Source organism: Sediminibacillus dalangtanensis, from assembly GCF_017792025.1.
In the GTDB taxonomy this organism is placed as follows: Bacteria; Bacillota; Bacilli; order Bacillales; family Amphibacillaceae; genus Sediminibacillus; species Sediminibacillus dalangtanensis.
The window spans coordinates 3,343,102-3,804,474 of sequence record NZ_CP046956.1; the positions used below are offsets into that span (position 1 = coordinate 3,343,102).

The 461,373-nt window shown below is 44.4% G+C and carries 393 protein-coding genes, 6 pseudogenes, 2 riboswitches and 3 other annotated features (2 of these 404 cut by a window edge); of the genes and pseudogenes, 103 read left to right on the forward strand and 296 right to left on the reverse strand.

What is annotated here, in order from left to right; all coding sequences use genetic code 11:
- The 4 genes from ERJ70_RS16560 to ERJ70_RS16575 form a co-directional block, all read left to right on the forward strand.
- Window positions 1–347: the final stretch of an NAD-dependent epimerase/dehydratase family protein gene (locus ERJ70_RS16560; protein ID WP_209365874.1), read on the forward strand. It extends 529 nt beyond the left edge of the window; the window shows 347 of its 876 coding nt (coding positions 530–876); the start codon falls outside the window, past its left edge; it ends in the stop codon at window positions 345–347.
- Window positions 348–561: 214 nt separating this feature from the next.
- Window positions 562–1,818, forward strand: coding sequence for a hypothetical protein (locus tag ERJ70_RS16565; RefSeq protein WP_245208038.1), 1,257 nt, complete (start codon window positions 562–564; stop codon window positions 1,816–1,818).
- Window positions 1,819–2,007: 189 nt separating this feature from the next.
- Window positions 2,008–2,256: a binding site (T-box leader), on the forward strand.
- Window positions 2,257–2,337: 81 nt separating this feature from the next.
- Window positions 2,338–2,901, forward strand: coding sequence for a GNAT family N-acetyltransferase (locus tag ERJ70_RS16570; protein WP_209365875.1), 564 nt, complete (start codon window positions 2,338–2,340; stop codon window positions 2,899–2,901).
- A gap of 308 nt (window positions 2,902–3,209) precedes the next feature.
- On the forward strand, window positions 3,210–5,006 hold the full coding sequence (locus ERJ70_RS16575; protein ID WP_209365876.1) for a cation:proton antiporter: 1,797 nt from the start codon (window positions 3,210–3,212) through the stop codon (window positions 5,004–5,006).
- A 1,020-nt stretch (window positions 5,007–6,026) separates the two neighbouring features.
- Here the strand turns inward: ERJ70_RS16575 and ERJ70_RS16580 are convergent.
- The 8 genes from ERJ70_RS16580 to ERJ70_RS20235 all read right to left on the reverse strand — a co-directional run bounded on the left by ERJ70_RS16580 (window position 6,027) and on the right by ERJ70_RS20235 (window position 13,207).
- On the reverse strand, window positions 6,027–7,268 hold the full coding sequence (locus ERJ70_RS16580; protein ID WP_209365877.1) for a metal-dependent hydrolase family protein: 1,242 nt from the start codon (window positions 7,266–7,268) through the stop codon (window positions 6,027–6,029).
- A 30-nt stretch (window positions 7,269–7,298) separates the two neighbouring features.
- Entirely contained in the window at window positions 7,299–8,468 is a 1,170-nt protein-coding gene (locus ERJ70_RS16585; RefSeq protein ID WP_209365878.1) for a hypothetical protein, read from the reverse strand.
- A gap of 364 nt (window positions 8,469–8,832) precedes the next feature.
- Window positions 8,833–9,750: a VOC family protein gene (locus tag ERJ70_RS16590; protein WP_209365879.1), complete on the reverse strand. Its 918-nt coding sequence runs from the start codon at window positions 9,748–9,750 to the stop codon at window positions 8,833–8,835.
- Window positions 9,751–9,781: 31 nt separating this feature from the next.
- Window positions 9,782–10,264: an SRPBCC family protein gene (locus ERJ70_RS16595; RefSeq protein ID WP_209365880.1), complete on the reverse strand. Its 483-nt coding sequence runs from the start codon at window positions 10,262–10,264 to the stop codon at window positions 9,782–9,784.
- Between the two features lie 70 nt (window positions 10,265–10,334).
- Window positions 10,335–10,667, reverse strand: coding sequence for an ArsR/SmtB family transcription factor (locus ERJ70_RS16600; RefSeq protein ID WP_209365881.1), 333 nt, complete (start codon window positions 10,665–10,667; stop codon window positions 10,335–10,337).
- A gap of 541 nt (window positions 10,668–11,208) precedes the next feature.
- Window positions 11,209–12,438, reverse strand: coding sequence for a GNAT family N-acetyltransferase (locus ERJ70_RS16605; protein ID WP_209365882.1), 1,230 nt, complete (start codon window positions 12,436–12,438; stop codon window positions 11,209–11,211).
- Between the two features lie 238 nt (window positions 12,439–12,676).
- Window positions 12,677–13,021, reverse strand: a complete 345-nt coding sequence (locus tag ERJ70_RS16610) for a hypothetical protein (protein WP_209365883.1) — start codon at window positions 13,019–13,021, stop codon at window positions 12,677–12,679.
- A gap of 105 nt (window positions 13,022–13,126) precedes the next feature.
- Window positions 13,127–13,207, reverse strand: a complete 81-nt coding sequence (locus tag ERJ70_RS20235) for a hypothetical protein (protein ID WP_374099823.1) — start codon at window positions 13,205–13,207, stop codon at window positions 13,127–13,129.
- A gap of 44 nt (window positions 13,208–13,251) precedes the next feature.
- On the opposite strand from ERJ70_RS20235, the gene ERJ70_RS20190 reads away from it, so the two are divergent.
- Window positions 13,252–13,425, forward strand: coding sequence for a DUF2837 family protein (locus tag ERJ70_RS20190; protein WP_209369483.1), 174 nt, complete (start codon window positions 13,252–13,254; stop codon window positions 13,423–13,425).
- Here ERJ70_RS20190 and ERJ70_RS16625 read toward each other — a convergent pair.
- Complete coding sequence (locus ERJ70_RS16625) at window positions 13,346–13,648, reverse strand: lipid II flippase family protein (RefSeq protein WP_374099734.1); 303 nt, start codon at window positions 13,646–13,648, stop codon at window positions 13,346–13,348. The genes ERJ70_RS20190 and ERJ70_RS16625 overlap by 80 nt on opposite strands.
- A 75-nt stretch (window positions 13,649–13,723) precedes the next feature.
- Window positions 13,724–13,960 (reverse strand): annotated as a pseudogene (locus ERJ70_RS20240) (hypothetical protein); the annotation flags it as partial.
- Window positions 13,961–14,240: 280 nt separating this feature from the next.
- On the opposite strand from ERJ70_RS20240, the gene ERJ70_RS16630 reads away from it, so the two are divergent.
- Both ERJ70_RS16630 and ERJ70_RS16635 read left to right on the forward strand, forming a co-directional pair.
- Window positions 14,241–14,492, forward strand: coding sequence for an AbrB/MazE/SpoVT family DNA-binding domain-containing protein (locus tag ERJ70_RS16630; protein ID WP_209365884.1), 252 nt, complete (start codon window positions 14,241–14,243; stop codon window positions 14,490–14,492).
- Window positions 14,492–14,890, forward strand: coding sequence for a type II toxin-antitoxin system death-on-curing family toxin (locus ERJ70_RS16635; protein WP_209365885.1), 399 nt, complete (start codon window positions 14,492–14,494; stop codon window positions 14,888–14,890). The genes ERJ70_RS16630 and ERJ70_RS16635 overlap by 1 nt, the downstream gene beginning before the upstream one ends.
- A 230-nt stretch (window positions 14,891–15,120) precedes the next feature.
- Here ERJ70_RS16635 and ERJ70_RS16640 read toward each other — a convergent pair whose 3' ends face one another.
- From ERJ70_RS16640 to ERJ70_RS16675, 9 genes are all read right to left on the reverse strand, one after another.
- Entirely contained in the window at window positions 15,121–16,854 is a 1,734-nt protein-coding gene (locus ERJ70_RS16640; RefSeq protein WP_209365886.1) for a glycoside hydrolase family 35 protein, read from the reverse strand.
- The gene (locus ERJ70_RS16645; RefSeq protein WP_309507106.1) at window positions 16,841–18,913 is read right to left on the reverse strand and encodes a beta-galactosidase; all 2,073 of its coding nucleotides are present in this window, start codon (window positions 18,911–18,913) and stop codon (window positions 16,841–16,843) included. Before ERJ70_RS16645 ends, ERJ70_RS16640 begins: the two co-directional genes overlap by 14 nt.
- 68 nt (window positions 18,914–18,981) lie before the next feature.
- Complete coding sequence (locus ERJ70_RS20135; protein WP_256439055.1) at window positions 18,982–19,110, reverse strand: hypothetical protein; 129 nt, start codon at window positions 19,108–19,110, stop codon at window positions 18,982–18,984.
- Window positions 19,111–19,375: 265 nt separating this feature from the next.
- Window positions 19,376–22,477, reverse strand: coding sequence for a beta-galactosidase, LacZ type (gene lacZ, locus ERJ70_RS16650; RefSeq protein ID WP_209365887.1), 3,102 nt, complete (start codon window positions 22,475–22,477; stop codon window positions 19,376–19,378).
- 27 nt (window positions 22,478–22,504) lie between these two features.
- Window positions 22,505–23,320 (reverse strand): carbohydrate ABC transporter permease, encoded by an 816-nt coding sequence (locus tag ERJ70_RS16655; protein ID WP_209365888.1) that lies wholly within the window; start codon window positions 23,318–23,320, stop codon window positions 22,505–22,507.
- Entirely contained in the window at window positions 23,317–24,231 is a 915-nt protein-coding gene (locus ERJ70_RS16660; protein WP_209369487.1) for a carbohydrate ABC transporter permease, read from the reverse strand. Before ERJ70_RS16660 ends, ERJ70_RS16655 begins: the two co-directional genes overlap by 4 nt.
- 152 nt (window positions 24,232–24,383) lie before the next feature.
- The gene (locus ERJ70_RS16665) at window positions 24,384–25,679 is read right to left on the reverse strand and encodes an extracellular solute-binding protein (RefSeq protein ID WP_209365889.1); all 1,296 of its coding nucleotides are present in this window, start codon (window positions 25,677–25,679) and stop codon (window positions 24,384–24,386) included.
- Between the two features lie 109 nt (window positions 25,680–25,788).
- Complete coding sequence (locus tag ERJ70_RS16670; protein WP_309507108.1) at window positions 25,789–27,612, reverse strand: cache domain-containing sensor histidine kinase; 1,824 nt, start codon at window positions 27,610–27,612, stop codon at window positions 25,789–25,791.
- Entirely contained in the window at window positions 27,609–29,135 is a 1,527-nt protein-coding gene (locus ERJ70_RS16675; protein WP_209365890.1) for a response regulator transcription factor, read from the reverse strand. The genes ERJ70_RS16670 and ERJ70_RS16675 overlap by 4 nt, the downstream gene beginning before the upstream one ends.
- Window positions 29,136–29,497: 362 nt before the next feature.
- On the opposite strand from ERJ70_RS16675, the gene ERJ70_RS16680 reads away from it, so the two are divergent.
- Window positions 29,498–30,331 (forward strand): aldo/keto reductase, encoded by an 834-nt coding sequence (locus tag ERJ70_RS16680; protein ID WP_209365891.1) that lies wholly within the window; start codon window positions 29,498–29,500, stop codon window positions 30,329–30,331.
- A gap of 783 nt (window positions 30,332–31,114) precedes the next feature.
- Here the strand turns inward: ERJ70_RS16680 and ERJ70_RS16685 are convergent.
- On the reverse strand, window positions 31,115–31,429 hold the full coding sequence (locus tag ERJ70_RS16685) for a DUF5634 family protein (protein ID WP_209365892.1): 315 nt from the start codon (window positions 31,427–31,429) through the stop codon (window positions 31,115–31,117).
- Between the two features lie 132 nt (window positions 31,430–31,561).
- Between ERJ70_RS16685 and ERJ70_RS16690 the strand changes: the two genes are divergently transcribed.
- Window positions 31,562–31,729: a hypothetical protein gene (locus ERJ70_RS16690; RefSeq protein ID WP_175486813.1), complete on the forward strand. Its 168-nt coding sequence runs from the start codon at window positions 31,562–31,564 to the stop codon at window positions 31,727–31,729.
- A 124-nt stretch (window positions 31,730–31,853) separates the two neighbouring features.
- Here ERJ70_RS16690 and ERJ70_RS16695 read toward each other — a convergent pair whose 3' ends face one another.
- The 5 genes from ERJ70_RS16695 to ERJ70_RS16715 form a co-directional block, all read right to left on the reverse strand.
- Window positions 31,854–32,297 (reverse strand): hypothetical protein, encoded by a 444-nt coding sequence (locus ERJ70_RS16695; RefSeq protein WP_209365893.1) that lies wholly within the window; start codon window positions 32,295–32,297, stop codon window positions 31,854–31,856.
- Window positions 32,298–32,569: 272 nt separating this feature from the next.
- Complete coding sequence (locus ERJ70_RS16700; RefSeq protein ID WP_209365894.1) at window positions 32,570–32,782, reverse strand: hypothetical protein; 213 nt, start codon at window positions 32,780–32,782, stop codon at window positions 32,570–32,572.
- Window positions 32,783–32,867: 85 nt separating this feature from the next.
- Window positions 32,868–33,149, reverse strand: coding sequence for an AbrB/MazE/SpoVT family DNA-binding domain-containing protein (locus tag ERJ70_RS16705; RefSeq protein WP_209365895.1), 282 nt, complete (start codon window positions 33,147–33,149; stop codon window positions 32,868–32,870).
- A 158-nt stretch (window positions 33,150–33,307) separates the two neighbouring features.
- Window positions 33,308–34,189: a LysR family transcriptional regulator gene (locus tag ERJ70_RS16710; protein WP_209365896.1), complete on the reverse strand. Its 882-nt coding sequence runs from the start codon at window positions 34,187–34,189 to the stop codon at window positions 33,308–33,310.
- Between the two features lie 57 nt (window positions 34,190–34,246).
- On the reverse strand, window positions 34,247–35,227 hold the full coding sequence (locus tag ERJ70_RS16715) for a formylglycine-generating enzyme family protein (protein ID WP_209365897.1): 981 nt from the start codon (window positions 35,225–35,227) through the stop codon (window positions 34,247–34,249).
- Between the two features lie 217 nt (window positions 35,228–35,444).
- Here ERJ70_RS16715 and ERJ70_RS16720 point away from each other — a divergent pair, with 217 nt between their 5' ends.
- A complete protein-coding gene (locus tag ERJ70_RS16720) occupies window positions 35,445–36,290 on the forward strand; it encodes a sulfite exporter TauE/SafE family protein (RefSeq protein ID WP_209365898.1) in 846 nt (281 codons plus the stop codon).
- Window positions 36,291–36,477: 187 nt separating this feature from the next.
- On the opposite strand, the gene ERJ70_RS16725 is transcribed toward ERJ70_RS16720, so the two are convergent.
- The gene (locus tag ERJ70_RS16725; RefSeq protein WP_209365899.1) at window positions 36,478–37,449 is read right to left on the reverse strand and encodes a hypothetical protein; all 972 of its coding nucleotides are present in this window, start codon (window positions 37,447–37,449) and stop codon (window positions 36,478–36,480) included.
- Window positions 37,450–38,178: 729 nt separating this feature from the next.
- Here ERJ70_RS16725 and ERJ70_RS16730 point away from each other — a divergent pair.
- Window positions 38,179–39,765: a bifunctional metallophosphatase/5'-nucleotidase gene (locus tag ERJ70_RS16730; RefSeq protein ID WP_209365900.1), complete on the forward strand. Its 1,587-nt coding sequence runs from the start codon at window positions 38,179–38,181 to the stop codon at window positions 39,763–39,765.
- 266 nt (window positions 39,766–40,031) lie between these two features.
- On the opposite strand, the gene ERJ70_RS16735 is transcribed toward ERJ70_RS16730, so the two are convergent.
- From ERJ70_RS16735 to ERJ70_RS16840, 22 genes are all read right to left on the reverse strand, one after another.
- Complete coding sequence (locus ERJ70_RS16735) at window positions 40,032–40,748, reverse strand: copper homeostasis protein CutC (protein WP_245208039.1); 717 nt, start codon at window positions 40,746–40,748, stop codon at window positions 40,032–40,034.
- Between the two features lie 531 nt (window positions 40,749–41,279).
- The gene (locus ERJ70_RS16740) at window positions 41,280–42,734 is read right to left on the reverse strand and encodes an APC family permease (protein ID WP_209365901.1); all 1,455 of its coding nucleotides are present in this window, start codon (window positions 42,732–42,734) and stop codon (window positions 41,280–41,282) included.
- Window positions 42,735–43,037: 303 nt separating this feature from the next.
- Window positions 43,038–43,199: a hypothetical protein gene (locus tag ERJ70_RS16745; protein ID WP_209365902.1), complete on the reverse strand. Its 162-nt coding sequence runs from the start codon at window positions 43,197–43,199 to the stop codon at window positions 43,038–43,040.
- A 525-nt stretch (window positions 43,200–43,724) separates the two neighbouring features.
- Window positions 43,725–44,075 carry a PTS glucitol/sorbitol transporter subunit IIA gene (locus tag ERJ70_RS16750; RefSeq protein ID WP_209365903.1) on the reverse strand — a complete coding sequence of 117 codons (351 nt, stop codon included), beginning with the start codon at window positions 44,073–44,075 and terminating at the stop codon, window positions 43,725–43,727.
- 18 nt (window positions 44,076–44,093) lie between these two features.
- Window positions 44,094–45,104 (reverse strand): PTS glucitol/sorbitol transporter subunit IIB, encoded by a 1,011-nt coding sequence (gene srlE, locus ERJ70_RS16755; RefSeq protein WP_209365904.1) that lies wholly within the window; start codon window positions 45,102–45,104, stop codon window positions 44,094–44,096.
- 10 nt (window positions 45,105–45,114) lie between these two features.
- Complete coding sequence (gene srlA, locus ERJ70_RS16760) at window positions 45,115–45,666, reverse strand: PTS glucitol/sorbitol transporter subunit IIC (protein WP_209365905.1); 552 nt, start codon at window positions 45,664–45,666, stop codon at window positions 45,115–45,117.
- Window positions 45,650–46,120, reverse strand: coding sequence for a transcriptional regulator GutM (locus tag ERJ70_RS16765; protein ID WP_209365906.1), 471 nt, complete (start codon window positions 46,118–46,120; stop codon window positions 45,650–45,652). The genes srlA and ERJ70_RS16765 overlap by 17 nt, the downstream gene beginning before the upstream one ends.
- 3 nt (window positions 46,121–46,123) lie before the next feature.
- The gene (locus ERJ70_RS16770) at window positions 46,124–48,007 is read right to left on the reverse strand and encodes a BglG family transcription antiterminator (protein ID WP_209365907.1); all 1,884 of its coding nucleotides are present in this window, start codon (window positions 48,005–48,007) and stop codon (window positions 46,124–46,126) included.
- A 22-nt stretch (window positions 48,008–48,029) separates the two neighbouring features.
- Complete coding sequence (locus ERJ70_RS16775; RefSeq protein ID WP_209365908.1) at window positions 48,030–48,824, reverse strand: SDR family oxidoreductase; 795 nt, start codon at window positions 48,822–48,824, stop codon at window positions 48,030–48,032.
- Between the two features lie 1,304 nt (window positions 48,825–50,128).
- Window positions 50,129–51,118: a Two component regulator three Y domain-containing protein gene (locus tag ERJ70_RS16780; protein WP_209365909.1), complete on the reverse strand. Its 990-nt coding sequence runs from the start codon at window positions 51,116–51,118 to the stop codon at window positions 50,129–50,131.
- Window positions 51,119–51,405: 287 nt separating this feature from the next.
- Window positions 51,406–52,326 carry an LCP family glycopolymer transferase gene (locus ERJ70_RS16785; protein ID WP_209365910.1) on the reverse strand — a complete coding sequence of 307 codons (921 nt, stop codon included), beginning with the start codon at window positions 52,324–52,326 and terminating at the stop codon, window positions 51,406–51,408.
- Between the two features lie 133 nt (window positions 52,327–52,459).
- A complete protein-coding gene (gene wecB / locus ERJ70_RS16790) occupies window positions 52,460–53,578 on the reverse strand; it encodes a non-hydrolyzing UDP-N-acetylglucosamine 2-epimerase (protein ID WP_309507113.1) in 1,119 nt (372 codons plus the stop codon).
- Window positions 53,579–53,710: 132 nt separating this feature from the next.
- Entirely contained in the window at window positions 53,711–57,253 is a 3,543-nt protein-coding gene (locus tag ERJ70_RS16795; protein WP_245208040.1) for an SH3 domain-containing protein, read from the reverse strand.
- 145 nt (window positions 57,254–57,398) lie between these two features.
- Window positions 57,399–61,643, reverse strand: a complete 4,245-nt coding sequence (locus ERJ70_RS16800; protein WP_209365911.1) for a heparinase II/III domain-containing protein — start codon at window positions 61,641–61,643, stop codon at window positions 57,399–57,401.
- Window positions 61,644–61,678: 35 nt separating this feature from the next.
- Window positions 61,679–63,676 carry an asparagine synthetase B family protein gene (locus ERJ70_RS16805; RefSeq protein WP_209365912.1) on the reverse strand — a complete coding sequence of 666 codons (1,998 nt, stop codon included), beginning with the start codon at window positions 63,674–63,676 and terminating at the stop codon, window positions 61,679–61,681.
- A gap of 194 nt (window positions 63,677–63,870) precedes the next feature.
- Complete coding sequence (locus tag ERJ70_RS16810; protein ID WP_245208041.1) at window positions 63,871–65,493, reverse strand: ATP-binding cassette domain-containing protein; 1,623 nt, start codon at window positions 65,491–65,493, stop codon at window positions 63,871–63,873.
- A gap of 16 nt (window positions 65,494–65,509) precedes the next feature.
- On the reverse strand, window positions 65,510–66,313 hold the full coding sequence (locus tag ERJ70_RS16815) for an ABC transporter permease (RefSeq protein WP_209365913.1): 804 nt from the start codon (window positions 66,311–66,313) through the stop codon (window positions 65,510–65,512).
- Window positions 66,297–67,595 carry a nucleotide sugar dehydrogenase gene (locus tag ERJ70_RS16820; RefSeq protein ID WP_209365914.1) on the reverse strand — a complete coding sequence of 433 codons (1,299 nt, stop codon included), beginning with the start codon at window positions 67,593–67,595 and terminating at the stop codon, window positions 66,297–66,299. The genes ERJ70_RS16815 and ERJ70_RS16820 overlap by 17 nt, the downstream gene beginning before the upstream one ends.
- Before the next feature lie 17 nt (window positions 67,596–67,612).
- Window positions 67,613–70,312 (reverse strand): glycosyltransferase, encoded by a 2,700-nt coding sequence (locus tag ERJ70_RS16825; RefSeq protein ID WP_209365915.1) that lies wholly within the window; start codon window positions 70,310–70,312, stop codon window positions 67,613–67,615.
- A gap of 2 nt (window positions 70,313–70,314) precedes the next feature.
- The gene (locus ERJ70_RS16830; protein ID WP_209365916.1) at window positions 70,315–71,400 is read right to left on the reverse strand and encodes a class I SAM-dependent methyltransferase; all 1,086 of its coding nucleotides are present in this window, start codon (window positions 71,398–71,400) and stop codon (window positions 70,315–70,317) included.
- Between the two features lie 11 nt (window positions 71,401–71,411).
- Complete coding sequence (locus ERJ70_RS16835; RefSeq protein ID WP_209365917.1) at window positions 71,412–72,728, reverse strand: glycosyltransferase; 1,317 nt, start codon at window positions 72,726–72,728, stop codon at window positions 71,412–71,414.
- Entirely contained in the window at window positions 72,721–73,959 is a 1,239-nt protein-coding gene (locus ERJ70_RS16840) for a glycosyltransferase family 4 protein (protein WP_209365918.1), read from the reverse strand. The genes ERJ70_RS16835 and ERJ70_RS16840 overlap by 8 nt, the downstream gene beginning before the upstream one ends.
- Window positions 73,960–74,216: 257 nt before the next feature.
- On the opposite strand from ERJ70_RS16840, the gene ERJ70_RS16845 reads away from it, so the two are divergent.
- On the forward strand, window positions 74,217–75,299 hold the full coding sequence (locus ERJ70_RS16845; RefSeq protein ID WP_209365919.1) for a C40 family peptidase: 1,083 nt from the start codon (window positions 74,217–74,219) through the stop codon (window positions 75,297–75,299).
- Between the two features lie 71 nt (window positions 75,300–75,370).
- Here the strand turns inward: ERJ70_RS16845 and ERJ70_RS16850 are convergent, their stop codons facing one another.
- Window positions 75,371–76,183 carry an endonuclease/exonuclease/phosphatase family protein gene (locus tag ERJ70_RS16850; RefSeq protein WP_209365920.1) on the reverse strand — a complete coding sequence of 271 codons (813 nt, stop codon included), beginning with the start codon at window positions 76,181–76,183 and terminating at the stop codon, window positions 75,371–75,373.
- A gap of 344 nt (window positions 76,184–76,527) precedes the next feature.
- Between ERJ70_RS16850 and ERJ70_RS16855 the strand changes: the two genes are divergently transcribed.
- Both ERJ70_RS16855 and ERJ70_RS16860 read left to right on the forward strand, forming a co-directional pair.
- Complete coding sequence (locus ERJ70_RS16855) at window positions 76,528–77,337, forward strand: NlpC/P60 family protein (RefSeq protein WP_209365921.1); 810 nt, start codon at window positions 76,528–76,530, stop codon at window positions 77,335–77,337.
- Between the two features lie 342 nt (window positions 77,338–77,679).
- Window positions 77,680–77,835 carry a DUF1540 domain-containing protein gene (locus ERJ70_RS16860; RefSeq protein ID WP_074599965.1) on the forward strand — a complete coding sequence of 52 codons (156 nt, stop codon included), beginning with the start codon at window positions 77,680–77,682 and terminating at the stop codon, window positions 77,833–77,835.
- Between the two features lie 313 nt (window positions 77,836–78,148).
- Here ERJ70_RS16860 and ERJ70_RS16865 read toward each other — a convergent pair whose 3' ends face one another.
- From ERJ70_RS16865 to ERJ70_RS16890, 6 genes are all read right to left on the reverse strand, one after another.
- Entirely contained in the window at window positions 78,149–79,051 is a 903-nt protein-coding gene (locus ERJ70_RS16865; protein ID WP_209365922.1) for an ABC transporter permease, read from the reverse strand.
- An 18-nt stretch (window positions 79,052–79,069) separates the two neighbouring features.
- Window positions 79,070–79,828 (reverse strand): ABC transporter permease, encoded by a 759-nt coding sequence (locus ERJ70_RS16870; protein ID WP_209365923.1) that lies wholly within the window; start codon window positions 79,826–79,828, stop codon window positions 79,070–79,072.
- 110 nt (window positions 79,829–79,938) lie between these two features.
- Window positions 79,939–81,048: an ABC transporter ATP-binding protein gene (locus tag ERJ70_RS16875; RefSeq protein WP_245208042.1), complete on the reverse strand. Its 1,110-nt coding sequence runs from the start codon at window positions 81,046–81,048 to the stop codon at window positions 79,939–79,941.
- Window positions 81,049–81,114: 66 nt separating this feature from the next.
- Entirely contained in the window at window positions 81,115–82,281 is a 1,167-nt protein-coding gene (locus ERJ70_RS16880; protein ID WP_209365925.1) for an ABC transporter substrate-binding protein, read from the reverse strand.
- A 395-nt stretch (window positions 82,282–82,676) separates the two neighbouring features.
- Window positions 82,677–84,731: an alpha-glucuronidase family glycosyl hydrolase gene (locus tag ERJ70_RS16885; protein WP_209365926.1), complete on the reverse strand. Its 2,055-nt coding sequence runs from the start codon at window positions 84,729–84,731 to the stop codon at window positions 82,677–82,679.
- A gap of 30 nt (window positions 84,732–84,761) precedes the next feature.
- Complete coding sequence (locus ERJ70_RS16890) at window positions 84,762–85,430, reverse strand: GntR family transcriptional regulator (protein ID WP_209365927.1); 669 nt, start codon at window positions 85,428–85,430, stop codon at window positions 84,762–84,764.
- Between the two features lie 218 nt (window positions 85,431–85,648).
- Between ERJ70_RS16890 and ERJ70_RS16895 the strand changes: the two genes are divergently transcribed.
- The gene (locus ERJ70_RS16895; RefSeq protein WP_209365928.1) at window positions 85,649–87,658 is read left to right on the forward strand and encodes a glycoside hydrolase; all 2,010 of its coding nucleotides are present in this window, start codon (window positions 85,649–85,651) and stop codon (window positions 87,656–87,658) included.
- Between the two features lie 106 nt (window positions 87,659–87,764).
- A complete protein-coding gene (locus ERJ70_RS16900) occupies window positions 87,765–88,469 on the forward strand; it encodes a nuclease-related domain-containing protein (protein WP_209365929.1) in 705 nt (234 codons plus the stop codon).
- A gap of 601 nt (window positions 88,470–89,070) precedes the next feature.
- On the opposite strand, the gene pdxA is transcribed toward ERJ70_RS16900, so the two are convergent.
- The 4 genes from pdxA to ERJ70_RS16920 all read right to left on the reverse strand — a co-directional run bounded on the left by pdxA (window position 89,071) and on the right by ERJ70_RS16920 (window position 94,327).
- Window positions 89,071–90,069, reverse strand: coding sequence for a 4-hydroxythreonine-4-phosphate dehydrogenase PdxA (gene pdxA, locus ERJ70_RS16905; protein ID WP_374099824.1), 999 nt, complete (start codon window positions 90,067–90,069; stop codon window positions 89,071–89,073).
- Window positions 90,032–91,363 carry a four-carbon acid sugar kinase family protein gene (locus ERJ70_RS16910; protein ID WP_209365931.1) on the reverse strand — a complete coding sequence of 444 codons (1,332 nt, stop codon included), beginning with the start codon at window positions 91,361–91,363 and terminating at the stop codon, window positions 90,032–90,034. Before ERJ70_RS16910 ends, pdxA begins: the two co-directional genes overlap by 38 nt.
- Before the next feature lie 15 nt (window positions 91,364–91,378).
- Window positions 91,379–92,398 carry a 2-keto-3-deoxygluconate permease gene (locus tag ERJ70_RS16915; protein ID WP_209365932.1) on the reverse strand — a complete coding sequence of 340 codons (1,020 nt, stop codon included), beginning with the start codon at window positions 92,396–92,398 and terminating at the stop codon, window positions 91,379–91,381.
- A 186-nt stretch (window positions 92,399–92,584) separates the two neighbouring features.
- Complete coding sequence (locus tag ERJ70_RS16920) at window positions 92,585–94,327, reverse strand: sigma-54-dependent Fis family transcriptional regulator (RefSeq protein WP_209365933.1); 1,743 nt, start codon at window positions 94,325–94,327, stop codon at window positions 92,585–92,587.
- Window positions 94,328–94,494: 167 nt separating this feature from the next.
- On the opposite strand from ERJ70_RS16920, the gene corA reads away from it, so the two are divergent.
- Window positions 94,495–95,445 carry a magnesium/cobalt transporter CorA gene (gene corA / locus ERJ70_RS16925; RefSeq protein ID WP_209365934.1) on the forward strand — a complete coding sequence of 317 codons (951 nt, stop codon included), beginning with the start codon at window positions 94,495–94,497 and terminating at the stop codon, window positions 95,443–95,445.
- Window positions 95,446–95,716: 271 nt separating this feature from the next.
- Here the strand turns inward: corA and ERJ70_RS16930 are convergent, their stop codons facing one another.
- The 5 genes from ERJ70_RS16930 to ERJ70_RS16950 all read right to left on the reverse strand — a co-directional run bounded on the left by ERJ70_RS16930 (window position 95,717) and on the right by ERJ70_RS16950 (window position 98,286).
- The gene (locus ERJ70_RS16930; protein ID WP_209365935.1) at window positions 95,717–96,568 is read right to left on the reverse strand and encodes an STAS domain-containing protein; all 852 of its coding nucleotides are present in this window, start codon (window positions 96,566–96,568) and stop codon (window positions 95,717–95,719) included.
- A gap of 298 nt (window positions 96,569–96,866) precedes the next feature.
- Window positions 96,867–97,274, reverse strand: coding sequence for a hypothetical protein (locus tag ERJ70_RS16935; protein ID WP_209365936.1), 408 nt, complete (start codon window positions 97,272–97,274; stop codon window positions 96,867–96,869).
- 154 nt (window positions 97,275–97,428) lie between these two features.
- Window positions 97,429–97,563 carry a YvrJ family protein gene (locus tag ERJ70_RS16940; RefSeq protein WP_074599952.1) on the reverse strand — a complete coding sequence of 45 codons (135 nt, stop codon included), beginning with the start codon at window positions 97,561–97,563 and terminating at the stop codon, window positions 97,429–97,431.
- Between the two features lie 234 nt (window positions 97,564–97,797).
- Window positions 97,798–98,010, reverse strand: a complete 213-nt coding sequence (locus ERJ70_RS16945; protein WP_209365937.1) for a DUF2922 domain-containing protein — start codon at window positions 98,008–98,010, stop codon at window positions 97,798–97,800.
- A 54-nt stretch (window positions 98,011–98,064) separates the two neighbouring features.
- Window positions 98,065–98,286, reverse strand: coding sequence for a DUF1659 domain-containing protein (locus ERJ70_RS16950; RefSeq protein WP_209365938.1), 222 nt, complete (start codon window positions 98,284–98,286; stop codon window positions 98,065–98,067).
- 299 nt (window positions 98,287–98,585) lie between these two features.
- Between ERJ70_RS16950 and ERJ70_RS16955 the strand changes: the two genes are divergently transcribed.
- A complete protein-coding gene (locus ERJ70_RS16955; RefSeq protein WP_209365939.1) occupies window positions 98,586–99,737 on the forward strand; it encodes an LCP family protein in 1,152 nt (383 codons plus the stop codon).
- Between the two features lie 181 nt (window positions 99,738–99,918).
- On the forward strand, window positions 99,919–102,828 hold the full coding sequence (locus ERJ70_RS16960) for a CDP-glycerol glycerophosphotransferase family protein (protein ID WP_209365940.1): 2,910 nt from the start codon (window positions 99,919–99,921) through the stop codon (window positions 102,826–102,828).
- Window positions 102,829–102,862: 34 nt separating this feature from the next.
- Here ERJ70_RS16960 and ERJ70_RS16965 read toward each other — a convergent pair whose 3' ends face one another.
- The 5 genes and pseudogenes from ERJ70_RS16965 to ERJ70_RS16985 form a co-directional block, all read right to left on the reverse strand.
- Window positions 102,863–103,597 carry a WecB/TagA/CpsF family glycosyltransferase gene (locus ERJ70_RS16965; RefSeq protein ID WP_374099735.1) on the reverse strand — a complete coding sequence of 245 codons (735 nt, stop codon included), beginning with the start codon at window positions 103,595–103,597 and terminating at the stop codon, window positions 102,863–102,865.
- Between the two features lie 223 nt (window positions 103,598–103,820).
- Window positions 103,821–104,627 (reverse strand): teichoic acids export ABC transporter ATP-binding subunit TagH, encoded by an 807-nt coding sequence (gene tagH / locus ERJ70_RS16970; RefSeq protein WP_209365941.1) that lies wholly within the window; start codon window positions 104,625–104,627, stop codon window positions 103,821–103,823.
- A 13-nt stretch (window positions 104,628–104,640) separates the two neighbouring features.
- Window positions 104,641–105,462, reverse strand: a complete 822-nt coding sequence (locus ERJ70_RS16975; protein ID WP_209365942.1) for an ABC transporter permease — start codon at window positions 105,460–105,462, stop codon at window positions 104,641–104,643.
- Between the two features lie 147 nt (window positions 105,463–105,609).
- A pseudogene (locus tag ERJ70_RS16980) lies at window positions 105,610–106,824 on the reverse strand (CDP-glycerol glycerophosphotransferase family protein); the annotation flags it as partial.
- A 118-nt stretch (window positions 106,825–106,942) separates the two neighbouring features.
- Window positions 106,943–109,165 (reverse strand): bifunctional glycosyltransferase/CDP-glycerol:glycerophosphate glycerophosphotransferase, encoded by a 2,223-nt coding sequence (locus ERJ70_RS16985; RefSeq protein WP_209365944.1) that lies wholly within the window; start codon window positions 109,163–109,165, stop codon window positions 106,943–106,945.
- Window positions 109,166–109,648: 483 nt separating this feature from the next.
- On the opposite strand from ERJ70_RS16985, the gene ERJ70_RS16990 reads away from it, so the two are divergent.
- The 3 genes from ERJ70_RS16990 to ERJ70_RS17000 all read left to right on the forward strand — a co-directional run bounded on the left by ERJ70_RS16990 (window position 109,649) and on the right by ERJ70_RS17000 (window position 114,405).
- Window positions 109,649–112,612 carry an SH3 domain-containing protein gene (locus ERJ70_RS16990; protein WP_209365945.1) on the forward strand — a complete coding sequence of 988 codons (2,964 nt, stop codon included), beginning with the start codon at window positions 109,649–109,651 and terminating at the stop codon, window positions 112,610–112,612.
- Between the two features lie 217 nt (window positions 112,613–112,829).
- Entirely contained in the window at window positions 112,830–113,228 is a 399-nt protein-coding gene (gene tagD / locus ERJ70_RS16995; protein ID WP_026570729.1) for a glycerol-3-phosphate cytidylyltransferase, read from the forward strand.
- 37 nt (window positions 113,229–113,265) lie between these two features.
- Window positions 113,266–114,405: a CDP-glycerol glycerophosphotransferase family protein gene (locus tag ERJ70_RS17000; RefSeq protein WP_256439098.1), complete on the forward strand. Its 1,140-nt coding sequence runs from the start codon at window positions 113,266–113,268 to the stop codon at window positions 114,403–114,405.
- A gap of 278 nt (window positions 114,406–114,683) precedes the next feature.
- Here ERJ70_RS17000 and ERJ70_RS17005 read toward each other — a convergent pair whose 3' ends face one another.
- From ERJ70_RS17005 to murJ, 8 genes are all read right to left on the reverse strand, one after another.
- Complete coding sequence (locus tag ERJ70_RS17005; protein ID WP_209365947.1) at window positions 114,684–115,730, reverse strand: glycosyltransferase family 4 protein; 1,047 nt, start codon at window positions 115,728–115,730, stop codon at window positions 114,684–114,686.
- Window positions 115,731–115,907: 177 nt separating this feature from the next.
- Window positions 115,908–116,945 carry a GNAT family N-acetyltransferase gene (locus tag ERJ70_RS17010; protein ID WP_209365948.1) on the reverse strand — a complete coding sequence of 346 codons (1,038 nt, stop codon included), beginning with the start codon at window positions 116,943–116,945 and terminating at the stop codon, window positions 115,908–115,910.
- A gap of 22 nt (window positions 116,946–116,967) precedes the next feature.
- The gene (gene pssE / locus ERJ70_RS17015) at window positions 116,968–117,447 is read right to left on the reverse strand and encodes a PssE/Cps14G family polysaccharide biosynthesis glycosyltransferase (RefSeq protein ID WP_209365949.1); all 480 of its coding nucleotides are present in this window, start codon (window positions 117,445–117,447) and stop codon (window positions 116,968–116,970) included.
- The gene (gene pssD, locus ERJ70_RS17020) at window positions 117,444–117,914 is read right to left on the reverse strand and encodes a PssD/Cps14F family polysaccharide biosynthesis glycosyltransferase (protein ID WP_074599933.1); all 471 of its coding nucleotides are present in this window, start codon (window positions 117,912–117,914) and stop codon (window positions 117,444–117,446) included. The genes pssE and pssD overlap by 4 nt, the downstream gene beginning before the upstream one ends.
- A gap of 13 nt (window positions 117,915–117,927) precedes the next feature.
- The gene (locus ERJ70_RS17025) at window positions 117,928–119,019 is read right to left on the reverse strand and encodes a glycosyltransferase (RefSeq protein ID WP_245208045.1); all 1,092 of its coding nucleotides are present in this window, start codon (window positions 119,017–119,019) and stop codon (window positions 117,928–117,930) included.
- Between the two features lie 12 nt (window positions 119,020–119,031).
- Complete coding sequence (locus ERJ70_RS17030) at window positions 119,032–120,495, reverse strand: O-antigen ligase family protein (protein WP_209365950.1); 1,464 nt, start codon at window positions 120,493–120,495, stop codon at window positions 119,032–119,034.
- A 16-nt stretch (window positions 120,496–120,511) separates the two neighbouring features.
- Window positions 120,512–121,417: a PIG-L deacetylase family protein gene (locus ERJ70_RS17035; protein ID WP_209365951.1), complete on the reverse strand. Its 906-nt coding sequence runs from the start codon at window positions 121,415–121,417 to the stop codon at window positions 120,512–120,514.
- Between the two features lie 5 nt (window positions 121,418–121,422).
- Window positions 121,423–122,946 carry a murein biosynthesis integral membrane protein MurJ gene (murJ, locus tag ERJ70_RS17040; protein ID WP_209365952.1) on the reverse strand — a complete coding sequence of 508 codons (1,524 nt, stop codon included), beginning with the start codon at window positions 122,944–122,946 and terminating at the stop codon, window positions 121,423–121,425.
- Between the two features lie 427 nt (window positions 122,947–123,373).
- On the opposite strand from murJ, the gene ERJ70_RS17045 reads away from it, so the two are divergent.
- Genes ERJ70_RS17045 through ERJ70_RS17060 form a run of 4 tightly spaced genes read left to right on the forward strand, consistent with a single transcriptional unit; the run spans window position 123,374 to window position 126,724 of the window.
- Window positions 123,374–124,318, forward strand: coding sequence for a glycosyltransferase family 2 protein (locus ERJ70_RS17045; protein ID WP_209365953.1), 945 nt, complete (start codon window positions 123,374–123,376; stop codon window positions 124,316–124,318).
- Entirely contained in the window at window positions 124,308–126,071 is a 1,764-nt protein-coding gene (locus tag ERJ70_RS17050) for a DUF6020 family protein (RefSeq protein ID WP_209365954.1), read from the forward strand. The genes ERJ70_RS17045 and ERJ70_RS17050 overlap by 11 nt, the downstream gene beginning before the upstream one ends.
- The gene (locus ERJ70_RS17055; protein WP_209365955.1) at window positions 126,055–126,402 is read left to right on the forward strand and encodes a DMT family transporter; all 348 of its coding nucleotides are present in this window, start codon (window positions 126,055–126,057) and stop codon (window positions 126,400–126,402) included. Before ERJ70_RS17050 ends, ERJ70_RS17055 begins: the two co-directional genes overlap by 17 nt.
- Window positions 126,395–126,724 (forward strand): EamA family transporter, encoded by a 330-nt coding sequence (locus ERJ70_RS17060; RefSeq protein WP_209365956.1) that lies wholly within the window; start codon window positions 126,395–126,397, stop codon window positions 126,722–126,724. The genes ERJ70_RS17055 and ERJ70_RS17060 overlap by 8 nt, the downstream gene beginning before the upstream one ends.
- Before the next feature lie 183 nt (window positions 126,725–126,907).
- On the opposite strand, the gene ERJ70_RS17065 is transcribed toward ERJ70_RS17060, so the two are convergent.
- From ERJ70_RS17065 to fabZ, 9 genes are all read right to left on the reverse strand, one after another.
- Window positions 126,908–127,093, reverse strand: coding sequence for a hypothetical protein (locus tag ERJ70_RS17065; RefSeq protein ID WP_209365957.1), 186 nt, complete (start codon window positions 127,091–127,093; stop codon window positions 126,908–126,910).
- 69 nt (window positions 127,094–127,162) lie between these two features.
- Window positions 127,163–128,500: a UDP-glucose dehydrogenase family protein gene (locus tag ERJ70_RS17070; RefSeq protein ID WP_209365958.1), complete on the reverse strand. Its 1,338-nt coding sequence runs from the start codon at window positions 128,498–128,500 to the stop codon at window positions 127,163–127,165.
- Window positions 128,497–128,631, reverse strand: a complete 135-nt coding sequence (locus ERJ70_RS20140; protein ID WP_256439056.1) for a hypothetical protein — start codon at window positions 128,629–128,631, stop codon at window positions 128,497–128,499. The genes ERJ70_RS17070 and ERJ70_RS20140 overlap by 4 nt, the downstream gene beginning before the upstream one ends.
- Window positions 128,632–128,894: 263 nt before the next feature.
- Complete coding sequence (locus tag ERJ70_RS17075; protein WP_209365959.1) at window positions 128,895–129,968, reverse strand: glycosyltransferase family 4 protein; 1,074 nt, start codon at window positions 129,966–129,968, stop codon at window positions 128,895–128,897.
- Window positions 129,969–130,149: 181 nt separating this feature from the next.
- Window positions 130,150–133,239, reverse strand: a complete 3,090-nt coding sequence (locus tag ERJ70_RS17080; protein ID WP_209365960.1) for an efflux RND transporter permease subunit — start codon at window positions 133,237–133,239, stop codon at window positions 130,150–130,152.
- A 2-nt stretch (window positions 133,240–133,241) separates the two neighbouring features.
- Window positions 133,242–134,111 carry an efflux RND transporter periplasmic adaptor subunit gene (locus ERJ70_RS17085; RefSeq protein ID WP_245208046.1) on the reverse strand — a complete coding sequence of 290 codons (870 nt, stop codon included), beginning with the start codon at window positions 134,109–134,111 and terminating at the stop codon, window positions 133,242–133,244.
- Between the two features lie 359 nt (window positions 134,112–134,470).
- Window positions 134,471–134,821 (reverse strand): hypothetical protein, encoded by a 351-nt coding sequence (locus tag ERJ70_RS17090; RefSeq protein WP_209365962.1) that lies wholly within the window; start codon window positions 134,819–134,821, stop codon window positions 134,471–134,473.
- A 416-nt stretch (window positions 134,822–135,237) separates the two neighbouring features.
- Window positions 135,238–135,615 carry a hypothetical protein gene (locus ERJ70_RS17095; protein WP_209365963.1) on the reverse strand — a complete coding sequence of 126 codons (378 nt, stop codon included), beginning with the start codon at window positions 135,613–135,615 and terminating at the stop codon, window positions 135,238–135,240.
- Between the two features lie 199 nt (window positions 135,616–135,814).
- The gene (gene fabZ, locus ERJ70_RS17100) at window positions 135,815–136,237 is read right to left on the reverse strand and encodes a 3-hydroxyacyl-ACP dehydratase FabZ (protein ID WP_209369502.1); all 423 of its coding nucleotides are present in this window, start codon (window positions 136,235–136,237) and stop codon (window positions 135,815–135,817) included.
- A gap of 269 nt (window positions 136,238–136,506) precedes the next feature.
- On the opposite strand from fabZ, the gene ERJ70_RS17105 reads away from it, so the two are divergent.
- The gene (locus ERJ70_RS17105; protein WP_139186963.1) at window positions 136,507–136,653 is read left to right on the forward strand and encodes a lmo0937 family membrane protein; all 147 of its coding nucleotides are present in this window, start codon (window positions 136,507–136,509) and stop codon (window positions 136,651–136,653) included.
- A gap of 178 nt (window positions 136,654–136,831) precedes the next feature.
- Here the strand turns inward: ERJ70_RS17105 and ERJ70_RS17110 are convergent, their stop codons facing one another.
- The 64 genes and pseudogenes from ERJ70_RS17110 to ERJ70_RS17425 all read right to left on the reverse strand — a co-directional run bounded on the left by ERJ70_RS17110 (window position 136,832) and on the right by ERJ70_RS17425 (window position 205,993).
- Window positions 136,832–137,179 (reverse strand): DNA-directed RNA polymerase subunit beta, encoded by a 348-nt coding sequence (locus ERJ70_RS17110; RefSeq protein ID WP_209365964.1) that lies wholly within the window; start codon window positions 137,177–137,179, stop codon window positions 136,832–136,834.
- 67 nt (window positions 137,180–137,246) lie between these two features.
- On the reverse strand, window positions 137,247–138,074 hold the full coding sequence (locus ERJ70_RS17115; protein WP_209365965.1) for a flagellar hook-basal body protein: 828 nt from the start codon (window positions 138,072–138,074) through the stop codon (window positions 137,247–137,249).
- An 11-nt stretch (window positions 138,075–138,085) separates the two neighbouring features.
- Window positions 138,086–138,910 (reverse strand): flagellar hook-basal body protein, encoded by an 825-nt coding sequence (locus ERJ70_RS17120; protein ID WP_209365966.1) that lies wholly within the window; start codon window positions 138,908–138,910, stop codon window positions 138,086–138,088.
- A 141-nt stretch (window positions 138,911–139,051) separates the two neighbouring features.
- The gene (locus ERJ70_RS17125; RefSeq protein ID WP_209365967.1) at window positions 139,052–140,053 is read right to left on the reverse strand and encodes a rod shape-determining protein; all 1,002 of its coding nucleotides are present in this window, start codon (window positions 140,051–140,053) and stop codon (window positions 139,052–139,054) included.
- 385 nt (window positions 140,054–140,438) lie between these two features.
- Window positions 140,439–140,723 carry a sporulation transcriptional regulator SpoIIID gene (spoIIID, locus tag ERJ70_RS17130; protein WP_074599912.1) on the reverse strand — a complete coding sequence of 95 codons (285 nt, stop codon included), beginning with the start codon at window positions 140,721–140,723 and terminating at the stop codon, window positions 140,439–140,441.
- A gap of 474 nt (window positions 140,724–141,197) precedes the next feature.
- Window positions 141,198–141,353 (reverse strand): hypothetical protein, encoded by a 156-nt coding sequence (locus tag ERJ70_RS17135; RefSeq protein WP_209365968.1) that lies wholly within the window; start codon window positions 141,351–141,353, stop codon window positions 141,198–141,200.
- A 240-nt stretch (window positions 141,354–141,593) separates the two neighbouring features.
- Window positions 141,594–142,595: an AimR family lysis-lysogeny pheromone receptor gene (locus tag ERJ70_RS17140; RefSeq protein WP_209365969.1), complete on the reverse strand. Its 1,002-nt coding sequence runs from the start codon at window positions 142,593–142,595 to the stop codon at window positions 141,594–141,596.
- A gap of 506 nt (window positions 142,596–143,101) precedes the next feature.
- The gene (gene spoIIQ, locus ERJ70_RS17145) at window positions 143,102–144,019 is read right to left on the reverse strand and encodes a stage II sporulation protein SpoIIQ (RefSeq protein ID WP_209365970.1); all 918 of its coding nucleotides are present in this window, start codon (window positions 144,017–144,019) and stop codon (window positions 143,102–143,104) included.
- A 397-nt stretch (window positions 144,020–144,416) separates the two neighbouring features.
- A complete protein-coding gene (gene spoIID / locus ERJ70_RS17150; protein WP_209365971.1) occupies window positions 144,417–145,466 on the reverse strand; it encodes a stage II sporulation protein D in 1,050 nt (349 codons plus the stop codon).
- A gap of 571 nt (window positions 145,467–146,037) precedes the next feature.
- Window positions 146,038–147,045: an ABC transporter ATP-binding protein gene (locus tag ERJ70_RS17155; protein WP_209365972.1), complete on the reverse strand. Its 1,008-nt coding sequence runs from the start codon at window positions 147,043–147,045 to the stop codon at window positions 146,038–146,040.
- The gene (locus ERJ70_RS17160; RefSeq protein WP_209365973.1) at window positions 147,042–147,977 is read right to left on the reverse strand and encodes a C40 family peptidase; all 936 of its coding nucleotides are present in this window, start codon (window positions 147,975–147,977) and stop codon (window positions 147,042–147,044) included. Before ERJ70_RS17160 ends, ERJ70_RS17155 begins: the two co-directional genes overlap by 4 nt.
- Before the next feature lie 2 nt (window positions 147,978–147,979).
- Complete coding sequence (locus ERJ70_RS17165) at window positions 147,980–149,083, reverse strand: mandelate racemase/muconate lactonizing enzyme family protein (RefSeq protein WP_209365974.1); 1,104 nt, start codon at window positions 149,081–149,083, stop codon at window positions 147,980–147,982.
- A gap of 25 nt (window positions 149,084–149,108) precedes the next feature.
- Window positions 149,109–150,029: a S66 peptidase family protein gene (locus tag ERJ70_RS17170; protein ID WP_209365975.1), complete on the reverse strand. Its 921-nt coding sequence runs from the start codon at window positions 150,027–150,029 to the stop codon at window positions 149,109–149,111.
- Between the two features lie 192 nt (window positions 150,030–150,221).
- Window positions 150,222–151,883: a peptide ABC transporter substrate-binding protein gene (locus tag ERJ70_RS17175; RefSeq protein ID WP_209365976.1), complete on the reverse strand. Its 1,662-nt coding sequence runs from the start codon at window positions 151,881–151,883 to the stop codon at window positions 150,222–150,224.
- Window positions 151,884–151,904: 21 nt separating this feature from the next.
- Window positions 151,905–152,912, reverse strand: coding sequence for an ABC transporter ATP-binding protein (locus ERJ70_RS17180; RefSeq protein ID WP_209365977.1), 1,008 nt, complete (start codon window positions 152,910–152,912; stop codon window positions 151,905–151,907).
- A 5-nt stretch (window positions 152,913–152,917) separates the two neighbouring features.
- Window positions 152,918–153,871 carry an ABC transporter permease gene (locus ERJ70_RS17185; RefSeq protein WP_209365978.1) on the reverse strand — a complete coding sequence of 318 codons (954 nt, stop codon included), beginning with the start codon at window positions 153,869–153,871 and terminating at the stop codon, window positions 152,918–152,920.
- Window position 153,872: 1 nt separating this feature from the next.
- On the reverse strand, window positions 153,873–154,805 hold the full coding sequence (locus ERJ70_RS17190) for an ABC transporter permease (protein ID WP_209365979.1): 933 nt from the start codon (window positions 154,803–154,805) through the stop codon (window positions 153,873–153,875).
- 10 nt (window positions 154,806–154,815) lie between these two features.
- Window positions 154,816–155,640, reverse strand: a complete 825-nt coding sequence (gene dppA, locus ERJ70_RS17195; protein ID WP_209365980.1) for a D-aminopeptidase DppA — start codon at window positions 155,638–155,640, stop codon at window positions 154,816–154,818.
- A 588-nt stretch (window positions 155,641–156,228) separates the two neighbouring features.
- The gene (murA, locus tag ERJ70_RS17200) at window positions 156,229–157,542 is read right to left on the reverse strand and encodes a UDP-N-acetylglucosamine 1-carboxyvinyltransferase (RefSeq protein WP_209365981.1); all 1,314 of its coding nucleotides are present in this window, start codon (window positions 157,540–157,542) and stop codon (window positions 156,229–156,231) included.
- 33 nt (window positions 157,543–157,575) lie between these two features.
- Window positions 157,576–158,289, reverse strand: coding sequence for a YwmB family TATA-box binding protein (locus tag ERJ70_RS17205; RefSeq protein ID WP_209365982.1), 714 nt, complete (start codon window positions 158,287–158,289; stop codon window positions 157,576–157,578).
- 132 nt (window positions 158,290–158,421) lie between these two features.
- The gene (locus ERJ70_RS17210; RefSeq protein WP_209365983.1) at window positions 158,422–158,655 is read right to left on the reverse strand and encodes a DUF1146 family protein; all 234 of its coding nucleotides are present in this window, start codon (window positions 158,653–158,655) and stop codon (window positions 158,422–158,424) included.
- A gap of 608 nt (window positions 158,656–159,263) precedes the next feature.
- Window positions 159,264–159,665 carry a F0F1 ATP synthase subunit epsilon gene (locus ERJ70_RS17215; protein WP_209365984.1) on the reverse strand — a complete coding sequence of 134 codons (402 nt, stop codon included), beginning with the start codon at window positions 159,663–159,665 and terminating at the stop codon, window positions 159,264–159,266.
- A 113-nt stretch (window positions 159,666–159,778) separates the two neighbouring features.
- A complete protein-coding gene (atpD, locus tag ERJ70_RS17220; protein ID WP_209365985.1) occupies window positions 159,779–161,191 on the reverse strand; it encodes a F0F1 ATP synthase subunit beta in 1,413 nt (470 codons plus the stop codon).
- A 30-nt stretch (window positions 161,192–161,221) separates the two neighbouring features.
- Window positions 161,222–162,082, reverse strand: a complete 861-nt coding sequence (gene atpG / locus ERJ70_RS17225; protein WP_209365986.1) for an ATP synthase F1 subunit gamma — start codon at window positions 162,080–162,082, stop codon at window positions 161,222–161,224.
- A gap of 88 nt (window positions 162,083–162,170) precedes the next feature.
- A complete protein-coding gene (gene atpA, locus ERJ70_RS17230; protein WP_209365987.1) occupies window positions 162,171–163,679 on the reverse strand; it encodes a F0F1 ATP synthase subunit alpha in 1,509 nt (502 codons plus the stop codon).
- A gap of 22 nt (window positions 163,680–163,701) precedes the next feature.
- A complete protein-coding gene (locus ERJ70_RS17235; RefSeq protein ID WP_209365988.1) occupies window positions 163,702–164,244 on the reverse strand; it encodes a F0F1 ATP synthase subunit delta in 543 nt (180 codons plus the stop codon).
- A complete protein-coding gene (atpF, locus tag ERJ70_RS17240; protein WP_374099825.1) occupies window positions 164,241–164,705 on the reverse strand; it encodes a F0F1 ATP synthase subunit B in 465 nt (154 codons plus the stop codon). The genes ERJ70_RS17235 and atpF overlap by 4 nt, the downstream gene beginning before the upstream one ends.
- A gap of 195 nt (window positions 164,706–164,900) precedes the next feature.
- The gene (gene atpE / locus ERJ70_RS17245) at window positions 164,901–165,107 is read right to left on the reverse strand and encodes a F0F1 ATP synthase subunit C (RefSeq protein WP_026570770.1); all 207 of its coding nucleotides are present in this window, start codon (window positions 165,105–165,107) and stop codon (window positions 164,901–164,903) included.
- A 167-nt stretch (window positions 165,108–165,274) separates the two neighbouring features.
- Window positions 165,275–166,000: a F0F1 ATP synthase subunit A gene (gene atpB / locus ERJ70_RS17250; protein WP_209365990.1), complete on the reverse strand. Its 726-nt coding sequence runs from the start codon at window positions 165,998–166,000 to the stop codon at window positions 165,275–165,277.
- A 24-nt stretch (window positions 166,001–166,024) separates the two neighbouring features.
- Window positions 166,025–166,393: an ATP synthase subunit I gene (locus ERJ70_RS17255; protein ID WP_074599889.1), complete on the reverse strand. Its 369-nt coding sequence runs from the start codon at window positions 166,391–166,393 to the stop codon at window positions 166,025–166,027.
- An 851-nt stretch (window positions 166,394–167,244) separates the two neighbouring features.
- Window positions 167,245–169,437, reverse strand: coding sequence for a S8 family serine peptidase (locus ERJ70_RS17260; RefSeq protein WP_209365991.1), 2,193 nt, complete (start codon window positions 169,435–169,437; stop codon window positions 167,245–167,247).
- Window positions 169,438–169,569: 132 nt separating this feature from the next.
- Window positions 169,570–170,715, reverse strand: coding sequence for a non-hydrolyzing UDP-N-acetylglucosamine 2-epimerase (wecB, locus tag ERJ70_RS17265; RefSeq protein WP_209365992.1), 1,146 nt, complete (start codon window positions 170,713–170,715; stop codon window positions 169,570–169,572).
- Between the two features lie 25 nt (window positions 170,716–170,740).
- Entirely contained in the window at window positions 170,741–171,370 is a 630-nt protein-coding gene (upp, locus tag ERJ70_RS17270; protein WP_209365993.1) for a uracil phosphoribosyltransferase, read from the reverse strand.
- Between the two features lie 139 nt (window positions 171,371–171,509).
- Entirely contained in the window at window positions 171,510–171,752 is a 243-nt protein-coding gene (locus tag ERJ70_RS17275) for a hypothetical protein (RefSeq protein ID WP_209365994.1), read from the reverse strand.
- Window positions 171,753–171,915: 163 nt separating this feature from the next.
- The gene (locus ERJ70_RS17280; protein ID WP_209365995.1) at window positions 171,916–172,224 is read right to left on the reverse strand and encodes a hypothetical protein; all 309 of its coding nucleotides are present in this window, start codon (window positions 172,222–172,224) and stop codon (window positions 171,916–171,918) included.
- 31 nt (window positions 172,225–172,255) lie between these two features.
- Entirely contained in the window at window positions 172,256–173,491 is a 1,236-nt protein-coding gene (gene glyA / locus ERJ70_RS17285) for a serine hydroxymethyltransferase (protein WP_209365996.1), read from the reverse strand.
- Window positions 173,492–173,678: 187 nt separating this feature from the next.
- A complete protein-coding gene (locus ERJ70_RS17290) occupies window positions 173,679–174,245 on the reverse strand; it encodes a TIGR01440 family protein (RefSeq protein ID WP_209365997.1) in 567 nt (188 codons plus the stop codon).
- 63 nt (window positions 174,246–174,308) lie between these two features.
- The gene (rpiB, locus tag ERJ70_RS17295; protein WP_209365998.1) at window positions 174,309–174,758 is read right to left on the reverse strand and encodes a ribose 5-phosphate isomerase B; all 450 of its coding nucleotides are present in this window, start codon (window positions 174,756–174,758) and stop codon (window positions 174,309–174,311) included.
- Window positions 174,759–174,761: 3 nt separating this feature from the next.
- Window positions 174,762–176,123 (reverse strand): methyl-accepting chemotaxis protein, encoded by a 1,362-nt coding sequence (locus ERJ70_RS17300; RefSeq protein WP_374099736.1) that lies wholly within the window; start codon window positions 176,121–176,123, stop codon window positions 174,762–174,764.
- Window positions 176,124–176,222: 99 nt separating this feature from the next.
- The gene (locus ERJ70_RS17305; RefSeq protein WP_209365999.1) at window positions 176,223–176,831 is read right to left on the reverse strand and encodes a low molecular weight protein arginine phosphatase; all 609 of its coding nucleotides are present in this window, start codon (window positions 176,829–176,831) and stop codon (window positions 176,223–176,225) included.
- Between the two features lie 461 nt (window positions 176,832–177,292).
- On the reverse strand, window positions 177,293–177,847 hold the full coding sequence (locus ERJ70_RS17310; RefSeq protein ID WP_209366000.1) for a manganese efflux pump MntP: 555 nt from the start codon (window positions 177,845–177,847) through the stop codon (window positions 177,293–177,295).
- 443 nt (window positions 177,848–178,290) lie between these two features.
- A complete protein-coding gene (locus tag ERJ70_RS17315; RefSeq protein ID WP_209369506.1) occupies window positions 178,291–179,352 on the reverse strand; it encodes an L-threonylcarbamoyladenylate synthase in 1,062 nt (353 codons plus the stop codon).
- Window positions 179,353–179,768: 416 nt separating this feature from the next.
- Window positions 179,769–180,209: a hypothetical protein gene (locus ERJ70_RS17320; protein ID WP_209366001.1), complete on the reverse strand. Its 441-nt coding sequence runs from the start codon at window positions 180,207–180,209 to the stop codon at window positions 179,769–179,771.
- 95 nt (window positions 180,210–180,304) lie between these two features.
- Entirely contained in the window at window positions 180,305–180,916 is a 612-nt protein-coding gene (spoIIR, locus tag ERJ70_RS17325) for a stage II sporulation protein R (protein ID WP_209366002.1), read from the reverse strand.
- Between the two features lie 77 nt (window positions 180,917–180,993).
- Window positions 180,994–181,872 (reverse strand): peptide chain release factor N(5)-glutamine methyltransferase, encoded by an 879-nt coding sequence (gene prmC, locus ERJ70_RS17330; RefSeq protein ID WP_209366003.1) that lies wholly within the window; start codon window positions 181,870–181,872, stop codon window positions 180,994–180,996.
- A gap of 1 nt (window position 181,873) precedes the next feature.
- Window positions 181,874–182,944 (reverse strand): peptide chain release factor 1, encoded by a 1,071-nt coding sequence (gene prfA / locus ERJ70_RS17335; protein WP_209369508.1) that lies wholly within the window; start codon window positions 182,942–182,944, stop codon window positions 181,874–181,876.
- A gap of 116 nt (window positions 182,945–183,060) precedes the next feature.
- The gene (locus ERJ70_RS17340; protein WP_209366004.1) at window positions 183,061–183,279 is read right to left on the reverse strand and encodes a hypothetical protein; all 219 of its coding nucleotides are present in this window, start codon (window positions 183,277–183,279) and stop codon (window positions 183,061–183,063) included.
- Window positions 183,280–183,505: 226 nt separating this feature from the next.
- Window positions 183,506–183,907, reverse strand: a complete 402-nt coding sequence (locus ERJ70_RS17345) for a hypothetical protein (protein WP_209366005.1) — start codon at window positions 183,905–183,907, stop codon at window positions 183,506–183,508.
- Between the two features lie 392 nt (window positions 183,908–184,299).
- Window positions 184,300–184,923 (reverse strand): thymidine kinase, encoded by a 624-nt coding sequence (locus tag ERJ70_RS17350; protein WP_209366006.1) that lies wholly within the window; start codon window positions 184,921–184,923, stop codon window positions 184,300–184,302.
- A 243-nt stretch (window positions 184,924–185,166) separates the two neighbouring features.
- Window positions 185,167–185,412, reverse strand: coding sequence for a type B 50S ribosomal protein L31 (locus ERJ70_RS17355; protein WP_026570790.1), 246 nt, complete (start codon window positions 185,410–185,412; stop codon window positions 185,167–185,169).
- Window positions 185,413–185,695: 283 nt separating this feature from the next.
- The gene (rho, locus tag ERJ70_RS17360) at window positions 185,696–186,982 is read right to left on the reverse strand and encodes a transcription termination factor Rho (protein WP_209366007.1); all 1,287 of its coding nucleotides are present in this window, start codon (window positions 186,980–186,982) and stop codon (window positions 185,696–185,698) included.
- A 709-nt stretch (window positions 186,983–187,691) separates the two neighbouring features.
- A complete protein-coding gene (gene murA / locus ERJ70_RS17365) occupies window positions 187,692–188,978 on the reverse strand; it encodes a UDP-N-acetylglucosamine 1-carboxyvinyltransferase (RefSeq protein WP_209366008.1) in 1,287 nt (428 codons plus the stop codon).
- 655 nt (window positions 188,979–189,633) lie between these two features.
- Window positions 189,634–190,497, reverse strand: a complete 864-nt coding sequence (gene fba / locus ERJ70_RS17370; RefSeq protein WP_209366009.1) for a class II fructose-1,6-bisphosphate aldolase — start codon at window positions 190,495–190,497, stop codon at window positions 189,634–189,636.
- Window positions 190,498–190,659: 162 nt separating this feature from the next.
- Complete coding sequence (locus ERJ70_RS17375; RefSeq protein ID WP_209366010.1) at window positions 190,660–191,034, reverse strand: response regulator; 375 nt, start codon at window positions 191,032–191,034, stop codon at window positions 190,660–190,662.
- 399 nt (window positions 191,035–191,433) lie between these two features.
- Window positions 191,434–193,044, reverse strand: a complete 1,611-nt coding sequence (gene pyrG, locus ERJ70_RS17380; protein WP_209366011.1) for a CTP synthase — start codon at window positions 193,042–193,044, stop codon at window positions 191,434–191,436.
- A 564-nt stretch (window positions 193,045–193,608) separates the two neighbouring features.
- Complete coding sequence (gene rpoE, locus ERJ70_RS17385) at window positions 193,609–194,229, reverse strand: DNA-directed RNA polymerase subunit delta (RefSeq protein ID WP_209366012.1); 621 nt, start codon at window positions 194,227–194,229, stop codon at window positions 193,609–193,611.
- Between the two features lie 745 nt (window positions 194,230–194,974).
- A complete protein-coding gene (gene icmF / locus ERJ70_RS17390; protein ID WP_209366013.1) occupies window positions 194,975–198,217 on the reverse strand; it encodes a fused isobutyryl-CoA mutase/GTPase IcmF in 3,243 nt (1,080 codons plus the stop codon).
- 38 nt (window positions 198,218–198,255) lie between these two features.
- Window positions 198,256–198,894: a TetR/AcrR family transcriptional regulator gene (locus tag ERJ70_RS17395; RefSeq protein ID WP_209366014.1), complete on the reverse strand. Its 639-nt coding sequence runs from the start codon at window positions 198,892–198,894 to the stop codon at window positions 198,256–198,258.
- Between the two features lie 123 nt (window positions 198,895–199,017).
- Window positions 199,018–199,116, reverse strand: a pseudogene (locus tag ERJ70_RS17400) (methylmalonyl Co-A mutase-associated GTPase MeaB); the annotation flags it as partial.
- 148 nt (window positions 199,117–199,264) lie between these two features.
- Window positions 199,265–200,407: an acyl-CoA dehydrogenase gene (locus ERJ70_RS17405; RefSeq protein ID WP_209366015.1), complete on the reverse strand. Its 1,143-nt coding sequence runs from the start codon at window positions 200,405–200,407 to the stop codon at window positions 199,265–199,267.
- Window positions 200,408–200,430: 23 nt separating this feature from the next.
- The gene (locus tag ERJ70_RS17410) at window positions 200,431–201,573 is read right to left on the reverse strand and encodes an acyl-CoA dehydrogenase (protein ID WP_209366016.1); all 1,143 of its coding nucleotides are present in this window, start codon (window positions 201,571–201,573) and stop codon (window positions 200,431–200,433) included.
- A gap of 26 nt (window positions 201,574–201,599) precedes the next feature.
- Window positions 201,600–202,454, reverse strand: coding sequence for a 3-hydroxybutyryl-CoA dehydrogenase (locus ERJ70_RS17415; RefSeq protein WP_209366017.1), 855 nt, complete (start codon window positions 202,452–202,454; stop codon window positions 201,600–201,602).
- Between the two features lie 50 nt (window positions 202,455–202,504).
- Window positions 202,505–203,686: an acetyl-CoA C-acetyltransferase gene (gene mmgA / locus ERJ70_RS17420; RefSeq protein WP_209366018.1), complete on the reverse strand. Its 1,182-nt coding sequence runs from the start codon at window positions 203,684–203,686 to the stop codon at window positions 202,505–202,507.
- A 168-nt stretch (window positions 203,687–203,854) separates the two neighbouring features.
- Entirely contained in the window at window positions 203,855–205,993 is a 2,139-nt protein-coding gene (locus ERJ70_RS17425; protein WP_209366019.1) for a (Fe-S)-binding protein, read from the reverse strand.
- Between the two features lie 249 nt (window positions 205,994–206,242).
- Between ERJ70_RS17425 and ERJ70_RS17430 the strand changes: the two genes are divergently transcribed.
- Entirely contained in the window at window positions 206,243–206,422 is a 180-nt protein-coding gene (locus ERJ70_RS17430; RefSeq protein ID WP_209366020.1) for a XapX domain-containing protein, read from the forward strand.
- 258 nt (window positions 206,423–206,680) lie between these two features.
- On the opposite strand, the gene ERJ70_RS17435 is transcribed toward ERJ70_RS17430, so the two are convergent.
- Window positions 206,681–207,088, reverse strand: coding sequence for a KGG domain-containing protein (locus ERJ70_RS17435; protein ID WP_209366021.1), 408 nt, complete (start codon window positions 207,086–207,088; stop codon window positions 206,681–206,683).
- A 187-nt stretch (window positions 207,089–207,275) separates the two neighbouring features.
- On the opposite strand from ERJ70_RS17435, the gene ERJ70_RS17440 reads away from it, so the two are divergent.
- Complete coding sequence (locus ERJ70_RS17440) at window positions 207,276–207,557, forward strand: YrhK family protein (protein WP_209366022.1); 282 nt, start codon at window positions 207,276–207,278, stop codon at window positions 207,555–207,557.
- A gap of 578 nt (window positions 207,558–208,135) precedes the next feature.
- Here ERJ70_RS17440 and ERJ70_RS17445 read toward each other — a convergent pair.
- The 6 genes from ERJ70_RS17445 to speE all read right to left on the reverse strand — a co-directional run bounded on the left by ERJ70_RS17445 (window position 208,136) and on the right by speE (window position 215,393).
- The gene (locus ERJ70_RS17445; RefSeq protein WP_209366023.1) at window positions 208,136–208,822 is read right to left on the reverse strand and encodes a DUF421 domain-containing protein; all 687 of its coding nucleotides are present in this window, start codon (window positions 208,820–208,822) and stop codon (window positions 208,136–208,138) included.
- A 1,084-nt stretch (window positions 208,823–209,906) separates the two neighbouring features.
- On the reverse strand, window positions 209,907–211,577 hold the full coding sequence (argS, locus tag ERJ70_RS17450) for an arginine--tRNA ligase (RefSeq protein ID WP_209366024.1): 1,671 nt from the start codon (window positions 211,575–211,577) through the stop codon (window positions 209,907–209,909).
- A 184-nt stretch (window positions 211,578–211,761) separates the two neighbouring features.
- Window positions 211,762–212,196 (reverse strand): YwiB family protein, encoded by a 435-nt coding sequence (locus ERJ70_RS17455; protein ID WP_209366025.1) that lies wholly within the window; start codon window positions 212,194–212,196, stop codon window positions 211,762–211,764.
- A gap of 270 nt (window positions 212,197–212,466) precedes the next feature.
- A complete protein-coding gene (locus ERJ70_RS17460) occupies window positions 212,467–213,537 on the reverse strand; it encodes an AimR family lysis-lysogeny pheromone receptor (protein ID WP_209366026.1) in 1,071 nt (356 codons plus the stop codon).
- A gap of 139 nt (window positions 213,538–213,676) precedes the next feature.
- Window positions 213,677–214,552, reverse strand: a complete 876-nt coding sequence (gene speB, locus ERJ70_RS17465) for an agmatinase (protein ID WP_209366027.1) — start codon at window positions 214,550–214,552, stop codon at window positions 213,677–213,679.
- A gap of 13 nt (window positions 214,553–214,565) precedes the next feature.
- On the reverse strand, window positions 214,566–215,393 hold the full coding sequence (speE, locus tag ERJ70_RS17470; RefSeq protein ID WP_209366028.1) for a polyamine aminopropyltransferase: 828 nt from the start codon (window positions 215,391–215,393) through the stop codon (window positions 214,566–214,568).
- Window positions 215,394–215,834: 441 nt separating this feature from the next.
- On the opposite strand from speE, the gene ERJ70_RS17475 reads away from it, so the two are divergent.
- Entirely contained in the window at window positions 215,835–217,919 is a 2,085-nt protein-coding gene (locus tag ERJ70_RS17475) for a transglycosylase domain-containing protein (protein ID WP_209366029.1), read from the forward strand.
- 543 nt (window positions 217,920–218,462) lie between these two features.
- On the opposite strand, the gene ERJ70_RS17480 is transcribed toward ERJ70_RS17475, so the two are convergent.
- Entirely contained in the window at window positions 218,463–218,981 is a 519-nt protein-coding gene (locus tag ERJ70_RS17480; RefSeq protein WP_209366030.1) for a YwhD family protein, read from the reverse strand.
- Window positions 218,982–219,167: 186 nt separating this feature from the next.
- Between ERJ70_RS17480 and thmT the strand changes: the two genes are divergently transcribed.
- Window positions 219,168–219,353 carry a 2-hydroxymuconate tautomerase gene (gene thmT / locus ERJ70_RS17485; protein ID WP_209366031.1) on the forward strand — a complete coding sequence of 62 codons (186 nt, stop codon included), beginning with the start codon at window positions 219,168–219,170 and terminating at the stop codon, window positions 219,351–219,353.
- A 77-nt stretch (window positions 219,354–219,430) separates the two neighbouring features.
- Here the strand turns inward: thmT and ERJ70_RS17490 are convergent, their stop codons facing one another.
- The 6 genes from ERJ70_RS17490 to ERJ70_RS17515 form a co-directional block, all read right to left on the reverse strand.
- On the reverse strand, window positions 219,431–221,428 hold the full coding sequence (locus tag ERJ70_RS17490) for an ABC transporter permease subunit (protein WP_209366032.1): 1,998 nt from the start codon (window positions 221,426–221,428) through the stop codon (window positions 219,431–219,433).
- Window positions 221,429–222,099: 671 nt separating this feature from the next.
- Window positions 222,100–222,276 (reverse strand): hypothetical protein, encoded by a 177-nt coding sequence (locus tag ERJ70_RS17495; RefSeq protein ID WP_209366033.1) that lies wholly within the window; start codon window positions 222,274–222,276, stop codon window positions 222,100–222,102.
- A 66-nt stretch (window positions 222,277–222,342) separates the two neighbouring features.
- The gene (locus ERJ70_RS17500) at window positions 222,343–222,720 is read right to left on the reverse strand and encodes a hypothetical protein (protein ID WP_245208047.1); all 378 of its coding nucleotides are present in this window, start codon (window positions 222,718–222,720) and stop codon (window positions 222,343–222,345) included.
- 193 nt (window positions 222,721–222,913) lie between these two features.
- Window positions 222,914–223,132, reverse strand: a complete 219-nt coding sequence (locus ERJ70_RS17505) for a hypothetical protein (protein WP_209366035.1) — start codon at window positions 223,130–223,132, stop codon at window positions 222,914–222,916.
- Window positions 223,133–223,546: 414 nt separating this feature from the next.
- Window positions 223,547–224,053 (reverse strand): YwgA family protein, encoded by a 507-nt coding sequence (locus ERJ70_RS17510; protein WP_209366036.1) that lies wholly within the window; start codon window positions 224,051–224,053, stop codon window positions 223,547–223,549.
- A gap of 44 nt (window positions 224,054–224,097) precedes the next feature.
- Window positions 224,098–225,396, reverse strand: coding sequence for an HD domain-containing protein (locus ERJ70_RS17515; RefSeq protein ID WP_209366037.1), 1,299 nt, complete (start codon window positions 225,394–225,396; stop codon window positions 224,098–224,100).
- A 388-nt stretch (window positions 225,397–225,784) separates the two neighbouring features.
- On the opposite strand from ERJ70_RS17515, the gene ERJ70_RS17520 reads away from it, so the two are divergent.
- Window positions 225,785–226,618, forward strand: a complete 834-nt coding sequence (locus ERJ70_RS17520; RefSeq protein WP_209366038.1) for a lipoate--protein ligase family protein — start codon at window positions 225,785–225,787, stop codon at window positions 226,616–226,618.
- A gap of 17 nt (window positions 226,619–226,635) precedes the next feature.
- On the opposite strand, the gene menC is transcribed toward ERJ70_RS17520, so the two are convergent.
- Both menC and pta read right to left on the reverse strand, forming a co-directional pair.
- Window positions 226,636–227,712, reverse strand: a complete 1,077-nt coding sequence (gene menC, locus ERJ70_RS17525; protein ID WP_209369510.1) for an o-succinylbenzoate synthase — start codon at window positions 227,710–227,712, stop codon at window positions 226,636–226,638.
- 396 nt (window positions 227,713–228,108) lie between these two features.
- Window positions 228,109–229,080 (reverse strand): phosphate acetyltransferase, encoded by a 972-nt coding sequence (pta, locus tag ERJ70_RS17530; protein ID WP_209366039.1) that lies wholly within the window; start codon window positions 229,078–229,080, stop codon window positions 228,109–228,111.
- Between the two features lie 295 nt (window positions 229,081–229,375).
- Here pta and hemQ point away from each other — a divergent pair, with 295 nt between their 5' ends.
- The 3 genes from hemQ to ERJ70_RS17545 all read left to right on the forward strand — a co-directional run bounded on the left by hemQ (window position 229,376) and on the right by ERJ70_RS17545 (window position 232,036).
- Entirely contained in the window at window positions 229,376–230,125 is a 750-nt protein-coding gene (gene hemQ, locus ERJ70_RS17535; protein WP_209366040.1) for a hydrogen peroxide-dependent heme synthase, read from the forward strand.
- Window positions 230,126–231,071: 946 nt separating this feature from the next.
- Window positions 231,072–231,623 (forward strand): spore coat protein GerQ, encoded by a 552-nt coding sequence (gene gerQ, locus ERJ70_RS17540; protein WP_374099737.1) that lies wholly within the window; start codon window positions 231,072–231,074, stop codon window positions 231,621–231,623.
- Between the two features lie 77 nt (window positions 231,624–231,700).
- Window positions 231,701–232,036, forward strand: a complete 336-nt coding sequence (locus ERJ70_RS17545) for a hypothetical protein (RefSeq protein ID WP_209366041.1) — start codon at window positions 231,701–231,703, stop codon at window positions 232,034–232,036.
- On the opposite strand, the gene ERJ70_RS17550 is transcribed toward ERJ70_RS17545, so the two are convergent.
- The 3 genes from ERJ70_RS17550 to ERJ70_RS17560 all read right to left on the reverse strand — a co-directional run bounded on the left by ERJ70_RS17550 (window position 232,023) and on the right by ERJ70_RS17560 (window position 234,185).
- Window positions 232,023–232,391, reverse strand: coding sequence for a DUF423 domain-containing protein (locus ERJ70_RS17550; RefSeq protein ID WP_209366042.1), 369 nt, complete (start codon window positions 232,389–232,391; stop codon window positions 232,023–232,025). The two genes, ERJ70_RS17545 and ERJ70_RS17550, sit on opposite strands and share 14 nt — an antisense overlap.
- A 15-nt stretch (window positions 232,392–232,406) precedes the next feature.
- The gene (locus tag ERJ70_RS17555) at window positions 232,407–232,703 is read right to left on the reverse strand and encodes a YwdI family protein (RefSeq protein ID WP_209366043.1); all 297 of its coding nucleotides are present in this window, start codon (window positions 232,701–232,703) and stop codon (window positions 232,407–232,409) included.
- Between the two features lie 138 nt (window positions 232,704–232,841).
- The gene (locus ERJ70_RS17560) at window positions 232,842–234,185 is read right to left on the reverse strand and encodes a sodium-dependent transporter (RefSeq protein WP_209366044.1); all 1,344 of its coding nucleotides are present in this window, start codon (window positions 234,183–234,185) and stop codon (window positions 232,842–232,844) included.
- 241 nt (window positions 234,186–234,426) lie between these two features.
- Between ERJ70_RS17560 and ERJ70_RS17565 the strand changes: the two genes are divergently transcribed.
- On the forward strand, window positions 234,427–235,140 hold the full coding sequence (locus tag ERJ70_RS17565; RefSeq protein WP_209366045.1) for a YwaF family protein: 714 nt from the start codon (window positions 234,427–234,429) through the stop codon (window positions 235,138–235,140).
- Window positions 235,141–235,432: 292 nt separating this feature from the next.
- On the opposite strand, the gene ERJ70_RS17570 is transcribed toward ERJ70_RS17565, so the two are convergent.
- The 4 genes from ERJ70_RS17570 to coxB all read right to left on the reverse strand — a co-directional run bounded on the left by ERJ70_RS17570 (window position 235,433) and on the right by coxB (window position 238,986).
- Window positions 235,433–235,570, reverse strand: a complete 138-nt coding sequence (locus tag ERJ70_RS17570) for a hypothetical protein (RefSeq protein ID WP_175486806.1) — start codon at window positions 235,568–235,570, stop codon at window positions 235,433–235,435.
- Window positions 235,571–235,775: 205 nt separating this feature from the next.
- The gene (locus ERJ70_RS17575; protein WP_209366046.1) at window positions 235,776–236,348 is read right to left on the reverse strand and encodes a cytochrome c oxidase subunit 3; all 573 of its coding nucleotides are present in this window, start codon (window positions 236,346–236,348) and stop codon (window positions 235,776–235,778) included.
- Window positions 236,341–238,263, reverse strand: a complete 1,923-nt coding sequence (locus ERJ70_RS17580) for a cytochrome c oxidase subunit I (protein WP_209366047.1) — start codon at window positions 238,261–238,263, stop codon at window positions 236,341–236,343. The genes ERJ70_RS17575 and ERJ70_RS17580 overlap by 8 nt, the downstream gene beginning before the upstream one ends.
- A 27-nt stretch (window positions 238,264–238,290) precedes the next feature.
- Complete coding sequence (gene coxB / locus ERJ70_RS17585) at window positions 238,291–238,986, reverse strand: cytochrome c oxidase subunit II (protein WP_209366048.1); 696 nt, start codon at window positions 238,984–238,986, stop codon at window positions 238,291–238,293.
- Between the two features lie 175 nt (window positions 238,987–239,161).
- Here coxB and ERJ70_RS17590 point away from each other — a divergent pair, with 175 nt between their 5' ends.
- A complete protein-coding gene (locus ERJ70_RS17590) occupies window positions 239,162–240,001 on the forward strand; it encodes an STAS domain-containing protein (protein ID WP_209366049.1) in 840 nt (279 codons plus the stop codon).
- 74 nt (window positions 240,002–240,075) lie between these two features.
- Here ERJ70_RS17590 and ERJ70_RS17595 read toward each other — a convergent pair whose 3' ends face one another.
- Together ERJ70_RS17595 and ERJ70_RS17600 are read right to left on the reverse strand one after the other, a co-directional pair.
- Window positions 240,076–240,384, reverse strand: coding sequence for a phasin family protein (locus tag ERJ70_RS17595; protein WP_209366050.1), 309 nt, complete (start codon window positions 240,382–240,384; stop codon window positions 240,076–240,078).
- On the reverse strand, window positions 240,385–242,034 hold the full coding sequence (locus ERJ70_RS17600; RefSeq protein WP_245208048.1) for an ABC1 kinase family protein: 1,650 nt from the start codon (window positions 242,032–242,034) through the stop codon (window positions 240,385–240,387). It abuts the gene before it with no gap.
- A 277-nt stretch (window positions 242,035–242,311) separates the two neighbouring features.
- Between ERJ70_RS17600 and ERJ70_RS17605 the strand changes: the two genes are divergently transcribed.
- The gene (locus ERJ70_RS17605) at window positions 242,312–244,438 is read left to right on the forward strand and encodes a choice-of-anchor J domain-containing protein (protein ID WP_245208049.1); all 2,127 of its coding nucleotides are present in this window, start codon (window positions 242,312–242,314) and stop codon (window positions 244,436–244,438) included.
- Between the two features lie 649 nt (window positions 244,439–245,087).
- Here the strand turns inward: ERJ70_RS17605 and ERJ70_RS17610 are convergent.
- From ERJ70_RS17610 to ERJ70_RS17625, 4 genes are all read right to left on the reverse strand, one after another.
- A complete protein-coding gene (locus ERJ70_RS17610; RefSeq protein WP_209366053.1) occupies window positions 245,088–247,406 on the reverse strand; it encodes a glycoside hydrolase family 65 protein in 2,319 nt (772 codons plus the stop codon).
- A gap of 96 nt (window positions 247,407–247,502) precedes the next feature.
- Window positions 247,503–248,294, reverse strand: a complete 792-nt coding sequence (locus ERJ70_RS17615) for a carbohydrate ABC transporter permease (protein ID WP_374099826.1) — start codon at window positions 248,292–248,294, stop codon at window positions 247,503–247,505.
- A gap of 68 nt (window positions 248,295–248,362) precedes the next feature.
- Window positions 248,363–249,577, reverse strand: coding sequence for a carbohydrate ABC transporter permease (locus ERJ70_RS17620; protein ID WP_209366054.1), 1,215 nt, complete (start codon window positions 249,575–249,577; stop codon window positions 248,363–248,365).
- Window positions 249,578–249,693: 116 nt separating this feature from the next.
- On the reverse strand, window positions 249,694–250,980 hold the full coding sequence (locus ERJ70_RS17625) for an extracellular solute-binding protein (protein ID WP_209366055.1): 1,287 nt from the start codon (window positions 250,978–250,980) through the stop codon (window positions 249,694–249,696).
- A 126-nt stretch (window positions 250,981–251,106) separates the two neighbouring features.
- On the opposite strand from ERJ70_RS17625, the gene ERJ70_RS17630 reads away from it, so the two are divergent.
- From ERJ70_RS17630 to ERJ70_RS17640, 3 genes are all read left to right on the forward strand, one after another.
- Complete coding sequence (locus tag ERJ70_RS17630) at window positions 251,107–251,844, forward strand: helix-turn-helix domain-containing protein (protein ID WP_209366056.1); 738 nt, start codon at window positions 251,107–251,109, stop codon at window positions 251,842–251,844.
- A gap of 82 nt (window positions 251,845–251,926) precedes the next feature.
- Window positions 251,927–252,796: a fructosamine kinase family protein gene (locus tag ERJ70_RS17635; RefSeq protein WP_209366057.1), complete on the forward strand. Its 870-nt coding sequence runs from the start codon at window positions 251,927–251,929 to the stop codon at window positions 252,794–252,796.
- Between the two features lie 145 nt (window positions 252,797–252,941).
- The gene (locus ERJ70_RS17640; protein ID WP_209366058.1) at window positions 252,942–254,291 is read left to right on the forward strand and encodes a YjiH family protein; all 1,350 of its coding nucleotides are present in this window, start codon (window positions 252,942–252,944) and stop codon (window positions 254,289–254,291) included.
- A 246-nt stretch (window positions 254,292–254,537) separates the two neighbouring features.
- On the opposite strand, the gene ERJ70_RS17645 is transcribed toward ERJ70_RS17640, so the two are convergent.
- Complete coding sequence (locus ERJ70_RS17645) at window positions 254,538–255,539, reverse strand: acyltransferase family protein (RefSeq protein WP_209366059.1); 1,002 nt, start codon at window positions 255,537–255,539, stop codon at window positions 254,538–254,540.
- Window positions 255,540–255,746: 207 nt separating this feature from the next.
- Complete coding sequence (gene ku, locus ERJ70_RS17650) at window positions 255,747–256,601, reverse strand: non-homologous end joining protein Ku (protein ID WP_209366060.1); 855 nt, start codon at window positions 256,599–256,601, stop codon at window positions 255,747–255,749.
- Between the two features lie 126 nt (window positions 256,602–256,727).
- On the opposite strand from ku, the gene ERJ70_RS17655 reads away from it, so the two are divergent.
- Window positions 256,728–258,551 carry a DNA ligase D gene (locus ERJ70_RS17655; protein WP_209366061.1) on the forward strand — a complete coding sequence of 608 codons (1,824 nt, stop codon included), beginning with the start codon at window positions 256,728–256,730 and terminating at the stop codon, window positions 258,549–258,551.
- Between the two features lie 2 nt (window positions 258,552–258,553).
- Here ERJ70_RS17655 and ERJ70_RS17660 read toward each other — a convergent pair whose 3' ends face one another.
- From ERJ70_RS17660 to ERJ70_RS17680, 5 genes are all read right to left on the reverse strand, one after another.
- Entirely contained in the window at window positions 258,554–259,795 is a 1,242-nt protein-coding gene (locus tag ERJ70_RS17660; protein ID WP_209366062.1) for an aminopeptidase, read from the reverse strand.
- Between the two features lie 223 nt (window positions 259,796–260,018).
- On the reverse strand, window positions 260,019–261,056 hold the full coding sequence (locus tag ERJ70_RS17665; RefSeq protein ID WP_245208051.1) for a metal ABC transporter solute-binding protein, Zn/Mn family: 1,038 nt from the start codon (window positions 261,054–261,056) through the stop codon (window positions 260,019–260,021).
- Window positions 261,057–261,309: 253 nt separating this feature from the next.
- Entirely contained in the window at window positions 261,310–261,759 is a 450-nt protein-coding gene (locus tag ERJ70_RS17670) for an OsmC family protein (protein WP_209366064.1), read from the reverse strand.
- Window positions 261,760–262,351: 592 nt separating this feature from the next.
- Window positions 262,352–263,158, reverse strand: a complete 807-nt coding sequence (locus ERJ70_RS17675) for a TerC family protein (protein WP_374099738.1) — start codon at window positions 263,156–263,158, stop codon at window positions 262,352–262,354.
- A gap of 278 nt (window positions 263,159–263,436) precedes the next feature.
- Complete coding sequence (locus ERJ70_RS17680; RefSeq protein WP_209366066.1) at window positions 263,437–265,170, reverse strand: phospho-sugar mutase; 1,734 nt, start codon at window positions 265,168–265,170, stop codon at window positions 263,437–263,439.
- A gap of 365 nt (window positions 265,171–265,535) precedes the next feature.
- On the opposite strand from ERJ70_RS17680, the gene ERJ70_RS17685 reads away from it, so the two are divergent.
- Window positions 265,536–266,591 (forward strand): AI-2E family transporter, encoded by a 1,056-nt coding sequence (locus tag ERJ70_RS17685; protein WP_309507138.1) that lies wholly within the window; start codon window positions 265,536–265,538, stop codon window positions 266,589–266,591.
- A 176-nt stretch (window positions 266,592–266,767) separates the two neighbouring features.
- Here the strand turns inward: ERJ70_RS17685 and ehuA are convergent, their stop codons facing one another.
- From ehuA to ERJ70_RS17710, 5 genes are all read right to left on the reverse strand, one after another.
- Complete coding sequence (ehuA, locus tag ERJ70_RS17690; RefSeq protein ID WP_209366067.1) at window positions 266,768–267,538, reverse strand: ectoine/hydroxyectoine ABC transporter ATP-binding protein EhuA; 771 nt, start codon at window positions 267,536–267,538, stop codon at window positions 266,768–266,770.
- Window positions 267,538–268,248, reverse strand: coding sequence for an ectoine/hydroxyectoine ABC transporter permease subunit EhuD (gene ehuD, locus ERJ70_RS17695; RefSeq protein WP_209366068.1), 711 nt, complete (start codon window positions 268,246–268,248; stop codon window positions 267,538–267,540). The genes ehuA and ehuD overlap by 1 nt, the downstream gene beginning before the upstream one ends.
- Window positions 268,245–268,907 carry an ectoine/hydroxyectoine ABC transporter permease subunit EhuC gene (gene ehuC, locus ERJ70_RS17700; protein ID WP_256439101.1) on the reverse strand — a complete coding sequence of 221 codons (663 nt, stop codon included), beginning with the start codon at window positions 268,905–268,907 and terminating at the stop codon, window positions 268,245–268,247. The genes ehuD and ehuC overlap by 4 nt, the downstream gene beginning before the upstream one ends.
- A gap of 80 nt (window positions 268,908–268,987) precedes the next feature.
- Window positions 268,988–269,881, reverse strand: a complete 894-nt coding sequence (gene ehuB, locus ERJ70_RS17705) for an ectoine/hydroxyectoine ABC transporter substrate-binding protein EhuB (RefSeq protein WP_209366070.1) — start codon at window positions 269,879–269,881, stop codon at window positions 268,988–268,990.
- 810 nt (window positions 269,882–270,691) lie between these two features.
- Window positions 270,692–271,567, reverse strand: a complete 876-nt coding sequence (locus ERJ70_RS17710; RefSeq protein ID WP_209366071.1) for a GNAT family N-acetyltransferase — start codon at window positions 271,565–271,567, stop codon at window positions 270,692–270,694.
- 132 nt (window positions 271,568–271,699) lie between these two features.
- Here ERJ70_RS17710 and ERJ70_RS17715 point away from each other — a divergent pair, with 132 nt between their 5' ends.
- Window positions 271,700–271,882 (forward strand): SE1832 family protein, encoded by a 183-nt coding sequence (locus tag ERJ70_RS17715; protein ID WP_209366072.1) that lies wholly within the window; start codon window positions 271,700–271,702, stop codon window positions 271,880–271,882.
- 132 nt (window positions 271,883–272,014) lie between these two features.
- On the opposite strand, the gene ERJ70_RS17720 is transcribed toward ERJ70_RS17715, so the two are convergent.
- Window positions 272,015–273,868 (reverse strand): cation:proton antiporter, encoded by a 1,854-nt coding sequence (locus tag ERJ70_RS17720; protein WP_209366073.1) that lies wholly within the window; start codon window positions 273,866–273,868, stop codon window positions 272,015–272,017.
- 291 nt (window positions 273,869–274,159) lie between these two features.
- Here ERJ70_RS17720 and brnQ point away from each other — a divergent pair, with 291 nt between their 5' ends.
- Both brnQ and recQ read left to right on the forward strand, forming a co-directional pair.
- Window positions 274,160–275,443: a branched-chain amino acid transport system II carrier protein gene (gene brnQ, locus ERJ70_RS17725; RefSeq protein ID WP_209366074.1), complete on the forward strand. Its 1,284-nt coding sequence runs from the start codon at window positions 274,160–274,162 to the stop codon at window positions 275,441–275,443.
- Between the two features lie 453 nt (window positions 275,444–275,896).
- Window positions 275,897–278,056 (forward strand): DNA helicase RecQ, encoded by a 2,160-nt coding sequence (gene recQ / locus ERJ70_RS17730; RefSeq protein ID WP_309507140.1) that lies wholly within the window; start codon window positions 275,897–275,899, stop codon window positions 278,054–278,056.
- Between the two features lie 256 nt (window positions 278,057–278,312).
- On the opposite strand, the gene ERJ70_RS17735 is transcribed toward recQ, so the two are convergent.
- The 6 genes from ERJ70_RS17735 to ERJ70_RS17760 form a co-directional block, all read right to left on the reverse strand.
- Complete coding sequence (locus ERJ70_RS17735) at window positions 278,313–278,480, reverse strand: hypothetical protein (RefSeq protein WP_175486805.1); 168 nt, start codon at window positions 278,478–278,480, stop codon at window positions 278,313–278,315.
- 87 nt (window positions 278,481–278,567) lie between these two features.
- Entirely contained in the window at window positions 278,568–279,809 is a 1,242-nt protein-coding gene (locus ERJ70_RS17740; RefSeq protein WP_209366075.1) for an aminopeptidase, read from the reverse strand.
- Between the two features lie 883 nt (window positions 279,810–280,692).
- Window positions 280,693–282,576, reverse strand: coding sequence for an ABC-F family ATP-binding cassette domain-containing protein (locus ERJ70_RS17745; RefSeq protein WP_209366076.1), 1,884 nt, complete (start codon window positions 282,574–282,576; stop codon window positions 280,693–280,695).
- 184 nt (window positions 282,577–282,760) lie between these two features.
- Window positions 282,761–284,176: an alanine/glycine:cation symporter family protein gene (locus ERJ70_RS17750; protein WP_209366077.1), complete on the reverse strand. Its 1,416-nt coding sequence runs from the start codon at window positions 284,174–284,176 to the stop codon at window positions 282,761–282,763.
- Between the two features lie 186 nt (window positions 284,177–284,362).
- Window positions 284,363–285,019: a type 1 glutamine amidotransferase domain-containing protein gene (locus tag ERJ70_RS17755; RefSeq protein ID WP_209366078.1), complete on the reverse strand. Its 657-nt coding sequence runs from the start codon at window positions 285,017–285,019 to the stop codon at window positions 284,363–284,365.
- 431 nt (window positions 285,020–285,450) lie between these two features.
- Window positions 285,451–286,269 (reverse strand): VOC family protein, encoded by an 819-nt coding sequence (locus tag ERJ70_RS17760; protein WP_209366079.1) that lies wholly within the window; start codon window positions 286,267–286,269, stop codon window positions 285,451–285,453.
- A 610-nt stretch (window positions 286,270–286,879) separates the two neighbouring features.
- Here ERJ70_RS17760 and ERJ70_RS17765 point away from each other — a divergent pair.
- Window positions 286,880–287,206: a winged helix-turn-helix transcriptional regulator gene (locus tag ERJ70_RS17765; RefSeq protein ID WP_074599796.1), complete on the forward strand. Its 327-nt coding sequence runs from the start codon at window positions 286,880–286,882 to the stop codon at window positions 287,204–287,206.
- 131 nt (window positions 287,207–287,337) lie between these two features.
- A complete protein-coding gene (locus ERJ70_RS17770; protein WP_209366080.1) occupies window positions 287,338–288,936 on the forward strand; it encodes an HsdM family class I SAM-dependent methyltransferase in 1,599 nt (532 codons plus the stop codon).
- Between the two features lie 272 nt (window positions 288,937–289,208).
- Here ERJ70_RS17770 and ERJ70_RS17775 read toward each other — a convergent pair whose 3' ends face one another.
- Both ERJ70_RS17775 and cls read right to left on the reverse strand, forming a co-directional pair.
- Window positions 289,209–289,742, reverse strand: coding sequence for an acyl-CoA thioesterase (locus tag ERJ70_RS17775; protein ID WP_153463648.1), 534 nt, complete (start codon window positions 289,740–289,742; stop codon window positions 289,209–289,211).
- 26 nt (window positions 289,743–289,768) lie between these two features.
- Window positions 289,769–291,211 (reverse strand): cardiolipin synthase, encoded by a 1,443-nt coding sequence (gene cls / locus ERJ70_RS17780; RefSeq protein WP_209369521.1) that lies wholly within the window; start codon window positions 291,209–291,211, stop codon window positions 289,769–289,771.
- Between the two features lie 302 nt (window positions 291,212–291,513).
- Here cls and rarD point away from each other — a divergent pair, with 302 nt between their 5' ends.
- The 8 genes from rarD (at window position 291,514) to ERJ70_RS17820 (ending at window position 299,648) form a co-directional block, all read left to right on the forward strand.
- The gene (gene rarD / locus ERJ70_RS17785; protein ID WP_209366081.1) at window positions 291,514–292,431 is read left to right on the forward strand and encodes an EamA family transporter RarD; all 918 of its coding nucleotides are present in this window, start codon (window positions 291,514–291,516) and stop codon (window positions 292,429–292,431) included.
- A gap of 177 nt (window positions 292,432–292,608) precedes the next feature.
- Window positions 292,609–293,115, forward strand: coding sequence for a DUF3231 family protein (locus ERJ70_RS17790; protein WP_074599792.1), 507 nt, complete (start codon window positions 292,609–292,611; stop codon window positions 293,113–293,115).
- A 398-nt stretch (window positions 293,116–293,513) separates the two neighbouring features.
- Window positions 293,514–294,356, forward strand: coding sequence for a CAP domain-containing protein (locus ERJ70_RS17795; RefSeq protein WP_209366082.1), 843 nt, complete (start codon window positions 293,514–293,516; stop codon window positions 294,354–294,356).
- 166 nt (window positions 294,357–294,522) lie between these two features.
- Window positions 294,523–295,086: an RNA polymerase sigma factor gene (locus tag ERJ70_RS17800; protein ID WP_209366083.1), complete on the forward strand. Its 564-nt coding sequence runs from the start codon at window positions 294,523–294,525 to the stop codon at window positions 295,084–295,086.
- On the forward strand, window positions 295,087–295,527 hold the full coding sequence (locus ERJ70_RS17805; RefSeq protein ID WP_209366084.1) for an anti-sigma factor family protein: 441 nt from the start codon (window positions 295,087–295,089) through the stop codon (window positions 295,525–295,527).
- Window positions 295,524–296,630 carry a hypothetical protein gene (locus ERJ70_RS17810; RefSeq protein ID WP_209366085.1) on the forward strand — a complete coding sequence of 369 codons (1,107 nt, stop codon included), beginning with the start codon at window positions 295,524–295,526 and terminating at the stop codon, window positions 296,628–296,630. The genes ERJ70_RS17805 and ERJ70_RS17810 overlap by 4 nt, the downstream gene beginning before the upstream one ends.
- On the forward strand, window positions 296,627–297,466 hold the full coding sequence (locus ERJ70_RS17815) for a hypothetical protein (protein ID WP_209366086.1): 840 nt from the start codon (window positions 296,627–296,629) through the stop codon (window positions 297,464–297,466). Before ERJ70_RS17810 ends, ERJ70_RS17815 begins: the two co-directional genes overlap by 4 nt.
- Before the next feature lie 166 nt (window positions 297,467–297,632).
- Window positions 297,633–297,743: riboswitch (SAM riboswitch) on the forward strand.
- 138 nt (window positions 297,744–297,881) lie between these two features.
- A complete protein-coding gene (locus ERJ70_RS17820; RefSeq protein ID WP_209366087.1) occupies window positions 297,882–299,648 on the forward strand; it encodes a PLP-dependent aspartate aminotransferase family protein in 1,767 nt (588 codons plus the stop codon).
- A gap of 916 nt (window positions 299,649–300,564) precedes the next feature.
- Here ERJ70_RS17820 and ERJ70_RS17825 read toward each other — a convergent pair.
- Window positions 300,565–301,479: a TIGR01777 family oxidoreductase gene (locus ERJ70_RS17825; protein ID WP_209366088.1), complete on the reverse strand. Its 915-nt coding sequence runs from the start codon at window positions 301,477–301,479 to the stop codon at window positions 300,565–300,567.
- A gap of 109 nt (window positions 301,480–301,588) precedes the next feature.
- Entirely contained in the window at window positions 301,589–302,209 is a 621-nt protein-coding gene (locus ERJ70_RS17830; protein ID WP_209366089.1) for a TetR/AcrR family transcriptional regulator, read from the reverse strand.
- Between the two features lie 129 nt (window positions 302,210–302,338).
- Between ERJ70_RS17830 and ERJ70_RS17835 the strand changes: the two genes are divergently transcribed.
- On the forward strand, window positions 302,339–303,241 hold the full coding sequence (locus tag ERJ70_RS17835) for a hypothetical protein (RefSeq protein WP_209366090.1): 903 nt from the start codon (window positions 302,339–302,341) through the stop codon (window positions 303,239–303,241).
- 194 nt (window positions 303,242–303,435) lie between these two features.
- Window positions 303,436–303,639, forward strand: a pseudogene (locus ERJ70_RS17840) (sortase domain-containing protein); the annotation flags it as partial.
- Window positions 303,640–303,689: 50 nt separating this feature from the next.
- Here the strand turns inward: ERJ70_RS17840 and ERJ70_RS17845 are convergent.
- The 7 genes from ERJ70_RS17845 to ERJ70_RS17875 form a co-directional block, all read right to left on the reverse strand.
- Window positions 303,690–304,469: a class I SAM-dependent methyltransferase gene (locus ERJ70_RS17845; protein WP_209366092.1), complete on the reverse strand. Its 780-nt coding sequence runs from the start codon at window positions 304,467–304,469 to the stop codon at window positions 303,690–303,692.
- Between the two features lie 385 nt (window positions 304,470–304,854).
- Window positions 304,855–305,052, reverse strand: coding sequence for a DUF2188 domain-containing protein (locus ERJ70_RS17850; RefSeq protein ID WP_026570880.1), 198 nt, complete (start codon window positions 305,050–305,052; stop codon window positions 304,855–304,857).
- A 109-nt stretch (window positions 305,053–305,161) separates the two neighbouring features.
- Window positions 305,162–306,232 (reverse strand): Gfo/Idh/MocA family protein, encoded by a 1,071-nt coding sequence (locus ERJ70_RS17855; protein ID WP_209366093.1) that lies wholly within the window; start codon window positions 306,230–306,232, stop codon window positions 305,162–305,164.
- 10 nt (window positions 306,233–306,242) lie between these two features.
- A complete protein-coding gene (locus ERJ70_RS17860; protein WP_245208052.1) occupies window positions 306,243–307,217 on the reverse strand; it encodes an ABC transporter permease in 975 nt (324 codons plus the stop codon).
- A complete protein-coding gene (locus ERJ70_RS17865; RefSeq protein ID WP_209366094.1) occupies window positions 307,210–308,724 on the reverse strand; it encodes a sugar ABC transporter ATP-binding protein in 1,515 nt (504 codons plus the stop codon). Before ERJ70_RS17865 ends, ERJ70_RS17860 begins: the two co-directional genes overlap by 8 nt.
- An 89-nt stretch (window positions 308,725–308,813) precedes the next feature.
- A complete protein-coding gene (locus ERJ70_RS17870) occupies window positions 308,814–309,785 on the reverse strand; it encodes a substrate-binding domain-containing protein (protein WP_245208053.1) in 972 nt (323 codons plus the stop codon).
- Between the two features lie 115 nt (window positions 309,786–309,900).
- A complete protein-coding gene (locus ERJ70_RS17875) occupies window positions 309,901–310,890 on the reverse strand; it encodes a LacI family DNA-binding transcriptional regulator (RefSeq protein ID WP_209366095.1) in 990 nt (329 codons plus the stop codon).
- Between the two features lie 177 nt (window positions 310,891–311,067).
- On the opposite strand from ERJ70_RS17875, the gene ERJ70_RS17880 reads away from it, so the two are divergent.
- From ERJ70_RS17880 to ERJ70_RS17890, 3 genes are all read left to right on the forward strand, one after another.
- Window positions 311,068–312,036, forward strand: coding sequence for a sugar phosphate isomerase/epimerase family protein (locus ERJ70_RS17880; protein ID WP_209369527.1), 969 nt, complete (start codon window positions 311,068–311,070; stop codon window positions 312,034–312,036).
- Between the two features lie 440 nt (window positions 312,037–312,476).
- Window positions 312,477–313,406, forward strand: coding sequence for an SGNH/GDSL hydrolase family protein (locus tag ERJ70_RS17885; protein WP_245208054.1), 930 nt, complete (start codon window positions 312,477–312,479; stop codon window positions 313,404–313,406).
- A 25-nt stretch (window positions 313,407–313,431) separates the two neighbouring features.
- A complete protein-coding gene (locus ERJ70_RS17890; RefSeq protein ID WP_209366096.1) occupies window positions 313,432–314,046 on the forward strand; it encodes a YpmS family protein in 615 nt (204 codons plus the stop codon).
- 40 nt (window positions 314,047–314,086) lie between these two features.
- Here the strand turns inward: ERJ70_RS17890 and ERJ70_RS17895 are convergent, their stop codons facing one another.
- The 5 genes from ERJ70_RS17895 to ERJ70_RS17915 form a co-directional block, all read right to left on the reverse strand.
- Entirely contained in the window at window positions 314,087–314,722 is a 636-nt protein-coding gene (locus tag ERJ70_RS17895; protein WP_209366097.1) for a response regulator, read from the reverse strand.
- Entirely contained in the window at window positions 314,715–315,755 is a 1,041-nt protein-coding gene (locus ERJ70_RS17900; RefSeq protein WP_209366098.1) for a sensor histidine kinase, read from the reverse strand. The genes ERJ70_RS17895 and ERJ70_RS17900 overlap by 8 nt, the downstream gene beginning before the upstream one ends.
- Window positions 315,752–316,477: a cell wall-active antibiotics response protein LiaF gene (gene liaF / locus ERJ70_RS17905; protein ID WP_209366099.1), complete on the reverse strand. Its 726-nt coding sequence runs from the start codon at window positions 316,475–316,477 to the stop codon at window positions 315,752–315,754. The genes ERJ70_RS17900 and liaF overlap by 4 nt, the downstream gene beginning before the upstream one ends.
- 231 nt (window positions 316,478–316,708) lie before the next feature.
- On the reverse strand, window positions 316,709–317,332 hold the full coding sequence (locus tag ERJ70_RS17910; protein ID WP_209366100.1) for a PspA/IM30 family protein: 624 nt from the start codon (window positions 317,330–317,332) through the stop codon (window positions 316,709–316,711).
- Between the two features lie 24 nt (window positions 317,333–317,356).
- A complete protein-coding gene (locus ERJ70_RS17915; protein ID WP_209366101.1) occupies window positions 317,357–317,695 on the reverse strand; it encodes a lmo0954 family membrane protein in 339 nt (112 codons plus the stop codon).
- 218 nt (window positions 317,696–317,913) lie between these two features.
- Here ERJ70_RS17915 and ERJ70_RS17920 point away from each other — a divergent pair, with 218 nt between their 5' ends.
- Complete coding sequence (locus tag ERJ70_RS17920) at window positions 317,914–318,891, forward strand: cation diffusion facilitator family transporter (RefSeq protein ID WP_209366102.1); 978 nt, start codon at window positions 317,914–317,916, stop codon at window positions 318,889–318,891.
- A gap of 260 nt (window positions 318,892–319,151) precedes the next feature.
- Here ERJ70_RS17920 and ERJ70_RS17925 read toward each other — a convergent pair whose 3' ends face one another.
- The 8 genes and pseudogenes from ERJ70_RS17925 to ERJ70_RS17960 form a co-directional block, all read right to left on the reverse strand.
- On the reverse strand, window positions 319,152–320,795 hold the full coding sequence (locus ERJ70_RS17925) for a DUF2339 domain-containing protein (RefSeq protein ID WP_209366103.1): 1,644 nt from the start codon (window positions 320,793–320,795) through the stop codon (window positions 319,152–319,154).
- Between the two features lie 269 nt (window positions 320,796–321,064).
- Window positions 321,065–321,640: a hypothetical protein gene (locus tag ERJ70_RS17930; RefSeq protein WP_209366104.1), complete on the reverse strand. Its 576-nt coding sequence runs from the start codon at window positions 321,638–321,640 to the stop codon at window positions 321,065–321,067.
- A gap of 182 nt (window positions 321,641–321,822) precedes the next feature.
- A complete protein-coding gene (locus ERJ70_RS17935; protein ID WP_209366105.1) occupies window positions 321,823–324,000 on the reverse strand; it encodes a DNA topoisomerase III in 2,178 nt (725 codons plus the stop codon).
- 179 nt (window positions 324,001–324,179) lie between these two features.
- Window positions 324,180–324,599 carry an arsenate reductase (thioredoxin) gene (gene arsC / locus ERJ70_RS17940; protein ID WP_209366106.1) on the reverse strand — a complete coding sequence of 140 codons (420 nt, stop codon included), beginning with the start codon at window positions 324,597–324,599 and terminating at the stop codon, window positions 324,180–324,182.
- A gap of 18 nt (window positions 324,600–324,617) precedes the next feature.
- Window positions 324,618–325,916 carry an arsenic transporter gene (locus tag ERJ70_RS17945; RefSeq protein ID WP_309507146.1) on the reverse strand — a complete coding sequence of 433 codons (1,299 nt, stop codon included), beginning with the start codon at window positions 325,914–325,916 and terminating at the stop codon, window positions 324,618–324,620.
- Between the two features lie 16 nt (window positions 325,917–325,932).
- On the reverse strand, window positions 325,933–326,277 hold the full coding sequence (locus ERJ70_RS17950) for an ArsR/SmtB family transcription factor (protein WP_209366107.1): 345 nt from the start codon (window positions 326,275–326,277) through the stop codon (window positions 325,933–325,935).
- Between the two features lie 540 nt (window positions 326,278–326,817).
- Window positions 326,818–326,962: pseudogene (locus tag ERJ70_RS17955) on the reverse strand (SulP family inorganic anion transporter); the annotation flags it as partial.
- Between the two features lie 366 nt (window positions 326,963–327,328).
- Window positions 327,329–328,891, reverse strand: coding sequence for a bifunctional metallophosphatase/5'-nucleotidase (locus ERJ70_RS17960; protein ID WP_209366108.1), 1,563 nt, complete (start codon window positions 328,889–328,891; stop codon window positions 327,329–327,331).
- A gap of 184 nt (window positions 328,892–329,075) precedes the next feature.
- Here ERJ70_RS17960 and ERJ70_RS17965 point away from each other — a divergent pair, with 184 nt between their 5' ends.
- The 6 genes from ERJ70_RS17965 to ERJ70_RS17990 all read left to right on the forward strand — a co-directional run bounded on the left by ERJ70_RS17965 (window position 329,076) and on the right by ERJ70_RS17990 (window position 336,323).
- Window positions 329,076–330,017 (forward strand): phosphate/phosphite/phosphonate ABC transporter substrate-binding protein, encoded by a 942-nt coding sequence (locus ERJ70_RS17965; RefSeq protein ID WP_209366109.1) that lies wholly within the window; start codon window positions 329,076–329,078, stop codon window positions 330,015–330,017.
- Between the two features lie 149 nt (window positions 330,018–330,166).
- The gene (phnC, locus tag ERJ70_RS17970; protein ID WP_209366110.1) at window positions 330,167–330,964 is read left to right on the forward strand and encodes a phosphonate ABC transporter ATP-binding protein; all 798 of its coding nucleotides are present in this window, start codon (window positions 330,167–330,169) and stop codon (window positions 330,962–330,964) included.
- A complete protein-coding gene (phnE, locus tag ERJ70_RS17975; RefSeq protein WP_209366111.1) occupies window positions 330,948–331,739 on the forward strand; it encodes a phosphonate ABC transporter, permease protein PhnE in 792 nt (263 codons plus the stop codon). The genes phnC and phnE (ERJ70_RS17975) overlap by 17 nt, the downstream gene beginning before the upstream one ends.
- Complete coding sequence (gene phnE, locus ERJ70_RS17980; protein WP_209366112.1) at window positions 331,736–332,536, forward strand: phosphonate ABC transporter, permease protein PhnE; 801 nt, start codon at window positions 331,736–331,738, stop codon at window positions 332,534–332,536. The genes phnE (ERJ70_RS17975) and phnE (ERJ70_RS17980) overlap by 4 nt, the downstream gene beginning before the upstream one ends.
- A 428-nt stretch (window positions 332,537–332,964) precedes the next feature.
- A complete protein-coding gene (locus ERJ70_RS17985; protein WP_209366113.1) occupies window positions 332,965–334,587 on the forward strand; it encodes an ABC-F family ATP-binding cassette domain-containing protein in 1,623 nt (540 codons plus the stop codon).
- Between the two features lie 362 nt (window positions 334,588–334,949).
- Window positions 334,950–336,323, forward strand: coding sequence for an FAD-dependent oxidoreductase (locus tag ERJ70_RS17990; RefSeq protein ID WP_209366114.1), 1,374 nt, complete (start codon window positions 334,950–334,952; stop codon window positions 336,321–336,323).
- Window positions 336,324–336,414: 91 nt separating this feature from the next.
- Here the strand turns inward: ERJ70_RS17990 and trpA are convergent, their stop codons facing one another.
- From trpA to ERJ70_RS18030, 9 genes are all read right to left on the reverse strand, one after another.
- Window positions 336,415–337,212 carry a tryptophan synthase subunit alpha gene (trpA, locus tag ERJ70_RS17995; RefSeq protein WP_209366115.1) on the reverse strand — a complete coding sequence of 266 codons (798 nt, stop codon included), beginning with the start codon at window positions 337,210–337,212 and terminating at the stop codon, window positions 336,415–336,417.
- Window positions 337,205–338,410 carry a tryptophan synthase subunit beta gene (gene trpB, locus ERJ70_RS18000; protein ID WP_209366116.1) on the reverse strand — a complete coding sequence of 402 codons (1,206 nt, stop codon included), beginning with the start codon at window positions 338,408–338,410 and terminating at the stop codon, window positions 337,205–337,207. The genes trpA and trpB overlap by 8 nt, the downstream gene beginning before the upstream one ends.
- A 1-nt stretch (window position 338,411) precedes the next feature.
- Window positions 338,412–339,029 (reverse strand): phosphoribosylanthranilate isomerase, encoded by a 618-nt coding sequence (locus tag ERJ70_RS20075; RefSeq protein WP_245208055.1) that lies wholly within the window; start codon window positions 339,027–339,029, stop codon window positions 338,412–338,414.
- 12 nt (window positions 339,030–339,041) lie between these two features.
- Window positions 339,042–339,818 (reverse strand): indole-3-glycerol phosphate synthase TrpC, encoded by a 777-nt coding sequence (trpC, locus tag ERJ70_RS20080; protein ID WP_245208056.1) that lies wholly within the window; start codon window positions 339,816–339,818, stop codon window positions 339,042–339,044.
- Window positions 339,818–340,846 carry an anthranilate phosphoribosyltransferase gene (gene trpD, locus ERJ70_RS18010; RefSeq protein ID WP_209366117.1) on the reverse strand — a complete coding sequence of 343 codons (1,029 nt, stop codon included), beginning with the start codon at window positions 340,844–340,846 and terminating at the stop codon, window positions 339,818–339,820. Before trpD ends, trpC begins: the two co-directional genes overlap by 1 nt.
- Complete coding sequence (locus ERJ70_RS18015) at window positions 340,827–341,429, reverse strand: anthranilate synthase component II (protein WP_209366118.1); 603 nt, start codon at window positions 341,427–341,429, stop codon at window positions 340,827–340,829. The genes trpD and ERJ70_RS18015 overlap by 20 nt, the downstream gene beginning before the upstream one ends.
- Window positions 341,410–342,822, reverse strand: coding sequence for an anthranilate synthase component I (trpE, locus tag ERJ70_RS18020; protein ID WP_209366119.1), 1,413 nt, complete (start codon window positions 342,820–342,822; stop codon window positions 341,410–341,412). Before trpE ends, ERJ70_RS18015 begins: the two co-directional genes overlap by 20 nt.
- Before the next feature lie 76 nt (window positions 342,823–342,898).
- Window positions 342,899–343,146, reverse strand: a binding site (T-box leader).
- A 33-nt stretch (window positions 343,147–343,179) separates the two neighbouring features.
- Window positions 343,180–343,421 (reverse strand) — a binding site (T-box leader).
- 129 nt (window positions 343,422–343,550) lie between these two features.
- Complete coding sequence (locus tag ERJ70_RS18025; protein ID WP_209366120.1) at window positions 343,551–344,105, reverse strand: hypothetical protein; 555 nt, start codon at window positions 344,103–344,105, stop codon at window positions 343,551–343,553.
- A 22-nt stretch (window positions 344,106–344,127) separates the two neighbouring features.
- Window positions 344,128–345,237 carry a DEAD/DEAH box helicase gene (locus tag ERJ70_RS18030; RefSeq protein WP_245208057.1) on the reverse strand — a complete coding sequence of 370 codons (1,110 nt, stop codon included), beginning with the start codon at window positions 345,235–345,237 and terminating at the stop codon, window positions 344,128–344,130.
- Window positions 345,238–345,467: 230 nt separating this feature from the next.
- Here ERJ70_RS18030 and ERJ70_RS20145 point away from each other — a divergent pair, with 230 nt between their 5' ends.
- Window positions 345,468–345,599, forward strand: coding sequence for a hypothetical protein (locus ERJ70_RS20145; RefSeq protein WP_256439059.1), 132 nt, complete (start codon window positions 345,468–345,470; stop codon window positions 345,597–345,599).
- Between the two features lie 131 nt (window positions 345,600–345,730).
- Here ERJ70_RS20145 and ERJ70_RS18035 read toward each other — a convergent pair whose 3' ends face one another.
- Entirely contained in the window at window positions 345,731–346,528 is a 798-nt protein-coding gene (locus tag ERJ70_RS18035; protein ID WP_209366122.1) for a LysM peptidoglycan-binding and 3D domain-containing protein, read from the reverse strand.
- 941 nt (window positions 346,529–347,469) lie between these two features.
- Complete coding sequence (locus tag ERJ70_RS18040; RefSeq protein WP_209366123.1) at window positions 347,470–348,027, reverse strand: nitroreductase family protein; 558 nt, start codon at window positions 348,025–348,027, stop codon at window positions 347,470–347,472.
- Window positions 348,028–348,363: 336 nt separating this feature from the next.
- On the opposite strand from ERJ70_RS18040, the gene ERJ70_RS18045 reads away from it, so the two are divergent.
- From ERJ70_RS18045 to ERJ70_RS18070, 6 genes are all read left to right on the forward strand, one after another.
- The gene (locus ERJ70_RS18045; RefSeq protein WP_209366124.1) at window positions 348,364–349,560 is read left to right on the forward strand and encodes a galactokinase; all 1,197 of its coding nucleotides are present in this window, start codon (window positions 348,364–348,366) and stop codon (window positions 349,558–349,560) included.
- A complete protein-coding gene (galE, locus tag ERJ70_RS18050; protein WP_209366125.1) occupies window positions 349,557–350,558 on the forward strand; it encodes a UDP-glucose 4-epimerase GalE in 1,002 nt (333 codons plus the stop codon). Before ERJ70_RS18045 ends, galE begins: the two co-directional genes overlap by 4 nt.
- Window positions 350,558–352,051 (forward strand): UDP-glucose--hexose-1-phosphate uridylyltransferase, encoded by a 1,494-nt coding sequence (gene galT, locus ERJ70_RS18055; RefSeq protein WP_209366126.1) that lies wholly within the window; start codon window positions 350,558–350,560, stop codon window positions 352,049–352,051. Before galE ends, galT begins: the two co-directional genes overlap by 1 nt.
- Window positions 352,052–352,066: 15 nt before the next feature.
- Window positions 352,067–353,110: an aldose epimerase family protein gene (locus tag ERJ70_RS18060; RefSeq protein WP_209366127.1), complete on the forward strand. Its 1,044-nt coding sequence runs from the start codon at window positions 352,067–352,069 to the stop codon at window positions 353,108–353,110.
- A 166-nt stretch (window positions 353,111–353,276) separates the two neighbouring features.
- A complete protein-coding gene (locus ERJ70_RS18065; protein ID WP_209366128.1) occupies window positions 353,277–353,819 on the forward strand; it encodes a sigma-70 family RNA polymerase sigma factor in 543 nt (180 codons plus the stop codon).
- Window positions 353,797–355,215, forward strand: a complete 1,419-nt coding sequence (locus tag ERJ70_RS18070; RefSeq protein WP_209366129.1) for a DUF4179 domain-containing protein — start codon at window positions 353,797–353,799, stop codon at window positions 355,213–355,215. Before ERJ70_RS18065 ends, ERJ70_RS18070 begins: the two co-directional genes overlap by 23 nt.
- Window positions 355,216–355,360: 145 nt before the next feature.
- Here the strand turns inward: ERJ70_RS18070 and ERJ70_RS18075 are convergent, their stop codons facing one another.
- From ERJ70_RS18075 to ERJ70_RS18085, 3 genes are all read right to left on the reverse strand, one after another.
- On the reverse strand, window positions 355,361–356,575 hold the full coding sequence (locus ERJ70_RS18075; RefSeq protein WP_209366130.1) for an ROK family transcriptional regulator: 1,215 nt from the start codon (window positions 356,573–356,575) through the stop codon (window positions 355,361–355,363).
- Between the two features lie 163 nt (window positions 356,576–356,738).
- Window positions 356,739–357,722, reverse strand: a complete 984-nt coding sequence (locus ERJ70_RS18080; protein WP_209366131.1) for an aldo/keto reductase — start codon at window positions 357,720–357,722, stop codon at window positions 356,739–356,741.
- Between the two features lie 640 nt (window positions 357,723–358,362).
- Window positions 358,363–359,217 carry an HAD family hydrolase gene (locus ERJ70_RS18085; protein ID WP_209366132.1) on the reverse strand — a complete coding sequence of 285 codons (855 nt, stop codon included), beginning with the start codon at window positions 359,215–359,217 and terminating at the stop codon, window positions 358,363–358,365.
- A gap of 258 nt (window positions 359,218–359,475) precedes the next feature.
- Here ERJ70_RS18085 and ERJ70_RS18090 point away from each other — a divergent pair, with 258 nt between their 5' ends.
- From ERJ70_RS18090 to ERJ70_RS18105, 4 genes are all read left to right on the forward strand, one after another.
- Window positions 359,476–359,649, forward strand: a complete 174-nt coding sequence (locus ERJ70_RS18090) for a hypothetical protein (protein WP_209366133.1) — start codon at window positions 359,476–359,478, stop codon at window positions 359,647–359,649.
- Window positions 359,650–359,823: 174 nt separating this feature from the next.
- On the forward strand, window positions 359,824–360,570 hold the full coding sequence (locus ERJ70_RS18095; RefSeq protein ID WP_209366134.1) for an SDR family NAD(P)-dependent oxidoreductase: 747 nt from the start codon (window positions 359,824–359,826) through the stop codon (window positions 360,568–360,570).
- A 345-nt stretch (window positions 360,571–360,915) separates the two neighbouring features.
- The gene (locus tag ERJ70_RS18100; RefSeq protein ID WP_209366135.1) at window positions 360,916–361,839 is read left to right on the forward strand and encodes a glycine betaine ABC transporter substrate-binding protein; all 924 of its coding nucleotides are present in this window, start codon (window positions 360,916–360,918) and stop codon (window positions 361,837–361,839) included.
- A 198-nt stretch (window positions 361,840–362,037) separates the two neighbouring features.
- Window positions 362,038–362,355, forward strand: coding sequence for a hypothetical protein (locus ERJ70_RS18105; protein ID WP_209366136.1), 318 nt, complete (start codon window positions 362,038–362,040; stop codon window positions 362,353–362,355).
- Between the two features lie 49 nt (window positions 362,356–362,404).
- Here ERJ70_RS18105 and ERJ70_RS18110 read toward each other — a convergent pair whose 3' ends face one another.
- The 3 genes from ERJ70_RS18110 to ERJ70_RS18120 form a co-directional block, all read right to left on the reverse strand.
- Window positions 362,405–362,947, reverse strand: a complete 543-nt coding sequence (locus ERJ70_RS18110) for a membrane lipoprotein lipid attachment site-containing protein (protein ID WP_209366137.1) — start codon at window positions 362,945–362,947, stop codon at window positions 362,405–362,407.
- A gap of 155 nt (window positions 362,948–363,102) precedes the next feature.
- Window positions 363,103–364,074 carry a ring-cleaving dioxygenase gene (locus ERJ70_RS18115; RefSeq protein WP_209366138.1) on the reverse strand — a complete coding sequence of 324 codons (972 nt, stop codon included), beginning with the start codon at window positions 364,072–364,074 and terminating at the stop codon, window positions 363,103–363,105.
- Window positions 364,075–364,166: 92 nt separating this feature from the next.
- Window positions 364,167–364,958, reverse strand: coding sequence for an SDR family oxidoreductase (locus tag ERJ70_RS18120; protein WP_209366139.1), 792 nt, complete (start codon window positions 364,956–364,958; stop codon window positions 364,167–364,169).
- 167 nt (window positions 364,959–365,125) lie between these two features.
- On the opposite strand from ERJ70_RS18120, the gene ERJ70_RS18125 reads away from it, so the two are divergent.
- Window positions 365,126–366,916, forward strand: coding sequence for a solute:sodium symporter family transporter (locus ERJ70_RS18125; RefSeq protein ID WP_209366140.1), 1,791 nt, complete (start codon window positions 365,126–365,128; stop codon window positions 366,914–366,916).
- 284 nt (window positions 366,917–367,200) lie between these two features.
- Here the strand turns inward: ERJ70_RS18125 and ERJ70_RS18130 are convergent, their stop codons facing one another.
- The 3 genes from ERJ70_RS18130 to hmpA form a co-directional block, all read right to left on the reverse strand.
- Complete coding sequence (locus ERJ70_RS18130; RefSeq protein ID WP_209366141.1) at window positions 367,201–367,668, reverse strand: NUDIX hydrolase; 468 nt, start codon at window positions 367,666–367,668, stop codon at window positions 367,201–367,203.
- Between the two features lie 69 nt (window positions 367,669–367,737).
- Window positions 367,738–367,977: a ferredoxin family protein gene (locus tag ERJ70_RS18135; protein WP_026568729.1), complete on the reverse strand. Its 240-nt coding sequence runs from the start codon at window positions 367,975–367,977 to the stop codon at window positions 367,738–367,740.
- 414 nt (window positions 367,978–368,391) lie between these two features.
- Window positions 368,392–369,615 carry an NO-inducible flavohemoprotein gene (gene hmpA, locus ERJ70_RS18140; RefSeq protein WP_209366142.1) on the reverse strand — a complete coding sequence of 408 codons (1,224 nt, stop codon included), beginning with the start codon at window positions 369,613–369,615 and terminating at the stop codon, window positions 368,392–368,394.
- Window positions 369,616–369,829: 214 nt separating this feature from the next.
- On the opposite strand from hmpA, the gene ERJ70_RS18145 reads away from it, so the two are divergent.
- Window positions 369,830–370,273: an RrF2 family transcriptional regulator gene (locus tag ERJ70_RS18145; RefSeq protein ID WP_209366143.1), complete on the forward strand. Its 444-nt coding sequence runs from the start codon at window positions 369,830–369,832 to the stop codon at window positions 370,271–370,273.
- Between the two features lie 140 nt (window positions 370,274–370,413).
- Here ERJ70_RS18145 and ERJ70_RS18150 read toward each other — a convergent pair whose 3' ends face one another.
- From ERJ70_RS18150 to ERJ70_RS18180, 7 genes are all read right to left on the reverse strand, one after another.
- Window positions 370,414–372,009, reverse strand: a complete 1,596-nt coding sequence (locus ERJ70_RS18150) for a BCCT family transporter (protein ID WP_256439060.1) — start codon at window positions 372,007–372,009, stop codon at window positions 370,414–370,416.
- Window positions 372,010–372,853: 844 nt separating this feature from the next.
- Window positions 372,854–373,813: an ATP-grasp domain-containing protein gene (locus ERJ70_RS18155; protein WP_209366144.1), complete on the reverse strand. Its 960-nt coding sequence runs from the start codon at window positions 373,811–373,813 to the stop codon at window positions 372,854–372,856.
- A 61-nt stretch (window positions 373,814–373,874) separates the two neighbouring features.
- A complete protein-coding gene (locus tag ERJ70_RS18160; RefSeq protein WP_209366145.1) occupies window positions 373,875–374,924 on the reverse strand; it encodes an LLM class flavin-dependent oxidoreductase in 1,050 nt (349 codons plus the stop codon).
- A 120-nt stretch (window positions 374,925–375,044) separates the two neighbouring features.
- Window positions 375,045–375,152: riboswitch (SAM riboswitch) on the reverse strand.
- A gap of 748 nt (window positions 375,153–375,900) precedes the next feature.
- Window positions 375,901–378,222, reverse strand: a complete 2,322-nt coding sequence (gene helD / locus ERJ70_RS18165; protein ID WP_209366146.1) for an RNA polymerase recycling motor HelD — start codon at window positions 378,220–378,222, stop codon at window positions 375,901–375,903.
- Between the two features lie 63 nt (window positions 378,223–378,285).
- Window positions 378,286–379,284 carry an LLM class flavin-dependent oxidoreductase gene (locus ERJ70_RS18170; RefSeq protein ID WP_209366147.1) on the reverse strand — a complete coding sequence of 333 codons (999 nt, stop codon included), beginning with the start codon at window positions 379,282–379,284 and terminating at the stop codon, window positions 378,286–378,288.
- A 146-nt stretch (window positions 379,285–379,430) separates the two neighbouring features.
- On the reverse strand, window positions 379,431–381,260 hold the full coding sequence (locus ERJ70_RS18175; protein ID WP_374099740.1) for an ABC transporter ATP-binding protein: 1,830 nt from the start codon (window positions 381,258–381,260) through the stop codon (window positions 379,431–379,433).
- Window positions 381,241–382,980, reverse strand: a complete 1,740-nt coding sequence (locus ERJ70_RS18180) for an ABC transporter ATP-binding protein (protein ID WP_209366148.1) — start codon at window positions 382,978–382,980, stop codon at window positions 381,241–381,243. Before ERJ70_RS18180 ends, ERJ70_RS18175 begins: the two co-directional genes overlap by 20 nt.
- A 248-nt stretch (window positions 382,981–383,228) precedes the next feature.
- On the opposite strand from ERJ70_RS18180, the gene ERJ70_RS18185 reads away from it, so the two are divergent.
- Entirely contained in the window at window positions 383,229–384,416 is a 1,188-nt protein-coding gene (locus ERJ70_RS18185; RefSeq protein WP_209366149.1) for an MFS transporter, read from the forward strand.
- Window positions 384,417–384,691: 275 nt separating this feature from the next.
- Here ERJ70_RS18185 and ERJ70_RS18190 read toward each other — a convergent pair whose 3' ends face one another.
- From ERJ70_RS18190 to ERJ70_RS18205, 4 genes are all read right to left on the reverse strand, one after another.
- A complete protein-coding gene (locus ERJ70_RS18190; RefSeq protein WP_209366150.1) occupies window positions 384,692–386,005 on the reverse strand; it encodes a lysine N(6)-hydroxylase/L-ornithine N(5)-oxygenase family protein in 1,314 nt (437 codons plus the stop codon).
- 63 nt (window positions 386,006–386,068) lie between these two features.
- The gene (locus ERJ70_RS18195; protein ID WP_209366151.1) at window positions 386,069–387,382 is read right to left on the reverse strand and encodes a purine/pyrimidine permease; all 1,314 of its coding nucleotides are present in this window, start codon (window positions 387,380–387,382) and stop codon (window positions 386,069–386,071) included.
- Between the two features lie 102 nt (window positions 387,383–387,484).
- The gene (locus tag ERJ70_RS18200; RefSeq protein ID WP_209366152.1) at window positions 387,485–388,402 is read right to left on the reverse strand and encodes a DUF1002 domain-containing protein; all 918 of its coding nucleotides are present in this window, start codon (window positions 388,400–388,402) and stop codon (window positions 387,485–387,487) included.
- 276 nt (window positions 388,403–388,678) lie between these two features.
- Entirely contained in the window at window positions 388,679–389,059 is a 381-nt protein-coding gene (locus tag ERJ70_RS18205; protein ID WP_209366153.1) for a RidA family protein, read from the reverse strand.
- 131 nt (window positions 389,060–389,190) lie between these two features.
- On the opposite strand from ERJ70_RS18205, the gene ERJ70_RS18210 reads away from it, so the two are divergent.
- Together ERJ70_RS18210 and ERJ70_RS18215 are read left to right on the forward strand one after the other, a co-directional pair.
- A complete protein-coding gene (locus tag ERJ70_RS18210; RefSeq protein ID WP_209366154.1) occupies window positions 389,191–390,234 on the forward strand; it encodes an oxidoreductase in 1,044 nt (347 codons plus the stop codon).
- Window positions 390,235–390,623: 389 nt separating this feature from the next.
- A complete protein-coding gene (locus ERJ70_RS18215) occupies window positions 390,624–391,025 on the forward strand; it encodes a secondary thiamine-phosphate synthase enzyme YjbQ (RefSeq protein ID WP_209366155.1) in 402 nt (133 codons plus the stop codon).
- Window positions 391,026–391,634: 609 nt separating this feature from the next.
- Here ERJ70_RS18215 and ERJ70_RS18220 read toward each other — a convergent pair.
- The 14 genes from ERJ70_RS18220 to argC form a co-directional block, all read right to left on the reverse strand.
- On the reverse strand, window positions 391,635–392,372 hold the full coding sequence (locus tag ERJ70_RS18220) for an NAD-dependent protein deacylase (protein ID WP_209366156.1): 738 nt from the start codon (window positions 392,370–392,372) through the stop codon (window positions 391,635–391,637).
- A gap of 151 nt (window positions 392,373–392,523) precedes the next feature.
- Complete coding sequence (locus ERJ70_RS18225) at window positions 392,524–393,645, reverse strand: GntR family transcriptional regulator (RefSeq protein ID WP_209366157.1); 1,122 nt, start codon at window positions 393,643–393,645, stop codon at window positions 392,524–392,526.
- Window positions 393,646–393,891: 246 nt separating this feature from the next.
- On the reverse strand, window positions 393,892–395,364 hold the full coding sequence (gene araA / locus ERJ70_RS18230; protein WP_209366158.1) for an L-arabinose isomerase: 1,473 nt from the start codon (window positions 395,362–395,364) through the stop codon (window positions 393,892–393,894).
- A gap of 38 nt (window positions 395,365–395,402) precedes the next feature.
- Window positions 395,403–397,091: a ribulokinase gene (locus ERJ70_RS18235; RefSeq protein WP_209366159.1), complete on the reverse strand. Its 1,689-nt coding sequence runs from the start codon at window positions 397,089–397,091 to the stop codon at window positions 395,403–395,405.
- 16 nt (window positions 397,092–397,107) lie between these two features.
- Window positions 397,108–397,797 (reverse strand): L-ribulose-5-phosphate 4-epimerase, encoded by a 690-nt coding sequence (gene araD, locus ERJ70_RS18240; RefSeq protein ID WP_209366160.1) that lies wholly within the window; start codon window positions 397,795–397,797, stop codon window positions 397,108–397,110.
- A gap of 432 nt (window positions 397,798–398,229) precedes the next feature.
- Window positions 398,230–398,568: a YckD family protein gene (locus ERJ70_RS18245; protein WP_209366161.1), complete on the reverse strand. Its 339-nt coding sequence runs from the start codon at window positions 398,566–398,568 to the stop codon at window positions 398,230–398,232.
- Between the two features lie 102 nt (window positions 398,569–398,670).
- Window positions 398,671–399,669 carry an NADPH:quinone oxidoreductase family protein gene (locus ERJ70_RS18250; RefSeq protein WP_209366162.1) on the reverse strand — a complete coding sequence of 333 codons (999 nt, stop codon included), beginning with the start codon at window positions 399,667–399,669 and terminating at the stop codon, window positions 398,671–398,673.
- A 430-nt stretch (window positions 399,670–400,099) separates the two neighbouring features.
- The gene (locus ERJ70_RS18255; RefSeq protein WP_209366163.1) at window positions 400,100–400,861 is read right to left on the reverse strand and encodes a C40 family peptidase; all 762 of its coding nucleotides are present in this window, start codon (window positions 400,859–400,861) and stop codon (window positions 400,100–400,102) included.
- A gap of 49 nt (window positions 400,862–400,910) precedes the next feature.
- Window positions 400,911–401,564 (reverse strand): hypothetical protein, encoded by a 654-nt coding sequence (locus tag ERJ70_RS18260; protein WP_209366164.1) that lies wholly within the window; start codon window positions 401,562–401,564, stop codon window positions 400,911–400,913.
- A 590-nt stretch (window positions 401,565–402,154) separates the two neighbouring features.
- Window positions 402,155–403,054 (reverse strand): formyltetrahydrofolate deformylase, encoded by a 900-nt coding sequence (purU, locus tag ERJ70_RS18265; protein WP_209366165.1) that lies wholly within the window; start codon window positions 403,052–403,054, stop codon window positions 402,155–402,157.
- A 289-nt stretch (window positions 403,055–403,343) separates the two neighbouring features.
- Window positions 403,344–404,531 carry an acetylornithine transaminase gene (gene argD, locus ERJ70_RS18270; protein WP_209366166.1) on the reverse strand — a complete coding sequence of 396 codons (1,188 nt, stop codon included), beginning with the start codon at window positions 404,529–404,531 and terminating at the stop codon, window positions 403,344–403,346.
- On the reverse strand, window positions 404,524–405,324 hold the full coding sequence (argB, locus tag ERJ70_RS18275; RefSeq protein WP_209366167.1) for an acetylglutamate kinase: 801 nt from the start codon (window positions 405,322–405,324) through the stop codon (window positions 404,524–404,526). Before argB ends, argD begins: the two co-directional genes overlap by 8 nt.
- A gap of 13 nt (window positions 405,325–405,337) precedes the next feature.
- A complete protein-coding gene (gene argJ / locus ERJ70_RS18280) occupies window positions 405,338–406,576 on the reverse strand; it encodes a bifunctional ornithine acetyltransferase/N-acetylglutamate synthase (protein ID WP_209366168.1) in 1,239 nt (412 codons plus the stop codon).
- Between the two features lie 15 nt (window positions 406,577–406,591).
- Complete coding sequence (gene argC / locus ERJ70_RS18285; RefSeq protein ID WP_209366169.1) at window positions 406,592–407,629, reverse strand: N-acetyl-gamma-glutamyl-phosphate reductase; 1,038 nt, start codon at window positions 407,627–407,629, stop codon at window positions 406,592–406,594.
- 214 nt (window positions 407,630–407,843) lie between these two features.
- On the opposite strand from argC, the gene ERJ70_RS18290 reads away from it, so the two are divergent.
- Together ERJ70_RS18290 and ERJ70_RS18295 are read left to right on the forward strand one after the other, a co-directional pair.
- Window positions 407,844–408,851, forward strand: coding sequence for an NADP-dependent oxidoreductase (locus tag ERJ70_RS18290; RefSeq protein ID WP_209366170.1), 1,008 nt, complete (start codon window positions 407,844–407,846; stop codon window positions 408,849–408,851).
- A gap of 609 nt (window positions 408,852–409,460) precedes the next feature.
- Window positions 409,461–410,165, forward strand: coding sequence for a C39 family peptidase (locus tag ERJ70_RS18295; protein WP_374099828.1), 705 nt, complete (start codon window positions 409,461–409,463; stop codon window positions 410,163–410,165).
- Between the two features lie 178 nt (window positions 410,166–410,343).
- Here the strand turns inward: ERJ70_RS18295 and ERJ70_RS18300 are convergent, their stop codons facing one another.
- The 7 genes from ERJ70_RS18300 to ERJ70_RS18330 form a co-directional block, all read right to left on the reverse strand.
- On the reverse strand, window positions 410,344–411,270 hold the full coding sequence (locus ERJ70_RS18300) for a fumarylacetoacetate hydrolase family protein (protein ID WP_209366171.1): 927 nt from the start codon (window positions 411,268–411,270) through the stop codon (window positions 410,344–410,346).
- Between the two features lie 99 nt (window positions 411,271–411,369).
- Window positions 411,370–413,292 carry a BglG family transcription antiterminator gene (locus ERJ70_RS18305; protein ID WP_209366172.1) on the reverse strand — a complete coding sequence of 641 codons (1,923 nt, stop codon included), beginning with the start codon at window positions 413,290–413,292 and terminating at the stop codon, window positions 411,370–411,372.
- Between the two features lie 132 nt (window positions 413,293–413,424).
- Window positions 413,425–414,744: a 6-phospho-beta-glucosidase gene (locus ERJ70_RS18310; RefSeq protein ID WP_209366173.1), complete on the reverse strand. Its 1,320-nt coding sequence runs from the start codon at window positions 414,742–414,744 to the stop codon at window positions 413,425–413,427.
- A 134-nt stretch (window positions 414,745–414,878) separates the two neighbouring features.
- Window positions 414,879–416,267, reverse strand: coding sequence for a 6-phospho-beta-glucosidase GmuD (gene gmuD / locus ERJ70_RS18315; RefSeq protein ID WP_309507157.1), 1,389 nt, complete (start codon window positions 416,265–416,267; stop codon window positions 414,879–414,881).
- Window positions 416,268–416,282: 15 nt separating this feature from the next.
- Window positions 416,283–416,588, reverse strand: coding sequence for a PTS sugar transporter subunit IIA (locus ERJ70_RS18320; protein ID WP_209366174.1), 306 nt, complete (start codon window positions 416,586–416,588; stop codon window positions 416,283–416,285).
- A gap of 30 nt (window positions 416,589–416,618) precedes the next feature.
- Window positions 416,619–417,953: a PTS cellobiose transporter subunit IIC gene (gene celB, locus ERJ70_RS18325; RefSeq protein ID WP_209366175.1), complete on the reverse strand. Its 1,335-nt coding sequence runs from the start codon at window positions 417,951–417,953 to the stop codon at window positions 416,619–416,621.
- Window positions 417,954–418,047: 94 nt separating this feature from the next.
- Window positions 418,048–418,356: a PTS sugar transporter subunit IIB gene (locus ERJ70_RS18330; protein WP_209366176.1), complete on the reverse strand. Its 309-nt coding sequence runs from the start codon at window positions 418,354–418,356 to the stop codon at window positions 418,048–418,050.
- 249 nt (window positions 418,357–418,605) lie between these two features.
- On the opposite strand from ERJ70_RS18330, the gene ERJ70_RS18335 reads away from it, so the two are divergent.
- The 6 genes and pseudogenes from ERJ70_RS18335 to ERJ70_RS18355 all read left to right on the forward strand — a co-directional run bounded on the left by ERJ70_RS18335 (window position 418,606) and on the right by ERJ70_RS18355 (window position 421,496).
- Window positions 418,606–418,782: a glycine zipper domain-containing protein gene (locus tag ERJ70_RS18335; RefSeq protein ID WP_209366177.1), complete on the forward strand. Its 177-nt coding sequence runs from the start codon at window positions 418,606–418,608 to the stop codon at window positions 418,780–418,782.
- A gap of 95 nt (window positions 418,783–418,877) precedes the next feature.
- Window positions 418,878–419,153 carry a bacillithiol system redox-active protein YtxJ gene (ytxJ, locus tag ERJ70_RS18340; protein ID WP_374099830.1) on the forward strand — a complete coding sequence of 92 codons (276 nt, stop codon included), beginning with the start codon at window positions 418,878–418,880 and terminating at the stop codon, window positions 419,151–419,153.
- Window positions 419,150–419,365 (forward strand): annotated as a pseudogene (locus tag ERJ70_RS18345) (transposase); the annotation flags it as partial. The gene ytxJ and the pseudogene ERJ70_RS18345, both read left to right, overlap by 4 nt.
- A gap of 85 nt (window positions 419,366–419,450) precedes the next feature.
- On the forward strand, window positions 419,451–419,570 hold the full coding sequence (locus ERJ70_RS20085) for a hypothetical protein (protein ID WP_245208221.1): 120 nt from the start codon (window positions 419,451–419,453) through the stop codon (window positions 419,568–419,570).
- Window positions 419,571–419,828: 258 nt separating this feature from the next.
- Window positions 419,829–420,791: a helix-turn-helix transcriptional regulator gene (locus tag ERJ70_RS18350; protein ID WP_209366178.1), complete on the forward strand. Its 963-nt coding sequence runs from the start codon at window positions 419,829–419,831 to the stop codon at window positions 420,789–420,791.
- A gap of 75 nt (window positions 420,792–420,866) precedes the next feature.
- A complete protein-coding gene (locus tag ERJ70_RS18355; protein WP_209366179.1) occupies window positions 420,867–421,496 on the forward strand; it encodes a type 1 glutamine amidotransferase family protein in 630 nt (209 codons plus the stop codon).
- A gap of 448 nt (window positions 421,497–421,944) precedes the next feature.
- Here ERJ70_RS18355 and ERJ70_RS18360 read toward each other — a convergent pair whose 3' ends face one another.
- From ERJ70_RS18360 to ERJ70_RS18380, 5 genes are all read right to left on the reverse strand, one after another.
- Window positions 421,945–422,841 carry an NAD(P)/FAD-dependent oxidoreductase gene (locus ERJ70_RS18360; RefSeq protein WP_209366180.1) on the reverse strand — a complete coding sequence of 299 codons (897 nt, stop codon included), beginning with the start codon at window positions 422,839–422,841 and terminating at the stop codon, window positions 421,945–421,947.
- A gap of 102 nt (window positions 422,842–422,943) precedes the next feature.
- Window positions 422,944–423,846 (reverse strand): AEC family transporter, encoded by a 903-nt coding sequence (locus ERJ70_RS18365; protein ID WP_209366181.1) that lies wholly within the window; start codon window positions 423,844–423,846, stop codon window positions 422,944–422,946.
- A gap of 57 nt (window positions 423,847–423,903) precedes the next feature.
- Window positions 423,904–425,352: a glycoside hydrolase family 1 protein gene (locus tag ERJ70_RS18370; protein WP_209366182.1), complete on the reverse strand. Its 1,449-nt coding sequence runs from the start codon at window positions 425,350–425,352 to the stop codon at window positions 423,904–423,906.
- A 33-nt stretch (window positions 425,353–425,385) separates the two neighbouring features.
- Entirely contained in the window at window positions 425,386–425,826 is a 441-nt protein-coding gene (locus ERJ70_RS18375; protein WP_209366183.1) for a threonine/serine exporter family protein, read from the reverse strand.
- An 18-nt stretch (window positions 425,827–425,844) separates the two neighbouring features.
- Window positions 425,845–426,597 carry a threonine/serine exporter family protein gene (locus tag ERJ70_RS18380; protein ID WP_245208059.1) on the reverse strand — a complete coding sequence of 251 codons (753 nt, stop codon included), beginning with the start codon at window positions 426,595–426,597 and terminating at the stop codon, window positions 425,845–425,847.
- Between the two features lie 397 nt (window positions 426,598–426,994).
- On the opposite strand from ERJ70_RS18380, the gene ERJ70_RS18385 reads away from it, so the two are divergent.
- Window positions 426,995–427,738 (forward strand): MerR family transcriptional regulator, encoded by a 744-nt coding sequence (locus ERJ70_RS18385; RefSeq protein ID WP_209366185.1) that lies wholly within the window; start codon window positions 426,995–426,997, stop codon window positions 427,736–427,738.
- 173 nt (window positions 427,739–427,911) lie between these two features.
- On the opposite strand, the gene ERJ70_RS18390 is transcribed toward ERJ70_RS18385, so the two are convergent.
- Window positions 427,912–428,529 (reverse strand): flavin reductase family protein, encoded by a 618-nt coding sequence (locus tag ERJ70_RS18390; protein WP_209366186.1) that lies wholly within the window; start codon window positions 428,527–428,529, stop codon window positions 427,912–427,914.
- Window positions 428,526–429,893, reverse strand: a complete 1,368-nt coding sequence (locus ERJ70_RS18395) for an MATE family efflux transporter (protein ID WP_209366187.1) — start codon at window positions 429,891–429,893, stop codon at window positions 428,526–428,528. Before ERJ70_RS18395 ends, ERJ70_RS18390 begins: the two co-directional genes overlap by 4 nt.
- A 215-nt stretch (window positions 429,894–430,108) precedes the next feature.
- Here ERJ70_RS18395 and ERJ70_RS18400 point away from each other — a divergent pair, with 215 nt between their 5' ends.
- Window positions 430,109–430,324: a Fur-regulated basic protein FbpA gene (locus tag ERJ70_RS18400; protein ID WP_209366188.1), complete on the forward strand. Its 216-nt coding sequence runs from the start codon at window positions 430,109–430,111 to the stop codon at window positions 430,322–430,324.
- Complete coding sequence (gene ykzB / locus ERJ70_RS18405) at window positions 430,317–430,454, forward strand: protein YkzB (RefSeq protein WP_175486799.1); 138 nt, start codon at window positions 430,317–430,319, stop codon at window positions 430,452–430,454. The genes ERJ70_RS18400 and ykzB overlap by 8 nt, the downstream gene beginning before the upstream one ends.
- A 269-nt stretch (window positions 430,455–430,723) precedes the next feature.
- On the opposite strand, the gene ERJ70_RS18410 is transcribed toward ykzB, so the two are convergent.
- The 7 genes from ERJ70_RS18410 to ERJ70_RS18440 all read right to left on the reverse strand — a co-directional run bounded on the left by ERJ70_RS18410 (window position 430,724) and on the right by ERJ70_RS18440 (window position 439,908).
- Window positions 430,724–431,929 carry a M20 metallopeptidase family protein gene (locus ERJ70_RS18410; protein WP_209366189.1) on the reverse strand — a complete coding sequence of 402 codons (1,206 nt, stop codon included), beginning with the start codon at window positions 431,927–431,929 and terminating at the stop codon, window positions 430,724–430,726.
- Window positions 431,930–431,946: 17 nt separating this feature from the next.
- The gene (locus ERJ70_RS18415) at window positions 431,947–433,146 is read right to left on the reverse strand and encodes a cystathionine gamma-synthase family protein (RefSeq protein WP_209366190.1); all 1,200 of its coding nucleotides are present in this window, start codon (window positions 433,144–433,146) and stop codon (window positions 431,947–431,949) included.
- 29 nt (window positions 433,147–433,175) lie between these two features.
- The gene (locus ERJ70_RS18420) at window positions 433,176–434,384 is read right to left on the reverse strand and encodes a M24 family metallopeptidase (RefSeq protein WP_209366191.1); all 1,209 of its coding nucleotides are present in this window, start codon (window positions 434,382–434,384) and stop codon (window positions 433,176–433,178) included.
- 445 nt (window positions 434,385–434,829) lie between these two features.
- Entirely contained in the window at window positions 434,830–436,497 is a 1,668-nt protein-coding gene (locus ERJ70_RS18425; protein ID WP_209366192.1) for a PucR family transcriptional regulator, read from the reverse strand.
- 99 nt (window positions 436,498–436,596) lie between these two features.
- Entirely contained in the window at window positions 436,597–436,926 is a 330-nt protein-coding gene (locus ERJ70_RS18430; RefSeq protein WP_209366193.1) for a MerR family transcriptional regulator, read from the reverse strand.
- Window positions 436,927–437,445: 519 nt separating this feature from the next.
- On the reverse strand, window positions 437,446–439,152 hold the full coding sequence (locus ERJ70_RS18435; protein ID WP_209366194.1) for an ABC transporter ATP-binding protein: 1,707 nt from the start codon (window positions 439,150–439,152) through the stop codon (window positions 437,446–437,448).
- Between the two features lie 141 nt (window positions 439,153–439,293).
- Window positions 439,294–439,908 (reverse strand): hypothetical protein, encoded by a 615-nt coding sequence (locus ERJ70_RS18440; protein WP_209366195.1) that lies wholly within the window; start codon window positions 439,906–439,908, stop codon window positions 439,294–439,296.
- 319 nt (window positions 439,909–440,227) lie between these two features.
- On the opposite strand from ERJ70_RS18440, the gene ERJ70_RS18445 reads away from it, so the two are divergent.
- Window positions 440,228–442,585, forward strand: coding sequence for an immune inhibitor A domain-containing protein (locus tag ERJ70_RS18445; RefSeq protein ID WP_445190368.1), 2,358 nt, complete (start codon window positions 440,228–440,230; stop codon window positions 442,583–442,585).
- A gap of 120 nt (window positions 442,586–442,705) precedes the next feature.
- The gene (locus ERJ70_RS18450; protein WP_209366196.1) at window positions 442,706–443,017 is read left to right on the forward strand and encodes a HesB/YadR/YfhF family protein; all 312 of its coding nucleotides are present in this window, start codon (window positions 442,706–442,708) and stop codon (window positions 443,015–443,017) included.
- Between the two features lie 480 nt (window positions 443,018–443,497).
- On the opposite strand, the gene yxzF is transcribed toward ERJ70_RS18450, so the two are convergent.
- Both yxzF and ERJ70_RS18455 read right to left on the reverse strand, forming a co-directional pair.
- Complete coding sequence (gene yxzF, locus ERJ70_RS20270; protein WP_508493371.1) at window positions 443,498–443,596, reverse strand: small protein YxzF; 99 nt, start codon at window positions 443,594–443,596, stop codon at window positions 443,498–443,500.
- A 62-nt stretch (window positions 443,597–443,658) separates the two neighbouring features.
- Entirely contained in the window at window positions 443,659–445,149 is a 1,491-nt protein-coding gene (locus tag ERJ70_RS18455; protein WP_209366197.1) for an amidase, read from the reverse strand.
- A 165-nt stretch (window positions 445,150–445,314) separates the two neighbouring features.
- Here ERJ70_RS18455 and ERJ70_RS18460 point away from each other — a divergent pair, with 165 nt between their 5' ends.
- Complete coding sequence (locus ERJ70_RS18460; protein WP_209366198.1) at window positions 445,315–446,040, forward strand: DUF421 domain-containing protein; 726 nt, start codon at window positions 445,315–445,317, stop codon at window positions 446,038–446,040.
- Between the two features lie 3 nt (window positions 446,041–446,043).
- Here the strand turns inward: ERJ70_RS18460 and ERJ70_RS18465 are convergent, their stop codons facing one another.
- Window positions 446,044–446,949: a DMT family transporter gene (locus tag ERJ70_RS18465; RefSeq protein WP_245208060.1), complete on the reverse strand. Its 906-nt coding sequence runs from the start codon at window positions 446,947–446,949 to the stop codon at window positions 446,044–446,046.
- A 168-nt stretch (window positions 446,950–447,117) separates the two neighbouring features.
- Here ERJ70_RS18465 and ERJ70_RS18470 point away from each other — a divergent pair, with 168 nt between their 5' ends.
- A complete protein-coding gene (locus ERJ70_RS18470) occupies window positions 447,118–449,139 on the forward strand; it encodes a methyl-accepting chemotaxis protein (protein WP_209366199.1) in 2,022 nt (673 codons plus the stop codon).
- Window positions 449,140–449,362: 223 nt separating this feature from the next.
- Window positions 449,363–449,755 (forward strand): VOC family protein, encoded by a 393-nt coding sequence (locus ERJ70_RS18475; RefSeq protein ID WP_209366200.1) that lies wholly within the window; start codon window positions 449,363–449,365, stop codon window positions 449,753–449,755.
- A gap of 120 nt (window positions 449,756–449,875) precedes the next feature.
- Here the strand turns inward: ERJ70_RS18475 and ERJ70_RS18480 are convergent, their stop codons facing one another.
- The 3 genes from ERJ70_RS18480 to ERJ70_RS18490 all read right to left on the reverse strand — a co-directional run bounded on the left by ERJ70_RS18480 (window position 449,876) and on the right by ERJ70_RS18490 (window position 454,810).
- Window positions 449,876–451,861: a PTS fructose transporter subunit IIABC gene (locus tag ERJ70_RS18480; RefSeq protein WP_209366201.1), complete on the reverse strand. Its 1,986-nt coding sequence runs from the start codon at window positions 451,859–451,861 to the stop codon at window positions 449,876–449,878.
- 396 nt (window positions 451,862–452,257) lie between these two features.
- Window positions 452,258–454,213: a BglG family transcription antiterminator gene (locus ERJ70_RS18485; protein WP_209366202.1), complete on the reverse strand. Its 1,956-nt coding sequence runs from the start codon at window positions 454,211–454,213 to the stop codon at window positions 452,258–452,260.
- Between the two features lie 45 nt (window positions 454,214–454,258).
- Window positions 454,259–454,810 carry a 3-dehydroquinate synthase II domain-containing protein gene (locus ERJ70_RS18490; RefSeq protein WP_209366203.1) on the reverse strand — a complete coding sequence of 184 codons (552 nt, stop codon included), beginning with the start codon at window positions 454,808–454,810 and terminating at the stop codon, window positions 454,259–454,261.
- A gap of 210 nt (window positions 454,811–455,020) precedes the next feature.
- On the opposite strand from ERJ70_RS18490, the gene ERJ70_RS18495 reads away from it, so the two are divergent.
- Entirely contained in the window at window positions 455,021–455,974 is a 954-nt protein-coding gene (locus tag ERJ70_RS18495) for a DMT family transporter (RefSeq protein ID WP_209366204.1), read from the forward strand.
- Window positions 455,975–456,018: 44 nt separating this feature from the next.
- Here the strand turns inward: ERJ70_RS18495 and ERJ70_RS18500 are convergent, their stop codons facing one another.
- A complete protein-coding gene (locus tag ERJ70_RS18500; RefSeq protein WP_209366205.1) occupies window positions 456,019–458,052 on the reverse strand; it encodes a catalase in 2,034 nt (677 codons plus the stop codon).
- A 401-nt stretch (window positions 458,053–458,453) separates the two neighbouring features.
- Here ERJ70_RS18500 and ERJ70_RS18505 point away from each other — a divergent pair, with 401 nt between their 5' ends.
- Window positions 458,454–458,621 (forward strand): hypothetical protein, encoded by a 168-nt coding sequence (locus ERJ70_RS18505; RefSeq protein WP_209366206.1) that lies wholly within the window; start codon window positions 458,454–458,456, stop codon window positions 458,619–458,621.
- Window positions 458,622–458,951: 330 nt separating this feature from the next.
- Here the strand turns inward: ERJ70_RS18505 and rlmN are convergent, their stop codons facing one another.
- Window positions 458,952–460,028, reverse strand: coding sequence for a dual-specificity RNA methyltransferase RlmN (gene rlmN, locus ERJ70_RS18510; RefSeq protein ID WP_209366207.1), 1,077 nt, complete (start codon window positions 460,026–460,028; stop codon window positions 458,952–458,954).
- A 635-nt stretch (window positions 460,029–460,663) separates the two neighbouring features.
- On the opposite strand from rlmN, the gene ERJ70_RS18515 reads away from it, so the two are divergent.
- Window positions 460,664–461,373 carry the 5' portion of a dicarboxylate/amino acid:cation symporter gene (locus ERJ70_RS18515; RefSeq protein WP_209366208.1) on the forward strand. Its footprint extends 526 nt past the window's final position, so only the first 710 of its 1,236 coding nucleotides appear in the window; it begins with the start codon at window positions 460,664–460,666; its stop codon lies off the right edge, out of view.

Sequence of the window (461,373 nt, forward strand, 5' to 3'; positions counted from 1 at the left end):
AAATCAAATACCGTCAAGGAGTTTATATAGACAATCCTCAGGCGGAGATGAATTTCATCTCTGAACAGGAAGCTGGACAATTTTTAGCTTGGCTTGCCGACATGCATATAGCAGAACCGCTCAACGCATGTACCAATGGCTCTGTTTCCTTGGAACAGTTACTGAACCAGATTGCCGAAACGACCGGGCAGTCTGTCATCTACTCGGATAAACAATCGGATTCTCCGTACAATATTCCGGCTACATGGACGATGAGCAATGAAAAAGCCACAGGCAACGGGTTCGCTTTTTCCAAGCTGCAGGATTGGTTGCCAAAGCTGATCGAGAACTTGGCAGTGCAGTTGTAACCGTACAAAAACATAACCTCAAGCCCGAAACTTCCCTTGGATAGTCGGGCTTTTTTATACGTGTGAGGTGTTTTTTCAAGCTCTTTTTAGTCAAATACCAGGTGTTCCCTTTATTTGGATGACCGAGCTGGCGTTTACCTTCCCGATAAAACGGTAATACCAGTAAATAACGCCCTTATTGATAGGAATCCTATACAGAGAAGGAGCAACCGCCATGGATAGCATTCATCCATCCAGACCGAGTGCCGACCAACAGCAAACACACTTGGAGACGGAGCTGAAGGAACAAGAAACCGACAACCCACAAGCTGATATCACATTGGGCCTGGTCCCTTCTCCCGATTTACCGGAAGCTATCGCAAACAAGCTGGCGGCAAACTTGCCAGATTATCTAAGCCGCTATGTGGATGACCAGGTGACCTGGGAAGTGAAAACAGTTACCGATCCACTGACAGGAGCCACAGCAGAATCGGACGAACTTTTAGAGGAAACATCTCGTTGCAAGGAACGCTTTGAGTGGGATTATGCCATTAGCATCACGGACTTGCCCATCTTTCTTAATAAACGACTGGTGGTAGCGGAAGCAAGCCAAAATCGATGCAGTGCCTGGTTATCCCAGCCTGCGCTGGGTGCAGCGCCAATTCTTTACCGTGTGGAAGAGAGCATTTTGCAATTAACCAATGAGATGTACTATGGCAGTTCTGAGGAAGCCAGGGAGAAACAACAGGAAAAATTCCGGCGAAAGTATAAAGACAACAAAAAGCTTAAAAAGAAAAGTGCAAAGGAGCTTGTTGGGAAAAGACTGTTTGAACGTTTTTCTCCGATCAGCAGGACTACTCCGGATGCCGACTACGATCTCGATGTACGCTTTACAGTCGACTCGAAAATTTACGGGAGTTGGCGCATGTTAACCGGAATGGTGCGTGCCAACCGGCCTTATACCATTTTCCCGGCCTTCAAGCAGGTAATTGCCGCCGCATTTACATCGGGTGCCTATGGTTTAATTTTCCCTACCCTTTGGCAGCTAAGTAACGCATTAGAAGTTTTCCGGTTAATACTGCTGATGTTGACCTCTGTCACCTTGCTCTCCGTATGGATCGTTGTTGTCCATGGATTATGGGAAAATACGATGAATGCCAGATTGCCATATATCGCCAGACTTTATAATGTAGCGACCGTATTTACTTTAATGGTTGCTGTCATTATGTACTACGTAGCACTATTCTTGTTATTCTTTCTTGCAGTAGTCATCTTTGTTCCGGCAGATATCCTGGAATCACAAATAAACGATGAAGTCGACTTCACTAATTACATTACGCTGGCCTGGCTGGCTTGTTCTGTCGGTACATTTGTCGGAGCATTGGGAGCCGCATTGGAAAGCGAAGATACGGTTTTGAATACGACTTACGGTTATCGACAACGACGCCGGTATGAAGAAAGCCGGGACGATGATAATAATGAGGATAAGTAACAACCTCGCTCTTATCGTGATGTTTTTGTGTGAAATACGAAAAGGCAGAAATAGCTACCTGATTCGTGAGTGAATTGGGTGGCTATTTTATTGAGCTAAACTGATTGTAATCTTATTCACACGAGAAATTTAGCGACGGAATTTTTGACAAGAACCATGATAAACGGTATAATTTTGAAAATTTCATATAATTCGGCGTTGATGAGAAGAGTAATTAAGAAGCGGATACTAACAGAGAGCTCCTGTCTGCTGAAAGGGAGTAGTATTCGTCTTAATGAACAAAGCCTCGGAGCTTCTTGCCAATCTGATGAAAATCAGGGATAGCAAGACGGGTTCCTCCGATAAAAGGATAGGGTATGAACGTACCCGAAGAGGTTGGTATGGCGACGTATCAACAAACTGAGGTGGTACCACGAAGCGACAACTCTCGTCCTCAAGAATGATTTCTTGGAGGTGAGGGTTTTTTTATTGCGCTATTATTCATCGTGAAACGAAAATGTTTAGAAAGGGGAAAATAAAATGGAACCTTTGTTGTTGGATGTTCCTTTACAATTAGAAACAGAGAGACTAGTTCTTCGGGCGCCACTCCAAACCGGGGATGGTGATATGGTAAACCAAGCAATCAGAGATTCCTTTCCTGAATTAAAAGCTTGGCTGCCATTTGCCCAGGAACTTCCCAGTGTGGCAGAAACAGAGACAAATTTTAGAAACGCTCATATAAGCTTTCTAAAAAGAGAAAGTTTCCGCTTTCTTATTTTTGTTAAAGAAACCAATGGCTTTATAGGCACAACAAGCCTTCAGAGTATTGACTGGGATATTCCCAAATGTGAAATTGGTTATTGGATTAATACAAGACACAGCGGTAACGGATATATGACAGAAGCGGTAAAAGAATTAACGATCTTCGGATTAAATCATTTCAAATTTAGAAGAATTGAAATAAGATGCGAATCAACTAACCATAAAAGCCGTGCTATCCCAGAGAAACTTGGATTTGTATTAGAAGGAACCTTTAGAAATGATGATTTATCCGCAGATGGCAGCAAATTGACGGACACATGTTTTTATTCCATTATAAAATGACATCGGAATCTAACCAGACACGGGCATTGAAGAAATTCGATGCCCTTTCTTTTGTATAGCGATGTTTTAGGAAAAAGACCGTTCTGAGACGAACAATCCAGAAAATATTTTTCAACGAATTTTGGATAAATTTCTCCTCTCCTGTCGCGTTATCCATTATAATAGCCATATTCCCACAGACTAACAGAATAAATGTAGATGCGGGATATCAGATAAAACGACGAAACGTCCTTCGGTTCTCTTACCTAACTTGTTGGGAGCACGTTGATTCGTTAAATGCATAGGAAGCAAAGAGGTGTTCTACATAGATGGAAAATATCGTACTCGTAAGCATAGTCATTATCCTTGGTATCGGAATCTTCTCCCAATGGCTCGCCTGGCGCATTCAGTGGCCATCGATCGTCATCATGTCGATTGCAGGTTTGCTGCTCGGTCCAATTTTCGGCCTGTTTAACCCACAGGAAGCCTTAGGCAACCTGTACAGTCCTTTAATTTCTTTGGCTGTCGCCATCGTGTTGTTTGAAGGAAGTTCCAGTCTCGATATTCGTGAAATAAGGGGGATTTCCAAGTCCGTCTTCCGCATCGTGACCTTCGGCGCTTTCATCGCCTGGATTGCCGGCTCACTCGCTGCCCACTTCATAGCCGGGCTTAGCTATGAAGTATCGTTTATTATCGGCGGCTTGTTTGTCGTGACAGGTCCCACCGTGATCATCCCTTTGCTGCGGAATGCCAAATTGGCTCCACGTATCGCGGCCGCACTCAAATGGGAAGGAATTATTGTCGATCCGTTCGGTCCGTTGCTGGCATTATTTGCTTATGAAGTCATCAAAGTACTGACTATCGATTCGTTGCAATTCGACTATCTGCTGAATTTCTTCTTCAGTGCATTGATCGCAGTGGTCTTCGGTTATGCGATCGGCATGGCCGTCAGTATCATGATCAGCAAAGGGGTATTTCCGGAATACTTAAAATCGCCAATCATGCTGGCGTTTGTACTAATCTGCTTCACAGCAGCAGAAGTGATCATGCATGAAACCGGGATGCTTGCGGTTACCGTGATGGGCTTGACGCTCGCCAAGACGAAACGGTATGTCTCTTCGATCGGCAACATCAGCCATTTTGTCGAAAACATTTCGGTCATGTTGACGTCGACCATTTTCATTTTGCTGACCGCTTCCCTCTCCAGGGAAACGATAGCAGAAATCTTCACCCTGCCAATTATCGGATTTGTGATCGTCATGCTGTTCCTTGTCCGTCCGCTATCGATTTGGATATCGACAATCGGCACCGAATTAACGCTCGCAGAAAAAGGACTGATCGGCTGGGTGGCACCACGGGGAGTAGTCGCCCTGACGGTTTCGGGGTATTTTTCCGCATTATTAATGGAAGAAGGTCATCAGGGAGCTTCCCTGCTGACCACGTTAACGTTCGCCCTGGTCTTTATCACCGTGTGTGCCCACGGATTCACGTTAAGGCCGTTAGCCAAAGCATTAGGGCTGGCCAACGACGCTGCTCCGGGCATCCTTATCGTCGGTGCCAGCAGCTTTTCCATTGCTTTAGCCGATTATCTGCGAAAATTTGATATACCCGTGTTGATCAGTGATTCCTCTGCAGGACGGCTTCAGGGTGCAGTTTCGAAAGATATCCCTGTTCATCACGGACAAATTCTTGCCGAGCATACACAATACGATGTGGACCTGACACCGTATGAAACCATCCTGGCGATGACCGGCGACAGTTCTTATAACGCCCTGGTCATTCAGTCGTATGCACCGGAATTCGGTTACAACAACACCTTTTCTTTACCAAGCAGGAACAATGCCGACGATGAAGAACTGGTGGACACGTCCCAACGTACACATCTGTTATTTTCCGAGGATGCTATTTTTACCGAGCTAAACCGAAAAATCAATACTACCTATTCACTGCAAACAATCTCCATAAAAGAAAAAAACAAAGTAACGAGAGAAAACCTGCCTGCAGATGTGGTACCGTTGTTCATAAAAAAGGAAAAGAACGGCGTCGAGCTTATAAGCTTACGGAAAAAGTTTATGCTGGAAGAAGGAGATCAGCTGGTAGTGTTGCGGAAGACAGAGGGGAAATAAATAGACGGATTTTACTACAAGTAGAGCGAATTCAATGCGAAGTAGAGCGATTCGGCTTGAAAGTAGAGCGACTTTCTGTAAAAGAGGAGCAATTCGGACAAAGGAGAGCGACTTCGCTTCAAAGTGGAGCGATTCGGCTTGAAAGTAGAGCGACTTTCTTGCAAAGAGGAGCAATTCGGACAAAGGAGAGCGATTTCGCTTCAAAGTGGAGCGATTCGGCGCGAAAGTAGAGCGACTTTCTGTAAAAAAGGAGCAATTCGGACAAAGGAGAGCGATTTCGTCTCAAAGTGGAGCGATTCGGCTTGAAAGTAGAGCGACTTCCTGTAAAAAAAGAGCAATTCGGACAAAGGAGAGCGATTTCGCTTCAAAGTGGAGCGATTCGGCTTGAAAGTAGAGCGACTTTCTGTAAAAGAAGATCAACTCGGGAAAAGTAGAGCGATTTCGTCTCAAAGTGGAGCGATTCGGCTTGAAAGTGGAACGACTTTCTGTAAAAGAGGAGCAATTCGGACAAAGTAGAGCGACTTCGCTTCAAAGTGGAGCGATTCGGCTTGAAAATAGAGCGACTTTCTGTAAAAGAAGATCAACTCGGGAAAAGTAGAGCGATTTCGTCTCAAAGTGGAGCGATTCGGCTTGAAAGTAGAGCAACTTTCTGTAAAAGAGGAGCAATTCGGACAAAGTAGAGCGACTTCGCTTCAAAGTGGAGCGACTCCGCTTGAAAGTAGAGCGACTTCCTGTAAAAGAAGATCAACTCGGGAAAAGTAGAGCGATTTCGTCTCAAAGTGGAGCGATTCGGCGCGAAAGTAGAGCGACTTTCTGTAAAAGAGGAGCAATTCGGACAAAGTAGAGCAATTTCGCTTCAAAGTGGATCGACTCGGCGCGAAAGTAGAGCGACTTTCTGTAAAAGAAGATCAACTCAGGAAAGTAGAGCAACTCCCTGTAAAAGAGGCGGACTCGCCGAAAGAAGTTAAACAAAAAGGAGAGAGGCCACCAAGGACTCTCTCCTTTTTCAATTTTCTCCTATTACAGCAAATTCTTCTCTACCTTGCCGTCCTTCACGACGACCTGGATGTTGTTGTTATCAGCCAGCGAATAAATATCCTCCAGTGGGTTTCCCTTCACAATGACAATGTCGGCAAGCTTGCCTTGTTCGATGGTGCCAAGCTTATCTTCCCAGCCCATACATTCAGCTGCTGTCTTAGTGGAAGCGACGATGGTTTCCATTGGGGACATACCGGCATCGGCCATCAGACCTAACTCGCGAAGGTTGGTGCCATGCTTCATGACTCCGGCGTCTGTACCCATGGCAATTTTAACGCCAGCTTTGTATGCTTTCGTAAAGCTTTGTCTATGAGCTTCAATAACTTCTTTTGATTTCTCGACTGCGCTGTCCGGCATGCCCACTTCCTTGGCAGTTTCCAAAACTGCTACAGGGGCAAGAAGGGTCGGTACCAGATAAGTGCCATTTTCGAGCATCAATTCGATCGCTTCATCATCGATGAAAATGCCGTGCTCAATGGAATGAATACCAGCACGTACTGCATTTTTGATCCCTTCCGCCCCTTGGGCGTGCGCCATTACTTTGACACCTTTGCGATACTTTCCTTCCTGGACGATTACTTCCAGCTCTTCTTGTGAGAACTGGGTGAATTCCGGATGGTCGGTAGCGCTCAGCACACCGCCAGTCGCATGGACTTTGATGACTTCAGCTCCTGCCCTCAGCATCTCCCGGGTCTTTTTCCGGACTTCCTCCACGCCATCACAAAGACCACTCGGCATGCCAGGATACCCATTTGGCAGCAGGTCCAAGATGTTCCCCGAAACCGTATAGCCGTCCCCGTGTCCGCCAGTGATTGTCAGAGCATTGATGCTCAATTGAAGTCGCGGTCCGGAAATCAGGCCATCCTCGACTGCCTTTTTAACCCCAAGGTCTGTTCCAAGCGCATCCCTGACCGAAGTGATGCCTGCTTCCAATGTGTTCTTCAAGTACTCTGCCGCTTGATAGTACATAAAGGAAAACGGTGTTTCCAGTCGTTTGGCAACCGGCATGTATTCCATCATCATATGGACGTGGGTATCAATCAGACCCGGAAGAATGGTGCCGCCTTGTGCATCAATTACTTCCTCCTGCCCGGTTGGCTGATAACCGCTTTCCGCTCCTGTATAAACAATTTTCGCCCCATCCACGACGACAATTTGATCTTTTACCGGCTCTCCGCCGTTTCCATCTACCAAGAATCCATTTTTAATCAGTTTTACTGCCATCCTAATTCCTCCTCATAAAATTCTTCTCTGTTATAAAGTCCCTACCAGAATTCCTGCCACGACCACCGAACTTACCGTAACCGTGGTGAACCCGCCAATCAGCATCGGGGCCAATAACTCATTGAAAATGATTTGTTCCTCCTCTTTGTTGCGCGCGATACTTCTGCTGGCTTCTTCACACAAAATGTAATCCCCAGGGAAACCGAACAAGGCGGTCAGCGCGACTGGCATTCCCTTGAACGGATGCCATTTCACCAGCTTGGACACGATGTAACCGCCAAGCGCGATGCCAAAAGTCCCCAACAACAAAAACAGAAGAATGCTTGGCAGGTTATCAACCACCTGCTGTGGCGTGACTCCCCCCATGGTGCCAAGTACCACAAAAATGATTGCAATCATGACAAGCGTGAATGAGTTCGATTTTTCCAATGTCCGAGATTCAAAGACTCCCAGCTTCAAGCCGATAATACCAATCGCCAGACACCAGAGGCTGTAATTGATCGGTGTCACTTCCCCAAGCGCTACGCCGATCGCCGCCCCGACGAATACATAAAACAGTTTCAGCGTCATGCTCGAGCGAAGCGGTGTTTGCGGTTTATCATCTTTTTCTGTTTTACCGTTATCCATCCCGTCCGCCATCGGGACAAAAACACCATTGTCCATGTCTTTTTGGATGGTAGCCGCGTACTTTTTCATGAAAAATAACGATAGTGGCATGCCTACCACACCTTGAAAAGCAACAATCAATGCCGGAATCACGACAAGACTGCTCAAACCGATTTCCGTCAGCTTTTCGGAGGTGACGACCAACGCGATGATCCCTCCACTGATCGGGCCAACTCCTGCTACGGCAGTCGGATAATCAAAAATCAAGGAAATGATAATCAACAGCAGAACACCTGCCACGATCACCCCGCCCAAGGAAATGGCGACTGCTTTGATTTGCTTTTTCAGCAGCGAAAACGGAATCAAGGTACCCATATGCAAAATGGCCGGTCCCACCAGAATCGCTCCGAGTGATCCAAAGGTCGATTTATCTAAGATATTCTCCGGAAAAATACCAGTCCAAATACAAATCAAGTATCCAACCATTGCGGTCAGAAGCATCGGGACTCTGGCCCGGGATATGATAGAAATCCACTCTCCCAGGGCGATTAATGTAAAAAGTATGACTGTAGCTATTAGTGGATTTTCTAACAATCCAAAAACCTCCATTCCTTATTTTATTTTCTAAAAATTTAAATAGTTCAAATAGTATAGCACTCTCTAAATTTTCTGTCTATATGATTTTGTCGAAATTTGCGTTCGGTTTAAACACCCTTTAGTCATGTAAGCGATTAACCTATTGAAAATAAAGGCAACATTCTTTTATAAAAAATAGCTATGACCTCCATAAGTAAATGGAATGTCATAGCTATTTAAGTAGTTCTGATATGTGAAGATAAAAGAAAATGATAGGCAACATTCAGCATGCTGGTTTCGGTATGGCTTGTTTAACGAAAGCCCCGAAAACTTATTATTTTATTAACCTAGAAATCCCTGCAACCAATAGGTCTGAATTTCATTAACTCCTGTATGCTTTCTGTAACCCATTAAGATCAATTTTCTTCATTTTAAGGGTTGCCTGGGTAACACGCGAAATTTGTTCCTGTGTACTATTGTTGCTCATCATCTCGTCCTTTTCTCTCGGTACGATCTGCCAGGACAATCCATACTTATCTTTCAACCAGCCGCATTGTTCGGATTCAGGAACCGCTGATAACTTATCCCAGTAGTAATCAATCTCATCTTGTGTTTCGCATTTTACCATAAATGAGATAGCCTCAATGAAATTGAATTCATGATCTCTTGCGCTATCCATTGCGGCAAACCACTGATTCTCAAGCATGAAATCAGAAAACATAATTGTTCCTTCTTTGTCAGGTTCCATGTCTTGAGGGTAGCGCGCAATCAGACCCTGTTTTGAGTTATTAAATATTGACATATAAAAATGAATCGCTTCTTCCGCTCTGCCACATTTATCACCCACAAACATTAGCGACGGTAATATCGTTGGCCGATCTTCACCTTCCGGATTGGAAAGGACCAGCTGCCAAGATAAACCATACTTATCTTGAATCCAGCCATACTTATCACTAAATGGATACTTATCAAGTGGCATCAATACTGAGCCACCTTTGGATAATTTGTTCCAAACTTTATTTATCTTTTCACTCGCATCTTTTTCTTGCGATGGGTCAAAATTAACCATAAAAGACACCGACGGATTGAATTTGAAAAAAGGACCTGCATTGATTGCCATGAACTCCTGTCCCCACAATTCAAAAGAAACTAAATCGGAGTCGCCTGATGGCGTTGCCTGGAGTGTTGTAACATTTGTAATTCTTGATTCAGGGAAAATGGATGCATAGAACTTTGCTGCATCATTGGCCTCCTTGTCAAACCATAAATGTGGAACAATATTCTGATTAGTATTTATCATCGTGATTCCCCCTTGGAAATATGATCTAATTTCATACGTTCTGGATACTATCCAGCAATTCTTCAAGCCGATCCAAAAGTTCAATGGCTCCTTCAGACATACCTGCTTTAATCATACCATCCCGACCTTCTACTGATTGATACACCGTTTTCTCGATGAACTTCGTCTTGCCATCAGACAATTCTTCGAAGTTTATTGTGACAAGCCCAATAAAATCAGGGTAACCTTCAACCTCAAATGTATTGATTATCCTTTCAGGTGAGACGACTTCATGATAAACACCATTAAATGCATATTCATTCCCTTCACCGTCCCGATGAATAAATCGCCAAATCCCACCTTTTTTCACATCCATTTTATCCACTGTCGTCTTATATCTTTTAGGACCCCACCACTCAGGAACAGTTGTTGGGTCTGTATAAGTATTGAATACGAGTTCCCGAGGTGCATTAAAAATACGAGAAATAACAACATCTTGCGTTCCTTTTTCAGCTACAATATTAGTTCTTGACATTGTATTCGCTCCTTTTTTGAATTTAGAATTAATTTATGAAAATTACTCATGAGTTGATTTTTAATCACTTTTATTCATTCCTCTTTTCAGTTGCCTGTTTCTTAATCAAAAGTTCTTCAAATCGATTAAACTGTTCTTCTTTTTCTCTGATGAAAGATTCAAACCATTGGTCCATTTCTTCAAACGATTCTTGACGAATCGAATAAATTCGTCGGTTGGCATCAGCCTTCACATTGACAAGACCTGCATTAGCTAGAACATGCAGATGCTTAGAAGATTGTGGCATCCTGAGTCCGAGTCTTTGTGCAATTTCCCCAACTGTTAGCTCACCGAAATCCCTTAGCAATTCAAGGATGTTCACTCGATTGGGTTCAGCCAGAGCGCTAAAAGTTGCCGCATTCATTTTTCGAGACCTCCTTTTTAAATTACTTTCTGAAAACAATATACCACTTCCCGTATTTTCCTTCAAGTGAAATTTCTTAATAAGGAAAATTAAGTTGAGAGAAATTATGAATTACTTTTATTATTGGATATTTTTAGAATAGAAAATGCCCTTTGGACGGACTAGTACGAGATGAACGAGCAGCAAATCAAAAGTTGTAACTTATTACCGAGCGTTCGTTTATGGTTCATTGCAAAAAAGAACCTCTGAAGGTCGAACTTGTCCTTGTGTCAAGCAATTAATTATATTACAGTAACACTTTGTCATCACCGACACTACGGATTGGAATTACTTGCCTTTACTTTAATTAAGGACTGATGATAAACAATTATTGAAGGAAGGGAAACACTTAACATGTGTATGTCCACTGGCATCTTTTTAGATCAAGGAGGAAAATTGCGGAATTGTTAGCTGCTCTAAAGTTTAATTAAAACAAACAGGAACAATCATAAGGCCAAGTTCCTATTAAAGTAACGCACCTGTTAGTTGAAAAAAATCAATATTAAAAGGCCTTACTAACCATAGGTTTACTGTCCGTATAAAAAAGTGAATTTATTAATTTAATATAACTTTCATCTGAAATTTCCATCAATCCCCATTTTAGATAGGAATGAGCATTTTCGACTCCCATCACCATCGATGAAAACTCCGCTATATTCATCCTGATTTCAACATCAAATGGCCCACTTTCTTTTATGCCCAAGATTTTTCCATTTCGAATGTATAAAATAAAGGGCAACGTATTGATAGGATAGAAATCATCGTTAATGGAAAGTTTAACTGAAAGTGTAATACTAGGATTGAAAAGGTGGTTCTTTTCTTTAAGTTCCTTAAAAAAGTCGAGGCAATTAATTATCCTGTACATCACCCCAATGCCTACATTTGCGATGTGTTTATGGTCAGTGGTGGAAGGAAAATCAACCATTGTTATTTCACCACTTTCTGGAGAGTCTACAAAATGGATAATTTCATCAAAATTCGAGTTAATGATCACTCGCTTAAATTGGTCGGATTGGCTATTCAGAAAGGTTGAAAATTCTCTTATCACAGCTGGAGACTCAAAGAAAAGCTCATGAATATATAAATCTTCCTCTTTACTACTATAAACAAAATAACCTTTGACTTTTCCCTCATCTACAAAACCAATGACCTTTCCAAACCAAAAAGGTCTATTCATTTCTCTTTCAAAAGGAAACCTTTTCGTCATACCGTGGGTTCGGGAATATATCCTGTTGTAACAATCAAGAATTTGTCCTCTTTCTTCAACGGTTAACTCTTCTAAGTGGCTCTTTTCATTGTAGTAGGGAAATTCATTTGGATTTAAGTAGAATTGATAATTCTTTGTACCGATGCCAAATCCCATTTTTTTATAGAAACTCACTTTGAACGGATGTAACATAACGAGATTGACTTTTGCCTCTTTATTTAAAGTGAAAAAATACTGCAATAATTGATAGGCATTCTTTTCTTTTTTATGCAGCATATCAACAGCCAACATGCCAATTCCGCCCACACGAATGGAGGTAGAGGAATAATTCATTTCAAAATCAAAAGTCCTCATTCCTGCTACTAATTCCTCTTCTTTAAACACACCATATAAATTCTCTTTTGTCGTTTCTTCTATGTGGCTTTCAAGCCATTTATCAGCATTTAATCCTTCGAATGCCGAATTTGCCAGCTCACTAAACTTTTTGTAATCGTTACCCATTATCTTTCTTATTTGTTTTCCCATCAGATCCTCCTAATAGAACGATTCCTTCAACACTGCTATCATTTTTAAAAAACCGGTCAAATAAAACAATTAACCTCTCAAAAAACTTGTAGCTTTTGCTGGCAATTGATCTAGTGAATTAAATAAATCTAAACCCACAGCCAATCTACGAAAAAAGGATCATGTAGACTTTGCCAATGCTTATGTACGTCAGTTCGTTGAGCCATTGGTGACTAGCAAATATATTAAGCTTAATATCCTAATTTATCTCTTCTACTTCAAATGTCAATCTATCTAAATCCCATACATCTTCTTCATAATTTTTGATCACTTTCGCCTTGATTTTTTCCCCTTCTTCATAATTCTCCGGATTGGAAACTCGAATAGTTTGAGACTTTGGCGCATTAAGAAATTCAAATGACTCTGTAGAAGATCCTGGCTCGCCAACTGTTGTCCATGCATCTACCTCTACTTCCATATCTCCACTTTCTTCGTTAATTTCTGTTATGTCCCCTTGCATAAAAGTTCCCTCTTCTTCTTGGGAACAACCCATCAGTGTACAAAGAAAAATTGCAACAACGAAGAATATCTTACTTTTCCGCATCTTGTAGTCCCCCTTGTACTTATTCTATATCCCTGCCCTTTTCATAAGAAAGACCTTCTTGAAGATATACAACCTCCCTTTACACAATAAATTTCGTAAACCATGCTATATATTTGCTCCCCATACGAACAACAATTGGGCAAGCAATGTACCTAATAACCTTGAAGTCACCATCATTAACGACATGCTTTTTAGCTTATTGTAACTTCCTCTTTGATTAACAACATTTAATCGATACTGCTCCAAATGTTGATACGCTAGAATTTGTAGAAACTCAATTTCGGATTCTTATTGGCGCATCCACGGTCGGCACCATATTCGGAATCATACTACTTTATACTCTAATGAAAATATCCTTTTCATTAAAGAAGGAACAGAACCTCTTTCCCTGGATAAATGAATAATCGCTCTTGAAAATAAAGCGATAAAAGTAGTGCCAGTGAAAGGTTGCTGCATCATATTAGCTAGTCTTGAAACAATAACCATGATATTAAAGAGAGATAAAGCTGAAGCTATCATTTTAACTCTCGCACCTGATAACCTCACAGCATAAGCAAGTGTCTCGATCGAGTGGATGATAAAAATAAACAAAGCTATAAATAATAATTTTTCTGTAAAGAGCTCCATTGAGTTACCTTCTTTTTGTTTTTAATACCCTGATTTTACCATACTGAGAATTTTGCTTGTTGGATTTTTGTAATCTTATTTCGCTATCCAGTACATGCTCCCCCTCCACCTGAACCTGCTAGCACTCGTACCCTCCAATTCTAGAATTACTAATTCATTATGCTTTTCCTGCAACAGCGGATCGGGAAAATAAAGCCGTTGCTGCAGCCCTGCGGTATTCCAGTATCTGCCGAAAGTGAAGCCATTGATGAAAAGGTTCCCTTTTGGAAAACCAGCCGCGTCAATAAATGTAATATGCCGGCCAGCGTCGTCGAAGGTGCCCGGAAAAAACTCGGATGGCGAGAATTTCGCTCAACGGTAATCAGACGACAGGCGCTCCAATGGAATAGACTTTCCGATGAAAAACACTGCTCCCAACACAGATGTTGTGGTGGAGTCTTTTTTATCCGTCAAACGGACCCCGCAGTTGACCCAGTACTAATAAACGAAACTGAGATTATCAAACTAGCCACCCTTAACAAAATGAAGAGTTCGAGGGATTAAATTAATCATGTTATAATTGTTCATACTATTAGAACGAAGAGGTGATTTTATGGAGCAGTTCGAAAGGAAAGTCACAAAGATCGGGAACAGTTTTGGGATTACCATTCCAACTGAATTACTTAAACAAGTTGGTTTGGCACTAGGGGATGAGGTGCAAGTCGAAGTGAAAGATAGGAAAATTGTTTTGAGAAAAAAAGAACAAGTTGCCCTGCCTGAAGGTGTTGATGCTGAATTTATGGAAATTTTAAATGATGTCATTAAAGAACATGACAAAGCCTTTAAAGGGTTAGTGGACAGATAATGGGTAAGGTTATCTACCTAACAACAAACCAGGTTATTGCTATCAATGCAGTACAAATCCGTTTATATTCTCCAAATGAGCCGATGGGGGTAAAAGAGTCAAGCTTACTGGATTCAGCTATTAATCGGCCCAGACAATCGGTATTGGGTAGAGATGCATACCTCACTATTGAAGAAAAAGCAGCTGCGATTTTTGAATCAATTGTCAAGAATCATGCTTTTCATAATGCTAATAAACGAACTGCTTTGGCATCTATGATTGTTTTCTTGAAGATAAATCAATATCGTTGGACTATGGGAATCGAAGAAGAACAGGACTTTACGGTAGATGTAGTTAATCATAAATATACTTTCGAAGAAATTGTTTCGACTATAAAAAGGTTTACGGAAAAAGGTTAAAATCCATTCTCCCATTGGTTAGAGAATGGATTTTGTTCGTATTTCAAGGTCTTGTTAGAGAAATGTTCCCCGGGGGAAAGGCTCAATCAAGAACAAATAACACAACTGCTTATCATAAATTTCCCCTTCATCAATGATTGGAGGCGAGACTATTACCAGGGATTTGTCTGCCAGTACTATGATTTCATCTATTTCCTCCTGCAATATAAATTAGTACGTTCATTTAGCATTTACATTTTGTCACTCAGCACATGCTCCCCCTCCAACTGAACGTGCTGGACGCTCGTACCTTCAAGTTCAAGTATCACCAATTCATTATGCTTTTCCTTCAACAGTGGACCGGGCAAATAAAGCCGTTGCTGCGGACCTGCTGTGTTCCAGTATCTGCCGAGGTTGAAGCCGTTGATAAAGATGTTCCCTTTGGTAAAGCCGGCAGCATCGACAAACGTATCATGGTGTCCGGGGGCATCGAAGATTCCCCGGAAAAATTTCGGATAACGCGAATCCCCGCTTACTCCATAATCAGTCGGCAAACATTCCAGTTCGATGGCATACATTTCCCAATGAAAAAAATACTGTTCACCAAGCCAAATGTTGTGAATGATTCCTTTCCGATCTGCCAAATGCTCTCCGTAGTTGGCCCTCCCCATGTTTTCCACCAAAATTTCCAGCGTATTGTTTTCCTCTGGAAAAGGCAGCGTAATCATGTGTTCTTCATCATTTTTATAGACGGTCGTGACATAGCTGCCGTTGATGTACACAAAACCGCGGTCCTGGATGGCGTCGATCTTCAGGCTTAATTCCCCTTGTCTTTCGACTTTGGTACGGTAAAGTGTATAGCCATAAGACTGGTCGATTTCCTCCATCGACAGGGGGGTGACGTGTTCGACACGCCTGCTGATATGCTCCAGTGTATCAAACAAACTAACCGATTCTTTCAATTCTACTGTTCCGTATGCTTTGGCGGTAAGCTTGCTTTGATAGTCTTCCGGAACGTCCATGTACGCCCGCAACGTCCGCTTGATGGCACGATACTTATCGGTCACCTGCCCGCTTTCCGTCAACAAACTATCATAATCATAGCTGGTGATCGTGGGGTAATAAATATCGTAGTGATTGGCTCCGTTCATGAAGCCGAAATTGGTGCCGCCGTGGAACATATAAAAATTGACCGAGCTGTTGTTTTCCAGCAGCTCCTTGAAAACCCGGGCAGCATCCTCCGCATTCCGGGTATGGTGTTTCCCCGTCCAGTAGTCAAACCAGCCGACCCAGAATTCCGCCACCATCTTCGGGGAACCGGGCTTCAACTCCTCGAGTTGTTGGAAAGCCCGCTCCACCTTCGAGCCAAAGTTCAACGTTGTCGTGACGTCCGGCAATGATCCTTGTTTGATAAATTCCGGCCCATCGGATGTGAATAAAAACGTCTCCAAGCCGTGCTTGGCATACTGGTCTTTGAAAAAAGCTAAATACTGTTGATCATTTCCGTAAGCACCATACTCATTTTCGATTTGCATTGCGATGACGGGGCCGCCATGTTGATACAAGAAAGGGCGCAGCTTCGGCAGCAGGACATCATAGTATTCCGCCACATGCTGCAAATAGACAGGGTCACTGCTCCTCAGCACGATATCCGGATTTTTCAAGAGCCAGGAAGGCAGCCCGCCCATTTCCCATTCAGCGCAAATATATGGTGACGGACGGATGATGACATATAAATCCAATTCATACGCCAGCTGGATGAATTGTTCGATATCGGCCAGTCCGGAAAATTCGAACTGCCCTTTCTTGGGTTCATGCTGGTTCCAGGGCACATAGGTTTCTACCGTATTCAATCCCAACGCTTTCAGCTTTTGCAGCCGGTCCTCCCAATGCTCGGGTACCGTGCGGAAGTAATGCATCGCCCCAGATAAGATCTGAAAGGGTTCGTCATCTAAGTAAAACATTCCGTCTCTAGCCTGCAGCATGGGTACCCTCCTTTCGCTTTAACAGTTTCAAGCCTAAAGGTGCTATTTCAATTGACCGGGAAACGGCGCTTCCATCAAGGAGATTGGTAAAATTCTCGTCCGGCAAGACAATAGCCTGCTTTTCCCCGCCAAAGTTCATCAGGAAAAGGTAATCATACTTGCCATCTGTCCGGCTTTGCGCCGACACACCTTTCGGCAGTTTGGTTTCCAGCGCCCTTTTCACACCACTTTCTTCCACAATCTTTTCATAAAAGGCGTCGTGGAAGGACTGTTCATTGCGGGAGGCGATATAGTATGCTTTCCCCTGGCCGAAACGATTGACCGTCAGTGCGGGACGGCCGGCATAAAAATCTTTTTGATAAGCCGCCAAAGCTTCCGCCCCTTCCAGATGAATCAAATCACAAAGCTCCATAGCTGTGTACTCTCCACACAAACCAAGCTCATTTTCCGTGAGCGTGATCTGATTCGCCTGGCCATCATGCAAGGCGTCAATTTCCTCGGACCAGATGCCGAGTGTACGTCGCAGCGGTCCGGGAAAACCGCCTAGGAACGTTAAGTCGGTTTCATTGGCGATACCCGACCAATACGTGGCGACGAAGGTACCGCCGTTCTCGACGAATGCTTCGATTTTTTCACCGACACCGTCCCGCGCCATGTACAGCATCGGGGCCACTACCAGCTTGTATTTCGACAGGTCTTTCTCCATGTCGATGACATCGACAGCTACACCTTGCTTCCAGAAGGCCTGATAATGCGCCGCGACAGTTTTTTCGTATTGGATTCCCTGGTTGCGTGGTCCCTGGGCATCCTTTATTGCCCACCGGTTTTCCGTATCAAAAATAATCGCGACTTCCGCTTCTACCGCTGTCCCGACAACCTCATCCAACTCGGCAAGGGTATCACCGACTTGGCTCACTTCTTGAAAGACGCGGGTATGTTCGTGGCCGGCATGATCGACTACGGCGCCATGAAATTTTTCACTTGATCCCCTGCTTTTCCGCCATTGAAAATATTGCACGGAGTCTGATCCGTGTGCGACTGCCTGCATCGACGCCAACAGATGCATGCCTGGCCGCTTCAATTTGCTGACTGGCTGCCAGTTGGTCATGCTAGGCGTGCTTTCCATCAACAAAAACGGCTGCCCGTCTTTTATCGAGCGAAACATGTCATGGTTCATCGCCACCCAGGCTGCCTGTTCAACATCCCCGTCAGGATCATGCCAGGTAGGATACGAATCCCATGAAACAAAATCGAGCGCATCGGCAAATTTGGCGTAGTTGAGCCCCTCGAACGCCTCCATGAAATTGGCGGTCACCGGCAAATCCGGCTTCACTGCTCGCAACGGCTTGGTCTCATGCTTGAAAAAGTCGAGCGTCTGGTCTGTCACGAACCGTTTCCAATCCAAATTCAGCCCGTGTACCATCGATTCTCCATGCGGAGCCGGCGACTCCACTTGGGACCAAGAGGTGTATGTATGGCTCCAAAACGTCGTCCACCAGCTATGATTCAAATGATCTAGTGTACCGTACTTTTCTTTCAGCCATTCCCGGAATGCTTCCTGGCATAAATCACAGTGGCACTCTCCACCGTATTCATTGGAAACATGCCATCCGATCACTGCAGGATGCCCCGCATACCGTTCCGCCAGCTTTTGGTTGATCGTCGTCACCTTTTCACGGTAAACCGGGGAAGTATAACAGTGATTATGTCGCAGCCCGTGCAGGTTGCGAACCCGGTTTGGACCGACTCGGAGTACTTCCTTATATTTCTCCGACATCCAGGCCGGACGCGCGCCGCTCGGGGTGGCCAAAAAAGCATAGATGCCATTGTCGGCGAGCTTATCAAGAATTTGGTCAAGCCATTCAAATCGGAATACTCCTTCTTCCGGTTCGAGTTTAGCCCAGGAAAAAATACCGACAGACATCACATTGCAGTTTGCCAGCTTCATCATCCGGATATCTTCTTCCATGATGCCGGGATAATCCTCCCATTGCTCCGGGTTATAGTCAGCACCGTGAAGCATTTTCGGGATTTTCGAACTGACTGGATTGTATTTCATCTCATCAAATCCTTTCCTGACTCGTTCTTCCTTCTTTATATAGGAACCATTCGCCTATTTCATTATTTTTATCGATGCAATAGGTGTACATTGGCGCATCGACCGGATGAAGGGCGTTTTATTCTTCCGTACGCCTGCTCTTCATCTTCATCGACCCGATGAAGGGCGTTTTCTTCTTCCAAACGCCTGCTTTTCATCTTCATCGACCCGATGAAGGGCGTTTTCTCCTTCCGAGCGCCTCCGTTTCATCTTCATCGCACCGATGAAGGGCGTTTTCTCCTTCCTGGCACCTGCTTTTCATCTTCATCGCACTGATGAAGGGGGTTTTCTCTTTCCGAACGCCTGCTTTTCATCTTCATCGACCCGATGAAGGGCGTTTTTCACGTCCTCACACCTCTTTTTCATCTTCATCGCTCCAATGCGCCTTCCTCTAACCAAAATCGACTCCGCCTACCGCCAAAATCAATAAAATCCCGGCTCAATCTTCACGCCAAACCGGAAAGGGCCGCTCTTAAGTCTGTATTTTTCCAGTACATCCGGTCCGCAGCTTGCCGATCCCAGTCCATGCTGTCGGTGGTCGAGCAAAACCGTAAGAAAGTCCTGCTTGACTAAATCATACGTATGCTGTGCTTCTTCCAGGTTTTCCTGCGTGTACCACTGGGCCTTGAAATCAAATGCAGGCTGTCCCCGAAAAATCATTCCGACACCTGCTCCATCCGTCAACCGTGCCCAGCGGACCTGATGGCGGTTACCGTTTTCCTGCGGATACACATACGGCGTATGAAGTTCCTCCACGGATTTTGTCCATACTCCGACACGAGCTGCTTGTCGGCTGTCGACATATGCTTCTCCCGGACCGAGGCCATACCATTTTACGAATTCAAATGCTGCCGGTACTTCCATCTTCAGCCCGACGCGCGGGAAAGTCCCCGGAAGCTTGCCATATGGTTCGCCTTGTACATCGATCGCTAGTCCGCCGGCAGCATCAATCGTGAACGTATAAGTAGTCGTGATTCCCCAATCCAAGACAGGAGGAGCGACCCTGGCTTTCACGGTGACTTGCATCTGAGCGTCACTTATCGACTGCCAGTTCACTTTCTCGATCCGCTGCTGCAGCCAGTGCAGGCCGAAGTCTTTCCATTCTTTGATCGAGGGGATATCCTTCCAGTGGACTTGGGCCCACAAATCGTTGTCGATTGGTGCCCGCCATAGATTCAGAACGGGACCAGCTTTGATTAAGTCGACTCCCTGGTATTTGTATTCCGAAAGGATGCCTGAAGTCTTGTCGAACCGGACAAAAAAATCCCCGCCTTCGATAAGCAAACTGCCGTCACCATCCTTCACCTGCAATGACCGTTTGAATGGAGCCATAGCTTTCCCGACAGTTGCCTCCAGCTCAAACTGGGCCCAGGCAATGGAATGTCCTGCTTTCGCCCATGCTGTATCGTATGCCAGCAAAAAGTCGATGTCCAGCCAACACTCCCCTTCGGAATATTGCGCGTCTCCGAGTTGATAGGCTATAACAACTTCCTTCCCCGTATGGGCGTCGATATCTGCGACAGCGAAAGTCCCGCTGGCAATAACTTTTTCCCCACCCTTGATCGACCAGACTGCCTGCAGATGATCCAGGGAAATAAAATCATAGCGGTTGGTCACCTTGAATTTGCCTTTTTCCAAATCGACAGCTTCAACCACAACTGGCTCAATCACTTTTTTGTATTCTTTCAGTGCCGGAGACGGGGTATGATCAGCCATCACTAGACCGTCGATTACAAAATTCGAATCGTGCGGTTTTTCGCTGAAGTCGCCTCCATAGGCAAAATATTCTTCTCCATCTTCTGTCACTTGGCGAATCCCGTGATCAAGCCACTCCCAGACAAACCCACCCTGCAGCCGGTCATGCTTGTAGAAGGTTTCCCAATACTCCTTCAACCCGCCGGGGCCATTGCCCATGGCATGGGCATACTCACAAAGGATATGCGGCTTTTTCAAATCATTCCGCTGTCCCAGTGCGTCCATCACTTCAACCGCCGTGTACATCGTCGTAAACACATCGGATGCTTCCGGATCCCGCTTTGGATCATAGTTGCTTTCCGACCGGGTGATTGCCCTGCACTCCCCTTCATAATGAATCAACCGGGTACTATCATAGCCTCTTGCCCAGTCCGCCATCGCGATATGGTTTCTTCCGTAGCCGGACTCATTTCCGAGTGACCACATAATGATAGACGGGTGGTTTTTATCGCGGGCAACCATCCGTTTCATCCGATCCAGATAGGCATCCTCCCACTCTGGATCATCACTGAGCCTGCTCCAATCACCGATTATATCAAAACCGTGTGTTTCCAAGTCGGCCTCGTCGATCACATACAATCCATATTGATCACACAAATCGTAAAAACGTGGATCATTCGGGTAGTGAGAGGTTCTGACCGCATTGATATTGTGCTGCTTCATCAACCGAATGTCTTCCTCCATCCATGCCAGCGGAACAGCCCGCCCCAAGTCGGGATGGTGATCGTGACGGTTGACCCCTTTCAGCTTGATCGCCTTTCCGTTCACATAAAACAAACCGTCACGCAGCTCGACCTTCCGGAACCCGACGCGGACCGGAACAACTTCGGTTGATTCATCCGATTCTGTCTGGAGCGAAATCAACAGCTGATACAAGTACGGATCTTCTGCCGACCATGGACGAGGGTTTTCCACGGAAAAAGTAGCAGTAACAGTTTCCTGGCTGCTCCCGGCAAAAGAAACAGTTTCACTATCCACTTCGCGTAGCACAGTCCCTTTAGTATCGAGCAGTTGATAATGCAGCCGATAATCCTGCACAGCGGTATCCCCGCTGTTTTCTATTACTGTTTCGACGGAAAGCTTGCCATCGCCTTTTTCAGCCCATTCCGCTTTGACGAAAAAATCCTCGACATGCACGAACGGAACCGCCGTCAAATAGACATCGCGGAAAATGCCGCTGAGCCACCACATGTCCTGGTCTTCCAAGTACGTCCCATCGGACCACTGGTAAACCTGGACAGCCAGTTTGTTGTTTCCTTCCCGGAGATACGCGGTCAAATCGAATTCAGCAGGAACCCGGCTTCCCTGGCTGTAACCGACTTGTTTACCGTTCACCCATAAATAAAAAGCACTGTCCACCCCTTCAAACGTTATGGTCACCTGTTTTTTCAGCCAGTCCCCGGCGATACAAAACTCTCTGACATAGGAACCAGTCGGGTTTTCAGTGGGTACGAAAGGCGGGTCCACCGGAAACGGGTAGACCACATTCGTATAAGCCGGTTTTCCGTAACCGTGCATTTGCCAGGATGAAGGAACATCTAAATCATTCCAGTCACTCGTTTCATAGCCTTCCGTGTAAAATTCTTCCGGTGCAGCTTGAGGATTTTCCGCGTAATGGAACTTCCAGCGGCCATTCAAAGAAAGAACAGTCTGTGAAAGCTTTCGATCGAATGTCAGCGCTGTTTGCCTGTCGGAAAACGGAATGAAATGCGCGCGCGCTTTTTTACGATTACGCTGTAATATCTGGTGGTTTTCCCAATCATGTGCCATCTAATCTTTCCTCCTACGTAAATAAAATTATCCTTTGACAGATCCCATCATTCCTGCCACGAAATGTTTCTGCATCACAAAGAAGACGATGGCAGTCGGCAGCGTCGCAATCACGATGGCTGACATAATCAGCCCGTAGTCCGGCGAGTAACCGGCCCCGAGATTGGAAATCAATAATGGGATCGTCTGCTTGTCTGGCGATTGCAGGATGACCAACGGCCATAAGTAATTGTTCCAGCTGTTCATGAACGCGATAATCGCTGCTGCCGCGTAAGACGTTTTCATCGTCGGTAAATAAATCCGGAAAAAGATTCCCAACTCGCTCAATCCGTCGATTCTTCCTGCTTCCACTAGTTCCTTGGCAAACATCTTCGTGTTTTGCCGGAAGAAAAAGATAAAGAACGCCGTGATGATCGTCGGCAGTATCGCCGCAGCCAAGGTATCGATACCGAAGAAAGGCAGGCCGCCGAATAGCCGGTACAACGGAATCATGATCGCCGCAAAAGGAATCATCATCGACAACAGCAGGAGATTGAATACCCGGTCTTTTCCGGGCGTCCGGTAAATTTCGAAACCATATCCGGCAAGGGATCCAATCAACAGCGTCAAAAAGGTGGTAATCACGGCAATAATGGTGGAATTGAGCAATGCCGTCCCCATGTCGACCGTGTCAAACAATGCCTTCAGGTTTTCAAATAAAAATGTACCCGGCAGCAAGCGTCCCTGCGTCACATCCACCGACTTGTTGGTCATGCTGACGAACATCCAGAGAAACGGAAAAATCGAGACAATCGATGCGACACTTAAAAAAGTGTATGTTGCAATCCGTTTTATCTTTCTCATTTGTCATCACCTGCCACTTTGAATTGTAAGAGCGATAAGAGGACGACCAGAATCACGATCACATAGGAAACCGTGGCCGCATAACCGAAGTCCGGACTGTATTCGAAGGAAAGATTGTAAATGTACATCGAAATTGACAAGGTGGCATTCCCCGGTCCGCCGTTCGTAATATTCATGACTTCATCGAATAACTGCAGCGTACCGATCGTGGAAATGATGGACGTAAACAAAATGATCGGTTTCAGCATCGGTACCGTGATGTAAAAAAACTGTTGAAAGCTTGATGCCCCGTCGATTTTCGCCGCCTCATACATCGAACGGTCGACATTTTGCAATGCAGACAGATAAAAGATCATGTTATATCCGGTCCAGCGCCATGTGATTGCTGCGATAATCGTGATTTTTGCGAGAAATGGGTCAGAAAGCCAGTTTAACGGTTCCGAGATAATCGACAAATCCATCAAAAACTTGTTGATCAATCCGTCCACGCCAAACAAATATTTAAAAATAACAGCATAAGCTACCAATGAGGTAACACACGGTAAAAAGATCGCCGTACGGAAAAATCCTTTGAACTTTAACGTCGCATCATTCAACAGTACGGAAAAAAATAGAGCCAGGACAATCATGATCGGTACTTGGACAAGCAAATAAATAAACGTGTTCGTCAAGGCGGTGATAAACGTCGGATCACTGAACAGCCGGATATAGTTTTCCAGGCCGACATATTGCAAATTTGCTCCCATCCCTGACTGGAAGGAGAGTAGTAATGCACGGATCATCGGATAAAAATAAAACAAACTGATTCCTGCTGCCGCTATCAGGATGAACAGCCAGCCGATGTAATTGTTTTTCAAACGTCTGCCGAGCGATTTTTTGCTGGCAGTATAGGGCAATCCCGTTCGTTTCATCACTTTACTCAACTGTTTTCAACTCCTCTTTATGTGTAAATCGTTACAGGATTGTGCAAGAAAGGGACCCTTTGAAAGTACAAGCTTTCGCAGAATCCCTTTTGGTTGGACTTTCCTATTCAAGGATCAGTTATTTCTTTCGTCACTTTGCACTATTTCAACTGTGACTCAGCCTGCGCCTGGGCATCCGCCAAGACAGCTTCCAAGTCTTTTCCTTTTAAATAATTTTGCATTTCAGCAGCTAAAATATCTTCGATTGCATAGGTGTGCAAGCCATAGTTGACACTCGGGATTTCCTCGGTCCATTCGGAGAAATCGGCGATGACAGACTGCCCGCTGAAGTAGTCGTTTTCCGCCTGGTATGCTTCCCCATCAGCTGCAGGGGCGTACGTCCCGAGTGCGCCTACATCAAGCACGAGGTCCTGGTAAAACGCTTCGTTTGAGCCGAACGTGGCCCCGAGGAACTCAGCAGCTTTTTCCTTGCCAGGGATATTCAAGACATAGAAGGAGCTTCCTCCCTGGTTGGATGCATTGACAGCCCCGTCCAAGTCCAAGCGCGGGATCGGAGCCACTTCCCATTTGCCTGCCTGTGACGCTTCTGCTTCGATACTCGGCGCAATCCAATTACCACTTGGAACGGTCGCAACATCGCCGCTGTTGAAGGCTGCGATAAACTGGCTCCAGTCGGAATTGGCTTTGACAAAGTCTGCTTCAATCATCGCTTTATAGTTTTCAAATGCTTTTTTCAGGGGTTCGTTATCGACCAGATTCACGGTTTTCCCGTCATCTTCCACGTACCAGGATCCGGCACTTTGAATCATGACACGGAGAATCCCCAAGTCGTTCGGATCAAGCGAAATCATATCCTTGCCAGTTTTCGCTTTGACGTCCTTGCCGATTTCGATGTACTCTTCCCAAGTGATATCGGTCAAGTCCTCCTTGGTGTAACCAGCTTCCTCCAAATAATCGGTACGGAAGAACAACCCGGTCACCCCTGTATCAAACGGCAGTCCGTACTGTTTTCCGTCGAGACTGGTAGGCGCCAGCTTATAAGGAGCGAAATCATCGGTGTTGAAATAGTCGCCAATCGGATAAAAAGCATCCGGATAAGATTGCAAAAAGCTTTGAGCACGCTGATCTTCAATCAATACAATGTTTGGCATGCCTTTCATACTGCCGGAGCTGAGACCGGTGTTTAACTTTTGCACGATATCGTCCTGTGCGTTTTCGATAATTTCCAGGTCCAAATCTTCTTCGTACGCATCTTTGGCAAGTTCCAGTGCCGCAATGTTAAAGTTCGGATCCCAAGCCCAAGCTGTGATTTTGTCCGGTTCCTCCCCGGTATCCGAGCTTCCGCTGGCATCATCCGAAGAACAAGCTGCCAGGGCGAGGAGCGCGACAACGGTCAGTAGGAACAAACCTGTCTTTTTCCAGTGCAAAAACTTCATCTTCCTTACCCCCTCTATAATGTAAGCGTTAACATTATCGCTTGTTTCCATGATAGCACCGAGAAAAAAAGACCGTTAGAACGATCTTTAGGTCATTGTATGACTATTTTTATACATTTTCTTCGCCACTGACACGGGGTTTGGCAGTATTTTTAGAAATGGTATTTTCTTTAGTATCCTCCTCCAGCAACGGCAGCACAATTTTCACTTTGGTCCCTTTGTTTAATTGACTGGTCACTTCTACACCGTATTCTTTACCGAACAATAGCTGGATCCGTTCATGAACGTTGCGGACGCCGATTCCGCTGAACAGCTGCCGTTTCCCTTTGCGGCTTGGTATCTGGTCAATCCGCATGCCGTCCCCCGTATCGACGACTTCACAAACCAGCTGTTCCTCCCGCCTTGCGATCAGAATCTGGATATAGCCCTGCTTCTTTTCCGTGAACGCATGAAAAAAAGCATTTTCGATAAACGGCTGGATCACGAGCTTCGGCAAGTGATAGTGCAAACAGTCCGGAGCAATGAAGGTATTCACCCTGATTCGCTCCCCGTAACGTGTCTGATTGATCAACACGTAGTTTTTAATGTTGGTTACTTCCTGTTCGACCGTGATGGTTTCATCGACATTGCCAAGCGCATTCTGCAGCAGCGGAATCAGCGCATCGATCGTCTCCAGCGCTTCCGCTTTTTTGTTTTCTTTGACGAGAAATTTCACTGACGTCAACGTATTGTAAAGAAAATGCGGATTGATCTGGTGCTGTAAGGCTTCCAGCTCTGATTTCCGCTGTTTACGCTGTGCCTTCAGTAAGTTGTCGACATGCTCCTGCAGTTCGTTCAGCATATAATTGAACGCGTGTGCCAGCTTTTTGGCTTCATACCCGCCGCTCTCATCAATCGGTTTGTTAAAATCATATTTGGCCATATCGGAAATTTGCTTGACGAGCCTCCGCAGCGAATTGGTCATTCTCCTGGAAATGATATAGACAATAGCGACCGCCAACAAAACAATCGCAATACTGATCAGGACAATTTCCTTTCTGTCCACCAGGTTATTGATGACCAGCTCTTTATCGACAAGATTGACCAAATACATATCAAGAGCTGGCAATGCCGAGGTCAATAGCATATAATCCTTGCCAAACACATGGACATCCTGATATTCCAAGCCGTTTTCATCTGTCTCTTCAGCAACCGCCAGCAATTCCTGGTCCATTTGTCCGATTAGTTCCTCCTGGTTGCTGGAAATGATTCGCCCGTCGCCGTTCATGACCAGCACACTGTTCCCTTCGCTCGTGTATCCTTCATAAAACTCGCGTAGGTCCTTTTCGCGAATCGGTATATACAAATAACCGTACACGTTATCGGTCGAGCTTTCAGTGAGTGCTTTGGTGGCGACAATCATCCTCCTGCCATTGGTGAATTCCCCTTCTGATACAAACTGATAAAGAATTTCGTCTGGATGATCGTTAGTCTTTTTCGTGATCGGGTGGTCAAACAACGCATCGGCGGAAACCGACCAGTTGATATATTTCATATTGAATAACTGCTTGTTCTTCCCGAGCACGATCATGTTAGCATCATTTGGATTGTTGGAAAAAATCCGGTCCATCTGCTCTTTGATGGTGTAAAAAGAATTGGATGCTTCCAGCGAGCTGACATTCTCCTTTGTCAGCAGCCGCTTGATCATCCCGTTGTCCTGGACGTTGATGGTGGTAAATGCAACCGAATAGCTGAATGACTCAAATTGCTGTTTGATTTGATTCAATACCTTTGTATTGGTGATACTGAACGTTTCCATGAACAAATTATTCGACATCCGGATGGTACTGAAGGTAATCAGCACCGTTACTGTAATGATGCTGATCACCATGACCAGGAACATTTTCACAAATAAACTGTTTGTCCGGATCGTGCTCATCAATTTTTTCATCATTCATCCTCACATCTTTGCTGAACTTTTTTGCGATAGCGTCCTGGAGACATGCCTTCCATCCGTTTGAACACTTTACAAAAATAACTCGGTTCGCCGTAGCCGACCATTTCGCTCACTTGATTGACCGACACTGTGCTCGTATCCAACATTTCTTTTGCCTTGGCGATTCTGACATGGTTTAAATAGTCACTGAAACCGATATGAAAATGAGTGCTGAAATAGCTGGATAAATAGGAAGGATTGTAGTGAAAATGCTCGGCCAAAGCTCCCAGAGACAGAGAATCTGCATAGTGCTCATCGATGTAGTCGAGCAGCGCCTGAATACCTGGAGAACGGTCCGCCTTCGTATGGTTTGCCAGCAAGGACTGAACAGCACCAAGGAAATCATCAAACTGGGCAATCGCCGATTTGGCATCTTTTGCTTCATTGATATCGGCAAAATACTGGTATTTTTCCTGTTCCAGTTCCTCAACATCGTACTTCATGTTGCCCAAAAGGACGAGAACGTTAAAGATGATGTTTTCCAACCAGGACTTGAATTCAAAGATATCCTGCTTGTAATCCCTCGTTAACTGTTCCACGTGCTTTTCCAGTGAAGCGATCGCGGTGTCGAACTTTTTTTGTTTAAACAGCTCGATGAACTGACTCAGCCGAAACGGACTTGCCTTTTCCGGTTCAGGCAGTTCCCCATCGATCAGAACGGTTTCTCCTGATAAATAAAACAAGTAGTTATGCAATTTCACGAGACTGTTTTCATACACACTTTTCAGTTCATCTATAGACGAAAACGGCATACTAATTAACGAAGCAGCATTTAATCCGGATTCGTGATACTCGTTTGTCAAATGGATCAAGTTCTGCTTGACGGATAGCTGTTGTTCAGCCGGAAAGTTGATCAGCAACACCTGGAAATCGCTTTCATTTTGTGGAAGCAGTAACGACTTCTTTTCCGGACCGAGATCCATGAATCTCTCCAACACCTCTCCTTCTTTGTCGTCATCCACCCAACAAATCCCTGCCAGAAAAAATTGATCATAAGGAAAATCCTTTATCATTTGTTCTTCATGGCTGGGCAAGGTGTATCCCTGAATCCGTTTTTCCAGCACCTCCTCCAGCGAGACGGTCTTTTTAGCCGTTCCTTTGGTAGCAGGCGCTATCCTGCGCAGCGTTTTGATCAGTTCTTCCCCGTTGAGCTTCGGCTTGAGAATATAATCGGCCACCCCATTTTGAAAAGTCGAGCGGACATAGTCAAAGTTTTCAAAACTGCTCAACACGATGATTTCCATTTCCGGATATTTCGCTTTCGACAGTTTGACCAGCTCGGTACCGTCCAAATCAGGCATGACAATATCCGTAATCAGAATATGAGGCTCGACTTTTTCGATCATCCGCAAAGCTTCCTTGCCGTTCGAAGCTTCCCCGACTATTTGGAATCCTTCCCGTTCCCAGTCGATATAATTGATGATCCCTTGTCTGATCAACATTTCATCGTCAACGATCAATACCTTGTACAAAGCCCTCATACTATCTCCCTCCCCCTTTAAAAGTAGCTTTCCTTAGAAGAAATACGAAGCGGCACGTGTACGGACAAAGCTTTTCATATTGCTGACAGTATGGCCGGATGACAATCGGTTTCGTTATTATTAGTTTAATATAAAGGATAAAGGATAAGTACTGCTTTTTTGTTCCGGTGCCACCATGCCGGGATGATTCCAAATGATGGCACTCGATCAACCGATGGGAAACCAATCCTGTTAATGAACCATTCTACCTTAAGAAGGTTATTTTGACTATATGGGGAAGATATTGTCGAAACGGGGTGTATCATTTGTGTTTTCGGATAGATGTGGGAAAATAAAAAGAAATATTGCTTGGAGGTATCAACATGGTAAAAACGCTGCAGGACACAACGACGTTGCATAATGGGGTGGAAATGCCTTGGCTCGGACTGGGCGTCTTCAAGGTCGAAGACGGCGACGAGGTTATACAATCGGTCAAAGCCGCCATCAAGCACGGCTACATCAGTATCGATACAGCTGCTGTTTACAAAAATGAAGAAGGGGTGGGACAAGGAATAAAAGAATCCGGGATCTCCCGCGACAAATTGTTCGTTACCTCGAAGCTTTGGAACGGCGACCAAGGATACGAATCGACCCTGGCCGCTTTTGAAACCAGCCTGAAAAAATTGGGACTCGATTACCTTGATTTATATTTGATTCACTGGCCGGTTCCGTCGCAAGGAAAATTCAAAGAAACGTGGAAAGCGATGGAAAAGCTCTATAAAGAAGGAAAAGTGCGGGCAATCGGTGTCAGCAACTTCAAGGAGCATCATTTGGACGAGCTGTTGGACGATGCAGAAATCACTCCCATGGTGAACCAGGTAGAATTCCATCCGCATTTCCAGCAAAAAGAATTGAGAGCCTATTGTAAGCGGCATGGCATTCAACTCGAAGCATGGTCCCCATTGAAGCAGGGACAGTTGTTGGATGACCCGACACTGAAAGAAATCGGAGATAAATATGGCAAGTCGCCGGCACAGGTGATCATCCGCTGGGATTTACAAAGCGGCTTCATCACGATTCCGAAATCGACAAAGGAACACCGCATCGTAGCCAATGCCGAGGTATATGATTTTGAATTGTCGGCAGAGGATATGGAAAAAATCGAACAGATGGATACCGGTGTTCGTGCTTTCCGTGACCCGGACGAAAAGAAATAAGGAACAAAGTGCCTGGGACAAAAGCATGGCCACTAAAATACAAACCGAACGAATTATAAATGCCAATCAAATTCGTTCGGTTTGTATTTGTATATTCTCTTTTTATCCTGTTGTTTGATGTGCTTCAAATCGCTACGGCAGGATACTACGCGTTCCATGGGCACGGCTTCAACTTCCTCAGAAAGCACCAACCGCTTTCTTGCGGAATTTTCAGCTCGTGCTGTTCCCGTAGGAGTCTCCGTATCTTGCCTTCGCTACGTTTTCGGGCTCTGATTTCCACATGATCAAGACCATATGGACCGTATTCTTCTATTAGCTGATAGGTATCTAAACAGTAAAGAAGACGAAAAATCAGCATGGGGGTTCCTTTATTCTTTGGAAATTGGACTATAGCATAAAAAGGATAAAGAAGCACTCCTGGTTTCCATGCGGCTTCGCTTTCTATCCGTAACGGCAATAGGCAAAACGGAAATCACATCCGAAGAGAAGGTATCTCGATCTAACGGAGGCAAGGTATGAAGACTCCAGCGGGATGAGCGCGAGCTGAAGATCCACTTGGCAAAGCGGTATTCTTTGACAAGTTAGCTGAAGCCGTGCCCGCGGAAAGCGAAGTACCTTGCCTGAGTGGGAAGTTGCGTTTTTCTTGGGGTAGAACGATTTGCTTTTTATTTTGGTCACGTTGCTTTTGTCCCAGGCTCTTTTTTACCATACAGGGGGAGTGCGTGCGGGAAACGAATTCCTTTTCCCCCTGTCCATTCGTACCCGTTACGGGTTAAATTCTATTTACGCTTTTTTGAACAATTGCTCGAATACAGCGTCGATAGTCGGAAAGCCGCTGATATCCTCGTCGGTAGGGTCATCTGTCTCCACCGTCCATTCCTGCCTGGCCAGTTCCAACTGCCCCTCATCTGTTTTCGCGAACGGCATGTGCACCATGTACACTCTGCCGTTTTTTCTTACCGTATAGCCAATGTAATAATCGTCTTCCGGCCCTTCTTCTTCAAAGGTACCGATATCATCAATATTGTACTTTTTCATAAGCGGTTCAAAGGAATCTTGCAGGTCGCCCCTTATTTGGTCAATGGTTACATGTTCCACGTTCCATCCCTCCTTGCCCTTTAATATGGATTCCTTTCGAATAAGCCATGCATGCAAAAATTTCCTCGTCTTACCGTGGAGGTTTGAAGCAGACTATAAATGGAAGACACTATAAGAGAAGGGTGAATCCAAATGACTAATAAAGATCCAAACCATATGAAACGTGAAAAGAAAACCAACCCAATTGGTGAACAGCCATTAAGCTATCCAGGCCAGGAAGCCAATGACTTCCGTGACATCACCTATTCTCCAGGTGAAAACCGCTATTTGAACGAGCAACGCGGGAAAAAGCGAGACTGAAACAGGGAAAGCAGTTGGTCCCGCTTATCTGGAACCAACTGCTTTATTGTTCATTGGTGCTTCCACGTCCGTTGTTAAGGTTGAGAAAGTGAAATGGATTGCCAATCAGCTTCCCAAACATACGTTAAAACATCACATTATGATAAGCATCGTTCACTAATTCTGCATACCGCAGCCATTGAAAGACAAAGAAACCTGCAACAGCTAAATTGATTGCTGCAGAAAAAGATAGATATTTTCTTTTTTTCGGGTGGCCTTTCATAAGCCGTTCACTTAACAAGACGGCATACGTAGCTATAAAGAATGGAGCGATGATCAACAAAACCAAAACCCAATGATTGAATTCTTCCATGTAAGTACCCAAAACAGACAAACTTTCTGCTTCATTACTCACATCTGAGTTGATGACAGGCTCAGGTCCGCTTAAGCCCTCATACATAACAAACTGATTCTGATCATTAACTTCATACTTTAAATACGCAAAATCAAACGCAACGTAATAAATTCCCACCAATAGCAGCAAACTGACAAAAAAAGTAAGAAACCACCGAGACCTCTTCGTTTTCACACCCATCCCCCTTTTCGATTGCTGACTCCCCATTAATGCACCGACTTCATCACTGCCAATTATTTCAAAATTCTAATCATTACTCAAGGTTTTTTCGCATTTTAATTGTTAGGGAACAAAAGAGCAGGGCTGCGGGGGAGTTGAACCATCATCCGAAAGTCAGGATGTCCATCGCAGGAAGCTTAGGTGAGTTCTCCATTTGCACTTGAGCATGCCCTAGCAATACAAAAAAGCAGTTGGCCCGTTTCAACGGAACCAACCACTTCCTCTTTTTACCCTTCCTCGGTATGCATCCACGTTTTCCCGTCCGTATTGTTTTGCGTGATTTCCTGCTCGGCGGTGAGTGGATGGTTTTTGGTCAGCTCTTCGTTCTGTCCCGGATGCTGTTCGAACTCGCTAGCAATGACATCATTCAGGACTGCCGAGCTGTCTGTTTCGGTTTTGACATTGTTCATTTCCTTGCGCAGTTGTTTGTCGTTTTTCATATAGGACCTCCAGTAAATAACGCTTTGTTATTTATTCTTCCAGATTTCCTACCTAGTATGAATGTTACTTAAAAAAAGCGCGGTTTTAACTTTTAGCAGGAAAGTTCTCTTCAATTTGTTCTTGAAGGATTTCCATTCCCTTAGGACTCAACACAATGCCACTTGGCAGTACGATATTGTCCTCGCTGATTTCCCCAGTTATCATACATTGCTTGCGCGGCTTGTATTTTTGCAGGACGATTTTATCCTCATCGACAAAAATTTCAACAGGATCCTTTTCTTCAATTTCTAAATTCCTGCGAACTTCCATCGGGATCACAATACGGCCCAATTGATCCAATTTCCTTACTACACCGGTACTTTTCACTTTGTTCTCCCCTTTATGAAAATAATAATAAAATTATTCAATATGCTAGCCTAAAACTATATAATCATTGTAACAAGTCAGAGCAGAGTTCAACGAATACTTTGTTTTTGTGCAGAATTTTTTAATCTAACTTTTGGTTAAATAGGATTACCATTAACCTAATAAAGCAAAAACTCCTCAAAATCGGTTTCGGCAGATTTTTTAAACCGACGCTGCTTTTGGACAATCCATAAATCACGCATGATACTGAAATCTTTCACAGTTACTTCACGCAAAGCTTTATATTTCAATTCTTTTGTCACCGTCAAACGTGGAAGGATGCTGACACCCAAGTCTGCCTCCACTGCACTCTTAATCGATTGCATGCTGCCGAGTTCCATTGCATGCTGGATCCCCTCCAGCACCCCTCGGTCATCCAAAGCATTTTCGACAATTAAACGTGTACCTGAGTCTTTTTCACGCCATATCATCTTCTCTTCAACAAGCTCTTGAACGTCAATATAATCGCGTGTAGCCCATCGATGATTGTGGGCAGTGACAAGAATCAGCTCATCATCGGCAAACTTCCGAACTTTAAAATTGTCGTTGTCAACCGTACTTTCTACCAAGGCTATATCGACTTCGTTTTCTTCCAATTTCGCCAAAATATACGGTGTATTGCCGATGGATAAACTAAATTTTATTTCCTCATGTTGCTTTTTGAAATTCCCTAGCAATCCAGGCAGTAGATACTCGCCAATTGTCAAACTGGCCCCGACCTTGAGTACGGACGCTTGTACGCCAATCAATTCCTGCATCGCTTCATAGGAAATATTGTCGAGTTCCACTATTTCTTTTGCGTAGCCATACAACGTTTTTCCAGCATCCGATAACAGAAGTTTTCCATCCGTCCTGTCAAACAGCAATGTTCCATAACGATTTTCCAGCTGACGAATCTGCCTGGTCACAGCCGGCTGGGTCACATAACTCGACCGAGCCGCTTGGCTTATGCTCCCTTCATCGACTACACGGCAAAACATCCGTAAGCTTTCTATATTCACAACGCACCACCTTGCCGATCTTCTTCGTTGATTTTGCAGCGTTTGGCTACAAGCACTTCATGCATCACGCACGCACCGGAACCCCATGTTTCCGGTCGAACTGTCGATGGTATTGGAACTGCGGGCTGCTACTCTATATCGGTTGCAATAAGAATGATGACAAAGATAGGAACCGCCGCGCATCACCTTGGAAGTTCCTTTGGAAGGCCCGGTCGGATTTACTAGCTGCTCCATATCTCTACTTCGATCAAACCAGTCGGCACACCATTCCCAAACATTCCCTGATACATTGTATAAGCCGAATCCATTGGCAGGAAAAGACTTTGCCGGCGCAGTTCCCACGTAGCCATCATCCGCGGTGTTCTCTTTTGGAAAATCACCCTGCCAAATATTGCATCGATATTCTCTATTCGGCGTCAGTTCATCTCCCCACGGGAACCGCTTCTGCTCCAGGCCCCCGCGAGCTGCAAATTCCCACTCGGCTTCGGTCGGCAGCCGTTTCCCGGCCCATTGGCAAAACGCTTCCGCGTCATTCCAGGAAACATGAATCACCGGGTGATCCATTCGGTCTTCAATCGAAGAATCCGGCCCTTCCGGCTGGTACCAATAAGCCCCCTCCACAGCAAACCACCATGGTGTGGAAGGAAGCTGTTGAATGGCCATGGATGGTTTTTCGGGCAAAAATTTATAAAATACGAACGACCAACCGTATTTCTCTGCTTCGGTCTGGTAACCTGTTTCCTTCACAAACGCATCAAATTCTTCGTTGGTGACTGTATAACTGTCCATGTAAAAAGGAGATACTTCCACTTTTCTTACTGGTCCTTCTCCATCGGTTTTAAAACCTTCCTCATCATCTGTTCCCATCAAGTATTCACCGCCGGGAACATAGATCATTTTCTCCTGATACCGCACTTGTGCTCCTGCACTTACAATTGATTTAGTGCCTTCTTCTTTATTTTGAAAAGACTCATGGATTTCCGTTCTACTTCCGGCACAACAAGAACAAGTATGATGATTAGGTGTCTCTTTTGCCATTAGCGCACATCCTTTAAATAGAAATCGCATCCCCAAATCAGAGTGTTTTTTTGCCATATTCCTGTCAGATAACGTTTCCTTCCTTTATTCTATCATCTGTAGGAAGAATTGCATCAATACAAACTGGTTATACCCTATAAAATATAGTGAATAGACAAGTGATCTCCTATCTGAAAGAATTTAAGTAGTTACTTTACATAAGGAGGCACTTACTATTTTGGACATCATGACAGGATTATTGCTGCTTTGCATCGGGATAATCGCCGGGGGTTACGGGACTATCGTAGGAGCAGGGGGAGGATTCATTTTTGTACCTGCGTTATTGCTGCTCTTTCACATGGATCCAGCGGTTGCTTCAGCGTCAGGGTTGGTAATCGTTTTGATCAATTCCCTATCAGGCGTGCTAGGTTATGCAAAGCAAGAAAAAATTATATATAAAACAGGACTGACTATAGGAATGAGCGCATTACCGGGTTCCCTGGCCGGAGTTTGGCTATTGCAGCATTTTTCTTCGCAATATTTTTACGTCGTTTTCGCAACCACCCTGGTTGCACTCGGGCTATTTTTATTTAGCAAGAACACACCTTTCCCAAGAAAAGGCGTCATAAATAAAGATGGCAAGAAAGCTTATCAGGAAGCTGGCCCCACTCTAGAAAAGGATGCAAGTGTGACACAAGCAGCAAGCATATCTAACGCCCAAAACACCGGTGCATCATCCGGTTGGTTCATACCGCTTGGATTAGTAATGGGTATTCTTTCAAGCTATCTGGGAATCGGCGGCGGCTGGTTATTGGTGCCGATTTTGATTTATATTTTCAATGTCTCTACTCATTTCGCAACAGCCACCTCGCTTTTTTCCTTATGTTTATACTCATCAGTCGGTGTGATTTCCCAGTTTTTTTACGGGAATATTGACTGGATGACGGTATTTTGGGGCGGCGCAGGTGTCATTGCCGGTGCCCAGCTTGGCGTTTTGTTGTCCCAGCGGATACCGGGACGCATCATTATGCAAATGCTCTCTATATTGCTAGTGGTGATAGGGGTTAGGATGTATTTTAGTTAATGAAGTATTCCCACGATAAATAATCACTTTAAAGGTATCCTATATTAGTACTGGGGGATTTTGTTAGTTCACTTTGACCAAAGTAGTAAAAAAGATGCCAACAGTACATCAAGCTGGACTATTATTCATAATTGCCGGTTTATCTTTTAAACTGAAAAGTAACTCCCCTTAGTTGGATTTATAATTATTATTCCTGCACCTTTTCCATGTACTCTTTCCGTATTTGGGAAAGGGATTTTCCAGACTCCTTATGCACCGCAAATACGTAAGTTTGGATACTTGACCAACCGAAAAGGTTTTTTAACCATTGCTGCATGGAAATTTCTTTTCCATTTACTTCTACATTTCCATTTGCTTGCAAAACTCCTTCGTCATCACGACCTTTAGCTGCTATAATATCACCTGGCTTTACTACACCCCAGTCAATCATCTCCCCGATTTTTGGAAGAGTTCTTCTGTTTATTCCTTTTTTGTGCATTCTACGGTTCAGTGAATTATCCAAAAAATTCACATAATAATCTTGATATGTATTCAGTGGCAAAACTTTTTCAATATCAATATACACTTCACCATTAATATCGTATGGAATTAATTTAAAACAACTTATATCTACGTTATTACTATTCAACCAAGCAACCGCTGACAGCGTCTGCTCATCATAATCGGAAGCAGCGAGTATAATTGTTTGGTTTTTATTAAAATTGTTCTCCGCACCATTTTCCCGCAAGAACTCCGTTAACTTACGTGTCCCCAATTCAGCGCTAGTCAAGTATCCTCCTTCAAATTCTGACCGATATTTCTCTATGTAAGGTGAATATACTTTGTTCACTAAATCTTCAATATCTTCAATCGTCGCATAGCTAGCAGCATATCGAATTGCCTGAAATTCAAATGCTTCTTTTCTCGTTTCGATATCTTTTCGGTCTCGCTTAATCTCTATTAATACAATATTTCCTTTGTTATCTATTGCTGTGAGATCGCTGGTTCCTAGTTGTGCATTTCTAACTTGTTTCCCAACAATAAGCATAGATTCTTCTTCATCACAAATGATTTCGATGTTCTTTCTTAACAATTCTTCAATGTCACTTTCTTTAAAATTGAGTTCAGAAAAGGTGGTTTCTCCAATTTTAATCACTTTATCAGAAGTCACATGGTACATTTTAATCCTCCTAAAAAAACCTATTGGTAAATCATTTTAACATGAGCAAAATCGATATAAAAATTGTATTCCATGCTGCTTCAGAGAAAATGAAGTTGGCAGCTTGAGCCAAAAATTATAGTGCATACTGACCAAAATAGTGAGAGCAAGAATAAACTAACGCGTTATCCTGGAAAATGTTTCTACCAATCTACCATGTTTAAAAAACCGAGAATAAGAGAATAATAATAACAAACAACAAAACGATTAGGAGGGAAACAACATGCATCAAAGAAAGAAAGTAAAATTAGACCAATTCATCAGAGAGGACAGATTTGAATTAGAATCTTATGTTTCACAACTAATTAAACACCATTCAAATGATGCTCCTACTCGTTCACATGACAATGCAATGGCTCGATAACTCGATTTATTACTTATTCACTAAAGAAGCACAACTCAACATATATGGTAGACGGGAAAGGTTGACTGATTGACAGTCGACCTTTTATTTATGTCTCTCCTGAAAGTGAACATCTCAATTGTCTATTTTTTAAAATGCTATTTCCCCATCCCTTTACTCCATTGCTTGATCCGATTTTATATCCGACTATTACGTCAAAAAGTGCCCCATAACCCTACTTTTTACTCTGTTATTTTGTTTACCGAACTTTTACATTAAAGACACAACCAGCTTTAAACTAGTTTGCTAGTTTGAAAGTGTCCTACAAATTAAAAGGAGGTATTCCTATGTGGAAAAAAGTACTACTTGCTGTCTTGCTTTCCACGTCTCTCTTCAGTACATCGGTTTTCGCCGCACCTTCCGAAAATGACCATTTCAAAAACAGGTACAAGCATGTCCAACTCCTGGGAATCAATGATTTCCACGGTCAGTTAGACGTTTACCGTGACATTGCCGGGAGACAAGCAGGCGGGGCAGAATATCTGGCAGCTTACCTTAAAAAGTATGAACAAGAAACGAAGAATACTTTGCTGGTCCACGCCGGGGACGTTGTCGGTGCCAGCTCCCCTGTATCCTCGCTGCTTCAGGATGAACCAACCATCGAAATTTTAAACGAACTTGGCTTCGATGTAGGAACGGTAGGTAACCATGAATTCGATGAAGGCGTGGACGAGATGAAACGCCTTATTTATGGAGGGGAACACGAAGAAACCGGGGAGTTTGAAGGGGCTTCCTTCCCTTATACCGTGGCAAACGTGGTAGACGAAGATACTGGAGAAACGATTCTACCTCCATATGTGATTAAAAAGGTGAATGGCATCCCAATTGGATTTATCGGTGTCGTCACAACGGAAACACGAAACATCGTGCTTCCAAGTGGTATCGAAGGTGTAGAATTCACCGATGAAACAAATGCAATTAATGATGCGGCTCAGCAACTAAAAGAGCAAGGGGTGAAATCCATTGTCGTTCTTGCTCATGTGCCTGCTTCTTCCGAACAAGATGGCACTAATCCGTCGGGTGATGTCGTGGAATTCGCTCCCCACATCGACGATGAGGTCGATGTCATATTGGGCGGCCACAACCATGATTATGCCAATACCGTTGTCGACGACAAATTGATCGTTCAATCCTACTCCAGCGGTACTGCTTTTTCGGATATTGACTTAATGATTGATCCAAAAACGAAAGACATCGTTTCCAAAGAAGCAGCAATTGTTACGACTTATCATGACAGAATCGAACCTGATGAGCAAATTGCAGATATGGTCGATACTTATAAAAAAGACATCGAGGACTTGGTTGAGGAAGTAGTAGCAGAGACTTCTGAAGCCATTACAACCGGTCAGGATGAAAGCGGCGAATCAGCCCTCGGGAACCTGGTCGCAGATTCTCAGCGGGCTACCATGGGTTCGGACTTTGCTTTCATGAATCCAGGCGGAATCCGTGCTGATCTGGACGAAGGTCCGGTCACTTGGGGAGAGCTTTATACCATGCTTCCGTTCGGGAATAATCTGGTAAACATGACACTCACCGGAAATCAAATCAAGGCTGTTCTTGAACAGCAATGGGAAGATAATTCATCCACCATTCTACAAGTTTCCGGGCTGCAGTACACCTGGGAAGATGATGCTCCTATCGGTGAAAGAATTGTTGAGATGACAGATAACGAAGGAAACCCGATTGAACCAAGTCAAGCGTACACAGTTACAGTGAACAACTTTCTAGCGGAAGGCGGAGACGGATTTACCGTACTTACCGAAGGAACTAATCAAGTAACAGGTCCACTTGCTTTGGATGCAATGATTGCGTATTTGCAAGAACAAGAAGGGCCTATAGCAGCGCCGGAAGATGGGCGGATTGAGATTAAGTAGTTACGACTATGGTTTAATATCACACACAAAATATAATAGACGAAGTAGTGAAACAAGAAGAGCTGCCTTTTCCGAATGATAAGGGGAAAGGCAGCTTAGTTAATAAACTTATATAAATTGATCCAGATAAACTTCATAGTCTCTTCTCGGATGGACCTGTTTCATGATCACTTAGCTTTTACTTTGTTAGAATAGAATCCCCCAATGAAAAAATACCAAAACGATACTGCAGAAATTAAAAAGAGGAGCCGCACTTTTCCGGCCGATCAAACATTTCTGTCATCCATTACTCCTAAAAATTGTTTAATTCTTGAGAATGCTTCCGGGTCAAAGCCTTGCGCAAATGACCCTCCTTTACGCAATGCCTTTCCAAAATGATACTGAGAAGCGGAGACAACAGAATGAATGGGTTCGATATTAGCCTGCCCTAAACCAGACCCTGGCAAAATTGCGGGACCGTTAGTCGTTTCCGACAAGTTTACTAGTTTCTTCAAATTATCTTTCCCTGCTTCACAATTTGTTTCTCCACCTGAAGTCAAAATGCGCTTCACTTGTTGTTTGTAATGGAGCAAAGTGTGATATGCAGCCTCCTGAGACACAACTTCATCAAAGGCCCGGTGAAAGGTAATGTCTAATTTCGAATCTAGTTTAATTATTTCCGCCAGTGCCTTCTCGTCAATCGCATTATCCTTAGTTAACCCGCCAAATACGATTCGATTACTGCCCAAGCCCAGCACAGCTTTAATGTCCTCTAAAATAATTGCTATATCGGCTTCACTATAATAAAAATTATAGCTGTGTGGACGGATCATAACTTGCACGGGAACCTCCACAGCCTGCAGCACTTGTTTTATGGTGCCATAACTAGGTGTCAGACCGCCCTCACTGATAGCGGAAACCAACTCCAGCCGGTCAACACCTAAATATTCTGCTTGCTTCGCTTCCTCCGCATTCTGAACGATTACTTCGAATATCAGTTTCACTCACTCTCCTGTATGGCTTAGCTAAACGCACTCCTCTCCCATCAAGATATCTCCTATCACTTCAATAGGGTTAACTGAACACCTGTTTAATTCCAATATCACAAGGTATGAACACAGTCCTCCCCCGTTCTATTTTCCTGATTACCGACTTTTACCACGAGAATTAGATTTCGATTGCCCTCTTCTTTGTTCATCCGGTTGTTTTTTACTTGGGTTGGTCGGAGCAAAGTTCTTTTTTCTATGTTCTTCCGTCATGTTAATTCCTCCAGTTTCATAAGAATTTAATTCATCCCTAATGATCGAACCAATTCTTTTTATCGTAACCGGAGTGTGCTGATTTATTCAGATAATCACCTATACTATAAAGGAGCGGGGTAACTAGTGCCAGACTGCAAAGAGCCATAACCATTAAAGGTTTGGCTATTCAATTGATAAGGAGAACATGTTTTTACCTGGATGACCCAAGCATGAAGCATGATTATTATCTGTTTTAAAATAACTATCAAATGCTTTTATTTCATAACAAGCAGTCTAATCCTTAGCAATAATTTCTTCATCCCCTAAAATTAAATAATTCAATTCACCCTCGGGTATCTCATTAAGTTCCTTGCGCTTAACAAGATAGAAGCCTATTCCTAAGACAATCCAGGCTACTAGTGCAACTCTTGATTCTATTCCCAAAAATGCCGGTGAACCTGGAATCAATAGAAGGGATAAGAATATAATACTTGTTACTACTCCTAATCCAGCAAATGACTTTTTTAACGGGGAAACAACATTTACGGAAGGGTTGAAATCTGCCCCCATTTTCCACTTAAATAATCTATAAGCAGTAAAACACGTATAAAAGTAAGCAATGGTAACACCTATTGATGACATGTCGACTACCCATGTCAACACTTCTCGTCCAAACCAAGGTGCTAATAAGGAAACAGCAACCGTAAAGATGATACCAATATAAGGTGTATCGTATTTAGGATGTAGTTTAGAAAATGTTTCTGGAATAATCTTTGCACGAGACATGGCAAATAAAAGCCGGCTGGAAGAAACGATGAATCCATTCAGGCCAGTAAAGATCCCCATCGATAGCGCTATGACCAAAATAGCCAACCCAAAGGTTCCCAATAAATCTTGTACCACTGTTCCAGTACCCCATAGCAGGTTTTCCGACACCAATCCTTCCCAGGGACGAGCCATTGCGGTAGCTAAAATCATTAATATATACAATAATGCTGCGAAAAACAGAGCTCCCAAGATTAGATTAAAAGCTTTTCTAGATGAAAAATTAAATTCCTCGGCAAGTTGTGGTACATTATCAAATCCTACGTAAGCCCATGGTGCTATTGCAACAATTGCAATCACCGCAGCAAAAGCTGTTTTTTCCGTTGGGAATAGAGGTTGAACGTTTGCAAAGCCAGAGATTGGCTGTCCGCCCACGAAAAGTGACAGGGCAACTATGCTTATTACCATTACTGAACAAAAAATAAATTGCAATCTTCCTGATATTCCGGTTCCTTTAATATTTAAATAACCAAACAATAATAACGCTAAAGTCGCAAAAATAATCTCTGTACCGTAAACATCCCAGCCTGCAATTTGGTATAAATGCAGGTTCTCAACAAACTTTGGAAAGACAAATTTAAACATTAAGGCAAATGCCGATGCATTTAGCGCAACGATACATATGTACCCGAGCGTCAAAAACCACCCACAAATGAATGCGTGTGTCCGACCTAAACTAATAAACGCATAGGCAAACTCTCCACCGGATACGGGAAAGCTTTTGATAAGGAAGCCATAACTAACGGCAATGACCATCATGAGTAAGCCGCCGATCCCAAAACCAAGCATTGCTCCAAGAGGGCCTGCAGTGCTCATCCAATTAGTCGGCTGCACAAATGCGCCCCACCCAATGGAAGAACCCAGAGCTATTGCCCAAACCCAATGGGGCTTTAGAGACTTCTTTAGGGTTTTTCTTTCTTTCATTTTTACCTCTCCTTAGAAAGTTTCTTTAAAACAGTTTTTTGATAAAGAGCACATCATACTAATCATATGTACCACTAAATAAGTAACTTAAATGAGAAAAACAAGAAAAAACTGCCTTTTCCCCGGATTATAAAGGGAAAAGGCAGCTTCGTATAATAAAAAGGTTTGTGTAATGGATAAAACTATATTTTACGGTTGCTTAACCAAATGTTTTTCGCTTAAACCTCAATAGCTGATTACCGGCAATTCCAGACAGGCGTCATTTTCTGGTACCACCGGCATGATGAAAGATATAATAGATGTTTAAACTTGTTCGGGAATTCCTACCGCCTGCAACACTTGTTTTATAGCACCTTTTAAGCGACAAACCACCTCAAATAGAGAAACAATTTTCAGGCAATCTGCACCTAGATATACTGCTTGTTTCCTTCCATACTGGAAGATTACTTCTGTCATCATGCTCATTTACTTCTCCTGCTCAGGCTTGAATGAAGCACTCGAAAGGAGCAGGCGCCGGAATTTGAGTTGGGCAAGGAAGTTTTCGGCCAATACTATTTGACATGCATCTCATTTAAACCACCAAAAAAGGAGAGCTACAGCCCCCCTTATCATCTATTCCTGCATTATCGACTTTTACCCCGCGAGTTAGATTTCGATTGTCCTCGTCGCTGTTCATCTGGTTGTTTTTTGCTTGGATTTGTCGGAGCAAAGTTCTTTTTTCGATGTTCTTCAGACATGTGCGTTCCTCCTGTCTTCTAACTATTTGGCTCATTTGTGTGTTGTTGGTGATTTGTAAATAGTACTGAATCAAGTTTTATCCTTTCCGGATAATGAGGAATTATGCATACACTCTTAGAAATAACAAGGTTTATAATTGCTCTAGAGGGAAACAATTAACAATTTCCGGTAGCCAGAAATCGCTATGTAAAAACCCCCTTCAAGTTTTAATAATAAACTTCAAGGGGGCTTTATAATATGTTGAACTATTATTTATTCAATCGTAATTGTAGAACCAACATCCACCGTCACCAACTCTGCATCTTCCAAATACAACGTTCCTGATTGTTCTTCTTCCGTACTCCCATTAAACCGTAAGGTGATATGACCTAGATCATGAAGGTTTTTGTTAACGGCAGAACCAACTTTCGTGATTTCATATGTCGTTCCGTCAATAGTCAGCATTGAATCTTCCGTTATTTCTTTTTCTACTGGATTGACATCGATGATATAGCAAAAGTCCGCAAGTTCAGCTGGTGCATTTTCTCCAAACAGAACCATCATTTTTTCTGCTTCAAAAGCTTTTGCATCTTTTCCGATTTTTTTTATTTCTGTTCGATACATGAATCATACGCTCCTTGTTTATTTATATAATCCGAAGCTTGCCAGCCAAGCGACAAATACTCGCGGCACACCATTCAAGAATCTGGAATAAAGGACAGATGGCACCCCGACTTCGATTGTTTTCGTTTCTGCTTCTGCCAGACCTAATCCAACAGGAATGAAGTCTGCGGCGTTTTGCGTATTGATCGCAAATAGTGCCGGAAGTGCAAGGTTTGGAGGAATGTTGCCTTTGCCGATTTCCACTCCGATCAGCGTACCTAGTACTTGTCCGATAACTCCTCCAGGCCCTAGTAATGGACTTAAGAAGGGCAAGGAACAAATAAAGCCGATGGCCATCAGTCCCCAAATATTTCCGGCAAGCGGAGACATGACATTTGCGAACAAGTCGCCGATGCCAGAGCCTTGAATGATGCCGATCAGTAATGCCACAAATCCCATAAATGGAATGACCGTATGCAGCATCGTTTCCACAGCATCGCGGGAAGCCTGATAGAAGGTGTTGATAACTTTCCCTGCTGCTAATCCGATTCTGGTAAGAATACTCTTATTTTCTTGTTCCGCGCGTGTTTCCATGATTTTTTTGTCTCTTGAATAGGTCGCTTGTTGTTCTGGCTGTTTCTCCTCTGCTTGTGTCTCTTTTACGGAAGTACTTTCACTTTCTGTACCAGCCACGGACACTTGATCAACGTCTACGTTGGATACATAGATGTCTTCTGTTATATATTGGCGCAAAGGGCCGCTTTTACCGGTAGCCATGATATTGATCGTTGGGATGCCTTTTTGCGGATAAATGCCACAACGTAACGTTCCGCCGCAATCAATGACTGCCGCCATGATTTCCTCTTCCGGTACCGACGTTTCAAAACCATTTACAGGTGTTGCCCCGGTGATATCACATATTTTATCTACAATGGCAGGCTTATGGCCGCCTGTCACATACATCAGTTTGTCCCGTTTACCATCGACACCGATTGTCAACGGGCCGCCGAAACCACCCGAACCCTTAACGATTTTCGCTCTTTCAGCCATGCTGTCCACCTCAACCTTCTACTTTTACTTCTTTGCTCAATTTCACGTTTTGTTGTTTCTCTATATAACTCGTTGTGAAGTCCGTAACCCAACCACCGATGAAGTTCATCACCAAACCGACCAATAAGTAACGGACGGCCAGATCTGTCATCGGCAGCCCCAGCTCCTGGATACCTTGTGCAATGCCCAAATAGATAAATAATTCCGCCGGGTTTATATGTGGAAAAATCCCGTTACTTGTATGGGCAAACTGTGCCGCGGAAGCAAAGTAACTCGGTTTATATCTCTCTGGCAAGAATCTGCCTAAAGAGTGGACCATAGGATTCGCCAGCATGAAGGACCCCAGGAATGGTAACACCAAATACCTTAAAAACGGATTTTTGGCTGATTTTTGTGCAATAACATTGATTCTCTCCTCGCCTATCAATTGAATGATGGTATTCATAGCAATCAACAACATTAGTACAAGCGGTACAATCGATGTCATCCAATCGATAAACGTATCGGCACCTGTTTGGAACAAGTTGATAAATCCTTCTGCAAATTTAACGATGTAGTCCATGCTTTAGACCCCTTTCTTTTTTAAACATTCCGTTTACTTTCCGTACAGCTTTCATCATCGGTGAAGGAATTTGGGCAATTTCTCCGCCATTTTGAATGACATGGAAAGTGTTTTGCGCATCTAAAACCGCTTTTCCCAGCAACTTGTTGTAATCCTCCAGATCACTGGCATTAACTTTTTGCAACTTCTTTCCTTCTAAACCTTTGAGCGGTTTGAATTTAGAGAATACGGTCACACCTTGCATGTATCGCGCATCTTCAATCTCGTTTTTATTGTTTAGCTGAAGTAACACCAGCGTTCCAGATTTAACGATAGCCGGACGTCTTCCAATGGCGACACGGCCCTTTTCCCGCAGTTGGATATAGTTTTTGGTGAAATTTTTGATCTGGAGCAGACCTAGTAAATACTGAACGACAAAGCCTATAGCAGCAAAGATAATCAACATGATAAACATGGGCTATTCCCTCATTTCCTGGTTTAATAGTCGTGACAAATCCGTAAAGGTTGTCTTAGCATTGATTTTGTTCAAAATATAGTGATTTGTCGTGATCGCCAACACTTCTTCATAAATCCGGATGAGCATTGCCTCATTCACGTTCTCCTCGGAAGATGCGATAAGCACGACCAATCTGACATTTTCATGATCTTCAAGCGGCTCGTCCAAGACACCAACCTTGATAAAAATACCGTCTTGCTTATGACTGGCATGCGGGAAACCAAGTTGACCGTTGATCGTAGATTTTTTGTTTTCCCTTTCAATCAAACTCTTTTTAAAATCTTCGTCTACTTTTCCTTCATTGTATAGCTCATCAGCCAGTCGACAAATGATATCTTGATATGTTTGCCGGCCCTGAAAGTGGTAAAAATCAGAATGATCGAGGAAATCCACCAAAACACTGCGGTTGAACAATTTTTTATTACTTACATCCTTATAAATCAAGAACTGTTCTATTTTCAATTTAAGCAGCTGCTGATCAAAAACATCCTCGATGTATATGACTTTGTTGAACATTCTGTTTGTTTTGATCGTTGAGATGACTAAATCAAATGGATGAATGCTTTCTTCGGTAAACTCGGATTCATCAATGACCACCACGTTGATTTGGGTGCCGAACACTTTGCGCAAGTTCATGGTTAACAACTTGGTCGTACTCAATCCTTGATTTGTCAAAATCGCAATGTCATGTAATTCATTCATCTGCTGCTCAAGTTGTTCCAAGTACACACTGAAATATATCGTTAGAAATCCCAGTTCCTTTTCCGGCATTCCCAATCCAGTCACGCGTGTAATGCTTTCTCCCAACACTGTAGACAATTCATAAGCAAAGGGAAATCGCTGCTGCATGTCATACGCCAGTTCATTATTTAATTTGATACGGAAAATCAATCGATTGATTAAATGCTTAATGTGTAAGCGAATGTCCTTCGTGAATAGCTCCTCATCGATTTTAAGCCCGTAAAACCGTTCTACATCCCGGATTGTTTGATCGATGATTTTTTGAATAAGGCTTTCATCTTGTTGCGTCAATAATTCATCCAGTAGCGAAGCCCTGCGTCCCATCAATTGCACAACGATTAAGATAATCTCTTTTCCTGCATTCGCCTCTGGGAACACTTTTTCTATATACCCTTTTATAAAATCCAATGCCATGTACTCTTCCGAATGAAAAATATGTGCATCTAAATCGACTGTGCCACTTATAAAACAATGTTGCTCCATTCGTTGCATGGTCACTTTGAGCGCCAAAATCAACCGTTCCAATGACTGTTCATCCAGTTTCCAATCTTGTTGCAATTGATCGAGACCTGAAACCAAATTCTGCGGTATTTCATATTCGATAAATTCGGAAGGAAATTGTTCAATCGCCAACTTGCGTATTTCAAACTCAGAGCCTTCCAATATCAAGCCTACATTTGGCGTACCTGTGATCTGTACGTGTGATGTCTCGATATCCTCTTTCAACTCCCGCAGAATTTTACTGACCAGTGTCTTGCTCAAAAACAACCTATCCGCCATGTCATCCAGGGTCGTTTGCTTGTGGATAGATAATTGATAAAAAAGCTCGTCTTTTCTTTGCTGATTCGCTCTGTCATGTTCCTGGCATTCATCTTTTAATAAATCCAGTTTGTCGAAAAATACCGGTTGCTCCTTGATTGCCAGGGATAACTTTTGATGCTGTTTGGTGATGACCGCGGCATCTTGAAAGTCGCTGTTGATTTGTCTTATATAATTCACGATCGTTTTTTCTGTAAGATTTAATTGATAGGACAACTTTTCTATTTCAATCTCTTCATGCATGAGAGACTCTATCATCTTTAGGTGTTTTTCATTAAGTTGCATGACCTCTCCCCTATCTATGGAATCAGCCTCTAGACTTACCACCTGAAATGTTAACTGTGGTCCCTGTTATATAACTTGCTTTATCAGAACTTAAATAACAAACCAGGTCAGCAATCTCCGTCAATTTGCCTACCCTGCCCAATGGAATCGATTTAGAATAATCGCCATTTAACCGATCGACAGTCGTATTTCTGCTGTAAGCAAGAGCTTCCTCATATTGTGGTGTACGCAATCCTGTTTCTTCAAGGATGCCAGGCGCGATAGCTACAACGTTTACATTGTGCTTACCAAGTTCTTTTGCCCAACTTCTTGTAAAGCCAATCAACGCAGCTTTGGTAGCCGAATAGATACTTTGACCTTCCGAGCCTTCCTGTCCAGCTTCACTCGAAACATTAACAATGATACCAGATTTTTGAGAAATGAAGTGTCTTGCTACTGCCTGACTGAGCCAAACAGGCCCCTTTAAATTCACATTGAACATGACATCTAAATCTTTTTCATCCATTTCATATTGAGGTTTCTCGCCTTTGATATCTACAAGCAATCTCGGAAGATTAATACCTGCATTGTTGACCAGCACATCGATTTTGCTTTCTTTTTCCACTACAGTGTCTACCGTTTGTTTTACAGCTGCAGCGTCTGTGACATCCAGTTCCATAAAACGATAATTATCGTGATCCAATGGCTGATCTTTTAAATCCAAGTTATAGACAATCGAACCATTGTCCAACATGGCGGTGACAATCGCTCTGCCAATTCCAGAGCTTCCTCCTGTCACAATGGCAACTTTTTCTTCTATTCCTAACCAACTTCCCATCACTAATGCCTCCTAAATTTCTTGTTGAGTTCATTCTACAAATAAGCGTTTTCAAAATTAATTCTTACTTTTGTGGCGATTTTGGAAAAAGGGGGGATTAATTAAATAAAAGAGTTCAAACTAGAACGTCATAGAATACTAAAGCCACTCCTATTAAAAAGCAAAGAGCCTTTTAGAATGAACTATCTAAACTAAACGGCTCTTTTATTTTCTCCTAATTAAAGTTCCCAGTACATCCCTATCTTAGCTCGATTTAGTAAGTAGTCGATCATTGGAAGTAATGTGATATCCCTTCCCTTATACTATACCTAGTCTTAAGACTCAATATTTCTTCCACCTTGGGGCAGTCCAATGGTACCATTTTATCTTAATCTAACGTCTGGTCCCATTAACATTGTTTCATCGAAGTACACATTCTTTCAAAATCGAAATAATTCCCTCATAGAAGATAGCTTTCCGTGTCCTATGTTAAAGGTTTTTAACTTATTCGTTTGTAAATAAGCCAAGTGTATTGCCACGGACCCTATAAAAAACATACACAAAGGTTTTCTTGTTCCCATTGCATATAATACCTTTTTTTAAGCTTAAGCTTGGAACCTACAAAAATCCCAAAACTCGCCAGACCGGTTATTTACATAACCACAATCGCCATCTATTTCTTTTTGGATCTCTTGGTAAAATCCCTGCCATGGATAACCATACCACTCTTTAAGGCTCTTAGTTCTAAAAGAAGAAACGTTATCTTCCTGGTTTTGCAGATACCGGTAATAATCGATGAAGATGGTATGGGTTTTAGCTTCGACACTCATGTCCTGAATGTCTTTACAGAAGGATGAATCCAAAAGGATTGCTCTTCCTTAAAGATCCAGTCCTTCCCCTCTACCTCAAGCTAGGAAGTTAACATGACCTCGCCTGACTTCTGCCTGTTCAGTTTTCCATCACTGAACAGGTTGAGAAGGGAGCTTGTGTGCAAATTTCCTCTCCGTGTACCCGCCTCATTTACTGTCACTCCCTTTGGCCATTAGGATTTTAGTGTGTATAGCCAGCTCGTCCCAGGGTGCCAGCCTCTCTGAGGTTCGTTTTCCTCGGGTCGGAGATTTTCCTCTGGCTTCCTATAGATTTCGGGGCGACCCGGGCACACTATAAAAAAAAACTGCACTAAATGTGCAGTTTTTTCCCCTTTATTTTGTTGTAAAACCATTAATTTTAACGTTGGATTATTTCATAATTGACTTCCTTGACACGCTCACTGGAATACACTCTGTAATATTGTCTATTCCAAATAAGGCCTTATGTAGTTGCATTTATTCTACTACTATTTTATTTGTTGTCGCCGATATCTTAAAACCTTCTTTGTTTATCACAAAAGATCTCACCTTATACTGTCCCTTTTTTGCGAACATGACTTCATAGGTCCTGTCTAATGTATAATTTTTAACATCTATTTTTTTGCCGTCTAAGTAAAGATACCATGCTACTTTGTTATCTTCGCCATCTGTTTCAACCTCAAACGTAACTTTCGTGTTTTGCGGTATATTCCCTTCAACCAGTTTTTTAAATTTGATTAATGGATAACCATAAACATTCCTTACTTTTCTTTTTAGAATTTCTGGATAAAAAAGTGCGACATCTTTATGATCACTATAATTCCCTAAATCCAACTCATAATTAAAATGAAACTTCTCAAATTGGGTGAGCAATGGTTGTACGTGATTCTGATAGTGAGTTTCACCCTTACCTAAATGAATAAAGATGTTTGGCCTGTTATTCGTTTCGGAAATCATTACATACATAATGTTATTAAGAAATTTCTTATCCTCTTCATTACTTGAACCTGATAAGAAATCGACAACGTCTATAGAATTAGTTTGGTCAAGAAGGTAATCTCCTAAGTAATATTGAGGAGAAGCTACAATGATATGGTCAAATCCGTATTTTATACCGTAATACAAGGCAGCATATCCACCTTTACTTGAACCGCAAGCCATAACATTTTCGATGTTGTTCTCTTTTATAATCCATTGAATTAACTTATATACTGATCTCTCAATCAAAAAATCTCTATTTTGGCACAAGTAATAGCTAGCACGACTTCCAAAATCATCTAAAATAAAGAGTTTATTACAATCAAAACCCTCTAAGGTAGATATGTAGTTGTATTTTGGAGGTTTGCCAATTGGAGAAAATGCAGAAAAAACAATCACTAAATGATTGGTTTTTTTATAAGACTTTTGAAAAAAATATTTGACACTTTTCTCAGCATTAAATATTTTTTCTCCTTTTAACACTGACACTTATCTTTCCCCCATTCTAATCCATTTGATAGTCAATAGTACAACGATCGTTGACCAAATATTCACTTAATAATCTGACTTCATTACGGACATATTTATTAATCATATTAATTTCTAAAAGTCTTGTCCGTTTAGTATTCTATATATCCTGGTAGAAATTTTGCGACATATACTGAATCCAATATAATTTTTACTAAATATATAAACGTCCCAATCTGAAGAAAGCTTTTGATATCAATACTCGAAAAAAACTGCACGTAAAGTGCAGTTTTATCTTTACACCATAATTAATTGGGACTAATCATCTCTTTGACCTTAGCAATTTCAGTATCATCAATTACATAATAGTAGATGCCGTCTATTTTCGTTCCTGTACCTTGCATTTGATAAGTGTTAATATTTTTTCTGGTATCCCTATAATTAAGCAAGAGGTTCTGCATATCGTCAAAGTCCAGATTGCTAGCCATATTATTTCCTAGCACTTGCACGATATCATCTATTTTATTTACAGAGCCTACGGAAGCCCCTTTGTTAACTATTCCTTGAATTACTTTCCTTTGTCGTTCATTACGTCCGAAATCACCATTTGGATCCTGTTTACGCATTCTAACGTAATCTAACGTTTCCTCTTCACTTAACTCAATTTCTCCGAGAGGATAATGGTACCCATTGCGAGTGAACTCTAATTCATTTTCTACGGTGATTCCTCCAACCGCACCGACTAATTCTGTCAAACCTTCCATATTCAAGCGAACATAGTAATCTAACTCAATCCCAAGAAAGTTTTCAACAGTGTTAACCGACATATCTACGCCTCCAAAAGCATAGGCATGATTAATCTTATCTTGGGTTCCTTTACCAACTATTTCTGTTCTTGTATCTCTTGGAATACTTACAAGTTCCATACTATCTTTCTTTGGATCTAGTGATAGCACCATCATTGCATCCGAGCGGCCTACATCGTTTTCTCTTTCATCCACCCCAAGCAATAATATGTTAAGTGGTTCCTGATCTTTTACTTTCTTCTTACCAACCGTTGTATCAATAGAATCAATTGGCTGGGTGATTTTATTTGCAACGGTTTGTTTTGTATTATGATAAATAGAATAAACAAAAGCCCCCGTGCCTGCCACTAGTAGTATAACAAAAGTCAACAAGATCTTAACCCATAATCTTCTGGGCTTTTTCTTATATTCAGAACGTTTCATTATTAACATCTTCCTCTTTCCATTTTTAACTTACTCACAGGCTTACACTTAAGACGTTATTACCTGATAACAGTATATCAATACAAAGCCAAAGTGCCTACACCAAAAAGTGAATTACACAAAAAAACTAAATTTACTCTGCTTGAAAATATCCGGCAATGGCATCTGCAATCCGTTTGGAAGCTTGTCCATCGCCATAAGGATTGGATGAACGAGCCATTTTTTTATGGGCTTCCGAATCAGATAACAGTTCATTAGCCAGGTTAAAAATGTTTTCCTCATCTGTTCCTGCTAACTTCAAGGTACCGGCATCAATCCCTTCCGGTCGTTCAGTTGTGTCACGTAGAACTAGAACAGGAACTCCAAGCGATGGTGCTTCTTCCTGCACACCACCAGAATCAGTCAAAATCAAATGAGCACGTGAAGCGAAATTATGAAAATCTACTACACTTAAAGGCTCTATCAATTGAATTCTTTTATCGTTTCCTAATATCTCATTAGCTGTTTTTTGAATCACTGGATTTAAATGCACAGGATATACGACATGAATATCCTCATGCGTTTCCACTAATCGTTTAATTGCACGGAACATCTGCTGCATATTTTCTCCCAAGTTTTCTCTCCGGTGAGCTGTCATTAAAACTAATCGTTTACCATTTAAGGAATCTAAAACTTCACTTTGATAAGATTCACCCACGGTAGTTTTTAATGCATCAATTGCTGTATTCCCTGTAACAAAAATTCGTTCTTCTGGTTTATTTTCATGTAGCAGGTTTTGTTTGGACTTTTCGGTAGGTGAAAAGTGCAAATCTGCCATAATACCTGTTAGTTGTCGATTCATTTCTTCAGGATATGGTGAATATTTATCCCAAGTTCGTAAACCCGCTTCCACATGACCTACTGCAATTTGGTTATAAAATGCAGCTAAAGAGGCAGCAAAGGTTGTCGTCGTGTCTCCGTGTACCAATACAATGTCCGGCTCTGCTTCCTTCATAACATTATCCAAGCCTTCCAACGCTCTATTTGTAATCTCTGTAAGTGATTGCTTCTTCTTCATTATATCTAAGTCAAAATCTGGTGAGATATCGAATATTTCCAGTACTTGATCCAACATTTCTCGATGCTGAGCAGTCACTGTTACAATTGATTCAAATTCTTGTGGACGTTTTCTTAGCTCTAAAATTAATGGAGCCATTTTTATTGCTTCTGGTCTCGTTCCGAATATTGTCATCACTTTAATAGGCTTGTCCAATTCAGTCACTCCTGTTAAAAGTTAATTGTCTCATTAACTATTTTCTTCAATCATAAGTCGAATTATATCATATTATGCGCATGAAATAAAAAACACATAAAAATAGCCTGCAAAAAGTTTGCAGGCTATTTTTTAATTATATACTGGTACGTCCAAATATAAAGTTGTTAATCCAATCTCTTGATATAAATTGTACATGGAACCTACTTGTTTATAAGCCCAGCCAATATCTGATGCATATTGGTGGGTGGCATATCCATACCTTTCCATAGCATCCGGATTCCAACGCATTTTATATAAGGTATTTTGACCAACCTTTATATAACTATTCCCAATAAACTGGGCTCCTCCTATGATGGCCTCCTCAGGACTGAACCAGCCTTCTTTGTAAGCACGAAATGCACCTCCTTCATATGCATTCCCGTCAACAGCTCCAATACCATACATATTATACGTTGTTCTAATATCTCGTAAACTACTGCGATTACTAGAATTAACTAACACCAAATTACCAGATTTGTCTTTACCTACTTCAACCCCAGTAGCTAGAGGTGAACCTCCATTACCTGTTTCTAGAGATGCATGGGATACTAGATAGACATCGTTTACTCCATGAGTCTTACTTGCTTCTATAAAATATTGTCCCTTTCCAGACAATATTCCATTTCCTGACAAGTAACTATTTAGTTCTGATGCTGTTGCCCCACTAGCTTTTCCTAAATCTAAGAATTGAAATTTTTGACGGCTGTTTTCCAAAAAGTTGTTTGGGTCTAGATAGTACTGAACATCCTCTTCACTGGCTGTCACCCATTGAGCGTTCCCATTAAACTTAATCTGATACCAACCATCATATTCACCTAGAATACTTACTTTATCCCCGTTATATAACATTCCTATTTCTTTATAATTTGTTCCTGGTCCGCCACGTACATTGAGAGCACTGGCAGTAACTTCATTATTACTATTAATATATGATTTGGATACATAGCCGTAATTTTGATCGGTCTGCGGGTTTACTTTCATTTGCAATTCGATAGCCTTTTCAAGAGTTAGATTGTAAATCGTTTTGCTAATTCCATAAATATCAACTTCTTCTTTGTTCACAAAACCAACTCGGTCCGCAAACACTACCCTCCACCATTTTCCATAATCAGATGCAATCGGAAAAATAGTACCAGCTTCTAGGTTAGCAAAAGCAACTAAACTTCCTGAAGTATTGTCGTAGACAGTTACTTTATCTTTCGCCACAAGATCACTATCTGAATTCGAATACTTATTATTTAAATTTGGTATTTCCGTTTTAGTCGCATAACCTGTATCTGCTTTACGTACATAACCGTAAATATCACCGAAATGGATTCTCCACCAATTCCCATAATCTTTTACTATTGGGTATGATTGTCCTTTTTTCAACTCTCCTACCTTCTCCAACCAAGTCCCGCTATTATCGTAAACGGGCAAATTATCCTTGAATACTCGGAAGTAGTTGTCTCCGGATTTGAACTCGGCTTTTACGCTATTTTTACGTACATAGCCCACTTGGTCGGAATAGAGAACTCGCCACCAGTTGCCATAATCGGTGGCAATCGGGTACATTTCTCCTTTTTCAATCTTTCCGACTGCTTGTAAGCTGCCTGTCGAATTGTCATAAATGGTGACATCGTTCAGGGTTTCAAACCTTCGGTCTTGATTAGAGTAACTCTCATTTTTATTCTTAACCGATGTACCACTGTCCGGCGATGTAGCGAACTTTTCTACATATCCATAGTAATCTCCGAACTGAATACGGTGCCAGTTTCCGTAGTCACTCACTCTGCTGTATACTTTACCTTTTTCTACTTCGCCTACTTTTTTGAGAGAACCGCTGCCTCTATTATCGTATATTGGCAAATCCTCTTCGGCTTTAAAGTAATCGTCATAGCTGGCGTATCGGAGGCTTACATTATTTTTCCGGACATAGCCTATCCGATCCAAATAAAGGATTCGCCACCAATTCCCATAATCCGTTGCGATGGGGAATAGCTGACCTTTATCTATTTTTCCGAAAGGAATCAGGCTCCCTGAAGTGTTATCATATACCTCTACTTGTTGTTCTGTCTCCAATTTATGCGCTATATTGGTATATTCATCATTCAGATTCGGAATCTCTGTTTTTGTGGCGTAACCTGTATCCGATTTGCGGACATAACCATAAAAATCACCGAACTGAACTCTCCACCAGTTGCCGTAATCTTTTTCAATTGGGTAAGACTCACCCTTCTTCAATTCCCCGACTTTTTTGAGAGAACCGCTACGGTTATCATAAACGGGAATGTTAGCCGTATAAACACGGAAATAGTTATCGGTCGGCTTCGTTTCCGCCTTCACTTCTGCTTTCCTCACATAACCTACCCGATCAGAAAACAGGATTCTCCACCAGTTGCCGTAATCCCCTGCCAAGGCATAGTGTTCTCCTTTAGAGATTTGGCCGAAAGGAGTCAGGCTCCCCGATGAATTGTCGTATACGGAAACCTCTTTCAATGTCTCAAAGGTTCGAGATTGATTGGTGTATTTACTATTTTCATTCCGTAAGGAACTACCATCATCCGGAACCGTATCCGACTTTCTTACATATCCATATATACCACCGAAATTAATCCGGTGCCAGTTTCCGTAATCACTGACACGAGGATAGACCTGGCCTTCCAGTAATTGTCCCATCGGCCTTAAGGCTCCGTCACCTCGATTGTCGTAAACAGTGGTACTGGTCGTCACCTTGAAGTAATCGGCATCCGAGTTTTCCCAAGAATCCACGCTTTGAACCATCATCTTCGTAAATGACTGGGTCTCCAGCTGCTTTTCCTTTTCCTCTTCCTTTGTCGAGGTCGAAGCGACCGTGGAAGAAGTCTCTTCCTGATTAAGTTCTTCCGAAGATTTATCAGTACTTGTATCCGGTTCTGTTTCCGAGACACTTTCCTTTTCTGAAGACTCCATTCCTGCGTCCTCATCGATCGCCGTTTCTTCCGGATCAGTCTTCTCCTGGACTACTGGTTCTTCAGAAAGTTCTTCAGTCGTTCCCTTGGAAGAGCCCTGTTCCGTTTCCACGATAGAAGTTTCATCAGACGACGAATCTGTCATCTCTTTTTCATTCGTGACTTCCTTGTCCCCTGATGATACAGAATTCTCCGTATCGGTAGTCCCAACTGCATCGGAGCTTTCGCTTTCTGCCAGATAAAATGAAACATTTCCTATGTAAATGATAGGATGCCCTTCATCGTCCTCATACACCGGGTACTCTATTTCTTTCAGAACGGAACCAGCAGGGCTTTCTTTATTAGTCGCTGTGTACAAAGGATCTCCCTTTGATAGTAACTGAGTGCCAGTAGTCTCTAACTCAAACAACCCAGATACATTTTCATCTGAGCCAACTTTCATAAGTGATTCACTAGGGATTATTTTATTCGTATTACTGTACTGAATTTTAATCCCGTTTTCGGTTTCGTAACCGAAGAGATAAGTTGAATCGATTACAGAAAAGTCACCAATCGTCAAGTTTTCCGTGGTCTTGAATAGCTCTAATTCTCCCGTATCCTGATATTCTCCATTCGGTTCGGCTGTTACAGTAAAAGGGATGATTAGAAAAAATAAAAACAAAGAAAAAATAAAATACTGACCTTTAAATATATCTTTGACCATTTAATGCTCCTTTCCTCCTGTTGTAGTTAAACCATTAATAACTTTATTAATAGTCTGCTATTATTATATATCGGTACATATTTAAAAACAATAAAGATATTTCCATAAAATAGGTGTGAGATATTTTATCTCACACCTTGTATTCCTATAGATAAAAAGCAGTTTCAATTTCAGTATTTATTTCTTGTGTTTCTATTATTATTGTATGGGTCGGGACCGGATCTTCTCCCCTATCCAAATGCCATCCCGTAATATTAGGCTCTGTTTGACCCTTTATGGCTTTAATAGTCAAATTACTTGCGCTATTGACTTCCATAGATGCTATTTCTTCCCCGTTAATCATCAGTTTGACTGTATTTCCTTGAATTTGCGGCACTACACCTTCTGCTAGATTCCAAATAAGTTTATAGTTGTTTTCTTTGTTAGAAGTGATTGTATCGTTTACAGTTATTTTTTGTGAATTTTTTTCATATTTCAAATTCCTTGTATGTTGGACATCTTCATAACGTTTGTTTACTCCAGTAACACTACTTAATTTATCATCGATATAGTAATCTGATAAGTATGTAGAGTCATACTTACCATCCGTTCTAGGAAGACCGGAATCATTTACGATCAGTGTGTTATGAGCATATGACGAGTAACCAAATTCTGTAAAAGGTAAGTCATAATCATATCCATTTGGTCCCGCTTCTGTTATAAGGTCATGTCCTTTTGCATAAATCCATACACTTAAATCATCCGAGTGTTTGTGGTAATCCGTATGATAAGCTGCGGTAAAATGAATATATGTTGCATCTATACCTTTGTTCCATTCATCTCTAAATATCGCATATCCTGCATCTTCAAATACCACACTAGTATTATTTGGCATTATTCCATCTTTGCCTTGAGTCAAAGAGTACTGATAATACTCATTATCCTGCCACAGAGTGGTAGAAGGTTCTACTTCACTAAACGTATCCCCAATCAAAGGCAATGTTCCATCAGGCTTGATTATCCATGCATAGTAATCTGCCATCTTATCATATAGATTTTTATAATAATGATATTGGGTGTCATCTCCATTAGCATGGAAAAAATCTTTATATCCTTTCACAGAATTCGCTACAATTTGATGGTACCCTGGTGAATGTTCCAAATGGACGCCTTCTCGCGAAACAATAAAATCGAAGTAATCTTGTAGCCGTTTCTTTCCTATAAGGGAATATAATGAACTCTTTGAAAAACTATCAAAATAGTCTCCAAACGCTATTAATGCCTCATCCTGGAACATACCGTGGTTTGTATTGGTTGTATGAAAGTCATCAGTTAGTAAAATGTCTGCATGTTCTATCATGTGAGAGAATAGGAACTTCAGCTGTTCTTTATTCAATGTAGATTTAGCAGAATCAAAGTAATTCAGCCATGTTATCAATCTTTTGGCAGTTCCCTCATCATGCCAGGACAAATCATGAGCAGGATTTCCGTATGGATTATTATCTATCCAATCTTTAATAATCTCATATCCTTTTTGAATGTACTCCTCATTGCCAGTTTTTTTATAAGCTTCAATTAAATCATTGAGATAGAATTGACCGTGGAGTGCCCGATAATAAGATCGAGACATTTCTTTACCTTTGACAGGAGTTTCTCCCCATGGAATTCCTGTGGAAAAATCAAAAGTTCCATAACTAGAAATTTTGTATAAATCACTAAGAATATTATCTGCGACGATTAAATAATTACTGCTTGGTGATACGAAGAAAGATTTTATTCGACTTACAGAACTAGAAGTATCTTTGTTTCTATACTCTTGAACAATTTCATCATAAGTTCTATTTTCGTAATCCTTCAACTGAGACTTATTGACATACCCTACCCTATCCAAATAGATAATGCGCCACCAATTACCATAATCAGTAGCTATTGGATAAACAGTACCTCTTTCCAGCTCCCCGATAGGAATTAATTCTCCTGAAGTATTATCATAGACCCGAGTGTTTTTTAAAACCAAAAAACTCTTATCAGAATTTGTATAATTTTTGTTCAAGTTTCTAATTTCTTTTCCGGTAGAATAGCCTACATCCCTTTTCCGGATATAAGCATACTTATCACCAAATTTAACTTTGAACCAATTTCCATAGTCACCACTAATAGGATACGCTTGTCCCTTCTCCAATTGTCCGATTTTCGTTAGATATCCTTTACTATTATCATAAACGGGCAAATTATCCTGATAGACTTGGAAATAATTATCACCGCTTTTGGATTCGGCTTTTACGCTATTTTTACGTACATAGCCCACTTGGTCGGAATAGAGAACTCGCCACCAGTTGCCATAATCGGTGGCAATCGGGTACATTTCTCCTTTTTCAATCTTTCCGACTGCTTGTAAGCTGCCTGTCGAATTGTCATAAATGGTGACATCGTTCAGGGTTTCAAACCTTCGGTCTTGATTAGAGTAACTCTCATTTTTATTCTTAACCGATGTACCACTGTCCGGCGATGTAGCGAACTTTTCTACATATCCATAGTAATCTCCGAACTGAATACGGTGCCAGTTTCCGTAGTCACTCACTCTGCTGTATACTTTACCTTTTTCTACTTCGCCTACTTTTTTGAGAGAACCGCTGCCTCTATTATCGTATATTGGCAAATCCTCTTCGGCTTTAAAGTAATCGTCATAGCTGGCGTATCGGAGGCTTACATTATTTTTCCGGACATAGCCTATCCGATCCAAATAAAGGATTCGCCACCAATTCCCATAATCCGTTGCGATGGGGAATAGCTGACCTTTATCTATTTTTCCGAAAGGAATCAGGCTCCCTGAAGTGTTATCATATACCTCTACTTGTTGTTCTGTCTCCAATTTATGCGCTATATTGGTATATTCATCATTCAGATTCGGAATCTCTGTTTTTGTGGCGTAACCTGTATCCGATTTGCGGACATAACCATAAAAATCACCGAACTGAACTCTCCACCAGTTGCCGTAATCTTTTTCAATTGGGTAAGACTCACCCTTCTTCAATTCCCCGACTTTTTTGAGAGAACCGCTACGGTTATCATAAACGGGAATGTTAGCCGTATAAACACGGAAATAGTTATCGGTCGGCTTCGTTTCCGCCTTCACTTCTGCTTTCCTCACATAACCTACCCGATCAGAAAACAGGATTCTCCACCAGTTGCCGTAATCCCCTGCCAAGGCATAGTGTTCTCCTTTAGAGATTTGGCCGAAAGGAGTCAGGCTCCCCGATGAATTGTCGTATACGGAAACCTCTTTCAATGTCTCAAAGGTTCGAGATTGATTGGTGTATTTACTATTTTCATTCCGTAAGGAACTACCATCATCCGGAACCGTATCCGACTTTCTTACATATCCATATATACCACCGAAATTAATCCGGTGCCAGTTTCCGTAATCACTGACACGAGGATAGACCTGGCCTTCCAGTAATTGTCCCATCGGCCTTAAGGCTCCGTCACCTCGATTGTCGTAAACAGTGGTACTGGTCGTCACCTTGAAGTAATCGGCATCCGAGTTTTCCCAAGAATCCACGCTTTGAACCATCATCTTCGTAAATGACTGGGTCTCCAGCTGCTTTTCCTTTTCCTCTTCCTTTGTCGAGGTCGAAGCGACCGTGGAAGAAGTCTCTTCCTGATTAAGTTCTTCCGAAGATTTATCAGTACTTGTATCCGGTTCTGTTTCCGAGACACTTTCCTTTTCTGAAGACTCCATTCCTGCGTCCTCATCGATCGCCGTTTCTTCCGGATCAGTCTTCTCCTGGACTACTGGTTCTTCAGAAAGCTCTTCAGTCGTTCCCTTGGAAGAGCCCTGTTCCGTTTCCACGATAGAAGTTTCATCAGACGACGAGTCTGTCGTCTCTTTTTCATTCGTGACTTCCTCATTTTCTTGTGCTTTAGGGAAAGTAACATCCTCATCGTTGGCCAAGTAAAATGGCACATCTCCTATGTAAATGATGAGTCCACCTTCATTGTCCTCATACACTGGGTACTCTGTTTCCTTTAAAAATATACCAGATAAAGTCCTGCATTCCTTATCTAAATAAATGCTTGTCCCGCTATTAATTATCAGCAAATGAGATTCTTGCTGAAGATTTAAAGAAGACTTTTCGGTAGATTTTTTTGTTAACTTATCTAAAGGGATTTCTCTGTAATCATTATGAAACTGAATTAATAGCTGGTCATTATTTTCTTTACCATACAGACAAACATCTTTATTCATTGATACGGAGTCATTTAATTCAATTTTTTCATTTGTGCAGTATAAGTTGTATGTTTCATTTTCTTCGGATGTTTGTGCTGCCACATCGATATTAAAAGGTATAAATATTAGAACAAAAGACAAAAGCAAAATATTGCAATAAAATAAACACCATTTTTTCATAAGAAGATCCTTTCTTATATGAATTCAACAAATGCCTATCTGTTATTTTTTGTGTTAGAAAAAGGACTTGAAAAATATAGATATTCTGTTAAATTGTGATTCTCAAATAACGAAACTTTCTCTATTTGAATTCTTCCGGCTTTTCCCCAATTCCACTTCTCGCAGTCCTTTATTGCCATCACCCTTACCATTATCTTTGCACTATCTTGGTCTACTGGAAGAGACATACAAATTTGGTTTGTTTGACCCCATAATGCAACATCTTCTTCAAGGAGCAATTCATTGTCATTTAAATATATTTGATAGACCATTCTCCCTGAATTTTTGGGTTTATAATAAGGACTACATACCTCTAAACAGATCATATTCTCATTATTGTTTTTGTTAATTTCAATTACAGCCTGAGCATAATCTCCTTTTTCTGGAGCATTTTTTGAAATATAGAAAACTTCTTTTCCTTTTTCCACATAATTTTTAACCGGTATTTTCACATCCCCATTTATATTTCCTCCACTGTAGGTAATCTCAGCAACTTTAATCCCAGAGTTAACTGCATTTATTATTTTTTGTTGTTCCTCTACAATCTGTAATAAATTTTTATCTTCGTTTACTTTCCAAAACGATAGTACTGGCCACCTTTTTTCAATCAATTTAGTCAGATGAAGGTTATTCCTTCTTTCACTTGTTGAAACTGCTAACATATTCTTTAAGATGAAATGGGAATTGATTAAAATATGAGTGTTAAATGCTAAGTCGCTTTGGATTAGAAGCTGAGAATGCCATGTACCCATTCGACTTTCCCAATATAAAATATCAAAAGGATCATAACCAAAACCTACGTTAGGTGTGTACTGATCTAACCACTTCTTGAGTGGCTCTTGTGTCGAAGGATCTTCCCAGAGATTAGGACTCCAAGATTTAGCTATTTGTCCAAACGAAGCTATATCATCGTTAAATCTATGCATTTTCCGATAAAACATTCTTGTAATCTCTTGTATATTCGACCTCAGATGTAATATATTTTCTTGCGGCGGGAAGTTCTCAAAGTATAATTTAGCTAATAATGAATTATGATTTAAAAAAGTGTTCTTACTTAAAATGTTTCTTAGCTTCAGATAATCATCATCCTTCGTCCTTGCATAATCAATAGGTAGCATTTGATGATTTAAGTTCAGATTATCCACCATTTCTTTTACCATTTTCTCGTCCATCAATAGAGACTTACTTCCAGCGAAATCGCTGTTCTCACTATGCATATAGTAATAAGTGAAAAATTTCACCTTATCCAAATGATTCTTCAAAAGAGCTAAGGTAGACCTACTATCCAATCCTGCGGTCAACGACATAAGAATATTATATTTATCCGAAATTAAGTTTAATTGCTCATTAGCCTCCTTTTCGACTATGGCTATAACTTCATCTATATTCTTCTGAGTTAAATCTTCTCTGGGGAAATATCTACTAGTGACAGCTGAATTCATTTCTCTCGTATGATTTGGTAATAAAAAGAAAATGTCTTCGTACGGAGTAAAATCCCCTGGTAAATGATATGTTTTCTTATCTTTTAACCATTCTGTGTCGATAATTGAACTCTCAGAAGATTTAGTTGCTTCTGCCACAAGTAGGGCATGTGAACCTAACGCAACCTTCTTGCTATGATAAAAAACACTCTGCATTCCCGTTGCATCATTATAAATTTTAATTTTTCCTTTTATATTTAAAACAATTGCAAACCTTCCTGATAATCTCTCTAAGTAATTATAAAATTTCTCTTCAGAGTCATTGTAATACTCATATAAAGTTTTGCTTATTTGTTTCAAATCCACTGTTTTATTAATTACATCTATACACTGTCCTATTAAGAAAAGCCAATCACCTTCTTCTTCAGCAATTCCATACTGAGTTAATGGATGAAAATAAATATTCATTCCTACTTTTTGAATATACTTCCAGTCTTGCCGTAGCAACTCATTTTTGGGGCTAGTCGTAAACAAAAATCCTCGTGCGTATAGTTGGTTATCATAATTTGTCATCTTATCGACTCCCTATGCTTTAGTACTTTATTGTTCTTGTATTTTTTGGGTTGACGTATAAATATTTGCTTCCCAAAAGTAACAGTATTTCTCAATAATTGCCCTAAGCTCTTTAAAAAAAGCACGTAAAATCCTAAAAATATTAAAGGATTGATTACGTGCTTTTGATTTTCTGTGAAGGCAGTATTTGTGGTTTAGATGTTTTTAAGCGTAATTACATCCTTAGTAAAGTCTATATCCGCACTAAACTTGTCCATCATAGTGAAGTGATACAAGTTCCCATCTTTTGATTTGATTTTTGCTTCGATGTCCAATTTATTAAACACGGGTGCTGTAGAGTCTATGTTTATTTGGATGCTGTTTACCATCCCTTGAGAATCAGTAAAATATGTCACTTGATCATATTTAAATTCAATCGTTTTCCTGCCATCTGAATCCACAGATATATCTGTTATTCCAGTTGTCGAATTTTCTAAATCTGTTGTTGTAGCGCCTAAAAAAGACAGAAAAAATTCTTGTGAATTTACGAATCTCTCTGGTAAAGCAGTTGAAAAATCATCTATATCTAAACTAGTATTCAGATCTTCTTCAGAAGCTATAGTTAAATCATCGGCTTTCAAAAAACCTTCTTTTCCATCAACTTTGGCTAGATAGAGAGAATTTTCTTCCACTTCTCCAAGAATTGAAATTTCACTTCCAAAAGGAACATCGTGAACTTTCTTATCTAAATTAACGTTGGTAAAAAGCATAGCATTAGCTACAGTTATCCAACCCGTGGTATTAAAAGGCGTGATATTCGCTTGCGAATTCACATCTAGTTCTGTTTCCTTTGACAATTCTGTAGCTTCACTTTGCTCACTATTATCTTGTATAGCTTGGAAAGGATTTCCGAATACTTGTAAGAGCATACTTAAGAAAAATATCGCTACTAACAAGCCTAATTGGAAGAGCGTTGTTTTAGATGCACCCTTGCTCTTCTTTCTGGAAGATCTTTTGTTCTCTAAAACAAAATCTCGTTTTTTTTCAATAAGGATTTGTGATCGTAATTTTTCTTTTCTATATTGTTGTTTTTGATCTTTGCTTAATTTGTTAAACCAATTGATAAATTTTTGAAATTTATCTGCGACCACGTCAGCTTCACCGAATTCTTCTAATTGCCCAAAGTTAAGCCACATAATCCTATCTGAAATAGACTTTACTTGAGAAAGGGAGTGACTAATAAAAAAAATGGTTTTTCCTTCTTTTTTGAATTCCTCAAATTTATCCAAACACTTTTGATAAAAAGTAGAGTCTCCAACTGACAAGGCTTCATCAATCACTAGTATATCAGGCTGTATATGAACAGAAATAGCAAAACCTAGTCTTGACTTCATTCCACTTGAATAATTTTTAATTGGCTGATCAATAAAGTCTCCGATATCTGCAAATTCAATGATATCGGGCATAATCTCATCAATTTCTTTTCTATTCAGTCCATACATTAAACACTTTAAGGTTATATTTTCCCTACCAGTAATAAAATTGTTTAAACCGGCGGAAATAGCAACAAGTGAAGGCTCTCCATCAATAGAAATTCTTCCAGTTGTAGCTGGGATAACTTCTGCAAGGATACTGGACAGTGTAGACTTACCTGATCCATTTATTCCTATAATACCAATGGTTTCACCCTTATAAACTTCAAAGGAAATATTTCTAAGGGCAGAAAAGGTTTTTTTCGACTTATTGATTGAAAATATATCGAATAATAAATCTGATTTTTTCTTAAATAAATTATATACTTTCGATACATTCTGGAATTCCACAACTGGTCTGGTCAATGTAAGCACCCCCTACTTACAAGTAATCAACAAACTTATTTTTGTAATTTTCATGCAGGAGTGTACCCACAAAAAGAATTAATATTAGAAAGGACCAAAAATAAAACGCATATCTCCAATCTTCAAAAAACCAGGTCTCACTCAACAATGACTCTCTAAACCCATTTACAATATAAGCAAATGGGTTCAACTGAATCAAAGCTTGATAGCGTTCTGGAAATTCATTCACACTCCATAATATAGGCGTCATAAAAAATAGCATGCGCATTGAAGTTTGAATCAGTAACTGAAAATCCCTTATCAAGGCTGAGATGGTAGAAGTGAAAATAGTTATCGAGTACAACAAAAAAAACAAACATAAAAGATAATAAGGTAATTGCAATGCATAGATACTGACTTTTATATCATAAATCACCATAACTACACTTAAAATCACAATTGTTATTAAAAAACCAAATATATTGCTAGCAATCGTTATTGAAGGTAACACGCTTACCGGAAATTTCATTTTGGAAACAAGATTTATTTTACTGTAAATACTATTAGAACCTTGAACAATAGTGGGACTTATGAAAAACCAAGGTACAAGTCCCGTCAGCAGCCATATGAAAAATGGGGTCCCATCAACAGGATCGCCATTCCTTATTCCCACTCCAAAAACAAACCAATACACAGACACTTGCAAAAGTGGATTTAGGAATTGCCATAGGATCCCTAAATAATGCATTTGATACTTGCTCTTTGTTTCATAAAAAGCAAGCCTTGTTATTAAAGGGAAATGGAGTATCTGTTGCTTTAAAATATTAAAGACTGAGCTCATAAGGGATGTTCACTTTTCGCTCTTGTTTCACAAATTGATAAAGATTTCCGTAGTTAATATACTGTACGCCTTCAGGTGCATTAGAAATGATATTCTTGGTATCAAATACTCTTGCATTGCTCATAGAACTAAACTTATCCCAATCCAGATTTTTAAACTCATTATGATCTGTTAAAATTACGATTAAATCAGAATTATGAATAGATTGAGTCAAATCTTGTTCAACCCACTCTTCTTTAACATGTGGATCATAGGCTCTTACTTCATAATTGTTTGTTGCTTTTAGTTTATGGAAGATTTCCATTGCTGGGCTTTCCCGAATATCATCTACATTTCCTTTATATGCCAAACCAAAGACGGTAACGGTTTTTCCTTCTACTTGTCCCATCAAGTCATCAATATGGTCAACTACATAATCAGGCATGGATGTATTTATGCTTCTCGATAAGTTAATCAGTTGAGCTGTCTCAGGTGCCTTAGAAACAATAAAATATGGATCAACAGCTAAACAATGGCCTCCCACCCCGGGACCAGGAGTATGCATATTTACCCTAGGATGTTTATTTGCCATATCAATTACATCCAATGCATTAATATCTAATTCGTTACAAACTTTTGTAAGCTCGTTAGCCAAAGCGATATTCACGTCTCTGAACGTGTTTTCCATAAGCTTAGACATTTCGGCGGTTTTTGCGTTAGTTTTGATGATTTCACCCTTTACAAAAGTGCCATAAACCAATGCTCCTGCTTCTGTACATTCTGGAGTAATGCCGCCGACGATTCTGTTATTATAAATAAGTTCATGCATGATTTGGCCTGGCAGTACACGCTCTGGACAATGCACTAAAAATACATCTTTGCCAATTGTGTAACCCGCTTCTTCTATTAGTGGTTTTACGTAATCGTCCATAGTACGAGGCGCTATTGTCGACTCCACTATAATAACGTTCCCTTCACGTAAAACAGGTATTACTGCCTTTACAGCACCCAAAACAAAGCTCGGATCCATAGATTTGTGTTCATCGTCATTGTTTGGAGTAGGTACCGAAATAATAAATGCATCTGCTCTTTCGGGGCTTAACGAAGCTTTAAATGTTCCCTTAGCAACTACCTCTTCTAGAGCCTCCTGCAGTCCCGGTTCCTCTATATGAATTTTCCCACCATTTAATGACTCAATCACGTCTGGTTTTACATCCACACCCACAACTTCTACATCATGCTTAGCAAACATAATCGAAGTGGGCAATCCAATATATCCTAAACCTATAGTATTAATTTTCATTTTAATATTCCTCCCGTTTAATTATCCGAAGTCTTGAAATCTAAAGCCATTCTTTCATATTCCTTATTATCATATAGCCTTTCGAAAAGTGCCAAATCTTCATCTTGTATTTCTATATACGGCCGATATAACTGATATATTTGGTACAACAATTTCACAGAGTCCTCGATATCCTCTTTACGCACCTTAGACAAACGTTTTAGATACCAATTTTTGAAATACGTAGCAAACCTTTTTTCCACATATTCTTTAACTAAGCCATTTCTTTCAAAAAACTGAAACCTTTCTTCTTCAAGTAGAAGGTATCTGGAAAAGAACTGCTTTGAAATCACATTTGTAACGGATCCACCAACATCTGCATAATAAATGTGTATATCTAGGTCAACTACCCTTGTTTTATTTGAATGTGTCAAAAGCTCATAGAAAAACAATGTATCTTGCCCAATTGCGCTTTCGACCATTTTTAGATTATTTTCCCTAACAACTTTCCTTTTTACGATAAGCGCCTGAATGCTCATTGCTTTAAATGACGTTTTTACTAAATAATCTTTTACATCCTTTTTTTCAATTTCCTCTGAACCATGAAAACTTACCATCGTTTTGTAATAGTTAAAGTTTGCTGCTGAATCCGTCATTTTAAGCATATTACCAATCACCATATCACTATCAAAGGCGTTCAACTCTTCATATAATTTCCTATATCCATCATTGATTGCCTCATTATCTGGATCGAGGTAAGTTAGATAAGGCGCGGTTGCTAATTGAGCACCTTTATTTCTTGGACGGGATGCACTTCCACTACCACCCTCTTCAAAGTAATAAGTTTTTATATTTGGATAACGTCTGGATAAACTTTCAATAACCTTAGGAGTATAATTATCAGTAGAGCCATCATCAACCATTATAAGCTCCATATCATTAAACATACTACTTCTTTTCAAACTATTAAAGCACTTATTTAATAGATAGTCACCATTATTATAAACAGGTACAATTACGGATAATTTGTAGTCCTTTTCTTCATTTACTTTTCTTATCGTTTGATTGTTAAATTCAAACCGGTCAATGCTATATCCGTTTTGATAATCAACCGGAGCGTGAAGATCTAGCAGTTCTTTTGCAGTGAAATCCTTACTCCAAAAAAGAGTTCTAGCCTTATCCTTCATTACCGAGACATAGTCGTGTTCTACACCTGGTATTAGTTGATTCCCTCTATAATAGGCATCTTTAGTAATATAATCACAATCCGTATATTTAAAAGCATTAACCATATCTTCTATATAAAACTCTCCATATTCATACTCTTCATCAAAAAAAGTTATCATATCGAGAGATGACTTTTTGCTTTCATCAAATTCCTTTTCTAACACAACCTCTAAATAGGGATAGGTTTGTCTTTCAATCATCTTATTTAACCTATCAGAAATATGCTTAACAACAATACCTACTGTCTTTTGCACTCTTTCAACAGGAGTGTTGGTTTTCTCCAGAACTTCCTGAATTCGATGGAATGTAGTTTCCCAAGACATCACCCTTCTAATACCAGTAATTTGATGTCTGTAAATCTCCTCCTCAGAAAAAGAATTAAGGATATCCTTTACTTCATCTTTTGAATGGATTAAAAAAATGTTTGGAAACTTGTCATTAACTCCTACACTATAGTTAGATAGCAGAATATTCCCCAACGCTTGAAGCTCATAAATACGATTGGCAAACATGGTTTTACTCTCTTTTACTGAATTGAGATTTATAGCCCAGTCATAAAGTTTATGCAGCTTTTGCAATGTGTTATGGTCTACAGCTGGCGAAACATATTTTACATATTTTTTAGGGAAAAAGTGTCTATCCAGTTTTAATTGATAGTTGCGGTCAACTATCTTCAAATCAGTGCCATTTTCAATGACACCATCAAAAATTCTTTCTGTGTCAATAATTCTATGGGGATACTTTACATACCATGACCCTGAAAACAATACTTCGTTTTGTTTAAATTTTTTAAATCCAACAGGGTTATGATAGGAAGGATTAACCCCAAATGTAAGAGTACTTACATTTTCATTGCCACAGTCTTTCTTATAACGGTCCACTACTTCTTCTGCTGTTGTAAAAACATATTCACACTTTTGTGCTAATTCTATAAAGATGTCATAGTTAACCGGGTCTTCCTTCGAATAAAAAACAGTCTTTATCCCTTTATCCTTGTAAAACTTCAAGATGTCAAAAACTTTTTTACGGTGCTTTCTTATATTAGGGTTACCTAATCCTTTCCATTCCATGTTAAGTCCTTTCCAGGTAGTAACCAAAAGAAAAACATCCAGTTGGTCTGCATAATCCTTATAATTATCAGGTGTAATATATATAAAGTTTGCAACTCCCTGAAAAGAATTAAATAAAAACTCATCAGCCACAATACCGATAGTTACATTCATTTTATTGTAATATCGGCTTCCATTACTCACCGGAATTTCATCTAACATAGGTTGAATTCTTCCCAAAAAGTTTTCATCTGCATTTTCATCTCTGAATTTAAGATACTTACGTTTTTCTTCATCAGACATTTTCTTTCCAGAACTGTTATCAACCGGTTTACTCACTAAAGAGGAGGTGTTTTTTTCACTACTATTTAACACCTCTAGATCCTTGGCAATGGTTTCTTCCAATTTCAACTTTAGTTTATTAATCGTTTTTAGACGTTTTTCTATTGATTGTTGATCCACGATTACGACCTCCGTGCCAGGTTTCTCCTCAGTTTCCAATACTTCAATGTCACTTTGCCCAACTTTGAATCTTTTAAGGCTTCATAACGTTTCAATAACCTAGAGTAACTCTTAAGCAAAGTTTCTTCCTTTTTATATGATTCTAATAATTCTTTGTCAGACTTTACTTTTCTTTCTTTTTCATTTAGAAACTGTTGTTGTTTCTTTTCTAATTTTTTCTTATAACTATTTTCTAACGACTTACTTTTACTTTTTAATAAGTTATTTTCTTCAGACAGCTTTTTTTCTGTCTCCTGTAGATTAGCTATTTGCTTTTGTAAATCTGTTAAAAGAGCATTTTTTGTTTCTTGATTTTCCTCTTGAATTTTAAGATTATTTTTATTTTCTTCTAGAGTTTTTAAGTTTTTTTTGTTTTTTAAAACAAGATTTTCTTTTTGCTTCAAGTACTCCGATTCAAGAGTATGAAAGTTATCTTCCAACCTTTTCAAAAGTTCAGTAGTAATCACTAATTGCTCTTTGGCAGAACTTTTTTTAAATATAGCTCCGATCCATCTTCCAAAGAATTTCACTTCAGTGATTGAAAGGTTTTCAGTCTGAAAATCCAATAAATCCTGTAAATAATATGTTTTTTTATGATCAAAGTAGTTATTGATACCAAATGGTACCGTTACGATTACCTGCCCTTCCTCATTCAACAATTTATCTGCTTGCGTGAGGAATCTTTTTGGGTCCGTGATATGCTCTAGAATCTCCCCAAAAATGATTGTGTCATATTTTTCATCACCGAAATCATAATTAATAAAATTTGCCGTTTCAAATTCCACATATTCCTGAGTGATTTTAGATTCACCACTTAATAATCTTTTAGCGTAAGAAATAGATTCTTCCAGTAAATCAATGCCTTTAACTCTCTTACCTTCTCTACCTAATAGAATAGGTGTAATTCCTTGTGAACACCCTACATCCAGAATCAATTCTCCAAATGAATTTTCACATACCCAATGAACCCGATCTTTGACTTTCCCCTGAAATGCTTCACCCATTTCTCCAAAGTAGGCTTCTGCTACTCTGTCAATCGGTTTTTTCATAAAATCCACCCCTATGATCCATGCCGATCTTTTTTTATATTTCTATAATCATTCCTATAAACAGTTAAAAAATTCATTTGTTCCAAGTTCCAATTATATTTACCTTTTGCAGTTTTGGTGTTCTCCGCCATCTCTTTGTGTAGCGTGTCATTCTCTAATAATTCATTTACACCTGCTGCGATTGATAAATAATCATGAGAATCTACACAAATACCTACGCCTTCCCCTTCGACTACCTTTTTTATCTCGGGAAAACTACAAGCCACAACCGGCACCCCTGCCATCATGTACTCAAATAATTTATTGGAGGAAGCAGAATAATGATTGAAGTTGGTATTATTTAGCACTTGAAAACCAATATAAGCGTTTTTCGTGTAGCTGGGCAAATCCGTCAGAGGGACTTTAGGCAAAAACTTCACTTTTTCTTGCAAGCCCATTTCTTCAACCAATACCTCTAATGAAGGTTTTATCCTGCCGTCACCTATCAGTACAAGCGTTCCTTCAATAAAGTGAGGGACCGCTTGAATTAATTTTTCAAGTCCTCTTCCGGCCTGAATGCCACCCTGATATAAAAGTATCTTTTCATCTGGAGGCAGTTGCAATAAAGAATGCAATGGTGCTTTCTTTATATGTTTATCTTTCTGTGCAAAAGGGTAATTGTGTACTACGTTTGGATAAAACCCATACAAATCCTGATTGTATTTTGCCCTTGTATGATTCTCAACGATCATATCGTCAATTCGTTTTATATAGAATTTCTCTAGATTTCCAAAATACTTCTTGTCGTAACCAGTTCTACTTGTTTGTACTTCATGAGAATCATAAATAAGCCTTTTTTTCCTAATACGAAGTTTTGCACAAATATATCCTTGAGGTAATGTGTTTAAATCGTTTGAATGATAGATGGAATAATCCTTTCCATATCCTTTTGCTATCATTCTTAACAATATGCCCCCTCTTACCCACAATACTTTTAGTTTAGTTTTCAACAATAAGAGTCCTACCACTGTGATAATTCCGGTAATGAAAGGAATCAAATACATAAAAAATAGCCATACAAGAAATAACACTAAGCCGAACAGTTTGTTTTGAAAACATTTCCGATAAATCTTTTGCATGAATTCTAATAGGATGGGATACCTTCTTACGCGATAAACAGAAAAGTTAGCATTCCGCTCTTCATAAGTAGGCAAATCCTTATCTTTCGGATCATGAATGCAAATCAAGTCTACTTTATACCCGTTTTCAGACAAAGCGGTACATTCTCTTAAAACTCTGGCATCGTTGGTAAAATGATTCCATACAAACATACAAACTTTTTTATTCATAGCGCCCAACCTTACTTAGTGATTTTTCATTGAATACTTCGTTAATCGTATCTATCAATATATTAATATTATCTTCCCAAAGGAAATGCTCTCTTACATATCTTTGACCATTCATACCCTGTTCGTATCTTTTCTCAGGGTTTCTATATAAATAATCTATAAAATCAATCATTCCTGTAACATTAGTCTCTGATACATAGCCAACTTTCTCTCTGTTGATAATTTCCTTTGAAAAACCAGATACTGAAGCCACAATTGGAACTCCGCAAGTCATATAATCAACGATTTTACCAGGCAGTACCGTTTTAAACACATCACTATTAACTAGGGTAACAATTCCCACTTGATGTTGGGATATCAACTTGAAACATTCATTCCTTGTAAGGGGTGGAACAACATGGACATTCGTCAGCCCTTCTTTTTTAATATCCTCTAACAACCCTTTTCGTTTAAGACCATATCCTATTATCGTCATTTTGATATGTTTCTTATTAAGTTCCTTAGCAAGATCAATCAACAGTTTATCATTCTGGGCTAGTCCAATATTCCCCGCATAAATCACTTTAAAGTCCCTTCCCGATGATAAGTTCACCGGAAATACTTCTTCTGATTTCGCAGAGTTCGGTATATATACTATTTTTCGCTTAAAGTTAGGGGAAATAGATTCAATATAATTATAAAACCCTTTACTATTTATGAGAATTTTATCGGATGATTTATATAACATCCCCTCAACTTGTTTAAAAAGATAAATTATAGGTGGAAAATTGAATACATTTACTCCCTTTAATGATTCCGGCCATAAATCACGTATATCCAAAATGAACTTTGACCTAAAACGTATTTTCGCTATCAGGCCTACTATACCTATAAAAATAGGGGGAGAGGTTGCAAAAACCATGTCATAATTTTTCTTGGAGCGGAGAATAAACCAAATCATTTTTAATGTAATTTCGATATAATAATACAATCTATTCATGATACTCCGAGAATACTTTTTGTTTCTCACACTTACTCTGTGGATATTTTCCGTATCTACGTTTAACTCTTCATCATCCCAGAATGATTTATCAGAATACAGATTCCTGACGGGGTATGTTGGATCTGTCGTTAGAATGTTTACAGCTAGGTCACTGTTTTGCAACATCGAGTAAATGTTCTTCATCCTGTTCCCCGCACTTCCGATTTCAGGATAAAAATGTTGCGATATAATTAGAATTTTTTTTGACATAACTTTCCCCACTATATGAAACTTCGAATTCTTTTTGACAATGTTCGATGAAAAACGCCAATCTTGCTAGATTATAACAGATATATGGTGAATTTAATAGGTTTTCCTTTTACTTTTTATGTAAATATAAACTTTCTGACACTACTTTTTGTTTACAATATTACAATTGGATTACAAAACGCAGAACCTTCCGTCACATATGCTATACTTGTTTAATAGATCTTGTAAAAGAACGGAGAATAAGGGGGAAAGTTGGAATGAAAAAGACGTTATTATCCATAACTGCCACGGCAGTAATTGCTTCTTCTTACGGAATGACAGTTGAAGCAGCAACACACAAAGTTCAAAAAGGCGACTCTCTTTGGTCGGTCGCGCAAAAGTACAACACATCTGTCTCCTCACTAAAGTCGTTAAACAAGTTGAATAATAATATCATTTTTCCCAATCAGGTGCTAAAAATTGACGGCAGCACTACCCAAAGCAAGGAAGAAAAGTCGACAAAAACTAAAGAAAGTAAAGAAAGCGCAAAGTCAGCATCTACATACACTGTAAAAGCAGGAGATTCACTCAGCAAGATTGCCGCTCAGCATAATATATCGTTGTCCGAGCTGATGAATTGGAACAACCTGTCTACTACCTTGATTTATCCTGGTGATGTTTTTGTTGTTTCAAAGCCTTCTTCCAATTCTAATTCCGAATCAAATTCATCGACTACAAACAGCGTAGAATCAAGTAATTCAGATAAGAAGCAGGAATCTACCAGTTCTTCTAAAGCTTCAATATACAAAGTGGTTTCCGGTGACTACCTCGGAAAGATTGCCAGTAAATTCGGAGTCTCCGTCAAGGATTTGAAAAGTTGGAATGCCTTGTCCTCTGATCTTATCTATGTCGGCCAAAAATTGAAGGTAAGCGGCGGTAGCAGCGAGGCAACAAAAAAGGAAGCACCCGATACGAAGGTTGAGTCCGAGACTGTTGATTACAACGTTACCAAATTAATTGATGAAGCAAAGAGTTTCATAGGGACCGGTTATGTTTGGGGAGGCTCTTCACCAAGCGGTTTTGATTGTAGCGGATTTATCCATTACCTCTATAATAAAGCCGGTAAAAGCATCGCCCGGTACTCTACCGATGGCTACTATAACCGCTCTTACTATGTCAACAAACCACAGCTAGGTGACTTGGTGTTTTTTGAAGGTACATATCGGTCCGGCATTTCTCACATCGGCATTTATGTAGGGAATAACAGTTTTATTTCTGCTGAATCAAGTGGAGTTAAAGTTACCAGCTTGGATAACCCATATTGGAAACAGCATTTTGATGGATTTAAGCGATTTTATTGATTAATAAGGATGCCCCAATCGAGGTTCTCGGTTGGGGCATTGTTGGATTGTTTTTAAAACATTTTATTGCTTCACCTGCTAATAACAGCCTCGACAGCTACAGGCAAATGATCGGATGCCTCCGTCTGGATTACTCGCTGATTATCGACTTCAATATCTGGAGTAGCGAATATATAATCGATTCTCTTGATAGGATTTAGCACTGGAAACGTGTTTGCATTATCTACATTCGCAAATGCATCTACAAAATCTGTTTGGTCAACTAATAGCTGATATTCTTCACTATCAGGCTCAGCATTAAGATCGCCCAACAAGAAGGAAGTCCCCGGATGATGTAAAGCAACTTCGATTATCTCACCTACTTGGGCTAGTCTGCTAACCACGTCCAATCCTAAATGGGTATTGTAGACATTCAAATGGATACCACGAACATTTATTTTGGTCCGAAGTAAACCGCGCTGCTCATGGTCAAAACTGCTAAGGAAGATATTCTCCGAGTCGATAATTGGATACTCACTAAGAATGGCTGTTCCATACTGTCTATTCTCCGAGCGTCCATTAGCCGGTTCCAAGTCTAGATTTGCTGCAAATACATAATGATACCCTAGTAAATCAGCCAATTCTTTTGCCACATCTTTGAACTCACTGCGGTCACCGTAATAGCGGTCCACTTCCTGAATTCCTACTATTTCTGCATCAGCTTCCTTTATGACATCTGCGGTACGTTCCAAATTCAACTCCCCGTCAAGTCCTACTCCATGGTAAATGTTATAAGACATAACATCGACCGACACCTGCTTCCCCTGAAATTCAGCTGATACTTCTAACCCTGAAGCGAATAGGAAAACAATACTTGCCATGAAACCTAGCAAAAACTTTTTCACTTCGTTATCCCCCCAAAGATACTAAAAATGGTTTGCCTTACAAACAATGCAATAAGGCTTTAGAATATGCATATTATCTCCTGTCTTTTGGAGGGATATGTTCTTGAGAATTGATTAAGTATTGGTCTAATTTTTTATTGGTTCAAATTCGTGGAGAAAAGCATGAAAACTGTAAAAAAACATTATTGAACAACAAATACCCTTGAAATTTCAGGCCATGGGAATATAGTTCGACCTATTATGACAGCACTTTGTAAGTTACATTACAAAACTATTACAAAGCTATTAGACTGGCAAATTCATGCTATATTGGAAAAGTCATAAAACATCTGAGGAGTGAAGGAATGAAGACTAAAAAGACCCTAATGTCTTTCGCAGCAACTGTCGCTATCGCATCTGCTTTTACAACAAACGTTGAAGCCGCCTCGTACACAGTGAAATCTGGAGATACCCTTTGGGGAATTTCGCAGAAATATGGCACATCCGTTTCCAACTTACAATCTATCAACAGCATTTCCGGCCATATCATTTATCCTGGCCAAGTAATTGAAACGGACTCTAATAAATCTACTACTACATCTTCCAACAATACAGCTAATTCTAGTTCGTCTACTACATATAAAGTGAAAGCTGGAGATACGTTATCACATATCGGTGTCCGATACGGTGTTTCTGTCAACAGCCTGAAGAAATGGAACAGTCTTTCTTCTGATTTGATTTTTGTGGGACAAACCTTAAAAATTAACGGAACCTCCAGTTCTTCGCCGAATACACAAGTAAAATCGTCTACGGTAAGCAACGGTTCTGCTCTCGTTAATGAAGCGAAGAAGCACGTCGGCACTCCATATGCATGGGGTGGAACGAGTCCGAGCGGATTTGACTGCAGCGGTTTTATCTATTATGTATTCAATAAAGCTGGTCAAAATGTTTCCCGTACCAATGCCGCTGGATACTACAATCAATCAACCAAGATCAGCAGCCCACAACCAGGAGACTTAGTTTTCTTCAAAAATACCTATAAATCTGGTATTTCTCACATGGGTATTTATGCAGGAAATAACCAATTCATACACGCCAGCTCAAGCGGTGTACAGCTTACAAGCCTAAGCAACTCCTATTGGAAAGGTCACTTTGCAGGCTACGGCAGCTTATAAGGCACTATAAAGTTTTGAAGAATACAGGACAGATCGAGAGGGCATTCTCGGTCTGTCTTTTTTATTTAAACCCAATTGCGGGCTGCTGCAAACTCAGTTGTACTACAGGGACAGATCTCTAGGGATAGAGTTGGAATTACTGGTTATATACCCGCTGTTTGGATAGTTAAACCACTTTTTTAAATTTTTTTCGTGGGTTGGAGGGACAGGGTAAAGGGACAGTCCCTCAGCTTGGTGGCGCTGCGTCATGGTAGAGTGTTGGGGGACTGTCCCTTCCGGTTAAATCGAAAATGCATGTTAACAATGATTATTGGAATGATAAGCGTACAGGAGGTGTAAGGGATGGCTCAAGATGTGTTATGCGAAGTGAAAAACTGTAAGTATTGGGCGCACGGCAATAAGTGTGCAGCAGATGCGATCTATGTTGTCAGTCATACTGGCAAGGAAGCGTCAGACCAAGAAGAAACAGACTGCCAAACATTCGAGCCAAAGCACTAAGCATCTTCTTGTAAGGGGCCTGTCGAGGGACAGGCCCTGGTTTTAGTCTTCCAGTGGGGGGTGCTCAGATTGGGCATATGATCTTCTTTGACCGGAATTTGATCTTCTTTCCAAAAGTTTTGATCTTCTTGTGCCCGAAATTGATTACCCACCGCTCTTAAACCAATTCCACGGTAAATGGCGGGCCTAATCATGTTCCATAAATAAACCCGTCTAACCAAAGTAAGACGGGAGACTGTGATATTATCAAACTTTCCTGTTCTTCATAATATATGAACCAAATCATTCGGAGTTTGTGCTCAAGAGATTGCTTTTATTTTCCCAACCGCTTCTGGGTAAAAGAAGAAACCCACAAGCTAAGAAAGGAAAAGAATAGCAGCGGAATCATCAACGTCAAGGCCAACGAATTAAGCATGGCCGGCGGCTGTGACCCGGATCCTTGTAACACGCTGAAGACCATTACGTTCAATGTTTGTGTTTTCGGACCTGAAATTAACAGGATAATGGTAAAGGTATTAAACATCCGGATAAAAATGTTGATAGCCGATGCTGTTATCCCGGGGATGATTTGTGGGATGATCACCCGTTGAAACAGTTTGAACTTGGATGCTCCTAAAGACTGGGCTGCATATTCCAGCCTCGGATCGAGCGATTCTACATATGGAAGCAGGATGAACACCGAAAAAGGTATCCCCACAATCAAATTAACAATGATTAAACCAGTCATTGTTTCCGCTAAACCGATTGAATAGAAAATGGATGCTACCGGTATGGCATAAAGGAGATCCGGCAACGTAAACGGCATTTGGAAGAAGCCGAGAAGCGCCTGTTTGAATGGAAAATCCCTTCTCGCTAAAATATATACCGTCGGTAAACTTAATACCAAAGAAATAACAGTAGCTGTAAGGACGATTTCCATGGTGATTTTAAAATACTCCCCAACTTCGTATGCCTGCCAGGCATTGACAAACCATTCCATTGTATAACCTTCAGGCAAAATGGTTCCGTACCACTCTTCCCCAAAAGCGCTTAAAATGACGGCCAGTGTCATGCCGAGAACGACGGTGAGAAAGATAAGAATTAACACCCAGGACGTCGTTTTATAGCCACCTTGCAGGAATTTCCCTTTTTTACTGTTCTTCAAAGGCTGCCGGTTTTTTTCATTTATAACGGGAGTTGGTGCTTCCTCCTCGATAATCGGTTTTTCCGCTCTCATTCTCCATCACCTCTTTCGTTACTTAAATGTACTTGCAGAACCGACGAATCCTCGTTTTCTGATGGCGAAAACAATTCCTAGTACCAATAACTGAGTAATCCCCATGACGATCGCTACAGTATTTGCCATATTGTAATTAAAATTCCGCATTGCCTCTTCAAACGCCACTACCACAAACGTCCGGGTTTCGGAAGCAGGATTACCGACAATGACTGCGGTGGAGTAAACCCCGATTTGCATAATAAGATTCAGGGCAAAAACCGTTAATACGTTTGAGCGGATCAATGGCCAAAATACCCGTTTAAACGTGACCCAATGACTGGCTCCTAGCGTTCTTGCCGCCTTTTCCAAATTAGGATCGATTGAATCCATCATGCCGACGAGATTAGAGGCAATAAAAGCTACACCGAGAATGATCAGGGCAATAAAGGCTCCCCAATAGTTGTAAACCAGTGTAAAAGGTTCGTCTAACAACCCCATGTTCATCATGGTGGTATTGAACCATCCGGTCGGTTTGAAAAAGGCGATGACAGCCATGTCAATAATGATCGAGCCAAGGGTCAAGGGAAATATCGTTAACCCGGCGATCAATCCGCCACCTCTCATTTTGCCTCTGATAAAATAAGTGATGCCAAAGGCGATAAACAGCTCAATGATTGCTGCCGGGACAACTAAGTATAACGTTCGCCAAATCGTGTCGTAGTATTTTGCGTTGGTGAAGAACTCGACATAGTTGCTTATGGTCAACGCTGTCGCTCCAGGTTCTTGAAAAGTCATGATGAATCCCCTCACCAGTGGATACACAAATAACAATAAAAGAGGAAGCAATGATGGAAGAAGGAGAAGATAATCTCTTTTCTTTGTAAAAACCTCTTGATTCATGTCCTTCACTCCTTGTCGATGATTAATAGTTTGTCCGGATCCAAATAAAGTCTGACTTCTTCACCTAAGGCATAAGGGTTCAAGCCTAGCACGTTGATTTTGAACGTCCGGCCGCCCTCCGTTTCTACCTCATATCCTGTAGCGCTGCCAATATAGTCACTGACTGTTATGTGTCCTTGAAGTGTATTCATTCCAATCTTTGAATCCGTAATGATATCAATCATCTCCGGCTTAATTGTCAGGATGACATCATCGCCAACCTGGTGCTTTTCATCCTTTTTGACAGTCAGTCGGACAGCATCCTTATCGGCTTCAAATATAAAGTGACCGTCTTGTTCATCCACAAGCGTTCCTTCAAGAAAGTTACCATATCCGATAAAATTCGCCACAAAATAATTTTTCGGCCTTCCGAAAATGTCTTTTGGTGTTCCGATTTGTTGGATGACCCCATTGGACATAACAGTCACTTTGGTCGAGAGCGACAAGGCTTCTTCCTGATCATGCGTGACATATATCGTAGTGATTCCCAATTCATTGTGCAGCTTTTTCAATTGGGTCCTCATCTCTTTGCGCAATTTCGCATCCAGGTTACTTAATGGCTCATCGAGTAACAGCACACGCGGACGAATCACAATGGCACGGGCCAAGGCTACTCTCTGCTGCTGTCCGCCACTCAAATCCTTGATAAACCGGTCTCCAAGACCGTTTAATTGAACCATCTCGATCGCTTCATTTACTCTTTTTTTCTTATCCGCCTTTTTAATTTTTCTCATATCCAAGCCAAAAGCGATATTTTGTGCAACGGTCATATGAGGAAACAACGCATAATTTTGGAAAACCATGCCGATATCACGGCGGCTCATATCGATTTGATTGATCGGTTGACCGTTAAAAATGATGTCTCCGGAAGTTGGCTGCAATATTCCCAAAATCATGGATAGAATCGTTGTTTTTCCACAACCACTCGGACCAAGCAATGTCATAAACTCTCCGCTTTCAATCGTCAGACTGGCATCTTGAACAGCAGTCGTAGAACCGAACTGCTTCGTCAAATGGTTGATTTCAACTTTTGTGGATTCTGCTGTGACGTTTTTGCTCTGTAGTGCTTGTGCCACCATCTTCACTCCTTTATTTCCCCGCCTTAGTGAACAGGCGGGGAATTATTTTGCTTTATACTACGTTTAATCGGCTTGGATTTTTTGCTCCCACAAATTGTAGCTTTCATTCGTTGCCTCCAAATTCGGGAAGAGTACCCAGTTATCCTCTGGTACGTAAATGGTATCGCCGTCCTTGAATTCCGGCATGACACCCTCGAGGTACTTGTCGTAAGTATCTACGTACTCAGACTCCAAATACTCCGGAGAGGCTTCGCCATTTGCCGGTATGAAGCCAACCGCATAACCTTGGGATTGTATCTCTTTCGACGTGGCAAACTCTAGGAAATCCAGAGCAGCTTGTTTCCGCTCTTCCGGTAAATCTTTCAGCATGACATAGAAATGAGAGTCAATAATTTGCTTCGTGTCTTCCAACGTAACTGTGCCAATATTAGGTGGAACCGTGCCGGTAGCCTTCAGGTTGGCGAACCAGAATGGTGTATGAGGGATGATGTCCACTCCTCCCTCATAAAGCATATCGAAGCTGTCTGACGTCTTGGTTGGGTAATTATCAATCGTTTTGCCTATATCCTCTAAGTACGTCCACGTTTTATCGAGGGACTCAGGATCATTAAAGTCTTCTCCCAATGATTGAGCCAAGCCGAAGAAAAAGCCTCGTGCAGGACCGCTTGAAGGTACAGCTGGATACGTAAACTTACCTGGGTTTTCGGCAATCCAATCTTTCAGTTCTGCATAGCTGGTTGGCGGGTTATCTACTTTGTCTTTGTTGTAAGCAAGAATCGGCCCTCCTGATCCAGTCGTAACAGGGGCACCATACCCATCGAACTTTTCTTTATAAGCGCTTCCAATTTCGTTCCATTGGTCAGCATGGACCTCTTCACTGTAGTCCGGCAGCAATTGCTCCCATAAGCCGTCCCTGATTCCCAACGGCAATCCATCTAAACCCGTGATGACCACATCGATCGTTCCGTTATCCCCTTGCGTTTTTATCTTGTTAATTACCTCTTGCGGGGTACCCCGCCCATATTCAACGTTGTATTTGTCGCCATACTCCTCTTCGAACATCGGAATCACGATATCATTATAATATTCGTCACCGCCGGCAACTGAATAGATTGTTAGTGTTGTCTTTCCTCCAGAACCACCGCTACCCTCTGCGCCACCACCGCATGCCGAGAGCAACAGCCCAATTACAAACAATGTCGTGATCAAAAACAGTTTTTGTTTTTTCAATTCATTTCCCTCCCCAAAGATTTAGAAATATATCAAAGCACCAATAGACTCTGCTGGATTGATTCTCAGTGAATATTGCCGAAAATCACCTCCTTCATGAACCGCCATCTGTAAGCGGTTGCACAAATATCAAAAAATATAGGTTTATTTTCTACTGTGACTAGTAGTGCTTCTATTGGTTTGTAGCCATACTAATATGTCAGTTTTAAAAAGTATTTCTATCTAAAGAGACATTTTAATCATACTAGTATGTCAGTAACTATATTTATTGTACCTGCTATCATTACTAATGGCAATATTCTTACAATTATTTTTAGCTTTTAGTGCTTTATGGCTATTTCGCTCTGTTTAACAGACCTCTGCCCTTATCACCACTAGAAGCAGAGACCGACGCTTCATGGATGAATGGTCCTGTTTTGTTGGTCCGGAATTCCCGACTTTCTGTAAAAATAGGTGTTCACTTGATCGCGCCATTCTATGGCATTGTCCCGTTGCTTTTTTAACCGCTGTTTGACATTTTCAAAAACGGCGTTATCCACCTTTCCCTCTATCCCGTTCCACTTGGCGATAAAGGTTTCTACCTCTTCCACCCCTTCAAAGTGGGTAGTGTAAATATGCTGAATGACCGTCTCTCCTGATTTCAATCGATGGGAATAAGGAACATGATGGAAAAATAATAAAAGTTCATCTGGACACAGCTCTAACGAATCATACACTTTTGCATTTGGCTCTTCATATTGCGAGCTATACCCCGTCCCTGTTTCCACTGTCCGGTCCACACCGATTCCATCACGGTCGGCAAAGTGATAAGTCCCCCACTTTGAATACTCATAACCATCGACATTAGGTCCATAATGATGGTTTGGATTGACCATCCAGCCTATTCCCAATGGTGCCGTGTACTTTTCATAGACTTTCCATGAATGAAGCAAAATGTATTCGACTGCATCAACCACATCCGGATCATAGCCAAAGGTTAGATGAATCCAATCCTTAGTTATTTCTTCTGTTGTCCGTTCAGGATTCCATATTAATCGCCCATATCCATAAAGGTTCGCTTGAGCGAGGGTATGTCCGGTCCAGTTCCCGTCATCTCCGATATTCGAGACAGCAGCAATACCACTATATTGATAACCATGAAGCGTGCCGTCTACAATCGACTTAATCGTCGAGCCTTCTCCTTTGGTGTACGTATCAAAATCGAGCACCTCTTTCCATTGAGGAATCAAGTAGCACACGTCGATTTGCTGACCGGTATATTCCTGCGCAATCTGAAACTCCAGCATCTGGTTGGTTTGTTTCATCGCTCCCAATAAAGGAGAAACGGGTTCACGCACTTGAAAATCCATCGGCCCGTTTTTGATTTGCAAGATAACATTCTCTAAGAATTTTCCATCCAACGGTTTAAAATGGTCATACGCAGCTCTTGCTCTGTCTGTACTTCTATCCCGCCAATCCTGTAAATGATTATAAACAAAGCAGCGCCAAATCACTTTCCCCTCAAAAGGTTTTAAAGCCTTGGCCAGAACGTTTGCCCCCTCTACATGTCCCCGATCATAAGTGAAAGGACCAGGGCGCCCTTCTGAGTCTGCTTTGACGATAAAACCGCCAAAATCCGGAATATATTCATAGATTTCCGCTACTTTATCTTTCCACCATTTTTCCACTTCTGGACTGAGCGGATCAGCTGTGCCCAAACCGCCCAATTCCATCGGACTGGCAAAATTGATGCTTAAAAAAGAACGGATTCCATAAGCAGCAAAAATAGCTGACACCGCTTTCACTTTTGGCAAAAATGCCTTGGTGACCAGTTTCGTTTCTACGTCCCAAACATTTACATTGTTTATCGAAATCGCGTTAATACCCACTGAAGCTAATAATCTGGCATAATCTTTCACCCTTGTTAAATCTTCATTAAAATCGTTATCAACATAAAAAATAGATTGGCCAGCGTATCCTCGCTCGATCGAGCCATCCATGTTATCCCATTGATTGATCATCCTGAATTGATTTCTGGGTGACTCGACCACTTCCAGTGAATCGATAGGAACCTCTTTCTGCAAAAGTCTTAACAAATGAAATGCTGCATACAAGGCTCCCCTGTCGGTTTTCCCGATTAGGAGAACAGCTCGCTCTTCTTTTTCAAACACGGACTTTAACACATATCCTTCATCAGTGACGTCTCGAAACACCTCCGGAGAAATCCCATATTGCTTTAAGTCCATTTGCTCGTATGTACCTAAGATTATATGTCCCTCAGCGGAATTGTCGGGAACGAGGGTTACCCCAAGCATGGAGTGTATCCCCTTCTTCAATTCAGCTGCAGCAGATTCCAAAATCTGCGACTCCTCGTTTACTTCAATTGCTGTCAGCCATTTTTTGTATTCTTCTTTTTTCGTTCCTATCGGCCTATATTGGAGCCAAGCTTGATAGCTATCGGTATTTGACATATCTTTCACACCCTTCACCCTTTCTATCGTTCAACTAAAATAATTGGAATAAGCAAGCTTTAACTCTTCTTTTTCGTAATTCACCAAATTGAGATGGTCAAGAATTAACTTCTCGGCCATGTCCGCTTCCCTTTGCTGAATGTAATCATAAATATCGCGATGCTGCGAGACGAGTACATCCCAGTCCAGGTCTGAAGCCAGCCTCAGGACGCGCAGTCTGTCGAAATGGCTGTTCATTTGCCTGATCATCGTCCATGTACGCAATTTATTACACCCTTCGAAAAGCAGCCGGTGATATTGGTCATCCAATTCCAATAATCTGGAATAAGATCCTTTGTCTAAACACAATTCCTGCATAGCCAGATTCGATTCCAACTGAAAAAGCTGCTCTTCTCCGAAATTTTGACATGCCTCCCGGACGATGGCTCTTTCAATATTCTCCCGTACAAATCTGCCCTCTTCCACAAGATGTAAATCAATCTTTGAAACAATACTTCCGATTTGCGGAAAAATTCCCAGCAGGTTTTCCTGAGATAACTTTAAAAAAGCTTCCCTGACCGGTGTGCGGCTTACTTCCAAGTCTGCAGCTATCTCCTGCTCGGAGATTTTATGTCCTGGCTCCAGCTCTAATTCGATGATTCTTTTCTTTAACGTTTCATAGACAAAACTTCTTGTGGAAAGGTTTTCCCGCGTGATCATTGATGAAATTTCCCTCACCCCTTTACGTAACAACCATCTTTTGATACTCTAATTGTACTAGTATGGTAGTTATAAAACCAGTATAGATTGTTTATCTGGCAATTTCAATCCCTTTTTTTGCTTGTCCAAATCATTTTCTAATGGTATCCCCCTAAATGACAACGCTTCCAAAAAGGGATTGTGATTGTATATAAATCAACTGATGAAAGGAGAAGAAGATGAAAAAGAGGAGAAATGGAAAAGTTTTAAGTTTACTGCTCATTTTCGCACTTGTTATTGGGTCCTTCGGTTGGCAAAGCACCTCTCTTGCCAAACCGAAAGCTTCAACCGAACCACCGGTAACGGTTGTCGATTGGGACCATGAACTTCAAGAGATGGACGGTTTTGGCGGATCGTTTGCCTTTCATAAGGGCGGCTCGATTATGCGATTGGAAGAACCGGTTAGATCTAAAATCCTCGATTTGCTGTTCAGCCAGGAAAATGGCATCGGCCTCAGCATTGTGCGAAACATGATTGGAGACGGAGGCATTGCTGATTGGGGAAATGAACACTACGACGGTCCAACCGACACCATTTTGCCGTCACCTGATGAATATGTGTGGGAAGACCAGGAATGGGATAAAGAAGCATTTGACCAGTATCAGATTTGGATCATGAACGAAGCCAAAAAACGGGGTGTCGACACATTCCTAAGTACCGCCTGGAGTGCCCCGGCCTGGATGAAGCAAAACGGCAGTGTCATCGATAATGGCACAGCCCCCAACAAGCTGAGGGAGGATATGTATCAGGAGTATGCAGATTACCTAGCATCCTATGTAGAGGGATATAAGGAACACTTTGATTTGGATATCACCCATATTTCCCCATCAAATGAACCGGACTTTTCCGGCGGCTATTCCAGCAGTTTGTGGACGCCTGAAGAACTGAACACATTTGTCAGGGATTTTATGGGTCCTACATTTGAAGAGAGAAATATTCCGGCCGACATTGTTTTGGGAGAATCAGTGGGATTCGATGAAGAATTCGCACTTCCGGCTTTGAACGACCCGATTACAAACGAATATGTTGATGTTGTGGCTGCCCATGGCTATTCCGGTCTGAAGAGCGGCGGCACTGAAGCTGATCCGGATTCGTTTACCCGGTCACAGGAATTAGACAAAACCATTTGGCAAACCGAATACATGAACCAGGGAGAAGACAAACAGACCTATGAACATAACACGATTACAGACGGACTGAGATATGCCAACTTGATTGGCAATATATTTGAAGATACAGGCGTTAGTGCCTATTTCTGGTGGTGGCCTGCTGCCAATAACGGAGCCGACGGTTCTGATTTGATCCGCCTCGTTAATGATGGCAGTGACCAGGGAATCGCACCGACGGAAAATGGCCAATATCGTATTTTTAAACGTTTCTATACCTTTGGAAATTACAGCCGCTTTATCCAGCCAGGTTACCAGATGATCGAAGCAGATAAACATCCAGCAGAAGAGGTCATGGTTACCGCATATAAAGATCCAGAGACGGATAACTTTACGCTTGTTGCGGTCAACAACAGTGAGCAGGATCAAGAAATCACGTTCGACCTGGAAGGATTTCCTGGTGATATAGAGGCCGTCGTGCCTTATCGCACTTCTGCCAGTGAAAATCTTGAAAAATTAGATGCCATCGAAACAAACGACAACCAATTCTCTATGGAGCTGAGAGGATCCAGTGTTACAACCTTTATTCCGAAACAATTCGAACTTCCAGCCTTGCCGGATATGAAGGATGTCTTTTCCACTTATTTGGCAGCAGAGAACGATGGACAATCTGCCGGACTGCAAACCATGGAAAGCAAAGCTGGTGACAAAGTGATCACCAATGTCAGAGATGGCTCCTATATCAACTATACAAATGTGAATTTTGCCGATGGATCAGCCAGTGGACAGGCAGATAAGCGGGGAATCCTCAGTATGAACGCTACTGTCGCTCCGATAGCAGGAGGTACCATTGAGGTTCGACTAGACGATCCTGAAAATGGCAAGGTAGTCGGTACCATGGAAGTGCCGACAAACGGAAACCCGAATGACTGGATGACCGTTTCTACTATGATTGACACCAATGCCACAGACGGAGCAAATGGTTTCCACGATTTATATTTGGTGTTTACCAACGATAACCATAGTAACAAGAAGATGTTTAATGTGAGGGAATTTCAATTTAGTGATGAAGTGGTCGAATAGGTGCGGCTGCCCCCATTTTCTTGGGGGCAGTATTTTATTGTTTTAAGAGGGTTTTCTAGCAAAATGGAGAAATATGAATGGTAATAGGAAAGGAAGGTGGTTATTATTGATTGTTAAAAAAAGAGCAGTTCCACACAAACTGCAAGTGCTGGAAGCATTAATTCGTCGTTTACCTGCAAGTCACTCCAAATTCCCCTCTATAAAAGAAGATTACACCAGAAGACTCGCCGGATATCACGGCGAAAAGCAGATCGATTTCCATCTAACTTCTCTCCCTCCAGATTCCTTTTCCATCTTTCATGATTTACGCCTCCCTTACAAACAACATTATTTTCAAATGGACTCTCTACTGCTATCGAAAAAGTTTGCTGTTATTCTGGAAATAAAAAATGTGACGGGCACTTTGCTGTTTGATCAAACTTTTAATCAATTAATCCGGACTGCAGACGAAAAAGAGGAAGGATTCCAATCTCCCCTGGTGCAAGTGGAAAATCAGAAAAGGAAGCTATTGGAATATTTTAGCCAACACACTCTTCCGATATTGCCCATCGAATCATTCATTGTGGTCAGCAACCCCAGGACAATTATAAAAGCAAACGGCAATAAAGAAGATATCTCACGGAAAGTCATTCACTCCGAGTTTTTAACAGAGAGGTTGAATGAAGTAAAAAGTCACTATGCTAATTCTCCCTCTTATTCCTTAGAAAAAATGCGAATGCCCCTTCTTGGTTCCCATACAGAAGATCAAGTCAACGCATATACGCTAAAAGGAATGGAAATCGGAGATCCGGACAGGGGTCCAATGCCCTGATTGCAAAACCTTTGATATGGAAAGAGTTCATAGCAAATGGATATGCTCTTACTGTAAAAGTGAATCAAGAGATGCTCACCTACAAGCAATCGCTGACTATATGCTTCTATTTACCCCCTTCATTACAAATCATGCGTGTCAACAGTTTCTTCATATTGATCGCCATACAGCTAAGCGGCTCCTAAGTAAAAATTTCTCAGCAACAGGATATTCAAATCAGAGAAAATATTTTAATAATTAACGGATCTATTCATTATATGGAGGTGATCTTCTTCCCGGGGGAGTCGCTCTTCTTTCCTGGGGAGTCGATCCTCTTTTGGATCTAGTTGATCTTCTTCACACGGGGTGATCTTCTTTTTCCGGTTTTCGCTCTTCTTTCCTGGTGAGTCGATCCTCTTTTGGATCTAGTTGATCTTCTTCGCACGGGTTGATCTTCTTTTTCCGGTTTTCGCTCTTCTTTCCTGGGGAGTCGCTCTTCTTTTTCCGGTTTTCGCTCTTCTTTCCGAGGGAGTCGCTCCTTTTTTCAGAGTTTTTGCTCTACTACAACAACCATCTTAACAGAAAAACCCCCGACTAAGTCGGAGGTCCTCTAATCATTTATTTATTTCTCAGGCGCCAATTCAATTGCCTGACGCAATGCTTCTAATAAACTTTGGTCATCGGCTATCCCGGTGCCGGCGATGTCGAATGCTGTTCCGTGGTCGACACTTGTGCGGATGATCGGCAGGCCGACTGTAATGTTGACTCCGGCTTCCAGGCCGAGTACTTTGATCGGTCCGTGGCCCTGATCGTGGTACATGGCGACAACGATGTCGAAGTCACCGCGTTGGGCACGGAAGAACAAAGTGTCCGCTGGGAGTGGTCCTTCGACATTGATTCCTTCTCCTGTAGCACGCTCGATGGCTGGGATGATTTTTTCTTCTTCTTCCCCGTAGCCGAACAGGCCATTTTCACCAGCATGCGGGTTAATGCCGCAAACGGCGATTTTCGGCTGTTTGATACCTGAGTTGCTTAGCGTCTCATGAGCAAGACGGATAACGTGATAAACGCGCTCCGGCTCGATCATGTTGATGGCGTCAATCAGACCGACGTGCGTGGTAACATGAATTACTTTCAGCTTTGGTGATGAAAGCATCATGGAGAAATCCTTGGTGCCGGTCAATTCCGCAAGTATCTCGGTATGGCCTGGGTAAACATGGCCGCCTTTATGCAGTGCTTCTTTGTTCAAAGGCGCGGTACAAATCGCATCGATGCGACCGGCGTTGGCCAGTTCAATTGCCGTTTTTAAATATTCGAATGCTGCGTGTCCTGCTTCCGGAGAAACTTGCCCGAACGGCAGGTCTTTCGACAAAATATCAAGATCGTAGCAGGCAATTTCGCCGAAAGTGGTGTCTTCAAAATTTTCTGCTTCGTTCACTCGTTTAATAGTAATTTCTGTGTCGAGCACTTTTGCTGCCCGTTCCAACATTTTGGCATCTCCGATGACAAACGGGTGGGCATTTTCATATACTTCTTGCTTTTGTAAACTTTTTACGATAATTTCCGGGCCGACACCTGCGGCATCACCCATAGTTATACCGACGATTGGCTTCTTGCTCATCATGTAAGACTCCTTTCAGTTCCTGCATGGCTCGGTAAATCGATTCTGTTTTCCCGAAGGCGCCTGCTTTAGTCACTGCTGTAATTTCCCTGTTGGTTCCAATCAAAGTTCCAAGAGGAATTCCTGCTTCTATTTGTTTGATTAATCGGAAGCCGACTGCGCCTAAGTGGCGGGCGGTTTCTTTGGCGGTATCGCCGCCGGTCAGAATAAAGCCAGTCAGGTTTGGGTGCTGTTCAGCAACAATTGAAACAACCTGGCCGACGGCTTCCGAAATTCGTTCTCCGATCTGATTTTTGCTAAGTCCCAGTTCTAGCCCCAGTTGCTTCACCTGTTCACGGATTTGCTGATTGGATGGAACAAAAAGCACAATGTCCTTGCCTTGGTCCAATGCAGATCCGCTCACTTGTACATAGTGTGCCGCATGGCGCTGCCAATTGTCGGAAAAAATTTGCATCGTGTCGATTTTGACAGGCGCAACATTTTCCTGATCCTTGGCATAGTGTACTTGCTGCTGGGTAACTTCTGATAAACTGCCACAGACGGTCATCACCTGTTTAGAATGCGGGACCATTTTGGTGACGGTTTGATCACCGAGCTTGAGAACAAGCGGCAGCACTTCTGCAAGTCCGGCTGAACCGGCCCAGACAATGCTGTCAGCCAACAATACCATGCGTTCTACGATGGCTTGCAGGTCGGCTTGTGTTTCGGCATCACAAACAATGTACTGCACGTGCTCTGCCCTGAATTGTTTTATTTTTTCGACCCAGGAAACAAAGCTTTTACGCAATTCATCGGACTTGATCACTCCGACAGGTGCGCCGATTTCCTCTTCGATGATTGCCGGAATATAAGACTCGGTTACGGGATGCTTGGGATCCTGTGCAATTTCCGTCTCCGAAATCTTGACGCCCTTGACGTAATGATGGCCGTCTACAGTCGTTCGGCCGTAAGGGGGAAAAGCCGGAGCTACGATGACAAACTCCGGTTGAAACACTTCCCGTACAGCTTCCAGTTCTGTCCCAATATGGCCGCGTAACGTAGAATCCATTTTTTTATAAATGTGCTGATAACCTGAATCTTTCAAGAAATTCGCTGCTTTTTTGGTTACGTTGTAGGCATCTTCCCGGTTTAGCGCCCGGGAATTGGTATCAATGACAATGCCTTTATCCACGTTTTCCTGATGCTCTGGGATATCAAACAACACAGACGTTTCGATGCCTTTTTCTGTTAGCTGGACGCCGCTGTCGTTGGCGCCGGTTAAATCGTCTGCGATAATCCCGATCACTTGTGCCATACTAATCCCCCGTTCTTAAGATGCAGAGATGGAAGCTTCTTTTGAAGAGGTTTCCTTCTCTTCGTAATCTCCAGGAAGGTTGACTCCCTTTCTCTCCAGTCGTTTTACTAAAAATGCGATATATATCGGTAATAAAATTGCTGTTGTTACAGTGGATGCTGCAACTTGTACCGTCGCAAGATCTGTTACACTGGCAAAGCTGGCATTGGCTGCTGCGATTGCAGCTGGAGTGGCCACCGCATTTCCAGCAGTAGAACCTTCCGCAGCTCCGACAATCGGGTTCCACTTAAACGCTTTAAATACAAAGTAAGAAATAGTTCCTGTAAGGAATACAGTCATCAAACCAAGCACGATACCTGTCAATCCACCTTCAATGATTTTACCGAAATCGATCCCCATACCAAGCGCAAAGGCGAAGAATGGAATCAGCATCGAGCTTCCTTTATCTAGGAAATCACGCATATTTGGGTCCAAGTTACCTAAAGCCATACCAACCAGGATAGGCAGAAGTACCGCGATAAAGGATTGCAAGGAGAACATACCATCCACAAATCCCATCGCTCCGAAAATAGACAAGGCCACCATCGTGAAAAACGGTCCATCATTTAATGCCAACAAAGAATAAGCAGCACGGTCTGTTTTGTTGCCGTATTGACCGACGATGGCGATATACAAACCACCGTTGCTGTTGGTCATTGCAGCGATGATTGCGATCGGTGCTATTCCGAGCCACAGTCCGTTGTCTCCAGCCAGTGCATAGGCAAGTAAGCCGAATGCTGCACCGACAACCCATTTTGTCGTTAGCAGTGTTGCACCTTTCCCAAGACTGACTCCGACATTGCGGAAGTTGATTTGTGCCCCAGTACATAATAGGAACAGTGCAATCAAGGTACTTGCTCCATCCACGAACAGTGCCTGTGTGAAGTTACCGATTCTTAGTAAGTCAGGAGCAAATGTATTTAGGACAGCCGCTAATAGTAGCGGAACGACCATCATGCCTCCTGGAATTCGATCTAGCGTTGCTTTAATTTGCATTTTTCTTCCTCCCCCATTTTAACAAGAATGTTTCAAAATTAAACAAATATAATTGCTATAAAGCGTTTTCAGTTATTATATTAATGCAATAAGTTACAAAAAGCAACACCTTTTGTGGATTTTTTGACGAAAATTGCCGTATTTTGTATTCCTTACCGTTTAATTTTGCAACAAAACAGCGTAAGCTCAATGGTTAAGCTTACGCCAAAGCGTCGATCGATTGATTCCTAATCTTTTTGCCGCCTTCGATTGATTCATTCCTTCTTCCGCTAACACCTTTTGCATGATTTGCTGTTCCATATCAGCCAACGTTCCTTGGACAGGAATGACGGACGCCCCTTCTGGAGCAGCCAGTCCGGCATGCGTCTGGAGGACAGTCGGAATGATATCTGGATCAACGTAATACCCATTTGTCCGCATGCTTAGTTCTCGGACAACCAATCTCAATTGGTCCATGTTTCCCGGCCAATCATACTGCTGCAATGTACGGACTGCTTCCTGCTTGATACCAAGCGTATCGCTGCCTTGATTTGCATGAAATTCGGACAAAAAGTATTGGACGAAAGCCGAAATGTCTTGTCTTCTTTCCCGCAAAGGGAGCAAATGCAGCGTTGTGTCTGCAAGGTGCTGAAAGAGTTTATTATCCAAACGTTCAACTGCGGTTTTTATATCCCCCATGACGACCACCGATATTTGTTCCGGCTTTCGATGTAGCAGCTGTAACAGCATCTGTTGAGCGCCCGTCTGCAGGTTTTCCGTTTGCTTTAATAAAACGGTTCCTCTCTTCAACTCTGTAATCGAGGCTCTGCTTTCCAATAGATGCAAATCCTTCTCGGTGACCCGACTACCATCGATGACAATCATTGGTGCCTCCTGTCCAAATCGTTCAAAGTGAATTGCCTGGGCTACTGTTTCCCGCCCGGTACCCTTTTCACCGGCAATCCAAATTGATTCGTCCAGCCCAGCATACCTTTGCACACACTCTCTTACGTTTTGAGCAAAGGGGCTACTCCCGATTATCGGTATGTGAGCCGGATTGCTTTTAATCTGAATCGCTTGTTCCGTTGCTTTGGATAAAAAGGAAGGACGAAGCAGGATGCCAACGAGTGAATCATTTTTTATTGGAAAGGTCTGCACAAAATAGGAATGTGCTTTGCTTTCGATTACAGCAGATTGTTCTGTTTGTTGATGGTTCGTTTTATTCAACATCTTCAAGATATATTCCGACTGGAAAAGTTCCCGATCGAGAACCGTTTCAGAAAACATGCGATTGTTGGACACGATCTCTCCGTCGGGTTTGGCCATTACCATGGCAGCAGGCAATGACTCAAATGCATCCCTTAAATGCGAAGTCTGTTTTTTCACTTTGCTGAACAACCGGTAAATCCGCTTTGCTTCGTTGAATGCAGCCAATACCGCTTCCTTGCCGGATGTAATGAGAATGCCTCGTAATCCGACCTGTTCTGCCGTCTGGACAGTGACAACATCCCCCATTACCACGGCATAGCCAGCCCGCTTCAATGCTTGCAGGTGACTGTTCACTTCCTCGCTGCTTCCGATTGTAATCATTTTGATATCATACTCGAGAATATTACAGATCGTTGCGGCCCCCTGTGAAATATTCGGGAACCCGACCATTGCCACGCCTGCTTCCATACCGCGAACCAAAGTAAACACCCGGAGCATGTCATAACCTGTCACATCGATATGGATAACTGGTATCGACACTTCTTCTTCGATCAAGGAAGCCGTACCACCCCGGCTGATGATCAAATCGTACCCGTCCTTTTCCGCCTGGCGGGCCAATTTCAACCCTTCCTCTAAGTTTCCGATTCCGATATCTATGGTAAGTTCTGTCTCTTGTTGTCGAAGTTGCTTGACTGTTTCTGCTAAACCAGGATATGGAGCAATCACCATTGCTTTAATCATGATTATCCCTCTTCTTCTGTTTCTGTTGCAATTTTCAACAAGTACATTATGTCATAGATTTTCGGGTATGTCATCAATAGAGACAGCCAATTCGGCGTTTAGTGATTCGGCAAATCAGTTTATACTAAGGAGTAGAGGAACTTTCACATTATTAAAGGAGCCCTTATATGATTAAAATCGTTGCAGTGACCGAAGAAAACCAAAAATTGACCAACATCGAAATAGCAGATGTAGATTTTTCCCAATATAAGTGGTGGTGGATCGACTTCAGTGAACCGGACTCCGAAGAAATCAACCAGCTGGATACCGCTTTACATTTTCACCCACTCGCCATTGAAGATTGTATTCATAGTTTGCAGCGGCCCAAGCTGGACTACTATGACGATTTCTCTTTTTTCGTCACCCATGCCATTCGTGAAGAAAGCCTTGAACAGCGTGAAATTGATTTTTTTATTGGAAGTAATTACGTCGTCACCTTTCATCATTGGGATTCTACCGAGGTACAGCAGGTATGGGACAGGCTAATGCAGCAGCAAGATTTGACTGGCTGGGATGAATATCGGGTCTTTTATGAGGTATTGGACAAGGTCGTCGATAATTTCTTTCCGATTGTTTATCACTTGGAGGACCTGATCAATCAAGTCGAAGAAAATCCGGAGGACAAGCCAATGGATGTCCTGCTCGACCAACTGTTCGATTTGCGGCATGAACTGTTGCGGCTGCGCCATACCATCAATCCTATCAGAGATTTATTTTACCGGATGTTAAGCTCCCATCGTCTGGAAGGAATCCGCGAACGGCGAGAGTACTTTGCCGACATTTACGATCATTTGATGAAGCTGTCCGAAATGGTGGCTTCCAACCGGGAAATCACAAATGATATCCGGGACAATTTTATTTCAGTCAACTCTTATCAACAAAACAAAGTTATCCAAGTGCTGACCGTCATCACTTCTATTTTTGCACCATTGACATTCATTGCAGGGATTTATGGAATGAACTTTGTCAACATGCCCGAATTGGAATGGCAGTATGGCTATTACGCCTCCTTGGTCGTCATGTTTATTATTACAGTGGGGATGATCACCTGGTTCAAGAAAAAAGGCTGGTTCGGGTGAAGCTTGGAGGGGACAGTCCCCATAAGGGTGGTTCTCTTTCCTTTGATGCGCGCGGGGGACTGTCCCTCTGATCAAGGTTTCACAACGAGATGCTGGAATGGGGACAGACCTTCACAACCGTAAAAGTTGATATAACAAGGTTTACTTTATTTGTGCATCCCATTTGAGGTATGGGAGGGTCAGTCCCTCCTAAAGCTTCTAGAGCTTCAAAACGCCAAAAAGGGACTGTCCCCAGTATTAAAACGAGAAAGTCCCTTTTGTCGTTAGTATTTTATTTTTCAGGAGATGTCACTTGTTTGAATCCTAATTCGGCTAACGCTTGTTGCAATGTCGCCCTCGTGGTTACTCCTTTGTAGTCAAGACCAAGATTGCCGATTGTTTGTGCAACCTCCGGGCGTATACCCGTGATAATCGCCTTGATGCCAATTAAACTGAGCGCCTTTAAGATTTGAAAGATTTGATCGGATACCATCGTGTCGATCATCGGGACACCGGAAATATCCAATATCACATAGTCAAGTTCGAGATTCGTTCCTTCTTTTAATACAATCTCTGTAATCAGCTGTGCACGGTGGGTATCGATTTCTCCCACAATTGGAACAGCAGCAATTCCCGGGGCAACTGGAACGACAGGAACAGACAATTCCTCCAAGGCGCTATAAGCAACCTTCATAAGACGGTCGTTATGTTCCTCATAAACGTTTCCAATCACAGCACTAACTTTGTCAAGCAATGGATCAATGATCTTTGAAACATCCAACATGGTAATCGGAGCAAATTGCCGACTTTCCAATTCCCTGGTGACAGCATTCCATATTTCCCTACGGTAAAAGGAGACCGCCCGCAATGCATCACTCAATTTGACATTATAGCGAATCGCAAAATCGGAAACACGCCTGCCCCAATCTTCTACCGACGGTAACATGGTTTCTGGTCCTTTAAATAAGGATTCACCGAGGTACTTAAGCAGCTCAGCCCGGAACTCTGTACGATCCTCTTCAGGCATTCCTGCGTTTACAAGGCTGTTCGTGTAATCATCATCCATAATCTTTTCCAGATTCCCCGCTAATTCATGATGCATATTGACTACTTTTTTCCCAATATACTCCAACTCGTGTTTCAAAGGAATACCACCTTAATTAATTGGTCTCTTTCTCTAGAATATAGGATATTGGGCAGAAAGAGCAAATGATATAGGCTTGTAAATATTATCCTTCCGCGATGAAGTAGTGGTAGATAAATTATTTAATGGTAATAATGCTGAAACTAGCGGTTTTTTTGGCGAAATGAAAAACACGACACCATTGCCTTTAAGATATAGTTGTCGTTTATTACTACTTTTGTCCTGGCCGGTGCGCAAAATATACTGTGCGTTTATGGTGTTGATAGTTTATTCTGGTTTCCCCTGTCTCCACTCAAAATCAAGCAAAGTTCTTTTTAAGTATCATTTTCCTGGTCACTTTTGTGGCGTTAATGATTATAGCTATAACACAAGTGCCCACCAGCAAAATCTGAAGGGTGTTTACTCCTTGCCATTGACTCATGGAAGGTAAATCAAAAAGCAATCCGCTTGTTAGATAGAATAAAAACAATGATACACCAGTTAGACATAGAGCGTATCCCCTTTTCCACAATGCCAAAAAGGCCATAGTTCCTAAAATGATAAATGAAGCTATAATCATCCCAATCAAATAGTTTATACTGATGGATTGGGGGGCATCCAACATGATTACACCGATTCCAATTTGCGTAAAAAGCGCTATACTGATAAAAAATGCTAATGTGTAATAAACAACGTAAAGCATGGCTTCTTTAAGTGATTTGTTCATACGCATCCTCTTTTTTACAAGTCTTTCTTTCTATTTTATTCCTTTTTATAAGGTTTTCCAATTAAATTTTTCCGCTCTTGAGGTTGAAAGGAATAGGTTGGAAAAACCGCCGGCAGTAGTAATAGCCGACGGTTTTTGAATTGGTGGAATTTTATCATTTTAATTTTCCGGGCAAGGCATGGATTGATTCGATCAACGTATTCAGCTTCCCTTCAATACGATGAAGCAAGTAAAACGTCACCGCTGCAGGAAAACCGACATCCGTCACCAAAGATAACCACGTCTCCACACTTTCTCCTCCCTTCCGTGGGGACTGACCCCAAATACAGGTATTCGACAAGGTATGACATCGAGAGGGACTGTCCCTTCATAAGCAAAACCCGCCCGCATCAGGCATTATAGGTGTCTTGCTAGTCAGATCGAACGTTCATGGGGACTGACCCCATTGATTCGTTTAAGAGTTTCTGTGCCCCTCCTTGATAGAAAAGGGAGCGGTCGGTGACCGCTCCCTTGCACTTGTGGATTATAATTCGATTTCTTCTACGTTTCGCTCGACTATGCGGGCACTTTTCTTGCTGACGAGGTCACCGCCAGAAGAAAAGAAAGCGTTTTGAGCGATAATTTCGTCCATGGCTGCATTGACAGCGGCCGGATCAGCTGGTTCCACCGGCTGATCAAGGGAAATCGTCACTGTTTTATCCTCTTCATTCAAGAATTTAAGCTCCAGTTTTTTCATGTTTCCACCTCCTCTCTCGATTGAGAAATCGGAAAACTACTAAATGGCGACTACCTATTCAATAATAAGCGAGCTGTCGTTTCGTTTAATCGAATAGAGTTCGCGTTGCTGCAAATCGACCAAAGCTGTGGAAACAGCCATCAATTGGTCAGCAGTCGCCGCTGTTTTCACATTGTTGAAGGTTTTGTTTTTCAGAATTGGATCTCCGCTTTCCCCGTCCACACCGTCTTGAAAGACCAGCTGCAACCGGGAATCGACCTTTTGTGTGTCAGCCATGCCGCTCACCTCCTTTCACTTCCATAATCGTGGGAAGTAGAAAGGTAGGTGCTGTCTTTCTAAAATAGTCTTCTCTATTAAAAGGACTGTCCGCCAACGCTCTACCACTATAACGAGCCGCAGTGTTATTGTGTTGGGGGACTGTCCCCCTCGGTCGCTTTTGATTGCGCACTTTCTGCTGTTCTATTACTTTTACATACTTTTTACATAAAAATTCAATTTACTAGTGTCGTATTTCGTTGTAAAATAAAAGTTAGTGTGTTATTGAAGATGAGCTCTATTAATAAGGAGACTAGTGAATGGAAAACAATACCCAAAGAAGAAGAGTAAGGAAACGAAAAATAAAAAAGCGGAGACGCCTTTTATTTATACTGATGCCGATTTTCATTTTAATTGGAGCTACTACAGCTTATGGAGTTCACTTGTATAATAAAGCGGATCAAGTTGTCAGCGATTCCTATGAAGATGATGGTAGAGACAAATCTGACCTTCGAGATAAGGAAGTAGATCCGGATGTAGACAATGTGTCAGTTTTATTCATAGGTGTAGATGAAAGTAACAAACGGAACAATGAAGGAAGTTCGCGTTCTGATGCTTTAATGCTGGCAACTCTTAATAAGGATGACAAAAGCGTCAAGCTATTAAGCATTCCGCGGGACTCCTATGTGTATATTCCAGAAGTTGGTTATAACACCAAGATTAATCACGCCCATGCATATGGTGGTCCAAAAGCATCCATTGAAGCTGTAGAAAGTCTGCTGGACATTCCAGTAGACTACTACGTAAAAATGGATTTTGAAGCCTTCATCGATGTAGTAGATGCATTAAACGGTATTAATGTCGATGTTCCTTATGAAATGTATGAACAAGACTCTAATGATAAAGCGGATGCCATTCACTTATATCCTGGTGAGCAAAGCTTGAACGGAGAAGAAGCGCTTGCTTTGGCCAGAACGAGAAAGCAAGATAATGACTTGGAACGTGGTAAAAGGCAGCAGGAAATAATCAAAGCAGTCATAAAGAAAGCTGCCAATATTGGATCGATAACAAAATATGATGACATCATGGAAGCGGTCGGAAACAACATGTCTACGAATATGCGTTTTAGCGAAATGAAAAGCTTCATTTCTTATGGCACGAGCGGCAGTTTAGATGTAGAAACGCTTAATCTCGAAGGGCAGGATTCAATGATTGACGGCATTTACTATTACCAACTGGACGAAACTGATGTAGCAAATAAACGAATCGAATTGCGTAACCATCTCGAATTGGAAAGTACTGATCATCCGGGTGATAATGTAAATGGAAACAATGACTATCAAAATGAATCCTATCAATCCACTGATGAACCAACTCAAGACGGGACTAATGGTACTGACTCCTATTCTGATCCTAATCAGGAGGAGCAAAATAATCAATACGACGACTCGGATACAGAATCAACTTACTAATCCAATAACCGCGGGTAAGCAAAATGGCTTATCTGCGGTTATTTTTTTACTATTTTTTACCGATAAATTAGTTCTTTTTCTTCCTTTTAAAAGAGACACATTGACGGAGTTTACAACGAATAAAATATGGGAAAAGACAAGATACTGAACCTAAGGGATTTGTGTAAAGAAAGGAAATCAGATGATGAGAAAATTAGCGAAGTTACATAAAGGAAAAAAATTCATTTACAAGCAAGCAAAACGCCAAATCAGAAAATTGCGTTCTCATCCCTTCCGTATTTCTTCCCTCTATTTTGAGGGAAATCGATTGAAAGTAGAATTGACAAATCGCAGTAAGAAGAACCAAACCTATTCAGAGGCAACTTTGCTTTTAAGAAGCATGGAGGAAGAGAATACGGAATATTACTTTTCCCTCTCCCATTTCTTAAATGATCGTTACGAGCATCAAATGAATGCTTCTCTTGCAGCGGAAGAACTTCCTGACTTTTCCAAGACAGGAAAGTGGGCGTTTTATTTAGTGGATAAAGATAAGTTGTACCGTCTTCCTCCCACTAAATCTTTTCGCAAAGAAATTTACAGCTTTGCCAATAAAAAAGTAGAGGGAAACCTGATTATTGAACCTTACATCACGGTAAATGGAAATGTCAGCCTGCAGGCGAAGGATACCATTCTGGACAATCAACTATATCAGGTTCCTAACTTTGTCGACAAAGTTACGACCATGCAAAGCAGCTTGAAGCTAGAAGGCTGGGCGGACTTTTTCCACGAGGACAAGCAGCATATCCAACTGCTCATACAAAAAAGGGACTCTACTTTCCATTATTACCGGCCGATAACATGGTTGAACGATGGCAGATGGGAAGCAATGGCGACTTTTTCCGGAAAAGACTATCCCAAAGGGACCTGGGATTACTATTTCCTTTTGGCAAGCGGCCAAAAGTTCAGGATAAAAGTGAAAAACAGCAAAGTTCTTGCTTACCAGGATCCCTTATACTACCAAACCGATAAAGAATCCAGGGAATTACGCACCTATATGACAAAAAAAGGATCTTTGTCTTCCAGAAGCAGAATGGCCTTCATCCGGATCCGCGGACTGGAAAGTGCCCTGGTGAACGATTGGACCGTGCATATGCACGGTACTCTTAGAAGTTATTTGTTGAACAAGCACGACAACGATACGCCCATGCAAATCGCTTTGCGTCAGCGGAATACAGATGAATTTCATTATTTCCCAATAGACGTCCAGCTTGATCCGGCATCAGAAGGGTTTTTATTTGAATTCCCGTTCAACTACCGGGACATCATTCCATTTGAAGATATCGACAGTATACGTTGGGATGCCTATTTACAGTTAAAAATATACGGGGAGAAGCATTTGTTCCGCTTACGCGTCAAGTCGGGAACAATAGCATATGACTCGCGTATTCAGTTCCAACACTCTACCATATACCAGGCATTTTATTACCCGACTGTGAAGAATCATCTTTCGGTGTCTTTGACAGAACTGACCGTACAGCGAGATTTACAGCGGTTCAATCTCAAAGATGGTCACTTACAGCTAAAAGGGTATGCCTATCTGGATACAGTCCATTTTGATCAGCCAGACGCAATTGATCGTTTCCTGATTATTCGGGAACGGGAAACGGAAGAAGAAATAAAATTGCCATTGCCCTCTAATACCGCAAAGCGGCTCCGATCCGACCGATATGATTACCGGTTTGCAGGATTTGATATCAGTGTTCCGCTTGAACAAATATATACGCACTTAAAAACCGAGGACAAAGAGATTTATGATCTATTTGTTGAACTTCATTATAATGGTATTGTTCGGGAAAGAAAGTTAGGTGCACAACAATACACTTATTATAAAGATGAAATTTTAAGAGAGAGCACTGTTCCTTATGATGGTTACTATATAAGAAATTACTTGACCTACACACCGCGTGGAAACCTTAAAATAGAATCTATATCTTTTTCTGAAGAAAAATTGCACTATTTGAAGTACGGTCAATATATCGACCGTTTTCGAAATCGCCACCGGGATATCTGGCTGGTCGGGGAACGTCCCGATACTGCCCAGGATACCGGTTATCATTTCTTTAAATATTGCCGGCTCCATTACCCGGAAAAAGAGGTTTATTATGTGATTGACCGCGATTCAGAGGATATACGGAACATTGCAGATTTGGGTAACGTTCTGTATAACGGATCAGCGGAACACTTACGCATGGCCGCGCTTGCATCTGCTTTTATCGGTTCTCATGATCCAGATTACTTCTTGCCGGCTAAAGGAGCGGAATTGCGATCATTTAAAAAAGGAAGGCGAATCTTCCTACAGCATGGCGTGTTGGGCAGAAAGAACGTTGAGTACCATCGCCAATACTACAAATATCCATTTCATATGGTATGTGTCAGCTCGGAACCGGAAAAGAAACTGGTCATGAACAAAATGGGGTATAAGGACAGTGAAGTGAAGATAACCGGTCTCTCTCGTTTCGACAACCTGTTGACCGAACATCACGAGGATCGTTCGATTCTTGTTATACCAACCTGGCGGGAGTGGTTGAAAACAGAGGACGACTTTTTAGAGTCCGAATATTTCTGTAGATACAACAATTTACTGAATAATAGCAGGCTTCGTGAATTACTGGAACAATATGATGTCAAATTGAACCTATATCCACATTACCGCATGCAGCAGTTTATCGATCATTTCAGCGGCCTTGCCTGTGACCGTATCAATGTGTTGAAGCTCGGAGAGAAAAATGTACAGGACTTGATCATGGAAAACAAATTGATGATTACTGACTTCTCGTCTGTATCCTTTGATTTTAATTTCATGGCGAAACCGGTAATTTTTTATCACTTTGATGCCGATTCCTTTTTCCGGGACGGCATTCTACGTCCGATTGAAGAAACTTTTCTAGGGGACATCTGCCGGACAGAGGAACAAATGGTGGATGCTATTGAACACTATTTAGCAGATAACTTCCAAGAGCATTCATCCGTGTCAGAGAAGAAATACTTAATTTTTTCTCAAGTAGATCAAGATAACTGTAAACGTATCTATCAGGAAATCACCCATATTTAACTAAATAGGCCGGCAAACGCCGGCCTATTTACTATTAGTATTTTTTTAGTATTATCCGAAACATAAACTCAAATACTTTCAGAATTCGCTTCCACCTAAATGGCTGCTTTATCGTTCGATAAAGCCACTCTAGTTGAAGATTCACCCACAATTTAGGAGCTCTTTTAACTTCTCCCGCAATTACATCAAAGCTCCCTCCTACCCCCATAAACAGTCCTTTATCAAATTCATTAAAATATTTCGTTATCCATTCTTCCTGTCTTGGGGAACCTAGTGCTACAAATATTAAATCAGGTCGGCTATCCAATACTTCTTCTATGACTGTACGGTCTTCCAGTTCAAAAAAGCCATGATGCCTTCCTGCGATATGCAAATATGGATGAAGTGTTTTTAATCGTTCAACCATTTTTTTACTTACCTCTTCTGAAGCACCTAAAAAAAAGCAACTCAGTTGCTGATCTTCTGCGTAACCGATAAGATGAGTCATCAAGTCAAAACCGGCAACACGTTCCTGAATCGGCTGCTTGATTAACTTTGAAGCCATCACAATGCCAGTTCCATCAGGAATAATAAAGTCAGCCTGCTTAACCATACCTTTATATTTCTCATTTTCTTTCGCTTTCATTACAATTTCAGGATTGGCAGTGACAATATAGGTTTTCTTTTCCTCAGTTATTCTAGGGTAAAGATGTTTTTCAAGCAGCTGCTGCTGGGTCAAATTGAGGAAAGGTATATCCATAATGGATACATGGCTATTTGTTTTCAACACAATAAACAACCTTTCAAATCTAGTTATACAGATTCATTTATCAAATCTCATAACTAATGGGTATGAATAGAAAAGGATATTATCAAGCAGATTATCACAGTATTATACCTGTACTATTATGCCATTAAACCTTCACTTCGACAATTAATATTTTGCTATTGCAAAGATAGATATATCCAATTAAAAACACCACCACAAGTGGCGGCGTTTTACGCTAACAAAATTATTCGGATTTCATCAGTTGTTTATGGGCGCTCTCCAAAGCATTCTCACGATGTTTCTGTTTTTCCTTTTTGGACATTTTCTTGAAAGTCTTTAAAAATTCTTCATATTTTGGCATTACTTCCTCAACTGTTCCATAATCTTTCACTCTTCCGTATTCCAGCCAAAGCACTTTTTGACAGAATCTCTTCATTTGACCAATGGAATGACTGACAAAGATCATTGTTTTGCCCTTTTCTTTAAATTCATTCATCTTTTCTAGGCTTTTTTCAGCGAAAGCCTTATCTCCAACTGATAAAGCCTCGTCAATAATCAAAATATCAGGATCAATCGTGACAGAAATTGCAAATCCTAAGCGTGACTTCATTCCGCTTGAATAGGACTTTACTGGTTGGTCAATGAACTTTCCAAGTTCTGCAAACTCTATAATATCAGGTTCCATTGCTTTGATCTCTTTTTTTGAAAATCCGAGCATCAGGCATTTCAACTCGATATTATCCCTACCGGTAAGTTCTTTCTTCAATCCAGATGAAACAGCAATCAAGGAAGCTTGCCCGTTTAAATATACTTCCCCATACGTCTCGGGCACTATCCCTGCGATTATATTGGAAAGGGTTGATTTCCCAGAACCATTTACACCAACAAAACCGACTACATCACCTTTTTCCGCTTCAAAGTTTACATCATGAAGTGCATAAAAATCCTCACCGTAATTTTTGGGCAAAATCAAATCAAATATCCGTTCTCTTGAGTTGTTGTACAACTTATACTTTTTGGAAACATTTTTAACTATAATTGATTTTTCCATATTATTCCCTTCTTTAGAGAAAGTCTATAAAATGTCTTCTGAATTTAATATGCAAAGTTGAACCGATTATAAGCAATACGAAAGTCAATATCCAAAAATAGATAGTGTATTCCCATTGGCTGATAAAGTACCATTCTGATCCTACGTATGCGGCACGGTATCCTGATATGACATAATACAAAGGGTTCAACTTCATAATAAATTGGATTGAAGGCATGTCTATAGTAGCTATAGGCCATAAAACTCCCGATAAATACAACACCATCCTTAATGCAGATGCCAAAAGCATATGCAAATCTCTCACTATGGTAGAAAGAGTAGATGTGATCAAAGACAGTGCGTAAGTGAATGCAAACGTCGCAAAAGCAAAGTAAATTAGTTGCAAATAATAAATATTAATCGAGAAACCCGAGACATTGAAAAAAATCATCGTGATAACAATCATGATTAAATGGATGTACAGTTGCGAAAAAATAACGAAACTCGGAATGACACTCATTGGGAAATTCATCTTAGAGAGCATTCGTAAACGTTTATAAATTGACTTAGAGCCTTGAATAGTGGATTGGAAAAAAAAGAACCAAACAATGAATCCTGCCACCATCCATAGGACAAAGGGCACTTCTATCTCGGCCATTTGAATGTCAGCCCGATCCCTAAGACCATATCCAAATACAAACCAGTATATGGCTATTTGAATTAGTGGATTTATTATTTCCCAAAGAACTCCCAAGTAATTACCCTGATTAGCACTTTTTATTTCATATAACGATAACCTTCTGATTAAGAAGAAGTGTTGAATTTGTTCCTTTAACACTATCATTGCTGATTTCATAAGGTATTCCTTCCTCAAATAGTTCTAGCTGTTCAAATACTTATCAAATTATACTAAGGTCAATGAAAAAAAACAACCTAGTACCGCAACAGTTCTTCCATCATTACGGATTATACTTCTTTAGCTAGTTTTAATAACATAATTACGTTAATTGTCTTCAAACACAATATCCACCACTTGCTTTGCAGCATCACCAGATTCCAAACCGCAAAAACGCTGGTAGAAATCCTGATAAATTTTATCTGTAGTTACATCCACTTCTCTCGCTCGATTTATTTCGTCGATAACTCCTTCGGTCGTTTTTACCAGAGGACCAGGGGCCTGCTCCTCAATATCGAAATAAAAACCCCTTAATTTATCTCTATATTCATCAATGTCATATACATAAAAAATGATCGGCCTGTGTAAATTCGCATAATCAAAGAACACAGATGAATAATCGGTAACCAGGACATCAGCCATCAAGTATAGTTCACGAATATCTTCATGCCTAGAGAAGTCATATGCAAAACCTTCATAATCAGACAGATTCAGGTTCTCCGCAACTAAATAATGCATGCGCAGCAAGAGAATATACTTCGACCCCAGTTCTTCTTTCATTTTTGACAAGTCAAGTGAGTTGTCAAACTTATAGCGGCCTTTTTTATGGAATTGGTTATCTCTCCATGTCGGCGCATAAAGGACGATTTTCTTGTCTAAAGGTAAATCATATTTTTGCTTTAAGTCCTTAATGGTTTCCGTAGTATTGGCATAGTACAAGTAGTCATTTCGCGGGTAACCCGATTCAATCATAGTCTTATTAAAGCGAAACGCTCTTCGGAAGATTTCACTAGAATACTGATTAGGTGACACGAGATAGTCCCATTTAGCTGCTTCTTCCGTGAAATTGCGTTTATATTTTTCTGTCGTTGTACCCGGCATATGGACTTCCCTCATGTCCGCCGCTAGTTTTTTCAATGGTGTACCATGCCAGGTTTGGACATAGGTTGTATGCTTCGGCTTTGGTATCCACAAAGGCAGTCTGCTATTGGTAATCCAATATTTGGCGCGCGGCATGATCAACAGCCATCTAAGCGATAGTCTTCTGACCGTATTCAAGCCTCTTCCCTGAAACAGGTGTTCATTCCGTTTATCAACACTCCAGTAAAAAGTAAAGTCCATGTCATGCTCTTTCATATACTCATAAATCGCCCTTGGATTGTCACTGTATTGCTTTCCCAAAAAGCTTTCGAATACCACCAAGTTTTTATTAGGGGGAAGCTTGGTCATCATGCAAAACAGTATTCGATATATTCTTACATATATTCTTTTCATTATATTGTAAAGTGACGCAAACAAGAAAGCCATGATTTTTTCTCCTTTAACACTTCTTATCGTCATTTTATCTATCAGCTAGCGTTAAGTAAAATGAAAAACTAGTGCTGGATTAATCAAAAATAACAGGACTGATTTCCTTTCAGTCCTGTATTTACTGCATTACCTATTTGTTGAACACTTGCTGAACAACTTTTTCAGCAGCATTCCCTTCATCCCATGCACAAAACTTTGTATAAAACGCATGGTAACGTTTTGCATAATCTTCACTCAGTGAATCGATGTTTTCGAGTGCTTTAATTACTTGCTCTGTGTTTTTCAAAAGCGGACCCGGAGCCTCATTTTCAATATCAAAATAGAAACCGCGCAAAGTATCTTTATAAACATCCAAATCATAGGTGTAAAAAAGAATCGGTCTTTTTAAGTTAGCATAATCAAAAAATACGGAAGAATAATCCGTAACCAATATATCAGATACTAGATAAAGATGACCTATATCGTCATATTTGGAAAAGTCATAGGCAAATCCCTCAAATTCACTTATATCTAATTGATTCGCTATAAGGTAATGCATTCTAAGAACAACAACATAGTCATCACCCAATCGAGATCTCATTTGCTCTAAATCCAATTGAAGGTTAAATTTATACTTGCCCCGTTCAAAAAATTCATTATCCCGCCAGGTCGGCGCATACAAGATGACTTTTTTTTCTTGCGGCAAATTCAGTTGGTTTTTAAGGTCTTTTTGTAGTTTTTCCTTATCGGGGGCTGAGAGGATATCATTTCGAGGATATCCCGTTTCCAACATTTTATTTTGAAATTGAAAAGCTCTCTTAAATATCTTTGAAGAGTAATTATTTGGCGAGACTAAATAATCCCATTTGCCTGCTTCCCGAACGAAATTCCGCTTGTATTTAACAGTATTGGTTCCCGGCATACTAACCTCACCCATATCAGCAGCCAATTTTTTCAACGGTGTTCCGTGCCAAGTCTGTAGATAGGTTGTTTCCTGCCGTTTATTCAAGTAATTGGGCATCCGGGCATTGCTTATCCAATACTTGGCCCGTCCTATATTGTAATAATAACGAAGGCTTAACCTTTTTACTTTCTTTGGGTTGCCGGGAATAACTTTACTCAGATCATTCAAGCTCCATACATAGTCATATTCCGGATATTGTTTCATCATATATTCATAAATATATTTTGGACTATCATTGTAATTTTTACCTTGAAAACTTTCCAACACTACCACGTTGTCCTTTACCGGCATTTTCATGAATAACAGCCGATACAATCCTAGAAAAAATTTATTTTTACTTTTTGTCATATTCCGGATTTGCCTTAAATTATTGTGGAATTTAATTACTGACTTATATTTAGGCAGGTCTTTCGTTCTCAAGGTTTTCATTTCTTTACGAAGAATGATTGATTTATTTTTCAGGAGATTTGCATCTACTTTTTTTGCCCCAGATTCTAGTAAATCATATATTTCATCAATATTTAAAGGATTTTTGATAAATATCGCGATTTGCTTGCGATAATAGTTCAAAAATTGTTGATCCAAGTATTTTTCTGCGGCAGTGTTTTCTGTATAAGTTTCTCGCAAAGTATTGTAAACTTGTAAAAAATCCCTGACTTTTTCTCTACTTTCCGATTGGTTTAGGGATGGATTATTAATCGGGTCATTTCGCCTGCGTTTATAATAGACACTGTTTTTCACCAGAAGTACTTGCTCAAGGTTTACCAAAGCAGGGACAAGAAAAGCCAAGTCTGATTGGTGCTTTACTTGGTCAGTGAACCGCAACCCGTGTTCCTCAATAAAATCGCGGGAAATCAGGCGGTTAAGTACTGACCTGTTCTTGAATAATTTCGCCCTTTTTTTCTTATATAGAACTGTTTTATCCTTAGAAGTTATATCTTCCTCCAGGTTACTTGTTTCACCCTCGGCTGAAGTTTCTGCAGATTCCACAACTTTTATATCTTCCTGCACATTTTGTTCTTCTTTTTGAAGCGATATTGTATCAGTAGTAGTAATTTTTGTTTTCCCGACAATCATGGAGAAGCCCTCAGCATTCCTTAACAGGCTTTCCAATGTATCCTCGCGAATATAATCATCACTGTCTAAAAAATAAATGTAATCCCCAACTGCTTGTTCAAGTCCTTTGTTACGTGCAAATCCTACGCCGTTTTGTTTCTCTAAGGTAACGACCTTTACTCGTTCATCCAAGAGTGCAAGGCATTTGATTATTTGTTTACTTTCTGATTCTGAATCATCATCAATGATGATGATCTCAAAATTTTGATAAGTTTGTTCCAAAACGGAATTTATACAATCCTTTAAATATATACCCGTGTTTTTAACAGGTATAATAACGGAAATCTTTTTCATTCTGTCCACTCCAAGAATATGATATCAATTTTCATATTATATCATGTAGGTACAAAGCAGTAAAACTTATGAAACAAAATGTTACACTTTTCTATTCTGAGTTTAATCTACTAATATACAATCTAAAACCAAAATGGAGAAACTATTGCTTCTCCTCCATCCAGGTTTGTAGGTACTTTAGTCCTCGAAAAAATGTCGAATAATAGGGAAAAATAACCTTAACAATTTAAGTGAATCTTGCCATAATAAACTATACGTTTATGTAAACGAGGTGATTGATAGACAAAATACACTGATGAATTTCACAAAGGATTGATAAGTGATTCCTTTTGTAAAATGGGAATGTAATCACTCTACTATAAATAGAAAACAATAGAATACGATAATCTAGAAGTTATACTATATAAGTTTACTAACTACTCATCTTTCCTAAAACGTTGTCAGTAACTCAGCCAAGATCCAACACTACATGGGGGAGAGAGATTGAAAAAATTAATTAAGATATCAGCTTACATGCTTGGCTTTTTGGTATGTGCTCACTTCTTCCCTTCCTTTGTTTCAGCAGCTCCAGGCGATAATTTACAAGGCATAGGCATACAGGATTCAACACCTGTTTACGCAAAGACATCAACAAGTTCGACGGTGTTGAAATCTTACGAGCGTGGAACATTACTCCGTTATAGTACTTATAATACTTCTTGGTATAAGGCAACCGTCTATATTCGCGGGGAAGCGACGACTGGATATATTCGAAAACGGGATGTCGAAACTGCCGTATCTCCACAGAGGAGTCTGCAAGGGATCGGAAAAGCGAATACTACGAACGTATATGCTTTAGCATCCGATTCTTCTAAAGTGTTAAAATCTTATAGCAAAGGAACCATCCTTAAGTACAAAACGCTTACTTCAAACTGGTATCAGGCCACGGTTTATTTAAACGGACGGGCAACTACTGGCTACATATATGCTAGCGATGTAGAGAATGCAGACAACTCACCTGCCAATCTCTTGGGTGTTAGTCTGACCGATCCAGTTAAGGTTTATCAACAAGCAATTGAAACTAGCGATGTTCTAAAATCATATGGACAAGGGACAGTATTAAAGTATAAAACCTTCACTTCCGGTTGGTACAAGGCCACTGTATATGTCCGTGGAAAAGCCAAAACTGGTTATATAAGCAAAAAGCAGGTAGAGAATGCTGACCCAGAACCCACAGAAATAGTGGGTGTTGGTTTGAAAAGTTCCACCAAGGTGTATGATTCTCCAAACAGCAATTCCAATACACTGAAAGCATACAGGAATGGAACAGTCTTACAATACCGGACATTCACTTCTAAGTGGTATCAAGCTACAGTGTATGTGAACGGCAAGGCGAGAACAGGATATATCAGTAAAAGTGATGTCGAAGATGGAGAAGCCTCTCCATCAGTTTTGGAAGGAATTGGGGTCTACAGTAGCACCTCTGTTTACGCACAAGCCTCTACCGATTCTAAACAGCTGAAAAGTTATAAACAGGGGACGATTTTACAATACGAGACCTTCACCTCCAACTGGTATAAAGCAAAAGTCTATCTCAATGGCCAAGCCAGGACTGGTTATATTTACAAGAATGATGTGGAAAATGGTGCAAGCTCACCAGTCAGCCTGGAAGGCGTGGGACTAAAAAGCAAAACAAATGTGTACGCTGCTGCTACATCTAGTTCTGCGGTGCTGAAATCCTATCAGCAAGGTACAATACTAAACTATCAAACTTTCACTTCAAGTTGGTACCGGGCAACTGTCTATGTCGACGGAAAAGCGAAAACCGGTTATATCGCCAAAAACGATGTGGAAAATGCCGATGATCAACCGAACACGTTAAATGGTATTGCCGCAAAAGCGCCGACCAATGTCTATACTTCACCGGTTGGCTCTAAAACGGTTAAATCATACAAACAGGGATCGTCGCTAAAATACCAGACATATACGACTGGCTGGTACCAGGCAACCGTATATGTCGATGGCAAAAAACAAACAGGCTACATCAAAAATTCCGATGTCGAAAACTTGGAAGCTGTTCCCGAACAGCTTCAGGGATATGGTGCCAAAAGCCCTACCAATGTCTATGCCAATCCATCGACTTCCGCTTCTGTGTTGAAGTCATATAGCCATGGTTCCGAGTTGAAGTATAAAACATATACTGCCAGCTGGTATCAGGCAACTGTCTATGTCAATGGCAAAGCAAGGACTGGTTATATTCATAAAAACGATGTCAGCGACACACCGCAGACAGTCTATCAGACTACCAAATATGACCATACGTTTAGCCAGGCGGCCGACATCCAAATGACAAGAACACCAAAGGCAAATGGCTCCGGAACGATTCCGGCCACCAGAAGCCAAGTCGAGTACTACATGAATCCGGATAATTTTGCTAAAGATGCATCAAGCTACTTTCAATTCTTGAAGCTATCACATAGTGCGCAGTTAAGTGCCAATGAAATCAACAGCAAAGTACTAAACAACAAAGGCACTTTGACAGGAACTGCGGATGCGTTTATCGAAGCTGGCGAGAAATTCAACATCAATGAAGTTTACTTGATGGCCCATGCCCTACATGAAACCAATAATGGCAAATCAGCATTGGCTGCCGGAGTTGGTGTTGATGCGAAAGGAAATGTGGTCGGTTCAGGTAAGACACCTGCCTATACCGTGTATAACATGTACGGCTACGGTGCTTATGACGGCTGCGCCCTATCATGCGGTGCCAAGTATGCTTTTGACCATAATTGGTTTACGCCGGAAGCAGCAGTCATCGGTGGTGCCGAGGATGTGACAAAGAACTATATTAATAAAGGGCAAGATACGCTTTATAAAATGCGCTGGAACCCAGCCAATCCGGGTGTGCACCAGTACGCCACCCATGTTTCCTGGGCAGTGAGCCAGACGACGAAGATAAGCGATATTTATTCCTTATTGGACAAATATGTATTGAGCTACGATATTCCGCAATACCGCAATCAACCAGAGCCAGGAACAATCAGTGAGCTTCCTGCTGGAATATACGGTGTGACCACTACCAGATTGAACTTCCGGACAGAGCCGAATTCCTCAAGCAGTGTGACGATTATCAGCACGCTGGACAACGGCCAAAAAGTAGAAGTTCTCGGATCAAACGGCAACGGCTGGTACCAGGTGAAAGTCGGCAGTCAAACCGGATGGGTTTCTTCTTCCTATGTTGATCTTCTGAACCTTCTGGAAGTGACGGCTTCCTCCCTGAATGTCCGGACCGAGCCTTCTACTAACGGTAGCCCTGTCGGCGGTCTTAGGAATGGAACCCTTGTTGCCGGCATGCTCGACAAAAGCGACCATTTAGTCAAAGATGGTGTATGGTATCAAATCGACTACAATGGCTCTGCGCACTGGGTGAGCGGAGGAAATGACGGAGGATATATTTCCGAAAAATAGTTGTAGTAAGCCTAACATAAAGAGAGGGACAGTGTATGGGTTTTCCATAAAGTCCCTCTCTTTTTATGAGCAAAATTCTTTACATTAGAAACTATTACCTCTTGTATATTCTTAACAAACCGTTTACAATTTATAGTGTTATGGGTAAAACACAAGTATAAACTATGCTATGAAATCATAACTATGTAGCATTTGAATCCTTAGGGAGGTTTCAATAATGAAAAAAGTAATCACTTATGGCACCTTTGACTTGCTTCATAATGGCCATATCAATATACTCCGCCGTGCCAAGGAGCTTGGCGATCACTTGACTGTTGCTATATCGACAGATGAATTCAACGCAATTAAAAATAAAAAAGCATACCACAGCTATGAAAACCGCAAAATGATTTTGGAAGCTATCCGCTATGTGGACGAAGTCATTCCTGAAGAAGATTGGGAGCAAAAGATAGACGACGTGCAAAAGCATGACATCGACATCTTTGTAATGGGAGACGACTGGGAAGGCAAATTTGACTTTTTGAAAGACTACTGTGAAGTCATTTACCTGCCTCGGACGGTCGGCATTTCCACTACAAAAATAAAAAAGGATTTATTCAAAGTAAACAATGGCTAGAGAACTGGTGATATCCAGTTATCTCTTTCTCTTCAGGATGCTTTTCAACTTCTTCAAGTTGTTCCCGGTCAAGGAAAAAACCGTCATGGTCGCTTCCTTCGGGGATAACATTGCCACCGTAGCGGATGAATTGAAACGTTCTGGCCAAGAGCAAATCATTGTATTAAAAGCAAAAGGATGCAAGCGGGACTTTGCGGCTGATTCTCAAACAACCGTTAAAAGTTTTCGTCCATCCCATTTGCTGCAATTCTTACAATCTATCTACCATTTAGCCACGTCCAAAGTGATTTTCGTTGATAATTACTTTGGATTTTTATCTGTAACCGACTTTAAGTCGGAGGTTTCCTGTGTGCAGCTTTGGCATGCGGCAGGAGCCATCAAGCAATTCGGATTGAAAGATCCATCGATTGAAATCCGCAGTAATCGTGCCAAACAGCGGTTCAAGGAAGTTTACCGACGTTTTCATTATGTGGTGACCGGTTCAGAAAAAATGGCAGGTATTTTTCGAAATAGCTTTGGCCTGAACAACGAGCAAATTTTGCGGACTGGTGTTCCAAGAACTGATTTCTTTTTTGATAAATCGTACACCAAGCAAATCGAGCAGGAATTACAGCAAAAATTCCCGGTTATCACAAGGAAGCAGGTGATTTTATATGCACCTACCTTCCGTGACAACCAACTGCATTCAGCGGATATCGCTTTGGATATTGAAAAGCTCTACAACAGCTTGGGTGACGAGTACGTTTTGTTTTTGCGTCTGCATCCGGCCATAAGGGCAAACCTGGATAATAAGTACGATGATTTTGTCGTCAATGTTACAGACTATGAAAATATCAATCACTTGTTGTTGGTGAGTGACTATTTAATTACCGATTACTCTTCCATTCCGTTCGAATACGCCTTAATGGAAAAACCGATGATCTTCTTCAGCTATGATTTGGAAGATTACCAGAAAGCACGCGGTTTTTGGGAAGACTACAAACAAAACATCCCAGGACCGGTCGTATTCACGACAACCGAGATTGCTGATGTCATCAAAGAAAATCGATTTGATATGGAGAAAGTGCGCAGCTTTTCCGCCCTATGGAACCAATATTCACGAGGAAACTCTGCGGCCAACCTGGTCGAGTTCCTCTATGGAGAAGAAGAGCAACAGCAGCGTGTACTGGAACAATAATTGCCGGGATATGAGTAAACTCATGTTCCGGTTTTCTTTGGGAAGACTGGTTGCCATTCCATTGTGATGGTGGGATGGCTGTTCTATTGGGCAAATCAATGTAACTGCTGGAACAATATTCGGAATACATTTGCGGAAATAGATGACCGTGGAAAGTGTGAGGTAATTTGCAGTGCCTTATTAGAACATTTAAAGTTGCAGGAGTAACAATTAAATATCACAAAAAGAGCTGCTCCATAAGCCTTATACAGGCTTTCTGGAGCAGCTCCTTTCTATTTCTACCGTTTCGCCTTTGCACCTTCCAGAAGTCGAAGAATCGGGCGGTAATTTTCGCTGATAAGGCCTGTCAGTTCGACTACGATTTCTACCAGAATCGTCAGCGCCAACAGGGTTATCGTGGATCCCCACACGGTCGATTTGGTGAAGATGATGGCCGCGATACTGAACAACCCGCTCATCGCATAAATCAGGATGACGGTCTGTTTATGCCCAAACCCAAGTTTCAACAGACAATGATGCAAATGCAGCTTATCCGGTGCGGATAAAGGTTTGTTTTGGATAATGCGTCGGACAATCGCAAAGAAGGTATCTAAAATCGGTACTCCCAAAATGATAATCGGAACAATTAACGAGAATAACGTAACGTTCTTAAACCCAAGTACCGAAAATACACCGATCATGTAGCCTAAAAACAAGGCCCCGGTGTCGCCCATGAATATCTTGGCGGGATGGAAATTGTAAACTAAAAACCCAAGGGTGCTTCCCAGCAGCATCAATCCCATCAAGGTGACAAACGAATCGCCGAGCGATATCGCCAAACCGGAAATCGTGATCAGCGCGATGGAAGAAACACCAGCCGACAGTCCATCCAAACCGTCAATCAGGTTGATGGCATTCGTAATGCCGACAATCCAAATTAAAGTGAGTGGAATGCTCATGTAGCCGAATTGCAGTGTTTCGCCAAATGGCAAATTGATGAAAGTGATTTGCACCCCATTGAATACGACGATTCCTGCAGCGATCAGCTGAACAGAAAATTTCAGTTTGGCCGACAGATCGAACAAGTCGTCAAGAAAGCCGATTGTTGTGATCAGAATAGCGCCTACCAGAATCGGCCAATCATACTGGCTGACTGGGTCAAACAAGTAAAAGCCGATAAGGAAGCTGATAAATATCGCCAAACCGCCTAACCGCGGCATCAATTTGCTATGAATTTTCCGGTAATTCGGCTGGTCGACCGCACCGATGCGGATGGCCAGTTTTTTTACCAATGGTGTTATCGCCACCGATATAATAAAGCACAATAGCAATGCTATAAATTCCATGGTCGGTCCTCCTGGATTTCGAGCCTATCTATCTCTCTAGTTTGTTTGTCTTTTAATATGACGTGGGTCACTGAAAAAAGGTTTCATAGTTTCGTATTTTTTTTGCTTTAGTTACTATAGCACAATCCGGCACAAAATACACCTGTTCCCGTAAAAATTTACATTGTTACGCTTCTGTTAATAAGAATCAACATCTCCCTGATGCAAATACCAGTCCTCCAGCCCGCTCCCTACCGTTGCGGTCTCTAACGGATGAACAACAAGCGCGAGCGGGTGGTCCTTTACCTTAAAACCTCTGGAAGCAAGCGTATTGGCCGATGGCGTCTCGGGTAAAGCCCAGCTCTGTACGATGTCGCAACCTTTCAATTGTTGCAATGCACCCTGCAATAATTCCTGCCATACCTTTTGGTCCTCAACCGCCAGCCAGTCGACAATCGTTCCGACGGTCACGCGGTCATGCTTAAGTTGCTTCCCTTCCTTTTTCACGACCACATAGCCTGCCAAATCAGCTCCTTTACGAAGTGCGAGCATGTGATACATATATTCCGGATGCTGATGGTATCGCCAATTCAAGTACCCGTGGCTCCGACGGATTACAACCGGCCTGATGGCGGACAAACGGTCGGCCAGGTCGGTGAAACGCTCGTCGCATGCCGTGACAGTTTCCAGCTGATATTTAGATAAAGACTTTTTCTTTTGCTTGTTGATGATTTTTTTGTATATACTACCCAATGGCTTCGCAGGACTGGCAATCCTTATCATCCCTGCAGCCAATGCTATGGGATTTTGTATGTAAACAAAGCGTGACACCCGGCCCGCTTCCTTCGCCCGGGTGCGTGTGAGCAGCAGTTCTCTCGCTTTCGGTGCAGGGAATCCATATAGCAGCTTAATTCCCGATTTTCTGGCTTCCGTAAACATCGCTTCGTTCAACTGTTGATAAATTCCTTCTCCTCTGTCTTCGGGATCGACCATTGTATCTACTCGTAAGCCTGCCAGCTGGATTTTGCCGTTAATAAATACTTCGCTGACCCATAACGCGATGTGGCCGGCGATGCGGTTGTTTTTTTCAAAAACCAATATCCAGGGATTCACTGGGTTGGGATGCTTTATATATTTCCATTCCCAAACCAGAGAAGAGCGTTGTTTCCCGAACACTTTGGTGTACAGCTGTTGGATCCCGGCTTGGTCCCCCGGCTGAAAAAAACGAATTGCCATGCCATCCTCCCCTTTGAAGTGCTCATGCATGATCGATAAAATCGGTCAAAATTTGCTGCAGCCGCTGCTTACCTGATTGAAAAGGTTTCGGGACAAAATGCTTCGCTTGATTGATGACAGCCTCAAGCTTTTCGCCGTCATGCCAGCTTAAAATGTGTCCCTGGGCAGTGAATGCTTCCACCAGCTGGAGCTGGTGATCATCATTATGCTCACCGTATTTTTTCAAACGCGGGGCAGCAATCACCGTTTTCCCCTTTCGCAATCCCGTTATTACAGAACCGGTACCTGCATGGGTGATCACCAGGCTGGCATCATCGTATAAGGCATCCATTTCTTCATAGCTGACGAACGGCTTTAAGGTCAGCCTCTCGCTACTATATGGTGTGTGGCCGTGTTGGACGATGACTTCTTCTTTAATTATGCTTTCTTTTTTGAGCCGGTCTACTTCATCAAGAAGGCGCGTGAATGGCAGTTCGTGCGTGCCTAATACAACGAGTATCAATAGATAGACCCCCCATACACTGCCTTCGGGTAAATATCCTTCATCGATTCCCATTGAACGATGAACAAATCGGAAATCGGATATACCATCCTTCCGGACAAGGTGGGACTGGTTGATTTGGCAAAGCTCTCAATGAAAATGATTTTCCGTCTGAACAATTTTGCCAGGTAACACATCGGCACCGCCGTGTGTGCTCCCGTGGTGATGATAATATCCGGACGGTGTTTGAGAAAAATACACAAGGATTTGATCGTATTATAGGTAAACTTGTAAATATAGCGGATCGGGTAATTACGTGCTCCGTACATTAGCAGGGAAACCGGATATTTCTCCATCAGCTGCTCGGTGATTTCCGACTTTTCCGTCACAAGATGGTATTGGTAGTTTTTGAATAAGCCTTCCAACTGCAGCAGCTGTGTAAGATGGCCGCCTATAGATGAAATAAGAAGCAATTTTTTCTGTTTCATCCTGTCCTCGCTCCTATCGATGGTAGATTGAAATAAGCTGATCCAACAATTTATCCTGATCATTTTCCTGTGCTTTCTCTTCTCCCTTGATGACAAGCTGTTCACGTAGCTTTTCGTTCGCTATCAGTTTCTCCAAACCGTTACGGAGTGATGCATGGTTTTTTGGTTCCACTAGTAATCCCGCCCCGTCCTTAAGCAGGTGGGCAAGACCGCCTACGTTGCTGCCGACGACCGGAGTATGGCATGACATGGCTTCCAATGCCACTAATCCAAAACCCTCCATATGGGAAGGGATGACGAATACGTCAGCAGCGGCCATCCAGTCTGCAACCTCCTTCTGGCCTTTCGGGCCATGGATGGCCACATCACGGATCGCCTCCCTGTCGATTTTCTCTTTGATTCTCTCCAGGAATTCCGGCTGCTTGGCTGCCCCGATGAGATGCAGCTCCAATTGATCAAACGTTTGTTTTAACTGCTGGTAGGCATCCAAAAGCTCCGTCAGCCCTTTTGCTTCAATCAGATTGCCGGCATACAAGAGCTGTATCCTGTTTTCCTCTAGTCCCATCTTCCGCTTTGCCTTTGGCTTTGGAACTGGTGCGAAGACCTGCCGGTTGACTCCCATATTCAACACGGTCACTTTCCCGGGGTCCACTTGATAACGGTCGAGCATTTCCAGTTTGAGCGCTTCCCCTACTGCCACGATATGGTCTGCTTCCTGCAAAATCCGCTTTGTCTGCTGAAAAAAGAATTTCCCCTTTTTCGCCATTTTGTCGAGATCGCCGCCATGACATGTCACAATCAACTTGGTTCCAAAACGCTTTTTGAACATGAGGCCAAACAAGCCGCTCGGGAAAATATAGTGCGCATGGATCAATTGATAGCCTTTCCCTTTGCGAAGACTGATCAAGCCGATACGTATCATCCAGGCTACATATTTTTTCAACAGATGATGCTTTCGCATTCCCGGTTCGGTAATCGCTGCGACATCGATGTCCAAGCCTCGTTTTCTTAAAGCTTCGACTTGATTGCGGACAAATATACCAAAGGTAGGACTGTTTTTTCCGGGGTACATGGTGCTCAAGACAAGGACGTTTTTCAACTTCATCTGCTCCTCCTCCTATTCTGCTGCGGCTGCCAGCTTCCTGGCAGACTGAACATGACGCGACTGGTTGATGACGTAAGCAAGCATCGCAAAGTAAAACAACGTGAACGAGTCATTTTCCCAAATGTTGTAGACCAATCCGGCAACATAGGAGCCGAGCAGGACGGCAAGCAGTACTGTGGCTGTCTTCAGCTCGCTTCGGCGGTTCCATAACAGATAGAGCATATTCAGTAAAAACACGGCAAACACGATGACGCCGAATATCCCGGTTTGCACAATGACTTGGATGTACTGATTGTCTGAATAAAACTCCCGGTCGATATTGTAGTCTTCATAAATCGGTGAACCGGCATTCAAGGTTGCTGAATCACCAAACGTGGCAAATCCTGTACCGATCACTGGATTGTCCTGGAATATCGTCCATCCCTTTTCGATGATATACAGACGTCCCGCCCGTTTGCTTCCCTCTACGGCGTCATCGTTGAAGGTCTCCCGCATGCGGTCGGTAAAACCGCCGTCGCGCTCGTCGTACTGCTTTTGCGTGCTGCGCTGGGTTTGACCGAAATCGGAGGCCTCAATGGTGCTTGCCAGCATGTTGGCAGGTATGCCGATGAAGATTATTCCGGCCGCCAAGGTAATCAAGGTCGTCCTTAAGATTCGCCAATGCCTGGTCAGCGCGATATAAATCAACAGGCCGACGGCAAAGGCGAGCCAGGTTCCACGCGAATAGGTAAGAAACCAGACGCCCATGTAAAGAACCAGTGCAATGTTGGCCACCCATACCATTTTGCCTTGCAAGTAACTGCGTAAAAACAGTGTCAAAATAAACGCAAACGACAAATAGTAAGCTAGCAGGTTGGGATTGCCGATCAATCCGTAGATTCGAATCCGATTGATGGCCGACAGCGGCATATTTTCCCAAGTCGGAGGCAGCAGCCACCCGCGTAAAGAAAGCTTCTCCACCAGTCCATGCAGGCAGATCACTACGGCAAGAATCATGGTCGCCCAGAGAAACCTGGCGATATCCTGTTTTGTGATATCCATCCGCTTGACGACATAGTAGACAAGATAAAATAACAGAAAGGATCGTAGCTGTAACACCAAAGCCGTGATCGATACGCCGGAAACGAGCGCAGAAACGGCGCCGATAAAACAAAATGCGAAAAAAGCGAGTTCAAACCATTGGAACTTTACAAGCGAACGCAAATCGTGCCGGTATTTCATGACGGTTTTTACCAACAGCACGAAAATCACGGCATCCCCGACTAGCTTCAAGGTCGGATTGAATTCGACCAGAAACGGACGGATCGGAAAATAAACAAACAGCAAAATCAGGGCGTTTTTTTCCTGGAAGTAGCTGTAGATGACAAAGGTAGCAATAACGGCCAGTGACACGATGAAGTTGTCGAGCATTGCAGCGGCCAGCAGAATGAGCAAGGCGGCCGGTACGAATCCGATTTGTTTGATGCTGATGTTCATGGTACATTCTCCTCTCCTATCGATGAATGCCGGGATGTGACGACCAGTGTTGCTGGTAAATCCTTTTCTTTAATCGATGGTTTTTATAGATTGCCCACAACAGCGTTACCGTCCGGTTTGCTTGTTTGAACAACTTTGGATAATCATAATGTTCTTTTTTTACCGCTTGGATCATTTTCTGAAATTCCTGGCTGGAAAGCTGCAGGAAGCCTTCCGCTGCATTAATAGCATTCTCAGCAAGATGTGCTTTCATCCTGTTCAGTTCCAAAAAGCCGTCAAAAGCGATTGCTTGTGATTGAAACACGTCGATCGCCTGGCGCTTTGCCGGCATTGTCTCCGATATATCAATCAAACAATTGATGGCCGTTGGCGGAAACGGACAATTGATTTCATATAAACGGACGACCGGATCGACGTTGTCTACTAGTTCAAGAGCGTCTGCCAACGCTTCCGCTGTTGCGACATGGTCCGGATGGGCATCGACAAACGTTGTAGCGTAAATAATATCCGGCCGCAGGCGTTGGATGTGCTCCGCAATCATGCCGCTCAACTCCGGCCGATTCCCGACATGACCATCCGGCAAATCGCAGTAGAAAACCTGATTGATTCCCAGAATCGGCTGGACCTGGCTAATTTCCGCCTTCCGGAGTGCTGCCAGTTCATTCCCAGGAAGTCGACTGACACTTTGTCCTCCATCTGTAATAAACAAACAAGTAACCTGTGAGCCGGTATCGGCATGACGGCGTATCGTTCCGCCAAGTCCGATTGTTTCATCGTCCATATGCGGAGCCAATACCAGGATGTTTTGATTCGGCAACATGTCTGTGAGTTTTCGGCTGTTTTGATAATGTTTTTTCATCACCAGCCTGGTAACCGGAACGACTACCGGCTCCGCTGATTTTAATAAGGTATCTTTCATCATCGCTGTTATGTCTCCCTCTGCTTCGTTTTGCTGCGCAGGCTGCCGGTAAGGTATTGCAAGGAGTGTGTTTTCAGGAGCCAGGCCGTCCCGATAAATAGTACTGCCCCGACCAACGCAATCATGATGATATGCAACAATACGGGCCAGTCTGTGACCACCCGGCTCAGTGGGATAATGACTGCTGCCATGATCCCTGTGGCGGCAGTGATTTTAGCAAACTCACCTGCCAGCATGCTTAGCGGCAGTCCCTTTACAAGCTTCAGGAAAAGTACGAATCCTGTCGCTGCATAAAGCAGTCCGACTACCGAGGATGCGAGCGGAATACCGACAAATCCCAGGGTCTTCGTGAATAAATAGTTGAATAGTAGATTCAGTACCACAGAAACGGCGCCGATCTTCATGATTAGTTTGCCCTGTTTTACCGAGTAAAAGCCTTTATTGATCATCGTATTTAAACTGAAAAACAGTACCGAACCAAAATAGTAATAGGCTGCCTGGCTTGTCGCCAGTGTAGCCTGATGCGTAAAAGCACCGCGCTCATACAATAGCTCAATGATTTGCGGCATAAGGATCATCATCCCGGTAATTGCCGGGAGGACGAGCAAGTACATCAGGTTAAGTCCCTGTACCATCGTTTGTTTGAATTGCACCTGATTTCGAATAGCTTGTGCTTTGGCAAGTGCCGGAAAAACCAGGGTCGCAATTGTGACTCCGAAAATCGCCTGCGGAAAGTGGACCAGGTTCTTGGCATAGTTGATATAAGTAACGGTACCTTCAGGGAAATAGCCGGCAAATATATTGTCGACTGCCAGATTTATTTGTCCCACCATCACGGTCAAGGCAACAGGCAGGAACAACCGATAAAAATGTTTGATTTCCGACGTGTTGATTTTTTCCTTCAACCGGATTGCTTGTTTGGGAACAGCCAAAATCAGCTTGAATAACAAAGAAACAATCGTACCCGCAAGATAGCCTGCTGCCAGTGCATAAGGACCAGCAGACTCCGCAAACAGAAAAGCGCTGGTTATCATGGCGGCTATCACGATGATTTGCGATGCTGCAGAAGTGGAAAACCGCTGTCTGGCATCCAAATAAGCTTCCAAAACTGCATTTAATCCGACAAACACCAGTGCTCCCATCAGCCAGACGGAAACCCATATCGCAACCCTTGTCGCCTGTTCGCTGAATTCGGTATAAAGTAGCGGAATCAAGTACGGGGAAAGCAGCATGCCGAGTACAGCAGCAATCGTCCCTCCGACAGCTGTCACTTTGAACACCTGCGACAAGTGGCTGTTTTCCCTGCCATTGGCAGCTGCCTCCAGATAGCTAGGCACCAAGGTGTTCTTCATACCATTCGTCATGAACAGGAACAGCATATTCGGAATGATGAACGCAGCCAGGAATGCATCCGCCTGATAACTGTCTCCGAAGTAATAGGCGATCACCATGTCGCGGACCAATCCGGAAATTTTCAATAGCAGTGTCATCAACAAAAACAATAGTCCGGTTGCTCCCAGTTTCGACTTCATCCTCAATACCCCGCAGTTTGCTTCTTGTTTTGTATTTTTGACAGTCCGCCGGAGGCGGAGCTGTCTGTAATTCACCTCAAATATACCAAAGCTAAACAAAAGAAAAAGGAAAATTCATGATTCTTAACGTACTCTTTACGTACTTCATATTAGCTTAGTATTCTGTGAATCTTTGTTATTGGAGTTAATTCTCAAAGTTTAACTGAATGAAATAAATTACTCGTCCTTAGTGTTGCCTGATAATTTAGCAACTATACCGACTCTGATAGCATTCTTTTACTAACTAATTATCTTTACCCATTAACAATGTGGATTCTGTAAATCTTTATTGAACTTTGGTTAAGTTTTTGTAATATTTGCCAAATAATACCCTGATTCTTTTACACTGTTGGAAAGTCCAATCATCAGAGGAAAAGGGGTAAACAGGATGAGGATTGCTGTATTGATTCCGTGCTATAACGAAGAACATACCATAGGAGCAGTTATTGACGATTTTCGGCGGGAGCTGCCGGAAGCGGTGATTTATGTATATGACAACAATTCTTCGGATCGAACGTATGACATTGCAATTGAGCATGGTGCTGTGGTCAAAAAGGAACCGAAACAAGGAAAAGGGAACGTAATCAGAGCGATGTTCCGCGATATAAATGCAGACTGTTATGTCATGGTAGATGGCGATCATACCTATCCGGCTGATACGGTTCATCAGCTGATTGGTCCGATTATCCGACGTGAGGCAAGCATGGTGATCGGCGATAGATTGTCGAACGGAACCTATGGGAGCGAAAACAAACGCAGGTTCCATAACTTAGGCAACTCGCTAGTGAAGCGGACAATCAATTTTCTATATAAAAGTGACCTAGAAGATATTATGACAGGGTATCGTGCGTTTGATAAGGTGTTTGTGAAATCGATGCCAGTGATGAGTCCGGGCTTTGAAATCGAAACGGAAATGACCATCCACGCACTTGACAAACGCCTGCCTATAAAAGAAGTTCCCATTCGCTACAGGGACAGGCCGGACGGAAGTGAATCGAAACTGAGTACGTTAAGCGATGGCTTAAAAGTACTGGGTAAAATCTTCACCTTGTTTAAGGAATATCGGCCGATGATGTTTTTCAGTGCCTGGTCTGTCCTTTTGTTATTGTGTGGATTGGCAACAGGGCTGCCGGTGGTTGGAGAGTTTTTTGCCACAGGATACATCACCAAGATACCCTCTGCCATTCTAGCGGTCGGATTGGTGATTTTGTCGATGTTGTCCTTTGCCAGCGGACTGATTCTCGACACAGTCGCTTCCACCCACAAAAAGCAGTATGAATTGGAGCTTAATCGCATGTTTGATTTGTCTGGAGGATTTAAAGGTGATCAGTAATTGGGGAATTTTTTTGCTTAGTGTTCTATTGGGAGTCTTGAGCGGAACAGCCTGTCTATCGTTGATTCAATCCTTTACCCACACGTCAATTGCAGTGATCATTGCGGTATATGCGCTACTAACCGTTTTTTTTCTAGTCGGTTTTCGTGTGATGGTAAATAGATGGCAGTTGGCAAAAAGGCTGATGCGCCATCCCCTATCGGCAGGTTTTATAAGTATCTTTTCCTTGGCAGTGCTGTTCAGCTTAAAAGGTTCACTTGATCACTTACAAGATAATAGCTGGCTAATCAAGTTGTTTGTCTGGTTTGGTTCATATGCCACCATTTTCGTAGGAGTAACCCTTGTGATATTCCTCCTCTATCCTATACAGCTTAAGATAGCCACAAACAGCGTTTCCAGGTGGAAGATCATCGGCTATGCTCTGCCTTGCCTGGTGGTTTGGATTGTTTACTTAGCTGCTTTCTATCCAGGCGGGATGACGCCCGACTCCCTTTCTCATTGGCGGCAAATCCATACACATGAATTCAGCAGCTGGCATCCCGTATTTTATACATGGTTCATGATGCTGACGACGATATTCTGGCATTCTCCGGCGGCGACAGCTCTCGGCCAGATTTTTTTCCTTGCAGGCGTATTTGGTTACGCGATGTACAGCTTTGAGAAAAATGGTTTAAAACCAATTTGGTTATGGATAGTGACTGCAATCTTTGCGCTCTCTCCGGTCAACAGCGTTTTCTCGATCATGATATGGAAGGATGTCCTTTTCAGCACTTTCCTGCTGCTCTTCACTGTCATTGCCTGTAAAATTGTCGTCACGAAGGGGGAATGGCTTTATCAGTTAAGCAGCCATTTTCTGTTAGGCGGAGCTGTGATCGGCATTATTTTCATTCGAAACAATGGACTGCCCGTTTTCCTGGCCATGGCCCTTCTGCTCATGATTACATACCGGAATCAGGCTAAGCGGGTATTGATGACGACTCTGACGGTGTGCGGTATCTATGGCATCGTTACCGGACCTGTGTTTGATTCCTTGGAGGTGAAGCCGGCAGATCCTAATGAGGCATTAGGCATCCCTACACAACAGCTGGCAAGAGTAATTGCACTCGATGGAGAACTGACTGCGGGGCAGGCAGAATACCTGGATCGCATTTTACCCCTAGCTGAGTGGAAGGAACATTACCATCCTTACTTAACAGATCGGATAAAGTTTCTCGACGATTATAATCGAGAGGTCATTTACGAGGATTACGGAAAATACTTTTCTACTTGGTTCTCTGTTGTTTCCAATAATTTTTCTATTGCTGTTGACGCTTACTTAAAGCAAACATCGCTCGTTTGGCAGATCAATGAACCGCAGCATGGTTATACCAGTCTTTATTCTACAGAAATTCATCAACCAAATGATTATAATCTGGAATCGGCTTCTCTACTTCCAGGTGTAAAAAATGTGCTGACAAGTTGGCAAACATTTACGGAATCCCATTTAAAACAATTAGTATGGAGACCTGCTTTATACACTTTTTTGATTGTATTGTTGACTTTTGTCAGCTTCATGAAAAACGGATGGACAGCCTGGCTGGTTGCTTTGCCTGTTTTATTGAATACAGGCACCATTCTGGCCGGTTTACCAGCTCAAGATTTCCGCTATCAATATGCCAACTCGATGGCATTGTTCATCATTGGATTATTCGCCCTGCTCCTGTACAACCAACCTTTGCTGAAAAGGACAGATGACGATGACAAAGCTGCTTAATTCTTTGAATGAAAATAAGAGCGGGATTGCCATCATGATTGCCGCTTCCGCCTGCACTGCACTCGGCCAGCTTTGTTGGAAGCTGTCGGCGGGGGAGATCAACCTCTTCCTGATCGGGGGACTTTCCCTCTACTTCCTTGGCGCTGTCGGGATGGTCATCGCCTTTCGGTTTGGCAGCTTGTCCGTTCTCCATCCTCTATTAAGTCTTGGCTATGTATTTGCGCTGTTTTTAGGGAGCATGTTTCTGGAAGAAATCATCACCTCCAAAAATTATATCGGAACAGCATTGATCATTATTGGTGCTGTCTTGATCGGTGGTGGTGATGATTAATTGGCTGATGATGATTGTTTTATTCACCCTTTTCGGCGCACTTGGCGGCTTCTTTTTTAAAAAGGCAAGCGGGCAGGATTTCACCTTGAATAGCAAACTGCTAATCCATTTGCTGGCAGGCGGCATGTTTTACGGTGCTGGAGCCATCCTCAATGTTTGGACGCTCAAGCACCTTCCGTATACTGTTGTTTTTCCGCTGACATCCCTGACGTACGTATGGACGCTGCTCCTTTCTTCCATATGGTTGCGTGAAACCCTTACAAAGAACAAAATTGTCGGAGTGCTGCTCATCGTAGCCGGATCCGCCTTTCTGGTTACGTAAAAGAGAACCGGCGCAGGGTCAGCAAAGCAAGCTGGGGTCAAGCTGGGGTCAGTCCCCCAACACACTGTCGTGGCAGCCCGACGCAGTGTTACTGTGTTGGGGGACTGACCCCATAGGTATAATGTACTATTTCATTAAGTTAAATAAAAAAGAGCCGTGTAGTCCGGCTCTTTTCCTTCTTGGTTATTCTTTTTTCTTGTATGGTTTAGCAGAGCCGGTGAATGGATTTATTTCGTATGTTAAGTCGCGTCCGGCTTCCAGTTCCTCTTGTGATGTCCTTTTTCCTAATGCAGCATAGTACCACATCCATGCCCCAAGCGATGCTAATCCGCCGATGATGGTCACCCAAAATACACCATCTCCATCCATGCTCCACCTCCAATTGGTTTTTATTTCCATTTTAGCGCAGAATGTTGTTATTTCAACTACTCAATCAATTTAGTGACTTGCTAAAGAAGAAACCGTTCCAGGGGAATTGACAATCGGGCGCCCGATCGAATGGTATTCGATCCCACTTGCTTCTGCAACCTTCAAGTTAAAGCAGTTACGCCCGTCAAACAGAAGCGGACTGGCCAACAGGCCTGCGTATTCCTCTAACGGGAGGTCCTTGACCTGCTTCCAATCCGTAATGATTACGGCACAATCTGCACCTTGTACTGCCTCCTGCAGATTGTCTGTCAGCATGACTGTGGCAGGCATCACTTGTCTTGCCCGTAAGACAGCAACAGGATCATAGCCGCGAAGCGTAGCACCTGCAGCCTGCAGCTGTTCAGCGACACGAATGGCAGGTGACTCCCGCATGTCGTCTGTATTTGGTTTGAAGGTCATGCCGAGCAATGCAATGGTTTTGCCTTCAAGATTTCCTAAACGGGTTTGAATCATTTCCACTAGCCAGTCCCGCTGCTTGTCATTGACATGCTGGACACTACCAAGCAACGGCATCGGGTAGTCATAGCTTCTACCCATCGCAATCAGAGCATTGGTATCCTTAGGAAAACAAGAGCCGCCATAGCCGACACCGGCTTGGAGAAACTTACCCCCGATTCGCGAATCCATGCCCATCCCTTCTGCCACATTATCGACATTGGCTCCTACATGGGCGCATAAATGGGCCATTTCATTAATAAAACTTATCTTAGCCGCCAAAAAAGCATTGGAGGCGTATTTGATCATTTCAGCACTTCGCAAATCCGTTTTGACAATCGGCAGCTGGAACGGCCGGTTGATTTCTTCCAACAATGCTAGTGCAGCCGGATCATCAGAACCTATCACGATACGATCTCCGTGAAAAGTGTCGTGGACGGCCGTACCCTGACGGAGAAATTCCGGGTTGGAAACAATGCGTATTTGAACTGGTTCTGCCAACTCTGACTCTATCATTCGTTTGATAGATTGATTGGTTCCTACGGGAACAGTGCTTTTCGTTACAATTACCGCATTCTGCTTCAAATGGGCAGCAATCGCTCTGCCTGCCGCTTCAATAAAAGTCAAATCAGCTGAGCCATCTGCCGTTTCCGGTGTTCCGACAGCCAGGTAGATAATCTCTTTTCCAGCCAGCCCTTCCCAATAATCGGTAGTGAAATCCAGCCTGCCGCGTTGGAGATTTTTTTCTAGTAAATCCTCCAACCCCTCTTCAAAAATCGGGGATTTGCCGTGGTTCAACAGGCCGATTTTTTCCTCATCAATATCCAAACAGGTAACCGAGTGGCCGATTTCGGCTAAACAGACACCCGTGACCAACCCGACGTAACCTGTTCCAATGACCGCTATGTTCATGGCAGTTTCACCGCCTTTTTCTGCTTTCCATATCCAATGGAGAGGAAATTAACCAACGGATGCTTCAGTTGTATCTTTCGTTTGCTGCTAGAAAATGTCGTTGTTCGGGACAATTGCTCTTTCCTATTCATCAGATCGCTCTCCTTTGTCAGGGGGTTACTTCTATTTATATTGAGCTGCATGCGAATCCATTCATGCAAGGCCGTTGATTTCATCGTACCCGGTTGAAAGAGTCGCTACAATCCCCCAGAGAGCGGGGTTTCCTATGCATTTACAATGTTTACAATCACGACAAACACAAAAAAGGGCGCCCCTTCTCGTTTAAAAAGGAACGCCTTTTGCTTATTTTCTTTACTATCGAATTTATTATGTTTTTGTTAATTTTTCTTCATATTCAACCGCGGTCATTCGTACGCTTCACCAGCTTGTGCATGCTGTTGATCAACGGCTTTTTCCTTTTTTCCACTGCTCCGATTTCCGCTATCAACGCAAGCAGCAGCAAAATGAAGAAAGAAATAATCAGCGAAAAGGTGAGCGATGCATTCGAGAACATGATGCCCAGGATTCCAAAGACGGCACTGAAGCCATAAATGATCAGGACGGTTGTCCGATGGCTGAATCCCGAAGCAAGCAGTTGATAATGAATATGCTTCTTGTCAGGAAGCATGATGTTTTCATGGTTGTACAGCCTTCTCACAATGGCGAACAACGTATCAAATATGGGTACTGCCAGCACGATCACCGGAATGATAAAACTGAACAAGGTCACATTTTTAAACAAGCCAAGCAAGGATATCACGGCTACTGAGTACCCGAGAAACATCGATCCGGTATCGCCCATGTAGATTTTTGCCGGATAGAAGTTATGAAAAAGAAAACCGATATTGCTGGCAATCAATACGACACAGAAGTAAACAACGACAACGCGGTAATCACCAAGTGCCATGATCAGCACGCTGATCAATGCAATTGCCGATACGCCGGAAGCCAGTCCATCCAGCCCGTCAATGAGATTGATGGCATTGGTAATGCCGACAATCCACAACAGGGTGACGATAAAACTCCAATTCCCAAGCTCCACCAATCCGAATAGAGGGACATTGATCCGCTCGATGATCAGACCGCCGTATATCAACACGCCGGCAGCGGAAATTTGCCCGATTAATTTATACAAAGGACGTAGCTGAAATCTATCATCCAAAATTCCGAGTATGACGACGATGATCGCTCCGATACTGATTTCGAACATATGGCGGTGAGCCGGCTGTAAGTAAATCAGGCCGAGAACCGTTCCTAAAAAAATGGCCAGGCCGCCTAGCCTCGGAATCGCGATTTTATGAATTTTTCTGGCCTCCGGCTTATCCATTGCACCGATTTTGACTGCGAGTTTTTTCACAGGAAAAACGAGCAGGGCAGTCGCCAGCAGTGAAATTAGAAATGCAATGACAAGCTCTGACAGGTTAACCATAGAATCCCTACTTTAGTTGATTTCTCTTATCTTTAATATAAATCAAACGGTCGATACTATTACAATTATGCAACACTCTATTTCAATTATTCACCGAGATATACCTGCCCAAACATTCCAATGAAACGATGGAAGCAGGCAAAAGACGTATGCACCGGATGGTACATACGTCTTTTACTGATTAAGCCTTTTGCTCCCGCTTTTTGTCACGGCGGAACAAGCGGACGATTCTTCCTGACAATCCATCAAAGTAGGTGTAAACAACCGGGATCAACAGCAAGGTGAAAATGCTGGAAATTCCCAGACCGAAAATGATGGTGATGGCCAACGGCTGCTGGGATTCGGCTCCTTCACCTAAACCGAGCGCCAGTGGCACCATTCCGAGAATCGTCGTCAAGGTTGTCATCAAAATCGGCCGCATTCTGCTGGCGCCTGCTTCGAGGATGGCATCGAAGCGGGACATGCCCCGTCCCCGTAGAATATTGATATAGTCGACCAGCACAATAGCGTTGTTGACGACAATACCTGCCAGCATGATGATCCCAATGAACGCGGTGATGCTCAGCGGTTTACCTGTAAGGAACAATCCCAGCAGAATACCGACGACTGTAGCCGGAAGGGAGAACATGATAACCAGCGGTGTCAGGAAGTTCTCGAACTGAACAGCCATTACGGCATAAACAAGAAAGATCGAGAATACCAGCGCTATGGCCAGATCAGAGAATGCCTCAGCCATATCTTCTACTTCACCGCCCATTGAATAAGAGTACTCATCCGGGAAGTTCAACTGTTCTAGTTTTGTTTGCACATCCCCGCTGATGCTGGCCAAGTCCCGTCCCGAAATGTCACTGGAAACATTGACCTGCGGCTGCTGGTTTTCCCGGGACAACGTAGCAGGACTTTGAATTTGCTCAAAGTCGGCCACTGAATCCAACGGAATCATCGAGCCTTGCGGTGACTGTATGTTCAAGTTTTCCAAATCGGCGATCGTGCTGCGTTGATCTTCCGGGAAGGTTAGACGTACGTTCATATCATCGCCGTCTTCCCGATAGTTCATGACCACCTGGCCGCTAAACGCCATTTGAATCTGGCTCATGATTTGCTGATGCGTCAAACCTTGCTGAGCGGCAGCTTCCCGATCAACCGTCACGTTCAGCTCCGGCTGTGTATCGGAAATCGAAGAAGTTGGATTTTGTACTCCATCTACTTCGCCAATTTCAGAAACAACTTGATCCGCAAGCTCACGCAGTACTTCGTGTTCCGGACCGGTCAGTTGAATTTGAATTGGGGAACCGGTGCTCATCCCCGAACCGCCGAGTGAATTAACGGATATATCGGCACCGACGATATCTTCCATGTCCTGCTGCATATCCGCGATCACTTCATCGGTCGTTTGGCTGCGGTCTTCGGAAGAAACCAGCTGCAAAGTATAAGAGGCTTGGTTTCCTCCTCCTGCACCGCCCATCATCTGGTTGCCTCCTCCGATACTCAAGTAACTCGTATCGAGGATGTCCTGATAATCCTGCAGCCGCTCACTGACCTCGGCTGCAATCTCTTCGGTTTCTTCTGTCGAAGTACCGGTCGGTGTTTCCAGTGCAATCTCGATCTGTCCTTCGTCAGATGCAGGCATGAATTCAGCTCCAATGAACGGAATCAAGGCCAGACTTCCGACGATGCACAAGAAGGTCACAAACACAGTCGTTTTGCGGAATTTCAAAACTTTGCGAAGCACGCCTTTGTAGCCATTATTGACTTTATCCAGGAACCGATCGAACCAGTAACGCCGGCCATGATCTTGCATGGCTTTGCTCAGCAGCTTGGATGACAGCATCGGAATCAATGTGATCGATACAACCAGCGATGCAATCAACGCAAACGAAACAGTCAACGCGAACGGCGTAAACAGGCTGGAGGCAATGCCTTCGACAAAGACAATCGGCAAAAATACGACCAATGTTGTCGTCGTCGATGCGATCACGGCAGGCGCCAGTTCCGAGGCACCCTTCTTGGCAGCTTCCACCATCGTAAAACCGCGCTGGCGATAGGAAACGATATTTTCCAATATGACGATCGAACTATCGACCATCATTCCGATACCAAGCGCCAGTCCGCCCATGGTCAGGACATTCAGCGTTTCGCCAGTAAAGTAAAGCAGCGTGAAGGTGGAAATAATCGCGATCGGAATAGACAATCCGATGACGATGGTTGCCCGGATGCTCTTCAAGAACAGCAACAGGACAAGAACGGAAAAGATTCCACCGATAATCATATTTTGTACCACGGAACTGATCGATGATTTGATGAATGTCGAGGTATCGATCACGACATCGAGCGAGACGCCTTCCGGCAGTTCTTCTTTCAGGTCATCGACAGCCGCCGTGACATTGTCGGAGACGTCGACGGTGTTGCCATCGGTCTTTTTCATGACGGAAAGCACAGCTGCCTGCTTCCCGTTGACCATGGTTGTTCCGTTCGACTCTTCAAATGTATCTTTTACTTCGGCAATGTCTTCTATGTGTACTTGGGTTCCGGACTGCGATTGGATGATCGTCTCGCGGATATCATCGACCGAGTCAAAGTCGCCATTTACCCGGACTTGCAGGTCCTGATCGCCTTTTTGCACGGTTCCCGCTGATCCGGATTGGTTCACCCCTCCGAGGGCCTGCGAGATGTCCTGGGTGCTCAAGCCATATTGGGCCATTTTCCCTTGATCCAGTTCGAGCTGAATTTCTCTCGTCTGTCCGCCTTCGACGGTAACGGAGGCAACGCCTTCCTGCCGTTCAAAATAGGGGACGACTTGATCTTCCGCAACATTTTGCAACTGGGACAGATTTTCGCCTGTCAGTCCGACCCACATAATCGGCATTTGATCCGGATTAAAGCGGAGGACGGACGGATCGTCGGCACTGTCCGGCAGCATCCCTTTGGCTGAATCGACCTGTTCGCGCACCTCGAGCAGGGCATTGTCCAGATTGGTGCCGGTCGAGAACATAATGATAACGAGAGAGGAACCCGCTTGGGATTGGGATTGAACCGATTCCACCCCTTCTATCGAACTGAGTGATGCTTCGAGCGGCTGACTGACTTGCTTTTCGACTTCTTCCGGAGCAGCATCCGGATAATTGGTCGCTACGACGGCAATCGGCAAGTCAATTTTCGGAAACAAATCGATCGCTAAACTGCGTAATGAAACAAAGCCCAGCGCCAGGATGGCCAGGACGATCATGACCACGCCAACCGGACGCTTGACGGAAGTATCTACTAACTTCACGGTTATTGCTCCTCCTTCTTGATGCTGACTTGCCCGCCATCAGTTAGGGTGAGCTGGCCTTTGACAACCACTGTATCCCCTTCAGCAACATCTGCTTCAATCGCTGTCACATCCGATTGGGTTTCGACTATTTCCACAGGCACTTCCACTGCCTGGTCATCTTTCACGATATAGATAAATGCTTCCCCACTGTCATCCACCAGGGCTGCGGTCGGAACAAGCAACGTATCCTTGACTACTTTTTCAGCCAATTGGACTACCGCAGTCATGCCTGGTTTGATATCGTTGTCTTCATTTTTAAATGACAATTCGACAGGATACAAGCCGGTATCGTCCGGAACCGACGCAGCATATTCAATCGTCGCAGTCAATTCTTTGTCCAAACTGGTAAACTGCACCTTCGCTTCGTCGTTATCCTCAAATAATGCCAGGTCTTCTGCGGTAACGGTCACTTCCACTAATAGATTATCCAAATCGACGATCGTGGCAAGTGGTTCGGAGTTGGAGACCATTCCCCCTTCGTTTGCTTCAAGCGAAGTAACTTCTCCGTCTGCTGGCGCTTCGATGTCGACGTTTCCCATCCCTTCCGCAGATTTGACGGTGGCAATGACATCGCCCTCTTCCACCTGGTCGCCTTTTTCCACTTCTAACGATTCTACTTCACCAGGTGTCGGAGGAATGACGGGTGCTGTGGATTCGGGTGTTACCCCGCCATAAAATTGTTTATCAACGGATAAGTCCCCTTGTGTTACTTCCTCCACTTCAACGGGAGTGACGCTTTCTTTTTCCCCGCTGTTATCAGATTCCTGTTCAGAACAAGCTGCCAGTACCAGGGCAATCAGTGCCAGCAGCGGCCATGCGAATTTTTTCATGATCATTCTCCTCTCCATTTGCTGACATATGTATCATCCATATCCGGCACACTATGCCGATATTGTCTATAGTTCGGATGTTAACGTCAAATCTTGCAGTCGAAGCGGTTCCTGTCGAATGCTTCGGGTGCTTCGGACTGGGACGGAAAAAATTTCCCACTGTGACTATACGACTTGGTGATGGTTTTGGTTTCAATTGTTTTGTTTGCGTGTAAATAAATTACAGACAATAATGACCAGTCAGTCGAGTTTTACTATATCACGTATCTGCCAGCATGACAATTACAGGGGATATTGGATGAAAGCGAAAAATATCCTGCCTCCTTTTTCGTGGTGGCAGGATATCGAAAGCTTATGGATTATTGGTTGTTATCGTCACCCATTGTATCTTCATTGGTGGCATCATTATTTTCATCGGTCAGGTCACCGGATTCTTGGTCTGTATCCCCTTGATCATCCTGGTTGCCATTCCCTTGATCATTCTGATCGCCTTCCCCTTGATCCCCTTCATCTGTGATGCCTTCGTCGGCGTTGTCCTCGTCCGTATTGTTGTCGCCTTGATTCATGTCATCCTCATCGTTGCCGTTGTCCTCTACCGGTGCATCATTATCTTCCGGCGGTGGGTTGTCATTGTCATTGTTACCGCACGCAGCCATCAGCAGTAATGCCAGCATGGACGCCCCTAACTTTAATAGCAAATGCTTTTTCATTGGTAAAAACCTCCTTTATGTTATCTTCCATGTATAGCCTTCCCATTTTTTTAAAAAAGTTTCTAAAGTTTTTGTAAGGATGTACAAGCAGTTTCTCCCCGTATCATGAGAAACCAGCCTGACTGTTTGGGAAAGTCTGAAAAAGAAACCTTTAAGCAAATGAGAACAGCTTGCTTCCCTTCAGCATCTGTCCTATATGAGGGAGATGCCGAAAAGACTCTTCACTAGAATGCCATCCAGATAGAAAAAATATACATAGAAGGAAAAGAAGCAAGCATAAAAGGAGAAATAGAATGAACGGATGAAATAGTGGGGACGAATAACGGGGACAGAATAATGGGGACAGTCCCCCAACACAGTAATACGCAATCGCGTTACCACTGTAAAGCATTGGGGGACTGTCCCTCGAGGTTGTGTTATTGTTCTTGATCTTCTTGATCGGAATCGTCAGTTGTGGAATCTTCATCCGTCGATGAGTCTTGGTTAGAACCGCTGTCCTCTTCACTTTCTACATCATTTTCAGATGAATCACTGCCTTCGCGGTTCGGATCGCCTGTTCCGCCTTCGGTTCCATTGTCACCGGTGCCTTGGTCGCTCTGGCTGTCTGCGTCTCCCGAATTCCCATTGTCTTGTTCAATTTCACCGGTTTGCTGGTCACTATTTTCTTCCACGGGAGAGTCGGGAGACTGATCATCTTCCGGCGGAGGCTGTTCTTCATCTCCGCTTCCGCAAGCAGAAACGATCGACAACGCCAATACAGGTGCACCTAGTTTAAAAAGTAAACGACTGTTCATGTTTCAGACTCCTCCTTGTTGTCTTTGCTGTTTTGCATCCGTTTAACGCAATGATTCCCTAAATCTTATCATGTTACACTATATCCCCATGTCTTGGAAGTTAAACCAGCGTCTAAAACAAAAATAGGGACTGACCCTCCAGTGCGCCGAAAAGCTGATTTCAGCTGCAGGAGGGACTGTCCCCGGTATGGGCCTAATTTTATTTGATGGCGAACATGATTTCTGCTTCGCAGACTGTTTCGCCGTCGACGGTCGCGACCGCTTTTCCTTTTCCAATCGGCCCTTTTAGTTTGATGATTTCCACTTCCAGTCGTAATTGGTCACCCGGTTTTACTTGCCGTTTGAATCGACATTTATCAAGACCGGCTAAGAAACCAATTTTTCCTTTGTTCTCTTCTTTGTTAAGGATCACAACAGCTCCTACCTGTGCCAATGCCTCGACGATCAATACACCCGGCATGACAGGATAGTCAGGGAAATGCCCCTGGAAAAACGGTTCATTGATGGTCACGTTTTTTTTGCCGACTACTCGCTTGCCCTCTTCAATTTCGGTTACTTCATCCACCAATAAAAATGGGTAACGATGCGGAATAATGTCCTTGATTTCATTAATATCCACTATTTCTTTCTCCTTTCATCCATTAGCGGACAGAAAACAACGTCTGTTTTAAATACAGTGATCTTCTGCCATCTGCCTGTCTACTACTAAAGTATAAAGAAAACCAGCTTTTCCGCCAAGCGCCAGCAGAATGTTTTTTGTTGAATCGTAAAACCTAAAGAAAAGGTTGGCATGTTTTATTCGATTCATTTTCCATAAACCAAATGTTTATGGAAAATGGCAAGAAGGGAATAGGCTTTATAGTTGGACAACTTATAGAGGAGGTAAACCAGATGCTTTGGACCATATTGGGCATCATCCTGGCGATATGGCTGCTCGGCTTTATTTTTAACGTAGTCGGCGGCATTATCCATATCCTATTGGTGATCGCTGTCATCGTACTAGTTATAAAATTCATCCGTGGACGGACCACATCTTAGCCAGGGTGATAAAAGCTGATAAAGGGGGACTAACCCCAAAACCGCCCGAAAACCGGGAAAACGTTATTTTTGTGATTTTGGGGTCAGTCCCCAGCATGACGAAAAAAGGGTGATCACACTAAAAAGCTGTGATCACCCTTTTGGTATATATAATTAATTTTAAGGCTGGGTGCGTATCTTATTCTTTTTTGCCTGTTACGATGTTGACGATGTGTTCCCACGTTGATACTTCCAGTGCTTCTGTAGGTTTTCCGTCTCCTAATACGCCATAGCCGAACATCAACCCGCAAATCAATGCCAACCCACACAGCACAAACACTACCACCAGCCGCAGCCAAATCGGGAAAATTCGGCGCCTCGCCTTTGGTAGCTTCCCTGTTCTTTTTTCTTTTTTTTGGTCCGGAGTTTCTTTTTTCTTGTCAGCGGACTGGTTTGCAGCAGACTTTTGCTGCTTTTTCTGCTGTTTGAACTCCTTGCGCTTGGCTGGACCTTGATTCACTTCTTTTGTCGGATTGTTCGTTTGCATGGCTTTGATGACTCCTTACTATTCATCTTCTGCGGCTTCTAAAACGATTACTTGCATCTTCTCCAAGTTACCGCAGTTGGTTTACCAATCCTGCCATTTGATCATTCATGGAAATCGATCGGGCATTGAATTGGTAAGAACGCTGTGTCAGCAGCATATCAGTCATTTGCTTGGAAATGTCCACATTGGAACTCTCCAGAGAACTGGTTTTCACGCGCAAATCATTTTCGCCGACTTGCTGAATGATTTCCCCCTCCTGGTAATTCAATGCGTCCAAATCCGGAAGGCGGAAACTGTTATCTCCCGTTGGTTCTAGCACACGGGGACGTACCGCTTCTACAACCGCCAGCCTTCCTTCCTGTGCTGTTTGTCCGTTCCGAGTAACTTCAATTATTCCATTACCCGTTATCTGTATGTCTTCAAACCCGTCAGCAAAAGTCAACGGTCCGTTTTCTCCCAAAATCGGATTACCATCCTGATTGGTGAGCATAACCTGACCATTTTCCAATGGGTTCAAATAAAAGGAACCGGCACGGGTAAACCTTGTTTCACTCACGCCATTTTCCGTCACTTGCACTTGAAATAGCTGATTGTCATCAAGCAGTGCCACGTCCAGTGCCCTCCCCGTTTCCTGAAGGGAGCCGGCAGACAAGTCTGCATTGGTATGACCAAGCTTCGCGCCGGACCCGACCCGCAATCCATCCGGTGTCAAGCGGCCTTCAGCATTAGCCGGGTCTGACAAGTTGTCGATTTGCTGAAACAATAAGGAAGAAAAATTTGCCTGACGGCTTTTATAACCATTGGTATTCGTATTCGCCAGGTTATTTCCAATCAAATCCAATTTATTTTGCAGCTGCCCCATCGTGACCGCTGCCTGTATCCCGATTCTACTCATGCCAATCCCCCTTATCTTACTCGGCCGATTTCATTGACGGCTTTTTCCATACTCGAATCATATGCTTTTAAGACTTTTTGATTGGTTTCAAAAGAGCGGTACGCTTCCATCATGTCCGTCATCGACCGCAAGGAATCCACGTTGGAACCTTCCAGTGCACCCTGCTGAACCGAAAAGGTGACGCCCGCTGCGGCTCTGCCATCAACAGCCGGATCGACTCCTTCAGCCATCTGGAAGACATTCTCGCCCTCCTTGATCAAAGAATTGGCATCTGCCGCATAAGCAATGCCCAGCGGAATGTTTTGCCCGTCGATCTGCACGGTCCCTTCCTCTGTTACGTTAAATTCCATGTTGTTGGTCTGAATCGGATTGCCGGCTTGATCCAATACATAAAAACCTTGATTGGAAACAAGAAAGCCATCGCCGTCAACGGTAAAGTTGCCATTCCGGGACAAGCGCTCTTCTCCTTCCCCATTTTGCAAGGTGAAGAATAGACTGCCGTTTTCATCAGGCAGATTCCCATTCACAAGCGCCATGTCCGTTGAGATACCAGTCTCTTGCAAATCTCCCTGGCTAAAATCCGGGATGTTTTCCTGTACATAGACACCTGAATTGATAGAGCCGATCGTCGTCGGCATCGCTCTGCTCAAGTTACGACTCGTCGGTACGTTCTGCTCTTCCATCCGCTGCAACAACAACTCAGGAAATGCTTTCAACGTGGCTTGATCCTGCTTGTAGCCGGGCGTTTGTGCATTGGCAATATTGTTGGACAATGCCTCCTGCCTTCGCTGTTGCGCCAGCATTCCGGAAGCTGCTGTATAATATCCTCTTAACAAGATTCCTGCCCCTTTTTTCACAAACAGCTGAACGCCGTCTGCATGTTATTCGTTATGCCACTTTCTAAGTGGTTACCAAAATCACACGAAAAACTGCTTTTCCAGACATTTTTCGCAAAATCGTCAGTAGGAAATAGTCGATTACACGATGCTTTTCTTATCGATTTTATCGATATTTTCCAGCATGATACCTGTTCCTCTGGCTACACAATTCATCGGCTCATCCGCCAGCAGTACAGGCACTTTCAATTGGTCAGCCAGCAACTGATCGAATCCGTGAAGCAATGCACCGCCACCAGTGAGAATAACTCCGCGGTCGATAATATCTGCCGACAGCTCAGGCGGGGTATGCTCTAACACCGTTTTGGCTGCCTGGACGATCAAAGAGACTGATTCGCGCAGCGCTTCTTCAATTTCCGCTGAATGAATGGTGATGGTGCGTGGAAGTCCAGACACCATGTCGCGTCCGCGGATATCGATGCTTTCATCACGAGCTCCAGGGAAAACTGTCGCTACATTGATCTTGATATCCTCTGCCGTACGTTCCCCAATCAACAGCTTATACTTTTTCTTCACATAATTAAGGATTTCGTGGTCAAATTTGTCCCCGGCCATTTTAATCGATTGAGCGGTTACAATATCTCCCATCGAAAGGACTGCTACATCCGTGGTCCCGCCACCTATGTCTACAACCATGTTTCCGCTCGGCTGGAAAATATCCATACCAGCTCCGATGGCTGCCACTTTCGGTTCTTCTTCTAAGTATATTTTCTTGCCGCCAGATTTTTCAGCAGCTTCTTTGATTGCTTTCTGCTCTACCTTGGTAATGTTGGTCGGGCAGCAAATCAGCATCCGGGGCTTCGATAAAAAGCCGCGTGCATTTATTTTATTGATAAAGTATCTCAACATCGCTTCTGTCACATCAAAATCGGCAATGACCCCATCTTTTAGCGGCCGAATAGCCTCAATATTGCCCGGGGTACGTCCGACCATACGCCGCGCAGCGTCTCCTACTTCCAACACTTTTCCCGAGTTGCGGTCCATGGCCACTACCGAGGGTTCATTTAGTACGATTCCTTTTCCTTTTACGTGGATTAACACGTTCGCTGTCCCAAGATCTATTCCAATGTCCCTAGAAAACATGAATCTTGATCCTCCCTGCGTAATATTGATGCGTCGTATCCGTCCCTGAACACAATGCTACTAATGATATATTTTATCACAAATCTTTTCAATTAGTTAGCGAGAATCAAAAAAAATCTTGGTAATTTCCAAATTCTGCTGAAGAATGCCAGACACCAGCAAATCAGAGTCTGACAAGGTTGATACAGAAGGTTAGGATCTTACTGCATTTTGATGGGAAATACCGGATCCAGTCAAAAGTACTGGATTAATCACATTGGATAAAAGAGGAACTGATTCCCAATAGGCACGAGTATCCTTTGGGAATTTTTTAATGGCAGGTATAATGGCATAAAAAGAAGGCTTCCGCCTGTGTGGGCGTAAGCCAAACTTGCTCAACTTCTATTTAACTTACTGGTTCCGCAGGAGTATCTGCTTCTGTCGTGTTAATACTGTATTTTAACTTTGTAGCTTCGCCGCCGCGGAGATGGCGGATTGCTTTATGGTGGTCCAAAACCGTTTTTACTTCATTCGCCAGCTCCGGATTGATTTCCGGCAGCCTTTCCGTTAAATCTTTATGGACCGTGCTTTTTGATACCCCGAACTCTTTCGCTATCACTCTAACTGTCTTCCTGGTCTCTACAATGTACTTCCCAATCCTGATAGTTCTCTCTTTGATGTAGTCATGCACACCACTCGCCTCCCTGAGTTGTAAGTCCAAGGTGTGAAATTGAGACATAGGTGCTGAGAAAATAATGACTGGAATATTCTATGTAAAAAGATACAAAGCGGCGCGGTTGTTATCTTCGATGTTTAGTGGAAAAGCCCCACAGTACGCTCACCTCAGACCATGCTTGAATGCTAGGTTTTTACCATTTTATTAAAATCGGCTCGCAATTATGATTAAATTTGTAAATTGGAGGGACAGTCCCCCACTACGCTGTCACTTTAGCGCGACGCAGTGTTAGTTAGTTGGGGGACTGTCCCTCCTATTTTTTTGCAGAAAAAAAGCACCCATTCAGGATGGGCGCTTTGTCTATTTGAAAATAACTAAGGGGTACTTTTTTAGCGAGTTCAGTTAAGAGGGAAGCATCTGGGATGCTATTTTTTTGTTTATTTTTAGTCTGCATGTTCCCTGCAGTAAAAATGGGCTGTTTGGTTGGTATTAGCCGATTTCACCGTACTCTGGATCGTAATGAATAACAATCGGCTCGTCATCAACCGGCTCCTTGTCCTTGCCGTCTGCCAGGAATGCAGCTCCCGGTTGTACCAAAGCAAACCCTACCACCAACACAAGCAATGCAACTAATCTTTTTACCATAAATAAAACCCTCCTAAAAAATTTTATTTATAAAAAGATTGTTCGATCCAGAAAAGATTGTTATGTAGTTTTCCAAGGAAGCTATTCTGGAAAAAGCAATCCTCTTACCAAAATAATCGTTTGAACAAATCCTGAATACCTTTATTGTCGGAGAAAAACTCGGATGAGATCATTTGAGGTGGAACTGTATCCAATAAGCCTCCTAATGTCTTGCTTGTTTATCCTCATTAACACATGATTTCAAGCATCGTTTTTAAATCGACTGTTATTTATCGCCAATAACGGAAGGCGTGAGAAAAAGTAATCACTTCTTTTAACAATAAAGTCGTTATAAGCACGAAGTAGTATTCCTTTGTCCTGTTCTGCTAAACCAAGGTAGTATTTTCGAAAGGGAGATTCCAAGGAAATGCTTTTAAGGATTCTTTTTGCTTCTTCCATGTCTCCTCTGGCTATTGCCAAATGAGCTTGTTCACTTGGATCAGTGGTGGTAACTCCATCAACAACTCCAAAATGAGCCGAAATGAAGGGGTAGTTTTGTTGTTCTATTGCCTTGATAAGAGTGGTTTTATTGTAGAGAGTGGCGATACGTTTTGCTTCCTCCAAGTGATAGATACATTGGAGATAGTTTTCATATAAATAACTCAAACCTAGGTGCATGTGAATATTAGCTTTTCTCTCCTGGCAATAAGGATAAGTTAAAACCTGAAATGCATACTTTCTTGCCAAAATTAACTCGTTTCTTTTCCAGTAGTATGTAAATAAGGTCTCATTGAGGCGGACGAAAAAGAGTGAGGTTAAAAAGGAATCCTCTATCTCGCTGATGAGTTCAGACTGATGATCCAGGTAATCACCCAGTTTTTCAAATTCATTTAAGTCATAGTAGAGATAGATTTTCATAAAGCCGACTAAACAATTCAGTTCTGCGATATTCGTTTTCATTTGATGCACTTTTTCCAGCAACTCGTGTTTCGGCTTGGCGCCTTGCTTACGAAGGACGAAGAGTTCATAGAGGTAGGCCCATTTCCGATTAATAGGATTAACGCTTTGTTTATTTTGTAGAAGTAACATATCCAATTCCTGAAAGAAACCATTCATATAAAGAAATTCCATGCCTGTCCTTTTCACATAGTCGGATGTCGAGTCCATGCAAAAAAGCCTTGTCATATGAACAACCTCGTCTTCCGTGTGATCCATGCGAATAGTATTTACATAGTCTTCTATAGTCATGTGTTTATTTAACATGGGTTTCTCAACGACCCTTTCAATAAATTTACGTCGGGAAGGGCTTCTCGTCATATCATACCTCCTTCTTTCCTTACAAGATGCGAGTTAACTTGTCATCTTTATTTAATTATCGCATAAATATTACGTATTTCAACAGGAAAATACGAACATTAGTTCGACAATATATTGCAAAATGTTACAAATTTCTGACTTTTTCTACAAGCATAACTAGGTCTTTTTTCGCAGGACAAAAGCGCAAGCGCCTGTTTAAAGGAGTACAGGCTAAAGCTGCCATGTCCTGTAGCAACGCCTGCATGATCCACATCGTTTAGGCCTCCGACATGCTTAAGACAAGCCTCGGCGTGGTGCTTCTTGCCATACAGAGGCTTGTCTTAAGATCTCGAGGGGGGAGGAGCTGGAGCTGGACGTGGCTGGTTCAGCCAATAATGATCCACAGACAGTTAATTTTATCATTTCCAATACAATAAAAAACCCCGGTAACTATACCGGGGTGGGTGTTCCCTTTATGCGTTAGCCATTGCTGCGGAAGATTCACGATCTCCAGCCGAAGACTCTTCTGTTGAGCTGCTGTCATCGACATTTCCCTGGTCTTGTTCCGAATCAGTTTTTTCCTCGTCGGATTCAGTACCTTCCTCTGTCGAAGCATCCTGCTCGCTGTTTGTTTCTTCATCTGCAGAAGCGTCTTTGTCCTGTGTGTCCTCTTCCTGATTTTGCTCTTCTTCAGAAGACTCCGCTTCCAGCTCATTTAGTTGCCGGTTGAAATACGATTCTGGATTGACTGGTGTATCACCCTGGCGCAGTTCAAAGTGTACATGGGTACCGCTTGCCTGGCCGAATAGATTTTTACCAGCCGTTCCGATAACGTCGCCTTGTTGAACCTTGGCACCTGCTTCTACCGCTACCTCTGCCAGACTAGCATAGTAAGTAGTGACTTCATTCTCGTGGGAAAGCTTGACTACGTTACCCAAAAGCGGATCTTCTTTGACTTCAACAACTTCACCGCTCAGGGAAGCAGTAACATCAAAACTTTCTCCTTCCGCTGCAGCAATGTCGACACCGGTGCTTTGATAGTACTTATTGTTGTATAGTACAAGTGCTTTTTCTTGATCTTCACTATCTGCACTATAGTCATAAAACTTTGTTACAATCTCGGCTTGTGCTTCTTCCTGCACCGGCATTTTGATTACTTCCTGCTGCTCCAACACTGGTTCGGCATCTTCACCCATGTCAAATGGATTTTCGGTAATGCTATCCAACTCGGAATCATTTTCCGCCTGCTCAGGGGTATCCAGGCTTTGATACCATAGAACTCCTGTTAAAAGCAAAGCAGCCATCGTCAAGTAAAGTGCCGGGAAAAACCATTTCTTACGAAAGATACGTTTCCATCCATTTTTTGAAACGTTCTTGTTTTCCTCTCTCATGATCATCACCTCAGCTACCATTCTGAGCAGAAAATGAGAGATATATACATTTTAAAAAATTTTTTTAGTAATTAATGTTCGACAAACTCCTGTTTTTATACATCAAACAAGAAAAAAGGGACTGACCCCCATTCCGTTCTCCAGTCGGAAATCGGTGTGTTGGGGTCAGTCCCCTTAATAAGAGATTCAGTGTCTAGTTCACACAACGGATGGCGCTCATGCCCGGCATGGAAGCTTTTTGGTTTTTTGGGGGACAGTCCCCATAATGGTTGCTGCTGTTGTTTTTCCTTTGTATGGGGACTGTCCCCGTTTTTCTCTTTTTGCCCTGTTTTTCCTGGATTTCACGGCGGGAGGGACTGACCCCATCTCTCGACCCCATCTCTCCCTCATCTCCTTTTTAAGAGTTGGAGGCGAGTTGGGGGGCGGTTTGGTCGATCTTGTTGATATCTGCGCCCTTGTAATAGTATTGCAGGATTTGTTTATAGGTTTTACCTTCTTTGGCCATGCCGTTGGCACCGTATTGGCTCATTCCGATGCCATGACCATATCCTTTGGTGGTGAAGATCAAATGGTCCTTCTTTTGCTCGACTTCAAAATCGCTTGAACGGAGTTCGAGTTTTTCACGGACTTCTCTCCCAGAGAAGGACTTGCCTCCAATAGTTATCGAAGCGACTCGTTGGCTTTTTGTCCGCTCGATTTCTGCTGCAGCGGCCGCATTGTTGTCGATTTTGATGCCGAGTGCCTCTTCCACTTCAGCAGTGGTGAATATTTGCTGATCTAAATACTTTGGTGACTCTTTATCCCATGGGCTGGCGACGCTTCGTAAATAAGGGAGCTCTCCTTCCCAGTAGTTTTCCGAGTCTTCGGTGTAACCATTGCTTGTCGAGAAGAAGGCTGGTGTAATCGGCTGGTTTTCATAGGTCACGATTTCCCCTTTGGTTTCCGCAACTGCTTCGACGATTTTTTTCATTTTCCAGGTATAATCTGAACTCCAAATTTCACGCAGCTCTTCTTCGTTTTTGTACACTTGATGCTGTACCGTATCGGTCACATCGGCGCCTTTCGGGTTTTCATCCGGATCTAGCGTCAAGTGGTTGACGATATACGTTCTTGCAGCCAATGCCTGCGCTTTCAACGCCTCCAGTTCAAATTCAGCCGGCATTTCCGAAGCCACAACGTGGGTGACATACTCTTCAAGCGGAACGGTTTCCACCTCCTCTGTGTTGGAGCGGTACACTTTTACCGCAAATGGTGAATCCTCCTTCTTAAGGCTAACCTGCTCTGCTTCAGGTTGTTTGTCGATGGATTGCTTCGCTGTGCCGCCAGCCTGGATGAATGGAGCTACGATCAACGTTGGCACCACTAAGATGATAATGATCAGGCTGGATGCTACAATCATGCTAGGACCTCTCCATTTGATGGTCGATGCTTGCTTTGCTTTCTTCATTGGCGGCCTCCTTTTCTAGTTTGTCTACTAACTAATCTATACAGGAATGAAAAACAATAGAACTAGTTTTTCACCACTGGCGGCTAAACTGATAGATTGTCCTATTCCGATGGGCGGAGGCCGACCGAGGATGATTTTGCTACTCCGACTTCACAGTCAGTTTAGAGTCTCTTACGATGAAAAGATCAGGCGTTTAATACCTTTGGAGTATTTATGATAGGGCTTGTAGTGGTGGTCCTAGGGGAAGTTAGTGGGAAAATACGGAGGCCACATGCTTTTAAAAAATGATTAAATGAACGTATCTTGCCATACTGCCTGCTCCATTAAGTTTCCAACTAGATGAAGTGGATTTCACCGTTTCCTCCTCTCGTTTTGCACTTCATCGCCTGGACGAAATACGGTTTTCCGCATTTCTAACCGAATGCAGTGCTTTTCCCCTCCCCTAATCGATATTCACAAACAGATGGATGCCTTTTCTTCAAGCTGACGGGGCATGTGCCAGAGCATTACAGCCTATTTCGCCATTCCACAGCAAAACCCCGCCTCTGGTCAGACGGGTTTTTGCCGGTTCTTATTGTAGCACCGTTTCTTTTATCGGTGTTTTGTCTTTGATTTCTTCGTTATATAAATGGCAGGCAACATAATGATCTTCTTCGATTTCCTGCCAAACCGGACTGATTTTGGCGCATGCTTCCATGGCAAACGGGCAGCGTGTCCGGAATACACACCCGCTTGGTGGATTTATCGGACTTGGGAGTTCTCCTTCCAGAATCATTCGTTCGCGTCCTTCTTCTACGTCGGGATCGGGAATCGGGATTGCTGAAAGCAGCGCTTGTGTATAGGGGTGAAGCGGACGTTTATATAAGTCGCCTGCTTTCGTCAATTCGACCATGTTGCCTAAATACATGACGCCGATCCGATCGGAAATATGCTTGACCATTGACAGGTCGTGCGCGATAAACAAATACGTCAGTCCTTTTTCCTTTTGCAATTTACGGAGAAGGTTGACGACCTGAGCCTGTACAGAAACATCGAGAGCGGAAATCGGTTCATCTGCAATGATGAATTCCGGATCAAGGGCGAGGGCTCTGGCAATGCCGATCCGCTGTCTCTGTCCGCCGCTGAACTCATGGGGATAACGGTTGGCATGGTCACGACTGAGTCCGACTTCCTCCAGAAGCTGATACACCCGGTCCAGCCGCTCTCTCTTGTCAGGGTACAGTCCGTGGATTTCCATTGGCTCGGAAATGATTTCTTTTACTGTTGACCGAGGATTCAACGAAGCGTATGGATCCTGGAAAATCATCTGCATGCTGCGGTGAAAGTCGAAGGTTTCCGATTCCTTCAGCTCATGAACGTTTTTTTCATTGAAAACGACTTCCCCCTCCGTACGGTCATACAGTCCCATGATGGTACGGCCGATGGTCGATTTGCCGCAGCCGGACTCGCCGACAAGGCCGAATGTTTCCCCTTCGTACACATCAAAACTCACATCATCGACCGCCTTCAAGATTTCATCCTTTCCGACTTGAAAATATTTTTTCAGCTGATTCACTTGCAGCTTTTTGGTTTGTTTCATTGTGCTCCCTCCGTCTCTTGCCAATACCGTCTAGCTCCACATAACTCTTTTTCATAGACGGTGCCGGCCAATGTGGTGATTTCGATGGACTTTCCTGTTGTCGGGGAGTGGATCATCTTGCCGTCGCCATAATACATGCCGACATGATGCAAGGTGCCTTTACCTTCTTCGTATGCGAAGAATAACAAATCTCCCGGCAACAATTGATCGAATGCGATTTCCTCTCCACCTAGCGCAGCCTGGTCGGAAGCGTCTCGCGGTATTTGGTGTCCGTTGGCCTTGTACATATTGTAGCTAAACCCCGAGCAATCATAGCCATAGGCACTCATTCCACCCCAAAAGTATTCTAAGCCGAGAAATGCTTCGCCCGTCCTGACAATGTCCGTGCCGCTTCCTTTCACCACTTCTTCCCCCGCCCGAACGATTTCCACATCCGACTTGTACAGGTATCCTGGGGTTGCATCCGGCAGCAAAACTTTTGCATGAGAATCTGTCACTCCGAGAAGTGGCAGTGCCGTCAAATAGCTCAACTCCAATAAAAATGCTTGTTTCTCATCATATAAAGATGCCAGTTTGCTGGAAACAACCGCCTTCCCTTTCACCTGCTTTGCATCGGGTTTCGGCTGTGCCTGACAAGCTGGTATCCAGCCGGGATAACCGCGGGAATCTTTTTTGGATGGCTGGGTCGGCACGATCACCTGAAGCCAATCCTGCTTCTCCTCCAGCACGATTACTTCCTCTCCATATAACAATTGGGATTGAACTAAATTTTGTTCACACAAGTCAAGCCGCGTTTGGTAGCTCAAACGATTCAGCCAGGTTGGCAAATCTACCGGATTGGTGATCCCAGGTTGATCCACCTCACGCGGTGCTTCCGGACTGGTCCATAAAGTAGCTACCGGTACATTAACAATCCATCTGTCTTGGTCCATGACTATCGAGCCTCCTCACTCTCTGCTGCAATGTTTACCTGTTGAATGCCCAAACCAGACTCAACTGGCATTCGGATGACCTTCCCTTCGTAGGCGATTCCTCCAGCTATGGCATTTTGTGCCAACATCAAAGGGGCGTCAAAATCAAACCTGGTTATATTCGGCTGACTTGCCGCCAGATGGGCCGCTGCCGTAATGCCCAATTTGGTTTCGATCATACTGCCGATCATACATTCTGTCCCATAGGATGCCGCCAGCTTGGCAATTTTCAACCCGTTATGGATGCCGCCTGCCTTCATCAGCTTGATGTTGATCAGGTCGGCGCTGCGTGTCTCTAAGATTTTCCTGGCATCTTCTGGAGAAAAAACACTTTCATCTGCCATAATGGGTGTCTCGACATGGTCGGTAACGAATTTCAACCCAGCAATATCTCCTGCTTTTACAGGTTGTTCTACCAGTTCAATATCGAGCCCGCCGTCTTCCATTTTCCTGATTGCTTTGACAGCTTCCTTTGCACCCCATCCCTGATTGGCATCAAGCCTGATGAGGATGTTGTCTCCGACATGATTACGGATGGATTGGATTCGCCAGATGTCTGTTTCGATGTCATCTTTACCGACTTTTACCTTCAGGCAGGTGAAGCCCTGCTCTATATACTGAACGGCGTCTTCTGCCATTTCTTCCGGTGTATTGACACTGACCGTATAATCCGTTTCCAATCGACTGCGGTAACCTCCGAGCAATTGATAAAGCGGCAGTCCGCAGTGTTGAGCAAAACAATCATAGACTGCCATATCGATGGCAGCTTTCGCGCTTGTATTGCCTACCATACACTGATCAAGCGTTTGAAAAACATCTTCCATGGCCAACAGCGACTTGCCGATGAGAGCGGGAGTGATGACTTTTTCGACTGCATACTTGATGCCTGCCAGGCTGTCTCCGGTGATTACGTGGGTAGGCGGCGCTTCCCCCCACCCCGTCGTGCCGTCCGAACACGTCACTTTGACATAGATGGATTCAGCCACTGTAACCGTCCTTAACGCTGTCTTAAACGGTTTTTTCAAGGGAACGGCAACGTTCACTGTCTCGATCGATTGGATGTTCATTTGGTTGATCCCTCCTTCACCATATTCAGCGCACTCCCGGCTCGATGACCAGCGTCTTTTTGCTGGCAGACAAACGTGCCTGGACTCCCAACGGGACTGCCACATGAGGCTGGCAATGTCCAATTTGGAATCCTTTCACGACAGGAGCACCCAGCTCGGCCAAATAGTCATTCAGCACTTGTTCAAGCGTCAAGGAGCTTTTCCGTTTCTTTGGTACAGCATTTTTGAAATCGCCGACCACGATGCCGGCCGCCTGCTCCAATTTGCCGGCCATTCGCAGCTGGTTGAGCATGCCATCAATTCGGTATGGTTCTTCATCGACATCCTCTAACAGCAGCAGCTTCCCTTCCGTGTCGATTTCATACGGAGTACCCAATGTACTGCATAGCAGACTTAAATTGCCTCCTGTAAGCTCGCCCTGGGCATCTCCTTCCGCGATGACTTCGAGCGGGGCAATTTTCTCCGAATAGACTATTTGTGTCGGCTCGAATAGCTGGTTGAACATTTGCTTGGACAGGGGAGCGAAATCTGCTTCCCCGATATCCGAGCTGACCATCGGACCGTGAAAGGTTACCAAGCCGGATCTTTGCTGGAATGCAGTATGTAAAAAAGTAATATCGCTATAGCCCCAAAAAACCTTAGGATTGTCGCCAATCATCTGATAATCGATTTTGTCGGCGATTCTACCTGTGCCATAGCCTCCGCAAATACAAATGATCCCGGCAATTTGCGGGTCTCTGAACATATCATGTAAATCTTTCAAGCGGTCTGCATCTGTTCCTGCCAGATAGCCGTATATATCGTTGCTATGTTTTCCTCTTCTCACATGCAAGCCAAGTGATTCAATGAATGCAATACCTTTTTTGACGTTGGCAGGATTCGGTGGACTGGCCGGAGCAATCAGACCCACGGTATCCCCGGTCTTCAAACGGCTGGGTATTTTCATGGCTTCCTCCTCTTCCTTCCGGTGGACACTGCAGCCACTTTCGACTACAGCAGGGCACCGTGTGGTTGTGATTACTATTAGGGGTCCATCCATTAATCGATGGATGGTAAGAAAAAGCCCAGCCTGGCGGATGGTTGAATCCCATTATTCCAGGCCGGGCAGTATTGAGCAGATTCTCCATTTACTTCAAAATTAGTTTTTGTCAGCCCACTTTAGTTCCATATAACCTACAGGGTGACGGACGATGCCTGATACATTATCTTTATGCAAGAATACTTGATTGTAGAAATTGACCGGGACGATCGGCATTTCTTCAAACAGTACTTTTTCCGCTTCGTACATCAAATTCCAGCGTTTTTCTTCATCTGCTTCCTGTTTAGCCTGGGCAATCAAATCGTCATATTCTTCATTTGACCAGCCGGTCCGGTTCATCGAAGAGTCTGTGACGAAGCTTTCCAGGAAGTTGATCGGGTCGCCATAGTCAGCCAGGAAGGAGCTGCGGGAAAGCTGGTGCTTCAAATCCTTCTGGTCTTGCAGGAACACGTTCCATTCTGCGTTTTCCAGAGTGATTTCAATTCCAAGGTCCTGCTGGAAGCGTTGTTGGACCGTTTCTGCTATTTTTTTGTTGTCATCGCTTGTGTTATAGGTCAGTGTAATCGGCGGCAGTTCGTCGTAGCCCTCTTCTTCCATTCCTTTTTCCAAAAGCTTTTTCGCTTGTTCCGGATCATATTCTACCAAGTCACCGTTCGTTTCGCGGAAATCATTGCCGGAAGGATCTTCAAATCCGTAGGAAACGAAACCGCGGGCTGGTTTTTCTCCTTTTTTCGTTACATAGTCAACGATTTCATCCTGATTGACGGCCATGGCCAGTGCTTTGCGGATTTTCACATTTTGGAACGGTTCCTCGTTGACATTGAATCGATAGAATTGTGTGCCTGCCTGCGGGTCGATGACTACCTGATCGCTGTCGAGCAAGTCTTCAGCTAAATCAGCCGGTATTTCCGAGGTATCCAAATCGCCGCTTTCGAACATTTGATATTCGGTGTTTGTTTCATTTACCATCGCCCAATGGACTTCATCCAGTTTAACAGTGTCTTTATCCCAGTACTGGTCGTTTTTCACCATGGTAAAGTCGCTGTCATGGTTCCACTCACTCAACTTGAATGGTCCGTTGGCGACAAATGTATCTGCTTCTGCATACCATTCCGGATTTTCTTCCGCTACAGCCTTGTTGACTGGGAAGAATGCCGGGTTGGAAATGACATTAAGGAAAAATCCTGTCGGTGCTTCCAACGTCACCTTAAATGTCTTCTCGTCCATCGCTTCCAAACCTAGGTCATCAGCGCTGCCTTCTCCGCTGTTGAAGGCTTCTCCACCTTTAATGAAGTAGCCGAGAAATGCGGAAGAGAATCCTTCCTCCGGATCAAGCAGCCGTGTCCATGCAAATACAAAATCCTCCGCCGTCACGTCATCGCCATTCGACCACTTGGCATCTTCCCGGATATGGAAGGTGTATTCCAATCCATCGTCAGAGATATCCCATGATTCCGCTGTTGCGGCTTCCGGCTGATGATCCTGTCCCAACCGGGTGAGGCCTTCCATCAAGTTGTTCAAAGATTGCCAGGATGCTGCGTCGAATCCTTCCGGCGGATCGAAGGAGGTCGGTTCTACCCCATTGTTTAAACGAAGAACCTTGTCTCCGCTACTTTCCGCTTCATCACTGGTTCCTTCATCTGTTGTCTCTGTCTGATCTCCAGAATCCTGCTCCTCTTCACCGGCACTTTCATTGGCAGTACATGCTGCCAGAACGAACACGGCCAGCAATACAAATAAAAACGCCAAGCCCTTCTTCATGTAAATCCCCCTTTTTGTTGGTTACTTTCTTGTCCCTTCCATAGGAGAGACGAGTTGTGCTCTGCGATCCTGCAGCCAGCAATCCACTTCATGGGTGGTGCTGCGTGATGCTGAATCGGGATACACTTTATCACACACCTCCATCGCGAACGGACACCTTGCTGTAAAGGGGCATCCTTGTGGAGGTGAGAATAAATCAGGTGGTGTTCCGTCAATCGGAATGAGATCATCTTCTTCTATATCCAATCGTGGAACGGAATTCAGCAATCCTTTTGTATAAGGATGCTGCGGTTCATAAAATATCTCCCGCTTGGTTCCGACTTCAATGATTTTACCTGCGTACATGACAGCAATTCGGTCGGCGATTTTGGCAACGACACCAAGGTCATGGGTGATCAAAATAATTGAAACACCTGTCCGTTCCTGGATTTTTCCGAACAACTCCAAGATTTGTGCCTGTATCGTGACATCAAGCGCGGTAGTCGGTTCATCAGCTATCAGTAAATCCGGATCGCAAATCAGCGCCATGGCAATCACCATCCGCTGGCGCATACCTCCGCTGAATTGATGCGGATATTGTTTCAGCCGCTCTTCTGGACTAGGGATTCCGACCAGGTTCATCATTTCCAAGGCTTGCTCTTTCGCTTCCCGTCCGGATACGTCCTTATGCTGCTTCAGTCCTTCGGTCAGCTGGTCGCCAATGGTCAAGGTCGGATTAAGCGCCGTCATGGGATCCTGGAAAATCATCGAAATATCGACACCGCGTATTTTCCGCATCTCTTTTTCAGGTACAGTAGTCAAATCGCGGCCCTTGTAAACAATCGAGCCATTCGCGATTCTTCCAGGGGGTGTAGGGATCAATCGCATGATGCTGTTGGAGGTTACACTTTTTCCACAGCCGGATTCGCCGACAATGGCCAAGGTCTCCCCCTTTTCCAGATCGAAATTGACCCCGCGGACCGCCTGGACTTCCCCGCCGTATGTTTTGAAGGTTACGTGCAAGTCTTTTACTTCTAGTATTTTTTCCATTGTTGTCACTCCCTGAGTTTCGGATCCAGGGCATCCTGAAGTCCGTCTCCTAACACATTAAAAGCAAACATCGTCAAGGAAATAAATAACGCCGGGAAGAACAGGCGCCACCAGTCTCCTGACAGAATGGTAGGCAGGGCATCATTGGCCATCACGCCCCAGCTGGCGTACGGTGCCTGGATTCCGAGTCCTAAAAAGCTTAAAAACGCTTCTGCAAATATGGCAGTGGGCACCGTCAACGTCATCTGGACAATGATTGGCCCCATCGTATTAGGCAAGAGGTTTTTGCGGATGATCCGCCATGATTTAGCACCGAACGACTCGGAGGCGAGTATGAACTCGAGGTTTTTCAGTTGCAGTACCTGCCCCCTGACGATCCGTGCCATGCCGACCCATCCGGTAACACTAAGTGCGACGATGATCGTTGCCAGGCTCGGTCCCATGACAACCAGCAACAAAATGACAACCAGCAAATACGGCAGACCGTAAAGAACCTCAATGATCCGCATCATAATATTATCGGTGCGGCCGCCTTTGTAACCCGAGATACCGCCATAAACGACCCCGACGAAGAAATCAATCAATGCTGCCATCAGTCCGACAAACAAGGAAATCCTCGCACCATACCATGTTCTCGTGAAGACATCCCGGCCCAACTCATCCGTTCCAAACCAGTGATCCGCGGACGGAGGCATGTTCTGATTTGGAAGATTGATTTCCCTTACAGAGTGAGGAGAAAAAATCGGTCCGAAAATCGCCAGTAATGCCAGGAGAACCAAAAAGATCAATCCTCCCATGGCAAGCTTGTTTTTGATGAGACGCTGCCAGGCATCGCTCCAGTAAGAAAGCGACGGTCGCGAGACCTTCTCTGCATCTTGCTTGCTTTTATCAAGCGGGCGGAACCATTCGTCCGGAATACCCGGTGACTGCGGTTCCTTTTGCTTTTCTGCCAGACTCATGTCATTCCGCCTCCTTTTTATGCAGTTTGATTCTCGGATCCAAAATACCGTAAGCAATGTCCACAAGGAATAGCATAATGATCAGAAAGGCACTGTAAAATACGGTTGTCCCCATAATTACCGGGTAGTCCCGATTATTGATACTTTCGACAAAATACTTGCCCATTCCCGGGATTGCGAAGATTTTCTCCAAGACAAAGGTGCCGGTTAAAATTCCTGCCAACAAGGTGCCCAAAATCGTCACGACAGGCATCAAAGCATTTTTCAAGGCATGCTTAAAGACGATTTTCCACGGTGACAACCCTTTGGCTCTGGCCATTTTGATATAATCCTGTGTCAGGACTTCGAGCATGCTCGACCTTGTCAACCTGGCAATGATGGCCATCGGCCCCGTCGCCAATGCGATTACCGGAAGAATCATGTGCTTCGGACTGCTCCAGGTGGCCGCCGGAAGGATTTGCCATGTAACGGCAAACGATTGAATCAGCTGAGTGGCCAAAATGAAATTCGGAATCGAGATTCCGAGCACGGCAATCGCCATGGCGGCATAGTCGATGACCCCGTTGTGGCGGAGTGCCGCGATGATTCCGAGCAATATTCCGGAAATAATCGCCACAATCACGGATACCAGTCCAAGTTCCAGGGAAATCGGAAATCCGCGCCCGAGCAAATCATTCACCGTTGAGGTCGGTTGTTTGATCGACGGGCCAAAATCAAACGTGACAATCGATTTCAAGTAAAGCAGGTATTGCATATACATTGGTTCATCCAGATGGTAGTGCGCCTCCAGGTTGGCCTGTACCGCTTCACTCGTCCCCCTCTCCTGATTGAACGGGGAACCGGGAATCGCATGCATCAAAATAAACGTTAAGGTGACGATGATTAAAATGGTGACCAGCATGATCAAAAAACGTTTTGCTATGTATCGCAGCATGGCTTCCCTCCTAACTGAACGTCGTGCGCATAGCCAGTTCTGTCATAACCAGCATTGCCTGATACGCTTCAAGGATGTTTTTGGCCGGGAACCTGACCGTAGTACTCCCAGTTTCGATTTCTGTCCCGGGCATCAAATTGGCCCATTCCGCCTGACCGTAATTGGTGAATTCAATCCGCAGCACTGGATTGTCCGGCGGCGTGAGCGGTTTGACATTCTGTCGGTTTTCCAGGGCGGCGCCCGCCTGCCTTTGCAGAAGCTCTCCCGCCCTTTTCGGAGAAAGGGTTTTGACCGCTGACCGGGAAATGGTGGTTTTAACCGGAGCGGTGACAATGTTTGGAATAAGCTGTTCTGCTTCCTGACAGGCACAGTCATCTCCCGCAACCATTAACACTGGTACACCGAAGTATCCCGCGACATAGGCATTGAACCCGAGTTCGCCGACAACCTGGTCGTTGATGAAGAAATTGCGGACCCCGAACGTCATCGAATGGGACATCACACCTCTTTGACCGGCACGGGCGTGGTAGCCGAGAAACATTGCTCCTATGTAACTGTCATCTAGATTTTGTACCATAGAAAAGGGTTTTACATCGCCTGTGATGAGTGAAGCTTCTGGATGGATTGCGTCGATTAAGAGGTTGTTCATTTTGGAGTGGCTGTCATTCACTACTATTTCATCACAGCCAAATTCACTTGCAGCTTCGATTACATGGTTGGCTTCTTCTGTCATGATCTTGCGGGCACGTTCGTAATTGTGCTTGTCTGAGTCAACGAAGGTTTGATCCGGCAGTCCGGTTATCCCTTCCATATCCACTGATAAGAAAAGTTTCATATATCCTGCTCCTTCTTTTGGTGTAAAAGCATAGAAATGGTAATCCGTACATAGACATATTTTAACACAATTTTAAAAAAATTTAAACAACTCTTTCAATTATAAGGTTGCTTTGTTTATTGTTTGATGTTTCTACTAAGAGAAGCTTTTTTGTTGTAAGTAGAATCATGGAAGGTGTTAAGCCGGTATTTACAGCAAGATACACAGTTGAGGAGGGATAAAATAGCCTCCTGCTAGCGAAACATTAGTTAAAAAGCAGGAAGCAGAGCGGAGGAAATACACGGAAACTCCTGTGGGAGGAGAGGCCTTGAGGAGGCTCAGCAGCCGCCCGTGGAAAGCGTAGTTTCCGCAGCGCCCCCCTTTTTAAAGGATAGAATAAGTTATATTGCATTTGATAGCTACCTAAAAAGAAAACGTGTAAAAGATTGTTTATTTCCACGGTAATACCACCCCGTTACACCTCCTTTATGCGAAATGCTCGTCCGTTCCGGGCACAAAAAAAGAGCGATCCTGTCCGGACAGTCCGCTGGGAATTGTTCTTGGAACAACACAGCAGTTCCTTTCAGAATCGCTCTTTTATTCTATTACTTAGGATGATACAGAGGTTTGGTGCTGTTGAGTGGTACTGACAATCACTTCGCCATCATCATTGACACGTTCAATATCCGCGCCCAAAGAAGCAAATTTTTCAGCAAGATTTACATACCCGCGATCGATATGCTTCAATTCTGTGACGCGCGTATAGCCTTCAGCAGTCAGACCGGCTAATATGAGTGCAGCACCTGCTCGTAAATCGGTAGCAGCTACTTCTGCTCCCTGCAGGTCTACAGGACCTTCCACAATGACACTTCTGCCTTCAATCTTCAATTTCGCGTTCATGCGGCGGAATTCTTCTACGTGCATGAACCGATTCTCAAACACAGTTTCCGTGATTACACTGGTACCTTCTGCTCTTAACATAAGTGCCATCATTTGCGATTGCATGTCTGTCGGAAAACCCGGATGCGGAAGTGTCTTGATGTCGGTAGACTTCAGTTTTTTTGGGCCGATGACACGCAGACCGTCTTCCTCTTCTTTAATATATACACCCATTTCTTCCATTTTGGAAACCAGTGAACGCAAATGATCTGCTTCTGCACCTTTCACTAATACGTTTCCACCGGTAATCGCTGCTCCAACCATAAACGTTCCTGCTTCGATGCGGTCAGGAATGATGGTATGCTCGACCCCGTGTAAGGTGGAAACCCCTTCAATGCGGATCGTTTCCGTTCCAGCTCCGACTACTTTAGCACCCATTTTATTAAGGAAATTAGCAAGATCGACAATTTCCGGTTCCTTGGCACAGTTTTCCAGGATGGTTTTGCCTTCCGCAAGTGCTGCAGCCATCATGATATTTTCTGTCGCTCCGACGCTTGGCACATCCAAATAAATTTTTGCGCCTTGCAACCTGCCTTGCGAGCGGACTTCGACGAAGCCATTGCCTACATGGACATTTGCCCCCATTGCTTCAAAGCCTTTTAAATGCAAGTCAATCGGCCGGGAACCAATGGCACAGCCCCCCGGCATCGCTACTTTAGCATGGCCATACCTGGCCAAAAGCGGTCCTAATACGAGGACAGAGGCTCTCATTTTTCTGACAAATTCGAATGGAGCTTCCGTCTTAAGTGGTTTTGTTGCGTCTACTGTTACGGTATTATTTGAAATGCTGATATCTGCATTCATATTGCTTAGTACTTCTTTTATCGTGTTAACATCTGCTAGTGCGGGTACTTCATGAATCGTGCTGGTTCCTTCGCTTGCAATAATACTTGCTGCGATGACAGGCAGTACGGCATTTTTGGCACCTTCTACTTTCACGGTACCATTTAGCTGCCTCCCACCACGGACGATGATTTTTTCCACTGCTCATTCTCCTCTGCGTCCAATTTCACTATATTAATATTCAGTAATTATGATAGGTGTTCCAATTGTCATGGTAGTATTGCCACTCGCATCTTCCCGAGCAGCCAGCTGGATATTCATTAGGCTGTCCTTGCCGGGGATGGTTTGCTCCCAGTAAGGTGTATAACCCGACAGAACGGTGAAATCTTTTTCCTGTATGCGATCTAGTGCTTGAACATTTAATTTTTCTACAAATTTTTCAAAAAAATAAACCTTATTTATTTTATCATTTGACACTAGTGTCAGACAAGCAAATTTTTTTACATTTGTAGTAAATAATGCTTTAGTCACACTCTTTGATCGAGTAAAGTAATAAGACCTTGTCTGTTCATTCCACCTTTCACCAGTGAGTGAATAGCTGATTTGAATACTACCCTGTTCATTTTTAGGCACAATCATGATAAAGGTTTCGGTTGATTGCGTTTTTTTGTGGAGGTTGCTGGCAGTCCATTTTTCTGCCTGGCTCGTTTCCTCTCTATTAATATGGGACGCAGGGAAATAGCTTTCTAGTTTTCTAGCAATCTCTAAGGCACGGCTTCTGTCCAGTTCATCTTTCATGACTACCTGCCACTTTTCCAGCGGGAGTTGCTCTTGTTCCGACAACTGGATCAATTGCTCGATTGGTTCTTTTTGTATGGATGCATGAACGAATGATTGCAATGAAACCATCATACCCAATGTTATCACGAGAAGGAACCGGATTTTCATTTATATTCTCTCCCTCAGCTTATGAATTAGTGCTTGGACTCTTTCACAAGTATTGACCGGAGAGCAAAAAAAATACGGTTCTTTTCTCGTCATGATTTGACATACATGGTTCGCGTTTTCGTGAACTTCACGTCAAAAAAGAAAAATTAGCTGCTGGGACCATTGCAAGAAGTCCAAAAAGAACCTGCTGACAGTCGTGCCTATTGCAATCGTAATGAACATCAATAAAATATTCGCTTCCATTACGCGTCCTTTTTTAATAAGAGGTTCTAAATTAATACCTTGCAGTACCCTCCACGTGATAATGATAAAAATCAAGTGAGAAATCATACTGATGAGCGCTTCTTGGCCAAGTGATTGCATCATTTGGATCACACCTTTTCTTTTTGTTCGCATCGTTTGTTTACTAGTAAAACATTGCCACGGACAAAAAGAAATGTCAACGGGTGATTGTTTGTTTCTGGTAGTGTAATACCTTTATTTCAAATTACCTAAACGTAAAAATCGAACAAGTTGTGCAGATGGCACCTGGTCGGTAGGAAGCAGGGGGATCGCTGTCTGATTTCTACCAATGATGCTGATATTTCCCGGGGAATATCGACACTTGCTTCTTTTTTTTGCAGGGAAGCAGTATCTTTTGGGTTTTAAGACAGGATCCTGCCATTATTGTTTAAAATTGGAGAAGGGTGAATGGGGGATTTCACCGACACATGTCCGTTGCTGGGTGTTCCTTTTCCTGTCTTTATTGAAAGCGCTCTTCCCTATAATATAAGGTTAAGTTGCCTCAGAAGTGCATAAAAGTAACTGTCATAGTACAGACCTTGCCATTATCCAGCCATCTTGTTTTTTTCATTGTTAGAAAGAAGCAGGGTCTTTTGTAGCTTCCCTATTAGATTCCCGTTCCTTAAACACAAAAAAGACTTTAACCGCTTTTGCAGCAATTAAAGTCTTTTATCGTTCGTTTCCTATTGTGACTATCGATTTCCCACTACGTCCAGACGGTTGATTGCACGTCTAAGCGCGTTTTCAGCCCTTTTGAAGTCGATATCGTCCTGCTTAGTCTGCAGACGTCTTTCAGCCCGTTCTTTTGCTTTGCGGGCACGCTCCACATCGATTTCGGTTGGTTTTTCCGCCGATTGTGCCAAGATGGTCACCTTATCAGGTCGCACCTCGACAAATCCGCCATTCACCGCTAACTTTTTCGTGTCGTCCTGTCCTTTTAAACGGACAGCACCGATCGATAACGGAGCAACCAATGGAATGTGACCATGCAAAATACCGAGTTCACCGTTTTCCGCCTTTAAACTAACCATTTCGAAAGCATCTTCCATTACAGGGCCATCAGGAGTGACAACACTCACCATTAGTGTTTTCAATCAAACCCCTCCTCGGGCTGGAATATGGCTACATTCAACAGCCGTTTCTTTAAAAATGCCGGAAGGCCGGTAAAGCTGCTATCCGCTTTTCCCAGCCTGAACGGCCTTATGATTTATGCCATTTGTTGAGCTTTCTCGACTACTTCCTCGATCCGGCCAACCAATCGGAAGGCATCCTCTGGTACATCATCATATTTTCCGTCCAAAATTTCACGGAAGCCTTTTACAGTTTCCTGGACAGGTACATAGGAGCCTTTTTGACCAGTAAACTGTTCCGCAACGTGGAAATTTTGGGACAGGAAGAATTGAATACGGCGGGCACGGGCAACTGTCAGCTTGTCCTCGTCCGTCAATTCATCCATACCAAGGATGGCGATGATATCCTGTAATTCTTTATAGCGCTGCAACGTACGTTGAACTTCACGCGCCACTTCATAATGCTCTTCCCCGACAACTTCCGGGTCCAGTGCACGGGAAGTGGACGCCAAAGGATCAACGGCAGGATAAATACCCTGTTCCGATAACTTACGATCCAGGTTGGTCGTTGCATCCAAGTGGGCAAACGTTGTTGCCGGAGCCGGGTCGGTATAGTCATCGGCAGGCACATAAACAGCCTGAATGGACGTTACCGACCCTTTATTTGTAGAAGTGATTCGCTCCTGAAGTTGACCCATCTCGGTAGCCAATGTCGGTTGATATCCAACCGCTGAAGGCATACGGCCAAGCAATGCAGACACCTCAGAACCTGCTTGAGTGAATCGGAAAATATTGTCGATAAACAGCAACACGTCCTGCCCCTGCTCATCACGGAAGTATTCCGCCATCGTCAAACCGGTAAGGGCAACACGCATACGCGCTCCCGGCGGCTCGTTCATCTGGCCGAAAACCATCGCTGTTTTGCTGATAACCCCTGAGTCCTTCATTTCATAGTATAAGTCGTTACCTTCACGAGTACGTTCGCCAACGCCAGCGAAAACGGAGATACCGCCGTGTTCCTGGGCGATGTTATTGATCAGTTCCTGAATCAGTACGGTTTTCCCTACACCCGCACCACCGAACAGTCCGATTTTACCACCCTTGATATACGGAGCCAGCAAATCGACGACCTTGATTCCTGTCTCCAGGATTTCCGTCTCGGTCGCTAAGTTTTCAAACTTAGGTGACTGGCGGTGAATCGGGTCGCGACGTACACCTTCTGCCAACGGCTCATCCAAGTCAATTTTTTCACCCAGAACGTTGAAGACACGGCTGAGAGTGACATCGCCTACAGGTACTGAGATCGGTGCTCCTGTATCTATTACTTCTGTACCGCGCTGAACCCCTTCTGTCGATGACATGGCAATCGTACGAACACTGTCATCGCCCAAATGCAATGCGACTTCCAAAATAAGCTCGCTGCTGGATTCATTTTCATCTTGTGCTGCATATCGCACGCGTAAAGCGTTATAAATTTCCGGAAGCTGTCCGCTTTCGAATTTTACGTCCACTACGGGTCCCATAATTTGGGTAACGCGTCCTTCGCTCATCGATTTCCCTCCTTACTTACTATAATGGAGCTAATTCTGTGCTGCTGCTCCACCTACAATTTCTGTGATTTCCTGCGTGATGGCTGCCTGGCGAGCACGGTTGTATGACAATGAAAGATCATCAATTAAGTCATTTGCATTGTCTGTAGCACTTCTCATCGCCGTCATCCGGGCAGCGTGTTCACTTGCTTTTCCATCCAGCAAAGCACCGTAAAGCACACTTTCCGCGTATTGCGGTAGTAGAACCTCAAGAATTTCTTCCTGGTTTGGTTCATACTCGTAGCTGTTCAACTGCTTGCCTTCCGGGCTTATATTTGTCAAAGGAAGCAGTTTTGTTGTCGATACTTCTTGGGAAACTGCACTTACAAAATGATTGTAATAGATATTCAATTCATCTATTTCTTCATCGATATACATTTGCACCGTTTCTGAAGTCAGATCTTTTATGTCAGCAAAATTCGGCTGGTCAGCAAGTCCGGTGATTTCCCTGGAGATTGGCATATCTCTTTTCTTAAAGAAATCTCTTCCAATACGGCCGACAGCAATCACAGTATACTCATCTTTTGATTGATGCCTGCTCTGGATGTCACGGTAAACTTCCCGCAGGATACTGCTGTTGTACGGACCCGCCAATCCACGATCAGATGTGATGACAAAATAAGCAGTCTTCTTCACTTCTCGTGCCTGCAGCATTGGATGGTTGGCAACATCGCCACCATTTGCAATGCTTGCGACCACTTCCTGAATTTTTTCGCTATAAGGTACAAACGATTTTGCGTTTTGCTCTGCTTTATTCAACTTTGAAGCAGACACCATATGCATCGCGTTGGTGATTTGTTTCGTTTTCTTGGTCGAGTTTATCCGGTTTTGGATATCTCTAAGTGAAGCCACGCTATCTCACCACCCTTTCATCAAAGGTTTACGCTGGACCAGATTATATCTGGTTCCAAGCGGTCTCCTTGCCATCTGTATCCTAAACTTACGCTGATACTACAAAGCTCTTTTTGAATTCTTCGACAGCATTGTTCATATCTTCCGTTTCCGCAAGTTTACCTGTCTCACGGATGGTCTGCAGCAACTCTTTCTTGTTAGTGCGCAGCCATTCGTGGAACTCACCTTCGAAGCGCGTAATATCTTCGACCGGAATATCATCCAGATACCCTTGGGTTAAAGCGTAAATGATCATTACCTGGTTTTCTACTTTCAATGGCTTGTGCAAGCCCTGTTTCAATACTTCTACCGTCCGTGCCCCACGGTTCAGTTTTGCCTGTGTCGCTTTATCCAAGTCAGACCCGAATTGCGCGAAGGATTCCAACTCACGGTAAGATGCCAAGTCAAGGCGCAACGTACCGGCTACTTTTTTCATCGCTTTGATTTGGGCAGAACCGCCGACACGTGATACTGACAAACCTGGATTAATCGCCGGACGCACACCGGAGAAGAACAAGTCAGACTGCAAGAAAATCTGTCCATCTGTGATGGAAATAACGTTTGTCGGAATATAGGCACCGATATCACCGGCTTGAGTTTCCACAAAAGGCAGTGCGGTCAATGAACCAGCGCCTTTGTCGTCACTCAGCTTGGCAGCCCTTTCCAACAGACGGGAGTGCAAGTAGAAAACATCTCCCGGGAATGCTTCACGGCCTGGCGGACGGCGAAGCAAGAGGGAAAGTTCACGATAGGCAGCAGCCTGTTTGGACAAGTCATCATAGACTACCAATACATGCTTGCCGTTGTACATGAATTCTTCACCCATGGTAACACCTGCATATGGAGCCAGGTAAAGAAGCGGCGCTGGTTCCGATGCGCCGGCAGATACGACAATCGTATAATCCAATGCGCCGTAGCGGCGAAATGTTTCAACGGTTCCGCGTACGGTAGAATCCTTTTGTCCGATGGCTACATAGATACAAATCATGTCCTGATCTTTCTGATTCAGGATCGTATCTATTGCAACGGTTGTTTTACCAGTTTGACGGTCACCGATAATTAGCTCACGCTGGCCACGCCCGATCGGTACAAGGGCGTCGATCGCTTTGATACCTGTTTGAAGTGGTTCATGAACGGACTTACGATCCATTACTCCAGGTGCAGGAGATTCGATTGGACGGGTTTTTCCCGTTTCGATCGCACCTTTTCCGTCTACTGGCTGTCCTAACGGATTGACGACGCGTCCAAGCAGTTCATCCCCTACAGGCACCTGCATAATACGTCCGGTACGACGTACTTCGTCCCCCTCGCGGATATCTTGATATGGTCCCAAAATGACGATACCTACGTTGCTTTCTTCCAGATTTTGCGCCATTCCCATGACACCGTTGGAGAATTCGACTAGTTCGCCGGCCATAACATCATCAAGACCATGGGCACGGGCAATTCCGTCCCCGATCTCAATTACTGTCCCTACATCGTTGACTTCTATATCAGATTGATAATTCTCAATTTGCTGTTTGATCAGCGCACTGATTTCTTCAGCTTTAATGCTCATGCCATTTCACCCCTATCATCAATTATTTCGCGGATACGATATTCCGTTCCATTCGCTCGAGCTTGCCGCTGATGGTTCCATCATAGATCGTGTTGCCAATCTTCAGTCTGACACCGCCGAGAACCGACGGATCGACGATATTGGTGATCTTCAACTCGGATTTACCAAGTTTTTTGGCAAAAACTTGAGAAAGCTGTTCCTGCTCCGCTTCGGTCAGTTCCCGAACAGAATAGACGCTTGCTTCCGCTATCCCTTTCACATCATGTACTAATTCGATAAAGTGACTAATTATGGATGGAATGAGTTCTTCGCGATGGCGGTCAACGAGCAGTGACAATGTATTGACTACATCGGAAGAAAAGTCTTGAAACGTCTCACGGATGAGTTGTTTCTTTTTATCATTATTAACTCTTGGATGCTTCAGGAATGGTAGTAATTCTTTATTGTTTTCAAACACTTCTTGTAAAATGTAAAACTGTTGTTCAAGCTGGTCGACGGCATTTTTTTCTTCCGCCAGTTGAAAAAGAGCATCTGCGTATCGTTTGGCAACTATAGCTTCACTCATCGCTCTTCTCCTACCTCTTTGATATATTCATTGATCAATTGCTCTTGATCCTGGGCATTAATTTCTTTTTCAATCACCTTGCTGGCGATTTGCACGGACAAGGTAGCCACCTGATCTTGCAATGCTTTGATTGCTTTCTCTTTTTCCTGTTCAATGTCTTCTTGAGCAGAAACCTTGATGCGCTCCGCTGTTTCGCGGGCCGCTTCGATGATTTGCTGTTCTTGCTTTTGCCCGGCATGTTTCGCATCTTCAATTATAGTCTGCGCTTCCTGACGGGTCTTTTTCAGCTCTTCAGCTGCTTCGCGCGACGCACGCTCTGCTTCGGCACGGTTCTTTTCTGCCGTTTCGATTTCACTTGCTATATGGTCTTCCCTTTGTTTCATGACATTCATCAACGGTCCCCATGCAAACTTGCGCAAGAGGAGCAATAATACAATAAAGAAGAACAACTGGGTTATCATGTCCCCTACTAAGAGGCCGCCCGGCCCAGCGTTTATGATCAGCCAACCTGTGTATTGCACTGCATTCACTCCTTTCATCGTCGGTAACCGGTTTATTCGTCAACACTTGCTATGTTTCTTCAAACGTAAAGGAAAGGCGAAAGTTCAACTAAATGAACTTCGCCAATGTATTTAAGTTTTATCTTAAATGTGTTGTTACATAACGATAAGCGCGATTACTACCGCGATGATCGGCATTGCCTCAACCAGACCTACACCAATGAACATGGTTGTCTGCAGGGCGCTACGCAATTCTGGCTGACGAGCGATCCCTTCTACTGTACGACTTACAATCAAACCGTTACCAATACCTGCGCCTAGTGCGGCTAGTCCTACTGCGATTGCAGCTGCTAATGCTCCCATAATAAAAATCCTCCTCTAAAATATATGAATTTAGTTAATTCCTGAGTTTTCAGTTTTTCATAAGTAGACGTCCGGATTTTCCGAATCTCCCTGTTTACAAAAACTGAGCGGGTTCCTTTCTGCCTGTTTGAATAAGTCAAGCAAAGGGAATACCCATTATATAATTTTTAATGGTCCGAGCTCACTTTGTGAGACATGTAGACCATTGTCAACATAGTGAAAATGAAGGCCTGGATGGCTCCAATAAACAAACTGAATCCTTGCCATGCCAGCATCGGAATTGCTCCACCAAAGAATCCCAACGCACCGGAAGCGGTAAGGCTCGCCAGTAAACCTAAGAGAATTTCCCCTGCATAAATGTTACCGAAAAGACGAAGACCAAGCGTCAACGTATTCGAGAATTCTTCCAGCAGTTTGATCGGGAATAAGAATGGCAAAGGACGGAAATAGTCTTTTCCGTATTCCTTCACACCCCTCATCTTGATTCCATAGTAGTGTGTCAGGACGATTACCATGGTCGACAATGTCAGTGTGATGCCTGCATCCGATGTCGGTGACTTCCACCATAGATGGTGTTCAGAGTCCACTGCCATGAAGGCGACACCGAGAAGGTTGCTGACAAAAATATAGGTGATCAGCGTCAGGCCTAACGGAAGGAATGTTTTCCCCGTTTTCCAATCCATCGTATCTCCAACAATCCCTTTCACGAAATCGATGACCCATTCCATGAAATTTTGAAGACCGGTTGGCTTCATCTGCAGCTTTCTTGATGCGGCGACCCCCAGGATGAAAACAAGGGCGGATGCGATCGCGATCATCAAAACGTTGGACAAGTTGAAATCAAGCCATGAGATTTCAAAAACGTCCTCGATTAAGGGTTTTTTATGATCCAAATTTCTTCACCTCTCTTCCCAGCGCTAATCTTTGACTCTAAATATTGCAAAATCTATCATAATGACAACGTAAACTGTCATTAATCCAATTAACACACCAATAAGATGGAAATATTCTTCAAACTGAAGGGCGATAAGCACAGCCGCTGCGGCTGCTGCCAATCGGGAAAAGGTACCAATACCTTTGGTAGAACGTTGTTCAGCTGCTGCTTTGCCGAACTGCTGGATCTTTCTTTGCATAAGCCATAGGTTGTAAAAGCCTATCACTGTTCCAAGGAGAAGTCCGAGGAAGATACGCGGATACGGAGTGAAAGCCGATCCTAGTACCAATAGTGCGAGAAGGTAGAACATCCATTTGCGCTGACGGGTTATCATATATTCGTATTGTTGCATGCTTTGTTCCCCCGTAATGAAGATGCTTGTGATATTTTAAATGGATGCTTCTTTATGTACCGGCTCCAATTCAAGGCCAATTCAACCCATTGAACGATTGTCGGAACTTGTGGAAAATCAGTTTGATTGTATCTTCCGTTCAGAAGAAAGGATTGCATCAAACCGATTAAAGCGCAAAAAAATTTTGTCGATCCCGGCAAAACTTTTTCACACTGTCCTGTTCACCAGGTCAGGTTTGTACTCATCTTACAAGCTGTACAGGTTTTAAACAAGGAATAAGCTTATCAGGAAATCAAGCTTATGAAACCCTTATCATTCCACACTAGATTAGCATACAATAGGGGTAGTCCAATGTCAATCCGTTTCGCGGAGAAAGTAGAATTTGGAAAACCTTCCACGAAAACACTGTTCACCAGTACACTCTCCTATATTATATAAGAAAGAAAACAGACACAAAAGCGACAAATTTGTGACAATTCATTAGAGTCGCGAAATTCATATTGGGGTATGGGGTATTGGGTGGATATTGGGGTCAGTCCCCTGAAAAGAGTTGAGTTACTAAATTAATCAAAATCGATACGTATGGGGACTGACCCCAAAGGTCATTTTCATAAAATGATTTGCCGAACGGGGACACACCTTGTACGATAAAAACCCCATCACTGCGGGGTTCTTATCGGCTATCATGCAGTTTTTAACTGTTTTGGGGTCAGTCCCTCCACCAACCGTTTCTACGTTAATTAGTCGGAGAGGGACAGGCCCCGTGGTTCTAAGAAGGTGTCTATCCACGGATTTTCCTGCTCGAGGGGACTGTCCCCGGGTTCTGCTGTCCGGGATCTGTCTCCGGGTTGTTACTCGATTTGCAGGGTGGTTGGGTAGTTGTATTGGTGATCTTTATCGGTTTTGACGATGATGTTAGCCAGGTATTGGCCTTGTTTTCCAATTTCGTGTTTATCCAACACGCCTTCAATCAGGCCTGGTTGTTGGTTTTTTAATTCCAGGACGGTACGGTCAAACCGGAGGGTCGACGGATTGTAAAGGTCAATGGTCAATTCTTCCGCCCCTTCCGGAAGGTACATCCGATACTGATATTGGTCATCGGTGAATGGCTTTAGAGCAAATTCCATTCCCATCGCTTTCGGGTACTCCGCTTCGTTGACGAGAAACAAATAGGGAAGTTGATACGTTTCTTTACCCTTATCACGTTGCAGCGTCAGCCAGCCTTGATGGATTCCGCTCTCCAACAGGGAAGTTGTCACTGACAACGTAATCGGAATCTTTTCCTTCTCTCCCGCTTTGACCGTGACAGCCTTTGGTAGCTCCCACCTCAAGCCTCGCTGCTGCTTTGGAATATCAAACCGAAACTCCTGAGGCTGATCAGATATGTTTTCGACCACCAGTTCATATGTGCTTCTCTGTTTTCTCTCATCAATTTTCCCAAAAGAAAGAAGCGGGTTATACAGGATTGTATCCGTGTTAATAGCGGCGTCAATCTGCATCCGGCCCATCCCTTGTACAATCGGATCATATCTGTTTCCCTTTTCGTCGTTTACCGGCAAAGCAGTCGTCAGCAGTGCTCCTTTCAGCTGATCATGGCTCCAATCTGGATGGGCCTGTTTCACCAAAGCAAGCCCACCGGCCACATGGGGGGCTGCCATGCTTGTTCCCTGCAACTCCTGGTAACCGCCTGGCACTGTGCTAGTGATGGCTGCTCCAGGTGCCACAATTTCAGGCTTGATTTCCCAATTGACCGTGACCGGCCCTCTCGAACTGAATGAAGCCATTAGATCCTGCTCTTTTTGATAGTTTGTTTCCAACCAGGTTTCCTGTGCAGCCGCATTTTCCACGAGCCATTGACCATCCGCCTGTGAAATGGATGCAACCGGAATATCTACCGGCTCTTTTCCATCGTCAATAGAACCTACAAAACTGCCTTTTTCGTTGTTATAAATCACCACAGCTTCAGCCCCCGCTTTCTCTGCTGCCCGAGCTTTGTCGGCAAAGGGGACTGTCCCTCGTTCGATCAGTACCATTCTTCCCCTGGCATCCTCGATTTTTCCGTTTTCCAGTTTCCGGTGGACTATCGGATATTTTTTTTCGAGTGCCCAGGGGACTGACCCCATGAACAAATTCAATTCGATCTTTTTATCATGCAGCTGGTCATACAAAGAGGGAGTTGTCATAGGGGGCGTGGAGGCCCCGACCGAAATTGCTTTATCCGAGGTGGCCGGCGATCCAACTGTCCAGTTTTCCGGCCCTTCGTTTCCATTTGCCACGACCACTGACACCCCTTTGTCAATGGCGCGGTTGACTGCAGCACTTGTCGGCCAGTCCGGTCCATTCACCGAACTGCCAAGTGACATATTGATAATATCCATTCCGTCTTTCACGGCTTTTTCCAGAGCAGCGATGACCTGTACCGATGTTCCCATTCCGCCGGGACCGAGAGCGCGATAGCCATAGAGCTCGGCCTCTGGTGCTACTCCTGACATTTTGCCGCGGGCAGCAATAATCCCCGCTACATGACTGCCATGTATGGTTGGCATCCCTTGGTCCACTTTGGTTTCCATCGGGTCATCATCCAGGTCGACAACATCGAATCCGCCTTGATAGCTTGCAGCCAGGTCAGGGTGAGTATAATCGATGCCCGTATCGATTACCCCTACTTTCACACCCTTTCCGGTATACTTACTGCCAGCCTCCGATTGAAAAAAAGACCCCTGTTTTAAAAAATCTACACTGTTTTCTGCAGTGGCTTGATAGGTCTGCACTGGGTAGCTTTTGCGGACAAAGTCTTCGGTTTCGATTTTTTCCAGCTGGTGTGCCTTCCCGCGAACCGCCAGTCCGGTAAACAGGGTATCGTACACTTGCAAAACTTCTATAAATGGATGATATTTTTCAATGAATTCCTTGTATGCATGAGGATCGCCATCAATCTCGACGATGAGTGATTGGGGTTCTTCTATTTCTGCCGAAGGTTTTGTAGAGGGGATAAAAGACAACAGAATGGCGAGGACAAGAGCGCATGCGATATGTTTTACCATGAATGATTCTCCTCTTTTTCCCGTTAGTATCTGTTGGTTGAGACAGAATCATGCATATGGAAAGTTAGTACAGACCAGAGCTTATACAAAACAAAACGGCACACCATCTGAGTCAGGGATGTGCCGTTTGATTTAAATTTGAAACGAAGCAGGACGGTCCTTTGTTTGTCCAAAATAGTAGCGGATTGCTTCCGCTATTCTGGCTGAGCCTTGTCCATCTCCATATGGATTGGACGCTTTGGCCATTAGAGCATGGGCTTTTTCATCTGATAGTAGTTCATTGGCCAGACGGAAGATGTTGTCTTCATCCGTTCCGGCGAGCTTCAATGTTCCGGCCTGGATACCTTCCGGGCGTTCGGTGGTATCGCGGAGGACTAGAACCGGAACCCCGAGAGATGGTGCTTCTTCCTGGATCCCTCCGGAATCCGTCAAAATCAGATGGGCGTGGGCCGCGAAATTATGAAAGTCGACCAAACCGAGGGGTTCAATCAGTTTTACTCGCTCATCATTTCCGAGTATTTCAACGGCCGTTTCCCTGACTGCCGGGTTCAAGTGTACCGGGTAGACAACCTGAACATCATCATGCGCTTCGACGAGCCGCTTGATGGCACGAAACATTTGCTGCATATTACTACCCAAGTTTTCCCGTCGATGGGCAGTCATCAGCACTAACCGTTTACCGTTAAGCTCATCGAGTGTCGGGCTCTTATAATCATCTGCAATCGTTGTTTTCAAAGCATCGATTGCTGTATTCCCTGTAACAAACACCCTCTCTTCCGGCTTGTTTTCCTGGAGCAAGTTTTGTTTCGCCTGTTCTGTCGGGGAAAAATGCAAGTCGGCCATGACCCCTGTCAACTGTCTGTTTATTTCTTCCGGATAAGGAGAGTATTTGTTCCATGTCCGAAGCCCTGCCTCAACGTGTCCTACGGCAGTTTGATTATAATAGGCAGCCAATGAAGCGGCAAAGGTTGTAGTCGTATCTCCATGCACGAGCACGATATCTGGATTAGTCTGTTTGATTACATCATCAAGGCCTTCAAGTGCTCTGGTCGTAATTTGAGCCAGCGTTTGCCGTGATTTCATGATATTCAAATCGAAATCGGGTGTAATCCCGAAAATATCCAGAACCTGATCAAGCATTTCCCTGTGTTGGGCAGTCACGGTCACAATCGTTTCGAATTGCTCGGGACGTTTATTGAGTTCCAGGACAAGCGGCGCCATTTTTACCGCTTCCGGTCGGGTACCGAAAATCGTCATTACCTTGATCGGCTTTGTCATGGTCGTTTCTCCTGACCTTTCGGGTTTATTTTGTACCAAATAGCCGGTCACCTGCATCCCCTAGTCCTGGTACGATATAGCCTTTTTCGTCTAGTTTTTCATCCAAAGCAGCCAGGTAAATATCGACATCAGGGTGTTCCTGCTTAATGACTTCCACACCTTCCGGGGCAGCAATCAAGCACATTAATTTAATATTCTTCGCTCCGCGCTTTTTCAAGGAGTGAATCGCATCGTTTGCAGACCCGCCAGTGGCCAACATGGGATCGATGACGATTAGTTCTCGTTCTTCGATATCGGATGGCAGCTTGATGTAATATTCTACTGGCTTCAATGTTTCCGGGTCACGATATAGGCCTACATGCCCGACTTTAGCTGCAGGAATTAAACGAAGGATCCCGTCGACCATTCCGAGTCCTGCACGAAGAATCGGAACCAGGCCGATTTTCTTTCCGCTCAATGTTTTTGCTTTTGCTTTGGTTACAGGAGTATCAATCGTAATTTCTTCTACAGGCAGATCTCTGGTGATTTCAAAGGCCATTAATCCGGCAACTTCATCTACCAGTTCGCGAAATTCTTTTGTCCCTGTACTATTCTTACGTATGTAGGTTAACTTGTGTTGAATCAATGGATGATCCAGTACATATACATTTCCCACGTTCCGATCACTCCTTTGTATTTTTGCATCCTTAAAATTGTACTGAAAAAACAGCCAGCTTTCAAGGGAACATGTCATTCCATGTCGATGTTTTTCCGGTTTCATACAAAAACCATCACCACGCCGGATGATGGACCGATTATTGTTGAGTGTCTTTTTCATGGATGACTTCCATTATTTTTTGTTTTATTTCAAGCCTGCATTCGGCCGATAGTGGATCCTGACGAGGATCGATATGCCGGCCGCGAACCAGAAAACCGTCATACGTAAATAGATCGTTAAATTCTCGTTGCTGTGCAGCGTCATATCCTTTGATATGCAGGTTGTAGCCATCGGCTGTTTCAATCACTCCACCAATCGATACAACGTTCTTCTCATTCATGGTATAACCCTCCTAGCAACGGTATACCCTAAACCGGCCACTCTTAAAAGGGAACTTTCCTAGTGGAACACAGAAAAAATTCTCTGTTGCCCTCAGCAATTCGAATATAGGAAGGACAACAACTGTCAGCCTATAGATTGTCTGTATAGAAGTAACCCAGCCTTTATGCAACGTCATCATTCAATAGGGAAAACCTCTCTGGAATCGAAGTAACCCACCAAACGGATGCAAGATACGCGGAGTCCAGCGGGAAGAGCACGAGCTGAAGATCCACTTGGTTAAGCGGTTTTCTTGCCAAAGTAAGCTGTAGCCGTGGAAAGCCAAGTGCCTTGCCGGATTGGCTACCAGCATCACCATCTTGCGAAAATGAGAACAGTTTATTATTGTTCATTCCCTGAAAAAAACTAAAAAGAAAAACCGAACGGTTCGAATACTTTCGTTTCGAATCATCGTTCGATTTATCTTTGGTCACTATGCTTTTGTCCCAGTCACTTGGTTATGCATTATTGATACAGTGGGAACTTATCAGTCAATGCTTTTACTCGATCCTTCGCTTCTTGCAATTTCGCTTCGTCGTCATGATGCTTTAGCGTAAAAGCGATGATGGAGCCTAATTCATCCATTTCTTCAAGTCCGAAGCCTCGGCTAGTTACAGCTGCTGTACCGATCCGGACACCAGAAGTCACGAACGGACTTTCGGGATCAAATGGAATTGTATTTTTGTTGGTGGTCAATCCGACTTCATCCAATGCTTCTTCCGCAACTTTCCCTGTCAATTCCAGGCCGCGCACGTCCAATAGCAGCAAATGGTTGTCCGTACCGCCGGAGACAATGCGGATATCCTCCTTTTGCAACGCTTCACCGAGTCGTTTTGCGTTATTGATGATTTGTTGGGAATACGTTTTGAAATCTTCCTGGAGTGCTTCTTTGAATGCCATGGCTTTTGCCGCGATGACATGCATCAATGGACCACCCTGCATTCCCGGGAATACGGACTTATCGATTTTTTTGGCGTATTCTTCTTTGCAAAGAATCATACCGCCGCGAGGGCCACGCAAGGTTTTGTGCGTAGTCGTCGTAACAAAATCAGCATATGGAACCGGATTGGGATGAAGGCCTGTCGCTACCAGGCCGGCAATGTGCGCCATGTCGACCATTAAGTAAGCACCGACTTCGTCCGCGATTTCGCGGAACTTTTCGAAATCAATCGTACGTGGATAAGCACTGGCACCGGCAACAATCAATTTTGGCTTTAACTCTTTCGCTTTGGCACGAACACTGTCGTAGTCGATCTGTTCTGTTTCTTTGTCAACGCCGTATTCTTCAAATTTATAAAGCTTCCCGCTGAAATTGACAGGGCTGCCATGGGTAAGGTGGCCGCCGTGGCTAAGGTTCATCCCAAGCACCGTGTCACCGAGTTCCAAGACCGAAAAATATACGGCCATATTGGCCTGTGCACCGGAATGCGGTTGAACATTCGCATGATCGGCACCAAACAGCTGCTTGGCACGGTCGCGGGCAAGGTTTTCTGCCACATCGACATATTCACAACCACCATAATAGCGGCGTCCCGGATACCCTTCCGCATATTTATTGGTCAATACAGATCCTTGTGCCTCCATAACCGCTTCGGAGACAAAATTTTCCGATGCAATTAATTCAATTTTGTCGTTCTGCCGTTTTCTTTCGTTTTCAATTGCTTGGAAAAGCTCTTGATCCTTTTGTTTCACATGTTCCATTGCCGTATTCCCCCTTGATTTGTCGGAAATTGTTTGGTAAGGGTTTTGAGCTTTCGGACAACGTGCAGCAAAAACAGGCTGGCAAGGGACTGCCCGCTTCCCCTTTACAGCTCTGCTTCATTTTTTTCCATTACATGCACCGACTTGTTTTTCGCTCTGCCCCTGTCTATCAAAATAGTAACATGTATCAGTCGCAGAATACACCCGAATCGTCTTGCGGATAGACAGCCCGTTCGCCGCCAATTAATTTCGGACGAGTCCGTGCCATCGTTACCCTTGCATTTCCGACAGCACGCTGCTTAAAGCGCAAGGGAACCGCTACCTTGCGTAAGTGCATCCCGATCATGGTTTCCCCAATATCGAGACCAGCATCGGCGGAAATCGTTTCGGCAAGCACAGGCTGACTCATTTGTTTGTAAGCATAAGCCGCCATGGAACCTCCCGCTTTCGGGACAGGAACTGCTGTCACTTGTTGGTAGCCACGTTGGATCAATGTATCCTGTTCTACAACAAGGGAACGGTTCAAATGCTCACAGCATTGAAAAGCCAACTGAACCCCGGCCTCCCGTTGCAGCCGCTGCAGTTCAGCAAAAATGACTGCGGCCACTTCCTCACTTCCAGAAGTGCCGATACGCTTCCCGGCTACCTCGCTAGTGGAACAGCCGACAACAAACAACTGCCCCTTCCGCAAATAACCGGAAGCCAGCCACTCATCGACAATCGCACGTATCTCCTGTTTCAATTGATCCACCATAATGCACCCAGCCTCCTGTCTAAAAAAGGGTAATCAAGGGGACTGTCCCCCATCTCTTTAGTACTAAAGGGTTTCGTTTGTCTCATATTCGGTGATTTTTCCGATTCTGTTGGCGTGCCGACCTGCCTGGAAGTCTGTCTCCAGCCAGGTTTTGACGATTTCTCGAGCGAGTCCCGCTCCGATCACCCGTTCACCCATCGTGATCATATTCGAATCGTTGTGTTCACGGGTCGCCTTGGCACTGAATACATCGTGGACGAGTGCAGCCCGGATGCCCTTCACTTTATTAGCTGATATCGACATGCCGATCCCTGTTCCGCAAATAAGGATGCCTTTGTCAAATTCCCCGCTGGCCACCCGTTCAGCAGCAGGAATCCCATAGTCCGGGTAGTCCACCGACTCCTCACAGTCACAGCCCATGTCTTCGAATTCTATGTGCATTTCCTCGAGGAGTGAGCCGATTTCCTTGCGCAGGTTCACTCCCCCATGGTCGGAGGCTAAAATCACTTTCATTTTTTACGCTCCCTTCTCCATTTTTGTGGTCATTCGTACTGGTTGCTTCAGAGGGACAACTTCTTCTTCTTTTATTTTGAACTGGTGAATTTCCTTGTTTAATACTTTGGCTTGATCTTCCAATGAGGCGGCAAGCTGTTCGACACTCGCGATGACAGCAGACTGCTCATTGATGATTGCCGTCATTTCCTCTGCGCTGGCGGAAGTTTCCTCCGCAATGGCCGAAACCTCTTGTGACTCAACCGACGTTTTTTGAATAGCCTGCAGCTGTTCGTCTACCAGCTGGGAAATCTCCTCGATGGTGGAAACAACCTCATTTATGGATACAGACATCGTATTGATCGCTGCATTGGTTTCTTCGCCTTTTTCCGCCTCTGTCCGGGCGAACGTGACCTGCTCGGTGATTTGATTGACAACCTGTTGTACATCGGTCTGAATGTTGGCGATAAGCTCGGAAATCCCTTGTACAGCCTGTGTACTTTGGTCGGCAAGCTTTCTCACTTCTTCTGCCACCACAGCAAATCCCTTTCCATGTTCCCCTGCACGTGCTGCTTCAATGGATGCGTTCAAAGCAAGGAGGTTCGTCTGTTCTGAAATATCCCCAACCATACCGATAATATTCTCGACTTCCTGGGCGTTCTTTTCCAGACGGGTAACATCTTCCAGAGAATTTTCCTGCTCCTGAGCCAATGACTGAATGCCTGAAACTAGTCTATGTATGACCGTCTTACTATCACTTAGCTTTGCAACCATGTCTTGGGAATTTTTCCGGGATTGGTCGGCTTTGTTCTGGACTTGCTGAGCCAATCTGGTCGATGCTTCGATCGATTCAGCCGTGTTTTGGATCGAATTCGATGAATTTTCCGCTCCGGCAGAAATATGCTGGATCGCCTCTTCGATTTCTTTCGTTTGCGCGGCGGCACGCGAAGAAACCGTTTTGATTTGTTCTACTTTATCGTTGGTTTTGGCAAAGTTGTTTTCGATTTTAAGAATGATTTGCTTCAAACTGCCAAGCATTGTATTGAACGCAAACGACAGGGAATGGATTTCGTCCTTGGACTTGGGAAGCTCCACTTCCTTCGTCAGATTCCCCTGTGCTGCTTCAACAGCCACTGATTCAAGCCTGGTCAACGGGCGAGTGATAAAACCGGCCGCTGCATAGGCCAAGATGCCGGACCAGATGATTCCAAGGGCCAAGGTGGCCATGACGAACCAAAATTCTGAAATAGGAACAAAGGTTTGAATGTAATCATATAAAAGATACATGAATACGGCGCTGATCGAATAGGTAATTAGGGCAAGCAAAGTCGTGAACAAAACCAATTTCCAGCGCAAACTGCCTTTTTTCGTCTTTTCTTCCATCATATTCCCTCCACTTTTCCGATGCACAAATCAAAACGGGTTACTCCCGGTACCATTTGAGCCGGGCTCTCCCAGTTGCCACACCTTTATTTACTTGCTTCTTTATCTATTGTCTATCTTTTTGGCCAGTAGTTCAATATACTTTTCGATTTCCTGCAAAGTTTCTTGATACGTGTTCAAATTTCCGCCAAAAGGGTCGGATATGTCGAAATCCGGCAGGCTTGCCTCCAGCTGCTGGATGTGGTTGATTTCTTGTTTTAAATGAAGATGGAGTTCTGTATCAAGCTTGTGCGGATCTACGGTTTTGCCCTTCTCTTTCATGAATCTTGCCCGTTTTTCCTCCAGATCGGCATAGGCTTTTTTTAGCTGGTCCCAAGTATCCCCGTCTCCCTCCAATACATATTCCTTCAGGGTATACAGCTTTTCACTGAAAGAAGGGTATTGCATGGCAAGGGATTGTTTATGCTGCGAGGTCATGGTCAGTACTAGGTCTGCCCAGTTTAGCAGCTGTACTGTCACCGGCTGCGATTGGTGGTCCAGATTGATGTTCTTTTTCCCCAATACCTCGATCGTACTGTGGGACGCCTGCTGTCCAGCACCAGCAAAAATCCCGGCAGACTGGACTTCAACGCCCGGCAACTTGTCCCGCAGCAGTGCTTCCGCCATTGGGCTTCTGCATGTATTTCCCGTGCAAACAAACAATATCTTCATCTTTTTACCTCCAACTAGGAAAGGAACAGGTATTCCGGCGCTGTCCTTCCTTCCAATATTACTAATGATATCATACCTTTTTTCTTGCCCCATTATATCATTTAGCACGACATTCCCTATGGAAAACTTTCTGTTTAAAAAATTGAGGACTGAATATGATCGTTTTTTTGGGACAAAAGCGCAAGCGCCAGTTTAAAGGAGTACAGGCTAGAGCCGCCACGTCCTGTGGCAACGCCTGCATGACCCACATCGTTTGGGCCTCCGACAAGCTTAAGAACAGCCTCGGCGTGGCGCTTATTGCCACACAGAGGGTGGGCTTAAGACCTCGAGGGGGTAGGCGCTGGAGCTGGACGTGGCTGTTTCAGCCAATAATGATCCACAGTCAATTAAATTTATCATTTCCTATACAACAAAAAAAAGCCGTCTGCCGTGTAATCGGCAGACAGCCTGGTTCGCTCTGACTAACCAAAAATAATTTTCAACCCAAATGCACACAAGATGCTTCCGCCCAGAAGTTCGCTGTAAACCCCCATCAGACCTCTAGCTTTTCTTCCAAGTAGCAAGCCGGACCAAGTCAATACCGCACTGAACCATCCGAACAAGACAATGGCCAGAAAAGTGCGGACACCAGACATCCCCAAGCTCAAGCCAACCGAAAAACTATCCAGACTGACGCTGATTGAAAATAATATAAGTCCTGCACCAATCGGCTTGATCAGCTTTTTATCTTCCTGGTTGAAGGAGGATAAAAGCATCTGCACACCGAGTGCGAACAATAGCAGTCCACTCCCCAAAATTGCGAACCCCTCGATTTTGGTGGAAATAAATTTTCCCACCCCGATTCCCATAAACGGCATCAACATATGAAACAGACCAACTGTGACGCCGATAATAAAAATCCGTTTCAGCCTCAAGGCCTGCATCCCCATCCCAAGACCAACAGAAAATGCATCCATCCCCAAAGCCGCAGCCATAAAAATCAACGAAATATACTCGCCGATATTCACACCAGACATCCCGCCAACCCCTCTCCGGACATGCTATTCCACTATATGCCAAAGAGACAAGGTATATTACCCAGAATTGGACAGGGGGGATAGACAGAGAATACCGGAGTCAACCTGGGGGGCAGATCATATCGGGGTCAGTCCCCACAGCTGGCCAAACCCTGCCATAACTTTGATTTTGAATTAATTGGGGACTGACCCCAAAATTGCTGATCTGATCGGCCAGTACCATTCGGGGACTGTCCCTCGACTCAAAAAAACCTTGATAGACGAGTAAATGCGCCAAAACAACCGGCTTTCAAAGCGTGTTTGGGGACTGTCCCCAACATACCGGTTCGGCCGCTACATTCGGTAGTTGAATCAAAGGAGGGACTGTCCCCTCAATCCAACCAGATGAGTGCTGTTCTGGGTTTGGGGACTGTCCCTCCTGCTTTTCTGTTCCTCCTGCTTTTTTAGAGTTGGTTGATTTTTTTGGTTGCTGCTTTTTGGAGGCGGTTCATGATTGCCTGTCCGACGCCTGTTTCCGGGAATGTTTCGCAGAGAATGATGTCGACATCTGATTTTTTGAATGAGCGCAGAGCGTCGTATAAATGTGCTGCCACTTCATTCAGGTTATCCCGCGAGCCGCATACATTGACATGATCTGCGTTCAATTCGGCCGCCAATTCTTCGCTGGCGATTACCCCGACTTTATCCCCGGCCTGGAGATGTGCATCAATTTGCGCCTGCATAAAGGCGGGATCTCCGTCCACAAGCCACATCGGCGCATCCGGGGCATAATGTGTGTACTTCATGCCTGGTGCGCGCGGTTTATCTACAGCTCCGTCCTCAGGTAGTTCTCCTCTATCAGACGCAAGTGCCGGATCGATCATAACACTTCCCACGACTTCTTCGAGCTGCTCCCGGGTCACCCCGCCAGGACGTAAAATAATCGGCATTTCTCCGGTGCAATCCACCACGGTCGATTCGACGCCGACTCCTGTCGATCCGCCATCCAGGAGTCCGGCAATTTTGCCTTGCAGGTCATCATATACATGTTCTGCTGTGGTCGGGCTGGGCCGGCCGGACTTATTGGCGCTTGGTGCCGCCAGCGGAAGCCGACAAGCTCGAAGAAGCGCTTGAGCCACCGGATGGTCTGGAATGCGCACCCCAATTGATGGAAGTCCTGCCGTTACATTTTCCGCAATTGTGCCGTTGCTTTTCAAAATCAGCGTCAATGGACCTGGGGTAAAGGATGACAATAGCTTTTCGGCAACTTCCGGTACTTCTGCTACATAATCATCGACTTGATTACGGTCCGCTATATGGACAATCAACGGATTATCAGATGGACGCCCTTTCGCCCGGAATATTTTATCCACGGCATCTGCTTCTTTTGCATTCGCTCCCAAACCGTAGACTGTTTCTGTCGGAAAAGCCACTACTTGATTTTTGTCCAGCAAGGCTGACGCTTCCTCAATTGCCGGGTCTGTTTCTCTAGTTATTTGATCGATTTTCCATACCTTTGTATCCATCACGGTTACTAACTCCTTTAATTAATCAAACGTTTGATAAGTACTATACCCCTTCACGAATTTGCTTATCAACAATTTATCCACATTATGAAACTTTTCTGGCAATTCTGCATCATATTGTGCATAACCCGCTAAAGCCAGCCAAAAACAATACAATCCCTGGTGAAAACAAACTGCAAAGGGATTGTATTGCCTCTTTTTATTGAAAGAAACAAGGAGTATATGCCTACTAACTGCTCTACAGCACACGTAAAAGTCATACGGACGACCTATACGACGCAGTTATCCACCACTCTCCACAAGTTATCAACAGTTTTTATTAACAGCTGTGCATAACCTCTGTTATAACACAGAGATTGTTAATAACGCCTGCGTTTATCCCCAAGGGAAACGAGCCAGGATCATGCAACGTCATTTCAAGCCCTGGATACCGACTTCCTTTTTTCCTTTCCCGGAGAGTTTTTCCACCAGTTCCCCTCCGGAAGTACATGGCCTTCAGCAAAAGACGGAAAAGCAGCCTGTTCAAACTGCAACAGCACCAGCAACGTATCGAGTGCTTCTTGGTGGCTGTAAATGTAGACACTATCGGCTGCCTTCTCCCCAGCTAACCCCATCGCCGTTTCCAATACAGTCCAAGGAAAAGAAGAAGGCACTCCTTCTTTAATATATAAGCTTTTCAGCCAAAAAACCTGCCTCTCCATCGGAAGCAAGGCGAAAAAAGCTTTGTATTCTCCTTGGACTTCTATCAGGAATCCATTTTCCTTCAAGTTTTGTTTTCCACGAAAAGCTTCCCATGATCCGTCAAAAAAGCGCTGTAACACCTGGTCATCTAACCTGTTTGTGTGAATCAGTTTCATCCGTACACTCCCTATCCCGTTTGGGTAATCGGCTCTCCTGAACGGAACCGCTGTTTAAACTAGTCTATGAGTGATAGAAGCGTGATATGATAGATTTAACTGAACCAGTCTAAAAAGAAAAATTTCACTTTTACTTCCTTTTCTTCCTCCGGCTCCGATTTTCCCGAGTCTTCTTGAGGTTCTTCTTCTGCTTCAGCGACAGTGGAACCATCTGCAAAATCGAGAAAGCACAACGGCGGAAACAATACACACCACCAGTTTGCACCTTTGCCGGCACCGAGCGTAATCAGAATCGCTTCATATTCCCCGGCCGGATAAACATAGGAACCATATACTTTGTCCGGAAACGTCACATTACTTCCATACTCTACTTGATAGGTTTGATCTGAATCTTCCTCTTCCAGCACTTGCTGAACGGTAGCTTCAATTTCGGGAAGCTTGTCCTGAATCAATTCTCTCGCTTCTTCTATATCGGAAATGTCCCTAACCCATTTTGTAATATCGGCATTGACCCGGTCGCGAATCAGGCGCTTTAAAGCCTGATCACGATCGCTATTACTGTTCGCCAAAATTCTAAGCCGAATAGCTTCGTCCGGTATGACCTGATAACCGGATGCATCCGTTTGTCCTAACTGTCCAAGCCCCTTTGTCGGGAAAAAACCAATCAACGCTAAAAAAATAAGAAAATAGATAAAATAATTCCGCATTTCTCCTGCCCCTTTCGCTAACTGTATAGCTCCAGTATGGACAGAGGCAGAAGCTTTTAAACTCGCAATCTATTTTTTTATGGCTGTTTCTTGGAAATCTGCGCAAACACCATGCGATCCTTGCCATTGATGTCTTTTCTTATATCAATGGAAGCTCCGGGAAACTTACTCCGAATCAATCCGGAAACCTGTACCCCCTGCTGATGGCCAATTTCAAAAGCTATCAGTCCCGGACTGGCAAGAATAGAATCAGCCCGGTCAATAATTTGGTGGTAAGCAGCCAGACCCTCTTTCTCGGCAAACAATGCCAATGCAGGATCGAAATTCTTCACTGTCTCATCCAGAGAAGCTTTTTCCTGATGCGCAATGTAAGGCGGGTTGGAAACGATGATGTCCACCTGCTCTCGCCGTTCTACTACTGGCTGTAAAAAATAACCCTGTTGAAAATCAATTTCGGCTCCCAGTCTGTCTGCGTTTTGTTTCGCTACTTGTAAAGCGTGTTCGGAAATATCCGTGGCGGCTACCTTCCATGAAGGTTTTTCCAACTTCAGGGTGATGGCGATTACGCCGCTGCCGGTTCCCACATCGACGAGCCGAACAGGCTTTTCTCCAAGTCCCCTGGCATATTCCAAGACACCGAGGACCAATTCTTCTGTTTCCGGACGGGGGATCAAGACATGCTTATCAACGAGGAAATCACGACCGTAGAATGCCTCTGTTCCAGTCAAATGCTGGACGGGTATTCCTGTTTCACCATGCGCTTTCACATCTGCGATGAACTGGTCATCTGTCTCCTTTGGCAATAATTCACGCTGAGCGGCTAAAAATCCAGCCCGCTCTAATCCCGTATGATACTGCAGCAAAATTTCGGCGACTCGCGGTTCCCGGTCGCGCTGTTGTAAAAAAAGAGAAGCCCAGCGAAGGGCTTCATTGATTGTACGTCGTTGTGCTGTCATGTCATTCACCGATTTGTTCCAATTTTTTGGTTTGTTCTTCCATCAGCAAGGCATCGATGATTTCGCCGACTTTCCCTTCCAAAATCTGGTCGAGCTTTTGGATCGTCAAACCGATGCGATGGTCCGTCACCCGGTTTTGCGGAAAGTTATAGGTGCGGATACGTTCTGAACGGTCTCCTGACCCTACTGCCGACTTTCTTGTTTCATCGTATTCCGCTTGTGCTTCTTGCTGGAACTTATCATAGATTCTGGCACGCAAAACTTTCATGGCTTTTTCCTTATTTTTGATTTGCGATTTTTCGTCCTGAATCGATACCACGATTCCTGTCGGCATATGGGTCAAACGCACGGCAGACATCGTCGTGTTGACGCTCTGACCGCCAGGACCGCTGGATGCAAACGTATCGACACGGATATCCTTCTCATGGACATCGACTTCCACTTCTTCCGCTTCCGGCATAACGACCACTGTCGCAGTGGACGTGTGAATCCTTCCGCCTGATTCGGTTTCCGGAACACGTTGCACGCGGTGGGCGCCATTTTCAAATTTGAGTTTGGAAAAAGCACCCTCGCCATTAATCATGAAAATAATTTCTTTATAACCCCCGACACCTGTCGTGTTGGCTTCCATTACGTCGATCTTCCAGCCTTCCGATTCAGCAAAACGGGAGTACATCCGGTAAAGGTCCCCGGCAAACAGGGCAGCTTCGTCGCCGCCAGCAGCACCGCGGATTTCCATGATGACGTTTTTGTCGTCGTTCGGATCCTTCGGCAGCAAAAGAATACGCAACTGTTCTTCCAGTTCCTCTTTCCGCTGGGAAAGCTCGCTGATTTCTGACTTGACCATATCCTGCATTTCTGTGTCCTGTTCCTCATCCAGCATCACTTTGGCATCGTCCAGCTGGGTGGTCACTTCTTTATATTCACGGTATGCCTGGATGACATCTTCCAGGCCGGATTGTTCTTTCGAATATTCACGCAGCTTTTTTGTATCACTGATTACTTCAGGATCACTGAGCAGTTCATTCAATTTATCATAACGGTCTTCCAAGGATTGCAGTCTGTCTAACACTTCATCCACCTCTTTCTCCTTAACAGTATAATTATAGTACAGGAGAAAAACCCCGTCAAAAAAAGCTTGGCAGCGATTAGCCGGGGGGGCATCCATCATTGTATTAGTCACCCAGCTCAGCGTGACATCCAGCTGTCAAGCAGTTCAAGCAGACCCATTCCCAACGCCAGTGCTGGTCCTAACAGAAAAATACCGGCTAGCAAATACAAACAAGCCTCCCATAGTGGATGCCGCCGCTTACGAGGTTCTTTTTCTATTTTCTGTTCCAGTTCGGTCAATCGCCTATTAAGACGATTTACTTCTTCGGACAACTGCTGTTCCGAATGATTTTCCATGTACGGTCCCCCCTTAACTCCAATTGCTGACAATCCCTCAGTTTCTTCTATTTATTTTAACATACCAGCGCGTTGGCCTGCTGTACCTCTTCTGGTTAAAATGACGGTTTCTTATGTAGTGCAATAAAAAAATCATCAAGGCGTATAGTTATCTATATCTATGTGTAAGAGAGGAAAGGAAAGCCACGATTTTCCCTCCGAACCCGTGCTTTCCCCAGCCATAAGATCAGCGAATGATCACCCGCACAAGAAAACCACCGTTCACCTGTTCATCGACCGATCGACGAATTTGATTGACTTTCGCCATTTTCTCTCCAGAGTTAAAGTCTCCCTGCAAAACAGCATCGATTCTAATCTCTTCATCCAGTATTTCGACATTTTCCACGGCAACGTCACCAACCGATTCAGCTGCCTGTATGATTGCAGATCTGCTCGTGTCTGCAATGAGCTCTCGGTCGCCATATTCGTCGAATATCCGTGGCTGGGTGCCCCGCAACTGGATATAACCCTCTTCTGTTGTTTCCACTTCTTCGCCCTGCGGCACACTCCCCTGTTCTTGGCCGGTATTCCCGTTTCCACAAGCGCTCAGTATTGCCAAACAAAAGATGGCTGACAGTATTCTATCCATATGCAACCTCCATGCTTTTTCCTTAGCATGCTTCTGCGGCAAGATAATATCCGCTCCCTTCGAACCTCCGATTTAAGAAAGAAGCAAGGGCCCAGTAGCAGAGGAGGAATGCAACAAGTTAGACGATCTTTAGCTCGGCATTTATTATGAAGAGTTGGTGACGAATAGAAGAACCTTTAAATGAGCTCTGAGCAGCACGAATACACGCAGGGATCAGTGACCAAAGTGAGACCCCGCAGACGAAGTCGAGGAGGCTCACGGGGCACCCGCGGAAAGCGAAGCGTATTCGTGCTGCGTTTTTTTCGGATATACTCTTTCTTACCCACCCGCCAAATCCCGACATCTTCTGGACAGCAAAAAACAGGATACCGGAATGGCATCCTGTTCACAAATCATGATTTCGATGTCGGAAAAGCTTCAAGGTTTAGCGCTTGCCTGGGCCGGTTCGGTACCTCGTGATGGTGACGGCAACGAGGCTCGTACGACTCAGAAGCCCCCACTAAAATGATAGGATCGTCATAGGAAGCAGGCTTATCATCGATCAGACGCTGTGTTCTGCTTGCCGGAGATCCGCAAACCGGACAAATCGCATTAAGCTTTGTCACCGACTCGCTCAACGCCATCAATTCCGGTACAGGGCCGAACGGTTCCCCCCTAAAATCGGTATCAAGTCCGGCAACAATGACCCGATGGCCATGATTCGCCAATTCATCGACAATGCCGACAATCTCTTCATCGAAAAATTGAACTTCGTCGATCCCTATTACATCGACATCTGCATCGATATAATCAAGAATATCAGCTCCTCTATCGACCGGACGTGCCAAAATGGACGTGCCGTTGTGGGAAACAACCGATTCCTCGGAATACCGACTGTCGATGGCAGGCTTGAATACCCGGACAGATAAATTTCCATATGTAGCTCGACGTACCCTTCTTATCAATTCCTCCGATTTACCCGAAAACATGCTGCCGCAAATCAGCTCTACCCATCCACTTTGTTTCATTACATACATCAACGGGACACTCCCTTCAAAATTGCAAAAACGCTGGATCATCTTACTGCCGCAGTTGTACCTCTATTTACATAGTTATTGCCTTGTTCATCTATTAAAAAACGTTCTTTTCGTTTTGATTCCATAATTGTTGCACCCATCCCGCAACAATACAAAGTAAAAAAACAGGCAAAAAGTTAGACGATTTGCCTGTTTTTCATGGTTATCTTTGGTTTTTCCACCAGGATGTTCCCCTGATGAGGATTAACCAAGGTTATATTTTTTCTTGAATCGATCGACACGACCGCCAGCTTTGTCCGCTTTTTGCTTACCTGTGTAGAACGGGTGAGAAGCTGAGCTGATTTCCACGCGGATCAACGGGTAAGTGTTGCCATCTTCCCATTCGATTGTTTCTTCAGAAGACTGTGTAGAACCGCTAAGGAATTTGTAGTCAGAGCTAGTATCAAGAAATACTACTTTTCTGTATTCCGGATGAATTTGTTCTTTCATGTTCTTTCCACTCCTTTTGCCCTGAATCCTTTGGAAACAGAGTTATTGTAAGCCCGCAATCCGAATACGATCCGGAAAGAGGCGTCAGAATATCCGTCCATTAGGACAACAATCTATTCTAAGCTCACATAGACTGATTATACCAGTGTAAAATTGCCTTTGCAAGCGGCAGTTTGGAAAAAATAAGATGGTCTCGCATGGATACGCAAGCCTCCATCACGCAAGGCAGCCATGGATCAGGACGGGTAGACGGAAGTATTTCCGCCATTTACCAGATAACAAATTACGCCCTTCTGGATGTTCCTTTCCGCTTCATATCTTCCTCCATGGACTGGAAAAACTCTTCATTGTTTTTCGAAGCTCGCATCCGGCGAAGGAAACGCTCGACAAAGTCATTGGAGTCTTGCATCGTTTTTCTGATCGCCCAGATTTTATCCAAGTGATCTTTGGTGACAAGCAATTCTTCTTTTCTTGTCCCGGAACGTAAAATGTCGATAGCCGGATAAATCCGACGCTCAGCAAGACTTCGATCCAGATGAAGTTCCATATTACCGGTTCCTTTGAACTCTTCGTAAATAACGTCATCCATGCGCGAGCCTGTATCCACCAGAGCGGTTGCCAGGATGGTAAAGCTTCCGCCTTCCTCAATATTACGCGCAGCACCGAAGAATCGTTTAGGACGATGGAACGCTGCAGGGTCGATACCGCCGGACAACGTACGTCCGCTTGGCGGGATGACCAGGTTATAAGCCCGGGCCAATCTGGTAATACTGTCCATCAGCACAATGACATCCTTTTTGTGCTCCACAAGCCGCATTGCCCGTTCCAGTACAAGCTCGGAAACTTTAATATGATTTTCCGGTACTTCATCAAACGTAGAGCTGACAACATCGACATCCGGATGGACAGAGCGTTCGATATCGGTCACCTCTTCCGGACGTTCATCAACCAGCAGAATAATCAGTTTCGCATTGGGATGATTCTTGGAAATGCTGTTGGCGATTTGTTTCAAAAGCATGGTTTTCCCCGCCTTTGGAGGGGCGACAATCAGTCCGCGTTGTCCGAAACCGACTGGTGTCATTAAATCAATAATCCTTGTCGACAGCTTTCTTGTTTCTGTCTCCAAACGCATCAACCGGTCTGGATACAACGGCGTCAAGGCAGGAAAGTGGACGCGTTCTTTGGCGGTTTCCGGATTTTGACCGTTTACCGCATCTACGTGAAGCAAACCGTAATATCGCTCATTTTCTTTTGGCGGACGTACTTTTCCAGACACCTTATCACCATTGCGCAGGTCAAAGCGTCTAATTTGGGATGCTGAAATATAAATGTCTTCAGCACTTGGTGAATAATTGATTGGGCGAAGAAAACCAAATCCTTCGGAAGGAATGATTTCCAAAACACCATCCATGAACAAAAAGCCGTCCTTTTCCGCCTGGGCTTTTAAAATGGAAAAAACAAGCTCGCGCTTGGTGAGCTTTGCATAATAGGATACTTTGTATTCCTTTGCTTTTTCATATAATTCTTTCAATGTTAACGTCTCTAAATGAGAAATGGTCAATTCAGCCACAAAATCACCACACCTATTAAATTTTGGTATTTTTATCGTACATAACCCTTTTTGGATTGCTGCATAATCGCAGACAGATGCCAGCACCACTAAAAAGACACAGCAGCGCTACAGGTTTATTTTCAATCGTAATAAATGGATTGGGTAGTAATGCACTTCCTGTGGAGCCTCATTGGATAGCTTTGATAGATTTAGCGGATGGAGGAAAATCCTGTAGGAAAGCCGTCGAGTGTTCACTAAAGGCTTTTCTTTTCAACACTATGGGTAAACGCGACTAGTCTCATTGGCGAAAGCCTGCGCTTCACTATATAACTATATATACTATCATCCATGCACTCGTGCATTCTGATAGCATAAAAAGCCGATCCAAGAAGAAGTTGAAGGAAAGCATAAAACTAGAATAGAAGTTTTTACATGATTACGTCACTCATTATTTCCAAACGAAACACTTATTAAACTTCTTCCATAGTACCGTTTCTTTCTTAATTATTCAACTATAATTTATCCGGTTGCCACCAAGAATACTGTATACCCTTACAAATCCCTGTCGAAAAACCCATCGCTCGTTCTTTTTAAGGGGGACATACAAATAAAGCGGAGTGCTAGTCAGAGGACATGGGAAAAGCCTGTCCAGCTTGCGGAAGAACCGGACAGCTTTTCTTTTTTGCGCCGTCTCAAGCGACTCGGCTTACGCCTATTCCATTACTAATCAAGAATTTTGAAACTGCTCCACTTCTTCAGCAGTCATTTCCTCCCGCCAAATTTTTGCGCCTAGATTGGACAGCTTCTCTGTAATTTGTTCATACCCCCGGTCTATGTGCTCCAAACCGGTTATTTCCGTCACGCCTTCGGCCATCAAACCTGCCGCAATCAATGCAGCACCTGCCCGCAGGTCGCTCGCTTTTACTTTCGCGCCTTCCAGCTGGACTGGCCCGGAAACGATAGCCGACCCGCCTTCCACCTTGATTAGTGCATTCATTCTGCGCAGTTCATCAATATGTTTCAATCGGGCCTGATAGATTGTATCCGTCACCACACCGGTTCCTTTTGCCTTGGTCAGCAAAGAGGTGAACGGCTGCTGCAGATCGGTCGGAAAACCAGGATGGACAAGTGTTTTGATATCGACACTCTTTAATTCTTTTCCAGGCTGGATAAGCAGCTGCTCATCTCCTTCGTCGATGGATACGCCCATCTCACGGAGCTTGGCCAGCAAGGATTCAAGGTGCTGGGGGATGACATTGTCGATCAATACTTTTTCTCCCTGGGCAGCTGCCATGATTGTGTAAGTCCCCGCTTCAATTCTGTCTGGGATGATGGTATGCATACAGCCTGTCAGGTTTTCACATCCCTCAATCCGGATAACGTCCGTTCCGGCTCCCTTTATTTTCGCCCCCATGCTGGTGAGCAGCGTTGCGACATCGATAATTTCCGGTTCTTTGGCTGCATTTTCGATGATTGTCTTCCCTTTTGCCCTCACCGCTGCGAGCATAATGTTTATCGTAGCCCCGACACTGACGACATCCAGATAAATCCGGGCCCCACGCAATTCATCCGCCCGCAAGTAAATCGCACCTTGTTCATTGGTCACTTTAGCACCAAGCGCCTCAAAGCCTTTGATATGCTGATCAATCGGGCGAGGGCCTAGATGGCATCCTCCCGGCAACCCAATTACCGCTTCTTTGAATCGACCGAGCATTGCACCCATGAAATAGTAAGAGGCACGAAGTTTTTTCACTTTTCCGCTCGGAAGCGGCATGTTGATCATATTGCTTGGATCAATATGAATCGTCTCGCCCTTCCAGGAAACGTCACCGCCGATTTCCTCCAGTAAATCTCCCAGTACGTCTACATCCGATATTCTCGGCAAGCCCTCGATAATCACTTTCGATTCTGCGAGTATTGCAGCCGGCAGCAATGCAACCGCACTGTTTTTCGCTCCGCTGATTCTTACTTTGCCATTCAAAGGTCTGCCGCCTTCTACGAGTATTTTTTGCATCTGGAACTCCTCACTCCCTGAGATTGTTCGAAACAGTTTTTCTGACAGCGGCTGTCCCTACCGTTGTCACTTTGGTTCAAAACACAATTTACATTTAACAGGAATAAGTATGGTCATCAATCCGAACAACCTGCAGTATTCTAGTTAGTCAACCTTATTCTACACAATTTTTGCCAAACAATACTAATTTTACATCTGCCAATCCGGCAAAGACAGTTTAATACCTTGGAGCTTGATTCTTATTTGGCAGGGAGCGGCCGCAGCCTCCCCCTTCTATAAAGCGGCGTTGGTTTTAGAACGGCCAGCGCCTTAACCGCTTTCAGCTTCTTCTTCACAACAAATGCTGCCGTGGAATCGTTCATTTCTGTGAAGCCTTGATTGTTAGTTAGCAAAACAGATGTGACGCCTGATTATCTCCCTAAGGGCAGTCTCCACAGAAAACTTCATTATACCACTCTTCTTCAGATTTAACTCCGGATGAAGAGCAGGCGCCTCCGTACCTATCGGTATTTGACACAAAAGGAACAATGGAACTGAATGTGTTTAGTATGTATCTTAGTTGATTGTTGTAGGAATGATGGCTTGAGAGTAGGATGGTATGAAAAGGAAACTGCCCGTATAGACAGTTCCCTTTTTTCACCATTTTTAAGCAGCTTTAGGCACGGTTAGAAGAACCAAACTCACGCATTTTGCCAATGACGGTTTGTTTGATCGCTTCGCGTCCAGGTCCCAGATATTTACGAGGATCGTATTGGTCCGGTTGTTCAGCAAGTACTTCACGTACTTTTTTCGCCTGTGCGATCTGATTTTCCGTGTTTACGTTGATTTTGGACGTACCAAGAGAAAGCGCACGTTTGATATCTTTTGTCGGGATACCTGTTCCACCATGCAATACCAATGGTACATTCACCAGGTTGAATACTTCTTCCATACGGTCAAAGCCCAGATTCGGTTCCCCTTTATAAGGGCCGTGCACAGAGCCAAGCGCAGGGGCAAAGCAGTCAACACCTGTCTCGTTGACAAGCCGTTCACATTCGGCCGGGATCGCATACGCAGCTTCGGCATCTTCAACAACCAGGTCATCTTCCTGACCACCGATACGGCCAAGCTCAGCTTCAACTGAAACGCCGTTAATGTGGGCCACTTCTACCACTTTCTTTGTCAATGCAATGTTTTCTTCCAGCGGAAAATGGGAACCGTCAATCATAACGGAAGTGAATCCGGCATGAATAGCCTGGACACACTTTTCAAAGCTAGAGCCGTGGTCCAAATGAATTGCTACCGGCACTGTCGTACCATATTCCTCCATCAGCGCTTTCACCATCGATACAACCACTTTGAAACCACCCATATATTTTGCGGCGCCTTCCGAAACACCGAGGATTACTGGGGATTTTTCTTCTTCTGCTGCTTGAAGAACGGCCTGGGCATATTCAAGATTGTTCAAGTTGAATTGTCCGACACCATAGTTCTTCTGCTTAGCTTCTTCAAGCATTTCTTTCATTGAAACTAATGGCATGCTGTTTTTCCTCCTTAGGGTATGTTGTCTTGCTTAGTATGCAATATCCAGTCAATAAGTATTTTTGATTGGGTACAGTATAAGAATACCAACTACCACCCCGCGGTGCAACAAAACAGTTAAAAGATACCGCTTACCCGTTTTTTTCAGATTATTATGTAATCAATTGTTGTTTTTGTTCGCCAATATCCGATTGACTCTCTCTCTTGCCTCCTCGATATTGAAGGGTTTGGCAAAGATTTCTTTTACCATCGGAAATTGATCCTTTTTCCCTTCCAATTCTTCGGCCAAGCCGCTCATCAAGATTGCCGGCACTGTAACGCCTCTTTCCGCTAGACGGTGCAGAAGTGCGCTTGCGTCCATTATTGGCAGCTTATAATCAACCATCAGTAAATCAGGCGGTTCATTTACAATTTTATCGAGTGCCTCCTTGCCATTTTCTGCTGTTTTAATTTCATACCCTTCCGTTTTCAAAATTTCCTCCAGCAGCAAACGAATTCCCGGTTGGTCATCAACAATCATTACGGTTTTTTTCATTTGTTTTTCAACCCTTCCTGATTTGAAACTATTGCGTGTTATGTAAGCATTTTTCTATTTCTTTCCCGTTTCCCCTTCAGGTTTAGCAGTGTTTATCCTGTTGAACCGAAACTTACCGCCTAATTACCTATAACCAAAATAATGCTTTTTGCCTATCAACCATATTTTCACACGGTTGGCCAAATGTAAAGATTCCAGGTCTATTATTTGTTCGATATAAAGGTACAATTTCCTGCTGAATTTGAAGAATTATGTCTTCTTGTTTTGCCGCCCGCGGAAAATGCAGCGATGGTTTAGCACTATTCTCATAAATTAATGATACTTTGTTCGCTGACACAAAAAAGCGCACCGTTTTGTCCTGGGACGCACGGCTGCGCTTTTTATAAATAACACACTTATCTATTGATTGTCTCTGTATGTCGCTGAAGCAGCAATAAACCCATCAAACAGCTGTTGAGGCCGATTCGGTCTTGACTTGAATTCCGGGTGGAACTGAGAAGCGACGAACCAAGGGTGGTCTTCCAACTCAATCGTTTCAATCAACCGGCCGTCCGGACTTGTCCCGGAGAAAACAAATCCTTCCGCCTCCATCTGTTCCCGATAGAAGTTATTGAATTCAAAACGGTGACGATGGCGTTCATACACGACGTCTTCCTCTCCGTATGCTGCCCGTGTTTTGGTGCCTTGTTTCAACCGGCACGGATACACGCCAAGTCTCAGGGTACCGCCAAGATCCGACACATCCTTCTGTTCCGGAAGCAGGTCGATGATTGGATGCGGTGTATCCGGATTGATTTCCGCCGAATGCGCTCCATCCAAACCGAGGACGTTACGAGCAAACTCGACAGTTGCCAATTGCATGCCAAGACAAATTCCCAAGAATGGAACTTTGTTTTCCCGGGCGTAACGGATCGCATCGATCTTGCCTTCAATTCCTCTGTCACCAAAACCGCCGGGTACCAATACTCCATCCACACCCTCCAGTTTCGCTGCCACGTTTTCGGCCGTTACTTGCTCGGAGTTAATCCAGCGGATATTGATGTCCGAGTCGTAATGATAACCGGCATGCTTCAATGCTTCTACTACCGAAATATAAGCATCCGGCAGTTCCACGTATTTTCCTACCAGACCGATCGTTACCTGGTTGGTGAGACTGGTAACTCTACGGACTAATTCATTCCACTCTGTCATATCGGCCGGTTCGCAATCAAGCCCGAAATGATCGCAGGTCAATTGATCCAACTGCTGAGCTTGCAGGGAGATCGGAACATGGTAAAGCGTATCGGCGTCGCCAGCCTCTACTACGGCCTTCGGATCAATATCGCAGAACAAAGCGATTTTGTCCTTCATGTCCTGGCTGATTTCCATCTCTGTACGAAGCACGATGACGTCCGGCTGGATGCCAAGGGAACGAAGCTCTTTCACACTATGCTGTGTCGGCTTTGTCTTCATTTCCCCGGCCGCTTTCAGGTAAGGGACAAGTGTACAGTGCAGATACATGACATTGTTCCTGCCGATATCGCTTTTGATTTGCCTGATTGCTTCCAGAAAAGGAAGGGATTCAATATCCCCGACTGTTCCGCCGATTTCGGTGATGACCACATCCGCATTGGTCTGTTGGCCGGCACGGAATACTTTGTCCTTGATTTCATTGGTAATATGAGGGATCACTTGGACGGTTCCTCCGAGGTAATCGCCTTTTCGTTCTTTTTTGATTACCGTCGAATAGATTTTACCTGTGGTTACGTTGCTGTATTTGTTAAGATTAATGTCGATGAATCGCTCGTAATGTCCCAGGTCAAGATCTGTTTCCGCTCCGTCTTCTGTGACGAAAACTTCTCCATGCTGATACGGACTCATTGTACCAGGATCGACATTGATATATGGATCAAATTTCTGGATCGTTACATTTAATCCCCGATTTTTCAGCAGACGTCCCAGCGATGCTGCCGTTATTCCTTTTCCAAGCGAGGAGACAACTCCTCCTGTTACAAAAATATACTTTGTCACCCTACATCCCTCTTTCTATGTTAATGATTCCTTGAATGAACTGGTTCTTATAAAAATAATCATCATATAACAGCCGGTAAACAATAGCAAGCTTTTGCTTATCGGTTAGATTTTCCAATCAGCTGTTTTATATGAACGCTGTTTTCTTCCTAATGGTGTCTATCCTATCCGATTCAATAGAAACCCCAACCCTCTAACATGCATTTCCTCTGTACTTGTTAGATGAGCGCTGATCCTCCGCCACGGAAAACGAAGCATGTTGCCGGATCGAATCCAAATACCACCCGAAATTGGTCTCATGCAGTTGGAATCTGCGTCTACCGCGACCATTACCATGCAGCCCCGTCTGTGAAAAAAGCCTTTTCTTCATCATAGCAGGGTTCCTTTACATGTAAATTTCCCAGAATAAACACGTCATGGAGAAAGTGTACATGCAATTTTTTCTCCTGAAAATAGCAAAAGCGCTCCCCTGTTCAGGGGAACGCTTTTATAAACGAACAATAATTTAAAGAGCCCAAATAAAATTTTACTCACTTGCCTGTGGAAAGTCAAGCGCCGTTTTATTTAGTTATAATTGTCATCGTTCGCATCGTCGTCATCTTCATCACCGACATAAGAGACGTCTTCCTCGACAACTTTCTGATCTTCATCATCCAGTTTGCCGCTGCGGAAGTCGCCGTCGTACTCGTTATCATTATCCGCTTTATCAGTATCGGTATCGCTATCCTCGTCGTCAAAATCTTCGTCATTGTCATTGGCGAACTCATCAGTTGTGTCGATATCGTCAAAATCAAGGTCTTCTACCAATTCATCAAGATCTTCATCGACTTCCTCTTCCACGTAGATGTCCTCTTTTTTCCGTTTACTTGTTTTTGCTTTCGCTTTTTTCTTTTTCTTTTTCGGTGCTTCCGTGATTTCCTCTTCAATCTGCTCGATCGGATACCAATCTTTCAGTCCCCAGAGGTTGGACCCAATCGTCAAAAAACGACCGTCCGTGTTTAAGTCGGTATAAAATTGCGCGATATTTTCATCTTTTTGGGCGTCTGTGAACCCTTTCAGTTCCGTAATACGCTCATATACTTCCCTGAAATCTTTTGCCTTTTTCTCTTCGGCAAGAATTTCACTTGCCAGTTCGATCATCGATAAATCCGAAATCTCCTCGTGGCTGTAGTTTGTCAAGCTCACGGTCAAGCACTCCCTTTACGTCAATTTATTAAACTTCCAGACAGGTTTCCAGCTGGAGCCGCTGCCTGTTTCTGGTTGGTATTAGATCAATGAAATTGCTTCGATCTTTACGTACTGGCTGCCCGGTACAACCGGCATGCCATACTGATAACAAATCCTCTCATACATTATATGGTTATAAAAATCAAATTGCAATAATAGCCTATATTTCCAAAGGCAGCGTTCCAAGCGTTTTCCGGATCAAGAGGTTTTGCAGAGGCTTTGTAAAGAGATTAGAACGTAACTCGTGCTATCTTGTCTAATTCCATTGCCTGCCGGCCCGCCAATCGGCGCTTTTCTTATCACCTTTCATATCCAATTACTTTTCACATTTTTAGCAGGAAATAAACCTGATAAGATAAAAAAATCCATTTGCCTCTCTATTATCATCCAAAGTTAGTTCATCGAAAGGATGCACGTTAAACGGAACGGCATCCTTTCCATTATCATTGCATATTTTTCCCAGGCTTTCAGATTGGGTGCTTAAACAAGCTTTGGCAATTCCTTTCACTTTTTTTAGCCAAGCCGCTTCCGTACCAGTAAGCCAGCCTTTCACGAAGGAGATCGTCTCAAGGAAGCTCCATGACACAGTCCACATCTTGTATCTATATTGGAAATAAAAAGAGTCAGTAAACCCAGAGCAAGGAACCTCTTATTCGAGCATGCTAACATCAGCCTGTTCGTAAACGATATATTCGTACAACCCCTACATATTGCGTCGATATTGGCCGCCAACTTGATAGAGGGCACTCGTGATTTGCCCCAAGCTTGCCACTTTGACCGTTTCCATCAGTTCAGCAAAAATGTTCCCTCCTGAAGCAGCTGTCTGCTTCAAGCGATCAAGGGCCGCTTGCACTTCCTGTTCATGCTCCTTATGGAACCTCTCCAATTCTTTGATTTGGTGCTGTTTTTCCTCTTCGGAGGCACGGGCAAGCTCCATGCTGTCCATATAATCTTCGGCAGGCGGATTCGGGTTTAAATATGTGTTGACGCCGATTAGCGGCAGCTCTCCGGAATGCTTTTTGGCTTCATAGTAAAGAGATTCCTCCTGAATTTTGCCGCGCTGATACTGCCTTTCCATCGCACCAAGGACACCGCCGCGGTCGTTGATTCGTTCAAATTCCTGTAAAACCGCTTCTTCCACCATATCGGTAAGCTGATCAATAATAAAGGAGCCTTGCAACGAATTCTCGTTTTTGGTCAAGCCGAACTCTTTGTTGATAATCATTTGGATTGCCATCGCCCGGCGGACAGACCCTTCAGTCGGCGTCGTAATCGCTTCGTCATAAGAATTAGTATGAAGGGAATTGCAGTTATCCTGAATGGCAATCAACGCCTGTAAAGTCGTACGGATATCGTTAAAGTCGATTTCCTGGGCGTGCAGGGAACGACCAGACGTTTGAATGTGATACTTCAGTTTTTGGCTGCGTTCCCCCGCACCATATTTATCCCTCATCACGATAGCCCAAATTCTCCTGGCGACACGGCCGATCACAGTGTATTCCGGGTCGAGTCCGTTGGAGAAAAAGAAGGATAGGTTCGGCGCAAATTTATCGATATCCATCCCCCTGCTCAAGTAATATTCGACATAGGTAAACCCGTTCGCGAGAGTGAACGCCAATTGCGTAATCGGATTGGCTCCAGCTTCGGCGATATGGTAGCCGGAAATCGAAACAGAATAGTAGTTGCGCACCTGATGATCGATGAAATATTGCTGAATGTCGCCCATCATCCGCAAGGCGAATTCAGTTGAAAAAATACAGGTGTTCTGACCTTGATCCTCCTTGAGAATATCTGCCTGGACCGTGCCCCGGACAGTGGCAAGCGTGCTGGCCTTGATATCTGCCGCTTCCTCGCTTGTCGGTTCCCGGCAGTTCTCACTAGCGAATTTGGCGAGCTGCTGATCAATGGCTGTATTAAAATACATGGCCAGGATAATCGGAGCCGGTCCGTTGATGGTCATGGACACCGACGTTTTCGGATCGATCAAGTCAAATCCGTCATACAGTTTTTTCATATCATCCAACGTACACACACTGACGCCGCTTTCGCCGACCTTGCCATAAATATCGGGGCGCGGGTCCGGGTTTTCCCCGTACAGGGTTACGGAGTCAAACGCCGTGCTGAGACGTTTGGCCTCATCATCCTTCGATAAGTAATGAAACCTGCGGTTGGTTCGCTCTGGTGTGCCTTCTCCGGCAAATTGACGCTTCGGGTCCTCTCCTTTTCGTTTGAAAGGGAAAACACCGGCGGTAAATGGAAAAGCACCCGGAACATTTTCCTTCAACAGCCAAATCAGACGGTCGCCCCAATCGGTAAAGCTCGGAAACGCTACTTTGGGGATTCGCAGCCCGGACAGGCTCTCGGTACTGATTTCCATGGTCACATCTTTATCTCTGACACGGAAGGTCATGTCGTCCCCCTGATAACGCTCCCTTGTCTCATCCCAACTTTCCAGCAACTGTTTGCTGCTACCATCAAGCAACGCTTGCTGTTTCTCGAGCTGCTCCTTTAGCTGTTTCTCCACTTCCTCATTTTTTTCGACAAGCTCCACCGTCGCCTGCAAATGCTCGATTTTTCTGGCGACAGAGGCTTGATCCTCTGCCTTTTTATGATAATTTTTGACGATAGAGGCGATATCCCGCAAATAATGGCGGCGATCGTTCGAAATGATCACATTTTGTTTTTCGACGTTTTTCGCTTTTGCGAAGGATGTCGTATTTTCCCAGTCAAAATCCTCATTCAATTTTTCGACAATCGCGGCAAACAATGTATTTGTTCCGGCATCATTAAATTGACTGGCAATGGTTCCGAACACCGGGAATGTCTGCTTATCCTGATGGAACAGCATGCGGCTCCGCTCATACTGCTTACGGACCTGGTTGAGTGCGTCTTCCGACCCCTTTTGCTCAAACTTATTGATGACGAGAAAATCTGCATAATCGATCATATCGATTTTTTCCAGCTGGGATGGTGCGCCGAATTCAGCGGTCATTACATACATGGATAAATCACAGACATCCGTTATCGCAGCGTTCCCTTGGCCGATGCCGCTCGTTTCCACAATGATCAGGTCCATTCCGGCTCCCTTGGCAATTTCAATGACGTCATTGATTGATCTGGATAACTCGCTGCTGGAGTTGCGGGTTGCCAAAGACCGCATGAACACCCGATCCGAAAAAATGGCATTCATGCGAATACGATCGCCCAGAAGTGCCCCGCCTGTTTTCTTTTTGGTAGGGTCGATAGATAAAACAGCCAGCTTTTTATCCGGAATTTCGTTGAGGAATCGCCTGATCAGTTCATCTGTCAAGGAGCTTTTTCCGGCGCCGCCTGTACCCGTAATCCCCAGTACCGGAATCTTTTGGGTTAGCCGGTTGTCGCGCACTGCTTCTATTGCTGCTGCCTGCTCGGAATTAGCATTGTTTTCGACGACACTAATCAGCTTTGCCAATGCTTGATAATCCCCTGTTGACAGTCTTTCGACCTCATCCGCCAAATCGACCGGTGGCACAAAGTCACATTCCTCCAACATTTGATTGATCATTCCCTGCAAGCCGTAAGAACGGCCGTCTTCCGGAGAAAAGATTCGTGCCACCCCATAGTCGTGCAGCTCCTTTATTTCCCGTGGAATGATGACACCTCCGCCGCCTCCGTAAACCCGGATATGGCCAGCGCCCTTTTCTTTTAATAAATCCACCATATACTTGAAGTATTCGACGTGTCCGCCTTGATAGGAGGAAATCGCTATCCCCTGTACATCCTCCTGGATGGCGGCATTGACGATTTCTTCTACGGATCGGTTATGCCCGAGATGGATTACCTCCGCCCCACTTGCCTGCAAAATCCTGCGCATAATATTGATCGACGCATCATGTCCGTCAAACAAGCTTGAAGATGTCACAAATCTGACCGGGTGAACCGGTTGATAAATCTCCACCTTTTCCATCTAAAATCCTCCCCTTCCTAATCACTAAAATGAACCTGTCAACAGCCTGTTGCAGGCAAGCCATCACCAAGACCAATTCCTGCCAACAAAAAAGCGACTTGTCGTTCTGTATACGAAGCGATCGTAAACTCTTTCTGCAGCATCCATCGGCGGAAGCCCCACATTTGCCCCTGGATGAAAATGTTGTTGGCAATCAATGAAATATCTCTTTGGTTAAGCCGGTGCGGGACACTATCCTGCAACAGCTGCTCCAGCATGGCGACCATGGCTTTTTCTTTTTGCATTACATATTCCTGCGCTTCCTTTGAAAGCGATTTCATTTCCTGGTACATGATGACCACCTCATCCTGCATCTCATCCATCAGCAAATAATAAGCACGGACTGCCTGCACCAAATGATCCAAACTGGCGCTTTCCTTCAAAAAGGCAGCTTCCATACGCGCTTTCACCTTTTCGTAAATCGAGTCGCAAACCAAAAACAGTACGTCTTCTTTGGTTCGAATATATTCGTAAAGCGTGCCGATACTGAACCCCGAAGCTTTAGCAATTTCCCTGGTTGTGGACCGATGGAATCCCTTTTCTTTAAACAAACTGACCGCGCCCTTGATCATTTGATTACGTCTCCGCTCGATTAGTTGCTCATCTTTTATCGTTGAAGTGACTTTGCTTCCGTTCATTCTCCATCACCTCCTGCTTCCATTTTTTGTACCAGACCAACGCCAATCGCATACGAATCTGCATCCGGTTGATCGGCCAACTCCAAAAATGCTGTGGAGTCTGTCAAATCCCGTAATATGGTTTTTCAGCTTCTCCTTCCCTGGTAAATCGGCTTTATTGATCACGAATAAATCAGCAATGTCCATGATCCCGGCTTTGAACATTTGCAATACATCTCCGCTAACCAATATCCTGTTTGGCAATGTTCTCCGCCAGTTCATGCATGACATCGATCCCTTTCCGCGGTTCTTTGTTTAGGCAGGAACCCCCACCACCACCAAGGTGTATGCCTTTACTCGATGAATATGCCCCCAAGATAATGTAGAGTGTCTATTCCTTTGTCAGCATCCGGCCGATTACAAGACGCTGAATTTCATTGGTTCCTTCATAGATTTGCGTAATTTTGGCGTCCCGCATGTACCGTTCTACCGGATAGTCCTTCGTGTAACCGTAACCTCCATAGACCTGGACTGCTTCGGTCGTAATCCGCATCGCCGCATCGCCGGCAAACAATTTCGACATAGCCGATGCTTTGCCGTATGGCTGTCCGTTCGACTCCAGCCAGGCAGCCTGGTAAGTTAGTAAGCGGGCAGCTTCTATATCGGTCGCCATATCTGCGAGTTTAAAAGATATCCCCTGATTTTGGGCGATCGGTTTCCCGAACTGCTCCCGCTCTTTCGCATAACTGACGGAGGCATCCAGTGCTCCTTGCGCAATTCCAAGTGCTTGTGCCGCGATTCCGTTGCGACCGCCGTCCAGTGTCGTCATGGCTATCTTAAACCCTTGCCCTTCTGCCCCGAGTAGGTTTTCTTTGGGAACCCGGCAGTTTTCGAAAATCAACTCGGTGGTCGGCGAAGAGCGAATCCCCAGCTTCTTTTCTTTTTTCCCATACGTAAAACCAGGGGTGCCTTTTTCGACAATAAAGGCACTGATGCCGCGGTGCTTGGCATTCTGATCGGTTTTGGCAAAAACGATATACGTATCGGCGACGCCTCCATTGGTGATCCAGACCTTGCTGCCGTTCAACACATAGCTGTCACCGTCCAGGCGAGCGGTCGTCTTCATCGAGGCCACATCACTGCCGGCTCCGGGTTCGGACAATGCGTACGCGCCAAGTTTCTCTCCTCTCGCCAGTTCCGCCAGATAGGTCTGCTTCTGGTTTTCCGAGCCGTATTTGTATAACGGCCAGCTTGCCAAAGAGATATGGGCCGACAGCGTCACGCCGGTCGACGCACAGACACGGGACAGTTCCTCCACCGCAATGACATAGCTGACAAAATCAGAGCCGATTCCGCCGTATTTTTCCGGCCAGGGAATCCCCGTCAGACCTAGTTCAGCCATTTTATCAAATATCTTCCGGTCAAACCTTTCTTCTTCGTCCCGTTCAGCTGCAGACGGTTCCACCTCGTTTTTGGCGAAATCCCGCACCATCTTTCTTAACATTTCCTGTTCATCGGTTAATTGAAAATCCATTGCTTCTCCCCCTTTTAGACTGGTCAATCTTGCAGCAGGTGCTTGCTGATCACCATATGTTGAATTTCGCTGGTACCTTCGTAAATTTCGCAAATTTTGGCGTCACGGAAAAGTCTCTCGGCTGGATAGTCTTTCGTGTAACCATAACCGCCGAATATTTGCACCGTCTCGATTGCTGCCTGAACCGCGGCTTTAGATGCAAACAGTTTTGCCATGGAAGCCTCCTTGCCGCACGGTTTGTCTTTGGAACGCAGGAAAGCGGCCTGATAGGTCAACAATTTCGCCGCTTCCACTTTTGTCGCCATATCTGCCAGCTTAAAGGAAACTCCTTGCTGGTCGGCAATCGGTCTGCCAAATTGTTCACGCTGTTTCGCATAAGCGACCGAATGGGTTAACGCAGCCTCGGCGATGCCGAGCGATTGAGCAGCGATTCCTATCCGTCCCGCATTTAAATTGGCCATGGCGATTTTAAACCCATCACCTTCGTTTCCCAGCAGCTGTTCTTTCGTTAGATAGCAATCCTCAAAGTTAAGCTGCACCGTGCTGGAACCGTGCAGGCCCATCTTTTTTTCCGTTTTTCCAATGTGAAGGCCGGGAGTGTCTTTTTCCACGATAAAGGCACTTACCCCTTTATATCCCCCTTCCTGACTGGTCCTGCCAAAAACGATAAATGTATCGGCATATCCCCCGTTGGTGATGAACATTTTTGTCCCTTGCAGCAGGTAGCCATCTCCCGTCGGCTTGGCTGTCATTTTTAAATTAGAAGCATCCGAGCCTGCGCTCGGCTCCGTCAGCGCAAATGCTCCCAAATACTGGCCGCTTGCCAGTTTGGGCAGATATTTTTGCTTCTGTGCTTCGCTGCCGAAGGATAAAATCGGATTGGTTCCGACCGACGTATGGACCGATAGAATGACCCCCACTGTCGCACTGACCTTGGATAGCTCGTGAAGGGCAATAATGTAGGAGGTGTAATCCATCGCACTGCCTCCATATTCTTCCGGAATGGGAATGCCCATAAGTCCGAGCTCTCCCAACCGTCGTACGATTTCAACCGGAAATCGATCCTCCGTTTCCATTCGCTGAATTTCCGGAGCGACTTCCTTTTCGGCAAAGTCCCGAACCATTTTGCGCATCATTCGTTGTTCGTCGGAAAACGTAAATTCCATTCAGCCCGCCTCCTTCCTCTTTTTGCTTATTCTTGATAGCTGTAAAAACCGCGACCGGATTTCTTTCCGAGCCACCCGGCTTTTACATATTTGCGCAGCAACGGACAGGGACGGTACTTGCTGTCACCTAATCCTTCGTGCAGCACTTCCATGATATAGAGGCATGTATCCAGACCGATGAAATCAGCCAGCTGAAGCGGTCCCATTGGATGATTCATCCCCAATTTCATCACAGTATCGATATCTTCCGGAGAGGAAACCCCTTCGTATACTGCATATACTGCTTCATTGATCATCGGCATCAATATACGGTTGGCGGCGAAGCCGGGATAGTCGTTAACTTCCACTGGTGTCTTTTCCAACTGAACTGCCAGCTGTTTGACTGCTTGGTATGTTTCCTCGCTTGTCTGCAAGCCGCGGATTACTTCGACCAGTTTCATTACTGGTACCGGGTTCATGAAATGCATGCCGATCACCTTTTCCGGCCGGCTTGTAGCAGCAGCGATTTCCGTTATCGGCAATGATGATGTATTGGTTGCCAACAGGGCATGTTCTGGTGCCTGTTCATCCAAATCGCGGAAGATTTTCGTTTTGATTTCCATGTTTTCCACGGCTGCTTCAATCACCAAATCACACGTTTTGACATCTTTTAACGTGGAACTTGGGGTCAGCCGGTTGATCGCCGCCTGTCTTGCTTCCCCGGTCAGTTTGCCTTTTTCCATTGCCCGCTGAAGCCGCTTTTCGATTCCTGTGATTCCTTTTTGCAAGGACGCTTCTGAAACGTCATGGAGGAGCACTTCCAGACCAGCTGTCGCACAAACCTGAGCAATTCCGGCCCCCATCTGGCCTGCGCCTACCACCATTATTTTGTTTATTTGCATGGCTATTTCTCCCCTCGCTTGTAGTATCGTCGTCTATGGAAATGCCGAATTCAACGCACTTCCAGCAAAATCGCATCTCCCTGTCCGCCGCCGCTGCAAATGGCGGCAATCCCGAGACCGCCTCCTTGTCTTTTTAATGCATGGATAAGCGTCAGAATAATACGCGCACCACTGGCCCCGATCGGATGACCTAATGCAACCGCGCCGCCGTTAATGTTCACCTTTTCCAAGTCCAGATCGGCAATGGCACTGCTGGCCAGCGATACGGCGGCAAATGCCTCATTCACTTCGAACAAATCGATATCTTCCAAGGACTTTCCTGTTTTCTGCAGTAAGGCATTTATCACCAGGCCGGGGGTCTGTGGGAAGTTTTCCGCCTCGACTGCTATTTCCTCGTGGGCAAGCACATAAGCCATCGGTTCCTGCCCCTCCGCATTAGCCCTTTCTTCCGACATCATCAGCATGGCACAGGCCCCATCATTGACTCCGGGCGCATTTCCCGCTGTGATGGTTCCATCCTTATCAAAGGCTGGACGCAAGGAAGCAAGTGCTTCCAATGTTGTCTCTTTTCTCGGTGCTTCATCGCGATTTACCACAAGCGGTTCTCCCTTCCGGCGCGGTACCTCGACCGGTTCGATTTCATCTGTAAAAATCCCTTCATCGATTGCTTTGACTGCCCGCTGCTGGCTGCGCAGCGCCCATTCATCTTGTTCCTTCCTGGTGATGCCGAGCTCCGCTGCCGTCTTGTTGCCGTAACTACCCATATGGACTCCGGCAAATGAACAGGTCAATCCGTCGTGAATCATCATATCCTTCACTTGTTGATCACCCATGCGGTAACCGTTTCTGGCATTTGGCAGGAAATATGGGGCATTGCTCATGCTCTCCATCCCGCCAGCGATGATAATTTCTTCCTCGCCAAGCCGGATCAATTGATCAGCTAGCGTCACACTACGCATACCCGAGGCACATACCTTATTGATGGTTTCTGTCTTTACTTCCCAGGGAATGCCTGCCTCCCTGGCAGCCTGCCGGGACGGGAGCTGTCCCTGTCCTCCCTGCAAGACCGTGCCCATGATCACCTCATCCACCTTTTTAGGCTCAAGGTTGCTTTGTTGAAGCGCCGCCGCAATCGCTCTGCCTCCTAATTGCGCTGCAGTCAGCGTACTGAGCGCTCCTCCCAGTTTGCCAAAAGGCGTTCTTGATCCTGCCACAATCACCGATTTTGTCATGTTTTATTCCTCCCTTGTTTTTGTTAACGCTTACATTTGTCCCGATTGAACGTTCGCTCAATATAGTGGCAAAAGGCAAGGAACTGTTCATCAGAGCAGTTCCTTCTCCTATTCGCTCTTACCTTCACTTTTTCATACACATTTATATCTAGTAAAGCACTTCGCTGTTTATGCCGTTTTTTCCTCTTTTTTTTCAAAAACCGACAATGCCAAGATTTCCGCTACATCCATCGTGCTGATATCTTCATCCACTTCTTTGGCTTTCGTACCGTCGCTCAACATGGTTAAACAAAACGGACATGCACTCGAAATCATCGTCGGATTAACCTTCAGTGCCTGTTCTGTCCGGGTCACGTTTATCCGGTTTCCTGTTTTATCTTCGGTCCACATCAGCCCGCCTCCGGCTCCACAGCACATTCCATTCTCCCTGTTCCTATCCATTTCCACCAGACTTATGCCGGGAATCCTTTTCAGTATTTCCCTCGGAGGATCATAAACGCCATTGTATCTGCCTAAATAACAGGAATCATGGTAGGTCAGCGTTTCATTGATTTCCCTGCTCGGTTTCAAACGTCCTTCGGTGACAAGGTCATATAGCAACTGGGTATGGTGGTACACTTCGGCTTCAAACCCAAAGTCAGGATATTCATTCTTAAAGATGTTATAGGCGTGTGGATCGATGGTGACGATCTTTTGTACGTTGTGCTTTTGAAATTCTTTAATGTTTTTCTCAGCAAGCTCCTGGAAAAGAAATTCGTTTCCGATCCGGCGGGCTGTATCGCCGGAGTTGGCTTCTTTGTTCCCCAGGATGGCGAATTTCACGCCGGCTTCATTCATCAGTTTGGCGAAGGCCATGGCAATTTTTTGACTGCGGTTGTCATAAGAGCCCATCGAACTGACCCAGAATAGATACTCAAATTCCTCACCGGCTTTTTTCAATTCTTTCACTGTCGGAATTGAAACATCCTGATCAAGATCGCGCCAATTCTCCCGTTCTTTTTTCGATAATCCCCACGGGTTTCCCTGTCGTTCGATATTCATCATCGCCCGCTGGGCATCCTGGTCCATCCTTCCTTCCGTTAACACAAGGTAACGGCGCAAATCGATGATTTTATCAACGTGTTCATTCATGACCGGACACTGGTCCTCACAATTCCTGCATGTGGTACATGCCCAAAGTTCTTCTTCCGTTATCACATCACCAATTAAGCTGGTATTGTTCACAGACTCCAATCCTGCGGCAACTTCGTCCTTTGCAGCCCCTGCATTTCTGGCCATTTGGGCCAGCTGGTTTCCTTCCGTATTGGCAAAAGCATAACTAGGAACCCATGGCGATTGGCCGGTGACAGCAGCACCTTTTTCGGTCAGATGATCGCGAAGTTTGACAATCAAGTCCATCGGCGACAGCATCTTCCCAGTCCCTGTTGCCGGACAAACATTGGTGCAGCGTCCGCATTCGACACATGCATATAGATCGATCAGCTGCAGCTGGTTAAAGTCTTCGATCTTACTGACTCCGAAGGAAACCTCTTCTTCGTCGACCTCATCATCCACTTCAAAGTCCAATTTTTTCAGTTTACCTGGGGGTGTCTGCCTGCTTAAAAAAACATTGGCAGGAGCCGCCAGGAGATGAGCGTGTTTCGATTGTGGCACATAGACGAGAAAGCTGAGCAGTGCCAACAGATGAACCCACCAGGCAACAAAAAACACGGCAGCCGCAGCAGTAGGAGAAAGCCAAGAGAAAGCGTTTGCAATTAAGGACGCAACAGGCTCTGTCCAAGCGGTTTCATGCCCGTGCCAGACCATTCCCATGCCATTTCCGATCAAGACAGACAGCATTAGCGTACCGATAAACAGCAGCACCAGACCTGCTTTAAATCCCCGCTTCAACCGGACGAGTTTTTCAATATACCGTCTGTAAAATGCCCAAACCACCGCGACGAGGATCATCAAGGTGACCAGCTCTTGAAAAAAAGTAAATCCTGGGTAAAGCGGTCCTAAAGGCAAGTGTGCGCCTGGAACCAAACCTTTGACAATGAAATCGATCGCCCCGAATTGAACCAGAAGGAAGCCATAAAACATCATCACATGGATGGCGCCCGACTTTTTATCCTTCAACAGTTTTTTCTGACCAAAGACGTTGATCCAGACACGGTTCAACCGCTGTTTGATTTCCCCGTCGAATTCAAATTTTTTCCCCATTTTGATATAAGCAATCCTCGTCCTGACTACCCGAACGAATAAGTATATACCATAACCAGTAACAGCTAAAAATAAAATCCAATTAAGCAACAGTAGTCCGTCCATTATCCATCCCCCCACCTTGTCGTAATGATCTGTTGATGTGACAGTTGTTACGGATCAATCCGATTCGTTTTCCAGAATCGTTTCCTCCTCTGCACAAAATGCTTATATATCTACTTTATATTATGAATGAACATTCAGTCAATATGAATATGCGAATTTTTCCACATTTTAAGATCGTTTTAAGGCGAAAATGCATACTTTGGTAAACTCGTTAAAAACTAGTGGGAAATAGAAGAAGGGAGAACTACTATGAAGGAAGTTATTCTATCCCTGTTAACCGGCTTGGTCGTCGGTTTTATTTTTGCTTGGGGAAAGCTGCCCATACCCGCTCCGCCGGCTCTTGCGGGTGTAATAGGAATCATCGGCATCTATTTGGGTTTTAAATTATTTCACTATGCCGAGCCGTTGATCCAAAGGCTGTTTTCATAGCATATAATGGATACCATGGTGCTGCTCCCTTTTATCACCGAAAATGGGGATGCCTCAACCTTGAACCGCCTTTTGCTTCACTCCCGAAATAATTGGCAGGATTCCTTTGTTCCAGTGGAGGTACTAGAATGGGATGAACGTCTTTTTTTATCTGATTCTCGTTCCTTTCCTCCTTCATGGATTTGTGTACATAAAAAAGAGAGGAAGAAACGTATTTCTTCCTCTCCTTTACGCGAAAACCAAATCCTTAACCGCCTATTAAGAATTGTTGTTATTGTTTTTTCGCTGTTGGCCACGGCGTTCGCCGCCTTTTTGACCAATTTCTTCATAAAATTCTTCGTCATGGTTTCTGGAAGTAGCGTTACCGCCTTTTTGGCCAATTTCTTCATAGAATTCTTCGTCGTGATTTTGTGAAGTAGTTTCGCCGCCTTTTTGGCCTATTTCTTCATAGAATTCACGATCATGTGTCTTGGAAGTGGTTTCGCCACCTTTTTGACCGATCTCTTCATAGAATTCTTGGTCATGATTTTGCGAAGTAGTTTCGCCGCCTTTTTGACCAATCTCTTCATAGAATTCGCGGTCATGGTTTTTGGAAGTAGTTTGTCCGCCTTTTTGACCTGCTTCCTCTACTGACATCTTTCTATTGTTGTTATCATTCTTAGCCATGCTGTAAAACTCCTTTCCTTAAAGTTAATGATTATCTCTTACATTACTACTAGTTCCACTATCCACCCATTGGTTAAACCTTTCAAACAAATTTTTTTTGGAATGGGGAGCAGGAAATTCCTGCTATTTTTAATCAAGGCTTTTAGAGGGTAAAGATAAATAATCGAATAAAGAGAGGTGAAGCAGTATGCCGAAGATAAAGGATGAAAAGGACTATGTCGATATTCAGATGGGCAGGTTCCAACTGTTCTTTAACAAAAAGTATCGTTTGATATCTTTAACGAATGATATTGCCCTCGGTCTCTGGTTTTTTATCGGCAGTATCTTCTTTCTCTGGAAACAGACGCAGACAATCGGGACGGTATTGTTCATTCTGGGAAGTGCCCAGCTGTTAATCCGTCCATTATTGAAGATCATCCACGCCTTTTACTTAAAACGAACACCTCCCCATCATCAGGATGAACCGTAAAAAAGACTGGCCGCAAAAAATTACCGGCCAGTCTTTTTACCGTCATGCAATGTCGGAATCGATAGAAACTGCGCATTAATGAAGATTCTCTTTTTATAAGGCTCTCACTCGGTCTAATGAAGTGGCGTGTATATCCAGCGCGGCTGAAAACACTCCCTTTCCGGGGGCAGCACCTCAGCCTCCTCGTGAGAAAAGTGCACTCCCTGCGGGGTCTTCGGAAGCTGCTCTTCCCCCAGGAGTGTCGCATTTTCCGCCGCTTAAGGTGGATTTCTGATTAAGGGTGAAGAAGTACTAAAACTTGTCTAACGTGTGGTATTCCTAATCCAAATTCAGAACCCCCCCTACCAGCGGAGGAAATACCTGCAGACTCCAGCGGGAGCAAAGGCCTCGGTGAGATCCCGCAGAGCGTTAGCTCGAGGAAGCTCACCAGCCGCCCGCGGAAAGCGAAAGGTATTTCCGCAGCGCTGGACTACATCCCTTCTATGTAAGGTGACAAGTATTTCACTAAAAGGTATTGAGTAGTTTATATGAACAGCGTCAAGCAACAGCAACAAATTATTCAGAATGAGTCCATTTATTTATTCATCATAGCTTTGAATGACGAATCCGTCTGTTCTGCTCCATTCTCCATAATATACTTGTTCCAATTCGTATCCTTCTTTACGGAGCTGCTGTCGCAGCCACTCTTCACTTTTGCCGATGTCATTCAGCGTACTATCATTGATATCCCCTTCTTCAACCAGGAGGAAGGTTATATCACTCTTCTGGAAATCCTGCAGATAATCTTGTTTCGCGAGCGGTTTTTCGCCTGCTTTTTGCAATACACTTACTGTCCCACTGTTTTCCAATACGGCATACGCAACTTCTTTCAATGAAAAAATCCCCTCCATCCGGAGCAAAGTGCGCAATTGTTCAATTTCCAGTTTGGCTTTTTTGAGTTGTTTAATGTTGATTTTTCCTTTTTCGATTAAAATGGTAGGTTTGCCCTTGATGACATTGCGCCAGTTATCAAACTTTTGAGTACTGCTCTCGATAAGATAAACTATTGCTCCCCAAATAAATAAGGCGAACATCATCTGTCCTAACGAAGTTTGCTGTTCATATAAGCCATCCTCGATAATTCCACCGAGAATCAAAGCATAGACAAAATCGAGTGGAGTAACCTGGGACATCTCCTTTTTCCCAAGAAAGCGGGTGACAATCACGATTCCTATAAGCCCAACTACCAACTTAACAGCAATGGATAGATAAATAATTTTCTCCACTCCTTCTATTTTCTTCTTGCTTATCACTTCCCTAAGCTTTTTCTTAAAAAACTCTTCAAGTAAAAAGAGACTGGTACAAAAGCATCGTGACCAAAATGAAAACCGAACGATCCACCATTCTTTCGGTTTTTTGATGAGCAAAAAGCAAATCGTTTTACCCTATAAAAAGTGCAACTTTCCACTCCGGCAAGGTACTTCGCTTTCCGCGGGCACGGCTTCAGCTAACTTGGCAAAGCATACTGCTTTGCCAAGTGGATCTTCAGCTCGCGCTCATCCCGCTGGAGTCTGCGTACCTTGCCTCCGTTGAAGGAGATACTTCCTCTTCTGGTGTATTTTTCGTTTTGCTTATTGCCGTTACGGTAGAAAGCGAAAACGCATGGAAACCAGGAGTACTTCTTTATCATTAATATGCTATAAAGAAAAAAGGAACCCCCAAGACTTTCGTCCTCTTCCCTGTTTAGATACCTATCAACCAATAGAAGAGAACGATCCATCTTGTCTTGATCATATGGAAATCAGACCACGTAAACATAGCGAAGGCAATATACGGAGACTCCTACGAGAACAGCTCGAGCTGAAAATCCCGCAAGAAAGCGGTTGGTGCTTTCGGAGGAAGTTGAAGCCGTGCCCGTTGAACGCGTAGTATCTTGCCGTAGCGATTCGAAGCACGCAACAAACAACAGGATAAAACGAGAATATACAAATACAAACCGAACGAATTTGATTGGCAGTTAGAATTCGTTCGGTTTGTACTTTAGTGGCCATGATTTTGTCCCGGCCTCTTTCGTTCCGTTCTAGCCCTGCAAATTAAGTGGCTAGCGTGGCGGCTATCTGCTTTTCTTGTTGTATAGGAAATGATAAATTTAACTGTCTGTGGATAACTATTGGCTGAAACAGCCACGTCCAGCTCCAGCGCCTACCCCCTCGAGGTCTTAAGCCCACCCTCTGTGTGGCAACAAGCGCCACGCCGAGGCTGTTCTTAAGCTTGTCAGAGGCCCAAACAATGTGGGTTCATGCAGGTGTTGCCACAGGACGTGGCGGCTCTAGCCTGTACTCCTTTAAACTGGCGCTTGCGCTTTTGTCCTTACATCCGTTCAGGAGCTCTTACTCCGATCAAGGCAAGACCGTTGGCGATGGTGACGCGGACCGCTTCCATCAACGCCAGTCGGGCCTTGGTCCGTTCTGGCTGATCCGTGTCCAATACCTTCTCCGCATTGTAGAAGCTGTGCAACGTAGAAGCCAAATCGAAAATATACTGCGTCACGCGGTGCGGCGTGCGTTTCACTGCGGCTTCTTCGATAGCAGAAGTGAATTCGCCCAGCCGCTTCAGCAGTTCTTCTTCTTTTTCGGTCGCGAGCAAGGTTCCATCGATATCTTTGCTGACTGTAAAGCCCTTTTCTTCTGCCTGCTTGAGCATCGTGCAAATCCTTGCATGGGCGTACTGCACGTAGAATACCGGGTTTTCATTGGATTGCGAGCGAGCCAAATCCATGTCAAAGTCCAAGTGCGAATCACTTGAGCGCATCACGAAGAAATACCGCATCGCATCAATGCCGACTTCTTCCATTAATTCTCTTAATGTAACGGCTTTTCCCGTACGTTTACTCATCTTGACCCGCTCCCCGTTTTGGAACAGGTTGACCATCTGGATAATTTCCACTTCCAGTTTATCCTTTTCATAGCCAAGCGCCTGGATTGCCGCTCTCATCCGAGGAATGTAGCCGTGATGATCGGCACCCCAGATGTTGATCAATGTATCGAATCCGCGGTCCAATTTATTTTTATGGTAAGCGATATCCGGAGTTAAATACGTATAGCTGCCATCCTGTTTGATCAGGACGCGATCCTTGTCATCTCCGAAATCAGTCGTCCGGAACCAAGTCGCTCCATCCTGCTCGTATATATGACCTTTATCCTTCAACGTTTCCAACGCTTGATCGATTTGTTCATCCTGATAGAGAGACGTTTCCGAAAACCAATTATCAAATGGAACACGGAATTGAGACAAGTCACCTTCCAACTTTTTCAACTCATATTGAAGACCGTATTCCCGGAAATAGTGGAGACGCTCCTCTGCTGGTGAATGACTCCATTTGTCGCCATGTTCCTCTGCGAGCTGTTTGCCCAGTTCGATGATATCTTTGCCGTGATAGCCATCCTCCGGCATCTCCCACTCTTTACCAAGCGCCTGCATGTAACGCGCTTCAACGGAGACCGCCAAATTATTGATTTGGTTTCCGGCATCGTTGATATAATATTCTCGTGCTACTTGATAACCGGCCTTTTCCAGGACATTGGCCAGTGAATCACCAACCGCAGCACCACGAGCATGCCCTAAATGAAGATCCCCTGTCGGGTTGGCCGAAACAAACTCAATCTGGACTTTCTGACCTTTGCCTATCTGTGAACTCCCATACGCTTCTCCCGCCTTCAAAATTGAAGGGACTAATTCTGTTAAGTATTGGTTGTCCATAAAGAAGTTGATGAACCCCGGACCGGCTATGTCCATTTGTTTGATGGAAGCTTTCGTGCGATCGAACTGTTCCACAATTTTCTCGGCAATCTGTCGCGGCGGCATTTTGGCAATTTTAGCCAGCTGCATGGCAATATTGGTAGCATAGTCGCCATGGTTTTTGTCCTTCGGCTGCTCCAGTACTACGACCGGCAGTTCATCCTGCTTAGCCAGACCTGCATCTACCACAGTGCGGCCGATTTCTTCTTTTAGTTTTTCTTCTGTTTGCTGCATGATATTCATCGAGACGCCTCCTCCTAGTTGGATTAAGACAGGCAGTCCGCTCTCGAAGCAGCCAAGCCTGTATCTATCCTTCGCAATATATATGTTTCCAAAGATTCCGGTCCATTGGACAGTTCCTGGATGTTTAACTGTTACGATTCCTCATTTACGGTATTTCTTCCATAACAACGACATTCACAATGGTTCAACGCGCCTGGTGAAAGCCCAAGGTCAAACGGTGCCTTCGCTTCCCTTCCCCATTCATCTTGGTTGTATAACTGATAAACAATTCACCATGCTTTTCCTCTTGCAGCGCTTTAAAAATTATTTGGTCTGTGTGTGTTTCCATGTGCATCGTACCAAATTCATGCCGATAAACATTTTCGGTCTTTTGTTTTTTTCGGAAAACTTGGTGCATATGCACAGCGCCTGTCCGTTTCACACTGACCTTTTCCGGCTGTATGGTAATCAAGGCTTGGATATCCTCCCCCTGCTCTTGGTGCTCGGTAAAGGTCAGGACAGCGGTATCCCCTTTTCGTATATAACTGCCCGTTTCTTCCACAACGGTGACATCTTTTTGACCTAAGTCAAAAATTTCGGTCGTTAACTTTATGTCTACGGCTGTTTTGTCTGCTGTCAACTTTCCACACCCCTTCAAGCGGGTTTTTCGATAGACATTCCTAAATAACTAATTATAAGAATGAATGTGAAAAAACTCAAGTCCCATTGTATGTCAATTGTTAAGCAATCCCAAATCAACCAGTCCATCCGCAATGTAAAGGGAAGACGATCGCTTACATAGATAAAGAAAGTCAGCCGACTGGCGTGTTTAAAAAAATGGGCGAAAATTCAAGCAAGGACATAGTATCAAGCCAGGATAACGCAGAAAAAAACGCTGCTCAAGGCAGCGTCAATGTACAGCGTTCAATTTATTCATTTCCAATAACGGCAGCCTGGCAAAGAAGTGATCACTCCGCTCGCTTATAAAGCGGCGGTAAGAAATTTCCAACATTTCAACATCACGGGTAGCTTTTCCTAAGTAGTATTGCTGAAAAGGGGTCAAACTATCGAAGCTGTTCAAGATGCTGATACAAGTCGGGATGTCTCCGCGAGCCAGAGCGAGATGAGCCGCTTCAGACTCAATCGGCGTCGAAATGCCCGCTGTTCTGCCATGAAAGGCTGCAATAAAAGGAATGGTATAATTGTTGATCCCCTGTATAGCGGTTAAGTCTTCGGTCATATTGGCCAGTCGCTTAGCTTCGAGGGCGTGTTCCATTGCCTGGTGATAGCTGTCGAACAAATAGCCCAGCGCCATCGTGTTGTGGATATCAATTTTTTTGCGCGGACAGTGGGTATTCTGCAAAATTCGAAAACCGTGTTTTCTGGCAATAATCATTTCATTGCGTTTCCAATGGAAAGTCAGCAGCATTTCATCCATCCTCACCGAAAACAATTCGCGAAGCATCGGATCCCCGATTTTGTGGATGTTTTCCAGCAACCCGTCCAAATAGCCACTCAGTCTTCCAAATTCTTTCCGTTCGAAATGGGCATATACCCGCAAAAACATATGAAGGGATTCCATTTCGACACTGTCAGCTTCAAGCTTGTTCAACAAGCTCAGATATTCATCCGTTTTTAGCTTTCTTTTTCTGCGAAGATGGATAATCTTGTACAACTGTCCCCATTGACGATTCACTGGATTCCCGGATTCCAGATTTTTTTCGATGAGCTGCTCGAGATCATCCAAAAAACCATAAGCGTAAAGGAATTCCATGCCAACTCGCTGATTGGTATCTGCCTTTGCCTTCAGGCAATAGCTGCGGGTTACGTCGATCGCTGTGTTTACATTCTCAGAAGCAGAAAATGATTGAAAAACATGAAAAAGGGGAAGCTCCCCTTCCTGTAAAAAAAACTGATTCCTTGTCAAGCTTTCGGTCTCACTGTCAACAGGCTTCATCTTTTTTTCTTCAATGTTTTTCATGGCTACCCCTTTCCATCCCTTATTCTACAAATAGCGACAATTTATTTTCTATTATACCATATTTTCAAACTATTTTGTCATATTTATCCTCTAATTTCCAAAAATTGCAGAACACTGTCGAAAAACAGCCCAACAGAGATTACTTTTGTACCCATCCAAGCAATATTTCCCTTACAAACTTACTGGCAGCAATCACCGTCTGTTCGGTCGGATCATATACCGGAGCAACTTCCACCAGGTCCGCACCTATCACTTCGAGGTCCGCATCGGCGATCAATTGAATGGCCTCCAGCAATTCCTTGGAGGAAATTCCGCCGGCTTCAGCAGTCCCGGTCCCAGGTGCATACGCCGGATCGAGCACGTCGATGTCTATCGTTACATAGACCTTTCTTCCGACAAGCTCAGGCAATACCCGTTTCAACGGCTCCACGACCGAAAACTTCGCCATATGCATCCCGCTTGTTTCTGCATATTGGAACTCTTCACGCATGCCGGAGCGAATACCAAAGGAGTAAACATTTTCCGGTCCGATCAATTCACACGTCTTTCTGATCGGTGTCGAATGGGACAGCGACTCTCCTTCGTACTCCTCGCGTAAATCGGCATGGGCGTCGATGTGAAGTACCGCTATGTCGGGATGCTTTTCATAGACGGCCTGAATAATCGGCCAAGAGACCAGGTGCTCTCCACCCAGTCCTAATGGGAATTTCTGTTTTTCCAACAGCTTTTTGGCATAGTCATAGATCATGTCAAGGCTGCGTTGAGGATTTCCGAATGGCAGCGGAATATCTCCAGCATCAAAAAAATTCACTTCTTCCAGGTGCTTGTCCATATATGGACTATATTCTTCCAGACCAAGCGATGCTTCTCTTATACGGTTAGGTCCAAACCGTGAACCCGGACGGAAGCTGACCGTCCAATCCATCGGCATCCCATAAATGATTGCCTCTGCTTCTTCCGCATCCTGCCGTGACATAATAAAAACCTTTCCTGAATATGCTTCATCAAATCGCATCCTATCTCCCCCTTTATTCCGTCAAATCCTTCACAAACTTCGGCAATGCAAACGATGCATAATGAAGTTCCTTGGTATAGTATTTCGTCTCGATTTCCTTAAAGCGCTCTTCTTTTACTTTTAACGGATCATGGATTTTACTGCCGATCATGAATGTCCACAAACCGCTCGGATACGTCGGGATGTTTGCTGTATAAAGACGAGTGACAGGAAAGATCTCTTGTACATCGCGATATACCTGTTTGATCAAATCTGCTTTGAACCACGGGTTGTCCGTCTGGGCGACAAAAATGCCGTCGTCCTTCAGCGCTTTGGCGATTCCATCATAAAAGCCTCTCGTAAATAAGTTAACTGCCGGTCCTACCGGTTCTGTAGAATCGACCATAATCACATCGTATGCCCGCTCACTTTCGGCTATATGCATAAAACCATCCGCAACCTTGACTTCCACTCGCAGATCTTCTAAATCCCCGGCAATTTCAGGTAAATACTGTTTGGAGTATTCAATCACTTTTCCATCTATCTCCACAAGTGTCGCAGATTCTACCTGTTCATGCTTCAGTACTTCACGGATCACTCCGCCATCTCCTCCTCCGACGACCAAAACATGCTTTGGATTCGGATGAGTGAATAATGGGACGTGAGCAACCATTTCATGATAGACAAACTCATCTTTTTGCGTGGTCATCACCATGCCGTCCAGCACTAGCATATTTCCCCATTCTTCCGTTTCCAATATATCAAGCTTTTGAAAATCCGTTTGTTCAGAATGGAGGGTGCGCTTGATTTTTGCTGTAATCCCAAAATCTTTAGTTTGTTTTTCTGTGTACCATAATTCCATGCTCATTCTCCTTTTCTTCTTGAAAAAATCTTAAGTCCGCACTTTCCCACTTTGCCAAGGGCTCATGAGTCTTCTTGGACTTCTTTGCCCATCTGCCCTGTTTTTCGTTTCGTTGGCAAACTTGGAAGAAGGACAAGCTGCCTTATCCTCCTAATTCTTTTATCATTCACCGACACTACTAGTGTTATTTACCTGATCGGTCTGCTTGAAACGCAAGATCATCTTTCACGTTGCGACATATCGCGTGTAACATTTTATGTAAATCCGGTTCCTCTTGAAATCAAAACAAAAGGCAACAATATTAAAAATCTTATACTTAAGCATAAATAAAAATCAACTGTTATGCCACGTTTATTTTTCCGCTTTCCTACCTATACTGATAAAGTTAACGCTTTACATCTATTTACCTTCTCCTATATTCATGAAAATCAGGTGGACGCCATGATTTCTTTTATAAAAAAACAACTTAAAAAAATTGAAAACAAATCGCTGCGCCGGGTGATCCTTTCGGTTCTGCTGGCAGGATCGGCCGTTGTACTGGCTGTTGTGGCCATTTATTCCACGGCGCTGGTGCTCGGCCCGCCTCCTCTGAGCAAGGGAGGGAATACCATCTATTACAGTGATGAGGAAAAAGTCATCGGTGAAGAACATGGTCCGGAGAGCAGGTATTGGGTCAGTCTGGATGAAATGTCCCCCATGCTGATAAAAGCTGCATTAACTACAGAAGATAAACGGTTTTACTCCCACCACGGTCTGGATGTAAAACGCATCCTTTCAGCAGCCTGGAATGATTTACAGGCATTATCCAAGGTACAGGGAGCAAGCACCATTACACAGCAGTTGGCAAGAAATTTGTACTTATCCCATGAAAAAACCTGGGCTCGAAAGCTGAAGGAAGCCTTTTATGCGATTCGTCTGGAAATGTTCTATGATAAAAAAGAAATCCTCGAAGGCTACCTCAATACGATTTATTACGGCCATGGCGCATATGGTGTAGAAGCAGCCAGCAGGTATTTCTTTGACAAATCCGCCAAGCAGCTTGATTTAGCCGAAGCAGCATTGCTGACAGGAATCCCGAAAGGACCTTCCTATTACTCGCCATATCGACACTTGGACAATGCGAAGAATCGGCAGGAGCAAATCTTGGGTTCATTGGAACAGTCCGGTCTTATATCGGAGGACGAGCAGTACCTTGCAGCCAGGCAAACAATCCAATTGACTGAACACGCTGACGAAGCAGAGAACAAAACGGCACCTTATTTCCTCGATACAGTACTGGCGGAACTGCAGGACATACTGGACATGGACGCAGAGGCCATCCGTTCCGGCGGATACCAAGTATATACCACGCTCAACCTTGAACAACAGCAGCAAATGGAGGAAGCCGTCAACAAGTCAATCAGCGATTCCTCTGAGCTTCAGGTCGGGGCTGTAGCCCAGAACCCGAAAAACGGTGCTGTCAAGGCAATGGTGGGAGGCAGGAACTATGCCGACAGCCAGTACAATCGTGTCACCCAGGCTAAGCGAATGCCAGGTTCCTCTTTTAAACCGTTTTTGTATTATGCAGCCTTGGAAAATGGTTATACTCCCGTAACCTCCCTGCTCAGTAAACCGACTAGTTTTGAACTGGAAGACGGAACGGTCTACCAGCCAAGTAATTACAACGGTTACTATGCCAATGAACCGATTACGTTGGCTCAGGCGTTAGCGTTATCGGATAACGTTTATGCAGTAAAAACGAACCTTTTCTTGGGCCCGAAGGAACTAGTAGAAACAGCCAAAAAATTCGGGATTGAAGAGGATTTTGAGGCAGTACCATCATTAGCGCTGGGAACAGGAGCGGTCACCGTCAATGAAATGGCTGCCGCATACGGCATGCTTGCCAATGGAGGCAAGTCAGTAGAACCTTTCACTATCAAAAAAGTGACCGATTCACACGGCAAAGTCCTATATGCACGGGAAAAACAGGATTCCTCTCCTGTATTGGATCCGGTAAGCACGTTTATCCTGACCGATTTGATGACCGGCATGTTCGATGAATCGCTTAACGGATATATGCGGGTAACCGGTGCATCGATTGCCGACGGATTAACCCGCTCCTATTCCGGCAAGTCAGGGACAACCAAGACAGATAACTGGATGGTGGGATTTAGCCCCGACCTTGTTACAAGTGTATGGACTGGCTTCGATGAAAACAAACCAGTGGAAAATACCAATGATTTGCAAGCAGCTAAATCCATCTGGGCGGGATTCATGGAAAAGGCCCATGCCGACCTGCCGTTTCATGCTTTCCCGGTACCGGACGGGGTGGTTGGGGCTTATGTTGATCCTGTTTCTGGCGAATTGGCCACTCCTTATTGTGACCAACACCGGTTAATGTATTTTGCCAAAGGGACAGAGCCGACCAGTTACTGTTCGCTTCATCATGATGAAACAAATGAGAATCAGGAGCAATTGCCGGAAGAAGAGGACGGGGAACAGGACAGCGGCTGGAAGCGTTGGTTTAAATGGCTGTCCAGAAGCTAAACTACGCTCTTCCGGGCCTTAACAAGATTGGGTAATTTAACGAGACCCTTCGCTTTCCGTGTACCCATTCTCAGTCTCTTCAGTAGTAAAGGCATTTCTCCTATAATTTCGAACCATACTGGGGTTCTTTGTATATTTACTAACTCTCTATCGTTTCAGACAAAACAAAAGGTTATGACACTTTACTTTGAAATGGATAGCAGTTATCAGCGAAAGAAATACACGGAGACTCCAGCGGGAGGAAAGGGATCCAGAGCGGAGCTCGAGGAGGCTCACCAGCCGCCCGCGGAAAGCGTAGTGTATTCCCGTAGCGAGAACCACTCATTTCTTCATCACGAAGGAAAATACTTTACTTGGTGTAGAGTGAGGGTTTTAATTAGCATAAGAAAAAGGCCGGAACGGATTCCGGCCTTTTTCTTTGTCCTAGTACACAGTTTTACCATGTGATACATATTTTACAAACTTATTCGCAAAACCTCAAGATATTCAATCATTATTCACAATTCGGTCACAAAGTGTTCACGATTTCTTTTGGCACAACCATTACTCAGGAAGGGCCTGTTTCAACTCATCAGCGGAGTTTTCCCACATTTCTTTGTTGAAATCACGAAGAAAATCGCCCAGCAGTTTTTTCGAGTGCTCATCCATATGGTCGACAATCACTTGGCCTTTCATGGATTTATCCATATGGTTCACATGTTCCGGCATTGATTTATAGGCACGCTTGATTGATCGGTCCACACGTATTTCGCTACCTGCCACTCCATGGTAATAAGAACCGGAGTCTTTTTTTTCGACGGTTACCCAGACAATCCAATACAGCTTGCCATTCGGAACCGCCTCTTTATCCGGCAAAAATTTAACCCGCCGCTCAACTTCACTGCGGGCGTGCATGGCTCCCATATCGACAAACGCTCGGTCTTCAGCTGGATCGATGATCACCGGCGAAATGTTTTCTAAACTGATCGAGCCAACACCATACCCACCATGACCGTCGGTGGAATCATCTTTCATGATGGTGAATTGATTCTTTTTCTTTTGGGAAGGTTGCTCTTCACTCATTTTTAGCTCCTCCTTCTATTTCATCTGCTCCAGATTCGCAGCCTGTTTCTTTCTATGATATGCTGTTTTCATTGTAGCATAGGGAAAAATCCAATTTCATCTTTGGAGTATTTACAGACAGCAGGTATTTTCCCTTGTTAACGCGAATTAATTAACTTGATTTTTTTACAGAGGAGGTACAGAACCATGCCATATGTAACAGTAAAAATGCTGGAAGGCAGAAACGATGAACAGAAGAAAGCACTCGTGGAAAAAGTGACAGAAGCCGTCGTTGAAACTACCGGCGCTTCCAAAGACAAAGTCGCCGTCTTTATTGAAGAAATGAGCAAAAGCGATTATGCCGTTGGCGGAAAACGACTGAGTGACGAATAGTCCTGATTATGAAGGAAAATTAATGCCAATAATAACAGCCCGCGGAACTCCGAAAAGGAATTCCGCTGGTTTGTTTTTTAGCCATGATTTTCACTTCGTCCGATGTTTTCCTGCCCGACGAAGCCGAACTGTTCTGGGGACGGCTCTCTTTCAAATGATTTCCCTGGAGGCTGCAGTTTATGCCGGGCACCGAACCAGCGCTGCTTCTCTATACGCACCCCTACCCGCCTCTGCTGCACTTCCTGAATGCCTTCTATGATCAACTGCATGGCGAGTATCAATACAATAAACGCCACAAAAACAGGAACAACAATCCATTCATGTCCACTCATAAACGCATTACGCGAACCACTGATAATTCCCGACCACTCAAAGGTCACCGAATATGGCCACGCTTTATAGGATTCATTCAGCATGATACTAGTGCCACCAAGAAATATATTGAACAAACCGAGATGAATAAGAATCAACAGGACCTGTATAAACTGCTGCCCGAAGATAATCCCCAGTTTGGAATGAAGATGGGGCATAATATGGCGGAACAATATGTGGTTGGAATTCCCGCCTAAAACACGTGCACCGTCTATATATTCGGTCCTAGTGATCAAACGGATTTCATTCCCGATCAACACGGTCGTCAACGGAACAACCAGCAAGGTCAGTACCCCGGCTTCGACTAAAATCCGTTCTGTAAACGAGTATTCAAAACCGGAAGTGGTACCAGTCAATACGGGAGCAAGTAAAATCACGGCAATCACACTCAAAGGCAGGAAATGAAAACTATCGACAAACCGCTCTATTCTGCGTTTCCACCGCTCTTTGATGAACAATGCATAAGGAACTGCCAGTAAAAAACCAAGTACCATTCTTAACAGCGCAATAGCACCGGCAAAAAGAATCGTATATTTGGCTCCGGTCAACAACTGATCGAGGATGCTGTATCCGTTCTGGTCTGTCCCCAACAGGACATACTTCGATGGCGGATGCGGCTTGCTGCTGAGCAGATTTCCATCCTCATCATAAATCAACGTGAAATTTTGCACCGGTTCTTCATGGATGACAGTGTGTATGACACTGACAGCCAATATAGCAAAAATAACGGCAAAACCGACCAGGAACCTCTTATTTCTGAAATGAGCGGCAATACCCTTTACATAATCCCCGAGTCGTTGTTTCCACGAGAGGCTAGTGGGCTTGGAAAAGGTGTGGATGAACTTTTTATCATTCATTTGCAATGCTGTTTTCTCGGTGAAAATCTCGATACCCTGGTAAAGGATATAAAACGGCGTAAATACCATGATCAAAGCAGCCGCAATCACCATCGGACGGAAATCTTCCATCACGAAACTGAACAGTCCACGAATATTGAATATATATTCGATTACAAATAAACTGGACAAAGTGCCCCATAAAATGATCTTTGAATGATAGAAAGTACTCTTCAATATATTCCGTAGCACATGAACAGCGATGATGGCATTGTGCCTGATCCCTTTGCTGAGTGCAAAATCCACATAATCCTTGGTCAATTCTTCCTCCATCAGCAACAAAATAACGCGGAAAAGAGAAATCATCGGCAAAACTGCCAACACAGTGATTGGTGCTATGTAAATCCGTTCGTCTCCAAGGGTAACGAACTTCATCAGGTGAACTCCTGTCTGCTTGAAGATATAAACGATAAACATTTGCAGCAAAAAAGCCACCATTAAATCGGGTATTGCTTCTAAGAGTACTAAGATTCGTTTTACTACACGAATAAGCATTTTGGGCAGCAGCTGGGTTAGCAGTGCCAGGATCAGTGCCAGACCAAAACCAAGCAATAGTGCGGCACCGAGAATGCGCATGGAATAAAAGTAAGGATCCCACAAAAAAGCAAAAACGTTCAACTGTTCTTGTCTGAATTGGTATACCCAATTTTCAGGCTGTACTATTTCTCTGGCCAGTTTCCATGTGTTTTCTGCATATAATCCCACATCGACAAGGCCATTACCCTGAAGCAAGCTCGGAGCGGAACTCAACGCCACGATGCCAAACAAGCCAAGTATATAATAGCCAAGGAATTTTATTAGTTTCACAAGCAACTTCCTTCCCATCCCCCATTATGTTACATCCCTATAGTCCATTGTAATCAATTTTCAAAAAATTCACAATGAGAGATGGAAACGCTTGGATTAAATTACCCGCTTCTTCATAAAAGGATAGCCGTATCGTACATCGTTCAATTAAAAAAGCTGTCCCTATTCGACAGCCCCTTTTTCAGCCATTGTAGCTTCAGTAGAAAAGCGTATAATTTTGAAAGCGTTTACATTTATCCGTTTGGCGGATTACCTATCTGGGGCCTCGTCGGGACAAAAGCTATAAATGGCCCACTCCACAATGAGATGATAACTGCTATCTTTGCAAGTGCATTTTTTCTGTATTTTAAAAACGGCTATTATACCAAGATTGGGGATGCAATGGTAATGGAATAATTAGTTCTTCTTATTCCTATCATCCAGCTTTCTTGAACAGTAGAAACATAGAAAACCGCAACTTAAGGCAATAAGTAAAGGAATGATTGCTAGTAAAGGCATAATGATTGTCCAATAAAGTAAATACGCACTTATAGCAAATATAAACCAACTGACAATAAGTAAAAAACTTGATACAAACTCTTTTATTGCCATCAAAATAACCGCTCCTTCGTATTGCTGTCTAAACGCTTACCTAATGCATCCGTTTATGTTTAGGAACGACTGCTATTTAGCTATTTCAATTCAATTAAATTTCCGACAAACCCTATAAAGCCTGTAACGGAAAATGCTATGGGGATGATCAATGAGTCAACAGGAGATGGCGTTTCAAGCACTAATCGATACACCCCAAAAAAACATATAATAAGACTACCAATTAGCCCAATAATCAATTTTGTCTTTTTGTCCATATAGAACGCCTCCTATGTAGAAACAAAGTCATTTCCTTCTTTCAGAAACCTCAGTTAGTATTTTTCTTAAACGACCTGATCTTCGTTCTTTTTAGAATAAACGGTTAAACCGACTATCATTCCATAAAACAATGACATGAACAATGCGTATAACCCATAACTCAGGCCGAATAGTATATTAACGCCAAATAAAGGTGTAATAAAGAGGAGAAAAAAGGGATACTGTATGGATGCTATTACATCTAAAATACCATTACCAATCATAGCGTGCTCAAATGTTGTGATGACAAATACAATCACTCCTGATAGTGCCCCGAATATGGAGAATACCTTTACTAGCTTACTTCCTTTTTTAGCGTACATTAGTAACAAGACCATAAATAGTATCGTTACAACTGAGTTGAATATGTTGATGCTTGAATCAGGATGTTTGATTGACGGCATTAGATTTATTGCAAAAGCCAACAAATAGGAGCCTATTAACAATATATACTTCATATTAAACCCCTTCGAATAACTTTTTTACTAAACTATCTATTAATAAAATGGCGACTGTTGTTCAACAATTGTCCACATTAGTGGATTTTTCACTAAGGTTTGTTCCATATAAAAGTACGCACGATGAGTGGACTAATTACTATAAATAAAAGAACAAAGGCGTTACCATAAATACCGATGTTTCTTGTTCTCCTTTACTTCCAAGCCACGAAAAAACAACCCCGATAACTGAGCTACCTATAATCAAAGGGAAAACTGCCTCATCTGGCACGATGTCAATTCCGTTGAAAAATGAAATATAAACCATTAAATTGAAAACCAAAAGAATGATCGCCATCATATTGAGATACTTTTTCAACTCTCGCCCTCCCTCTTAATACCGTTATTTTACCATTACTTTCCTCCCCTTTGTTAAACAATCCTGCCATTATTCGAAGAACAATTATTCAAAAGCTTTACATTCAATGAAACTGTAACTATTTGAGTGTTCCCGATAACTGTTGTCCGTACGAGATTTCAGTCGTGATTCGTATCCCAGCGTATAGGTCGAATTCAACTTCGTTGTTTATACAAGAAAAAGCAAAAGAAGCCGGGACAAAAGCATGGCCACTAAAGAAAAAACCGAACGAATTGTAAAATAGTTCGGTTTTAATTTTGGTCACGACGCTTTTGTCCCAAGCTGCCAATTATCAGTGTGTATTTATTATGTTTCCACGTAGACTGTACTACTTCGATGAAAAAATAGTCTCCTTTTTCCTCAGGCATCAAAAAATCAGTGGAGTGATTGCCGGCGAAGGTTCTCGATGAATTCCCATGCTTCGACAATCTCTGTCTCCTGATAGTTTTGGGTTTTTTTGACGGTTTGGACTTTTTCTTCCACTTCTTGTTTGGACAAGTCATCGAAGTACAGCATCGTAGATACCAGTTCGAGAAATCGGGAGCTTTTTTCCTTCATATTGTTAATCATGTTTTCAAGCGGCGGGAGTTCCACTTGTGAATGGTTTAAAAACTCTTCTCCCTGCTCCGTTACACGATAACGGTATTGGTAATAGTTACTTTTATCTTCCTTCACCTCGGAAATAAACCCAAGATTGCAAAGCTCTTCCACGCGGAGGGTCAATTCCTCTGAATATGGTCCGTAGAAGTGAAACTCGTATTTTTCCTCGAATGGAATGTCGCACTTCTTCAGTATGTAAATCATTTTCTGCAGCTTTTTCCTGCCGACAACTTCGTCTGCCGTCGAGAAAAACTTCATGATTCTGGCGTGATTTTCTAACATACTCACCATCTCCTATCCTGGCCGAATGGCCATTCTATTTTTGCTTATCCGAATAATATTTCAAAAATCCGCGCTTTTTCGGGTCTATCTGCCGGGAGCTGTTCCAGCACATCCAGTGGGAAATACAACTTATGATCTGTGCGTTTTTTGCCGGAAATTGCTTCGACAATATCCGACTGGCGTGATAGTTCTTTCAATTCATCGTTTTTCGGCTGTAATAAGTGAATCGGGAGCCGTTCCTCTTCCTCGCCGGGACGATAAAAATCATACGGGAGATCAGAGGAGGAATCGACAACCAGGTAGTATTCCGGATCGATGTCGATGGCCTGAAACAGCTTGTATAATTCCATCCACTCTGTCATTTGCTGATTCGGGTTGAACTCGATATATTTAAACAAGCGCCGGTTGATAAATCGTTCACACAAATCGCGCAAAACGGGGTCAGCTTCTTCCAGCCAGGCTTGAAAATAATAGAGGACAATCGATTCATCAAGCCGCAGATAGTCCTCTAAATCGACGCTTTCCGCAAAAAACGAGAGAAAATGGGTCGGCTTCTGCTTAAATTGATAATGTTGCTCGTATAAATGTTTGGCACGATGGAGAATTTTCGACAAAATCACCTCTGCGCTTCTGGTGACAGGGTGAAAGTAAACCTGCCAATACATTTGATAACGGCTCATGATGTAATCTTCCACCGCATGCATTCCTGTCTGCTTGATGACGACTTGATCCTCCATTGGCCGCATAACCCGTAATATTCTTTCCATATCGAAATGTCCATAGCTTACTCCGGTGAAATAGGCATCCCGTTGCAGGTAGTCCATCCGATCTGCATCGATTTGGCTGGATATCAAACTGACGACCAATTTGTTTTCATAGGTTTTATTGATAACATCAGCTACGTCCTGTGCAAATCCCTTTCCGACACGTGTCAGGATTTTATTGATTTCGGTATCGCCTAGGACGATTTTTTTGGTGAAGTCCTCATGATCCAGCTTAAATACTTTTTCGAAGGAATGAGAGAACGGACCATGCCCCAAATCGTGCAGCAAGGCAGCACACAAGCATAACAGCCGTTCATCGTTATTCCAGTTCGGTCGGTTTTCAAAGTTGAACAATATCCGCCGGACAATTTCATAAACGCCGAGCGAATGGTTAAACCTGCTGTGTTCAGCTCCGTGGAACGTTAAAAAAGAAGTGCCCAGCTGCTTTATCCTGCGGAGCCTTTGAAATTCCCTTGTGCCGATCAAATCCCAAATCACTTGATCTTTGACGTGGATATACCTATGTACAGGGTCTTTAAACACTTTTTCTTCACTTAACTGCTCATCTTTATATGCCATGTCCAGGTCCCTTCTACTAATATCAAAAAGGCAGCAGGAAGTATCCATGCAACCCTTATCTTTTCTGTACCCAACTAACTCCATTTGTAGTCAACCAATCGTTAAAAGAAAAAAGAACGGAAAGCCTGCAACAAGTTTTCCGAGAAAGCCTTTACCATAACGGTCGACGATTTTCGATGTTTTTTATTGATACCTTTGCCGATTGATTCATAAACAATTATTATCATTATATAATAGAAATGCCGACACAAAAATGGTTTTTTTGCACGAAATGGATTTTTTGTGATTATCAGCCGGTTATACAATTTGCTATAATGGATTGGCGGTCGCGGAAGATGCGGCAGTCAGCCCGACCAGACAACTGGCGGGAATCAAAGGAGATATTGGTATGGAAGATTGGAAACAACTGTTCAGTGGAACAGTCCGCTATATCGACCAGCGCGGGAAGTCAGCCAGAGATGATGCGATCGCTTCCTTTGCTTACGATGATGCACTGGCTATTTCTGTAGGTAACGGGACTTCTCCTCCGGCAGCGAGACTTTGGGTTCACGATAAAACCATCATTCTCGGCATTCCGGATGCAAAGTTACCTAACGTGGATGCAGCCATCCAATGGCTCGAGGATCACGGCTACCAAGCAGTCGTCCGAAATTCCGGAGGACTTGCGGTCGTCCTTGATGCAGGCGTTCTCAACCTGTCCTTTATTTTACCGGATGCCAAAGAAATTGGGATCCACGAGGGCTACCAATTCATGGTCACGTTCATCCAGGATTTGTTCCGGAACCTAACGACTGAAATAAAAGCTTTCGAAATAAAAGGTTCTTACTGTCCGGGTGATTATGATCTAAGTATTGATGGACGAAAATTCGCCGGTATTTCCCAGCGACGTGTCAAAAATGGTTCAGCTGTTCAAATTTACCTTTGTGTAGAAGGAAGCGGACGCGAACGGGCCGAACTGATCCGTCAATTTTATGAGATCGGGATGAAAGGGCAACCCAATAAATTTGACTATCCTAAAGTGAAGCCGGAAACCATGGCCTCGCTCGCTGAACTGCTTTCCATCCAGCTAACGGTTGATGATGTGTGCAAGTGGATTTACCAGGCTCTAGATTCTGTGAGCATATCGATTACCGAACAATCCCTGGACAACGCTGAACAGCAAACGTTCGAAAAAAGGCTGGAACAAATGAAGGATCGAAACATCAAAGCACTGGGAAATTGAACCCAGTGCTTCTTGTTTTACTGCCGCAGATGGACCTGCCGCTCTATCCGATTCGATTCTAAGGCCTGCCAATCGATGTCATACCCAATACCAGGAATGTCTTTTATCGTGATTTCACCATTTTGCAATATAACTGGCGGTGTAATAATATCCTTGCGCCAATAGCGTTCCGATGCAGAAATATCCCCAGGATACAAAAACTGCGGCAGACTAGCAATAGCAATGTTATGGGCGCGCCCCACACCTGCTTCCAGCATCCCCCCGCACCAGACAGGTATGTTCTTTTCCCGGCAGAAGTCATGTATTTTTTTCGTTTCACTCAAGCCGCCTACCCGGCCGATTTTAAGGTTGATTACCCGGCAGCTTCCCAGTTTGACAGCTGCCCTAGCATCTGTTAGGGAACTGATGCTTTCATCCAGGCATATCGGGGTCTCCAGCTTGCTTTGTAGAATGGAATGTTCATAAATGTCATCGTGACCAAGTGGTTGTTCGATCATCGTCAAACCGAATTCGTCCAGCCGCTTTAATATATCAACATCTTGAAGTGTATAAGCAGAATTTGCGTCAGCCATCAGCTGGACATCGGGAAAATGGCGGCGTACTTCCCGAAGGACTGCTACATCCATTCCGGGTTTGATTTTCAATTTTATCCGCTTATAGCCTTCCTCCAGATGATGTTCCATAACAGCAAGCAGCTTGGAAACGGACGGTTGGATTCCAATACTGACACCTGACTCTACCCAATGTCGTTCCCCGCCCAATGCAGCGGCGAGCGACAATCCCTGTCGCTTAGCATATAAGTCCCAAACCGCTCCTTCCACTGCTGCCTTTGCCATATTGTTGCGGCGGATCACCGAAAACCGGCTGCTGATTTCGTCTGGATGGCGAATGGATTTCTTGAACAACAATGGCAGTAAAAAGTCCTTGATTACATGTTCGGTTGTCGCCACTGTTTCTTCCGTATACCAAGGGACCGGAAAGGCGACCGACTCGCCAAAACCACTATTTCCATTTCCGTCTACAGCTTCCACGATAAAAAAGTCTTTAGTGGAGAACGTACCGAAACTGGTTTGGAATGGATTTTTCAAGTCCATGACCAGCCGGTGCAAAATGACTTTTTCTATGTAAAAAGGTGTATTTTCCAAGCAGAATGCCTCCTTCCCTTACAAGCAATGTTCGTTTGTTTTCCAGTTGGGTTTTATCGTAATACTTTGCAGGCGCTTTGTCTATCGACGTATCTCGTCTTCTGGTCGTGAAAAAAGTCGTCTTGAAAAGTGAGTCGTGCTAATCCAGCGCTTCCTGGAACACACTGCGCTAATAAGATGCTTTCTATTCCACTTTTGAAACAGCGGTTACTCGTGCCAGCAATAACGTTGATGGAGAACGTCTCTTTTCCCATATGATAAGGAAGCCAAACTGCGAGAAAAAATAAAAGCTTGCAGAAAAACCGGGGGTTTCTCTACAAGCTGCATTATCTTGTCTGTATTCCTTTATAAAGCTTGAGCAGCCGTGATGATCGCCAGTTTGTAAACGTCATCCGCCACACAACCGCGGGACAAGTCGTTGACCGGCTGGTTCAGTCCTTGCAGAATCGGACCGACTGCATCAAAATTACCTAGCCGCTGGGCGATTTTATAACCGATGTTTCCGGCTTCAAGTCCAGGGAAAATAAATACATTCGCATCCCCTTTCAGTTCGGAACCGGGTGCCTTCTTCTCTGCTACTGCCGGCACAAAGGCCGCATCAAACTGAAATTCACCATCCAATGGCAGATCAGGGTTTTGTTCTTTGGCGATTTTAACAGCCTCAGCCACCTTCTCTGTTTCTTCCGATTTAGCGGAACCTTTCGTAGAAAAGCTCAGCATGGCAACGCGCGGATCGATATCGAAAAGCTTAGCAGTTTCCGCGCTGGCTCCAGCTATTTCTGCCAAATCCTGACTATCCGGCGCAATGTTGATGGCGCAGTCCGCGAAAATATACTTTTCTTCTTCTTTCACCATGATAAATACACCAGAAGTTTTTTTGATTCCCGGCTTCGTTTTAATAATTTGCAACGCAGGACGAACGGTATCTGCAGTAGAATGGGCAGCTCCGCTGACCAGTCCATCAGCTTTTCCCATATAAACAAGCATCGTACCAAAATAGTTTTCGTCGAGCAGCATTTCTCTTGCTTGTTCTTCCGTGTTTTTTCCTTTGCGGCGTTCTACGAAGCTTGCCACCATGTCGTCAAATGCGGCATAATTTTGTGGGTCGATTATTTCAGAAGCCGAAACGTCCACTTGAAGCTCCTGCGCTTTCTGTACTACTTTTTCTTCATTTCCGATTAATACAGGTTTTAGAATCCCTTCCGCACCAAGCTGGCTTGCAGCTGTCAAAATGCGCTCGTCCAAACCTTCAGGGAATACGATTCGCTTACTATCTGATTTCACTTTATCTTTTAAACTTACAAATAAATCACTCATTTGAAACCCTCCAACATTCATTCTGTTATATATGATACGCTTTTTTCTGTGTAAATGAAAGCCTTCTGTTCAGAAAATTGCCTTGCAAGCCTTATCATGTTCCCATTTATGTCCAAATCATGACACTTATGGCCGGCATTCTTTTCGAGATTTTTGCAAGGTACCTTAGATCCATTGCCAGACAAGCTTTTTGGGGAAATTTGAAAGCGTAAGCTGTCCGAGTTTCCGTTAATGATTATCTTTCCCTAATTATGTTATATTAAAAACATACTTAACCTTGAAGGAGTGACCTACTATGCCAGAAGCAGTTGAAACAATGGACGGCTGGTATTGTTTACATGACTTACGTACAATAGACTGGACTTCCTGGAAGCTTGCGACAAGTGACGAACGGCAAGCTGCCATCCACGAATTTCAGCAGCTCCTAGAAAAGTGGGAGCAAGTCGAACAAAATCGCAACGGCAGCCATGCCTTATATACAATAGTCGGGCAAAAAGCTGACTTTCTGTTAATGTTGTTACGTCCGACTTTGGAAGAATTGAATCAAATCGAGACAGAATTTAACAAAAGCAAGCTAGCTGAATTCACGAAACCTGCTTATTCCTATGTATCGGTCGTCGAGCTTTCCAAGTACAGACCAAGCAAAGACGGCGAGGATCCGGAACAAAAGCCGGAAACCCAGGCGCGGCTGAAGCCGACGCTTCCAAAATGGCAGTATATCTGCTTCTATCCAATGGACAAGCGCCGCCAGGGGGACGACAACTGGTACATGCTTCCGTTTGAAGACCGCGGCAAGCTGATGTACGAGCATAGTAAAACAGGCAGAAAGTATGCAGGGAAAATCCGGCAAATCATCACAGGATCCATGGGATTGGACGATTGGGAATGGGGCGTTACGTTGTTCGCTCACGATTCACTGGAAATCAAAAAGCTCGTTTATGAAATGCGCTTTGACGAAGTAAGTGCCCGCTACGGCGAATTCGGTCCATTCTATGTCGGCAGCATTTTAACTCCTGAACAACTACCATCGTTCCTGCAAATTTAAGGATATCTCCAAAAACCTTGGTCATCCTATCCGTTTTCGAAAACAGCCTTGTGATCGTGACAAAAGCATAGCAGACAAAGCAAAAACCGAACGACATTCGAAATCGTTCGGTTTTTTTATTTAATATAAGGTAAACACCTAGGCCTCCTTTCATTCTGTTGTTTGAAGAGCGCTTGCCATCGCTACGTCAAGATACTACGCTTTCCACGGGCACGGCTTCAACTTCCTCAGAAAGCACAAAACGCTTTCTTGCGGGATTTTCAGCTCGTGCTGTTCCCGTTGGAGTCTCCGTATATTGCCTCCGCTAAGTTACAGCGTTCTGATTTCAAAATGATGGAGGTGTTTTAATAAAGCAGTTTTTGTAGATTGGTTAATTCCCTTAAGAAGCAATCAGATAGAGGATGATGGACTCCTGTGACTAAAATGATAAAGACTATCAACGGTTTCATTCTGTACGGTCCAATTCAAAGATAAGATCTCCCTTGCATCGAAGTCTCCTCAAACATAACGGAGGCAAGGTACGCAGATTCCAGCGGGAAAAGCTAGCTGAATCCGTGCCCGCGGAAAGCGAAGTACCTTGCCGGAGTGGATAGTTCTCCATATTAAGAAGAAACAGATCACTACTTTTTGCCCGCATTATTCCTTCCCTCCATTTCACCTTTCCTTTCTTTTTGGTCATAGAGCTTTTGTCCGCAGCATACGTATACCTATTAGAGAGCATTGGCAGCAGTGGAAAATTCTCTCGTTCACATCAAGAAAGAGGTGACATCTTATAGCGTCATTCCGTGTAACGAGCAAGACACAGACTTAATGTGAAGGATAAAAGTCACGGTTTTTTATACTCCGTCTCAATTCGGAGAAAGTGTACGGGAACATAGAATGTGTTTTCTTACAGGCAAGGACCTGAATAAATATCGAGTGGATGATGAAGGGAGAGGTTAGCAAGATGAGTAAGGATAAAAGACAGATGCCTTCTGGAACACAAGGAAGCAGCAGTGCCGGTTATCCGTCACAGGGACAACAAAGTTATGGATACGGTCAGACACCAGGGTATTATTATCCGCAGCAAATGATGCCGGGCGCCCAGCAAGGATATTATCCAGGGATGCAGGGAATGCCTCAGCAACAAATGCAGCAACCACAGCAGATGCCTCAGCAACAGCCTCAGCAACAGCAAACGGCAGGCGCGTCTGATATTCCCGGCATGCTGCCAACTGAGCAGTCTTACATCGAAAATATATTACGACTCAATCGCGGCAAAAGGGCTACCGTTTATATGACATTCGAGAATAACGATCGTTGGAATGCCATGATATTCAAGGGCATCATTGAAGCTGCAGGAAGAGACCATTTAATACTTAGCGACCCGGAAACGAACCGCCGGTATTTGCTGCTCATGGTTTATTTGGATTATATTACCTTTCCGGAAGAAATCAATTATACCTATCCGTACGGCGGAGGCTCCGGCCAGACAGCTACTTACCAACCACGGCGCTGACAGCTCGGTGTTACAAGTGAATCCGGAAACTGCGTTTATTCTTTTTCCTCACTATAAAACCCTTGCAGGTTTTGAGCATGCAAGGGTTTCTTCTGCTGACAGAAAGCCAGCAATACAACTTGTCGATGGTAAATCACAGAAAAAGGGGGCATTGCCTGGTGAAACATCCCTATAAAAAATTCTTTCAATTACAGCTGCTCACGATGGGACTTGCCTTGCTCTTAGGGGTGATCGCCCTCATCAAAGCAAGCCTGATCATGGTTATAGCAGCGTTCTATTTCCTGGCTTTCAGCTTTATTTTTGAAGGACTTGCCGAACATAAAAAGCAGCATACCCTTCCGTTCGCTCAACAAGTTGTCAGAGCATTTTTTATCATCGTACTCATCAGTTATTTGGCAATCATACTAATTTAATCGCAGCATATCCCAGGGCAATCCAGCCCGCCAGGAAAGCCAACCCGCCAAACGGCGTAACCATGGCAAAAAATTTGATGCTTGTCGTTGCATAAACATATAAACTTCCCGAGAACAACACGATACCGACAAAGAATAACCATCCAGCTGTGGACAGACTTGCCGCCTGGAAGCGGCTGGCCAGCAGCCCGGTTATGAGCAGCGCCATCGTATGGAACATTTGATAATTAACAGCCTTCTCCCATGTGGCCAAAGCTTTTTCGGAAATCTTCCCTTCCAGTCCGTGAGCTCCGAAGGCTCCCAGTGCCACTGCAAGAAACCCATTGATAATGCCTAAAATCAGAAACAATTTCATCTGGTTTCACCTCTGTTAAAAGTCAAAAATCGAATTGCCGTTCGCTTCTTCATGATCGATTGTTTGCTTGCCGGTAGACTTGACTTTTGATGGACCAGCATGACTACCAGCATGCATATCGCCCATCATTTTCATCAATTCCTGTTCCGGTTCCGTCCCTGCTGCAGCATTGTCTTCTTCCAGCATTAAATCGCATAACAGACGAACAGACCGGACATGCTCCCTTATTGCTGCGGTTTCGTCCTTTTTCTCCAGAGCTTCCTGCAATTCACTCATCATTTTGGTCAAGACGGTTTGATTGGAAATTGCCATGGAATCCCTCCTTCTATTTTACCAAGTAGACTAGCCATGCCTGCAAACTGCCACCAGCTACTTTATAATTGCTTCAACTAACTAAGTATAACACGGAAGGAGGCGTCGGTTCACCTCGCATCCTTCCATGATCAACTCCTACAAAATACCGAGGGCATTCAGGAAAATCAGCAAAATGATGACCGGTGCCAGGTATTTCACAATTACGTACCACCAGCTGCCCACCACCTGATGCTGCAGGTCAGCGGCAGTCAACGCTTCTCTTCTGCTGAAATACCACCCGACGAACAGCGCCATCACCAGGCCGCCGATCGGGAGAAAAATATTGGACGCTATATAATCCATGGAATCCATGATGTTAAGCTGGCCGATTGGCGTGAATCCAGACCAAGCTCCCATTCCCAGGGAAGCGCCGATTCCCAATAGAAAGATAATAATGCCAGTAATGATCGAGGCTTGTCTACGGCTCCATTTTACGGAACGCATCAAATAGGCTACCGGTACCTCCAGTAAAGAAACAGATGAAGAGACCGCGGCAAGGGTTAATGACAAGAAAAACAAGATTCCTACCATCCCGCCAAACGGAATTTGGCTGAATATATCCGGAAGCGTGATAAATACAAGGACAGGACCTGAGTCTGGTTCAATACCAAACGCAAATACCGCCGGGAAGATAACGATTCCGGAAATAACAGCGAAAAAGGTATCCATCAAACCGATGCCGACTGTTGCCCCCGGCAGCTTATGGTGATCCCCAAGATAGCTTCCATACGTCATCATGACTCCTACTCCGAGACTCAAGGAGAAAAAGGCCTGTCCGAGGGCAGCAATATAAACAGATGGATTGCTGAGCACACTCCAATCAGGCTGGAACAAAAAGCGCAATCCTTCCATCGCACCATCCAGCGACAAGCTAAAGATGGCAAGGATAATTAAAAGAACAGCCAATGCCGGCATAAAGATCTTGTTGGCAAGTTCGATACCTTTTTTGACCCCTGTCAATACAATCGCAATGGTCAGCACCATAAAAATACCATGCCACATCAACGGCTGTGCAGTGGAAGAGGTAAACGTCTCGAAGGCACCACCATAACCTTGCTCTGGTACCGTAAAAAAATAACCTGATAGATAATTCCAAAAATAATACATAGACCAGCCTGCTACCACGCTGTAAAATCCTAGAATCAACAGCGCTCCAAAGACTCCTAGAAACCCAGCTAGATACCAAGGTTTTTTGGGAGCGAGCGTCCGATAAGATCCCACTACGTCACTTTTAGCCTTGCGGCCGATGCTGACCTCGGCGAGCAATAATGGTATCCCGACAATTAAAATACTCGCAAGGTACAAAATCAAAAAGGCTCCGCCGCCATTTTCGCCGGCTACATAAGAGAAACGCCAAATGTTGCCCAGTCCGACAGCAGAACCCATCGCTGCAAGCATAAAACCGAGTTTCGATGCCCAGCTTTCCCTTGTGGAATTCATGATCCAACTCCTTTCCGCATGTATCTTTTTTGTCTTACTACAGCTGGACCAAAAAATCCCAGCCCGCGTTTTTTACGACGATTCATTTACGTTTCTTAAAACATACTTTCCTATCATAATAAAAAACATTTCTTAATACAATAACGCGAGGAAAACAAGTTTTCAACAGGAATTTCCTTGGATGCCACTGGTATTTTATGCTAGTTTGGTAGATAACCAGATGCAGGAGGAGGAATTCAAGATGGGAACGTGGTTCGATGTGTCTTCAACCGATATGTTTCAACCATTTTCAACCAGCCACTTGCTTATGCTGGCCGCCTATGCCTGCGGAGTACTGGTCATGATCATTCTGCGCAAAAAGTTGCAGCAAAAGCATGCCCATGCAATCATCCGCTGGCTTTTGTTCCTTCTGCTGCTTTCCAGTGAGCTATCTTATCAGGGATGGGCCATTCACCATGGAGTTTGGCGCTTCCCGGATCACATGCCCCTCCACCTTTGTGGAATAGCGTCCATCACAGCGATGCTGGCGCTAATCTTCCAGAATAAACCGTTCATACGGCTTACTTATTTTCTTGCGGTCGTTCCAGCCATGCTGGCGTTGATCACGCCGGATTTACCTTACGGGCCGGAACACTTTCGTTTCTGGAAGTTTTTCCTCCATCATATCGCCATTTCCTGGTCAGGAATTTTTCTGGTTCTTTCCATCCCTATCCGGATCACCTTGGCATCGATGCTGCGGGCGTTTTTGTTTCTGGTAAGTTATGCGCTTGTAGTAGGAATGCTTATCAACCCCCTGGCAGGAGCAAACTATTTATATCTGGCTAGACCTGCGGCTGATACCCTGCTCAATCATTTCGGCAGCGGGATTATGTATTATATTAATCTAATCGTGGCTGCATTTGTTGCCTTCATCCTTTTGTATGGCATAGCAAAGTCGTTCCCCGAGAATAAATAATGGTTCCATAAATTCACAGGTTCTTTCTCCTGGCCGCCAATCTTCTTTAAGGACAAAAGCGCAAGCGCCTGTTTAAAGGAGTACAGGCTAGAGCCGCCACGTCCTGTGGCAACGCCTGCATGACCCACATCGTGTGGGCCTCCGACAAGCTTAAGACCTCGAGGGGTAGGTGCTGGAGCTGGACGTGGCTGTTTCAGCCAATAATGATCCACAGACAGTTAAATTTATCATTTCTTATACAGTAAGAAAGCCTTGCAGCTACAGGCTCCAAGGCTTAATTCAGGCTATCTATTTAAATGACAAAGTTCATTTGCTGTTGATCTTCTATATACCTTTCATACATCCATAGGACGAATTCCAATTCTTCGTTACAGAGTTCACGTTTTAACTCCTGTTCTATATTGCTCACAAATACAGTGTAGTCAATCATTCAGAGTTTATCCTCCTCATTCGAAAAAGTTGGCATCCCCCCACAGGTGCCTGAACGCTAAGTGTTTATAGTTTATTTTACTTTTAAAATGACAAATATTCAATGCTATTTTCAAAAAATTATAAAAAATAAAGATAATTTTATTGAAATTTAGCGTATTTTATGCCTAGAAGAGGAAGTGCTGAATTGACAATAATGTATACGCTTACACTATATATGGTATGTACACCACACACAATATGAACAACCATACCACATCTACGAAATGCCAATAATAGTGAAAAATTTTCTGCTTTTCCCGATAAAGTGCGGATGGCAGGGGTCGAAAGGATTGCAGGAATAATACCATCATCCATAACAAACCGAACAATACATGGGCGGCATGCAGGCCGGTCAGGATATAAAAGGAGGATAAAAAGTTATTTGCTGTAAAGGTATATCCCTCCGTCGCATAGTTGTAGTATTCATTGATTTCCAAAAGGAGGAAGCTTGCTCCAAGGAAAAACGTGCCCGCCATTCCACCCCTGATGAAAGGCATACTCCTGCTGCTCCATCCCTTTTCCGCCAAAAACAGCGTTGCACTGCTTGAAAACAAGCATAACGAGGCCAGAAATACCGTCGGAACGGAATAGACATCCTCCGGCTTTGGTCCGGAGTGAGAAGGTGTATACACGATATACGTGGCAAATAAAACAGCAAACATAACACCTTCTACGAAGAGGTAAATAAAAAATCCCATCTTTTTATCCAAAAATAATGCTTGAGCCTGTTTACTCATCGGTAACCTCCTCCTTCCCTATTGCTTTTATACGTTCATCCCGCCACGTCCGCAGCAAGAACATAGCCAATACCAGAACGCCGCTCAAGGCTGCCAGCATCCACCAATGATAAATCATGGCCAGCGATAACAGCCAGAGTATCACACCTATGCATAACGGCTGGAGGGTTTTGAGGGCTATCGGGGCCGGCCGGGCTTGTTTTTCGATCGAAAGATGCCTTTCCTCCTGCTTGGCATACCAGAAGGCATCCCGCTGGTCTACCACGGGTATTTGAGTAAACGGATGCTCCGGAGAGGGAGACGGCACCGTCCATTCCAATGTCCGTCCCTGCCACGGATCTGCTTCTGCATGGTTCCCGGATCGCCAAGTGCGGAGGATATTCCAGACGAACACAGCCATTCCTGCTCCCATAAGAAATGCCCCGATTGTGCTGATAAAGTTAAATACAAATAAGTTTTCGCCCCACTGATAGGTGTACGTCCGTCTTGGCATTCCATTCAATCCAGTGATATGCATAATGAAAAACGTTAAATGAAAACCGGTAATGAACAAACCCAAATGCCATAATCCGAGACGCCGATCTAGCAATTTGCCGGTTATTTTTGGGTACCAGTAATAGATGCCAGCAAAAACTCCCAATATCGTGGAACCGATAATCGTATAGTGAAAGTGGGCGACGACGAAGTGTGTATCATGAAACTGCATATCTGCTGCCGCGACGGACAGCATGACCCCGGTGACTCCGCCCATCACAAAAGTAGGAATAAAAGCAAGAGCAAACAACATAGGCACCGTGAAACGAACCACACCATTCCGCATGGTAAACAGCCAGTTGAACACTTTGATACCAGTAGGAATGGCGATCATCATGGTGGTGATTGCAAAGAAGATATTTGCCATCGGACCGAGCCCTACCGTGAACATATGGTGCGCCCAAACCATAAACCCAAGAAACCCAATCAGACAGAGCGACAGCACCATCGCGGTGTAACCGAACACTTTTTTTCGTGAAAAAGTGGAGATGACATCAGAAAAGATGCCGAATGCAGGCAAGGCCAAAATATACACCTCCGGATGACCAAAAATCCAGAACAAGTGCTGCCAGTACACCGGATTCCCAGCCTCTCCTGAGAAAAAAGACGTATCAAACAGGCGGTCAAACATCAATAAAAACAAGGCGATGGTCAATACCGGAAAAGCGACTAAAATCAAGAAGGACGTTACCAGCGTCGCCCATGGGAACAACGGCATCCGGTTCAGTTTCATTCCAGGTGCTCGATGGCGCAAAATGGTAACGATCATATTGATTGCTGTCAATGTAGTCCCCAGCCCGGAAATTTGCAGGGCAAATGTATAATAATCATTACCTGCTGTCTGTGTATAAGTATCGGTCGATAAAGGGGTGTAGGCAGTCCAGCCAGCATTTGGAGAACTGTCCAGGAAAAAAGCCATGTTGAACAGCATGCCTCCGGCCAAGAACATCCAGAAACTTACGGCGTTAAGAAATGGAAACGCCAAATCCCGGGCTCCAATTTGCAAAGGAACCGCAATATTCATCAACCCGATCAACAGCGGCATTGCTGCAAAAAAAATCATCATGGTGCCATGTGTCGAAAAAACTTCATTGTATTTTTCTCCTTGAAACAACCAGAAGTTGTTTTCCGGAACAGCCAGTTGGGTGCGCATTAACAGAGCATCTACTCCACCCCTCAGAAAAAACAGAAAACCGAACAACACATACATCGTGCCGATTTTGCGGTGATTGGTTGTTCGCATATATTCCCAAACGATCGGCCATTTTTTTGTTTTGAACAACCATAATGCGAGGATTGGTCCCAACAGCACCATCAGTATCCAGGCAGCTATTATATCTCCAGGCATGTATAATACGTTATCCCAAATAGGCAATGTCATGTTCTCCACCCTTTATTAAGTGAATTCTCATTCTTCCTGCAGCCAAGTTCGGTAAGCTTGTTCTTGCAATACGTTGGTGTCAAATCTCATCAGCGAATGGTTCACTCCGCAAAATTCTGCACATTTTCCAAGGAATGTTCCGGTTTTCTCCGGTGTCACTTTAAACAAAATTTCTTTTCCAGGGATGACATCCTGTTTGCCGCCAAGTTCCGGAACCCAAAAGGAGTGGATGACATCCTCCGATTGCAAGTGAAGGACAGCTTGCTTATTTACTGGCAAAACCAGTCGATCAGACTGTCTGCCATTTTCATAGGTGAATGTCCAATCAAATCGTTCCGCTGTCACCTGTATATGAATTGCCGCTTCGTCCGTAGCCTCACCTTCTGCTTCACTTGTCGATTTTGGGGAAACCTGGTAGGTGACCAAAATAGTAGGAACTGCCAGAATGGCCAACAGCAGAACAGGAAACAGTGTCCAGGTAATTTCCAACCGCTTATTGCTGTTGATTTCCTCCGGGACATCATTTTTGTTTTTCGCTGTCTGTTTATATTTCCAGGCAAAGCGGAACAAAAGTATAAAAACTACCGCCATGACCACAATCATGATGGCAAAGCTCAAATAAATTAACATCGCCTGATCTTCAGCGACCTGGCTGTGCGGATTCAACGTCCTGATTTGGCAACCGTTTAATAAGAGAAGCAATACGACCCAAGCTTTTTTCATTCCTATCCACCTTTTTTCAGCCCTTCAAGGCAGTTACTATTCATTGACGGGAATCCCTGGTCTCGCACCAACCTGCAATACGCCGGCACTCCCATCTGAACAAGCGTTCCCAATAGCGTAAACGGGGCATACCGGTTATAATGTATTCAAGCAAACTTACAAGGGGGGTGAAGATTTGGAACAAATCCAACAGCTCGCTTATTTTCAAAAGCACCTGCAGGAAAACGTCCAGCAGCTGACCGATTCACTGCTCCAAAAGTTGTTTGAAAGCTTTCCGGACACTTTCCAGAACCATACAGAAAACGACCATGAGCTGTCTTATCAATTCCTGCATGACTTGATTTCAACGATTGCTGATCTACTGCCGGATAATGAAGCTTCCAATCAAGAAGCTGTAAAATGGGGCCAGAAAACCGGCCATTTGTTGGTTGAACGAAATAACAGTTTATCCGACTCGTTGGCCAAATTGAGTGTACATAAACGAGTTCTCTGGTCTTTCGTGGAAGAAATTGCTGCAGAAGATCAGTATCATGAAGCCCTGGAAACCATGACCAGAATTGACCAATTGTATAATCATATCATCCACGGGGTAAGCGTTACCCTAAAGGAAGAGGATGAACGAAAGCTGAGCAGTTTTGAAGAAAAATATCTAAAAGCCTCAACGCCGATTGTCCCGATTATGGACCAGGTAGCCATACTGCCAGTGATTGGAGAAATAGATGAAAAGCGGGCGGAAATCCTTCTGGAGGAGACCACCCAAAAGGCCAGCAAACTGTCCATTGACTGGTTGGTTATCGACTTATCCGGCGTTGTTACAGTAAACGATTTGTTTGTCAGTTATTTATATAAGTTGCTGGATTTATTAAAACTACTCGGTATTTCGCCAATCCTGACCGGTATTAAACCGGAAATGAGTATGAGGGCGATGGAGCTAGGTTTGTTCAAGGACAAAGGAGTCATTACGAAATCACATTTGAAGCAGGCCGTTGAAATGCTCCACCACCAGCAAAGCTGATTTATTCGTGTTCCCCTATCGATCATGGCGGCTTTCCCGTTTGGCAGAAACGCTTAACGGGAAAGCCTGCACGACTATTGTCCGTTCTCTTTGTAATGGATATTTTCCAGTTGTTGAAGTCTTACCTCCAGTTCCTTCAATTCCTCTTTTGTGGCGATTCCCAATTCATCAATGATTTTCTTTTTCTGATCAGCCTGCTGTTCACTCCATTCCGCCGCTTTCGATTCCCCTCTTTCGGTGAATTTTCGCAGCATTTCTCTTGCTTGTTTCACCGTCAATTCATCGTTCGCCACCATTTCATCCAACTTCTTCTTTAAGCTTTCTTTGCCAAGCATAGCAGCTCCCAATCCAAGCAAAAATCCCCTCTTCAGCAAATCACTCATTTACCAAAACCTCCTCTTATGTTTTAATGAGTGGATCATTTTGTAATGCTTCCTTGCCAATGCGCCCAACAGAATGAAAAATAGTCCACTCACAAAAGCGCCGCCCTTTATAAGTTCATGGGAGTTCAAGAACCACCCGGCTGAAAGGACGGCAGCTCCGACAGCTAGTAAGAAAAAACAGATGACCGCGTAAAATAAGTAGTATTGGTGCATAAACTTATAGCGCTGTTTGTTTTTTGCCCATTCTCGGTCCCTTTCCCCATCATTCATCCACTCAATCAGTTCTCGTGGTAGTGACAGCAACGGACGGGCAGATTCTTTGAACACTTCTGTATAAATAGACCCTTTTCCATTCTCACCGGAGGCCCACTGTTTTACGACAGGACGCGCCCACTTTACGATGTCCATTTCCGGGTAAATCGATAGCAGCACACCAAGCAGGATCGACGCAGCCCTGCCCAGAAAGGCATAATCTGCCGGGAGCTGGATCGGTTGCTCTTTCACAAGTACTTGAAGATCCTCCATGATTTGCTCCAGCAGTTCGCCCTGCATCCGCTGTCCTGCCTGCTCCTGGTAGATATCGAGCGTTTTCTTCAATAGTTTTTTGATTTTTTCCGTATCATGGTTTTCCAAAAGGAAGTCCATTTCAAGCAATGCATGAACCACACGATCATAATCATCCAGGATGACTCCCTGCACCACACTCCGCAACTGCTTTGTATCTTCTTTCCGGATTTCCCCTGCCATTCCGAAATCAAGAATGGCGATCGTTCCGTCTTGTTGAATGAGAATGTTGCCGACATGCGGATCTGCATGGAAGAGGCCTGGATTGATGAACTGATCGATGTAAAAATCAAACAGCGTCTTGGCCGCTTGTTTTCGGTCGATGCCGTGTTCTTGCATAAAAGAAATATTATCGATTTTTTCCCCCTCGACCCACTCCATTACCAGTACCCGGCCTGTACACAAATCATCATAGTATTCAGGAATGTGAATATTTTCATTTTTTTGGAAACGAGTTTTGAAATAGTTGGCATATTTTAATTCCTGTTCAAAGTCCAGTTCCTGGCTCATCACGGAGACGATTTCTTTATATAACTTCTGTAAATCTGCTTTCTTCCCATAAACTGTGAACTGGGATAGCAGCCAAAACACAATACGCAGCGCCCGAAAGTCCTTATGAAAAACTTCTTCGACCCGGTGCCTTCTTACTTTCACTGCCACAGGACTGCCATTATGCAGCCTTGCCTTGTACACTTCTCCAATGGAGGCAGAAGCGACTGGATAACGGTCCAGTTCGGCAAGATGTTCTTCCAAATTTGTCTGCCACTCCTCCTCGAGGGTTTGCCGGGAATATTTAAAGGGAATTGATTTCACTTTGTCTGTCAGGCCTTCTAATTCCTTTATAAAGGCAGCCGGCAGTAAATCCCTTCGCATACTTAAAAATTGACCAAATTTTATCATCAAGCCGCCTAGTTCCAAAGCCTTCTTGCGGTACTCCCTAGCTTGTCCTGCCAGCAGCCTTTCCCATTTTTTGATGGTTTCTCTGTCCCAGACACGGTGTATAAACTGAAATCCATATATTTGCAAGAGGAATTTCATTGTCATGAAAACGATGCTGTATATCCGATATAGGGTATTGTATTTCACTTGAACCACCATCCACTTTGCACACTTTTATCCAAGGCCGTGCCTGATTATTAGTAATAGATACCCCTATCGGCAGCAGAAAAAACGAGCCATTTTTCGCAAAGCTTGTCAATGCCGATCGAATGAGCCGTGTAAGCAGTGCTATTAGCCTAGTCAGACTGCGAACGCTGTCGCGGAAACACTACCAAATAACTATTCATAATATTATGAAAAATTAACTATAATGATAAGTGGCGGAGCACACGTATATATCTATATTTCGGGGAGGGAATGTTATTTGAAGAAAAAACTGACCGCAATCATTTCTACTAGTGTGTTGTCTTTTTCTTTGTTTGCTCCTGTTGCTTCCTATCAGACCGAAGCAGCAGAAAGCAATGAAAGCTGGAACATTGAGCGATATGGGGATGTGCTGGACATCAGTGCAGAATTGAACGAGAAGTCGAAAGATGAGGAGTTTCAAAAAGAAGCACCAAAGCTGATTAAACAATCAGCAGCAAAAGTGAATTTTAATGAAGACGAGACAGCAAGCAGTACAGCAGCCGATGAAGGATTCACTTACGATGGAGGAACCAAGCTGTTTCTCGACCGGGACTTGAGCTTTAAAGAATTCACCTTGCGTAGCGTAGGCGACAACGTGGAAATTTGGGTTGCGGAAGATCTTAGTTTCCCCGAGGGGGATCCTCGAGATCCACAGGTCGTAACCCAGGATCAGGTAGACAAGCTGGCCGATGAATTTGACGAAAATATTTTTCCGAAAACAACTGCATTCTTTGGAACTCCTGATTCTCTCGACGGAAGCAATTCTCCGCTTCCGGATATGGTAGGACTCCCGGAAGGATACTACCAGTCGGAAGATGGCAGTGACAAAACGATTATGCTGGTTGATAACATCAAAGACGATAACTATCATGATCCGGAGTACCCATTCTTTGTTGCCGGTTTTTTCTGGAGTACATTGGAAAACTATATCGATCGCAATATTATCACGATCGATGCCAATAACTGGGAAGAGCGTCTAGAAAGCACTTTTTTCGCGACAACGATGCACGAATTCCAGCATTTGATCCATAGTGATAATGACAGTTCAGAAACGACTTGGCTCAATGAAGGAATGTCGACATTCTCTGAATATCTGGGAGGTTATGGGCACGATTATGGTTCTATCAACTTCCTGCTCGACCATCCGGAAAATTCCCTGGTGAATTGGGATGAACATGTCAATGCGGATACAGGTCCTGAAACAATCGCCGATTATGGGCTTGTCTACTTGTTCACCTTGTACAACTACGAACAATTCGGTCAGGAATTCATCCGCGACGTGGCCACCAGTCCGCTGCACGGCATTGAAAGCTATAACCAGGCATACAGGGATTTCGGAATTAAAGAAGACTTCCAAAGCGTTTACGAAAAGTTCGTTACTGCCCTGTTAATTGATGAAAACCAGAAAGTGAAAGGCAAAAAAGGTATCTATGGTTTCGACTCGATTGATTTACGGGAAATTCCGGTAGAAGACGGAAAAGTAAGAGGCAATACAGTTAATTTTGAAGAAGCTTCCTTGTATGAAAAAGACGGCGTACCTGCATGGGGAGCTGATTACAAACTGCTAGACTTTGAAGGAAAGATTGAAAACATCACCTTTGACGGCGTTGATTTTCTGCCGAGTCCTTGGCAGACGGTTACAGATCCATTGGGATCCGGTAACCAAGTTTACTGGGGAAATGATGGAGATGAAGCAGACAATAGCCTTATCCTTGAAGCTGATTTAACGGGGGTTTCGGAAGCCTCCCTTCAGTTCGACCATTACATCGATATTGAAGAACAATGGGATTTTGGTGTTGTCCAAGTTTCGACAGACGAAGGCAAATCCTGGACCAGTCTGGAAAATGAACATACCAGATCAGACGTGGTCGAGGAAGGCTATCCGAAGATCAAAGAGAATGTGCCTGGATTCACCGGTTATTCTGATGACTGGCAACAGGAAGCATTTGACTTATCCGATTATGCTGGACAGAAAGTGTATATTTCCTTCCGTTATTTAACAGACTGGGGAACAACCGATTCCGGTTGGTTTGTCGATAACATCACCGTTCCAGAAATCGGCTTGTCGTATGACGGTTCCTCGCTTGACGGACTGCAATCAAAAGAGGAACTGCTTGAACAATACGTCAATTATTCTGTCACCTTCGTCAATGAAGATAAACACGGCAAATTCAAGGTCTATCATGTGGATCCTTTCAATATAACAGAATCCGACGCCCTAAATTTGCGTAATTTATTTAAAAAAGGAACGAACTATATGACAACCTGGTATGCCGCTCCAGAGGGAAGTCTCGACCCTGTTCCTTTTGAATACAATATTGAATTAAAAGATAAAGGTCCAAAAAAGGCGAAAAAGCAGAAGTAAGCATTCTGAATCACTGCACGTCGTGTGCTCCCCTCTTTTTATCTATAAAGCAGAACCGCTCTTGCCTTAGCCCGAGCGGTTCTGCTTTTCTTCCCCCCTATTTAGAAGATATAAATCTAGCATTCTCTTGGAACTTAACAAGATAAAAGTGAAAGATAGAGGATTTCCCTTCACTGTTGACCAAAAGCTTGCTGAAATCCGACGCTGCGGAAAAATACTCCCTTTCCGCGGGCACCGCTTCAGCTTCCTCACAAGCAGACACCGCTTGCTGCGGGATCTTCAGCTGGTGCTGTTCCCGCAGGAGTGTCGCATTTTTCCGCAGCTGAGTATCATACTTTGGCTGTGAAGGGGATTAGCTAATAGATATAGTTATAGCTAAAGGTTAAAGCACAGAGCAGCCCGAATACACGGAGACTCCTGCGGGAAGAGTGGCCAAAGTAAGACCCCGGAGAACGGAGTTCGAGGAGGCTTACGGGTCACCCGCGGAAAGCGTAGTGTATTCGGGCTGCGGACTACATAAAGATATCCAGCAATTTTGTTTCGCTTTGTCCGTTCACTTTGTTAGCAGAACGTTATAGAGCAGACTAACACTGCCGCTTTGCGCGGCAACGCCGAACCACCCCCGTTGCGGGGGCGCAATTTTTCGTCTCTATTCGGTCGCTTCCGCTTTTGGGTTAGGATCGATGACTAGGTCTTTTTCGGCTCTCAAGGTGTACTTCTCTCCGTTTACGCATATCGGTAGATCTGGACCTTCGAGCAAGTGAAGAACCAATTTGTTCACTTCTCTGTCCACCTTGATTACTTGATGGTTGTATTGCACGTGGAACGAATAGCTTTCCCATTCATCTGGCAGCTGTGGCGCCATATGCAATCCGTCTTCTTTGATCCGCAAACCAGCAAACCCAAAGACGATCGCCATCCAGGTACCGCCCATGTTAGCCATATGCAAACCATCCTTCGTATTGCCTTTTGTGTTATCCAGATCCAGGCGGGCTGTTTCAATAAAATAATCATATGCCTTTTCCATATATCCCAGCTTGGAGGCCATGATACTGAACACACATGAAGATAGCGACGAATCATGAGTAGTGATTTTTTCATAGTAATCATACGTGTTCTCCAGCGTGCTGTACTGTTGTTCGTCCTCCAGTAAAAAATGGGCCAGAATCGTATCGGCTTGTTTACATACTTGGTATCTGTACAAGGTCAACGGATGATAATGAAGCAGCAACGGCTTTTCTTCATCAGGTGTTTCCGAGAGATCCCACTTCTTTTTATGAAGAAACGAGTCATCCTGCGGATTGATATCCAACTCAGGATCATAAGGCAGGTACATATTCTCTGCCGCCCGCTTCCAAGCTTCTACTTCCTCTTCCACAAAGCCGATCTGATCAAATAGCTGTTCCGCAAGCCGCTCATCCCATTTTGGCAGCCGTTCCACAATTTTTGCGGCCCAGAGCAGATTATGCTTAGCCATTACATTCGTGTAATAGTTGTTATTTACCAGACAAGTATACTCATCGGGACCCGTCACCTCATCAATCGCAAAACTTCCATCTCGTCTAAAATGCCCGGTATCCATCCATAGCCTTGCTGTTTCAATCAGCAATTCCGCACCATAATCAAGCATGAACTGTTCATCATGGGTGGCAAAATAATACTGAATATAACTATAAGCTATATCCGCACTAATATGATACTGGGCAGAACCCGACGGAAAGTAGGAAGAGCATTCTTCGCCTGTTATCGTCCGCCACGGAAACAGAGCACCCTGCCGATGTCCAAGTGTTCGTGCCCATTGCCTTGCGTGTTCAAGGATCGAGTAACGATAAATGAGCAGCTGTTTGGCCAATTCTGGATTGGTCATCAGGAAGACAGGAAACAAGTAGATTTCCGTATCCCAGAAATAATGGCCTTCATAGCCTTCACCGGACAGTCCCTTGGCAGAAATGTTACTGAATTTATCGCGTCCTGACGATTGCAATAGATGGAACAAGTTAAACCGGATACCTTCCTGCAGCTTGGCCTCGCCTTGAATCTCTACGTCACTTCGCTCCCAGAAGAGCTTCAGGTAATCCTCCTGCGAACGCAGCAAGGTTTCAAACTCTACATCCAGCAGACGGTAGTAAATACTTTTGGCCCGTTCTTTCAGGTCATCTCCGTGCCTCAATGTATCAACATAAATATTTTGCTTAATGATTTCTACGGCATCTGTTTTCTTTTTATCAAACGTGTACGAGAAGTAAATTTTTTGTTCGTCGTGTTCAATATCCGGCTCAATATCGTTATTGTTTGGGAGATAGTGACTCGTATGGCAACCGACCTGCAATCCGGAAGTTTCCGTTTCACACATGATATAACCAGTTTCGTTATGGACATCTATGTCCTTCACAGCCAGGCTCTTCGAATGACCAGCGGCGAGGCGGGGATCATCCATGCTGATGTAATTGGAAATATCGCCGTCAACCGTTGACATCACCGTCACTTTGTCGTTGAAATTGACCGGGTCGATGATTACTTTGCTAATAAATAGCTCGCGATGGATAAAGGAAACCATGCGCTGAAAAGTAAGCTTTACCTCCTTGCCACTAGGTGACAGCCAGTGAATCCTTCTTTCTGAATATCCTTTGTCCATATGAAGGGTCCGCGTGTAATCAAGGATTTCCCCTTCTGTAATGGCGAACTTTTCCTTGTCGTCCCCAATGTAAATGTCGATGGTCTGTGCGTCGATGACATTGAGCATTTTCTGTTGTGTCGCAGGAAAACCGTAAAGCTTCTCGCCATATGAAATGTTGATGGTATCATGAAAAGCATTTAAGTACGTTCCGCGAATGGACTCAAACGAAGGGCCATACCCTTCTTCAAAACTCCCTCTCACACCGAGATAGCCATTTCCTAAAAAGAACAGGCTTTCTTCATTTAAGAGATCGGTATCACGCAAGGAGTGGCTATATATTTTCCAAGTCATGTGCCTAAACCCTCCTATGCAATAGTAGTGTTTGTTTTGATTACCATATAATAATTCGTCTGTTGTTACAAATTTCCTACTTCATACGGGGTCATGCTACTCTTTGACCCCGCCCTGTGTGAGTCCATTGACAATCTGTCGTTGGAATAAGAGCACAATCACCAATGTCGGGATCGTCACAAGTATCGTAGCTGCAGCGACCTGTCCCCAAAGAATTTCAAACTGGGTGCGCAAAAAGGAAATGGCCACCGGAACCGTGTGATATTCCGAATTGGAATTGATGGTAATCGCCAGCACAAATTCATTCCAAGCGGTAATGAAGGTAATGATTGCAACTGTGAATACGCCAGGTGCCGCCAGCGGGAAGACGATTTTGTACAGCGTCTGGAAAGCTGAAGCACCATCAATTCGGGCAGACTCTTCCAGAGCCAACGGTATTTGGTTGAAATGGGTGACCAATATCCAGACAGCCATCGGCAGGGTGATCGATGAATACGGAAGTGTAATCCAATAACTATTCGTCCAACCCAAGTCTATGAATAAGTTATAAATCGGACCGATTACAATCATTTGCGGAAACATAGAAACAGCCAGTACAATGCCCAGCAGTAGATTTTTCCCTCGAAAATCGAAACGGGAAATCGCATAAGCAGCAAAAGTCGCCACTATTACGATATAAATAGTTGTTACACCAGAAACAATCAAACTATTACCGATTGCCCGCATGATCCCTTTTTCCATAATTACATCAGCGTAGTGTTGCATGGTCGGATTATCCGGAATGATAGAAAACGGATTGTTGCCGTAAATTTCACCCGTCTGTTTAAAGGAGGTGATCAATATCCAAATAAACGGAAAAACGATAATTACCAAGTAAAAAATAAGCATTATCCAAAACGGCAAGCCAAAGCCTTTTTTCTCTGCACCTGCATTATTTGCCATCATGCTTCCCTCCTTTAATTTCTATCCATGATGTTCGTTCCAAGGAACTTGACATAAATAGTGGAAATGATCGCGACGCACACGAACATAATCATGACGACGACAGATCCATATCCAAAATTCGTCTGGCCGAACATCACTTTATACGAGTAAACCGATAATGTTTCAGTTGACCCGCCCGGACCACCACCGGTCAAAACGTAGATCAAATCGAAAATACGGAATGCATCCAGTGTCCGGAAAAGTAAAGCGACGAGAATCGATGGCTTCAATAATGGCAAGGTGATACGGAAGAAATCCTGGACCCTGTTAGCTCCGTCGATCGATGATGCCTCATATAAGGAACTCGGGATATTTTGCAGGCCGGCCAAGAGCAAAATGGCCATGTAAGGAGTGGTTTTCCAAACGTCAGCCAAGATTGCTGCAGTCATCGCCCCTGCTCCTGTCTGCATTAGGTCCGTCGGTTCATCAAGCAACCCAATATTGGAAAAAATTTCGGCCACGACACCGGCACTGCCATCGTACAGATAGCTCCACATCAAGGCAGCAACCGCAGTCGGAATTGCCCAAGGGATCAAAGAAGTTGTCCGGATGAACCCTTTCCCTCGAATTCCCTGGTTCATGACCATAGCCATTCCGAGTCCAAGAACCAATTCCAGTGCGACACTGGCAAAGGTGAAAACAAGGGTATGCTGGAGTGCATCTAGCACAAAGTGATCCTGTAAGGCCCGTTTATACCCTTGCAGGCCGATAAAATTGGACTCTATCATACTGTTCTTGATATCTTCTACGAGCAGCGGCAGGTTCTCCTCCTGCTGCAATTCATAGTTATCGGCCAATGTCTGGACGGTAGCATCGGCGTTCTCATAAGCAGCCTCTATTTGTTCCTTTTGCTCGCTGCTGATCGTGATAACGCCATCTTCATTTTCAAATTCCTTGTCCAGATTGTTTAATTGGTCGATAACTTCCTGTGCACTAGCCTTATCTTCTTCATCTGTGATTGTTTCCATGTCCTGAGAAATGAAGCGATCGACATACAAGGATGTTTCCTTATATAAGTCGACGTTAAACCGTTCATTTAAATAAAGTCCTGATTTGGTACGATCATTCAACTGAAAGTCGAAGAAACTGTACGTAAAGGACTGGAGGACTGGCCACAGGGAGAAGATACCGATTAGCAATAGAATAGGAACAATAAATAAAAATTCACGAAAACCCATTTTTCTCATAAGGCTCTGTACCTCCCGACTCTTGTTATAAAGTGGTTTTTCCTGGTTATAACAGTGAAAGTGGAAAAGGGCCCTTACGAAAGAGCCCTTTTATTCCACCTGTATTTTTATGCTCCTTATTCTTCTTCGCTAGTGGCATCCTCGATTGTTTGAACAGCATTGTCCAGGTCTTCGCCGGAGCTCAAGTATTTATGAACAGCAACCTGAATCTCGTTTGAGATTTCGGAATAATCTGCTGAGACCGGACGCGCAATGGTGCTTTGAAGTGCATTTTGGAATCCTTCCATGTTTAGCAGTTCATTGGAATCCAGTACTTCCTGGTCTTCAAGCAATGGATTGTATCCAGGCAGATAGCTTCCTTCTGTGGATAGAATCTTCTGTCCATCCGGTCCTGCCAGGAATTGAATAAACTCCCAAGCCCCCTCTTTCACATCGGAGTTCGCGTTGATTCCCAGCAACCATCCGCCGACAGACCCGCCATTCGGCAGCGGTGCAGCTTCGACATTCTCTACGTCGACTGTCGCCCCGCTTTCTTCCGGATTTTTAAGTCGGCCATAGATATACGGCCAGTTCCGTTCAAAAACGGCATTGCCATTTTCAAAGGCAGTGGATGCTTCTCCCTCTGCATAATTCAGAATGTCATCAGGTGTCCAGTCAGCCGTCGTGAAGTCATACATCGTCTGCAAGCCTGATTCAACATCTTCAAATTGGTTGGTAAATTCATTGGCATTCACTGTCAGACCTTCATATTGCTTGGACTGGTAAACAAACCCGTTACTGATGTCATTTTCTGACGCGTAACGCTCAGCCATTTCCCCAAGCTCTTCATAAGTATAATCGCCGGAAATCAACTTCTCCGCATCCTCACCCGAAACAATATCACTCCGGAAGAACAGCAAACCTACATCCGGGAAGTACGGAAGGGTGTATTGTTTCCCTTTGTAATTACCGGATTTCATCGATCCTGCATTGAAATCATCGATTTTCAGACCTGCATCATCCATCATCATATCGATGGGCTCCAAATATCCAGCCCCGGCAAATTCTCCAGCCCAGACCACATCGAGCGACAGCACATCATATTCTCCCGCTTCGCTGGATAAGGAAGTAAGTAATTGATCATGCATTTGCGCAGAGTCATTGGTCATCTGTGTCCATTCCACTTTATATTGATCCTGACTATTGTTAAATTCTTCAATTGCCGCTTTGGTTGCCGGTGTATCATCACTTTGTGCAGCAAACGTGATGGTGGTTACATCACCACTTGATTCGCTGTCGGAACCTTCCGTTTCACCGGACGTTTCCTCTCCGCTTTCCTGACTGGATTCTTCGTCTCCCCCGCATGCAGCCAGCACAAGCGCCATGAGTGTAATAGCAAATAAAAATGACAGCCACTTTTTCATATTGATTGACCTCCTTGTTATTTATATATATTTAACTATAATTGATTGTATAACGATAGCGCTTTCAATGAATACTAAAATTTTTAGATTGTTATTAAATTTTTAGATAGAAATGGAGAGAAGGCCATGGACCATTCGACCCAGAACCCGGTGATTACCAAATATCTGACAATGAAATTGGAAAACAGGAACAATGAATACTATCACCCTTCCTTTCTGCTGGAAAGTCAGCTGCTTACAGCTGTAGCCCAGGGAGATATCGAAAAAGCCACCCACATCATGCAAAGCATCAATAAAGATCGACGCCCCATACTTGCCCACACCCCGCATCGATCCATGAAAAACTCGTTGATATGCTCCTGTACGCTATTGACCAGGGCGATCATCAACGGCGGAGTTGATCCGGAAACAGCTTTCACGCTCAGCGATGCCTATATACTGGAAATAGAACGCCTGGATAATCTACAAGCGCTCGACCAGTTGGAATATGTAATGCTGTCCCATTTCATCCAAACCGTTAACACAGAAAAAAAACTGCCGTACGGGAAAGTGGTGAACCGGGCTATTACGTATATCCAATACCACATTCTTCAAGATTTAAACTTGGATTTGATCAGCAAATTCTGCTTTGTCCATCCAAGTTACCTGTCCCATCTTTTCAAAAAAGAAGTCGGCATTTCAATAGTGAAATACATCAATAAGAAGCGGATTACGGAGGCAAAATATTACCTGCTCCATACCACGAGCTCCATCTCGGAAATTGCCCTGCTGTTCAAATTCTGCAATCAAAGCTATTTTTCTTCCCAGTTCAAACTTTATGAAGGCGTCACTCCCCGGGAATTCCGCAATCTTCACATGGAGTAAATCTGAGGTTATACAACGGTTTATTTAGGATATAAATTAGCATAAACCGTTTTCCCGCATTGTAATTGGAAAGGAGATTTATGTGGAACAACTAATCAAAGAGAAGTTGGCTGCTATCGGCGACTCGTCAACCGTAAACACCATACGTCAGGTAGGCGGAGGTGATATCAACCAGGCATACTATGTGCGTACACAGGAACGGGAGTACTTTATCAAGGGGAACAACAATATCCCCCCGCACTTTTTCCGTGTTGAAGCAAAAGGCCTTCGCTCCATTAAAGAAACGAATACAGTAGCCGTGCCGGAGGTGCTTGATTACGATGAACCGGAAAAAGGGAAGACCGGTCTGCTTGTGATGGACTGGATTGCAGGAAACCCCTCCAGGAAGACGACAGAACAGCTTGGCAGAAAGGTTGCGGCAATGCACCAGCATCAGAACAGCCAACATGGATTTTCCGAAGACACGTTTATCGGGACGCTGCCACAGCCTAATGGATTGTATGATAATTGGCTCACTTACTACCGTGAGCAACGGCTAGAGCCACAGTTCCATACCGCTGTCTCGCAAGGCAATATGCCGGAAACACGCCGAAAACGGATGGCCATCCTTCTCGACAGGCTGGATAACTTGATTCCCGCATCGGTTTCCGCATCCCTGCTGCATGGTGATTTATGGGGCGGGAACTGGCTGCCCGGTCCGGATGGCGAGCCTTTTTTAATCGATCCTTCTGTGCTTTATGGTGACCGGCTGTTTGAACTCGCTTTTACCGAAGTATTCGGAGGGTTCCCCGATGATTTTTACAAAGCTTATCAGGAATCATCCCCTTTACCGGATTATTATCCCGATGTAAAACCTTTGTACCAGCTCTATTATTTATTGGTTCATCTGAATATGTTCGGGGAAGCATACGGATCATCAGTCGACCGTGTTTTGAGCGAGTACGTTGGATAATGTAAAAAGTTGTATGTGAAAAATTTGCACAAAACGGTTGGCTAATTAATGATTATGCATTAAAATGAATATTGCTGTATTTTTATACTTATCTTATTAGAATTTTATTGAAGAGATAGTTATCATCTCTTCAAGGGAGGACCCTATGAAAAACAAAAATTATACATTGGCTGACCATTTTAAATTTATCATTCCTTCATTGATCGGCATTTTCCTTTTTATGACCCCTATCGCTGTCGATGGCGAGGTGACGATTCCGATTGCCATCCTGTCCAACTGGCTGCAGGATTTATTGGCTGATCAGCTTTCTGCGATTATGACGATCATCATTTCCATTACAGCGATTGCCAGTCTGATAGTGAAACTGGCCGGAAAGCAAGTGCTTAATGGCTATCCTTTTTTTCAGCAGCTATTCCATGTCAGCTGGTTTTGGCTGATAACCCGGATTGCGGCAATGGTTTTCGCCATCATGGTTTATTTCGAATTAGGCCATGAGGCGATTTATTCTGCAGATACCGGCGCTTTTATTCTCGGAGATTTGCTGCATGTGTTATTTAGCGTATTTTTATTTGCCGGCTTGTTCCTGCCGCTTTTATTGAACTATGGACTGCTGGAACTGTTCGGCACGATTCTTTCTAAGGTAATGCGCCCCTTATTCAAACTTCCCGGACGGGCATCTATCGACTCGCTTGCCTCGTGGCTTGGAGACGGAACGATCGGTGTTTTGCTTACGAGCAAGCAATATGAAGAAGGGTACTATACCAAACGGGAAGCTGCGGTTATCGGTACAACCTTCTCGATCGTTTCCATCACCTTTACGCTTGTGGTTATAGCCGAAGTGGGGCTGATGGATATGTTCCTTCCTTTCTATGCAACTGTCCTGTTGGCAGGATTTGTGGCTGCTTTAATTATGCCGCGGATTCCGCCGCTTTCGCGCAAAGCGGATACGTATGCAGACGACAGCAGCCAAATGAAAGACGAAGGGATTCCGGAAGGTCAGAACATCTTTACTTGGGGATACCGGCAGGCGGTCAACCGCGGCGGTCAGGAAACAAGCGTGTTGAAATTTTTTAAACAGGGTGCCCAAAACGCACTGGATATGTGGATGGGTGTTGCTCCTGTTGTCATGGCGTTCGGTCTTGTCGCCTTGATTCTTGCAGAATACACACCGTTTTTCCAATGGCTTGGTGTTCCGTTTATTCCGTTATTGGAAATAATGCAGATCCCAAATGCCACGGAGGCTTCCCAAACGATTTTGGTCGGCTTTGCTGATATGTTCCTGCCTGCGATAATCGGAAGCTCGATCGAGAGCGAGCTTACCAGGTTCGTGATTGCAGCACTTTCCGTCACCCAGTTGGTTTATATGTCTGAAGTCGGGGGACTGCTGCTTGGTTCCAAGGTACCGGTGAAGTTTTATGAGTTGGTGATTATTTTTCTTGAGCGGACCATCATTACCTTGCCGATCATCGTACTGGTAGCCCACCTCATTTTTTAGTTCGTCTTTTCCTCGCTTCCGCATTTCAATTTTCCGCCGGAGCGGGTGCGGTGGTTAAGCAAAGACTCTTTTTCTAATAGCCGTATCACCTATCTCTTTTAGAGAAGTCTTCAAATTTGCCGGATAAAGCACGACCTCCTAAACAATGATGCTATCATTATTCTTTGTAAGGTTCTAACTTGATAAAAAGGATATCTAAAAAAATGACCCAGCCTGTTATGCAGGTTGGGTCATTTATCTATGTCATCACCGCTGCTTGCGGTGGGAGAAAAGCTTTTCCTTCAACAGGGAAGCATTGCCTTCAATAAACGGCTGCCAGATGGTAAGCATTGTTTTGTTGGATAGTACTAGCACGATTGCCATGGAAACGGCCGCAAAACCAATGATATCGACTGGATGGTTGTAGAAAAGCCAGTCTTCCTGGCGGATATATTGAATGAAAAATCCGTGAAGCAAGTAAACATACAACGTCCGCTTCCCAAATTCGGTCCATAATCCAGGCGTCCGCGGTACCCAGGCGAAGATGCTGAAAGTCATAACCAGCGCAGAAGCATAGACGGCCAGTCTAGAAAGTCCACCCGAAGTGGACGCATCCATCGCTGCGTACGACTTGGATCCGAGCAGCCAGTCTGTTGAAAAATCAGGATAGATACTTATAACCAAAACGGCTGCTGTCATGATGATAAGCGACGCCGATTTCACCAGCTTGGTTTTTGCCAGCATCACCTGTTCTTTGGTCAGCCAATAGCCAAGCAGGAAAAATGGAAAAAAGACAAACGTTCTGGATAAACTGAACGAATGGCCGATAGTGTCAAAATAACCAACCATTATTCCCAGCATGACTGCTGCTGCGAGACCTTTGAACATCGGCAGCTTGCTGAATACAATTAATAGCAAGTGCCAACAGAACAAGCTGAATAAGAACCAAAGGGACCAGTGGGGGTAAAAAGGAGCTGCCATCCAGTCCCCTTTTCCGATAAAAAAGTAATAGATGGTATAGAACAATTGGAAAATCATGTACGGTAAAAGCAGTTTTTTCGATAACTTTACGATATACCCCTTACTTCCCGATCCTTTGGCAAAGAATCCCGATAACAGGATAAACGCCGGCATGTGAAATAGATAAATCCAATGATATAAAACATTGATTACTGCTGAATCGGTTTTTAGCGGTTGAATCAAGTGACCGAAAACAACCAGAAAAATCAGCAGGAACTTGGCATTGTCAAAAAAAGCATCCCTCTTCATCGTTCTCATTCCTCCGCGAAAAAAATCATCATACTTTTCTTCCTGTTTAATTAATACCCATTCTAATCATCTTTTCGCATCCTGATGAACGATTTAAAGAGGTTGTTATGGAATTGACATGTAACTTAAACAGCTTGTAAAAAAAATGCAAAGCCTTGCAAAAACTTTACCCTGTTACAGTGGTAACAGGGTGGGGGACTGACCCTTTTATGCATTTTTTTTCATTTTCTTTTTTGGTTTTTTCGGGCTGGTGGTTTTTTTCTTTTCTGCTGGCTGGTCTGGTTTATCGTTTTTGGCTCTATCCAGCGAAGCTTCGAGCGCTTCCATCAAGTTATGGACATTGTCAGGAACTGGCTTATCTTGAGCAGTCGCTGTTTCATCGGCGTTTTTCTTCTCTTCGATTAAATCGAGCAGTGCTGTCCGGTAATTGTCTTTATATTTTTCCGGGTCGAATTCACTTGTTAGCTGATCAATCAACATTTTTGCCGTATCCAGTTCTTTCGGGTCTGCTTTGGCATCTTCAGGGACATTCGGCACTTCTTTCACGTCTCTTACTTCGTCTGGATAATGGATGGTTTCCACGACCAGTGTATTTTCGTACACTCTGATGGCAGCCAATTGCTCTTTAGAGCGGATCACCATCTTGGCTACCCCTATTTTCCCGCTGTCAGCCAAGGCTTGTCTTAGGAGGGTGTACGCTTTTCCTCCCCCTTCATTAGGCGATAAATAATAGCTTTTTTCAAAGTAAATCGGATCGATTTCCTCCAGTTGTACGAAATCAACGATTTCCACGGCTTTATCCGTGTGCTCTTCCTGCAGTTCAGCCATCTCCTCGTCGGTCAGCACAACAAATTTGTTTTTCGCATATTCGAAGGCCTTGACGATCTCTTCGGATTCCACTTCTCTTTCACATACCGGACAGACCTTTTGGTATTTAATCGGTGATTGACACTCCTTATGCAGTTGCCGCAATTTAACATCTTTGTTTTCCGTTGCGGCATGGAGCTTCACCGGAATATTGACCAGTCCGAAGCTGATTGTCCCTTTCCACATCGTGTGCATGATTATCCTCCTTTCTTGCTTGCTTATGCTTATTTTGTCGAAATCGCCAGGATTTATGACTAACACCTATGCAAAAAGAAAAGACTATTTATGATAACGATCACTGGATAAAGGAAGATTACAACGATGAAACTGATGCAGCCAATTGCCAACGAATCAATACCAAAAGGGAAAGAATGGGTGTTTGAAACAAAATACGATGGGTTCAGAGCGGTTCTCTACTGGAAAAAGGACAGCATCAAATTGATTAGCCGTAATGGTAAGGACTTAAGCAAGAACTTTCCAGAGATTCTTGCATTTTGCCGAAAAGAGCAGCAACGGGTGGAAGAACTGCTTCCGTTAACGCTGGACGGGGAAATCGTCATCCTTAATACACCCTACCAGGCCAACTTTCCGCTGATCCAACAGCGCGGGCGCTTTAAAACAGAAACCACGATTGCAAAAGCAGCCAAAGTACGTCCAGCCCACTTCCTTTGTTTTGATTTGCTGTTACTGGAAGAGAAAGATTTATGTGCCTTAACTTACCTGGAACGCAAAGAAAAATTGGCTGATTTATTTAATCAGCTGGAAGTCAGGCGGCCGGTTGATTGGGCCAAACGGCTTGGCTACATAGAAAGTTTTGATAACTGGAAAAAACTGTGGATAAAGATCACAGAGCATCGAGGAGAAGGCATGGTCGGGAAACGGCGTGAAAGTCGTTATGTTCCCGGAAAAACTCACCGCGATTGGCTTAAAGTGAAAAATTGGCGGGTTATCAGCTGCATCATCACTGGTTACTCGCTTTCCAATGGCTATTTTGATGCAGCTGTTTATCGTGATGAAGCACTCGTTTCGATTGGAAAATTCAAGCACGGATTAGAGGGAGAACCACTGGCTATGCTGAAAAAATTGGCCGATTCTAAAGGGGAAAAGACAGGGAATGAAGTCAAGCTACCACCAGCGATTTGTGTGGATATCCATTGCCTGGATATTCAGGACGGTGAACTTCGTGAACCGGTTTTTCGTGGCTTCCGGATTGATTTACAGCCCGAGCAGTGTACCTGGCAACGGGCTAAACAAGGACTGGCTATGCTGCCTTCAAGCATTGACTTGAGCAATCAGGAAAAGCCATTTTATCCGAAAAAAAAGCTAGCGAAAGGGGACTTGGTTCATTATCTTCGGAAAATTTCCCCTTATATGCTTCCGTTTCTGAAAAACAGGGCGCTCACGGTCATTCGCTGCCCTGAAGGAGTGGATGGGGATTCCTTCTTTCAGAAGCATTTACCAGATTATGCACCGGATTTTCTGGCTGGAGACAAAAGCGGCGAAGACACCCTGCTCCACTGCAGCTCATCCGAAGCACTAGTCTGGCTTGGCAATCATGGCGCCATGGAATATCACGTCCCTTTTCAATATATGGGAGGGACTGACCCCATTGAAATCGTATTTGATTTAGATCCGCCTTCGATTAGTGAGTTCCGTCTTGCCGTCTGTGCGGCACAGTTGTTGAAAAAGATGCTTGATCAGCTGCTGCTGAAATCGTTTGTAAAGACTTCGGGAAATAAAGGAATACAAGTTTACATACCCATCCCGGAAAACAGTCTTTCCTACAACGATACAGCGACTTTTACGCAAGCATTGGCAATGCTTTTGGTCAAACAGCATGATGATTTGTTCACTACCGAGAGGCTGAAAAAGAATCGTGGTAACAAGCTTTATGTGGACTATGTTCAGCATGGCAGGGACAAAACATTGATCGCCCCCTATTCACCACGAAAAAACGATGCTGCCACGGTATCTGCACCATTGTTTTGGGAAGAAATCACCGAGCGGCTTTCCCCTGACCAGTTCACACTGGAAAACACCGTCCAGCGGGTACAAGAAAAAGGCTGCCCCTTTGCCGGATATAACCAGGCAAGAGACAGCCAAAATCTAGAACAGTTAAAACAATTTATTAGCAAAAGCAATTAAATTCAGGAAAATGATATCGCCCAGCTTCCGTTACGGAAGACCGGCTCTTTGCTACCATCCTGCGTAACCCCGTCAATGTCCAGCTGAGCAGATCCCATCATGAAGTCTTCGTGGTTAAGACTATCATTTACTCCGTGCTCGTCTAACTGCTGCTTGTCCATTTCCGGACCATGCTCTATATTTGTCGGGTATGCTTTTCCCAACGCCAAATGACATGAAGCATTTTCATCAAACAAGGTGTTGAAAAAGATGATTTTAGACTGGGAGATCGGGGATTCGTGCGGAACTAGCGCGACTTCCCCCAGTCGGCGTGAGCCTTCATCCGTATCAAGCAAGTGTTGCAGGGTTTCTTCTCCTTTTTCTGCAGAAAACGAGACAACCTTCCCTTTTTCAAAGGTCAACGAAAAGTTCTCAATTAAATTGCCGCCATAGCTCAAAGGCTTGGTGCTTTTCACCGTCCCATTCACCCCATACTTGTGCGGCATGGTGAAAACTTCCTCCGTAGGCATGTTCGGGTTGAACTCGACTCCTCCAGCAGAAACAGCCGAGCCGCCGTGCCAAATATGATTTTCTGGCAGATCGATGGTCAAATCGGTTCCATCCGCTCGATAGATAAGCTGCTTGTATTGTTTATCATTCAAGTACGCACGTGCTTTGCGCAGCGTTTCATTGTGGTCTGCCCAGGCTTTGACCGGGTCTTCCTGATCGACACGGGTGATGCTGAAGATTTTTTCCCATAACTTTTCCTGCGCTTCTTCAGAAGAGAGATCTGGAAAAACTTTTTTCGACCAGGCAGCTGTCGGATATCCGACAATCGACCAGCATACCTTATCATTCATGATATAGTCCCGGTACTCACTGAGTGCTTCACCGCCTGCCTTGTTGGCTGCTGCGATTCGCTTGCCATCGATATCCTTCAGTAAGTCGGGATTTTCTCCATAAATCGTAAGTAATGCGTAGCCATCCTTGACCATTTCTTCCAGTCCCTGCGCTTTCCATTTCGGATAATTTTCCAGGACTTCCATCGGAGCATTTTTCATTTTCAAGTAAGTAAGTGTTTCATCGTTCCATTCCAAATGGACATTTTTAGCGCCTGCCTGATAAGCTTCTTTCACTACCATTCGTGTGAATTCGGCAGCTTCCACAGGAGCATTGATAATCAGACCCTGTCCTTTTTGCAGGTTGACACCTGTTTGAACCGCCAATCTGGCATACTTTTTCAATGCCTCAGCATGATTACCCATTCATAAAACTTCCCTTCACTTTTTCTTCCATTATTCCACAAATCTCGAAGTAAAGATAGTAGACAATTGGAAAAATTCGATCGTTCTGCTTTAACTGCCAGTTCTATGACCGCCAAGCAAGCGCCACCCTCAAATAAAATTAAGAAAAGCAAGCCACTAGGGAAAATGGTTTGCTTTTCTTGTAACGATGATTAAACCGTTGGAGCGAACGAACTCCCATTAATTATTGGATGGCTGTTTTTATCGTTTCCAGGTTTTTTTCCATCAAACTAAAATAGTCTTCTTGGTTTTCAATGTCCTCTTCGGTCAGTACGGCCAAGTTATGGACACGAAGTGTTTCAGCGCCAATTTCTTTTTGGACTACCTCTGCGACTCGCGGGGTTACATTTTGCTCAAAGAGAATGTATTGCAAATCATGTTCTTCAGATTCTTCGATAATGGTTTCCAATTGTTTTTGGGATGGCTCCTGGGCGGTTGATAAACCAGATACAGCAATCTGTTCAAGACCATAAGCATCTTCCCAGTACCCAAAAGCGGCATGTGAAACAAGGATTTCCCGTTTCTCCCCATTTTCCACCGTCTGATGGAAAGATTGATCTAATTCGCGCAGTTTTTCCTCCAAATCAGCAAAGTTGTCTTCAAATGCTTGTTGATGTTCTGGCATCAAGTCCACGAGACTGTCCTTAATGTTTTCAGCCAAGTCGATTGAACGGATAGGGTCAATCCATACATGCGGATCATAATCACCATGGTCATGCTCTGCTTCTGTTACCCCAGCGTCTGCGGATTCTTCCTCATCTTCTTCGACATCTTCTCCCTCGTGCTCATGGTCATGTGCTTCTTCTCCATCATGATCATGGCCTGCTTCTCCTTCGTGATCATGATTGTGAGTAGAAGCAAGCAGGGAAACGCCATCAGTAGCTTCAACCATGGATACATCCTCCGATTCTACTGCTTCAGAAATCGTTTCCGCATAGGATTCCATTCCAGCGCCTATGTAAATAAAGGCATCCGACTCAGCAATGTCGACCAACGTGTTGGATGTTGGTTCAAATGTATGCGCATCTGCCCCCGCCGGCAGAATTGATTCTACTTCCACATAATCTCCGCCGATTTTTTCGGCAAAGTCTTGTAAAGGATATAGGGTCGTATATACTGTCAACTTATCCTTTCCTTCCTCTTCCTGTTGGACCGAAGAAGCTCCGCATCCGGCCAGCAGCAGGATGAAAAACAGCATACCGAATAATACTTTTTTATTCATCATTTTCCTCCCCTGAAAATATAGTTGAGTATTGTACCAAAAGAATTATATCGTAATGATTTCGTTTTGTAAATAGGAACGGTTTCGTTTTATAAATATATTGCTTATTCATGGAGCGAACAAAGGAGATTTTCCCCTGTCGATTTATCCTGCCGGAATAGGGCAGAGCTGCCATCCACTTTTGGTCAATAAAAAATGCCCAAGCAAAAGTTGCTTGAGCATTCATGGAAAAATCACTATCACTTTCCTCGAATCAGGAAGCAATAGACACATCCGGTTCCAACTGTAATTCGACGTTTCCCATTACCGCCCGGGAAATCATACAAGACTGCTCTGCCTTTTCGACAAGTTGTCTGACTTTGGCCAATTCCGTTTCAGAGCTTCCTTGTTTAAGGACGACGGACGGACGATGGACGATTTTCTGATAAGTAAAGACCCCGTTCGTGACATCCACGATTCCCTCTGAATTTAGATCCATACTCTCAAGCGGAAGACCAGCACGCTCAATCATCGCACCGAGTGTAATGATATAACAAGTCGCTGCAGCTCCCAACAACATTTCATCTGGATTGGTGCCCACCCCCGGTCCATCCATTTCAGGGGGAATGGATATCTTTGTTTTCAGGTTACCTGCTTCGATGCGACCAACCGTGTTCCTTCCTCCAGGCCAATCTGCCTTCAAATGAAAAGAGTGCGTTGCCATCACAAACTTCCTTTCTATTGCTGAGTCTGTCCTTATTGTAAGGCGCCTCCTGCATAAAGTGGAAATAAAATGCCTATTCGCTCCAATATAAAGAAATGGGGGAGCATAATAAATCCGATTGAAAAAAAGGGTTGATTACACTAAGGAAGAAACAGCGAAGGGCATGCGAATGAACTTAGGAAATAGGAAAGCATTCTGGCTTGATGTATGGGAACAAACACTCCTGCAAGGTACTTTGCTTTCCGTAGGCACGGCTTCAGCTAACTTGGTAAAGAAAACCGTTTTACCAAGTGGATCTTCAGCTCGTGCTCTTCCCGGTCAAGTCTGCGTACCTTGCCTCCGTTAGTTTAAGACATTATTTCACAAACTCTATATTATTTAAAATAGAATTACAATTACGCACTAGGGCATTAAAACTAACATTATTACCAATTAACATAGTGACAATAGTTATTGTCTTTATGTTGTTTGAACTGCGATTTGGTCTGCCAATCTAAAAGAAAAACCGAACGAGTTCGAATGTTTAACGTTCGAATCATCGCTCGGTTTTCGCGTTGGCCTCTATGCTTTGTGCCAATCCTTTATCTGACGCTTATGCTTGTTTTTCGGTTTCCTTGTTGCTGGATAAGAACCAGCCGGCTACAGCAATGGCAACAAGCACACCGTAGAAAATCAATTTCCAAACAGTAGAGTGCGCAAAGTCATGCGGCAGAATATGGATGGCATCATGCGCAAGCACGGTGATTAAAAGCTTGACACCTACCCAGCCGACAATGATAAAAGCGGCGATTTCCAAACCAGGACGATCATGCAGCAGTTTGACAAACAAATTTGCGGCAAACCGCATGATAATCAATCCTATCATCCCGCCAGCGAATACGACACCGAACTGAGCCCCGTCCAAGCTCCCTATATCCGGCAGATCCGTGGGAGGAAGCGCCACCGCCAATGCTACTGCAGCAAGAATCGAATCGACAGCAAAAGCCAAGTCGGCAATTTCCACTTTAAGGACCGTCGTCCAAAACCCACTTCCTTTTGCATCTGCTTCGACTTCCTCTTCTTCGTTTCCACGCTTGGAAAACTTATCATATAAATGCTTGATAGCTATGAATAATAAGTAGGCGGCACCAATTGCTTGTACTTGCCATACATCGACCAGAAACGAAATGATGAATAAGGAACCAAAACGAAGGACGAATGCACCAGCCAAACCGTAGAACAATGCTTTTTTTCGTTTATCTTCCGGTAGATGCTTGACCATGATTGCCAACACTAATGCGTTATCTGCAGCCAAAATACCTTCCAATCCTACCAAGACGATAAGTACCCAACCATATTCGATCAATAATTGAAGATCCAATGCTAAAACAACTCCTCCTGTTTTGCTTTTTTGGCCCAAATAAAAACGGCCTCCACCGTGACCCGGTAAAGACCATAAAAAGAGACCTTTACCCTGGTGGTAAAGGTCTCGCTAACAACGTCGGTTGCCAATTAAGCCGGAGATTGACTCTCGAAATGACGACTTAAATTGTACAGCTACTCCCCTTTAGATGGTTATATCATAACATCCCTATCATCAAAGTCAACTAATTTATCAAAAACTGGCCAACTTTGGCGGGAATGACCTCCAGGACACAATATTATCCTTGCCTGGAACTGTCTTCCTTATGCATTATATTATTCATGTATAACCGAGTTGATTCGTTCGTTCATTTGCTGTTTCAATTGCTCCAGAAGCCGCTCACTTTCTTGCCTGCTTGGACTGGAAACACCGAAATAGCACTTGATTTTCGGCTCTGTACCAGAAGGACGAAGGCATACCCAGCCGTCTTTAGCCAGCAGGTACTTCACGACGTTTTCCGCCGGGAGGTCGATCCGCTCTGTTTTTTCCGTTTGTACATAGCGGCGTTCCGATGTTTGATAGTCTTCCGTCGCAATGACTTCCAGACCTCCGATTTCTGTAAGAGGATTTTCCCTGATATCCTCCATAATCGCGGCGATTTGCTCGGCACCATCCTTCCCTTTCAATGTCAGGGATGACATATCCTCGAAGTAGAAACCGTGCTGCTCATACAGGCCTTCCAACGCTTCCAGCAATGTCTTGCCTTTCTGCTTCCAGTAGCTGGCCATTTCACAAGCAATCATCGTGGATTGAACCGCATCTTTATCACGGACAAAATCGCCGATCAAGTAACCATAACTTTCTTCATAACCAAACAAAAACGACTCCCCTGTCGACTCGAATTCTTTGATTTTTTCCCCAATGTATTTGAAGCCTGTCAATGTATCGATTGTTTCTACACCGTAGTGTCTGGCTACTGTCCTGCCGAGCTCCGTGGTGACAATCGTTTTGATCAGTTTGCCATTCTGTCTGTCGGACTCACTGGTATGAGATAGCAAATAATCGAGCATCAATGTGCCAAGCTGGTTACCAGTCAACACTTGGTAAGAACCGTTGCCATCTTTGACGGCAACACCTAGTCTGTCTGCATCAGGGTCGGTTCCGACAAGAATATCGGCATCCCGTTGCTTTCCTTGCTGAATGGCTAATGTGAACGCTTGATGTTCTTCCGGATTTGGTGAATCGACGGTTGAAAATTCCGGATCTGGCTTCGCTTGCTCTTCAACAACGTGGACGTGTTTAAAGCCCAGTTGCTGTAATCCATTCAGCACCATGTCATGGGCGGTGCCATGCAGGGGTGTGAACACAATTTGCAGCGAATTATCGTTAGCGTGTTTCTCCGGACTCATATGGGAGATGGTTTTCAGTTGCTCTAAGTAGGCAGCATCCACTTCCTTGCCGATCCAATTAAGCAGGCCTTGCTGCTCTATTTCCTGCTGGCTTGCGACCGGGATTTCTAGTTCATTGTCGACTTTCTGCACATTGGTGATCACTTCTGCCGCTTCTGCAGGAGGCATCTGACCGCCATCTTCATTGTATACCTTAAAGCCATTATATTCCGGTGGATTGTGGCTGGCCGTTATCATGATACCAGCTGCAGCTTGTAAATGCCGTACGGCAAAAGATAACACCGGCGTCGGACGAAGTGATTCGTACACATGTGCTTTAATGCCGTGAGCTCCTAGAACTCTGGCAGACTCGACAGCAAATTCCTGTGATTTATACCGTGAATCATAGGCAATAGCCACTCCTCGATCAGCATAGTCCTTAACATTTTCTTTCACATAGTTGGCGAGACCTTCCACCGCCTTGCGAATCGTATAAATATTCATCCGATTCGTACCTGGGCCCAGCATTCCGCGCATGCCTCCGGTACCAAATGTCAATTCTTTATAAAAAGCATCCTCTAGCTCTTTCTCTGATCCCTGCATTTCTTCGAGTTGTTTTTTTAAAGCTGGATCAAGCTCCGGAAAGGCTGACCATTTGTTGTATGTAGTTTTCCAAGACATATATATCCTCCTTCACGATAAATACCGATTACTAAAAAAAGCTTACCATAAAATATTGATTTCCTCTATTTATCCATGAAAAATACATACCCGGTTTTCAAAGGGTTTATGCATTCTTTCATCGAAAAGCACTGTAAAATAATGGATGATCCCCTCCGGTTGTGCTTAACAGTCATTCTGTTCAGGATAGAGAGAAGCCTTGAGAAAATTATTTTGTCGTTTCGATGAGCTGGACTTCAAAATAAATCTAGTAAAATTTTTTCCGTTCTCTCTTTTCTTTAACCAATTTATTATATAATAGGGAAAAACACTTTATAAGGTTGTGGTCGCACTTGTCAATCTTCCAGAAAAAATGGGTTCAGGGTTTGATTGTAGCTATCCTGATCTTCATGCTCGTCTACTTGATTTCGATTACCAAATTCATCTTTGCACCTGTAGGAGCCTACCTGCTTTCGATTGCTGTACCGATTATCGGAGCGGGACTGCTCTACTACATTACAATGCCGCTGGTACGCAGATTGGAGCAAATGCGGATCAATAGGATCCTGGCAATTATCATCGTATTCCTTCTCATCATCGGCGTCATTTACTTAACATCCAACTTTATTGCACCGATTGTGCAGGAGCAATTCACCAGACTTACTGATAACATACCGAAAATGGTTGAGAGCGGCGAAAAATTGATCGATAACTGGCGAGACAATCAGGATATGATTCCAAGTCAAATAGACACCACGATCGAAAATATCACCAACAATTTAAATGATTATGCCCAAAATTTTGTTGGATTCTTGATTGATTTTCTCGGACAGTTGTTCGGGTTCTTATTCGCCTTTGTACTGATCCCGTTCTTCCTGTTCTTTATGTTGAAAGATGGCCACAAGTTTGTGCCCTTCGTCTCCCAGTTCTTAAGCACAAATAGAGCAGAAAGCTTCAGGCGTTTAGCCGACAGTATCAACCATACACTGGCTTCTTTTATACAGGGACAGTTCATTGTCAGTGTTTGTGTCGGCTTCATGTTATATATCGGCTATTTAGTCATCCATCTGCCCTATTCGCTTACCTTGGCGTTGTTTGGGCTGATCATGAATTTTATTCCGTTCGTCGGTCCCTTTTTATCAGCCGTTCCCGCTGTACTGGTTGCCTTCTTCCAGGATCCGATGATGGCTGTGTGGGCGATACTGGTGATGGTGATAGCGCAGCAAATTGAAAGCAATTTGATTTCACCGAACGTGATGGGGAAAGTTTTGTCGCTTCATCCCTTGACGATTATTACATTGATTCTGGCTGCAGGCAGCATCGCAGGCTTTATTGGACTGTTGTTCATTATCCCTGCATACGCGGTAGTAAAAACGATCATCTCCCATTTCTATCATGAGTGGCAGAAAAAACAACCAGAGGAAGACCAAAAAATATTTTAAGTAAAAGACTTGTTCACACAAAGCTTTTTCGGACATTCCTTTTAGTTTTAAACACGATTATTAGAACAAATCGGCTTAAAACCCGTTTCGCCCGTAATTCAAGTAAGATGCTATAAAGATCGATAAAACAAAAAACGGCATGGTTCCGGTGCTTGATCGGAACCATGCCGTTTTTATCAGGAACGAAAACGACTGAGAAACGAATTCAATCGTTCGCTCTTCGAGTTTTCCAATACTTGCTCAGGCGTCCCCTGCTCAGCAATCCTGCCTTCGTCCAGGAATACGACCCGGTCGGCAATATCACGTGCAAAATCCATCTCATGCGTAACAAGCACCATTGCCATTTCGCCTTCTTTGGCGATATCACGAATGACTTCCAATACTTCACCGACCAGCTCCGGATCGAGAGCAGAGGTCACCTCGTCAAACAACATGATTTTCGGGCGCATTACCAATGCTCTTGCCATTGCGACCCGCTGTTTCTGACCACCTGAAAGCTGGCTCGGATAATCGTCGAGCTTGTCTCCCAGTCCTACCTTTTCCAACATTTCCGCGGATCGCTCCCTGGCTTCCTTTTTAGGCACCCCTTTTACATTTATCGGAGCAACCATGCAGTTTTCCAGGATGCTCATGTGCGGAAACAGATTAAAATGCTGAAATACCATGCCGATATCCCCGCGAACCTGCCGCAGATGCTTCTCATTGGCCGGGACAAGCTCCCCGTTCTTTTCCATATGCCATAAGTATTGGCCATCGACGACGATGGTGCCGGAAGTCGGCTGTTCCAAAGTCATCAGCATACGGATGATGGTGGTCTTCCCGGATCCACTCGGCCCAATTAGCGCTACTTTTTCTGCCGGAGCGATTTCCAGATCAATTCCTTTTAAAACTTCCACATCTCCAAATGATTTGTGGACATCATTATATACTGCAATTGGTTTTGCCATCACGTGACAACTCCTTTATCTATTTTGCCTGTCGGATTATTTTTGTCGAACCGGCGATTCATTCTCTGTTCAAGCTTGCGGAAAAGTACGGCTGTCGGATAACTCATCACCAGGAAGAACAACGCCACTAAGGTCAACGGCTCTAAATAAGCAAAGTTCTTCGAGCCAAAATTGTTTGCCGCATGAAGCATTCCGGCAACACCAATCGTGGAAGTCAACGGTACTTCCTTGAACATGATAATCAAATAGTTCCCGAGCATCGGGATTGTCGGCGGTATTGCCTGAGGCAAAATGATTTTCGTCCATTTATCCTTTAATGACAAGTTCAATGCAGTGGCCGCTTCCCATTGCCCTTTATCGATCGACTCAATACCTGAGCGATATATTTCAGCTATATAGGTACTAAAATGAACACCAAGACCAATGATAGCCACCGTGATCGGGTCCAATGTCAAACCGACATACGGAACCATCGGCCATGCATAATACAGAAAAAATAATTGGACCAACGGCGGTGTCGAACGGATGAATTCCATGATGAACGCAACGGCCATTTGCAATGGCCTCCAAGGAATCCGGCGTACAAAAGTCCAGACAAAACCAAACAACATGGCAAACAGATAACAGGCTATTGTAAGTCCCAGTGTAATCCACATACCCTGGAAGATAGCGGGTAACGATTCAACTACATAGTTCCAATTCCAAGTCATTCACTAGCCACTCCCTTCGATGATTGTTTTTCTGCCCAACGAGTCAGCCAAATCAACGGAAGCGCTAAAATGAAGTAAAAGATCAGAATCAGAATATACACAGTCGGCGCCAGTGACAGGTGCGTACTTCTGAATATGTCGCCATGATAAAGGATATCTGTCAATCCTACCAGGGAAACCAGAGACGTAGCCTTTAGCATCTGAATCAGATAGTTACCAAATTCAGGAAGCATCATCCGTACTGCTTGTGGTAAGATAACAAGCCGCATACGTTGAAATCTGGACATATTCAAAGCTGTAGCAGCTTCTCTCTGTCCTTTGGCAACGGAAAGAATCGAGCCGCGGACAATCTCAGACATATAGGCACCATAATTCATTGCGATAGCGATCACCGCTGCCCAAAAATCACTGGACAATTGAATATCAAAAAGTCCTGGAAGTGCATAGTAAAACCAGAATAACTGGACAATCAAGGATGTTCCCCGGAAGACCTCTACATAGAAACCGGTGAATTTCCTTATAAAAATATTATTCGACAACCTGCCGAACCCAGCGATAAAGGCGACTAAGTATGATAATATCGCCGAAGCGATCAGTACAGTTATCGTTATGTTGATCCCCTTCATTAATACGGAGAAGATTTCAGTAAGATCACTAATGCGGATTCACCCTTTCTTTACCGGGAAAAGCAGGCCCCCTGACATGAGGGGGCCTGCTTTACATTATTTTTTCTCCCCTATTATCCTTGACAAAGCTCTTCGGTCGTAATGTCTTCGGTAATGACATTACTTTCTTCAGAAAAACCGAATGGTTCAATCAAACCGGCAATTTCGCCGTTGTCTTTTAATTTTTGTAATTCTTCGTTGTAAGCTTCTCTCAAGTCATCATTATCAGGATGGAAAACTGCTGCACCATAGCTTGGCACGCCATCGATATCCGGCTGTTCAAAGCCTTCCACGAATTCCAGTGCATCTGTGTCGGCAGATTCCAGCGCCATTTTAATCGTCATTTCCGTACCAGTGGTTGCCTGGGCACGTCCAGATTCAACAGCAGAGAACGTTGCCGGAATATCCGGGGCTTCCGAAATCTGATCTTCGCTTACACCTTCCTGCTGCAGAAAGTCGATTTCCGTAGCACCTGACATAACAGAGACGGTAATGTCCTCATTGTCCGCTATGTCCTTATAACTGGTAATATTGTGAGGGTTGCCTTTTTCGACGATGAGGCCTTCCCCATATTTAATTTCCGGTTCTCCAAAGTCGGCATTTTCACATCGTTCAGGCGTGATAGCCATACCGGCAGTCGCTACATCGAACTTACCTGCCTGCAAGCCTGGAATCAACTGGCTGAAATCAGCAAGCTGTCCTTCTACTTCATCTATACCAAGATTTTTAAATACTTCTTTAGCGATGGCTACGGCTTCCCCTTTTAATTCTCCATCTTCCTCATAAGCGTAAGGCTTTTCATTGGCAAAACCGATGGTTACTTTACCTGCATCCTGAAGTTCGGCCAGCTTGCCGCCGTCTCCTTCATTACCACTGGCATCTCCGTCACTGCTGTCGTCAGAGCCACATGCTGCCAATGCAAAAATCAACACTAAACCTAGTACTAGACCCGATAAGTATTTTTTCATTAACTAATTAAACCTCCCTGAATTTCTTAAGTAAAAAAAGCATTTGCTGTGCACTTGAGCAGACGCTTATTAGTAAGTAAAAATTCTTGTTATCCGTATGGATTTCACCTTCAGCTGAATATCACGTGAGCAGAATCACCTCCACTGCGGATAAAAGAAATGAAGCACAATTTCGGAGAAATGCTTGGAGTGCCTATAGGCATATATATAACTTTATACCTAATATTTACATTCTTCAATCTATGAATATTCTGATTAAATCGAGTCATACACCATATAACCAGCTTATTCTTTTATATCTCTAAGATGTTTATATTTGCTTGGATAAGATAGTAAATGCTTTAAAATTCTAACTACACAGAAAATTGCATCCGATTGCAACACTAACCAAATCAGGCTTCAGATCAAGGCTTACCATTTTTCTAGGACTCTGGGCATATCAATCGAAAAAGGGACTTCCTATACCCATTCCACGCACAGAAAAAACAAGAAACGCCTCAGGATGCCGCTTAAATCAGAACTGGATGGGCGTCCTTTCTCCTATCCACCGGAGAGCGAGTGAAGATTTTTTGCCATATAGAATGCCACTTTTTGACCTTCATGCTATCTGCATTTGGTTTTTCGTTCACAAACCAGAACTAAAGCTTTTCGGTGAACAGTAGAAAGGACCCGCCCCATAAGCCGTTTTAAAACTTTTGGGCGGATCCTTTTAGGTGGGCGATTTGCTCCTGCTTCTGAAACCTCTATTCTATTGATCCTCTTTTTGCCCGCGCACATCAATTCCTACCTATGTTAACAACCTGTTTGGAATCAACACGACAGCGTGGACTTTTTAACGAAGCTATACATGATAGACTCGCCGACAACTTGGTAGCCGATCTTTTGATATATTCCATTGGAAGTTGGGTTCGCCTCATCCGTGTACAAACTGCAAAACAGATTTCCGTCATCGAGCAGTTTCTGGGAGAGGGCGGCAACAAGTGCCGTGGCATACCCATTCCGCTTATAAGCACCCGGTGTATAAACCGCATTGATGGTGACGCCGTTTTTCGTCTTTCTTGATTGATTAGCCATCGATACGGGGCGGCCATCCACCACCCATAGATAGACGGATCGAGATGCAATGAAATCCTTGGCCATTTCACCTGCCCGCACCTCGTCCATTGCTACTTTTGCTTCTTTCCCAAAGCCGACCAGCCAGGCTTTGATCAACGCCTCCTCCTTTTCATCTGCAAGGGTAAGACTGCCGCCTTCTGTTTCTAACGGATTCACCTCATCAAGCCGGTAAATAAGCTGTTTCATTTCCACTTCTGCTTTTTTTCCAGTTAGTTGCTCCCATTTGGCTCCAAAAGGCCGAACTGCTTCAACAGGGCCCACCACACCAGGAAAGTGAATGCCCTGGTGGTAAAGGTGTCGGGCAATAAGACTAAATATTTCCGGACGGCTCGTGTCGATATCGGGAAGAATCAGATTGTGCGGCGGTGTTTGAAGAAAAACATATACCGGTTTTCCTGCTTCTTTGACCAGCCCCAAATATGGCTGGGCTGAACCTTGTGCTGCACTTCCTTTTTCCATCATCCTGTTCAGAATCCCCAATCCAAGATTGTTGCAGGCTTCTTTTGCTACCAATAAGGATGCTGCCTGTTCAAAAAAATCACGAACATCTTCTGTCTGCAAGACTTCCATCCCTGTTCCCCCTCTCACTCTTTTTAGTAGTTTAACCTATCCCCGAGGTACTTTCTACTATTTATTTACAAAGCCTGCTGGTTGACGAAGACTACTTGCTGGCATACAGTTTTATTAAAGGGAGTGGTATACATGACAAAAAAAGAAATCGAAAACCGGATCAGTGAATTAAAATCTGATTATATGCGGATTCAAGCCGACTTGGAGAAACTTGACTCTGTCGGAGGAAATACTGCCAATGCGGAAAGACAACTGGCTGATATGGAACAAGAACTAGCCAGTCTGAACAAGCAACTGGATGAATTAGAAGCGTAAAAGGTTGATCGAACAAACATTAGCATACATGGTGCCATGAAAAGTAGCAGCCCTATTAGATGGCCAATTGGGCTGCTACTTGGTGTATCGTTACTGTTTTTTACTGAAAAAGATTGATTAGGGTACCCTTGCTTACTGATTGTTTTGCTCCTCGTGCTGTTGGTCGAGCTTGGCTTTTATTTTATTTACTTCCTTGCTGGGTGGCGTCAGACTGACTACTACATCTCCAGGTTCTGCTTTTAATTTTATTTCATTCGTATAATACTCCACGTTCCCAGAGACGCGCAGGACAAACAACAAAATGGTGCCATGGACACGGTCATCAAGATAGGCTGGGTATGTGTACTGCTCAGTAATGTTCGTCTTTCTCATCACATAGCCTTCATCTATCTTGCCGCATAACCCTTCCAATGAAATTCCTTCCGAAAACAAAACCCGTCCTGCTATTGTAGGGTCCAAGTCTTCCACATGATCTCCGCGTTCTGTTTGAATACTCAGTTTAAAGACATTATTGCGACCGAACGCCGGGACAAACGCCGTAGCAACCAAAGCATTATAAGAATCGAATTCGGTCGCCGAAATCAAATAATCGTATGGTGTCATATCAATCCGGTAATCCGTCTGCTCCGACAAAATTTCCCCGTGATGAAAGGTGACTCCGGCATTCCGCGCTTTTGAAAGCCGCTGCCAGGAGGAGTCAGACACAATCGCCGGGATGTCCATTTCCTTAAGAATTTTAGCCAAGGCAACGGTAAAGCTGTTGCTTCCAATTATCATTGTTCCAGGACGTCCTTCCGCAGAAAGATTCAGTTTCCCGGCCAGCCAGCCGATAGAAAACCCATGGGCGACAACTGTAAAAAATACTAATGCAAAGGTAATCGAGGTCACCAGCGCCGCATCCTGATAGCCTTCATCATATAAAATGGAGGCAAAGTAGCCTGAAACAGTGAGCGCTACAATCCCTCTCGGTGCAATCCAGCCAACAAGCAGCTTTTCTGACTTAGATAAATCTGTTCGAATCGTCGATAAGAAAATCGACAGCGGACGGACGATAAACAACATCAACAGGACGTATCCGATGATTTCCGGCCGAAATATCTGCAGAAGCGTTTCTCTCGTCAGTGAAGCTGTAAGCATAATGAAAATCGTTGAAATCAACAAAATCGAGATATTTTCTTTGAAGTGCCGCATATCCTGAATGGACGAGATGCGGATGTTAGCCAGTGTCATCCCCATGGCAGTTACTGCCAGCAGACCTGTCTCATGCGTAATTTCATCGGCTATCGTGAAACAGGCGATTACTGCTGCAAAAACGAGAGGAGATTTTAAATATTCCGGTACATGACCAGTTTCGAACATCCAGCCGATGCCTCTGCCGAACGCCCAGCCGAGAATGACAGCGAACAGTGATGCCAGAAGGAATAAAAACAAGGATAATAGACTGTAACCTGCATTGGTGAGAACCAGAATGACTTCCAGTGCAAAAATCGCAAGGAGTGGACCGATTGGATCGACGATGATTCCTTCCCATTTTAAAATTTTTGCGGGTCTCGGTTTCAGTTTCGACTGCCGCAGTAACGGCAGGATGACAGTGGGACCAGTTACGATGAATACTCCGCCGATTACAAACGACACAGCCCAGGATAAACCAGCAACATAGTGCGCTGTCAACGAGCCCAACATCCAAGCTAAAAAAGCACCAAAAGTGACAATTCGGAAAACAGGCCGTCCAAGTCCTCTAATATCTTGTAAACGAAGATTCAAACTTCCTTCGAACAGAATGATTGCTACGGCCACAGATACAATCGGCCGGTATAGATCTCCAAAATCCTCATTTGGATTTATTAAACCCAGCGTCGGTCCTACTAATAATCCTGCTACCGACATGACCACAATGGCGGGAAGACGGTAGTGCCAGGAAAACCATTGAGAACCGACGCCCAGCGCTCCAATCAACATTATCTCTAATAAAAGGGAATCGCTCATGTCACTTCTACCCCTTTCTGCATTAAAATCGTACGATGGAAAATGATATCTCATAGTGTAAAGTGGCTTGTTGTCCTTGTAAAACGGTTTGTTTGCCAGACGCCGATTTCCGCATGAAATGGAAGTGCTTCTGTTCTGTCGCCTTTATGTTTGTTATTCCATGTATCATTGACAAATGGCTATCCCGTTGGTAGTATAGTTCTGCTTTTTCATATTTCAAAAAAATGCAACGTTTTTATTGATGATACAGCTAGTTCATTTGGTAAGAGCCTGCTTACGGAGGAATGCAGCTTGGTAAAACAGACATTTTTAATCGGTTTTATGCTATTTGCCCTGTTTTTCGGGGCAGGAAACTTAATTTATCCTCCTACCTTAGGGTTGGAGGCAGGTACTTCCTTTTGGCCTGCCATGATTGGTTTTATCTTAACCGGGGTTGGGCTGCCTATCCTTGCAATCGTTGCAATCGCCCTTATCAGGGATCAAACATCCGAATTGGGAAGCAAGGTACACCCATTTTTCGGCCTGTTGTTTACCTCGGTCATTTATTTGGCCATCGGGCCGTTTTTCGGCATCCCAAGAGCTGCCAATGTAGCTTTTGAAATGGGTGTCCTTCCATCTGTACAGGCTTGCGCAAATCGCACCTTGATACTGGTCCTATTCACGGTTGTTTTTTTCGGATTGGTTTATTGGTTCAGTCTTAACCCTTCCAAACTAGTCGATCGAATCGGACAATGGTTGACACCTGCCTTATTGATTGCCGTAGCGGCGCTTTGCATCGGCAGCTTTTTTGTCCTGCAATCTCCATCCAGCACGCCGAGCGAGAAATACCATACAGCCCCATTTTTCAGCGGCTTTGTGGAAGGATATTTAACCATGGATGCGATTGCTGCACTGGCATTTGGCATCATTGTCGTAACCGCCTTTAAGGACAATGGTATCCAGAGCAAAAAAGCATTGGTGGGCTCCACTTTAAAAGCAGGTATGATATCCGGGGCTGCCCTGACACTTGTATATGGTTCGCTTGGATGGATTGGCGCCAAAATGGCAGCACAAGGCAATTTCGATAACGGCGGTCAGATATTATCCAGTGCTACCCAATTGGTATTTGGAAATTTTGGACTTCTACTACTTGGAATCATTGTAGCACTTGCTTGTTTCACGACATCCATCGGTTTGACCGTTGCCTGCGCTCAGTATTTCACCAAGACTACTCGATTTTCGTACAAGCAAATTGCAGCCATGGTAAGCATCGTTAGTTTTTTGATTGCCAACCTTGGGCTAAATCAAATTATTGCCATTTCTGTTCCTGTACTGGTCGCCATTTATCCGATTGCCATCGTTTTAGTGCTGCTTACCTTTCTGAACAAGTGGTTTGAAGGTTCGGTGCTCGTATATCGAGGTGCTATCCTGCTGACAGCTGTTGTCAGCGTCTACCAGGGTCTGACCGAGTTCGGACTGGAAATGAATGCCTTCCAACCGTGGATCGAACAGCTTCCTCTTTTCTCTGTCGGTCTTGGCTGGCTGCTACCTGCCGTTATCGGCGCATCGATTGGCGGATTTATCGATCACCGTTGAGAAACACTGTTTTGTAAAGGGTTGTTGCTTACATGTAACATTTAGCTTAAAAAGCGACAAAACATGCACAAAGTCTTGATAAATAATCAGATAACAAATAGGGCTGTCCGCCTGCAAGGACAGCCCTATTTTTTTATCAAGACCTTCTTGTGTTGCCAGCGAATTTTCCGTTAGTCATTCCCCAAAAAGTTCCTCTCCATTTATAAGCAGTATTTGTACGAAGACCCAGGGACCATCTTCCAGTTGTACTGATTTAGGTTGATGTTTTTAAAACTCATCTTTCTATGCTCTTTTTTTATAACCATGTTGACAACTTCTCCCCTTTTAATGGCAAATTTAAACATGATGGATACGGAAATATTTAAAGTTAGGCAATTCTCGTCCGTCCAGAATCGTGATAGGATAGTAGTATTGATTATTTCAATTTGGAACTTAAAGAAAAGGATGAACACCATGATAATGGAAAAAGCCCAACACATACTTGAAGAATACTTTGGTTTTCCAAGCTTCCGGCCTGGCCAGCAAGCTGTGATCGAGTACGTGACCAGTCAAAAAAACGCGCTCGCCATTATGCCGACAGGCGGTGGAAAATCACTTTGTTATCAAATTCCCGGGCTCGCCCTTGAGGGAACCGCCATTGTCGTTTCGCCATTGATCTCGCTGATGAAAGACCAAGTGGATGCCTTGTCCTCACTCGGTATCCCCGCCACCTATATTAACAGCACGTTAAGCTCTGAAGAATTCCAGGAACGTATGCAGCAGCTGCGGGCCGGCCGTTACAAATTCGTTTATGCAGCACCCGAGCGATTTGAATCACCTACGTTTATCGAATCAATCAAATCGATCAACCTGTCCTTGATTGCCTTCGATGAAGCTCACTGTATTTCTCAATGGGGACACGATTTCCGTCCCAGCTATCGATCAATCGTGCCCACTTTGGCCAAGCTGCCTAATCTTCCGGTAATTGTTGCCTTGACTGCCACTGCTACCGATGAGGTGAACTATGATATCCGCAGACTTCTGAACATCGAAGACGAACATGTTATCAATACGGGTTTTGCCAGAGATAATCTTTCTTTTCATATCGTCAAGGGCAGCAGTAAACGTGACTTTGTGCTTGATTACCTGAAGGAGCGTCCGGCAGAGTCAGGAATCATTTACACATCAACTAGAAAACAAACCGATACGGTCCATCAGCTGCTCGAAAGCAAAGGGTATGCGGCCGCCAAATATCATGCCGGTCTTTCCGAACAGGACCGGAAACAGGCGCAGAATGCTTTTATTCAAGATGAAAAAACGATCATTGTTGCCACTAATGCATTTGGCATGGGGATCGATAAATCGAACGTTCGCTATGTGATTCACTATGCACTGCCGATGAATATCGAGTCCTATTATCAGGAAGCAGGCAGAGCAGGCAGGGATGGAGAACCTAGCGATTGTATCCTGCTTTTCTCCGGCCAGGATATCCAGCTGCAAAAATTTCTCATCGAGCAATCCCTGATGGAAGAAGACAAGAAAACAAAAGAGTATAAAAAACTGCAGGCAATGGTCAATTATTGTCATACCCATAGTTGCCTGCAAACGTACATCCTGCATTATTTCAATGATTATTCCGCCGTGGACGACTGCGGCAAATGCAGCAATTGTCTCAACAGCGACAATCGGGAAGACATGACAAGAGAAGCCCAGATGGTCCTGTCCTGCATTAAGCGCATGGACGAAAGGTTCGGTGCCGGATTAACAGCCAAAGTGCTGAAAGGCTCGAGAGATAAAAAAGTAAAGGACTTTCAATTTGATCAGCTGTCGACTTATGGACTGATGTCCCAATATACCGAAAAGGAATTGACCAATTTCATTCACTTTCTTGTGGCAGAAAATATTCTTTCTACAGGGGACGACCGCTATCCAATTCTAAAGCTGACCAAACAAGCAAAAGAAGTACTGCAAGGCCGTAAGCAAGTATGGGTTCAAACCGGTTTTGCCAGAAGTACGGCTGCAGCCGATTACCACGAAGCCTTGTTCGAGGAGCTTCGGCAGTTGCGCAAGCAGATAGCGATAGAAGAGAAAGTACCACCCTATGTTCTGTTTTCTGATGCAACATTAAAGGAGATGGCCCGTCACTTCCCGCAAACAAAAGAAGAGATGCTCCGTGTAAAAGGAGTAGGGGAGAAAAAGTTCGAACAGTATGGCGTGCCTTTTCTTGAAGCAATTTTGCCGTGGGCCGATAAAGTGGAGAAAAAACAACCGGAGAAAACCTCTGTCGTTTCGAGCCAAGGGATTCTGGAAAAACGAGAGAAGGCAGATGACAGACCGAGTCACCTCGTAAGCTATCAGTTATTCATGGATGGCTCTACCCTGGCAGAGATTGCATCTTCCCGCGACATCACCGAGCAGACGGCCGCCAATCATTTATTCAAGGCCTATGCAGAGGCCAATCCGCTAGATTGGGACAGGCTGTTTACAAAATCGGAAGAAGAAGAAGTGCTTGCCGCCCGCAAGGAGCTGGATGAACCAAAACTGAAGCCTATCAAAGAAAGGATAGATCCTGCTATCAGCTATACGGCAATCAAAGCTGTTTTAGTCAAGCACGGCATTCTGCTTAATCGCTAGTCTTTTGGTGAAAAAAGGTCTCCGAAAAAGTTAAAAGCGAAGCGATAACGCGGTACATGGAGCTACCGCTGCGAGATACACTACGCTTTACATTGATAAGCACTCGTATTCAAACAGAAGAAAAGCAAATTGCCATCATTAAGATCACTTCGTCGTTTCTTTCAAAAGAAGCTTGTTCGATAATTATCCAAATGGAAAAAGCACGCGGAGAAGCAGAAACGCTTCCGCGTGCTTTTTCAATAGGAAATGAATTTTTTCAAATCCCGGTAGTTGTATCTTGGTTATGCCGTTCCTGACAATCTTTGCAAAGCTTGATTTTTTCCTCTTGTCTTGTCGACAAGAGCTTTCCGCAGCTCGAGCACTTATGGAACTCGTTAGCGTTCGACTGAAAGCCGATCATCTCGCCTTCATTGCGTCTTACCATGGTGAACTCTCCTTTCGGTCGTTATAGAAAAACACCGAATCTTAACAAGATAGTACCCCGGTAGGACGAATATCAAACCAGCATTGCTTAGGCGTCGAAGTCCAACGCCCAGCTCCCTTTACGGAATACTGGTTCTGTGCTGCCGTCTGCAGTCACGCCATCAATATCAAGTTCAGCCGAGCCGATCATGAAATCCACGTGAGTCAAGCTATCGTTGACACCATGCTTGTCAAGCTGTTCATCGTCCATTTGCGAACCACCCTCCAGGCTGGTCGGATAAGCTTTACCCAAAGCAATATGACAAGATGCGTTCTCGTCATAGAGCGTATTGTAAAAGATGAGACCGGACTGAGAAATCGGAGATTCGTGCGGAACAAGTGCAATTTCGCCGAGACGTCTTGCCCCTTCATCTGTATCCAGCAAATGCTTCAATGTTTCATAGCCTTGTTCAGCCTGAAAATCGACAACCTTTCCATTTTCAAAGGTCAAACTGAAACCGTCAATCAAGTTACCGCCATAGTTGAGTGGTTTGGTACTGGAGACCGTGCCGTTCACCCCATACTTGTCCGGCAATGTAAAGACTTCCTCTGTCGGCATATTCGGGTTGAAATCCGTGCCCTTTTCCGTTTTCGCTGAACCGCCTTTCCAAATGTGCCCTTCCGGAAGCTCCAGCTCAATATCTGTACCTGGTGCTTTATAAACCAATTTCTTATATTGTTTTCTATTCAAAAATTCGCGTGCTTTCCGCAAGGTCGCATTGTGCTCATCCCAAGCAGCTACAGGATCTTCTTTGTCGACGCGAACAATCTTGAAGATTTGCTGCCACAAGCTTTCCATTGCTTCCTCTTTCGATTGGTCCGGAAAGATTTTTTGCGCCCAATCGCCAGTAGGAATCGAAATAATCGACCACGGGATTCTATCGTTCATGGTGTATTGGCGAAACTCTTTCATCGCTTCTGCGTTGGCTTTGGAAGCCCTCGCCACTTTACCTGCGTCGATATCCTTTAATAAATCCGGGTTCGTGGAACGAATAGACAAGACTGCCGCCCCCTTTTCAGCGAAGGACACAAGCTTGTCCACATGCCACTGAGGGACATCAGTCAAAACTTCTTCCGGGGCATTCTCGTATTTAAGTAGTGATATTTCGTCATCCGTCCAATTGATATGTACATTCCTGGCTCCAAGCTCATAGGCTTTCCGGACGACGATCCGTGTAAAATCGGCACCCTCGATCGGCGCATTGATCATCAATGTTTGGTCTTTTTGCAGGTTGACACCGGTTTTCAGGGCCAACTCTGCATATTTTTCTAATTGTTTTAATTCTGCCATTGTTTTTCCCTCCAAAAAATCGACCTGTCAGTCTGTTTTCTTTACCTCTCTATTATTTCACAAAAAACGGAAACTAACAAAATTTTCTTATTATTATCGTTGCAATTCATTCAGCGAAAAAGCGTCGCGGTGGGATAGCGGTCTACATGACGCTTGGCGCGGTTGCAAGTGAACCTCCCTGAACTTCACCAGATTGCCCACGATATTCTCCTCCTGGAGTTAGTCTCCAAACGATTATTGGAGATATTATAGGCTGTTCTCATAATAATTACGGCTTTCGTGAAAAATATGAAACGCGACATAATTTGAATGCGCCTTCCTAACTTCTTGCATTTATTGAGTGGGTATTCTCCGCTGCGGAAATACCCTGCGCTTTCCGCGGGCGGCTGGTGAGCTTCCTCGAGCTAACGCTCTGCGGGATCTCACCGAGGCCTTTCCTCCCGCAGGAGTCTCCAGGTATTTCCTCCGCTAGGACCAGTTTCCTGTTTATAAACGAGTGTACTACAAGAAGAAAACCCAAAGAGAAGGAGAAAAGACAGAATCTCAACTGTTTTTTTAGGAGAAGCACATGTTTGCTGACAGATGTCTGGTTCCGTCTCAAGTCTACGCTTCCGATAATCAGCATGCCTCTTAGCGGAGGTAGCATACGCAGACTCCAGCGGGAACAGCGCGAGCTGAAGATCCATTTGGTAAAACGGTTTTCTTTACCAAATTAGCTGAAGCCGTGCCCGCGGAAAGCGAAGTATGCTACCGAAGCGGTAGTTAGCACTCTTTACAAATAGCCAATGGAACTCCCCGGTACAGTTAGTGCACAGTTTCTATCTAATGTGCCAAAACTTTAAAAACAACTATGTCTGAGGAAAGGGGCAAACCCTCTGGTTTTTTACTGATTTTCCATTTCCTCGACTAATAGCGAAAGTTCCTCCCAGCGTTCCATCGCTTGTTCCAAGTCAGCTTCCAGCTGCTCCTGCCGGGTATAGAGGTCCTGAACTTTCCCGAGGTCGCTTCCTGCCTGTTCAATTTCCAGTTTTACCGATTCCAGTTCTTCTTCCAACCCGGTAATTTTATCTTCTATCCCTTCCCATTCCTTTTGTTCATGGTAGGAAAGTTTTTTCTTCTTTTTGCCTGGGGAAGTGGTTTGTTTGGCGGCATTTACTTTCGGCTGCTGATAGGATTTTGTCTCCTCCAAGTAATCACTATAATTTCCATAAAAGAAATGGATATCATTCCGCCCTTCGAAAGCGATCAAACGATGAACAACTCTGTCCAGAAAGTACCGATCGTGTGATACGGTAATCACAACACCGGGAAATTGATCAAGATAGTCTTCGAGTACGCCGAGCGTCTCTGTATCCAGATCATTAGTCGGCTCATCGAGCAACAGGACATTCGGTTCCCCCATCAAAACACGGAGCAAATATAACCGCCGACGCTCCCCACCGGACAGCCTGCTGACATAGGTCCACTGCTGCGACCGGGGGAATAGGAAACGTTCCAGCATTTGCTCGGCGGTTATCACTTCTCCGTTGGCAGTGTGAACGACTTCAGCAGTCTCTTTTATATATTCGACGACGCGCAGTGACTCATCCATTTCCGTATGATCCTGCGTATAATAGCCGATTTTCACAGTAGGTCCAATTTCCATTACTCCGGAATCAGGTTCCATTCTTCCCGCCATGATATTCAAAAGCGTTGTTTTTCCACTACCATTTGGGCCGATAACCCCGATTCGGTCTCCCGGCACAACGAGATAATCCAAATCGGCAATATAGGACGTGCCTGCATAGGATTTGCTGATTTTTTCCAGCTCGATCACTTTTTTGCCCAGGCGCTGGGACCCGACCTGAAAGTCCAGTTCCTGACTGCCTGTATCAAATGTGACCTGCTTCATATCCTCGGCGCGCTGCTTTCTGGCTTTCTGCTTGGTAGAGCGTGCTTTTGCCCCCCGGCGCAGCCATTCCAGTTCACGGCGGAGGGTGTTTTTATGTTTTTGTTCATTCTGCTGCTCCAAGGCTTCCCGTTCTGCTTTCTTTTCCAAAAACGTTTCGTAATTGCCCTCGTACGTATATAACTTCCCTTTATCCAATTCGTAAATCCGGTTGGTGATCCTGTTGAGAAAGTAACGATCGTGCGTGACAAGGATGAGGGCACCTTCATATTGCGGCAAGTACCCTTCCAGCCATTCGATCGTTTCATTATCCAGATGGTTGGTCGGCTCATCGAGAATCAGCAAGTCTGCCGGCTGGATTAAAGCTCGGGCGATTGCCGTCCGCTTTTTTTGCCCGCCCGACAATTCGGCGGTTTTTTTCGCATAATCAGTAATCCCCAGTCTGGTCAGGATCGTTTTGGCGGCGGTATTGGCATCCCATGCCTCTTGTTCATCCATGGATTGCTGTGCTTTCAACAGCTTCTCTTGCAGTACCGTATTTTGCGGCTGTTCTGCTAGCTGTTGAAGTGTTTCCTCATATTGCCTCATCGTACGCATGATTGTCGATTCACCTTGGTAGACCTGTTCCAGAACGGTCAAGCCATCCTCTAAATCTGGCTCCTGATTCAAATATTCAATACGAAAGTCGTTGGCATGTTTAATTGTTCCGCCCTCATTAGGCTCGACTCCGGCTATCACTTTCAACAATGTCGATTTGCCGGTTCCATTCACACCGATCAAACCGATTCGTTCCTTTGGTTCGATGGTAAACCCGATATGGTCGAATAATACCTTGTCACCAAAAGATTTATATAACTGTTCTACAGATAGGATACTCATTCGTTTACTCATCCTTTTATGATTTAAACTATATCCTTTCAATTATAAAGGATAATCAAAAAAGTTAACAATAACTGCCGCTTTCTCCAATCAACTTGGTCTCAAATCTGGTGTAAGCGTCCAATAGCAAAAGGCTGTCGGAACCGTTTCCGACAGCCAAAGGTACTACCTTTTTTAATGCTTCCTATTCTTTTTCAGAAGTCTGGTTTTTCCCCCAGTATTCCATTCCCGTCACGCCATCAAGTGTTTCCCGGTAAAAGACCGGATCCTTGCCTTGCTTCTTTTGAATTAGGTAGTCCGCAAGTGTCCGGTAAGCAACCTGCGATAGCATGGCAATCGCGTACAAGTTGATCAATGCCATGATCGCCATCGACAAATCAGCCATGTTCCAAACAAGATCGAATTCCTGCAAGGCACCAAAGGTAACCATGAGCAGTACGGCCACTCGATAAACAGTTAGGGCCGATTTGCTCGACTTGATGAATTCAATGTTCGTTTCTCCATAATAATAGTTACCAAGAATGGAGGAATAAGCGAACAGAAAAATAGCGATAGCTACAAAAACTGCCGCCCAGGAACCCAGCTGTGATTCGAAGGCACTCTGGGTAATCTGGATACCCTGCAGGGTACTGCCGGCATAGCCTTCTGTTGTTAAAATGATCAATGCAGTCGCACTACAGATAACCAGGGTATCGAGAAACACACCTAGCGTTTGGATGAGACCCTGCTTAACTGGATGGGTAACCTCGGCTGTAGCGGCGGCATTCGGCGCACTACCCATACCTGCCTCATTAGAAAACAAGCCGCGCTTGATTCCCATCATGATGGCCGCTCCAAAGCCGCCTCCGGCGATCTCCCTGATTCCAAAGGCATTGGCGAAAATCAACCGGAACATTTCCGGGATGGCTGTTACATTCGCCAAAAGAATATAAATGGCAAGCAATACATACATGATAGCCATGAACGGGATGATGAACTGGGTTACCCTGGCGATGCTGCGTAAGCCGCCAAAAATAACCACCGCTGTCAGGACAACCAGGATGGCCGCCATCCATCCCGGACTGATTCCAAACGACTCCTCAAACGCCAAGCGGATTGTATTGGATTGAACAGAATTAAACACAAGACCATATGTAAACGTTATAATGATGGCAAATATGATTCCGAGCCAACGCTTATTCAGCCCTTTTTCCATATAATACGCCGGTCCGCCGCGGTATTGATTCTTATCAGGCACTTTGTACACTTGTGCCAGGGTACTTTCCACAAAACTGGTAGCCCCGCCGATCAGGGCAATGAGCCACATCCAAAATACAGCGCCAGGTCCGCCGGCAGCGATGGCAGAAGCAACTCCCGCCAGATTTCCGGTTCCGACGCGTGAAGCAGTACTGATAGTAAATGCCTGGAAGGCGGATGTTCCCTTCTTCCCTTGTGCACTTAATGTCCGCTTATCAAGTAATACCCGGAACATTTCCGGCAATAGTTTAAACTGCACAAACTTCGTGCGAATGGTAAAAAACAATCCCAGCCCGATCAGGACTGCAATTAATACATAGCCCCATAGAAAGTCATTCAGCCTGGATAATATATCAGCAAACATACCGTTCCTCCTACTCCTTCTCGTCATCTGCTATCCTATGTAAACAACCCGACAGCATCTATTTTTTACCCGTCCTGCCAACTGAGCAAACTAACAGGCGGACAGGATTAATTCTTTCATAACAAGCACGAGCGAGGATATCCCCGCTCGTGCAATTTGCCTCTATATTATCCTATCGGAGATAGGTTATTTTAGCAAATCGACGAATGCGTTGGCAGTCGACACACTCGATTGAGGATTTTGCCCTGTTACAAGATTGCCATCGGTCACCGTGTAATCGGAAAATGGCTGTCCTTGACTGAATTCTGCTCCCTCGTCTCTCAAGCTGCTCTCAAGTTTGAATGGAAGCTTATCCATCAACTTCATCTGTTGTTCCTCTTCATTCGTGAAAGCTGTCATTCGACGCCCGTCCGCCAATTTGCGCCCATTGTTAAGCGTTACGTTGACAAACCCAGCCGGCCCGTGACATACTGCTCCGATTGCTTTGTTTTTTTCAGCAAAGTCGCTTAATATATCCTGGAGCGCACCATTATTCGGAAAATCTTCCATGGTGCCATGGCCGCCGGGAAGAAAAATTCCGTCAAAGTCGTCTGGACTTTGTGCAGCAAGGTTTTCCGTATTCTCTAGTAATTTAACCGGCTTTTCCCATTCATCCGGCGCTTCATCTTCATAGCTGTTCGGATCAAGCGGGACATTGCCGCCGCTCGGGCTTGCTACCGTAATATCGAATCCGTTCTTTTCAAAAATGCTGTATGGCTCCCCATATTCGGACAACCATAGTCCTGTTTGGTGATCTCCCATCTTTTGCGAAGAAGTAACCACCATCAATACTTTTTTTCCCATGTGTGACGCCTCCTTCGATAAGGCTTGATTCACTTTTGCTATTCCATTTTCCATCCGTTGTTAAACATGGTGCACTCCTAAAAGGGAAGAATCCAGGGGGGATACATGCGGTTCACCTCCAACCAGCTATATGTGTGGTAAACGGGACAAAAGCGCAAGCGCCTGTTTAAAGGAGTACAGGCTAGAGCCGCCACGTCCTGTGGCAAAGCCTGCATCACCCACATCGTTTGGGCCTCCGACAAGCTTAAGAACAGCCTCGGCGTGGCGCTTATTGCCACACAGAGGGTCGGCTTAAGACCTCGAGGGGGGAGGCGCTGGAGCTGGACGTGGCTGTTTCAGCCAATAGTTATCCACAGACAGTTAAATTTATCATTTTCTATACAAGTACAAATAAAAAGCTGTCGTTTTTCAACTCTCGACAGCTTTGGGGATTATGAGTGGAAACGATAGATGACACCAAACGGATCGGTAACACTTCCGTCCGTCCCAATCGTTTCCTGACGGAGAAGCCGGTCAAAGTCATTCTGTCTCACTTCTGCCGTTACTGAGCGTAAACCGATCATTCCCGCTTCCGGAAGAGCCGCTCCTTCTCCATGCCAAGTATTTAAGCCAATGTGATGATGATAGCCTTCAGCAGCAACAAACAACACTTGCGTTCCGAGCGTGATGGTTGGAGAAAATCCCAATTGTTCCACATAAAACTGTCGCGCTTTTGGGATAGAGGAGACATGAAAGTGCAAATGGCCGATCGTGGTCCCTTCCGGAAATCCGCACCATTTTTCAGCTGACTGCAGCAGGTTCTCGATTTTTAGTGGATTAGCTGCTACGGGAAGTTCACCGTCCATCCCTTTCCATTCACTCCTGTCCCGATCAGCATACACTTCGATTCCGATTCCGTCTGGGTCCTCCAAATAAATGGCCTCACTAAACCCATGGTCTGAGGCACCGACAATTGGATAGCGCTTCTCCCCGATGTGCTGCAAAAAGGAGGCGAGGGTTCTCCGATCGGGGACAAGGATAGCAAAATGGTAGAGCCCCGCCATGTTTTTCAATGGCTTCACCGCCTTGCTGTCAGCATATAACCGCAACAAAACCGTATTGTCCGGCGTCCCGAGAACAGCGGTGTTTCCTTTTGATTCAAGAATGGTAAACCCTAGTATGTGCTGATAGAAATCGAGCGAGCGAGCCAAATTGCTTACCGTCAATTCGACATCTTGCCATTGAAAAGATTGCAAATTGTCCAGGTTCATATTTTACTATACCTTCTTTTTATGTTATTCTTTATATAGTTACTTTTAGTAAGTAAGTGTATATTAGTAATACATTTACGTCAACCTTTTCCAAACAAGGTTGTTGTCTGAAAGTTGCGCTCATAAAAGATGTAAATTGCGACACATTGATAGCCCTCTTTCCTGACCTTCTATTATGATGGAGGACTTGGATTAATTTCGGCAGCTTAACACCGCCTCGCACAATGGTAATCGATTTATGTTTTTGAGGCTGCGCTGGCAGAAACAATTTCTCCCTTTGTGCAGAAAGTCCAGCCCTCCTTTTTCTAACTGCTTTCCAGATCGTTATGGAGGGCAATTTAACTATAATCACAACATAAAAAACTGGCATATTTATTCGATATTTCGAGTTGAAAGCAGTATGAGACGCAGGGAGAGGGAGGCCTAGGTGAGACCCCGCGAGAAGGGTCGCCAATTGCCCTCGGAAAGTGCAGGACCAGGCATGTCTTAGCAACTGTGTGTACTGAGAGTTAACCTAAAAACAATAGTCCGTAGTTTTCAGACTTCTTATACTCCCTTTTCTACTGGTGAATAATAAGATATATTAGTAAGTAAGGCAGGGGTGATATTGATGCAAGAGTTATGTCCTCGTTTCGAAAAGGCCATGCAGCTGTTCGGCAAACGCTGGGTGGGACTCATCTTGTTTGAGCTTCTCGATGGGGAAAAACGCTTTTCCGAAATGGAAGCGGAACTGCCAATCAGCGGCAGACTGTTATCCGACCGATTAAAAATGCTGGAACAGGAACAAATCGTGGAACGCAATGTGTACTCGGAATTTCCTGTCAGGATTGAATATAGACTTACGGATAAAGGAAAAGCCATGGAGCCAGTCATAAAAGAAATAAAAACCTGGTCCGAAAACTGGGTGGCTGCAGAAGAAGTCAACGAAACCTTATAATAGATGCAATCCAGCCGCTTCCACAGGAGCGGCTTTTTCTCCGTATAAGCAAGCAAAAGATCATTGCGTGGTGCCGTTCAGCTCCGGCGCTCCTCTTGGATGTTTATCACGTTAAAGGTGTGTGCACAGTTTTGAATAATCACAGTCAGGAAATTACCAATCACTATTATCGGCAGGTAAATGCCGATGCCCGAAAAAAACTGGGTCAATATTTTACACCAAGTAGTATTTCGGAAGTAATGAAAGCCTGGATTCTTGGCAATCCGGACTGCAGACAAGTCGTAGACCCGGCTGTCGGTCTCGGAGAGCTTGTTACCGGTCTCCCTGAAGAGCTGGCTGTGACGGGCTATGATATCGACCAGCAGGTACTGACTTTTGCCCAACAGCGCCTGGAAGCAGATAGAGCGAATGTCCGTCTTGTCGAACAGGACTTTTTAAAACTGGACTGGGAGGAAACCTATCAAGGCATTATATGCAATCCGCCTTATATCCGTTTTAAACACTATGCCGAAAAACAGGACTATTTACAGTTATTCAAAGAGAAACTTGGCATAAAGTTGTCAGGTTTCACCAATATTTATGCATTGTTTTTGCTGAAAGCTATCCACCAGTTAGCCCGCGATGGCCGCGCTGCCTTCATTATTCCTTCTGACTTTTTAAACGCTGACTATGGCGCGCCGATTAAACAATACTTACTACAACAGCAAAACCTTCATGCTGTCGCGGTCACTAATTTTACGGAAAACTGGTTTGAGCAGGCGGCCACGACGTCCGCTCTCTTCTTTTTCGATAATAAACGGCAGAGCTCGACACTGGAATTCATTCAGCTCAACAACCAGGAAGAACTGGCTCAACTGAATGAATACATAAATGTTTTTGGACGGGTGGCGCCTATCGGCCGGATATATAACTATACAGATATGGATCCTCATTCAAAATGGCGACGGTACTACCAGCCGTCCAGTGAAAAAAACTACCCTCACGTGAAACCGATCGCTGAATTTGCCAGGGTCAACAGAGGGATCGCGACAGGGGACAATAAATTTTTTTGCATTTCGGAAACTACCCGGCAGGAATGGCGACTGGACAAGGATATTTTTCTTCCGTGCCTTTCCAAATCCAATCAAGTGACAGGGCACTTCTTTTTTGGCGACGACTATAAATCGCTTGTCGAATCAGGGGCACCGGTCTTATTGCTGAATATTCAGGAAAGCAATCCCTCCAGCGAGCAGGTACGGGCCTATTTAGCGCATGGAGAGGATTCCGGCAGCAATGCAAGGTATCTAACAAAACGAAGGCGTCCTTGGTACAAGAATGAAACAAGACTGCCGCCGGATATATTTATTTCCACCTTCAGCAGGAAAAAAGTGAAGTTTATCCGCAACGAAGCCGGGGTCAGGAGTTTGACCTGCTTTCATGGTTTGTATATGCTTCCGGAATACCGGGAAAAGCTGGAATTGTTGATGGCTTATTTTATGACGGGAATTTCCCAGGAGATACTGGAGGAATGCCAACGCCAGTATGGAAAAGGGCTGAAAAAGCTGGAACCAAACGATATTAAGCAGGCCATGGCCGTAGACCTTGATGTTATTACGGAAGCAGAAGCCGCGGCAATCAAATCGATTTACCACAAGATAAAAAGGGATCAACTGCATAACCCAAACAGAAGGGCTAAAAAGGAAATACATGAGCTGGAAGAGATTTTTGAACGGATTTTACAAAAGCCTTGAACGTCCACCAGTCTTTTTTCCCAGACTTATCCGCACAGACAGGATACGTACTCCAGTGAGACAGGACAAGTTTGAAGAGCACGGAGAAAGTGTTCATTGCTCATGCAAAGGCGCACAACTTTTCGAGAGATGCCTTCCTAACCAAATTGGCGAGTTCAGGCGATGACCGGAACGCCATGGATACACTTCATGGTGCAAAAACTTCTTATGGACATATAAAAAAGCAGCTGCCAAACTGAGTACAGGTTTGCAGCTGCTTTTCTCATCGATGCTTATTTTTCGTGTCTGGTATTTTCATTCCAAGGAAAACGAGTGCCAAATGTACGAGCCATCTCTTTGGAATTGCTTCTCCGCTGTTTACGGAGTTCTGCCCGTTTCGGGGCCTCTTCATGTAAAAATTTCTCTTCTTTCGATTCCGGATAGACCGGCGGCACTGTAACTGGACGGTTATCCGGCCCAATTGCAACCATGGTGACAAATGCTGTCGTGCACACTTTCCGCTCGCCGGTATTCAAGTCCTCTGTTACCGCTTTGATAAAAACTTCCATCGATGTTTTGTGCGTCCAGGTTACGAAGGCTTCCAAACAAATGGTGTCACCTTCTTTTACCGGCGCCAGAAAGTCGACCGAGTCGGTGGACGCCGTGACAACCGGCTTGCGGGCATGCCTCCTGGCAGCAATAGCTGCCACGTCATCGATATGCGCCATCAGCCTGCCTCCGAACAACGTACCATGGCTGTTTGTATCTGGTGGTAAAACATGCGAATTTTTCACTGTCAATGAAGCGACACAAGGTTTTGCTTCCATCGTGATTCCTCACTTTTCTGTTTAATTTATAGGATTGGCGAAAGTAGTCGGGCAATCGCCTCTTTGATTCGAATCCAAATGGACCGCTGTAAATAAAGCTTATAGGACAACTGACTGGAATGCAAAATATCCTCATTGAACTTTTCCGCTAACTCACCTGCAACTTGGCGGTCATAAAGGAACGCATTAACCTCAAAGTTTAATTTAAAGCTACGCACATCGATGTTGGCCGTCCCGATCGAGGCTATTTTTTCATCCACCACAATTGTTTTAGCATGAAGAAAGCCATTCTGATAAATGTAAACATCTGCACCTGCTTTTAACAAGTCACCGATATTGGAATAAGTAGCCCAATAGACAAACGGATGGTCCGGTTTATTCGGTATCATGATCCGCACATCGACGCCCGAAAGCACCGCAATTTTCAAGGCGTCTGCCAGGCTGTCGTCAGGAATGAAATAGGGAGTTTGGATATAGATATACTCCTTGGCAGACATAATCATTTTGATATAGCCGTTTTTAATTTGTTCCCATTCCGAATCCGGACCACTGGAAACAATTTGAATTCCCACTTCTCCGGTCGGTTCGGCCGCATAGTACCGTTCTTCATACATAATATCGTGCCTGGATGCTTGATTCCAGTCCAGAATGAAACGGGTCTGCATGTTCCTGACCGCGTCACCGACGATTTTGAGATGGGTGTCACGCCAATAGCCGAATTTTTTGTTGTACCCCAAATACTCGTCACCGATGTTGAACCCGCCAATATACCCGATTTTGCCGTCAATGATGGCGAGCTTCCGGTGGTTACGGTAGTTGATTTTTAAATTGACCTTGGGAATCAACGGTGGGAAAAAGGCCTCGACCTCTGCTCCCGCCGCTTGTATTTTTCGGATATATTTCCTGCTCAATTCCCTCGAACCCATATCATCATAAAGAATCCGTACCTGGACACCCTGTTTGGCCTTTTTGATCAAGGCATCGGCCAACAGTTTTCCCAGACGGTCCCCTCGGATGATATAATATAACAGGTGAATATGGTCTTCCGCTTCTTCAATGTCCTGAAGAAGGGAATGGAATTTTTTTTGGCCGTCCGTAAACACCTCGACACGGTTATCTTGGGTGAGGATGGCATCATCATTGCGTAAATGTAAGTAAAATAAGTCCTTATAAGGAAGAAGACTCTCATCCTTAAATTGAAAGCTCCCCTCTTCCAAAGCCCGCATTTGTGCCTGGACGGCAGTTTTGACGCCAAGTCTGCTTTTGGTATCCCACGTGAAGATTTTCTTGTTACTCAGTTTGCGGCCAAAGATTAAATAAAGAATGAATCCGGCGATCGGTATAAATAACAGCACCATCAGCCACGCCCAAGTAGAGGAGGCATCCCTTCTTTCTAAAAAGACAATAGCCAGTGCCAGCAATATGTTGAAAACCAAAATCGACCCTATTATATAAGGTAATATGATCATGATATCGATCATCATGTTTCTCCCCCCCCCTCCGCCATTATGTAGAAAACACGTTGTGAATGAAGCGATTTGCCAGTCGATAAGGGCGTTAGCAGTGTAATTATACTCTTCTCTCCGTATTTTTCCAAAAACTATTTCTTTGCAAAGCTGTGTTCCTCCCGAAAGAATGCTAACCAATCTTAAATAATTGATTTTTTGGCTCAGGGATTCTAAACTTACTCTATTCACTTTGCTTCTGTTTCTCTATACCTAAGTATATCGGAAAGAACCAATAGAAATTTAAAGAAAAAGAGGTTGACGCAATGGAAAATAACGAATTCAAAGCAGGTGTCCTTTATACGGCCGCTGCTTATATTTTATGGGGTTTTCTGCCGATTTATTGGAAACTCGTGCAAAATGTCCCTGCTGGCGAAATTCTTGCCCACCGGATTGTTTGGTCCTTTGTCTTCATGGCCTTGTTATTGTTCTTTTTAAAAAAATGGAAACCGTTCATCCGGGAATGCAGGCAAATTCTCCGTGATCGACAACGACTGATTGGAATTACACTTGCCTCGATTGTCATCAGCATCAATTGGCTGGTATTCATCTGGGCTGTCAACAGCGACCATGTTGTACAGGCAAGTCTCGGTTATTATATTAATCCGTTGATCAGCATTATTCTCGGAATGGCTGTTCTCAAAGAAAAACTGACGAAATGGCAGCTGGTTTCCTTTTTACTGGCGGCAGCTGGTGTCGTTAACTTAACCATCAGCTTCGGCGTTTTTCCATGGGTTTCGATTCTACTGGCCCTATCCTTCGGCTTATACGGCTTGTTGAAAAAAACGGTCGCTATCAGCGCGATGTTCGGACTGGCGATTGAAACAATGATTGTCATGCCGATTGCCTTGATTTACTTAGTCAGCCGGCAAACTGTTGCGGGGACGGCTCCCGAGGTTTTCACTTCCACCACCGCCCTGCTGGTTTTAAGCGGTATAGCGACAGCTGTTCCATTGTTGTTGTTTGCAAGCGGAGCACAGCGAATCCCTCTTTCGATGGTTGGGTTCCTGCAATACTTCGCCCCCACGCTGATGCTGTTTATCGGTGTATTTCTGTATGGTGAAACCTTTACTCATGCACACCTAGTCTCTTTCACATGCATTTGGGCAGCTCTTGCTATATATACTGTCTCCCGCACCAAATGGTTTCATCATTTAGAGTCGAGGTTCTCACGTAGTTATTAGGACTCCGTATCAGGATTTCCCTAAACCGGTTCCTTTTACCCTTCAAAACGCGGAAAGGGAACCCGTTTTTTCATAAATAATGGTTGCTTCGTCTGCCAAAAGTGGAATTGTCCAGAATAGTTTTCCTGCTATTCGCAAACTATATCCTTGCATGATTATACAGCAAGGAGTGAAAAAATGGGTATTTTAAGTGGAAATCCAAAAAACCAACCGATGCATTATGGTGAAGTATTCGGAATTTGGAGCAGTCTTGCCGGCAGCAAGGGCTTGATCGCCGGTTATCAAACCATGGCGAACCATACCGGCGACCGGGACTTGAAAAAGTTGATTGAAGACATGATCCGGACGATGAAACAGGAAAACGAAGAACTTGAAGAGCTGTTGAAAAATAACGGAATTGCTCTTCCTCCATCGCCACCGGAGCGGGCCAAAGCTGCTTTAGAACAAATTCCTTCCGGCGCAAGGTTCAATGATCCGGAAATCAGTGCGGCTATTTCCCGGGATATTGGGCAGGGACTGGTTGCTTGCAGTCAAATCATCGCCCAATGCATCAGGGAAGATATCGCCATGATGTATGGACAGATCCATATGAGCAAAGCACAATTCGGCGCCCGGCTTCTGCGGTTGAATAAAGAAAAAGGCTGGCTCATTCCGCCACCGATCCATAACCAAAACTTTGAATAAGCATCTCGGGGACAGTCCCTTCCATCGTTACACGATGATAGGGACTGTCCCCATTTTTTATCTCGCTTTGTTTACAAGGTAACAATATCTTTACAAGTGCAGGGCTATTTGTAATATAAACTGCCAATTTTGGAGGCTGTCAATGCGGTTTTCTATGTAAATTTAACCAATTTGACAGCTTTTTTACGTAGAAAACGTCGATTGCCCAATACAATTTTGCCTGACGACTGATCCGGCAAATTTGGTATGATCACAGGGACAGAAATCAGGATAACAGGAATTACATACAAAAGAACAAGCCTCGCCCGTTTGTAAATGGTAAATAGCTCCTCAAATATTACAAAAAAGCCATGCTATGATGGAACAGTAAAACAAAACGAAGAGGAGAGTGTAAGGAAATGTTCAAGAAAGTAACTATGGTAACAGGAATTTCAGCAGCATTACTCTTTGGAGGAGCTTTTTCTTCTTCAGTAGATGCGCATGCAAATAACGCAGACAACCAACAAGGAAAGTCCTACCAAGTCTATTACTCTGTAAATAGCTACAATGGCAAGCTTTCACAAGAAGATATTCAAAGTATGATAGATAAATATTTCAGCAATTACAAGTGGAACCAGAAGCAGCAGCAAGCTCCGGCAAAACAAGAACAAGCACAGCCACAAAAAGCTGAAGAGCCCAAACAGCAAGAGCAGACAAATGAACAGCCTGCAGAACAAAAAGAACAGGAATCTGCAGACCAAAAGCAGCAAGCAGAGGCTCCAAGTAACGAGCAAGCTGAACAAGCTCAAGCACCTCAACAAAACAACAACGAAGCTACAGCTGAAGAGTCCAAGCAAGAACAGACGCAAAATGCAGGACAAGAGCTTAGCCAATTTGAACAGGAAGTAGTAGAATTGACCAACCAGGAAAGAGCCAAGCAAGGTCTTGATCCTTTGGAAATCGATACGGAACTAAGCAAGGTTGCACGCGAAAAATCAGCAGATATGGCGCGTAATGGTTACTTCGACCATAACAGCCCAACTTACGGTTCTCCGTTCGATATGATGAAGCAATTCGGTATCTCTTACAACACTGCAGGGGAAAACATTGCCAAAGGACAGCGTACTCCGGAAGAAGTAGTAAACGCGTGGATGAACAGTGAAGGCCACCGTGAAAACATTCTTAACGGCAACTTCACGCATATCGGTGTCGGCTACGTCGAAAATGGCAATGTATGGACACAACAGTTCATCGGTAAATAATAGACAAGTAGATTTGGACAAGGGCTGCCCCATTCACCGGTGAATGGGGCAGCCCTTTTGAATTGGGGTCAGTCCCTCCCATCGTAATACGATGGGAGGGACTGACCCCAAAAATTTATTATTTTTTTGTAGGGGTTGGGCATGGTTGGTTCGTCTATAAAGTGAAATGGTCAGGAGAGGGGGAGCATCCATTCAAGATGAACTGCTTATCAAGAAAATTAAATCGGGCAATCAACAGGCGCTACGGCTGCTGATCGAGCGTTATAAGCACCATGTATTCAAAGTGACAATGAGCGTGTTGCATGATGAAAAAGCAGCTGAAGATGCCGCCCAAGAGACATTTATCAAGATGGTAGATGCTCTCCCCTCTTACCAGCATCAAGGTTTTAAAACCTGGCTTGGTCGGATAGCTTTCCATAAAGCGATCGACTCCCGTCGGAAACAGCAGCGCATGAAGGAAGATTTCAATGGCCCCTGTCAAGAATATCACCATGGCCAGGTTGACAGTGCGGAGGAACAGGTATTGCTGCGAGAAAGAAGACAACGTATCAGAGAGCAAATCGATCAGCTTCCGGAAAAACTGCAGTTTGCTGTCCGCTGCTATTATTTAGAAGGCATGTCCTATGCCGAAATCGCTAATCAGCTCGATTTGGCCGAAAAGACAATTGAAGTACGGCTGTATCGAGCGCGAAAATGGATGAAAGCCCATTGGAAGGAGGATGATTTTTAAATGATTCATGTTGAAGAGGAATTGTGGCACTACATAGACGAAACAATCGATGACCAGAAACAACAGCAAGTCGAAGCTCATTTGGAGACTTGCCAACACTGTTTTGACCATTACCTTGCATTACTTGAACAATGGGAAACACCAGGGCATCTAGCCGATTCGTTTACCGAAGCAACCATCGACAAAATAAACGTTCAACAAGTACTGCCCAAAAAGGACAGACAGAAAAAAGCATCCTCCACATCCAAGGAAGTAAAAACCATAAGCCATTATTTATTGGCAGCTGGACTAACTATTGTATTAATGGCAAGCGGCATCTTCCAGGGCGTTTTGCATATAACCGATCAAACGAGTCTAAATAGCCGGCCGTCCATGACAGACAGCCTCATGCAAAAAACGGACAGCTGGCTGACGCAACTAATGAAGGAGGAAAATCAATGAATAAATCATCTGTACTTGCTTTCTTTTTAGCGCTTATTCCCGGCTTTGGCCATATGTATCTTGGTCAAAAACGTAAAGGGGTGCTCTATCCGTTACTTTTCTTCGGCACAATAGGCTTTGGAACATTTGCTTATTTCATCTCTGCGTTTAATGGGTTCATTCCTTTGACACTCCTTGGCGCATTTTTGATTTGGGCAGTAAATGTCATCGACATGATTATTACCCTATTGATGCGCAGCAAAGTACAGACTTCCGGTCAGTCGGCCGACACTACTGTTCCGTCTCCGAGTGCGATTGTTTCCCAACCCGAGAATTACAATGAACGATTCACGACGATTTTACTGTCTTTCATTCCTGGGGTCGGCCATTTTCAGCTCGGCTTGAACCAGAGAGGACTAACGTTTTTGGCCGGGTTTTTCGGAGTAGCGTCTATGATTTTCTTTGTTGCCTTTGTCAGCCATCAGGGAGGCTTTTTAATTTTTCTGCTGGCCATGCCGATTATTTGGATATACAGCTTCTTTGACGCGATTCAGCTATTGAATAAGAAACAGAACGGAGAAACATTGGAAGACCGTACCATTATCGAAGATCTGGATCAGTATCGGGAAGAGGGTAAGAAAAGCAAAATGCTAGCCACTATTTTGGCGATTTTCCCAGGGGCAGGCCATATGTATTTAGGATTACAACGAAGAGGCCTGCAGTTAATGGCCGCATTCCTGCTGTCTATCTATGTGCTGGACGTTCTGCGTCTCTCCATCTTTTTATTTTTGATACCGATCATCTGGTTTTTCAGCTTTTTCGATGCCTTGCAGCATACAAACAAAGCGGAACAGGGAGACCTTCAGGACATACCGATTGTCAAGTATTTGGCCAACCATCAAAAATGGCTGGGCATTGCCCTTTTAGCGCTTGGTCTTTTCTACATTGCCGATTCAATCCTGCTGCCAGTCATCGCTGAACAGGTACGTAACGCCTTTCAAATCGACCTTTGGTACTACTACCACCAATATTTTCAAGTATCGGTCGTTTGCCTGTTGCTGATAGCCGGAGGAATCCGATTGATTATCGGGTCGAAACCGAAAAAGGGAGGAAATGAACAATGAAGAAATGGCGGGTAGGATCTATCTCGATGGGTGCAGCACTCGTTTTACTGGGAATGGTCATCATGCTCTCTCAATTTCTCGAATGGGATGCAACTACGGTTTTGCTGGCCTGGTTTCCACTTATCCTTGTTGTTTTAGGAGTGGAAATCATCCTTTACGTCTACTTGTCCCAACAGGAACAGCCAGTAGTAAAATATGATTTTTTATCGATTATTTTTATTACCTGTCTTGGCGGGATTGCCCTTATTCTATTTATTGGCGCCTCAACGGGAGTGCTGGACAAAATAAAAACTACTGTTCAGGCAGAAGATGTCGAAGCAACATTGCCGCCGATCGAAAAACAGATCGATGAAAAAGTGAAAAAAATCGTTTTGGAATCAGCCGAGGGAACGTCGCTGGAGACGAATAACACAGGGGATGTCCATATATTTGGCACCTTCCATTCAAACACGATGAACCAGAAGGATATCAAGCCGGAGGAAATCGCCTCTTTCCATCAGATTGGTGATACTTTATATATTGAAATGCTTGAGGCTCCAACCAGCCGATTCGGCTACGATGTAAGCCGGTTTACTGCGACTGTTTCCATTCCCGGCAACATGGAAACCGAAGTCCGGTCCTGGTTGGATGAAGCCCATCTGAACCTGGCTACAATCAAAAGTGACTGGTCACTAAAAGAGGTTGATCAGGTGTATCTGACTAATACGGATTCGGCCGATGTTCAACTACAGGCAGACAATATATGGCAAGAGAAAGACAGTGACCAAACAGATACATTCGGAAAAGGCACTCACCAGCTCGACATCGAAGCAGCCAACCAACTGCACACCAAATAAATTCTTTACCCTGGTAGAGCATTGGGGGGACAGTCCCTTCCATCGTAATGCGATGGAAGGGACTGTCCCCCATTTCAAAAAATTTTCTTAATGGGGTTGACTCGATCGATAGGGTGATTTATAATTCTTTAAAAGATTGAAATTTCCAACAAATTGAATAATGAGACTCTTATCCAGAGCGGCGGAGGGACTAGGCCCGATGATGCCCGGCAACCTTCAGGCAATGATGCTTGAAAAGGTGCCAATTCCTACAGGTCCATGATCTGACAGATAAGAGGAGGACTCCGGATATACGCCCTCTTCTTAGGAAGGGGGCTTTTCTATTCCCCTCTTTCCAACACAACATTTCATTACCTGCTTCCACGGCCTTAGGTACAATTTTTCCCTAGCATTATCACACTTAGGAGGAATTAAAATGACAAACCCATTTCATTTACAAGGTACCGAAACACAACTGCTTCACGGAGGACAGACACCAGATCCGGCTACAGGGTCCCGGGCTGTCCCGATTTATCAAACAACTTCTTATGTATTCCGCGATACCGAGCATGCGCAAAACCTTTTTGCCCTAGCCGAACCAGGCAACATTTATTCGAGAATCATGAACCCGACTGTCGATGCATTTGAACAACGAATCGCTCTTTTAGAAGACGGCGTCGCAGCGGTGGCCACTTCGTCCGGCATGGCTGCCATTACCCTGTCGATCCTGAACCTTGCCGGGAGCGGTGACGAAATTGTAGCCGACAGCAATTTGTACGGCGGCACCTATAACCTGTTCGTCAAAACGCTCCCTCGCTATGGAATCAATGTCACCTTTGTTGATGCATCTGATCCGGAAAAAGTCCGCGCAGCTATTACGGACAAAACCAAAGCTGTCTTCGGAGAAATCATTACCAATCCCAGCCTGAATGTACTCGATGTGGAAACAATCGCTGCAATTGCTCATGAGCAGGATATTCCATTCATTATCGATAATACCTTCGCCACTCCATACTTAACCAAACCAATCGCCTGGGGTGCGGACATCGTCGTCCACTCCGCGACCAAGTGGATCGGTGGACACGGTACAACAATCGGGGGTGTAGTCGTCGATGGCGGGCGTTTTAACTGGAACAACGAAAAATTCCCTGAGTTCATCAATCCCGATGAAAGCTATCATGGCATTCGTTATGCGATCGACACTGCACCGGCAGCCTTTGCTACGAAGTTACGTGTACAGCTGTTACGCGATATTGGTGCCTGCCTAAGCCCGCAAAATGCATTTTTGCTTTTGCAAGGCTTGGAAACGTTGCACCTCCGTATCGAAAAACATAACCAAAACGCTCAACAGGTCGCCGCTTACTTAAGCGATCATCCAGCTGTGGAATGGGTTGCGTACCCGGGATTGGAAAACCATCCTTCCCATCAGCTCGCAGAAAAATATTTAAACGGAAAAGCCGGCTCGATTATTACTTTCGGCATCAAAGGCGGTCGTGATGCCGGACGACAGCTAATCGACAACATTACCCTTTGGTCGCATGTTGCCAATGTCGGGGATGCCAAGTCGCTGATCATCCACCCTGCTTCTACAACCCACCAGCAACTGGATGCAGATGGACTGAAAGAAAGTGGTGTAACGGAAGAATTGATTCGTCTGTCGATCGGTATTGAAACGGCAGAGGACTTGATCCGGGATCTCGACCAGGCAATCGCCAAAGCTACCGGAACACAACCTACCGTAACGGTTACGAACGAAAAGGCAATCCAGTGGGCGCTTCACTCACCATTCGACCGGACAAACGGACTGCGGCAAAAGACCATTGCCGTACTTGGAATAGAACCCGACGCTGATCTGCCGGTGTATCAGACAGCAGCAAAGTTGCAAAATCTCGGCTATAAAATCATTCCGGTTCATAATGGAAGTGAGCCGATCCTTAGTGAGACACCAGTGGCTAGCCTGTCAGCGATCGAGGATGAAATCGATGTGCTTTATACACAGGACACGCTGGCGGCTGAGGCCATACTGGCAAACGAAAGCCCGATTGAAACAAAGATACTATGGCTCGATTCTCAGGAAACCAGCCTGGATGTCACCGACCAGGCGCGCGTGCAAGGGATTACCGTTGTCGAAAGTCTTTGCCCATATCAGGAAGCGGTAAGACTGAGAAGCGGAGATACGAGACAACAGCCTGTCCACGCTTGATATAGCATGTACCAGTACGAAAAATAAAAGGACTCCCCTCATTTAAAAGCCGCTTGGAATCATCCAAGCGGCTTTTGTATATTGGAATATTAGAGGTATCAGATATGGGGCAACCGGTTTATAATGAATTTATTATTTTTTACCTTTGTATTAAATAACAAATTAAGGTTTTACTAGAAAGCTTTATCTTAAAATAGATCTTTAGCAAAGATCTCATGCTTTAACTTTAATGAAGACATTTTCAAAGTAGAAGATCACTGTACTCGTCTTTTTTTGACAAGGTGAATTTACTCCTTCTAATATCCCCTTCAGGTATTTTTTTACGGTAGGACTTGATATCTTAAGTTCTCTAGGGATTTGATTAATTTGTAGCATCTTCATGAACCCTAATATGCAACATTAATTTTCCTCCATATAAAATAACCAACATATCATAGAAAGTTAGATTAATATAACAAAAGTGTAAAGACTCATTAGGTACTTACTGTACACTCTATTTCACCTTTTCAATACGAATTCCTCATGTTAACAATAAAAATATCGTCCAGCGTTCATTCATGCAACGCTGGACGATGTTTTTCACCTCAGAAAACAATAAGAAATTCTTCACTGCCTTCCTACACCATCCCATTTTCATCCCATGCTTCCAAGGTTATAGATTTATGTCTCGATTATCCATTGGTTAATAGAAACAATTACAGCTAATATTTGTTTTTCAGCTCCCGTACCTCTTCTTCCAGCTGTTCAACCCTTTGCTACAGTTCCTTTTTTGGTTCAGAAATTTTTCTGCCAATCATACCAAAAAAGCCGAACAGAGCTATGATTCCGCCGGCGATTGCCATGACAAACAATAAAACTATTTCTGCCAAGATTATCCCTCCCTCTTTCACTAGAAATTCCGCTTTTGTTACCTATTTTAACCCGGCATTCCAACACGTTTGTTCTGCTGAAGAATATCTTTTATCGTCTTATCAAGCGTATCGAATCTGAACTGAAAACCTTCCTGTTCCAAACGTTCTGGAATTACCCAGCGACTTTTTAACACGAGTTCCGTTTCCGTCCGGATCAATACCGCTCCCATTTCCAGCATCCATTTCGGTGCTGGCAAACCTATCGGGGCATTCATTTCCGTTCTTAATCGCTTCATCAGCTCCCGATTGCTGACGGGGTTGGGGGCTGCACAATTAAAGACACCGCTCAAGTCATCCCTTCCTTGCAAAAACAGGACAATTTGAAACAGATCTTCCACATGGATCCAGCTGAATTTTTGCTTTCCAGATCCCTGGACACCGCCGAGACCAAATTTCACCAGATTTAAATAAGGAGTCATCACCCCTCCCCCTGGCCCTAAAACGATAGCAGTTCGGAGAGCAGCTTGTCTTGTATTCGGTAAATCAAAAGAAAAGAATACTTCTTCCCATTTTTCCGCCACATCCACAGAAAAGCCCGTGCCTATTTCTCCGTTTGTTTCCGTCATCGGCCGATCTTCCGCATGCCGGTATATCGTAGCGGTACTGGCGTTAAGCCAAACCGGCGGCGGGTTATCACAAGCCTTGATGGCTTCGCCGAGAATGGTCGTCGTGTCGATTCTTGATTGCAGGATTTCCCGCTTGTTTTTATCATGATAACGACAGTTGACCGATTTACCAGCCAGATTGACGAGCAAATGCGCCTCTTCCAATGCTTCTTTGATGGCATCCCTGTCGTCCCATGATATGTAAGAGGGCTGTCTTGATATAATACCTACGTCATATCCCTTCTCTTCAAACCTACTTTTGAAATAATTACCGATAAAGCCTGTTCCCCCTGCGAGGATCACTTTTTTCATCATCAAAACCCCAATCTGCATTTTATCCGAATTGGTTGTCTCTTGGTGTTTTGCGTTTATTTTAACATAGATAACTATTGGTAACGGCGCCTATGCGTGATAAGATGAAGGGCTATGACTCCTGCCTGAATCCGTTTTTATCCATAAATGAAATCGGCGTGTTGGACAGTGTTGACCTCATCAATTGAAAAACGTCTTCTTGGGATAACAACTCCTCCCTTTCAGATATCATAGCTTGTACCCTCATACCATACCCCAGAATAGTGAAGAAGGCAGATATTTTTTCAGCATCCAATGTATCAGGTATCGGTCCTCTATTTTGCCCTGCATTAATCCACTTTACGGAATGCTGAAAAAATGCTTCCTGGAATTCCTCTAAGATTTCTTGATCTTCTGCTTTATTTTGGTGACTTATCAAATAAAAGAAAATTTGGTTGGAAACGCTGGACTTAGAATGAATAAAGGATTTTAACGTCTGGCGAAGTGGCTCGCCCAATTCTGCTTCTTTTTGTTCCTTGATACTAGTGTGAAACTGCTTATCAACTTGTTCTAATTGATGCTTCAACACTAAGACAAACAATTCATTTTTACTTTTAACATAATGATAGATTGCACCTTTCGAAAGACCGCTACGCTGTATGATTTCATTCAACGTTGTCTTCTGACACCCTTTTTCAGAGATAATCTCTTCTGTGACTTTGATTAGTTTCTGGAAGCTTTCATTCTCATACATGTTCTGTACACTCCTAGTGATCATATAACTTAACTATACAGAGGTGTAAAGTTTCTGTAAACCGCTTGCGTACCGACCGTCGGTATGTTACTTTTTTCTTAATTACTATCTTATTAAGGAGGTTGAAAGATGGTGAAAACAGCTCAAGGAAATCATCTTTTTTATCGCTCATGGCTTGTTCGAGAACGCTTGTTACTGTTCACTGGAGGAATCGGCCTTCTTCTTGGCGGTGTTTGTCTTTTCATTGTGCTTTTCAAGGGAGCTGCTATTCCTCCGGAAGGGGATTTGTTTAAAGCCGTATCTTTTAATGTCGCTATTGGAGTCTTTTTAATAACGACGGCCATACTACTACCTTTGGTCAAGATGCCTGACTCTAAACAAAGACTATTTCGATGGGGTCTCTTCATTTGTAGTCTATATAGTTACGGCGCAGAAACCATTCAGCACATTCGAGGAATAAACCCTCGTTTTTCAGTAGCCGGAAATCTGATTGACCAAGTTGCTGGCGGGGTTTTCGGACTTGTATCCCTGTGTATAGTCGGGATATACATTATGTTGGCCTTCTACATTTTCCAGCCTGTTATGCTGAAACAAAATCCAATTTGCACCCTCGGTTTAAGATACGGTATTCTTTCAACGCTGATTTCCTTTGCGGCTGGTGTCTGGATGATTGTATTACAGGGACGATTTGTCGGCATGGATGGAAACATTATCTTGTTCCATGGTTTGGGGTTTCACGGATTACAAGTTATGCCAATCCTTGCCTGGGCCTTCGTCCAATCCTATTCTGATAAGAGAAAACAACGGAAACTGATCCACTTGACTGGAGGGGTTTGGAACTTATCACTAGGAATGATCGGCATACAAACAGCACTAGGAAAAACACTTCTTCAGCTAACCATTACCTCTACCGCATTCTACCTACTGACAATAGCCTTTTTTACAATCTTTCTTTCAACAGCATTTCAATTTTTTAAAAATCCAAAAAGGATTGCTTCCATTGCTTCGGAAGACAAAGACTTAGCAAACTAAACATCATTTCTTCATGGTGGCTGAAACAATGTTTCTGCTCAGGGTGGACAAACGCCGGATACAGCTACTTCCCTGCCAACGATGATGATGTTCGGTATTATCGTTAGTGCCTTAGGATTACTGGTGCTTGCTTTAAGAAAACACATGGGGATACTGTTTCCTGTCACGTGAATCAAGTATAAAATGGAGAACATCTCTACGTCACTTTTGAAGGAGTGACTTATGATTATCAGGTCAACAAAACTTGGGTAACAGATAAAGATGATCATTCGGTAATTGCAAAAGAAGAACCGACATGGACACTTACAACCTGTTATCTTTTTGACTTTATTGGCTCTGCGCCAAAACGTTATATGATTCAGGCAGCATTGGTTGGAAAAGAAGTACCTGCGGCCTGATAGAAAAGTCAGTTCATCTAAGGATGAGCTGACTTTTGTTTTTGACAGACTCACAAAACGAGTTTTACTGCCTTGGTCGCGATAAACGTTTTGATATATTGATCCAAAACCCGTGTTCCTCCGAAATCATCTTCATAAAAACCCATTATTGCAAAGCCGGCGTCGATTTGCCCTTGTATTTGTTCCTCCATGGTATGCGCATATTCAATGGTTTGGTTGGAACGAATGTAATCCTCTACTTCTCCTTCAGGCAATTGATCTAAAGTCGAAGAGGGGATGGGATGCCTCACATCAAGAATCCCTTTTTGTTCCTGCTGATCATCAAAAATAAACAGCAGCGGATTCGTAAATCCGGCGATTAGAGTTCCATTGTTTTTTAATACCCTTGCCGCTTCTTTCCACACCGGATGGATGTTATCCACGAATAAATTGGAAACAGGGTGGATGATCATATCAAAATATTCGTCCTCAAAGACACTTAAGTCACGCATATCCCCTTGCACGGTGCATAACGACAATCCGTCCCGTTCTGCTACCAACCGGTCCTGTTCCAACTGCTTACTTGATATGTCGGTGACGATTACCTCCGCACCCGCAGCAGCAAGTACAGGGGCTTGTTGCCCTCCACCTGATGCAAGGCAAAGTATTTTCATTCCCACTAAGCGCTTCGGGAACCAGTTGCGAGGTACTGCTTTCTCCGTTGTTACAGTAATTTCCCACTCACCGGCCTTACTCTTTTCAATGATTTCGCTACTTACTGATTTTGTATAACGCGAGCCTTCCGCTACTTTCTGATCCCATGCATTGCTGTTTTGCCGTGTAGTGTCCATTGTTCGTTTCCTCCCCATTCCCAACAACTTTATAGTTTTTACCAGCGTACCATAGAAGAGGCCATTAAGGAGCAACATATTCAATAAAATGCACGAAATAAACTAGGCGGGGTAGGCGGGGTCAGGGTAGGCGGGGTCAGTCCCTCCTTCAGGAATATCCATCGCCTTTGCTCTTAGAGGGTCAGTCCCCATCAAGCCGAGTTCATCCTTTTTCAGGTTGTTTTTTCGCTTGAATCCTTGTCTGCCAAGGATTCTAACAATCAGGGGGACTGACCCTCCAAGGGGTAATTATTCTATCATGAGCTGGAGAGGGACTGACCCCTGACCCGCTCTAAAAAGGCCAGCTCATGGTGAGCTGGCTTTTTGCTGTTGAAGGGCTATTGTCTTAGTATTTCTTTTCTTCCACGATTTCGTGGTTTTCGTCTAAAATCATCAGTCGGCTTGGTGTATCGTTTGAAGCCAACTTTTCTGCTTCTGCAATTGCATCGTCTTTTTTGCTGTATAAATCAGTCGGAGCTACGTCTTCGATTTTTACATACCAGCCTTCAGCATTTTTGTTTGGTGTTACGCTGTATTCTTTCATGTCTATCGCTCCCTTTCAGAAATTGCTTTATCTTGTGTTACAAGACAATTCCCGAGAGCATAGCGCCCCAAACCTGTACTATTGTGTTCTGTGCAGTACTCTGCCTGCTTTATACCTTCTTGGTTTCTACTTTACCTACTCGTTGGTTAACCTGAACAACCGTCGCTGTTTCTGCCGCTTTCACGATACCCAGGATGACCTTTAATGAAACAAGTGCATCTTCTCCGGTAACAGGTGGTTCCTGGTTATGAAGGACACTCTCCACAAAAGAATCGATTACACCGCTATTCGTTTGCTTATCATTGGTCTGGATGGTTTCCAATTGATACTTGGCTACTGCACCATCTTTTTCCATGACAATTAGCGGGTACTCCTTGTCATGGTAGATTTTTATCATTCCACCCGTCAGATAAATAATCGTGCTGTTATCCTCTTCGCCATAGTAGGTCCAGGAAAAAGAAGCCGTCCCAATGCGCCCGCCGGCTGTTTTCAAGGTGCAGACAAGATTGTCGCACACCTCTATCGGTTCCCCTGTAATGCCTGTTTTATCTAAAGAACCTTGAAAGGCACTTACCTGATTTATTTCATCATTCAACAGATAATGCAGCAAATCGATTTTATGAATCCCTAAATCGCCGGCAACTCCCAAGCCGGAACGCTCCTTGGAAAAAAACCAGGTGGAATTCGTTTTATTAACCCCCCATCGTTCAGGTCCTGCATGGCCGAAGCTCGTTTTAAAAGTAAGGACTTCTCCAAGTTCTTTACGCTCTATTAACTGTCTGGCTTTTTGATGTGCCTTCGTAAAGCGCTGGTTATGATCGATCATCAATTTCTTCTTAGACGTTCTCTGCGCCTGGACAATTTGTTCTGCTCCTTCAAGGGTTAATGCGATCGGTTTTTCACAAAGAACATGCTTTCCGCCTAGTAACGCTTTAACGGTATTGTTAGGATGAAATTCGTTCGAGGAACAATCGCTAATAATGTCGATCGTCGAATCTGCTATCAAGTCGTCCAACGATTGAGCAACCGATCCTGCAAATTGATTGGCCAGGAGCTCTGCCCTTTCGGGATTTCGATCATAAAAGACAATTTCCTTAATAAATGGATTCGCTTTGTACTCGGGGGCATGGCGAAACCTGGTAATCGATCCGCAGCCAATAATGCCTGCCTTCAACTTCATAGACATCCTCCTATTCCCGCTTTTGGAAAACTACTGCGACGATGATGATCAAGCCCTTTACAAATCCCTGTAAATGTGGTGATACATTCATCAAGTTCATCATGTTGTTCAAAATACCGAGAATCAAAACGCCGAAAAACGTCCCAAGAACCTTCCCTCGCCCACCTGTCATCCTCGTCCCTCCGATAATGACCGCGGCGATTGCATCCAACTCATAAGCCTGACCGGAGCTGGAGGAAGATATGGAGTTCAGCCTCGACGTTTCAATGATTGCCGCAATACTTACGAGGAGACCTGCCAAACTGTAGACACCTATTTTGACACGGTCGACACGTATAGTGGATAACAGAGCCGCCTTCTCATTGCTCCCAATCGCATAAACATACCTGCCAAATCGCGTCTTTTGCATCAACACGTAAACAAGGCCTGTCATTACTAAAAAAATGATAATTGGATAATCGATGATCCATAATTCGCTGTTTGCTATCACCGTGAAGCTGGATACCTCTCCAGAGATACTGCCACCGTCAGCAATATAGAGCGCAATCGATCTCGCCCCCGCCATCATACCCAAAGTGGCAATAAACGAAGCAATCCTCCCCTTGGCGACCATCAGTCCATTCAACAGACCCGCAAATGATCCGACTATAAATGCTGTCACGATTGCTAACAAGATACTTCCTGTCGCATTCAGGGACAAAATCGAAACGACCCCGACAAGTGCCAGGACGGAGCCGACTGACAAGTCAATACCACCCGAAAGCATGACGATGGTCATCCCTAAGGCGACGATGCCGATAATCGAGACCTGCATCAGAATATTCAATTGATTATTCACGTCTAGAAATCGGGGATTTAACAAGGATGCCAGGACAAAAATGACCACAAAAGCAATGATTACACTATATTCGGACCAGAGCCAGGACAAGTGCCTGTTTTTGTTCGACATTTCTGTACTTTCCTGTTTGATTGCTGGACTAGCCAATGTGTTCTACCTCCCTTTTTGATCCGGTGGCATATTTCATGATTTCATCCTCGCTCGCTTGGTCCCGTTTCAATTTTGCCGTGATCTCCCCTTGGTACATCACATGAATAGTGTGACAGATTTTGAGAATTTCCGGCGCTTCGGATGATAGAATGATGATCGCTTTGCCCTGTTCAGCTAACCGGGCGATTAATTGATAGATTTCCCGTTTTGCTCCGATATCGATCCCCTGGGTCGGGTTGTCAAAGACGAGAATGGGAGTATCAACCTCCAGCCATTTTGCCAGGACAACTTTTTGCTGATTGCCTCCGGAAAGCTTATCGATGGTCACCCTGGGATCATGCACCTTTATATTCAATGATTCTTTGAATCGATGAAATCGGGACTTTTCCCGACTCGGTTGAAGGAAACCAAACCGCTCAAAGTGGGATAGAGAAGATATACTGATGTTGTGGTAGACACTTAAATCTTTTATAATAGCATTCTCTTTTCGGTCTTTTGGTACAAATCCAATTCCAGCCTGCAATGCCTGTTTAGGATGGTTAATTTGAACAGGATGCCCTTCTACCTCTATACTGCCGGAATATTTCTTTCTGAATCCAAAAATACTTTCAAACAACTCTGTACGTCCATCACCGGCCAGCCCGGTAAAACCAAGAATTTCTCCAGCACGCAGTGCAAAATGTATGCCACGGAAAAGACCAGGGCTTGTCAACCCTGTTACGTTGAGCATTTCCCTTCCTGGTTCATGCTGTTGAATTAAATGCTCTTCCGACACAGATCTGCCGACCATCAGCTTTGTAATGGCATCCAAGCTTTGGTCAGCCATCCGGCCTGAGCCGACTACTTTTCCATCCCGTAAAACCGTATAACGATCGCAAATTTCTTGGATTTCTTTCAACTTATGGGAAATATAAATAATCGAAACATTTGCTGCTTTTAAATTTTTCATTAATGCAAACAACCGATAGACTTCATGCTCCGTCAAAGCTGTAGTCGGCTCATCCATGATGATGATTTTGGAATCCTGAAGCAAAGCCCTGGCAATCTCGATCAATTGCTTGTAGGAAGCATCCAACTGGCGAACATAGGCCTTTGGGTCGATTTCCACACCTAGTTCGGCAAGGACCTCGTTCGTCTTCCGGCACATTTCTTCTACCTTCAGCAGCCCGAACCGGTTCCTTCTTTCCACCCCTAAAAACATGTTTTCATACACTTTCAAATCCGCTACTACATTTAATTCCTGGTGAATGAAACTAATGCCGAGCTGCTGTGAGATTCGCGGGTCGATTATCTCTACTTGCTCACCGTTCACCTTGATCGTGCCTTTGTCAGCAGGAAAAATGCCTCCCAAAATATTCATCAAGGTTGATTTACCGGCTCCATTTTCCCCTAGCAGAGCATGTATTTCTCCCTGTTCCAAACGGATACCGGCCTGTTTGAGAACAGAAACACGATTAAAGGATTTATCGATATTTTCCATTTCCAATACATAATTACCGCTCATTCAACACCTCTCCCTATCAGAAAGAGGGAATACAATGCTTGTCGATTGTATTCCCTTTTCCCGTGGCTCTCCTTTTACACGCTGTCAGCTTAATACTTGGAGTCTTCCTTATAGAATTGATCTACATTATCTTTGGTTACCTTGGTGGCTTCTTTCACTACCATTTTTTCTTCCGGCTCTTCTCCTTTCGCAAGATCTGCCGCAATGGTCACGGCATCCCGGACCATTGTCGGCGAATAGAGGAAGGTCGCCTTGATCAATCCATCTTCCTGCATATTCTCGAACACGGTTTTATTGCCGCCGGCTCCTGTAATAAATTGGATATCTTCCCGATCCGCCTCATTGATTGCCTGGAGGACGCCTAACGCCATTTCATCATCCTGGGTGAACACCGCATCTATTTGTGAATGCGCTTGCAAAATATTTTGCATAACTTCCAGTGATGCTTCTTTTGAAAAATCCCCATTTTGCGAAGCAATAACCTCTATGCCATCCTCCCCATCCATCGCTTCCTGGAATCCGCTCCCCCTCTGGTTCGTGACAGAACTCGGAGGGCCGGTAATCTCGACCACTTTTCCAGTTCCCTCCAACTGTTCAATAAAATATTTTCCTGCGTTGACTCCAATCCCTTTATTGTCCCCTTTAACCACAACAGTCGCCGCATCATTTTCAAGTTCCCGGTCAACGATTACTAACGGAATACCTGCTTCTTTTACTTTTTGCCCAACAGGAGACAAGGCTGCAGATTCGATCGGCAGCATCACAATGACATCCACCTCTTGGGAAATTAAATCTTCTACATCATTTGCTTGCTTGTTTGGATCCGCCGCATTGGTCATCACGTAGTCGATTCCTTCTGCTTCCTTTATTTCCTGTGCTTGTTTTTCCGCATTGTCGATTAATGCTCCCATCCAGCCGTGTGTTGCAGATGGCAAGGAAATACCGATTTTAAGTTCGCCGTCTGCTCCTGATGCTTCGCCACCGCTCTCCTCTCCGCTTCCACATGCTGCAAGTCCCCATAAAACCAACATAGACAAGAACAAAACAAGTAGTTTTCTCACTTCTCCACCCCTTTTTTGTTATTGGAAGCTCGCTTTAATGTAATCGTTTACATATAAGGCCAGCACTCTAGTATCAATATTCATTTGATACCACAATGCCAGTCTTAGTTGCTGATTAACCTAAAGTAGACTCCCGAATGACTAATTCATGATCCAGAATGAGACTTTCCACTTCTTCTCCTTGAATTTTCTTAACCAGCATATCTGCAGCAGCTTCCCCCATCTCATACATCGGCTGCGAGATCGTTGTCAAAGTAGGGTGCGTCATATTGGAAAAAGCGATCTTGTCAAATCCAATGATGGCAATGTCTTCCGGCACTTTCAGTCCTTGATTGTGAATTTCTTTCAGCGCACCAATCGCAAGCATGTCGGATACAGCAAAAACCGCCGTTGGACGTTCTTTCTGCATGAAAATCTTTTTCATTGCCTGCTGGCCATAAGAAAAATCCAACCCTTGCGTGTGGACAATCAAGCTGTCCTCTAATTCCATATTACTTTCTTCTAATGCCTTCTGGTAACCAAGCTGCCGCTGGCGCGCATACAGGTATTTTTTGTCGGAGTTGATCAAAGCGATTTGCTGATGCCCGATTTTTATCAGATACTTCACCGCGCGATAAGCTGCCTCAGCGTTGTCAATGGTCACGTATGGGATGCCACTGTCGACAGCATACTCGCTGCACTGGATGATCGCATGATTTTCGGCGAGTCGGATAAGGGTGTCGGTGTTCACAGCCGGGTCCATGGAAATGATACCATCGGCCATTTTTTTGCGGACCAAATCAAAATAGATGTTCTCTCGTTCAGCATTTGTGTCGGTTTCACACAAAAGGATATTATAGTCCAATTCGATAGCCGTGTTTTCAATGCCATTGATGATTTCCGAATAAAAAGGATTGGAGATATTCGGGATGAGGACAAGCAGCAATCTGCTTTCTGAGTTTCTCAAATTCCGACCAAGGAGGCTAGGTTCATAATTTAATTTTTTGATTGCATCTTCTACTTTTATTCTCGTTTTCGCCGTCACGGAGTTTTGCCCATTTAAAACTCTGGAAACCGTTGCAACCGAGACTCCTGCTTGTTTGGCCACTTGGTGGATTGTTGCCATCTTCCCCAGTCCTTCTTTCTGTATTGCGTAATTTTTTGTAATCGTTTACAATACAAATAGTACTGAAAGATTCTTTTGATGTCAACCGTTTTATCCCAATGTTTCTCTTAACTTTATTTATTTATGTAATGGATTACAAATCTACATTTTCTGATAATGATGGAGGAGGGAAAGATGATGAAGTTAGGTGTTTTTACTGTTTTATGCGCAGACAAACCGTTTGATGACATGCTCGATTATGTTTCTTCCAGAGGATTGGAAGCAATTGAGCTCGGAACCGGAGGGTACCCCGGAAACGAGCATTGCCCTATTGCGGAATTTCTCGATGAGCCAACCGCTCAGCAGGAAATGATGCAAAAACTGACCGATAAAGGACTCATGATCAGCGCTTTAAGTTGCCATTCCAACCCGCTCCATCCCCAGGAAAAAGTGGCTGTACCCGCGGACACATTACTCCGGAATACCATTAAATTAGCATCTCAGTTAGGTGTAAAGGTTGTGAACACATTTTCCGGCTGTCCCGGGGACCATGAAGGTGCTCTTTATCCAAATTGGCCGGTGGCAGCCTGGCCGCACGATTTTCAGGAAGTGTTAAAGTGGCAATGGGATGAAAAACTAATTCCATATTGGAAAGAAATAAACGACTATGCAGCTGCCAACGGCGTAAAAATCGGACTGGAATTGCATGGCGGGTTTTCCGTACATACGCCCGCAACCATGTTAAAGCTACGAAAGGCTTGCGGTTCCGCAATCGGAGCGAATTTAGATCCAAGTCATATGTGGTGGCAGGGGATTGATCCTGTGGAAGCCATCAAAATACTCGGAGATGCAGGTGCCCTACATCACTTTCATGCGAAAGATACCATCATTGATCAGCAGAATACGAACATGCATGGTTTAACCGATATGACACCTTATACAGAACTGCGCAGCAGAGCCTGGTATTTCCGTACGGTAGGGTATGGGCATGGACGTAAAACATGGGCCGATATAGTCAGTGCCTTGCGCCTGGTCGACTATGATTACGTGGTCAGCATTGAACATGAAGATGGACTGATGTCCATTGACGAAGGGTTCAGCAAAGCAGTCGAGAACCTTCAGCCCATCATGCTGAGAGAACCCGTGGGTGAAATGTGGTGGGCCTGACGAATACATGCCAGATCGCTTACTTTCATAAACCGGACGTCCTCTTGTGGTCCGGTTTATGACTCCCTCTCCACCTTCCCTTTTTCCAGTGATTCCCCATGAAAATAATTATCGCTGATAGCGCAAGACGTGTTATCATATTGTATACTATTACTAACGATACATCGGCCTGTGCCGATGCTTTTTCGATGTCAGGTGAAGATCGAAATCCTCCTTCCCACGTTTTTGAAAGTGGGGCGAAGGGAATATTCTTTTAGTGCGTGTTCTAAAGTAAATGAAAAGGACCAAGAAGTTCGAGGCTGTGTAGATTTGAGCAACAGAACGTGTACAATTAATGCGTGAGTAGCGGAAAAGCAAGCCAACGAAGAAATTCGAAGAAACTTTTTGAACAGTCTCTTTTAATACTGATTTTTTATCAATTCCTAATAGGTGTGATAACGTTGCGAAATAAATACTCCAAGACTATCATCGGTGCCATTTTGTTGATTTTGCTGCTGGCGATTGTCACTTTTCAGGCGATGCAGACGTCAGAAAGCGACAATGCCGAAAAAAATATCCGTCCGGAAACCCAGGAGAAAGATCTTGAAGTCACAGAAGAAATACCAGATGACACTGAACTTCAAAAAGCTGAAGAGACGGAAGAAGAAACACAACCGTTGGCAGAGGATATCAAAGATAAGGTCAGCCAGGTAATCGAGAGCGCCCTTGGGTTATTTGTCAAAAAGGATCTGGACATCGTCGCGATCGGTGATTCCCTGACCCAAGGAGTCGGTGATACCTCTCATAATGGCGGTTATGTGGGGATTCTCGGGAATACCTTGAACGATGATGGACAACAAAAAGTGGACATCGTCAACTATGGTAAACGGGGAAATCGTTCCGACCAGCTGTTAAAACGGCTGGACCAGACCGAGATAAAGGCCTCCATCGAAGAGGCCGACATCGTCCTCGTCACCATTGGGGCGAATGATATAATGAAAGTAGTAAAAAACAACTTCACCAATCTGGAGTACGAACCATTTGTGAAGGAACAGGCAAATTACATGGAACGGCTCCGAAAAATATTTGATAAGATGTTGGAATTAAATCCTGATGCCACCATCTATTTAATCGGCTTTTATAATCCATTTGAAAATTACTTCAGTGATGTCGAACAATTAGGGCAGATCATCGATGATTGGAACAGTACTGGGAGTACAGTGGCTTTAGAATATGAACAAGTCAACTATATTCCAACCAAAGATTTGTTTGCAAATACGAATCAGGACTTACTTTACGAAGATAATTTTCACCCAAATAACACCGGTTATAAATTAATGGCGGAACGGGTACTTGAATATATCCGGCCGGAAATAGAGCGTTCCGAATAAGCTTTAACAAGAGGGGAATAGAACAATGAGTGAAGAAAAATTGCAGAAACAGAGACACTGGAAACGTTGGTTTCTCGTACTTGCGGGAATAAATGCCGCGGTTATCCTCCTCCTTCTGTTTCTGATATTTATTCCTTCCTGGTCAAACCCGTCACTTGATTGGGAGGAGCTGGAGCAAACTCCGGGAGCTGAATTCACGGTCACTTCCAGCAAAGAAAACTTAAGTGAGCTGGTCAATGCTTATGTGGATCAAATGTCCAACGATACTATCGGAAAGTATGAGGTAACCATGGAGGATGATGTGGAGTTTACCGGTTCCCTCGAGGCCTTTAGCGCGGAGATTCCTTTTTCCATCCATTTGGAGCCGATTGTCCAGGAAAACGGTGACCTTGTCCTCAAACAAAAGGATATTTCCTTGGGATTGTTATACCTGCCAAAAAGAAAAGTGCTGGAATATCTGAATAAAAGCTATCCGACTCCTGACTGGGTGGTCGTTAACCCTGAAGAGGAAACGATTTATATTGCTATTACCCAAATGGAAATGAAGAGTAACTTCAAAGTAAAAGCAGAAAAATTCGACTTAGAAAATGATGATATTTCCTTCCGCATCAAGGTGCCTAATGAAACGTTGGGGCTTTGATGGCAACAGTGGCGGCAACCTTGTAAGGTTGACCGCTTTTTTATTGGGGAACAAGTCCCTGGCGATAGGCATACACCGCGGCCTGGGTGCGGTCCTGTACCTCGAGCTTGCTTAGAATGTTGCTGACGTGCACTTTTGCTGTTTTCAGAGCGATGAATAATTCGTCAGCAATTTCCTGATTGGTCTTTCCTTGTGCTACCAGTAACAGCACCTCCATTTCACGGGCCGTCAAGCTTTCATGCGGAAGAGTGGTCTGTCTGTTTCTCATCTTTGCCATCACCTTATTAGTAACTTCTGGTTCAAATACCGCTTCTCCTTGGTAAGTGGAACGGATCGCCTGTGCTATTTCACTGGCTTTCGATGTTTTTAATAAATAACTGGAAGCACCCGCTTCTAAAGCAGGGTACACTTTTTCATCGTCAATAAAACTGGTCACAACAATAATTTTTGCTTCCGGCCAGGCTTGGACAATCTTTTCGGTCGCTTCGATTCCGTCCATTTCCTCCATCACCAGATCCATCAATATAATATCTGGACGGAGCTCCAGCGCCAATTCGACCGCTTTTTTTCCATTGTCAGCTTCGGCAACCACTTCGATATCCGGTTGAGTAGTCAAATAAGCACTTACTCCGATTCGGACCATTTCATGATCGTCGACAAACAATACGCTAATCATGTTCATCACCCTCTGATTGTAATACCGGCACTCTGACTTCCAATTTTGTCCCTTTATCCGGTAAGCTAATGATTTTGATGGCAGCCCCTACTTCGGCCGCCCGTTCTTTTATATTCTGCAGTCCATAGGATCCAGACTGGCTTTTTTCCACATGGAAACCCACCCCGTCATCGATCACCCGTAAAATGACTTGTCCCTCGCTTTCAATCAGCAGGATATCCAGTGCGCGGGCTTTAGCATGGCGCAGCGTATTGGACACCGACTCCTGCAATATGCGGAAAAGATGATCTTCAATCCCTCTTTCAAGTTGGACCTCGTCCATTTTCCAGGAAATGGCTATCGGAACCTTTTGTTTCAGCTCTTCCAACAGCTGCTCGATGCCTTGTTGAAGAGACTTCCCTTTTAAGGCGGCAGGCCGCAAGTGCAAGAGCAGCGCGCGCATCTCCAGCTGGGACTGTTGAATCATCGCTTCAATTTGCTTCAACTGAACAGAGACTGCTTCATCACTGTTCAGCTCATTGAGCGCAGAAATCAACATGGACGCTGCAAACAACTCCTGACTGACAGAATCGTGCAGCTCTCTGGCCAATCGGTTCCTTTCCTCGGAGATGACCCGTTCGATTTCCTTCTCTTGGTCCTCCACCCGCTCTGTCGCCATCTTTTGAGCCAGTTTAGTTTGGTCGTAAATGTAGTGTTGAAGTTTTGCAGCTTTCTCATGTAAAGCCCGTATTTCTGCCAATGAAGCTGATTCTTCAGGAACCTGCTGGTTGTCCTGATTTCTGTCGAGTACGGTTTCCAATCCACTTAATTGTTTTTTCCAAAAGAGTCCTTCTGCAACCCCGAAGCTGCCCCCGGCTGCCAGCGTAATCAGGATGATAAAAACGACAAACGGCAATTCCCATATTTTCCGTTGCCAAAGCTCACCCCAGTCATCGAGCGGAAAGCCCAGAAAGAAAACGACAGAAAAAACCGCCAACAAAAGCAAAGCCGTCAACAAACCGACAATGAGTGAACGATGTACCACGTTTTTCATACACGCTTCACCTCTATCTTGCCGGCCAGTATCGAGGTGACGATTTTAACCTTCTGTTTAGCATGCTGATAGTTTTCGGTTTCCATATGGATGACCTTGTTCCACATCTGTTTTTCTTTATAGTCGAGGATCTCCGCAGATCCAAACAAGGCAGAATGACTGATGGTGATTTCGACTTCATAAGGAACTTGGATTTCGATATTGCCAAAGAGGTTGCGAATTAAAATGACCGACTCCCCTTTTGGAAGCACGGTGTTATTCATATCGATAATGGAATCCCCGATGCCTGTCTGGATATTGATATCCTGCCACTCGTATGCACCAGAACTGGTTTTTTGACGACCGAACCATTTATTGGTGAACATCGCCGGACGCTGGATAGTCCCTCTTGCCGACGCATCCTCTCCAAATTGCGGCTGATAATAGACCGGTTGTTTTTTGGAGTGGTACCATTTGAGCACAACATAGGCGACGATGGTCAACAAGAAGAATTTGAACGCAACGGTGTTGAGAATGATGATGATCAGTCCGAGCAAGCCTGCCCAAAACACAAGCCTTCCCCAAGACTTGTCGATTCGTTTCCGCCCATAGTATATAGCTGCACCGTACAGAAAGAGAAAGAAGAGAAGCCGTGACCCGTCAAAAAGCAATTCGAACACAAAAATGACGGTCGTAAGCAGTAAAATCATATCGATGAAGTCTGTATTTCTGCGATTAAACATAAAGCTACTCCTCTTTTTTATTATGGCGATTTTCGGTGCGGAAGTTCTCGTCGGTCAGCTTGCGATCTTTTCTACCCATAAATTCATAGACCTATTTCTCCACGACTGGAATGGTTTCTGATGAATCGACAACAGGAAATAAGACGTACGACAAGTACGCCTTATCCACCTTTCTCCGCTCGTACTTCTCCTTCTAGATTACCAGAACTCTCAGGCAAGGAGAAGCGCTATTTATTCCGCTCTTTTTTCTAACTCGGCAATGCGGGCATCCAGCGTATAGCTTCGGTATTCGGCATTCACCTGATTTTCCAGCCGCTCGATATAATCCTCCATTTCAGAAAAGGTTGCGCTGCTTTTTTCGGCATAGCGATCAGCATGCAGCACTTTATTCATCCCTTTGTGGGCTTGAGCAGCATTTTCCCGTCCTTTCAGATCCATTCGTTTCACATAAAGGTCCTTTAGCTTATGCTTCATTTCCACATATTTGCTTTCCAGCGATTCCAGCTCTTTAATGGCGTTTTGCCTGATGGAGTCCAGTTTGGCTGCCCGCTCCTCAAAGTATACCTGATCTTTCCGTGCTTGTTCATGGAGCTCTTCTTCATTTGCCTTCAAAGCGATTTCAGCCTGGCGTTTACGCTTGTCCGCCATAGCAGCAGCCTGATGGTATTCTCTGGTGAATTCCTGTTTAAGCGCGTATTGTTTTTCTACAAGTCCTCTGATTTTTTTCACTTCCTGCTCACAACGGCGTACATATTGATTTAACTGTGCGATTGGATTTTTTTGTTCCTTTTGATCGAGCATCTCATTAAAGTCGGCAGAAATCGTGTCCTTGATTCTTGTAAATAAATTACTCATTTCTCTACAACTCCTTTTCTATGTTTAATTAATCCAAGATTCTTTTCCAGTTTCATTAAAAAGATCATCATCCAAATAACTGGTTGCATGTTTATCTTTTTTCCACACTTTATAGGTATAGTACAAAACGACGAAGGCAGCTACACCAATCAATGCCGGCAAGTTCGCCAGGGAAATGGAAAGACCGAACAGAATAGCGATTGCCCATAGCACCTTCTGGCCTACCGTATCCGCAAGAACGAACTTTTTCACTGCATAATAAGAAACAACCAGACTGACAGCCAATAAAATCATCGGTCCGAGATTAGCCAGGATGAGGATGACTGCTGTCACACCTAGTAATAGCAACAGGAATGTTTTCATGTCGATATCCTCCTTTCATGTCTCTATCTTATCGGGAATGGAGGCAGAACATAACGACCTGGAGCTATAATTTCCACTAAGTCTGAAGGCTTATCACGCCCAAATGATTTAAAAAAATGGTGTACAAGGCGTTTCGTTTTCTCCAAACAGAGGCAATATAAAAGTGTACTTATTCCATGAATGATTACCTGTAAGCTATGGGAAGGAAGGAAAAAAGGATGAAAGAGTTATGGAACCTGCTCAAACAAGGGACAAAATCTTCGTTGTGGGCCGCGACAGTCAACATTGTCGTAGGAATCATCAAAACGATTGCGTATTTCATCACAGGGAATGTAGCCATGTTTGCGGAAATGATGCACAGTTATGCGGATGCAGCCAATCAATTTTTCGTTTTCATTGGCTCGGCTTTAAGTAAAAAAGCACCAACAGACCGGTTTCCAAACGGATTCGGCCGTCTCGTGAATCTTGTTCTTCTCGGCGCCGTTTTGATTGTCGGGATTCTCGCTTACGAGACAATAAAAGAAGGGATTTACCATATTATTCAACCGGAAGGTCATGAAGGGTGGTTCTGGTTGAATATAGGTGTACTAGGCGTATCCTTTCTTTTGGAAGGATTTGTCCTGACGAAGGCAATGAAAGAGATAACCGAACACATTTCCGACGAGGAAAAGAAAGGCCTGGGGCTAATTACGCAAAGCTTTAAACATGCCAAGGAAGCAAATCCAGCGACAAAACTTGTATTTTTAGAGGATTTGGTAGCGACGCTGGGTGCACTGATTGCCATGATTGCCATCGCCCTTTCCAGCTATACGCCTTTTCACAGTGCGACTGGTTATGCGTCCATCGTTATCGGCATGTTATTGTTTATCGTGGTCGGTAGGATTTTTCTCGATAACGCAGCAGGCGCCTTGGGAATCACCGTACCCGAAATGGAAAATGCGATTGGCAACCTGGCCATGAAGGAATCGATGGTCAAAGATATCAAACGCCTTCATGTCATAAAAGAGGGCGACCAGCGGCATGTCGAGTTAAAAATAGAAATCGACCCTAAAGTGACCATAGCGGCGGCTGATGACATGCGGGATCGTCTGGAGAAAAAAATTAAATCACAAAGAGGCGTGACAGATGTGATTATTGAATTTGATGAAGATGACCAAGTACCGAGCTGGTCCAAATCGTCTGAAAAAGAAAACTAAGAGACAGGGACGTACCATGAGTTTTTATATATGGTAAGCTCCTTAGCTAGACTTCCTTTTATTCTGTTATTTGAAGTACTTCGCATTGCACGGCAAGATTAGCTGAAATCGTGCCCGCGGAAAGCGAAGTACCTTGCCGGAGTGGAATCGTTGCCATCTTTCATTGCAAACAGAAAACCGAAGAATTCGAATGCACAGCATTCCGAATATCGTTCGGTTTTTACTTTGGCCACCATGCTTTTATTCGGCTTCGGTCATTCTTATTTTTTCTGCTGGTTGTAGTAAATTCTCGAAATAAACAACCCAATCACACCGAGCGAAATGAATAAGACTGCCCGCCAGACGATATCAATCGTCGTTAAGTCATACAGGATAATTTTTGCCAGGGTAATGAGTAAGAATGCTAAACCAAGGTACTGCCAGTGCTTTTCTTTAAAGAAGCTGTACGCGGCATACATCATGGCGACAAATACCATCCAGGAAATCGACAGAGCAATGTCGAAATCAAACGCCCTGCGATATGTCAGCACATCGACTACTTCACCAAAAAAGTAAAGCAGCAAACCAGCAATTATGTAAGGGGCTGCTATGGTTATCATCGATTGCTGTAACGCGATTGCTTTTTCTCTAAAGCAATAAATCGCCAGGAAGAAACCGATTAACGACAGCCAGCAAAGGACCTCGATTATCGACAGATCCCTGCCTGGGTAAAGCGACAATTGATTGAATACCATGATCAAAACCAAAAAACTCGCAATGGTCCCAAACAGGCTGTTCCGCTTTTGGGAAAGATAGTAGACGATCGCTGCCTGAAATATATAAACAAGCATCTGTACATAAACAGTCTCTTCCAGTAATTCCGTAATGATCAAAAACAGATAGAACATCGAAAAAACAAAAAACGTATTTTTCAATACTGTATGTGATTTGCTTTTTACAAGGCTCAGTCCTCCATATACGGCTGCCGTCGCAAAATAAAAACTGTATAGTTGATAATCATGTTGCCCGAATACACTCAAACCGATCAGATAAAGGAATAAGGCACCCGTCGAAATTGCCGGGATGTACATTTCCTTGCTTGCTGTGTGGTGTTTGAAGGCCAAGTAAATAATCAGCAGCTGCTGTATTGCCAAGGCGGAAAGGGTGACAAAAGTTGTTGTCCCTGCCCCGACAAAGGCAAAAAATACTACGGCGAAAATAAAAGCATAATTGGCAATGTTCCAGGTAACTTTATACCGTTTATACATCGATTCCAAAACCAATCCGGCAAAAATCAGCGTCTCATATAAGTAAAAAATCGTTTCTGTCCCTCTGTCCCCGGCAAATAAAAATGGATATAGATAAGCACCGAGGCCAATGATGGCAAGCAAACTTTGGGAAGCATATTTCCTCGACATCCAAACCCCGGCCACCATACCTGCAGCCAATAGAATCAAAGTGATCGAATAAGGAATAAGCTGATACAAAACGTTACCGGCAAATACAGAAGCAATATACACAACGATACTACCGCCGAGAAGGACAATACTGAGTGCGCTTGGGTTTTTGCGAAACTGCATGTGTCCTGATCCATACAGCAATCCCGACACCACAAATCCGGCCAGAACCCGGATCGGCGGGCTGAGGATCCCTCTATCCATAGCTGCAATAAAAGCCCAAATAATACCTAGAACGAATACCAAAATGAATACACGAGGCAGCCAATCACTGATGATTTGCTCCATATCCTTCGGCACTTTTTCCGCGGCGGGTGAGACCGGCTCCGAGATAGCAGGTCGGTGCTCATCAACTGAGCCTGCTTCCGGTTTGTCTTGTTTCAAATTTCTTAATTCTTTTTTCACTTCCACTAATTCCGCTTCGATATGACGGACTTTTTCTTCAAGTTGATAAGCACGATCAGTCATATTATTTCTCCTTTGCCATCCAATAAATGGGCTCCACTTTTATTATTCAGGATATGCAGCGAAATTCCTTCCTACCTTCTCAATGATGTTCTTCCTAACCAGAAGTATTGCTCCAGGACAAAGTGGCTGGGATATAACATGTTGATTCTTCACAAAAAAAACCGGAAGAGAGAGTTCGAATACCCCAAGAGTGGTTTCGAATCATCGCCCGGTTTTTGCATTTGCAACTTTATTTTTCGGACCAGCTTTTTCGTAAAAAGTAGCCTTATTTACGCTGTACTCTTTTCTGACTCCATTTGTTTCCGTTTTGTTTTCTCCACATAGAAGGGGTAATCGATCAACCTTCCGCTGTACATGAATTGAAGCTTATGCCAGGAACGAATATCCTGCGGTTTGGTCAGACAGGGTGGCTTTTCATGCTGATAGCAACCGCACTCACCAAGCAGTGTGGCGACAAACTGTGAACAAAAAAAGGCGTTTTTCCGCTGCATTTCCCGTTTCAACGGTACGAGAAACAACCCGATAAAATTATAACGGTAGCTGGCTTTGTCTGCTTCCATTGTTTTTATCCGTTCTTGCATTTGCCGGTATTCGTGGCTGCTGACGGATAAGCGGTAAACCGCACCTTTGCTGTTGTGAAAAAAAGCAGTTCGGATATCTTCTTTGATAAAGCCGCCAATAAACGGGTTGCGTGGATTCTTTCTGCCAAAACTATAGAGCTCTTTTAAATCATCGTCAAAGGCAATCGACACATGGTTCATGGTCGACTTCGTCCAAAGGTTGATGACCCTGCCCAAAATGGTACCAGTATCTGAAAAAACTAAAAAAACCTGCTTTGTTTGCATGTCCATTTCCCCCATCGACAACTACCGCGCTTCCTCTTTTTTAAAAGGACGTATTTCTTTTTAATATAGGGGATAGTCGATTTTTTAGCAATAGACCTGTCAGAAAATTTACATGATTAGCAGCAACTGTGTTTATTGCCATAGAAAAGACCTTCGGAAAATCGCGAAGGCCTTTCTGCGTCTTATTTGTTTTTTAATTTAGCCAAAGCTTCGGCAAGGGCCGGATTGGTGAATTCATCATCCTGCTTCTTCAAATACTTGTTCACATCTTTTTTCGAGACTTTATTCTGCTTCTCTTTTTTCTTCCTTTCATTGAACGTCGACAGTTTTTCACGGTGACCACAGCTGCAGGTGAACATCTGCCCTTCTCCTTCTCCGCGCAACTCCAATCGTTTGTGACAATTAGGGCATCTCGCATTGGTCTTTTTGGCAATGTTCTTTTTGTTCCCGCAAGAACGGTCCTGACAGACAAGCATTCTGCCTTTCTTGCCGTTGACCTCCAGCATCAGTTTGCCACACTCAGGACACTTGGTGCCGGTCATATTGTCATGCTTGAAGGTCGCATCACTGTTTTTGATTTCCTGGACGACTTGCTTGGCATAGCCTTTCATCTCTTTGATAAAGGCTGCCTTGCTGCGCTTGCCGTCCGCTATTTCACCAAGCTTCTGCTCCCACTCTGCAGTCAAAGCAGGGGATCTAAGGTCTTCTGGTACAAGGTCAAGCAGCTGTCGGCCTTTGGACGTAATGAAAATATGCTTGCCTTTCTTCTCCATATAAAAACTGTTGAACAGCTTTTCGATTATATCTGCGCGAGTGGCAACGGTACCTAATCCACCTGTTTGATTGATCGTTTTGGCCAGGTGTTTGTCATCCTTTTCCATATAACGGACCGGATTTTCCATGGCCTGCAGGAGGTTTCCCTCCGTAAACCGTTCCGGCGGCTTGGTTTTTCCGTTTGTTAAGGAAAGCTTCAAGTCAGTAAACGTATCGCCAACCTCGATATTCGGCAATTTCTGATCATCATCCTGATCGTTTTCATCTTCATAACGATTGTCATAGACTTCTTTCCATCCTTGTTTGATCATTCGCTTACCGCCAGCAGTAAAGGTATGGCCGTCTATTTCAACCGTGATTTTCGTCTGCTCATATTCATGCGGCGGATACAACACAGCAAGGAACCGTTTGACCACAAGGTCGTAAATCTTGCGTTCCTTGTCATTTAAATCGGCCAGTATAACCGGCTGTTCCGTCGGGATGATGGCATGGTGGTCGGAAACCCTGTTGTTGTCGACGACAGATTTTCCAAGCTTGATTTCCCGTTTGCTGATCTTGTTGGCGAGTTTGCCGTATTGGTCGACACCGCACGCTTTCACCCTATCTTTTATAGTAGGTACGATATCACTGGATAAATAGCGGGAATCAGTACGGGGATACGTCAGGACTTTGTGCTGTTCATACAACTTTTGCATGAGTGACAGCGTTTGTTTCCCGGAAAAACCGAAAATTCGGTTGGCGTCCCGCTGCAGCTCGGTCAAATCATACAACTGCGGTGCAAAGGTTTTTTTCTGCTTTTTATCAGCTTTCGTCACCTTTGCCGGCTTGCCTTTGACATTGTTTAGAATTTGCTCGGCTTTCTGCTTGGAAAAAGTCCTGCTGTTATGCTTCTCATCCTGCCACGTCAATGTAAACCCTTTGTTCGTTTTCGCTTGAACGCCGTAATATTCCTGTGGTTTGAAGTCCTTGATTTCCTGTTCGCGGGCGGCAATCATTGCCAGTGTCGGAGTCTGCACACGACCGCTCGACAGTTGGGCATTGAACTTGGTCGTCAAAGCTCTGGTGGCATTCAATCCGACATACCAGTCCGCCTCGGAACGCGCAACGGCCGCATCGTACAAATGCTCGAATTGCTTGCCCGGTCTCAACTGCTTAAAACCGTCTTTGATCGCTTTGTCGGTGACCGAGGAAATCCACAACCGCTTTACCGGCTTTTTAACCCTGGCCTTTTCAATGATCCAACGTGCTACCAGTTCCCCTTCACGCCCGGCATCCGTTGCGATGACGATTTGGTTTACATCATTGCGGTTCAACTGGGTTTTCACTGTATTGAACTGCTTGCCGGTCTTCTTGATAACAACAAGCTTCAGGCGATCCGGCAGCATCGGCAAATCTTCCATCCGCCATGTTTTATATTTTTCATCGTACAATTCCGGGTCTGCCAATGTCACCAGGTGACCGAGCGCCCACGTTACAATATATTGCGAACCTTCAAAGAAGCCGTTTCCCTGTTTATGACAGTTAAGTACTCTGGCAATATCTCTTCCTACCGAAGGTTTTTCTGCTAATACTACCGTTTTACTCATCAAAACAAATCCTTTCTGGATAATGCTCTTCTTTACTCTTTAACACATTTTAACTTTAGGCAGAATAGATGTTCCTTAATAGAGGCTGGGGGCGGCCAAAGCAAAACCGAACGAATTTGAATCGTTCGGTTTTTGTTTTCGTCACTATGCTTTTGTCCCAGCTTCTTTTAAGTCGATTCTTATTCTCCTGTTTCTGCAAAGCGTTGAATGCGTTCACCAATTTGATCACGTACACGTTGGAATACTTGCCACTTTTCTTCCTCTGTTCCTTCGGCTTTGGCTGGATCGTCGAAACCCCAGTGCTCTCTTTTTACCTGTGGCGGGGTCATCGGACATTTATCTGCCGCATCTCCGCATAACGTAACGACCAAATCCGCATTGTTGAGAATATCGGAATCAATGATATCCGATGTTTGATCGGAAATATCAATTCCGACCTCGTTCATTGCCTTCACGGCATTCGGATTCAGGCCGTGAGCCTCAATGCCAGCGCTTTTGACATTCCATTCGTCTCCAAGATATTTTTTCCCCCAACCTTCGGCCATTTGACTGCGGCAGGAATTACCCGTACATAAGAAATAAAGTGTTTTTTTATCCATGTTATCCATCTCCTTGGTTTATAGTAATAATAGCGTTAGAAACAGTCCTGTCAATGTAACGAACAAGATGGGAATCGTCAAAATGATCCCTGTCTTGAAATAAGTGCCCCAGCTGATTTTCACGCCTTTTTGCGAAAGGACATGGAGCCAAAGCAGCGTTGCCAGAGAACCGATAGGGGTGATTTTCGGACCCAAGTCAGATCCGATGACATTGGCATAAATGAGCGCTTCCCTCATGACCCCCGTTGTATTAGTTTCCGCGATTGCGAGCGCATCAATCATGACGGTCGGCATGTTATTCATAATCGAAGATAAAATGGCTGCAATGAAGCCCATCGCTACCGTTCCGACAAACAGCCCCTGCTCTGCACTCGCCTCAATAGCGCGGGCCAGAACCTCGGTCAGCCCGGCATTCCGCAGGCCGTACACGACAACGTACATACCGATCGAGAAAAAGACAATCTCCCAGGGTGCACCTTTTACCACAGCTGCCGTGTTCACAGCCTTGCTTCCGCGGGCCATAACCAGGAAGAATACCGCAACTATACCGGCAACGATTGAAACAGGAAGGGATATGAATTCACTGACAAAATAACCGATGAGCAGGACACCGAGTACATACCAGGATATCCGGAACAATTTCGGATCTCTTATCGCTTCCACCGGTTTTTTTAGCTGGGACAAGTCGTACTGTTTGGGAATGTTTTTCCTGAAATAAATAAATAACACCAAAACAGTTGCACCCAGGGAAAACAGGTTGGGGATAACCATCCTTGATGCATATTCCAGAAACCCGATGCCGAAGAAGTCGGCCGATACTATGTTTACCAGGTTGCTGACAACCAACGGCAGTGAGGTTGTATCAGCAATAAAGCCGCTCGCCATGATAAAGGGAAAAATCATTTTCTCCTGAAAATTCAAGTTGCGTACCATCGCCAGTACGATCGGCGTCAGGATCAAGGCAGCCCCGTCATTGGCAAACAGGGCTGCCACAACCGCTCCCAACAAGCTGACGTAAACAAACATTTTCACACCGTTTCCTTGGGCTGCTCTCGCCATGTGTAAAGCTGCCCATTCAAAGAAACCAATCTCATCCAATATAAGAGAAATAAGAATAATTGCGACAAAGGCAAGAGTGGCATTCCAGACGATTTCAGTGACTTCCCATACGTCACTAAGACCTACTACTCCTGCCAACAATGCAAGGACAGCACCGCCGCAGGCAGACCATCCAATCGACAATCCTTTCGGCTGCCAGATCACAAGGACAAGGGTAACCAAAAAGATCAATAATGCTAATATGATTGCTAAAGACAAGGTTTATTCCCTCCAATTAACAACACGTAATCCGTGTCCCTTTTGCTTCCAGTTCTTTTAGTTTATACTCCTGATCAGGCAATTGCAGGAGCACTTGCTGGACAAACGGAAAATATTCGCTGTTTTGATTGATCGAATAAAAAATCCATTGTCCTTTACGTTCTTCTTTAACTACTCCAACATCACGCAATTTACGGAGATGCTGACTGATCGCCGGTTGACTCGCCTGGAATATTTCTACGAATTCACAAACACAACAATCATGATTCTCAAGCAGCTTCATCATCGTCAGCCGAGTCTTATCTCCCAGTAATTTGAGAATCATGGCAGCTTTCTCCATTTCGATTTCCGTTTTTACCATACATGCAGCCCCTTCCTAATCCGTATATTAATATATAATGATTCGCTTATATATGCAAATAAAAAAACTTTATGAAAAACACATTCTGTATCCCCCTCCACCCTCAAGCAATCTCCGTAGTGGAAGAGGATCCCAGCAATTACTGGAATGCTATATTTTTTTCATTATCTTCCCTTGGCCATTACACACCGGACATTTATTATCCAGGCGAAAGAACAGGAATTTTTTTTGAATACTTCCCTTCCCACGACAGCTCCGGCATATCGTATATAATTTCACATGCCCAATCCTTTCTGTTTTTTAAACGTACACTTTATAATCCAACTCAATTATAACATGAATCCAAACAGGACATTCGATTATAACCATTCCATTCCTATTATAGCCGGTTATACATCAAAAAACGGAAATCATAAATGCCAAGAGATAATACTTAAAAAATCCTATTTCCAATAAAAAGGGGCTGCCCTATAAGTCTCTTTAAGACCTGTGTGACTGCCCCTTGGATTTGTATGTTTCATTTCAGCTGAAAATATGACTTACTTTGATGACAGACTGCCCGATCATGGCACAACCAGCCATACCACCGAAAAATCCAGTCACGACATTGGCAATGCCTTCCGCGGCTTTCTTTGTTTTTATCACTCTCTGTATCTGTCATATCATCCACGATATTGGCAGTGAGCTATACGATTCCATATAACAAAAAGTATAAAAAAGGCGAACTGAATATATTCTTTTATAATGGGGTATAATCAATTGGCTGTTTTTTTAAAAATCGGCAGGCATTGGCGCGTCAAAAAAGAGGATCTAAACGAATTTATCGAACGACTTAAAAATGGAGAAAGAATCTAAATAGATGCGGAAGAAACGTCAAGCGTGCAAACTATCTCACTTGGCGTTTTTCAAATGGAATCCCTAATTTGCGAATATTGAAGTGGACTTGATAGCATCGTCAATATAAAACGCTTACATAATAGAAGAAAATCGCTTCAGAACGGAAGAATAGAACAAAATCAAAAACGAGCGCAACTGCACCCGTCTTCTTTTCCTAAATGGTCACCTTCCAATTATGATTGCAAGTAGCTTTAATTGTTTTCCGTTTTAAAATGTAATCAGCAATCAGCTCGGTCATGTCGACCGGTATATCTTTGATCAGCGGCTTGTCTTGGTACATATCGAAGTCGCCGGCACCGCCAGCACGGTAGTTGTTCATCACTACATCATATTGCTTGGAAAGATCGATCGGTTTGCCATGATAGTCCAGCTTGACCACGCGCTCCCCGACCGGATTGGAAATTTGCAGCTGATAATCGATCCCTTCCCACATATCATAGTTATAATGCTGCGGTTTTGGCTCGATAAAAGCTGGATTGACGATGATTTCTCCATCCACGACTTGGAAGTATTTCGCGCTTTGCTCCAGAGCATCCTTGATATCCTGTCCACTGATGCGGATGACGTTCAACGTATTTGGATACACATAGTTCGAAACAATGTCCCGCATGGTTACATTTTCTCCAAACCCTGGTGAATCGTTATTGAATAGGGCGGTATTGGCAATATCCACGCCCGCCGCGTCCATTTGCACCTTATTGATAAATTCAATTAAAGGGTTGTCCTGGAGACGGGTTTCCATGGGGTCATCGATCGTCATGTCCCCTTCAATTTTCCCAATCGGGCTGTCCAGCCATTCCTGTGTAGCTTCCTCAAAATCAGCAATCAAATCCAGCACTTTCTCATCTGCTTTGATTTGTTCGTCTATTTCGATGACAGCAGGCGTTGCCTGTTTCAATTGCCAGCCTCCATTGGTCTTCTCCAATGACAATGTCACTTCTCCAAGCATTTGCCCATTATTGCTTGGCTGAACGACAGCTATATTGTTGACTGTTTCGGCAACCGTCCGATGCTGGTGACCAGTAACCAATACATCGACTCCTTCAAACTCCTGCAGCATTTGATAACCTTCATTTTCACCGGTCAGCCGCTCGGTCGGTTCTCCGGTTTTCAGGTCCCGTTCAAACCCGCCATGATAGGAAACAATCATCACGTCCGGCTCCTCTGTTTCCTGGATAAATGCCACCCATTTTTTTGCCGTCTCCAAGGCATCCGGAAACGCAAGACCTTGGATATTCCTCGCTTCCTCCCAATTAGGGATGAATTGAGTGGTTAAGCCAAGGACTGCGATTTTGACACCGGCAATCTCATTTAGAATGTATGGCTTGCCAAATGCCGGTTTTCCGTTAGCTTCATCGATAACCGTTGCGGAAAGCCATGGAAAATCAGCTTGTTCTACCACCTTTTTTAAATATTCCTGTCCATAATTGAATTCATGATTTCCAAAAACCGACGATTGATAGCCCATATGATTGGCCACTTTGATGATCGGGTTCGGTTCTTCCTGTTTATACTTCGCATGGTAATAAGTCAAAGGGCTCCCCTGGATCAAGTCTCCGTTATCGAGCAATAGCACATTGCTTTCTGCTCTCTTTTGATTTACCAGAGTGGAAATTTTCGCCAGTCCGAGGCCTTGGTCTGTATGGTCCCGGTAAGTAGTCGGATAGATATATCCATGTATATCACTGGTGACTAGTACGTGAATCTCTGTCTGCATGATTTCCCTCCTGTGTTTGGTTATCTCCTGTATCTCTAAATTTATCATAACAATTCCAAAATCTATTATAATCGAAATCGGGGAAATTTTTTTAAAATTTTACAAACTATTTACATCATATGACAAAAATTATGCTATAGTAACGGAGTAACACATTTTAAAAAATATTGGAGGTAGTTTTCCTATGTTGTTTAAGAAGCTTGCAACAGTTGGAGCGACTTTAGCTTTAACGGCTGGTATTATTAGTGGGTGCGGCGGTTCAGATGATGCAGAAGGCGCTAGCGGTGAAGGTTCAGAGGCTTATGTTCCAGAGAAATTGACGGTGCAATTCGTCCCTTCCCAGAATGCAGATACATTGGAAGCCAAAGCGAAACCATTGGAAGAATTGCTTAGTGAACGTCTGGACATTCCGGTTGAGGTTAGTGTATCCACAAACTACAACACAATCATAGAAGCTATGGATTCAAAGAAAGTTGACGTAGGATTCTTACCCCCTACTGCTTATGTGTTAGCAAAAGAAAAAGGTGCAGCAGAAGTAATCCTGCAAGCACAGCGTTACGGTGTGGAAGATGAAACCGGACAACCGACAGACGAGCTGGTGGACGGTTACAAATCTGAGTTTGTCGTAAAAGCAGACTCTGATATTGAGAGCATTGAAGACTTAGAAGGCAAAAAGATCGCCTTCCAGGACGTTACTTCTTCTGCAGGGTATGTATGGCCGGCAGCTGCTTTGATGGATGCTGGTATCGATCCACTTGAAGATGTACAAGGTGTTACTGTCAAAGGTCACGACCAAGGTGTTATCTCGGTTCTTAACGGGGACGTGGACGCAGCAGTTGTCTTCCAGGATGCACGTAACACTGTAGTAGGAGATTACCCGACTGTATTTGAAGATACAAAGATTATTGAGTTTACTGAAATGATCCCTAACGATACTATCGCTGTCCGTTCCGATATGGATTCCGAGTGGAGCGATAAAATCAAAGAAGCCTTCATCGATATCGGACAAGATGAAGAAGGCCATGAAATCGTTAAAGAAATCTATACACATGAAGGATATGTTGAATCAGAAGACAGCAAGTTTGATATCGTGAGAGAGTACTCTGACAAAGTTAAAACCGAATAGTTTCATCCGTTTTCGGGATCAAGCCTATCCAATAGTATGAACATACAGCCAGTCGATATTATCTCGTACTGGCTTTTCTTTTATGTAAACGAATAGATACATCCAGCAGCTCAGATTTGATTAAATTCTTGTAAAGGTTGGTATGAAGAGTGATAGAATTCAAGAACGTTTCGAAAGTTTATCCGAATGGTACACAAGGATTGAAAAACATCAATGTCAAAATTGAAAAAGGCGAATTTGTCGTTATTGTCGGCCTTTCCGGTGCAGGGAAATCTACTTTTCTCCGTTCGATTAACAGACTGCACGAAATCACTTCTGGCGAAATAGCCATCGACGGTAAGTCGATCACAAAAGCAAAAGGGAAAGATTTGCGTATCGCCCGCCGGGACATCGGGATGATTTTCCAAAACTTCAACCTGGTAAAAAGGTCGACGGTTATCCGGAATGTCCTGTCCGGCCGGGTTGGCTATCACTCCACCTTGCGGACAGTCCTTGGCCTGTTCCCTAAAGAAGATGTCAATCTTGCCCTCAACGCTTTGGAGCGGGTAAACATTGTCGAGAAAGCTTACACCCGATCTGATCAGCTTTCTGGCGGGCAGCAACAAAGGGTATCGATTGCCCGCGCACTTGCACAGGAAGCGAAAATCATCCTGGCAGACGAGCCTGTTGCCTCGCTTGACCCTCTGACTACGAAACAAGTAATGGATGACTTGCAAAAAATCAACCAGGATCTGGGTATCACGACCGTGGTAAACTTGCATTTCATCGATATCGCCAGACAGTATGCGACCAGAATTATCGGCCTGCAAGCTGGCGAAGTTGTATTTGACGGTCCTGTCGAAGAAGCAACCGATGAAAGGTTCTCTGAAATTTACGGCCGTCCTCTTGAAACAAGAGAAGATGAAGAAGTAGAAGTAGGAGAGTCTGCCCATGAATCAAGTAAATGAACAAAAGATTCCGAAAGCACCTAGCAAATGGAAGCATTATTTTACGTTCATCCTGATTTTGCTGATGCTTTGGGCCAGTGCCTACCAAACCGACAGCACGTTCCAGGAACTAATTGAAGGCTTTCCAAACATGTTCTCTGTTCTAGATCAAATGATTCCGCCCAATTGGGCCTACTTCGACAACATTATCGGAGCCATGCTCGACACAATTCGCATGGCTGTTTTGGGTACGACCATCGGTGCGATCATTGCCATTCCGTTTGCGATTTTCTCGGCTAGTAACATGATAAAGTCCACTTGGGTTTATTACCCTGTCCGGTTTCTTTTAAACCTGGTCCGTACCATTCCGGAATTATTACTGGCGGCAATATTCGTTGCCATTTTCGGTTTAGGGCCGCTTCCTGGTATCTTTGCCCTAGGAATTTTCTCGACAGGAATCATTGCCAAATTGACGTATGAAGCGATTGAAGGCATCGACAAAGGCCCGCTTGAGTCGATGACAGCGGTCGGGGCCAATAAAATCCAGTGGATCATGTTTTCCGTGGTGCCACAGGTTGCCGCTTACTACGTGTCTTATGTACTTTATTCTTTTGAAATCAATGTCCGTGCTGCTGCTATTTTAGGACTCGTTGGGGCGGGAGGTATCGGCGAATATTACGACCGGACCCTTGGCTTCCTTGAATATGACAAGGTCAGCACGATTATTATATTCACGTTGTTGGTTGTGTTAATTATTGATTATATCAGTACTAAATTACGGGAGAATTTACTATGAGCAGTGCAACTAGACCAATAAAACCAAAAAAGAATATCATCAGACGCTGGGTTATCTTTATAGCGCTTGCTTTATTGTATATCTGGGCTTTATCCGGTGTACCGGTAGAGGGATTCAAAGAGACAGCCGGCCAAATCTCGAAAGCGATTGTTTCGGGTATCTTTTCACCGGATTGGGATTATGTTTATTTACCTGAGGGAGAAGACTTGCTTCGCGGTCTCCTTGATACATTGGCCATTGCGATTTTGGGTACCTTTATTTCGGCCTTTCTCTGTATCCCATTCGCTTTTTGGGCGGCAAACAATATGAGCAAGATTAAAGCCAATGCAGGGATCGGAAAATTCTTTCTCAGCTTCGTCCGTACGTTTCCTGAATTGGTCATGGCCTTGTTGTTCATCAAAATGGTCGGACCAGGTTCGTTTGCCGGTGTTCTGGCATTGGGACTTCATTCCATCGGTATGCTTGGCAAATTATTTTCCGAGGAAGTGGAAAATATTGATTTCGGACCTTCCGAAGCGTTGAAGGCGACTGGCGCCCGTCCGCTTCAAACGTTGTGGTTTGCCGTATTTCCGCAGGTATTGCCCGGCTTTATCTCTTACACCTTATACCGGTTCGAAATCAATCTCCGGTCTGCCAGCGTGCTCGGTATTATCGGAGCCGGCGGGATCGGTACACCTTTGATTTTCGCCATGCAATCCCGGGACTGGAGCCGTGTCGGCATCATCCTTCTGGGAATTATCGTGATGGTGACCATCGTAGACATTATTTCCGGATATCTTCGTAAAAAAATTGTTTAATAGTACCGACATTGTCACCCAATAGACAGACACCCGCAGAAAACTACAATTGCCGTGAAATCCAGACCGGTAGATTGTAGTTTTTCTGTTAGATCTTTTCCTTATTATAAGGGCGTTGACTGATTAAAATGCGGCGTGGCATCTCGATTCCTTCTATATAGGGAAAGATTGATTGCTGTGATGCCCACATCATTCTCCTATTGCATTGATTTTTTGAACCCTACTTTATTGAGGGTTGGTGTTTGTGGCAGGCACCTGCCGCCCACGGTAGCTTAGTGTAACTTCACGCACGTTACACCTTCACTCTCCCGAAAAGTCAGATAGAATCCGCAGCTTGTCAGAAGCAGTCCTCGCAGTACATTGACTAAAAGCAGCAAAACCTTTATCCTTGATTGGATGGAATACTATTTGGAGGAATGTTATAACTTATGATAAATGTGAGCAATGTAAGTCTCCGTTATGGCGATAAAAAGTTGTTTGAAGACGTTAATATAAAATTCACTGCCGGTAATTGCTACGGCTTGATTGGTGCCAATGGCGCCGGAAAATCAACCTTCTTAAAGGTGCTTTCCGGAGAGGTCGAACCGCAAACCGGTCATGTGTCCCTTGGCCCCGATGAGCGGCTGGCTGTGTTGAAGCAAGACCACTTTGAGTATGAAGAATATGAAGTTCTGAAAACCGTCGTGATGGGCCATGAACGCTTGTACCAAATCATGCAGGAAAAAGACGCCATTTACATGAAGCCGGATTTTTCCGAGGAAGACGGCATGCGGGCTGCCGAGCTTGAAGGTGAATTCGCCGAATTGAACGGCTGGGAAGCTGAGTCCGATGCAGCCGTTCTATTGAAGGGGCTGGGAATCGGTGAAGACCTCCACACGAAGCAAATGGCCGACTTAACAGGTTCTGAAAAAGTAAAAGTACTTCTTGCACAAGCCTTGTTCGGCAATCCGGACATTCTTCTGTTGGATGAACCGACCAACCATCTGGATATCCATGCAATTCAGTGGCTGGAAGAGTTCTTGATCAACTTCGAGAACACCGTCATCGTTGTTTCCCATGACCGTCATTTCCTAAATAAGGTATGTACCCATATTGCGGATGTCGATTATGGAAAAATTGAAATCTATGTCGGAAACTATGACTTCTGGTATGAATCCAGCCAGCTCGCCTTAAAAATGGCACAGGAAGCGAACAAGAAAAAAGAAGAGAAAATCAAGGAGCTACAAAACTTCGTTGCCCGCTTTAGCGCAAATGCATCGAAATCAAAACAGGCCACTTCCCGTAAAAAAATGCTCGATAACATCACGTTGGACGATATTAAACCGTCCTCACGCCGCTATCCGTATGTCGCGTTTACACCGGGCCGTGAAATCGGGAATGACTTGCTTCGTGTAGAAGGACTTTCCAAAACGATTGATGGAGAAAAAGTGCTAGATAATGTCAGCTTTACCATGAATAAAGATGACAAAATAGCACTTGTCGGCAAAAATGAGATTGCCAAAACCACCTTGCTTCGGATATTGATGGGTGAAATCGAACCAGATGAAGGAACATACAAATGGGGAGTAACCACTTCTCAATCATATTTCCCGAAGGATAATACCGAGTATTTCAAAAATGGTGACTTAAACCTGGTCGACTGGCTGCGTCAATATTCACCTGAAGACCAAACGGAAACCTTCCTGCGCGGATTCCTGGGAAGAATGTTGTTCTCTGGTGAAGAAGCGTTAAAGAAATCCAATGTTCTTTCCGGGGGAGAAAAAGTGCGCTGCATGCTTTCCAAGATGATGCTCAGCAATGCCAATGTCTTATTGTTGGATGAACCTACCAACCACCTGGACTTGGAATCGATCACCTCTTTAAATAACGGTTTGGTCAATTTCAAGGGATCTGTTTTATTTACTTCCCATGACCAGCAGTTTGTCGACAGTATTGCCAACCGCTTGATTGAAATAACGCCAAAAGGTTTAATCGACAAAGAAATGAGCTACGATGAATATGTTGCAGACAAAAAATTGCAACAGCAAATAGAAGAAATGTACGCTGTTTAACTAAAAGGGCCTGGGACAAAAGCATCGTGAACCAAATAAAAACCGAACGATCCACCATTCGTTCGGTTTTTTTGATTAGCAAAAAGCAAACCGTTCTACCCTTCTCTTATGAATAGTGCAACTCTCCACTCCGGTAAGGTACTTCGCTTTCCGCGGCCCGGCTTCTAGACACTGGACATCATAGAGTCCCTTCCCTGTTTTCAGGACTATAGACCCGTTTTGTGAAATATATCACAAACTTGTTGATTTATCCTCCAGCTGGGGCTATACTTGGTATGTGATCAATTGTGATTAATTTCACATATATTTGTGAATTAATTCACATGAATGTATACTATCAATCCATTGGAGGATGATGTTCCATGAAAGTAGCAATTATCGGATGTACACACGCAGGAACGGCGGCAATCACCAATATCTTGAATATGTATCCTGAAGCAGAAATTGATGTGTTTGAAAAAAACGATAATGTTTCTTTTTTATCCTGTGGCATCGCATTATATGTAGGCGGAGTCGTAAAAGATCCTGATGGCTTGTTCTATGCCTCTGTAAAAGGCTTTGAAGAACAAGGGATCCGGATGCACATGCAGCACGTTGTAACCGACTGTGATACGAACAACAAGACCTTGGTAGCAAAAAACCTGAAAACGGACGAAACGAGAACATACCAATACGACAAACTGATTATTACATCCGGATCTTGGCCGGTAACACCGCCTATTCCAGGAAGTGACCTGGAAAATGTGCAGCTTTGCAAGAACTTCCACCATGCCAACGAAATCATCGAACGCTCTCAAACTGCCCAAAATATCGTTGTGGTCGGTGCTGGCTATATCGGTATTGAGCTAGTCGAAGCATTCGAGCAGGCTGGAAAGCAGGTGACATTGATCGATAGTGAAAGCCGCATCCTTAACCGTTATCTAGATGAGGAATTCACCAGTCCGATTGAAAAAACACTTACCGAAAAAGGAGTCACCTTGGCTCTTGGTCAAACAGTCAGCTCCTTCCAGGGCAAGGATGGGAAGGTCACCCAAGTGATTACTGGCGAAGCGAGTTATGATGCGGATTTAGTCATTATGTGCATCGGTTTCCGTCCGAACACCACTTTATTTACCGGGCAAGTAGACATGCTTGATACTGGAGCTATTATCGTGGATGAGTATATGCAGACAAGCAAAAAGGATGTTTTCGCTGCAGGTGACTGTTGTGCCGTCGCCTACAACCCTACGGAAAAACCGACTTATATTCCTTTGGCCACAAATGCTGTCCGGATGGGCACTTTGGCTGCGTATAATCTAGTAGGACCACGCCTTGCACATCAAGGGACGCAGGGTACTTCCGGTTTGAAAATTCATCAGCACAATCTAGCTGCGACTGGTTTGACGGAAACCGCGGCAGCTGCAGCAGGTATCCGAGCGGAAAGTGCCTTACTGGAAGATACCTACCGACCAGAGTTTATGCCGGAAAATACCATGCTCAGACTGAAGGTCGTGTACGAGATGGACAGCCACCGGATCATCGGTGCCCAAGTTATCTCTGAAGGAGATTTCACTCAAGCAATGAACACATTGAGTGTCGCCATTCAAAACAAGATGACGATTGAACAAATGGCGCTGACAGATTTCTTCTTCCAGCCACATTATAACAAGCCATGGAATTACCTCAATCAGGTATGCATCCAGGCAATGAAACAAATCGAGGAAAAACAGATTGGACAACAAAAGGCCGTCTCCTAAAAGAGACGGCTTTTTCACTTTCTAACTGCATTCAAATCCAAAGAATGCGCATTATGCATAGCTCGTTGTCTAGACAAGGATCCATTGCTAGTTATTCAGCAGTTGTCTGCTCCTTGCTGCTTGCTGCAGCTATCAATGTTTTAATTTCATCACGGTTGTTTTGATGAAGGGCATCGACGATTTTACTCCCCACGACGACACCGTCACAGTTGGCACTCAGTTCTTTGACATGTTCGGGAGTCGATACTCCAAACCCTGCAAGTACCGGTACCTGGCAAATATTTTTCAAGGAAGCCAAGTGTTCCTGTAAATTATCATGGAAGGCACCCCTCGCTCCGGTTGTGCCGGTCACGGTGACAGCATACAAAAACCCTTCGGTGCGTCTCGCCAATTCCTTCAAGCGCTCGGGAGGACTGGTCAAGGATGCTAAGCGGATCAAGGCAATATCATTTGCCTGCAGTTCCTTTGCAACCAGGTTTTCTTCTTCAAGCGGCAGGTCCGGAATAATCAAGCCGCTGACTCCGGCAGTCCTGCAAGCTTCAGCAAATGACTCTACTCCATAAACGTAAATCGGGTTCAAATAGGTCATAAGGACAATCGGAATCGAACGGTTTTCTTTAAATTGTCCAAGTTTTTCTAAAATCGCGCGAAGACTGACGCCCTGTTTAAGAGCCCGAATACCTGCCTCCTGTATGGTCGGACCATCTGCCACAGGGTCAGAAAACGGAACACCAAGCTCCAGAATGGTCGCACCGCTGTCCTGCAGAAATTGAACCTTTTCTTCTAAACTGTCCAAACCTCCATCCCCAGCCATAATATATGGAACAAACGACTTATTGCCTTGAGCAAGTACTTCCTGAAACGCCTGGTTTATTCGTTGTTTACTCATATGAACTCCCCCCAAACGCCGCTCTCACCGTATCTACATCCTTGTCACCACGACCGGATAAGCAGACGACAATCGTTTCCGACGCATCCATTTTTTTGGCCAGCTTCATACTGTAAGCAACCGCGTGGGCACTCTCCAATGCCGGCATGATTCCTTCCGTCTTCGTCAAAAGCTGCAATGCTTCCAATGCCTCTGCATCTGTAATAGAGTCATAGAGGACCCTTCCTGTTTCTTTTAAATGACTATGCTCCGGTCCGATTCCAGGGTAATCCAGTCCGGCCGAAATGGAATGTGCCTCGGTTACCTGGCCGTTTTCATCCTGCAGCAAATAACTCAGTGTGCCATGAAGGATGCCGGCTTTTCCGTCCGTCAGTGTAGCAGCATGCTTACCGGTATCAATGCCCGACCCGCCTGCTTCTACACCATGAAGCTCTACCTGCGCATCTTCAACAAATGGATAAAACATCCCCATCGAATTGCTCCCGCCGCCAATACAGGCAACGACTGCCTCCGGAAGCTTTCTTTCCTGCTCGACAATTTGCTTGCGTGTCTCAATCCCGATCACACTTTGAAAATCCCGGACAATTTTCGGAAATGGATGGGGGCCAACAACAGAACCGATGATATAGTGGGTATCTTCTACATTTGTCACCCAGTAACGCAACGCTTCATTGACGGCATCCTTCAGTGTTCCGCTCCCTTGGTCTACACTCTCGACTCGTGCACCAAGCAATTCCATCCGGAAAACATTCAGTTTTTGTCTTCGTATATCCTCTTTGCCCATAAAAATCACACAATCCAGCCCAAGCAGTGCACAGACAGTGGCGGTTGCGACGCCATGCTGGCCGGCCCCGGTTTCTGCAACTACTTTTTTCTTGCCCATCCGTTGGGTCAGAAGAGCCTGCCCGATGGCATTGTTGATTTTGTGGGCGCCAGTATGGTTGAGATCCTCTCGTTTCAAATAAATTTTGGGACCACCAAGCTGGTTGGAAAAGTTTTCGGCATAGTACAAAGGGGTTTCCCTGCCCACATATTGCTTAAAATAATAATCCACTTGATCAATAAATGCCGGATCCGCCATTGCTTCTTCATATGCTTTTTCCAGTTCCAGTACGGCCGGCATCAATGTTTCGGGGACGAACCTTCCGCCGAAACTGCCAAAATGGCCCTGAATATCGGGTTGTTGGTAGGTTTTCATCTTATCCTTCCTCTCCTGTACTTTTTGCTGCCTGAATAAATGTATAAATCTTTTTTTCATCCTTCCTTCCCGCTGTTTCCACACCGCTCGATACATCCACTGCGTTCGGGGTGACCTCTTCTATCGCTTCTCTGACATTGTCCGCATGCAATCCGCCTGCCAAGATCAACTTTCCGTTCAAAGCAGGAAGCTCCTTAGTCAGTGACCAGTCGAATACCTCTCCGTTTCCCCCGCGATATTTCCCAGCAGGGCTGTCGAGCAAAAAGTAGTCACATTGATATAAAGTCAGTTTTTTCAAGTCGGCTGTACTGGTGATTTGAAATGCCTTGATTACAGGAACTTCCAAACTTTTAACCAATTCCGGTGATTCGTCGCCGTGAAGCTGAACATAATCCAGGCCGACCTGTTCGGCAATTTCTCCGATTGTTTCCGCCTGCTCATTGACAAATACACCGACCTTCTTTACCTCGGCAGGTAGTTTCTCTGCAATCGAGCGTGCCTGCTCCACACTAACCCGACGCTTACTTGGGGCAAAAACAAAACCGATAAAGTCCGCACCTGCATTCACAGCAGCTTCTGCTGCCTCGATTGTCGTTATCCCGCAAATTTTCACTTGCATGCCTTCATCCTCCTACAACTGCGGCACCCGCAAATCTGTAAATGTCTGTGCCAAGTTTCCTGAACGCATCATGGTTTCTCCAACCAAAATACCTTTGACACCGTGCTGCCGAACCCTTTCTACATCTGCTCTGATCCGAAATCCACTTTCGCTGATGATCAGCGTTTCTGGATCCTTTATTTGCGATGCAAGACGTTCTGTAACACCGAGATCTACTTCAAATGTTTTTAAATCTCGGTTATTAATTCCGATGATTTCCGCCCCTATACCTTTAGCTGTGTTCAATTCCTCTTCGTTATGCACCTCGAGCAGGACATCGAGGTCTTTTGACTTTGCGTACTGGTACAATGCGGCCAGACGCTTTTTAGGCAGAGCCGCAGCAATCAGCAAGATAACATCTGCCCCGTAATCTTTTGCCCGGTCGATTTGAATTTCATCGATTATAAAGTCTTTGTTTAGGATTGGTACCTCAACCTTTCCACGGACAGCTTCCAAATCAAGCATGGTTCCTTGAAAAAATGGCTGATCGGTCAAAATCGAAATGGCACCCGCCCCATTGTCGGCATACTCTTGAGCCTGTTCAGGCGGGTTAACGGCAGTGTTGATCACTCCCTTGGACGGAGAAGCCCGCTTTATTTCGGCAATGATGCTGACCGTTCCAGCTTGGATAAACCGTTCATACAAGGAGCGTTTCGCTGTCACAGATGAATGGGGTGCCGGATGATAGCTATGTCTTAATTGGGCTACTTCTTTTGCCTTTTCCGCCAGGATTTTATCCAGAATAGTCATTAGCCGACCACCTCCTGTTTCACTTTGTTGCTGTATGCAATCAAATTCTCCAGTTTAGTCAATGCTGCTCCCGAATCTATACTTTCCTTAGCCAAAGCCACGCCTTCCTGGACGGTGTCCGCTTTGCCGTTAGCCAAAATAGCCAGTCCGGCATTGAAAACAACGGTATCCCGATATGCACCCGGTTCTCCCCTTAGCACGCGATATAAAATAGCTGCATTTGCTTTGGCATCTCCTCCGCGGATTTCGGCATTTGGATAAACGGGCAGCCCGACTTCTTCCGGATGTAACGTAAACGGAATCAGCTCCCCTTTTTCCATTAATACCAAATGATTTTCGCCAGCCAGTGAAGCTTCGTCCATATAACCGGCTCCGTTGACAACCAACGCCCGTTTTCTGCCCAGGCGATTCAGTGCAGAAGCCATCATTTCCAGCATCTCCCGGCTGTATATGCCGAGCAGCTGGGTTTCTAGCTTTACCGGATTTGTCAAAGGTCCAATCAGATTAAAAATGGTCGGAATCCGCAGGTTTTTCCGTACCTTCATGATTTTCTTTAGAGAAGGATGCACATGCGGGGCAAACAAAAAGGCAATTCCGTTATCCCTGAGTACTTCCTGCATTTGCTGCTTCGTCAAATCGAGCGAAACTCCGAGCTCTTCCAGAACATCGGCGCTTCCGGTTTTGCTGGAAACACTGCGGTTTCCATGTTTGGCAACAGGGATTCCCGCTCCGGCAATCACAAAAGCAGAAGTAGTACTGATGTTAAAGCTGTGAGAACCATCTCCTCCTGTTCCACAGTTATCCATCACCCCATCGATTCCGTCGGTAGCAGCAATCGATTTTTCCCGAATGACATTCACAAGTCCTGCGATTTCCCCTGCCTGTTCCCCTTTGATTTTCAAAGCGGTCAAAAATGCGCCAATTTCCGTCTCCGATGTTTTTTCCTGGAACATTTCCTGTGCTGCCTGCTCCATTTCCTGCTGGCTCAATGTTTCCTGTTGCATCAACTTATCGAGATACCGTTTCATATATATCCTCCTTACGTGTTATCGAAAAGAAATTCCGAAGTATCGCCTTTCCTGTTTCCGTACCGATCGATTCAGGATGGAACTGCAATCCGTAAACCGGAAATGTATGGTGCTGGAGGGCCATGATTTCCCCGTCGTCTTCGGCAGTCGCCGTAACCTTCAGGGACGCTGGAACGGAAGCCTTCTCCACGACCAGCGAATGGTATCGCATCACTTTCAGCTTGTCGGGAAAATCCGCAAAAAGCTGCGATCCTGTATGAGCTATTACCGACGTTTTGCCGTGCATGACCTTTTTGGCATGAACAATCGAACCACCGAAAGCTTCCCCTATTGCCTGATGCCCGAGACAAATGCCAAGTATCGGTATTTTCCCGGCAAACCGCTGTACCGTTTCCACACATATCCCGGCCTCTCCAGGGGTTCCGGGGCCCGGTGACAACACGATTGCTTCCGGTTTTATCTGTTGAATATCCGCTACTTCCAACGCATCGTTGCGGACAACCTGCACGGTTTCACCTAATTCGGAAATGTATTGAAACAGGTTATACGTAAAGGAATCATAGTTATCGATTAATAAAATCATGTTGGTTTACCTCCAATAATGATTTCGCCTTATTGAGTGTTTCCTGGTATTCAGCTGCCGGATCGGAATCATAGACGATTCCTGCTCCAGCCTGTACGTATGCCTTGTCGTTTTTGACGACCATCGTCCGGATAGCAAGGGCCAGATCGACATCTCCGTTCATATTCAAATAACCAACTGCTCCAGCATACACCCCGCGTCTTTCTTTCTCCAGATCATTGATGATTTGCATCGCACGAATTTTCGGGGCACCGGACACTGTACCTGCCGGGAGTGTCGCCGCCAGTGCATCCAGTCCGCTATAGCCTGACAGCAGGGTACCCTGTACTTCCGAAACAATATGCATGACATGCTGGTATCGTTCAATCGTCATGTATTTCGGAATGGTAATCGATCCGACCTGGCAAACTCTTCCCAAATCATTTCTGCTTAAATCCACCAGCATCTTATGCTCGGCAAGCTCCTTTTCATCCGTTAACAATTCTCCTGCCAGTTTGTCATCTTCTGCTGTTGTCCTTCCCCGCCTCCGTGTTCCGGCAATCGGGTTAGTGATGACTTGGTCACCTTTCGTTTTAATCAAGCTTTCCGGTGAAGCACCAAGGACAATGTACTCCTGAAAATCCAGATAAAACATATATGGAGAAGGATTTGCCCGGCGCAGGTGCCTGTAAAAAGTAAAAGGGTCGGCGTCAAAGCTTGCCTGCATACGCTGCGAAAGGACGACCTGGAAGATGTCTCCATCGACGATATGTTGTTTCGCCTGCTCGACTCTTTTCATGAACTCCTGCTTATCGAGGTCCGGCGTAAACTCGACCGGTTCCAAGAGGGGGGATGCTTCCTCCTTTTCCAACGAAATCATTTGGTGCAACTCGGATAGTCGCTGTTCAAGCTGCTGTTCGGATCGTTCTCCCGTCATGTCGATCGCAACGAGCGAAACGGTATGGTGGAGGTGGTCGAAAACAATAACGTCCTGATAAAACAGCAAGTGCATATCCGGCATCGCTATTTCATCGTTTGCTATATCTCCAATATCCTCGTATTGCCGAATTGCGTCATAACCGATGTAACCGACCGCACCTCCGTAAAAGGGAAACGGAAGCGGCAATTCTTCGTCCCCTAAGTGCTGTTTTGCCACCTCAAGCGGCCTGCCGGTTTCTATAGAAACCTCATCGGAGAGAGGATGTTTGATGAATGCTTGATCGCCGTTCCCTATGATTTCCTTGTACGGATTTGCGCCCAAAAAAGAGTACCGCCCTTTTTCCGATTCACTTGCCAAGCTTTCCAGTAAAAATTTGCGTTCTCCCTTCATCCGTTTGAACACGGAGATCGGAGTCAGTGTATCTCCATTCACTTGCATTTGTTTATATACCGGGGTATTCGTCTTCACCGTCATTTTCACACGCTCCTTCGGTTTGTCATAAATGTAGCTGATAAATAAAAAACCCCTATAAACACAACTAACTGTGTTTATAGGGGACGGTTTCTGCCGCGGTGCCACCACTATTGAAGGATTCTCCTTCCGCTTTTTCGAGTACGGGACGGATTCAAATTTCATCCGATACTCTATCCCTGTAACGTGGGAAGGACGTTTTTTCCTACTCTTATTTCAGAAAAACTCTCGTAAGGCCATTCGGTTTTTCTATTCTGCCAGGATCCCACCATCCCCGGCTCTCTTGAAGAAATCAAAAAACTTACTCTTCTTACTCGACGATTTAAGCGCATATAAAATTAAAAAACGGGCTTCCTCTCCATAAAGGACGAGGAAACCCGTGGTACCACCTTTTTAGCTATTTAAGAAAACAGCCACTTTGACGTACAGACCAAGTCTGCACTTGCCCTTTTAACGTTGGGTCATCCGCCAAAGCCTACTGTTCTGTAAAGTTCGGTTTGGGGCTCGGAAGTCCATTCACACAGCTGACGTACTGGTTTCCAGCTGCCACCAGCTCTCTATAACGTCCAGTATGTGTTACTCTTCTTCGTCTTCGCCAAAGCTCATTGAATTATTGTTTATAATCATAGTATGGTCTTTTTCATTTGTCAATAATAAAAACACATATTTTTGTTTGTTTTTTAGAAAATTCCTTCTTTTATAAAATCCTTTTCTTATCCTGTCTTCAACATTCAACCCTTTTTCCTGGCCCGTCCCAATCTTACAACCGCCACCTGTTCTAAATTAGCAGCTTGTTTAATCATCATCGGATAAATCCATGTCAGTTGTTTGTCGTGACGCTTTCTGCCGGTCATGTCGCCATACCCTGAATACCAAAACGCTTGCCATATGAATTTGGAACAATAATTAGTAGCTAACGTATTCAACCGAGGGTCAAAGATATATCGTTTTATCTGGGCGATATGATCACCCACCCATCGGGCAGCGTCTGCTGCCCCCCTCACTGGTCGATAAATCGTCAAAACGGTACCGAACTTATGCCGCGACAAATAGACCGGCAATCCTTCATAAAAACCGCCTTTGGGGTGGGAATGATAGACAAGCTGATCATGCCCCACCATCCCTACATGTCCGACCATAAAAGTGGACATGCCTTTGGCTGAATAAAGAATGTCTCCAGGTTCCATGGCAATCTTCGTTCCTGGATACATTTTGTCTCCAGCTGTATAAAGCGCGCTGAGCTCGGCATATTCGAGACTGATAGAACGGTTGGAATATGGTAACACTTCTTTCTTCCCCTTCTTGTTCTTATATTTCCTTCCGTTTGATTTTTCCTTTCAGATCGCTTTCGATTGCCTGTAAATATTTCCGGTCCTTTGGTGCGACAAAGGTAATTGCCAGCCCTTCACTGCCTGCACGGCCGGTCCGCCCGATGCGATGGATATAGCTCTCGGTATCTTCAGGAATATCGTAATTTATTACATGGGTGACTCCTTCTACATCCAGTCCCCTTGCAGCCACATCCGTCGCCACTAAAAATTGTGTTTTCATTTCCCGAAACCGTTTCATCGCCTTTTCCCGTTTCGCTTGAGAAAGGTCGCCATGCAGTTCATCCGACAAATAACCATGGCTTTGCAAAGCGGCGTTGAGCTTGGCCGCCCTCCGTTTTGTACGACAAAAGATCACAGCCAGAAAAGGTCGGAACTGGTCGAGAACTGTTCGCAGTTTATCCTGTTTTTCCCTATCTGTCGTTTCGATTACCATTTGCTTAATGCCTTCCAGGGTTGTATCACTTCCCCTTACCTTAATGTTTCGAGGATTGGTCATATACTTTTTTGCCAGTGCTCTCACTTCGTCAGGCATCGTGGCGGAAAACAGCATTGTCTGCCGCCGTTCTGGCAGTTGTCCGATGATCTCTTTTATCTCTGGCATAAAACCGAATTGCAGCATCTGATCCGCTTCATCCAAAACAAACAGGGAAACATCGGAAAGGGAAATGGTGCCCCGGCGGAGGTGATCCAGCAGCCTGCCAGGAGTTGCGACCACGATATTCACCTGTTTATTCAGCTTATTCAACTGTCCTTGAATATCCTGTCCGCCGTAAACGGCCAATGTATGTATTCCAGAAAGATGTTCCGCTAATTTATTCAGTTCACTCGTTATTTGCAGGGCCAGTTCCCGGGTCGGTGTTACAATCAATGCTTGCGGGTCCTCGGCATCCGGCTGTATTTGCTCCAGTATCGGCAGTACAAAAGCCAATGTTTTACCGGTTCCTGTCTGGGCCTGAGCAATGACATCCTTCCCTTCATGCAATAACGGAATTGCCTGTTCCTGTATGGGAGTCGGTTCATTAATACCATGATCCTTTAAAATATTTGTCAGCTCGGCTGAAACGCCAAGCGAAGAAAATGTCGACAACCTTTTCACCTCTTCAATCGGTTTACTTAAAAGTGTTCCCTGCAGCGCGATCGCTTAACCGCAGGGCATTTCTTTCCTATACTATAGCTATTTTAACCTGCTGGTACGAATAGATAAACTTTCTTACAATATTGTAAGAATTTTATCGAAGATTGTTAGAATTTACTATAGAAAAAGGATAGGTGTATGATTTACAATAATAGTAAGAATTCAACAGGGGGAGAATGGTAGTGAAGAAACTGTTAATCATCTTGTTTCTTATGTTGATTATTAGCTTTGGTGTAGTAGGTTATGTACAAACGGTCAGTCCGGATGGGGAAATAGAGATGGAAGCTGACAAAGGAACCCAATTACTCAATTAAGGCTATTTTATATAATAGATAAATTTTGCCTTGGCCACCATATTATATGGCGCAAGCTGCAGCGATAATATACTGGAATACAAAAAAGCAGAAGCGCTGCATCGCTTCTGCTTTTTGCTTATTACAGGGAATTAATCAAGAATCGTAACTTCTACGGTTCTTCTGCCCCAGTCATATGCTTCTGATTTTGTTGGTACGTGAAGATCCACGCGGTTTCCTTGGATTGCTCCGCCGGTATCTGCCGCAATCGCTTCACCGTAACCTTCTACATAAACTCTGGAACCTAACGGAATCACATTCGGATCAACTGCAATTACTTTAGCATTTGGATTTTCGTTTAAGTTGACGCCGGTCGCGGTGATTCCCGAGCATCCAGCACAATCAGCAGTATAGGCAGTAGACTCAACAGTTACCACTTTTCCGTCTGCTTCTTGTTTAGAATCTGGTGCTGGTTTCGATGCAACCGGTTCTGTTTTGTTTTCTGCCAGTTCGGCGGTTTGATCCGTATCGGTTTCTTTTGCTGTTTCCTTATCTACTGTCTCGTTTTCTACTTGTGGAATAACATCAAGATTATTGGTTTCTTCCACAAATAATTCTTGTGCTGGTAGAATGACGGAAGATGATAGATTGTTCCAACCTTTCAAATCCGAAACGCTCACGCCGAATTCGTCTGCGATGCCGAATAGCGTGTCCCCTTCTTTGACAGTGTAAGTTTCTGCTTTATCTATTTCTAAATCTTGTCCTGGATAGATAATATCTGTGTCCAACTCATTGAGCTCTCTTAACGTCTCAACAGATACTTCATAGTCATTGGCGATTCCCCAAAGCGTATCGCCTGACTCTACTTGATAGTCTTCGGCGGATGCAGATGTTGCAGCTGTCCCTGCAATAACAAGCCCTGTAGCTAGAGATACTACGAATTTCTTCATCTGTGTTTCCCTCCTCAAAATTTCTGACAAGCCTTATAGTAACACATACAAAACGGTGTTGTGGTTACAGCCTATTTAAGAGTAAATTACAAAAGTAACCCTTTATCATAGACTTGTCATATTTGTAATTGTGGGGCAATAATCCCGGTTTTTATACATGAAACTGTAAAAAAAAACAGGTTTAATAGTGAGAAGGGACCTTTTCGCTAGATAAATTCTATGTTAATACCATATTAAAATAGGAAAACAACCCTTGATTTTCCCAGAAAAAATGATAGGTTATCTTTTTTCTATAGAATTTTTACTTGAATCTACTATTGCATTAAAGAAAGCACCAGCATATAGGTGAAATGCCGATATTCTTCTCCTAACCTTATCCCTTTAGGGAATTTTTTTGTCTTTTTCTATATAAAATTACTTTTTATTAATATGGATTTCCTTTCCCCTTGTCATAACAAACAGTCCAGATCCCAGCATACGCCGAGAGCTGCCAGGTATATGCCTTGTACAGCCAAACATATCCCTCCTAAAAAATTGACAGTCGCGACGATTAACTCCGGAGGTAATTGGGCAATAGGAACGCAACTTTACAATTTCTTTATGGCAAGTTCATACTCCCTTAGCATAGACTGGTTAAACTAACAGTGAATACCCCTTTGTGATGGAAGACACCAGCTACCTCCCGCAGCTGGTCTTCCATTTTTTTATTCTGTTTTCTGTAATTGGCGGTGACAAACTACTCTTTAACCCTGCCTAGAGCCGACACGTCCTGTGGCAACGCCTGCATGACCCACATCGTTTGGGCCTTCGACAAGCTTAAGACCTCGAGGGGGTAGGCGCCGGAGCTGGACGTGGCTGGTTCAGCCAATAATGATCCACAGACAGTTAAATTTATCATTTCCTATATAAAAAAAAGAGCAGCATCTCTGCCGCTCTCCGACTCAATCTAATTCTGTAATTAGTTGTTGAACATCCGCTCTCGGTCTTGGTTTTGGTACTTTTGCGGGATAACCGATTTGCAGCATTCCTGCCACTCTTTCTCCAGGCTGTACACCGACTGCCTCCCGAAATTCATCCTCCATGGTAAGAGCACCTGTCTTCCAAATCATGCCGATTCCTTTTTCCCAGGCAAGCAGACTAAAGTTTTGAATCACACAGCTTGTGGCAGCATAATCTTCTTCACGGAATTTCGGATTGTGATTTTCTTTAATTGTGACGACCAACAACGCTGGTACATCGGCAATTTTTTGATAAGCTTTTTCTCCATTTGCTTTGCGCTCTTCAGGATCAGTGCCTTTTTCGCCCAGCTTGCGGTTGATTTCGGCGACCCTTTTAAGCGACTCGCCATGAACAAAAGTGAACCGCCACGGTTGGGTCATTTTATGATTCGGTACCCAAACGGCTGCTTCCAGCATTTGTTTCAATTCTTCCAATGGTACAGGACGGTCTTCATAAAGCTGAATGGAACGTCGGTCTTTCATCAATTCAGAAAGATTCATGATTCTCTCCCCTTTATCCTATATATATCACTATATGGAAGCTGTTAGCATTTATTAATAGTGATAATCATTATCACTAGCTGTCAAACTTATCTTACCAGATTTTAGAGATGTGTCAATTTTCCACCGCTGCTACGATGCAATTCGAACTTATGCTGTTATCAGCACTCGAAGTATTCTTCCGAAAAGAAGAATGCTTCCAAATTAGTTTCTGTGAGAAAAATTTATAAACACAATAAAGAACTTGTAAAAGCGTTGAAAGCATAGTAAGCTAAAACTAAGATAATTAATTAATTTAATTAAGTTATATTAATTTTCAAGAGAGAGGAGTATTGGATGGAGACACAACAACTCATTCGCACGTTCCAGAGGATTTTTCAGACTAGAAAGCAGCCTAGTACGTTCTTTGCACCTGGACGGATTAACTTAATCGGTGAACATACTGATTATAACGGCGGCCATGTCTTCCCCGCTTCCATTTCATTCGGCACTTATGCAGCGGCCACAAGGCGTGACGACCAGACCATCAGGCTCTATTCGGTCAATTTTTCTGAAACCGGTATTATTGAATGTGAGATGGATCAGCTTGATTATCAGGAGAAAGATCAATGGGCCAATTATCCAAAAGGCATGATAAACTATTTAATGAAGGAAGGGCTCACCATTTCCTCAGGAGCAGATATTTTATTTTGGGGTGATATTCCCAATGGAGCAGGTCTATCGTCGTCTGCCTCGATAGAAATGGTGACCGGCGTTGTGGCCGAGTCGCTGTACGACTTAGCTATCGACCGTATCCGCATGATTCAGCTCGGCCAGAAAGTCGAAAACGAATATATCGGTGTCAACAGCGGGATAATGGATCAGTTTGCCATCGGAATGGGCAAAAAAAATCATGCCATCCTGCTTGATTGTCAATCACTGGATTATTCCTATGCCCCTGTTCAGCTAAATGGGTATATCGTGATGATCATCAACACCAACAAGCGAAGAGAATTGGCAGGATCGAAATATAATGAACGGCGGATGGAATGTGAGCGGGCGCTCGCCGATTTACAGAAAGTGATCGGCATTAGTAGTTTGGGAGATTTAACAGAGGAACAATTTGAAGCAAACAAACATGCCATCCAACATGCGCCCGATCGCAAACGGGCCAAACATGCCGTGTATGAAAACCGCCGGACGTTAAAGGCGTTGCAAAGCTTGAAGGCGAATGATCTTGCGCATTTCGGAGAACTAATGAACCAGTCGCACATCTCCTTGCAGGAGGATTACGAGGTTACAGGCAAAGAACTCGATGCAATTGTCGAGGCAGCTTGGAGGCAGCCTGGCGTTTTGGGGGCTAGAATGACAGGAGCCGGGTTCGGCGGCTGTGCGATCGCCATCGTTCCCGAAAAAGAGGTTGAAAGCTTCAGAGAAAATGTCAACCACATATACCGGGAACAAGTAGGATACGATGCCACCTTTTACCCTGCAACGATCAGCGACGGAGCAAAACAATTAGAAAAGAACCCTGAAAAGGAGTGGGATAGATGAGTATTTTGGTATTAGGAGGAGCCGGATACATCGGTTCGCACGCAGTTTACCAATTAATCGATCAGAATCATCGTGTGGTGGTGGTGGATAGTTTGGAAACTGGACATCGCCAAGCTGTGCATCCCGATGCAGCTTACTATCAAGGAGATATCCGGGATAAACAGTTTTTAGATGATGTATTCACCAAGGAAGACATTGACGCAGTCTTGCATTTTTCTGCTAATTCGCTTGTCGGCGAATCGATGCAGCAGCCATTGAAATATTTCAGCAACAACGTCTACGGCACTCAAGTACTGCTGGAAACCATGAAAGAACATAACGTCAACAGGATTGTTTTTTCCTCCACAGCAGCAACTTACGGAGAGCCGGAGACTGTTCCGATTACCGAAGATATGCGGACGAATCCGGAAAGCACCTACGGGGAAACAAAACTGACAATGGAGAAAATGATGAAATGGTGTGCACTCGCTTATGGAATCAAATACGTTTCTCTTCGTTATTTCAATGTGGCCGGTGCCAGAAAAACTGGTGAAATCGGTGAAGACCATCAGCCGGAAACACATTTGATTCCCATTGTACTGCAGACCGCTTTAGAGCAACGTAAAGCCATTACTATCTTCGGGGAGGACTATGACACCGAAGATGGCACATGCATCCGGGACTACATCCATGTGGAAGACTTGATTGATGCTCACCTGCTTGCGCTGTCTTACTTGGAAAACGGTGGAGAAAGCGAGATTTTCAACCTTGGAAGCAATCAAGGCTTTTCTGTAAAACAAATCATCGATACTGCACGGAAAGTGACCGGCAAACAGATACCGGCTGTGTCCGGTGAGCGTCGCCCCGGCGATCCAAGCGTCCTGATTGCGTCGGCGGACAAAGCCAAGCGAATTTTGGGCTGGCAGCCATCCCGAACTTCGATTGAAACGATTATCGAGGACGCATGGAACTGGCATCACACACACCCACACGGCTATGATGGAGGAGCGGAGGCGTAATGTCTGTCTTTCAAACGATTGCCAGTTTAATAGACAAAGCCATTTCTGCCGGATTGATTGAACAGCGGGATACCGTATATGTACGCAATCAGCTGCTCGGTCTGTTGAAGTTGAGCGATTTTCAAGAGGAAGCCCCTGACGGAACTGCACAGAATTCCATCCCAGACTCGGTCGAGGAGCTTGTCGGCTATGCGGTAGAACGCCAAATCATCGAGGACGTACTGGATGAAAAGGAAATATTCGCTGCGAATGTGATGAATATCTTCCTGCCGAAACCTTCTGCCGTCCAGCAGACGTTTGAATCCAAATTTCAAGAAGCAGCGGAACAGGCGACCGATTACTTTTACGCATTAAGTAAAAACAGCAATTATATTCAGATGAAGCGAATCAGGAAAAATATCCATTTTAAAGCAGACACTGCTTACGGGAAAATGGATATTACCATCAACCTGTCCAAACCGGAAAAAGATCCGGAGCAAATCAGACGGGAAAAAGAAGAAAAGCAAGCGATCGGTTATCCTCCATGTGTGTTATGCAGGGAAAACGAAGGGTATGTCGGCAGGATTGGCCACCCGGCCCGGTCCAATCACCGGATTGTGAAAGTGCCTTTACAAGGAGAAAACTGGTACTTGCAATATTCGCCCTACGTTTATTACAACGAACACAGCATCGTACTGGCGGAGGAGCATCGCGAAATGAAAATCGACCGGCAAACTTTCCTGCGCCTGACCGCTTTTGTAGAGAAGTTTCCGCATTATTTTCTCGGCTCCAATGCAGACTTGCCGATTGTCGGCGGATCGATTCTCAGCCATGATCATTATCAAGGCGGCCGTTATCAATTTGCAATGGAAACTGCTGCTGAAACAGAAGCTTTTTCATTAAAGGATTTCCCAAACGTGCAGGCCGGGATAGTCGACTGGCCACTATCTGTTATTCGTGTTTCCTCCCGTGACCGAATGGAATTGGTGGATGCTGCAGACCATATCTTGCTAAAATGGCGAAATTACGAGGATGAGCAGGTGTCAATCAAAGCTTATAGCGGTGATACGCCGCATAACACGGTTACACCGATAGTCCGGATGCGGGACGACCGCTTGGAAATGGACATCGTCCTGCGCAACAATCGTACATCCGAACAGCATCCTTTGGGGATATTCCATCCGCACGCCGATGTGCACCATATCAAACGGGAAAACATCGGGCTGATCGAAGTAATGGGATTAGCGGTACTTCCAGCCAGACTGAAATCCGAACTAGAGGAAGTCAAACGCTTTTTACTCGAAGAAACGGAAGAGGTTCCCGCCCACCACCGCGAATGGGCAGAACTAATCAAACAGCAGAACGGGATTTGTGAGGAGAACGTGGAAGCGATCCTCCAAAACGAAGTTGGGAAAAAATTCACCAAAGTGTTGGAAGATGCAGGCGTCTTCAAACGAGATGAACAAGGCAACCAGGCTTTTCAGCGATTTATCGTAGCATTGAATCAAGACTAGCAAGGAGTGTATCGAATGCAAATCAAACAGGAAGAAATTTCCGTTTCAAACGGACAGAACTGGAAACGCTTCACTTTATCCAATGATCGCGGAATGGAGTTGAGCTGCCTCGATTTTGGCGGCATTATCACGGAGATTCTGGTGCCCGACAAGAACGGCCGCAAAGAAAATATCGTGGTCGGATATGAAAACTACGAAGATTATCTCGACAATCCAAATTTCTTTGGCGCTCTGATAGGTCGTGTCGCCGGTAGAATCGAAGGATCCTCTTTTTCCCTTAATGGAAAGACTTATCAACTCCCCCCGAATGAAGGGAAAAACCATTTACATGGCGGACCGGATGCCTTCCATAAAACGATATGGCAAACAGAAGCCTTTGAAAAAGAAAATATGGTGGGCGTTGTCTTTACCCATCACAGTGAGGACGGTGAAAACGGATATCCCGGCAACCTGAAAATGAAAATCACCTATACGTTGGATAACACCAATCAATTTTCGATCACCTATCAGGGTTCCGCAGACCAGGACACCGTGTTGACAACGACCAACCATTCTTACTTTAATTTAAGCGGCAATTTAAAATCGAATATCCGGAAACATGAAGTAACGCTTGACAGCAGCCAGTTCGTCGAGCTTGACGAAGCGTTGATTCCAACCGGCAACAAACTGGATGTCAGGGGAACGGTGTTTGATTTCCGCCAGGGTAGAAAAATAGAGGATGGAATCCAATCCGATAACCAGCAGAATATCTATGCCGGGCACGGCTACGACCATTACTTTATTTTTGACAAAAATCAGGAATCCCAGGTCACTGCTGTCGATCAAACTAGTGGAAGGAAAATGATGATCAAGACAGACCAGCCTGGAATGGTCATGTACACTTCCAATGGACTTGGAAAAGGATTGCAGCTGAAAGAGCGGGAATCTGCGCAATATCTGGGTATTTGCTTTGAGACACAGGCTTCTCCCGCCTCACTGCACCATCAAGGATTTCCTTCCTGTTTCCTGCCTGCCGGGGAAGACTATTATTCTCGGACGGTATTTCAATTTTTTTCTTAGAAAGAGCAAACACAATTCAATAACTATTTCTCGAGAAAGGGTGCTAATATTGATTAGCACCCTTTCTTTATGACGGGAGTGGGGCTCTCTTGTTCTAGGAAATAAATACTTTTTTGAAACTTTTCTATTCACTAATTGCTCTAACAGGTGAAAGGAGGGCAAAAACTTGAAACATTCACCCTTAGTCAAAAAGGCAATAAATGGAGACGAAGCTGCCTTTGAAACACTTATAAAAAAAGAAAGCGAGAAATTATATAAAACAGCATTTCTTTACGTTAAAAATAAAGAAGACGCTCTCGATGTGCTTCAGGAAACAATCTATAAAGCTTTTATCTCCATAAACCAAGTTAAAAAACCTGAATACTTTTATACATGGCTTACGAAAATTCTTATACGCACAGCCTATGAGTTATTGAGAAAACGAAAAAAGGTGATTTATGATGAAAACCTTATTCATCATAAACCTGAAACAGAGGGAAATCAGGATGTAGAAGCAAAGATGGATTTGCTGAACGCTATTTCTCAGTTAAGTGAACAATATCAGACAGTCATCATCTTATTTTATTACCAAGACTTACCCATTCATCAAATCGCTGAAACCATGGGAAAGCCGGAAAACACCGTCAAAACCTATTTGCGCAGAGCAAAAAAGGAATTAAAACATTATATAGAGGGAGTGCATCACTGTGGACAAAGAGCGTTATCATAAAGAAATCAGCGAAATCGATGTTCCCCAAAGCGAGATTTTTCATGCGATAGACAAAGGAATAACCAGAGGGCGAACAGAAAAAAAGGCACGGAGAAAATCCAGAATCAAGCTTTCCAGCACGATTGCAGCAGGGGCAGCCACCTTCTTCCTGGCAGCCGGATTCGTTTTCGCCCCCGTTTCCTATGCCTTGTCAACGGTTCCCTTGTTGGGCAGCGTCTATGAAAAAGCAGGCTTACAAATTGGTCATGAGTTAATGGAAAGTGATTTAGTGACCAAGCTAAACAAAAAGGCGACGAGTAACGGAATTGATATAACCATAACAAGCGCTTATTATGACGGGAATATCATCGGAGTCACGTTCCAAGCAAAAGGCGAGAAAATCTCTCTGGAAAACATGGGTGGCGATCGCGGACCAGAAGCCGGATATGCCTTTCACCTTTTTGATGGAAAAGAACAAAATCAATGGTCTTCGACGATGAAAGAATTGACAGAAACGGAAGATGGGTATATCGCTTCAATGGAGTTTTATAACGCAGAAGCTGATTTACCTGCAAGCTACTCGTTACCCTTAACCTTTACTTCGATTACCGGTGTAAAAGGAAAGTGGAATTTCGATATTCCTGTTGAGCAAATTCCTCCAGAGACAATTTACACCGATGCTAAGAGTCAATTGGAAAGCAAAGGTTACTCTCTTACAATGGAATCGGTCGTCAAGGGGGAAGCAACCACAACATTAAATTACAAAACCACTTTTCCATCAGCGGGGGAGAAAGATGAAATTAGAATCCATGTAATCGATAATAAAGGTAATCGATTATCAAAATTCCATCCAAATCTTTTAACAACCAAGTCAGATGGGTCTTCTGTTACAAAAGATTACCAAGAATTATTTAGCAGCAAAATCAGTGAGGATGCAAGCTCTCTAACGATTCAACCCGAAATAGTAAAAAATGATACGATGCAGGTTGGAACGATGGATCAACAAGCGCCTTTCACAGTGGAAAGCAACAGGTTTAACTATGCTGTTAAGGTAACCAACATGGAACAAAACGGAGATCAAATAATAGTGGATTACACGATACAACATACCGATACAAGTAAAATCAGAAAAGATATCATTCAAAACTTTGCTGATTTTATCCAACTAATTAAATCAGACAATGTTCGGAGGGATGAAAAAGGAGAACTGGACAGACAAAAGATGCTTGAACATGAGATTCGGAGTGATCAGGCAACTGTACTCGATGAAAACAGTTTGCACTTTCAATCCATTTATACCATAGAGAATCCGGCTGAGTTCGATTTTAAGAACTACTCCCTCCTTGTTCCGTTCGCTACCTTAAGCGCAAACGAAAAACCGATTAAAATGGAACCTATAAAAGTAGACTTAAAATAGGACATCAATGGAAAAGGAGCCGAAAAACCCGGCTCCTTTTTTATTACTTACTTCCAATGTTCTGGTATCTTTAGAGGGAGGATAGTAGCATGATCGCCATTTGTTCCCCTTCTTTAATCGTAAAAAAGATGAAATACATCATTTTTTATGCACCAGGCGCCATCGGATCAAACAACTCTGTCAACACCAGTGCCACCGCCCCTAAAACCGTCGCATTTTCTTTTAACGGCGAAATAGTGACTTCCGTCTGTTTCGCTTCCGCTGTCAGTGCCCTTGCTTTAATGGTTTGCTTAATAGGCTGTAAAATCATATCCCCGGCATTGGAAACACCCCCGCCGATGACGATTTTACTCGGGTTGATGACATGGATTAGATTGGCGAGTCCAATACCGATATAGGTTCCGGTTTCCTCCAGTATCGCCTTGGAGTCCTTGTCTCCCTGGATTGCCGCCTGATAAACGAGTTCGCCGGATACCTCTTCCGGATTTCCTCCGGCAAGAGAAGACAGACCTACAGCCTTTCCCTCTGCGAGCAACTGTTTTGCACGTTTTTCAATCGCCGGACCAGAAGCCACAGTTTGCAGGCAGCCATTGTTTCCGCATGTACACCTCTCCCCATTAATATCAAGCGTCATATGACCGATCTCTCCCGCCAAGTCATATTCCCCGTGGTAAAGTTTTCCGTCAATCATCAGTCCGGCACCGATACCGCTGCCGATATTCAATGCCAGCATGCTTTTTACTCCTGCACTATCCCCAAACCAGGCTTCTCCCAAAGCCATCGCCCGCGCATCGTTTTCGACTTTCACTTCATAATCGAACGCTTTTTCCAGTTCCTGTTTGATCGGAACATCGTGTAAATCCAAATTCGGTGCAAATTCGGATATGCCTTCTTCCACTTTCACTACGCCATGCATGGCAACGCCGATCCCGACTACCTTTTGGGCTAAAGATTGCCGGGCTAATAAAAGGTTTTTTATACCTGCGATCAGGATGTCAATAAATTGATGACTGGTTATCGTACTGTTTACGGCAGTGATTTTTTCTTCCTTCAAGTCACCCGACAAATCAGCCAGCACAAATTTGACGGTACGAGGTCCGGCATCGATTCCAATTATGTAGAATTCCGTACTGTTGATAATCAGCATCGTCGGTTTGCGGCCGCCCTGCGATGTTCCCTGGGTACTTTCCCGGACGATTCCCTGCTCGATCAGCTCTTTGACAATACTGCTTACCGTTGGGGGCGTCAATTTGGTGTCTTTGGCTATTTGGGCCCGCGATATAGGGCCGTCTGTCCTGATTTTGTTCAGGATAATAGACTTGTTCAACGTCTTCATCCACTGAAAGCTTCCACGCTGCATTGCTTTTCCCACCTGTTGTTTTTTGTACCTAGATTATACCACAGCTTAATTAAGTTAATTTAATATTCAACAGTCGAATAGCAAAGATAAAGGCAAAAAGGACTCCCAGGTCCGTGGAAGTCCTTCTTCTACCAGCTATTCATTCGGGAAACTTCGATGGCGTTTAATAAGCGCCGCGAATATGATCATGGACATCATGCTGGTAAAACTTTTGCAATTTGTCCATTTCTTCGGCACTGAAGCTTGGCACTTCTAATGACTTCAAGTTATCTTCAACCTGCTTGACCGTCTTGAAGCCAGGAATAGCACACGTGATTTCTTCATGGTCCAGAATCCAGCGTAGTGCCGCTTTCGACATGCTGTCCCTGTCGTTAGCGATCCATCTCAGCTGTTCGCTTAACTGGACACCTTTATTGAACTCCAGTCCTGCGAACGTTTCTCCCACATTGAATGCTTCCCCGTTTTGGTTGAAATTGCGGTGGTCATCCGCCTGGAAGCTGTGGTTTTCGCTAAACTTCCCGGTTAACAAACCACTCGCAAGGGGCACGCGTGCCAGTATCCCTACTCCTTTTTGGTAAGCCTGTGGAATCAATTCTTCCAATGGTTTCTGCCGGAAAATGTTGAAAATAATTTGCAAGGCAGAAACATCCGTATTTTCCAAACAATATAAACCTTCTTCCACGGTTTCTACACTGACACCATAGTGGCGGATTTTCCCTTCGCCTTTCAGTTTATCCAGCACCTCGAAGACCCTGCCGTCTTTCAAAATGGCGAGAGGTGGACAATGAATCTGATACAAATCGATTGTTTCCCTCTCCAGCCGTTTCAGGCTGTTCTCACAATACTCCCTTACCTGCCGTTCCGAGTACGTTTCAGGATCTTCGATATCGCCGGACCGGCAAAATTTCGTGGCAATATGAATGTCATCTTCTTTTCCTTTTGTCGCCTTGGCCAGCAGTTCTTCACTATGCCCATCTCCGTAAACATCTGCTGTATCGAAAAAATTAACCCCGGCATCCATAGCATGCTGGAGAGCCTTCAAGGATTCTTCATCATTTGTATTGCCCCAGGAGCCACCGATTGCCCAAGTACCAAAGCTCAACTCGCTTACCTTTAAATCCGTATTGCCTAATTGACGGTAATTCATCTGACCTGCTCCCTCCGATAAAATATTTCTGATTAATTCAATTATGGCATGTCCGCACAATTGCCACAAATGTAACGCTTACAACATAAGAGAAGCGAAACGTCTCGCATACAAGAATTGAAAATTCCACCCGAGCGTATTCTTGTATTATCTGTTATTCGATTGTTTAATAGATAGACAATAGTCTCAAAAACTTTCCTATCAAATAAATGGACCGAAATATCGACCAATAATTTACTCATCGTTTGTCCTCGTCCCACTTATATGGTGTCTTCGACCTTTCATGACACAGAATAAACAAGAACATGATAAAACAGACCATTATGTTATCCAGCCAATCAATCTCTTTATTGAAAATTAATTGCCAAACAGTTGATACAACAAAAAATGTTAAGGGAAATTGGAGGCTTTTCTTAACCATCGTGTCACCTCTTTTAATGAAGATCACTTTTCTTAAATCGGCTTTATTCAAGTAAACTGCCATTTAAGAAATTTTTTAAATTGGGAAGTTTTATAACAAAAATTGGATATACCAGCGTAAAAAAGCATACCAATCACTATGCGATTTGGTATGCTTTTTTCTTGTTAACTTAGATTTTCTCCATCAAAAGTGAACTACTCAGCCGGACTTGCTCCTCTTTCACTCAACAAATTTTTCAGATAAAAACCGGTATAACCCGTCTTCTTTGTGGCTGTGCGTCGTTACTTCATCCACTTGCTGTTTTACTATATCCGCCGCATTCTTCATCGCGACCGCATACCCGGCTATTTCCATCAGTGGCAGGTCGTTCTCACTGTCGCCGATCATCATGATCTCTTCATTGGTCAAACCATAATGCTCCAACAAATATTGAACACCAGTTGCTTTGGAAACATTTTTTTCCATCACTTCTACGTTATGGTCAGAAGAAGCGAACGCACTAAAGTCATGCTTTTGCTTTAGCTGGTCCAAGGTCTGTTTCCAGAAAGTCATCCGCTCCTTGTCTCTGCTGAAGAAATAGATCTTGGCGGCATTGTCCACCGGCAGATTATCCGTCCATTCAATATCTTCCTTGATGGCAGCTTTCCGGGACAGCCATTCATCCTCTTTGACTGAGGCCGGTTTCGGATCCTCAATCTCTGCAGTAAAATAGGTTTTATCCTTGATCAAAGCTGACCCGCTACCCTCTATCGGATGCACTTCATAATACATTTTTTCCTCTTGTGCCTTAGCCACTAACTCCTTGACCAAAATATCGTCCAAGGAATGTTTTACAATTTGCTTCCCGTTTATGTACACCACCATGCCATTGGCACAGACTATTCCATCCACCTCTAAGTCAGCAGGAAGGGGATCTTTCACTTCCTTTAAAGTCCTGCCTGTGGCAATGAATACCAGCCTGCCATTTTGACGGATTGTCTTGATGATGTTTGCCAATGTGTCGCTCACTTGGTTTGCTTGATCAAGCATGGTTCCATCCATGTCGAGAATTACCGCTTTTGCCTGAAATGCCATCTGTTTCCCTCCGTTATTTAGCTTAGTCCTATTCAAGAATACCGTTTTTTGGTTCATTAGCAAATCAAATGGTGTAAAATCTACACAATCAAGAAAGGACTAACGTTCGAGATTTACACATTTATTTGTTTATGTTGCACTAATAATAACCAGTTAGGAAAAGATGACTAAATGAAAAGGTACTCTTGGGTGAGTTTCGTTTCTTTAGCTTTTGGTATATTGGCATGCGTTTTCATTTATACATACAGGAATCCCGAAATGATGCAACTTGGTATCCTGATAAATGCTTCCTTTGGAATAGTATCTTCTTTCATCGCCTTTTTTAAAAAATCCGAGAAAAATAGCATTGCATTAATCGCGTTTCTGCTATGCCTAGCTGCTTTATTATTCTTTTTAACCGTAATCACTGTCGCTGGTATGGGGCAGACTTGAGTCAATGTAGTCCTTTTTTAACATGAAACGGAGGAACAGCAGGCCATGAAAAGGCTGAAAATACATAATCCCACATCCCTTTTTTTCTGAGGTTTTTTTGCTTTAAAAAGGATCAGCTGCATTGTATGTTTTACATAAGTGTTTTGGACGAATGAAACTTTAAGGAGTGAGTATATGCCAGACTTGAAAGATCACGTCATTCTGATTACAGGTGCCAATCGGGGCCAGGGAAAAGCTATTGCCCAACACCTTGCCGGACTGGGTGCCAGAGTGGGAATTGGTGCCCGCAACTATGCAGAGGCCGAAAAAGTCGCGGGATCAATCGGAGAGGACCATGCAATTCCTGTTCAGATAGATGTTACACAGGAGTCGGATTGGAAAGCGGCAGTCGATAAGATGGTCACTAAATTTAAAAGGATTGATGTGTTAGTAAATAATGCAGGCGTTCTCCAACGTAAACCTTTTATGGAAACAACGTTGGAGGACTATCAACAATTGATACATGTTAATCAACTTGGTGTGTTCATGGGAATGCAGGCAGTCATCCCACAGATGGAAAAGCAGCAAAGCGGTTCAATTGTTAACAATGTATCGATATCTGCTTTTGCGCCGATTCGTAAATCTTCTGCATATGCCGCTACAAAAGCATCGGTGGTGGCAATGTCCAAGGCTGCAGCTATCGAATTAGGGCCAAAGGGTATACGGGTGAATATGGTTCATCCTGGTGGAATTGAAACAGATATGGTCAAGCAAGGCGCGGATGTTCCTGCTTATTACGACTCGGTTCCTCTTGGACGAATTGGTAAACCAGTTGAGGTCGCCCAAGCGGTCGCGTTTCTTGCTTCTAGTGAAAGCTCTTACTGCACGGGTACAGAAATGGTGGTCGATGGGGGGATGACGCTAGGAACTGCGGATGAGTGAATAAAGCAGGGTTTCAAGACGCACACAAATGCTTCGCCAGCGTCTGAATACCCTTCCATACCGGAATGGCATCGATTCGCAGCCATTGATTCACTTTTAGGATAAAATCAAATTAGAAATAATGGTGGAAACTGGAGAAAATGAAAGGATATGAATAGTAGACCGCTTTCAGGTTTTGTAAAGTTTAAACTGTACAAACAATTCAAATAAAATCATTAAATTTGGCGTTTGAGCATGCTCCCCCAAAAAAGATATAGTATGTACAGACGTTAAATGAGGAATAGTAATGCTACATTAAAAACGAAACAGGTAGCATTAGGCAAAATTAAAGGAGTGTTTGACAGTATGTTTCATTTTAAGTGGAAAAAAATAGGGGCTATCGCTGGTCTATCTTTGGCTCTTATCGCAGCTGGATGCGGACAACAGGAAGATAATAGCGGCGACGGAGACGATCAATCTGATAGTTCTGCAAATATCAGTGAAGAGGTAGAGCATACCATCACTGGGATTGAGCCAGGTGCCGGCATTGCACAAGCAACGGATAACGCTGTAGAGGAGTATGAAAACCTCGCTGGATGGGAACACGAAAAATCCTCCACAGCTGCCATGTTGACAGCTTTAGGAGATGCAATAGACAAGGAGGAACCAATCGTCGTTACTGGATGGTCTCCTCACTATATGTTTGCCAAATGGGACCTGAAGTACTTAGAGGATCCAAACGGAGTTTATGGTGACGTAGAAAAGATCATCACTATAGCAAGACAAGGTTTAAAAGAAGATATGCCTGAGGCTTATACGATTTTGGACAACTTCCACTGGGAGCCGGAGGACATGGAATCAGTTATGCTTGATGCCCAGGAAATGGAATTTGAAGAAGCTGCCCAAAAGTGGGTAGATGACAACCAAGACGTGGTGGATGAATGGACGGAAGGAGTCGAGCCCGTCGATGGAAAGTCGATAGAATTGGTTCTTACCCCTTGGGATACCGAGCGTTCTTCAGCCAATGTGGCGAAAATTGTATTAGAACAACAAGGATACGATGTGACCCTTACACCGGTCGATCCATCTGTTGTATTTGAGGCAATTGCAGCAGGAGACGCAGATGCTTCCCTTGCCCCATGGATGCCGGCAACGCATGGTGCTTTCTACGAAAAGCATGAAGGGGAATTTGAAGATTTAGGAGAAAACCTATCAGGGGCCAAGATCGGCCTCGTTGTTCCATCATATATGGACATCGATTCGATTGAAGACCTTGAACCTGCAGAGTAAGATGGAACAAATACTTCCCTTTCGTTAGGGAAGTATTTGTTTTCTTGTTTCTGCCATTTTGCTTCCTCCAGCAAATTATAAATGACTTACAATATTAAGCACGTTCGTTAAGGAATTTATAAATACTTTTTCAAAAAGTGAGTATCAGGTTGTATTAATGTACGGGCCGTACACTAAATTACTAGGAGGAGATTCACAATGGCAGTAAGACCTTGTCCAGTATTAGGAGTTCATCGAATGTTGCCTGCAGCTATACCTGCTAAAGTGGTAATGGGAGTGGAATTGACATTCCAAACAAATATGGATTTTCTCAGCATTCGCAATGTAGTGGGTGCGGATTGCTCAGGACATCCTGCATGGCATCCACTTACAGCTATTGGCTACTATGCATCAGGGGTGAAAATTCTAGGGGGAATGGGAGGATCTACCGGAGGTGTTAAAGGTCAAGTTAATGAAGGTAGTATAAGATATACTAGCGCGTCCTCTTTGGAGGGTTACAATTTTCAAAACTACTAACAACAACCACTCCCTCCTTCTTGAGGGAGCAATCAGCTTTTCTAATGTATTAGTCGATATACTCCACATCTTCTGAAGGAAGGTTTTTCAGATCCTTGAAGTCTTCATTCATTTCTGAAAAGTGAATCCAGAATGCCACTTCTTTATTGTAATCATCAGCTAATTCAACTGTTTGTTTAATCAACTTGGCATTGTTCCCTTCCACTTTTACATTCTTGACATTAGGATTATCACTTTGTACTACCGTCAAGACTGGAGAGTTTACATCCGGGTCTCCCAACGAAACGGTCTCAATAGACTTCTCTTCCATTATCCACTCCAAAGATCCAGCATTCGTTTTTAAAACGGCAACACTAAGACCGGTCTGTCTTATGTACGAAAACACATAAACAAAATCATCTTTTATCTCATAGTCTATAATATTTTCCGCCAAATAATCGTGATCCTCCATCATGGTTTGTATGTCCTCTTCCAACTCAGATTGATTATTAGGACTTTGGTTTTCAGAATGATTGGCACTTTCTTCGGGGGGATTATTAGAACAACCAAACAAAACAAGTAAGATACTAAAAGTAAATAAGTATTTTTTCACCGGAAATCCTCCTTTTTTAATAAAATTCTGCTGTCTTCACATTCTATTTTATCACCTCTTATATCCACACTTTAACATAATAAATGCATTTCTTAACTAAGGGAAAGCACCTATTTTTTCCACAAAAACAGCAGGAGTTAACCCCCTGCTGTCTTTTACCGATTCCGAGTCGTATCCAATGGTTCCAGTTTTGCTTCGATTTCTGCCCGCTTGTTTTCCAAAAACGGCGGCAATGCGACCGTTTCACCAAGATGTTCGATATCCTCATCCGTTGCGAAACCAGGACCGTCAGTAGCCAATTCGAATAAAACCCCATTCGGCTCCCGGAAATAGAGCGACTTGAAGTAGTAACGATCAACCAGTCCGGAGTTAGGGAATCTTGCTTGTTTGATTTTTTCTGCCCATTGGGCAAGTTCTTGCTCATCCTCGACGCGAAAAGCGACATGATGTACACTGCCTCGTCCTGGGCGTTCTTTAGGCAGCCCTTCCCGTTCCTCGACGTGTATCTCCGCCCCTGTGCCGCCTTCTCCGGTAGCAAACACTTGAATATCACCGCCCCCTGGCGAGTCATAACTGCCCACCTTACGGAATCCAAGGATGTTTGTCAGCACTTGAACGGTACGTTCCGCCTGCGGAACTGTCAGCTTGGAAGGTCCAAGGCCAATAATGCCCTGCTCCTGCGGTACCGGACTTTGCTCCCAGGGAGTTCCCCCGGCTACACCTTGATTGGTCTCATCCGACACAAGTGCAAGCCGCTGATCTTCCGGGTCGCGGAAATACAATACATTTCTTCCGAATTGCTCGATAATCCCCTCATGTACAACCTCGTATTCGTTGAAGCGGTCTTCCCAATAAGCTAAAGCCTCGTCATCTTTCACCCGCAAAGAAGTAAGCGAAATACTGTTATTCCCAGGATACGTATGCCCTGCCCGCGGAATTTCAAAAAAGGTAAGGTCCGTACCCGGATTGCCCGCTTCATCTGCATAGAACAGGTGGTACATACTGGTGTCATCCTGGTTGACTGACTTTTTGACCAGCCTCATTCCCAAAACCTTTGTATAAAACTCATAATTGTTTTTCGCATTTGCCGTTATCGCTGAAACATGATGGAGTCCTTTTAGTTCCATATGCATCCCTCTTCTAATTTAATTTTAAAATATCTCGATTTCAAGATAAATGATAGAGGATGGAAGGTTCTTTGTCAAACAATGGATAGATGCTAACGAAGCAAGGATTCCGTCCCGTCGATATACAGCTCCGTTCCGGAAATATGGGAGGACTCATCAGAGGCAAGAAATCGGATTAAGTCAGCTACCTGTTCGGGTTTCCCTCCACCATGCTCCAACGGCTGGTTGCCTTCCGGGTATTCTATCGGGATTTTGACCTTTTTCAAATTTCCCTGGTCCTTATGGGTATTTTCACCGATATTAGTCTCGATTGCTCCCGGGCAAATGACATTGACCCGTATGCGATATTCCGCCAATTCCAATGCTGCCATTTTTCCGAATGCCATTTGACCTGCTTTGGATGAACTGTAAGCAGACATACCGATACCGGAAAATGTACGGTTTCCATTGATGGAACTCGTGATGACGATACTTCCGCCCTTATTTTTCATTGCCGGGATTGCATACTTGACGGTTAAGAAGGTGCTTTTTAGATTATTGGTCAACGTTTGGTCCCACTCTTCAACAGGCAAATCCTCAATCGGAGCCAAATGTCCATTGACGCCGGCATTGGCAAAAACAAAATCCAACTGTCCCCACGTGTCGAGCACCTTTTTGACACTTTGTTCTACCTGGATTGGTTCAGATACATCCGCTTCGATGATGATGGCTTCTCCACCGGCATCACCGATCGCCTGCTTAACTTCAGCAGCGTTTTCTTCCTTGATATCGACCAGTCCCACCTTGGCACCTGCTTGTGCCAGCCGCAATGCAGAAGCACGGCCGATTCCCGAACCTGCACCTGTCACAATGGCTGTTTTGCCTTGCAAGCTTTTGTTTTCCATTAAATAGCCTCCTTCTTCAGTTGTGACTAGTTACTTCCTATATATCCTTCCCCCAGCAACTTAAACACCGCCCGCTCCTCGTTTTAATCAACTGCCTGGTTTGAAGAAAGGCAAAAAAGGGGAAGGTCACACCAAAACAAATTTACAAACAATGGGAGCGAGTTGCCATGAATTATTCCAATCTGTGGTTTACATTATTATCGTGCCTCTTTTTTATGGGACTGGTAGCCTGGATTGCTTACCGGCAAACCAAAAATCAAGTAAACGATTCAGCTGGATACTTCCTTGCCGGGCGCGGGCTTTCCGGTGGATTTATAGCCGGCTCCTTGCTGCTGACCAATCTTTCCGCTGAACAGCTGGTAGGTTTGAACGGACAAGCCTATCGCGCCAATCTGTCCAATATGGCTTGGGAGGTCACCGCACCGATCGCAGTGGTCATTATGGCACTTTATTTACTGCCAAAATACTTAGGGGGATCCGTAACGACGCTCCCAGAATTTTTAAGCCGGCGTTTCGATAAGACGGTTCGACTATATATTGTTGTCTTATTTATGTTCGGCTATGTATTTGTGACAATTCCTTCGATGCTGTATTCTGGTGCTTTGGCAGTACTGCGCTTGTTTAATGTACCAGACTTACTGGGCGTTTCTTATGTACAATCTGTTTGGCTGGTCGTATGGATAGTCGGCCTGATCGGAGCGGCATATGCCATTTTCGGAGGGTTGAAAGCCGTTGCGGTTTCAGACACCTTGAACGGCATTGGCTTGTTGATTGTCGGTATCCTGGTCCCGGTGCTTGGTTTTTTCGCCTTGGGAGATGGGAATATGCTTAGCGGCATGAAGGAAATCACGGTAAATAACGCGGATAAATTAAACGCAATCGGTGGTCCGGACGACTCGGTTCCCTTTGGAAGTATTTTTACCGGTTTAATTATCGCCAATCTGTTTTACTGGGCATCCAATCAGTATGTCATCCAGCGGACTTTGGGAGCCAAAAGCTTGAAAGAGGGACAAAAAGGGGTACTGTATTCAGGCTTCTACAAGCTGCTGGTGCCATTGTTCATGATGATACCGGGTATCATCGCTTTTCATCTGTATGGTGAAAACTTGCGCAACGTCGACTTGGCTTATCCGACGCTGATCTCGAATGTACTTCCTACTTATTTATCGGGTTTTTTCCTTGCTGTTCTGTTAGGAGCCGTTCTTAGTTCTTATAATTCTTTGTTGAACAGTGCTGCGACCATGTTCGCATTTGATATTTACAAACCGCGGGCCAAAAAGAACGTCAGTGATGAAAAGCTGATCAAAATCAGTAAACTATTTGGAACGATCATTGCCTTTATTACGTTTTTCATTTCTCCCCTGCTCATGTATGCACCAAATGGACTGTGGGATTTGATCCGGCAGTTTACAGGGTTTTTCAACATTCCAATCGTGACGATCCTGTTGGCAGCGGTTCTGTCTAAATACACCCCAGCCATCGCACCGAAGGTTGTAATTGTTTTTCATGTCATTGCCTATTATTTGATGATCTGGGGAACCGATCACTTATTTGGTTTCTCACTGGACATTAACTATATTCACGTTTATGGCATCTTGTTCGTCATCGAGGTCGGCATCATCCTGGCTTTTCGTTTTACCAAGCCACGGAAAGAAGCTTATGTTTTCAAAAAGGATCCCAAAGTCAGCCTCGTACCATGGAAACATGCTTTACCCGTCACCATTTTACTGCTTGCCCTGATGTGTGCCGTATATGTCGTGTTTTCACCTATTGGGCTCGCTTACCCAGATGCCGTCGTATCAGGGAGCTTTTGGTACACAATCGGAGCCTTGGCAGTTTTGACGGCTGCTCTTTATTTCCTCGCACTTAAAAATTGGACGAAAAAATACGCCAACTATTTGGATAAAGAGGAGGAGCAAAAGCAGGCATTTTCCACATTCCAGCAGGTTAACCAATAAAAAGAATATTTAATGGAACCGGAAAAACTTCATGACCAAAATAAAGTGGCCGGGACAAAAGCACGGCACCAAAGCAAAAACCGAGCGAATTTGACATATCAATCAAATTCGTTCGGTTTTTAATGTTTGTGTTCCTTAAATAGACTTCTTTATTATCCTGTTGTTTGATGCGTGCTCGTAGTAGTTTGCAGTAGCATAGGAAGCACGCAACAGGATAAAAAAGAGAGCATACAAAGTGCTCGGCAGCCATGCTTTTGTTCCGGCCTCTTTTTCCAAAAGAGGAGTCAGTCAACGATCGGCCGCTGCTTACCGCTGGTATAATCATCAATAATCGGAACATGGCTTTCGAATAATTGGTCAGGCAGTTCATCAAGCGGAAAAAACCTGGCATCTAACGACTCTTCATTTTCCCGAATTAACTCGCCGCTGTATTCTCTGCAAATGAACCAAATCTGCACCATTGCGACCTGGTCGCCGTTGCCGAGCGTCTTTTCTTTCGTTTGTCCTGAATAGATGCTGAACAATTCCAATTCACCAAGACACAGGCCAGTTTCTTCAAAAGCTTCTCTTCTTGCCGTATCAGAAACCGTTTCCCCCATCTCCATATAGCCGCCAGGTAGCCCCCACGTGTCATTGTCGGAGCGTAAATGCAACAGTAGGCGGTCCTGTTCATCTAATACGAAAACCCCTGCCACCACCATGATCACTTTTTCATGACCGACCATCGAACGCAAATAAGTTATGTAGTCCATGTTACTCCTCCTTTTCCACGTGCAAAAAGGCAAGCTCTTCTTGGAAGAACCTGCCTTTAGGTGTGTATGTTATCGGTTGGCAAAAAACGCTTCCGCTCTCTCGAGATCGACTTCCTGTTCCGGTGTCAGATCATACTCTTCTTCGATTGCATTCACCGGGCATACCGCTTTACAGGCGCCGCAATCGATGCAAATATCCGGGTCGATAAAAAATTGATCCGGGCCTTCTTCTATACAATCAACCGGGCAGACAGTAAGACATTCTGCCGCCTTTTCGTCTTTACAAGGACTTGTGATAACAAAAGCCATCGCGATTCCTCCTTAATTAAGCAGAGAATAGATACATACTTCAATTATTATTTAATAACACTTGACCCATGGTTTGCAAGGATATGGATTGCTTTCCCTGTCATTAATCATGTGGAAATCAGAACACGATAACATAGCGAAGGCAAGATACGGAGACTCCTACGGGAACAGCACGAGCTGAAAATCCCGTAAGAAAGCGTCTTGTGCTTTCTGAGGAAGTTGAAGCCGTGCCCGTGGAAAGCGTAGTATCTTGCCGTAGCGATACAAAGCACCCATCAAACAACAGGATAAAAGGATCTAAGGAACTTACAAAACCAAAAAACAGGGCGAATGCTATTAGCTTTTAGCATTCACCCGGTTTTGCTTTGGTGGCCTTGCTTTTGTCCTGCCACCGAGACTATGCATTTACTTTTGTTACGAAGCAGTTTCCAAATTCATTGACGGTCCGAAAAATTCGAAATGGATGCGATTTTCAGGGACTTCCCATTCCAGCAGAAATTGATTGATTGCTGACATAAATGGAACAGGGCCGCAGAAATAAAAATCAGCTTGATTGGTGCCAAGAACTTCTTTCAGCCATGGCAATGTAACATAACCTTCTTTGTCAAAGTTTCCGGCTGCTTTGTCTGCTTCCGTCGGATCACTGTACACGACATAGCTGGTGATATCTCCATTCGTTCTTGCCAGCTCCTTCACTTGTTCGTCCAGAGCATGTACTTTTCCATTTTGGGCGGCATGAATGAAAGTGACTTTACGTCCGGGCTGTTGATCCACAATTGTCCGTAGCATACTCATCATTGGCGTCAATCCAACTCCCCCGCTCAAGAGCACGACCGGTCTGTTACTATCCAGGTCGAGCGTGAAATCGCCAGCGGGTGCACTAACCTCCATGGTGTCCTCTTCTTTCACATGACCATGAAGGTGGTTGGAGATTTTTCCATCGGGATTATTTTGTCCTTTTTCCCGTTTCACACTGATCCGGTAATACGGTTTTCCCGGCGCATCGGAAAGACTGTATTGGCGGATTTGCGTGTACGGTTCCCCCTCGATCTTCACTTTCACAGAAAGATACTGTCCTGGTAAGTAATCGGCCAGTTTGCCGCCATCTGCAGGAACGAGATAGAATGACGTAATAACATCACTTTCTTTCACCTTTTTGTCTACGATAAACGGACGGAAGTCTTTCCAGCCGCCCTCTTTTTCGGCTGCTTCCTGATACATTTCTTTTTCTACTTGAATGAACACATCAGCAATGACACCGTATGCCTCTCCCCAAGCCTCAATGATTTCATCTGTAGCCTGGTCTCCCAGCACTTCTTTTATAGCCAGGAGTAAATTCTCTCCTACAATAGGATAATGCTCCGGCTTGATACCGAGACTCCGGTGCTTGTGCGCTATTTGCTTCACAACCGGCAAAATCGTCTCAAGCTGGTCGATATGAGCCGCAGCAGCGTAAACAGCGTTGGCTAGCGCCTGTTGTTGTCTGCCCTTCTTTTGATTGGCATGGTTAAAAATATTCAATAGTTCCGGATGATTTTCAAATAAACGTTGATAGAAGCGGGTTGTAATCGTCGTACCATGTTCTTCTAAAACAGGCACTGTAGATTTTACAATTTCAATCGTTTTTTGAGTTAACATAGGATTACCTCCAGTTAAAGATGTATTATGTATACATCTTTTCACTATCCGACTATTAAAGCAATATTTGAAATACATGTTTTTGAATTTTGCCACATTCCATCCACAAATCGTTCAAATTACCGGTAAAGCAGGCGAAGGAAAAACGGCATGTTCTCTCCATCTAAAAAAATATGGTACACTTAACACATAATCAGAAAAGAGGAAGATTACTATGAAATTGACACGTTTTACTGATTATTCGTTGCGAGTACTGATGTTTTTGGCCACCCGTCCGGAAGGTCAACTGGTCCAAATCAAAACGATTTCAGCTGTTTATAATATTTCGCATAACCATTTGATGAAGGTCATTTATGAACTTGGCAAATTAGGATATATAGAGACAGTAAGAGGACGTAATGGAGGTCTGCGTCTTGCAAAAGACCCACACACCATTTCGATAGGAGAAGTAGTGCGTCAAACAGAGGAAGATTTCTTTGTCGTCGAATGTTTTGATCCCTCCAAGAAGGATACTTGCTTGATCAGCGACGCCTGCCGTTTGCAGGGTGTGCTCGGCAAAGCACTGCATGCATTCCTGGAAACACTTGACCAATATTCTCTCGGCGATTTGATCATCAACAAAGATCAGCTACAGGCTCTGATGAAGGAAGTTACGTAGAGAAAGCCCCGAATCGTTAAATAACGGTTTCCGGGGCTTTTTTTGTAAGCTCGTTTGCCTTACACTCCATTCCTGCGACTTATGGTTTCCTGTAAAAAAAATAACCGCCTTAGCAAAAGGCGGTCCATAAAATAAACATATTAATCTTCGACTAAATCCTTATCAGCTGTCTCTTCTTCCCGGACAGGCTGACTTGCTTTCGCAGGAAAGATTTGCTGTTCTTTCCCTAAAATGCGCGCCACTTTGATTGCATCCCACAATGTCGGAAGCATCAGCAAGGATACCGGCACCGCTGTCACGACAATAGAATTTTGGATAGCCGTGATACTTCCCGGATCAATTGCTAATAAAATGATCGATAGCACTCCGAATAGCAGCACCCAGAATACACGAATCCATTTTTGCGGGTGATCGTTACCGGTTAATGTGACCGCAACGGTATAGGAAATCGAATCGACCGTCGTTGCCACAAACACAAGGGTGACAATCAAGAAGCCTATTGCCAATAGTAATCCAAGCGGCATCTGATCCATGATTGCCATCACTGCGGCAGGCATGCCACCTTCGCTCAATGGATCGGAAATGACTCCCGGATTGGTTAATTCAGCATTGATTCCGCTACCACCGACAACGGTGAACCAAAAATTACTAATCAACGGCGCTACAATGGCGACTGCGATGATCAATTCCCTAATAGTCCTTCCCCGGGAAATTCTGCTGATAAAGATAGCCATCATCGGGCCATACCCCAAAAACCAGCCCCAGAAAAATACCGTCCAGGCACCAAGCCAGGCTTGATCTCCCTGATAGGTCGACATCGTCAGCATATTTTGCAAATGGAATCCTTCTGCCGAAATAAACTTATTGACAAGAAACATCGTAGGTCCTACAACCAGCATGAAAGCTGCAAGCACAACAGTCAAACTGACATTCATCCGGCTCAGGAATTGAATACCGCGATCAACACCTGTTGCAACTGAAATCGCTGCTATCACGACGAGAACGGAAATAACAATGATATTTGTTACCAAGTTATTCGGCACTCCGAACAAGGAATGCAAACCATAGGTCAGCTGCATACCGAGAAAACCGATTGGTCCCATGGTACCGGCTGCAACCGCCACAATCGAAACAATGTCGGCTACTGTGCCGACTACACTCTTTTGAAAGATTTTTTCACCAAACAGCGGGTAAAGCATCGCCCTCGGTTTCAACGGATAACCTTTATGATAATGAGCATACATGAGAACGATGGTTGCCAGAGTTCCCAAAATCGCCCAAGCCATAAAACCCCAATGCATGAAACTTTGTGCTAATGCAGGGTCGATACCTGCCATGGTCGAGGAGTTGTCTTCAAACAACGGGGGATTCGTAATAAAGTGATACATCGGTTCAGAAGCCGCCCAAAACACACCTCCACTGGCCATTAATGTACATAAAATCATGGCAATCCAGCGGAAATAACTATTTTCCGGCTTCGCTTTATTACCTAACCTTACCTTTCCATACTTGGAAACGGCCAAGCCTAAGCCAATAAGCAAATTCGCTAACAGCAGCAGCTGCCAGTAAGAACCGAAATATTTGGCAGAAACGTTGAAGGATGCTGTAATCCAGCCCCCAACCATATCTAAATTCATCAGTGATAAAAGGACAAATAAAAGTAGCAGTCCTCCACTTACGATAAAAACGGGATTGTCCGTTTTGTTATTCAAACTTGTTTTTTTATCTTGTCGCACTTTTTTCCTCCTGAAAGTTAAGGAGCAAGTGCCTACAATAACGCTTCCCTCTCTCTATCTGTCATCATTGCAGACCATTGGATGGGAAATTATTCTGCTATAGAATTTATGATCATACCATTTAAAAATCGAATAATTTTCAAGTCCGAAAACCATCGGCTTGCTCTCTGAATTTTTTGCTGTGTCTAAAGTGTCTTTTTCATTCGATTTTTACTGCTAAAGGAAAACGGTCCACGTCCTTTCTTAGTTTGCCAAAGATATTAAATATTATAGGGTTTCTTTCAAACATTCGTCAAATATAATAAACAGGACAAAGGCGCAAGCGCCTGTTTAAAGGAGTACAGGCTAGAGCCGCCACGTCCTGTGGCAACGCCTGCATGACCCACATCGTCGGGGCCTCCGACAAGCTTAAGAACAGCCTCGGCGTGGCGCTTTTTGCCACACAGAGGGTGGGCTTAAGACCTCGAGGGGGTAGGCGCTGGAGCTGGACGTGGCTGGTTCAGCCAATAATTTTCCACAGACAGTCAAATTTATCATTTCCTATACAGGACAAAAGGGGTTATCCGAGAAACGATGGATAACCCCTTTCAGATTCTAGAGAAACCGTGATCTTTCTTATCCCTCTAAGGCCCCGAGAATAAATTTGTGAAGCTAAATGTTCTTATGAAAATTGAAAGACAGGATTATTTTGGGTCTTTAAAGATTATTCATCCTGGCAAAATTTCTCAAATCAGAATGGATGAGCCGTAGCATTCAGCCAAAGCCTTCTCCCGCCTGTTTATAATCATAAAGATAGATGCAAGAAAACACCCCTGGGTGGAATATAACCAATTCATGCTGCTATTTAGATAGAAACAGCGTTTTTCTGTTGCACTGCTTCCAACTCCCGCTTCAAAAACCTTGCCATTTCCAGCATGCCATACTTGTCTGCTTTGGCTTCTGCTTCGGAATTATAATTGGTGTTTGTATTGACGTCATAAGTGAAAAGCTCTCCATCTTGATTGAAAATGAACTCAATCCCTGCCACCCGGATACCATTGTCCGCCAGGAATTGTTCATACTTTTCAATAATCGGCTCGTTGAAATTCTCCACAATGCGGAACTTTGATTGATCCTCCGGTTGTTCTCCCACTGGGCAGAACAAGTCATCGATTGTGCAGGCATCTGCAGGACATAATTCGAATCCTTCCGACGTATCGACCTGAACAGCGTATAGAAACTTTCCGTCGATGAATTCACAGCGGGTAATATATGGCTCGGGTGCCTGTATATATTCCTGAACAAGGGTGATGCCATCGACCGGCTCATCAAAATCGGGGCCATCCAAGTACTCCTTCAATCCGTCGATGGTATGGAACAACTGAACTCCCAACCCTTTTCCTGCCCTGTTGTGTTTCGTGATGAATGATGCTGCATTGAGTTTTTCAGCCGCATCCACAATCTGCTCCTTGCCGACAGCTGCCAGCGTTTTCGGAGTACGGATTCCCGCTTCATTCAACGCCATATACTGATTGACCTTGCTCAATTCAAGTCGAAGTGCACTGCTGCCATTGATCACCGTGCGCCCGTGTCGCTCCAGCCATGCTAAAACCGCCTCCGTCAATTCAGGGGCATATCGATGATCTCTTGTATGGGATGAAGCACTAATCCGGCTATAAAAGATCCCTTCGGGTGGTTCTTCTGTTAAATCGACCATCCCCTGGTCTAAAAACCATTCTTCATAAGGAACCTCCAGCTCCTCCAATCGTTTGGTCAGGTGTTCGGTCCACTCACTGTTTTCATGGATTACATATACTTTGCTCATTCTGCCGTCTCCTCTCCTTGGTGTGGTTTCGTTTCAAGTTATTTAAATAACTGGCGTCTTTTTATTTAAATAACTGGCGTCTTTTTTCCTCCACAAGCGGCATCACTTGTTCTGAAAAACGTTTCATCTCTTCAAGTTGCGGGGAAAACTGCAATAACAGTAAATCCAATCCTGCTTCTTCATATGCCGCGATCCGTTCCGCAATTTGTTCCGGTGTACCAATTAAATTTGGACGAAGACCCCGATTCGAAACCGAGTAATCGTTCCGTTTCACCTGCTGCTCCAGCTGTGACTTGCTGATAAAATCCTGGTAACCGGCATATCCAGCCGTATCCTTCACATCGGTAATTCGTCTCCATTCTTCCAGTGCTTCTTCCTCAGTGTCTCGGCAAATTACATAAGCCGCCATACCAAACGAGTGGAATGCTGGCTGGCCGGCTTCTTCCCGCCGAACCTTCATTTCCGCTATCTTGCTTGCAATTTCATCGACCGTGCCTCCGTGCATGACATAAGCGTCACAGGAATCGACAATCGCCTGTTTGCCACGGTCGCTTTCGCCTCCCGCATACACAGTCGGATAAGGTTTTTGAACCGGCTTGGGAGCCAGCTTGGCATTGTTCACTTCATAATAGTTGCCATGGTAAGAGAATGTCTCTTCCTGCCACATCCCTTTTAACACATCCAGAAATTCTTCTGTCCGGTCATACCGCTCATCGTGAGCGGTAAACGCTCCACCATATTGTTTCGCTTCTTCTTCCCACCACGCTGAGACAACGTTCAGTGTGAACCGGCCGTTACTGATATGATCAATGTTCGCTGCCATTTTTGCTGCTACAGCAGGATTGTGGAACCCGGGACGTACCGCGGTCATGATTTCAATTTTTTCCGTCACTGCTGCCAGTCCGGCTGCTGTCGACCATGCTTCCAGGGAATCGGCATCGATTCCTTTTATGTCGTTTAAATATAACTCAGCAATCAGCGTGGTATCATAGCCCCATTTTTCTGCTGACTGAATCACTTGTTTGGCATAATCAAAGGTTGGGGGCATCTGTTCATCCTCTACGTTTCGCAACCATCCGCCGAAAATCGGCAGCCAAAATCCATACTTCATGTTATCTCTCCCCTGCCTGAATACTAATGATTTTTTGTTTCCGAATAAGACCTTAGTCGAAACCGAGTGTTATAAAAAAGCCTTCTCCCGGAGAGGAAGAAGGCTTTTTTGTCAATCTGCTTCTTATCTCTCAGAGTACATTTACTCTGCAGGATTTGGCACCTTCCTGAATTATCAGTGGGTTGCCGGGCTTCATCGGGCCTTTCCCTCCGCCTCTCTTCATAAGAATCGTTATTCGGTTGAAGTAATCTTATCAAATAACTCGGGTTAATTGCAACTGGTTGATTTCCCTAATTACATTGATTTTGTTTTTCATAAAACCTATAAACTGTGAATTAACTTGAATGTGTCTTCCTGACATCCGGCCTTTATTTAGGTTGGAGAACAGCGCTGAGGAAATACCCTACGCTTTCCGCGGGCGGCTGGTGAGCTTCCTCGAGCTAACGCTCTGCGGGATCTCTCCGAGGCCTTTGCTCCCGCAGGAGTCTCCGGGTATTTCCTCAGCTAGGAATAGCTTCCTGTTTTTAAGCGAGTATACTAGACATATTTTTCTTCATTCAATAGCATGAAACATCTTATCAAAAGACATTTCTAGGAAAACAAGCAGAAAGACCGAGAGAAGAGGAAAAGACGTACATATCCTCACAAGCGTTTTATTAAGAGGTTTAATGCCTGCGATAATCAGCAAACTTCTTAGCGCAGGTAGCATACGAAGACTCCAGCGGGAACAGCGCGAGCTGAAGATCCACTTGGTAAAGCGGTTTTCTTTACCAAGTTAGCTGAAGCCGTGTCCGCGGAAAGCGAAGTATGCTACCGAAGCGGTGGGTAACACGCTTTTTGAATAGGCAACGGAGCTTCCCATTAAAGTTACTGCATAGTTTCTATCAACTCTCAAGACGAAACAATAAAGTCTAGGAAAAGTGTGCTTGTTTTGGCTGACGCCCAATTCGGACGGAAATGGTTAGATTTCTCTTGCCTAAGCCCTGTCATACAAGTCTTCCGGTAGCTGTTGCAAAAAGGCGGACACTGGACCGATCGAGAACACAGCCAGTTCATGCATCGCCCTCGTACATGCCGTGTAAAGCAAATTCCGCTCCAGTTCCCGGTAATATTGAGCAGCGGAAGCATTATAGATAATCGCCGCATCAAACTCAATTCCTTTTGCCAGATAAGCAGGTATCACAAGCAGCCCTTTTTGAAAGGTGTGCGTTTCTTCATCCATCAGCTTTGCTTCTGTTTCCTCGCGTAATAATTGATACGCCTCCCGGCTCTCCTCCATCGTTTTGCATATGACAGCGATCGTTTGGTGATTTGCAGCGGTATAGCCTTTTATTGTCTGCAGTAGTTGCTGTTTTAACTTTTGTTTATCAGGTACTTGGGTTAACAATGGCTTTGAACCTTCCCGGTTGAACGGCTCAATGACATCGCCGCCTGGCATAAAGGCTTTGGTAAACTCCACAATTTGCCTCGTGGAACGATAACTTCTTGTCAGGGTGATCCGTTCGTGCTTTGCTTCCAATTCAGAAGAAAGCAGGGTTTCTTCCGTGGAGGCATGCGCATAAATCGCTTGGTTGTAATCCCCTAAAAGCGTCATCCTGCTAAGAGGGAAAACCTCTTGGAAATAAGCAAACTGGAACGGGGAGTAATCCTGGGCTTCGTCGATGAATAAATGCCTGATGGACCGATTCACCTGAAAGCCGACCAGTCGATTATAAAAGTATAAGTATGGTGCAGCTTCTTCCCAGGTTAATTTTCTTTGCTCCAGTAACTCCAGTGATTGCCGGCAAATTGCCGGCCAATTTTCCGGAAGCTTTACTCCATCGACTACTAACTCAGCATCAAACAGCTTGTGAAAAGTTTTTTCCGCATGAAAGAAGCGCCGGCGCTTTATTTTTTGGCGCAACGGCTGGAAGTTATCGTCAATCACCTTTTGACGGAGCAGTTCCTCTTCGCGTACAAAGTCATAATAAGGGTCATCAGAGGATGCGTCCTCTTCCTGTAATTGCTGGTACACCGAAAGAAAGTCTTCTTTTTCTAAAAGCTGTCCTTCTTCCAATACCCAGTCCTCCTGCAGCTGTCCCTTTGCATACTTGTCCACTTGTTTCAATAACCATTTGGCAGTCGCCTCCATCCTATTCGGGAGATTCATCGCCGGATCAAGCCCATAAAAGTATTCCGCTATCAATTTTTTATCGACGATCACCGTTCCACGAAAAGTGACATTCCTGAATTCGATTCCGCCAGTATGCAATCCTTCGATAAACTGATCCATTAATTGTTTATACTGCATTCCCGCCTTGAACGTCATCGCGGATAGCCGCGTATTATAATCCGGTTCCTGGCTTGCAGCCAGGTAATATTCCATTTGGGCAAAAGGCGTTTCAATGTCAAAACGACCGCCTAGGCGCTGTTCCAAATATTCATGAAAGGTCGTCTGCTGCATGTTCTCTTCTCCCAGCTCAGGTAAAACCGTGGATACATAGCTGTTGAACAGCGGATTGGGAGAGAACAACACCATATTATCCGAAGATAATACTTCCCGGTAGCGATACAATAAATACGCGACACGCTGTAAAGCAGCGGACGTTTTCCCGCTCCCGGCAACCCCTTGGACAATCAACAAATCGTTTTTCTCATTGCGGATAATCTGGTTTTGCTCTTTTTGGATGGTGGCAACAATGCTCTTCATCTGGGTGCTGGCATTGTTGCCGAGCACGGACTGCAGCAAGTGGTCACCAATGGTTAGTCCAGTATCAAACATCCCCTTCAACTGACTGTTTCGGATAATATATTGTCTTTTCAGCTTTATTTCCCCGTTGATCGTTTCTTCCGTGGTTTGGTATGCCGCACGTCCGGGCGGATAGTCATAATAAAGGCTCGAAATCGGGGCCCGCCAATCGTAGACAAGAAACTCGTCTTCTTGTTCATCCATCAACGAAGCGATGCCCAGGTAGATTTTATCCGCTTCCTGTTCGCCATCCTCCCGAAAATCAATCCTGCCAAAGTAAGGGGATTCTTTTAATCTGGCCAGTGTCTTCAATTGCTCGCTCAGCTGTCCATGGCTTCTTTCCCGTTCCGATAACAGTTCGGCCTGCTGCTTCAGGCTCGCCTGCGTTTCAATGACGTCATCCGGTTCATCCAAGTTGACCGTGACATCTTCCCAAAAGTTTTTACGTAGGTCCAACACACGGTCCTTAATTCCGCTTTTCCTTCCCTGCAACTTTTCAGCGGTTGTGTCAATGATATTCAACACTTCGTTCAATCGTTCTCTTTCTTGCTTCCAGTCTTTTTCGTCCAAGCCGCCACACTCCTATCGGCATTCATAATGATATTGTCATACAATCGCTCCTGACCTGAAAACCTAGGAAAAGGCTTTAGCCAGAAGCTCATACCCTTTTTTCTTATCGGCAAAATAGTAGTTCATCGATGCCAACATGAACTCCTCTGTTCCGTATTCCTCACTTAGCTGCAACAGTTGGCTGCGAACTGTTTCTGGCGAGCCTACCAGCATCCGCTTTCGGTTTTCCCGGACCAGTTGTATTTCATAAGGTGCAAATTGGTATTCTGCTGCTTCTTCCGGAGGAAGGATCCCTTCTCCGGTCTCTCCTCTAGCCATTTTCAACATTTGCACATCCATGCTTTTGGCCTGCCACTCTGCTTTTTCATCCGTTTCTGCACATACGAGGAAAAATGCCGCTAACGCTTGCGGCTCTTTCTGCAATATCGATGGCTTAAAACGTCGTTGATAGCTTTTTACGACCGAACCTCCATGCTGTCCACTGATAAATTGAGCGAAAGCATAGGAAATTCCCTGACCTGACGCCAAGCCCGCACTGCCCCCGCTAGAGCCAAGCAGCCATAATTGCGGCACAGTATCGATCTCCGGCATTGCTTTCAATCCTCGAAAACGGTGGGTTTCATCGGAAGATCCCGATAAATAATGGACAAGGTCTTCGATTTGCTGGGGATAGCTATCCCCCCCCCCCGCTCCTTTATTTTCCTGCAAGGCTGCCGTGGCCAACGGGATTCCTCCCGGAGCACGCCCGACCCCAAGGTCGATTCTGCCAGGATGTAATGCTTCGAGCAATCGAAAGTTCTCCGCCACTTTATACGCGCTGTAATGGGGCAGCATCACACCGCCGGAACCGACACGGATGGTAGACGTGTGTGCTGCGATATGGGGCAGCAACACCTCCGGGCTGGAATGTGCCAACGTTTCCAAATGATGTTCCGATATCCAAAAACGGTGATAGCCGAGCTGTTCGGCTAGCTGGGCGAGTTTCACCGTATTCTGCAATGCTTCCCTGGCGGTTCCGCCCCGCGGAACCGGTGATTGATCCAATACACTATAACGTACCATGGTAACTTCCTCCTAAATAGAGAGTGCCTCTACAGGCACTGACAGGCGGCGTATCGACTCGTTTTATTTTACGACGCTTGATTATTCATTATTTTAATATGGTACATCCATAAATATGTATTTGCCAATTTCTTGCACACAACAGGTTATCCATTTTTCTGTATACTGTTGGATTGAAGCAGGGAAGCATAATAACCGTTCTCTTTAAGCAGCTCTTGATGCGTTCCCTGTTCAGTGATTCTACCAGACTGAATCACTACGATGATGTCCGCATTTTTTACCGTATTAAGCCGGTGGGCAATCACAAAACTCGTTTTCCCTTTCATCAGCTGCTGGAAGGCATTATTGATTTTCATTTCCGTAATTGTATCGACACTGCTGGTCGCTTCATCCAAAATCAACAGTGCAGGATCAGCAATCATCACTCTGGCAATGGACAGCAATTGGCGCTGGCCATGGCTGATGCCGGAACCATCGGCGTGCAGGACGGTGTCATACCCCTTCGGAAGCTTTCGGATAAAATCATCTGCATTCGCTGCTTTTGCAGCTTGCACGACCTCTTCATCCGTTGCATTCAGCCTGCCATAACGGATGTTTTCCCTGACAGTGGTTTCAAATAGATAAGAATCCTGAAGGACAATGCCCATATTCCTGCGCAGGCTTGCTTTCGTTATCTTGGAAGCATCCTCTCCATCCAGTAGGATTCGCCCTCCATCCGGTTGGTAAAACTGGGCCAGTAACGAAATCAGCGTCGTTTTACCAGCACCTGTCGGCCCAACGAGCGCTATGGTCTGCCCGGATTCTACCCGAAGGTCAATATTCGAGAGGGTCTGTTCCCCTTCCTGATAGGAGAAATCAACGGACCGGAACTCTACCGCACCATGCAATTGGTCAACACGCTTTGCTTGCGGGTCATCCTTTTCGGGTTCTTCATCTATTATTTCGAATACCCGTTCTGCCCCTGCCACTGCAGATAAGACCACATTGTACTGGTTGGCCAGATCGTTGAGCGGACGAGTAAACTGCCTTGCATACGTAGTGAAGGTGACAATGATACCGATGGAAACCAAGCCATTCACAGCAAGAATGGCACCGAATCCTACAATGATGGTGAAGCTGAGATTGTTCAGGGAGTTCATCAGTTTGGGAATAAAACCCGAGTATGTCTGCGCCCAATACCCTGATTCCCGGAGACGTTCATTCTTTTCGTGAAACGCTACTGTCACCCGTTCCTCCTGGGAGAACGCTTTGATGATATGGTGTCCAGACAAGGTTTCTTCCACATAACCGTTTACATCTCCCAAATCTCTTTGCTGTGCTTTAAAGTATCGTCCTGTCCTGTTAGTAATCCACCTCATACCCCAATACATCAGCGGTACGATTGTAAGGGTCAACAGCGTCAGTAGCGGGCTTAACCAAAGCATGATTGTAACAGTTCCCCCAAGCGTCAGCACACTCGTTGCCAGCTGGATCACGGAGGAATTTAGTGTCCTGCTTACATTTTCCATGTCATTTGTCAGACGGCTCATTACTTCACCGCTCTGTCGCTTTTGAAAAAAAGGTAAAGGCAAAAGCAGTATATGACTGAATAGCTCGTCTCGCATTGTCTGCACGGTTTCCTGAGCAATGGTGATCATCCAATAATTTTGCATCCAGACTGCACCGGACTGAGCAATAAAAATCACGCCGAGCAGGATGAGCATGAGGGTCAGTTGGCTGGTTTGGAAATCCGCAACCATGCGATCCACCGTTACACCAAGCAGATAGGGACCGAGCAGTGAAAGGGCAGAACTGAGAACTACCATGATAAGGACAAGGTAAAACAGCGTTTTTTTAGCATACATATAACGCCATATCCGTTTGAGCGTCTGCCTCATATTTTTGATGTTCGGTTTTTGCCTCGGAGCTCCGTGGTGGTGTCTGGAGGGCATTCTGGCAGGCTGCTGTCCAGATAAATTACGATTCGTTCCTTGCATGCTCGAATACCTCCACTTCTGATTGGGATTGATAGATCATGCGGTAATAAGCATTTTGTTCGATAAGCTGGCGGTGTGGACCGCTTGCCTCCAGCTCTCCATGTTTCAACAGCAATATTTTCTCGGCATTTTTAACGGAACTGATTTTGGAAGCGATAACAAAAACCGTACAGGACCGTCGACGAAGTGCCTGCAAAACCTGCGCCTCCGTATTGGCATCCAATGCGCTCGTACTGTCATCCAGAATCAGGATTTTCGGTTCGCGGATCAGTGCCCTGGCAAGGGAAAGGCGTTGTTTCTGCCCGCCCGAAAGGTTGATTCCCCGCTGGCCGATTACCGTATCATACCCCCGCGGCAGACTTTTGATGTAGTCATGGATACTGGCATCTTCAGCTGCCTGGATGACCTCCTTCTCAGACGCCTCTTCGTTACCCCATAGAAGATTCTCTCTGATGGTTCCGGAAAACAAGTGGGCCTGCTGCGGAACCATGCCGATTTGCCGCCGTAGTTGCTGCGATTCAAATGATTCAATCGGCTTCTCGTCTAAAAAAATACCGCCCCGGGTCACCGGAAACAGGCTAGGAATCAGTTGTGCCAAGGTCGATTTTCCGGAGCCGGTTTCCCCGATGACGCCCACCATTTCGCCTGCATCAGCTGAAAAAGAAACACCTTGTAGTGCCGGCTGCTTTGCTTCTGGATAACAGAAAGAGACATTTTCAAAGGTGATTTGACCCGATAGTCGTTGTTCCCTCTGATCACTTTTATCCAATTGTTCCTCAGGGTGTTCCAGCAGCACTTCGGTTATGCGTGCAGCAGATGCCTTTCCTCGTGAAAAATTCATCAATAAAAAAGAAAAGACACCGAATGAACCAAGGATTCGTGTTGCATAATTCAAAATAGCGACAACCTCGCCAGGTTGAGCATCCCCTATTTCCAGTTGGTTGGACCCTATCCATAGGATGGCGATGATTCCCGCATTCATCCCCAGCATCACGACCGGCATCACCGCCTCCATTAGCTGCAGCGCCCGTTGGTTGGTCTCCATTAGGGAATGATTAACCTTCCGGAACCTGTTCGTTTCGAAAGAGCTGCGCAAAAAAGCCTTTACCAGCCGAATACCGAGCAGGTTTTCCTGGATGATGGAATTCAGGCGGTCAATTTTCGCCTGGACCGAACCAAACAGCTTGACCCCCTTTGTCATCAGAAAAAGCATGACGAGTAGTAAAAAAGGCACGAATGCTGCCAAAATAAGCGCCAATTGTACGTTTATGGTAAAAGCCATGATGACTCCGCCTATGATAAATAAGGGCGCACGCAGCATGATTCGCATTGCCATAAAAATCAACGACTGAATTTGGGTGACGTCAGTGGTCAATCTCGTAATTAAGGAAGAAGCCGCGAATCGTTGAATTTGCATGACGGAAAACCGCTGAATCCGTTCGTACACATCCCTTCGCAAATCATACGCCGTTCCCTGGCTGACTTTTGAAGCAAAAAAGGAATTAAGGATGCCGGAAGCAAAGGCGAGGATAGAAATGCCGAGCAGGACTGCCCCCCAAAAGCCAATACTTCCTATATCGCGCTGCACTACCCCTTTATCGATAATCGATGCCATAATAACCGGCTGAATCAATTCGACGACTAGCTCGAATGCCATCAAAAACAAAGCAAAGCCAGCCGCTGTTTTATATTTGGCTACATATGTAATGATTTCCTTCATCTCTATTTCCCCCGTAATGTGCCGTTAAAAAAGATTGTTACTAATTATTATACGTCATTGACAGGAAGGTATGGCGGTTAGCGGTTTAATTTTCGAGGTTTCATTTCCGAGAATCGGAAAAAGCAGATTGCAAATTCCTTTTTATTTGAGAGGGTATCAGCTAAACTATTTAGTGTTACGAAATATTTTGAAAGAAGTGACCCATTATCACGACACAGGAGAAAATTGCTAAAAGAAACTTGTTCATCATGTGGTTTGCCAACTTTTTTATCGGCGGCAGTATGACCATGATCCTGCCGTTTATTTCGTTATACATCGAAACGCTTGGCGATTTTTCTGATACATTTGTACAAAACTGGTCGGGGTGGACGTTTGGAATAACCTTCGTTGCCGCCTTCACCTTTTCTCCGATTTGGGGAAAGATCGGAGACCGATACGGAAGAAAACCGATCCTTGTCATTTCGGCAGCAGGACTTTGTGTATCTGTTTTCGCGATGGGCTTTGTCACGACGGTTTGGCAGCTATTCCTGCTCCGGCTGTTCATGGGGGTTTTCACTGGATTTATTTCGATGTCGCAAGCACTGATTTCCACCCAGACTCCGAAGCATATTGCCGGAAAAGTATTAGGCACGTTACAGACCGGAAGCATCACCGACAGCTTGATGGGGCCGTTGATCGGCGGTGCGGTCGCCGATGCACTCGGGTTTGCCACAACATTCAAAAGCATATCGATCGCTTTGCTCATATCGGCCTTGCTCGTGCTATTCGGCATCAAAGAACAGCGAATGGAGGAAGAAGCCGGCAGACAAGCATCCTATACAAGTAAGGAAGTCGTCCTGCATATCATCCGCCATCCTGTCCTGTTGATCGTGATGCTTGTCTCGATGTTTGTCCAGATCGCTCACTTCAGCATTCAGCCGATTTTATCCTTGTATGTGGCAGAATTGCACGGTCCTGCCAATATCGCCTTTTTTTCCGGCATCGCGTTTTCGGCGGCAGGGCTTGGCAATTTGTTGATGGCAAGGAATTGGGGGAAAATCGGAGACCGGCTCGGCTATATAAAAATCCTGGTGTTTTTATTATTCATGGCCGGTATTGTCTATTTTCCCGGAGCCTTTGTCACGAACATTTGGCAGTTGGTTGTTTTGCGGTTCTTTCTTGGGGTTGCAATTGGCGGCATCATTCCCGTACGTATCGCTTATATCCGGCAGGAAGCTCCGATTGCCATGCAGGGAGAAGTGCTTGGCTACAATACCAGTATCCGCTTTTTCGGTAATATGATCGGACCCGCACTGGGAGGAATGTTGTCCGGCTTCTTCGGTTTCGCCTCCGTGTTTTTTGTCACAAGCAGCTTGCTTGTTCTGAGCGGAATTGTTTTACTCGGCACAATGTATCGCCATCCTGCCTTATCAGGGCAGCAGTCTCATTCCCATTGATGTTGAAATGATCGAAACATCAAAAGAAAGTTCCTTTATCAAAAAGTTATGGGACAAAAGCATAGTGGTCCAAGCAAAAACCGAGCAAATTCGAACATTTAGCCTGTCGAATTTCGTTCGGTTTTTTGATTTCCTATAACCTGAAAATTAACTTGGCAAGTAAGATACCTTTTTAACTTTTCAATGATCGCAAACACCCACTCCGGAAGGTACTTCGCTTGCCGTAGCGATGAGAACCACTCCATAAGTTTAGGTTTTGTTCCAATCTCAACTCTTTATCGATCATTCATCCATGTGAATTGTTGAAAAATGGTATCGCGCCGATTCGGATAGACTTCCCTGCCGGCGATCCGATTGATAATGTGCACATTTCGCTGAACAGCCAGGCCTAGGTTGGTCGCTCCCGCTCCATGGGAATGCTCCAAATTGGTCAAGGTAAAAAACTGGTTCGGCCGCCTCTGCTTGAAGGCAAGTTGATAATCTCTCGTCACCTTGAACCGTTTGTCGTCCTCCCACTCAATTTTAGCCGCAAACCGATCCTGGAACCAATCCGGAATGGCAGGTTGGTATCCTGTGGCAAGGACCACTTTATCGGTTTTAAAGGAGAATGTTTTGTCCTGCTGCCATTGATGACAGGTTAGCTGGTAGCCATCCTGATCTTTCGTAATATCTTTTATCTCTGTCAACGGCTGGATGGTCACCGGAATTTTCCGGCCGCCATGAGACTTCTGATAAAGCGTGTTGTAAATCTCCGTCAAGGTGTCCGGGTCGATTCCTTTTCGGAGCTTGTCCAACATTCCCAATGTATGGTTACGCTCCTCAAAACCGAGGCCATGAAAATAATCAATATAATCCGGGGAAAAGAACTCCTGTCCCAGCTTGGCCTGCTCCAATTGGAACAGACCAGGAGAACGAGTAAACAAAGCCAGATGGCAGCCGATCCTGTCCTGTTCTCTCAACAAATCGAGAAACACTTCGGCTGCACTCTGTCCAGAACCAACAATCGCAATACATTCTGCTTCGAGCAGATTCTCCTTTTCCTCCAGATAGCGGCTAGTATGAATCACGTCACTGGCCGGCATCCCTTCAAGCGAATTTGGTACGGATGGTGTACTTCCAGTACCCATCACGACATGGCGCGCATAGTGTCGGGTGCGCTTTTCGGTGTTAACAGCTTCTACAACCAACTCATAGTAGGGGTCGTTTGCATCCTGGTGATCCAGAATATCGACAACCCGTGATTGAAAATGAAGATTATCCAGCTTTCGGATCACCCACCTTAAATAGTCATTATATTCATTCCGGGGGACCTCAAACTTTTTAAAGAAATAGAATTGGTACATCCGGTTGCGCTCATGGAGGAAGTTCAAATAACTGAAGCGGCTTGTCGGATCTGCGAATGTCACCAAATCGGCCAAAAATGGAACTTGTAAATCCATTTCTTCGATTAACATGCCTGGATGCCAGGCAAACTCCTGCGATTCATCAAAAAAAGCGGCTTCCAGTTCCGGCACTTTATCGAGCAATGCAGCAAGTCCGAGGTTATAAGGACCGAGTCCTATTCCGATTACATCCTTTACATTGTCCATTGGCGAGCACACTCCATCCTTGAAAAATTGATTCGTAATAGGTATCCCCAAGGGTTGGTTATTTTACGCTGGACGACTTTTTCCTGTTTCTCTCCAGCACTGTTCCAGCACAATGACCAAAACGGTTCCAACCAGCAGGCCGTTGCTCGCCAAATTTTGAATCAGCACTGGAAGTTCCGCGAATACCTCCATCGGTAAAAACATACAGCCAATTCCGAATAGGTAGGAAACGCCGATGATGGTCAACCGTCTGGAATCCAACGGCTCGCTGGCGACATTGCTAAGACCAAGTCCCATCAGCTGTACGAAAGTCGCGAGGATAGCGGCATTGGCTATTGGTGCAGGAATGCCGGAGATCCAGGCCACGATCGGCGGAAAGAAGGCAACGATGATCAATAACCCGGATGCATACAAAAACGGCCGCTTCCTCGTTTGTCCGGTCATTTTGATAAATCCAGCCGACGTTGCAAGCGGCACGTTGGCAATCGCCGAAAACATTCCGACCAATCCATGGTTGACCCCGAGAACCGTGCTGCCTCTATTGATTTGACTGCTCGAATAGGAAGGTTTTCCATACACCGACTGGCTCGTTGCTACTACGGAAGCCACCACGTTCGACAGCAAGATGACCGCTGTAATGAAAGCGATCGGAACCACACCCCAATCCATGTTCGGGACTCCCCAGGCAAACCATTCCGGTACGGAAAAACCGGCCACATCCACTGTCTGGGAGGGTTCATTCCCAACAAATATGCTGTAGGAAATCCATCCGATCACAATTCCGATCAGTACGGCATAATTGCCAAGCCAACCTTTGCCGAAAATCGACAGGCCCAACACAATAAAGAAAGTAAGAAATGCCAGGATTGCTTCTGTACCGTGAATCGCTTCTACTTCCTGTTGGATACCGAGCATCCCCTCCAGAAACGTACCGCTCAATTGAATTGTCAGCAGGAACAAAAACGATCCCGTTACTAGTGGGGTAAACAACGGCAACAGCTTCTCAGCAAGACGGAATACCCCAAAGATGACCAGAAAACCACCGGTGAACAGCATCGCTGTCTCTACTGATCGCAGTGTCTCTCCTGTACTCATTCCTTGCTGAGCCCCAGTGACCGCCATCACGGAAAAAATACTGATCCACAATCCCGCAGGGCCTTCCATGATGGGCAATCGATGTCCGAGCAGGCCTTGCAATAGCGAGGCAGCCCCGACAATAAAAAAAGTGCGCTGCATTAAGCCGGCGACTTCGATAAAGTTCATTTCATATAAAGAACCAATGACAATTGGCAAAGCAACTGAGCTGGCCAACAAAAAAATGAACCATTGCAACGTCTCAAGCCCGGTTTTGGAAATCGATGTATTGGAAGAATTCATGCTAATCTACGCTCCTGTAGTCCAAAATATGGATAATTCTTTTCCTATCATAATAGGAAAAAGCCGCTATCGTCTATTATAGCGGCTTTGCAATAACAATTTTTAATTGAATAACCCTTTGATTCCTTCGAACAACCTGTTAAAGAAATCGGCCACTCCCTGCCAGAAGCCTTCATTGCCGGCAACTTCATCAAGTTTGGAACGAATATCACCGGCGATGTCATCCAGTTGGCTACGTACATTGTCAAAATCGATATTGATGTTACGCATTTTTTCAAAAAGATTCGTGAGCATTTGTCTGTCTTCTTCGCTCAACTCGATATTCATCTTATCCAGTTGTTCCTGGACGATTTGTTCTACTTCTTCCTTGGTTGCAGGATTTTGCTCTGCAATTTGCTGCTTGATTTGAGTGAGCAATTCACTGACTTTTTCTTGGTCCATCCCTTCCTCATCGGCAAGATCGGTCGCAACATCCAATTCTTCATTGGCTACTTCCATCCGATCTTTATCGAGCGATTCGCCTTCTACGTTAAACGCTTTGTAAATACCGGTGAGCGCCGAATGACCTGTCACTTTTACCGGGGAAGCGACATCTACTACCGCATTTTCCACTCCGGCAGTCAACAAAGCATTCGCATACATTTCATTGGTAACCTGTGTGATATTTTCGGAATTGACGACATTGATCACTAATCCACTACCTTCTTCTGTGCGGGTGATTTTTGCCGAGGAATACATCCGGGAATTCGGGTCACCATCAATGTAATTGACTAGATCCTCAGCCGTTACGATGTACTCGTCCACCGATTCCGGATTCTCGACATCCAGGAGCTTTCGTACTTGGTCTTTCTGGGCTTCTGTCAGTGTTTCTCCATAAACAACCCGGGGAACTCCTAACTTTTCATTGATCACTTCACCGCTTTCTTCCCCGTTACCGTCACTGGCGAATACCGTGGTGGCTGTACTGACAAATCCTATGACTAACATCAAAATGAACGATAATTTTAACCATCTTTTCATTGTGTTAACGTCTCCTTTTTTCAAAGCGAGTAATAATGGTTGTCCCATCATTATTATTATGCTGGTTTTTTCATAATATGGGAAGAATATTTTGAGAAGTTATTGGAACAAACATACTGCCAACTTTATCAGTATCTCCGGGGAAAGGAATCGGCCTAAAGGCGTATTTTTCTCGGAGGCATACTTCAGCAAATGAGGACTGAACACGAAGTGCCGGAAAATCATGAATGGTGAGAGAGTACAAGGAGGACAGCAAATTGCAGTCCTCCCTCCCTTTTACTCTTTTACTGCCAGTACGTCCATCTCGATGCAGACATCTTTCGGAAGCCTGCTGACTTCCACGGTCGCTCTCGCTGGATATGGCTTGCTCAAATAGCTGGCATATTCTTCATTCACTGTTGCAAAATCATCCATTGATGTGAGGTAAATCGTAAACTTTGCGACGTTGGCAAACGTCAGATCTGCCTCTTCCAGTACTGCTTGGAGATTTTTCATCACCTGGTTGGTTTGCTGTTCGATCCCTTCCACGACTTCACCTGTAGCTGGATCGATTGGAATCTGACCGGATACAAACACAAATCCTCCTACTTCGATGGCCTGAGAGTAAGGACCAATTGCCTGTGGGGCAGCTTTTGTTTGAATTTCTTTTCTGTTCATCAGCTTTCTCCTCCCATTCTCCTGAGTCTTTTTCTATTTCCAGTCTATCATATTCAAGTCCTCTCAATAAGCTTTATAGAGCCTGCATGTTACAATAGGGAAAACAAACGGAGCAGCGAGGAGGATATACTATGGATAAAATCAATGTCGGCCTTGTCGGTTATGGATTTTCAGGAGCAGTGTTTCACGCTCCGCTGCTAAAGGTTTCTGAACAGTTTGCTATCACCAAAGTGCTCACTTCCCGGCTTGACGATGTGGCTAAGGACCTTGGGACAGTAGAAGTTGTCGATGAATTAGACGACATTCTCCAGGATAGGACGATAGAGTTGGTTATCATCACCACTCCCAATCAATTTCATTTCGATATGGCCAAGCGCAGTTTAACAGCAGGTAAACATGTGGTACTGGAAAAACCGATGGTGCTCACCAGTAAAGAAGCAGAAGTGCTCATTGAATTGGCAAATCAGAACGACCTCATGCTCAGTGTTTACCAAAACAGGCGCTGGGACAGTGACTTTTTGACCCTCAAAGAATTGATTCAAAACGAGAATCTGGGATCTATCAACACGTACGTCGCTCATTTCGATCGATTTAATCCGCAACCGAACCAACAATGGCGGGAGCACCGTCAAAGAGGCTCCGGGATGCTCTATGATTTAGGTTCTCATCTAATCGATCAAGCCTTATATTTATTCGGTGAACCGCAGGAAGTATTTTGCGACCTTTGGAACCAGCGGGAAGCTTCGCTGGTAGATGACTATTTTCATATCATCCTGGGTTACCAGCGCATGCGCGTGATTCTGCATTGCGGATCGATCGTCAAGCACCAGGGACCGAAATTCATGGTGCACGGCAGCAAAGGGAGCTTTATCAAGTATGGGATCGATGGACAGGAAGCTGCCCTGAGTGCAGGAAAATTACCAGATCAAGAGGATTGGGGGGCCGATAAACCGGAATTCTACGGGAAGCTGTATGTAAACGAGGTTGGACAAGAGATGGAAAAAACGATTAATACCGTTCCCGGCAATTACCCAGCTTATTATCAGGCGATTTATGAGTGCATCCGGCATGGCGCTGAAAACCCGGTTCCAGCAGAAGATGGACTACGTACCATCAAGATTATCGAAACAGCAGTGAAAAGCAGCAAAGAAAAGGCAGTAATACGGCTTTACTAAAGCCATTAAGCAAATGATGGTGCGTGTCGCAGTATAGATTTCCTAATTTTCAGGAACTGCCTGGATGGAAGATGGAACAAGATGAAACCTCTTATATTTCCATTCCGATTGCCAGCAATAGCATATTGTCTGGGACAACCCAAGCAAAGCATGTTTTGGCGTTTCGCTGCGGGAATACACTACGCTTTCCGCGGGCGGCTGCTGAGCCTCCTCGAGCTACGCTCTGCGGGGTCTCACCGATGCCTTCCCTCCCGCTGGAGTCTCCGTGTATTTCCTCTGCTTACCGTGTGCTTCTTGTATCAAGACGGATATCGGGTAAAGCTTATTTCTTAACGAATGCTGTAATACATCTTTTTCTAAAACACCAAAAGGATGAAAGGAGACTCGTCATGAAGAAGATTTTTCAAGTAAAAACAAGCAATCACTCTCAGATGATCGACATTACCGATGAATTGGAAGCCTGGATTAGAGAAGAAAATGTCGATGAGGGGATACTCGTTGTTTCCTCTTTGCATACCACTGCAGGAATCACAGTGAACGAAAATGCAGATCCTGACGTGAAAACAGACTTTTTAATGCGCCTTGAGGAAGTATTTCCTTGGGAACACCCGAAGGACAAGCATGCAGAAGGCAACACCGCCTCTCACTTGAAAACGAGTACGGTCGGCCATGCCCAAACCCTGATTATATCCAACGGCAAGCTTGAGTTGGGCACATGGCAGGGTGTTTACTTTTGTGAATTCGACGGCCCGCGCAGCCGGAAATACATGGGGAAAATCATGAAGGGATAAATGTTAAAGAGGCCGGGACAAAAGCATGGCCACTAAAGAAAAAACCGAACGAATTCTAAATTCCGACCAGATTCATTCGGTTTTTATTTGTATATTCTCGTTTTATCCTGTTGTTTGATGTGTGCTTCGAATCGCTACGTTTTTGTGCTCTGATTTCCACATGATCAAGACAAAATGAACCGTATTCTTCTATTGGCTGATAGGTATCTAAACAGGGAAGAAGACGAAAGGCTTGGGGTTCCTTTTTTCATAGCATAAAAATGATAAAGAAGTACTCCTGGTTTCCATGCGGCTTCGCTTTCTATCCGTAACGGCAATAGGCAAAACACACCAGAAGAGAAGGTATCTCTATCTAACGGAGGCAAGGTACGCAGACTCCTGCGGGATGAGCGCGAGCTGAAGATCCACTTGGCAAAGCGGTATTCTTTGCCAAGCTAGCTGAAGCCGTGCCCGCGGAAAGCGAAGTACCTTGCCGGAGTGGGAAGTTGTACTTTTCATGAGAGAAGGATAGAACGGTTTGCTTTTTGCTAATCAAATAAAAACCAACGAAATGTGGAATCGCTCGGTTTTTATTTTGGTCACGATGACCTTTTGTCCCAGGCTCTTCTCTTATTCCTCTTGTTTCAACTCTTCGATTGTCTTGCCTAAATCGGCATGGATGACAAAATCAAACTGATCATCCATCGGTGTCGGTTCCCGATTGATCAATCCCGATAGTTTCCGGCCACTCCATGCGTAAACCGGCAACAGGTTAAATGGCGATACGAGCAAGGAAGTACCCATTACCAGTAATAGGTCTGCCTGTTGTAAAGCTGCTTCTGCTTCAGCATGCTTGGTGATCGGATCGCCAAATAAAACGATATCCGGTTTTAAAATATCGCCACAACCAGCCTGGATGCAGTGTGGCACTTGTTCGGTCATTACATGCTCTAATGGATACTGCGTTCCGCAGGCAGGACAAGTTGCTGTATTTAGATTACCGTGGTATTCAATCACATGTTGGTTTCCTGCAGCGGTATGCAAGCCGTCTACGTTTTGGGTGACTATAGAAACTTGCTTGCCCTTCTGTTCCATTTCACGCAAAAACAGGTGGACATGGTTCGGGGCGTAATTCTTCAGCAGCTTCAGTCGGAAGATTTCCTTGTATTTCATCCAGAAGTCTTCCGGATTACGTTGAAAGTACGCTCGCGACATATAGTATTCTCGTGATTGGTCTTCCCGCCATATTCCGTTGGCAGACCGAAAATCAGGAATGCCGCTTGCCGTGGACACACCTGCCCCCGTCAAGACTGCAATCGTATTGGCTTTATCTATTTCGACTGCCAGTTTTTTCACTTGTGACTCCAAGAGAATGACCCCTTTTCTTCGATGTTATGGCATTATCTTATAACTAGAGCCCGCTTTATGTAAATAATCAACCAAAGGAATAGGTGGGTTTACCAAGAATAAATAGGAGCCGGTTTAACGGAACAATGTCTAACTAAACCGGCTCCCATGGCTAACTTTTAACTACATTTGTTTGCTTCGTCGAATGCCTGAGAATTAGTTCCGGATCGTAAACGATAGAGGATATTTCCTTATCACTTGATTTCATCCGATTATTTTTACCTTTTATGATGGATAAAATAACTTCTGCCGCCTTTTTGCCCATTTCGCTTTTCGGATGTTCTATCGTTGTCAGCTTCACTTCTGACAATTGCGCTAAAATAGAATCATCATACCCTACAATGGAAATATCATCTGGTACCGACAACTTTCTTTTTCGCAAAACATCTAATATATTTAAGGCGAGCTCGTCATTGTAGCAAACCAAGGCAGTGGGCGAATTGTTGGAGGAAGCCAAAATAGCCTCCAACTCTTCCGAAGGCTTTTTTCTTTTCTCCTCGGTTTTATAAGTAATGATGTGTTGAGGATCGATTTGCAATTGATTGGCACGGTGGGCTTTAATAAAACCTTTCATCCGTTTTATCCCCTGAATATCATCTGTTTTAAAGAAGCCAGCTATATTTTTGTGCCCTTGATTGATTAAATGCTCCGTTTGTATATAACCGCCTTTTTCGTCGTCCATCACGATATACAAAGGTTCTAATTCCTCATAGAAGGCATTAATCATTAAATAAGGAACATTCAGTCTCTCCAGGTTCAAATAAAGGTTAATATTAGGATTACTGAAGGCACTGCGGGTAGGTTCGACGATGATTCCATCATAATGCTGAGTCAGTATTTTCTCTAAAATCTCTTTCTCCGTTTGATGATTATTATTCGTACTGAATAATGATACATTGTACCCTTGTTCACTCAAATAAGACTCCGCTCCGCGAATGATTGAAGGAAAGATGTAATCCGATATATATGTGGTTATTATCGCTATGTTTTTATTGTTTGTTTTATCGATACTATTTTCATTCAATCGGTCGGCACAAAAGGTGCCGGCACCCTGTTCCCTGTAAAGCCAGCCCTGATTGACCAAATCTCCTATTGCCAGGCGGACAGTATGCCGACTGACATTAAACTGCGCCATTAATTCGCTTTCAGAGCTAATCTTTTGATTCGGTTGAAATGTACCATCGAGTATCTTTGACTTTATCGCCTGTTTTACCATATTGTGTTTTGTCTGCATGTAAACACCTCTGTCTATTGTGTGGCCTGCATTAAAGTTATTCGTATAAGTTTCTCTGTCAGTATATCACCTCTCGACACAGAAGGCTATCCAGCCTGTTTAACTTTCTCAGAAAAACGTGTCTGAGGACAAAAGGATAGTGGCCAAAGTAAAAAAACCGAACGATGAGTCGAAATCCTAAGATTCGAACTCGTTCGGTTTTTTTCTTGCAGATCATGTTGTAACTGTTCAGCTCGATTCGCTCCATTATTTCCAAATGGCCTGATTCCATTTCAATTCATTGCGGAAAGGCCGTAGTTTTGTATCCTTATCGATGACGAGACATTCAATTTCTGCCATTTCCGCAAAGTCCTGCAATTGTTCCGTTGTTACCTTAAAGGATAAAACGGTATGGTGAGCTCCTCCCGCGTAAATCCAAGCTTCCGTTGCCTCTGCAAGAGATGGCTGGGGCTTCCAAAGAACTTTAGCAACCGGAAGATTAGGAGTATCTACTGCTGGTTTTTCTGCCACCACTTCATTGACCACCAACCGATACCGTCCTCCCAGCTCAATCAGAGAAGCGTTAACAGCACCTCCGCCTTTTCCATCAAATACTAAACGTGCCGGAGACTCTTTATTCCCCATCGTCAATGGATTGACAATAACTTCCGGTTTGGTAGCTGCCACGGACGGACATATTTCCAGCATATGGGAACCGAGGACCATTTCATTACCTGGTTCTAAATGGTATGTATAATCCTCCATGAAAGAAGTGTCCTCATTATTTGCAATAATCTTCATCATGCGCAATAAAGCCGCACTCCGCCAATCTCCTTCACCGGCAAATCCGTACCCATCTGCCATAAGCCGTTGTGCCGCAAGCCCAGGCAATTGTTTCATTCCATGTAAATCTTCAAAGTTGGTAGTGAAGGCTGTGTAATTGCCCTGTTTCAGGAACTGTTTAAGCCCAAGTTCTATCCTGGCTTGTTCTTTGATTGCTGCAACTGAAGTTTTTTGTTCATCTATCGTGTACAGCTGTTTATATTCTTCATATAGTTGATCTACCTGCTGAGGGCTGATTTCATTCATCACTTCTACCAAGTCACCAATGCCATAGTAATCGACCGACCAGCCGAATTTTATTTGCGCTTCCACCTTGTCTCCGTCCGTAACAGCTACATTACGCATATTATCGCCAAACCGAGCCACTTTGATATTTGTTCCCTCGACAAATGCCACAGCAGTCCTCATCCAACCGCTGATTTTTTCCAGTACCCGATTATCATTCCAGTATCCGACAACAACTTTACGTGGTATTTCCATTCTGGTGCCAATAAAACCGTACTCCCTATCACCATGGGCAGATTGATTGAGATTCATGAAATCCATATCAATATCCTGCCAAGGAATATCACGATTGTACTGCGTATGAAGATGGAGCAACGGCTTTTGCAAAGCTTTGAGACCAGCTATCCACATTTTTGCCGGGGAAAAGGTGTGCATCCAGGTAATAAGGCCGGCGCAATTTTCATCTGCGTCAGCTGCTTGTATAAGTCTGTGAATCTCATCAGCTGTCGTCACTACCGACTTGAAAATGATACGGAAGGGAAGGTTTCCTTGTTCATTCAACCCTGTCACCATACTTATAGAATGCTTTTCTACTTTCTGTAGTGCCTCATCTCCATATAAGTGCTGACTTCCAGTAACAAACCAAAATTCATAAGGCTTTAATTGCAACATTTGAGTTCCTCCTCTATTTTTAAGCGGTTTCATGAGAGCTAAATTGTCATCCCGGATTCTTCTCTTGCGGAAGCTTTTAACTTTTTCAAATGTTTCATTACATCGTTGTCTCCGCGGCCGTAGTAATCATGCAATCTACTATATTCCTTGTAAAGTTGTTCGTACATTTCCACATTTTCAGGTATTGGTTCGATGACAGTATCCTGAACCCTGCCCATTTTTTCTGCAGCCTCGACGATGGAATCATAGCCTCCTTGACGACTGCCAGCGGCTACAGCTCCGAACATTGCTGCCCCTAACGCTGGGGTTTGCTTGGAGTCCGCAATCCGGATGTTTCTATTGGTGACATCCGCATAGATTTGCATGAGTAGTTGATTTTTTTGTGGAAGACCGCCACAAGCATATAACTCATCTACCGGCACTCCATTGTGATGGAAGGCATCCACGATTTTCCGTGTTCCAAATGCAGTAGCTTCCAAAATTGTTCTGTAAATTTCTTCTGGTTTCGTTTGTAATGTGGCACCGACCAGTAAACCACTTAATTCTGTATCGACTAGTACAGAACGGTTCCCATTCCACCAATCAAGCGCCACCATACCTGTTTCACCAGGTACGTAAGCAGCCGCTTTCGTTTCCAGCCACTGATGGACATTGACCCCTTCCTTTTCCGCAGCTTCAAAGACGTAAGCTGGACAAGCTCTGTCGACATACCAGGCAAAAATGTCACCTACGGCAGACTGGCCGGCCTCATAGCCAAAATAACCAGGGATGATACCGTCTTCCACTACCCCGCACATTCCCTCTACATTCCGCTCTTCCGTACCTAGCAGCATGTGACAAATGGAAGTACCCATGGCCATCACTAGTTTTCCAGGCGTGACCACTCCCATTGCAGGAACTGCCGCATGCGCGTCGACATTCCCCACTGCCACTGCAATTCCCGGTTGCAAGCCCGTAAGCGCTGCTATTTCAGGGGATAATCCTCCAGCTTTCGTGCCAAGCGGCACTACTTCTCCCCGAAGCTTTGTCTCCGTCAGATTTTCCAAGCGCGGGTCCAATGCCTTGAAAAATTCTTTGCCAGGATAGGAATCCTGCTTATGCCAAATAGCTTTGTAACCGGCAGTACAACTATTGCGCAACAAATTATTTGTCAGTTTGGAAACAACCCAATCTGTTGCTTCTACAAATTGATCCGTCTTTTCATAAATATCCGGAGCTTCGTTAAGAATCTGCCAAATTTTCGCTATCATCCACTCCGATGAAATTTTTCCCCCGTATCTAGGTAAAAATTCTTCTCCGCGTTCTGCTGCAATTTGATTCAGTTTATTTGCTTCTTCCTGTGCTGCGTGGTGTTTCCAAAGCTTCACCCAACTATGCGGGTTGTTCGCCAATGACTTATCAAAACATAACGGAATCCCCTTCCGATCAACCGGAAGCATGGTGCAAGCAGTAAAATCGATACCCAGACCGATGACATCCGCTGGATCGACTCCTGCTATTTTCATGACCGTAGGGATCGAATTTCGAATCACTTCCAAATAATCGTCCGGATGCTGTAATGCCCATTCAAGTCCGAGACTTTCTCCAGTAGGAAGTTGTTCGGTCATTACGGCATGCGGATAAGCCGTTACATGGTCGGCTATTTCCCTTCCATCATGAAGGGAAACAAGTACCGCCCGCCCCGACTCAGAACCGAAATCTACTCCGATTGCATATTTTTCTGTCATGGTTTCTCCTCCTCGGTTATTTCTGTCCATAGTAAGCATTCACTCCATGTTTTCTAAGAAAATGTTTATCTAGTAATGCTTGATCCATGGCGGCCATGTCCGGACTTAATTGATAGGTTTGCAAAGCCATTTTTGCTACCTCCTCCAGAACTACCGCATTATGAACAGCCTGCTTTGCATCTTTGCCCCAGTTAAACGGAGCATGGCTGTGCACCAGTACACTTGGTACCTGAACCGGGTCGATATCTTGAAATGTTTCAACAATCACTTTCCCTGTTTCCCCTTCATAATGCTGCTGGATTTCCTTGTCCGTCATTCGCCTGGTACAGGGGATTTCACCATAAAAGTAATCCCCATGGGTCGTTCCTAGTGGTGGAATAGCTTTACCAGCCTGTGCCCAACTTGTCGCCCAGGGGGAGTGCGTATGAACAATACCACCAATAGTTGTGAAATGTTTATAAAGAACCAAATGAGTAGGAGTATCGGAGGATGGCTTCAAGCTGCCTTCTACTACATTTCCATCCAAATCGACCACTACCATATCGTCCGCTGTTAAGTCATCATAAGCTACACCACTCGGTTTAATGACTACAAGACCGCTATCCCTGTCTAATCCGCTTACATTTCCCCATGTAAACGTTACTAGTTTGTACTTCGGCAATGCCAGATTAGCGTCTAATACATCCTGCTTTAATTGTTCAAGCATCAACTTATCTCCTTTCTCCTCAAAAACCTTATACGTATAAGTTGCCGTTATTTATATAATAATTCAAAATGTACGTACAATCAATAAAAATAATTGATTAGAAAAATACAAGTTATACAACTTTCAAAAAGTAGACGGTACATAAAAAAGAGAGAAGAAAAACCGGGGGGTGATGAATATCTTGTTATAGGATTGTTTAAGGTAAAACAACCAAGTAAGGAGACAGCAGGAAAGAAAGACAAAGGAACCTTTTTAAAATTTATTACTTAGAAGGTAAAAAGGTGTTTAATGAGGATGAAAGAAATACAAGCATGTTTCCATTCAGCTATCATCTAATTATTTTCATTTCTGATGATAGCGTCATGCCTAACCAGCATATAGTACGCTGCTATTATAGTTTAAAAGCCCAACCATGACTGGTTGAGCTTTTGGCTAGTGGGGGACTTTATCATGATGCTTGGCCTTATGATGTTTGTGATCGATAACAAAACCGTTCTCTTCAAGCATTTGATAATGCTCGTCAAGATGCTTGATGATTTGGTCGGCTTTTTCTTTCTCTATCACACCGAACTCTACATATTTGCTGATAATCCCTTTGCGCTTATCAAACATGTCCTGATACATAATTGCCAGTTCTTTTTGTTGGCTTTCCGTTAGTTCCGGCATTTTTTCTGGAGACTCCTGATCCTCCGCCTGAAGACTGCCCGCACCTAAAAACAAAACGGCTACCAATAGCGAAATGGCAAAACAACTTCGACAAAAACGCTCCATCACTTTCCCTCCTATCTATGTATCGTTAACGTCATTTTTTGCATCTTTTGCTGAACTATACAAAAAACCTCCGCATACTGCTCAGTATACGGAGGTTTGCCGTTATTTTTGAAGGTTGACGACCATGCGTCCTTGCGCTTTTCCTTCTAAAATGGTATTCAAAGCGTCGGGTAAGTCGTCGAGACTGATTTCTTTTTCAATGTATTCGGTCAATCCAGCTGGCTTCAAGTCACTTGCCAGGCGTTCCCAAACTTTTTTACGAATGTCCATCGGGCAATTAACGGAGTCGACTCCCAACAACTGGATACTGCGGCTGATAAACGGAAATACCGCTGTAGGAACGGACGTACCCCCGGTAAGGCCGCTTACAGCTGCCGCTCCACCATATTCCAGCTTAGTCAACAAGGCTGCAAGCTGCTCGCCTCCGACAGGATCGACTGCTCCTGCCCATTCCTGTTTATCGAGCGGACGAATTTTTCCATCATAAACTGCTTCACGGGAAACTATTTCATCGGCTCCAATGTTGCGGAGATAATCATGGGCGCTTTCCTTGCCTGTACTTGCAACGACATGATAACCCCGTTTGGCCAGCATAGCAATTGCGGTGCTACCTACGCCGCCAGTGGCGCCGGTAACCAGTACTTTCCCTTTATCAGGACTTAATCCAGCTGCCTCCAATTGTTGGATAGAGAGAGCGGCAGTGAAACCCGCTGTTCCAAAGATCATTGATTCTCTTAGTGATAAACCATCTGGAAGGGAAACGACCCACTCGGCAGGAATTCTGGCATATTCACTGTAGCCGCCATAATGTCCTGTTCCGATTTGATAACTAGTCGCGATAACTTTATCGCCGGGCTTAAACTGGTCGTCTTCCGATTCGACTACTTCGCCGGAAAGATCGATTCCTGGCACCATTGGGTAGGTTTCTACAATTTTGTTATCGGGTGTGTTAGCTATTGCATCCTTAAAATTAACACTGGAATAATGCACTTTTATCAGTACTTCTCCCTTTGGCAGTTCCTCGCTTTGAAGGGTCTTAATTCCGGCTGAAAAACCCGATTCTGTCTGATTCACTCTGTATGCTCGAAATGATTGATTCATATCCATGCTCCTTTCCTGTCTATCCTTCTCCTATGTATTTCCACTTATGCTGGTAGAATAATCTTTCTTGCTGCTATTCAATTATTCTACCTAGGCAGGGCTACATTTGAAAATTGCTCCTTGGCACAATAAATAAAACTGCGACATAACCTTCACGTGACTTCCTCTCACCCTTTGCAAAATGATTGCTAACCCGTCGCTGCGGAAAAACACTCCCTTTCCGGAGGGAAGCACGTTTCCGAAGACTTCAGCGAATGGGTTCTTCTTTCGTCTTCCAGTTAATCTTCGCAGCAGACTATCCCGGCCAACATGTTTTCAGAAAGACGAGTAACCACAGTCCCTAGCGTAACACCAAGTGAACAAAAGAAATTCTAGGATAGGATACTCATTTAGAAATCTGCTTCATAAAAAAACGCAACCGGATAAGCGGCTACGTGTTGAGAATGAACTTCACATCAGGGTGCTGGTAAACTGTTGTAAAGTCATCGTTCTCCTTTAAATTATTATACAGGTCTTCCGGCGAGAACCAAAGAAAATCGTTTTCCAGCTTATAGTCAGCTCCGTAATAGTAGCTGAGCCAAATCAATTTCGAGCAGTATATATATTCCCAGGGATCGTCCAGAGAAGATGACAGGTTGAACGAAAAAACAGGTGCCTGTTGTCCTTTTTCCTTGAATTCATTTAGATATCCTTCAGCATATTTCGCTGCAGCTTTACCAGCCTCAGAAGCTTTTGGCCGAAAGTGTCCGTGGACAGGATGCTTCGTCAAAAACTGTTGAATAGAGGCTTTGCGAATGGCCGGATGCAATCCCGGTGATTCAATGACACTTTCTTTATCTACCACGAGCGCCGAATGCCCGACATATCCGGTTTTTATCTCATCGAGATTGTCACTGGCGACCAAAATATCACCTGGTTGAAAATCCCGGTCTCTGGTGTCCCGGTGCCCTATTTGAAAATTCCAAGCCGCGGAAGACACAGGTGTTCCCGTTGGAAGCTCAAAAGAGATAATTTGTAACTGATGGGTTCCTTCCCGAAGCAGTGTCGTATCGATTGAAAAACGCCCACCTTGCACTTGGACCATATACAGTATCTGATCAATATAAACACTATAGCCCACATTGGACCTGTTCAAGCTTGATTCGATCGTAATACGTTCCGATTCTTGATGCACTTGAAAATAACTAGTCAATTTCATCACCGCCCATAGCTAATCTATTCAGCGGCAATAAAAAATGTGTCTAACTTGCTTGTTTTTCTTTTTCCTTCCTTCTTTGCATGATTTTTTTGACGAACGGTGCGTGATAAATGTAATCAAAAGCAGTGCTTATTACCAGTCCATGCAGAATCACTCCAACTATTGTCAGCAACACCACCGTCACCTGGCCGATTGCTGTGGTCGGATCAAAATCTGCCTGTCCAAAAAAGGCGAGACTCATCAAACTGCCGAGCAGTGCTTCCCAATAACTCGACAATCCTGGCTCAAAATAATACAACGGGATGATCGAAACAAATACTAAAACCATGGTAACGGAAAAAATGGCACCAATATGCTGCCGGCGTAAAACCTTCAGGAACGGCTTGGTATAGTACTTGGTGATCGTTTTCAAGCGCAGCAAGTGCAGAATCCTGGCTAAGCGGGCAAATTGGAAGACTGCATCTAAAGGAATCGCGGCAATCAAAAGGAAGGGATTGCTTTTGATAAATTGCCACTTGTGTTTGCTGCGGAGAAAACGATAGACGAAGTCAACGAAAAATATTGCCCAAGTGACCCAGATAATGTAACTGTCATACTGAGTGCTTTGCCAGATCGTTGCAACTGAGCAGGCGGCCAGGATGATCATGAACATTTCATAAATAAGCTGTTTTTTGGATTTAGTTTGCAATATTGCCATCCGGTCACCTCCGCTCTCCGTTTCGATAAATGATGCTTTCAGTATACCGGAAAACAAGCATTTCATAAAAGGAAAGAAGATCTCCACCAGGATTATGAAAGCCTACCTTTTCCCTGAACCCGAAACTGTATCTTGGAGCATGCGAAGTACTCATCAAATCACAGCGTAAAAGGAATCTATCTTAGGAGCTTACCTAATATGAAAAATCAAAAAAAGCCTGGGACAAGAGCATTGTGACATTGGTTCTGTTTTTAAAGTTAGCCAAAAGCAAACCGATCTACCTTCTCTTATGATAAGTGCCACTTTCCACTCCGGCAAGGTACTTCGCTTTCCGCGGGCACGGCTTCAGCTAACTTGGCAAAGAATACCGCTTTGCCAAGTGGATCTTCAGCTCGCGCTCATGGAACGCGTAGTATCTTGCCGTAACGATTCAAAGCACGCATCAAACAACAGGAAAAAAGAGAATACACAAATAAAAACCGAACGAATTGATTGGCATTTAGAATTCGCTCAGTTTTTGCTTTGGTGGCCATGCTTTTGTCACGGTCTCTTTGCTTTGCCTGCCATACTCTTGTCCAACTTATTATTGTTTAAAATACAATCGTTTTATTTTGATGGACAATGATCCGGTCTTCCAGCTGCCACTTGACCGCCCGAGCAAGGACGCTCCGCTCGATCGATTGCCCGATTTTCTTCATCGCCTCACTGTTGTCGCGATGGTCCACACGGCTAATATCCTGTTCAATGATCGGGCCTTCATCCAGTTCGTCGGTAACAAAATGTGAGGTCGCCCCTATTAACTTCACCCCGCGCTGATAGGCACGCTCGTACGGATTGGCACCGACAAAAGCCGGCAGGAAAGAATGGTGAATGTTAATGATTTTATTTTTGTTAGCTGCCACGAAATCTGGTGTAAGGATTTGCATATAGCGCGCCAGGACGATTACATCAATATCAAATTCCTTTAACAGCTCCAACTGTTTCGCTTCAACCTGTTTACGAATGTCCTTGTTAGCGGGAATGTGATAAAACGGAATTCCCAGTGATTCAACAATCCCCCTTGCATCCTCGTGGTTACTGATAACAAGCGGGATATCTGCTATCAAATCACCGCTTTGCCACTCCCACAACAGTTCACGAAGGCAGTGCAGCTCTTTACTTACAAAGATGGCCATTCGTTTTATCTGATAGACATAACTGAATCGCCAATCCATTTGAAAGGAATGAGCGATTGCTTGAAATTTCTGTTCCAGCTCTTTCTGTATAGCTGGAAGCTGCTCTGCTTCGAATACCACTCGCATAAAAAATTCCCCGCCGGCAGGGTCGGTCGTGTACTGATTAGATTCAATAATGTTGGCACCCTGCTGATATAGAAATTCAGAAACAGCCGAGACGATCCCCGGCTGATCCGGACAATGAATTAACAATCTTGCTTTGTTTTTATGTTGTTCCTGGAAAGTACTCCATTTGGTTTGTAATGCATCTGTCATGAAAAAATCCCTCTTTTTCTAAGTATCTGCCTTTATATTGTACTCGATATGCACAATATATTTAAGAAAAGTGCAAGCATCTCGCCTATCACCAAAGAATTTCACAACAGACACCAGTCTTCATTATGGATTTTAGAAATCCGGATGAACTTCTTTTTTTGCTTTTCTTATCTCGAATTCAAGTTTCATGCAACCGATGAGCGTCTTTTTTCGCATTCCCGAGCCCAAATCGTTCTTCCTAAACCTAAGGACCATTTACCAATCATCTGCGAAAGTAAAGTGGCGGTGCTTACGAAGCAAATACCTTTTCCATCACAGAAATGAATTGATCCACCTCTGTTTCATTGGTCGTCAATGGGGGCAGTATGCGGATTACATTTGGTCCGGCCAGCAGCACTAACAGCTGGTATTGCTCCCTCGCTTTTGTCACATAATCAACGGCATTGTCATCGACGACGATTCCCTGCAGTAGCCCCCTGCCTCTGATTTCCTTGATTTGAGAAAACTGCTGTTTTAGTCCATGTAATTTCTCTTCTAAATAGCTGCCTAATTCTGCAGCACGAGCAGTCAATTCATTCTCGATGATGTGCGTTACCGTTGAGAGCCCGGCCGTTGCAGAAAACGGATTCCCACCGAACGTACTGCCGTGCGATCCAGGTGAAAACGCCCGGGCCGCTTTTTGATTGGCGACGATTGCGCCAATAGGAATGCCGCTCCCCAGTCCTTTGGCCAGACTGATAACATCCGGTTCAATTCCGTATTGTTGATAAGCGAACAAGGTTCCTGTTCTGCCGATACCAGTTTGTATCTCATCGATCATCAGCAAAATGTCGTTTTGCTTGCAAAGATCCGCCAGCTGTTTCACCCAATCTTCATCGGCCGGAACGACTCCTCCCTCTCCCTGTACGAGTTCGAGTAAAACGGCGCAGGTTTTGTCTGTAACCAACTTTTCCAGTGCCTGCTTGTCATTATAGGGCAAATAGCGAAATCCTTTAGCCAGAGGGGCAAAGCCTTGTTGAATTTTATCCTGTCCCGTAGCCGCCAGGGTAGCGAGCGTCCGCCCATGAAACGATTGACGGAAGGTGACGACCTCGTATGCCTCGATCCCTTTGACTTCCTGCGCATATCGTCTTGCCAGTTTGATGGCAGCTTCATTTGCTTCGGCTCCGCTGTTGCAGAAAAACACTTGGTCGCCAAAGCTGTTCTCCACCAGTTTCTTTGCCAATTGTTCCTGAACTGGTATATGGTATAAATTCGAACAGTGCCAAATTTTTTCCAGCTGGATTTCCAGCTGTTCTTTTACGCTGTCCGGTGCGTGTCCTAAGTTACAGGTGGCGATGCCTGACGTATAGTCGAGATATTTGCCGCCCTCGTCGTCCCATACCCAGCTTCCTTTTCCTTTGACCAATGTAAGAGGAAAGCGATTATAGGTGGGCATGAGCATATCCGTAGCCGTTGGTATAGTTTGTTTAGACATATCCTACCTCCGAAGTTAAACTGATTTTTGTTCCGACCGCTGCCCCCTCGTAAAAAGACAGCAGACTGTCCGGTTCCAAACCATTCAAAATCACGGTTTCCGGCACGCGGTTCTTCAGCGCCTGCAGGGCTGAACGAACCTTCGGAATCATCCCGCCGTTGATGGTGCCATCGGCGATAAGTTGTTCAATTTGGCTGCTGGTCGTTTCATGCAAAACCTTTGTTTCACCGTTCTTTTCTACTAAAATGCCAGGAATATCACTGATGTAACATAACCTCGCCTGCAGTTCCTGCGCAACGGCTGCTGCAGCCACATCGGCGTTAATATTCAACTTCTTTCCATTTTCATCGATGGCAATCGGAGAAATGACCGGTATGAATCCTTGGTCGATGAGATGGTGAAGAATCGATACTTGCACGTTTTTCACCGTTCCGACAAGACCAATTGCAGCATTGTCAGATTGGATTGCCCGCAGCAGTCCGCCATCCACGCCGCTTAGGCCGAATCCTTTCCCGCCTTGATGCTGCAGATTTTGGACAAGCTGTTTGTTCATGGATCCGCTTAATACCATTTCCGCTACTTCCAATACTTCTTCCGTGGTCACTCTCAATCCGTCGACAAACTGTGTTTCCACTTGAAGGCGGGACAGGGTCTGGGAAATCAGCGGACCACCGCCGTGGACAAGCACCGGCTGGACATCTCCCTTGTTATGCAGTTCTGCGATATTCCGGTAAAAAGCCGGCGGCAGCTGTGAAAAAATACTGCCGCCGCACTTGATTACTACATATTCCAATCTGACCCCTCCCTCAAGTCCGATACGATGCATTTATTCGTACATAATCATAAGACAAGTCGCAACCCCATGCGGTGGCTTTGCCGGTTCCGCTGCCTAAATCGGTGTGAATCGACACATTGTCCTGTAATAAATAGTCCTTTGCCGCTGCCTCATCGAACGAAACAGGCATTCCATTGTTAACCACCAACACAGGTCCGAGCGAGATGCTGACTTTGTCGGGATCTACAGGCTGCCCGCTGTAGCCGATCGCCGTAATGATCCGCCCCCAATTGGCGTCTGCTCCGTGAATAGCGGTTTTCACCAAATTGGAAGAAATAATGGCTTTGCTGACGGCACGTGCCGCCTGATCTGACTCCGCACCTTCCACCTGGACCTCGACTAATTTGGTGGCTCCTTCTCCATCCCGGGCGATTTCTTTAGCCAGCGCTTCACAGACTACCGCAAGCCCTTGTTTGAAGAGAGACCAGTCCGGATGTCCTTCATGCAGCTGCTGATTTCCCGCTTTTCCATTTGCCAGCATAAGTACCATGTCATTCGTACTGGTATCTCCATCCACCGTTATCATATTGAATGATGTATTGGTGATATCCTTCAAGGCCGATGACAGGGCACCTTCTTCAACTGCTGCATCGGTGGTTATAAAACTCAGCATCGTGGCCATATTCGGGTGGATCATTCCCGATCCTTTAGCTGCTCCTCCGATGGATATTTTTTGCCCATCGATTTCTATTTCAACCGCAATCGCTTTTTCGCGGGTGTCTGTTGTTAAAATCGCCTTTCCGAATCGGGTGGCGAGATTATTGGTTTGCAGCTGGATTTGATCGATTCCGTATTTGATTTTTTCCATCGGCAAGGGTTCTCCGATCAACCCTGTAGATGCAATGGCCGTGAACTGCTCAGGGACACGGAAGGCTGCTGCTCCCCATTTCCGCATTTGATAGGCATCAGCCAGACCTTGCTCGCCTGTGCAGGCATTGGCGATGCCGGAATTGACTAAGAGTGCCTGGATTTTCTGTCCGCTCTTAATGCTTTCCTGGGTGACCTTAAGCGGAGCCGCCTGGAATGTGTTGATTGTATAAACACCAGCTGTTGTAGCGGGAACTTCAGAGTAGACCCAGCCGAAATCCAGCTTGGTTTTTCGAATGCCGCAATGGACGCCGCCGGCGGTAAACCCCTGAGGAGTGGCTATGTTTCCTTCCGGCAGCAGGGTCACTTCCTGTTCGGCCACTTGTTTTACTTGTTCTGTCATTTTTTTGCACCCTCCTTAAGGATAAATAGGTAAATAGTTTAAACCGGTTGCAACGTCCCAGCCTTTCAATAGATTCATATTTTGAATGGCCTGGCCTGAAGCTCCCTTGACCAAGTTGTCGATGACCGAAATGATGGTCAATTTCCCCGTCCTTTGATCTGCGTGAATGCCGATGTCACAGTAGTTGCTTCCATATACCTCTCTTGTTGCCGGCAGTTCCCCATTCCTACGGATACGCACAAACGGCTGCTCTCGATAAAACGCTGTGTATGCTTCGATCATCTCATCAGTAGAAACCGGCTGTGTAAAGTCAGCATAAATCGTACTCATAATCCCCCTCGTCATCGGTACCAGGTGAGTGGAAAAAGTCACTTGCACCGGGTGACCGGCCATTTTTCCAAGCTCTTGTTCTATTTCCGGTATGTGTTTATGTTGTCCTAGTTTATAAGCTTTCAAGTTTTCATTCATTTCCGGATAATGTGCATTTAGCGATGTTCCGCGTCCAGCACCGGAAACACCCGATTTGGCATCGATGATAATCGATTTTTCTTCTATCCAGCCGTTTTGAACCGCTGGCAGCAGTCCGAGCAATGTGGCGGTCGGATAACAGCCCGGATTGGCTACCAGATTTGCACCTGCAACTTCCTCCTCATAAATTTCGCTTAATCCATAAACCGCTGTTTCCAAATAGTTTTCATCAGCAGCAGGGGAACCGTACCATTCTTGATAGTCCGTCGGGGACTTCAGGCGAAAATCTCCAGAGAGATCAATGCATTTTACGTTATGCTCCAGGAACTGCGGTGCCAAATCCTTGCTGACAGCCGGCGGCGTGGCAAAAAAGACCAACTCGACACGTTCAGCCAGCTCCTGTACCACCAGTTCTTCCAAAGGCTTTTCCACGACCCCGACCGTATGGGGATAAACTGCACCAAGCGCCTGGCCGCTTTGCGAATGGGAGATAATCGCTTCAATTTCTGCATATGGATGATTATATAAAAACCGTATCAGTTCGATGGCACCGTAACCGGTCCCACCAATAATCGCTACCTTCACCGTCTATTCTCACTCCTGACCATTCCATTGATTGATAAATAATTATACTTTATTATGTATTTTTATACAAGTGCATTTCACCAATTTTACGGCGGTTTTTACATTCATGCTTATCTTCAATTGGATACCATGAATCAAATGAGATGCCAGCAAAAACGGGGAATGTTACCATTAAATAAAACGAATCTTATTATGGAACGAAAGGGAGAGAAGCATGGCGGAAAATCAAGAAATCCAATTAGTGAAAAGACCAGAAGCAATGCCGACTGAAGAACATATTCGCATAGTGGATACGGAAATGCCGGAGCCCGCGAAAGAGGAGGCACTGCTAAAGACCGTTTACGTGTCGGTCGATCCGTATATGAGAGGCCGTATGAGTAGCGCTAAGTCTTATATAGAACCATTTGCCCTGAACAAAGCAATCAGCGGTGGAGTGATTGCGCAGGTAGTAGAATCTAATGCAGAAAGCCTTCAGCCTGGGGATGTTGTCACCGGAACATTGCCGTGGGCAAAATATTCCACAGCGTCCGCTGAAAAACTCAGAAAAATAAATCCGGAGCTAGGACCGGTCACTACTTCCTTAGGTGTTTTAGGTATGCCTGGATTAACTGCCTATTTCGGTCTTACCGATATCGGAAATCCGAAAGCAGGGGAAACGGTCGTCGTTTCAGCTGCAGCTGGAGCTGTTGGATCGATTGTCGTACAAATTGCGAAAATCTATGGAGCTCATGTAGTGGGAATCGCCGGGAGTGAAGAAAAAACCCGCTATCTGACTGAAGAATTAGGAGCAGACAAGGCCATTAATTATAAAACCGATAACCTGTCGGAAGCTTTGGCTGAATCTTGTCCAGACGGTGTCGATGTTTATTTTGACAATGTCGGTGGAGAAGTGTCGGATGCTGTATATCCCCTGCTGAATGATCACGCAAGAATCCCCCAATGCGGGTCCATTGCTACATACAATGACCCGAACGCCCATGGGCCGCGGTTGCAAATGCACATCGTCAAATCGCGGGCATTGATCAAAGGGTTTATTGTCGGTGATTACCAGCCCCGGTTTAAGGAAGGCTTTACAAAGCTTGCAGAGTGGGTCAACAACAGGGAATTGACGTATAAAGAAACGATCAAAACCGGCTTCGAACAAATCCCCGAAGCATTTTTCGGCCTGTTCACAGGAGAAAACATAGGCAAACAGCTAGTTAAAACTGCTGAAATAGAATAAACAAAAATGAATCAAGCCGATTTGTCGACAGAGCACGGACAGATCGGCTTTCCACTATCTATAACACACCGTAATTTTTATCCAAAAAGACAAGTCTCGACCAATCCAACGTAATTTAGAGCAGAAATGAGCAATCTTGGTGATTTTCTTTCTATGAAACTTGTACTATAATAAACACTAATTTAGTCAGACAGGAAGAAGTTGATCCGATTGAAAAAACTGCTTATTCTATTACCGTTTATATGCTTGGCATCGATCTTTTATTTATTCTATAAAACTACCGTTTTGCCCGCTAAAGTGGAAGTGAAAACTACAGCAGCGGATACATCCTTAAAACAGATCCCCACTCCCGTTGTCGAATCAGACGCAGAGCTGCAGATCGGAGAAAATCAAGTAAGCAATCCGATACTGCGTAAAGGGAATGAATACTACTTACCGGCCGACCCGCTTTTGGCTTATCAGCCATCCACAGAACTTGCTTACGATCCGATTTTGCAAGTGGCAACTGCCACTATAGAGGACGAACGGCTTTATTTTCCGCAAGCGCAGGAAAACAGCTACCAGGCAAGCCTGGAGGCTTTAGAAACACAATCACTTGATCAAAGACAAGTGATTGCCTATGGCAATAAACTTTATGCCACTGCAGACTTCCTGAGGCAGCTCGATATCCCAATAGCAAAACAGGAGCAAGCCGATGATCCTTTATTCGTTCTGGACATCCCGGAAGAAAAAGCGGAATTGCCACTGGATGTGCCGCTAATCGAACAGATGGCGGCACCCCGGCTGTACAATGGCTGCGAGGTAACGAGTCTTGCCATGATCTTGAATTATCATGGCATAGAAGTAACGAAAAATGAACTTGCTGAGAACGTCCATGTCGTCCCGCTTACTTATGAAAACGGGTTGAAGGGAGATCCGAATGAAGGTTTTGTCGGAAACATGGCGGACGGTCCGGGCCTCGGTGTTTATCATGGTCCAATACTGGATTTAGCCAAACAATATGTTGGTGACAGAGCAGTCGATTTAACTGGCAGCAGCCCTGATGCAATCTATCAATCATTGGATAAAGGGCTTCCTGTATGGATCATTACCACTACCTCCTTCGCTCCTGTCGGCGGTTTTGAAACCTGGCAGACTCCGAATGGAGAAATAGAAGTGACATTCAGCCTTCACAGCGTGGCTGTAACCGGCTATGAGGACGACTACGTATATATCAATGACCCTTATGGAGGCAAAAACAAACAGATAGACCGGGACAATTTTGAAAAAGCCTGGGAACAAATGGGCAGTCAGGCAATCGTTATTGAAGAATAATCATAGCAGCTGAAAAAAGCGGCTGGGGTATAACGTAATTCCTCATCCTGTTGTTTGAGTTGCTTTTCCAACCGCTGCGGCAAGGTACTGCAACTTTATTATTTGCTAGGTTTAAATCACCGCTTATATGAAATCAAAACCGAACGAGTTCGAATGGGCTTTCCTTTGCTCACGCTCTTTATGCATCTTGATCGATTACATAGTTTTCCATCATCCCGATGCCTTCGATTTCCATCGTGACCCGGTCTCCTGCTTTCAGGAATGTCGGCGGATCCATCGCAAAACCGACACCATGCGGGGTGCCTGTCAAAATAATATCACCTGGTTCCAGTGTCATTAGCTCCGATAGGAAGGAAACGAGATACGGTACATCGAAAATCAGCTCGCTGGTATTGGAGGATTGACGCTGCTCGCCATTGATATATGATTTCACTCCCAGTTTACCAGGATCCTGTATCTCATCGACTGTTACGATCCAGGGACCAATTGGTGTACTCCTGTCGAGTGTCTTTCCCTGTAGCCACTGCGGTGTCCGTTTTTGTAAATCACGAGCTGAGATGTCATTGGCGATTGTATAGCCCGCAATGTATTGATCCGCTTCCTTTCTGGCAACTTTCTTCGCGCGCTTGCCGATTACCACAGCAAGTTCTACTTCGTAGTCGAGTTTTTCCGTGGCCGATGATTTTTCGATACTGTCTTCCGGACCAATTAGAGCATTGGCAAATTTGGCAAACAACACCGGATGTTCGGGAATGGTACTCTTCATTTCTTTTACATGATCTGCATAATTAGTGCCGATACAAATGATTTTCCCCGGATTAGGAACCGGAAGCTCGAGCTTTACTCCAAATCGTTCCACTTCAGTGCTTGCCACTTGGTGCTCCACTGCATATGTGTATGCCGTTTGCGCGCGACGGATGCCCGTATGGCCGAGACGATAGAAAGCAGTAGGATTGGATGGCAGTAGGATTGCGTCCATTTCTTCATTACGCGACAGAAGGAATTGCCTGTGGGCTTCCTGGAGATCAATAATCCGATCACCGTGGATAGCACCAATACGTGTTTCTCCAAACTTGTGTTTATATGTATAACTGGCCAGCTTCATCTTCTTTCCCCGCTTTCGAAAAATTTATATAATGATAGTCTTATTATAACGGATTCGTTCAAAGAAAAAAGCATTCAAGCTTTCTGAATGCTTTTCCATTTATTTAGGGAGCACATCAATGAATGCTTCATAGTCCCGTGCTTTCAATAATTTTTGCACAATAGCAGGATCATCGATCACCCTGCCGAGCAAATCATACATCGACTGTAAATCGGCTGTGCTGTCCTTCTCCACACTGAGCAGGCAGACAAATTGCACGCGCTTCCCGCTCCAGTCAATTGCTCGCTTCAATGTGCAAAAAGCCAGAAACGTTTGATTCGATTGCGGCGTGATGGGATGGGGGACTGCCACCAGATTCCCGAATGCTGTAGGCGCCACAGCTTCCCTCTCTTCCACTGCCGCAAGGAACGTCTCGTCCACCAATTTTCTTTCAGTCAAAGTATCAGCGAAAAACTCCAGAACCTCCTGCTTGGAAGCGAAGTCCTTCTGTAAAAAAATCAGGTCCTGCTTAAAATAATCGGCGATACTTTGTTTCGGATCGGCTACATACGTCTCGATTTTCTTCAAATCGGTGTCACCGAGTATTGTGTTCACTTCGATGACAGGCACCGGAAGTTGCTCAGAAATCGGAATCGAGCTTACAATAAAATCGATATCTTGAAAAGACGCCTGATTCAACCTGTAGTACTCTGTCGTCCCGACGACGTCTAGCTTCTCCCCGAATTGGGACTTCAGCTTATAAAACAGTAATTGTGCACTACCCATCCCCGAGGCGCAAACAACCAGGCATCGCTTCGGTCCTGTTTTCAGCTTTTGCCTTTCGATGGCCGCTCCGATATGAAGCGCCAAGTAGCCAATTTCATTTTCATCAATTTTGGCATCGGTGTATTCTTCGAGCACAAGACCCGCGATAAGACCTGCTTCAAAAGCCAGCGGGTAATTGGTTTTGATATCCTCCAACATGGGGTTCCGAATATTCATTCCGTACTTATACCGATTGATGGCTGGCTTTAAATGAAGGCCAAGACTGATGATCAGCTCTTGATCCTGCCTGATGCCAAGTGCAAGTTTTTCTTCTATACGGTCGAGGATGCTCATCACCACTTGATAAATATCATCCTCCATCACCTGATCGACTTCCATACCGGTTTGGTATAACATTTTTGTCCCCAACAAGTGAATGGCTATATAGGCGATCTCTGTTTGCGGGAAAACGACTTGAAAGCTTTCCTCGACCCGCCCGACGATTTTTTCGGCAACCTGGTATTCTTTTTTGTCGAGAATGTCATCCAAATCTTTATGATATAGAGAAACATGGTATCCATTTTTGATCCGTTGATAAGCGATTGCCAAATGAATGAATAAATTATTGATGGCGATATCAGACAAGGTGAGCCCGTTTTCTTTGATTTGATTCATGATGATCTTCCAAATGACCGTCAAATCTTCCTTCGCTAGGGAAGTCAGCTGGTCATTCAACAGCCTTTGGCCAGCCTCTTCACTGCGATCGAAAATATACTCAGCCATGCAAAACCGAAGCTTTAATTCACTGCCGGTGACCTTCAGGCCATAATTAGGACGGCTTTCCAAGTGGATATCATAGTTAGCCAATATTTTTTTCGCATTTTTTAAATCATTTTGAATCGTCGATTTACTGATATGCATTTCTTCTGCCAAGTCATCCAGCTTCAAATAATTGTCTGTAAGCAGCAGCCGCCTGATCAGGTAAGCTGTCCGTTCCTCTGGAAGATCAGGAACGAGCGGGGCTTCATCTGTTTCCTCTTCTAAAACCTCTTGAAGGAATTTGCGGAACTTTTGATCATCCTTGATATGAAGCTTGTATCCAGTTCCGCGAATCGATTCGACTACTGCGCCGTTATGGGAGAGTGTGCCGTCGAGCTGCTTCACATCTTCCCTTGTCGTCCTGGATGTCACTTGATTGATACTGGCCAAATAGTCACTTGTCAGCGGCGATCGGGCTGCCATTAATTCACGCAGTATGGTAATGGTCCGGGAGTTCATCTAAACGCCTCCTTTCATCCATGCTTGATTCGTTCCTTCACGCGGAAAAAAGGTTCTGAATGCATCAGAACCTTTTCCAACTAATAGGATTTTTCACCAATACACGATTGGCTGCGAGGTACTGTCGTTTTATTATACTACTGTTTGAAAAAATTGTGGCAAGTGTGCTTTATGCGCTTCCAGCATTTCATCGAGAATCTGTTTGGCAACCGTGTCGGACGGTACTAACGGGTTAATGGTCATGGCAAGCAGCGCTGTATTGTAATCACCGGTCACAGCAGCTTCAGCAGCTGTCCGCTCGAACGATTTGATTTGCTGAACAAGCCCTTGTACTGGAACCGGCAATTCACCTACCTGAATCGGTTTCGGTCCGTCCTTGGTGATCACACAATTCACTTCTACTGCAGATTCTGCAGGGATGCCGGCAATTGCTCCGTTGTTTCTCGTATTGACTGGCTGGATATCCCCTCGATTGTTGTAAATCGAGTCAATCAGACTACAGGCGGCATCACTGTAATAAGCTCCTCCCCGCTCTTCCAGCTGTGGAGGCTTGATCGTCAGTTCTGGGTCGCTGTACAGTTCAAACAATTCCTTTTCCAGCTGCTGGACTACCTCTGCGCGCGAGCCCGCTTCGTTTGCTTCTTTTTTCTCCTGGTTCAGCATTTTATCGGTTTGATAATAATAACGATGATACGGACATGGAAGGACTTTCAATGCCTGGAGGAATTCCGGCTCCCAGCCGAGATCGACGATGTTTTTCATGGTCATGCTTTCTCCGCTAGTCAGTTTATCCAGTACCAGGCCGGTAACTTCCTCTCCATCAAGATAAACATGGAGTCCGAACACCATATGATTCAGGCCGGCAAAATCGATGTGTACCCGATCCGGCTCCACCTCCAGCATTTCTGCCACGCTCATCCGCATTCCGATCGGCACGTTGCAAAGCCCGACCGTTTTTGTGATGTTGCTGTAACGCAAGACCGCTTCTGTCACCATCCCGGCTGGATTAGAAAAGTTAATTAGCCAGGCATCGGGGCATAACGCCTCTATATCCTTGCATATGTCCAGTATCACCGGGATCGTTCGCAAGCCTTTAAACAAACCGCCGGGACCATTGGTCTCCTGTCCGATCACATCATACTTGAGTGGTATTTTTTCGTCTTTAGCACGAGCCTCCAGCAACCCCACCCGAATTTGGGTCGTGACAAAATCTGCTCCAGGCAGTGCCTCCTTTCGGTCATAGGAAAGCTTGATTTCCATCGGGACACCTGCCTTTTTCACCATCCGCTTGGCAAGTGCGCCTACTGTTTCGAGCTTTTCTTTTCCTTCTGGAATATCGACGAGACACAGTTCCCTGATCGGAAGCTCGTTGTACCGCTTGATAAATCCTTCTACCAACTCAGGTGTGTAGCTTGATCCTCCGCCGATCGTCACCACTTTGATACCAGTCATTATTTTCACGCCTCTCCACTGTTATCGTCATTGCTTTTAGTCAAATCCGCAAAAAAGGATGGAAAAAAAGACGCAGCGGGATGATTACAATCAATCGGTTCCCGCTGCGCCTCCCCTAATCAGTCGCAGCAAGGTTAAAAGCCATTATTTTCTGCAACTTGTTTGATCCACTCAGCACTTTTCTTCGGTGTTCTTTCTTTTGTTTCTATATCTACGGAAAAGAATCCATATCTATTCTTATAAGCATTCATCCAGGACCAATTATCCATGAATGACCATAAATGATAGCCTTTTGTATTGGCCCCTTCTTCGATTGCTTTATGAAGCCATTCTAGATGACCTTTAATAAATTCTATCCGATAATCATCCTGGATTTGACCGTTTTCGATAAAGCGATCCTCGTCCTGGACACCCATTCCGTTTTCAGATATGAAGGATTCGATGTTGCCATAGTTTTCTTTCAGATTCATCATGATATCGTAAATACCTTTTTCGTAAATCTCCCAGCCGCGATATTTGTTCATTTTCCGGCCCGGCATCTCGTAATGATCAAAGAACCATTCCGGCATAAACGGACTGTAAGGGTTAGGCAGTGTTTCTTTCGCTTTGACACGACGAGGCTGATAATAGTTAACACCAAGCAGATCCACTGTGTTGTTTTTGATCAATTGCTTATCGCCATGTTCTGTCACAGGCAACTGGCCATGTTCCTCAAGGATATCGATCAATTCTTGTGGATATTCCCCTAAAACAGATGGATCGAGGAAACTGCGGTTAAAGAACAAATCGGCAATCCGGGAGGCCCTTAAGTCAGCAGGATTCTGGCTCCTCGGGTAAGAAGGAGTCAAATTCAAGATGATACCGATTTTTCCTTCTTTGATAGCAAAGGTGCGGAACGTCTCTACCGCCTTGGCATGCGCCACCATCGTATGATAAGCAACCTGTGCTGCCCGCTTGGCATCGACTACGTTCGGATAATGAAAATCATACAGATAACCACCCTCAACCGGCACAATTGGTTCGTTAAACGTAAACCATTTGCTGACCCGGTCGCCAAACAAACGGAAAGCATGCTTGGCATATTCAGCATAAGCCTCGACGACCGCTCTGCTTTCCCAACCGCCCTCGTTTTGCAGTTCCAACGGCATGTCAAAATGATACAAATTGACAAACGGTTCAATGTCGTTGGCAATCAATTCATCGATTACATTGTTATAAAAGGTGACTGCCTCCTGATTCACTTCCCCGCGACCTCCGGGGATAAGACGGGACCAGGAAATCGATAGACGAAACGTATTGTGGCCGATTTGCTTCATCAGCTGGACGTCTTCTTTATAGCGATGATAGAAATCAGAAGTGGTCTGTGGTCCTACTCCTTCAAAAAAACGGTTCGACTCTTGATCATACCATTCGTCCCAAATATTTCGGCCTTTGCCGCCTTCCTTGGCAGCTCCTTCGATTTGCGTGGCAGAGGTAGCGCTTCCCCACCAGAATCCTTCCGGAAATTTGTATTGAACAGACATAGCTATTACCTCCAGTTACTTGTGTCGATAGATTTCGATGATTTCCACGGCTAAATCTCTCACGGTCATCGAGGTCATCAGGTGGTCCTGTGAATGCACGAGAATCACATTCACAGAAGCCCCCTCCCCGCTTGCTTCTTCTTGAAGCAATTTTGTTTGATAACCGTGCGCTTTGCCAAGCTCCTCGCCTGCTTCTTCGATGAGACGGTCGGCTTCAGTAAAATTTCCTTCTTTTGCCTCCTGGATTGCTTCCATGGCACTCGACTTGCCATTTCCAGCGTACAAGATGATTTGAAAAGCAATTTCTGTTAAGTTATCCATCGGTTATTCCACCTTCGAGTCTCAAGTTAGTTACATATTTACCGTTTCATTCCGCTGATCTTCCGCAGAATTTTCATTTTCATAATATTGTTTATCCATGATTTTCAGGAACGGCCACCAGATGACAAACACCACAGCGATGTTGACCAATTGCAAAGCCCCGCCCTGCCAGCTGTTGCCTGTCGCCAAGAATCCGCTCAGCACGGTTGGCGTTGTCCAAGGCACGATGACACCATTCGGATAAGGAACCATACCAGAAGCCATCGCAAAATAAGTGATGAACGTAACGATAACAGGCGCGATCAACCAAGGGATGATGACCAACGGATTCATGATGATCGGAAGACCGAATATCACCGGTTCGTTTACGTTAAATATTCCTGCCGGTGCTCCCAATTTACCCAATTCTTTCAATTGACGACTTCGCCCGATCAGGAAGATACCGATGATAACTGCCAACGTCATTCCGGAGCCACCGATACCGACAATGAAGGTATCGATGAACTGCTTGGTGACAATGTTGGGAAGTTCCTGTCCAGCATTGAAAGCTTCCAGGTTTTGGTTGTTCAAAGCGTACCAGATTGGATCAAACACAGAGTTGACGATAATCTGGCCGTGCAGCCCGAAGAACCAGAACAATTGAATCAACAAGACCGCAATCAGCGTGGCCGGCAGTCCGCTTCCAAGTGCTGTAAGCGGCTCTTGAATCAAGGTATAGATGAAGTTTTGTACGGTATCAAATGGTGTGTAGCTGAAAATAATTCGGACAATCAGAAATATAGATAATGTCAGGGTGATCGGAATCAATGCGCTGAATGAACGTGAAACAGCGTCCGGAACACCTGCCGGCATTTTGATTGTCCAATCTTTTTCTACAAAGAAACGGTACAGTTCAGCAGCAAAGAAAGCGGTAAAAATACCAAGGAACATCCCTTCTGCTCCCAAGCTTGCAGTCGGAATGACACCGCCTACCTGCTCAATGGTTTCATTTGCCGTTTCGAAATCGATCACCTGCGGCGTAAGAATTAAAAATGAAGCCAGAGCAACGGCACCGCCATAAATCGATTCGCCTCCATAATGTTCCGTCAACTTATAACCAATACCAATAATAACGAACAATCCCATAATACTCAGGGTGGAAGCAGATGCAGGTCCTAAGGCAGCCTGGTATGCTTCATAGGCGCTTTCACTGATCCACTGATCAAGGAAAGGAAAATTGGCAATAACGACAAAAATGGAACCAAAGATGATGAAAGGCAATGCAACCATAAAGCCGTTGCGCAATGCCGTCAAATAGCGGTTGTTATTTAGTTTATCCGCTATCGGCATTAGAATATTTTCTAAAACCTCCATGAATTTGTTCACGTTTATTCTCCCCTTTTCTCCAAAACGGCCCGCCGTCAACCAACGTACTGTGCCACTCGCTGATCGAACGGGCCTGTTTTATTCTGTTAAGCTATCATTCACCCATTAGTTCTAATGCTTTATTCAAAACGGCTTCTCCATCGACTCTGCCGTAAGACATCGGATCAATAACGTCCAGTGGGATACCTACCTCATCGGCTGTTTTGGAAAATTTCTTTTTCATAAAGCGCATTTGCGGTCCGATCAACAGTACATCGGCACGCTCCATTTCTTTCGGTGCTTTATCCTGTGCAACAGCCCAAATTTCAGCTTCAATGCCTTTTGCCTCTGCTGCCTCTTTCATCTTCGAAACTAATAAGCTAGTGGACATTCCTGCTGAACATGCGAGTAATATATGTTTCATCTATAATTCCTCCTAAGATGCTGTTATTTTGTATCTGCTTTCATTGTAGATTACAAACGCTTTCAAGAACACACATTGTTTTTCCGTTGCACAACGGAAATGATTATGCGCTTACATTTTGTTTTGTTGGCTTAGGGGGGGTGTAAACCGATAGATAAAGCTGAAAAGTAGTTAATATTTGAAACTTTCAGCATTAAATAATCGTATAGGAATAGATAAAAAATTTTTTAGGTTGCCTCATTCAAACAAATGGAGAGGAACAATAATATGGGAAAATCAAAGTTTCGTGGATTTGGAATTATCCTTGGCGTTGGGATTGGTACTAGCTTTGGAGTGGCCATTGATCAAGTAGCGATAAGTATAGCAATCGGCATTGTGTTAGGATTAACAATTGGTTCTATGGTAGACAAACGGAATCAACAGTAAAGGTAGGAATTGATATATTTTCGGGGAGAGTGAAGATGGGGCCTGCCAATGAACTGACAACACCGGAAGAATGTAAAGATGTATGGGAAAGTTCGATGAATTCACCAATATTAGTCTTTAAACATAGTACTTCTTGTATGATTAGTGCAAGAGCCTTCAAGCATGTAAAGGCCTTTTTTCAAACATCTGGTGAAGATAAACTAGATTGCTATATGGTAAAGGTTATCGAAAGCAGAAGATTATCACATCAGATTGCAAATGATACAAACATTCCTCATAAGTCACCTCAAATTTTTCTCATAGATAAACAACAAATTGTGGAACACCTCACATTGGAAAATAACAGAAGACCGTACCAGGGAAGCGGTTAGCGGGACCGTCTCCTCCCGCAAATGCTTGTTTAGATTGTACGAACTTCTGTACAAGTAAACAATTTCTAATTGAACATGAAGAGCCCTTAGACCGAACTAAAGAAATATTAAATAGGGCTAAACAGAACCAATGGCAGCGTCAGGTTGAAACTAACGAACGTGTTAAAGATAGATTAGAGCAAATTATTTATTCGTTAGAGGAGACAAATTAAGATGACTAGAAACTAGTAAACAACTGCCATAATTCAACTATCCAAAGAAAAGTCGGAAAAGACAAGAATTAGGGCTGAAAAGACAATTTCAGAGATAGCATTGAAAAAAGAGAAGATTAATTTTAATTCCGTTGCACAAAAAGCGAATGTTTCAAAGTCATGGCTTTACAAAAAAAAGATGTTAGAACTAGAGTGGAGACATTAAGAGGGATGCAAATAAGTGAGTTAAACCCTCGTAAAACTAGTAAAAGTGTCCGTTCAGAGGAAGTTAATAAGACCTTAAAAAAACCGTATAAAGGCACTAGAAGAAGAGAACAAACATTAAAAGATCAAGTACAAAAATTGCATAGCAAATTGTTTTAGCTTTTTCGGTTTTCTTACATTTGAAATAGAAATTCAATGAATAGGTAATGTTTTTAGTGTGAATTTAAAATAAAATCATTTCCATATAGAGGTGGATTCTGTGGCTAAAATTGACAATGTACTAGCAATTTTATGGATGCTTAGTTCAGGTGAAAAAATTACTGCAAAACAAATTTCAGAAAAGTTAGAGATGAATATAAGAACTGTATATCGTTATATTGATACACTTTCAATAAGTGGTGTACCTATAATTTCAGACGCAGGACATAACGGTGGATACAATTTATTGAACAATTTTATTGAAGCTCCTCTTTTTTTTGATTTTGAGGAGCAAACCTCGCTATTTCACGCTGCTATTTTTGCAGAAGAAGCCGGGTATTATGGAGGTGAAGCACTAAACAGGGCTATTTCAAAGCTAAAAAAATATTCGAATCAAGAGCAGGAAACAAAGATAAATCAACATTTAACTAGTCTTGAAGTAATAAGTCGATTAAGTTCCCTCGCTATTGAACCTTTTTTGAAGGAGTTGGAGCAGGCCGTAGCTGACGGATACTCTGTAAAAGTTCTATACCATAAAAATGCTGAAGGGGAATCAAAGTATAGATTGGTGGATCCGTACAGAATTATTTATTGGAATAATAAGTGGTATGTGATTGGATTTTGTCATCTTAGGAATGATATCCGTAGTTTTAGAGTAGATCGAATGGAAAGTCTAATGTTAACCGAAAATAAGTTTAACCGACCAGAAAATTTTTCAGCGCGTGACTTTTTTATGAAAAACCTTGTTCCAACTATAGAAGATAAGGAAGGGATTATTTCTTTGGTTATTAATGGAGATAAAGGGGCATTGAGTGATATTTGCCAACATTGGTTTTTAGGAAATTATTTACAAGAGTGGACTTCAAATCAAGCAGTATTTCTTCTTGAGAAAGATATGATACATACATTTGTGCCTTATTTACTTTTACCGTACGGTAAATCTATTCGAGTTATTGAGCCAATCAGTCTTAAGAAAAGAATGATTGAAGTTTTGTCGGAATTAATAAAATTTCATCAAATTTGATAACTTCCCTGACGCTAGGTGTCAGGGAAGTTATGTTATCTTTGGCTATATTAAATGTGATTGGAGTGTTATTGGATGACAAAAAAAGTTTTTCTTTATGTATTTAATACAATGTCGGACTGGGAATATGGATATTTAATTGCTGAACTAAACTCAGGAAGATATTTAAAAAAAGATTTAGCACCTTTAAAAGTAATTACAGTAGGAGCTAATAAAGAAATTATTACTACAATGGGAGGACTGAGCATAAAACCAGATATTTCCCTTGATGAGTGTACTCTTGAGAGTACGGATCTTATAATTTTACCTGGAGGGAATACTTGGAGAGAAGATATTCATCAACCTATTTTGAGAAAAATTGGCGAGGCTTTAAAGCTTGGCACTATTGTTGCTGCAATTTGTGGTGCAACTGAGGGACTAGCGAATGTTGGATACCTTGATTCTAGAAAGCATACAAGCAATGACTTAGAGTATATTAAAATGGTCTGTCCTAATTATAAAGGAGAAAAATTTTATGAGATGGAACCTGTAGTATCTGGCGAGAATTTGGTTACTGCATCAGGAGTAGCTCCTCTGGAATTTGCGATGGAAGTAATAAAAAAATTAGATGTATTTGCACCAGATACATTGCATTCATGGTATAACCTAAATAAGAATCATAAACCCGAATATTTTTTCCAGTTAATGGACTCAATAAGTAGATGAGCTAAAAAAATCAACTTAGCAGTTTAATATTAGTATTAGTTTAAATAATTTCCATGCTTTAGACGATGTCTAAAGCATGGTTTTTGTATATAACTTAAAATAAAGACCTTAAAAAGCAGTGTAGATGCAACTTGATCTTTCATTCTTTTTACCTGTTTTTCATAAAATAAGTAATTTAATTATGCCGACTTTGAAGTCAAAGCAAAGAGGTTGCTGTCATAATATTTTTTTCACTTTACTCTTGATATGATCCCACAACTGGTTAAGGGTAGGCGCATTTTTATTTTTTGTATCCGAAACATTTTCTTATTGAAGTAAAGGGTATAAAAACATATGGTGCTTCCTATTTTATGGAGTTCCGTTTTCCTGATATACCAACACTACACTTTAACAGATGCTAAAGCAAAAAGGCTGCCCCATTACGTTTTTCACTTGCGGACAGCCCTTTTCACTGCTGTTGCTTTATTTTTTTATGAATCCAAATGGCCGCCTGCATGCCGTCACCCATGGCGATGGTCACTTGTTCCGAGTGGGCGACGATATCTCCGGCAGCAAAGACGTTTTCGACATTCGTCATCTTGGTTCTGGGGTCTACAAGAATGTGCTTGTTTTTATATAATTCGACGCCCAGCTGCTCGGCGAGCTGGGATCGTACTTCATTTCCGCCCATTGCTACAAAGGCATGATTCGTTTCCAAATTGCTGCCGTCCTCAAGCTTCACGCCTCTGATTTGATCCCCATCGGCCTTCAATTCAACAATTGATTGGTCAATCGGTTTAATACCTTGGGAATCAAGTTTGCTTTGCATCTCCTCTTCAATCGGCTGTAGTCCATGGTTGATCAACTGGATTTGGCTGGTCCAATTGGTCAATGCAAGCGCCATTCCTGCCCCCGCATTACCGGAGCCAATGACAACCACCTTTTTATCCAGAACTTCATACCCGTCGCAATCAGGGCAAATATAAACGCTAATACCGAGACAAGGCGGCAATTGTTCAAGTTCCGGCAAATGATCCTTAATCCCCGTTGCAATCAAAATCGCCTTTGTTTCGTGATTACTGTTACTAGTAGCAACAGAAAATAACTTGTCCTGCTTGTTGACCTGCTCTACGGTTTCTTCAATAAAATTTACTCCGAGCTCTTCAGCCTGTCGCCGACCGGTACGGCGCAAGGTGGCCCCACTTATCCCTTCTGGCCAGCCAAGAATATTATGGTAGCAGCGGCAAAGACTTGACCTGCCGTCTGCGGCATCGATAACCAGAACATTGTCACGGTAACGGCCCAACTGAATAGCCGCCTGCAGTCCGGCGATTCCGCCGCCGATAATGATACAGTCGTAGACCAACCCTTCACCTCCATCATTACTAGTTGTTATCACTAGTATAAACAGAAGCTGTACTTTCACGACTGTAAGTTTTTAACAAAGGGAACCATTCCTATTTTGCAGTTAAAGAACAAGAAACATCAACAACGGAATCGTGATGATACTCAGTAATGTACTAAGCAACGTAGCGCTTGATACGAATCCCGGTTTTGTCTGAAATTGCAGGGCATATATCGTGGTATTTGCTGCTGTCGGAGTTGCTGCCGTCAATATCATAATCGCTTTGACCATATCGCCGACCGGCAAAAAGGAAGCAATTGCATACGCAATAACTGGAGCAAGAAGCAGTTTGATCGACAGTGAAGCCCCCAACTTTCCATATTCCAATTGTCTCAACGAAATACTGGCGAGCTGCATGCCCAAAACAATCATGACGGTAGGAATGGTCGCATCAGCCACCATGCTGACTGCAGACATCACTTGATCTCCGATTCCGATTTGCAGTCCATTCAACAGCAACCCCAATATCGCGCCATAGACGATTGGTACCTTGACCACTTCCTTCAAGGGAGAAAACGACTGCCCGCCCTGTTCACTGCCTTTGGCAGCATAATAAATACCCGCTGTACACATGATTAACTGTTGCAACACCATCAGGATTACCGCGTAATGAAAACCCTCCTCCCCGAAAATAAGCAGTATCAACGGTGCTCCGTAATTACCGTTATTCATAAATGCAGAAGCAAGGATAAAGCCGCTGGTCGTATTTTTATCCCAGCGATTAATCCAGGCAAGAAGATAGCAAACCACAATGGATACCGCACATAAGACGACTAAATAAATGCTCAAATAAACATAGTCCAACGTTATTTCATTCTGGTAAAACGTCCGGAAAGCCAAAAAGGGCGACATTAGATAAATCGCGATGGTCGAGATAGGCTTTAATTCGAATTTCCACACTTTCTGTCCGATAAAGCCAAGTGCAAATACTCCAAAAATCGGGATAAGGACTCCAAAGAATTCCACAAATCTCCCCCCCACATAAGAAAAGGGACCTTTTTCAGATCCCTTTACATGTCTGTTTTATTCCTTATTCAGTGTGCCACCATTTTCGGAAATCACCTGCTGGTACCAGAAAAAGCTGTTTTTCTTGATACGGCGCAAATCTTTTTCCCCTTCTTCGTCGCGGTTGACGTAGACAAATCCATATCGTTTCTGGTAACCGTTCAGCCAGCTCAGCAAGTCGGTGAACGACCAGACACAGTAACCGAGAAGTTCCACGCCATCCGTTATTGCCTGCTGACACTGCTGCAAATGACTTTTTATATAGTCAATCCGGTAGTCATCCTTGATAACTTCATCATTCTCTAGTTGATCGAACTCACCCAGTCCGTTTTCGCTTATCAAAATCGGAAGTCCGTAACGGCTTGTAATCCGGCGCATTCCGATCCGCAGGCCGATCGGATCGATCTCCCAATCCCAGTTGGTCGCTTCCAGGTTCGGGTTTTTCTTAGTTTTGTACAATCCAGGAATCCCTGTTTCCGGCGTCGTGCCCTTTTTTCCTGAAGTATTCATTCCACCGGAACCTACGCCTCCTTCCAGGGGATTGTGTTCATACGTGGTCGTTCGGTAATAATTCACCCCCATGAAGTCGGGTTTTCCTTGTGCCAGCAGGTCCATGTCGCCGTCTTCCAGTTCAGGTGCCAATCCGTTTCGTTCTAAATAATCCCATGCTGCCTTTGGGTATTTCCCCCAGGCGTACACATCCATCCACCAGTGGCTTAAGAACTCCTCAGCATTCTCGGCTGCCAGCACATCTTCCGGATTGGAAGAATAGGCATAGGCAGGGCTGTACGCGAAACTCGGGCCTATCTTGCCGTTCGGCACATATTTATGAAAGTCGGCAATCACCTTAGCATTGGCAAGACTGGCATGATGGTTTGCCTGATACATCCGCTTCCGGTCTTGGACACCAGGGGGATGCAAGGCAAGCTGATAGCCTAAACTGATGAAAATATTTTGCTCATTGAGACTGACCCAATATTTCACCCGATCACCGAGCCGTTTGAACAATGTGACACTGTACCGATAAAAGTCGTCAATCACCTGGCGTGATTCCCATCCGTCATACTGGTCCTGAAGTGCCTGGGGCAAATCCCAGTGATAAAGGGTCACGATCGGTTCAATGTCGTTTTGGATAAGCTCGTCGACCAACTGATCATAAAAGTCAAGACCCTGCTCGTTTACTTCCCCGTTTCCATCCTTTATGACGCGCGGCCAGGAAATTGAAAAACGGTAGGCTTTCAAGCCCATCTCAGCCATTAATCGGACATCTTCCCGCCAGCGATGGTAATGGTCCACTGCCACATCGCCATTGGTACCTTTATATGTCTTGCCTGGTATCCGGACAAACTCATCCCATATCGATCGCGATTTGCCGTCCTCGTTCCATGCCCCTTCAATTTGATAGGCTGCCGAAGCAGCTCCCCATAAAAATCCATCTGGAAATGCCTGTAACTGCTTATGTAACATTTCATTTCCTCCTCTGTGGAATTATATTTCCTTCTACTTTACGATCCGTTTCCGACCAGCTTTTTTAATCACCTGGTTGATTACTTCAGAAAACACGAGACCAATGGCAATCGCTCCTGAAATCAATCCCGCTTTTGCAGCCAGCTGGACCGCAGCGTTATAGTCATTCTCCACGAAATTGCGCATGGCGTCATAAGCCAGTCCGCCTGGTACCAATGGGATGATACCGGAAACATTGAAGATGATTACTGGTGTTTTATAGAATTTTGCACATACTTGGCTTAAACCACCGACTAAAAATGCACCCGCTAGCGTTGCCGGTACTGCATCGGTTCCCTCGGCTGCCAATCCATAATACAGCACCCAACCGAGCATCCCGACCAATCCACATTGAATCAATGCATTGCGCGGTGCATTGAAAAGCACTCCGAATCCGGCGGCTGCTATAAAGCTGGTGACCAGCTGTTCTCCCATACCATCCAAACCTTTCTATCAAACAAATGAAATTCCGACAGCGATCCCGGCGCCGATAGCACAGGCTGTTAGCAGCGCCTCTGCACCTTTGGATAAGCCTGCAACGAGATGCCCCGCCATCAAATCGCGGACAGCGTTGGTGATCAATAGACCCGGTACCAGCGGCATGACTGCCCCGATGATTATTTTATCCATTTCGGCGCCAAGCTGGAGATGAATAAACAAAAGGGACAACAGACCAATAATGACGGATGCCAAAAATTCAGCAAAAAAGCGGATTTCCACCCAGTCGTGGAATCTTTCCATTGCCAGATAGCCGGCAGCACCAGCAACCATCGCCGGGACAAAGTCAAGCCAACTGCCATCGAACATGATCGCAAAGCAGCCGCTTACCAGTGCCGCTGCAATCACTTGGAAGAAGAGCGAAAAACTATAACTGTCCAAATCGGTTTGTTTCAACTGATCATTGGCTTCGGTCATGGAAAGCTCGCCGTTTGTGACCTGCCGAGATATACTGTTGACAACGGCTATCTTATGCAAGTCCGTCGAGCGTTCGGATATTCGCATGAAATTGGTCGGGTCCGTTCCGTCTATGGAAAAAATAATTCCTGTCGGTGTTACATAGCTTTGAGAAGCAGTCTTTCCGAACGAAGCGGCAATCCGTTGCATGGTATCCTCGACGCGGTGTGTTTCTGCCCCGCTCTGCAGCATGATTTTCCCTGCCAGCAGGCAGACACTCGTAATACTTGGCGGTGTTGATTTTACATCCATATCCATCTTCTCCGTAATCAGCTTATATTGGTATTATAAGAGCAAACACCGACGAAAAACAATGACAACGGACTGCTTCTCCATAGTCGGGAACAAAGAATCTCATTTTTGGCGTCCTACTACCTATCACCAGTGACTCAAAGCACCACTGGAATAAATAGACTGTTTTTTAAAAGCTGTTGACCAGCGGAGGAATTAAACGGAGACTCCAGCGGGAGGAAAGGCCTAGGTGAGACCCCGGAGAGCGATAGCTCGAGGAGGCTCACCAGCCGCCCGCGGAAAGCGTAGTTTATTTCCGCAGTGTGAACATAGCGTCATGATTAAAAAGTGAAAAAAAACCGGTTGACTCTCACGTTACGTGATAGCTTATCGTTACAAAGGAAGGGAGGTTCCTTTAATGGGAATGACAGTTAAACAAGTCGCCGATCTAGTCGGAATCAGTGTGCGCACACTCCATCATTATGATGAAATCGGATTGCTGCCTCCAACTGACATATCGTCCGGAGGATACAGAATCTATTCGGACGAGGATTTGGAGCAGCTTCAACAAATTCTCTTTTACAAAGAACTCGGATTTCCATTAAAACGAATCAGTGAAATAATGAATGCACCTTCCTTCGATCGCCGGGAAGCCTTGGAACTGCAGCACAGCATGCTGCTGGAAAAAAGGCGCCGGCTCGATAACATGATTGCATTGGTGGAACAGACGATTCAATCAGCAAAAGGAGAGATCAAAATGACGAATGAAGAAAAGTTTGCCGGGTTTGATTTCAGCCGAAACCCTTATGAGCAAGAAGCACGGGAACGATGGGGAGATAAAGCTGTCGATGAATCGAACCAAAAGCTCGGAACCATGACGAATGAAGAGCAGCAGGCAATGGGGGAAGAAATGAATAATATTTACCGGTGCCTTGCCGGTATACGCCACCAAGATCCTGCATCGGAAGAAGCGCAGGCTGCTATTGGGGAATGGTTCCGTTTGTTGAACAAAATGGGCAGCTATTCGCCAGACGCCTTCAAGGGGCTTGGTCAAATGTATGTCGATGATGAGCGGTTCACGAAAAACATCGACCAATTCGGATCCGGCCTGGCGACTTTCATGCGGGATGCCATGGCAGTGTTTGCCGACAACCGTCAATAATAAGCGCTAAAAACCCAGGTGCCATAAGGCGGCCTGGGTTTCTTTTTTTCTGTAAGCCTCGTAGGTTTCAACTTCCTTCTCTTAACATTTCTGTTGAACCTCAAAAGAGAAAGTCCCCTTGTCCAATCCAGTAGAAACCCTTCTTGCAAAATATCTATTAAAACGGCATCGTTTCATTTTGTTTTTTGTGAATCACGAGAGGTTCCTTCCTGACCGGGAAGCCCAAAGAAATCATCGATGTGTGTATAATCACCTGCCATGCGGCCAATTACCTGTAAAGCTTCCGGGTCCACTTTATCTGTTTCCATATATACTTCGTCTTGGATATGGTAACAAACCAGTCTGCCGAGTACGAGACTGTTGCTGCCGATATCGATGATACGGTCAAGCTCACATTCCATTTGGACAGGAGCAGCCGCTACCCGCGGAGAGCTTATCCTCTCGCCCGGAACCGCTGTAAGGCCAGCTTGCGAGAATTCGTCCGTTTCAGGAGGGTAAGCTTTGCTTGTTTCGTACATTTGATTGGCAAGCTGTTCATTGACAATGTTGACGACAAACGCTTTTGTAGCCCGGACATTTTCGAGCGTGTCCTTTACTCTTCCTGATCCACCGACAGAAAAACAAAGGGTGATTGGCTCCATGGAAGCCACGGTAAAAAAGCTGAAAGGTGCCAGATTGGGGATACCTTCTTCATTGATGGTTGACACCCAGGCAATCGGACGCGGAACTACCGCGCCCTTGATCAGTTTACTCATGTCTCGTTCTGCAAATTGTGATGGCTCGATTTTCATTCGAATTCCCCCTTTTGACTGTCTGACTTATTCTGGAACAGTTTTTTCTCTCGCCATTTTCCATAGCGGTAATAAAGGAAAGCAAATAAGCTGCTAATAACAAAGCTGATACCCATTCCGACGGCGATTCCGGTTTCCCCCAGCAGTTGCGAGCATACGTAAGTCAGCGGGTAACGCAAAACCCAAAAAGAGATAATATTCAGGATAAGCACCTGATACATTGCCCCTGCCGCACGTACCGTTCCATTCAAGATAAAATTGATGCCTAAAAATGGGTAAAAGAAGGCGACAATGCGCAAATAATGACTGCCAAACTGGACTGGTTCTGGCTCCTGAATAAATAATTTGATCGCAACTTCGGCCAAAAGCACCAGCAACAGAGCCAATAGAAGCATGATCACCAGGTTATACAACAGGCCGTATTTTGTAATTCTGCTAACCCGGTCCCATTTGCGTACACCAATGTTTTGTCCGGCCATGCTGTTGACTGCCGTTCCCAATGCCTGGGCAGGAAGCATGATCACGCTGTCCAGCCGCTGTGCGGCACTGAAACCCGCGACTACTGCTTCTCCATGAGACGTCACCACACTCATGATTGCCGCCACTCCGGCAGAAATCACCGACATCTGCAAGCCGGATGGAACACCGAGGTTCAAAATCAACAGTACCTCTTCCCGTTTTGGCAGATTGGGGACAGAGAATGGCACGAGTTGATGCTTCAGCATATAATAAATGCCATATAAAAAAGCGATGCCTTGTGAAAGAATGGTTGCATAGGCGGCTCCGTCCACCCCTAATCCAATCCCGCTGATCAACAGTGGATCCAAAAAGATATTGAGAACGACCGCAATCATGACAAACCGAAGCGGTGTCCGACTGTCTCCGACTGCGCGCAGCACGGTACCAATGAAGTTATACCCCAATAGGAAAAGGATGCCCAGCGCATTTATCCGCAGGTATGTGACTGCTTCTCCCATCATGGCCTCCGGGGTTCCGAGCAATCCTAGAATCGTTTCGGCGAAAAGGAACCCGACAATTCCCAAAACAATCGCCATGGCAGTCAGCACCACGACAAAGGCATTGAGGTAACGTTTCAATCCCTCTTCGTTGTCTTTTCCTTTTTGCTGTGACAGAATCGTCAAGGTGGCATTATTTATTCCGATAATAAAAGATAAGATAGTAAAGATAACCGTACTGGAAACAGCTACCGCCCCGAGTGCATTTCCACCAAGCAGATTTCCCACCCACAGGCTGTCCGTGAACTGATACGAAACCTGCAGCAGATTGGTAAAAATAATCGGTGCCGAAAACACCAGCATCTGTTTTACTATGTTCCCTTCCGTAAAATCTTGTTGTCTCCTCAATGGTAAGACTCCCTTATCTCGTCTTTCTCCTCATCTTATCACGGAGATAACAGAAAATCATGAAGCATGGCTTGTACCTTTCTCAACACTAGAGGGAAAAGATCGTACAAACATGCCGAAAATCAGAAACCGTGTAAGATTTTCTCACCGAACTACTGTCAATTCGATAAGCATCTTTTAGAATAAGGATAAATTCACGACGAAGGAGCGCTGGAATGGCTTTTTTGAGAGAAGCGGTCGACAAGCAGAAGCAGGCAGTGATCCAACAGTTGATAGTTGAAGGGGTTATCAGTATCGACGACCGGGATATCTATCAAAAAACAATCAGTGAACTGGCGGATGAGTATGCGGACGTTGCAGCTGTTTCCCAAATAACCCGAAAAGCCTCAGAGAAAAATACTATGCGAAAAGGAGTATCGGCCCATGATTAATCAGGAGGCAGTGGACTTGGCAAAAAAAATCGTCGAACTTGACTTGAAAAGAGATGAAACATGGGAGAACCTGGCTGCGCTTGCCGGAGATAAGGCACATGAATTATTGCGCAGAGTCCAAAACAGCTAATAGTGAAAGTAGCCTGGACAAAAGCAAAGTGACCAAAGCAAAAACCGAACGATCATTCGAACCCTCCAGACATTCGAACTCGTTCGGTTTTTCTTTTTTGTCATTGGCTGTAACAATAAGCAAACCTTCCGTAGAGGAAATCCACGGAGACTTCTACGGGAAGGAAGACCTCGGTGAGAGCCCACAGAGCACAAGCTCGTAGATGCTCACCAGCCGCCCGTTAAAGGCGAAGTGTATTTTCGTAGCGAAGTAGGAATATTATCTGACTTTCATATCTGCCGTTGTAACAACCTGTGGGTTACAGCGGTGAGTAATGCGACACCATGCGGCAGCACCTCTTCATTCAACGTAAAGTGGGGACTGTGAAGCGGAAAGTTTTCCTTGTCCTTCCATCCGCATCCCAAGAACACCATTGCACCAGGCAGCTTTCTCGCAATATGGCTGAAATCTTCCCCTCCCATGCCATAAGGGGCTTCATAAATTTTTTGATCAGGAAAAAGGGTTCGAAAAGTTTCCTTCCATAATTCCACCAGCTTCCCATCATTGCACAAAGCAGGTTCTCCATTTTCGATATAGAGCTGATGGCGCCCCCCAAATAGCCGTGCAGTGGCGGCTACAGCTTCCAACTCCTCGATTAGCTGGCGTCTTACCTTCTCTGTGTACGCCCTGACTGTCCCTTTGATCGTCACCTGATCGGGAATAACATTAAAAGCCGCCCCTCCATTGATACTCCCTACACTTAACGCAGCAACGTCCAGCGGATCTACCCTTCTGCTGATCATGCCGTAAAGCCCTTGCAAAGTGTGAGCAGCACTCCATACCGGATCGATTGTCTGGTGAGGATAGCCGGCATGGCCGCCTTCTCCTTTTATCGTCAGTTCAAAGTTATCGATACTGGCCATGCTCGGTCCGGCATTCACCTGCAAGTCTCCTGATTGCTGCCAAGGGCACATATGCAACGCAAGGGCAGCCTCCACATCATCCAGTACACCAGCCTCCAAAAAATAAGGAGCCCCGGTCCGGCCATGAACATCGGTATCTTCTTCTGCAGGCTGGAATAAAAATTTTATCGTCCCGCATGGCAGTGAACCGGCCTGAAAATCCTCAGCCAGCAGTTCGGCAGCGCCCAACAAGATCGCCGTATGGGCGTCATGGCCGCACGCATGCATCACGCCATCTTGAGTCGAAGCGAAGGAAAGTCCGGTTGATTCCTGAATCGGCAAAGCGTCCATGTCAGCACGTAAAGCGATGACCGGACCGTCGCCATTCTTCAATACAGCTACAATCCCGTGACCGGCAATTCCCTTTTGAATCTTGATTCCTTGCAGATTTTCCAGACGAGCAGCCACAAATGCACTCGTCTTTTCTTCCTGAAAGCTGAGTTCAGGAAATTGGTGAAGGTAACGGCGCCAGTCGATGAGATCCTGCTTTATGGCTTCCGCTCGTTCTTTAAGTTTCTCCTCATAATCAGGCAATCCTGCCCACCTCTCCCTCAACTGTTCACCAATATCTCTTCGGGTAAAGAACGGAAAGCTTGCTCTAAGTCTTCCAATAAATCTTCTATATCCTCAATCCCGGCAGAATAGCGGATCAATCCTTCCGGAATCCCCATGGCCGCCCGTTCTTCCGGGGTGCACTCAACGTGGCTGGTCGTTCGGGAAGGACCTACAATCGTTTCCACTGAGCCCAGATTGGCCGCCCGATTGGCATACTTCAATTTTGGCAGTAAGTGCCGTACGGTTTCTACGCCGCCTTTTACGGCGAAACTAAGCATTCCCCCATATCGCTCCATCTGCCGTGAAGCAACCTCGTGTCCCGGATGGTCATCGAGACCAGGATAGTAAACAGACTCGACGATCTCTTTTGTTTGCAGATACTTGGCGACAGCCATGGCATTTTCACACTGCCGGTCGACACGCAGTTTTAACGTTTTCATCCCACGAAGCAGCAGGTAGGCTGCCATCGGGTCGAGCGTTGCTCCGTTGATTTCCCGGTAGTGGTACACTTGCTCGACAAGTTCTTTGCTGCCGCAGAGTGCACCACCGAGTGCATCGGCATGACCACCGAGAAATTTTGTCGCACTGTGGATGACCAAATCAGCTCCAAGCTCCAGCGGCTGCTGGTTGATCGGCGTGGCGAACGTATTATCAACGATGACCAGCGCTCCGGCGCGCTTTCCCGCCGCTGCCATTCTTTCAATATCGGTTATTTTCACCGTCGGATTGGTCGGCGTTTCCAAATAAAGTACCTTGCAGCCTTTCGCTATTTCCTTTTCAATGGCTTCGTGGTCTCCCGTTTCACAAAGGGTTACCTCTACTTGCTGGCGGGGAAGGAATTCGGTGAAAATTTTATTGGTGCCACCATACGTATCTTTGATAGAGACGACTCTGTCACCGGGGCTGAGAAAGGTTCCCAGCGTATTGCTGATTGCTGCCATGCCGGTAGAGAAACTAGTGGCAGCCTCAGCATTTTCCAAACACCGTATTTTTTCCTCGAAGGCCTGGACGGTCGGATTCGTGTTCCTGCCGTAAATATGTCCCGGCTTGTTGCCAACCGCCACCTCGTACCATTCATCCATATCATCGTAACCAAATGATACACTATGAACGACAGGTACTTGCGTTGCACCGAAGGCAAGCGAATCCTTTTCCCCTGCCCAGATTGCCTGCGTCCCTTTTCTGATTTCTGTCATCACGACTCCTCCTCTTTTGATTTAACGTTCTAACTGATTTTTCCATCTGAAGGATTGAGAAATGCGGAATCCCGGATGATCACTTCCCGAGGATAGTGGGTAAATGTCTCACAGCCGGTTTCGGTGACTCGGATCGTTTCACTTATTTCAATCCCATAATGCTTTAACCATAGAGCAGGTATCAGATGAAACGTCATATTAGGCTGTAAAACCGTCTTATCACCACTGCGAAGACTCGCAGTGTGCTCGCCCCAGTCTGGCGGGTAGTTCAATCCGACCGAATAACCGAGCCTTGCTTCTTTCATGATGCCATGCCGCTGAATCGATTGTTTCCAAGTATCGTTTACTTCTTCGCACGTCATGCCCGGAGCTATTTTTTGCAAAACTTCATTCAATCCTTCAGTCACATAGGATGCGGTGGTCAGGATTTGTTCGTCTGGCTTGCCGATAGATACCGTCCGGGCTAACGGAACGTGATACCGTTTGTAGCATCCGGCTATTTCCATGCTTACGGTTTCACCTTCTTGAAAAGAATCGTCTGACCAGGTCAGATGAGGGACAACCGTATTCTCACCTGTCGGAAGAAATGGCACGATTGCCGGATAATCACCGCCATATTGCTCGGTCCCGGATAACATATGGTAGTAGAGTTCGGCAGCGGTGTCGCACTGTCTGCCCCCGGGTTTGACAGTTGCGATTCCTTTGGTCATCGCCTGTTCGGCAATTTTTCCCGCCCGTCTCATATATTCGATTTCTACATCGGATTTAATTAACCGGACGTGGTTGACCAATAAATCTGCATCTTGAAAGACTGCATCCGGTAAATGTTTGACCAGCTGGGAAAACGCCTTGGCCGTGAAGTAATAGTTATCCATTTCCACGCCGATGCGACGGTTTCCCTGCCCGATTTGTTTCAATATATCCGCAATGAAGGCCATAGGATGATGTGTAGGGGAATGAACGTAATAATCCGGGTAATCAATGACATTTTCATCATATAGCCATGTCCCTGATTTGGCTCCGGCTGCATCCATATGTCTTCCGACCCATAACGGCTGGGGCTGGTCCAAAATGATCACAAGCATTTGGTGAACGTAAAATGACCAAGCATCGTAACCAGATAAGTAATTCATATTTGCCGGATCGGTGATGAGCAGTACCTCGATACCTTGCGCTTCCATTTGCTGCTTCGTCTCCGTCAATCGGTTCTGGTACTCCAAAATATCAAAGGGAAGCAATTCTACCCCTCCTTCGGATGTTTATTTTTCTTACTATTATGATAATTCAAAAGAGAGGTCGTTTGCGATATGCAGGATGTATGATGTTGAGAAGCACGTTATTATACAACATTTCAAGGAAGAGTGCGGGTCTTTAAAATCTGCCATAAGACTGGACCGGGAATCCCTATGAAGTGCTTTTTCCTCGCTTCTTCGGCTCCTTTTGTTCTTCATCACTGCGATGAAGTGCGTTTCCCTCCTTTCTCCGGCTCCTTTTGATTTTCATCACTCCGATGAAGTGCTTTTTCTTCGGCTCCTTTTGTTCTTCATCACCACGATGAAGTGCGTTTCCCTCCTTTCTCTGGCTTCTTTTGATCTTCATCACTCCGCGGCTGCGCTGATGCTTAAAAAGTACTCTTTTTTATCCACATAAAACAAAAAACCTTCCATTCCGGAAGGCAGCACGTCACTCTATTTTTTGCATCATCCAAAGCCGTACACTGAGTTCCAACAAAAACAAATCATCCGGATCGACAAGGGATAGCTGTGTCAAAGACTCGATCGTACGCAGTCGGTGCAGCAAGGATTGTCTGTGTAAGTTCAAGGAACGGGCGGTCTGACTGACATTGCCCTTATGTTGGTTGTAAGCGAGAAAAGTCCGAATTAAATCGGTCTTTCTTTTTTTATCATATGCGATTAACGGAGAGACAGTCTGACTGACTATTTGTACGATCGCCTCATCGCTTGCGAAATTCATTAACAAACGGTTGATTCTCGTATCTTCGAAAAAAGTCCTGCCACCTGCTCCGTGTTGCTTTCTACCGATTTCAAGCGCCGTTTTTGCCTCCTGGTAGCTCTCCTTAAAGCAATCAATCCCACCTTCATGTTTACCTGCTCCCCAGGAAATTTCGAGGATTGGCAAAAAAGCATACAATCGTCTTTCAACAATGTCGAGAAATTGGTTAGCCGCTTTGTAATACAGCTTTTCGCTGTCCTCTAGGAAAATAATCACTTCCCCATCCTCAAACGTGGCCATCGTTCTTCTGTTTAATACAGCACCCGCATTGGTGATTTCTTTTTGTAGGTTGAAGTTGAGGCTTTGCAGCGAGGAGTTGGCCGGATTGTCATTGCGGAAATCGACCTGATTTTTATAGGAGATTTTCCCAACCAGGCAAGTGTACGGAAGGGATAAGTCGTATCCAAGCAGACCCGCTTTTGCAGTCTGAGTCCCTGTTGGTTGATTGCTTTTGACCAAGTCCAGCACATAGGTATCTTTTAAACGGATCTCCGCCATTTCCACAGCATTTTCTTTGGCAAAATGCAGGGCAAAAGCAGTCAATGCATGCTCCAGGACATTCATCATGAACCAGGTCAACGGCTGGCCGATTTCAGGCTGGAATAAAAGATACCCTTGAATTTTATGGTTATTTTGAATGGGAAGCCGGTAACAGGGACGTTTCTGAAGAAACCCAGGCTCCATATGGTGGTATAGAGGATGGTCATCAACGATACCGATTGATGCAGGAAAATGGCTATTCTGATTGGAAGCACTGCTCTCAAACAAGGCAGCCTCCGCCTCCTCGAAACAGGAGTGACAGCGAATATCGCCAGCCTCATTTTGGACTGCAACCGGCATTTGAATGTGCTGATAAACAACATCCGTGATATCGGTCAGCCCTTTGTCGTGCAGGACACTACTGATCAGCTGCTTACGAACTTCTTCCGCCTGGTTTCTTTGTTCTTGTTTCTCTTTGTTGATTTCCTGCAATACACTTTGCAGTACATCTCCAAAGCGAACCTCCCACGGCATTTCCACAATAATAAATTGGTGTTGTGCAGCAAGGGAAATGATCCTGTCTGGAATATTGAACACATAACGGCCAGTAGCAATTCCTAATAGAGAAGCGCCGGATTTGATTATGTCGAGCACAAATTGTTCGAGCTTTTCTGGATGTTCTTCACACCCCATGCCCGTGCTTAAGACAAATTCATTTTTACGGACAAAATTTTCTACCGGCCCTTCGATCACCGAGACCCATTCGACTTGCTTCCCATCAAGCAACCCTTTCCCTGTTTTTACTGCCGAGGTTTCCAACACTGGCAATTGGATAATGTCATTCGCCGTCAATCCCATCGAATCACCCCGCCTTAAAGAATCAATTAACAAAAGTTTATTTTTATAATATTCTGTTAATAACGATTCTATTATGCCGGTTTGATTCTGGCAATTCCCTCAGCTATCTTTTTGGACGCCAAAACGGGCATTGATTTGACCGCGCATCAGTTCTTTACGGATTTTTTTGTCCTCTTCCTTCCGTTTTTCCTTTAACATCTCCTGTCTGATTTCAAAGGTTTGGACGCCTTCTTCCCGCTTGTTTGCAATATCGATCAATTGCTCCACATCAGCAAATGAATACTTACGATTTCCCCTATGGGAGCGTTCTGGAAATATCAGCTTACGTTCTTCATAATAGCGAATCTGCCTTTCAGACAAACCGGTCAATTCGCTGACAACGCCTATGGTGATTACTTTTCTTTCCTTGTAAGATGTATCCTGTTCCATTTACTCACCGCCGCTAATTAGATTCGTCAACATCTTATTCCTGATTATACATGGGTAGCAAAATCATTCCTATGTTTATGTAAGATAATCTGACAAAAGAAAACAGATATGTGAGTAATCTTAACATGAGAGCGGGCATGTTTTTCCTGGGTTAGGACATACTTTAGTTGGAAAACTGTCTTTCATTCTGTTGTTTAATAAATTTGATGCCAAAAAACTCGGACCTTTTGCAAGAAGAGGACCGAGTTTTTAGCAGTTCATATAAACGTATAGGTGATTTTCTATTTCATTAAAAACCATCTCATTAAAAGGAAAACAGCTAAGGCCACCCACATAATCGTTTGTTTCATGGTATAGCCTCTCTATATCTAAAGTTTTCCACCCATAGAACCTTTATTTTAACAAGCAGCATAATTCGAAGGTTATATTAAAAATTAAAGAAGGACAGCCAGACGACCATCAAATTTCCCACTGCAAAACAGATATACCCAGAATTTCCCTAGTTTTCCATTAATCTAGTTAACCATGCTTGTTCAGGCCGGCAAATACGCCGCCTTTTTCCATCAGCTCTTGATGGCTTCCTTCTTCTTCGATTCCATTTTCCGTGACGACGACAATCCGGTCGGCGTTGCGAATGGTGGCCAGACGGTGTGCAATGATCAGCGTTGTTCTATCTTCTGCAAGTTCATTCAATGCCTGCTGGATGATTAGCTCTGTTTCCGTATCTAAAGCTGATGTTGCCTCATCCAATATTAAGATCGGAGGATTTTTTAAAAACATCCTGGCTATCGCAATCCGCTGCTTCTGTCCGCCTGATAGCTTAAGCCCTCTTTCTCCCACAGGCGTTTCATAGCCCAACGGCAAAGATTTGATAAAATCCTGCAAATGGGCTTTTCGTGCCGCCTCTTCAATTTCCTCGTCGGTGGCATCCAACTTGCCGTAAGCGATATTTTCCTTTAAAGTGCCCGTGAACAAAAATACATCCTGTTGGACGATGCCTATTTGGTCACGCAGCGATTGTTTGCGCAGGTCCCGGATATCCATATCATCCACGGTGATCCGGCCTTCATCCACATCATAGAATCGAGGAATCAACGAACAGATCGTTGTTTTTCCTGCACCGGAAGGACCGACAAAAGCAACCGTTTCTCCGGCTGGTATTGACAGGTTGATATGACTCAATACTTGCTTGGAATGCTCATAGCTGAAAGAGACATCCTCAAATCGGATATTTCCTTTCAGTCCACTGATTTTTTTCGCATCCGGTTTGTCCTGCACTTCAGGTATCGTATCGATTAAATCGATAAACCGTTTAAAGCCGGCCATTCCTTTTGGATACAGTTCCATCAGCGCACTCACTTTATCTATCGGTTTGAACAATACATTGACATATAGGACGAACCCTACCAACTGACCATATGAGAGTTCTCCGGTAAAACTGAGCCAGGCGCCGACGACGAGAACAATCAGTGTAATGAATCTGGTCATCATATAAATCCCTGACGTACCGTAGGACATCACTTTATAGGAACGCAGCTTCGCTTTCCGGAAGTTTTGGTTATCCTTTTGAAAACGGCTGATTTCGTATTCTTCATTGGTGAAGGATTGGACGACCCTCACACCGGAAACACTGTCCTCGACCCTGGCATTGACCTCCGCAATTTCCCTGTACATCTTTCTCCAAGCCTCATTCATTTTAAGGTTGCAGTAGGTAATCAGCCAGACCAAAAATGGAACGATGATCAGAATGATGACGGCTAGCTTCATATTGACCGTAAACATGATGATAAAGGCACCCGCAAATGTCATAATCGAGATAAACAAATCCTCTGGGCCATGATGTGCCAGTTCCCCAATATCAAATAAATCGTTGGTGACACGACTCATGATATGGCCGGTTTTGGTATTGTCAAAAAAACGGAATGATTGTTTTTGCACATGCTGAAAAAGCTGGCGGCGCATATCGGTTTCGATATTGATGCCCAGCTTGTGTCCCCAGTAGTTGACAATATATTGTAAAAAGGTACTTAAAACATATAATCCAAACAACCCAATGCTGACCCAGGCGATGGCATTCCAATTATGAGTCGGCAGCAGTTTATCGACAAACCTTTGCACAGCCAGCGGAAAGGCAAGCTCCAGCAAAGCGACAATCACTGCGCAGGAAAAGTCGATAGTAAACAATTTTCGGTGCGGTAGATAATAAGCAAAAAAACGCGAAATCACGTATAGCACTTCCTTTAATTCGACAAGTCTATTCGGATTATATGCCTTTGCAGGTCATTAGGCAAGAAAGAATCGTAGCGAATGGAGCAAAATAACTCTTTTCATAGAAAAAAGGCAGGGATACGGCCCTTGCCTTCACCATTAGGGTAATACCGTCTGGTTATGATTGTCCCAAGCATTATGTTTTCTATCTAACTTATAGAAAATCGCATCTAATTTTTCCATTATTTCTTCTTTCACAGTTTCGTTATCGCTGTTTTTGTACTTATCCAATAGCTTAAAAGCTTTGGTAATGTCGTCTTCCGCATATCCAAAACCTCTTATAGTATGTGCGTACGTTTCTATAGTGGATGCCATTTTTTCTTCCGCTAAAGGATATTCCTTATTTGAATAATTTCCATTTCGAAGGGCGTCAACAAAAGTATGTGCTCGTTTTATCGCTATTCCTGGTTCATTATTGATAGAAACAGAGTTTTCATGAACCACCTTGTCGTCTGTGGTTTGACCAAAATGATTTTCCTTGGTGAGTTTATCTCTATCAACTTGGACCGGCAATGGGTAGTCTTCATCCGATTCAAAAGCTTCTGCTAAACCATTATTTGAGACATTGCGATCTGTAAGCTCGTTCATTGCTGCGTGTACCACATCTTTATCAGCAGATTGACTGTCGAAGTCTCCCACGTTGATTACTCCCAATACAATTAAGGATGCAATAACAAATCCAAAGCATGCCCATTTCATGATTCTGTTTTGCATAATATCCCCTTCCTATTTAAGTCTTTCTATCAAGCGTACCGGAATATCCCCAAGGTCTCAACCCATTTTTTGGCATTTGCTATTTATCTCCATAAAAGGATGCCGAATTTGCTTTTTGGAGAATTCCCTGAAGCGCAGATTCTAGGAAAACTTATATCTTTTAATAGATCACTCCCTACTATATACCCAATTTTCTAAGCGGCCGCCGGGCAAATCTTACCATTTTGTAGAAACTTATGTGTTATTTATAGTAATCTACTAGGATTTTATGGTATTTTATAGATTGTAAATATTCAGAAAATTACGAGGGGGAGTTTTTTTGAACAAACGAAAAATCGCTTCAACTGCTATGGCGATGGCTTTAGGTTTGAGTACCTTGACCGTTGGTGCTCTATCACCGGTCCAAAAAGCACAGGCAGAAACGTTGAGTCCAAAGGTTCCTACGGCTCAAGTCGGTTCACCGGTTGACCTGGGAATTGCCAATGACGAGAAGCTGATCGAGATGTTGAAAGAAGAGGGGAAAATTGCTGCGGATGCCACAGCTGAGGAGGCTCAAGAAGCATTAAACCGTTTTTTGAAGGCAAAGGCAAAAGGTGCTCCAAAAGAGGAAACGCCTGACTCAGAAGTAAACAAAAAAGATGTTCTAAATGATAACAAAAGCAATAATGCATTGACGAATGGGAAAGGAAACAAACTTGGCATAGCCAAGAAGAATAAAGTAGGCAGTGTCGAAGAAGAATCGTATGACGGCTCTGTCCGGGAAGACAAAGTGTTGGTACTTGCCATCGACTTCCCAGATTATGAGAAAAGTTCGATCACAGAAGATGAAACAGATATGTTCTATGAAGATTATACCCATGATCACTTCCAAGACATGATTTTTGGAGAAAATGGCTATGAAGGACCAAATGGAGAAAATCTTGTCTCGATGAAACAATACTATGAGCAGCAGTCCGGCGGAAGTTATACAGTGGACGGAACGGTAGCCGGCTGGTACACAGCCGATCACGAAGCGGCTTACTATGGCGGAAATTACCCGACACCTGATGGCAGTGACGCGCGTCCACGTGAATTGGTGTACGAAGCATTGAGCAAGGCAGCGCAAGACCCGAACGTCAATTTGTCAGAATACGACCAATGGGATCGCGATGACTATGACGGTGACGGCGTCTACCATGAGCCGGACGGAATTATCGACCATTTGATGGTCATCCATGCCGGTGTTGGGGAAGAAGCAGGCGGAGGTAACCTGGGAGCAGATGCTATCTGGTCACACCGCTGGAATCTTGGCAACCTGGTTGCTGTTCCTGGCGCAAGCTCAGACAGCCCTCGTTTCGGTGGACAGTTGGCAGCCTATGACTATACCATCGAGCCAGAAGATGGAGCTGCCGGCGTATTCGCACATGAATACGGCCATGACCTTGGCCTGCCGGATGAATATGATACCCAATATACCGGAGCGGGTGAGCCTGTTTCTTACTGGTCGATCATGTCAAGCGGCAGCTGGGCAGGAGACGTACCAGGTACAGAACCTAGTGGTTTCAGTCCTTATGCAAAAGAGTACTTACAAGCTGAACATGGCGGCAATTGGCTAAGCGGAACGAACTTGAACGCGGATGAAATCACCGGCAACGGTACGAGCATCCTGCTCGATGAAGGGGTAACAAAAGGCACGAACAACGATGCCGTAAGAATTGACCTTCCGGATAAAGAAACCGAAGTAAACCAGCCTGCCAGCGGTCAGTATGAATACTTTAGCGGCAGCGGAAACAATCTGGATAACTCCATGACGTTGAGTGTCGATTTAACCGGAGCATCCAGTGCTGAACTGAACTTTAAAGCATGGTATAACATTGAATCAGATTGGGATTATGCTTCCGTAAAAGTAAATGGTGAATCAATTGAAGGAAACATCACTACAACAGAAGATCCAAATGGACAGAATCCTGGATATGGGATCACTGGCAATTCTGATGGATGGGTGGATGCCAGCTTCGACTTGTCCAGCTATGCCGGGCAAGAGGTGGAAGTAGAATTGAACTACTGGACAGACGTCGCAGTGGCGCAGCCTGGTTTCTATGTGGATGACATTACGGTCACTGCAGACGGAACTGCAGTCGTGGAAGACGATGCCGAGGGTGACTCTCCGTTTGCATTGGATGGATTTGTAAAGGATGAAGGAAAGTTCTATTCAGAACATTATTACCTGCTTGAGTGGAGATCCCACAACGGGGTGGATGAAGGGCTAGCTCACATTCGCAGAGGTGCAAGCCTGATGAGTTTTGACGAAGGTCTCATGGTCTGGTATGTCGATAACTCCTATAGTGAAAACTGGACCGGTGTACACCCTGGTGAAGGATTCCTAGGCGTGGTTGATGCCGACCAGCATACGAATTACTGGAGTGACGGTTCGGTAGCAGATACCCGCTATCAGCTGAACGACGCCGCATTCAGCCTGCACAAGTCTAGTAAAATGTTCCTTGATTATACCGAAACACTCGGCGTAACATTGACAGATAACCATACCAAACGCCGTCCATTGTTCGATGACAGTGCCGATTACAGCAATCCAGGATTGCCAGATGCAGGACGCAATGTTCCTACAGAAGGATTGAAGTTCCGCATTATCGGAGAAAGCACTGATGGAACAGTAGGAAACGTATTGATTTATAAGTAATGAACAAAAAAAGCCGGCTCAGCAGCCGGCTTTTTTGTGTCTATTTTTTGTCGCTCCATTGCAGAAATAGTGAAGAGAGGGATTTTTTTGATATAGTAAAAGGGACAAGGAGGAACAAACATGATTTCCATAACTCAACCTGCAGCAAAATGGTACATAAAGGAACTGGATTTGTCGGAAGGAGATGCCGTCCGATTTTATGCGAGATACGGCGGTCATGGCGGCTTGCACAGGGGATTCTCTCTTGCCCTTGCAATCGAGCAGCCAAAGGAGCCGGTTTTTCGCACCGAGTCATTAGGCATTACTTTCTTTGTGGAAGAATCGGATGCCTGGTATTTTGAAGGGTATAACTTCCATATTAAATATAAACGGAAATACGAAGAAGTCGAATTTGCGTTTGAACCTATAGAAAACGTCAATGAGAACGATTAGACAGAGAGTGCAATTATAAACATTCTGCCGTGATAAGAAAAGCAGGGGCAAGATGCACGACTCCTCTGGGAAAAGCAACAACTGAGATCCCGCAGAAAAGCAGGCTTTGCTTTTCGAGGGGGCTGAAGTGTTACCAGCGGATAGCGAGTATCTTGCAGAAGCGGCGGGACATTACGCATTTTCAAAAGTGTGTTTTCCTGATCACCATTTTAAGCTTTCTTTTCTAGGACAAAAGCGCAAGCGCCTTGCTCACCCCCGACAAGCTTAAGAACAGCCTCGGCGTGGCGCTTTTTGCCACACAGAGGGTGGGCTTAAGACCTCGAGGGGGTAGGCGCTGGAGCTGGACGTGGCTGTTTCAGCCAATAATTATCCACAGACAGTTAAATTTATAATTTCCTATACAATTAAAAAACTGCCGAAAAAAATCCGGCAGCTAGCAAGCACCGCCGGATGGCGGTGCTTTTCTTTATTTATCGCACATTAATATCGGCCCGCATTGCGGCGGCTGTTTCTGAATTTACGGATGAGCGGATAAACCATCGGCCCCCACTTGATCAACCTTTTGATCCATTTTCCCATAGTACGGATCCTCCTTTGTTGTAGGTAATTTCCCTTTTTTCATTGGATCCTAAACAAAAATATCATTTCCGGTTAATTGCAGCTGCTTCGGTATCCAGCCAAAAATCCGTTTTCTCCAGTTGACCGGCTATCTGCAGTAATAGAACTTCCCATCCTTTTGGAGCAATGAACTGAACCCCCATCGGCAGACCGCTGTCAGACAAGTGTACAGGCACTGTCATCGCCGGCTGCCCGGTCAAATTGGCCAGCTGCGTATGTGGAGTATATGTCAAACTCGGTTCGAACATTTCATAAACCATCTCCTGCTGTCTGCGTTTGTTGACACTCTCCACCTTCAGCAATTGCTCGGTTTCTTCCACAGTATGAGTAAGTTCTCCATTCTCCGGTGCCGGGTGGGCATTGGCCGGAGTGATATAAAAATCGTATCGTTTATGAAAATCAGCCATAGCCGCAGCAGCGGTATCCCATTCAGCCAGGCTGCGGGAATATTCAGCCGCCGTCACGTTCTGACCGGCCCGGTACAACACCCAGGAGACAATCTCCATGTCATCAAATGTCATCTTTCTGTCCAACGCTTTCTCCATACCAGCCATCATAGCAGAAATTTCTCCACTATTCATGATATAGTAGTTCTCCATCAGTCTGATGCCATCGATGGGAGCTTCCATCTCCTCAACTTCATGACCTTGTTCCTCCAGCCACCGTGCCACTTTATGTACAGCAGTCTCGGCCTCTTTACTTACAGGAGTTCCCACCGGCGAAGCCGTCGTATAAGCAACCCGGTATTTTTTCCTTAAGGGTTTTTGCATATCCTTCAAGTAATTGCCTTCATACAGCGGGATATGGAATGCAGCTTCCTGTTGAAAGGTCTGGAGCAGATCCAGCATCGCTGCACTGTCCCGAACGGAACGGGACAACGCAAAGTCGATTGAAGCTCCTTGCCACTGTCGCCCATTCCCCGGACCGACCGGTGTCCTTCCTCTTGTCGGTTTTAAACCGAATAAACCAGTAAAAGAGGCTGGAATTCGGATAGATCCGCCACCGTCACTCGCACCGGCGACGGGCACGATGCCGGATGCAACAGCAGCTGCTGAGCCCCCGCTTGACCCGCCTGATGAATGGTTTCTGTTCCATGGATTTTTTGTCGCTCCATAAAGTTCCGGTTCGGATATATTTTTCAGTCCGAATTCTGGTGTATTGGTTTGTCCGATAAATAAAAATCCTGCTTTACGGAGACGCGCCACTAAATTGGAGTCCCTTTTTGCAATATTGTCACGTAATAAACGAGAGCCGGCGGTCAAAGGCTCCCCCTCCATTGCCTGGGAAATATCTTTCAATGCCATCGGTACACCGGCAAATGGTTGGGCGTCTACATCAAGCTGTTCCGCTTCTTTGAAGACCTTGTCTTTACGAGAACGAATCACGGCATTTAATGCGGGATTCACTTCTTCCAAACGTTGAAACGCATGCTCCAGCAATTCCTGTGGCTTCACTTGCCTTTGTTTTACCAATTCTGCCAACCCGACTGCATCATATTGGTTATATGTATCCATGCTTTCCCTCCTGCTTATTGACTGATTGTCCGATTATCTTTCTATTTTGCAATAACTGGCTTCATAGATAAAGCCAAAGCTCTCCACCACCTGCATAAATACAGCTAAACGAGCCAAATTAAATACAACCGGAGACAACTCTACAGAAAGGGTGTGAACGACCATATGGCCGATTTTTTCAAAGATTCCTTGCTCGTCCTGTTTCGGATAGCCACTATCCTGCCCTTTTTATTAATTATTACCTTATTCATGGGAAAACGGGCCATTGGAGAACTGCCCGTATTCGACTTTTTAATCGTGTTGACAATCGGAGCAGTCGTTGGCGCAGATATTGCCGATCCTGGCATCGAACATCTGCCAACCGTTATCGCCGTGCTGGGAATTGCCGTACTGCAGCGCCTTGTAGCCAAATGGAAGCTATCAAGCCGTAAATTCGGCAAACTAGTGACCTTTGAACCGACACTCGTCATCCAAAACGGGAAGCTGTTAAGGGGAAACTTAAAAAAAATCCATTATTCCATCGATAATGTCCTGCAGATGCTCCGGGAAAAAAATGTGTTTGATATTTCGGAGGTAGAGACAGCTGTCATCGAGGCAAACGGTTCCCTGAGTGTATTGAAAAAATCACAAAAAAACACGGTCACGCGGGAAGACATGGGTCTCTCCCAGCAAGCAGCCAGTATTGCTTATCCAGTCGTAATGGAAGGAAAGATATATCATTCCGTTCTGGAAAAATTCCAGGTCGATCAGGACTGGCTGTTGAACCAGCTAGCAGCCCAAAATATACCTGACCCGGAATCGGTCTTTCTTGCCACCATTAATCAGCAATTGGAACTGCACATTTCGTTGAAAGATGAGGCGACAATCGATTTGCCGCCGGTCATTCACTAGGTTTTACACACGGTTTGCTTTTCCATGCCGGTTTTCAAGTTGCTTCTCTCCCCCTGTTAACACAACCATCCCGCTCAGAAGAACCAGCATGCCAAACCAGGAAACAGCAGTTAGTGTTTCTCCGACCAAAAACACACCCAATACAGCTGCAGTAAGCGGCTCTGCCAAGGACAATGTGACCGCTGTGGAAGAATGTATCCCCCGTAGACCAAGTGAAAACAGAAGATAAGCCGCACTGGTTGCAGCGATTCCGAGGTGAAGACCAACGGCTATTCCCTGCCACTGTTCAATCCAGGTCATATCATACAAAAACAGCAGCGGAGCAAGCAGCAGCGCACTACCAGTAAAGATAACAGCTGTTACCGACAGCGCGGAACGGTTTTCCATTAGCTGCTTACTCGTCAAGGAGTAGACAGCAAAGGACAAACCGGCACCGAGTGCAAGCAGTACTCCTAGCGGCCGGACAGTCACTGTGCCGGTGTTCACAAACAGTAATAGACATCCAGTAACTGCCAGCAATGTAGCTATTCCCCACCGGATCGTCTGTTTTTTTCGATAAAAAACCACTTCCAAAATCCCTGCCAAAATAGGGGCACTTCCTATCGCCGTTACTGTTCCGACAGCCACGCCTGTCATCGTCACCGCGGAAAAGAACAGCGGCTGATAACAAGCCATACTGATCACCGCAGGTAGCGCCTGCTTCGACGAAAACCCTCGCAAGGAACTGCCCTTCCTATCAAATAACAACAATAACAGGAGAAGTGTAACACCCCCTACAGCAAGCCGGATAGTTCCCACAGCCACTGGGTGCGCCGTTTCCGGTGCAAATGTCTGTGCTGTCCCGGTCGTCCCCCAAAGCACGGCCCCGCATATGACAAGCAGGAATGGCATCCTCTCTCTCATGATCATCAAGCAACCCTTCTATACAAGAATCTATACATTTCTTTCTAATTAGTATAAATAATTACGAATATTTTGACGATGAAAAAGGTAGAACTGCTGCTTTGTACCTATGATAGAAGAAAGCATTTCCTTAAAAGCAGCTGACCTGACACAAACAACGATGGGGGTATTACCATGACCACGAACAGAAAAAAAGAAAAAAACACTGGTCGCTTTTTCTCTAAAACCTTACAGCGGCAAATCCTGATTCCGCTGATCACCTTGATATTGGCCGCCGGTGCCGCGATCGGGTATATCAGCTACACCTTCAGTGCATCCTTGACCACTGATGAACTGACCAACAGTATCGAGAGCCAGACAAACGTGTTAAATGAATCGTTTGAAACATTTTTCCGCGGCCAGGAACAACTCATCAATCATTATGCTGAACAAAACGAATTTACCCATTTTGACGAGCAACGCAGTAACATGATGGACGCTTTAACGAATATTTCTTCTTCTAATGAAGCGATTTCTACAGCGTACCTTGGTACCGAAAAAGAGGGGGAAATGCTGACCGCCCCAGCACTGGACTTGTCGGATGATTATGATCCCAGGACCCGCCCCTGGTACCAGGAAGCGACCGAGAATATCGGGAAGGTCATTTGGACAGAGCCATATATTGATGCCGATACCGGAGAGTTGATTGTCAGCGCGGCAAAAGCGGTGGAAGCTGGTACGGGGGCTGTCGGCGTTTTGTCAATCGATATCAATATGCAGTCAGTCCTTGACATGATAAGCACAGTGGAAATCGGCGAGTCCGGTTATGCAGCGATCATGGATAAATCCGGAAAATTCGTCGTTCATCCAAATGAAGCATATATCGGCGAAGATATGTCTGGAGAATCCTTCTATCAACAAATCATCGAGCAAAACAACAGTTCCGGTGCGGTTGACTTTTCATGGGACGGCGGGGATAAAACGGCAGGATATACCTTAAATGACCGGTTGAATTGGATCATTCTCGGCACAGTGGACAAGGCTGAATTAGCGAAGAAATCCCAGCCGATTCTCATACCAATCGCCATCAGCATACTTGTTGTCTTACTGCTCTCCGCACTTCTTACTTGGATAATCGCCGGTCGAATTACCCGTCCGATTAAAACCTTACGGGAAAAAATGAAGACCGTCGAGGAGGGCGACTTATCTGTAGAACTTACTCATGATAGCACCAATGAAATCGGACAGCTGTCCCAATCAATCAATGAGATGAAAGAGAGCCTCCGTTCGATTATCCGCAATGTAACTGAAGCCACCACTGCGGTTTCCGGTCAAAGCTCCCAGTTGACCAGATCAGCAGAAGAAGTCAAGGAAGGGAGCCAGCAGATCGCTTCCACGATGCAGGAATTAACCTCGGGAGCTGAAACACAGGCCAACAGTTCTACCGAGTTATCGGAAATGATGACGGATTTCATGGCCAAAATCAACCAGGCTCATGAAAATGGCGAGCAAATCGCCGGTACCTCTGATGATGTCTTGCAGATGACGCAAAACGGAAGCTCCATGATGGAAAAATCGGTCAGCCAGATGAAAAACATCGAAGGCATCGTCAAGGAGGCTGTAACAAAAGTGCAAGGACTGGACTCCCAGTCCCAGCAAATCTCCAAGCTGATCAATGTGATCAACGATATTGCAGAACAAACCAACTTGTTGTCCTTGAATGCTGCTATCGAAGCAGCGCGTGCCGGAGAGCACGGCAAAGGATTTGCCGTTGTTGCAAATGAAGTGCGCAAGCTGGCCGAACAAGTCTCTAACTCTGTAGGTGATATTACGGATATAGTCGGCAACATCCAGCATGAATCCAGCAGCGTGGCAGCCTCGTTGGAATCGGGATATAAGGAAGTCGAAGAAGGATCTCGTCAAATCGGGGCTACTGGAGAAACGTTTAGCGATATCGATCAATCTGTCAGAAATATGGTGGAAAGAATCCAGCATATTTCCACAAACCTTCGTGACATTGCCGAAAACAGCAACAGCATGAATGAATCGATTCAGGAAATCGCAGCAGTGTCAGAAGAATCGGCAGCAGGCATCGAACAGGCATCAGCTTCTGCCCAGCAATCAACCAGTGCGATGGAGGAAGTCTCCGAAAACGCCGGGGAACTTTCCCGTCTTGCAGAGGAATTGGAGGAGCAGACAGCGAAATATAAGGCGTGAATATGGGAAAAACGTGAAGATTTTTATACCTTCACGTTTTTTTCTTCACCTGACCCTTTATGGAAGGATAAGTATTGTGTCGTATAAAGAGAAAACCTAAAGCGGAATGGTAATACTGTGTTAATCTATAGAAGAAGGTACTGCTTTAAGATTAGCAGAACAAATCGTTTAAGCTAAACTGTTGGTAGAAAATATTCGGATTCGTTGGGGGGAGTATTATCACATGGAATTTAAAGAATTTGGATTGATACTGTTTGTGGAAGAGTACGAAAAATGCATCCACTTTTATAGGAATGTTATAAAATTACCCATAAGAAATAGAAAAGAAACACTGGTGACCTTTGATTTACCAAATGGTTACTTAATGGTAGAGCAAGGCGGGATTGGCTCCCTTCAAGAAAAGCAAAGAAAACAAAATCCTACTGTTATCCGTTTTGATGTAGAGTCATTAACTACTGCAGTAGAAAAGTTAGAGAACCGTGGCGCTGTATTCTTGAACAGGACTTTACAATTTGATTGGGGTACTATTGCCGTTTTATTGGACCCTGATGGAAACAGGATTGAATTAGGCGAAATAAATCATTCAAGTGGCTCATTTAAACCAAATAGTGATTAAAAGCATAAAGCCCTTATTGAAAAAACACGCTTGGATCTATTTCCAAGCGTGTTTTCGGTTGATTGCATGGTTACTTACGGCCCAGTAATAATATTGAATTTTGTAGGCATGCATACTATCTTATTGCACCTTTTGGAGCAACTTGTAAGCTTCTTCTTTCGTCTGTACTTGCAGCAGCTGCTCGCGATAGTTTTCATCCATCAGTTTGCGGGACAGCATCTGCAAGATTTTTAGATGGGCATTCCCTTCTGCTTGCTCCGGTACGGCAATCAGGAAAATCAGCTTGGCAGTCGTGCCATCCATGCTGTTCCAATCGACACCGTCCGGTTTCATCCCGAATACGACACTTGGTCGTTTAACGGCATTGGATTTCCCGTGCGGGATGGCGATGTTCATGCCGATTCCGGTTGTACTCTCTTGTTCCCGTTCGATGATTTTCTGCTTGAGTTCTTGTGCTGAAGTCAGTAAGCCATTGGCATCCAATTTCCCGATCAGCTCATCCATCACTTCATCCTGGGTATTTCCCTGTAAATCGATATCGATCAACTCGGGACTCGTGATATCGGTCAGCTTGTTGATCTCATCAAGTGATCTTGCACCAGGCTCTTCTGTGTCAGCCGTTTCTGTTGTTGTTTGCTGATTATCCATCGATAATTGCTCAGTTGCATCTTCTGCATAAACATCCTCTTCACCGCCAACCGGCGCCAGCTGGTCCGGCACGTCTTTTTTGATCAGCTTAATCATCAATGCTGTCACAATCGCCCCAACGATGATGGCGATGAAAAACATGATGACATTATCCACTGCGCCGAGGACCCCGACGATCGGCCCGCCATGGGCAACCCTATCCCCTACATTGCCAAGCATCGCAATGACGGAACCTGCCATCGAACCGACCATGATACTCGGGATGACACGCAGCGGATCTTGAGCGGCAAATGGTATCGCGCCCTCTGTTATGCCAAACAATCCCATCGTAAAGGAAGCCTTTCCTGTTTCAATTTCGGTTTTTTGGAACTTCTGCTTGAACAGGAAGGTAGCCAGGCCAAGCCCGATTGGCGGGATGGCGATCGCTGCGGCAATCGGCCCCATGATTTCATAGTTGCCTTCCCCGATCATGGCTGAACCGAATAAAAATGCCACTTTGTTTACAGGTCCACCCATATCGAATGAGATCATCGCACCTAAAATCAGTGCCAACAGAATGGAACTTGTTCCCTGCATGCCTGCCAGCCAAGAGGTCAGTGATTCAAATACTTGTGCTACCGGTCCGCCAATAATGAATACAAATGCCAGACCTACAATAAGTGCTGAAAAGACCGGTATGATGATAATCGGCATAATTGGCTGGACTGCTTTCGGCACTTTCAGTTTTTTAATCCATAGCGCTACATATCCTGCCAGGAAGCCGGCAATGATACCGCCGAGAAAACCGGCACCCGCTTCACTATTGTAAAAACTGCCATTAGCTGCAATATAACCACCGATGATACCAGGTGCCAGACCGGGACGATCCGCTATACTGAACGCAATGAAGCCGGCCAATATCGGTACCATGAATGTAAAGGAGGCGCCACCGATGCTTTCAATCGTTTTCCAGAACGATCCTTCCGGTATCTGGATGCCCTCCGGCGTCTGCTGTCCGCCCAACGACAGAGCAATTGCAATCAACAGACCACCGACGACGATAAACGGAATCATATAGGAAACACCGTTCATCAAATGGCGGTAAATCGGATTTTCTTTATCCTTTTTTTTCTGAGAATTTGCCCTTTTTGTATCGGCTTGTCCCTGATACACCGGCACATCTCCGCTCATGACCTTGTTGATCAACTGCTTCGGCTGGCGTATTCCTTCCTGCACGCCTACCACCAGCAATTTTTTTCCGGAGAACCGATCTTTTTCTACTGTCTTGTCTGCGGCGATGATGATGCCATCTGCCTCTGCTATGTCCTGTTCGCTAAATTCATTTTCCACCCCAATGGAACCTTGTGTTTCCACTTTGATGTCTACACCCAATTCATCGGCAGCTTTTTGCAGATTTTCTGCTGCCATGTACGTATGGGCTATGCCATTGGGGCACGAAGTAATCGCTAACAATTTCATCCTGATTCCTCCTAACTTCGTAATCGCTTACATACACTATACCCCTTCTGAACCAGGACAAAAGTTTTGTTTTTTTCCATTGCTCCGGAAAAATGGATATTTTTTTGCGTTTCACCACGCTAATAAGTTCCATTCTCCTCTTCAAAAACAATGGCATTTTTCCTTCATGAAACTCCAGGAGTAACGAGTAGCCGTACTCTTAAGATCAGCACGAACTTACGACAATAGACTCAGATAATCGGTGAAGAAAAGGCAGGAGAGTGCGCCCAAGAAGCATGACCAGCCGCCTCAGAAGCCACCGGGTGTGTTCGCAAAGCCGAACTACCATGCAACTTTCCAAAGGTTTGAAGTAAATTGGATAGCAGTATAAAAACCACAACGTTCAGAAAACTGCTTTTATATAAAGCTAATAAACTGCTGCACATCACTTTCTCCTAACAACCGTTCCACTCTGCCAGGCTGTTCAGTAAGATCAGACAACTCCTTAAAGACCTCGCGGACGGCTGGATGATCATTGGGCACTGCCAGCATGAACACGAGTGAAGCCCTGCTATCTCCCCACTCCAGCGGCTCTTTTAGCGTTGCAGCAGCAATCGCCGGGGTTTTGATCAAGTCAGGACTTCCATGCGGAATGGCAATGCCCGCCCCGATATTCGTATCAGAAAGCTGTTCCCGGTTGATCGCCCTGTGGGTATACTTCTTATCGACATAACCTTGTTCGAACAACCGATTGGCCAACAGCTCGATCACTTCATAGCGGTGTTCCCTTTCCACTTGCAGAAACACAAGAGATGGATCCATCAATTCCGCAAGATGAGAACCCGGTACAGTCACGGCCTGCTTGGTTCCCGATCCGGACTGCAGTTTCCCGATAAAGGAAGCAAGCTTGTCTATTTCATGCCCATCCATCAACGGGGAAATTTGGATCGCCGGGATACCGGTTTTCTCGACTGGTACAGTGGATACGATAAAGTCGACTGGATGGTCGGCAAGGTATTGTTTTACGTTGTATTTCGCGACACTATCAACAACTTCGATTTCCGGAAACTTTCCTTCCAGCTTCGTCCGCAACAACTGGGATACTCCCACCCCCATATGGCAGACTACGATTGCCTGAAGTTTTTCCACCCGCTGGTTACGGAGCCGTTCGATCGATGTTTGAAAGTGAATCGTCAAGTAGGCGGCTTCCTCTTCCGGTAAAGAAAAATCGAAGTAATCATGGATATCCTCCACGATATAAATCACCATATCAAACATGTATGGGTACATCTGTTTAATTTCCTGAAGCATCGGATTTTTGACAGGCAGTCCATACGTAATCCGGTTGACAGTAGAAGAGAGATGCAGAATAAGATCTTCTTTCAGTTGATCATCATCGGCAAAATCGATCATCGTCACTTCGGACATCCGTGCTGTCAGCTTTTCGACCAGCTCGTTCACCATCGGCACCTGGCTTGTCCATGTAGCATCTGCCTGACCTCCGGGTACTGTTTGATAACGGAGCTTGGCCCCGAGAATATGAAAAGCGAGATAATACATTTCGTCTTCCGGAAACCGGACGGCAAAAACACTTGCCATCTTTTCAAGAAATTCAGCTGCCCATTCAAGCTCTTCCTTATCATGCAGCATCTGTTTCTCTTTCGTTGAAACGGAAATCGGCTGTCTGGTTTTCACTCGTTTAATCATAATTAGCACGTGAATGGTCAGGCGGTCGAACGTCTCATCCGTGAAAGACAGCTTATGTCTTATTTGTAAGTCATCAAGTTCCTTTTTTACCAGCCGGATATCGGCACTGGCGAACATCGTTTCCATAAACGCCGCAATTGGCATCGCTCCCTGGCTGCCGAGCCGTGACAATTCTGAGAGGGCCAGCCGAATATTTTTCTCCTCCCCCTCGACGGAATGCCCCACTTTTTGCTTGGAGATGACGGAGACATTCATTTTCCTCAGCCAATCACGAATTTTATCCAGGTCTTTTCGAATGGTACCTTTATTCAAAAAATATTTATCGGCAAGCTCTCCGGTGGTCAGCGGCTTTGCTTTTACCAACAACTCGTACGCAATTTCCATCCTGCGGTCTCTATCCGTTTTCCGCTCTATTGGCTGCATCGATTGTAACTGGTCAAACAGACGTGACTTATCCGGCTCGTCAACCTTCACAAACACCCCTAAGCCAGGCTTTTTTTCTAAACGCCCCTCGGAATGTTCGAACAGAAATTGTTCCAAATGCTTTAAATCATTGCGAATCGTTTTCTCGGAGCAATGGAAGTGCTGGGCCAGTGTATCTACTTGAATATAATTATTTTCCCGGGTAAGCAGAAACCGCAACAGCCCGGTTTGTCGATCATTCATCTTGTTCACCCTATCACATATAATGACGTTTTTTCATGGCCGGTTTTATCTTTCCTCAATGAATTCGTCGATTTTCTTCCCGAGGTGCCTGCCTGGCTTATCCATCCTCCCGGCAATTCTGTCTCTTTTTTTCAAATCCAGAACAGAAACAGCACCTTTTTCCTCCTCCTGTACATATACGCTAGTAGAAGACTGTAAAGTAGCCGATACGATAATACCTTCATCACTTTGACAAGTGACGCGTATGAACGGACGTCTTTCTATTTTCACGCGTCCGATCGAGATCGACCGACTTCCCTGGGGACTACTCACGGTAAGGGATTCTCCTGATTTGATTTCCTGCAAGTATTGGCTTGCCTTTTCCTGGTACAAATATTGATGAAATCCCCCACAATTTATCCGGAATGGTCGTGGCGGGTACCCTTCCGATTGTCTGTTTTCTGACAAGACTTTGAGATAACCATGGCCAGTATTGCCGATATAAAGACCTTCCTCCTCTTGCAGGCTATCGATAAAGTCGACACAGACCCGCATCCCTTCCCCCACTTGTTTGATTTCCACGACTTCTACATAGGTTGTCTTAGCGCTTTCCTCCACTCTATCACCCTTTTCGCTTCTTCTTTTTTCAGTGTACCTAATTGGCTGGATAAAAGAAAACCCGCTGATTGGCGATGAAAGACTACTACTACTCCTGCAAAAATATTATCCAATTTTCCTCTTGAAAGAAAGTCACAGGAACTCCCCCATTCCGCTGGAAGTTGTAGTAAAATAGTTCGCATACCTGAAAATTTACTGGAGGTTAACTAGATGCGAGTGATTGTGGTCGGACTATTAGCGGCACTTTTTTTCTCTGTCACCTTTATCCTGAACCGGTCAATGGAGCTGGAAGGCGGAAGCTGGGTATGGAGCGCTTCTTTACGATTCTTCTTTATGCTCCCGATGTTATGGGCAATCGTCGGCTTCCAAGGAAAAATCAAGCCCGTATTGATCCATCTGAAAAACCATCCAACAGCCTGGATTGTCTGGAGCTCCGTTGGATTCGGATTATTCTATGCTCCGATTGCTTTTGCCACCGTATATGGTCCAGGGTGGCTGGTCGCAGCAACCTTTCAGCTGACGATCATTGCCGGTTCCCTGCTCGTCCCATTTCTTGATAAAGGGACGGAGATAAAGCAATCCATCCCGGTAAAAAGCGTCCTCATTTCCGCCATTATTCTGGGCGGTGTTATCCTGATGCAGCTTGAACACGCTTCAGCAGTGCCCCTGGCAAGTGTCTGGTTATGTACAATCCCGTTAATTCTTTCCGCTTTCAGTTATCCTTTAGGAAACCGGAAAATGATGCAGGTCGTCGGCAACGAGCTCAATACGTTTCAGCGGATACTCGGCATGACCATCGCCAGCATGCCGTTTTGGCTGGTCCTGTCCGTCTACGGTACTGTAGCGCACGGCGCACCTTCTTCCAGTCAGCTTGTCCAGACATTCATCGTCGCTGTTTCGTCCGGCATCATCGCTACTGGTCTATTTTTCTACGCTACCAATCTTGTTAAACACGACAATCAAAAATTGGCCGGCGTCGAGGCCACTCAATCTGGAGAGGTAGTGTTTGCCTTGATCGGGGAAATCATCTTTCTTCATGCAGCAATGCCAAGCCTGCTTTCTTTCGCCGGAGTTTTTCTCGTGATTGGCGGAATGGTGTTGCACAGCCTTAACAGCGGGATACAGGAGAAAGAAGAATTTCAAGAGATTTCCAACGCAAAATGATAACCCAGAGGGTGTGAAGCCCTCTGGGTTATATCCTTTTCATTCTATAAAACTTCTCTGTCCCAATGGCGATGCTCGGCAATGGCTTTGCTGAACTGCTCTGCGAAGCTTTTTGTGTCTTCACTTGAAACAACGCCGGGACTGTCTTCCATGCCGTCTGCCTCCAATAGCTTTCTGCCTTCATGTGTCGCGCCGATCGGTTTATAGTGCGAAAATGCTTCCATCACGAAATAGGCGGCCTGTTTATAAAATTCCTTGTTTTCCTCTCCGCCTGCTGCATATACCGCATCAAACAATACGGAATCAGCCGTCAGGAAGGTATGGTCGACGTCCAGCTCGGTACCGTCTTCTCCGGTCACCTTACCCTGGCTATCACTGATCACTTCTATTTGCAGTCCTTTTCCCTTCAGTTCATCGATAACCGGTTTTACTTCCTTGCCATTGAAGTTTTGGCCGAGGATCAAAGCAATCTTGCGGGTATCGGCTTTGAATTTCGTGTTTTCCTGGCTTAAGGCTGGAGAAGCTTTCGTTACGCCTGTATCTTTTCCTTGCGGCGGATTGGCTCCGATCGCTTTCGCAAATTCTGTCGCCAGTTCCATACTTACATTGCCGAACATATCGACAACCTGCTGCCGGACGGATTCACTTTCCACTTTCCCCAGCTCAAAGCTGAATGCCTGGATCATATGTTGTTTTTCCGCTTCGCTCATGCTGTTCCAGAATAACGTAGCTTGCGAGAAGTGGTCTTTAAAGCTATCGCTGCGAGCCTGGACTTTGTATCCATCCACTTTTTCCTGGTAATGCTTAAACCCGCCTTCTTCTTCACTCGCCGGTTCCGGCGTATTGGCAGCAAGCGAATTTTTATGGTAGCTGACACGTCCCTTGTTGATCGTTTGTCGTCCATAACCGTCCCGCTGGTTATTATGGAACGGGCAAACCGGGCGATTGATCGGCAGCTCATGGAAGTTCGGGCCGCCCAGTCGGATCAGCTGTGTATCCGTATAAGAAAACAGCCGTCCCTGTAACAAGGGATCATTCGTGAAATCGATGCCCGGCACGACATGACCCGGGTGGAAAGCAACCTGTTCTGTTTCCGCAAAATAATTATCTGTGTTGCGAGTCAGCGTCATTTTTCCGATCAACTTCACCGGAACATCTTCCTCCGGCCATATCTTGGTAGGATCCAATATATCAAAATCGAAACGGAATTCCTCTTCCTCTGGTATCATTTGCACGCCGAGTTCATATTCCGGATAGTCGCCATTTTCGATTGCTTCCCATAAATCGCGACGATGAAAATCAGGGTCCTTCCCGTTGATTTTCTGTGCCTCGTCCCATACCACTGAGTGGGTTCCCAACACTGGCTTCCAATGGAACTTAACGAAATGGGCCTTTCCTTCTGCATTGACGAAGCGGAAAGTATGGACGCCGAAGCCCTCCATCATCCGGAAACTTCGTGGAATGGCTCTGTCGGACATCGCCCACATGATCATATGAGCCGACTCCTGGTTATTGGCGACGAAATCCCAGAACGTGTCATGGGCAGTCGCTGCCTGCGGAATTTCATTGTGCGGCTCCGGTTTGACCGCATGAATCAAGTCCGGAAACTTCATGGCATCCTGAATGAAAAAGACCGGTATATTGTTTCCTACTAAATCGTAGTTCCCTTCATCTGTGTAAAATTTCGTGGCAAATCCGCGGGCATCCCTGGCCAGTTCACCGGAACCACGTGATCCGGCAACCGTGGAGAACCGAACGAATACGGGTGTTTTTTTCGAAGGATCCTGTAAAAAATCTGCTTTGGTGAATTCCTTCATCGATTCATAGACTTGGAACTCTCCGTGAGCGGCAAAGCCACGAGCGTGTACAATCCGTTCAGGAATGCGTTCATGGTCAAAATGCGTCATCTTCTCACGAAAATGGAAATCTTCCATCAAAGTCGGACCGCGTTTGCCTGCCTTCAGCGAAAATTCATCCTCTGATACTTTGACACCCTGATTGGTTGTCAGTTTTTCTCCTTTGTCATCCGTCTTGAACTGCTCCAATTGTTCCTGTTTGCGGTTTTTGTTTTCACTCATTGAATAAACTCCTCCCTTTATGTAATGATTGGACAATTATTTTCTTCCCGAGTAAACGAGTAAAAAAACGGGTAATTTAAAATTTTTATTATTTTTGAACAATTCTAATTAAATAGTCGCTTAAATTAGACTCCATTTATTCAAAATTACTTTGGTAATCTAATAAAAAAGGGTAAAATAATTTGAAAAATCTGTTAACCTATAAGAAAATGAAATAGTTTTCAGTTTCGAGGTGAAGGACATACAACATGAAATATCTATTCATCCTTTCGGCCATAAGCAGTACGGTGTTTACTGTGATTGGCCAGGGAGCTACCGGAATAAGCGTGGGATTATTGTTGTTAATGCTTGGAGCATACTTTAGTAAACGAAGGTTTACAAGGGATTGGAGGGATTAACCATTGAGGAGAAAAAATAAGCGAAGAAAAGCGGACAACAGGTTGGGAAAATGGGATATTCTTGAATTATTAACGTGGATCCCGGAAGTCTTGATGCTTCCTGTCCGTTTGGTTATTTGGTTGTTAAGAGGGATAGGCAGATTGATCGGCAGCATCTTTGACGCTATTTAACCTACTTAAGACTTACCGACTGGATGAAGTGCGTTTTGGTCGAGGCGTGGGTGCATTTTAAACTTCATCGACCGGATGAAGTGCGTTTTGGACGGGGCGTAGACGCATTTTAAACTTCATTGACCGGATGAAGTGCGTTTTGGACGGGGCGTAGACGCATTTTAAACTTCATTGACCGGATGAAGTGCATTTTTGACGGATTGCGGATCCATTTAAGCTTCATCGAACGAATGAATGGGCTTTTTGCCGTTCCGCTACCTCTATCACTCCTTATACCGCCTGGAAAAGGAAAACCCGCCAGAAATCGGCGGGTTTTCACTTTCATTTTCGTTAAACAGTCGCTTTCGCTCTGTCTTTCTTGATTTGTTTGCTTCGCAGTTGTCCGCAGGCAGCATCGATATCGGAACCTTGTTCAACGCGGACACCGCAATTGATTCCCTGGTCCATCAATGTTTCATAAAAATCGAGGATGGCCTGTTTCGTGCTGCGCTGATATTGATTGTGTTCATCAACCGGATTGTACGGGATCAGATTGACGTAGGACAAATGGCGTTTGTCCTTCAACAGCCTGGCAAGCTCCAGCGCCTCTTCTTTATGGTCGTTGACATCCCTTAACAGGATATACTCGAAGGTGATCCTGCGGTTTGTTTTTTCGAGATAATAATCAACAGCAGGCATCAGCTTTTCCAATGGGAATGCCTTGTTGATTTTCATGATTTTCGTGCGCAATTCGTTATTCGGCGCGTGCAGAGAAACAGCCAGGTTGATTTGAATGTCTTCGTCCGCAAAGTCATAGATCCGGTGGGCAAGCCCGCTTGTAGAAACGGTGATATGTCTCGCCCCGATGGAAAGCCCCTTCTGGTCATTGACCACCCGGAAGAAGTCCATCATATTCGTGTAGTTATCGAACGGTTCGCCGATACCCATGACGACAATGTGGCTGACCCTCTCATCCTTGCCCGCACCATCTAAATGATGTTGGACATTCATGATTTGTTCAACAATTTCGCCGCTGGAAAGGTCGCGATTTTTTCGCAGCAAGCCGCTGGCACAGAATGTACAGCCGATGTTACAGCCAACCTGCGTGGTCACACAGACCGAAAGTCCATAATTGAATCGCATCAATACCGTTTCGATCAGGTTTCCATCCTGAAGCTCGAACAGGAACTTGATTGTCCCATCTTTTGATTCCTGCTTGATCGCCTGTTTCAATGTCTGCACGACAAAGTGTTCCTCCAGCAATTCAATGCAGTCCTTATTCACGTTTTTCATATCTTTAAAAGCGGTAACCCGTTTTTTATATAACCAATCCCAAACCTGCTTGGCACGGAACTTTTTCTGACCATGCTCGGTAAGCCAAGACGTCAGTTGATCGAAAGTTAATCCATAAATGGATTGTTTGTTCATTTGTTACCCTCATTTCAGTAGGTTTCCTTAATTTTTTCCTATACCCATACTACTGAATGTATCGCCATGTAGCAAGTCCCGGTTGCGCGATTCCTTCGTTTTAAGCCATCCAGGCTCTGGTGGCCCATACCATTCGGATAAAAAATTGGATGATATTGCCGAATAGGAACAGGGCATGACCTCTCTATCATCCCTTCCTAAAAATCAGCGGCAAATGCCTTTACTTATCCTTTTCATCAACCAGCCGTGTTTCAGACTGCAAAGAAACGCCGCCATAAACAAGAGACCTTTCGTACTTACCCGGCAATCTAGGCATTTCCAATAGACCTCTGCTCCAACCCTTTACCGGCAAATCCAAGCAACTTCTTTTCCCGGGTCCGTTAAATTTTACGCTACATAGTTGATTGCAAAAAACTGGCCTTTTGGTGATTGGCTACGTGTTTCTTTCATCCAAATTTAAATACAAAGGAAATAGTGATAACTGGTAGAATCTCTATTTCTTTCGTCAAAGAAACGACATAGGGAACGGAAACAGGGCTTTTGACTCCACTCTAAATGTCTTGTATGTTATGAACGTAAATCCCTAGTAAACAACTATGAGTAATAATAGAATCCAAACATAAAGGAGTCATTCGATGAAAAAAGTATGGAGAGGCTACCTTGATACATCCTTGATTGTTAAAATAACCACCGCCCTTATACTCGGCGTCATAACCGGCCTTCTATTTGGCAGTGAGGCGTCCATATTAGAACCACTTGGCGATTTATTGATACGTCTGCTTAAATTCCTGATCATTCCTTTGGTATTGTTTACGCTGATGGTAGGCATCAATCAAACGAAAACCGGCAGTCTCGGAAGGACGGGCGGGAAAGTGTTCCTTTACTACATTGTTTCCTCTGCCTTTGCCATTATCATCGGCGTTACCATCGCCGGCGTTTTCCAACCGGGTACCGGGATGACCCTGGGAAACAGTGAAGCGGTCGAGGTTCCGGACAATCCAGGTATGGCAAGTGTCTTGCTCAATATCGTTCCGGACAATATTGCCACGGCTTTTACGGAGCTGAATCTGCTCGGAATCATTTTTACTGCTTTTGCATTCGGAATCGCCATTTCTTCTCTGCGTTCTTCAGAAAACTATGCGGAACTGGGGGAAAATGTCTATAACGTCATCAACGGATTGAATGAAGCAACACTGACCATCATGAAGGTGATCCTGCAATATGTCCCGATTGGGATTTTTGCGATTGTCGCAAACACAGTCGGCAGCCAGGGGTTCGATACGTTACTTGAACTTGGCAACATGGTTGCCGTTCTTTATATCGCCTTGATTGCCCAAGTTCTGCT

Coding starts and splice junctions, on each gene's coding strand:
- ERJ70_RS16565 (WP_245208038.1), top strand. CDS start 562: ATGGATAGCATTCATCCATCCAGACCGAGTGCCGACCAACAGCAAACA.
- ERJ70_RS16570 (WP_209365875.1), top strand. CDS start 2,338: ATGGAACCTTTGTTGTTGGATGTTCCTTTACAATTAGAAACAGAGAGA.
- ERJ70_RS16575 (WP_209365876.1), top strand. CDS start 3,210: ATGGAAAATATCGTACTCGTAAGCATAGTCATTATCCTTGGTATCGGA.
- ERJ70_RS16580 (WP_209365877.1), bottom strand. CDS start 7,268: ATGGCAGTAAAACTGATTAAAAATGGATTCTTGGTAGATGGAAACGGC.
- ERJ70_RS16590 (WP_209365879.1), bottom strand. CDS start 9,750: ATGATAAATACTAATCAGAATATTGTTCCACATTTATGGTTTGACAAG.
- ERJ70_RS16595 (WP_209365880.1), bottom strand. CDS start 10,264: ATGTCAAGAACTAATATTGTAGCTGAAAAAGGAACGCAAGATGTTGTT.
- ERJ70_RS16600 (WP_209365881.1), bottom strand. CDS start 10,667: ATGAATGCGGCAACTTTTAGCGCTCTGGCTGAACCCAATCGAGTGAAC.
- ERJ70_RS16605 (WP_209365882.1), bottom strand. CDS start 12,438: ATGGGAAAACAAATAAGAAAGATAATGGGTAACGATTACAAAAAGTTT.
- ERJ70_RS16610 (WP_209365883.1), bottom strand. CDS start 13,021: ATGCGGAAAAGTAAGATATTCTTCGTTGTTGCAATTTTTCTTTGTACA.
- ERJ70_RS20235 (WP_374099823.1), bottom strand. CDS start 13,207: ATGTCGTTAATGATGGTGACTTCAAGGTTATTAGGTACATTGCTTGCC.
- ERJ70_RS16625 (WP_374099734.1), bottom strand. CDS start 13,648: ATGGAGCTCTTTACAGAAAAATTATTATTTATAGCTTTGTTTATTTTT.
- ERJ70_RS16630 (WP_209365884.1), top strand. CDS start 14,241: ATGGAGCAGTTCGAAAGGAAAGTCACAAAGATCGGGAACAGTTTTGGG.
- ERJ70_RS16635 (WP_209365885.1), top strand. CDS start 14,492: ATGGGTAAGGTTATCTACCTAACAACAAACCAGGTTATTGCTATCAAT.
- ERJ70_RS16640 (WP_209365886.1), bottom strand. CDS start 16,854: ATGCTGCAGGCTAGAGACGGAATGTTTTACTTAGATGACGAACCCTTT.
- ERJ70_RS16645 (WP_309507106.1), bottom strand. CDS start 18,913: ATGAAATACAATCCAGTCAGTTCGAAAATCCCGAAAATGCTTCACGGT.
- ERJ70_RS20135 (WP_256439055.1), bottom strand. CDS start 19,110: ATGAAAAGCAGGCGTTTGGAAGAAGAAAACGCCCTTCATCGGGTCGAT.
- lacZ (WP_209365887.1), bottom strand. CDS start 22,477: ATGGCACATGATTGGGAAAACCACCAGATATTACAGCGTAATCGTAAA.
- ERJ70_RS16655 (WP_209365888.1), bottom strand. CDS start 23,320: ATGAGAAAGATAAAACGGATTGCAACATACACTTTTTTAAGTGTCGCA.
- ERJ70_RS16660 (WP_209369487.1), bottom strand. CDS start 24,231: ATGAAACGAACGGGATTGCCCTATACTGCCAGCAAAAAATCGCTCGGC.
- ERJ70_RS16665 (WP_209365889.1), bottom strand. CDS start 25,679: ATGAAGTTTTTGCACTGGAAAAAGACAGGTTTGTTCCTACTGACCGTT.
- ERJ70_RS16670 (WP_309507108.1), bottom strand. CDS start 27,612: ATGATGAAAAAATTGATGAGCACGATCCGGACAAACAGTTTATTTGTG.
- ERJ70_RS16675 (WP_209365890.1), bottom strand. CDS start 29,135: ATGAGGGCTTTGTACAAGGTATTGATCGTTGACGATGAAATGTTGATC.
- ERJ70_RS16680 (WP_209365891.1), top strand. CDS start 29,498: ATGGTAAAAACGCTGCAGGACACAACGACGTTGCATAATGGGGTGGAA.
- ERJ70_RS16690 (WP_175486813.1), top strand. CDS start 31,562: ATGACTAATAAAGATCCAAACCATATGAAACGTGAAAAGAAAACCAAC.
- ERJ70_RS16700 (WP_209365894.1), bottom strand. CDS start 32,782: ATGAAAAACGACAAACAACTGCGCAAGGAAATGAACAATGTCAAAACC.
- ERJ70_RS16715 (WP_209365897.1), bottom strand. CDS start 35,227: ATGGCAAAAGAGACACCTAATCATCATACTTGTTCTTGTTGTGCCGGA.
- ERJ70_RS16725 (WP_209365899.1), bottom strand. CDS start 37,449: ATGTACCATGTGACTTCTGATAAAGTGATTAAAATTGGAGAAACCACC.
- ERJ70_RS16730 (WP_209365900.1), top strand. CDS start 38,179: ATGTGGAAAAAAGTACTACTTGCTGTCTTGCTTTCCACGTCTCTCTTC.
- ERJ70_RS16740 (WP_209365901.1), bottom strand. CDS start 42,734: ATGAAAGAAAGAAAAACCCTAAAGAAGTCTCTAAAGCCCCATTGGGTT.
- ERJ70_RS16745 (WP_209365902.1), bottom strand. CDS start 43,199: ATGAGCATGATGACAGAAGTAATCTTCCAGTATGGAAGGAAACAAGCA.
- ERJ70_RS16750 (WP_209365903.1), bottom strand. CDS start 44,075: ATGTATCGAACAGAAATAAAAAAAATCGGAAAAGATGCAAAAGCTTTT.
- srlE (WP_209365904.1), bottom strand. CDS start 45,104: ATGGCTGAAAGAGCGAAAATCGTTAAGGGTTCGGGTGGTTTCGGCGGC.
- srlA (WP_209365905.1), bottom strand. CDS start 45,666: ATGGACTACATCGTTAAATTTGCAGAAGGATTTATCAACTTGTTCCAA.
- ERJ70_RS16765 (WP_209365906.1), bottom strand. CDS start 46,120: ATGTTTATCATGTTGATTATCTTTGCTGCTATAGGCTTTGTCGTTCAG.
- ERJ70_RS16770 (WP_209365907.1), bottom strand. CDS start 48,007: ATGCAACTTAATGAAAAACACCTAAAGATGATAGAGTCTCTCATGCAT.
- ERJ70_RS16775 (WP_209365908.1), bottom strand. CDS start 48,824: ATGGGAAGTTGGTTAGGAATAGAAGAAAAAGTTGCCATTGTGACAGGA.
- ERJ70_RS16785 (WP_209365910.1), bottom strand. CDS start 52,326: ATGAAACGTTCTGAATATAAGAAAAAGCCCAGAAGATTATGGGTTAAG.
- ERJ70_RS16795 (WP_245208040.1), bottom strand. CDS start 57,253: ATGGTCAAAGATATATTTAAAGGTCAGTATTTTATTTTTTCTTTGTTT.
- ERJ70_RS16800 (WP_209365911.1), bottom strand. CDS start 61,643: ATGAAAAAATGGTGTTTATTTTATTGCAATATTTTGCTTTTGTCTTTT.
- ERJ70_RS16805 (WP_209365912.1), bottom strand. CDS start 63,676: ATGACAAATTATGATAACCAACTATACGCACGAGGATTTTTGTTTACG.
- ERJ70_RS16815 (WP_209365913.1), bottom strand. CDS start 66,313: ATGAGCTCAGTCTTTAATATTTTAAAGCAACAGATACTCCATTTCCCT.
- ERJ70_RS16820 (WP_209365914.1), bottom strand. CDS start 67,595: ATGAAAATTAATACTATAGGTTTAGGATATATTGGATTGCCCACTTCG.
- ERJ70_RS16830 (WP_209365916.1), bottom strand. CDS start 71,400: ATGAAAAAACCGATTGACAGAGTAGCAGAAGCCTACTTTGGAGAAATG.
- ERJ70_RS16835 (WP_209365917.1), bottom strand. CDS start 72,728: ATGAATAAAAAAGTTTGTATGTTTGTATGGAATCATTTTACCAACGAT.
- ERJ70_RS16840 (WP_209365918.1), bottom strand. CDS start 73,959: ATGTCAAAAAAAATTCTAATTATATCGCAACATTTTTATCCTGAAATC.
- ERJ70_RS16845 (WP_209365919.1), top strand. CDS start 74,217: ATGAAAAAGACGTTATTATCCATAACTGCCACGGCAGTAATTGCTTCT.
- ERJ70_RS16855 (WP_209365921.1), top strand. CDS start 76,528: ATGAAGACTAAAAAGACCCTAATGTCTTTCGCAGCAACTGTCGCTATC.
- ERJ70_RS16860 (WP_074599965.1), top strand. CDS start 77,680: ATGGCTCAAGATGTGTTATGCGAAGTGAAAAACTGTAAGTATTGGGCG.
- ERJ70_RS16865 (WP_209365922.1), bottom strand. CDS start 79,051: ATGAGAGCGGAAAAACCGATTATCGAGGAGGAAGCACCAACTCCCGTT.
- ERJ70_RS16870 (WP_209365923.1), bottom strand. CDS start 79,828: ATGACTTTTCAAGAACCTGGAGCGACAGCGTTGACCATAAGCAACTAT.
- ERJ70_RS16885 (WP_209365926.1), bottom strand. CDS start 84,731: ATGTCAAATACCGATAGCTATCAAGCTTGGCTCCAATATAGGCCGATA.
- ERJ70_RS16890 (WP_209365927.1), bottom strand. CDS start 85,430: ATGATCACGCGGGAAAACCTTTCCACAAGAAGTTTTGTCTATGAAACG.
- ERJ70_RS16895 (WP_209365928.1), top strand. CDS start 85,649: ATGAAAAAGAGGAGAAATGGAAAAGTTTTAAGTTTACTGCTCATTTTC.
- pdxA (WP_374099824.1), bottom strand. CDS start 90,069: ATGAGCAAGAAGCCAATCGTCGGTATAACTATGGGTGATGCCGCAGGT.
- ERJ70_RS16910 (WP_209365931.1), bottom strand. CDS start 91,363: ATGGCACAAGTGATCGGGATTATCGCAGACGATTTAACCGGCGCCAAC.
- ERJ70_RS16915 (WP_209365932.1), bottom strand. CDS start 92,398: ATGCAAATTAAAGCAACGCTAGATCGAATTCCAGGAGGCATGATGGTC.
- ERJ70_RS16920 (WP_209365933.1), bottom strand. CDS start 94,327: ATGATTAAAGCAATGGTGATTGCTCCATATCCTGGTTTAGCAGAAACA.
- corA (WP_209365934.1), top strand. CDS start 94,495: ATGATTAAAATCGTTGCAGTGACCGAAGAAAACCAAAAATTGACCAAC.
- ERJ70_RS16935 (WP_209365936.1), bottom strand. CDS start 97,274: ATGAACAAATCACTTAAAGAAGCCATGCTTTACGTTGTTTATTACACA.
- ERJ70_RS16945 (WP_209365937.1), bottom strand. CDS start 98,010: ATGAAAAAACTGGAGCTTAAATTCTTGAATGAAGAGGATAAAACAGTG.
- ERJ70_RS16950 (WP_209365938.1), bottom strand. CDS start 98,286: ATGGCTGACACACAAAAGGTCGATTCCCGGTTGCAGCTGGTCTTTCAA.
- ERJ70_RS16955 (WP_209365939.1), top strand. CDS start 98,586: ATGGAAAACAATACCCAAAGAAGAAGAGTAAGGAAACGAAAAATAAAA.
- ERJ70_RS16960 (WP_209365940.1), top strand. CDS start 99,919: ATGATGAGAAAATTAGCGAAGTTACATAAAGGAAAAAAATTCATTTAC.
- tagH (WP_209365941.1), bottom strand. CDS start 104,627: ATGGAAAAATCAATTATAGTTAAAAATGTTTCCAAAAAGTATAAGTTG.
- ERJ70_RS16975 (WP_209365942.1), bottom strand. CDS start 105,462: ATGAAATCAGCAATGATAGTGTTAAAGGAACAAATTCAACACTTCTTC.
- ERJ70_RS16985 (WP_209365944.1), bottom strand. CDS start 109,165: ATGAAAAAGATTTCCGTTATTATACCTGTTAAAAACACGGGTATATAT.
- tagD (WP_026570729.1), top strand. CDS start 112,830: ATGAAAAAAGTAATCACTTATGGCACCTTTGACTTGCTTCATAATGGC.
- ERJ70_RS17000 (WP_256439098.1), top strand. CDS start 113,266: ATGCTTTTCAACTTCTTCAAGTTGTTCCCGGTCAAGGAAAAAACCGTC.
- ERJ70_RS17005 (WP_209365947.1), bottom strand. CDS start 115,730: ATGGAATTTATAGCATTGCTATTGTGCTTTATTATATCGGTGGCGATA.
- ERJ70_RS17010 (WP_209365948.1), bottom strand. CDS start 116,945: ATGGCAATTCGTTTTTTTCAGCCGGGGGACCAAGCCGGGATCCAACAG.
- pssD (WP_074599933.1), bottom strand. CDS start 117,914: ATGAAACAGAAAAAATTGCTTCTTATTTCATCTATAGGCGGCCATCTT.
- ERJ70_RS17025 (WP_245208045.1), bottom strand. CDS start 119,019: ATGAAGTTGAAAAACGTCCTTGTCTTGAGCACCATGTACCCCGGAAAA.
- ERJ70_RS17030 (WP_209365950.1), bottom strand. CDS start 120,495: ATGAACATCAGCATCAAACAAATCGGATTCGTACCGGCCGCCTTGCTC.
- ERJ70_RS17035 (WP_209365951.1), bottom strand. CDS start 121,417: ATGATGAAAGATACCTTATTAAAATCAGCGGAGCCGGTAGTCGTTCCG.
- murJ (WP_209365952.1), bottom strand. CDS start 122,946: ATGAAGTCGAAACTGGGAGCAACCGGACTATTGTTTTTGTTGATGACA.
- ERJ70_RS17045 (WP_209365953.1), top strand. CDS start 123,374: ATGAGGATTGCTGTATTGATTCCGTGCTATAACGAAGAACATACCATA.
- ERJ70_RS17055 (WP_209365955.1), top strand. CDS start 126,055: ATGACAAAGCTGCTTAATTCTTTGAATGAAAATAAGAGCGGGATTGCC.
- ERJ70_RS17060 (WP_209365956.1), top strand. CDS start 126,395: ATGATTAATTGGCTGATGATGATTGTTTTATTCACCCTTTTCGGCGCA.
- ERJ70_RS17065 (WP_209365957.1), bottom strand. CDS start 127,093: ATGGATGGAGATGGTGTATTTTGGGTGACCATCATCGGCGGATTAGCA.
- ERJ70_RS17070 (WP_209365958.1), bottom strand. CDS start 128,500: ATGAACATAGCGGTCATTGGAACAGGTTACGTCGGGTTGGTCACGGGT.
- ERJ70_RS20140 (WP_256439056.1), bottom strand. CDS start 128,631: ATGAATAGGAAAGAGCAATTGTCCCGAACAACGACATTTTCTAGCAGC.
- ERJ70_RS17075 (WP_209365959.1), bottom strand. CDS start 129,968: ATGGTTAACCTGTCAGAGCTTGTCATTGCATTTCTAATTTCACTGCTG.
- ERJ70_RS17085 (WP_245208046.1), bottom strand. CDS start 134,111: ATGAAAAAATTCGCATGGCCGCTGCTGGCACTGATTGCCCTGGTACTG.
- ERJ70_RS17090 (WP_209365962.1), bottom strand. CDS start 134,821: ATGAAAAAGCATTTGCTATTAAAGTTAGGGGCGTCCATGCTGGCATTA.
- ERJ70_RS17095 (WP_209365963.1), bottom strand. CDS start 135,615: ATGAACAGTCGTTTACTTTTTAAACTAGGTGCACCTGTATTGGCGTTG.
- ERJ70_RS17105 (WP_139186963.1), top strand. CDS start 136,507: ATGCTTTGGACCATATTGGGCATCATCCTGGCGATATGGCTGCTCGGC.
- ERJ70_RS17110 (WP_209365964.1), bottom strand. CDS start 137,179: ATGCAAACGAACAATCCGACAAAAGAAGTGAATCAAGGTCCAGCCAAG.
- ERJ70_RS17115 (WP_209365965.1), bottom strand. CDS start 138,074: ATGAGTAGAATCGGGATACAGGCAGCGGTCACGATGGGGCAGCTGCAA.
- ERJ70_RS17125 (WP_209365967.1), bottom strand. CDS start 140,053: ATGTTTTCTAGGGACATTGGAATAGATCTTGGGACAGCGAACGTGTTA.
- ERJ70_RS17135 (WP_209365968.1), bottom strand. CDS start 141,353: ATGGTAAAAAGATTAGTTGCATTGCTTGTGTTGGTGGTAGGGTTTGCT.
- ERJ70_RS17140 (WP_209365969.1), bottom strand. CDS start 142,595: ATGTTAAATAAACACATGACTATAGAAGACTATGTAAATACTATTCGC.
- spoIIQ (WP_209365970.1), bottom strand. CDS start 144,019: ATGAGAGAGGAAAACAAGAACGTTTCAAAAAATGGATGGAAACGTATC.
- spoIID (WP_209365971.1), bottom strand. CDS start 145,466: ATGAAGAAAGCAAAGCAAGCATCGACCATCAAATGGAGAGGTCCTAGC.
- ERJ70_RS17155 (WP_209365972.1), bottom strand. CDS start 147,045: ATGAAACAAACCAAAAAGCTGCAAGTGAATCAGCTGAAAAAATATTTT.
- ERJ70_RS17160 (WP_209365973.1), bottom strand. CDS start 147,977: ATGGACCAAGACAGATGGATTGTTAATGTACCGGTAGCTACTTTATGG.
- ERJ70_RS17165 (WP_209365974.1), bottom strand. CDS start 149,083: ATGAACATCCAATCGATCGAGACAGTGAACGTTGCCGTTCCCTTGAAA.
- ERJ70_RS17170 (WP_209365975.1), bottom strand. CDS start 150,029: ATGAAAATACCCAGCCGTTTGAAGACCGGGGATACCGTGGGTCTGATT.
- ERJ70_RS17175 (WP_209365976.1), bottom strand. CDS start 151,883: ATGAAGAAGGGCTTGGCGTTTTTATTTGTATTGCTGGCCGTGTTCGTT.
- ERJ70_RS17180 (WP_209365977.1), bottom strand. CDS start 152,912: ATGGAAAAAATACTAGAAGTAAAAGACTTGCACGTAACCTTCAAAACA.
- ERJ70_RS17185 (WP_209365978.1), bottom strand. CDS start 153,871: ATGAGTCTGGCAGAAAAGCAAAAGGAACCGCAGTCACCGGGTATTCCG.
- ERJ70_RS17190 (WP_209365979.1), bottom strand. CDS start 154,805: ATGCTGCGATACATAGCAAAACGTTTTTTGATCATGCTGGTCACCATT.
- dppA (WP_209365980.1), bottom strand. CDS start 155,640: ATGAAACTTTTCTTATCAGTGGATATGGAAGGGATAACCGGACTGCCG.
- ERJ70_RS17205 (WP_209365982.1), bottom strand. CDS start 158,289: ATGAAAATCCGGTTCCTTCTCGTGATAACATTGGGTATGATGGTTTCA.
- ERJ70_RS17210 (WP_209365983.1), bottom strand. CDS start 158,655: ATGATGCAATCACTTGGCCAAGAAGCGCTCATCAGTATGATTTCTCAC.
- atpD (WP_209365985.1), bottom strand. CDS start 161,191: ATGAGCGAAGGACGCGTTACCCAAATTATGGGACCCGTAGTGGACGTA.
- atpA (WP_209365987.1), bottom strand. CDS start 163,679: ATGAGCATTAAAGCTGAAGAAATCAGTGCGCTGATCAAACAGCAAATT.
- ERJ70_RS17235 (WP_209365988.1), bottom strand. CDS start 164,244: ATGAGTGAAGCTATAGTTGCCAAACGATACGCAGATGCTCTTTTTCAA.
- atpF (WP_374099825.1), bottom strand. CDS start 164,705: ATGATAACCCAGTTGTTCTTCTTTATTGTATTATTGCTCCTCTTGCGC.
- atpE (WP_026570770.1), bottom strand. CDS start 165,107: ATGGGAGCATTAGCAGCTGCAATCGCAGTAGGACTAGCCGCACTAGGC.
- ERJ70_RS17255 (WP_074599889.1), bottom strand. CDS start 166,393: ATGCAACAATACGAATATATGATAACCCGTCAGCGCAAATGGATGTTC.
- ERJ70_RS17260 (WP_209365991.1), bottom strand. CDS start 169,437: ATGGTAAAACATATCGCATGCGCTCTTGTCCTCGCCATTCTGTTGTCT.
- wecB (WP_209365992.1), bottom strand. CDS start 170,715: ATGACAAAGCCGATCAAGGTAATGACGATTTTCGGTACCCGACCGGAA.
- ERJ70_RS17275 (WP_209365994.1), bottom strand. CDS start 171,752: ATGAATGAGAAGAACGTTGTATCGATTGGTGGAGTGATTGAAACAGCC.
- glyA (WP_209365996.1), bottom strand. CDS start 173,491: ATGGAACATGTGAAACAAAAGGATCAAGAGCTTTTCCAAGCAATTGAA.
- ERJ70_RS17290 (WP_209365997.1), bottom strand. CDS start 174,245: ATGGTGGATCAATTGAAACAGGAGATACGTGCGATTGTCGATGAGTGG.
- rpiB (WP_209365998.1), bottom strand. CDS start 174,758: ATGAAAGTGATTTTAGCCTCCGACCATGGGGGAGTGAACCTGCGCAAG.
- ERJ70_RS17300 (WP_374099736.1), bottom strand. CDS start 176,123: ATGATGGAAGAAAAGACGAAAAAAGGCAGTTTGCGCTGGAAATTGGTT.
- ERJ70_RS17305 (WP_209365999.1), bottom strand. CDS start 176,831: ATGAAGATATTGTTTGTTTGCACGGGAAATACATGCAGAAGCCCAATG.
- ERJ70_RS17310 (WP_209366000.1), bottom strand. CDS start 177,847: ATGTCTGGTGTGAATATCGGCGAGTATATTTCGTTGATTTTTATGGCT.
- ERJ70_RS17315 (WP_209369506.1), bottom strand. CDS start 179,352: ATGGATACAAAGGTATGGAAAATCGATCAAATAACTAGAGAAACAGAC.
- ERJ70_RS17320 (WP_209366001.1), bottom strand. CDS start 180,209: ATGAAACTGATTCACACAAACAGGTTAGATGACCAGGTGTTACAGCGC.
- spoIIR (WP_209366002.1), bottom strand. CDS start 180,916: ATGCGGAATTATTTTATCTATTTTCTTATTTTTTTAGCGTTGATTGGT.
- prmC (WP_209366003.1), bottom strand. CDS start 181,872: ATGACAGCACAACGACGTACAATCAATGAAGCCCTTCGCTGGGCTTCT.
- ERJ70_RS17340 (WP_209366004.1), bottom strand. CDS start 183,279: ATGGAAAATCATTCGGAACAGCAGTTGTCCGAAGAAGTAAATCGTCTT.
- ERJ70_RS17345 (WP_209366005.1), bottom strand. CDS start 183,907: ATGGATAGAATACTGTCAGCCATCTTTTGTTTGGCAATACTGAGCGCT.
- ERJ70_RS17350 (WP_209366006.1), bottom strand. CDS start 184,923: ATGTATGTAATGAAACAAAGTGGATGGGTAGAGCTGATTTGCGGCAGC.
- ERJ70_RS17355 (WP_026570790.1), bottom strand. CDS start 185,412: ATGAAAGAACAAATTCATCCGGAATACAGAAAAGTAGTATTTCTTGAT.
- murA (WP_209366008.1), bottom strand. CDS start 188,978: ATGCAAAAAATACTCGTAGAAGGCGGCAGACCTTTGAATGGCAAAGTA.
- fba (WP_209366009.1), bottom strand. CDS start 190,497: ATGCCATTAGTTTCAATGAAAGAAATGCTTGAAGAAGCTAAGCAGAAG.
- ERJ70_RS17375 (WP_209366010.1), bottom strand. CDS start 191,034: ATGAAAAAAACCGTAATGATTGTTGATGACCAACCGGGAATTCGTTTG.
- icmF (WP_209366013.1), bottom strand. CDS start 198,217: ATGGAAAAGGTGGAGATTTATCAACCGGTTCACCCGGTCAGATTTGTG.
- ERJ70_RS17395 (WP_209366014.1), bottom strand. CDS start 198,894: ATGAACGGAAGCAAAGTCACTTCAACGATAAAAGATGAGCAACTAATC.
- ERJ70_RS17405 (WP_209366015.1), bottom strand. CDS start 200,407: ATGGATTTTCAATTAACCGATGAACAGGAAATGTTAAGAAAGATGGTG.
- ERJ70_RS17410 (WP_209366016.1), bottom strand. CDS start 201,573: ATGGAATTTACGTTTTCCGACGAACAACGAATGATGCGCAAAATGGTT.
- ERJ70_RS17415 (WP_209366017.1), bottom strand. CDS start 202,454: ATGCAAATAAACAAAATAATGGTGGTAGGCGCAGGCCAGATGGGGGCC.
- mmgA (WP_209366018.1), bottom strand. CDS start 203,686: ATGACAAAATCGGTGATTGTGGCAGGATCAAGAACGCCTTTTGGCAAA.
- ERJ70_RS17425 (WP_209366019.1), bottom strand. CDS start 205,993: ATGGACGGACTACTGTTGCTTAATTGGATTTTATTTTTAGCTGTTACT.
- ERJ70_RS17430 (WP_209366020.1), top strand. CDS start 206,243: ATGAAGGAAGTTATTCTATCCCTGTTAACCGGCTTGGTCGTCGGTTTT.
- ERJ70_RS17435 (WP_209366021.1), bottom strand. CDS start 207,088: ATGGCTAAGAATGATAACAACAATAGAAAGATGTCAGTAGAGGAAGCA.
- ERJ70_RS17440 (WP_209366022.1), top strand. CDS start 207,276: ATGCCGAAGATAAAGGATGAAAAGGACTATGTCGATATTCAGATGGGC.
- argS (WP_209366024.1), bottom strand. CDS start 211,577: ATGAATATCATGCAGCAAACAGAAGAAAAACTAAAAGAAGAAATCGGC.
- ERJ70_RS17460 (WP_209366026.1), bottom strand. CDS start 213,537: ATGAAAAACATTGAAGAAAAAAAGATGAAGCCTGTTGACAGTGAGACC.
- speB (WP_209366027.1), bottom strand. CDS start 214,552: ATGCGATTTGATGAAGCATATTCAGGAAAGGTTTTTATTATGTCACGG.
- speE (WP_209366028.1), bottom strand. CDS start 215,393: ATGGAATTATGGTACACAGAAAAACAAACTAAAGATTTTGGGATTACA.
- ERJ70_RS17475 (WP_209366029.1), top strand. CDS start 215,835: ATGATTTCTTTTATAAAAAAACAACTTAAAAAAATTGAAAACAAATCG.
- ERJ70_RS17480 (WP_209366030.1), bottom strand. CDS start 218,981: ATGAGTGAAGAGCAACCTTCCCAAAAGAAAAAGAATCAATTCACCATC.
- thmT (WP_209366031.1), top strand. CDS start 219,168: ATGCCATATGTAACAGTAAAAATGCTGGAAGGCAGAAACGATGAACAG.
- ERJ70_RS17495 (WP_209366033.1), bottom strand. CDS start 222,276: ATGGACAAAAAGACAAAATTGATTATTGGGCTAATTGGTAGTCTTATT.
- ERJ70_RS17500 (WP_245208047.1), bottom strand. CDS start 222,720: ATGCCGTCAATCAAACATCCTGATTCAAGCATCAACATATTCAACTCA.
- ERJ70_RS17510 (WP_209366036.1), bottom strand. CDS start 224,053: ATGTTAGAAAATCACGCCAGAATCATGAAGTTTTTCTCGACGGCAGAC.
- ERJ70_RS17515 (WP_209366037.1), bottom strand. CDS start 225,396: ATGGCATATAAAGATGAGCAGTTAAGTGAAGAAAAAGTGTTTAAAGAC.
- ERJ70_RS17520 (WP_209366038.1), top strand. CDS start 225,785: ATGGAAGATTGGAAACAACTGTTCAGTGGAACAGTCCGCTATATCGAC.
- menC (WP_209369510.1), bottom strand. CDS start 227,712: ATGGACTTGAAAAATCCATTCCAAACCAGTTTCGGTACGTTCTCCACT.
- pta (WP_209366039.1), bottom strand. CDS start 229,080: ATGAGTGATTTATTTGTAAGTTTAAAAGATAAAGTGAAATCAGATAGT.
- hemQ (WP_209366040.1), top strand. CDS start 229,376: ATGCCAGAAGCAGTTGAAACAATGGACGGCTGGTATTGTTTACATGAC.
- gerQ (WP_374099737.1), top strand. CDS start 231,072: ATGAGTAAGGATAAAAGACAGATGCCTTCTGGAACACAAGGAAGCAGC.
- ERJ70_RS17545 (WP_209366041.1), top strand. CDS start 231,701: ATGCAAGGGTTTCTTCTGCTGACAGAAAGCCAGCAATACAACTTGTCG.
- ERJ70_RS17550 (WP_209366042.1), bottom strand. CDS start 232,391: ATGAAATTGTTTCTGATTTTAGGCATTATCAATGGGTTTCTTGCAGTG.
- ERJ70_RS17555 (WP_209366043.1), bottom strand. CDS start 232,703: ATGGCAATTTCCAATCAAACCGTCTTGACCAAAATGATGAGTGAATTG.
- ERJ70_RS17560 (WP_209366044.1), bottom strand. CDS start 234,185: ATGAATTCCACAAGGGAAAGCTGGGCATCGAAACTCGGTTTTATGCTT.
- ERJ70_RS17565 (WP_209366045.1), top strand. CDS start 234,427: ATGGGAACGTGGTTCGATGTGTCTTCAACCGATATGTTTCAACCATTT.
- ERJ70_RS17570 (WP_175486806.1), bottom strand. CDS start 235,570: ATGATTGACTACACTGTATTTGTGAGCAATATAGAACAGGAGTTAAAA.
- ERJ70_RS17575 (WP_209366046.1), bottom strand. CDS start 236,348: ATGAGTAAACAGGCTCAAGCATTATTTTTGGATAAAAAGATGGGATTT.
- ERJ70_RS17580 (WP_209366047.1), bottom strand. CDS start 238,263: ATGACATTGCCTATTTGGGATAACGTATTATACATGCCTGGAGATATA.
- coxB (WP_209366048.1), bottom strand. CDS start 238,986: ATGAAAAAAGCTTGGGTCGTATTGCTTCTCTTATTAAACGGTTGCCAA.
- ERJ70_RS17595 (WP_209366050.1), bottom strand. CDS start 240,384: ATGAGTGATTTGCTGAAGAGGGGATTTTTGCTTGGATTGGGAGCTGCT.
- ERJ70_RS17610 (WP_209366053.1), bottom strand. CDS start 247,406: ATGACTTGGAAAATATATAGCCACTCCTTGCGTGATACCGATCTCTTA.
- ERJ70_RS17615 (WP_374099826.1), bottom strand. CDS start 248,294: ATGCTTATTTTTTACTTGGTAATTATCGTTTTTCCGTTTATTTGGATA.
- ERJ70_RS17620 (WP_209366054.1), bottom strand. CDS start 249,577: ATGAGAAAAATGGGTTTTCGTGAATTTTTATTTATTGTTCCTATTCTA.
- ERJ70_RS17625 (WP_209366055.1), bottom strand. CDS start 250,980: ATGAAAAAGTGGCTGTCATTTTTATTTGCTATTACACTCATGGCGCTT.
- ERJ70_RS17630 (WP_209366056.1), top strand. CDS start 251,107: ATGGACCATTCGACCCAGAACCCGGTGATTACCAAATATCTGACAATG.
- ERJ70_RS17640 (WP_209366058.1), top strand. CDS start 252,942: ATGAAAAACAAAAATTATACATTGGCTGACCATTTTAAATTTATCATT.
- ERJ70_RS17645 (WP_209366059.1), bottom strand. CDS start 255,539: ATGAAGAGGGATGCTTTTTTTGACAATGCCAAGTTCCTGCTGATTTTT.
- ku (WP_209366060.1), bottom strand. CDS start 256,601: ATGCACACGATGTGGAAAGGGACAATCAGCTTCGGACTGGTCAATATT.
- ERJ70_RS17655 (WP_209366061.1), top strand. CDS start 256,728: ATGAAACTGATGCAGCCAATTGCCAACGAATCAATACCAAAAGGGAAA.
- ERJ70_RS17660 (WP_209366062.1), bottom strand. CDS start 259,795: ATGGGTAATCATGCTGAGGCATTGAAAAAGTATGCCAGATTGGCGGTT.
- ERJ70_RS17665 (WP_245208051.1), bottom strand. CDS start 261,056: ATGAATAAAAAAGTATTATTCGGTATGCTGTTTTTCATCCTGCTGCTG.
- ERJ70_RS17670 (WP_209366064.1), bottom strand. CDS start 261,759: ATGGCAACGCACTCTTTTCATTTGAAGGCAGATTGGCCTGGAGGAAGG.
- ERJ70_RS17680 (WP_209366066.1), bottom strand. CDS start 265,170: ATGTCTTGGAAAACTACATACAACAAATGGTCAGCCTTTCCGGAGCTT.
- ehuA (WP_209366067.1), bottom strand. CDS start 267,538: ATGGCAAAACCAATTGCAGTATATAATGATGTCCACAAATCATTTGGA.
- ehuD (WP_209366068.1), bottom strand. CDS start 268,248: ATGACTTGGAATTGGAACTATGTAGTTGAATCGTTACCCGCTATCTTC.
- ehuB (WP_209366070.1), bottom strand. CDS start 269,881: ATGAAAAAATACTTATCGGGTCTAGTACTAGGTTTAGTGTTGATTTTT.
- ERJ70_RS17710 (WP_209366071.1), bottom strand. CDS start 271,567: ATGGAAGTCTTGCAGACAGAAGATGTTCGTGATTTTTTTGAACAGGCA.
- ERJ70_RS17715 (WP_209366072.1), top strand. CDS start 271,700: ATGACAAAAAAAGAAATCGAAAACCGGATCAGTGAATTAAAATCTGAT.
- ERJ70_RS17720 (WP_209366073.1), bottom strand. CDS start 273,868: ATGAGCGATTCCCTTTTATTAGAGATAATGTTGATTGGAGCGCTGGGC.
- recQ (WP_309507140.1), top strand. CDS start 275,897: ATGATAATGGAAAAAGCCCAACACATACTTGAAGAATACTTTGGTTTT.
- ERJ70_RS17735 (WP_175486805.1), bottom strand. CDS start 278,480: ATGGTAAGACGCAATGAAGGCGAGATGATCGGCTTTCAGTCGAACGCT.
- ERJ70_RS17740 (WP_209366075.1), bottom strand. CDS start 279,809: ATGGCAGAATTAAAACAATTAGAAAAATATGCAGAGTTGGCCCTGAAA.
- ERJ70_RS17745 (WP_209366076.1), bottom strand. CDS start 282,576: ATGAGTATCCTATCTGTAGAACAGTTATATAAATCTTTTGGTGACAAG.
- ERJ70_RS17750 (WP_209366077.1), bottom strand. CDS start 284,176: ATGTTTGCTGATATATTATCCAGGCTGAATGACTTTCTATGGGGCTAT.
- ERJ70_RS17755 (WP_209366078.1), bottom strand. CDS start 285,019: ATGGGAAAAAAAGTATTGATGGTGGTTACTTCTTCGCAAAAGATGGGA.
- ERJ70_RS17760 (WP_209366079.1), bottom strand. CDS start 286,269: ATGAACCTGGACAATTTGCAATCTTTTCAATGGCAAGATGTCGAATTG.
- ERJ70_RS17765 (WP_074599796.1), top strand. CDS start 286,880: ATGCAAGAGTTATGTCCTCGTTTCGAAAAGGCCATGCAGCTGTTCGGC.
- ERJ70_RS17775 (WP_153463648.1), bottom strand. CDS start 289,742: ATGGAAGCAAAACCTTGTGTCGCTTCATTGACAGTGAAAAATTCGCAT.
- cls (WP_209369521.1), bottom strand. CDS start 291,211: ATGATCATATTACCTTATATAATAGGGTCGATTTTGGTTTTCAACATA.
- rarD (WP_209366081.1), top strand. CDS start 291,514: ATGGAAAATAACGAATTCAAAGCAGGTGTCCTTTATACGGCCGCTGCT.
- ERJ70_RS17790 (WP_074599792.1), top strand. CDS start 292,609: ATGGGTATTTTAAGTGGAAATCCAAAAAACCAACCGATGCATTATGGT.
- ERJ70_RS17795 (WP_209366082.1), top strand. CDS start 293,514: ATGTTCAAGAAAGTAACTATGGTAACAGGAATTTCAGCAGCATTACTC.
- ERJ70_RS17800 (WP_209366083.1), top strand. CDS start 294,523: ATGGTCAGGAGAGGGGGAGCATCCATTCAAGATGAACTGCTTATCAAG.
- ERJ70_RS17805 (WP_209366084.1), top strand. CDS start 295,087: ATGATTCATGTTGAAGAGGAATTGTGGCACTACATAGACGAAACAATC.
- ERJ70_RS17810 (WP_209366085.1), top strand. CDS start 295,524: ATGAATAAATCATCTGTACTTGCTTTCTTTTTAGCGCTTATTCCCGGC.
- ERJ70_RS17815 (WP_209366086.1), top strand. CDS start 296,627: ATGAAGAAATGGCGGGTAGGATCTATCTCGATGGGTGCAGCACTCGTT.
- ERJ70_RS17820 (WP_209366087.1), top strand. CDS start 297,882: ATGACAAACCCATTTCATTTACAAGGTACCGAAACACAACTGCTTCAC.
- ERJ70_RS17825 (WP_209366088.1), bottom strand. CDS start 301,479: ATGATGAAAAAAGTGATCCTCGCAGGGGGAACAGGCTTTATCGGTAAT.
- ERJ70_RS17830 (WP_209366089.1), bottom strand. CDS start 302,209: ATGTATGAGAATGAAAGCTTCCAGAAACTAATCAAAGTCACAGAAGAG.
- ERJ70_RS17835 (WP_209366090.1), top strand. CDS start 302,339: ATGGTGAAAACAGCTCAAGGAAATCATCTTTTTTATCGCTCATGGCTT.
- ERJ70_RS17845 (WP_209366092.1), bottom strand. CDS start 304,469: ATGGACACTACACGGCAAAACAGCAATGCATGGGATCAGAAAGTAGCG.
- ERJ70_RS17850 (WP_026570880.1), bottom strand. CDS start 305,052: ATGAAAGAATACAGCGTAACACCAAACAAAAATGCTGAAGGCTGGTAT.
- ERJ70_RS17855 (WP_209366093.1), bottom strand. CDS start 306,232: ATGAAGTTGAAGGCAGGCATTATTGGCTGCGGATCGATTACCAGGTTT.
- ERJ70_RS17865 (WP_209366094.1), bottom strand. CDS start 308,724: ATGAGCGGTAATTATGTATTGGAAATGGAAAATATCGATAAATCCTTT.
- ERJ70_RS17875 (WP_209366095.1), bottom strand. CDS start 310,890: ATGGCAACAATCCACCAAGTGGCCAAACAAGCAGGAGTCTCGGTTGCA.
- ERJ70_RS17880 (WP_209369527.1), top strand. CDS start 311,068: ATGAAGTTAGGTGTTTTTACTGTTTTATGCGCAGACAAACCGTTTGAT.
- ERJ70_RS17890 (WP_209366096.1), top strand. CDS start 313,432: ATGAGTGAAGAAAAATTGCAGAAACAGAGACACTGGAAACGTTGGTTT.
- ERJ70_RS17895 (WP_209366097.1), bottom strand. CDS start 314,722: ATGATTAGCGTATTGTTTGTCGACGATCATGAAATGGTCCGAATCGGA.
- ERJ70_RS17900 (WP_209366098.1), bottom strand. CDS start 315,755: ATGAAAAACGTGGTACATCGTTCACTCATTGTCGGTTTGTTGACGGCT.
- liaF (WP_209366099.1), bottom strand. CDS start 316,477: ATGTTTAATCGCAGAAATACAGACTTCATCGATATGATTTTACTGCTT.
- ERJ70_RS17910 (WP_209366100.1), bottom strand. CDS start 317,332: ATGAGTAATTTATTTACAAGAATCAAGGACACGATTTCTGCCGACTTT.
- ERJ70_RS17915 (WP_209366101.1), bottom strand. CDS start 317,695: ATGAAAACATTCCTGTTGCTATTACTAGGTGTGACAGCAGTCATCCTC.
- ERJ70_RS17920 (WP_209366102.1), top strand. CDS start 317,914: ATGAAAGAGTTATGGAACCTGCTCAAACAAGGGACAAAATCTTCGTTG.
- ERJ70_RS17925 (WP_209366103.1), bottom strand. CDS start 320,795: ATGACTGATCGTGCTTATCAACTTGAAGAAAAAGTCCGTCATATCGAA.
- ERJ70_RS17930 (WP_209366104.1), bottom strand. CDS start 321,640: ATGCAAACAAAGCAGGTTTTTTTAGTTTTTTCAGATACTGGTACCATT.
- ERJ70_RS17935 (WP_209366105.1), bottom strand. CDS start 324,000: ATGAGTAAAACGGTAGTATTAGCAGAAAAACCTTCGGTAGGAAGAGAT.
- arsC (WP_209366106.1), bottom strand. CDS start 324,599: ATGGATAAAAAAACACTTTATTTCTTATGTACGGGTAATTCCTGCCGC.
- ERJ70_RS17950 (WP_209366107.1), bottom strand. CDS start 326,277: ATGGTAAAAACGGAAATCGAAATGGAGAAAGCTGCCATGATTCTCAAA.
- ERJ70_RS17960 (WP_209366108.1), bottom strand. CDS start 328,891: ATGCAGACAGAGATTCACGTACTAGTCACCAGTGATATACATGGATAT.
- ERJ70_RS17965 (WP_209366109.1), top strand. CDS start 329,076: ATGTTGTTTAAGAAGCTTGCAACAGTTGGAGCGACTTTAGCTTTAACG.
- phnE (WP_209366111.1), top strand. CDS start 330,948: ATGAATCAAGTAAATGAACAAAAGATTCCGAAAGCACCTAGCAAATGG.
- phnE (WP_209366112.1), top strand. CDS start 331,736: ATGAGCAGTGCAACTAGACCAATAAAACCAAAAAAGAATATCATCAGA.
- ERJ70_RS17985 (WP_209366113.1), top strand. CDS start 332,965: ATGATAAATGTGAGCAATGTAAGTCTCCGTTATGGCGATAAAAAGTTG.
- ERJ70_RS17990 (WP_209366114.1), top strand. CDS start 334,950: ATGAAAGTAGCAATTATCGGATGTACACACGCAGGAACGGCGGCAATC.
- trpA (WP_209366115.1), bottom strand. CDS start 337,212: ATGAGTAAACAACGAATAAACCAGGCGTTTCAGGAAGTACTTGCTCAA.
- trpB (WP_209366116.1), bottom strand. CDS start 338,410: ATGAAAACCTACCAACAACCCGATATTCAGGGCCATTTTGGCAGTTTC.
- ERJ70_RS20075 (WP_245208055.1), bottom strand. CDS start 339,029: ATGCAAGTGAAAATTTGCGGGATAACGACAATCGAGGCAGCAGAAGCT.
- trpC (WP_245208056.1), bottom strand. CDS start 339,818: ATGACTATTCTGGATAAAATCCTGGCGGAAAAGGCAAAAGAAGTAGCC.
- trpD (WP_209366117.1), bottom strand. CDS start 340,846: ATGAAACGGTATCTCGATAAGTTGATGCAACAGGAAACATTGAGCCAG.
- ERJ70_RS18015 (WP_209366118.1), bottom strand. CDS start 341,429: ATGATTTTATTAATCGATAACTATGATTCCTTTACGTATAACCTGTTT.
- trpE (WP_209366119.1), bottom strand. CDS start 342,822: ATGACGGTGAAGACGAATACCCCGGTATATAAACAAATGCAAGTGAAT.
- ERJ70_RS18035 (WP_209366122.1), bottom strand. CDS start 346,528: ATGAAGAAATTCGTAGTATCTCTAGCTACAGGGCTTGTTATTGCAGGG.
- ERJ70_RS18040 (WP_209366123.1), bottom strand. CDS start 348,027: ATGAATCTTTCTGAATTGATGAAAGACCGACGTTCCATTCAGCTTTAT.
- ERJ70_RS18045 (WP_209366124.1), top strand. CDS start 348,364: ATGGAGACACAACAACTCATTCGCACGTTCCAGAGGATTTTTCAGACT.
- galE (WP_209366125.1), top strand. CDS start 349,557: ATGAGTATTTTGGTATTAGGAGGAGCCGGATACATCGGTTCGCACGCA.
- galT (WP_209366126.1), top strand. CDS start 350,558: ATGTCTGTCTTTCAAACGATTGCCAGTTTAATAGACAAAGCCATTTCT.
- ERJ70_RS18060 (WP_209366127.1), top strand. CDS start 352,067: ATGCAAATCAAACAGGAAGAAATTTCCGTTTCAAACGGACAGAACTGG.
- ERJ70_RS18075 (WP_209366130.1), bottom strand. CDS start 356,575: ATGCAGCGTGGAAGCTTTCAGTGGATGAAGACGTTGAACAAGTCTATT.
- ERJ70_RS18080 (WP_209366131.1), bottom strand. CDS start 357,722: ATGAATTACCGTCAATTAGGCAATACGGATTTAAAGGTAAGCGAGTTG.
- ERJ70_RS18085 (WP_209366132.1), bottom strand. CDS start 359,217: ATGGCATTTCAGGCAAAAGCGGTAATTCTCGACATGGATGGAACCATG.
- ERJ70_RS18090 (WP_209366133.1), top strand. CDS start 359,476: ATGATGCAACTTGGTATCCTGATAAATGCTTCCTTTGGAATAGTATCT.
- ERJ70_RS18095 (WP_209366134.1), top strand. CDS start 359,824: ATGCCAGACTTGAAAGATCACGTCATTCTGATTACAGGTGCCAATCGG.
- ERJ70_RS18100 (WP_209366135.1), top strand. CDS start 360,916: ATGTTTCATTTTAAGTGGAAAAAAATAGGGGCTATCGCTGGTCTATCT.
- ERJ70_RS18105 (WP_209366136.1), top strand. CDS start 362,038: ATGGCAGTAAGACCTTGTCCAGTATTAGGAGTTCATCGAATGTTGCCT.
- ERJ70_RS18115 (WP_209366138.1), bottom strand. CDS start 364,074: ATGGAACTAAAAGGACTCCATCATGTTTCAGCGATAACGGCAAATGCG.
- ERJ70_RS18120 (WP_209366139.1), bottom strand. CDS start 364,958: ATGGAAAACAAAAGCTTGCAAGGCAAAACAGCCATTGTGACAGGTGCA.
- ERJ70_RS18125 (WP_209366140.1), top strand. CDS start 365,126: ATGAATTATTCCAATCTGTGGTTTACATTATTATCGTGCCTCTTTTTT.
- ERJ70_RS18130 (WP_209366141.1), bottom strand. CDS start 367,668: ATGGACTACATAACTTATTTGCGTTCGATGGTCGGTCATGAAAAAGTG.
- ERJ70_RS18135 (WP_026568729.1), bottom strand. CDS start 367,977: ATGGCTTTTGTTATCACAAGTCCTTGTAAAGACGAAAAGGCGGCAGAA.
- hmpA (WP_209366142.1), bottom strand. CDS start 369,615: ATGTTAACTCAAAAAACGATTGAAATTGTAAAATCTACAGTGCCTGTT.
- ERJ70_RS18145 (WP_209366143.1), top strand. CDS start 369,830: ATGAAATTGACACGTTTTACTGATTATTCGTTGCGAGTACTGATGTTT.
- ERJ70_RS18155 (WP_209366144.1), bottom strand. CDS start 373,813: ATGAGCAAAGTATATGTAATCCATGAAAACAGTGAGTGGACCGAACAC.
- ERJ70_RS18160 (WP_209366145.1), bottom strand. CDS start 374,924: ATGAAGTATGGATTTTGGCTGCCGATTTTCGGCGGATGGTTGCGAAAC.
- ERJ70_RS18170 (WP_209366147.1), bottom strand. CDS start 379,284: ATGGTACGTTATAGTGTATTGGATCAATCACCGGTTCCGCGGGGCGGA.
- ERJ70_RS18175 (WP_374099740.1), bottom strand. CDS start 381,260: ATGCAAGGAACGAATCGTAATTTATCTGGACAGCAGCCTGCCAGAATG.
- ERJ70_RS18180 (WP_209366148.1), bottom strand. CDS start 382,980: ATGAAGGAAATCATTACATATGTAGCCAAATATAAAACAGCGGCTGGC.
- ERJ70_RS18185 (WP_209366149.1), top strand. CDS start 383,229: ATGTGGTTTGCCAACTTTTTTATCGGCGGCAGTATGACCATGATCCTG.
- ERJ70_RS18190 (WP_209366150.1), bottom strand. CDS start 386,005: ATGGACAATGTAAAGGATGTAATCGGAATAGGACTCGGTCCTTATAAC.
- ERJ70_RS18195 (WP_209366151.1), bottom strand. CDS start 387,382: ATGAATTCTTCCAATACATCGATTTCCAAAACCGGGCTTGAGACGTTG.
- ERJ70_RS18200 (WP_209366152.1), bottom strand. CDS start 388,402: ATGAAAAGATGGTTAAAATTATCGTTCATTTTGATGTTAGTCATAGGA.
- ERJ70_RS18205 (WP_209366153.1), bottom strand. CDS start 389,059: ATGAACAGAAAAGAAATTCAAACAAAAGCTGCCCCACAGGCAATTGGT.
- ERJ70_RS18210 (WP_209366154.1), top strand. CDS start 389,191: ATGGATAAAATCAATGTCGGCCTTGTCGGTTATGGATTTTCAGGAGCA.
- ERJ70_RS18215 (WP_209366155.1), top strand. CDS start 390,624: ATGAAGAAGATTTTTCAAGTAAAAACAAGCAATCACTCTCAGATGATC.
- ERJ70_RS18225 (WP_209366157.1), bottom strand. CDS start 393,645: ATGCAGACAAAACACAATATGGTAAAACAGGCGATAAAGTCAAAGATA.
- araA (WP_209366158.1), bottom strand. CDS start 395,364: ATGTTGCAATTAAAGCCTTATGAATTTTGGTTTGTTACTGGAAGTCAG.
- ERJ70_RS18235 (WP_209366159.1), bottom strand. CDS start 397,091: ATGACAGAAAAATATGCAATCGGAGTAGATTTCGGTTCTGAGTCGGGG.
- araD (WP_209366160.1), bottom strand. CDS start 397,797: ATGCTTGAACAATTAAAGCAGGATGTATTAGACGCTAATCTGGCATTG.
- ERJ70_RS18245 (WP_209366161.1), bottom strand. CDS start 398,568: ATGGAGCGTTTTTGTCGAAGTTGTTTTGCCATTTCGCTATTGGTAGCC.
- ERJ70_RS18250 (WP_209366162.1), bottom strand. CDS start 399,669: ATGAATCAATCATTTCGAGCATACAGAGTGAATCAGACAGAATCGGGT.
- ERJ70_RS18260 (WP_209366164.1), bottom strand. CDS start 401,564: ATGGCAATATTGCAAACTAAATCCAAAAAACAGCTTATTTATGAAATG.
- purU (WP_209366165.1), bottom strand. CDS start 403,054: ATGACAGATGCATTACAAACCAAATGGAGTACTTTCCAGGAACAACAT.
- argD (WP_209366166.1), bottom strand. CDS start 404,531: ATGTCTAAACAAACTATACCAACGGCTACGGATATGCTCATGCCCACC.
- argJ (WP_209366168.1), bottom strand. CDS start 406,576: ATGACAGAACAAGTAAAACAAGTGGCCGAACAGGAAGTGACCCTGCTG.
- ERJ70_RS18290 (WP_209366170.1), top strand. CDS start 407,844: ATGGCGGAAAATCAAGAAATCCAATTAGTGAAAAGACCAGAAGCAATG.
- ERJ70_RS18300 (WP_209366171.1), bottom strand. CDS start 411,270: ATGAAGCTGGCCAGTTATACATATAAACACAAGTTTGGAGAAACACGT.
- ERJ70_RS18305 (WP_209366172.1), bottom strand. CDS start 413,292: ATGAACTCCCGGACCATTACCATACTGCGTGAATTAATGGCAGCCCGA.
- ERJ70_RS18310 (WP_209366173.1), bottom strand. CDS start 414,744: ATGACTGGTATCAAAGTGGTGACGATCGGCGGAGGATCAAGCTACACA.
- gmuD (WP_309507157.1), bottom strand. CDS start 416,267: ATGTCTGTTCAATACAAATTTCCGGAAGGATTCTGGTGGGGAAGCGCT.
- ERJ70_RS18320 (WP_209366174.1), bottom strand. CDS start 416,588: ATGGATAACTTAACAGAAATTGCTTTTCAAATCATCTTGTACGCTGGA.
- ERJ70_RS18330 (WP_209366176.1), bottom strand. CDS start 418,356: ATGAAACATATATTACTCGCATGTTCAGCAGGAATGTCCACTAGCTTA.
- ERJ70_RS18335 (WP_209366177.1), top strand. CDS start 418,606: ATGGAGAGGAACAATAATATGGGAAAATCAAAGTTTCGTGGATTTGGA.
- ytxJ (WP_374099830.1), top strand. CDS start 418,878: ATGAATTCACCAATATTAGTCTTTAAACATAGTACTTCTTGTATGATT.
- ERJ70_RS18355 (WP_209366179.1), top strand. CDS start 420,867: ATGACAAAAAAAGTTTTTCTTTATGTATTTAATACAATGTCGGACTGG.
- ERJ70_RS18370 (WP_209366182.1), bottom strand. CDS start 425,352: ATGTTACATAAGCAGTTACAGGCATTTCCAGATGGATTTTTATGGGGA.
- ERJ70_RS18375 (WP_209366183.1), bottom strand. CDS start 425,826: ATGGGAGAACAGCTGGTCACCAGCTTTATAGCAGCCGCCGGATTCGGA.
- ERJ70_RS18380 (WP_245208059.1), bottom strand. CDS start 426,597: ATGGATGTAAAATCAACACCGCCAAGTATTACGAGTGTCTGCCTGCTG.
- ERJ70_RS18385 (WP_209366185.1), top strand. CDS start 426,995: ATGGGAATGACAGTTAAACAAGTCGCCGATCTAGTCGGAATCAGTGTG.
- ERJ70_RS18390 (WP_209366186.1), bottom strand. CDS start 428,529: ATGAAAATCGAGCCATCACAATTTGCAGAACGAGACATGAGTAAACTG.
- ERJ70_RS18400 (WP_209366188.1), top strand. CDS start 430,109: ATGGCTTTTTTGAGAGAAGCGGTCGACAAGCAGAAGCAGGCAGTGATC.
- ykzB (WP_175486799.1), top strand. CDS start 430,317: ATGATTAATCAGGAGGCAGTGGACTTGGCAAAAAAAATCGTCGAACTT.
- ERJ70_RS18415 (WP_209366190.1), bottom strand. CDS start 433,146: ATGACAGAAATCAGAAAAGGGACGCAGGCAATCTGGGCAGGGGAAAAG.
- ERJ70_RS18425 (WP_209366192.1), bottom strand. CDS start 436,497: ATGGGATTGACGGCGAATGACATTATCCAATTGCCAGTGTTGGAAACC.
- ERJ70_RS18430 (WP_209366193.1), bottom strand. CDS start 436,926: ATGGAACAGGATACATCTTACAAGGAAAGAAAAGTAATCACCATAGGC.
- ERJ70_RS18440 (WP_209366195.1), bottom strand. CDS start 439,908: ATGCAAAACAGAATCATGAAATGGGCATGCTTTGGATTTGTTATTGCA.
- ERJ70_RS18450 (WP_209366196.1), top strand. CDS start 442,706: ATGATTTCCATAACTCAACCTGCAGCAAAATGGTACATAAAGGAACTG.
- yxzF (WP_508493371.1), bottom strand. CDS start 443,596: ATGGGAAAATGGATCAAAAGGTTGATCAAGTGGGGGCCGATGGTTTAT.
- ERJ70_RS18455 (WP_209366197.1), bottom strand. CDS start 445,149: ATGGATACATATAACCAATATGATGCAGTCGGGTTGGCAGAATTGGTA.
- ERJ70_RS18460 (WP_209366198.1), top strand. CDS start 445,315: ATGGCCGATTTTTTCAAAGATTCCTTGCTCGTCCTGTTTCGGATAGCC.
- ERJ70_RS18465 (WP_245208060.1), bottom strand. CDS start 446,949: ATGATCATGAGAGAGAGGATGCCATTCCTGCTTGTCATATGCGGGGCC.
- ERJ70_RS18470 (WP_209366199.1), top strand. CDS start 447,118: ATGACCACGAACAGAAAAAAAGAAAAAAACACTGGTCGCTTTTTCTCT.
- ERJ70_RS18475 (WP_209366200.1), top strand. CDS start 449,363: ATGGAATTTAAAGAATTTGGATTGATACTGTTTGTGGAAGAGTACGAA.
- ERJ70_RS18480 (WP_209366201.1), bottom strand. CDS start 451,861: ATGAAATTGTTAGCGATTACTTCGTGCCCCAATGGCATAGCCCATACG.
- ERJ70_RS18485 (WP_209366202.1), bottom strand. CDS start 454,213: ATGAATGATCGACAAACCGGGCTGTTGCGGTTTCTGCTTACCCGGGAA.
- ERJ70_RS18495 (WP_209366204.1), top strand. CDS start 455,021: ATGCGAGTGATTGTGGTCGGACTATTAGCGGCACTTTTTTTCTCTGTC.
- ERJ70_RS18500 (WP_209366205.1), bottom strand. CDS start 458,052: ATGAGTGAAAACAAAAACCGCAAACAGGAACAATTGGAGCAGTTCAAG.
- rlmN (WP_209366207.1), bottom strand. CDS start 460,028: ATGAACAAACAATCCATTTATGGATTAACTTTCGATCAACTGACGTCT.